General features: G+C 66.1%; 370 protein-coding genes, 3 tRNA genes, 11 pseudogenes and 1 riboswitch (2 of these 385 cut by a window edge). Of the genes and pseudogenes, 210 read left to right on the forward strand and 174 right to left on the reverse strand.

The genetic code is table 11. From position 1 onward, the window contains the following. Positions 1–374: the 5' portion of an MspA family porin gene (locus G6N59_RS16405; RefSeq protein ID WP_138233279.1), read on the reverse strand. 322 nt of this gene lie to the left of the window's left edge; the window shows 374 of its 696 coding nt (coding positions 1–374); it begins with the start codon at positions 372–374; its stop codon lies beyond the left edge, outside the window. Positions 375–1,411: 1,037 nt separating this feature from the next. Beyond that, entirely contained in the window at positions 1,412–2,689 is a 1,278-nt protein-coding gene (locus G6N59_RS16410) for an MCE family protein (RefSeq protein WP_138233280.1), read from the reverse strand. Positions 2,690–3,601: 912 nt separating this feature from the next. Here G6N59_RS16410 and G6N59_RS16415 point away from each other — a divergent pair. Further along, the gene (locus G6N59_RS16415; RefSeq protein ID WP_138233281.1) at positions 3,602–4,513 is read left to right on the forward strand and encodes a ketopantoate reductase family protein; all 912 of its coding nucleotides are present in this window, start codon (positions 3,602–3,604) and stop codon (positions 4,511–4,513) included. An 88-nt stretch (positions 4,514–4,601) separates the two neighbouring features. On the opposite strand, the gene G6N59_RS16420 is transcribed toward G6N59_RS16415, so the two are convergent. From G6N59_RS16420 to G6N59_RS16430, 3 genes are all read right to left on the reverse strand, one after another. After that, the gene (locus tag G6N59_RS16420; RefSeq protein WP_138233282.1) at positions 4,602–5,225 is read right to left on the reverse strand and encodes an NADPH-dependent F420 reductase; all 624 of its coding nucleotides are present in this window, start codon (positions 5,223–5,225) and stop codon (positions 4,602–4,604) included. A gap of 153 nt (positions 5,226–5,378) precedes the next feature. Next, entirely contained in the window at positions 5,379–5,804 is a 426-nt protein-coding gene (locus G6N59_RS16425; protein WP_138233283.1) for a nuclear transport factor 2-like protein, read from the reverse strand. Beyond that, complete coding sequence (locus G6N59_RS16430; RefSeq protein WP_138233284.1) at positions 5,801–6,742, reverse strand: SDR family oxidoreductase; 942 nt, start codon at positions 6,740–6,742, stop codon at positions 5,801–5,803. Before G6N59_RS16430 ends, G6N59_RS16425 begins: the two co-directional genes overlap by 4 nt. Before the next feature lie 231 nt (positions 6,743–6,973). Between G6N59_RS16430 and G6N59_RS16435 the strand changes: the two genes are divergently transcribed. Continuing rightward, positions 6,974–7,441 carry a MarR family winged helix-turn-helix transcriptional regulator gene (locus G6N59_RS16435; protein ID WP_138233285.1) on the forward strand — a complete coding sequence of 156 codons (468 nt, stop codon included), beginning with the start codon at positions 6,974–6,976 and terminating at the stop codon, positions 7,439–7,441. Positions 7,442–7,615: 174 nt separating this feature from the next. Here the strand turns inward: G6N59_RS16435 and G6N59_RS31605 are convergent, their stop codons facing one another. Further along, a complete protein-coding gene (locus tag G6N59_RS31605) occupies positions 7,616–8,830 on the reverse strand; it encodes a YceI family protein (RefSeq protein WP_197907887.1) in 1,215 nt (404 codons plus the stop codon). After that, positions 8,827–9,207 carry a DoxX family protein gene (locus G6N59_RS16450; protein WP_138233286.1) on the reverse strand — a complete coding sequence of 127 codons (381 nt, stop codon included), beginning with the start codon at positions 9,205–9,207 and terminating at the stop codon, positions 8,827–8,829. Before G6N59_RS16450 ends, G6N59_RS31605 begins: the two co-directional genes overlap by 4 nt. Before the next feature lie 355 nt (positions 9,208–9,562). On the opposite strand from G6N59_RS16450, the gene G6N59_RS16455 reads away from it, so the two are divergent. Beyond that, positions 9,563–10,012, forward strand: coding sequence for a MarR family winged helix-turn-helix transcriptional regulator (locus tag G6N59_RS16455; RefSeq protein WP_234884451.1), 450 nt, complete (start codon positions 9,563–9,565; stop codon positions 10,010–10,012). 67 nt (positions 10,013–10,079) lie between these two features. Here the strand turns inward: G6N59_RS16455 and G6N59_RS16460 are convergent, their stop codons facing one another. From G6N59_RS16460 to G6N59_RS16470, 3 genes are all read right to left on the reverse strand, one after another. After that, complete coding sequence (locus G6N59_RS16460) at positions 10,080–10,706, reverse strand: NADPH-dependent F420 reductase (protein ID WP_138233288.1); 627 nt, start codon at positions 10,704–10,706, stop codon at positions 10,080–10,082. Continuing rightward, entirely contained in the window at positions 10,703–11,233 is a 531-nt protein-coding gene (locus G6N59_RS16465) for a nuclear transport factor 2 family protein (RefSeq protein ID WP_138233289.1), read from the reverse strand. The genes G6N59_RS16460 and G6N59_RS16465 overlap by 4 nt, the downstream gene beginning before the upstream one ends. Positions 11,234–11,340: 107 nt before the next feature. After that, on the reverse strand, positions 11,341–12,075 hold the full coding sequence (locus G6N59_RS16470) for an SDR family NAD(P)-dependent oxidoreductase (RefSeq protein ID WP_138233290.1): 735 nt from the start codon (positions 12,073–12,075) through the stop codon (positions 11,341–11,343). 129 nt (positions 12,076–12,204) lie between these two features. Between G6N59_RS16470 and G6N59_RS16475 the strand changes: the two genes are divergently transcribed. Then, positions 12,205–12,855 (forward strand): TetR/AcrR family transcriptional regulator, encoded by a 651-nt coding sequence (locus G6N59_RS16475; RefSeq protein ID WP_138233291.1) that lies wholly within the window; start codon positions 12,205–12,207, stop codon positions 12,853–12,855. A 339-nt stretch (positions 12,856–13,194) separates the two neighbouring features. On the opposite strand, the gene G6N59_RS16480 is transcribed toward G6N59_RS16475, so the two are convergent. Together G6N59_RS16480 and G6N59_RS16485 are read right to left on the reverse strand one after the other, a co-directional pair. Continuing rightward, complete coding sequence (locus G6N59_RS16480; protein WP_234884452.1) at positions 13,195–13,902, reverse strand: IclR family transcriptional regulator; 708 nt, start codon at positions 13,900–13,902, stop codon at positions 13,195–13,197. A 38-nt stretch (positions 13,903–13,940) separates the two neighbouring features. Then, positions 13,941–15,407 carry an APC family permease gene (locus G6N59_RS16485; RefSeq protein WP_138233293.1) on the reverse strand — a complete coding sequence of 489 codons (1,467 nt, stop codon included), beginning with the start codon at positions 15,405–15,407 and terminating at the stop codon, positions 13,941–13,943. 477 nt (positions 15,408–15,884) lie between these two features. Here G6N59_RS16485 and G6N59_RS16490 point away from each other — a divergent pair, with 477 nt between their 5' ends. From G6N59_RS16490 to G6N59_RS16500, 3 genes are all read left to right on the forward strand, one after another. Further along, entirely contained in the window at positions 15,885–17,510 is a 1,626-nt protein-coding gene (locus tag G6N59_RS16490) for an APC family permease (RefSeq protein ID WP_138233294.1), read from the forward strand. 612 nt (positions 17,511–18,122) lie between these two features. Next, the gene (locus tag G6N59_RS16495; RefSeq protein WP_235678753.1) at positions 18,123–18,707 is read left to right on the forward strand and encodes an MspA family porin; all 585 of its coding nucleotides are present in this window, start codon (positions 18,123–18,125) and stop codon (positions 18,705–18,707) included. A gap of 59 nt (positions 18,708–18,766) precedes the next feature. After that, complete coding sequence (locus G6N59_RS16500; protein ID WP_138232276.1) at positions 18,767–19,366, forward strand: hypothetical protein; 600 nt, start codon at positions 18,767–18,769, stop codon at positions 19,364–19,366. 183 nt (positions 19,367–19,549) lie between these two features. Here G6N59_RS16500 and G6N59_RS16505 read toward each other — a convergent pair whose 3' ends face one another. Further along, the gene (locus G6N59_RS16505) at positions 19,550–19,789 is read right to left on the reverse strand and encodes a hypothetical protein (RefSeq protein WP_138232277.1); all 240 of its coding nucleotides are present in this window, start codon (positions 19,787–19,789) and stop codon (positions 19,550–19,552) included. Between the two features lie 294 nt (positions 19,790–20,083). After that, positions 20,084–21,034, reverse strand: coding sequence for a hypothetical protein (locus G6N59_RS16510; RefSeq protein ID WP_138232278.1), 951 nt, complete (start codon positions 21,032–21,034; stop codon positions 20,084–20,086). Here G6N59_RS16510 and G6N59_RS16515 point away from each other — a divergent pair. From G6N59_RS16515 to G6N59_RS16525, 3 genes and pseudogenes are all read left to right on the forward strand, one after another. Next, a complete protein-coding gene (locus G6N59_RS16515; RefSeq protein ID WP_138232279.1) occupies positions 21,010–21,825 on the forward strand; it encodes a DEAD/DEAH box helicase in 816 nt (271 codons plus the stop codon). The genes G6N59_RS16510 and G6N59_RS16515 overlap by 25 nt on opposite strands. Continuing rightward, positions 21,791–22,024, forward strand: a pseudogene (locus G6N59_RS16520) (ATP-binding protein); the annotation flags it as partial. The gene G6N59_RS16515 and the pseudogene G6N59_RS16520, both read left to right, overlap by 35 nt. Positions 22,025–22,378: 354 nt before the next feature. Then, a complete protein-coding gene (locus G6N59_RS16525; RefSeq protein WP_138232280.1) occupies positions 22,379–23,368 on the forward strand; it encodes a helix-turn-helix transcriptional regulator in 990 nt (329 codons plus the stop codon). On the opposite strand, the gene G6N59_RS16530 is transcribed toward G6N59_RS16525, so the two are convergent. The 13 genes from G6N59_RS16530 to G6N59_RS16580 form a co-directional block, all read right to left on the reverse strand. After that, positions 23,353–25,431 carry a N,N-dimethylformamidase beta subunit family domain-containing protein gene (locus G6N59_RS16530; RefSeq protein WP_235678686.1) on the reverse strand — a complete coding sequence of 693 codons (2,079 nt, stop codon included), beginning with the start codon at positions 25,429–25,431 and terminating at the stop codon, positions 23,353–23,355. The two genes, G6N59_RS16525 and G6N59_RS16530, sit on opposite strands and share 16 nt — an antisense overlap. A gap of 256 nt (positions 25,432–25,687) precedes the next feature. After that, positions 25,688–26,053, reverse strand: coding sequence for a N,N-dimethylformamidase alpha subunit family protein (locus G6N59_RS30900; RefSeq protein ID WP_138232282.1), 366 nt, complete (start codon positions 26,051–26,053; stop codon positions 25,688–25,690). 200 nt (positions 26,054–26,253) lie between these two features. Next, positions 26,254–27,513, reverse strand: coding sequence for an APC family permease (locus G6N59_RS16535; RefSeq protein ID WP_197907888.1), 1,260 nt, complete (start codon positions 27,511–27,513; stop codon positions 26,254–26,256). Between the two features lie 234 nt (positions 27,514–27,747). Next, the gene (locus tag G6N59_RS31885) at positions 27,748–28,032 is read right to left on the reverse strand and encodes a helix-turn-helix domain-containing protein (protein WP_138232283.1); all 285 of its coding nucleotides are present in this window, start codon (positions 28,030–28,032) and stop codon (positions 27,748–27,750) included. A 440-nt stretch (positions 28,033–28,472) separates the two neighbouring features. Beyond that, positions 28,473–31,538 (reverse strand): replicative DNA helicase, encoded by a 3,066-nt coding sequence (locus G6N59_RS16540; RefSeq protein ID WP_407665699.1) that lies wholly within the window; start codon positions 31,536–31,538, stop codon positions 28,473–28,475. Positions 31,539–32,046: 508 nt separating this feature from the next. Further along, the gene (gene rplI / locus G6N59_RS16545) at positions 32,047–32,502 is read right to left on the reverse strand and encodes a 50S ribosomal protein L9 (RefSeq protein ID WP_061003395.1); all 456 of its coding nucleotides are present in this window, start codon (positions 32,500–32,502) and stop codon (positions 32,047–32,049) included. A 14-nt stretch (positions 32,503–32,516) separates the two neighbouring features. Further along, positions 32,517–32,771: a 30S ribosomal protein S18 gene (gene rpsR, locus G6N59_RS16550; RefSeq protein ID WP_043391572.1), complete on the reverse strand. Its 255-nt coding sequence runs from the start codon at positions 32,769–32,771 to the stop codon at positions 32,517–32,519. Between the two features lie 47 nt (positions 32,772–32,818). Continuing rightward, positions 32,819–33,325: a single-stranded DNA-binding protein gene (locus tag G6N59_RS16555; RefSeq protein ID WP_138232284.1), complete on the reverse strand. Its 507-nt coding sequence runs from the start codon at positions 33,323–33,325 to the stop codon at positions 32,819–32,821. A gap of 81 nt (positions 33,326–33,406) precedes the next feature. Further along, positions 33,407–33,697: a 30S ribosomal protein S6 gene (gene rpsF, locus G6N59_RS16560; RefSeq protein ID WP_073695044.1), complete on the reverse strand. Its 291-nt coding sequence runs from the start codon at positions 33,695–33,697 to the stop codon at positions 33,407–33,409. Between the two features lie 527 nt (positions 33,698–34,224). Beyond that, entirely contained in the window at positions 34,225–34,689 is a 465-nt protein-coding gene (locus G6N59_RS16565; protein ID WP_138232285.1) for an SRPBCC family protein, read from the reverse strand. Between the two features lie 40 nt (positions 34,690–34,729). Next, complete coding sequence (locus G6N59_RS16570; RefSeq protein ID WP_179970208.1) at positions 34,730–36,388, reverse strand: glycosyltransferase family 87 protein; 1,659 nt, start codon at positions 36,386–36,388, stop codon at positions 34,730–34,732. Continuing rightward, positions 36,385–38,844, reverse strand: coding sequence for a transglycosylase domain-containing protein (locus tag G6N59_RS16575; protein WP_163911377.1), 2,460 nt, complete (start codon positions 38,842–38,844; stop codon positions 36,385–36,387). Before G6N59_RS16575 ends, G6N59_RS16570 begins: the two co-directional genes overlap by 4 nt. 4 nt (positions 38,845–38,848) lie before the next feature. Next, positions 38,849–39,280 (reverse strand): DUF5318 domain-containing protein, encoded by a 432-nt coding sequence (locus G6N59_RS16580; RefSeq protein ID WP_020099850.1) that lies wholly within the window; start codon positions 39,278–39,280, stop codon positions 38,849–38,851. 144 nt (positions 39,281–39,424) lie between these two features. Between G6N59_RS16580 and G6N59_RS16585 the strand changes: the two genes are divergently transcribed. The 10 genes from G6N59_RS16585 to G6N59_RS16630 all read left to right on the forward strand — a co-directional run bounded on the left by G6N59_RS16585 (position 39,425) and on the right by G6N59_RS16630 (position 49,423). Continuing rightward, positions 39,425–40,279, forward strand: coding sequence for a DUF1707 SHOCT-like domain-containing protein (locus G6N59_RS16585; protein WP_138232287.1), 855 nt, complete (start codon positions 39,425–39,427; stop codon positions 40,277–40,279). A 166-nt stretch (positions 40,280–40,445) separates the two neighbouring features. Continuing rightward, positions 40,446–41,018, forward strand: a complete 573-nt coding sequence (locus G6N59_RS16590) for a PadR family transcriptional regulator (RefSeq protein WP_138232288.1) — start codon at positions 40,446–40,448, stop codon at positions 41,016–41,018. Between the two features lie 53 nt (positions 41,019–41,071). After that, a complete protein-coding gene (locus tag G6N59_RS16595; RefSeq protein WP_138232289.1) occupies positions 41,072–42,160 on the forward strand; it encodes an inositol-3-phosphate synthase in 1,089 nt (362 codons plus the stop codon). Positions 42,161–42,345: 185 nt separating this feature from the next. Beyond that, entirely contained in the window at positions 42,346–42,909 is a 564-nt protein-coding gene (gene ahpC / locus G6N59_RS16600) for an alkyl hydroperoxide reductase subunit C (protein ID WP_138232290.1), read from the forward strand. Between the two features lie 130 nt (positions 42,910–43,039). Beyond that, entirely contained in the window at positions 43,040–44,611 is a 1,572-nt protein-coding gene (ahpF, locus tag G6N59_RS16605; RefSeq protein ID WP_138232291.1) for an alkyl hydroperoxide reductase subunit F, read from the forward strand. A 21-nt stretch (positions 44,612–44,632) separates the two neighbouring features. Further along, a complete protein-coding gene (locus tag G6N59_RS16610) occupies positions 44,633–45,547 on the forward strand; it encodes an Rv0045c family esterase (protein ID WP_138232292.1) in 915 nt (304 codons plus the stop codon). Between the two features lie 9 nt (positions 45,548–45,556). Then, complete coding sequence (locus tag G6N59_RS16615; RefSeq protein ID WP_138232293.1) at positions 45,557–46,339, forward strand: LLM class F420-dependent oxidoreductase; 783 nt, start codon at positions 45,557–45,559, stop codon at positions 46,337–46,339. A gap of 78 nt (positions 46,340–46,417) precedes the next feature. Further along, positions 46,418–48,184, forward strand: coding sequence for an ABC transporter substrate-binding protein/permease (locus G6N59_RS16620; protein ID WP_179970209.1), 1,767 nt, complete (start codon positions 46,418–46,420; stop codon positions 48,182–48,184). Beyond that, positions 48,181–48,918, forward strand: coding sequence for an amino acid ABC transporter ATP-binding protein (locus tag G6N59_RS16625; RefSeq protein ID WP_138232294.1), 738 nt, complete (start codon positions 48,181–48,183; stop codon positions 48,916–48,918). The genes G6N59_RS16620 and G6N59_RS16625 overlap by 4 nt, the downstream gene beginning before the upstream one ends. Before the next feature lie 40 nt (positions 48,919–48,958). Continuing rightward, the gene (locus G6N59_RS16630) at positions 48,959–49,423 is read left to right on the forward strand and encodes a MarR family winged helix-turn-helix transcriptional regulator (RefSeq protein ID WP_043391536.1); all 465 of its coding nucleotides are present in this window, start codon (positions 48,959–48,961) and stop codon (positions 49,421–49,423) included. A 6-nt stretch (positions 49,424–49,429) separates the two neighbouring features. On the opposite strand, the gene ggh is transcribed toward G6N59_RS16630, so the two are convergent. Continuing rightward, positions 49,430–50,770: a glucosylglycerate hydrolase gene (gene ggh, locus G6N59_RS16635; RefSeq protein WP_138232295.1), complete on the reverse strand. Its 1,341-nt coding sequence runs from the start codon at positions 50,768–50,770 to the stop codon at positions 49,430–49,432. Between the two features lie 54 nt (positions 50,771–50,824). Between ggh and G6N59_RS16640 the strand changes: the two genes are divergently transcribed. After that, positions 50,825–51,490 (forward strand): SDR family oxidoreductase, encoded by a 666-nt coding sequence (locus G6N59_RS16640; protein WP_138232296.1) that lies wholly within the window; start codon positions 50,825–50,827, stop codon positions 51,488–51,490. A 62-nt stretch (positions 51,491–51,552) separates the two neighbouring features. On the opposite strand, the gene leuS is transcribed toward G6N59_RS16640, so the two are convergent. Beyond that, positions 51,553–54,399, reverse strand: a complete 2,847-nt coding sequence (gene leuS / locus G6N59_RS16645) for a leucine--tRNA ligase (RefSeq protein WP_138232368.1) — start codon at positions 54,397–54,399, stop codon at positions 51,553–51,555. Positions 54,400–54,653: 254 nt separating this feature from the next. Between leuS and G6N59_RS16650 the strand changes: the two genes are divergently transcribed. Next, positions 54,654–55,691: an LpqN/LpqT family lipoprotein gene (locus tag G6N59_RS16650; protein WP_138232369.1), complete on the forward strand. Its 1,038-nt coding sequence runs from the start codon at positions 54,654–54,656 to the stop codon at positions 55,689–55,691. Between the two features lie 49 nt (positions 55,692–55,740). Then, on the forward strand, positions 55,741–56,097 hold the full coding sequence (locus tag G6N59_RS16655; protein WP_138232297.1) for a hypothetical protein: 357 nt from the start codon (positions 55,741–55,743) through the stop codon (positions 56,095–56,097). Here G6N59_RS16655 and G6N59_RS16660 read toward each other — a convergent pair. After that, positions 56,094–56,714 carry a YqgE/AlgH family protein gene (locus G6N59_RS16660; RefSeq protein ID WP_425272329.1) on the reverse strand — a complete coding sequence of 207 codons (621 nt, stop codon included), beginning with the start codon at positions 56,712–56,714 and terminating at the stop codon, positions 56,094–56,096. The two genes, G6N59_RS16655 and G6N59_RS16660, sit on opposite strands and share 4 nt — an antisense overlap. Positions 56,715–56,832: 118 nt before the next feature. Here G6N59_RS16660 and G6N59_RS16665 point away from each other — a divergent pair, with 118 nt between their 5' ends. Both G6N59_RS16665 and G6N59_RS16670 read left to right on the forward strand, forming a co-directional pair. Next, on the forward strand, positions 56,833–58,122 hold the full coding sequence (locus G6N59_RS16665) for an MFS transporter (RefSeq protein WP_138232299.1): 1,290 nt from the start codon (positions 56,833–56,835) through the stop codon (positions 58,120–58,122). A gap of 9 nt (positions 58,123–58,131) precedes the next feature. Further along, positions 58,132–58,914, forward strand: coding sequence for a TIGR03084 family metal-binding protein (locus tag G6N59_RS16670; RefSeq protein WP_138232300.1), 783 nt, complete (start codon positions 58,132–58,134; stop codon positions 58,912–58,914). A gap of 6 nt (positions 58,915–58,920) precedes the next feature. Here the strand turns inward: G6N59_RS16670 and G6N59_RS16675 are convergent, their stop codons facing one another. Then, positions 58,921–60,129, reverse strand: a complete 1,209-nt coding sequence (locus G6N59_RS16675; protein ID WP_138232301.1) for an acyl-CoA dehydrogenase family protein — start codon at positions 60,127–60,129, stop codon at positions 58,921–58,923. Between the two features lie 277 nt (positions 60,130–60,406). On the opposite strand from G6N59_RS16675, the gene G6N59_RS16685 reads away from it, so the two are divergent. Beyond that, positions 60,407–61,585 carry a helix-turn-helix domain-containing protein gene (locus G6N59_RS16685; RefSeq protein WP_138232302.1) on the forward strand — a complete coding sequence of 393 codons (1,179 nt, stop codon included), beginning with the start codon at positions 60,407–60,409 and terminating at the stop codon, positions 61,583–61,585. Between the two features lie 6 nt (positions 61,586–61,591). On the opposite strand, the gene G6N59_RS16690 is transcribed toward G6N59_RS16685, so the two are convergent. Together G6N59_RS16690 and G6N59_RS16695 are read right to left on the reverse strand one after the other, a co-directional pair. Next, on the reverse strand, positions 61,592–62,077 hold the full coding sequence (locus tag G6N59_RS16690) for a pullulanase (RefSeq protein WP_138232303.1): 486 nt from the start codon (positions 62,075–62,077) through the stop codon (positions 61,592–61,594). Between the two features lie 18 nt (positions 62,078–62,095). Then, positions 62,096–63,532 carry a CCA tRNA nucleotidyltransferase gene (locus tag G6N59_RS16695; RefSeq protein ID WP_138232370.1) on the reverse strand — a complete coding sequence of 479 codons (1,437 nt, stop codon included), beginning with the start codon at positions 63,530–63,532 and terminating at the stop codon, positions 62,096–62,098. A 198-nt stretch (positions 63,533–63,730) separates the two neighbouring features. On the opposite strand from G6N59_RS16695, the gene G6N59_RS16700 reads away from it, so the two are divergent. The 9 genes from G6N59_RS16700 to G6N59_RS16740 all read left to right on the forward strand — a co-directional run bounded on the left by G6N59_RS16700 (position 63,731) and on the right by G6N59_RS16740 (position 75,052). Continuing rightward, a complete protein-coding gene (locus tag G6N59_RS16700) occupies positions 63,731–64,528 on the forward strand; it encodes an NUDIX hydrolase (RefSeq protein WP_138232304.1) in 798 nt (265 codons plus the stop codon). Next, positions 64,525–66,948 (forward strand): hypothetical protein, encoded by a 2,424-nt coding sequence (locus G6N59_RS16705; protein ID WP_234884390.1) that lies wholly within the window; start codon positions 64,525–64,527, stop codon positions 66,946–66,948. Before G6N59_RS16700 ends, G6N59_RS16705 begins: the two co-directional genes overlap by 4 nt. Then, complete coding sequence (murJ, locus tag G6N59_RS16710) at positions 66,945–70,322, forward strand: murein biosynthesis integral membrane protein MurJ (protein WP_163911379.1); 3,378 nt, start codon at positions 66,945–66,947, stop codon at positions 70,320–70,322. Before G6N59_RS16705 ends, murJ begins: the two co-directional genes overlap by 4 nt. 96 nt (positions 70,323–70,418) lie before the next feature. Continuing rightward, positions 70,419–70,970: an RNA polymerase sigma factor SigM gene (gene sigM / locus G6N59_RS16715; RefSeq protein WP_138232305.1), complete on the forward strand. Its 552-nt coding sequence runs from the start codon at positions 70,419–70,421 to the stop codon at positions 70,968–70,970. Positions 70,971–71,057: 87 nt separating this feature from the next. Further along, complete coding sequence (locus G6N59_RS16720) at positions 71,058–71,822, forward strand: RsmA family anti-sigma factor (protein ID WP_138232306.1); 765 nt, start codon at positions 71,058–71,060, stop codon at positions 71,820–71,822. A 121-nt stretch (positions 71,823–71,943) separates the two neighbouring features. After that, positions 71,944–72,879: a thioredoxin-disulfide reductase gene (gene trxB, locus G6N59_RS16725; protein ID WP_138232307.1), complete on the forward strand. Its 936-nt coding sequence runs from the start codon at positions 71,944–71,946 to the stop codon at positions 72,877–72,879. 41 nt (positions 72,880–72,920) lie between these two features. Then, positions 72,921–73,253, forward strand: a complete 333-nt coding sequence (gene trxA / locus G6N59_RS16730) for a thioredoxin (protein WP_138232308.1) — start codon at positions 72,921–72,923, stop codon at positions 73,251–73,253. Between the two features lie 158 nt (positions 73,254–73,411). Then, entirely contained in the window at positions 73,412–74,605 is a 1,194-nt protein-coding gene (locus G6N59_RS16735) for an N-acetylmuramoyl-L-alanine amidase (RefSeq protein ID WP_138232309.1), read from the forward strand. A 102-nt stretch (positions 74,606–74,707) separates the two neighbouring features. Continuing rightward, positions 74,708–75,052 carry a shikimate kinase gene (locus G6N59_RS16740; RefSeq protein ID WP_220099677.1) on the forward strand — a complete coding sequence of 115 codons (345 nt, stop codon included), beginning with the start codon at positions 74,708–74,710 and terminating at the stop codon, positions 75,050–75,052. Between the two features lie 128 nt (positions 75,053–75,180). On the opposite strand, the gene G6N59_RS16745 is transcribed toward G6N59_RS16740, so the two are convergent. Then, positions 75,181–76,086: a helix-turn-helix transcriptional regulator gene (locus G6N59_RS16745; RefSeq protein ID WP_407665702.1), complete on the reverse strand. Its 906-nt coding sequence runs from the start codon at positions 76,084–76,086 to the stop codon at positions 75,181–75,183. A 116-nt stretch (positions 76,087–76,202) separates the two neighbouring features. Here G6N59_RS16745 and G6N59_RS16750 point away from each other — a divergent pair, with 116 nt between their 5' ends. Together G6N59_RS16750 and G6N59_RS16755 are read left to right on the forward strand one after the other, a co-directional pair. Then, positions 76,203–77,180, forward strand: a complete 978-nt coding sequence (locus G6N59_RS16750) for an aldo/keto reductase (RefSeq protein ID WP_138232312.1) — start codon at positions 76,203–76,205, stop codon at positions 77,178–77,180. A 52-nt stretch (positions 77,181–77,232) separates the two neighbouring features. After that, a complete protein-coding gene (locus tag G6N59_RS16755) occupies positions 77,233–77,655 on the forward strand; it encodes an aldo/keto reductase (RefSeq protein ID WP_234884391.1) in 423 nt (140 codons plus the stop codon). Positions 77,656–77,778: 123 nt separating this feature from the next. On the opposite strand, the gene pip is transcribed toward G6N59_RS16755, so the two are convergent. From pip to rpmH, 10 genes are all read right to left on the reverse strand, one after another. Further along, on the reverse strand, positions 77,779–78,726 hold the full coding sequence (pip, locus tag G6N59_RS16760) for a prolyl aminopeptidase (RefSeq protein WP_138232373.1): 948 nt from the start codon (positions 78,724–78,726) through the stop codon (positions 77,779–77,781). Positions 78,727–78,815: 89 nt separating this feature from the next. Beyond that, positions 78,816–79,568 (reverse strand): acetyltransferase, encoded by a 753-nt coding sequence (locus G6N59_RS16765; protein WP_138232314.1) that lies wholly within the window; start codon positions 79,566–79,568, stop codon positions 78,816–78,818. A gap of 230 nt (positions 79,569–79,798) precedes the next feature. Further along, positions 79,799–80,815: a ParB/RepB/Spo0J family partition protein gene (locus tag G6N59_RS16770; protein WP_138232315.1), complete on the reverse strand. Its 1,017-nt coding sequence runs from the start codon at positions 80,813–80,815 to the stop codon at positions 79,799–79,801. Positions 80,816–80,817: 2 nt separating this feature from the next. Further along, positions 80,818–81,687 (reverse strand): ParA family protein, encoded by an 870-nt coding sequence (locus G6N59_RS16775; RefSeq protein WP_234884400.1) that lies wholly within the window; start codon positions 81,685–81,687, stop codon positions 80,818–80,820. A 155-nt stretch (positions 81,688–81,842) separates the two neighbouring features. Next, positions 81,843–82,526, reverse strand: coding sequence for a 16S rRNA (guanine(527)-N(7))-methyltransferase RsmG (gene rsmG / locus G6N59_RS16780; RefSeq protein WP_138232316.1), 684 nt, complete (start codon positions 82,524–82,526; stop codon positions 81,843–81,845). A gap of 66 nt (positions 82,527–82,592) precedes the next feature. Further along, positions 82,593–83,147: a Jag family protein gene (locus G6N59_RS16785; RefSeq protein WP_138232317.1), complete on the reverse strand. Its 555-nt coding sequence runs from the start codon at positions 83,145–83,147 to the stop codon at positions 82,593–82,595. Positions 83,148–83,205: 58 nt separating this feature from the next. After that, on the reverse strand, positions 83,206–84,219 hold the full coding sequence (gene yidC, locus G6N59_RS16790; protein WP_138232375.1) for a membrane protein insertase YidC: 1,014 nt from the start codon (positions 84,217–84,219) through the stop codon (positions 83,206–83,208). A gap of 43 nt (positions 84,220–84,262) precedes the next feature. Further along, a complete protein-coding gene (gene yidD, locus G6N59_RS16795) occupies positions 84,263–84,538 on the reverse strand; it encodes a membrane protein insertion efficiency factor YidD (RefSeq protein WP_138232318.1) in 276 nt (91 codons plus the stop codon). Further along, positions 84,535–84,909 (reverse strand): ribonuclease P protein component, encoded by a 375-nt coding sequence (gene rnpA, locus G6N59_RS16800; protein WP_138232319.1) that lies wholly within the window; start codon positions 84,907–84,909, stop codon positions 84,535–84,537. The genes yidD and rnpA overlap by 4 nt, the downstream gene beginning before the upstream one ends. A 22-nt stretch (positions 84,910–84,931) precedes the next feature. Continuing rightward, positions 84,932–85,075, reverse strand: coding sequence for a 50S ribosomal protein L34 (gene rpmH / locus G6N59_RS16805; protein WP_073695092.1), 144 nt, complete (start codon positions 85,073–85,075; stop codon positions 84,932–84,934). Positions 85,076–85,685: 610 nt separating this feature from the next. Between rpmH and dnaA the strand changes: the two genes are divergently transcribed. The 11 genes from dnaA (at position 85,686) to G6N59_RS16860 (ending at position 98,334) form a co-directional block, all read left to right on the forward strand. Continuing rightward, complete coding sequence (dnaA, locus tag G6N59_RS16810) at positions 85,686–87,155, forward strand: chromosomal replication initiator protein DnaA (protein ID WP_138232320.1); 1,470 nt, start codon at positions 85,686–85,688, stop codon at positions 87,153–87,155. 647 nt (positions 87,156–87,802) lie between these two features. Next, the gene (dnaN, locus tag G6N59_RS16815; protein WP_138232321.1) at positions 87,803–88,993 is read left to right on the forward strand and encodes a DNA polymerase III subunit beta; all 1,191 of its coding nucleotides are present in this window, start codon (positions 87,803–87,805) and stop codon (positions 88,991–88,993) included. A gap of 28 nt (positions 88,994–89,021) precedes the next feature. Then, positions 89,022–89,915, forward strand: a complete 894-nt coding sequence (gene gnd / locus G6N59_RS16820) for a phosphogluconate dehydrogenase (NAD(+)-dependent, decarboxylating) (RefSeq protein ID WP_138232322.1) — start codon at positions 89,022–89,024, stop codon at positions 89,913–89,915. Then, positions 89,916–91,079, forward strand: a complete 1,164-nt coding sequence (gene recF / locus G6N59_RS16825; protein WP_138232323.1) for a DNA replication/repair protein RecF — start codon at positions 89,916–89,918, stop codon at positions 91,077–91,079. A gap of 56 nt (positions 91,080–91,135) precedes the next feature. Next, on the forward strand, positions 91,136–91,684 hold the full coding sequence (locus G6N59_RS16830) for a DUF721 family protein (protein WP_138232376.1): 549 nt from the start codon (positions 91,136–91,138) through the stop codon (positions 91,682–91,684). 219 nt (positions 91,685–91,903) lie between these two features. Further along, positions 91,904–93,931, forward strand: a complete 2,028-nt coding sequence (gene gyrB, locus G6N59_RS16835) for a DNA topoisomerase (ATP-hydrolyzing) subunit B (RefSeq protein WP_138232324.1) — start codon at positions 91,904–91,906, stop codon at positions 93,929–93,931. An 81-nt stretch (positions 93,932–94,012) separates the two neighbouring features. Then, positions 94,013–96,526: a DNA gyrase subunit A gene (gyrA, locus tag G6N59_RS16840; protein WP_138232325.1), complete on the forward strand. Its 2,514-nt coding sequence runs from the start codon at positions 94,013–94,015 to the stop codon at positions 96,524–96,526. 42 nt (positions 96,527–96,568) lie between these two features. Beyond that, entirely contained in the window at positions 96,569–97,447 is an 879-nt protein-coding gene (locus G6N59_RS16845) for a DUF3566 domain-containing protein (RefSeq protein ID WP_138232326.1), read from the forward strand. A gap of 90 nt (positions 97,448–97,537) precedes the next feature. After that, a tRNA-Ile gene (locus G6N59_RS16850) sits at positions 97,538–97,611 on the forward strand. A gap of 155 nt (positions 97,612–97,766) precedes the next feature. After that, positions 97,767–97,839, forward strand: a tRNA-Ala gene (locus G6N59_RS16855). A 123-nt stretch (positions 97,840–97,962) separates the two neighbouring features. Then, complete coding sequence (locus tag G6N59_RS16860; protein WP_138232327.1) at positions 97,963–98,334, forward strand: hypothetical protein; 372 nt, start codon at positions 97,963–97,965, stop codon at positions 98,332–98,334. Between the two features lie 4 nt (positions 98,335–98,338). On the opposite strand, the gene G6N59_RS16865 is transcribed toward G6N59_RS16860, so the two are convergent. Beyond that, positions 98,339–98,947 carry a TetR/AcrR family transcriptional regulator gene (locus G6N59_RS16865; protein WP_138232328.1) on the reverse strand — a complete coding sequence of 203 codons (609 nt, stop codon included), beginning with the start codon at positions 98,945–98,947 and terminating at the stop codon, positions 98,339–98,341. Between the two features lie 66 nt (positions 98,948–99,013). Here G6N59_RS16865 and G6N59_RS16870 point away from each other — a divergent pair, with 66 nt between their 5' ends. Further along, positions 99,014–100,285, forward strand: a complete 1,272-nt coding sequence (locus G6N59_RS16870; RefSeq protein ID WP_138232329.1) for an oxygenase MpaB family protein — start codon at positions 99,014–99,016, stop codon at positions 100,283–100,285. Between the two features lie 67 nt (positions 100,286–100,352). Here the strand turns inward: G6N59_RS16870 and cwsA are convergent, their stop codons facing one another. Further along, on the reverse strand, positions 100,353–100,721 hold the full coding sequence (gene cwsA / locus G6N59_RS16875; protein WP_138232330.1) for a cell wall synthesis protein CwsA: 369 nt from the start codon (positions 100,719–100,721) through the stop codon (positions 100,353–100,355). A 132-nt stretch (positions 100,722–100,853) separates the two neighbouring features. Here cwsA and G6N59_RS16880 point away from each other — a divergent pair, with 132 nt between their 5' ends. Further along, complete coding sequence (locus G6N59_RS16880; RefSeq protein ID WP_138232331.1) at positions 100,854–101,381, forward strand: peptidylprolyl isomerase; 528 nt, start codon at positions 100,854–100,856, stop codon at positions 101,379–101,381. Positions 101,382–101,437: 56 nt separating this feature from the next. Here G6N59_RS16880 and G6N59_RS16885 read toward each other — a convergent pair whose 3' ends face one another. Then, the gene (locus tag G6N59_RS16885) at positions 101,438–101,851 is read right to left on the reverse strand and encodes a PH domain-containing protein (RefSeq protein WP_138232332.1); all 414 of its coding nucleotides are present in this window, start codon (positions 101,849–101,851) and stop codon (positions 101,438–101,440) included. 148 nt (positions 101,852–101,999) lie between these two features. Further along, on the reverse strand, positions 102,000–102,284 hold the full coding sequence (gene crgA / locus G6N59_RS16890) for a cell division protein CrgA (protein ID WP_020099906.1): 285 nt from the start codon (positions 102,282–102,284) through the stop codon (positions 102,000–102,002). 81 nt (positions 102,285–102,365) lie between these two features. Here crgA and G6N59_RS16895 point away from each other — a divergent pair, with 81 nt between their 5' ends. Together G6N59_RS16895 and G6N59_RS16900 are read left to right on the forward strand one after the other, a co-directional pair. Next, positions 102,366–103,187 carry a DUF881 domain-containing protein gene (locus G6N59_RS16895; RefSeq protein WP_234884392.1) on the forward strand — a complete coding sequence of 274 codons (822 nt, stop codon included), beginning with the start codon at positions 102,366–102,368 and terminating at the stop codon, positions 103,185–103,187. Between the two features lie 33 nt (positions 103,188–103,220). Further along, positions 103,221–103,889 carry an aminodeoxychorismate/anthranilate synthase component II gene (locus G6N59_RS16900; RefSeq protein WP_138232333.1) on the forward strand — a complete coding sequence of 223 codons (669 nt, stop codon included), beginning with the start codon at positions 103,221–103,223 and terminating at the stop codon, positions 103,887–103,889. A 20-nt stretch (positions 103,890–103,909) separates the two neighbouring features. Here the strand turns inward: G6N59_RS16900 and pknB are convergent, their stop codons facing one another. From pknB to G6N59_RS16935, 7 genes are all read right to left on the reverse strand, one after another. After that, complete coding sequence (gene pknB, locus G6N59_RS16905; RefSeq protein ID WP_138232334.1) at positions 103,910–105,793, reverse strand: Stk1 family PASTA domain-containing Ser/Thr kinase; 1,884 nt, start codon at positions 105,791–105,793, stop codon at positions 103,910–103,912. After that, on the reverse strand, positions 105,790–107,019 hold the full coding sequence (locus G6N59_RS16910; protein WP_138232335.1) for a protein kinase domain-containing protein: 1,230 nt from the start codon (positions 107,017–107,019) through the stop codon (positions 105,790–105,792). Before G6N59_RS16910 ends, pknB begins: the two co-directional genes overlap by 4 nt. 67 nt (positions 107,020–107,086) lie before the next feature. Continuing rightward, positions 107,087–108,565 (reverse strand): D,D-transpeptidase PbpA, encoded by a 1,479-nt coding sequence (gene pbpA / locus G6N59_RS16915; RefSeq protein ID WP_138232336.1) that lies wholly within the window; start codon positions 108,563–108,565, stop codon positions 107,087–107,089. Next, entirely contained in the window at positions 108,562–110,067 is a 1,506-nt protein-coding gene (locus G6N59_RS16920) for a peptidoglycan glycosyltransferase RodA (protein ID WP_138232337.1), read from the reverse strand. The genes pbpA and G6N59_RS16920 overlap by 4 nt, the downstream gene beginning before the upstream one ends. A gap of 73 nt (positions 110,068–110,140) precedes the next feature. Next, positions 110,141–111,706 (reverse strand): PP2C family protein-serine/threonine phosphatase, encoded by a 1,566-nt coding sequence (locus G6N59_RS16925; RefSeq protein ID WP_138232338.1) that lies wholly within the window; start codon positions 111,704–111,706, stop codon positions 110,141–110,143. Beyond that, positions 111,703–112,170 carry an FHA domain-containing protein FhaB/FipA gene (locus tag G6N59_RS16930; RefSeq protein ID WP_138232339.1) on the reverse strand — a complete coding sequence of 156 codons (468 nt, stop codon included), beginning with the start codon at positions 112,168–112,170 and terminating at the stop codon, positions 111,703–111,705. The genes G6N59_RS16925 and G6N59_RS16930 overlap by 4 nt, the downstream gene beginning before the upstream one ends. 124 nt (positions 112,171–112,294) lie before the next feature. After that, positions 112,295–113,836, reverse strand: a complete 1,542-nt coding sequence (locus tag G6N59_RS16935; protein WP_138232340.1) for an FHA domain-containing protein — start codon at positions 113,834–113,836, stop codon at positions 112,295–112,297. Between the two features lie 276 nt (positions 113,837–114,112). Between G6N59_RS16935 and G6N59_RS16940 the strand changes: the two genes are divergently transcribed. Continuing rightward, positions 114,113–114,195 (forward strand) — tRNA-Leu (locus tag G6N59_RS16940). 26 nt (positions 114,196–114,221) lie between these two features. On the opposite strand, the gene G6N59_RS16945 is transcribed toward G6N59_RS16940, so the two are convergent. After that, the gene (locus G6N59_RS16945) at positions 114,222–115,421 is read right to left on the reverse strand and encodes an IS481 family transposase (protein ID WP_163911383.1); all 1,200 of its coding nucleotides are present in this window, start codon (positions 115,419–115,421) and stop codon (positions 114,222–114,224) included. A gap of 496 nt (positions 115,422–115,917) precedes the next feature. On the opposite strand from G6N59_RS16945, the pseudogene G6N59_RS16950 reads away from it, so the two are divergent. The 3 genes and pseudogenes from G6N59_RS16950 to G6N59_RS16960 all read left to right on the forward strand — a co-directional run bounded on the left by G6N59_RS16950 (position 115,918) and on the right by G6N59_RS16960 (position 118,508). After that, a pseudogene (locus tag G6N59_RS16950) lies at positions 115,918–117,152 on the forward strand (IS256 family transposase). A 76-nt stretch (positions 117,153–117,228) separates the two neighbouring features. Further along, positions 117,229–117,828 (forward strand): GrpB family protein, encoded by a 600-nt coding sequence (locus tag G6N59_RS16955; RefSeq protein WP_234884002.1) that lies wholly within the window; start codon positions 117,229–117,231, stop codon positions 117,826–117,828. A gap of 11 nt (positions 117,829–117,839) precedes the next feature. Beyond that, positions 117,840–118,508 (forward strand): nucleoside/nucleotide kinase family protein, encoded by a 669-nt coding sequence (locus G6N59_RS16960; protein ID WP_138227980.1) that lies wholly within the window; start codon positions 117,840–117,842, stop codon positions 118,506–118,508. A gap of 3 nt (positions 118,509–118,511) precedes the next feature. Here G6N59_RS16960 and G6N59_RS16965 read toward each other — a convergent pair whose 3' ends face one another. Beyond that, positions 118,512–119,285 (reverse strand): helix-turn-helix transcriptional regulator, encoded by a 774-nt coding sequence (locus G6N59_RS16965; protein ID WP_138227981.1) that lies wholly within the window; start codon positions 119,283–119,285, stop codon positions 118,512–118,514. Positions 119,286–119,346: 61 nt separating this feature from the next. Here G6N59_RS16965 and G6N59_RS16970 point away from each other — a divergent pair, with 61 nt between their 5' ends. Beyond that, positions 119,347–120,021: a class I SAM-dependent methyltransferase gene (locus G6N59_RS16970; RefSeq protein WP_234884003.1), complete on the forward strand. Its 675-nt coding sequence runs from the start codon at positions 119,347–119,349 to the stop codon at positions 120,019–120,021. Positions 120,022–120,247: 226 nt separating this feature from the next. On the opposite strand, the gene G6N59_RS16975 is transcribed toward G6N59_RS16970, so the two are convergent. From G6N59_RS16975 to G6N59_RS17005, 7 genes are all read right to left on the reverse strand, one after another. Further along, positions 120,248–121,696 (reverse strand): FAD-dependent monooxygenase, encoded by a 1,449-nt coding sequence (locus tag G6N59_RS16975; RefSeq protein ID WP_138227983.1) that lies wholly within the window; start codon positions 121,694–121,696, stop codon positions 120,248–120,250. Positions 121,697–121,760: 64 nt separating this feature from the next. Beyond that, complete coding sequence (locus G6N59_RS16980) at positions 121,761–122,996, reverse strand: carboxylesterase family protein (RefSeq protein ID WP_138227984.1); 1,236 nt, start codon at positions 122,994–122,996, stop codon at positions 121,761–121,763. Continuing rightward, positions 122,986–123,678: a maleylpyruvate isomerase family mycothiol-dependent enzyme gene (locus G6N59_RS16985; RefSeq protein WP_138227985.1), complete on the reverse strand. Its 693-nt coding sequence runs from the start codon at positions 123,676–123,678 to the stop codon at positions 122,986–122,988. The genes G6N59_RS16980 and G6N59_RS16985 overlap by 11 nt, the downstream gene beginning before the upstream one ends. A gap of 386 nt (positions 123,679–124,064) precedes the next feature. Then, a complete protein-coding gene (locus tag G6N59_RS16990; RefSeq protein WP_138227986.1) occupies positions 124,065–124,520 on the reverse strand; it encodes a lipoprotein LppJ family protein in 456 nt (151 codons plus the stop codon). Positions 124,521–124,619: 99 nt separating this feature from the next. After that, positions 124,620–126,440 (reverse strand): alpha/beta hydrolase, encoded by a 1,821-nt coding sequence (locus G6N59_RS16995; protein WP_234884004.1) that lies wholly within the window; start codon positions 126,438–126,440, stop codon positions 124,620–124,622. Positions 126,441–126,489: 49 nt separating this feature from the next. After that, entirely contained in the window at positions 126,490–126,789 is a 300-nt protein-coding gene (locus tag G6N59_RS17000) for a type VII secretion target (RefSeq protein WP_138227987.1), read from the reverse strand. Between the two features lie 452 nt (positions 126,790–127,241). Further along, on the reverse strand, positions 127,242–127,439 hold the full coding sequence (locus G6N59_RS17005) for a hypothetical protein (protein ID WP_138227988.1): 198 nt from the start codon (positions 127,437–127,439) through the stop codon (positions 127,242–127,244). A gap of 31 nt (positions 127,440–127,470) precedes the next feature. Here G6N59_RS17005 and G6N59_RS17010 point away from each other — a divergent pair, with 31 nt between their 5' ends. From G6N59_RS17010 to G6N59_RS17030, 5 genes and pseudogenes are all read left to right on the forward strand, one after another. Next, complete coding sequence (locus G6N59_RS17010) at positions 127,471–127,653, forward strand: hypothetical protein (RefSeq protein ID WP_138227989.1); 183 nt, start codon at positions 127,471–127,473, stop codon at positions 127,651–127,653. A gap of 72 nt (positions 127,654–127,725) precedes the next feature. Further along, complete coding sequence (locus G6N59_RS17015) at positions 127,726–129,402, forward strand: peptide ABC transporter substrate-binding protein (RefSeq protein ID WP_407665707.1); 1,677 nt, start codon at positions 127,726–127,728, stop codon at positions 129,400–129,402. Between the two features lie 3 nt (positions 129,403–129,405). After that, a pseudogene (locus G6N59_RS17020) lies at positions 129,406–130,331 on the forward strand (ABC transporter permease). Next, a complete protein-coding gene (locus G6N59_RS17025; protein ID WP_138227991.1) occupies positions 130,324–131,286 on the forward strand; it encodes an ABC transporter permease in 963 nt (320 codons plus the stop codon). Before G6N59_RS17020 ends, G6N59_RS17025 begins: the two are co-directional and overlap by 8 nt. After that, positions 131,286–133,009: pseudogene (locus G6N59_RS17030) on the forward strand (dipeptide ABC transporter ATP-binding protein). Before G6N59_RS17025 ends, G6N59_RS17030 begins: the two are co-directional and overlap by 1 nt. 238 nt (positions 133,010–133,247) lie before the next feature. Here G6N59_RS17030 and G6N59_RS17035 read toward each other — a convergent pair. From G6N59_RS17035 to G6N59_RS17055, 5 genes are all read right to left on the reverse strand, one after another. Continuing rightward, the gene (locus tag G6N59_RS17035; protein ID WP_138227993.1) at positions 133,248–134,486 is read right to left on the reverse strand and encodes an MFS transporter; all 1,239 of its coding nucleotides are present in this window, start codon (positions 134,484–134,486) and stop codon (positions 133,248–133,250) included. A 118-nt stretch (positions 134,487–134,604) separates the two neighbouring features. Next, on the reverse strand, positions 134,605–134,910 hold the full coding sequence (locus tag G6N59_RS17040) for an alpha/beta fold hydrolase (RefSeq protein WP_163911385.1): 306 nt from the start codon (positions 134,908–134,910) through the stop codon (positions 134,605–134,607). Next, entirely contained in the window at positions 134,907–135,458 is a 552-nt protein-coding gene (locus G6N59_RS17045; protein WP_163911387.1) for an alpha/beta fold hydrolase, read from the reverse strand. Before G6N59_RS17045 ends, G6N59_RS17040 begins: the two co-directional genes overlap by 4 nt. A gap of 190 nt (positions 135,459–135,648) precedes the next feature. Then, complete coding sequence (locus G6N59_RS17050) at positions 135,649–136,248, reverse strand: hypothetical protein (protein ID WP_163911389.1); 600 nt, start codon at positions 136,246–136,248, stop codon at positions 135,649–135,651. A gap of 400 nt (positions 136,249–136,648) precedes the next feature. Then, entirely contained in the window at positions 136,649–136,846 is a 198-nt protein-coding gene (locus G6N59_RS17055; RefSeq protein ID WP_163911391.1) for a hypothetical protein, read from the reverse strand. 1,244 nt (positions 136,847–138,090) lie between these two features. Here G6N59_RS17055 and G6N59_RS17060 point away from each other — a divergent pair. Then, entirely contained in the window at positions 138,091–138,603 is a 513-nt protein-coding gene (locus tag G6N59_RS17060; protein ID WP_138227996.1) for a GNAT family N-acetyltransferase, read from the forward strand. A gap of 200 nt (positions 138,604–138,803) precedes the next feature. Beyond that, positions 138,804–139,259 carry an SRPBCC family protein gene (locus tag G6N59_RS17065; RefSeq protein WP_138227997.1) on the forward strand — a complete coding sequence of 152 codons (456 nt, stop codon included), beginning with the start codon at positions 138,804–138,806 and terminating at the stop codon, positions 139,257–139,259. Between the two features lie 95 nt (positions 139,260–139,354). On the opposite strand, the gene G6N59_RS31160 is transcribed toward G6N59_RS17065, so the two are convergent. Further along, the gene (locus G6N59_RS31160) at positions 139,355–139,792 is read right to left on the reverse strand and encodes a PucR family transcriptional regulator (RefSeq protein WP_235678687.1); all 438 of its coding nucleotides are present in this window, start codon (positions 139,790–139,792) and stop codon (positions 139,355–139,357) included. 277 nt (positions 139,793–140,069) lie between these two features. Further along, the gene (locus G6N59_RS31165; protein WP_235678688.1) at positions 140,070–140,681 is read right to left on the reverse strand and encodes a hypothetical protein; all 612 of its coding nucleotides are present in this window, start codon (positions 140,679–140,681) and stop codon (positions 140,070–140,072) included. Between the two features lie 86 nt (positions 140,682–140,767). On the opposite strand from G6N59_RS31165, the gene G6N59_RS17075 reads away from it, so the two are divergent. From G6N59_RS17075 to G6N59_RS17085, 3 genes are all read left to right on the forward strand, one after another. Continuing rightward, on the forward strand, positions 140,768–142,225 hold the full coding sequence (locus tag G6N59_RS17075; protein ID WP_163911393.1) for a DUF1214 domain-containing protein: 1,458 nt from the start codon (positions 140,768–140,770) through the stop codon (positions 142,223–142,225). Continuing rightward, positions 142,222–143,502, forward strand: a complete 1,281-nt coding sequence (locus tag G6N59_RS17080) for a hypothetical protein (RefSeq protein WP_163911396.1) — start codon at positions 142,222–142,224, stop codon at positions 143,500–143,502. The genes G6N59_RS17075 and G6N59_RS17080 overlap by 4 nt, the downstream gene beginning before the upstream one ends. Positions 143,503–143,803: 301 nt before the next feature. Next, positions 143,804–145,222, forward strand: coding sequence for a DUF1254 domain-containing protein (locus G6N59_RS17085; protein ID WP_138227999.1), 1,419 nt, complete (start codon positions 143,804–143,806; stop codon positions 145,220–145,222). A 12-nt stretch (positions 145,223–145,234) separates the two neighbouring features. Here G6N59_RS17085 and G6N59_RS17090 read toward each other — a convergent pair whose 3' ends face one another. Next, the gene (locus G6N59_RS17090) at positions 145,235–145,861 is read right to left on the reverse strand and encodes a TetR/AcrR family transcriptional regulator (RefSeq protein ID WP_138228000.1); all 627 of its coding nucleotides are present in this window, start codon (positions 145,859–145,861) and stop codon (positions 145,235–145,237) included. A 381-nt stretch (positions 145,862–146,242) separates the two neighbouring features. On the opposite strand from G6N59_RS17090, the gene G6N59_RS17095 reads away from it, so the two are divergent. The 6 genes from G6N59_RS17095 to G6N59_RS17120 all read left to right on the forward strand — a co-directional run bounded on the left by G6N59_RS17095 (position 146,243) and on the right by G6N59_RS17120 (position 151,635). Beyond that, complete coding sequence (locus G6N59_RS17095) at positions 146,243–147,457, forward strand: NADH:flavin oxidoreductase (protein ID WP_138228001.1); 1,215 nt, start codon at positions 146,243–146,245, stop codon at positions 147,455–147,457. A 45-nt stretch (positions 147,458–147,502) separates the two neighbouring features. Then, positions 147,503–148,339: a mycofactocin-coupled SDR family oxidoreductase gene (locus G6N59_RS17100; RefSeq protein ID WP_138228002.1), complete on the forward strand. Its 837-nt coding sequence runs from the start codon at positions 147,503–147,505 to the stop codon at positions 148,337–148,339. 58 nt (positions 148,340–148,397) lie between these two features. Next, the gene (locus tag G6N59_RS17105) at positions 148,398–149,774 is read left to right on the forward strand and encodes a glycoside hydrolase family 1 protein (RefSeq protein ID WP_138228003.1); all 1,377 of its coding nucleotides are present in this window, start codon (positions 148,398–148,400) and stop codon (positions 149,772–149,774) included. A gap of 93 nt (positions 149,775–149,867) precedes the next feature. Further along, positions 149,868–150,701: an SDR family NAD(P)-dependent oxidoreductase gene (locus G6N59_RS17110; RefSeq protein ID WP_138228004.1), complete on the forward strand. Its 834-nt coding sequence runs from the start codon at positions 149,868–149,870 to the stop codon at positions 150,699–150,701. Positions 150,702–150,732: 31 nt separating this feature from the next. After that, positions 150,733–150,915, forward strand: a complete 183-nt coding sequence (locus tag G6N59_RS17115) for a DUF6670 family protein (RefSeq protein ID WP_138228005.1) — start codon at positions 150,733–150,735, stop codon at positions 150,913–150,915. A gap of 114 nt (positions 150,916–151,029) precedes the next feature. Continuing rightward, entirely contained in the window at positions 151,030–151,635 is a 606-nt protein-coding gene (locus G6N59_RS17120) for a TetR/AcrR family transcriptional regulator (protein WP_163912049.1), read from the forward strand. On the opposite strand, the gene G6N59_RS17125 is transcribed toward G6N59_RS17120, so the two are convergent. Continuing rightward, complete coding sequence (locus tag G6N59_RS17125; protein ID WP_138228007.1) at positions 151,632–152,129, reverse strand: nuclear transport factor 2 family protein; 498 nt, start codon at positions 152,127–152,129, stop codon at positions 151,632–151,634. The genes G6N59_RS17120 and G6N59_RS17125 overlap by 4 nt on opposite strands. Further along, on the reverse strand, positions 152,126–152,992 hold the full coding sequence (locus G6N59_RS17130; RefSeq protein WP_138228008.1) for an LLM class F420-dependent oxidoreductase: 867 nt from the start codon (positions 152,990–152,992) through the stop codon (positions 152,126–152,128). Before G6N59_RS17130 ends, G6N59_RS17125 begins: the two co-directional genes overlap by 4 nt. Positions 152,993–153,076: 84 nt before the next feature. Here G6N59_RS17130 and G6N59_RS17135 point away from each other — a divergent pair, with 84 nt between their 5' ends. Further along, a complete protein-coding gene (locus G6N59_RS17135) occupies positions 153,077–153,901 on the forward strand; it encodes an SDR family NAD(P)-dependent oxidoreductase (RefSeq protein WP_138228009.1) in 825 nt (274 codons plus the stop codon). 2 nt (positions 153,902–153,903) lie between these two features. Next, positions 153,904–154,524, forward strand: a complete 621-nt coding sequence (locus G6N59_RS17140; RefSeq protein WP_138228010.1) for a TetR/AcrR family transcriptional regulator — start codon at positions 153,904–153,906, stop codon at positions 154,522–154,524. A gap of 114 nt (positions 154,525–154,638) precedes the next feature. Here G6N59_RS17140 and G6N59_RS17145 read toward each other — a convergent pair whose 3' ends face one another. Together G6N59_RS17145 and G6N59_RS17150 are read right to left on the reverse strand one after the other, a co-directional pair. Further along, positions 154,639–155,997 carry a neutral zinc metallopeptidase gene (locus G6N59_RS17145; protein WP_138228011.1) on the reverse strand — a complete coding sequence of 453 codons (1,359 nt, stop codon included), beginning with the start codon at positions 155,995–155,997 and terminating at the stop codon, positions 154,639–154,641. A 3-nt stretch (positions 155,998–156,000) separates the two neighbouring features. Continuing rightward, on the reverse strand, positions 156,001–156,537 hold the full coding sequence (locus G6N59_RS17150; protein ID WP_138228012.1) for an anti-apoptotic protein: 537 nt from the start codon (positions 156,535–156,537) through the stop codon (positions 156,001–156,003). 240 nt (positions 156,538–156,777) lie between these two features. Between G6N59_RS17150 and G6N59_RS17155 the strand changes: the two genes are divergently transcribed. Both G6N59_RS17155 and G6N59_RS17160 read left to right on the forward strand, forming a co-directional pair. Beyond that, complete coding sequence (locus G6N59_RS17155; protein ID WP_234884008.1) at positions 156,778–157,506, forward strand: LpqN/LpqT family lipoprotein; 729 nt, start codon at positions 156,778–156,780, stop codon at positions 157,504–157,506. Then, a complete protein-coding gene (locus G6N59_RS17160) occupies positions 157,507–157,908 on the forward strand; it encodes a hypothetical protein (RefSeq protein WP_138228014.1) in 402 nt (133 codons plus the stop codon). 2 nt (positions 157,909–157,910) lie between these two features. Here G6N59_RS17160 and G6N59_RS17165 read toward each other — a convergent pair whose 3' ends face one another. The 3 genes from G6N59_RS17165 to G6N59_RS17175 all read right to left on the reverse strand — a co-directional run bounded on the left by G6N59_RS17165 (position 157,911) and on the right by G6N59_RS17175 (position 163,119). Continuing rightward, complete coding sequence (locus G6N59_RS17165) at positions 157,911–160,961, reverse strand: ATP-binding protein (RefSeq protein WP_234884009.1); 3,051 nt, start codon at positions 160,959–160,961, stop codon at positions 157,911–157,913. Between the two features lie 139 nt (positions 160,962–161,100). After that, complete coding sequence (locus G6N59_RS17170) at positions 161,101–161,697, reverse strand: DUF3592 domain-containing protein (RefSeq protein ID WP_138228016.1); 597 nt, start codon at positions 161,695–161,697, stop codon at positions 161,101–161,103. Between the two features lie 153 nt (positions 161,698–161,850). After that, a complete protein-coding gene (locus tag G6N59_RS17175) occupies positions 161,851–163,119 on the reverse strand; it encodes a S1C family serine protease (protein ID WP_163912052.1) in 1,269 nt (422 codons plus the stop codon). A 552-nt stretch (positions 163,120–163,671) separates the two neighbouring features. On the opposite strand from G6N59_RS17175, the gene G6N59_RS17180 reads away from it, so the two are divergent. From G6N59_RS17180 to G6N59_RS17200, 5 genes are read left to right on the forward strand one after another with little or no spacing between them, the layout of a single operon-like run. Next, complete coding sequence (locus tag G6N59_RS17180) at positions 163,672–165,303, forward strand: metallophosphoesterase (protein ID WP_234884018.1); 1,632 nt, start codon at positions 163,672–163,674, stop codon at positions 165,301–165,303. 43 nt (positions 165,304–165,346) lie between these two features. Beyond that, entirely contained in the window at positions 165,347–167,014 is a 1,668-nt protein-coding gene (locus G6N59_RS17185) for a serine/threonine-protein kinase (RefSeq protein WP_138228018.1), read from the forward strand. 55 nt (positions 167,015–167,069) lie between these two features. Continuing rightward, the gene (locus G6N59_RS17190; protein ID WP_138228019.1) at positions 167,070–167,696 is read left to right on the forward strand and encodes a TetR/AcrR family transcriptional regulator; all 627 of its coding nucleotides are present in this window, start codon (positions 167,070–167,072) and stop codon (positions 167,694–167,696) included. Next, positions 167,693–168,349, forward strand: a complete 657-nt coding sequence (locus tag G6N59_RS17195) for an enoyl-CoA hydratase-related protein (protein WP_138228020.1) — start codon at positions 167,693–167,695, stop codon at positions 168,347–168,349. The genes G6N59_RS17190 and G6N59_RS17195 overlap by 4 nt, the downstream gene beginning before the upstream one ends. Before the next feature lie 34 nt (positions 168,350–168,383). Continuing rightward, positions 168,384–168,890: a pyridoxamine 5'-phosphate oxidase family protein gene (locus G6N59_RS17200; RefSeq protein WP_138228021.1), complete on the forward strand. Its 507-nt coding sequence runs from the start codon at positions 168,384–168,386 to the stop codon at positions 168,888–168,890. A gap of 49 nt (positions 168,891–168,939) precedes the next feature. Here the strand turns inward: G6N59_RS17200 and G6N59_RS17205 are convergent, their stop codons facing one another. Together G6N59_RS17205 and G6N59_RS17210 are read right to left on the reverse strand one after the other, a co-directional pair. Further along, complete coding sequence (locus tag G6N59_RS17205; RefSeq protein ID WP_138228022.1) at positions 168,940–169,242, reverse strand: GNAT family N-acetyltransferase; 303 nt, start codon at positions 169,240–169,242, stop codon at positions 168,940–168,942. Positions 169,243–169,319: 77 nt separating this feature from the next. Further along, the gene (locus G6N59_RS17210; RefSeq protein ID WP_138228023.1) at positions 169,320–169,616 is read right to left on the reverse strand and encodes a WhiB family transcriptional regulator; all 297 of its coding nucleotides are present in this window, start codon (positions 169,614–169,616) and stop codon (positions 169,320–169,322) included. Between the two features lie 415 nt (positions 169,617–170,031). Here G6N59_RS17210 and G6N59_RS17215 point away from each other — a divergent pair, with 415 nt between their 5' ends. Continuing rightward, the gene (locus G6N59_RS17215) at positions 170,032–170,733 is read left to right on the forward strand and encodes a transcriptional regulator (protein WP_163912054.1); all 702 of its coding nucleotides are present in this window, start codon (positions 170,032–170,034) and stop codon (positions 170,731–170,733) included. A gap of 11 nt (positions 170,734–170,744) precedes the next feature. On the opposite strand, the gene G6N59_RS17220 is transcribed toward G6N59_RS17215, so the two are convergent. Continuing rightward, positions 170,745–172,052 (reverse strand): MinD/ParA family ATP-binding protein, encoded by a 1,308-nt coding sequence (locus tag G6N59_RS17220; RefSeq protein WP_407665894.1) that lies wholly within the window; start codon positions 172,050–172,052, stop codon positions 170,745–170,747. Between the two features lie 400 nt (positions 172,053–172,452). Between G6N59_RS17220 and G6N59_RS17225 the strand changes: the two genes are divergently transcribed. The 17 genes and pseudogenes from G6N59_RS17225 (at position 172,453) to G6N59_RS17300 (ending at position 193,185) form a co-directional block, all read left to right on the forward strand. Next, positions 172,453–173,313, forward strand: coding sequence for an ESX secretion-associated protein EspG (locus G6N59_RS17225; RefSeq protein WP_138228025.1), 861 nt, complete (start codon positions 172,453–172,455; stop codon positions 173,311–173,313). Between the two features lie 2 nt (positions 173,314–173,315). Continuing rightward, complete coding sequence (locus G6N59_RS17230; RefSeq protein ID WP_138228026.1) at positions 173,316–173,825, forward strand: hypothetical protein; 510 nt, start codon at positions 173,316–173,318, stop codon at positions 173,823–173,825. After that, entirely contained in the window at positions 173,818–175,539 is a 1,722-nt protein-coding gene (gene eccA, locus G6N59_RS17235; protein WP_138228027.1) for a type VII secretion AAA-ATPase EccA, read from the forward strand. The genes G6N59_RS17230 and eccA overlap by 8 nt, the downstream gene beginning before the upstream one ends. Before the next feature lie 3 nt (positions 175,540–175,542). Beyond that, positions 175,543–177,024 (forward strand): type VII secretion protein EccB, encoded by a 1,482-nt coding sequence (gene eccB / locus G6N59_RS17240; RefSeq protein WP_138228028.1) that lies wholly within the window; start codon positions 175,543–175,545, stop codon positions 177,022–177,024. Further along, positions 177,021–179,258, forward strand: a complete 2,238-nt coding sequence (gene eccCa / locus G6N59_RS17245) for a type VII secretion protein EccCa (RefSeq protein WP_138228029.1) — start codon at positions 177,021–177,023, stop codon at positions 179,256–179,258. The genes eccB and eccCa overlap by 4 nt, the downstream gene beginning before the upstream one ends. Next, positions 179,255–181,000 carry a type VII secretion protein EccCb gene (gene eccCb, locus G6N59_RS17250; protein ID WP_138228030.1) on the forward strand — a complete coding sequence of 582 codons (1,746 nt, stop codon included), beginning with the start codon at positions 179,255–179,257 and terminating at the stop codon, positions 180,998–181,000. Before eccCa ends, eccCb begins: the two co-directional genes overlap by 4 nt. Positions 181,001–181,171: 171 nt before the next feature. Beyond that, the gene (locus tag G6N59_RS17255) at positions 181,172–181,468 is read left to right on the forward strand and encodes a PE family protein (protein WP_138228031.1); all 297 of its coding nucleotides are present in this window, start codon (positions 181,172–181,174) and stop codon (positions 181,466–181,468) included. A gap of 33 nt (positions 181,469–181,501) precedes the next feature. Then, positions 181,502–182,836 carry a PPE family protein gene (locus G6N59_RS17260; RefSeq protein ID WP_138228032.1) on the forward strand — a complete coding sequence of 445 codons (1,335 nt, stop codon included), beginning with the start codon at positions 181,502–181,504 and terminating at the stop codon, positions 182,834–182,836. 97 nt (positions 182,837–182,933) lie between these two features. Then, positions 182,934–183,239, forward strand: a complete 306-nt coding sequence (locus G6N59_RS17265; RefSeq protein ID WP_163911400.1) for a WXG100 family type VII secretion target — start codon at positions 182,934–182,936, stop codon at positions 183,237–183,239. A 47-nt stretch (positions 183,240–183,286) separates the two neighbouring features. After that, a complete protein-coding gene (locus G6N59_RS17270; RefSeq protein ID WP_138228033.1) occupies positions 183,287–183,577 on the forward strand; it encodes a WXG100 family type VII secretion target in 291 nt (96 codons plus the stop codon). 106 nt (positions 183,578–183,683) lie between these two features. Further along, positions 183,684–185,078 (forward strand): MinD/ParA family ATP-binding protein, encoded by a 1,395-nt coding sequence (locus tag G6N59_RS17275; protein WP_138228034.1) that lies wholly within the window; start codon positions 183,684–183,686, stop codon positions 185,076–185,078. Then, complete coding sequence (gene eccD, locus G6N59_RS17280) at positions 185,075–186,619, forward strand: type VII secretion integral membrane protein EccD (protein ID WP_138228035.1); 1,545 nt, start codon at positions 185,075–185,077, stop codon at positions 186,617–186,619. Before G6N59_RS17275 ends, eccD begins: the two co-directional genes overlap by 4 nt. Positions 186,620–186,729: 110 nt before the next feature. Beyond that, complete coding sequence (locus tag G6N59_RS31610) at positions 186,730–187,785, forward strand: MFS transporter (protein WP_138228036.1); 1,056 nt, start codon at positions 186,730–186,732, stop codon at positions 187,783–187,785. A 101-nt stretch (positions 187,786–187,886) separates the two neighbouring features. Continuing rightward, positions 187,887–189,365: a neutral zinc metallopeptidase gene (locus G6N59_RS17290; protein WP_138228037.1), complete on the forward strand. Its 1,479-nt coding sequence runs from the start codon at positions 187,887–187,889 to the stop codon at positions 189,363–189,365. Positions 189,366–189,420: 55 nt separating this feature from the next. Continuing rightward, a pseudogene (locus G6N59_RS17295) lies at positions 189,421–191,751 on the forward strand (ATP-binding cassette domain-containing protein); the annotation flags it as partial. Between the two features lie 186 nt (positions 191,752–191,937). Then, positions 191,938–192,468 (forward strand): annotated as a pseudogene (locus G6N59_RS31890) (sensor domain-containing protein); the annotation flags it as partial. A gap of 12 nt (positions 192,469–192,480) precedes the next feature. After that, the gene (locus G6N59_RS17300) at positions 192,481–193,185 is read left to right on the forward strand and encodes a sensor domain-containing protein (protein WP_138228039.1); all 705 of its coding nucleotides are present in this window, start codon (positions 192,481–192,483) and stop codon (positions 193,183–193,185) included. A 1-nt stretch (position 193,186) separates the two neighbouring features. Here the strand turns inward: G6N59_RS17300 and G6N59_RS17305 are convergent, their stop codons facing one another. The 10 genes from G6N59_RS17305 to G6N59_RS17350 all read right to left on the reverse strand — a co-directional run bounded on the left by G6N59_RS17305 (position 193,187) and on the right by G6N59_RS17350 (position 205,464). Continuing rightward, positions 193,187–195,205, reverse strand: a complete 2,019-nt coding sequence (locus G6N59_RS17305) for a serine/threonine-protein kinase (protein WP_138228040.1) — start codon at positions 195,203–195,205, stop codon at positions 193,187–193,189. Between the two features lie 10 nt (positions 195,206–195,215). Further along, positions 195,216–196,373 (reverse strand): DUF7373 family lipoprotein, encoded by a 1,158-nt coding sequence (locus G6N59_RS17310; RefSeq protein ID WP_234884010.1) that lies wholly within the window; start codon positions 196,371–196,373, stop codon positions 195,216–195,218. Positions 196,374–196,514: 141 nt separating this feature from the next. After that, positions 196,515–196,853, reverse strand: coding sequence for a YbaB/EbfC family nucleoid-associated protein (locus G6N59_RS17315; protein ID WP_138228042.1), 339 nt, complete (start codon positions 196,851–196,853; stop codon positions 196,515–196,517). Then, complete coding sequence (locus G6N59_RS31615; RefSeq protein ID WP_138228043.1) at positions 196,850–198,424, reverse strand: PPE domain-containing protein; 1,575 nt, start codon at positions 198,422–198,424, stop codon at positions 196,850–196,852. The genes G6N59_RS17315 and G6N59_RS31615 overlap by 4 nt, the downstream gene beginning before the upstream one ends. A 13-nt stretch (positions 198,425–198,437) precedes the next feature. Next, the gene (gene eccE, locus G6N59_RS17325; protein ID WP_138228044.1) at positions 198,438–199,823 is read right to left on the reverse strand and encodes a type VII secretion protein EccE; all 1,386 of its coding nucleotides are present in this window, start codon (positions 199,821–199,823) and stop codon (positions 198,438–198,440) included. Next, complete coding sequence (gene mycP, locus G6N59_RS17330; protein ID WP_138228045.1) at positions 199,820–201,166, reverse strand: type VII secretion-associated serine protease mycosin; 1,347 nt, start codon at positions 201,164–201,166, stop codon at positions 199,820–199,822. Before mycP ends, eccE begins: the two co-directional genes overlap by 4 nt. Before the next feature lie 193 nt (positions 201,167–201,359). Beyond that, positions 201,360–201,617, reverse strand: coding sequence for an HPr family phosphocarrier protein (locus tag G6N59_RS17335; RefSeq protein ID WP_138228046.1), 258 nt, complete (start codon positions 201,615–201,617; stop codon positions 201,360–201,362). A gap of 45 nt (positions 201,618–201,662) precedes the next feature. Then, positions 201,663–203,684, reverse strand: coding sequence for a PTS fructose transporter subunit IIABC (locus G6N59_RS17340; RefSeq protein WP_138228047.1), 2,022 nt, complete (start codon positions 203,682–203,684; stop codon positions 201,663–201,665). A gap of 26 nt (positions 203,685–203,710) precedes the next feature. Continuing rightward, positions 203,711–204,688 carry a 1-phosphofructokinase gene (pfkB, locus tag G6N59_RS17345; RefSeq protein WP_138228048.1) on the reverse strand — a complete coding sequence of 326 codons (978 nt, stop codon included), beginning with the start codon at positions 204,686–204,688 and terminating at the stop codon, positions 203,711–203,713. Further along, positions 204,685–205,464, reverse strand: a complete 780-nt coding sequence (locus G6N59_RS17350; RefSeq protein WP_138228049.1) for a DeoR/GlpR family DNA-binding transcription regulator — start codon at positions 205,462–205,464, stop codon at positions 204,685–204,687. The genes pfkB and G6N59_RS17350 overlap by 4 nt, the downstream gene beginning before the upstream one ends. Positions 205,465–205,566: 102 nt before the next feature. Here G6N59_RS17350 and ptsP point away from each other — a divergent pair, with 102 nt between their 5' ends. After that, entirely contained in the window at positions 205,567–207,294 is a 1,728-nt protein-coding gene (gene ptsP, locus G6N59_RS17355; RefSeq protein WP_179970212.1) for a phosphoenolpyruvate--protein phosphotransferase, read from the forward strand. A gap of 53 nt (positions 207,295–207,347) precedes the next feature. Beyond that, positions 207,348–208,328 carry a pirin family protein gene (locus G6N59_RS17360; protein WP_138228051.1) on the forward strand — a complete coding sequence of 327 codons (981 nt, stop codon included), beginning with the start codon at positions 207,348–207,350 and terminating at the stop codon, positions 208,326–208,328. 33 nt (positions 208,329–208,361) lie between these two features. Here the strand turns inward: G6N59_RS17360 and G6N59_RS17365 are convergent, their stop codons facing one another. Further along, the gene (locus tag G6N59_RS17365; RefSeq protein ID WP_163911406.1) at positions 208,362–209,951 is read right to left on the reverse strand and encodes an HNH endonuclease signature motif containing protein; all 1,590 of its coding nucleotides are present in this window, start codon (positions 209,949–209,951) and stop codon (positions 208,362–208,364) included. Between the two features lie 73 nt (positions 209,952–210,024). Continuing rightward, positions 210,025–212,208: an FUSC family protein gene (locus tag G6N59_RS17370; protein WP_234884011.1), complete on the reverse strand. Its 2,184-nt coding sequence runs from the start codon at positions 212,206–212,208 to the stop codon at positions 210,025–210,027. Between the two features lie 256 nt (positions 212,209–212,464). Between G6N59_RS17370 and G6N59_RS17375 the strand changes: the two genes are divergently transcribed. The 7 genes from G6N59_RS17375 to G6N59_RS17405 all read left to right on the forward strand — a co-directional run bounded on the left by G6N59_RS17375 (position 212,465) and on the right by G6N59_RS17405 (position 218,512). Further along, a complete protein-coding gene (locus G6N59_RS17375; protein WP_138228052.1) occupies positions 212,465–213,100 on the forward strand; it encodes a TetR/AcrR family transcriptional regulator in 636 nt (211 codons plus the stop codon). Positions 213,101–213,127: 27 nt separating this feature from the next. Beyond that, positions 213,128–214,060 carry a class I SAM-dependent methyltransferase gene (locus G6N59_RS17380; RefSeq protein ID WP_138228053.1) on the forward strand — a complete coding sequence of 311 codons (933 nt, stop codon included), beginning with the start codon at positions 213,128–213,130 and terminating at the stop codon, positions 214,058–214,060. Positions 214,061–214,140: 80 nt separating this feature from the next. Next, a complete protein-coding gene (locus G6N59_RS17385; protein ID WP_138228054.1) occupies positions 214,141–215,541 on the forward strand; it encodes an aldehyde dehydrogenase family protein in 1,401 nt (466 codons plus the stop codon). A 105-nt stretch (positions 215,542–215,646) separates the two neighbouring features. Further along, positions 215,647–216,510, forward strand: coding sequence for an SDR family oxidoreductase (locus G6N59_RS17390; protein WP_138228055.1), 864 nt, complete (start codon positions 215,647–215,649; stop codon positions 216,508–216,510). 3 nt (positions 216,511–216,513) lie between these two features. Further along, positions 216,514–217,485: an NADPH:quinone oxidoreductase family protein gene (locus G6N59_RS17395; protein WP_138228056.1), complete on the forward strand. Its 972-nt coding sequence runs from the start codon at positions 216,514–216,516 to the stop codon at positions 217,483–217,485. 2 nt (positions 217,486–217,487) lie between these two features. Then, positions 217,488–217,973: a DUF456 domain-containing protein gene (locus G6N59_RS17400; protein ID WP_138228057.1), complete on the forward strand. Its 486-nt coding sequence runs from the start codon at positions 217,488–217,490 to the stop codon at positions 217,971–217,973. Beyond that, positions 217,943–218,512, forward strand: coding sequence for a YceI family protein (locus G6N59_RS17405; RefSeq protein ID WP_138228058.1), 570 nt, complete (start codon positions 217,943–217,945; stop codon positions 218,510–218,512). The genes G6N59_RS17400 and G6N59_RS17405 overlap by 31 nt, the downstream gene beginning before the upstream one ends. Positions 218,513–218,563: 51 nt before the next feature. On the opposite strand, the gene G6N59_RS17410 is transcribed toward G6N59_RS17405, so the two are convergent. The 3 genes from G6N59_RS17410 to G6N59_RS17420 all read right to left on the reverse strand — a co-directional run bounded on the left by G6N59_RS17410 (position 218,564) and on the right by G6N59_RS17420 (position 220,969). After that, entirely contained in the window at positions 218,564–219,364 is an 801-nt protein-coding gene (locus G6N59_RS17410; protein ID WP_138228059.1) for a tyrosine-protein phosphatase, read from the reverse strand. Further along, complete coding sequence (locus tag G6N59_RS17415; protein WP_163911409.1) at positions 219,364–220,602, reverse strand: acyl-CoA dehydrogenase family protein; 1,239 nt, start codon at positions 220,600–220,602, stop codon at positions 219,364–219,366. The genes G6N59_RS17410 and G6N59_RS17415 overlap by 1 nt, the downstream gene beginning before the upstream one ends. 127 nt (positions 220,603–220,729) lie before the next feature. Then, a complete protein-coding gene (locus tag G6N59_RS17420; protein ID WP_138228061.1) occupies positions 220,730–220,969 on the reverse strand; it encodes a hypothetical protein in 240 nt (79 codons plus the stop codon). 206 nt (positions 220,970–221,175) lie between these two features. Between G6N59_RS17420 and G6N59_RS17425 the strand changes: the two genes are divergently transcribed. The 3 genes from G6N59_RS17425 (at position 221,176) to G6N59_RS17435 (ending at position 223,985) form a co-directional block, all read left to right on the forward strand. Further along, positions 221,176–221,817, forward strand: a complete 642-nt coding sequence (locus tag G6N59_RS17425) for a response regulator (protein WP_138228062.1) — start codon at positions 221,176–221,178, stop codon at positions 221,815–221,817. Between the two features lies 1 nt (position 221,818). After that, positions 221,819–223,003, forward strand: a complete 1,185-nt coding sequence (locus G6N59_RS17430; protein WP_138228063.1) for a sensor histidine kinase — start codon at positions 221,819–221,821, stop codon at positions 223,001–223,003. An 85-nt stretch (positions 223,004–223,088) separates the two neighbouring features. Then, on the forward strand, positions 223,089–223,985 hold the full coding sequence (locus G6N59_RS17435; protein WP_138228064.1) for an alpha/beta fold hydrolase: 897 nt from the start codon (positions 223,089–223,091) through the stop codon (positions 223,983–223,985). A 197-nt stretch (positions 223,986–224,182) separates the two neighbouring features. On the opposite strand, the gene pntB is transcribed toward G6N59_RS17435, so the two are convergent. The 3 genes and pseudogenes from pntB to G6N59_RS31180 form a co-directional block, all read right to left on the reverse strand. After that, positions 224,183–225,613: a Re/Si-specific NAD(P)(+) transhydrogenase subunit beta gene (gene pntB / locus G6N59_RS17440; protein WP_138228065.1), complete on the reverse strand. Its 1,431-nt coding sequence runs from the start codon at positions 225,611–225,613 to the stop codon at positions 224,183–224,185. Between the two features lie 45 nt (positions 225,614–225,658). Next, complete coding sequence (locus G6N59_RS17445) at positions 225,659–227,191, reverse strand: Re/Si-specific NAD(P)(+) transhydrogenase subunit alpha (RefSeq protein ID WP_138228066.1); 1,533 nt, start codon at positions 227,189–227,191, stop codon at positions 225,659–225,661. 253 nt (positions 227,192–227,444) lie between these two features. Then, positions 227,445–227,561 (reverse strand): annotated as a pseudogene (locus tag G6N59_RS31180) (CAP domain-containing protein); the annotation flags it as partial. A gap of 148 nt (positions 227,562–227,709) precedes the next feature. Between G6N59_RS31180 and G6N59_RS17450 the strand changes: the two are divergent. Both G6N59_RS17450 and G6N59_RS17455 read left to right on the forward strand, forming a co-directional pair. After that, on the forward strand, positions 227,710–228,402 hold the full coding sequence (locus G6N59_RS17450; protein ID WP_234884012.1) for a TetR/AcrR family transcriptional regulator: 693 nt from the start codon (positions 227,710–227,712) through the stop codon (positions 228,400–228,402). Positions 228,403–228,432: 30 nt separating this feature from the next. Continuing rightward, a complete protein-coding gene (locus G6N59_RS17455) occupies positions 228,433–230,241 on the forward strand; it encodes an acyl-CoA dehydrogenase (RefSeq protein WP_138228067.1) in 1,809 nt (602 codons plus the stop codon). 15 nt (positions 230,242–230,256) lie between these two features. Here G6N59_RS17455 and G6N59_RS17460 read toward each other — a convergent pair whose 3' ends face one another. After that, positions 230,257–231,345 (reverse strand): alcohol dehydrogenase catalytic domain-containing protein, encoded by a 1,089-nt coding sequence (locus G6N59_RS17460; RefSeq protein WP_138228068.1) that lies wholly within the window; start codon positions 231,343–231,345, stop codon positions 230,257–230,259. A gap of 26 nt (positions 231,346–231,371) precedes the next feature. Between G6N59_RS17460 and G6N59_RS17465 the strand changes: the two genes are divergently transcribed. Both G6N59_RS17465 and G6N59_RS17470 read left to right on the forward strand, forming a co-directional pair. After that, the gene (locus G6N59_RS17465) at positions 231,372–231,827 is read left to right on the forward strand and encodes an acyl-CoA thioesterase (RefSeq protein WP_138228069.1); all 456 of its coding nucleotides are present in this window, start codon (positions 231,372–231,374) and stop codon (positions 231,825–231,827) included. A gap of 188 nt (positions 231,828–232,015) precedes the next feature. After that, on the forward strand, positions 232,016–232,459 hold the full coding sequence (locus G6N59_RS17470) for an SRPBCC family protein (protein WP_138228070.1): 444 nt from the start codon (positions 232,016–232,018) through the stop codon (positions 232,457–232,459). Here the strand turns inward: G6N59_RS17470 and G6N59_RS17475 are convergent, their stop codons facing one another. Beyond that, positions 232,460–233,158: a GntR family transcriptional regulator gene (locus G6N59_RS17475; protein WP_138228071.1), complete on the reverse strand. Its 699-nt coding sequence runs from the start codon at positions 233,156–233,158 to the stop codon at positions 232,460–232,462. 134 nt (positions 233,159–233,292) lie between these two features. Between G6N59_RS17475 and fadD5 the strand changes: the two genes are divergently transcribed. The 13 genes from fadD5 (at position 233,293) to G6N59_RS17540 (ending at position 248,044) form a co-directional block, all read left to right on the forward strand. Continuing rightward, the gene (fadD5, locus tag G6N59_RS17480) at positions 233,293–234,915 is read left to right on the forward strand and encodes a fatty-acid--CoA ligase FadD5 (protein WP_138228072.1); all 1,623 of its coding nucleotides are present in this window, start codon (positions 233,293–233,295) and stop codon (positions 234,913–234,915) included. A gap of 262 nt (positions 234,916–235,177) precedes the next feature. Beyond that, positions 235,178–235,981: an MlaE family ABC transporter permease gene (locus G6N59_RS17485; protein WP_138228073.1), complete on the forward strand. Its 804-nt coding sequence runs from the start codon at positions 235,178–235,180 to the stop codon at positions 235,979–235,981. 4 nt (positions 235,982–235,985) lie between these two features. Next, positions 235,986–236,855 carry an MlaE family ABC transporter permease gene (locus G6N59_RS17490; protein WP_138228074.1) on the forward strand — a complete coding sequence of 290 codons (870 nt, stop codon included), beginning with the start codon at positions 235,986–235,988 and terminating at the stop codon, positions 236,853–236,855. 4 nt (positions 236,856–236,859) lie between these two features. Continuing rightward, entirely contained in the window at positions 236,860–238,143 is a 1,284-nt protein-coding gene (locus tag G6N59_RS17495; RefSeq protein ID WP_138228075.1) for an MCE family protein, read from the forward strand. Then, complete coding sequence (locus G6N59_RS17500; protein WP_138228076.1) at positions 238,140–239,168, forward strand: virulence factor Mce family protein; 1,029 nt, start codon at positions 238,140–238,142, stop codon at positions 239,166–239,168. The genes G6N59_RS17495 and G6N59_RS17500 overlap by 4 nt, the downstream gene beginning before the upstream one ends. Beyond that, complete coding sequence (locus G6N59_RS17505; RefSeq protein ID WP_138228077.1) at positions 239,165–240,742, forward strand: MCE family protein; 1,578 nt, start codon at positions 239,165–239,167, stop codon at positions 240,740–240,742. The genes G6N59_RS17500 and G6N59_RS17505 overlap by 4 nt, the downstream gene beginning before the upstream one ends. Before the next feature lie 10 nt (positions 240,743–240,752). After that, positions 240,753–242,375: a virulence factor Mce family protein gene (locus tag G6N59_RS17510; RefSeq protein ID WP_138228078.1), complete on the forward strand. Its 1,623-nt coding sequence runs from the start codon at positions 240,753–240,755 to the stop codon at positions 242,373–242,375. A gap of 11 nt (positions 242,376–242,386) precedes the next feature. After that, positions 242,387–243,565: a virulence factor Mce family protein gene (locus G6N59_RS17515; RefSeq protein ID WP_138228143.1), complete on the forward strand. Its 1,179-nt coding sequence runs from the start codon at positions 242,387–242,389 to the stop codon at positions 243,563–243,565. Between the two features lie 4 nt (positions 243,566–243,569). Beyond that, positions 243,570–245,126, forward strand: coding sequence for an MCE family protein (locus G6N59_RS17520; protein ID WP_138228079.1), 1,557 nt, complete (start codon positions 243,570–243,572; stop codon positions 245,124–245,126). Next, the gene (locus tag G6N59_RS17525; protein ID WP_138228080.1) at positions 245,096–245,740 is read left to right on the forward strand and encodes a hypothetical protein; all 645 of its coding nucleotides are present in this window, start codon (positions 245,096–245,098) and stop codon (positions 245,738–245,740) included. The genes G6N59_RS17520 and G6N59_RS17525 overlap by 31 nt, the downstream gene beginning before the upstream one ends. Beyond that, positions 245,737–246,723, forward strand: a complete 987-nt coding sequence (locus tag G6N59_RS17530; RefSeq protein ID WP_138228081.1) for an RDD family protein — start codon at positions 245,737–245,739, stop codon at positions 246,721–246,723. The genes G6N59_RS17525 and G6N59_RS17530 overlap by 4 nt, the downstream gene beginning before the upstream one ends. Next, positions 246,723–247,286 carry an Rv1363c family protein gene (locus tag G6N59_RS17535; protein WP_138228082.1) on the forward strand — a complete coding sequence of 188 codons (564 nt, stop codon included), beginning with the start codon at positions 246,723–246,725 and terminating at the stop codon, positions 247,284–247,286. Before G6N59_RS17530 ends, G6N59_RS17535 begins: the two co-directional genes overlap by 1 nt. Then, positions 247,253–248,044, forward strand: a complete 792-nt coding sequence (locus tag G6N59_RS17540; protein WP_234884013.1) for a mammalian cell entry protein — start codon at positions 247,253–247,255, stop codon at positions 248,042–248,044. Before G6N59_RS17535 ends, G6N59_RS17540 begins: the two co-directional genes overlap by 34 nt. Before the next feature lie 131 nt (positions 248,045–248,175). On the opposite strand, the gene G6N59_RS17545 is transcribed toward G6N59_RS17540, so the two are convergent. Then, positions 248,176–248,403: a hypothetical protein gene (locus tag G6N59_RS17545; RefSeq protein WP_138228083.1), complete on the reverse strand. Its 228-nt coding sequence runs from the start codon at positions 248,401–248,403 to the stop codon at positions 248,176–248,178. A 134-nt stretch (positions 248,404–248,537) separates the two neighbouring features. On the opposite strand from G6N59_RS17545, the gene G6N59_RS17550 reads away from it, so the two are divergent. Both G6N59_RS17550 and G6N59_RS17555 read left to right on the forward strand, forming a co-directional pair. Beyond that, the gene (locus G6N59_RS17550) at positions 248,538–250,928 is read left to right on the forward strand and encodes a hypothetical protein (protein ID WP_138228084.1); all 2,391 of its coding nucleotides are present in this window, start codon (positions 248,538–248,540) and stop codon (positions 250,926–250,928) included. 41 nt (positions 250,929–250,969) lie between these two features. After that, positions 250,970–251,401 carry a hypothetical protein gene (locus G6N59_RS17555; RefSeq protein ID WP_138228085.1) on the forward strand — a complete coding sequence of 144 codons (432 nt, stop codon included), beginning with the start codon at positions 250,970–250,972 and terminating at the stop codon, positions 251,399–251,401. An 11-nt stretch (positions 251,402–251,412) separates the two neighbouring features. Here the strand turns inward: G6N59_RS17555 and G6N59_RS17560 are convergent, their stop codons facing one another. Both G6N59_RS17560 and G6N59_RS17565 read right to left on the reverse strand, forming a co-directional pair. Further along, positions 251,413–252,519 (reverse strand): phosphodiester glycosidase family protein, encoded by a 1,107-nt coding sequence (locus G6N59_RS17560; RefSeq protein ID WP_179970213.1) that lies wholly within the window; start codon positions 252,517–252,519, stop codon positions 251,413–251,415. Between the two features lie 170 nt (positions 252,520–252,689). Continuing rightward, the gene (locus tag G6N59_RS17565; protein ID WP_138228086.1) at positions 252,690–253,460 is read right to left on the reverse strand and encodes a pirin family protein; all 771 of its coding nucleotides are present in this window, start codon (positions 253,458–253,460) and stop codon (positions 252,690–252,692) included. A 67-nt stretch (positions 253,461–253,527) separates the two neighbouring features. Here G6N59_RS17565 and G6N59_RS17570 point away from each other — a divergent pair, with 67 nt between their 5' ends. The 4 genes from G6N59_RS17570 (at position 253,528) to G6N59_RS17585 (ending at position 256,572) form a co-directional block, all read left to right on the forward strand. Next, positions 253,528–253,971, forward strand: a complete 444-nt coding sequence (locus tag G6N59_RS17570; protein ID WP_138228087.1) for a MarR family winged helix-turn-helix transcriptional regulator — start codon at positions 253,528–253,530, stop codon at positions 253,969–253,971. A 68-nt stretch (positions 253,972–254,039) separates the two neighbouring features. Beyond that, entirely contained in the window at positions 254,040–254,423 is a 384-nt protein-coding gene (locus G6N59_RS17575) for a hypothetical protein (protein WP_138228088.1), read from the forward strand. Positions 254,424–254,506: 83 nt separating this feature from the next. Further along, the gene (locus G6N59_RS17580; protein ID WP_138228089.1) at positions 254,507–255,310 is read left to right on the forward strand and encodes an SDR family NAD(P)-dependent oxidoreductase; all 804 of its coding nucleotides are present in this window, start codon (positions 254,507–254,509) and stop codon (positions 255,308–255,310) included. A gap of 356 nt (positions 255,311–255,666) precedes the next feature. Further along, a complete protein-coding gene (locus tag G6N59_RS17585) occupies positions 255,667–256,572 on the forward strand; it encodes a DUF4349 domain-containing protein (RefSeq protein ID WP_138228090.1) in 906 nt (301 codons plus the stop codon). 13 nt (positions 256,573–256,585) lie between these two features. On the opposite strand, the gene G6N59_RS17590 is transcribed toward G6N59_RS17585, so the two are convergent. Then, the gene (locus tag G6N59_RS17590) at positions 256,586–257,056 is read right to left on the reverse strand and encodes a hypothetical protein (protein ID WP_138228091.1); all 471 of its coding nucleotides are present in this window, start codon (positions 257,054–257,056) and stop codon (positions 256,586–256,588) included. Between the two features lie 151 nt (positions 257,057–257,207). Here G6N59_RS17590 and G6N59_RS17595 point away from each other — a divergent pair, with 151 nt between their 5' ends. From G6N59_RS17595 to G6N59_RS17605, 4 genes are all read left to right on the forward strand, one after another. Continuing rightward, the gene (locus G6N59_RS17595; RefSeq protein ID WP_407665710.1) at positions 257,208–258,422 is read left to right on the forward strand and encodes a COG4705 family protein; all 1,215 of its coding nucleotides are present in this window, start codon (positions 257,208–257,210) and stop codon (positions 258,420–258,422) included. Between the two features lie 82 nt (positions 258,423–258,504). Further along, positions 258,505–259,227, forward strand: coding sequence for a phosphatase PAP2 family protein (locus tag G6N59_RS17600; protein WP_138228093.1), 723 nt, complete (start codon positions 258,505–258,507; stop codon positions 259,225–259,227). A 5-nt stretch (positions 259,228–259,232) separates the two neighbouring features. After that, on the forward strand, positions 259,233–259,403 hold the full coding sequence (locus G6N59_RS30585) for a hypothetical protein (protein WP_170212329.1): 171 nt from the start codon (positions 259,233–259,235) through the stop codon (positions 259,401–259,403). A gap of 34 nt (positions 259,404–259,437) precedes the next feature. After that, complete coding sequence (locus G6N59_RS17605; RefSeq protein WP_138228094.1) at positions 259,438–260,115, forward strand: response regulator transcription factor; 678 nt, start codon at positions 259,438–259,440, stop codon at positions 260,113–260,115. On the opposite strand, the gene G6N59_RS17610 is transcribed toward G6N59_RS17605, so the two are convergent. From G6N59_RS17610 to G6N59_RS17625, 4 genes are all read right to left on the reverse strand, one after another. After that, entirely contained in the window at positions 260,076–261,485 is a 1,410-nt protein-coding gene (locus G6N59_RS17610) for a sensor histidine kinase (protein ID WP_407665711.1), read from the reverse strand. The genes G6N59_RS17605 and G6N59_RS17610 overlap by 40 nt on opposite strands. Positions 261,486–261,645: 160 nt before the next feature. Continuing rightward, positions 261,646–262,068: a histidine kinase gene (locus tag G6N59_RS17615; protein WP_138228096.1), complete on the reverse strand. Its 423-nt coding sequence runs from the start codon at positions 262,066–262,068 to the stop codon at positions 261,646–261,648. Positions 262,069–262,416: 348 nt separating this feature from the next. Then, on the reverse strand, positions 262,417–263,541 hold the full coding sequence (locus G6N59_RS17620) for an NDMA-dependent alcohol dehydrogenase (protein WP_138228097.1): 1,125 nt from the start codon (positions 263,539–263,541) through the stop codon (positions 262,417–262,419). 201 nt (positions 263,542–263,742) lie between these two features. Further along, positions 263,743–264,777, reverse strand: coding sequence for a sigma-70 family RNA polymerase sigma factor (locus G6N59_RS17625; RefSeq protein WP_138228098.1), 1,035 nt, complete (start codon positions 264,775–264,777; stop codon positions 263,743–263,745). Between the two features lie 60 nt (positions 264,778–264,837). Between G6N59_RS17625 and G6N59_RS17630 the strand changes: the two genes are divergently transcribed. The 4 genes from G6N59_RS17630 to G6N59_RS17645 all read left to right on the forward strand — a co-directional run bounded on the left by G6N59_RS17630 (position 264,838) and on the right by G6N59_RS17645 (position 268,033). Continuing rightward, entirely contained in the window at positions 264,838–265,677 is an 840-nt protein-coding gene (locus G6N59_RS17630; protein WP_138228099.1) for an alpha/beta hydrolase, read from the forward strand. Positions 265,678–265,690: 13 nt separating this feature from the next. Further along, positions 265,691–266,719 (forward strand): alpha/beta hydrolase family protein, encoded by a 1,029-nt coding sequence (locus G6N59_RS17635; protein WP_138228100.1) that lies wholly within the window; start codon positions 265,691–265,693, stop codon positions 266,717–266,719. A 76-nt stretch (positions 266,720–266,795) separates the two neighbouring features. Beyond that, positions 266,796–267,545: a DUF2786 domain-containing protein gene (locus G6N59_RS17640; protein ID WP_138228101.1), complete on the forward strand. Its 750-nt coding sequence runs from the start codon at positions 266,796–266,798 to the stop codon at positions 267,543–267,545. After that, positions 267,542–268,033, forward strand: coding sequence for a TIGR04338 family metallohydrolase (locus G6N59_RS17645; protein ID WP_138228102.1), 492 nt, complete (start codon positions 267,542–267,544; stop codon positions 268,031–268,033). The genes G6N59_RS17640 and G6N59_RS17645 overlap by 4 nt, the downstream gene beginning before the upstream one ends. Before the next feature lie 130 nt (positions 268,034–268,163). Here G6N59_RS17645 and G6N59_RS17650 read toward each other — a convergent pair whose 3' ends face one another. After that, positions 268,164–269,165 (reverse strand): DUF4331 family protein, encoded by a 1,002-nt coding sequence (locus tag G6N59_RS17650; protein ID WP_138228103.1) that lies wholly within the window; start codon positions 269,163–269,165, stop codon positions 268,164–268,166. 84 nt (positions 269,166–269,249) lie between these two features. On the opposite strand from G6N59_RS17650, the gene G6N59_RS17655 reads away from it, so the two are divergent. The 8 genes from G6N59_RS17655 (at position 269,250) to G6N59_RS17690 (ending at position 276,425) form a co-directional block, all read left to right on the forward strand. Next, positions 269,250–269,915 (forward strand): O-methyltransferase, encoded by a 666-nt coding sequence (locus G6N59_RS17655; protein WP_234884015.1) that lies wholly within the window; start codon positions 269,250–269,252, stop codon positions 269,913–269,915. After that, positions 269,912–270,307 (forward strand): hypothetical protein, encoded by a 396-nt coding sequence (locus G6N59_RS17660; RefSeq protein WP_138228104.1) that lies wholly within the window; start codon positions 269,912–269,914, stop codon positions 270,305–270,307. The genes G6N59_RS17655 and G6N59_RS17660 overlap by 4 nt, the downstream gene beginning before the upstream one ends. A 141-nt stretch (positions 270,308–270,448) precedes the next feature. Beyond that, on the forward strand, positions 270,449–270,886 hold the full coding sequence (locus G6N59_RS17665) for an SPW repeat protein (protein ID WP_138228105.1): 438 nt from the start codon (positions 270,449–270,451) through the stop codon (positions 270,884–270,886). Positions 270,887–271,060: 174 nt separating this feature from the next. Continuing rightward, positions 271,061–272,401, forward strand: coding sequence for an FAD-binding oxidoreductase (locus tag G6N59_RS17670; RefSeq protein WP_138228106.1), 1,341 nt, complete (start codon positions 271,061–271,063; stop codon positions 272,399–272,401). Continuing rightward, the gene (locus tag G6N59_RS17675; RefSeq protein ID WP_138228107.1) at positions 272,398–273,144 is read left to right on the forward strand and encodes a DAPG hydrolase family protein; all 747 of its coding nucleotides are present in this window, start codon (positions 272,398–272,400) and stop codon (positions 273,142–273,144) included. The genes G6N59_RS17670 and G6N59_RS17675 overlap by 4 nt, the downstream gene beginning before the upstream one ends. A gap of 68 nt (positions 273,145–273,212) precedes the next feature. Continuing rightward, a complete protein-coding gene (locus G6N59_RS17680) occupies positions 273,213–274,283 on the forward strand; it encodes an alpha/beta hydrolase family protein (protein ID WP_138228108.1) in 1,071 nt (356 codons plus the stop codon). Continuing rightward, positions 274,280–275,497, forward strand: coding sequence for a saccharopine dehydrogenase family protein (locus tag G6N59_RS17685; protein WP_138228109.1), 1,218 nt, complete (start codon positions 274,280–274,282; stop codon positions 275,495–275,497). The genes G6N59_RS17680 and G6N59_RS17685 overlap by 4 nt, the downstream gene beginning before the upstream one ends. A gap of 103 nt (positions 275,498–275,600) precedes the next feature. Continuing rightward, on the forward strand, positions 275,601–276,425 hold the full coding sequence (locus G6N59_RS17690; protein ID WP_163912059.1) for a PaaX family transcriptional regulator C-terminal domain-containing protein: 825 nt from the start codon (positions 275,601–275,603) through the stop codon (positions 276,423–276,425). Here G6N59_RS17690 and G6N59_RS17695 read toward each other — a convergent pair. Further along, positions 276,406–277,563, reverse strand: a complete 1,158-nt coding sequence (locus G6N59_RS17695; protein ID WP_138228110.1) for an ankyrin repeat domain-containing protein — start codon at positions 277,561–277,563, stop codon at positions 276,406–276,408. The two genes, G6N59_RS17690 and G6N59_RS17695, sit on opposite strands and share 20 nt — an antisense overlap. A 215-nt stretch (positions 277,564–277,778) precedes the next feature. Next, the gene (gene ilvD / locus G6N59_RS17700; RefSeq protein ID WP_138228111.1) at positions 277,779–279,479 is read right to left on the reverse strand and encodes a dihydroxy-acid dehydratase; all 1,701 of its coding nucleotides are present in this window, start codon (positions 279,477–279,479) and stop codon (positions 277,779–277,781) included. Positions 279,480–279,557: 78 nt separating this feature from the next. On the opposite strand from ilvD, the gene ricR reads away from it, so the two are divergent. Continuing rightward, complete coding sequence (gene ricR, locus G6N59_RS17705) at positions 279,558–279,923, forward strand: copper-sensing transcriptional repressor RicR (RefSeq protein ID WP_306789591.1); 366 nt, start codon at positions 279,558–279,560, stop codon at positions 279,921–279,923. Positions 279,924–280,091: 168 nt separating this feature from the next. After that, entirely contained in the window at positions 280,092–281,177 is a 1,086-nt protein-coding gene (locus tag G6N59_RS17710; protein ID WP_138228112.1) for a L,D-transpeptidase, read from the forward strand. Positions 281,178–281,289: 112 nt separating this feature from the next. Here the strand turns inward: G6N59_RS17710 and G6N59_RS17715 are convergent, their stop codons facing one another. Further along, positions 281,290–283,263 carry a M13 family metallopeptidase gene (locus G6N59_RS17715; RefSeq protein WP_138228113.1) on the reverse strand — a complete coding sequence of 658 codons (1,974 nt, stop codon included), beginning with the start codon at positions 283,261–283,263 and terminating at the stop codon, positions 281,290–281,292. Positions 283,264–283,322: 59 nt separating this feature from the next. Here G6N59_RS17715 and G6N59_RS17720 point away from each other — a divergent pair, with 59 nt between their 5' ends. Both G6N59_RS17720 and G6N59_RS17725 read left to right on the forward strand, forming a co-directional pair. Then, positions 283,323–284,000, forward strand: coding sequence for a hypothetical protein (locus tag G6N59_RS17720; RefSeq protein WP_138228114.1), 678 nt, complete (start codon positions 283,323–283,325; stop codon positions 283,998–284,000). Then, positions 283,997–284,686 (forward strand): hypothetical protein, encoded by a 690-nt coding sequence (locus G6N59_RS17725; RefSeq protein WP_138228115.1) that lies wholly within the window; start codon positions 283,997–283,999, stop codon positions 284,684–284,686. The genes G6N59_RS17720 and G6N59_RS17725 overlap by 4 nt, the downstream gene beginning before the upstream one ends. Positions 284,687–284,695: 9 nt before the next feature. Here the strand turns inward: G6N59_RS17725 and G6N59_RS17730 are convergent, their stop codons facing one another. Then, on the reverse strand, positions 284,696–285,235 hold the full coding sequence (locus tag G6N59_RS17730; RefSeq protein WP_138228116.1) for a helix-turn-helix domain-containing protein: 540 nt from the start codon (positions 285,233–285,235) through the stop codon (positions 284,696–284,698). After that, a complete protein-coding gene (locus G6N59_RS17735) occupies positions 285,232–288,159 on the reverse strand; it encodes an MMPL family transporter (RefSeq protein ID WP_138228149.1) in 2,928 nt (975 codons plus the stop codon). Before G6N59_RS17735 ends, G6N59_RS17730 begins: the two co-directional genes overlap by 4 nt. 412 nt (positions 288,160–288,571) lie before the next feature. Between G6N59_RS17735 and G6N59_RS17740 the strand changes: the two genes are divergently transcribed. Beyond that, positions 288,572–289,117, forward strand: coding sequence for a hemophore (locus G6N59_RS17740; protein ID WP_138228117.1), 546 nt, complete (start codon positions 288,572–288,574; stop codon positions 289,115–289,117). A gap of 101 nt (positions 289,118–289,218) precedes the next feature. Further along, entirely contained in the window at positions 289,219–289,578 is a 360-nt protein-coding gene (locus G6N59_RS17745; protein WP_138228118.1) for a heme-binding protein, read from the forward strand. A 45-nt stretch (positions 289,579–289,623) separates the two neighbouring features. Here the strand turns inward: G6N59_RS17745 and G6N59_RS17750 are convergent, their stop codons facing one another. Genes G6N59_RS17750 through G6N59_RS17760 form a run of 3 tightly spaced genes read right to left on the reverse strand, consistent with a single transcriptional unit; the run spans position 289,624 to position 292,304 of the window. Beyond that, entirely contained in the window at positions 289,624–289,995 is a 372-nt protein-coding gene (locus G6N59_RS17750) for a DUF3054 domain-containing protein (protein ID WP_138228119.1), read from the reverse strand. Next, the gene (locus G6N59_RS17755) at positions 289,985–291,199 is read right to left on the reverse strand and encodes a M23 family metallopeptidase (protein ID WP_138228120.1); all 1,215 of its coding nucleotides are present in this window, start codon (positions 291,197–291,199) and stop codon (positions 289,985–289,987) included. Before G6N59_RS17755 ends, G6N59_RS17750 begins: the two co-directional genes overlap by 11 nt. Next, positions 291,186–292,304 carry a lysylphosphatidylglycerol synthase transmembrane domain-containing protein gene (locus G6N59_RS17760; RefSeq protein ID WP_138228150.1) on the reverse strand — a complete coding sequence of 373 codons (1,119 nt, stop codon included), beginning with the start codon at positions 292,302–292,304 and terminating at the stop codon, positions 291,186–291,188. Before G6N59_RS17760 ends, G6N59_RS17755 begins: the two co-directional genes overlap by 14 nt. Before the next feature lie 152 nt (positions 292,305–292,456). On the opposite strand from G6N59_RS17760, the gene G6N59_RS17765 reads away from it, so the two are divergent. Beyond that, positions 292,457–293,629, forward strand: a complete 1,173-nt coding sequence (locus tag G6N59_RS17765) for an AI-2E family transporter (RefSeq protein ID WP_138228121.1) — start codon at positions 292,457–292,459, stop codon at positions 293,627–293,629. On the opposite strand, the gene G6N59_RS17770 is transcribed toward G6N59_RS17765, so the two are convergent. The 3 genes from G6N59_RS17770 to trmB all read right to left on the reverse strand — a co-directional run bounded on the left by G6N59_RS17770 (position 293,589) and on the right by trmB (position 298,189). Then, positions 293,589–296,576: a trehalose monomycolate exporter MmpL3 gene (locus G6N59_RS17770; protein WP_138228122.1), complete on the reverse strand. Its 2,988-nt coding sequence runs from the start codon at positions 296,574–296,576 to the stop codon at positions 293,589–293,591. The two genes, G6N59_RS17765 and G6N59_RS17770, sit on opposite strands and share 41 nt — an antisense overlap. Before the next feature lie 86 nt (positions 296,577–296,662). After that, positions 296,663–297,343: a PIN domain-containing protein gene (locus tag G6N59_RS17775; RefSeq protein ID WP_234884020.1), complete on the reverse strand. Its 681-nt coding sequence runs from the start codon at positions 297,341–297,343 to the stop codon at positions 296,663–296,665. A 45-nt stretch (positions 297,344–297,388) separates the two neighbouring features. Then, a complete protein-coding gene (gene trmB / locus G6N59_RS17780) occupies positions 297,389–298,189 on the reverse strand; it encodes a tRNA (guanosine(46)-N7)-methyltransferase TrmB (protein ID WP_407665714.1) in 801 nt (266 codons plus the stop codon). Between the two features lie 109 nt (positions 298,190–298,298). Between trmB and G6N59_RS17785 the strand changes: the two genes are divergently transcribed. The 10 genes from G6N59_RS17785 (at position 298,299) to G6N59_RS17830 (ending at position 311,807) form a co-directional block, all read left to right on the forward strand. Continuing rightward, entirely contained in the window at positions 298,299–299,294 is a 996-nt protein-coding gene (locus G6N59_RS17785) for a hypothetical protein (RefSeq protein WP_138228124.1), read from the forward strand. Between the two features lie 219 nt (positions 299,295–299,513). After that, positions 299,514–301,343 carry a phosphoenolpyruvate carboxykinase (GTP) gene (locus G6N59_RS17790; RefSeq protein WP_138228125.1) on the forward strand — a complete coding sequence of 610 codons (1,830 nt, stop codon included), beginning with the start codon at positions 299,514–299,516 and terminating at the stop codon, positions 301,341–301,343. Positions 301,344–301,605: 262 nt separating this feature from the next. Next, positions 301,606–302,889: a calcium:cation antiporter family protein gene (locus G6N59_RS17795; protein ID WP_234884017.1), complete on the forward strand. Its 1,284-nt coding sequence runs from the start codon at positions 301,606–301,608 to the stop codon at positions 302,887–302,889. Positions 302,890–302,932: 43 nt separating this feature from the next. Continuing rightward, positions 302,933–304,450: a fatty-acid--CoA ligase FadD4 gene (fadD4, locus tag G6N59_RS17800; RefSeq protein ID WP_138228126.1), complete on the forward strand. Its 1,518-nt coding sequence runs from the start codon at positions 302,933–302,935 to the stop codon at positions 304,448–304,450. 122 nt (positions 304,451–304,572) lie between these two features. Further along, positions 304,573–305,559 (forward strand): MaoC family dehydratase, encoded by a 987-nt coding sequence (locus G6N59_RS17805; protein ID WP_138228153.1) that lies wholly within the window; start codon positions 304,573–304,575, stop codon positions 305,557–305,559. A 33-nt stretch (positions 305,560–305,592) separates the two neighbouring features. Further along, the gene (locus G6N59_RS17810; RefSeq protein ID WP_138228127.1) at positions 305,593–306,639 is read left to right on the forward strand and encodes a PucR family transcriptional regulator; all 1,047 of its coding nucleotides are present in this window, start codon (positions 305,593–305,595) and stop codon (positions 306,637–306,639) included. Between the two features lie 141 nt (positions 306,640–306,780). Beyond that, positions 306,781–307,344, forward strand: a complete 564-nt coding sequence (locus tag G6N59_RS17815; protein ID WP_179970214.1) for a nuclear transport factor 2 family protein — start codon at positions 306,781–306,783, stop codon at positions 307,342–307,344. Next, complete coding sequence (locus tag G6N59_RS17820; RefSeq protein ID WP_138228129.1) at positions 307,337–309,031, forward strand: steroid-22-oyl-CoA synthetase; 1,695 nt, start codon at positions 307,337–307,339, stop codon at positions 309,029–309,031. The genes G6N59_RS17815 and G6N59_RS17820 overlap by 8 nt, the downstream gene beginning before the upstream one ends. A gap of 21 nt (positions 309,032–309,052) precedes the next feature. Next, a complete protein-coding gene (locus tag G6N59_RS17825) occupies positions 309,053–310,615 on the forward strand; it encodes an FAD-binding protein (protein ID WP_138228130.1) in 1,563 nt (520 codons plus the stop codon). Positions 310,616–310,661: 46 nt separating this feature from the next. Further along, positions 310,662–311,807, forward strand: a complete 1,146-nt coding sequence (locus G6N59_RS17830; protein WP_138228131.1) for a 3-ketosteroid-9-alpha-monooxygenase, oxygenase component — start codon at positions 310,662–310,664, stop codon at positions 311,805–311,807. Positions 311,808–311,873: 66 nt separating this feature from the next. Here the strand turns inward: G6N59_RS17830 and G6N59_RS17835 are convergent, their stop codons facing one another. Beyond that, entirely contained in the window at positions 311,874–312,152 is a 279-nt protein-coding gene (locus G6N59_RS17835) for a hypothetical protein (RefSeq protein WP_138228132.1), read from the reverse strand. A 273-nt stretch (positions 312,153–312,425) separates the two neighbouring features. Then, a complete protein-coding gene (locus tag G6N59_RS17840; RefSeq protein WP_138228133.1) occupies positions 312,426–313,343 on the reverse strand; it encodes an alpha/beta hydrolase in 918 nt (305 codons plus the stop codon). A gap of 265 nt (positions 313,344–313,608) precedes the next feature. Between G6N59_RS17840 and G6N59_RS17845 the strand changes: the two are divergent. The 3 genes and pseudogenes from G6N59_RS17845 to G6N59_RS17855 all read left to right on the forward strand — a co-directional run bounded on the left by G6N59_RS17845 (position 313,609) and on the right by G6N59_RS17855 (position 317,767). Then, positions 313,609–314,842, forward strand: a pseudogene (locus G6N59_RS17845) (IS256 family transposase). Between the two features lie 125 nt (positions 314,843–314,967). Beyond that, positions 314,968–316,362, forward strand: coding sequence for an amino acid permease (locus tag G6N59_RS17850; protein ID WP_234884021.1), 1,395 nt, complete (start codon positions 314,968–314,970; stop codon positions 316,360–316,362). Between the two features lie 46 nt (positions 316,363–316,408). Next, positions 316,409–317,767 (forward strand): WS/DGAT/MGAT family O-acyltransferase, encoded by a 1,359-nt coding sequence (locus G6N59_RS17855; protein ID WP_138228155.1) that lies wholly within the window; start codon positions 316,409–316,411, stop codon positions 317,765–317,767. Between the two features lie 138 nt (positions 317,768–317,905). On the opposite strand, the gene G6N59_RS17860 is transcribed toward G6N59_RS17855, so the two are convergent. The 3 genes from G6N59_RS17860 to G6N59_RS17870 all read right to left on the reverse strand — a co-directional run bounded on the left by G6N59_RS17860 (position 317,906) and on the right by G6N59_RS17870 (position 322,472). Then, positions 317,906–318,805 (reverse strand): DUF559 domain-containing protein, encoded by a 900-nt coding sequence (locus tag G6N59_RS17860; RefSeq protein WP_138228156.1) that lies wholly within the window; start codon positions 318,803–318,805, stop codon positions 317,906–317,908. A gap of 134 nt (positions 318,806–318,939) precedes the next feature. Then, entirely contained in the window at positions 318,940–320,184 is a 1,245-nt protein-coding gene (locus tag G6N59_RS17865) for a septum formation family protein (RefSeq protein WP_163911415.1), read from the reverse strand. 89 nt (positions 320,185–320,273) lie between these two features. Next, positions 320,274–322,472: an acyl-CoA dehydrogenase family protein gene (locus G6N59_RS17870; protein WP_138228158.1), complete on the reverse strand. Its 2,199-nt coding sequence runs from the start codon at positions 322,470–322,472 to the stop codon at positions 320,274–320,276. 144 nt (positions 322,473–322,616) lie between these two features. On the opposite strand from G6N59_RS17870, the gene G6N59_RS17875 reads away from it, so the two are divergent. Beyond that, positions 322,617–323,840: an alpha/beta hydrolase gene (locus G6N59_RS17875; RefSeq protein WP_138228159.1), complete on the forward strand. Its 1,224-nt coding sequence runs from the start codon at positions 322,617–322,619 to the stop codon at positions 323,838–323,840. Positions 323,841–323,885: 45 nt separating this feature from the next. Beyond that, positions 323,886–325,304 carry a WS/DGAT/MGAT family O-acyltransferase gene (locus tag G6N59_RS17880; protein WP_138228160.1) on the forward strand — a complete coding sequence of 473 codons (1,419 nt, stop codon included), beginning with the start codon at positions 323,886–323,888 and terminating at the stop codon, positions 325,302–325,304. Between the two features lie 19 nt (positions 325,305–325,323). Here the strand turns inward: G6N59_RS17880 and G6N59_RS17885 are convergent, their stop codons facing one another. The 4 genes from G6N59_RS17885 to G6N59_RS17900 all read right to left on the reverse strand — a co-directional run bounded on the left by G6N59_RS17885 (position 325,324) and on the right by G6N59_RS17900 (position 329,539). Beyond that, complete coding sequence (locus G6N59_RS17885; RefSeq protein WP_138228161.1) at positions 325,324–325,683, reverse strand: hypothetical protein; 360 nt, start codon at positions 325,681–325,683, stop codon at positions 325,324–325,326. A 252-nt stretch (positions 325,684–325,935) separates the two neighbouring features. Continuing rightward, the gene (locus tag G6N59_RS17890; RefSeq protein WP_138228162.1) at positions 325,936–327,171 is read right to left on the reverse strand and encodes an alpha/beta hydrolase; all 1,236 of its coding nucleotides are present in this window, start codon (positions 327,169–327,171) and stop codon (positions 325,936–325,938) included. Beyond that, the gene (gene fadD12, locus G6N59_RS17895) at positions 327,161–328,789 is read right to left on the reverse strand and encodes an acyl-CoA ligase FadD12 (RefSeq protein ID WP_138228163.1); all 1,629 of its coding nucleotides are present in this window, start codon (positions 328,787–328,789) and stop codon (positions 327,161–327,163) included. Before fadD12 ends, G6N59_RS17890 begins: the two co-directional genes overlap by 11 nt. Positions 328,790–328,795: 6 nt before the next feature. After that, positions 328,796–329,539 (reverse strand): lysophospholipid acyltransferase family protein, encoded by a 744-nt coding sequence (locus G6N59_RS17900; protein WP_234884025.1) that lies wholly within the window; start codon positions 329,537–329,539, stop codon positions 328,796–328,798. A gap of 156 nt (positions 329,540–329,695) precedes the next feature. Between G6N59_RS17900 and G6N59_RS17905 the strand changes: the two genes are divergently transcribed. Continuing rightward, positions 329,696–330,472, forward strand: coding sequence for a crotonase/enoyl-CoA hydratase family protein (locus G6N59_RS17905; RefSeq protein WP_138228165.1), 777 nt, complete (start codon positions 329,696–329,698; stop codon positions 330,470–330,472). Positions 330,473–330,478: 6 nt separating this feature from the next. On the opposite strand, the gene G6N59_RS17910 is transcribed toward G6N59_RS17905, so the two are convergent. From G6N59_RS17910 to G6N59_RS31190, 4 genes and pseudogenes are all read right to left on the reverse strand, one after another. After that, on the reverse strand, positions 330,479–330,946 hold the full coding sequence (locus G6N59_RS17910) for a hypothetical protein (RefSeq protein ID WP_138228166.1): 468 nt from the start codon (positions 330,944–330,946) through the stop codon (positions 330,479–330,481). 54 nt (positions 330,947–331,000) lie between these two features. Beyond that, positions 331,001–331,486 (reverse strand): hypothetical protein, encoded by a 486-nt coding sequence (locus G6N59_RS17915; protein ID WP_138228167.1) that lies wholly within the window; start codon positions 331,484–331,486, stop codon positions 331,001–331,003. A 101-nt stretch (positions 331,487–331,587) separates the two neighbouring features. Beyond that, positions 331,588–332,613 (reverse strand): acyl-CoA dehydrogenase family protein, encoded by a 1,026-nt coding sequence (locus G6N59_RS31185; RefSeq protein WP_234884026.1) that lies wholly within the window; start codon positions 332,611–332,613, stop codon positions 331,588–331,590. After that, a pseudogene (locus G6N59_RS31190) lies at positions 332,590–333,708 on the reverse strand (acyl-CoA dehydrogenase family protein); the annotation flags it as partial. The gene G6N59_RS31185 and the pseudogene G6N59_RS31190, both read right to left, overlap by 24 nt. Before the next feature lie 58 nt (positions 333,709–333,766). Here G6N59_RS31190 and G6N59_RS17925 point away from each other — a divergent pair. Then, the gene (locus G6N59_RS17925; RefSeq protein ID WP_138228169.1) at positions 333,767–334,294 is read left to right on the forward strand and encodes a dihydrofolate reductase family protein; all 528 of its coding nucleotides are present in this window, start codon (positions 333,767–333,769) and stop codon (positions 334,292–334,294) included. Here the strand turns inward: G6N59_RS17925 and G6N59_RS17930 are convergent. From G6N59_RS17930 to G6N59_RS17945, 5 genes are all read right to left on the reverse strand, one after another. Beyond that, positions 334,291–334,920 carry a TetR/AcrR family transcriptional regulator gene (locus G6N59_RS17930; protein ID WP_138228170.1) on the reverse strand — a complete coding sequence of 210 codons (630 nt, stop codon included), beginning with the start codon at positions 334,918–334,920 and terminating at the stop codon, positions 334,291–334,293. The genes G6N59_RS17925 and G6N59_RS17930 overlap by 4 nt on opposite strands. Beyond that, positions 334,917–335,051 (reverse strand): hypothetical protein, encoded by a 135-nt coding sequence (locus G6N59_RS31620; protein ID WP_268815767.1) that lies wholly within the window; start codon positions 335,049–335,051, stop codon positions 334,917–334,919. The genes G6N59_RS17930 and G6N59_RS31620 overlap by 4 nt, the downstream gene beginning before the upstream one ends. Positions 335,052–335,284: 233 nt before the next feature. Then, positions 335,285–335,506 carry a hypothetical protein gene (locus tag G6N59_RS17935; protein WP_138228171.1) on the reverse strand — a complete coding sequence of 74 codons (222 nt, stop codon included), beginning with the start codon at positions 335,504–335,506 and terminating at the stop codon, positions 335,285–335,287. Between the two features lie 173 nt (positions 335,507–335,679). Further along, entirely contained in the window at positions 335,680–337,152 is a 1,473-nt protein-coding gene (locus G6N59_RS17940; RefSeq protein ID WP_138228172.1) for an aldehyde dehydrogenase, read from the reverse strand. A 113-nt stretch (positions 337,153–337,265) separates the two neighbouring features. After that, the gene (locus G6N59_RS17945; RefSeq protein ID WP_179970215.1) at positions 337,266–338,078 is read right to left on the reverse strand and encodes a class I SAM-dependent methyltransferase; all 813 of its coding nucleotides are present in this window, start codon (positions 338,076–338,078) and stop codon (positions 337,266–337,268) included. 33 nt (positions 338,079–338,111) lie between these two features. On the opposite strand from G6N59_RS17945, the gene G6N59_RS17950 reads away from it, so the two are divergent. Together G6N59_RS17950 and G6N59_RS17955 are read left to right on the forward strand one after the other, a co-directional pair. Then, a complete protein-coding gene (locus tag G6N59_RS17950; RefSeq protein ID WP_138228173.1) occupies positions 338,112–339,299 on the forward strand; it encodes a glycosyltransferase family 4 protein in 1,188 nt (395 codons plus the stop codon). A gap of 327 nt (positions 339,300–339,626) precedes the next feature. Further along, positions 339,627–341,096 carry a sugar transferase gene (locus tag G6N59_RS17955; protein WP_234884022.1) on the forward strand — a complete coding sequence of 490 codons (1,470 nt, stop codon included), beginning with the start codon at positions 339,627–339,629 and terminating at the stop codon, positions 341,094–341,096. Here the strand turns inward: G6N59_RS17955 and G6N59_RS17960 are convergent. Both G6N59_RS17960 and G6N59_RS17965 read right to left on the reverse strand, forming a co-directional pair. Further along, complete coding sequence (locus G6N59_RS17960) at positions 341,062–342,681, reverse strand: MmpA family trehalose lipid delivery protein (RefSeq protein ID WP_179970369.1); 1,620 nt, start codon at positions 342,679–342,681, stop codon at positions 341,062–341,064. The two genes, G6N59_RS17955 and G6N59_RS17960, sit on opposite strands and share 35 nt — an antisense overlap. Positions 342,682–342,698: 17 nt before the next feature. After that, a complete protein-coding gene (locus tag G6N59_RS17965; protein WP_138228175.1) occupies positions 342,699–343,895 on the reverse strand; it encodes a cell envelope lipid trafficking protein PgfA in 1,197 nt (398 codons plus the stop codon). 228 nt (positions 343,896–344,123) lie between these two features. Between G6N59_RS17965 and G6N59_RS17970 the strand changes: the two genes are divergently transcribed. Continuing rightward, positions 344,124–345,233, forward strand: coding sequence for an acyltransferase family protein (locus G6N59_RS17970; protein ID WP_234884027.1), 1,110 nt, complete (start codon positions 344,124–344,126; stop codon positions 345,231–345,233). Between the two features lie 9 nt (positions 345,234–345,242). Next, complete coding sequence (locus tag G6N59_RS17975; RefSeq protein WP_234884023.1) at positions 345,243–345,596, forward strand: VOC family protein; 354 nt, start codon at positions 345,243–345,245, stop codon at positions 345,594–345,596. Here the strand turns inward: G6N59_RS17975 and G6N59_RS17980 are convergent. Continuing rightward, a complete protein-coding gene (locus G6N59_RS17980; protein WP_138228176.1) occupies positions 345,593–349,720 on the reverse strand; it encodes an alpha-(1->3)-arabinofuranosyltransferase in 4,128 nt (1,375 codons plus the stop codon). The two genes, G6N59_RS17975 and G6N59_RS17980, sit on opposite strands and share 4 nt — an antisense overlap. 52 nt (positions 349,721–349,772) lie before the next feature. Next, positions 349,773–349,946: a DUF2613 domain-containing protein gene (locus G6N59_RS17985; RefSeq protein ID WP_138228177.1), complete on the reverse strand. Its 174-nt coding sequence runs from the start codon at positions 349,944–349,946 to the stop codon at positions 349,773–349,775. Between the two features lie 106 nt (positions 349,947–350,052). Here G6N59_RS17985 and G6N59_RS17990 point away from each other — a divergent pair, with 106 nt between their 5' ends. The 5 genes from G6N59_RS17990 to G6N59_RS18010 all read left to right on the forward strand — a co-directional run bounded on the left by G6N59_RS17990 (position 350,053) and on the right by G6N59_RS18010 (position 354,995). Beyond that, entirely contained in the window at positions 350,053–351,240 is a 1,188-nt protein-coding gene (locus G6N59_RS17990) for a glycoside hydrolase family 3 N-terminal domain-containing protein (protein ID WP_138228178.1), read from the forward strand. A 25-nt stretch (positions 351,241–351,265) separates the two neighbouring features. Continuing rightward, the gene (locus G6N59_RS17995; protein WP_073697390.1) at positions 351,266–351,865 is read left to right on the forward strand and encodes a TetR/AcrR family transcriptional regulator; all 600 of its coding nucleotides are present in this window, start codon (positions 351,266–351,268) and stop codon (positions 351,863–351,865) included. A 75-nt stretch (positions 351,866–351,940) separates the two neighbouring features. Next, positions 351,941–352,125: riboswitch (cobalamin riboswitch) on the forward strand. A gap of 67 nt (positions 352,126–352,192) precedes the next feature. Next, complete coding sequence (locus G6N59_RS18000) at positions 352,193–353,200, forward strand: ABC transporter substrate-binding protein (RefSeq protein ID WP_138228179.1); 1,008 nt, start codon at positions 352,193–352,195, stop codon at positions 353,198–353,200. Between the two features lie 20 nt (positions 353,201–353,220). After that, entirely contained in the window at positions 353,221–354,210 is a 990-nt protein-coding gene (locus G6N59_RS18005; protein ID WP_163912062.1) for a FecCD family ABC transporter permease, read from the forward strand. After that, positions 354,207–354,995, forward strand: coding sequence for an ABC transporter ATP-binding protein (locus G6N59_RS18010; protein ID WP_138228181.1), 789 nt, complete (start codon positions 354,207–354,209; stop codon positions 354,993–354,995). The genes G6N59_RS18005 and G6N59_RS18010 overlap by 4 nt, the downstream gene beginning before the upstream one ends. A gap of 73 nt (positions 354,996–355,068) precedes the next feature. Here G6N59_RS18010 and G6N59_RS18015 read toward each other — a convergent pair whose 3' ends face one another. Together G6N59_RS18015 and G6N59_RS18020 are read right to left on the reverse strand one after the other, a co-directional pair. Next, positions 355,069–355,911, reverse strand: a complete 843-nt coding sequence (locus G6N59_RS18015) for a MaoC/PaaZ C-terminal domain-containing protein (RefSeq protein ID WP_138228182.1) — start codon at positions 355,909–355,911, stop codon at positions 355,069–355,071. 34 nt (positions 355,912–355,945) lie between these two features. Continuing rightward, the gene (locus G6N59_RS18020; protein ID WP_138228183.1) at positions 355,946–357,307 is read right to left on the reverse strand and encodes a 3-oxoacyl-ACP reductase; all 1,362 of its coding nucleotides are present in this window, start codon (positions 357,305–357,307) and stop codon (positions 355,946–355,948) included. Between the two features lie 144 nt (positions 357,308–357,451). On the opposite strand from G6N59_RS18020, the gene G6N59_RS18025 reads away from it, so the two are divergent. Beyond that, positions 357,452–358,759, forward strand: coding sequence for an acetyl-CoA C-acetyltransferase (locus G6N59_RS18025; RefSeq protein ID WP_138228184.1), 1,308 nt, complete (start codon positions 357,452–357,454; stop codon positions 358,757–358,759). Between the two features lie 165 nt (positions 358,760–358,924). On the opposite strand, the gene G6N59_RS18030 is transcribed toward G6N59_RS18025, so the two are convergent. Next, entirely contained in the window at positions 358,925–359,731 is an 807-nt protein-coding gene (locus G6N59_RS18030) for an alpha/beta fold hydrolase (RefSeq protein ID WP_138228185.1), read from the reverse strand. A gap of 120 nt (positions 359,732–359,851) precedes the next feature. Here G6N59_RS18030 and G6N59_RS18035 point away from each other — a divergent pair, with 120 nt between their 5' ends. Continuing rightward, on the forward strand, positions 359,852–360,430 hold the full coding sequence (locus G6N59_RS18035) for a TetR/AcrR family transcriptional regulator (RefSeq protein ID WP_138228186.1): 579 nt from the start codon (positions 359,852–359,854) through the stop codon (positions 360,428–360,430). A gap of 3 nt (positions 360,431–360,433) precedes the next feature. On the opposite strand, the gene G6N59_RS18040 is transcribed toward G6N59_RS18035, so the two are convergent. Together G6N59_RS18040 and G6N59_RS18045 are read right to left on the reverse strand one after the other, a co-directional pair. Next, on the reverse strand, positions 360,434–360,766 hold the full coding sequence (locus tag G6N59_RS18040) for a DUF488 domain-containing protein (RefSeq protein ID WP_138228187.1): 333 nt from the start codon (positions 360,764–360,766) through the stop codon (positions 360,434–360,436). Further along, positions 360,763–361,878 (reverse strand): TDT family transporter, encoded by a 1,116-nt coding sequence (locus G6N59_RS18045; protein WP_138228188.1) that lies wholly within the window; start codon positions 361,876–361,878, stop codon positions 360,763–360,765. The genes G6N59_RS18040 and G6N59_RS18045 overlap by 4 nt, the downstream gene beginning before the upstream one ends. Positions 361,879–361,911: 33 nt before the next feature. Between G6N59_RS18045 and G6N59_RS18050 the strand changes: the two genes are divergently transcribed. The 3 genes from G6N59_RS18050 to G6N59_RS18060 all read left to right on the forward strand — a co-directional run bounded on the left by G6N59_RS18050 (position 361,912) and on the right by G6N59_RS18060 (position 364,236). Next, on the forward strand, positions 361,912–362,877 hold the full coding sequence (locus G6N59_RS18050; protein ID WP_179970216.1) for a TIGR03564 family F420-dependent LLM class oxidoreductase: 966 nt from the start codon (positions 361,912–361,914) through the stop codon (positions 362,875–362,877). A 61-nt stretch (positions 362,878–362,938) separates the two neighbouring features. Next, positions 362,939–363,652: a VIT1/CCC1 transporter family protein gene (locus G6N59_RS18055; protein ID WP_138228190.1), complete on the forward strand. Its 714-nt coding sequence runs from the start codon at positions 362,939–362,941 to the stop codon at positions 363,650–363,652. A gap of 254 nt (positions 363,653–363,906) precedes the next feature. After that, a complete protein-coding gene (locus tag G6N59_RS18060) occupies positions 363,907–364,236 on the forward strand; it encodes a helix-turn-helix domain-containing protein (protein ID WP_235678689.1) in 330 nt (109 codons plus the stop codon). Positions 364,237–364,372: 136 nt separating this feature from the next. Here the strand turns inward: G6N59_RS18060 and phaZ are convergent, their stop codons facing one another. The 3 genes from phaZ to G6N59_RS18075 are packed head-to-tail and all read right to left on the reverse strand — an operon-like array spanning position 364,373 to position 368,378. Continuing rightward, a complete protein-coding gene (gene phaZ, locus G6N59_RS18065; protein ID WP_138228191.1) occupies positions 364,373–365,191 on the reverse strand; it encodes a poly(3-hydroxyalkanoate) depolymerase in 819 nt (272 codons plus the stop codon). Further along, complete coding sequence (locus tag G6N59_RS18070; RefSeq protein ID WP_138228192.1) at positions 365,188–366,873, reverse strand: PHA/PHB synthase family protein; 1,686 nt, start codon at positions 366,871–366,873, stop codon at positions 365,188–365,190. Before G6N59_RS18070 ends, phaZ begins: the two co-directional genes overlap by 4 nt. A 2-nt stretch (positions 366,874–366,875) precedes the next feature. Further along, positions 366,876–368,378 carry a long-chain-fatty-acid--CoA ligase gene (locus G6N59_RS18075; RefSeq protein ID WP_138228193.1) on the reverse strand — a complete coding sequence of 501 codons (1,503 nt, stop codon included), beginning with the start codon at positions 368,376–368,378 and terminating at the stop codon, positions 366,876–366,878. Positions 368,379–368,491: 113 nt separating this feature from the next. On the opposite strand from G6N59_RS18075, the gene G6N59_RS18080 reads away from it, so the two are divergent. After that, on the forward strand, positions 368,492–369,673 hold the full coding sequence (locus G6N59_RS18080) for a PucR family transcriptional regulator (protein ID WP_138228194.1): 1,182 nt from the start codon (positions 368,492–368,494) through the stop codon (positions 369,671–369,673). A gap of 291 nt (positions 369,674–369,964) precedes the next feature. Further along, positions 369,965–370,861 carry a hypothetical protein gene (locus G6N59_RS18085; protein ID WP_170212333.1) on the forward strand — a complete coding sequence of 299 codons (897 nt, stop codon included), beginning with the start codon at positions 369,965–369,967 and terminating at the stop codon, positions 370,859–370,861. A 214-nt stretch (positions 370,862–371,075) separates the two neighbouring features. On the opposite strand, the gene G6N59_RS18090 is transcribed toward G6N59_RS18085, so the two are convergent. After that, complete coding sequence (locus G6N59_RS18090; protein ID WP_138228196.1) at positions 371,076–372,911, reverse strand: acyl-CoA dehydrogenase; 1,836 nt, start codon at positions 372,909–372,911, stop codon at positions 371,076–371,078. 237 nt (positions 372,912–373,148) lie between these two features. Here G6N59_RS18090 and G6N59_RS18095 point away from each other — a divergent pair, with 237 nt between their 5' ends. Next, positions 373,149–374,228, forward strand: a complete 1,080-nt coding sequence (locus G6N59_RS18095) for an NAD(P)H-dependent amine dehydrogenase family protein (protein ID WP_138228197.1) — start codon at positions 373,149–373,151, stop codon at positions 374,226–374,228. A 22-nt stretch (positions 374,229–374,250) separates the two neighbouring features. On the opposite strand, the gene G6N59_RS18100 is transcribed toward G6N59_RS18095, so the two are convergent. From G6N59_RS18100 to G6N59_RS18120, 5 genes and pseudogenes are all read right to left on the reverse strand, one after another. Beyond that, positions 374,251–375,426: a glycosyltransferase gene (locus G6N59_RS18100; RefSeq protein ID WP_197907889.1), complete on the reverse strand. Its 1,176-nt coding sequence runs from the start codon at positions 375,424–375,426 to the stop codon at positions 374,251–374,253. Positions 375,427–375,456: 30 nt separating this feature from the next. Next, complete coding sequence (locus G6N59_RS18105) at positions 375,457–377,367, reverse strand: glycosyltransferase family 87 protein (RefSeq protein ID WP_138228198.1); 1,911 nt, start codon at positions 377,365–377,367, stop codon at positions 375,457–375,459. A 565-nt stretch (positions 377,368–377,932) separates the two neighbouring features. Next, positions 377,933–387,460, reverse strand: coding sequence for a hypothetical protein (locus G6N59_RS30905; protein ID WP_220099698.1), 9,528 nt, complete (start codon positions 387,458–387,460; stop codon positions 377,933–377,935). A gap of 1,527 nt (positions 387,461–388,987) precedes the next feature. Beyond that, positions 388,988–390,221 (reverse strand): annotated as a pseudogene (locus tag G6N59_RS18115) (IS256 family transposase). 96 nt (positions 390,222–390,317) lie between these two features. Next, entirely contained in the window at positions 390,318–391,517 is a 1,200-nt protein-coding gene (locus G6N59_RS18120; protein WP_220099678.1) for a hypothetical protein, read from the reverse strand. A 734-nt stretch (positions 391,518–392,251) separates the two neighbouring features. Here G6N59_RS18120 and G6N59_RS18125 point away from each other — a divergent pair. Beyond that, the gene (locus G6N59_RS18125) at positions 392,252–393,697 is read left to right on the forward strand and encodes a glycosyltransferase (RefSeq protein ID WP_138228205.1); all 1,446 of its coding nucleotides are present in this window, start codon (positions 392,252–392,254) and stop codon (positions 393,695–393,697) included. A 6-nt stretch (positions 393,698–393,703) separates the two neighbouring features. Here the strand turns inward: G6N59_RS18125 and G6N59_RS18130 are convergent, their stop codons facing one another. Beyond that, the gene (locus G6N59_RS18130) at positions 393,704–394,216 is read right to left on the reverse strand and encodes an arsenate reductase/protein-tyrosine-phosphatase family protein (RefSeq protein ID WP_138228288.1); all 513 of its coding nucleotides are present in this window, start codon (positions 394,214–394,216) and stop codon (positions 393,704–393,706) included. A gap of 76 nt (positions 394,217–394,292) precedes the next feature. Here G6N59_RS18130 and rfbA point away from each other — a divergent pair, with 76 nt between their 5' ends. The 3 genes from rfbA (at position 394,293) to G6N59_RS31625 (ending at position 396,803) form a co-directional block, all read left to right on the forward strand. Then, positions 394,293–395,162, forward strand: a complete 870-nt coding sequence (gene rfbA, locus G6N59_RS18135) for a glucose-1-phosphate thymidylyltransferase RfbA (protein WP_138228206.1) — start codon at positions 394,293–394,295, stop codon at positions 395,160–395,162. A gap of 541 nt (positions 395,163–395,703) precedes the next feature. Next, entirely contained in the window at positions 395,704–396,552 is an 849-nt protein-coding gene (locus G6N59_RS18140) for a glycosyltransferase (RefSeq protein WP_306789644.1), read from the forward strand. After that, on the forward strand, positions 396,549–396,803 hold the full coding sequence (locus G6N59_RS31625) for a hypothetical protein (protein WP_306789592.1): 255 nt from the start codon (positions 396,549–396,551) through the stop codon (positions 396,801–396,803). Before G6N59_RS18140 ends, G6N59_RS31625 begins: the two co-directional genes overlap by 4 nt. A gap of 156 nt (positions 396,804–396,959) precedes the next feature. Here the strand turns inward: G6N59_RS31625 and G6N59_RS18145 are convergent, their stop codons facing one another. Continuing rightward, positions 396,960–398,531 carry an oligosaccharide flippase family protein gene (locus G6N59_RS18145; protein WP_163911422.1) on the reverse strand — a complete coding sequence of 524 codons (1,572 nt, stop codon included), beginning with the start codon at positions 398,529–398,531 and terminating at the stop codon, positions 396,960–396,962. A 652-nt stretch (positions 398,532–399,183) separates the two neighbouring features. Between G6N59_RS18145 and G6N59_RS18150 the strand changes: the two genes are divergently transcribed. After that, positions 399,184–400,404, forward strand: coding sequence for a glycosyltransferase family 4 protein (locus G6N59_RS18150; protein ID WP_138228209.1), 1,221 nt, complete (start codon positions 399,184–399,186; stop codon positions 400,402–400,404). Between the two features lie 11 nt (positions 400,405–400,415). Beyond that, the gene (locus G6N59_RS18155; protein WP_138228210.1) at positions 400,416–401,582 is read left to right on the forward strand and encodes a glycosyltransferase family 4 protein; all 1,167 of its coding nucleotides are present in this window, start codon (positions 400,416–400,418) and stop codon (positions 401,580–401,582) included. 171 nt (positions 401,583–401,753) lie between these two features. On the opposite strand, the gene G6N59_RS18160 is transcribed toward G6N59_RS18155, so the two are convergent. The 8 genes from G6N59_RS18160 to G6N59_RS18190 all read right to left on the reverse strand — a co-directional run bounded on the left by G6N59_RS18160 (position 401,754) and on the right by G6N59_RS18190 (position 409,219). Then, positions 401,754–402,563, reverse strand: a complete 810-nt coding sequence (locus G6N59_RS18160) for a class I SAM-dependent methyltransferase (RefSeq protein ID WP_163911425.1) — start codon at positions 402,561–402,563, stop codon at positions 401,754–401,756. A gap of 173 nt (positions 402,564–402,736) precedes the next feature. Beyond that, complete coding sequence (locus G6N59_RS18165) at positions 402,737–403,519, reverse strand: class I SAM-dependent methyltransferase (protein WP_163911428.1); 783 nt, start codon at positions 403,517–403,519, stop codon at positions 402,737–402,739. Between the two features lie 378 nt (positions 403,520–403,897). Next, the gene (locus G6N59_RS18170) at positions 403,898–404,899 is read right to left on the reverse strand and encodes a glycosyltransferase (protein WP_138228213.1); all 1,002 of its coding nucleotides are present in this window, start codon (positions 404,897–404,899) and stop codon (positions 403,898–403,900) included. 146 nt (positions 404,900–405,045) lie between these two features. Beyond that, positions 405,046–405,858, reverse strand: coding sequence for a class I SAM-dependent methyltransferase (locus G6N59_RS18175; RefSeq protein WP_163911434.1), 813 nt, complete (start codon positions 405,856–405,858; stop codon positions 405,046–405,048). A gap of 493 nt (positions 405,859–406,351) precedes the next feature. Further along, a complete protein-coding gene (locus tag G6N59_RS18180) occupies positions 406,352–406,942 on the reverse strand; it encodes a 2OG-Fe(II) oxygenase (protein WP_220099679.1) in 591 nt (196 codons plus the stop codon). After that, positions 406,908–407,237: a 2OG-Fe(II) oxygenase gene (locus G6N59_RS30910; protein ID WP_220099680.1), complete on the reverse strand. Its 330-nt coding sequence runs from the start codon at positions 407,235–407,237 to the stop codon at positions 406,908–406,910. The genes G6N59_RS18180 and G6N59_RS30910 overlap by 35 nt, the downstream gene beginning before the upstream one ends. A 325-nt stretch (positions 407,238–407,562) precedes the next feature. Further along, on the reverse strand, positions 407,563–408,774 hold the full coding sequence (locus tag G6N59_RS18185) for an acyltransferase family protein (protein WP_138228216.1): 1,212 nt from the start codon (positions 408,772–408,774) through the stop codon (positions 407,563–407,565). Then, positions 408,755–409,219, reverse strand: coding sequence for a hypothetical protein (locus tag G6N59_RS18190; RefSeq protein ID WP_138228217.1), 465 nt, complete (start codon positions 409,217–409,219; stop codon positions 408,755–408,757). Before G6N59_RS18190 ends, G6N59_RS18185 begins: the two co-directional genes overlap by 20 nt. 238 nt (positions 409,220–409,457) lie before the next feature. On the opposite strand from G6N59_RS18190, the pseudogene G6N59_RS18195 reads away from it, so the two are divergent. From G6N59_RS18195 to G6N59_RS18205, 3 genes and pseudogenes are all read left to right on the forward strand, one after another. Continuing rightward, positions 409,458–410,689, forward strand: a pseudogene (locus G6N59_RS18195) (IS256 family transposase). A gap of 222 nt (positions 410,690–410,911) precedes the next feature. After that, positions 410,912–411,079 carry a hypothetical protein gene (locus G6N59_RS18200; protein ID WP_163911442.1) on the forward strand — a complete coding sequence of 56 codons (168 nt, stop codon included), beginning with the start codon at positions 410,912–410,914 and terminating at the stop codon, positions 411,077–411,079. Between the two features lie 103 nt (positions 411,080–411,182). Beyond that, positions 411,183–411,839: a class I SAM-dependent methyltransferase gene (locus tag G6N59_RS18205; protein WP_138228218.1), complete on the forward strand. Its 657-nt coding sequence runs from the start codon at positions 411,183–411,185 to the stop codon at positions 411,837–411,839. A gap of 311 nt (positions 411,840–412,150) precedes the next feature. Here G6N59_RS18205 and G6N59_RS18210 read toward each other — a convergent pair whose 3' ends face one another. After that, the gene (locus tag G6N59_RS18210; RefSeq protein WP_138228219.1) at positions 412,151–413,011 is read right to left on the reverse strand and encodes a sulfotransferase family protein; all 861 of its coding nucleotides are present in this window, start codon (positions 413,009–413,011) and stop codon (positions 412,151–412,153) included. A gap of 890 nt (positions 413,012–413,901) precedes the next feature. Here G6N59_RS18210 and G6N59_RS18215 point away from each other — a divergent pair. Together G6N59_RS18215 and G6N59_RS18220 are read left to right on the forward strand one after the other, a co-directional pair. Next, on the forward strand, positions 413,902–415,305 hold the full coding sequence (locus G6N59_RS18215; protein ID WP_138228220.1) for a hypothetical protein: 1,404 nt from the start codon (positions 413,902–413,904) through the stop codon (positions 415,303–415,305). A 162-nt stretch (positions 415,306–415,467) separates the two neighbouring features. Then, positions 415,468–416,403, forward strand: a complete 936-nt coding sequence (locus tag G6N59_RS18220; RefSeq protein WP_234884029.1) for a class I SAM-dependent methyltransferase — start codon at positions 415,468–415,470, stop codon at positions 416,401–416,403. Positions 416,404–416,636: 233 nt separating this feature from the next. On the opposite strand, the gene G6N59_RS18225 is transcribed toward G6N59_RS18220, so the two are convergent. From G6N59_RS18225 to G6N59_RS18240, 4 genes are all read right to left on the reverse strand, one after another. Continuing rightward, the gene (locus tag G6N59_RS18225; RefSeq protein WP_138228222.1) at positions 416,637–417,218 is read right to left on the reverse strand and encodes a hypothetical protein; all 582 of its coding nucleotides are present in this window, start codon (positions 417,216–417,218) and stop codon (positions 416,637–416,639) included. Positions 417,219–417,518: 300 nt separating this feature from the next. Next, positions 417,519–418,898: a tyrosine-protein kinase domain-containing protein gene (locus G6N59_RS18230; protein WP_138228223.1), complete on the reverse strand. Its 1,380-nt coding sequence runs from the start codon at positions 418,896–418,898 to the stop codon at positions 417,519–417,521. 134 nt (positions 418,899–419,032) lie between these two features. After that, positions 419,033–420,868, reverse strand: a complete 1,836-nt coding sequence (locus G6N59_RS18235; protein WP_138228224.1) for a DUF4012 domain-containing protein — start codon at positions 420,866–420,868, stop codon at positions 419,033–419,035. A 36-nt stretch (positions 420,869–420,904) separates the two neighbouring features. After that, positions 420,905–421,324, reverse strand: a complete 420-nt coding sequence (locus G6N59_RS18240; RefSeq protein WP_234884030.1) for a hypothetical protein — start codon at positions 421,322–421,324, stop codon at positions 420,905–420,907. Positions 421,325–421,726: 402 nt separating this feature from the next. Here G6N59_RS18240 and G6N59_RS18245 point away from each other — a divergent pair, with 402 nt between their 5' ends. Then, on the forward strand, positions 421,727–423,922 hold the full coding sequence (locus G6N59_RS18245; protein WP_138228225.1) for an acyltransferase family protein: 2,196 nt from the start codon (positions 421,727–421,729) through the stop codon (positions 423,920–423,922). 61 nt (positions 423,923–423,983) lie between these two features. On the opposite strand, the gene G6N59_RS18250 is transcribed toward G6N59_RS18245, so the two are convergent. Then, positions 423,984–435,077: a type I polyketide synthase gene (locus G6N59_RS18250; protein WP_138228226.1), complete on the reverse strand. Its 11,094-nt coding sequence runs from the start codon at positions 435,075–435,077 to the stop codon at positions 423,984–423,986. A 359-nt stretch (positions 435,078–435,436) separates the two neighbouring features. On the opposite strand from G6N59_RS18250, the gene G6N59_RS18255 reads away from it, so the two are divergent. From G6N59_RS18255 to G6N59_RS31895, 6 genes are all read left to right on the forward strand, one after another. Continuing rightward, positions 435,437–436,876 carry a condensation domain-containing protein gene (locus G6N59_RS18255; protein ID WP_138228227.1) on the forward strand — a complete coding sequence of 480 codons (1,440 nt, stop codon included), beginning with the start codon at positions 435,437–435,439 and terminating at the stop codon, positions 436,874–436,876. A 6-nt stretch (positions 436,877–436,882) separates the two neighbouring features. After that, on the forward strand, positions 436,883–439,858 hold the full coding sequence (locus G6N59_RS18260) for an MMPL/RND family transporter (RefSeq protein WP_138228228.1): 2,976 nt from the start codon (positions 436,883–436,885) through the stop codon (positions 439,856–439,858). Beyond that, positions 439,855–441,006: an acyltransferase PE gene (gene pe / locus G6N59_RS18265; protein WP_138228229.1), complete on the forward strand. Its 1,152-nt coding sequence runs from the start codon at positions 439,855–439,857 to the stop codon at positions 441,004–441,006. Before G6N59_RS18260 ends, pe begins: the two co-directional genes overlap by 4 nt. Positions 441,007–441,443: 437 nt before the next feature. Continuing rightward, on the forward strand, positions 441,444–442,037 hold the full coding sequence (locus G6N59_RS18270) for a chorismate--pyruvate lyase family protein (protein WP_138228290.1): 594 nt from the start codon (positions 441,444–441,446) through the stop codon (positions 442,035–442,037). A gap of 100 nt (positions 442,038–442,137) precedes the next feature. Continuing rightward, positions 442,138–444,273, forward strand: a complete 2,136-nt coding sequence (locus tag G6N59_RS18275; protein ID WP_138228230.1) for a p-hydroxybenzoic acid--AMP ligase FadD22 — start codon at positions 442,138–442,140, stop codon at positions 444,271–444,273. 19 nt (positions 444,274–444,292) lie between these two features. Further along, on the forward strand, positions 444,293–461,373 hold the 5' portion of the coding sequence (locus tag G6N59_RS31895) for an SDR family NAD(P)-dependent oxidoreductase (protein ID WP_407665716.1). 127 nt of this gene lie beyond the right edge of the window; only the first 17,081 of its 17,208 coding nucleotides appear in the window; its start codon is at positions 444,293–444,295; its stop codon lies beyond the right edge, outside the window.

Consider the following 461,373-nt stretch of genomic DNA (forward strand, 5'->3'; position numbering starts at 1 on the left):
AAGCCGCCGCCGTAAACCTGTCCGTTGATCTGCTGATACGGATCAATCCCCGCGTCAACGCCAACCTCGACACCGGGTGAGGAATCGGTACGGCATCCGACGAAGTAGCCGGATTCAAGTTGGGCGTCCTGGATTGGCGAGCCGCCGCTGCCGGTGATCCGTGCCTCCGACCGCAACGTGACCCTGGCCTGCCAGGAGTTGGACGCGCCGGCCAGATTGTCGATGTGATCGATGACCTCGTTGGTGGTGTTCACATCCACCACCCACCCGTCGTCGGTGACGAATTGAGTCCACCGATCGGGCATCGACTGTGGTTCGGCTACTGCGCCCGGCGCCGCAAACGTACACGATACTGCAAACACAGCGAACACCATGAAGCCGCCATATAGCGATCGAGCAGTCCCCCGACTGGCACTCACGAAGTGATCCTCCCCCTGCGAAATCCGGCCAAGCCCCCCAGCTGCCTTCATATTTCGCCTACGCCGCGAACGTTCCCACACTTGTCGACGTGCGTCAACACGAACGGTCCTGTAATCCAGCAGCTAACATGACAAACCAAACCCAGCCGGCCCATACACCGAGTCGCCTGGCACCGTTACGGGTTCGATCACGGCGTGCCGCCCACCGCCCCCTACTCCGCTACCCACGCCGTCCCGAAGCGTTCGTCACCAGGTCTGGCGGGGATTGAACGAGCCGACCGGCAACCCCTCGTTGTACCGGTCGGCTCATGCCATTGCGCGGTCCATCGACGCCGGCGACCCAATACATCCCGCAGATGACGAGCGCGGCGACGGCCAGCAGAGCCACAGCCGCCCGCCGCCAATGGCCGCTAATCCACCACAGCCGGTCAGCCGACAAGACGTCCCCCATCGTGAATCCCCCTTGCGCGCAGCGGTTCTCCGCGAATCTGCGGATCACGGCAAATGGTTCTGCAAGTTGTAGTCGGCAAACCGATACCCAACCGAACGCCACTCGACGGTGATTTGGAGCACAAAGAAAATGGTTGAAGCGCCGCAGTCTTCGAGGCAGCTGCCACCTTCCAGCGAAACGCCCGCAGCGCCAACAGATGTGCCTGGCAGGACGGAGGTCTTGGTGCCACTCGGCCCGCACACCGTGGTCGGCTGCGGCCTCAGTCGATCAAGGTGCGGACCATAGGGCTGGCATCAGCAGATCGCTTCTGCACCGCAAGCTCGGCTTTCGGCAGATGCCATGACGTCCACCGGACGATTGGATCGGTTACTCGGCGTTGGCTATCCGGCGGGCGGCTCCTACCGCAACGCCGAGGTAGCCGAAGCGCTGGCCGGATAGCGGCTGTCCACGCAGTTTCATCTCATGGACCGAGCTGGCCGTGACGTACTGATCCCGTGGGGATACCGGGGCACCCCACCTATGCCGTCGGGCGACTCTTGGGTCACGGATTGATGGTGTAGTCCCCGTCTTGACGACCCCAGACGTATTCGGACGCGAACGGCGAACCCAGGCCGAAGTGGTTGTACGGCGCGATTGACGCGCCTGTGTCCATCACCATGTACGGCATCGGCCAGATGTCCTTGCTGACCGTCCAGCAGCCCGGGCGACCCATCGGACCGCCGGAGGCATTGATCCGGGGCAGGTTGTCCGGATAGACGTAGGAGTTGGCGGCACCGACCAGTTCCTGATTCATCGCCAGCGAGTAGCCGTTACCGCCCACACCCTTGGCCGCGGCCGGCGCACCGGTGGCGAAACCGCGGAACATGCAGTCGAGCTCAGGGCTGTACTTGTCCAGCAGGGCCGAGGTCGGCAGCAGGTCCTCGGCGCCCCGGGTCAGGTAGGGGCCGCCCCGTTCGACGATGTCACCACCGGTGTTGCCGAGCCCGACCGAGGCCATCAGCGCCTTGTCCAGATTGCCGCTCTGATCGTTCAAGGTACGGGCCGTGGTGACCGCGCTCGCCAGGCCGTCCCACAGATCCGGGGATGCGTTGGCGTACACCTCGGATAGGTCGGCGACAGCCTTGACGTCGTGCCGGAAGATCGGCATCCGCTGGTTGAGGTCAGCCAGGATGGTGTTGCCGTTGACCAAGGACTGACCGAACTTGTCACCCAGGCCGTCGAGAGCCTGGGCCGCCGCGGTTAGCGTCTGGTTGAGCTTGACCGGGTCCACCTGCCCGGAGATCGCGGTGATGGTCTCGAACAGCGTGTTGAATTCGGTGGTGACGCCCCTGGCGTTGATCACGTCACCGCTCTTGAGGCGCTGCGGCGACGGGTTCGCCGGCGAGGTGAACGAGATGTACTTGTTGCCGAAGGCGGTGGTGGCCAACAGTTTGACGTCCACATTGCCGGGCAGCAGGCCCAGGTACTGCGGATCAACGCTGAGGACGAGTTTGGCTTGAGTCTGGCCGTCACTACCGCTTTGGGCTTCAGCGGCCTGCAGCCGGCCGATCGGCACCCCGTTGTAGGTGACCTTGGAACCCGGATCCATCGACAATCCGGACCGGTTGTACATCACATACAGCACGTCCTTGGTGTCGAAATAGCCTCGGAACTGGCACCAAGTCAGCGCCAGCACCAGCACCACGAACAGCGCCAACCCCACCGCAGCCGCGCGGTACGGCGGCGACCGGTCAGCGTTCAACGGGGCGTGGACCTGGCCCTCGGCGATCGGCGGCGGTGGCAACCCATCGACGTGTTCCGTCGAATTGGGACCCGCCATCGCACCTCCTTGCTGACTCGCTGGCGCCAAGCGCTCTGTCATTAAACGCTGTATCTGGGGCTTGTCGAAACCTGTTCGCCTGCATGGTGTTCGGGCTCACATGGTCCCGCTTGACGTGTCAGCCGTCACGCAGATCGTATCCAGCGAAATCTACTGCGCGCTGATGACCTCGAGATGCCGCAAACATCGACATGGCATGCTCGGTTGTGGCACAACGCGATTACTGGGGAACACCACCGGTGGCCGACTCCGGGCCGACGCAGTTTCGTGAGTTCTTCGAAAAAGCTCACGTTCCGGTGCCGACTTCGTTGTTTGCTGTGCGCTAGGTCACCGTCGGATGACATTCGGTTTCGGGACGGACTCCCGACTACAGCTTGCAGAACGTGTCTGACATTGCTGTCGGATATCAGACCGCGTGGATTCAGAGGGAACCGTCGTGGAGGAGTTTTCGCCGGGCGACAGTCGTGGTGGAGTCGTAGTCGTTGGTGGCGGGTGCCCGCAGCTTTGGCGGTCACTATCGCGCTCACCACCTGTGGGATATTTTGGTTAGCTGGCGCCGATCACCCGCGCTCGGAGCGAGACGCCGGCGCATCACCTGCACAGCGTTTCGCCGATGCGGCGGCGTCGGTATTCAACGGGTCAACGCTCATCGAAAAATGAACAAGCCCAAACGTCGCTGTCTGGATTGCGTTGTGTAGAGCCATGATTCTCACTGGCGGCTCGCCTGGCGTCACTCGCGACCTGCGCCCAGGCGCGGGTGACCGTGGTCCCGGTCAAATCAGCACACACGCAGCGAACGCTCACAAAGCGCGCCCATTGCGACCGGATTCGGTCCGCATCCGGGGATGATCTGATAAGTGGCGGCAGCATTTCGAGAGCTATGCCGCAGTATTCGACCTAGAAGGTGCCGGGATGCGGATTTTGGTGGTCGGGGCAGGTGTCATCGGCAGTGTCTATGCCGCAAGCCTGCTGGAAGCAGGTCATACGGTGACGGTGTGCGCGCGGGGACGCCGACTCGCCGAGTTGCGTACCGGCGGCCTGGTACTGCAGGACGCCGCAACCGGTAGGTGGACCACCGAGAAGGTGGATGCCGTCGCGACGCCCGACGGGGTGGCGTGCGACCTTGTGATTGTCGCGGTGCGCCGCGATCAGATGGTCAGCGCCGCTCGGCAATTGGCGGCTATGGAAGCTGATGCGATGTTTTTCGGCAACGCCGCGGGCCTGACCCAGAGCCTCGCGGTGGCAATGGGCCATCCGACGATGTTCGGATTTCCTGCGGCCGCTGGGGTGCTCAAAGACGCGACGGTGCGGTTTGTGCCGATCCGCGCGCAAAAGACCATGGTGGCCGACTCGGATGGTCGAAGATCAGCCCGGCTACGCCGCATTGCCGAGACGTTCGACTCTGCGGGATTCGCAACAACTATCAGCACCGATCCCGAGGGGTGGCTGACCGCACATGCCGCGTTCGTCGTACCGATTCAGCTGGCCTTGCGCCGTGTCGACGTTCAGCCGCGGCGGCTGGCCGCTGACCGGGCGCTTCTCACGACGATGGTGCGAGCCACCCGGCAGGCCTTTCGCGCCCTGCTGTCTGCGGGCAACGCCGAGATTCCCCGCAACCTGCGTGCGCTGTATCTCCTCATGCCAGAACGCTTCGCGCTGTGGTACTGGCGCAAGACCTTGAGTGGCCCGCGCGGCGAGCTGTGGTTCGCCGCCCATACCCGCGCTGCACCAGAAGAACTCGCCTCACTCGCGAAGGCGTTGCGCGCCGCTATCGGTGCCAGCGCACGCACCGCACCGGATCTCGAAGCATTGCTCACCAGTTGACGCGGACTGTCGCCTCCGTTGACCAGTACTTCGAGGGTTGCTTGCTTGCTCGTCGTCCACTTCTCCGGACGGGTGACGATGTTGTGGTTCAGCCGGGGACGGTGACGTCGAGGGCGAAGTCGAAGTTCCCCACCCCGTGTTGTGCGAGACCGATCATGACCAGGCCCGTTCCTTCCAGGTAGCGCGCCATGGTCAAGCCGCCGACGTCGAGCGGGCGCAGTGCCAGGCTCTCGATGAACTCCGCGACGCGGGCCTTGGCGTGCTCGTCGTCGCCGGCGATGAGGACGTCCATCGAATGGCCCTTGGCCAGGACAGCACCGAAGGTGGTATTGAATGCCTTGACCACGCTGGCGCCGGCCGGGGCTTGCGCGGCAACGTTCTGCGCCATGGAGGTGCCGCCGGGGATGGCGAGCCCGTCGGCGGTGGAGTTGACGGGGTTGCAGATGTCGACGATCACCTTGTCCGCCAGTGCATCTCCGTACTGGGCGACGACGGGAACGACGTTGGCGTACCCGAGGGCCACGATGACGATGTCCCCGGCCGGGACGGCACCGAAGTCTCCGGTCGTGGTGCTGCCGCCCAGATCTTTGGCCAGGTCGGCGGCCTTGGACTGATCGCGGCCGATGATCTCGACGGTGTTGCCGCCCGCAACGGCCAGCGTGGCGATGGTGCGGGCCATGTTTCCGGTGCCGATGATGCTGATGCTGCTCATGAGATGTCTTCTCTTGCTTAATGATTCGAAGGATGGCTCCCTGCACCCGAGGCTCGGCTCGGTGACGTTCGACATAGCCGGGGGAAGGTGTCGAGGCTGATGGAAGTGACTAACTGGCCGAGGGCGTCGTGAAAGAGGGCGCGGCCTCGGCCGTCACGACCCGCTGGTGCGGAGTTCCCAGGCCGGCATGTCGATTGCCTGCGCCAGGTTGCGTTGCAGCGCGACTCCGTCCGGCACGGTGCGGTAGAAGATGCTGACCTCGGCGATCTTGGCGTCGGCGTCGAGCAGGACGAAGAAGATGCCGTTGACCGCGGCGTCGCCGACTTGCAGCCGGAAGTGTGCGGCGTGGTGGGTGTCGCCGCTGAGGACCTCCGTGTAGGTGTCGTCGGCTGACAGTGCGTTGACCCTTGTTATGGTCTCCACGGCGGCCGCGCGGCCGGTGACTGGCTCGTCGCCGAACGGGCCGTACAGCATCACGTTCTCGGCGAGCAGGCCTGTGAGAGTGGCTTTGTCTGCGCCGCCGTTGATGCAGTCGACGAATGACTCCAACGTGTCACGGTGGGGGGCGAATGTGGTCATGCCGCCGCCACCGGGAAGTAGTGACCGTTGTCCAAGTCCGCGAACAGACCGGGCCCAACGGGGTACCAGCCCAGGGTTTGGCGGGTGATGAGGCTGCTCGCCGGGAAGGATCCGGTGACCAGATTCATGAATTGGCCGAAGTATCCCGGCAGCATCAGGACATCCATGGGGATGCTCACGGTGGGCATATTCAGACGACGGCCGATGGCCTCGGCGATGTCGCGGAACGGGACGCCCTCATCCTGAACCGCGTGCCAATAGCTACCCGCCGGACCCTTCTCCAGCGCCAGGCGGAACAGGGAGGCGACATCGCGGATGTGGACGGCGCACCACAGGTTCGTGCCGTCTCCGGGGTAGCCGGCGACGCCCTTCTCCCTGGCGAGCGCGATCAGCCCCGGCAGGAAGCCAGCGTTATCGGTCGTATCGTGCGCGATGAGCGGAAGCCGCACGATTGAAGACCGCACTCCTTGCTCGGCGAGGCCAATGACGGTTCGTTCCACGATGTTACGAGCCCGCAGCGTGCCCTTGTGTTCCTCCCCGCTGGGAAGGGCCGGGTCTTCCTCGGTGGCCGGCCGGCCCAGGCTTCCGGGCGAGCCGATGCTGCCCGCTGCGACGAGTGGCTTCCCGGTTCCCGCGAGTGCCTCGCCGTAGGCGAGCATGATCGGCAGCTCCGCGGCGGCCACGGCGTCCATCCCGCCAGTCGGAAGCAGATCTTGCCGGTGCGCGACGTGGATGACGCCATCGGCGTCCGCGGCCGCTTCCTTGAGCCCGTCAAGGTCTTCGAGGCTGCCGCGACGCACCGTCGCACCGAGCGCGGACAGAGCCTCTGCGGAGGCGTCCGACCGGGCCAGGCCGGTGACGTCGTGCCCGGCGGCGATGAGTTCGGGGATGATGTGTGAACCGGCATGGCCGGTTCCGCCAGTGACGAAAACGTGCATGTGACTGTCCTTCTCAGATGGGTGAAGTGCTGTGCTGCTGGTGTTCTCTCGCGCCTAGAACGACGAGCGTGGGGCGAGATTGTGGTGGTGGTGCGCTCAGGCCAGAGTCCCCACGCCGATGATGCTGATGCTGCTCATGAGGCATCCCGTCTAGACTCACAGCGGAAAGGTTGACTCCTCAACCATAATTTGATTGGTAGATCTGTCAACCAAATGAGAGGCTGGAGGACGATGGAACCGAACTGGCTGAACGCGCAAGAAGCCCGCGCCTGGCGAACCTTCGTCGATGCGCATTACCGACTCGAGTTTCACCTCGCTCGACGCCTACAGGAATCGGGCCTATCCGGGGCCGACTACGAAGTCCTGGCGTTACTCTCCGAGCACGACGGGGACCGCATGCCTTCCCATCAGCTACGCAACGCACTGGGCTGGGAGAAGAGCCGTTTGTCCCACCAGGTGCGGCGCATGCAGACCGACGGGTTGATCAGCCGTGAACCCAATCCCGGCGACGCCCGCAGCACCATGATCTGCCTACTGCCGGCCGGCCGCGCTGCCATCGAGAACGCGGCGCCGGGGCACGTGCAGGACGTCCGCTGCAACTTCGTTGATCTGTTCACCCCGGCCGAACTCGACACGCTCACCGCCCTCAACCAACGAATCTTGCACCACCTGGCCCAAGTCGACGACTCCTCCGAATAGCGCACACGAGCGACGACACGTGCCCCGTCGGGCAGCGCAGCAGCAGCCGACGTGTCACTCCTCAAACAACGTGGTATCTCCCAGGCCTTTGAACAGCGGGCAGGGCGCGTGGTCCGACTCGCCGCCAGATGAAAGATGTTGTTGTACAACGACTGCTGCGATTCGGCGCGGGCCCTACACGGGTGCGGCGCCGCCCTCTGATCGGGTCGGCGCGGAGGGCTGTTTGACCGCCTCCACGGACACGGTGACGTCGACGGTGTCAGCGAGCATCGGGCCGCCGCCGGCTAGCACGGGGGTGTCGGTCAGGACGCCGAAGTCGCTGCGCTTCAGTTTGATTGCGCCTTCGAACCCGGCCACTTCACCGTGCCCCATACCGGCGCTCACGCCGAGAAATGAGAATGGCAGTGGTAGGCGTTTGGTGATTCCGCGCAGGGTGAAGTCGATGATGAGCACCCAGTCGTTCTGCCCGGTGCTGTGCATGTCGACCGAGGCGAGGGTGGCGGTGGGGAACTCGTCGGCGCCGAAGATGTCGGGTGCCCGTAGGTGTTCGTCGCGGTCCGGGTTGCCGGTGTCCACCGATCCAACCGCGATGGTGGCCGTGAAGCTCGGAATTCCGTTCTCCGGCACGGTGATTGCTCCGGAAAAGTCGCCGAACCGCCCACGTACTCGGCCGACCATCAGGTGGCGAACCGAGAACGTGATGGACGAGTGAATGGGGTCGATCGTCCACGTACCGGGTGAGACTTGGTGCTCGACAGTCGAAGTGGACTGGGCGTTCTGCTCAAGTGCGGACGGCAGCTCGTAGAGTTCGCGTAGGACCAGGGCGTTGCGGGCCTGGATGAGTGTGCCGCCCTCATCGAGGCGGCCGAGTTCGATGGGGGCAAAGCCGAGATCGGCGCACAGCCCGGCCACCGTGGCGCTGGCTGCGGAGTCGTTGCTGGACACGAAAACCACGCGTTTCCCGAATTCGGGTGGGCGCTTCTCGGCCAGCTGCCTGGCGGCGGTTTGGTTGAACGACTTGACCATCGCGGCGCCTGGGAAGGCCTCGGCGTTGTACTCGGTCGACAGGCGGCCGCCGAGGATTTGCTCAGAGTTGGGCACCAGAAACGCGTTCGTAGCGTCGACGACGATCTTGCCCGACCAGTCCGAACGGGTCGTGCCCAACTCGCGGACCTTCAGGAACGGAATGGCCAGGATGATCACGTCGGCATCCAGGGCCGCGTCTAGCGTGGTCGGTGTAATCGAGGCGGACAGTTCGGTGACGTCGATCGTCTCCGGTCCTCGCGTGTTGGCCCACAGTGCTGGGACGTGGTGGTCGGAGAACCGTTGCGCCAAAACCGCGCCAACGCTGCCGGTGCCCACGACGGCGTACTGCAGAGCGCTGTTCATCGCACGACCTGCAAGGTCCGAGCGGCCGCGATGAAGACCGCCACCGCCAGGAACACGGCGTTCACGGGCCACTGCTTGTACTCCGCGCGACGACCGTGGAACACCGCCGCACCCACCTGCAGCAGCGCGAGCCCCACCGCAGCGGCAGGCGTCAGGATGCGCGCGATGCCGGTCAGCCACGGCAGGATCAGCCCGAGAGCGCCGGCCACCTCGACGCCGCCGATGAGCTTGATCGACGTCGCAGATAGCGCCTCAGCGGCGCCAGCCGTGGAGGGGTTCTCCGCTAGTTGCTCCTTGGACTTCAGCAGTTTCGTACCACCGATGAAGAGATATGCGGCGGCGAGTAATCCGGACGCGATCCATACCGCGATGTTCACGAGGGCTCCTCGAAGACGTCTGTGTGCGAACAGGTTTGGCCCGAGCGGTTGTGCGTTCTGGGTTCGCATTCCCGCGGGCACGGCGAGCGACATCAGTTGATGCTTCAACAAACGTAACCTCCATTAACGTGATGCGTCAACCAATGTGCTGCACCGCACTCATTGCGGGCGTGACGCAGACGACGCCGCCTCGTGACGGCCAAGCGCCGTCGCCGGTAGGCACTTCACGTTCAATGGTTGATGGTTGAACTATCCTTCAGACGGAAGAGGAGGTTCGGATGACAGCTGTGCGATGGGCCACCATCGGGTCACCGCCATGACGCGACCCAAGCGTGAACGTGTCCAACCCGAAACGGTGTGGCTCGACGACGATCAGCAACGTGCGTGGCGTCAGCTCCTATCGATGATCATGGAGCTTCCGGCGGCCCTGGAAAGGGATCTGCAGCGCACCACGGGACTAACGACGTTCGAGTACCTCGTATTGGCGAATCTGTCGGAAGCCGACGACCGGACGCTGCGGATGTCGGAACTCGCCGCCAAGGCAAACTCCTCGTTGTCGCGGTTGTCCCACGTGGTCAGGCGCCTGGAAGACAACGGGTTGGTGCTCAAGGGTGTCTGCGCCGATGACGGCCGGGTAAGCGTGGTCGAGCTCACGAAGGCGGGAATGCGGCGGGTCGCCGACGCGGCCCCGTTGCACGTTGCGAAGGTGCGCGAACTGGTGGTTGAACCGTTGACAAAGGCGGACCTGATCAGGCTGGGCAAAGCGGCCGAGGCCATTAGTGACCGGATCGCCGAGTCTGGTTGATCGCATCGATTGCTCATTCAGGCCCTGATCGAGGCGCCCGACACTGCTCGGGGCTGCGCAGGGTGGCTCAGCCAGAGAATTCGGTGGCGCCGAGTGCGACGTCGAAGTTGTCGAGTCCATGACGGGCGAGGCCCATGAGGACCAGGCCCGTTCCCTCCAGCCAGTGCGCCATGGTCAAGGCGCCGACGTCCAACGGGCGCAGCCCGAGACTGACGATGAACTCCGACACGCGCGCCTTGGCCTGCGCATCGTCGCCGGCCATGAACACATCCAACGTCCGGCCCTTCTCCAGGACGTGACCGAAGACGGTGTTGAAGGCCTTCACCACGCGGGCGCCGGCCGGAGCCGCCGTGGCGACTTCCAGCGCGATCGAGGTGTCAGCGGGGAGGGCGAGCCCGTCGGCACCGGCATTGAAGGGGTTGCTGATATCGACTATGACCTTGTCCGCCAACGCGTTTCCGTACTGGATGACGACCGGCACGACGTCGGCGTACCTCAGGGCCACGATCACGACGTCCCCGGCCGGGGCGGCGCCGAACGCTCCCGTCGTGGTGCTGCCGCCGAGAGTCGTGGCGAGGTCAGCTGCCTTGGACCGATCGCGGCCGATGACCTCGACGGTGTTGCCTCCCGCTACCGCCAGCGCCCCGATGGCGCGGGCCATGTTGCCGGTGCCGATGATGCTGATACTGCTCATGAGATATCCCGTCCTGTAGTGACATTCGCGTCCTGTCCCTTGTCGCCGGATCCGGCACGCGGCCCCACCCCGGCCGACCTGTCCCGAGTCTCAGCGAACGTTGACTCCCCATGCGTAAGGAGTTCCCATGGCTGCATGCCAAGCAGACCGGCAAGGCGTCGCTGCATCTGAACGCCGGACGACAGCGGGCGCCACCATATGGTCACCTCGGCGATCCTGCCGTCCGCGTCGAGCAGGATGTAGTCCATCCCGTCGACCACGGTGCCTTCGACCTGCAGCCGGAAGTACGCGGCGTGGTGCGTCTCGCCACTGAGGACTTCCTTGTAGGTGAGGTCGGCCGCGAGCGCGCCGACCCCCTGCATTGCCTCGAGGACTGCCTCGCGGCCGATGAGTGGCTCATCGCCGAGCGGGCTGTACAGCACCACGTCCTCGGCAAGGATTCCGCAAAGGGCGTCTTTGTCGGCGCCACCGTGCATGGTCTCGACGAAGAATTCCACGGTGTCGCGGTGCCGGGCGAAGGTGGTCATGGCTACTCCTGTTGCTCGTTGTGTGTGACCTGATCGGTGACCCAAACCCCGTTGGAGTCGATGTGCCAGGTCGTCGAAATGTCGACGTACGTCCCGGTGTTTCTCACTTAGATCACTGTGGTGCCGCCGTCGACCACGAGCTCCATGCCATTGACATAGCTCGAGTCTTGGGAGGCGAGGAACAACGCGGCTGACGCGATCTCCTCAGGGCGGCCCATCTCTCGCCGCGGGATCACCGACTCGAACTGCGCCTTCATCTCCTCGTCCATCACCTCTTCCAGCATCGGTGAGGCGACCTGTCCGGGGGTCAGCACGTTCACCCGGATTTTCCTGTCCCTCAACTCCGACACCCACACCCGTGCGTAGGCGGGCAGCACGGCCTTGCTTCCCGCGTACACACTCCAATTCGGATAGCCCCGCAGCGAAGCGTTTGACCCGGTCATGAAGATCGAGCCGCCATCGTTGAACAGTGGTAGCGCCTTCTGGACCGTGAAGAGCGTCCCGCGCGCGTTCAGCCAGAAGGCGTCATGGAAGTCCTCCTCGGTGATCTCGCCGAGCTTGGCCTGCTTCCCCGTCCCGGCGCTTGCCCACAACACGTCGATCGAGCCCTTTTCCTGTTTGACCGTGTCGAACAGACGGTCCAGATCGCCGAGGTCGGCCGAATCGCCTTGCACGCCAGTGACGTTCCGGCCGATCAGTTCGACGGCTTCATCCACCGCGTCCTTCCGTCGGCCCGTGATGAAGACGTGAGCGCCTTCCTCGACGAACAACTTGGCACCGGCCAGCGCCATACCACTTGTTCCGCCCGTAATTACTGCGACCTTGCCATCGAGCTTTCCCACAATTACTCCATCCATCGGATTGCATCACCATTATGTACACCTAGCAGTGTGCTTAACACGTTAGCGAACAGCTGCGGACATGGCAAGCTATGTACACCGATCTGTACCTAACTGAGCTACGCTGGAGGCATGACGGAACTGGAGAAGGGGCCGCGAGGCCTGCGCCGCGGCAGGGGCGCACGAGAGCGCATCCTCAGCGCTTCACGACAACTGTTCCGCGATCAAGGCATCAACAACACGGGCCTGGACCAGCTCTGCGCGGTAGCCCAGGTGTCCAAGCGCACCTTTTACCAGCACTTCACCGGCAAGGATGAGCTGATCGCCGAACACCTGCGCCGATTTGATCCCGACCTTCTGCCCGAGGTGTTCGACCGCACCGACCTCACACCTCGCGAACGGCTCCTCGCCGCCTTCGACATTCATGCACCGCTGTGCCCATTCATCGCGGCCGCCGTAGAGATAAACGACCCGGACCACCCCGCACGCGTACACGCCGCCGACTACAAGAAGGCCTTCGCCGCGCGGCTCACCGAAACCGCGCGCCAGGCCGGCGTCACCAACCCTGAACAGCTCGGCGAACAGCTGGCGCTGCTCTTGGACGGCGCTTCGGCCCGCAACCGAGTCCTCAACGCCGACACCTTCGCCACCGCCGCCGCCATCGCCACCGTCCTCATCGACGACGCCATCCCCACGGCAGCGGTACCGCCCGGCGCAGGCGGAAACACGTCGACCGAGACGGCGCCGCATCCCGGATCCGACGGCGAGTTCAGCCGACGTTGATGCCAAGCAAGAAGTTGTCCCCCGCGCCATAGCTCCCGGACCTACTGACAGCAGGCCCGCACCCGCCAGCCAGTGCGCCATGCTCAGGTCGCCGATGTCCTGCGGTCGCGAATGTTCATGTGGCTGTGAAACTTTGGGCATGAATGTGAGACAAGTCGCGACCAATTCGATCGGGATGTCGGCGCGGCCGATCGCCTGCTGAACCACCTGGATCTGCTGATCGGTGTCGCGTTCGACGTCATCGCTGAGCATCGGTACCCACCGACCGTCGGTCAGATCCACCGTTTATCTGACAGTCCCGTGTCACCGACCTTGAGAAGGTAGCTGAAAGATGAAGGGCTAGAAGATGAGTGGCGACAGAGTCTCGGCATATTCTCGTATCGCAGCTACGTGGCTGAGGAGAGCCTCAGCGCGCGTAGAGGGTCCGGAAATGCACAGTGCACCCGTGGTGTCGCCGTTGGCGTCAACGAGTGGAACTGCGACGCAAGCGAGTTGAGATGCGAGTTCCTCGATTTGGGTCGAGAAGTTGTTGTTTCGAATGGTCTTCAGTTCGTCCTGAAGCGCTGCGAGGTCGGTAATGGTGTGCGGGGTCAGTTTCACCAACGGTGTCCTGGGCAGGAGTTCGCGCCACTCGGTTCTGTGGGCGAGGAGCAGTTTGCCGGCTGCGGATGCATGGAGGTAGCGGACGAGTTCCCGCTCGGCACGTAGCGGATGATCGGGATCGGCGTCGAGGACTCGTACTGATCCGGACGAGAAGGCGGTGACGTGGACGGCGAATCTGACACAGTCACGTAGCTCCGCGAGGCGACGAAGGGCAGCTGTGGATATCGAGGCTGTGGTCACCGCCGCGATGAGCCCGCCGAGTCGTTTGCCGAGGCCGAATCCGCGGAGATCGGATGTCCTTACCAGATACTCCTCGCCGACAAGGGAATTGAGGGTTCGGTAGGCGGTCGCTGGAGGCATGTGCAGCGCTGTTGCGATCTCTTTGGCTGTGACTCCCAGCCCGAGCGCTGCGACGGCCTCGATGATCCGCATCGCGTTCGACATGGAGCTTGGGTGGTGGATTGTGGGGTCGCGCATCGAACTCATCGGAACGTACCCGCGTTGAGAAGGTCGGCGCGCTGCGTCTCGTCGTAGATGCCGACTGCTGCCAGGCGCGCCGGGGCGAAACATTTAAGGGCGAGGGTAAACAGGATCGACGTGATGATGAATGCACCGTAGATGGTGAGGAGCACGCTCCCCTCGTGCACCGCGAACACGACGGCGTTGACGGCCAGGTACAGGAGCGCGCCTGTGGTGATGGTAGCCAGGTACCAGACCGCTGGAGTGGACTCACCGATACGGCGCAACAGGATCGGCGAGGACATACACGCTGCCAGGTAGCTACCGAGGTAGCCACATGCGCTGAGCGTGAGGAAGATTCGCAGACCATCTTCCGGGGTGGCGCCGAGGATCAAGACAGTGATGGGCACTGCGGTGACCACCGCCATGGAAACTGCTATCGCCCAGGCCGGTGTCCGGAATCGGTCATGGGTGCGTCCGAACCATTTTGGCGCCACCCCTTCGCGGCCCATGCAGAACAACACCCGCACGAGGGCGTTGACCGATGCCAACGTGCAGGCAAAGAACGATGCGGCGATGCCGACGTCAAGGATGCACGCCAGCGCCGTCGATCCGTCGGCCAGCAGCAACTGCACGATCGGCGTGGAACTTTCACGCGCCACCCCAGGGGCATCCGCAAGGGCGACCGCCTGGACCGGTACGGCGACCAAATAGATCACCGCGGTGGCAAGCGGCGTCCAACGGATGGCGCGCGGTACCGAGATGAAGGGCCGTTGCGCTTCCCTGCTCAAGGTCGTCGGGCTTTCGAAGCCGACGAATGCGCTGATGGCGACGAAGACGCCAAGGGACCAGCTCTGCAGGTTGCCGTCCCAGGTCAATGCCGGCGCGATCGGCGCACCGGCCGGGTGGCGGGTGATCAGGACGATCAGCATCGCGACCACGATGACGATCGATACGCATTCGGTGAAAAGGGCGACGATCGCCGAGATCCGGATTCCGCGGATCATGATCAAGGACGCGAGTAGTCCGGCGGCGGCAGCGATCCCAGCCACGGCGGCGATCGGGGATTCCGCCGAAATGCCCAGGGCGACAGCAATGTGGACGAGGTACGCGCCGACCGCGATGAGTCCTACCATGCCGACCGTGGCGTAGCCCAGAATCGCCGACCAGCCGGTCGGCACCGCGATACCGGGTCCGAGTCCACGCGCGGTGTAGCTATACAACCCGCCGACGGCGGCCATCCGTCGGGCCATCGGCCGCAGACACTCAGACACCAACGCGATCACCACCGTGGCGCAGATGAAAGCCCAGATCGCGCCCGCACCCCCCACGCTGGCAATCACGAGCGCCGGAGTGACGCAGGCCGTTCCAGTCGGCGCGATGGCGGCGACTGCTTGAGCGAGCACGGGCAGCCCGCGAAGCTGACGACGGGGCAGCCCCTCTACCGGGGACGTCTCCGCGACGAGGCTGCGGTAGGGCGCTCCGGTCATCGTGACAGCTCCTCTCCCGGCGTCGCGGTGGCTGAAGACCGACCGCGCGCTCGGCGGTCTCACTCCGAAACTCAGGCAAGAGTCCGGTTACCTCATTGCCTCCACATGACATTTATGTTTCTGGCTTGTTAACGCCCCTGATAAAAAGGGGTGCCTAAAGTTCTCAATGCGGTTTGCGTCACTGTGTGTTCTTCATTACACGCTGCCGTTAGCGTGGGTCGGGCAAGCGGATCGCGACCCCGAGCGACAGTCCCACCACCCCCAGTGGTGTCCATGACCACGACCACGACCCCGTAGCCCGCACTCCTCGTCGTCGGCTCGGCCAACGACCAGGTTCAACGACGTACAAGCCCTATCCGGCGCTGCTGGCGGATGCCGCCTGCGCCGGTCGCCGCCAACCGTCACAACACTCAAGGAACCGAATGCCATGACCAGTCAAACCTTGTGTGCACGTCACACCAACCTCCAGGACAACTCATGACCACCGATGCCAGGTCCACGGTCGGTGCGCCCACCGCGGATCTGCTGGCTGCCGGCGGCTCGGTGGATCGGCTCAGGCCCAACGCGCTCGGACTGATCGACGTGATCTTCATGGCGGTGGCCACGTCGGCGCCCATCACCGCGATGAGCGGCAACGTGCCCTTCGCGGTCGGTTTCGGTGTAGGCACCGGGGCGCCGGCGACGTACATCTTCGCCACCATCGTGCTCACGGTGTTCGCCGTCGGCTATGTCGCCATGGCCCGCCACGTCACCTCGACCGGCGCGTTCTACGGCTTCGTCTCTCACGGTCTGGGCCGAGTGGTCGGTCTCGCAGTGGGATACATGGTGACGTTTTGCTATTCGGCGTTCGAAGCGTCCCTGATCGGAATCTTCGCCTACTTCGGCAACAAGGTCTTCCTCGACCAGATCGGCCTCAATATTCCGTGGCCATACTTCGCATTTGCGTGCATCTTGTTAAACGCAATCCTGGCATTCTTCGACATCTCGTTCGCGGCCAAGGTGCTCTCCGTCTTACTGATCACCGAGATCGCGATTCTCGCGGTCATGGCGGTTGCCGTGCTCACCCACGGCGGCGGCCCGGACGGACTGATGCCCCAGGCGATCAACCCGGCCAACGCGTTCAAGGCGAACGGGCTGGCCCTCGCCGCACCGGGACTGGCGATGTTCATCGCGTTCTGGTCCTGGACCGGGTTCGAATCGACCGTCATGTACGGCGAGGAATCCCGCAACCCCCGCAAGATCATTCCGATCGCCACCCTGATCGCGGTGACCGGCGTCGGCCTGTTCTACATCTTCGTGTCCTGGATGACCGTGGCCGGCAACGGCGCAGCGGCATCCATTGAGCGTGCTCAGAGCGCCAACCCGCTGGACATGTTCTTCCATCCGACTGAAGTATTCGTCGGCCATTGGGCGGTGCTGGTGTTCCAGTGGCTGATGATGACCGGGTCCTTCGCGTGTGGTTTGGCGTTCCACAACTGCGCGGCTCGCTATGGCTACGCACTGGGCCGGGAAGGACTGCTGCCGCGGGCACTCGGTCGGACCCACCCCAAGCATGGCTCGCCCTACATCGCCTCTTATGTGCAGATGGTGATCGCCGCACTGTGGATCCTCGGGTTCTGGCTCTTCAAGAAGGACCCCTACCTGGACGTCTTCGTGCTGCTGGCGGTGGTCGGGACGTTCTCGCTGCTGATCGTGCAGACCATCACCATGGCGGCGGTGTTCAATTACTTCCGGCACCACCATCCGGGAGAAAGTGTGTGGCGGGTCAAGGTTGCCCCGGTCGTCGGTGGACTCGGCATGCTCGCGGTAGTGATTCTGATGATTCAGAATCTCGACACCGCCGCCGGCTCGGCAGCGAGTTCCCTTCTGTTCAAGCTGATCCCATACATCGCGATCGTGCTCTTCGTCATCGGATGCGCAGTGGCGCTGTATCTGAAGAGGGCCGACCCGGCCAAGTACCAGCTCATCGGTCGAGTGGTGCTCGCCACCGACGGCCACGGCCCGGTCTATGACGCCGATGAGGAAGGCGACGGACCGGCCGAAGGTGCCTCTGCGACAACCGCATCCACCGATGATCTGCCTGACGCCGCGCCCATCCGGTGATGGTGAGCAATTCCGGACATTCGGCCCGCAGCCACGGCCAGCTGGATGCCCGTGCGAATCCCGGTACCCCGCAATCCATCAGCACAAACACCCAAAGGACTTCAGCATGACCGGCTACTCCCACCCACGCTCGCCGGATGCCGTGAGGCGGACTACCCAGGGTTTGGCTCCCACCCTGCCGCAGGCCACTTTCATCACCCGGAGCCTGAAACCAGCTCGCTGTCAACGTGTTACAGCCATGGCGTGCCGACGCGCTCACGCTACCGGAAGGGTTCTCAGTCGCCGCTGAACCAATCGGATTGCCCAGGTTTCCTTCGGGTAGGTAATGAACTGATGACCACGATCAGCGCTTACTTAGCCGACACTGGAGCCTACTCGAAGTAGTGATCAACGAATGCCTACCAATACCAAGCTTTTTCACACATCAACCGCTGCTGGCCCGCCTGCGAGTAAGCAGTCGCGAAACGCACGTCTCATAGAAAGAGGCGAGCCACTCGATAGATGCGAGCGGCGAATAGAAATGGAGCACACTCAATGACGCACCTGCCCTTTCTCGGCTCAGTACCCTTGTCGCCCAAGCGGATCGGAGCCGTTGCTGCAGCGGCGGTCTGTATGGTCGGCTTGATGGAGGCCACGCCGGCGCACGCCGACCCGGCCGTGATGGCGCCGCAGGTGTACGACAAGGTCAGCCGGGATGGCTGGCATTTGCAGATCAAGATCGATCATGAGTCGATCAACTCGGTGCCGAACCTGGCGGCGGCGGTGAACTCCCGGGAGGGCTTTGTGACGGCATCGGGTACGGCGACCGCCTCCGGTGGGTCGAGTCCGATCACGGACAGCATCTTCATTCTCGGTTACCAGTTGGGTTGCCAGTCCGACGTTTCGACCGGTCTGCAGCTTGGTGGTACCGGTGGTGCCTCGGGCTCTGGCGGGCTTCCGTTTACCGGGGTCAGCGGCACGATCGGTGCGGCGGGTTTCGTCCAGACCGTGATCCAGCCCGGTGTGATCGTTGATCTGCCGCTGGCGAACATGGCGCTGTCCGATAGTGGCACCGCCATGCTCGACATCGACAACATCCACATCAAGGCCGATGCCTGCGGTGGTGATGTGAACATTCGGTCCTACGCGTACCTGAGGATTTCGACTGCCAAGTCGCACACGGAGTTCGCCATCTACGGCGACCCGAGCAAGATTTGATTCGGGTAGGAGAGAGGCGAATCATTATGTCACGCAAGCGAATCAGGCCAAGGTCGCTGGTGGTTCTCTTCGGGCTGGTGGGGTTACCGTTCGCGCCGGGTGTGGCGTCGGCACAACCGCCGGCCCCACCGGTACTGCCGTGGTTTCCGGGACCGCCGACACCGGTGAGCCCGACCATGGGTAGCTATTCCTTTGCGCCCAACTGGATCACCAGCCCGCCGCCGGCCGCGTACGACGCTCGTGGAGTGCGGGCGGCGGTCAGTGTCGACCCGGCCATGAATGCCGACGGCTTGCCGGGTAGCGCGTTGGGGCTCAGCCCCAACAAGGCGAACCTGCTGACCTCCAGCAGTATGCGGTATCGGATCGGGGCCGGTCTCACCCCCAACCCGACGCTGCCGACGGTGGCCCCGGGTACCAATATCGGGGCGGGGATGGAGGTTCCCACGCTCGAGGATCCGGGCGGTGCGGCGCCGAAGACGGCACCGGGCTCCGAATCGGCCCAACCGACCACGGCGCCCGCGGTGCCGGGGCAGCCGGCGCCCATCCTTGAGGCGGCCACCGGTCAGCCGGCGGCGGCCACGCCGACATCGGCGGCACCGGAGCCTCCAGCGGGCCCGCCGCCAGTTCAGGTGCCTGCCGCATCTCCGCCGAATTCTTGAGGCGATGTATCGAGTGCCGGCGACTGCGTCAGCGCAGTCGCCGGTGCGTCCCCTTCAACGACATCGAACGAGTCTGCCGATGGTGGCGCGCTTGCTCGAGATGACGAGCGGCACGGCGATCTCAGCGATGAAGGTGAAGTGGTTGACCGCCCATCCAAGGTAGACGTTGTTCATCGCCAGCGGCTACCACGAGAACAAGGAGAACTGGTGGATGCGGCTGATGTAGTACATAGCGGTGCCATTGGTCCAGATCTCCGCGGTGGCCTTGAGGTATCCGGCCGCGAAGTAGAGCACCGCGATCTGCACCAGCATCGCCAATGAGGCTGCGTTGTGCAGCAACGGGATCGCCGGCCGCCGACGAGACTCGGACTCCAGCCTGGTTCGCCGGCGCTTCGCGCCGGGCGCCAAATAGTCGTTGGACACGGTGAACACCATGAACAACAACAAGATTCGCGCGAAGTAGTCCTCATCACAACCTGTCGAGCCCAACTCCCCGTCAGCAGCCTCGATCTCAGACCTCGTTAAGCAACTACCAGCAGTCTGCTAATCCTCGCTGCATCTCGACAACAGCAGCAGCAGTCGTGTCGAGATGCAATGAAGATTGACAAGACACGCCTGGCTACTTTGACAAAATTCGGGTGCGTCGCGGGGGCTTGTTAATCTTCGTTGCAAAATCCCAGCTCAGCGACTTCCACGCCGCTAGACCAGAGTCCTCGTCTATGGACGGCTCTGCTTGTAGACCAGTCGGGGTGGACCCGGAACTGGGGCCACGCGCAACGAGCCAGTGGGAATATGACCACGAAGGGCAGCCGCTCGTGGATTGCCCGGCACTGAATAGTTCTTGTCAGGTGGCACCTGGGATACGGCATTGATGATTGGGTGTCCGAGCTCGGGCCAAGCGAACGCGACCATCTTGTAGCTGTTCGCGGGGAACCCGACTCGTGAGAAAGTGAGGCCGCACGGACGAAAGATCCGCGGAACAGGCGGCGCCTCGAAGGCGATAAGAAATTCGAACCCAGCGATCTGGATAAAACCGCCGAGGATTTCGGTGCCCATGCTGGCTGGGCGCAGTCGTATGGCCTTCGGAATGAATGACTGATCGCGATCGTGTTCGAGCAGGACGTAGAGTCCCCACGTGTTGGGCCATTCTGCTCCGCGCCAGAGGATTTCAGCCAACTGCCGGGTCGTGACGCCGAGCCTGAAGCGGTAGGCGGTCTGTCCGTCTACCGAGATTGCGCCGGCTTCAATAGCGCCCCATAAGACTCTGAGCATCCATAGCTCCATGTAGGGTCCGCTGACCATCGTGAAACCGCGCGGAAAGCTAGCGCGATCGTCGTTTCCCAGGTACTTGAAGATGTCGAGGTGGTCTTCGAGGATGTACCGGAAGAACTCGGCTGCCATCTTGTCTAGCGGCGACAGGGCGTTGTTATGGCGCCGGCACAACATCGTGCGTGACAGCGAAGCACGCCCAATCGTTTTGCGACTCTCTGTTCTGTCTTGCCATGCGGCGCCCTCGACCACAACAACCTTTCCGTCGGCCGATATCGCACCGAGCAGGTCGTCGGTACTGAAGTGTTCGCGAGTCAGTTCTTCGTTGCAATCGTTACTCGTACGGGCGTAACAGAACAGGCAAGACCGAAACCATGCTGGCCGCGTATTGTCACTCACCCGAACCCACACTCTTCATCGTTCCATCAGACGCACTGCGCACGCAGATTGCCAGCAAGTTCACGACCCTCGGCGTACTTCTCCAGGCGGGCGTCGTCGAGAAAGGCTTCCTTTGCCCCGTGGTACTCGTTGTCAGAGGCGCCCTGACAACGTCACAAGAGGTTGACGACCTCCTCGCCCGCGTCAACGTCGTGGTTACAACCGTCCAGGCCTTGTCTCAATGGTCCGACGCGCCGCGCTTGAGAATTGCCGAACTATGTGACCGACTCTTCGTCGACGAGGCACACCACCTGGCCGCAAAGACATGGCGGTCAGTCGCGGACCTATTCAGCGGAAGCGAGATAGTCCAATTCACGGCAACCCCTTACCGCGAGGACGGTCAGCACCTTGGCGGGCGGGTCACCTACGTCTATCCCCTACGCATAGCCCAAGAAAACGGCTACTTCGCGCGAATCAACTACCACTCAATCGTTGCCGCAACCGACACCGACCAAGCAGTCGCTGCCGCGGCCGTACAGCGGCCTCACGACGATCTCGCCGCTGGCAAGGACCACCTACTCATGGCACGAGTGTCTTCGGTGGAGCGTGCGAAACTCGTGATCACGCTTTACGAGGAACTCGCCGCAGACCTTCTGCCTGTGCGTATTGACACAGGACTGGTGCCAGCGACTCGCCCCAAACATCGACTGAGCCTCGATGAACGCGCAAGCCGCATCGTGGTGTGCGTCGACATGCGGAGAGAGGCACACTGGACTTCATCTGGTTTTCCAACTGGCCTCCAGCCGCTATGAACGCGCGAGCCCGATCGTCGCCTCCAACAAGGCCCTTGGTCGCTAGGGTGAAGTGTTCGGCGACGACGTCGTCGCCGCAGCCATGATCGACCGCCTCGTACACCACGCCGAAGTCATGACCCTCAAAGGAGACAGCTACCGACTTAAAGACCGAGACCTGGGCCGCACGCCTACCGCGGCCACCACCACCGAGGAATAATCACCAACACACCGGCAGGGGTCAATTTTCAACCGCCGCCGACACAGTTCCGCAGGGTGGAACCGGCGACGCCATTTCGGATCGTCGTTCTTGTCAGTTCCGGTCGCTGTAGGTTTCGGAACTGCTTGGCGGATGACCGCGGTCTGCGACGCCATGCGAAGTGCCGCTGTCCCGGTTTAGTCGTGCGTCGCTTTATTTCGGTTCGCGGCCCAATCTCGCGGCCGTCGCGGCACCCAGCTACTGAACGAGTGTGGCGATCCCGCGACATGAGTGTCGGTCTTTGAGCTAGCGCACCACGCGATCTCCGATGTAGTGCTTGGATCGTTGGACGTACCTCAGTTCCAGGAGCGCGCCATGGCCGATCTGTACACGCGGGTGCTCGCCGACGTGTCTTACGCGGCTGGCTCTCTCGAATACTCGGGGTCCGGCGATGAGGTTCTGATGCTCCTCCAGCAGGCCACGCACCACGAGGCGGCGGCACTGCTGGCGTGGGATCGCTTGCTGATGCGACATCGACCGATCGCCAGTGCGGGCTATCGCGCTGAGACTGTCGAGCAACTGGGCGACCGGTACGCGGCCTCAGAAGAGAACCGTGTGGTGGAGGCGGCGTCCGGGCCTGTGCGGATAGATGACGTGCCGCGGTACCGAGAAACCCCCATGTTTCGCGAGGTGCTGGGTCCGGCGGGTTTCCAGGACGGGATGACGACCCGGTTGTATCGCGACGACGGATCGTATGCGGGAATGCTTCACCTGTCGGCGGCGGATGCCGGCACGTTCGACCATCGAGCGAGGGATCTCGTCGCAGCCCTGGGCACGGTCATGTCGCGGCTGACTGTCGTCAAGCGCCTACCCGCGTTACTGCCCCCAGTTCCCGAGGGCGCCTTGGTTGGTGTGGTCGACAAGTTCGGAGGGGTTAAGCCGGTCGACGGCTTTCACCTACCCCTGGTGATGGCGGACCAACGCTTTCAAGCCTTTGTTGCCCGGTTCTTGCGGTCGTCTAGCCCGGCTGCGGTCGGTTTGTGGCCGACTGGTCAACACTGGGCGTCGGTGACGCTGACACGTGTCGTCGACCAGGGCTTGAACGCGGCCACCCTGGTGCAAGAAACCCCGATTGAGCCGATCCCGTACGGGCTGTCGAACAGAGAACTCGACATTCTGGCCGGAATGGCTTCCGGGCACACAAACCGGCAGATCGCGGCGCTCCGGTCTATATCAGTGCGGACAGTGACGTCGCACGTGGAGAGCATCCTGAGGAAGATGGACACTGGCTCCCGGGCGACCGCCGTCGTTGCCGCCGCACGGGAAGGACTGCTTCGCCTGGACTGCACTCAGGGGAGGATCTGATCCAGCGCTTCCTTCATCATGAATCGCTTCAAGACGTTGTGGGTAATCCTCGCAACGTTGTTGTCGTATCCGTTGTGGGACAGAGCAGCGGTCCACGCGATCGAGCCGACGGAGAAGAAACCGCCGCCGCCGTCGAGTGCGCCGAGAACGATGTCGGACCGAACGTAGGGATGTTCGCTGCCGCCCAGCCCCGGCAAGCTTTCATAGACCTCCTCGGCGGCGACCAAGTACGCATCGGTGAATTCTCCGGAGGTGGCGAGCAGAAGGGTACCCGGCGGTGATCCGAGCGCAGGGTCATAGCAATCGATTTCGGCTCCGGCCGCGCCGCCGCCCATGATGCCGAAGTCACCGATGACTTCATCGTGTTCGAGTCCGTCGAACACGAACGCCGCCCGAGGATCGCGACTGTCTTCGAGTCGTACGTAGTGGGTGGATCGGTCGAAGCCTTGGGCCGCGAATCCGACGCCGGTGAGCCGCTGCGGGGCTTTTCCCTTGTTCCGCCAGAGTCCAGCCATTTCACCTGAGGTGGCGTGTCGTCGTTCACCGTAGGCGGTCTGGTGGGGTCGGGTGCCCGCAGCGGATCGGCGCAGCTCCATCAGGTAAGGCTGGTCCGGTACGAACGAGGCGGTAGCGAAGAAGCCGTTGCCGCCCAAATACATCAGGCGTCCGCCGTGCGCGGTGTACCGGTCGAGTGCATCTATTTCGCGGCGGGTGACGTATTCGGGGTGTGCGCCAGTGATGACCACTTTGTAATCGGCGAGCAGTTCGTAGCCGCCCACGTCGAGTGCCTCGTCGGTGACGACGTCGAATTCACACTCGAGAGTGTCGAGCCAATGCACGATGCACAGGTCTGCGGGGAGGCCCCAGACGCCGTTGCTTTGAAACCACGCACGGTGTTTGGGTTGCAGGGTGACGATCGGCTTGCGGACGCTACCGAACACGACGCCGCTGCCGTCGTTGTGAATCTCGTAGCAGGACCGGCCGAATTCTGGGTGATCCTGCAGATCGAGATCTTCTTGCCCGAGAATCGGGGTGTGACTGACGATAACCTCTGCGCCATCGGCTTCGAACGCGATCCGGTCGTTGGCATAGGCGAGGTAGGTAGCGGTGGAAAGCAGCAGAGCCACCTCATTTTTGCGACTCCCAGGCCCGATGAGGAACGGAATGTACTGCTCTGTCTCGCCGGCGACCAGTCGGGCCGCGTAGACGCCGCTGGGAAGGTCTTCAGGGACATCGAACGTGAACGCGATGGGCCATTCAGCATCGGTGATGTCGTCGTCGTGGAAGTGAATCGCATCGAATTCGTCTGGGACGGAACGGAAATCCTCCGAGAGTCCCGCGTAGCGCGGACCCGTCACAGCTCGCATCGGTGCGTTGAAGCACCGACCGTGCAATCGGTTGTCCGATAGATCGACGACATCCCACAGCAGAAGACCGTCCTCACGATTCGAGTGGCCGAAGTGCCAGCTAGCGAGCAATTCTGCCCCGCTTCCGTTGACCGCGTCGCCCCCACGAGTGATGCGCAGCGCCCCGATCTTTCCGTTGAATGATGCTGCGGCCAGCCATCTCTCGCTGTCGCGGCGGGCGAGCGCCCCGATCCGGAACGGATGAGCGCTGCAGGCAAGGCTGCGCGCACCCGCAGCTGCCGCCGCATCATCGGCGTCGATCTGTGCTGCCTGACTGGAAACCCGATTCATGCAGTTCTCGATAGGGGTTTGCAACAAGTGGACGTCGCCGTCGCCCTGGAAGCGCACATCGATGCGGTACCAATGGTTGGCGAGTAATGCACTTGAGGTCGACAGCGACCTCGGCTGTCCTTCATCGCCCCACAGCACCGTGGGGACTCCCTCGTCCAGTACCAGCGCGTACCCGGTCGCAGTGCCTTCGTCCCAGGTGCCACAGATCGTTTGACGCTGATTCGTCAGGCCGATCGAGTTCTGCGTCACGTGATAGGCGCCGATGCTGTCATTTCGTTCGCTCAGCGGAAGCGTTGCATAGACGTACACGCTGATCGCCATGTCCGAGGGGTCAGCCAACACTGAGGCAGGGTCGTCGATCTCCACGAACGAACCGGGCTGACAGACGTGACGTTGGCCGGTGTAGGTTCCGGCGAAGCCGGCGTCGGGCAACTCGTACTCGACAAATCCGGGTCCGGCCGACCCGGTAAAGCCGTGACTCAACCGCACCAGCGACGCATCGTACATCGGGGGTCCCTCGCTGCTGACATGGAAGGTCAGCGCTTCACCTGGGCGGGCGTACAGGCGGTCGGTGTATCCAAAGATCTTGCTGGTGTGCGGTTCCATGATCCAACCTGCCTGTTCAACCGTTGCTAACGAATTGTGCTTGGCGCCGGCGCAATACAGTGCGCACAGCAGCGGCGTAGTCATCAAGGGGTTCGCCCTCGACAAGCATGTTTCCTGGTGCACCGATGACGATGCGGCCGATCGCCCATGGCCCGTCGGCACCACGTGCGAGGAGGATGTCCTTGCCGGTGATGGGCAGGCCGCGAAGGTATCGAAGCACCCGCGCCGTGCGGTCGGTGTGCGGCCCGAACGGGTTCGTATCCAGTTCCTCGGCAACCGATTCGGTGTACAGGGCTGCTATGCGGTTACGCGTTCGACGCACGTGGAGGTGCGCCAGTTCCTCGGTGCGATCTGATGCCGTGCGCGCCGTGGCCGAACTCATCTCGTGCGCCCCTGGTCGGTGATGATCGTCGTCACGACGCGGGATTCATCGGTGCCTACAGGTGAATCAACGGCGGTGTCCTCGAGGTCGGATTGCGCCAATGACCGGCCGGTCACACGGAAATACGCGGCGATCAGAACTCCGACCGCCAGCCAGACAAGCCCTACAACTTTGGCGTTGTCGCTGGCACTCCACAGCGCTTAGATCAGTACGGCTGCGCCGAGGATGGGTGACACCCAGTGCACGAAGACTTTTCGGCTCTTCGTGCGCGCCCCGAAGTGCACCAGCACACTGACGTGAAGCAATATGTAGGCGGTCAGGGCGCCGAAGGTGACGAGGCTGGTGAGCAGCGCAGGATTCTCGACTCCGAAGATGCCGATGACGAGCGACAGTACGGTGATGAAGATCATCGCGTTGGCGGGTGCTTTGGTCTTCGAATCCACCTTCGCCAGGATCTTGGGCAGCTGGCGGTCGCGAGCCATGCTGAACACCAGACGTGACGACGTTGCGTTGGACGCCACGATGTTGGCGAACAACGCGATGAGCGCCGAAGTAAGAGTGACGACGACCTGGAACCAGTGCGCCATGACCTGACCGGTGAGGTTGTAGAAAGCGTTGTTGGTGTCATCGCCGTCGGCGAACACAGTACCGGCGGGGACGAAGATCGCGGCGGCGTAAACCTGGATGACGAAAAGCGCCGTCACCATCCACAGCACGATCATGGTGGCTTTAGAAACTGTCTTTCCGCCTCCTTTGGCCTCCTCGTTCAGTGTCGAGATGGCGTCGAAGCCGATGAAACTCAGGGCTGCGATGGGGATGGCACCGAAGACGAGCGACCAGGAGAACGTCTCGGCGTGAAACAGCGGATCGAGGGAGAAATGGCCCTTGCCTTGCACAACAGCTACCAATGCCCACCCGACGAACACGGCCAGGACCAGAAGTTGGATGACCAGGAAGATCTTGTTCATCGCCGCGGTAAACGTGATGCCCCGCAAGTTGATCGCGGCGGTAATGACGACGAAGACGACGATCCAGATCCATGCCGGCAAGCTGGGGACAAGGGATGTCATTGCCGACGCAGCGAAGACTGCCAGCAAAGCGGGTAGGAGCAAGTAGTCGAGCAGGATCGCCCAGCCCGATAAGAATCCGATGAACTGATTGATTCCGTACCGGACGTAGGAGTACACCGAGCCCGCTATTGGGAAGCTCAACGCCATCTCCCGGTAGCTCAGCGCGCTGAACACCATGGCGATTGCGGCAACGATGTACACCAAGGCAACCGCGCCCGACGAAAAGTTGTACACGATGCCAAAGACGGCGATGGGCGCGATCGGGACCATGTAGATGAGTCCGTAGATCACCACATCGGCCAGACTCATTGACCGCTTCAGCTCAGGCTCGTACCCAAGTCTTTCCAGCTCGGCGTTTGCCGAATGAGTGTTGTCTTCGACCGCGTTCATGGGTCGGGCCTTCCGATGAGTGAGGCGATTTCCACAGCATGCGGCTTTCGGAAACCGGGCCAGGCGAATAGAGCAGGCAGGACACCTGTTCCAGGGGCCGGCGGCTGTGTCGACTCAGGACTAGGCGGTGAACCCAAGGTAGCCAGCACATGACTCGCCAACAATCGGTACTTTTACCGATGCGCCACTCCCACTCGAAGCGAGCCTTCATTCTTTGCTCGCGACGACCGAGCTCTACGACCTCGGTACGGACCGCCGATACTCTGGTGGGCCCTCACAGGCCAACGCCCGCCGCACGGTATTGCGGCACACGCCCACCACTCGGGCGATCGCCTTGATCGGCATTCCCTCCGAATACTGCAACCCGCGCCGATCGTCTCGGACGTCGCGATGGTGAACCGGACAGCATCGCCGTGCTGTGATGCGCACGGTCACGTATACGCCGCGTCGCTCTGCAGCCACATCAGAACGCGAACCAAATGCTGCTGCGCCGACCTCTTTGAAATCGGTGACACTCATTTATTGATGGCGGCGCTCGACAGGTTCGCGTGGCTGCGTCGTCACCGACAATCAGAGAGTCCGGACACCGTTGTCGCGTGTACACCAACTACCGCACCCTTGCGATGCGTCCGCTTACCAACGCATTCGGCAACCGGCGGTTCAGCGTGCAGCCGCAACCCTCACGTCGGTCTCCAACACGCAGGTCTATGCGGCGTGTCCACAGCCCATCTCGCCAGCAATGTCAAACCAGCGTATGGCGCCTGGCTGCCGTTTAGCCGTTCCAAAGTAGGATCCCCGGCAAATTATCAGCAGCCTAAACCTGGGTCATTCACTGCACGTGGTGCGCGGCGCTCCACAATAATCGGCGATCGCTAGCTAACTTAAATTAGCTAGCGTCCTTGTTTAACAAGCAATGCGCGTTTGTTAATCTTCCTTGCATCTCGACAACTTGCCAAGGTCTATCGCGCCATATTCGTAAACCGCGAGAAGTGAAGCTGGTGTGCCACAGTGATATTTGCGGTCGGGCCGTTACGGTGCTTGCCCAGGATGATGTCGGCTTCACCACCGCGCGGGTCGTCGCGGTCGATGGAGTCCGGGCGGTGCAGAAGCATGACCATATCGGCGTCCTGCTCTAGCGAGTTGTGGACCGAAATCCCCTGTGCCACAAAGTTATGCGTACCGGCCACCGTGCCGTCGTAGACGTCGTGCTCACCGATGCTGGTGATCTCGACGATCTCGTCCCAGAACACCTCGTTCGTGGCGAGGCCATGCAGGTCACTGTCATTCAGCACACCGGCCGCCCGGTGCAGCCGACCACGGCTCGGCGCGTGCTTCCACATGGTCGAGCCGCAGAACTGGGTGCCCATCGCGTCGGCGAACTCCCGGTGCGACATGCCGCGGCGCGTCAACGTTGACTTCACCTGCTGCCAAACCTCTTTGGGCACCGTGTCGAGATTGGTGTTGGAGCCCACGTCCTGCAACCGCGCCAGCAATTCAGCGGCCTTGACGCCCCGGTCACCGTATACGCCAACGATGCTCAGGAAACGACGCTGGTTGGCGGCACCGTAGACCAGCACATGCCAGCAATCGCGGTAACCCGCCTTCTTCGCCCGCTTGATCCGCGCGAAAACCCCGACGCGCAGCAGCAGCTGCACCACGTCGTCGGCCAGCTGACGGCTGGTCGTCGCGTAGTACACCCGACCCTGGCCGACCTTCTCGTCCCAGCGCACTGAGCCATCCGTCGCCCACAGGTGCCGCAGGAACAATGCCACCTGATCGTTGGGCAGCGCGAAAACCTGTTGTGGAACGAACTTTTCGTAGCTCCGCTTGCCGAACAGCCCCAGCTTGTCCAGCCAGGCCGCGATGGGGTTCCGCTTGCCGTGGGTCAGTCGGTACGGCGCCGGCATCCGCAGCGTGGTCACGCGGGCGGACGGGTATTCGTCGCGCACGGCCGTCACACCGAAGTGCCGCGCCGCACCGGCAACGGCGACGAGGTTCGCCTCGTCGATCGACGCGTAGCGGATCGGCTGGCGCTTCACGCAGGACCCGTCGCCGATCATGTGGGCCAGCATGATGACCTCGGCGTCGTCCATGCGCTCGGTGTGCACCGGCTCGGGCACGGTGCGCGGTACCGCAAGACGGTCGCCAACGGCCAAGTCGCCCAACGAGACCCAGCCGCTCAGCGTCATGAACGGGTGGTTGGCGGTGGCCTCGACCTGACGCCCCGAGGCGAGGCGCAGCAAGAAGACCTCCTTGTGTCCGCTGTAGAACACGTTGGTCATGGGCCGGGCGACCATACGCTTGCGGTCGTCGAGCGACCACACCAGCGGCCGCTCCCCCGTCGCCATCAGCTCACCGAAGGTGACCTCAGCTCCGTTGTCGGCGCGCAGGATTCGCGTGTTCGCGGTCAGGCAGCCCGACTCACGAAGGTCCGACACCTGCGGGCGCTTATCGGTGCGCTGTTCGGGACCACGGTTCAGCTGGCTGATCGCGACCACGGGAACCTCAAGTTCCTTGGCCATCAGCTTCAGCGACCGCGAGAACTCCGAGACCTCCTGCTGACGAGACTCGAACTTCTTACCCGAGGTCATCAGCTGCATGTAGTCCACGACGATGAGCCGCAGGTTGGCCTTCTGGTGCAGACGACGCGCCTTGGCCCGGATCTCCATCATGGTCAGGTTCGGTGAGTCGTCGATGTAGAGCGGCGCCTCGGAGATCTCGCTCATGCGGCGGGCCAGCTTGGTCCAGTCATCGTCGCTCATACGTCCCGAACGCATGTCACCGAGCTTGATCTTGGCTTCGGCCGAGAGGAGTCGCATGACGATCTCGGTCTTGCTCATTTCCAGCGAGAAGATGACGCTGGCCTGCTGGTGCTTGATCGAGCAGGACCGCATGAAGTCCAGACCGATCGTCGAATTGTGCGTGGGCACCATCGACCGCCCGGCCAGGTACAGGTGGGCCGGGTTGTCGACCTCGACGCAGCGCACCGGCACCGCATCCACCCGGCGCACATCGGAAATCGTCACGGGGCGGGTCAGTACGGCCAGCCCACCGGCGGTCAATGCCGGCTCGAGCCGGTCAGCGCCGGGCCGCAGGGTCGCGGTGGTGACGATGCCGCGGCCGGTCGGCCACTGGTGCGAGGCGTCGGCCACGATGGTGGTGCCGTCCGACAGGTCGATCTCGTAGCACGGCCGCTCCTCCATCACCGGAGTCGCAGCGATCACGCGGGTGGGCCGTCCGTTGGCGTCAATCAGTTCGTCGCCCACCGAGACGTCACCCATGGTGGTCCAGCCGCCGGGCGTGGGCAGCGGGGTGTCGAGCGCCAGCGCCTTACCCACACCAGGACGCGCGGCCACGATGATCATCTGGCCCGGGTGCAGACCGTTGGTGATCTCGTCGAGCTCGGTGAAGCCGGTCGGGATGCCACGCGAGATACCGCCCTGGGACGCGATGGCGTCGATCTCGTCCATGGTGGGCTGCAGCAGCTCCTCCAGGACGGTGAAATCCTCGCTGCTGCGCGTCTGGGTGACGTCGTAGATCTCGGCCTGCGCTCGGTCCACCAGATCGGCTACATCGGCGCCATCAGCGCCCGCGTACCCGTACTGCACGACGCGCGTGCCGGCCTCGACGAGGCGGCGCAGCGTGGCCTTCTCCGCGACGATGCCGGCATAGAAGCCGGCATTGGCGGCGGTGGGCACCGTGGAGATCAAGGTGTGCAGATACGGCGCGCCACCGATGCGTTTGAGCAGACCCCGGCGGTCGAGTTCCGCGGCCACGGTGACGGCGTCAGCGGGCTCCCCGCGGCCGTACAGGTCGAGGATGGCGTCGTAGACGTTCTGGTGCGCCGGACGGTAGAAGTCGCCGGGACGCAGGCGCTCCAGGACATCAGCGACCGCGTCCTTGGACAGCAACATGCCACCCAGCACCGACTGCTCGGCAGCCATGTCCTGCGGCGGTTGCCGGCCGAAATCCTCGCTGGGCGGCTCCTCCATGTCGGACCGGCTCAGGTCGTCAGCGACAGCCACGAAGCGCTCCTCCTCCCCCGAAAATCAAAAACAAACAAATGTTCGAACGAGCTACTTGTGACCGTACTTCACCCTGCCGACAAGTCGGGCCCGCAAGCCACTCACCTGCCGTGCGACGCACCACGCTAGACGTTGCTGGAGCAGTCCGGAACTGCCCCTGTTGATAACCCTGTGGATGAAATGTGGAAAGACGTGGACAACGATGTTGACCGCTTGGGGAGAACTTGTGGAATACCCGCGGGTAAAATCCCAAATACGCAGGTCAAGGGCATATATACCGGCCACAGGCCTGTGTATGAGAATTGGTTCGGCGTGTCGTGTCGGGTAGCCATCTCGGGCGTGTTGTGTTGCGCGCGCATGGCGGATAAGGGCCGCGTAGGTTAACAGCCGGCGTAGATCACTGTTTGCAGATTGGCTTAAAATATTCGCCCGTTGTCAACAGAAAACGCCCGGGCGAAGTCAAAGATTGACTCCACCCGGGCGTTCTGCTGTTTGAGCTATCGCATGCCTATCCGGCGACGACAGCCAGCGACACCGGCACGTTGACCGACGGGTGCAGACGCACCGCGATCTTGTGGGTGCCGACCGACTTGATGTGCGCCTTGGGCAGCTCGACGGTGCGCTTGTCGAGGTTCGGGCCACCGGCCTTCTTGATCGCGGCGACAACGTCACCCGCGGTCACCGAACCGAACAACTTGCCGCTGTCGGCACCGGCCTTGACAGCCAGCGACACGGGGCCGAGGGCCTCGATCGCCTGCTTCAGCTCGTTGGCGTGGTCCAGGTCGCGAACCGTCTTGGCGTCACGCGCACGACGGATCTCGTTGGCCTGACGCTCGGCACCACGGCTGGCCACGATGGCCAGGCCGCGGGGCAGCAGGTAGTTGCGGCCGTAGCCGTCGCGAACCTCAACGGTGTCGCCGGCCGAACCCAGGTGGTCGACCTCAGTGGTCAGAATGAGCTTCATGTTCTCAGTCCTCCCTATCGCGTCGAAGAGCTGAACGGGAGCAACGCAACCTCGCGGGCGTTCTTCACGGCGATGGCGATGTCGCGCTGGTGCTGCACGCAGTTACCGGTGACGCGACGGGCACGGATCTTGCCGCGCTCGCTGATGTAGGTCCGGAGCAGTCCGGTGTCCTTGTAATCGATGATCTGCGCCTTCTTGGAGCAGAACACGCACTTGCGGGTCTTGACCGGCTTTTCCGGCGCCGGACGCCGCTTGGTGGCCTTGGCCATGTGTTTCTCTTTCTGGGTCTAGCTGGTTGCCCAGCCAATTACGTGGATCAGAAGGGCGGCTCGTCGTCGGCGCCGCCGAACGAACCCGATGCGGGGGCGCTGCCCCACGGGTCGTCGGCCGGAGCGCCGCCGCCGGCAGGCTGGCGGGAACCCCCGCCGCCGCCGAAGCCGCCACCGCCTCCGCCACTGCGGTTGGCCTTGTTCACCTTCGCCGTCGCGTACCGCAGGGACGGGCCGATCTCGTCGACCTCGACCTCCATCACGGTGCGCTTCTCGCCCTCACGGGTTTCGAACGAGCGCTGCTTCAACCGGCCGGTCACGATGACACGCGACCCCCGGGTCAGGCTCTCGGCGACATTTTCGGCCGCCTCGCGCCAGATGTTGCAGCGGAGGAACAGCGCCTCCCCGTCCTTCCACTCATTGCTCTGCCGGTCGAACATCCGCGGCGTCGAGGCCACGGTGAAGTTCGCAACGGCAGCTCCGGACGGCGTGAAGCGCAGTTCCGGGTCAGCGGTCAGGTTTCCGATAACGGTGATGGTGGTGTCACCAGCCACGAGATCCTCCTGGGACGGATTGGGTGAATTAGGCGCGAGCCTACGCAAGGCCCGCGACAAATCCGCAGAGCTTCGGTGCTTCTAGTGCTTGTCGGTCCGCAGGACCTTGGTACGCAACACCGACTCGTTCAGGTTCAGCTGACGGTCGAGCTCGCTGACCGTGGCCGGTTCGGCCTTCAGGTCGACAACCGCGTAGATGCCTTCACCGTGCTTGGCGATCTCGTAAGCCAGCCGGCGACGGCCCCAGATGTCCACCTTTTCGACGCTGCCGCCGTCTTTGCGGACGACGTTCAGGAACGTCTCCAGCGACGGAGCTACGGTGCGCTCGTCAAGTGTGGGGTCGAGAATGACCATGATTTCGTATGGACGCATGTGGAACCCATCACCTCCTATGGTCGTATCGGCCACGGCGTGTTCCGTGGCAGGAGGGTCGCCTGCGTCGGCAACCGGCTCAGGTTACCCGACAAGGCCCTGAGCTGCGAAATCGGCGCTCAGAAGAGCCGTCCTGGCGGGGCCGTCGAGATCGCTAGGCTGGGTCAGGATCATGGTCAGCGAGGGGAAAGCATGACTTATCCGCAGGGGCCATGCGGCCGAGGATTTCCGGGGCAGCCCGGGCACCCGCAGCAGCCGGGTTATCCCAGGACTGCCCGCCCCAGCCCGTCTACCAGCAGGGATACCTACGGCCGGTGGTTATGCGGGCGGTCACCGTCAACGCAGAAATCCGCGGCTTCTCTTGGCATGTTCGATCCCAGGCCGTCAGCTTGCCTTGACGGTCAAGGAAAGTTGACGCCTCCAGATCGAAGTTGCCAAGGGAGAGAGCACCGAACGCCGCGACTGTGCCGTCAGCGCGCCTCGCGAGCGATTTCCGCGCGCTGAGTACACCCTGCCACGACGAAAACCTAGGCCTCGGCCGTCTTCTTGATCGCCGCCAGCGTCACCGGGATGCCTTCCTTCGCGTTCCTCTCGCGGAGCGCGATCTGCTCGTCGGCGGCGTCCGACCAGCGCTCATGGAAGCCGGCGATCCCGGCCGGGAGGAACTCCCACGACTGCGTCAGCCGGGTCCCGTCCTCGACGGGGTCGAGCGTGAAGCCCCACCGGACCCAACCGCCGTTGACCTCCCAGACGAACTCGCGGCCCGGCTCGGCGACGACCACCTGGCTGCGGGTCTCCCAGATTCGGTCCCCGGCCTCGTTGCGGCCCTTGAACCAGGCGCCGGCCACCGGGCCGGCGTCCTCGTCCTCCCACCAGCACTCCTTGCACTGCGGGCTCCACCGGCCCATGTTGGTCACGTCAGAGACCAGTGCGTAGAGGGTTTCGGGATCGGTGTCGACGACGATGGAATCAGAGAAGGTCAGGTCGGTCACGTCTCGACCCTGCCACCGCGGCCCGCGGAACGCAGCTCATTTATGCCGTCGGCTGAAGCGCCGGTTCAGGGTCGAGCTCCGGCTCGGCGGCGGCCGTCGGACGCGGCCGTAACCGGGCCGGTAGCCAGCGGGGCGGATTGTCGTCGGCTTCGTCGAACACGCCGCCAGTTGGATCATCAACAGGCGCGCCCCGGCCACCGGATCGAACCAGGTCGAACTCCGGCCGGTAAATCGCCCGAATAACCAACGCGCACACGCCGATCACCGCGATGTCGCGCAACAGCACCGTCGTGGTGAAGAACTGTTCGGGCAACCCGAACTTGGGATCGTCGTACAGATACAGCATCCGCGGAATCCAGATCAGCGCGTCAATGGTCATCCACGCCAACAGGATTCGACGATGCGGCAGCGCCAGGGCGGCCAGCGGCACCAGCCACAGCGAGTACTGCGGGCTCCACACCTTGTTGGTCAACAGGAAGGCCGCCACGACCAAGAAGGCCAGCTGCGCGAGCCGCGGCCGCTGCGGCGCCGTCCAGGCGACGTAAGCGATTGCCGCACAACACACGACGAAGAGGACCGCGGTGACGGTGTTGAGCACCGTCGGAGGTTGCCAGAACCCGAGGTTGGTGTCGAAACCGCCCCATCCGGTGAACGACTTCACCACGTTGTAGAGCGAGTCCATGTCGTCGCCGCGGCGGGTGTTGAGCCGGAAGAACTCCGACCACCCGCGCGGGTACATCACCATGATCGGCAGATTCACCGCGATCCACGTGACCAGCGCGGTGATCGCGGTCTTGGCCACCGGCCGCCACTTGCCGGTCCGCACCGCCAGCATCGCCAGCGGGATCAGCAACAGCAGTGGATACAGCTTCAGGGCCACTCCGACCCCGATGAGCACACCGGCCGCCACCGGCTTGCGGCGCGACCAGGCCAGCATGGCGCCGGCCGCACACGCGGTCGCGAGCGCGTCGAAGTTGGTGAAGGCCTGGAAGATCAGGATCGGCGATCCAGCGACCACGGCGGCGTCCCACGGCCGCCGCCCGGACATTCGCATGGTCGCCCAGACGGTGGCCATCCAGGCCAGGGCCAGCCCGAACGCCGAGATGTTGAAGAACATGATCACCTCGGCGACCACGGGTATCCGCACCAGCTTCGACAGCGCCGTATAGGTCTTGGCGACCGACATGGACACGTACTGGTACATACCGGTCAGCACCGGATATTCCATGTAGCGGACGGCGCGGGTGCCGTCGTACTGCACGCGCGGCTTGTGCGCGCTGTCGGTCTCGATCCAGCTGGACTTGTACGGGAACTTGCCCAGGTTGAGCAGCTCCGCGGTGTACAGCGGCACGGTGTCCGAGTAGCAGAACTCGTAGTAGGCCCGCTGGTTCTGCCAGTTGGCGACGCGCTGGTCCGCCATGCCGGAACCGGTCGTCACCAGGCAGGGCGCCTTGGTCGTGTAACCCAGCCCGAGAAAGACCAGCGCGATCAGCAGCATCACCCGGAACGGGGTGAGGAACGGCGCCCGGCCGATCATGGCGTGCCGGCCCACCGGCCCGCCCACGACGCCGGACAGCGCCGCACCGATGACGTCGGTCCGGCTGGGCAGGTCGCGGTCGTCGGCGCTGCGCAGGTCCGGGGCCAGCCGGGCCGGCGAGACCGTCACCACCTCGGACTCGTCTGGTTCCTCGACCGTCACGGCGGCGGCGGGGGGCCAGGCTGGTTCGGGTCACCACCACCCGGAGGCGGCGCGTCCTGGTGCGGAGCAACCTGCATGGTGGTCGGCGGGCCGAACGGGATCGTGATGCCCGGGGCGATAACGAGCGTCGGCTGGACGACGGTCTCCGTCGGAGCACCTGGCACCGGGGCCTGTGGCTGGTCATCGGGCGACGGCGGCTTGATGACCGGCGCCTGCGGCACACCCGCGTACCCACCGATGGCCGTCGGCTTCGGGAATGACTCGTTGTCGGTGCCCTTCAGCGCGCCGTCCATCGTGGATTTCCAGATGTCCGACGGCAGTCCCGAGCCATACACCGGCCCGCCGCCCTTGTTCACCAGGGGTTGCGTCCCGGCCGTCGTACCGACCCATACCGCGGTGGACAGCGACGGCGTGTAGCCGACCATCCACGCGTCGCGGTTGGCTCCGGTGTCACCGAGCTGCACGGTGCCGGTCTTGGCCGCCGACGGCCGGCCGCCGGCCAGGTTGTGGCCGCGGGAGTATCCGGCGATGGGCTGCATCGCAGAGGTCACGTTGTCGGCGACGGCCTTCGGAATCCGCTGTTCGCCCGAATTGTCCTGCGAGGTCGCGTCGTACAGCACCTGACCGTCGCCGTTGACGACCTTCTGCACGAAGTGCGGCTTGTGGTACTCGCCGGACGCCGCGAGCGTCGCGTACGCGGAGGCCATGTCGAGTGCGCGGCTCTGGTACTGACCGAGCACCACACCGTTGTTGGGCGGTCCGCCCTTGCCGTCCTCGGACAGCGTGTGCTCGACACCGGGGAAGCTGTCGGCGACGCCGGCCTTGTGCGCGGCGTCGGCGACGTCCTGCGCGCCGTGCTTGAGCTTGAGCATCAACCGGTAGTAGCTGGTGTTCAGCGACCGCTTCAGTGCCTCGGCGATGCTGCACGTGCCGCAGCCCTCGCCCTCGACGTTGGTGATGTTGATGCCGTTGACCGTCACCGGCGAGCTGTCGACCTGGTAGCCCAGCCCGATGCCCTGCTCCAGGGCCGCCACCAGGGCGAAGACCTTGAACGACGAACCCGTCGGCAGACCGGCCTGCGCGAAGTCGAAGCCGTTGGCGTCGGAGCCGCCGTAGTAGGCCTTGATGCCGCCGGTGTGCGGATCGACCGACACCACCGCCGCCCGCATGTCGTCCGCCTGGCCGTCGAGATACTTCGACACCGCATCTTCGGCGGCCTGCTGCGCCTTCGGGTCGATCGTCGTGGTGACCTGCAACCCCTCGGTGTTCAGCGCCTGCTCGTTGATGTTGAAGATGCTCTGCAGCTCCTTCATCACCTGCCGCTGGATCAGCCCGTTGGGCCCTTCGGTCTGGTTCTGCTGGCGCGCCTGCTCGGGCGGCACCGTGGCCGGGAACTTCTGCTGGGCGCGGTCCTCCTTCGACAGCGCACCCATGGTCACCATGCCGTCGAGCACCCAGTTCCAGCGCTCGGCGGCGCCCTCCGGGTCGACGGCCGGGTCCAGCGTCGACGGCCGCTGGATCAGCGCGGCGAGCAGCGCGCCCTCGGCCACGTCGAGCTGCTCGACCGGTTTGCCGAAGTAGGCCTTCGACGCCGCGCCGATGCCGTAGGTGCCGCGGCCGAAATAGATGATGTTCAGGTATGCCTGCAGCACTTCGTCTTTCGACCACTGCCGCGACATCTTGGTGGCGATCACCAGCTCCTTGGCCTTGCGGACCAAGCCGCCCACGCCCGAGCGGGCGTCACCGACCAACGCGTTCTTCACGTACTGCTGCGTGATGGTCGACCCGCCCTGCAGGTCGCCACCGAAGATGTTGTTCTTGAACGCGCGCGCGAAGCCGGAGAACGAGAAGCCCGGGTTGGTGTAGAAATCCCGGTCCTCGGCGGCCATCACCGCGTTACGCACATGCACGGGGATCTGGTCGATGTTGACGTCGACCCGGTTGCCTTCCGGCGGGACAAACTTCGCCAGTTCGGTGCCGTCGCTGGCCAGGATGGTCGACACCTGGTTGGTGCGGATGTCGCCCGGCTTGGGGATGTCGACGATGAGGTACGCCATGCCGAACGTGACGATCGGCAGCACCAGCAACACGGCGATGCCGGCGTAACAGAGCCGCCGGAACAGCTTCCAGTTCCACTTGAACTTCGGCAACTGGGGCCCGCCGGACTTTCCACCGCCGGCCCGCGGGGGCGGTGGTGGCGGCGACTTCGGCGGCGGGTTCATGCCGCCGCCAGCGCTCATCGGGGGCTGGCTCGGCCGTTTGGTGCCGTCCAGCGCCGCCTTCACGGCATCGATCGGATCCCGCAGACGCGGGTCGTCGGCCTTCCCGACCGGCGGCAGGATCATGGTGCGCCGGTCATCCGGCGGCACTGGGCCGGGGCGACCTTGCGGTGTGCCGGCGGCCGGTCCCCTGGACGCGTCGTTATCCGACCGGCTGTGGCGCCCGGCCCCACTCATTCCGTCACTCACTGGCGGTGCGCGCTTTCGAGCGCGCTGCCCGGGTGCCTCGAGGCTTCGCTGCTTTCGGGGGACTCGGCGTCCCTAATACATATGACTTGACCAAATGATTCCAACTGCAAGTGCGGCATACCTCCACCACGTGAACCGCGAATTCGTCGAACTTGGCGGCCAGCAGGACGAGCTCCTCGGTGCTGCGAGCCGAACCCGACACCGCTCCGAGATGATCACCGAAGACCCACGACACCAATGTCAGTGGTTCTTTGCGGCAGATCGGGCACATCACCGAACTGGTACGCCCATGAAATTTTGCTGCGCGCAGCAGATAGGGGTTGGCGTCACACACCTCGGTGACGCCGGTACGGCCGGAATAGACCTCGGCCAGCAGTGACCTGCGCCGGAGCGCATAGTCGACCACCTGCCGCTGCAATCGCACGGTGACCAGAGTACGTCGGGCAGCTGGACGCCGATACGCGATGGCGCGCATGTAGCCGGGTTGTAGCCGGCTTGGTAGGTCTGGTGGTACACCGCGCGTGGCCGGGCTCACGTGAGCGTGCCGCCTGACCTTTACTCTTTCCCCGTGGCCACCGCAGCGACCCGGGCGAAAGACAGCGACCGCAACGACACCTGCCAAATCCTGGACGCGGCATTGGCCGACGGTCAGCTGTCCGCCGAGGAACACCGGCAGCGGGTCGCGGCCGCCACCACCGCGGTCACGCTCGGTGACCTGCGCGCGCTGGTGACCGATCTGCAGACCGGGGACGGGCCGGTCAAACTGCCCAACCTCAAGACCGGCGCAGGACGACCGGTGCGCACGACCGGTTGGGGACTGCTCGCCGCCGGAGCCGCGGTGATGCTGGTGGTCGGCATCGCGATCGGCTGGGGCATCTACGCCGCGCCGGGCCAGTCGCCGATGACCGCCGCCGAGGACCCCGGCGCCAAGCCCGACGGGGTGGCCCCGCTGGTCCTGACGCCGCCCAGGCAGTTGCAGTCTCTCGGCGGACTGACCGGGCTGCTCACCCAGATGAAGAAGAAGTTCGGCGACACCACCGGCTACGAGCTGAACATCTACTCCGACTACGCGATGCTCGAGCGTCCTGACCCAGGCGAACCGCGACGGGTCCTGCGGTACTACTACCGCGGCGGCTGGGACGACCCTGATACGACATCGGTCAGCAGTGACGAGCGCGTCGTCGACCTCGGCAAATTCGACGTCGAGAAGATCGCTGCCATCATGCACGGCGCCCCGGAGACCCTCGGGATCAAGCGCAACGAGATCAACAACGTCTACCTCGACATCAAGGGCAGCAAGGACATCACCGCGCCGCCGGACACCGTCGAGATCTCGATCTACGTGTCCGGGAAGTTCAACAACAGCGGCTACATCGAACTGGACCCGGACGGCAACCAAAAGCGCATCAACTACCCCGGTTGATTCGTCCGGTATTCGGCCGACGTTGACGGCCACATCGGGTGCCGTTCATCTTGCCGTGCCGATTCGATTGGCCACGTATATATCGGCGCGATACTATGAGCCGAGGTGTTGAAGCGTCCTAGCGCTTAATATGTGATGCCGTCAATTCAGGTCTGGAGGTGACACCGTGCTGGAGCTGGCGATCTTGGGGCTTCTGCTGGAGTCCCCCATGCACGGCTATGAGCTGCGCAAACGCTTGACGGGACTGCTCGGCGCGTTCCGCGCCTTCTCATACGGCTCGCTCTACCCGGCGCTGCGCCGGATGCAGGCCGACGGCTTGATCGTCGAAGACGCCGCGCCGCTCGGTGCGACGAAGGTGCGCCGCGCCCGCCGCGTGTACCAACTCACCGACGCCGGCAAGCAACGGTTCACCGAACTCGTCGCCGACACCGGCCCCCAGAACTACACCGATGACGGATTCGGTGTGCACTTGGCGTTCTTCAACCGGACGCCCGCCGAAGCCAGGATGCGAATCCTGGAGGGGCGGCGGCGTCAGGTCGAGGAACGTCGCGAAGGTCTGCGCGAGGCGATCGCACGGGCCAGCAGTTCGCTCGACCGGTACACCCGGCAGTTGCATCAGCTCGGGCTCGAATCCAGTGAGCGCGAAGTGAAATGGCTCAACGAACTGATTGCAGCCGAGCGCGTGGCAACTGCCGGACCGACGGCACCGCCGTCACAAGGCCACGCCGACCAAACCTGAACGCACACGCCCCCGGCGAACGCATTGAAAGAGTAGGAAAAGGAGACCGTCACATGTCTGAGTCGAACGAGGTTCGCGTCGCAATCGTCGGCGTAGGCAACTGCGCGGCATCGCTCGTGCAGGGCGTGCAGTACTACCAGGACGCCGACGAGAACTCGACCGTCCCGGGCCTGATGCACGTCAAGTTCGGCCAGTACCACGTGCGTGACGTGAAGTTCGTGGCCGCGTTCGACGTGGACGCCAAGAAGGTCGGCTTCGACCTGTCCGAGGCGATCTTCGCGTCCGAGAACAACACCATCAAGATCGCCGACGTGCCGCCCACCAATGTGACGGTGCAGCGCGGGCCGACCCTCGACGGCATCGGCAAGTACTACTCCGAGACCATCGAGGTGTCCGACACCGACCCGGTCGACGTGGTCAAGGCACTCAAGGACGCCGAGGTCGACGTCCTGGTCTCCTACCTGCCCGTCGGTTCCGAAGAGGCCGACAAGTTCTACGCCCAGTGCGCCATCGACGCCAAGGTCGCGTTCGTCAACGCGCTGCCGGTGTTCATCGCCTCCGATCCGGTGTGGGCCAAGAAGTTCACCGACGCCGGTGTGGCGATCGTCGGCGACGACATCAAGAGCCAGGTCGGCGCCACCATCACCCACCGCGTGATGGCCAAGCTTTTCGAGGACCGCGGCGTCGCCCTGGATCGCACGTACCAGCTGAACGTCGGCGGCAACATGGACTTCAAGAACATGCTCGAGCGCGAGCGCCTGGAGTCCAAGAAGGTCTCCAAGACCCAGGCCGTCACCTCCAACCTGACCGGCTCGCTGGCCGACAAGGTCTACGACAAGAACGTGCACATCGGCCCGTCGGACTATGTCGCGTGGCTCGACGACCGCAAGTGGGCGTACGTCCGCCTCGAGGGCCGCGCGTTCGGTGACGTGCCGCTGAACCTGGAGTACAAGCTCGAGGTGTGGGATTCGCCCAACTCGGCCGGCATCATCATCGACGCCGTGCGCGCCGCCAAGATCGCTAAGGACCGCGGTATCGGCGGCCCCATCCTGCCGGCCTCGGCCTACCTGATGAAGAGCCCGCCGGAGCAGGTCGCCGACGACCTCGCCCGCACTCAGCTGGAAGCCTTCATCGAGGGGTAATTGTCGACGTCAGAGTGGGCGGCCAGGTGAAACCTGGCCGCCCACTTGGCGTTTGAGGCGACGGGACGATCGTGGCCGGCCCTGTGAGACTGGCCACAACTGCCGTTTAAACTGGATTGAGTCCAGAAAATACGACTAGGGTGGTACTCGCAACAGACATCCGACAGACCCGAAGAGAGGTTCTCGTGGCCCTGATCAACAAGCAGATCAAGCCGTTCTCCGCCACCGCGTACAAGAACGGCACATTCATCCCGGTGTCGGACGCCGACATCAAGGGCAAGTGGGCCATCTTCTTCTTCTACCCGGCCGACTTCACCTTCGTCTGCCCGACCGAACTGGGCGACCTCGCCGACCACTACGAGGAGCTGCAGCGCCTCGGCGTCGAGGTGTTCTCGGTGTCCACCGACACCCACTTCACCCACAAGGCGTGGCACGACTCGTCCGACACCATCGGCAAGATCCAGTACGCCATGATCGGCGACCCGACCCTGCAGATCAGCACCGACTTCGAGGTGCTGCGTGAGGGCCAGGGCCTGGCCGACCGCGGTACCTTCCTGGTCGACCCCGACGGCGTCATCCAGTTCACCGAGGTCACCGCGGAGGGCATCGGCCGCAACGCCGCCGAACTGGTCCGCAAGGTCAAGGCCGCCCAGTACGTGCGCAACCACCCGGGCGAGGTCTGCCCGGCGAAGTGGGAAGAGGGCGAAGAGACCCTGGCCCCGTCGCTGGAACTCGTCGGCAAGATCTAGATCCGACGCACTGTTGGCGGTACGGGCCAGGTTCGCCCCCGGCCCGTACCGCTCATCAAAACTGCTTCACACCAACATCTTTCGGGTCGTACCGGCCCAGCCAGACCTATCCTCGATGGAGTTGATCCGCATGCTCGACACCTCACTCGCCAGCCAATTGAAGTCCCTGCTGGAGCGGCTGACCGTGCCGATCGAGCTGGTGTCCTCCCTCGATGACGGCCCCAAGTCCGCAGAACTCGCCGAACTGCTCACCGAGATCGCGGCGATGTCGGACAAGATCACCTACTCGCGCGGCGACGACGACGCCCGTCGGCCGTCGTTCGCCATCCGCCGCACCGGCACCGACGTCGAGGTCCGGTTCGCCGGCATCCCCCTGGGCCACGAGTTCTCCTCGCTGGCCCTGGCCCTGCTGCAGGTCGGCGGATACCCGTCGAAGGAAGCCCCCGAACTGCTCGAGCAGGTACAGGGCCTCGATGCCGACCTGCACTTCGAGACCTACTTCTCCCTGTCGTGCCAGAACTGCCCCGACGTCGTGCAGGCGCTGAACCTGATGGCGATCCTCAACCCGCGCATCAGCCACGTCGCCATCGACGGCGCGCTGTTCAAGGACGAGGTCGAACAGCGCAAGGTGCTGGCCGTCCCCACGGTCTTCCTGAACGGTGAGGTGTTCGATTCGGGCCGGATGACCCTCGAGCAGATCATCGGCAAGGTCGACGTCGGCGCAGCGCAGCGCACCGCCGAAGCGATCGCCGAGAAGGACCCCTTCGATGTGCTGGTGGTCGGCGGTGGACCCGCAGGCGCTGCGGCCGCAATCTACGCGGCCCGCAAGGGAATTCGCACCGGCGTGGTCGCCGAGCGGTTCGGTGGCCAGGTGCTCGACACCATGGCCATCGAGAACTACATCTCCGTCCCCCACACCGAGGGACCGAAGTACGCCGCGGCGCTCGAAGCGCATGTCGGCGAGTACGACGTCGACGTCATGAAGACCCAGCGCGGCGCGAAGCTGCTGCCCGCGCTCGACGAGGGCGGTCTCATCGAGATCTCGCTGGAGAGCGGCGCCTCCCTGACCGCGCGCACCGTCATCCTCGCGACCGGCGCCCGCTGGCGCGCGATGGACGTGCCCGGTGAGGCCGACTACCGCAACAAGGGCGTCACCTACTGCCCGCACTGCGACGGACCGCTGTTCAAGGGCAAGCGCGTCGCGGTGGTGGGCGGCGGTAACTCCGGCGTGGAGGCCGCGATCGACCTGGCGGGCGTCGTCTCCCACGTGACGCTCATCGAGTTCGACTCGGTGCTGCGCGCCGACGAGGTGCTGCAGCGCAAGCTCCGCAGCCTGCCGAACGTCGACATCCTGCTGAGCACGCTGACCACCGAGGTCCTCGGCGACGGCGACCAGGTCACCGGCCTCACCTACCAGGACCGCACCACGGGCGAGTCGCACCGCCTCGACCTGCAGGGCGTCTTCGTCCAGATCGGCCTGCTGCCCAACACCGAGTGGCTGGAAGGCAGCGTCGAGCTGTCCAAGCGCGGCGAGATCGTCATCGACGAGCGCGGCCAGACGTCGGTCCCCGGTGTGTTCGCCGCCGGCGACTGCACGACGGTGCCGTTCAAGCAGATCGTCATCGCGGCCGGAGCCGGCGCGACCGCTGCCCTGTCGGCATTCGATCACCTGATCCGGACCACCGCTCCCGTCGGCAGCTGAGCGCTTCACCCCGCGGGGGTAATGTCCGCAGACGTGGCCGCCGAGATTTCTGACGACGAACTGCTGACGCTCGACGAGTTCGCGCTGCTGCCCGAGAATGCCGAGCAGATCGGCGCGGCCCGTCCGCTACCGACGGTCTCGCGGATCGACGACGGACCGATCAGCATGCTGAAGTGGGGCATCGCCGCACCCGAGGTGGTGTTCCTGCACGGTGGTGGGCAGAACGCGCACACGTGGGACACCGTGATCCTCGGGCTCGGTGTGCCGGCGCTGGCGATCGACCTGCCCGGGCACGGGCGGTCGGCCTGGCGCGAGGACGGCGACTACGGCCCGAAGCTGAACGCAGCAACGGTGGCCCCGGTGATTCGGCGACACGCGCCCGGCGCCCGGCTGGTCGTCGGGATGTCGTTGGGCGGGCTGACCGCGCTGCGCATCGCGGCGACCGAGCCCGCCTTGGTGCCCGAGCTGGTGCTGGTGGACGTGACCCCGTCCGCACCGGAACGCCACGAGCAGATGACCCAGGCACAGTTGGGTGCGGTGGCGTTGGTAAAGGGCGACCGGAGCTTCCCCAGCTTTCAGGCGATGCTCGACGTCACCGTGGCGGCGTCGCCGCATCGCAGCCGGAACTCATTGCGCCGCGGCGTCTTTCACAACGCCAAGCAACTCGACGACGGCACCTGGACCTGGCGCTACGACTCGTTCCGCAGCGGCGACGGTTTTGTCGGACTGTGGGACGACGTGCCGTCCATCACCATGCCGACGACGCTGGTGCGCGGCGCCAAGTCGTTCTTCGTCAACGACGACGATGCCGCCGCCTTCGCCGCCGGTGCGCCGGGTTTCCAGCGGGCGCATGTGGTCGCCGATTCCGGGCATTCGGTACAGGGCGACCAGCCGGCGGCGCTCGTCGAGATCCTGCGCGGCGTCCTCGGCAGTTAGCGTGGGGACATGACCCATCCCATTCGCATCGGGGTTCAACTGCAGCCCCAGCACGCCCCCAACTACGGCTTGATGCGCGACGCGGTGCGTCGCTCCGAGGATCTCGGCGTCGACGTCGCCTTCAACTGGGACCACTTCTTCCCGTTGTACGGCGACCCCGACGGCGCGCACTACGAATGTTGGACCATGCTGGGCGCCTGGGCCGAGCAGACGTCGCGCATCGAGATCGGCGCGCTGGTCACCTGCAACTCGTACCGCAACCCGGAACTGCTGGCCGACATGGCGCGGACGGTCGACAACATCTCCGACGGGCGGCTGATCCTGGGCATCGGGTCCGGCTGGAAAGAGAAGGACTACGACGAGTACGGCTACGAATTCGGCACGGCCGGAAGCAGACTCGACGACCTGGCGGCGGCCATGCCGCGGATCATCGCGCGGCTGGGCAAGCTGAACCCGGCCCCGGTGCGCGAGATCCCGATCCTGATCGGCGGGCAGGGCGAGCGCAAGACGCTGAAGCTCGTCGCGCAGTACGCGCAGATGTGGCACAGCTTCACGACGGCGTCGACGTATCCCGAGAAGGCCGCCGTCCTGGACCGGCACTGCGCCGACGTCGGCCGTGATCCGTCCACCATCGTCCGCTCGGCCGGCGTGGACGACAGCGGCGATGGGCTGCTCGCCAACGCCGAAGCCCTTGTTGCGCTCGGTGTTTCATTGCTGACGGTGGGCGTCAACGGACCCGACTACGACCTCGGCCACGCCGAAGCCCTCTGCCGCTGGCGCGACAGCCGGTAGCGGGCGCTGCCCGGCCGGATGAATTCCCGGCGAGCTGAAGCCGCTGCATAGGGCCGGGCACCGACTAGGTTGACCTGCGTGACCTCTTTCCTGCGTGCAACGGTAGCGATACTGGTGGCACTCCTGGTCGGCTCACTGTGCGTGGGCGTCCCGGCCCGCGCCACCACCGACCAGTGCGCACCGCCCGGCGTGCAGAGCGCCAGCGCGCTGCCCACCAACCTGGCCACCGCCGCCCAGGGCGACGGCACCGACAAGTACACGACCCCTGGTACCCAACCGCTTTCGACGGTACGGCCCGAGGCCCTGGGCCTGGGCACGCCCGGTGTGCTGACCGTCGGCACGCTGTCCGACGCGCCGCCGAGCATCTGTATCAACTCCAATGGCGAGTTCACCGGGTTCGACAATGAGCTGCTGCGGGCTATCGCCGAGAAGATCGGACTCCGCGTCAACTTCGTCGGCACCGATTTCGCCGGGCTGCTGGCCCAGGTCGCGGCGCGCCGGTTCGACGTCGGATCGTCGTCCATCACCACGACCGACGCCCGCCGCCGCACCGTCGGATTCACCAATGGCTATGACTTCGGCTACTTTTCGCTCGTCGTGCCGACCGGGTCGGCGATCAACGGGTTCGGTGCGCTGAAGGCGGGACAGCGCATCGGCGTCGTGCAGGGCACCGTGCAGGAGGCCTACGTCGTCGACACCCTGCACCTGGAACCGGTGAAATTCCCGGACTACGCCACGGTGTACGCGAATATCAAGACCCGGCAGATCGACGCCTGGGTGGCGCCGTCGCAGCAGGCATCGGGCACGGTGCAACCCGGTGACCCGGCCCGGATCGTCGAAAACACCTTCAGCTTGGACAATTTCGTGGCCTACGCGGTCGCGAAGGAAAACACGCCGCTGATCAACGCGCTCAACGCCGGACTCGACGCGGTGATCGCCGACGGCACCTGGGCCAAGCTGTATGCCAACTGGGTGCCGCGCGCCCTGCCGCCGGGTTGGAAGCCCGGATCGAAGGCCGCGCCGCTGCCGCAACTACCCGACTTCAACGCCATCGCCGCCTCGCACGCGTCGGCGGCGCCGACGTCCGGCCCCGCGCCGAAATCCATACTGTCCCAATTGAAAGACGCGTTCGGAGACTGGCAGCTGTATCGACAGGCCATTCCGGATCTGTTCAAGACCGGGCTGCCCAACACCCTCATCCTGACCGTCAGCGCCAGCATCATCGGCCTGATCATCGGCATGGCGCTGGCCATCGCAGGGATCTCCCGGTCCCGCTGGCTACGCTGGCCGGCCCGGGTGTACACCGACATCTTCCGGGGCCTGCCCGAAGTCGTGATCATCCTGGTGATCGGGCTGGGCATCGGCCCGGTGGTGGGCTCGCTGACCGGAAACAATCCGTACCCCTTGGGAATTGCCGCGCTGGGGCTGATGGCCGGCGCCTATATCGGTGAGATTTTGCGCTCGGGTATTCAGAGTGTGGACGCCGGCCAGCTCGAGGCCTCGCGCGCGCTGGGCTTCGGCTACCCGGCGTCGATGCGCCTGGTCGTGGTGCCCCAGGGGGTGCGACGGGTACTGCCGGCACTGATGAACCAGTTCATCTCGCTGCTGAAAGCGTCGTCGCTGGTGTACTTCCTCGGGCTGATCGCCAGCCAGCGCGAGCTGTTCCAGGTCGGCCGCGACCTCAACGCGCAGACCGGAAACCTTTCTCCCCTCGTCGCTTCCGGTTTGTTCTACCTGGCCCTGACCGTTCCGCTGACCCATCTGGTCAACTACATCGACCGGCGACTGAGCAAGGGCCGGCCCGTCGAGCCTGAGACCGCTGTCGTGACCGAGGAGATGATATGACCGCGCCGCAGCCGGTTTCCCTGGCCGCCAAGGATATTCACCTGTCCTTCGGCGCCACCGCGGTGCTGCGCGGTGTCGACCTGGACGTCCCGGCCGGCACGACGACGGCCGTCATCGGACCCTCGGGCTCGGGTAAGTCGACCCTGCTGCGCACCCTGAACCGGTTGTACGAACCCGACCGCGGCGACATCCTGCTCGACGGGCGGTCGGTCCTCAAGGACAACCCCGATCAGCTGCGCCAGCGGATCGGCATGGTGTTCCAGCACTTCAACCTCTTCCCGCACCGGACGGTGCTGGAGAACGTCACACTCGGGCCCCGCAAACTCAAGCGCCTGGACGCCGAGGCCGCCCGCGACCTCGGCCTGAAACTGCTGGAACGGGTCGGGCTGAAACACAAGGCCGACGTCCGCCCCGCGACCCTCTCCGGTGGGCAACAGCAACGTGTCGCGATTGCGCGCGCCCTGGCCATGGACCCTCAGGTGATGTTCTTCGACGAGGCCACTTCGGCACTGGATCCGGAACTGGTCAAGGGCATCCTGACGCTCATCAGCGAACTCGGGGCGGACGGCATGACCATGGTGGTGGTCACTCACGAGATGGGTTTCGCCCGGTCAGCGGCAGAATCGGTGGTGTTCATGGACGGTGGCCGCGTGATCGAGACCGGAACGCCGGAGCAGATTTTCGAATCCGCCGAAACTCAACGTTTACGTCAATTTCTGGCGCAGGTCGTCTAACTACGACCAGTTTCCGGCATACACGTTAGACTATCGAACTATGTCGTCGACGGAGCCGCAGGTCGCGGACCTTGCAGGAGACCTGCAGCAGGTCCTCTCCAAGCTGTTCAACGTGATGCGCCGACGCGTCGAAATCCCGAAGGACGCCGAAGCCGGCGCCGATCTGACGTTGGCGCAGCTATCCATTCTGCTGACCCTGCTGGACCGCGGACCCATCCGGATGACGGAGTTGGCCGCGCACGAACGGGTCCGCACGCCCACCACCACGGTGGCGATCCGGCGGTTGGAGAAGCTGGGTCTGGTCAAACGGTCCCGTGACCCTTCCGACCTGCGCGCCGTCCTGGTGAACGTGACGCCGCGGGGACTCGTGCAACACCGTGAGGCACTCGAGGCCCGCCGCAAGGTGCTGATCGCGATGATGGCGAAGCTGACGCCCGAGGACATCGACAACATCTCCAAGGCCCTTGCGCCGCTGGAGAAGCTGGCCACCAGCAACGACGACTAGGTTGGGTCAGCCCAGCCAGTCCAGCACGGCCGCGGCAGTCCACGACTGCTGCATGCTGCCGAGCGGTTCCCCCGTGAACGGTTCGTAGTATTCGGCGAACGTGCCGTCGCTGGCCTGCCGCAAGCCTTCCCGCCGCAGGATCGAGGCGCGCTCGGCCCAGCCGCGGCGCGCGAAGCACCACGAGAACAGCCACGTCATCACGGGCCAGACCGGGCCGCGCCAGTACTCGCGCGGGCGGAAGTCGCGGGACACCGGTGACGTCGAGGGGATCAGCGGGTACTTGAGGTCGGGATGCGCACAGAACCGCGGGCCCTCCAGCAACCGCAGCAGCGCGCGTTCGCGCTCATGCGGCAGGCCACCGCAGAGCAGCGGCGCGAACTGCGCCACCGTCTCACTCTGAATCCATGTGCCGGCCCGCAGATCGAAGTCGCGGGCCGCTCCGGTGCGGTCGTCGGCCGTCGCGACCACGCCCTGCCGGAACCGTTCGGCCCACGAATATAGTTCGCGCACATCGGCATTCGGCCGTTTGTAGTCCTCGCCGATCTCGGCCAGCACGGTACACGCCACCGACAGGATGGCCGAGACGAAGACGTCCTCGACCTGAAAGCTCATCACCTTCGGCAGCAGCGCGTCGTCGTACCGGACGGACTTCATCTCCTCGAGCAGCCACAGGTAGCGGTCGTACTCGACGTCGGATGGCCGCTGGCTGGTGTCGGTGATGATCGCGTTGTCCTCGCGCTGATACTCCGGCACCGCACCCGGAATCACGTTGGCGTAGGCGCTATCCCACCGCGGCGAGTTGTCCATGCCGGACTCCCAGCCGTGATACAGCGTCACCCGGCCGTGCTCTTGCGGGTCGCGCGCCTCAGCCAACCAGCGGTGCCAGCGCACCAGGTCGTCCCACCGGCGGTCCAGAAACGCCTCGGCGACGACGCGCGTCGACCTGCCGCGGGTGCGGGCGTGGTCGAGAATGCGTTGCACCGCAATGGCATGCACCGGCGGCTGGGTGATCCCGGAAGTCTCCCGATTGCGCGGTGCGTTGACGGCGAGCGTGGAGGTCTCCCACCTGGCCGGCCCGGGAAAGTAGCCGTCGACCCCGTTGGCGAACACGATGTGCGGGATCATGCCGTTGGCCCACTGCGCCGACAACAACGTGTCCAGTTCGACGACGGCGCGCTCGACGGTCAGCGACGCCAGACCGATCGACACGAACGCGGCGTCCCAGCTCCACATGTGCGGGTACAGCAGCGGCGCTGCCGTCGTCATGACACCCAGGTCATTACCGCGCAACAGGTAGGCGGCGCGGGCGGAGAGTTGGGTGGGCGCGAAGCTGTGGTCGGGTGGCATCGCTGTCTATTGTGCGTCGCCGCCCCGGGATTCGCTGATCGGTAGGCTCACGCCATGCCGACCGCAATGATCACCGGCGCTTCCCGGGGCCTCGGAATGGCCATCGCCGAAGCCCTCGCGCCGACGCACACCCTGTTTTTGGCCGGCCGGCCGTCGGCCGAACTCGACGCCGTGGCCGAGCGGCTGGGCGCAACCACCTGGCCCATGGACCTCACCGATTACGAAGGCGTCGAGGCGGCGGTCGAGCCGATCGTCGAGCTCGACGTGCTGGTTCACAACGCCGGTGTGGCGTACCCGGGCCGGGTCGGCGAGTCCTCCATCGCGGAGTGGCGGGCCACCATGGAAGTGAATGTGCTTGGCGCCGTGGGACTTACGCTGCCCCTGCTGCCGGCGTTGCGCGCGGCCCGGGGCCAGGTGATCTTCGTCAACTCCGGTGCCGGCCGCAACCCGTCACCCGGCCTGGCCTCGTATGCAGCAAGTAAGTTCGCGCTGCGCGCCTTCGCCGACGCCCTGCGCGCCGACGAACCGGCACTGCGGGTGACGACGGTGTACCCGGGCCGGATCGACACCGACATGCAGTGGAACCTGGTGGCGTATGAGGGCGGCGAATACCAGCCCGAGCGCTTCCTCAAGCCCGCCACCGTCGCCCAACTGATCGCTCAGGTGGTGGCCACGCCCGAGGACGCCCACCAGCACGAAGTGATCATCCGCCCCCGCTGATTCCCAGCGATCTGTGCACGATTTTCCGCGGTCGGCGCGGAAAATCGTGCACAAATCCCCGGTCAAGCGACGATGTTGACCAGCCGGCCGGGCACGATGATGACCTTCTTCGGCGTCGCGCCGGCGAGGAAGGCCTGCACCTTCTCATCGGCGAGGGCCGCGGCTTCCAGCGTGGCCTTGTCCGCATCGGCGGAGACGACGATCTTGCCGCGCACCTTGCCGTTGACCTGCACCGGGTACTCGACGGTGTCGTCGACCAGGTAGCGCTCGTCGGCGACCGGGAACGGGCCGTGTGCCAGTGACGCGGCGCTGCCGAGGCGGCGCCACAGTTCCTCGGCCAGGTGCGGGGCCAGTGGCGCGACCATCAGCACCAGCGGCTCGACCGCGGCGCGGGCGGTGACACCCTCCTTGGTGAGGTGGTTCGTGTACTCGATGAGCTTGGCCGCGGCGGTGTTGTTGCGCAACGCCGCGTAGTCCTCGTTCACGCCGGCGATGGTGCGGTGCAACTGCTTGAGCGTCTCGTCGGACAACTCGTCGTCGGAAACCCTTGGCTCACCAGTGGTTTCGTCGACGACGACGCGCCACACGCGTTGCAGGAACCGGTGTGCGCCGACGACGTCCTTGGTGGCCCACGGCCGGGAAGCCTCCAGCGGGCCCATCGACATCTCGTAGACGCGCAGGGTGTCGGCGCCGTATTCCTCGCAGATCTCGTCGGGCGAGACGGAGTTCTTCAGGCTCTTGCCGATCTTGCCGAACTCCTGGTTGACCTCGATCTCGCCGTCCGGACCGGTCCAGAAGAACTTGCCTTCGCGCTCAACAACTTCCGCGGCCGGAACGTACGCGCCGCGGGAGTCGGTGTAGGCGAACGCCTGGATGTAGCCCTGGTTGACCAGGCGGCGGTACGGCTCCCGAGACGATACGTGGCCGAGGTCGAACAGCACCTTGTGCCAGAACCGCGAGTACAGCAGGTGCAGCACCGCATGCTCGACGCCGCCGACGTACAGGTCGACGCCACCCGGGTCACCGGCCCCGTGGATCTCGGGCCGCGGACCCATCCAGTACGCCTCGTTCTCCTTGGCGCAGAACGCTTCCGAGTTGTGCGGGTCGGCGTAGCGCAGCTCGTACCAGGAGCTGCCGGCCCACTGCGGCATGACGTTGGTGTCGCGGGTGTAGGGCTGCAGCCCGTCACCCAGATCCAGGTCGACGTGCACCCAATCGGTGGCCTTGTTCAGCGGCGGTGACGGCTCGCTGTCGGCGTTGTCCGGGTCGAACAGCACCGGCGAGTAGTCGGGCACGTCCGGCAACTCGACGGGCAGCGCCGAATCCGGCAGCGGGTGGGCCCGGCCGTCGGCGTCGTAGACGATGGGGAACGGCTCGCCCCAGTACCGCTGACGCGCGAAAAGCCAGTCGCGGAGCTTGAATTCGACGCGGGCCTGGCCCCGGCCGGCCGCGACCAGCTTCTCGGTGACGGCAGCCTTGGCGTCGGCGACGGCCAGGCCGTCGAGGTAATCCGAGTTGACCAGCACGCCGTCGCCGGTGTGCGCGGACTCTGAAATATCCCCACCGGCAATGACTTCCACGATGGGCAGGCCGAACGCCGTGGCGAACTCCCAGTCACGCTGGTCGTGGCCGGGCACCGCCATGATGGCGCCGGTGCCGTAGCCCGCCAGCACGTAGTCCGCGATGAAGATTGGAACCTGTTGTCCATTAACGGGATTCGTGGCGTAGGCGCCGATGAACACACCGGTCTTGGTCTTGTTCTCCTGGCGCTCCAGGTCCGACTTCGCGGCGATGGCGGCGCGATAGGCCGCGACGGCCTCGGCCGGGGTGGCCGCGCCGGAGGTCCACCGAGCGTCGACGTCGGCGGGCCAGGCCTCGGCCACCAGCGAATCGACCAGGTCGTGTTCGGGAGCCAGCACCAGGTAGGTGGCACCGAACAGGGTGTCGGGCCGGGTGGTGAAGACCTCGATGTCGGCAGCCTCAGCCGCCGAGCCCGCGGAGAACAGCACCTCGGCACCGACGGAGCGGCCGATCCAGTTGCGCTGCATGGCCTTGACCTTGTCGGGCCAGTCCAGCAGGTCCAGGTCCTCGAGCAGGCGGTCCGAGTACGCGGTGATGCGCATCATCCACTGCCGCAAGCGCTTCCGGAACACCGGGAAGTTGCCGCGCTCACTGCGCCCGTCGGAGGTGACCTCCTCGTTGGCCAGCACGGTGCCCAGACCTGGGCACCAGTTCACCATCGAGTCGGAGCGGTACACCAGGCGATACGAATCGACCACCTCGGCCCGCTCGACGGCGGACAGCGTCGACCAGTCCCGGCCGTCATCGAGAGTCCTTGCACCGGAATCGAATTCGGCGATGAGCTCGGCGACCGGCCGGGCCTTCTGCCGCGATACGTCGAACCAGGCGTTGTAGATCTGGAGGAAGATCCACTGCGTCCACTTGTAGAAGTCGGTGTCGGTGGTGGCGAAGCTGCGCCGCGCATCATGGCCCAGACCCAGCCGTCCCAGCTGCCGACGGAAATTGACGATGTTGGCCTCGGTCCGGGTGCGCGGGTGCGTGCCCGTCTGCACCGCGTACTGCTCGGCGGGCAGGCCGAAGGCGTCGAAACCCAGGGCGTGCAGGACGTTGCGGCCCGTCATGCGGAAGTAGCGGGCGTATACATCGGTGGCGATGTAGCCGAGTGGGTGTCCGACATGCAGACCGTCACCCGAGGGGTACGGGAACATGTCCTGCACGAACATCTTGTCGGCCGGCACCGACGAGCCGTCGGTGGGCGCGAGGGAGCCGACTGGGTTGGGCACGTGAAAGGTCCCGCGGTCTGTCCACACCTGCTGCCAGTCGGCCTCGATGCGGCCGGCCAGTTCGGCGGTGTAACGGTGCTGCGGGCTGTCGGCGTCTACGGCCACGGCCGCCTCGGGACGCGCGTTGGCCTGCGCATTCGGGGATTCGCTCACGTGCACAGGGTAGTCAACACCCCCGGCGCGACCTGCATCACGCCAGCCGGTGGAGCGCCGGGGGCTGTTGGTCTCGGTTCCGTTGCAGTGCGGTCAGAGCACGGTTGCAGGTGCGCGCCGGACCTGGTGGGTACCGCGCACACCTACATACAGTCGGCTGCAGTGCAACGCGTGAGACAGAAGTGAAGCGGAAGGACCGGCCCGACATGTTCGAGAACGCCCGCCCCTGGAGACTTCTGGCAGGAGGTATCGCCGCGGGCCTCGCGGGCGTCGTCGGCTTCGCAGGCAACGTCGCATCCGCCGAACCGCTCCCGCCCCAGCCCGTCATCCCGGCCCCCGCGACGGTGACCCAGACCGTCACCGTGCAGGCCGCACCGGCGCCGGTGGCTGCGGCGCAACCGGCCGGGCCCGCCTTCATCCCCGCCGGTCAGCCCGCCGGGGTCCCGCAGCCGGCCACGATTCCCCAGCCGGCGGTGGCCCAACCGGTCCCCGCCCCCGCTCCGGCCCCGGTCCTCGCGCCGGCCGCCTCGGGCACCATCGTCGACTACTTCCGCGCCCACAACGTCGCCATGCAGCGGCAGACGGCGCCGGGCTTCACCGCACTGAACATCGTCTTGCCGGTGCCTCCGGGTTGGGCCGCTGTCCCGGATCCCAACGTGCCGGACGCCTTCGCCGTCATCGCGGACCGCGTCGGCGGCGACGGCCTCTACACCTCGAACGCCGCGCTGCAGGTCTACAAGCTGGTGGGCGACTTCGACCCGCGGGAAGCCATCAGTCACGGGTTCATCGACAGCCAGCAGCAGGTCGCGTGGCGGTCCACCGACGGTTCGATGGCCGATTTCTACGGCATGCCGTCGTCGATCATCGAAGGCACCTACCGCGAGAACAACATGACGCTGAACACCTCGCGGCGGCACATCATCGCGACGTCGGGCGCGGACCGCTACCTGGTGACGCTGGCGGTGACGACCAGCGCGCAGGTGACCGTGGCCTCCGGCAACGCCACCGACGCCATCGTCAACGGGTTCAAGGTCAGCGTCCCAGGCGCGCCCGCCGCCGCACCAGCGCCGGCCGCCGTACCCGCGCCCGCTGCCATACCCGCGCCCGCTGCCATACCCGCGCCCGCTCCCGCCGCGCCGGCGCCGGCCGCACCCGCACCAATGGTTCCGGCTCCGGCCGCCGTCCCGCCGCACACCGCCGGGGCCGTGCCCCTCACCGCATCGATTCCCGCCCTGGGCCGCTGACCGGTCGCCGGTTTGGAGTGGCCGCCCGGCCGCCCCTATCCTGAGACGCATGCTGATCGCCGCGGTGCTGTGCCTGTGCGCGGCCGTGGTGACCGCCGGCGTCGGCGCCTGGTCGCTGCGCCGCCCCCATTCCACCGACACCGTGCCGCGGGTGCTGCGCTCGGTGGCGCCCATCCAACTCGCGACGGCCGTGATGCTCGCCGCCGGCGGCGTCGCCGCGCTCGTCGCGCCGCGCAGCACGGGCGTGACGGTGCTGATGGTGTGCGTGATCGGGGCCGTCGGCACGTTCGCCGCCGGTTGCTACCAGGGCGCCAAGGCCGGCGCCGCCATGATGGCCCGGGAGAACGCGCCCGCCGGTGACGGTTGCGCCGGCAGCTGCGCCAGCTGCACGTTGTCCTGCAGCTAGTTCCTGCTCACATCGATCGGGTGCGTCGCCAGCATCGCCATGGGCATCGGCTGACGCCGTAACACCCGCGACCACAGATCCACCCGCGGTGCCACCAGGACGTCCGACGGCAGCGCCGACAGCACGATCCAGTCGTCTCGCTCGATCTCACCGTCGAGCTGGCCCACGGACCACCCGGAGTAGCCGGCGTAGATCCGGACGCCCTCGACGGCGTCTTCGATGTCCTCCGGCTCGGCATCCAGATCGACCATCGCGATGCGGCCCTGGACGTGCCGCAGCCCGGGGACCGAGGCCGCGTCGACGCCGACCTTCACGGTCGCCAGGCACAGCGCGGAATCGCGCTTCACCGGACCGCCGATGAACATGGACTTGGGTTTCTTGGCGAGCTTCGCCCACTGCGGCAACACGTTGTAGACAGCCGTCTCGCTGGGCCGGTTCAGGACGACGCCGAGCGTGCCACCGGAGTTGTGCTCGACGATGTAGATGACGCTGCGCCGGAACGTCGGCTCCAGCAAGTCGGTATTGGCGAGCAGCAGAGTCCCCGCCCGAATCCCATGCGAGGCGGGAGCGAAATCACGGTAATCCTCCGGTTCCTCTGACTGCGCCACGCCCTCCATCATCGCACTCGCGGGCCGTCGCCGTGACCAACGCACACGGCCCGCCGGGATATTTGTACTGTGGAGCAGGTCGCTTCAATCACGCCCGGCACCATGAAATCAGGACACCACCATTCCAGTGACCGACCGCCGCCCCCACCACGTTGTCCTGCATGCGGTACAGGCCCTACCGGACTTCCGCCGGCTGCTGGAACTGCGCGCGGTCAGCCAGTTCGGCGACGGACTTTTCCAGGCCGGGCTGGTGGGCGCGCTGCTGTTCAACCCGGACCGGGCGGCGACCCCGTGGGCCATCGCGGGCTCCTTCGCCGCGTTGTTCCTGCCGTACTCGTTGTTGGGTCCGTTCGTCGGCGCGCTGCTCGACCGGTGGGACCGCCGGCAGGTGCTCATCGGCGCCAACCTCGCGCGGCTGGTGGTGATGATCTGCGTCGGCGCGTTACTGGCCACGGCGGCGTCCGACAAGCCGATCCTGTTAGGCGCGTTGATCGTCAACGGCTTCACCCGCTTCGTCTCCTCGGGCCTGTCGGCCGCGTTGCCGCACGTCGTGCCGACCGAACAGGTCGTGTCGATGAACTCGGTCGCCACCGCTGTCGGCGCCGTCTCGGCGTTCGTCGGCGCCAACGTGATGCTGCTGCCGCGCTGGCTGATGGGCGCCGGCGACACGAGCGCGGCGGTGGTGATCTGGCTGGCGGCGCTGCCCGTCGCGCTGGCGCTGTGGCTGTCGGTGCGTTTTCACCGCCACCTACTGGGACCTGACGACAGCGCCCGCGCCGTGCACGGTTCGGTGACCTACGCGGTGATCACCGGCTGGGTCGACGGCCTGCGATCGGTGGCGAACGTACCGACGGTGACGGCCACCCTGACCGGTCTGGCAGCCCACCGCATGGTGTTCGGGATCAACACACTCATGGTGCTGGTGATCGTCCGGCACGGCGGCGGCGAACACGTCGCGGGGTTCGCGGTGACCGTCGTGTTCGTTGCCGCCGCGGGCCTCGGGTCGTTTCTCGCCAACCTCGTCATGCCGGCCGCGGTGCGGCGCTGGGGCCGCTACGCGACGGCCAACGGCGCCCTCGCCATCGCGGCCGTGGTCCAGCTGGCCGGCGCCGGCCTCCAGATCCCGGTGCTGATCGCCTGCAGCCTGGTCCTCGGCACGGCGGGGCAGGTGGTCAAGTTGTGCGCGGACTCAGCCATGCAGCTCGACGTCGACGACGCCCTGCGTGGCCACGTGTTCGCGGTGCAGGACTCGATGTTCTGGCTGGCGTTCATCATCGCGATCGCGGCCGCGGCGGCGGTGATTCCGGCCGACGGCAAGTCGTCAGCGCTCATGGCGGCCGGCGCCGTCGTCTACCTCGTGGGCCTGATCCTGCACGCGACGCTGGGCAAGCGCGGCAGAACCGTCGGTACCGTCTAGGGTGCTGCCATGGCCCCCAATGCTGCTGCCGGAGTGATCGCCGACCTGCGTGCCGAGAGTGACGACCTGGACCGACTGGTCGCCGATCTGCCGCCCTCCGAGTGGGCCGCAGCGACCCCGGCCGCAGGTTGGACCATCGCCCATCAGATCGCGCATCTGTGGTGGACCGACCAGGTGTCCGTGCTGGCGGTGACCGACGAGGACGCCTTTGCCGCGACTCTCGCCGAAGCGTGGAAGAACCCGCTCGGGTTCGTCGACGTAGCGGCCGAAGAGCTTGCGCAGACCCCGCCGGCGGAGATGTTGGCGCAGTGGCGCGCCACTCGCGCCACCTTGCACGACGCACTCGAAGGGGTCGCCGACGGCCGCAAGCTGCCGTGGTTCGGCCCGCCCATGAGCGCTGCGTCCATGGCCAGCGCGCGGCTGATGGAGACCTGGGCGCACGGCGCCGACGTCGCCGACGCCCTCGGGGTCCGGCGCGAGCCGACGGCCCGGCTGCGGTCCATTGCGCACATCGGGGTGCGGACAAGGGATTTCGCGTTCACGCTCCACGAGCTGACCCCGCCGACCGACGTGTTTCACGTGGAACTTCACGCGCCCGACGGCTCCCTCTGGACGTGGGGTCCGGGCGATGCCGTGCAGCGGGTCACCGGCTCGGCCGAGGACTTCTGCCTGCTGGTGACCCAGCGGCGGCCGTTGCGCGAGCTGGACGTGCAGGCCGTCGGCGAGGACGCCCAGAAGTGGCTGACCATCGCCCAGGCGTTCGCCGGGCCGCCGGGAGCGGGCCGGGACTGACTCCGCTCACCGGATGGGCAGGCCCGTCACCGCCCGCGAGATGACCAGGCGCTGAATCTCACTGGTGCCCTCGAAGATCGTGAAGATCTTGGCGTCACGGTGCATCCGCTCCACCGGGTAGTCACGGGTGTAGCCATTGCCCCCGAGGATCTGGATCGCCTCGTCGGTGACGTACACCGCGGTCTCGCTGGCGACCAATTTGGCCATCGACCCTTCGGCGTTCTCGAACGGCACATTGTTGCGCGCCATCCAACCGGCCCGCCACACCAGCAGCCGGGCCGCGTCGACGCGGGTCTTCATGTCGGCCAGCTTGAACGCGATGGCCTGGAACTCCCCGATCTTGCGGCCGAACTGCTCACGCTGACAGGCGTAGTCGAGGGCGTACTCATACGCGGCGCGCGCCACCCCGACAGCCATGGCGCCGACCGTCGGCCGGGTCCGCTCGAACGTCTTCATCGCCGCCTGGCCGCCCGCCGACGCCCCGGACCTCACCCGGGCCACCCGCGCCTCGAACTTCTCGCGGCCGCCCAGGATCAGGTCCTCGGACAGGCGGACGTTGTCAAGGACGATCTCCGCGGTGTGCGACGCCCGGATGCCGTGCTTCTTGAACTTCTGGCCCTGGGACAAACCGGGGGTGCCGGGCGGGATGACGAACGACGCCTGCCCACGCGAGCCGAGTTCGGGGTAGACCGACGCGACCACGATGTGCACATTGGCGATGCCGCCGTTGGTGGCCCACGTCTTCGTGCCGTTCAGCACCCATTCCCGCGTGGCCTCGTCGAAGCGGGCGCGGGTCCTGATGGCACCGACGTCCGAGCCGGCGTCGGGCTCGGACGAACAGAACGCCGCGACCTTCGGCTCGGCGGCCGTACCGAACATCAGGGGCAGCCATTGACCCACCTGTTCGGGAGTTCCGTTGCCCGCCAACGCCGCTGCTGCCAAACCGGTGCCCATGATGGACAGCGCGATGCCGGCGTCACCCCAGAACAGCTCCTCGAACACCGTGAGCATGCCGAGGCCGCTGGGTTCGGCGGCCTGGGTGGCAAACAGCTCCGGTGAGTACAGCCCGACTTTGGCCGCCTCCTGGATGACGGGCCACGGGGTCTCCTCGCGCTCATCCCATTCGGCTGCGGCCGGGCGGATGACGTCGGCCGCGAACTTGTGTACCCAGTCGCGGACCTCGATCACCTCATCGCTGGGCTGGACACAGAACATCGTTACTCCTGGAAATTGTGGGGTGGGTTCCATGGTGCCGCCGATCAGTCCTCGTCGGGCATGAAATCGGCCTTACCGACGCCGAATCGGTTGGCCCGGCGGAACGTGCCGAAATCGTTGAACCGGACACCGTTGTCGCGCAGCACTTTCTGGCAGTCGTGTCGCGATTCTCATCGAGCTTCCTCCTTGGCTGATCCCGGGTGTCAGTGTGTCTGCACCAGATGGGTAAATGCTTGGCCATCCAGAGTGAATTCCGGTTGTGATTCATACTGGCGGAGTGAATGAGGAGGATCTGGCGGCACCGCTGGTACCGCCGGCCACTGCCGCCGCGCTCTATCGGAAACTGCCGACGGCCACCGCCGACATCATCGACGCGGTCTCGATCGAGCTGCCGATCTTCGCCGACGCACTGCATGGCAAGCTCGCCGGCGTCGCGGAATCAGCGATCAGCACCATGCTGTCCGGCTTCCTCGGCACCGCCTGCGGAGCCGGCGCCGACCGGCCCCACGTCGACCTCGCTGCGGTGCAGCGGGCCGCATTCGACCTGGGCCGCTACGAAGCGCACATCGGGCGGTCCATCGAGGCCCTCAACGCGGCGTTCCGGGTGGGAGCGCGCATCGCATGGCGGCACTGGAGCACCATCGCCCAGGCGCACGACATGAACACGGCCGACATCGTGCGCTTCGCCGAACTGCATTTCGACTATCTCGACGACCTCGCCGACGCGTGCGTCAGCGGCCACGCCGACGAACTGGCCACTGCCGGGCAGCGTCGTCAACGCCGGCGCGAGAGGCTCGCCGAACAGCTCCTGCTCGGCGCTGTCATCGAAGAGATCACCGAAACCGCCCGGCTCGCCCGCTGGCAGCCGCCCGATGCCATGCTCGCGATCGTCCTGCCCCGCGCCGACTCCCACCGGGTCACTCCCCTGCTCGACGACCGAACGCTGCGATCCAACGGCGACCTCCGGCCCGGGCCGCAGGCAGCAAGCCTCACCACGTTGTTGACTCCCGTCACCACTGCCGCGCCACGGGCGGCTCTGCTCGGTCGCCTCGCCGGGGTACACGCGGCAGTCGGCCCGGAGCAACCCTGGCTCGACGTCAGGTACTCGGCCGCCCTCGCCACCCGCGCATGGCAGTGTTGTACGTCGGACTCATGGCCGATCGACGCCGAGAAGTTGTTGGGGGCGTTGGTGATTCACGCCGATCCACCGACCCGGGAACGGCAGCGGGCAGCCGCCCTTGCCGCCTTCGACCACCTGCGCGCCGACACCCGGGCCCGGTACGAGGAGACGCTGCGCGCCTGGCTGCTGCACCAGGGCCGCCGCGAGGCGGTGGCCCGCGATCTTCATCTGCACACCCAGACCGTGCGCTACCGCATGGACCGCATCCGCGAAATCCTCGGCGACGAGCTCAACGACCCCGAGCGCGTCCTCGATCTGGTGATCGCCCTCGCCTGAGGCCGCCTACCGCACCCCGCCCGCAGCGTCAGCGGCGCCATCGCCGTCGGTGTCTGTCAGCTGCACGTCCCACCGCCCGTCGCCGTCGGTGTCCGCATAGGCGACCGGCCCGGCCAGCACCCGGTCAGCGAGCCCGTCGCCGTCGGTATCGATCAGCCGGTCGTCAGCCACGCCGTCACCGTCGAAATCGACGAGCGCTCCCCCGCTCTGCTCGGTGCCGTCCAAGCCGAACCACCGCAGCCCCGAGCCCACCGCCCAGGTACCTGATCCGTCGTCGGCGAGGGTGCGCCGAGCCCCGCGGTCGTCCACGTCGATGACGGCGTGGTCGGCCCGGCCGTCGCCGTCGAAGTCGGCCAGGGCGTCGTCGAACAATCCGTCGCCGTCCACATCGAGCCGCACGCCGTCGAGCGTGCCGTCGCCGTCGGCGTCCACCGCCGGCTCCCCCGGCCACCACGACGCCGACCCGTCCCCATCACTCAGGCAATAGTCCATACCTGAACAGACGGTTGGTCAGCCCCTGGCGTTCCACCATTTCTGCAATTCGGCGACGGCCTCGTCGTGGGTCAGTGGCCCGCGGTCCAGCCGGAGCTCCTTGAGGAACCGCCACGCCTCGCCGACCTGCGGGCCCGCCGGGATGCCGAGCAACGTCATGATCTCGTTGCCGTCCAGGTCCGGGCGCACCCGCGCGAGATCCTCCCGCGCGGCCAGTTCCGTGATGCGCTGCTCGAGACCGTCGTAATTGGCCTGCAGCCGCGCCGCGCGACGCCGGTTGCGGGTGGTGCAGTCGGCACGCACCAGCTTGTGCAGCCGGCTCAGCAGCGGCCCGGCATCGGTGACGTACCGGCGCACCGCCGAGTCGGTCCACATGCCGGTGCCCTTGTCATCGGCGTAGCCGTGGAACCGCAGATGCAGATACACCAGCTGCGAGACATCGTCGACCATCTGCTTGGAGTACTTCAGCGCGCGCATGCGTTTGCGCGTCATCTTGGCGCCCACCACCTCGTGGTGGTGGAAGCTGACACCGCCATCCGGCTCGTGGCGGCGCGTGTCCGGCTTGCCGATGTCGTGCAACAACGCTGCCCACCGCAGCACCAGATCGGGCCCGCTCTCGGGCTCCTCCAGATCCATGGCCTGCCGCAACACCGTCAACGAATGGTGGTAGACGTCCTTGTGCTGGTGGTGCTCATCGATGGCCATCCGCATGGCACCGACCTCGGGCAGCACCACGTCACCCAGCCCGGTCTGCACCATGAGGTCCACTCCGGCCACCGGGTCGGCGCCCAACATCAGCTTGTCCAGCTCTGCGGACACCCGCTCGGCGGTGATCCGGCCCAGCTGCGGCGCCATCTCGATCAGCGCCTCGAGCACGCGCGGCGCGACCGCGAAACCGAGCTGCGAGACGAACCGGGCGGCCCGCAACATGCGCAGCGGGTCGTCGCCGAACGACACCTGCGGCGCCGACGGGGTGTCGAGCACCCGGCCCGCCAAGCCCGCCAGTCCGCCCAGCGGATCGTGGAATTCGCCGATGCCGCCGGGCAGGTCCGGATTGATGCGGACCGCCATCGCGTTGACGGTGAAGTCCCGGCGCGCCAGGTCGTCCTCGAGCCGATCCCCGAACACCACCTCAGGGTTCCGGGACACCTGGTCATAGGTGTCGGCCCGGAAGGTGGTGATCTCGATGCGTTGCCCGTACTTGGCGACTCCGATGGTGCCGAACTCGATCCCGGTGTCCCACAACGCTTCTCCCCAGCCGCGCAGCAGCTTCTGCGACTGCGCCGGACGGGCGTCGGTGGTGAAATCCAGGTCGTTCAGCGGGCGGCCCAGCAGCGCGTCGCGCACACTGCCGCCCACCAGATACAGCTCATGACCCGCCGCGGCGAACACCCGGCCCAGGTCTACGAGCAAATCCGCATGCTTGTTCAGCGCGACCGCGGCAGCGGTCAGCAATGCTGTCGGGTCGGCGCCCGCACCACTGCGCGGGCTCCGCTCCGACCCAGCGTCGGCACTTGCATCGTTCGGCACGTCCGATGAGCCTAATGTGCCCACCCCACCGGCCGGTACCGACCATCGCGGCACGGTCACAACTGGGCCACTGACCGGCCAGTGGGCACAGACCGCCCAAGCTGAGCAGCTACTATCGCTTGGGTGTCGGAAGGCGAGCGTGCCAAACCACGACGGCGCCGCGGGCGACGTCGCGGTCGACGCTCGGCCGGTCCGCCCAGTGACAGCGCCCAGCACGCCGACTCAGATTCGGCAGCTGCCAGCCGTAACAACGGGACCGCCCAGCCTGTTCCCACCGCGACTGCCTCCACACCGTCGGCTCCTGCGCCGCGCAAGTCGAACAACGACCGCCTGCGCACCGTGCACGAGACCTCAGCCGGCGGACTGGTGATCGACGGGCTCGACGGCCCCAAGGACACCCAGAAGGCCGCACTCATCGGCCGCATCGACCGCCGCGGCCGGATGCTGTGGTCACTGCCCAAGGGACACATCGAACTCGGCGAGACGGCCGAACAGACCGCCATCCGTGAGGTCGCCGAGGAGACCGGACTGCAGGGCAGCGTGCTGGCCGCGCTCGGCAGCATCGACTACTGGTTCGTGACCGAAGGCCGGCGCGTCCACAAGACAGTGCACCATTACCTGATGCGATTCCAGGGCGGCGAACTCTCCGACGACGACGTCGAGGTCACCGAAGTGGCATGGGTGCCGCTGCGGGAACTGCCGTCCCGCCTGGCCTACGCCGACGAGCGCAAGCTTGCCGAGGTGGCCGGCGAACTGATCGACAAACTGCACACCGATGGACCGGGCGCCCTGCCGCCGCTGCCGCGCACCGCGCCGCGCCGCCGCCCACAGACCCATTCCCGCACGCGGAACCATCGCAACGACGACTCCGCCCATACCCAACCCGGCCGCCGCGCGAACGGCTGCGGACCCGGGTCGTGAACGTCAGGCGAGAGCTGTTGGGGCCAGCCTCGACAGCTCTCCTGCGCGTCCTGGCGGGCACCGCCCTCCTGCTGTTGCTCACCGCTCCCATCACGCCGCAGTCATCCGCCGGGGAGCCGGGCGGGACGACGTTCCTACAGCTGCGCATCGACCACGTCACGCCGGACGTCGTCACCACCACCAGCGAGCCGGTGGTGACGGTCACCGGAACCGTCACCAATGTCGGTGACCGCCCGGTGCACGACGTCATGGTGCGCCTCGAGCACTCGCCCGCGGTGACGTCCTCGTCAGGGCTGCGGACGACGCTCGCGGCCGAACCGACGGACTACTCCGCGGTCGGCGACTTCACCACCGTCTCGCAGGATCTGGCGCGCGGGCAGAGCGTGCCCTTCCGGCTGGCCTATCCGGTGCGCTCGGCCGACCATCCCGCGCTGGACATCGACAAACCCGGTGTGTATCCACTGCTGGTCAACGTCAACGGCACCCCGGACTACGGCTCGGCGGCCCGGCTCGACGACGCCCGCTTCCTGCTGCCCGTGCTGGGCGTGCCCGCCACCCCGGCCGCTCCCGGGGGCTCCGGCCAGCAGTCCATCGACGCCGTCGTCCCGCCCGACACCGCGCACCCCGTCGCACTGACCCTGCTGTGGCCGCTCGCCGACCGTCCGCACCTGGCCGCCGGCGTACCCGGACGCACCGAACCGGCCCGCCTGGCCGACGACGACCTCGCCACTTCCCTGGCCAACGGCGGCCGCCTGGACACGCTGCTGGCCGCCGCCGACTTCGCGACCAACGACCAGGTGGACCCCGGCGGCCTGATGCGCGGCGCGATGTGTCTGGCCATCGACCCCGACCTGCTGATCACCGTCAATGCCATGAGCGGCGGCTACGTCGTATCCGACGACCCCGCCGCCGGCCTCAACTCCCCCACCCACCCGGGCGCCGGACAACAAGCCGCGACCGAGTGGCTGCACCGGTTGCGAGAGCTGGCGCAGCGGGTGTGCGTCACCCCGACGGTGTATGCCCAGGCCGACCTGCGCGCACTGCAGCGCGTCGGCGACGCCGTCCTGAGCTCCACCGCCACCACCGACGCCGGACCGATCGTCAACCAGCTGCTGGGCATCCAATCCCTGCGCGGCGCCACGGTCGTCGGCGACGGCCCGCTCACCGGCCCGGCGGTGGGGCTGCTGTCCGCGCAGCCCGAACCGACCGTCGCGATCGCCGCGGCGCCCATCACCGCCGACGACTCCGATCATCCCGCCGACACGTCACCCCGGCGATACAGCGACAAGGTCACGATGGCGCCGTTCGACCCGTGCGTCGCCGCGGCCCTCGCCGGCGCCGGGCGCACCCCGATCTCGCCGGGATACCTCGATACGTCGCTGCACGTGCCGCTCGTCCATGACTCGCCGGTGGCACGCCGCCAGGACGCCCTCGCCTCCGTGCTGTGGCGTGGCCTGCAACCCGACGCGCAGCCCCGCAACCAGATCCTGATGCCGCCGCTGGCGTGGGACGTCACGCCCGACGATGCCCAGTCGATCCTGACGTCGGTGGCGACGGCGATGCACTCGGGTCTGGCGGTGGCCCGCCCGATGCCCGCGGTGATCGCCGAGGCCAAGGCGCTCCCGCCGCCCTTGACCGCCACGCTGCCGGACAACGCGACCGGGAACCCCAAGGCCCGCTACGGCGACGACGTGACCGGCCAGATCTCGACCACCATGGAGCGGGTCTGGGGCCTGACCGCCGCGTTGACCGTCAACACTCAGACCGGGCTGACGGGTGACCAGTACACGGCGCCGCTGCGTGAGGACATGCTGCGGGCACTGACCCAATCGGTGCCGCCGAGCGTCCGCGAAGACCTGGCCCAGCAGCGCATCACCACGACGCAGAACACCATGAACGACCTGTTCCACGCGGTTACCGTGGTGAACCCGGGCGGCTCGTACACACTGGCCACCGAACGCAGCCCCCTGCCCCTGGCGCTGCGCAACGACCTGCCGCTGCCGATCCGGGTCCGCCTGGTGATCGACGCACCACCCGGTATGACGGTCACCGACATGGGCGAGATCGAGCTACCCCCCGGCTACCTGCCGCTGCGGGTGCCGATCGAGGTGCACTTCACCCAACGCGTTGCGGTGGATGTCGCCCTGCGCACTGTCAACGGCCTGACGCTCGGCGAACCGGTCCGGCTCTCGGTGCACTCCAACGCGTACGGCAAGGTGCTGTTCTTCATCACGCTGTCCGCCGGCGCGGTGCTGTTCCTGCTGGCCGGCCGGCGGCTCTGGCACCGGTTCCGCGGTCAGCCCGACCGGGCCGACCTGGACCGCCCGCACCACACCCGGCCCATCCACGCCGACGACTCCCACCCACCTCGCCCTGATCCCCTCGACACCGCCATCGCCCACGCCCCGGAGGACTCATGAGCGCCCCGCGCAGTCCCCGGCCGCAGGTCGCGGCGCCGCTGCCCCGCAGGGCGGAACTGTCCGACGCCGCCGTCGTCTCCCGGTCCTGGGGCATGGCGTTCGCCACGCTGATCAGCCGGATTACCGGATTCCTGCGGATCGTGCTGCTGGCCGCGATTCTCGGCGCGGCGCTGTCCAGTGCGTTCACAGTGGCCTATCAGCTGCCCAACATGATCGCCGCACTGGTGCTCGAAGCGACGTTCACCGCGATCTTCGTGCCGGTGCTGGCCCGCGCCGAACGTGACGACCCCGACCACGGCTCTGGATTCGTGCGCCGACTGGTCACCCTGGCGACCACACTGCTCCTCGTCACGACGGTGATCTCGGTCGCCTCCGCTCCCCTGCTGGTGGGCTTGATGCTGGGCAACGATCCCGCAGTCAACCGGCCGCTCGCCACCGCGTTGGCCTACCTGCTCATGCCGCAGGTCTTCTTCTACGGCTTGTCGTCGGTGTTCATGGCAATCCTGAACAACCGCAACGTGTTTGGGCCGACGGCATGGGCCCCGGTGTGTAACAACGTGGTCGCCATCATCACGTTGCTCCTTTATCTGGCGGTCCCCGGGCAACTTTCGATCAATCCGGTAGAGATGGGCAATCCCAAGCTGCTGGTGCTGGGTATCGGCATCACGATGGGCACCGTCACCCAGGTCGCGGTGCTGCTTGTGGCGATCCGAAGGCAGCGGATCAGCCTGCGGCCGCTGTGGGGCATCGACGACCGGCTCAAGAAGTTCGGCACCATGGCCACCGCCATGATGCTGTACGTCCTGATCAGCCAGGGCGGTCTGATCGTCGGCAACGAAATCGCCAGCCACGCAGCCGCATCCGGGCCGGCCATCTACAGCTACGCCTGGCTCCTGCTGCAGCTGCCGTTCGGCATGATCGGAGTGACGGTGCTGACCGTCGTCATGCCGCGGCTGTCCCGCAACGCCGCCGCCAACGACAACCCTGCGGTGCTCGCCGACTTCTCTCTGGCCACCCGGCTGACCATGGTGACGCTGATCCCGATCGTCGCCTTCATGACCGTCAGCGGGCCTGCCATGGGCAGCGCCCTGTTCGCCTACGGCAACTTCGGGGCCACCGACGCGGGCTATCTGGGCATGGCGATCTCGCTGTCGGCGTTCACCCTGATCCCGTATTCCATGGTGCTGCTGGAACTTCGGGTGTTCTACGCCCGCGAACAGCCGTGGATCCCGATCGTCCTGATCGTCGTGATCACCGTGGTGAAGATCGTCGGCTCGCTGATCGCCCCCCACCTGACCGATGACCGGGAACTCGTGGCCGGGTACCTCGGCCTGGCCAACGGGCTCGGCTTCCTGGCCGGCGCAACCGTCGGATACATCCTGCTGCGGTCGGCACTGCGGCCGCCGCACGGCCGGATGGTCGAGCTGCCGGTGATCCGGACCATCCTCGTGACCGTCTGCGCCTCACTCGGCGCCGGCCTGCTCGCCTATCTCGCCGACAAGCTGCTCGGGCTCGACCGGCTGACCGAGCACGGCGGCGCCGCCGGATCGTTGCTGCGGCTGTTTCTGCTCGGGCTGATCATGCTCCCGGTGATCGCGGCGGTTCTGGTGGCCGCCAAGGTGCCCGACGCTCTGGCCGCAGTGGCTTTCGTACGGCGCCGGCTCGGCCGCGGCAACCCGGCAGCGCCCCCCGCAGTCCAGGTCAGCTCGGCTGTACCGGACTCGGCACGGACCGTGGTCCCGTACCCTGGACACGGCAATTCATCTCCGGTACCACGCCGGACCAGCGCGTCCGCCAACGGCGCGGCGAACCCGGAAAGTGGTACCACGGGCGGGCTTCGGAAAGGATTTGCGGTGACCGACGCACCCGCGGACCAGGGATCCGCCCACATCCCGGATACGTCAGGCAGCGGCGACGATGTCGCGTTGCGGGCGGGCGCCGTCGTGGCCGACGGCCGCTACCGACTGCTGGTCTTTCATGGCGGTCCGCCCGATCTGCAGTTCTGGCACGCCCTGGACATCCCGCTCGATCGCCAGGTGGCGCTGACGTTCGTCGACCACGACGGTGTGCTGCCCGCGTCCATGGTCCAGGAAATCCTCACCCGGACAAGCAAACTGAGCCACATCGAGGGACCCGGGCTGGCCCGGATCCTGGACGTCACCCGGCACGGCCACGGCGGCCTGGTGGTCAGCGAATGGATCCGCGGCGGTTCACTGGCCGAGGTGGCCGCGACGGAACCGTCCGCGATGGGCGGCGCCCGCGCCATCCAGTCCCTCGCGTCGACGGCCGAGTCCGCACACCGGTCCGGCGTCGCGCTGTCGATCGACCACCCTGGCCGGATCCGGGTCAGTATCGAGGGCGACGTGGTGCTCGCCTTCCCCGGCACGCTGCCGTCCGCCACTCCTGAAGACGACATCCGCGGCATCGGCGCCACGCTGTACGCGCTGCTGGTCAACCGGTGGCCCCTGCCCGAATCCGGTGCCCTCAGCGGCATGCTGCCCGCGACGAAGAACAGCGCCGGCCAGCCTGTCGAACCCCGTGCGGTCGACGGGACCATCCCCTTCCAGATCTCCGCGGCGGCGGCGCGCGCGGTCCAGGAAGGTGGCGGAATCCGTTCGGCACCAACGCTGTTGAATCTGCTTCAGCAGGCGACCACCGTCGCCGACACCACGGAACTGCTGGAGCCCGTCGACGGCTCGCAGCATCCGGAGACCGCAGACGCCGCGCAACTGGAAGCTGTGGCGAAGCGACGCAAGGCACTGCTCATCGGGGTGGGTGTCGGCGGCGCAGTCCTCCTGGTGGCGCTGCTGGTGCTGGCGTCGGTGCTCAGGGGCATCTTCGGAGACGTCGGCGGCGGCCTGGACAAGCAGCAGCTCGGACTCAACAGCCAGCATCCGACCTCGAGTGGCGCCCCGACGCCCGGCAATGTGGTGAAACCCGTTGGTGTCACAGTGTTTTCACCCGGCGGTGGCGCAGACTCCCCGGAGACCGCGGGCAAGGCCATCACGGGCGCCGCAGGCGATGCGTGGTCCACCGACATCTACACCGATCCCACGCCATTCCCCAGTTTCAAGAGCGGCGTCGGCCTCATGCTGAATCTGCCGCAGTCGACCACGGTGGCATCGGTCAGCCTGAATCTGACCAGCACGGGCACCGCTATCCAGCTCCGCTCGGCCCAGACGGCAACCCCGGCCTCGCTGGATGCCACGACCGTGCTGACGCAGCCCGCGACCATGAAACCCGGAACCAACACGATCACGATCAGCAACGCGCAACCGACCTCGCATCTGCTGATCTGGATCTCGACGCTGGGGACCGTGGACGGCAAGAGCAAGACCGACATCTCGAACGTCGTCGTGAAAGCAGCCGGGTAAGTTATCCACAGGCCTGAAGAGGCCATCTGCGCAGGTCAGGATCGCGCCGCTCAATTCGCGTCGGGGCCCTCCCCGAACCCGATTTATGGTTCGGAAGTGGGGAGTTTCGGGGGGCCACAGTCGGACGCGTCCGACGCAGAATTGCTCGCGGCACACGTCGCCGGTGAGCGGTACGCGTTCGAGGAGCTGTTCTACCGGCATCGCCACCAGCTGTACCGGCTCGCGCGGTTGACGAGCCACGACCCGCAAGACGCCTTGGACGCCCTCCAGGAGGCGCTGTTCAAAGCCCACCGCCATGCGCCGCGGTTCCGGCACGACAGTTCAGTCCGCAGCTGGCTGTGCCGCATCGTGGTGAACTCGTGCCTGGACCGCCTGCGCCACAACAAGTTTCACCGCACCGAAGAACTCAGCGACACGGCCTGCCAGACCGCGGACCCCGCGCACCGGGTCGAGACCACCATCGTCGTCGAACGCGCACTGCTCCGGCTGCCGGTCGAACAGCGGGCGGCGGTGGTCGCCGTCGACATGCAGGGCTACTCGGTGGCCGAGACGGCGGCGATGCTGGGCATCGCGGAGGGCACGGTGAAGAGCCGCTGCGCGCGGGCCCGGGCGAAGCTCGCCCAGTCGCTGGCGCATCTCTCCGACTGACCGGGGCCGGTCACGTGACGTTTTTCCGCCGCACACCGGGTTCGACAGACAGTCGTGCCCGGCGACGGCCGGATTAGGCTTCCGCAGGTGGACGACGAACACGCCGATCAGTCCGTCTCCCTGGAACTGCTCGCCGATCTCCAGGCCGGACTGCTCGACGACGCCACGGCGGCCCGCCTGCGCCAGCGCATCCGGGACGATCCCGTGGTCGCGCGGCAGTACGCCGAACTCGAGCGGGTGCGCCGCGACCTCCATGACCTGGCGGACGACACCGGTGAGAGCGACATCCCTGCCGACGTCACGGCGCACATCGGATCAGCCCTGCGCGAGGCCGGCACTCGACCGCCACGCCACGCCGTCGTCCCTGCGCACTCGGCCGGCCACGGTGCGCGCAGCACCCGTCCCGGCGTCATCGCCGGCGCCGCCGCCGGTCTCATCGCGATCGCTATCGGCGCCACCGTCGTGCTCAGCGGGTCTGACGAACCGGCGCGGGTCTCCGCCGGCCCCACAGCGGCGTCGCTGACCGTGCAGCGGCAGGCGGGCATGCCGTGGTCCGACCGGCAGATCCTCGACCTGCGGAGCCGGCCTCCCGAGTTGGGAGCGCTCGCCGCGCCGGATCGCTTGCCGTCCTGTCTGCAGGGTCTCGGCTACTCCCCCACCACCCGGATTCTGGGTGCCGCCACCCTGACCGGGCGCGACCGCGCCCAAGTGCTTCTACTGCTGCCTGGGGCCGACCGCGGCCCGACGATGGCCCTGGTCGTGTCTTCCGACTGCAATTCCGCCAACGCCGGCCTGATCGCCGATGCGGTCATCGCAGATCCGCCGGCCGACCCGCCGGCACCCGGCCGCTGACCGCCCCGGAGCCCGTCAACCGCCCGGGAACACCGGCACTTACCCTGGTGTTATAGGCGTACCGACTCTGGCAGCAGGCCAGCCAGGTATGAGCCTGACCAGAGGCAGATGAAAGGCGGCCATGACCACCCCAGACACCGTGCACGACGTGATCATCATCGGCTCCGGCCCGGCCGGCTACACCGCCGCGGTATACACGGCTCGTGCCCAGCTCAAGCCGCTGGTTTTCGAAGGTGTCCAGTTCGGTGGTGCGTTGATGACCACCACTGAGGTGGAGAACTACCCGGGCTTCAAGGAGGGCATCACCGGCCCCGAGCTGATGGAGGAGATGCGCGAGCAGGCCCTGCGGTTCGGCGCCGACCTGCGCATGGAGGACGTCGACGCAGTGTCGCTGGACGGCCCCATCAAGACCGTCACCGTCGACAACGAGACCTACCAGGCGCGCTCCGTCATCCTCGCGATGGGCGCCGCTGCCCGGCATCTCGGTATCCCCGGTGAGCAGGAGCTCATCGGCCAGGGCGTGAGCACCTGTGCCACGTGCGACGGTTTCTTCTTCCGCGACCAGGACATCGCCGTGATCGGCGGCGGCGACTCCGCCATGGAGGAGGCGACGTTCCTGACGCGCTTCGCCCGATCGGTGACGCTGATCCACCGCCGGGACGAGTTCCGCGCGTCGCGCATCATGCTGGAGCGCGCGCAGGCCAACGAGAAGATCACCTTCGTCACCAACACCGAAGTTCTTGCGGTGGAGGGTGATTCGAAGGTCAGCGGGTTGCTCCTGCGCAACACCGCCACCGGCGAGGAAAGCAAGCTTCCCGTCACCGGCGTGTTCGTCGCCATCGGTCACGACCCGCGGTCGGGCCTGGTGCGCGGCCTGGTCGATCTCGATGACGAAGGTTACGTGCAGGTGCAAGGCCGTACCACTAACACTTCACTGGACGGTGTTTTCGCCGCCGGCGACCTGGTCGACCACACCTACCGACAGGCAATCACCGCGGCCGGCAGCGGCTGTTCGGCGGCCATCGACGCCGAGCGCTGGCTGGCCGACCACAGCTGATCGTCCTATCCCCCACAGAGTTCACCCGAGAGGAGCAATACATGAGCGAGGGCAGCGCAACGCTGACCGTCACCGACGGTTCGTTCGACAGCGACGTCATCAAGAGCGGCACCCCGGTGCTGGTCGATTTCTGGGCGACCTGGTGCGGACCGTGCAAGATGATCGCCCCGGTTCTCGAGGAACTGGCGGGTGAGAAGGCAGGGGAACTGACCGTCGCCAAGCTCGACGTCGACGCCAACCCCGAGACCGCCCGTAACTTCCAGGTCGTCTCGATCCCGACCCTGATCCTGTTCAAGAACGGCGAACCGGTGAAGCGCATCGTCGGCGCCAAGGGCAAGGCAGCCCTGCTGCGGGAGATCGCCGACCAACTCTGACTCAACTGGCGGGGTGCGGTCCGTCCGGAGAGGATGGGTCGCGCCGCCGCTGCCAGTGAAGTTGCGGGATTCAGCGGGGAGTCTGCGACAATGGGACTCGGCGTCCCGCCAGTGCGCCGCTGTCCGCCCGCCTGGCGTCTGTGATTGAAAGGCCAGGAATGTCGATACTGCGTCGCGGGGACCGGGGAGGTTCGGTCACCGAGATTCGGGCGGCGCTGACCGCCCTGGGACTGCTGGACAGTCCCGACGCGGATCTCACCACCGGCAGGCACGTCGCTCTCGATCTCTTCGACGAAGGCCTCGACGAGGCCGTGCGGGCCTTCCAGCAGCAGCGTGGGCTCCTCGTCGACGGCATGGTCGGTGAGGCCACCTATCGAGCGCTGAAAGAGGCCTCGTACCGGCTGGGGGCGCGCACGCTGTCACACCAGTTCGGTGCCCCCATGTACGGCGACGACGTCGCCACCCTGCAGGCACGGTTGCAGGATCTCGGTTTCTACACCGGTCTCGTCGATGGTCATTTCGGTTTGCAGACCCACAACGGCCTGATGTCCTACCAGCGCGAGTACGGCATGTTCCCGGACGGCATCTGCGGTCCTGAGACGTTGCGCTCTCTGTACTTCCTGGGCTCCCGGGTCACCGGCGGTTCGCCACACGCGATCCGCGAAGAGGAACTCGTGCGGCGCAGCGGCCCACGCCTGACCGGAAAGCGGATCATCATCGATCCGGGTCGCGGCGGCGACGATCGCGGGCTCATCATGACCAGCCGGTCCGGCCCGGTCAGTGAAGCCGACGTCTTGTGGGATCTCGCCAGCCGGCTGGAAGGCCGCATGACGGCCATCGGCATGGACACCTTCCTGTCCCGCCCCGTCAGCGGCAGCCCGACCGACGCCGAGCGCGCCTCGACCGCCAACGCGGTCGGCGCCGATCTGATGATCAGCCTGCGCTGCGCCAGCCTGCCCAGCCCGGCGGCCAACGGCGTCGCATCGTTCTACTTCGGCAACTCACACGGTTCGGTGTCCACCATCGGCCGCAACCTCGCCGACTTCATTCAGCGGGAAGTCGTGGCACGCAGCGGTCTCCGCGACTGCCGGACCCACGGCCGGACCTGGGACCTGTTGCGGCTCACCCGGATGCCCACCGTGCAGGTCGACCTCGGCTACGTCAGCAGCCCGCACGACCGGGAGCTGCTGACCTCCCCCGGTTCCCGCGACTCCATCGCCGAAGGGATCCTGGCCGCGGTGAAGCGGTTGTACCTGTTGGGCAAGAACGACCGTCCCACAGGCACTTTCACCTTCGCCGAGCTGCTGGCTCACGAGATGTCGGTGGAACAGGCCGGCCAGGCCGGCGCGTAGTCCTTCTCCCGTCGGGGTTTTCGCCGCAAGCGTGCCGTGAAGTCGCGGTAACCGCTTGTCTCCGCGCCTGGACTGGTTGAATCGGTCGATATGGGTCGCAGCGTGGCCGAGCTCCTGAAGCAACGGCGAGACGAGCCCTTGTTTGTTCAGGGCACCGTGGCCAATCAGTGGCGCTTCTACGACCGATTCGCCGCGATCGTGCTCCTCACCGCACCAACCGATGTCATCGTGGACAGGGTGCAGCGTCGCCCGCACAATCCGTTCGGCAAGACCGCCGAAGAGCGGGCCCGGATCCTGGCTGATATCGCGGAGACCGAACCGCTGTTGCAGCAGTCCGCCTCGCACGAGATCGATACGGCCCGTCCGCTTTCGGAGGTCGTCGACATTCTCGCCGACATCGCCGACGGTGCCGGACCCGCGCCGCAGGGCCGCATGCCTGGGGGCTGACGGCGCCGCTGTCGCCGCTGGGTGACGGTGCGCTTCTCCACCGACGCGTGTGCGGCGAGATGCCGGAAGTCGTGTGGGCGGCGTGCCGGCTGCACACCCGCGGGCACTCTGGGGTGCCGCTCAGCCTGTCACTCGCGCTCGGCGTTCGACGGCGCGTCGATACCGTCGGGCACGGCTGTGGTGGTGTCGGCCCAACTGGCGAGGAAGTGTAGGGCCTGCTGGTTGGCGGTGTCGGGTTCGGCCGTGAAGACGCTCAGGCGCAGTCCGGGCTCGCCGGGGAGTTCGAAGCTCTGGTAGTTCAGTTCGATGTCCCCGACGATGTGGTGCCGCATGTGTTTGGTCCCGCTGGTGTGGCGACGGACGTTGTGGGCAGCCCAGCGCACCCGGAACTCGTCGCTGCGAGTGGACAGTTCGCCGACCAGATCGGACAGGGGCTTGTCGAACGGATTGCGTCCGGCCGCCGCCCGCAGTACCGCAACGACGTCGGTGGCGGCGCGCTCCCAGTCGACGAAGAAGTCCCGGGCGCTCGGGTTGAGAAAGGTGTAGCGCGCGACGTTGGGTGGTTGCACAGTCTCGGCGTGCATCTCGCTGTACAGCGCGACGCCGAGCTTGTTGGCCGCGATGATGTCACCACGCTCATTGCGGATGTCGGCAGCGGCCTCGGTGATCGCATCGAGCACCTGCTGCACCACCGGTCTGATCCGCGTCAGGGAAGTCGGTCCGCGTTTCCTGGCGCGCGCGGCATTGTCGATGCGCGCCAGATCGAACAGGTGGTCACGTTCGGCATCGTCGAGTTGCAGGGCCCGCGCCAACGCGTCCAGGACGCTGTCGGACGCGCCGACCAGATTCCCGCGTTCGAGCCGAATGTAGTAGTCCGCGGACACTCCGGTGAGCATGGCGACTTCTTCACGGCGCAGTCCCGGCACCTGTCGCTTTCGGCCGAACACCTCAAGACCCGCCTGCTGAGGGGTGATGCGCGCACGCCGCGAGGTCAAGAACTCACGAATCTCGCGCCGGTGGTCCACGATCCCCACCCTATGGCCGTAGCACCGGCGGCGGGGGTGTCTGCCAGTACCTGTCATCGCAGGCCCTCCCCCGCCGGCCCATCCCACGGTTGACTCGTAGTGGAACTCAACTGGGCGGAGGGGCAATGAAGTACATCCAACTGCGGGACCTGACCGTGTCGAGAATCGGCCTCGGGGCGATGGGAATGTCGCACGGGTACACCGGTGCCGGCACCGACGACGCCGAGTCGATCCGGACGATTCACCGCGCCCTCGATCTGGGGCTGACGTTCATCGACACCGCCGAGATCTACGGCCCGTACATCAACGAAGAACTGGTCGGCAAAGCGTTGCGGGATCGTCGCGACCGGGTGGTGCTGGCCACCAAGTTCGGTCTGGTCTCCCACGGTGGCGAGGGCGCCTGGAATCTCGACAGCAGCCCCGCCAACATCCGGACTGCCGTCGAAGGGTCGCTGCGCCGGTTGGGCACCGACTACATCGACCTGTACTACCAACACCGCGTCGACCCGAACACCCCGATCGAGGACACCGTCGGAACCGTCGCCGAGCTCATCGCCGAGGGAAAGGTGCGCCACATTGGGTTATCGGCAGCATCTGCCGCAACCATCCGGCGCGCCAACGCCACCCATCCGATCACCGCACTGCAGTCGGAGTACTCACTGTGGACTCGCGATCTGGAGGCCGAGATCATCCCAACCCTGCGCGAACTGGGCATCGGGCTCGTGCCGTTTTCCCCGTTGGGCCGCGGCTTCCTGACGGGCACCGTCCGCTCCCCCGAACAGTTCGACGACACCGACTTCCGCAAGAACAACCCGCGCTTCACCGGGGAGAACTTCACCCGGAACCTGCGCATCGCCGACGAGGTCACCGCCGTGGCGGATCAGGTCGGGGCGACCCCGGCCCAGGTGGCCTTGGCATGGCTGCTCGCACAAGGCGACGACATCGCCCCCATCCCCGGGACCAAACGCGTCGCCCGCGTCGAGGAGAACATTGCCGCCGACGCAGTGGAACTGAGCGTCGCGCAACTGCAGGCGCTGAACGCGCTGCCGCCTGCTGCCGGAGAGCGCTACAACCCCGAACAGATGGCGATGTACGAACGGTGAGCATCCGCCGATCGCCATCGACACACAAGGACACCCCGTACGGACCATCACATTGCACAACGGCGTCGCTCAGGCCCTGGAAACCGGGTACCGACACATCGACACCGCAGCGTCGTATCAGAACGAACGGTCCGTCGGGCGTGCGCTCGCCGCCGGCGGCATCCCGCGCGACGAGCTGTTCGTCACCACCAAGCTGTGGATGGAGCACGCCGGCCAGGAGGCCACCCCGGCCGCCGCGCACGGCAGGTCGGTCGGTCAGGTCGTGCTGCGCTGGCTGATCCAACGCGACGTGATCGTGATCCCCAAATCCGTCCGCCCCGAGCGGATGCGCGAGAACGTCACCGTCTTCGATTTCGAACTCACCGCGGGCCAGATGGACGAGATCGCCGCGATGGACACCAACACGAGTCTGTTCTTCGATCACCGCGATCCCGCGATCGTCGATCAGTTCTCCGCACGTCGCATCAACGTCTGACGGCCGACCGGCACGGAGATCGACTCGTGGATACCCCGCATGCCACACCTGCTGGAGAAGTTCGGCGCCGTCCACCGCACCTTCACCGAAGCCCACGATGTTTCACGTGGAACGGTCGCGCGGTCAGCCCTCCGGAGTGAACCGCGCGACGGCCGCCGTGATCGCAGCCACCATCGCGGGACTGCCCGTGTGACCTGAGTCCTCGATGATCTGGAGCTCGGCATCGGGCCATGCCTCCGCCAGTTCCCACGCTGTCCGGACGGGCGCGGACAGATCCAGCCGACCGTGGATCAGGATGCCCGGGATTCCCCGGAGCCGGTCGGCATCGCGCACTAGTTGCCCATCGTCCAGCCACGCCGCGCGGGCGAAGTAGTGCGTGCAGATCCGCACGAATGCCAGCCGCGCGGCGTCGATCTTCGCCGAGTATTGACCGGGCTTCCCCATCGACTCGTGGGCGATTGCGGCGTCCTCCCACGCACACCAGTCGTACGCGGCCCGCTCCCGCACCGCGGCATCGGGATGCTCCAACAGCTGCCGATAGGCCTCGACGAGATTGCCGTCTCGGTGCTCCGCGGGCACGCCGCTCCGGAACCGTTCCCACTCGACCGGGCGGAAGAGCCGCAGCCCGCGGTACAGCCAGTCGACCTCCTGCGGCCGCGTCATCGTCACCCCGATCAGCACGATGCCCAGCACCCGATTCGGGTACCGCTGTGCGTAGGCGAGGATCAACGTCGAGGCCCAGGAGCCGCCGTACAGCAGCCACTGCTCAATGCCGAGATGACCCCGCAACGCCTCCATATCGGCCAGCAGATGCTCCGTCGTGTTGCACGACATGTCGGTCGACGGATCGGCCGCGCTGGGCACGCTGTCCCCGCACCCGCGTTGATCGAACTGCACGACATGGAACAGCTCGGGGTTGAATTGCTTGTGTGCAGTGCGGGAGCGGCCGGCTCCGGGCCCGCCATGGACGATGAGCACGGGGCGTCCGGCAGGGTTTCCTCGCATCTCCCAGTACATCTTGTTGCCGTCACCGACATCGAGCAGCCCGGAAGCATCCGGATTCAACGGCATCTCCCCCACGGCCGCGAGCGTACGGGACGATCGCTGTTTCACGTGGAACCAACCGGCCGGAGGCCGCACCCAACGTGGCGCCTACGCGCTCAGCGCCGGGGCGTCCACAGCACCGGACTCTGGAGCGCCCCTACCGGCTGCTGCAGCTGCGCGCTGTCGAGCAGTCGCTCCAGGGCCGCCTCGACGTCCGCCTTCCAGCCGAGTCCCTGTTCCAGCTCCAGCCGGAGCCGAGGGAAGTACGGGTGCGGCGCGATGATCTCGAAGCCGTTGTCCTGGAGGAAGTCGGCCTCGATGACGCACTGCTCGACGCTGCACTCCCCGAACGCCTCGACCGTCGCCGCCAGCTCTGCCGGACAGGCGTGGAGCTCACCGAGGTGGGCCACCTCTGTGGTGCGGCCGAATGCCTCCAGTGCGCGCACACCACGTCGAACCAGATCAGCTACGACGGCCGCGATGAGATGGCGCGGCAGCGCCTCCCCTTCCTCATTGCAATCGACACCGATGGAGGTCAGCAGAACCGCGTCAGGACTGACCGGTCCGGTGGGAAAGCGTCCCGCCCGAGGTACCGCGCGCGGCGGTGCGTAGAACGCGTAGCCGAGACACGGCGCGTCGTCGTTGGGGTCCTCGGCGCGGTCGGGGTCGCAACCGACGGCCAGCTGTCCGCACGATCCCCACTCGAGCATGACCATCGACAGCCATGCTTCCTTCTCGAACTCGGGGTCGCTGAGATGGTCACTGTCACCAAGGGCGGACGGATCGACTTCCCAGAACACACAGCGCCGCGCATGCTTCGGCAGCCGCTCGAATGACTCGAGGCGCAGCGGCGTGATTCGTGATGTCACCAGACTCCCGTCGTCGGCCCGATCGGATCAGGCTGCCTCTTCAGGATAGGAGAACCCGGCGCCGTCGACCCAGTTTGTTCAATCGGGGCCGACGGGCGCCGAACGTTGAACTGTTCCACGTGAAACATCGTCGTCCCTTCCCCGTCCCGCGCGCCAAAAATGTCACCGTCACAGTGACGTAACTGGTCCTGGTGGCTGGTCAGGCTGTCGCAAACCCAAAAATCGGTCGCCTAGCTCTGTTCGGTCTTCATCAATTCGACGATGCGCTGAAGGTCGTCGACCGAGCCGAACTCGACGACGATCTTGCCTTTGCGCTTGCCGAGGCTCACGGTCACCTTCGTGTCAAAGGCAGTCGACAGTTGCTCGGCGACGTCCTGCAGCCCGGGCATCTGAATCGGCTTGCGCTTGGGTGCTGGTGCCGGCTTGTCGCCGTCCCGGTTGGCCAGAGTGACGGCCTCTTCCGTCGCGCGCACCGACAGTCCTTCTGCCACGATGCGGGCGGCGAGCTCTTCCTGCTTCTCCGCTCCCCCTTCGAGAGCGAGCAGCGCACGGGCGTGGCCGGCCGACAGCACGCCGGCGGCAACGCGACGCTGTACCGCGATAGGCAGTTTCAGCAGACGGATCATGTTGGTGATCACCGGTCGCGACCGCCCGATGCGCGTCGCGAGTTCCTCGTGGGTGACGTTGAACTCTTCCAGCAGCTGCTGGTAGGCCGACGCCTCTTCGAGCGGGTTCAGCTGCACCCGGTGGATGTTCTCGAGCAGGGCGTCGCGCAGCATGTTGTCGTCGGCGGTCTCACGCACGATCGCCGGGATGGCGGTCAGACCGGCCTCCTGCGAGGCGCGCCAGCGACGCTCACCCATGATCAGCTGGTAGCGGTGCGGCCCTGTCGGCTCGCTCAGCTCGCGTACCACGATGGGCTGCATGAGTCCGAACTCGCGGATCGAGTGCACCAGTTCGGCGAGCGCCTCATCGTCGAACACGTGGCGGGGCTGGCGCGGGTTCGGCTGAATGGCCGACGGCTCGATCTCGCGGTACACCGCGCCGATGGCTTCAGCTTCCGCCTTGGCTGCCGCCGCGGCCGCGGCGCCGTTGGTCAGCGTTGCGGGCGCCCCACCGATCACCACGTCGGCGGCGGCAGACCCCATCCGCAGCGAAGTGTCCTGCTGCTCGTCTTCGGGTGCACCGGTCGGGATGAGCGCCGCCAGCCCCCGACCGAGTCCGCTGCGCTTACGTGGCTGCGACATCGTTATTTCCTCACTCCGTGCTCGCCACGCTGGGCGAGTTCACGACTGGCGTCCAAATAGCTCATTGCTCCACGTGATCCCGGGTCGTAATCCAGGATCGTCATGCCGTACCCCGGTGCCTCGGAAACCTTGACGCTACGTGGGATGACGGTCCGCAAAACCTTATCGCCAAAGTGGTCGCGAACATCCATCGCCACCTGGTCGGCGAGCTTGGTCCGTCCGTCGTACATGGTGAGGACGACGGTCGTCACGTCCAGCTGGGGATTGAGGTGCGCCTTGACCATCTCGATGTTGCGCAGCAGCTGGCCCACACCCTCCAGGGCGTAGTACTCGCACTGGATCGGGATGAGCACTTCGGGAGCCGCCACGAGCGCGTTGATGGTCAGCAGACCGAGCGAGGGCGGGCAGTCGATGAAGACATAGTCGAAGTTGTGGTCCTTCAGTGTGGCAAGCGCGTTCCGCAACCGGGTTTCACGTGCCACCATGCTGACCAACTCGATCTCGGCGCCGGCCAGGTCGATGGTCGCCGGGACGCAGTACAGACGGTCGTTGTGCGGGCTGCGCTGCAGCGCACTCTCGAGCGTGATCTCCCCGATCAACACCTCGTACGACGACGCGGTACCCGGCCGGTGCTCGATACCCAGCGCGGTGCTGGCGTTGCCCTGGGGGTCGAGGTCGATGACCAGAACGTTGAGCCCCTGCAGTGCCAACGCCGCGGCCATGTTGACCGCGGTGGTGGTCTTACCGACGCCGCCCTTCTGATTGGCGATGGTGAAGACTCGCTGGTGCTCCGGGCGCGGCAGTTGCTGTCCCTTCGCTCCGTGAATGATCTGGACCGCGCGTTCGGCTTCCGCCCCGATCGGCGTATCCATCGTCACGCTTGTGGTCCACGTTTCACGTGAAACATCTGCTTTCCCGTCGCTGCGGTCGCTCCTGGCATCGCTGACTGCCTTTCCTGATGTAGCAGCCGGGTCGGCCACTTCCGAAACCTCGGCGTCGGACATGTTGCTCTCCCCGGCCGACGATGTCATCGCCGGTTCTTGACCGGTCGGCCGGTCCCCGCGCGCTTGGCTCCGCGCGTCGCCACGACCACGGTTGCGGGCGGAGTCAAATAGTTCACGCCACATTTCACCACCCTTACGTCCACAGCACCGAGTGAGTTGAGTGCCCGTCGGTGTTCGACGATCTCGTCGGCCGCCCGCTCCCCCTTGAGGGCCAGCATGCGGCCGTCGATCTTCAGGAACGGCAGGCTCCACTTGGCCAGCTTGTCGAGGGTCGCGACCGCACGGGAGGTGACGACGTCCAACTCCCCCGCCTCGGCTCGGACGGTCCGCTCCTCGGCTCGGCCGCGAATCACCGTCACGTCGATACCGAGATCGGCGACGACTTCGCGGAGGAAATCCGCGCGGCGTAGCAGCGGCTCGATCAGGACCACGTGAACGTCGGGCCGAGCAAGCGCCAGCGGAATGCCCGGGAGGCCCGCTCCACTGCCGATATCGCCGATTCGCTCACCGCTGGAGACCAACTCACCTATCGCGGCGCAATTCATCACGTGACGGTCCCACAACCGGCCGACTTCCGACGGTCCGATCAGTCCGCGTTCGATTCCGTCGCCGGCCAGGATTTGCGCGTAGCGCTGTGCCAGTTCGGCACGGTCACCAAAAACGTCGACGGCGGCGGCCGGTGGGGACGGAGCTTCACCATGTTTCACGTGAAACAGCCTCCGCTTTCCCCGCCAGCTCGCCGCCGACGAACAACATCGATGTAATTAAGGTGCTCAATCGAGCAGAACAACCACCCGGCGAGACGGCTCCACGCCCTCGCTCTCGCTGTGGACGCCGTCCACAGCGGCCACGGCGTCGTGCACGATCTTGCGCTCGAACGGGGTCATCGGCGACAGCTCTTCACGCTCGCCCGATGCCAGCACCCGCTCGGCCACCTTCTTGCCCAGCGCCGCCAGTTCTTCACGACGCTGCCTGCGCCACCGGGCGATATCCAGCATCAGCCGGCTGCGCTCGCCGGTCTTCTGGTGTACGGCCAACCGGGTCAGCTCCTGGAGCGCGTCCAGCACCTCCCCCTTGCGACCCACCAGCTTGGTCAGATCGTTGCCTCCGTCGATACTGACGACCGCGCGGTCGCCCTCGACATCCAGATCGATGTCACCATCGAAGTCCAGCAGATCGAGGAGTTCTTCGAGGTAGTCCCCGGCGATCTCGCCTTCGGCAACCAGACGCTCTTCCAGATCGTCGCCCTTGCTTGCCGGAGCGGCCGCAGCCGTCGTCGGGGCTTCTGGAGTTTCTGTGGCCTCCGCCTGCGTTTCAGTGTCTGTCATATCCCTGCCTTCTCCCTCTTGCACCGGCCGTCGCTCAGGGTCTTTACCCTCTGACCGGTCAACGCTTCTTCTTGTTGGGCTTGGCGCCCGGGGCCGGCTTCGGCCCTGCCGGACCGGAATCCGTCGTACCCTCCAGCTCGGTACCGGTCTGCTCGACGTCGGTGTCGGTCGTCGCCGCCGCGGCCGGCGGATTGCCCTTCTTGGACCTGTTCGGCTTCACACCGGGCGCCGGGGCATTCGCGGAACGGCGTGCGATCGCCTGTTCTTTCTCTTCAGCCTCGCGCTGCTCGATGCGATTGAACACCACATGCTGCTGGCCGTAGGTCCAGATGTTGTTGGCAACCCAGTACATGAGGATGGCGATGGGCAGGAACGGTCCTGACACCACGACGCCCAACGGGAACACGTACAGCGCCAGCTTGTTCATCAGCTGGGTCTGCGGGTTCTGCTGGGCTTCGATGCTCTGCCGGGCCACCGAGGCGCGGCTGTTCATGTGGGTGGCAATGCCGGAGATGATCATCAGCGGGATACCGACCAGGATCACTGACGTGCGGTCGAAGTGGGCGAACGCCTTGAGGCTCTCGCCGGCCTGAATCATGGTGGCGCCCAGCGGCGCGCCGAACAGATCGGTGTTCAGGAAGTGACTGACATCGGTGGCGCTGAAGAAGTAGTTGCCTGTCGTCCGGTTCTGCTCGAGGGACAGCGCCTGCGCACCGATACCCATCCCGGCGCCCTCAGTCCGGTTGAATGACCGCAGAACGTGGAACAGGCCCAGGAACACCGGGATCTGGGCCAGCATCGGCAGGCAGCCGAGGAGCGGGTTGAAACCGTGCTCGCTCTGCAGCTTCTGCATCTCGAGGGCCAGCCGCTGGCGGTCCTTGCCGTACTTCTTCTGCAGTTCCTTGATCTGGGGCTGCAGTTCCTGCATCTGCCGGGTGGTCTCGATCTGGCGGACGAACGGCTTGTACAGGAGGGCGCGGAGGGTGAACACCAGGAACATCACCGACAGGCCCCAGGTGAAGAAGTTCTCCGCACCGAGGATGGCGCCGAAGAGCTTGTACCAGAGCCACATGATCCCCGATACCGGGTAATAGATGTAGTCCAGGCTGAACCAGTTAAAAGACAAGCGAATCGCTCCTTGACTGCGCGGCGGTTGCCGCGGACCGTCTTTCGGGAATGGGGTCCCATCCCCCGTGATGCCACGGGCCACACTTGGCCAGCCGGACCGTCGTCAACCAACAACCGCGGAAGAGTCCGTGCTCGGTCAATGCCTCGACGGCGTACTGACTACAGGTGGGGCTGAACCGGCAGCTGGGCAGACGCATCGGGGACACCATGTTGCGGTACAGCTCGATGAGAAAGATCAGCCCGCGGGCCAGCCGCGCGGTCATGGCCGGGATCCGGATTTCGCGTGGGCACGCTGCACCGCCACCCGCAGCTCGTCCTGCAGCGTCGAGGTGGCGGCGTCGCGACTACCGGGCAGAGCCCTGATCACCAACAGCTCGCCGCACCGTAACTCGGGCAGCACGTCGCGACTGGCGTGCCGGAGCTGCCTGGACACGCGATGTCGCTGGACCGCATTGCCCACCGATTTGCCTACCACGAGACCGACTTTCGGCGCGTCCTCGGCATTCGAGTCGGCGCCACAAGCGCCGGGGGCCAATGAATGCACCACGATGTCCCGCTGTGCCGCACGGACACCGCGGTTCACGGTGACTCGAAAGTCTGTCGAGCGCGTCATCCGGTTACGAGCCGGAAGCACGGTGCTTCGATCCTGCGTCAGGTCACGCAGTGAGAGAGCGACGGCCCTTGCCGCGACGGGCCGACACGATGGCGCGGCCGGCGCGGGTCCGCATCCGCAGACGGAAGCCGTGCACACGAGCCCGACGGCGGTTGTTCGGCTGGAAAGTCCGCTTGCCCTTGGCCACGGCTGTATCTCCTCAACTATGTGACGCCCGCACTCGCCACCGACATGAACGAGTCATGCCGGTGGGCACGGTCGTCGCTGGTAAGCGCACGCATCTTGCTTGCTAGCCGGCGCGGTACCGATAGAAGTTCGTGGCAGAACTCTCGCGGTCGCAGCCGTATCACCACGTGTGGGCGACTGTTCGAGGGTACTGATCTGAATTCCCCGGGTCAAACCTCGACGTCCCACGTCAGGAAGTGTTACAGCTTTGTAGCGGGATGCCCAGTGGATCACAGCCTAGTTCGTCACAGTTGTCCCACTCGCCACGTGGCAAGCCGACACGCCCAAGAACCTCGAGGCAATGTTGCCGAACGGTTGGCAGACGAACAGAAAACTTGTTAGCTTCTGCCAATGCCGTTGCACGACGGCGCAAGACAACAAGCCAGAGAGGTCCCGACGCTACGAGCCCACAGACGTTCCTGTGACGAGACTCAGCGCGGGGCTTCCTGCACGCAAAACACGAGCACGACGGCACTCTTCTACTTTGTCCACAGTCTGTGGATAACTATGTGGACAGATTGTCGTCGTTTTATTGAGCCGCCGGTCAGACGGTTCCGAGGGGGTAGTGTTCGTTGACCGCTAACCCCAGTGCATCGTTCGCCGAGATCTGGAAGAGCGTGGTTGCCGAACTCAACGGCGACCTCGGCGGCACCACGACGCTGACCGCCCAGCAACGAGCCTGGTTGCGTATGGTTCAGCCACTCGTGCTCACCGAAGGTTTCGCGTTGCTGTCGGTTCCGACCCAGTTCGTCCAGAACGAGATCGAACGGCACCTGCGCGAACCGATCATCGCCGCGTTGAGCCGACACCTCGGCCAGCGCGTTGATCTCGGCGTTCGCATCGCGGTCCCGGATAACGAGGACCGGCCGGCGCCGTCGGAGCCGGTTGAGCCGCCCGAGCCCGAGCCGCTCACCGCCGCCGATGACCTGGACGACGACACCGAAGAGCTGTCGAGCGCGGAAGAGACCTGGCCCCGGTACTTCAACCGGCCGCCCGCCGACGAATCGGCCGATCTGAGCCTCAACCGGCGCTACACCTTCGACACCTTTGTCATCGGGGCATCCAACCGGTTCGCGCACGCCGCGACGTTGGCCATCGCCGAAGCACCGGCCCGCGCTTACAACCCGCTGTTCATCTGGGGTGAATCCGGTCTCGGCAAGACGCACCTGCTGCACGCAGCCGGTAATTACGCCCAGAAGCTCTTCCCCGGCATGCGGGTCAAGTACGTCTCGACCGAGCAGTTCACCAACGACTTCATCAACTCGTTGCGTGACGACCGGACCGCGTCGTTCAAACGCAGCTTCCGTGACATCGACGTGCTGCTGGTCGACGACATCCAGTTCATCGAAGGCAAGGAAAGCACTCAGGAAGAGTTCTTCCACACCTTCAATACGCTGCACAACGCGAACAAGCAGATCGTCATCTCGTCGGACCGGCCGCCGAAACAGCTTGCGACGCTGGAAGACCGGCTACGGACCCGGTTCGAATGGGGTCTGATCACCGACGTCCAGCCGCCCGAGCTGGAGACGCGCATCGCCATCCTGCGCAAGAAGGCCCAGATGGATCGCCTGGACGTGCCGGACGATGTGCTGGAACTCATCGCCAGCCGCATCGATCGCAACATCCGTGAGCTCGAGGGTGCGTTGATCCGTGTGACGGCGTTCGCGTCGCTCAACAAGACGATGATCGACAAGTCGCTGGCCGAGATCGTGCTGCGAGATCTCATCGCCGACGCCGGCACCACCCAGATCAGTATTGCCACGATCATGGCCGCCACCGCCGAGTACTTCGAGACCACCGTGGAGGAGCTCCGCGGCCCCGGGAAGACCCGCGCCGTGGCCCTCTCCCGGCAGATCGCCATGTATCTGTGCCGGGAGCTCACCGACCTGTCATTGCCGCGCATCGGCCAGGCCTTCGGGCGCGACCACACCACGGTGATGTACGCCGAGCGCAAGATCAAGAAGGAAATGGCTTCGCGGCGTGAGGTTTTCGATCACGTCAAGGAGCTCACCACCCGGATCCGGCAGCGGTCCAAGCACTGAATCTGGCTTTTTCGACACCGGCCTCCAGGCGATCATGCCTGCGGGGCCGGTGTGGTTTTGGGCACCCGATCCCGGGGTAATCGACTCTTACCAACGGTCCGGATCCACCCGATTTCTGGCTCGGCGGTGTGATTTGTCCGAAAAAACTTTGGCCCCACAAGCACCTTGAGTCACACGTTTCGGCTGTGCACAGCGCTGTGTACTACATGGGATAAACCCTGCGATTCTGCTCAGAACAATCCACACGGCCGGATCGCTCCACAAATACACGGATTGGATTAACGGCGCGTGCACAGTCTGCGCACAGCCCGCAGTCCCGTTTGTGGGGTCCCGACCAGCAACTCCGTGGATCCATCCACAGCGTGCACAGCCCCTATTACTAATACTTTTAGATCTCTCTAGATCTTCTTCTAAAAGCAGTCCGTTGGGGAAACTCCCGGTGGACAACCGGATCCCGACGGGTTTCCGGGGGTCGTCACACGCTGTCCGGGCTGATCGTTTAGCTTTCAACTTCACGCAGAACGCTCTACGGTGTTCTTCGATAGCCGGAACCAACGCCGATGCATACGCATGTGCCCAGCGCCCATGCGACCTGCGTCCACTGGATCCGGCAGACAAGCGTGGTGGGGTTACAGCGAAGGGACGCTATGGACGTGGCGACGACAGCGGGTCTGACCGATTTGAAGTTCCGTCTCGTTCGGGAAGACTTCGCCGACGCCGTGGCCTGGGTGGCCCGGATCCTGCCGTCCCGGCCCCTGAACCCGGTTCTGGCGGGTGTGCTGCTGACCGGCTCCGACGACGGTCTGACCATCTCCGGCTACGACTACGAGGTATCCGCCGAGGTGCGTGTCGCGGCTGAAATCGCTTCTCCCGGAAGTGTTTTGGTGTCGGGCAAGCTGCTCTCGGACATCACCCGTGCGCTGCCGGCCAAGCCCGTGGAACTCAGCGTCGAAGGCACCCGCGTGGCGTTGAGCTGCGGTAGTGCCCGGTTCTCGCTGCCGACCATGGCAGTCGAGGACTACCCCGCGCTGCCGGCGCTGCCGGACGAGACGGGCATCGTGCCCGCCAACGTGTTCGCCGAGGCCATCGGTCAGGTGGCTGTCGCCGCCGGTCGCGATGACACCCTCCCCATGCTCACGGGTGTCCGCGTCGAGATCTCTGGCGAGAAGGTCGTGCTGGCCGCCACCGACCGCTTCCGCCTCGCGGTTCGTGAACTGACCTGGAATTCGGCGGTGCCGGATCTCGAAGCCGCGGTGCTGGTTCCGGCCAAGACATTGGCCGAGTCGGCCAAGTCCGGCGCTGACGGCACCGAGGTGCACTTGTCGCTGGGCGCCGGCCAGGCTGTCGGCAAGGACGGCATGCTGGGTATCCGCAGCAACGGCAAGCGCACCACCACGCGCCTGCTCGACGCGGAATTCCCGAAGTTCCGTCAGCTGCTGCCGGCCGAGCACACCGCGGTGGCCACCATCGGTGTCGCCGAGCTGGCTGAAGCCATCAAACGCGTCGCACTGGTCGCCGATCGCGGTGCCCAGGTCCGTATGGAGTTCGCCGACGACGTCCTGCGGCTCTCGGCGGGCGCCGACGACGTCGGCCGCGCCGAGGAAGACCTGGCGGTCGAGTTCTATGGCGAACCCTTGACCATCGCGTTCAACCCGACCTACCTCACCGACGGTCTGGGCTCGTTGCATGCAGATCGCGTTACGTTCGGATTTACGACACCCAGCAAGCCTGCGGTGTTGCGTCCCGCCGGGGAGAATCAGTACTCGGGATCCGGTCCGTTCCCGGCCGGGGATACCGATTACGTGTATTTGTTGATGCCGGTGCGCCTCCCGGGCTGACCGGAACTGAACAGCGGAGGACGCACACATGCAGCTGGGGTTGATCGGCCTCGGAAAAATGGGCTTCAACATGCGCGAGCGTCTGCGCGGTGGTGGCCATGAAGTCATCGGGTACGACCCGCGACCGGAAGTCAGCGACGTGCCGTCGCTCGCGGCCCTCGCGGAGCAGCTCGAAGCGCCGCGCGTGGTGTGGGTCATGGTCCCCTCGGGTGAGATCACCCACGAGACCATCGAGGATCTCGCCGGGGTCCTCAGCTCGGGTGACCTGGTGATCGACGGCGGCAACTCACGCTTCACCGAAGACGGTGTGCACGCAAAGCTGTTGGCGGACAAGGGAATCGGCTTCATCGACGCCGGTGTTTCCGGCGGTGTGTGGGGTCTGACCGAAGGCTACGGCCTGATGGTCGGCGGCAGCGACGAGGACGTCGCGCGTGTCATGCCGATCTTCGAGACGCTGCGGCCCGAGGGAGATCTCGCCGACGGCTTCGTCCACGCCGGTCCCGTCGGTGCCGGACACTTTGCCAAGATGGTGCACAACGGCGTCGAGTACGCGTTGATGACCGCCTATGGTGAGGGTTACGAAATGCTCGCCGCCGAGCCGCTGATCAAAGACCCGCAGGCGGTTTACCAAGCCTGGACCAACGGCACGGTCGTCCGGTCCTGGCTGCAGCAGCTGCTGGCCAAGGCACTCAAGGAAGACCCCAAGCTCGAAGACATCAGTGGTTACACCGAGGATTCCGGTGAGGGCCGCTGGACTGTCGAGGAAGCGATCCGGTTGCGGGTGCCGGTGCCGGGTATCGCGGCGTCGCTGTTCGCGCGGTTCCTGTCCCGGCAGGACGACTCGCCGACCATGAAAGCTGTTGCGGCACTGCGTAACCAGTTCGGTGGTCACGCCGTACAGAGGGTCAGTAAGTCCGGCTAGGTGTTTGTTCGACAGCTCACCCTGACCGATTTCCGATCATGGCGCCGACTCGACCTGGAATTGGCGCCGGGCCGGACCGTCTTCGTGGGCCAGAACGGATTCGGCAAAACCAATATCGTTGAGGCCCTGTGGTATACCGCCACGTTGGGTTCTCACCGGGTGGCGTCGGACGCGCCCTTGATCCGGGCCGGCTGTGAGCGGGCCGTCGTCTCCACCATCGTCGTGAACGATGGCCGGGAACTTGCGGTGGACCTCGACATCACCGCCGGCCGCGCCAACAAGGCACGGCTGAACCGCTCCCCCGTTCGCTCCGCCCGGGAAATTCTGGGCGCCCTTCGGGCGGTGTTGTTCGCCCCCGAGGATTTGTCGTTGGTGCGCGGCGATCCGGGGGAACGCCGGCGCTACCTCGATGAACTGGCCAGCACTCGTCGGCCCCGGTTGGGCGGGGTCCGCGCGGACTACGAAAAAGTGGTGCGGCAGCGCACCGCGCTGCTGAAGTCCGCGGGCGCCGGCCGATTCCGCGGTGGCGATGCGGGTGCACTCGAAACCCTCGACGTCTGGGACGGTCATCTGGCCAGCCACGGCGCCGAGCTGATCGCCGCCCGCGTCAACCTGATCAACGAGTTACATCCGGAGATCACCAAGGCCTACCACCTGCTGGCACCTGCGTCGCGGCCGGCGTCGGTGCGCTACCGCAGTTCGGTGGAAGCCGTCGAAGAACAGGCCGGCACGGGCTCGGTCGACGTCGCGGCCTATCAGACCGCACTCCTCGACGACCTCGCCCGGCGCCGGTCGGCGGAACTCGAGCGCGGCGTCTGTCTGGTCGGGCCGCACCGCGACGACCTCGAACTACGGCTCGGCGACCAGATCGCGAAAGGTTTTGCCAGCCACGGGGAATCGTGGTCGATGGCGCTGGCCCTGCGGCTGGGCGCGTACGAACTGTTGCGGACCGACGGCTCGGACCCGGTGCTGCTGCTGGACGACGTGTTCGCAGAACTGGATTCGGCGCGCCGGCGAGCGCTCGCCGACGTGGCACAATCGGCGGAGCAGGTTTTGGTCACCGCCGCGGTGCCTGATGACATTCCCCAGGACTGGGATGGTGCCCGGATCAATGTGGTGATGCGCGACGACGACGGCGGGCGGATTTCGGTGGTGGACGCATGAGCGAGGCTGACCGAACGGATCAACCGGATGGGGCTGATGGTCCTGCCAAACCCGACATGCCGGAAAGTGCTTTTCCGCCACCACATCTCGCCCACCTGAAGGGTATGGATCTCGTCCGCCGGACGCTGGAGGAGGCGCGCGGCGCGGCTCGCAGTCAGGGAAAAGATGTCGGCCGGGGTCGCAACGCGCCCGTCTCACAGACCCGTCGCGGCGGTGGCCGGCGGACCTGGTCCGGACCCGGGCCCGATCGCCGGGACCCGCAATTGTTGGGCTCGGCGACCATGGATATGGCCCGCACCCGCGGCTGGCAGGGCCGGATGGCCGAGGGATCGGTGTTCGGCCAGTGGTCGACGGTGGTCGGCGACCAGATCGCCGAGCACGCCTCCCCCACCTCCCTGCGCGAGGGCGTGCTGACCGTGACGGCCGAGTCCACGGCCTGGGCGACGCAGCTACGGATGGTGCAGTCGCAGATTCTGGCGAAAATTGCGGCGTCGGTCGGCGACGGGGTCGTCACGTCGTTGAAGATTCTGGGTCCGTCGGGCCCGACGTGGCAGAAGGGTTCGCGCAACACGGGTGGCCGCGGACCCCGGGACACCTACGGCTGAGCGGTTTCGTGGGCGTCTCTCAGCGCGCCGATGAGTCCAAGATGATGCCCCTGGAGCGTCCGGACGCGACGTCACCCGAGAAATTCTCCGCACGGCGCTAACAGACGTGTCAAAACGCTGTCAGAAAGTCAGTGCCGTCCGTCCCTACCGGTAGACTGTCGACAGATCTGAGTGCGGTGTCCTCACCGCCCCCGCGAACCCCAAGGAGACGCGTCCGACGTGGCTGCCCAAAAGAAGGATGCGCCGGCTGAGTACGGTGCCGATTCGATCAAGGTCCTCGAAGGTCTGGAAGCGGTCCGTAAGCGTCCCGGTATGTACATCGGGTCCACCGGCGAGCGCGGTCTGCACCATTTGGTGTGGGAGGTTGTGGACAACGCCGTCGACGAGGCGATGGCCGGTTTTGCCACCAAGGTGGATGTCCGCATCCTCGAGGACGGCGGAGTCCAGGTCACCGACGACGGCCGCGGTATCCCGGTCGCGATGCACGCCACCGGTATCCCCACCATTGACGTCGTCATGACCGTGCTGCATGCCGGCGGCAAGTTCGAAGAAGGCGCCTACCAGGTGTCCGGTGGTCTGCACGGTGTCGGCGTTTCGGTGGTCAACGCCCTGTCGACGCGGCTCGAGGCGGACATCCACAAGGACGGCTTCGAATGGCACCAGACCTACGACAAGTCTGTCCCGGGCACCCTGCGTAGGGGTGAGCCGTCCAAGAAGACCGGTTCGACCATCCGGTTCTGGGCCGATCCCGACATCTTCGAGACCACGGTCTACGACTTCGAGACCATCGCCCGCCGCTTGCAGGAAATGGCCTTCCTGAACAAGGGCCTGACCATCGAGCTGACCGACGAGCGGGTCGCCGCTGCGGCCGTTGTCGACGAAGTGGTCAGCGATCACGCCGAGGCCCCCAAGACCGCCGAGGAAAAAGCAGCCGAAGCGGCCGCCCCGCAGAAGGTCAAGCACCGGGTTTACCACTACCCCGACGGTCTGGTCGATTTCGTCAAGCACATCAACCGGACCAAGAGCGCCATCCAGCAGAGCATCATCGATTTCGGTGGCAAGGCGGAAGGCCACGAGGTCGAGATCGCGATGCAGTGGAACGCCGGGTACTCGGAGTCGGTGCACACCTTCGCGAACACCATCAACACGCATGAGGGTGGTACCCACGAAGAGGGTTTCCGCGCCGCGCTGACGACGGTGGTGAACAAGTACGCGCGCGACAAGAAGCTGCTGAAGGAAAAGGAAGCCAACCTCACCGGTGACGACATCCGTGAGGGTCTCGCGGCAGTCGTGTCGGTGAAGGTTCGCCAGCCGCAGTTCGAGGGCCAGACCAAGACCAAGCTCGGCAATACCGAGGTCAAGTCGTTCGTACAGAAGATTTGTAACGAGCAGCTGACCCACTGGTTCGAGGCCAACCCCGCCGAAGCCAAAACCGTTGTCAACAAGGCTGTTTCGTCGGCGCAGGCGCGCGTGGCCGCGCGTAAGGCGCGTGAGCTGGTGCGCCGCAAGAGTGCGACCGATATCGGTGGGCTGCCCGGCAAGCTGGCGGACTGCCGCTCGACGGATCCGACGAAGTCGGAACTGTATGTGGTGGAGGGCGATTCGGCCGGTGGTTCGGCCAAGAGCGGTCGCGACTCGATGTTCCAGGCGATCCTGCCGCTGCGCGGCAAGATCATCAACGTCGAGAAGGCGCGCATCGACCGCGTGCTCAAGAACAATGAGGTCCAGGCCATCATCACGGCCCTGGGCACCGGTATCCACGACGAGTTCGATCTGTCGAAGCTGCGGTATCACAAGATCGTGTTGATGGCCGACGCCGACGTCGATGGCCAGCACATCTCGACGCTGCTGTTGACGCTGTTGTTCCGCTTCATGAAGCCACTGGTGGAGAACGGCCATATTTTCCTGGCCCAGCCGCCGCTGTACAAGCTGAAATGGCAACGCAGTGAACCCGAATTCGCGTACTCGGACCGTGAGCGTGACGGCCTGCTCGAGGCCGGCAAGGCCGCAGGCAAGCGGATCAACACCGACGACGGCATCCAGCGCTACAAAGGTCTGGGTGAGATGGACGCCAAGGAGCTATGGGAGACCACCATGGATCCGTCCGTCCGCGTGCTGCGTCAGGTCACCCTCGATGACGCCGCGGCGGCCGACGAACTGTTCTCGATCCTGATGGGTGAGGACGTCGAAGCCCGCCGCAGCTTCATTACCCGAAACGCGAAAGACGTCCGCTTCCTCGATGTTTAGTCGATGCAGCGCTGGTTTCCGGGGCGCACCGCACATCGAAAAACCAATGTTTAACGTGAAACAATCCGCAGAAGGAATTCGATGACCGACACCATGCCGCCCGAGGGCGACCGCATCGAACCGGTTGACATCCAGCAGGAGATGCAGCGCAGCTACATCGATTACGCCATGAGCGTCATCGTCGGCCGTGCTCTCCCCGAGGTCCGTGACGGCCTCAAGCCGGTCCACCGCCGCGTGCTCTACGCCATGTACGACTCGGGCTTCCGGCCGGATCGTTCGCACGCCAAGTCTGCGCGCTCGGTCGCCGAGACCATGGGTAACTACCACCCGCACGGTGACTCATCGATCTACGACACCCTGGTCCGGATGGCCCAGCCGTGGTCGCTGCGCTACCCGCTGGTCGACGGTCAGGGAAACTTCGGCTCGCCGGGTAACGACCCCGCCGCCGCCATGCGTTACACCGAGGCCCGGCTCACCCCGCTGGCCATGGAGATGCTGCGCGAAATCGACGAGGAGACAGTCGATTTCATCCCCAACTACGACGGCCGCGTGCAAGAGCCGACTGTCCTGCCCAGCCGGTTCCCGAACCTGCTGGCCAACGGCTCCGGCGGTATCGCCGTCGGTATGGCCACCAACATCCCGCCGCACAACCTCCGTGAACTCGCCGAGGCCGTGTACTGGTGCCTCGAGAACCACGAAGCGGACGAGGAGGCCACCCTCGAAGCCGTGATGGAGCGGGTCAAGGGCCCGGACTTCCCCACGCACGGCCTGATCGTCGGGACGCAGGGCATCTCGGACACCTACCGCACCGGCCGTGGCTCGGTCCGGATGCGCGGCGTCGTCGAGATCGAGGAAGACGCCAAGGGGCGCACCTCGCTCGTCATCACCGAGCTGCCCTACCAGGTCAACCACGACAACTTCATCACCTCGATCGCGGAGCAGGTGCGCGACGGCAGGATCGCCGGCATCTCGAACATCGAGGACCAATCCAGTGACCGCGTGGGTCTGCGCATCGTCATCGACCTCAAGCGCGACGCCGTCGCCAAGGTGGTGCTGAACAACCTCTACAAGCACACCCAGCTGCAGACCAGCTTTGGCGCCAACATGCTGTCGATCGTCGACGGCGTGCCGCGCACCCTGCGCCTGGACCAGATGATCCGGTACTACGTCGCCCACCAGCTCGACGTCATCATCCGGCGTACCCGCTACCGCCTGCGCAAGGCCAACGAGCGGGCGCACATCTTGCGCGGTTTGGTGAAAGCCCTTGACGCCCTCGATGAAGTCATCGCGCTGATCCGGGCGTCGGCCAACGCCGACGCCGCCCGGACCGGCTTGATGGAGCTGCTCGATGTCGACGAGATCCAGGCCCAGGCCATCCTCGACATGCAGCTGCGTCGCCTGGCCGCCCTGGAACGGCAGCGCATCGTCGACGATCTGGCCAAGATCGAAGCCGAGATCGCCGACCTCGAGGACATCCTGGCCAAGCCCGAGCGGCAGCGCGCGATCGTCCACGACGAACTCAAGGAACTCGCCGACAAGTACGGCGACGACCGTCGTACCCGGATCATCGCGGCCGATGGTGACGTCACCGACGAGGACCTCATCCAGCGCGAGGACGTCGTCGTCACCATCACCGAGACCGGCTACGCCAAGCGCACCAAAACCGACCTGTACCGCAGCCAGAAGCGCGGCGGCAAGGGTGTGCAGGGTGCCGGGCTGAAGCAGGACGACATCGTCAACCACTTCTTCGTGTGCTCCACACACGACTGGATCCTGTTCTTCACCACGCAGGGCCGGGTGTACCGGGCCAAGGCCTACGACCTGCCCGAGGCCTCGCGGACCGCGCGCGGCCAGCACGTGGCGAACCTGCTGGCCTTCCAGCCGGAGGAGCGCATCGCTCAGGTCATCCAGATCAAGAGCTACGAGGACGCGCCCTACCTGGTGCTCGCCACCCGCAACGGTCTGGTGAAGAAGTCGAAGCTGGCCGACTTCGACTCCAACCGCTCCGGCGGCATCGTCGCGATCAACCTGCGCGACGGCGACGAACTGGTCGGTGCGGTGCTGTGCTCCGCCGAAGAGGACCTGCTGCTGGTTTCCGCCAACGGCCAGTCCATCCGGTTCTCGGCGACCGACGAGGCACTGCGGCCCATGGGCCGCGCAACCTCCGGTGTGCAGGGCATGCGATTCAACGAGGACGACCGGTTGCTGTCGCTCAACGTCGTGGTTCCGGACACCTACCTGTTGGTCGCGACGGCCGGTGGTTACGCCAAGCGGACGGCCATCGACGAGTACACGGCGCAGGGCCGCGGCGGCAAGGGCATCCTCACGATCCAGTACGACCCGAAGCGTGGCAGTCTGGTCGGTGCGTTGATCGTCGATGACGACACCGAGTTGTACGCCATCACCTCCGGCGGTGGTGTCATCCGGACCGCGGCACGTCAGGTGCGCAAGGCCGGGCGACAGACCAAGGGTGTGCGGTTGATGAACCTGGGTGAGGGCGACACACTGATTGCCGTCGCGCGCAACGCTGAAGAGGCCGAGGGCGGCGACGACGACACCGAGATCGAAACCGCGACCGAGACCGACGAAACGTAGTGCTGGGGCTGCCCCAGCCACACTGATTGAAGGAGCCGCCAGGTGAGTTCCCCGAACGAGCCGGGATACACCCGTACCGGTGACGGACCCACGAGCAATAGTGGGCCGGCCACCGGATCGGGTGGCGGCGCCCATGCGGCCGACCACGGCGGTGAGGCACCGCCGTGGCAGCGGGCCCGCACCGGAGCACCGGTGGACGGCCCCGCGGCGGTCGGCCACAGCCTGGATGACCGGCTGAACCGGTTCGTCAGCGGGTCTGGCGGTTCGTCTTCGGAGGCGGAGACGACCATCACGCCGGCGATCACTCCGGATACCCCGCCCCCGGTACCGGCCGTGCCTGGAACGGGCAACGTGCCGCCGAAGCCGGTCCGCACGGCCGAGACCGTCCGGACGGAGACGCGGCCCGACGCCGCGTACGCGAGCGAGATCCCGGACCTGTCCCGTCAGCCGCAGCGCCGGGCGGGCGAACCGCGGGAGCCCCGTAGCACCGTCGCCACCGTCTCCCCGGCGCCGACTCGTTCGGCGGCGCCCCGCAGCCGCGCGGGTGCCCGTCAGGACGGCCCGGTGCGCGCCAGCATGCAGGTGCGCCGCGTCGACCCGTGGAGCGTGTTGAAGGTCTCGTTGGTGCTGTCGGTGGCGCTGTTCTTCGTCTGGATGATCGCGGTCGCGTTCCTCTACCTCGTCCTCGGTGGCATGGGTGTGTGGAGCAAGCTCAACAGCAACGTCGGCGATCTGCTCACCAGTGGTGGCGGCAGTGGCGGTGAATTGGTTTCTGCCAGTACGATTTTCGGTGGCGCGACCCTCATCGGCTTGGTGAACATCGTGCTGTTGACGGCGATGGCCACCGCGGCGGCGTTCATCTACAACCTGACGACCGATCTGGTCGGTGGCGTTGAGGTGACGCTCGCTGATCGCGACTAGTCGGCAGGCCTGCGGAAGCGACTGACGTCGCGTTTTGGGCGCAGAGGTACCCATACGGTAATCTCATCGCTCGGCCGCAAGGCCACTTTCGGGCCTATAGCTCAGGCGGTTAGAGCGCTTCGCTGATAACGAAGAGGTCGGAGGTTCGAGTCCTCCTAGGCCCACGGAAGTCGGTATCACCGACTCCCCCACCGGAAGGGTGCACCGTGAGATTGGTTCTGCTGGTGCTCGGTGCCATGGTCGCAGTCGCCGCCGGCTTCGTGTGGCGAACCAGGCATGGCGCAGAGGTCTGGCACTCAATTCAACCGGACACCATCGAGGGGCCTTAGCTCAGTTGGTAGAGCGCTGCCTTTGCAAGGCAGATGTCAGGAGTTCGAATCTCCTAGGCTCCACAAAATCCACAGCAGGTTGCAGAGCGGTTCCGAGAGCAGTCGTCGGGGCCGCTTTTCGTTGGTCTATGCGACAGTGCTCCGCCTCCAAGATGGCTCCAACCGCACGGCCCTAACCTGGCGGTTATGACGACAGAGATCAGCTACGCGAAGTGGATGCTGCCACTGTCCGTGCCGTTCGGCCTGGGTCCGCGCCACAGCGAGGTGCAGGTGCGCGACGGCGCGCTGCACGTCTCCATGGGGTGGGGCTTCTCCGCCGAGATCCCGTTGAGTTCCATCACCGAAGCCAGCCGGTGGCAAGGCCGCATCACGTCCTGGGGCGTGCACGGGTTCCGAGGACGGTGGCTGGTCAACGGTTCGTCGGACGGGGTGGTGGCGCTGACCATGGATCCACCCGTCAAGGCGAAGGTGTGCGGCGTGCCGGTGACGCTGCGGGAACTCGGGGTCAGCGTCACCGATCCCGACGCGCTCATCGCGGCCTGCACTACGACCGATTGACGGACTAGCCGCAGGCCAGGCCACTGATCCCGTGCCATAGCCATTCGGTCGTGGTGTCGACGATCTCGCGGCGGGACACCTCCGGATGGTTGAGCCACCACGTGGAGACGCCCCTGATGGCCGAAGTCAGAAGGACCAGCTTGGCTTCGAGCAAGGGGCTGTCGGCCGTAAACCCCGCGCTGGCCAAGTCGCCGGCCAATGCGGCCCCAAGGGCTTGATCGGCCGTCTGGCTGAGTTGAAGGCCCACTTCAGCGATTTCCGGGTCGGCAAGAGAGTCGAGAGCGAGGATGCGAAACGCGAGCGGCCGCGTGTGCAAGAACTCGAAGTGTGCATCCAGCACTGCGGCCATGCGGTCGCGAGGTGTTCCGGTGCTGCCGGAAATCCGTTCGGACAGCACGGCAACCAAGGCCGTCACCTCGTCGGCCAAGAACGACAGCACCAAATCCTTCTTTGACGGGAAATGGTCGTAGACGACCGTGCGCGTCACCCCTGCCTCGGCAGCGATGTCGGCGATCGACACGTCGTCGTATGGGCGTTCTGCCAGCAGCGTGCGGGCTGCGTCGACGATCAGTACGCGCCGCTGGGCGCCGTTCATTCGTCGCTTCTCGGCCATCGGGAAGACAATAACCGACACCGGTGTCTGTTGACAACCGACACCGGTGTCGGTAATGCTCTGGACATGAAATCCGCCGCGGCCATCGACGCCGCCACACCGGGCCGGACACCGACGGAATTCCTGTATTGGCAACGCATCGACGACCCCGTCGTGCAGCGGGCGCGCAAAGCGTGGCAGAAGGTGTGGCGATTCGATCCACAGCCGTCCGACGACTACGTCCAGAGGTTCGCGCAGGCCTACTACCACGCAGACCCGGTGGCCGAGGCGTTCGTCGACGAGGTGTATCTCGGGGAGATCGGCCCGAAGGCCGGCCGCGCGATGCTGGACCAGGCACTGGACCACGGCATCGAATCGGTCCCCGATGCGCCGGCGTCGATGGTCAGGCTGTTCGAAGAGTTCGAGACGGCGCCGGACTGGCTCGACCATGAGCTCATGGAGAAGGGCGCCAAGGTGTTTCGGCGCTGGGGCACCGCAGTGTTCAGCTTCGCCACGACGAGCACTCTTGAGATGTACTCGGAAAGTTCGATCACCAAGCCACTGTCGTACGCGGGCGGATATGCCGGGGACAAGGCCCACAAACGTCAGATGGAGACGGTGCGGTTCTGGATCGACGTGTCCGAGCCGGGTGGGCTGGGCCCGGGTGCGCGCGGGCGGGCGACGGCGATGCGGGTGCGCGTCATGCACGTGTTCATCAGGCGCAAGCTGATGCAGCGGCCGGAATGGAATCTCGATGCCTGGGGTGTGCCGATCAGCATCGGTGATGCGACGCTCACCTTGATGGGCGGCAGCATCGTTCCCGGGCTCGCGCTGTGGAGCGCCGGACATCAGACCACGATCACCGAAATTGAAGCGACGCTGCACTTTTGGCGCTACGTCGGGCACCTCCTCGGCGTGCAGCCGGACTGGTATCCGCGCGACTTCCGGGAGTCCGTTCAGTTGATGTTCGCGGCATTCGTGAAGCGGGCATACACCGCCGGCGATGACGGCAAGGAACTCGTTGAGTCGTACCTGCCCGCGTTCAAGCCGAAACCGGGTACGCCGCTGCGCAAGCGGATCCGCGACGAATTCAACTACCGGCTGCAGATCGGCTACACCGGTGTCTGGCTGCTGCCCACCACCTACTCCAGGCACCGCATGCCGCGGCGGATGCCATGGGTGCTCATGCCCGCAGTGGCCGCGCCCGTCACCTTTGTGATGGAGACCGTACGCCGCTTGGTGCCCCGCCTCGACAGTGTCGCCGACGCGGTGCAACGCCGACGGCGTGAAGCCTGGTACCGCAATGAAATGGGCGACGCTGCCGCGGAATTCACTCCGGTCGAGGAATTCCGCCGCTGACGAGAGTGAGCTTGTGTGCCAGATCCGGCTCGGATTTGGCACACAAGCTCAGTATCGGCGCGAAAAGCTAGGGCTGCGGCGTGACGTCCACGCTCGGGGGCAGCGGGGAGGGCTCCGGCTGCATCGAGCGCCTCACGATCGAGAACGTGATGCCACCGAGGGCCAGCACTGCGACGGTGACGCCGGCTATCAGCAGGGGACGACGACGCTTGCTGCCCGTCTGCACCACGACCGCCAGATCACCCGCGGCATCCTCGCCGCGGTGGCACCGTCGCCCGACCCACCGGGCGGTACCAACCGTCGATCCGACGCCCAGGCCGAGCACCCCGCGCAGGATCAGCAGCGGCCCGACGATCGAGTACTTCAGTCCCCGGCCCAGCCGGGCACCGGAACTGGGGCGGCTGACCTCGGGGACGTTCTCGGTGACAGTGCTCATCAACCAGCCTCTCTGCCGGACATGATTTGTGGAGAGAACCGAAGCGGGGGCTCGGTTCTGCGTTCGGGCTTCCACGTTATTCGTTGGGGGGCGACTTCGGGGTCTTAAATGTGAGTGGCAGACTGACTTTCCGTGACGAGCCCCATTCAGACTGCGACCGCGACGCTGCACACCAACCGCGGCGACATCAAGATTGCTTTGTTCGGTAACCACGCGCCCAAGACTGTTGCCAACTTCGTTGGACTGGCCCAGGGCACCAAGGATTACTCCACCGAGAACGCCTCGGGCGGCACCTCCGGCCCGTTCTACGACGGCGTCGTCTTCCACCGCGTCATCGACGGCTTCATGATCCAGGGCGGTGACCCGACCGGCACCGGCCGCGGCGGCCCGGGCTACCAGTTCGCCGACGAGTTCCACCCGGAGCTGCAGTTCGACAAGCCGTACCTGCTCGCCATGGCCAACGCCGGCCCGGGCACCAACGGTTCGCAGTTCTTCATCACCGTCGGCCCGACCCCGCACCTGAACCGTCGACACACCATCTTCGGTGAGGTCGTCGACCCGGAGTCGCAGAAGGTTGTGGACGCCATCGCCTCCACCGCCGTCGACCGCGGTGATCGCCCGACGGAGCCGGTCGTCGTCGACTCGGTCACCGTTTCCTAGTCCCAGCCTGACGCGCGGCGCGGCAGTCCCCCACCGGGGCTGCCGCGCCGTTTGCGTTACGGGATGTAGCCGGCGTCGGTCAGGGCGTCGAGGACGTTGATGGGGTCGGTGCCGACGTCCCAGCGGGTGAAGACCAGCAGCCGATCGTCGACGGTGTCGAGTTCGAGCAGCCGGACGTTGCGGGTGAGCCGCCGGAACTCGGTGATGCGCACGGTCTTGAGGTCGGCCTGTGTATAAGTCTGCGTGCCAAACCACCCGCGAACCACCAGGCCCGCGGGCGTGATCGCCAGCTTCGGGCGGGCGCGCCAGGACATGAGGGCGAAGATCAGCAGACCGATGGCGGCGATGCCGCCGAGAAAGCGTCCCGGGAGGTCAGTCACCGACGTCAGGGCGACTGCGGCGAGGACGAGACCGCCTGCTCCGCAGGCCGCGATGCCGGCCGTCGGTGGGCTCCATTGAGTTTGTTCCACGAGATATCCACACCCTTGGGGGCAAGTTATCCACAGGCACTATCCCCAATGGGGATGAATCACATCGATGTGATTGGGTGACCGTGAGGTTGCCGATTGGGTTACGCAGCGAGACCGGGATGTAACGAACCGGGGCGGAAAACCCAGGTCAGCGCCACCGCATGGTCAGCAGCAGGCCGGTGATCATGAACGCGAAGGCGATCGCGTAGTTCCACTGGGCCAGGTCGGCCATCCACTGCAGAAGGTGGGGAGTACCGGCCGGGTTCAGCGCGGCGAGCTGGAACACCGCCAGCCAGATCAGCCCGATCAGCATGAGCGAGCAGAAGAACACCACGAACCACACGCTCGACGGTCCGGCCTTGACCTTCACCGGCGTCCGACTCACCGGGTTGATGGTGAAGTCGTTCTTCTTGCGAACCTTGGACTTGGGCATTGGTACCTTCGCGGACTGTTCGGTGCCGCACTTCCGCGCCGGCGGAGAAAAACCGGCAATTCGGTGCGACGATGGAGCGGTATGCACTCAGAGCCTAACGCAGAAGACGTGTCGCCTCGCAGGCCCTGGTGGACGGCCGGGACCGCGGAACCTGCCCAGCCGTCCCGGCACTCCGCCTGGCGTTTCGGCGTGCCGGTGGTCTGTGTGCTCGCCGGCCTCCTGCTGGCCACCACCCACAGCGTGTCCGGGGGTAGCGAGATCCGGCGCAGCGATGCGCCCCGCCTCGTCGACATGGTCAAGGAAGCCAAGCAAACGGTAGCCACCCGGACCGCGGAACGCGACAGCCTGCAGCATCAGCTCGACAACCACCACGGCGGTACGCCAGGCGCCGAAGCCGCGCTCGGTGCCATCACGAGCCGGGCCAACGAACTCGGGCTCGAACTGGGCCTCGATCCCATGCACGGCCCCGGTCTGGTGATCACCCTCAACGACGCGCAGCGCAACGCGCAGGGCCAATACCCCCGCGACGCCACGCCCGACGACCTGGTGGTGCACCAGCAGGACGTCCAGGCGGTGCTCAACGCGCTGTGGTTGGGCGGAGCCGAGGCCGTCCAGATGCAGGACCAGCGAATCCTGGCCACCTCGGCGCCGCGCTGCGTCGGCAACACCCTGCTGCTCAACGGCCGTACCTACAGCCCGCCGTACGTCATCACCGTCATCGGCAACGTCGACGGCATGCGCGCCGCGCTCGCAGCCGCGCCGCTGGTGACGCTGTACAAGCAGTACGTGGTGCGGTTCGGGCTCGGTTACACCGAGGAGCAGCGGGCGTCGGTGGACGTCGTCGGCCACCCGATGCCGGTGAAACTCAAGTACGCCCAACCGGCCGGACCGGTTACGTATTGATCGGGCCCGCGGGCGACCCAGTAGCCTGACGACATGCAGGTACTCGTCCTCGACAACTACGACAGCTTCGTGTTCAACCTGGTCCAGTACCTGGGCCAGCTTGGGGTGCACGCGCAGGTCTGGCGTAGCGACGACGAGCGCGTCTCCACCCCTGAAGGCGTCGCGGCCGTGGCCGAGGAGTTCGACGGGATCCTGGTGAGCCCCGGGCCCGGTACTCCCGAACGCGCGGGCGCCTCCATTCCCCTGGTCCGCGCCTGCGCCGAGACGCGCACCCCCCTACTGGGGGTCTGCCTCGGACACCAGGCCATCGGCGTGGCTTTCGGTGGCACGGTGGACCGCGCGCCGGAACTGCTACACGGCAAGACCAGCCTGGTGCACCACGCGAACAGCGGTGTGCTGCAAGGACTTCCAGACCCGTTCACGGCGACGCGGTACCACTCGCTGACCATCCTGCCGGAGACGCTGCCGGCTGAGCTGGAGGCCATCGGGCAGACCGACAGCGGCGTGATCATGGCGGTCCGGCACCGCGAGCTGCCGATTCACGGCGTGCAGTTCCATCCGGAGAGCATCCTCACCCAAGGCGGCCACCGGATGCTGGCCAACTGGCTCGCGTTCTGCGGTCAGGCCCCCGACGAGGGGCTGGTCAGTCGCCTCGAGCAGGAAGTCGCCGACGCGGTCTCGGCCGCGACCCGCACCGCCTGATCGAACTCGCTGAGGAACGCTTACGAGGCGAAGCTCAGCGTGATCGACGCGTTGAAGTTGACGCCGCTGCCGGCTGCCGGCATCTGGCTCACCACGGCATTGCTGCGCTGACCGCTGTTCTGCACGTCGGCACCCTTGATCAGCACGCCGGTCCAGCCAAGGGCCCGCAGGTTCGGCTCGGCGTCGGTCCAGAACTGGCCCGTCAGGTTCGGCATGACGAACTGGTTGCCCTGGGAAACCTTCAGGGTGATCGGCGCGTCCTTGGCGGTCGGTGTGCCCGCCGGCGGGTCGGTGCCGATGATCTCGCCGGCCGGCTTCGGGCTGTCGATCGGGGCGGTGAGGATGGTCAGGAAGCCGACGGTGTTGAGGTTTTTCGTCGCGACCTCGACGTTCTGGCCGTTGACATCGGGAACAGGCACCAGACCCGGGCCGGAGCCGACGATGATGGTGATGACGTTGGTGATCGCCGACGTCTGATGGGCCGGCGGGTTGGTCGCGATGACCCGGTCCTTCTGTTCCGGTAGCGACTGCGAGACCGTCTGCTGGATGTTCCGGAAACCGGCGGACTGCAGCTTGGCCATCGCGTCGGAGGGTGAGAGCTTCGAGACGTCCGGGACCTCGCGTTGCTCGGGACCGGTGGAGATGTTGATGGTGATCTCGTCACCGGCGGCGACAGACGTGTTGGCCGACGGTTCGGTGCCGATGACGTGGTCCGGCGCGACCGTGGAGTCGGGCCGCTGCTGGGTGCGGGTCTTGAAGCCGCGGTTCTGCAGGTTGGCGACGGCGTCGGCCTGAGCCAGTCCGCGCACGTCCGGAATCTGCTGGTCGTGCGGCCTGCCGTTGATGAGGTTGATGGCAACGGTGACGACGACCGTCAGCACCGCCAGGATGGCCGCGGCGATGAGCCAGCGGCCGATGGGCGTTGCGGCCCGGTCCGTCGAGCGGTAGGGCTGCGGGTTGACGCTGATCTGCTCCGGCATCATGCTGCGTGGTCCACCGAACCCGCCGGTGCCCAGCATCGCGGTGCGCTCGGCGTCGGTGAGCACCTTGGGCGCATCCGGAGCCTCGCCGGCGTGCACGCGGATCAGGTCGTTCCGCATGTCCGCGGCGCTCTGGTAGCGGTTGTCCGGGTTCTTCGCCAATGCCTTGAGCACGACGGCGTCCAGCTCGGGGGTGATGCCGGAGTGCCGCTGCGACGGCGGCACCGGGTCCTCACGGACATGCTGGTAGGCCACTGCGACCGGGGAATCGCCGACGAACGGCGGCTCACCGGTGATCAGTTCGTAGAGCACGCAGCCCAGCGAGTAGACGTCCGAGCGGGCGTCGACGTTCTGCCCACTGGCCTGCTCGGGCGACAGGTACTGGGCGGTGCCGATGACCGCCGCGGTCTGCGTCATTCGATTGCTGCTGTCGGCGATGGCGCGGGCGATACCGAAGTCCATGACCTTGACCGCGTTGGCCTTGCTGATCATGATGTTCGCCGGCTTGATGTCCCGGTGCACGATGCCGTGCTGGTGGCTGAAGTTCAGGGCCTGGCAGGCGTCGGCGATGATCTCGATGGCGCGCTGCTGAGGCAGCGGCCCCTCGGTGTGCACGATGTCGCGCAGTGTCACGCCGTCGACGTACTCCATGACGATGTACGGCAGCGGCCCATTGGGCGTCTCGGCCTCACCGGTGTCGTAGACCGCGACGATCGCCGGATGGTTCAGCGCGGCGGCATTCTGCGCTTCGCGGCGGAAGCGCAGGTAGAAGCTCGGGTCCCGAGCCAGGTCGGCGCGCAGCACCTTGACCGCCACGTCGCGGTGCAGGCGTAGGTCCCGGCCGAGGTGAACCTCGGACATGCCGCCGAAACCGAGGATGTCCCCCAGTTCGTAGCGGTCGGAAAGGTGCTGGGGCGTGGTCATCTGATGGCCGGTCCTGACAATTCAGGGAGCGAAGCCGACTGACCCGCCGGTGCGCCGGGCGTCTTCGTGGTCTCGGTGATGGTGTTCGTGACTGTGGGCTGCTGCTGGTGCTTCTGGTCTTGGCGGTCCTGCGCGTTGAGCACGATCAGGATCGCGATGACGATCGCCAGCGCACCCAGCACACCCGCGGCCCACAGCAGCGCGCGCTGTCCGGGCGAGAACGTCCGCCGCGCGGGCGGGGACGGACGGTGGCTGCCGGTCGCGGGCCGCGGCCGCGGGGTTGCGGGAGCCGGACGCGCCGGCTCGATGGCCGCCCGCGCCTGGGTGCTCGACGGGATCGCCGCGGGAGCGGCCCGTCCGATGGTCGGTGCCTGGTTGGGTCTCGGCGGACGTCGTCCGGCCCGGACCGCGGCGACGGCGTCGGCGAACGGGCCGCCGCTGCGGTAACGGTGGATGGGGTCCTTGGCGAGCGCGATCTCGATCAGCTCGCGGACGTTCGGGGGCAGGTCGGCCGGCAGTGGCGGCGGCGCTTCCTTGATGTGCTTCATCGCGACGGTCAGGGCGCCGTCACCGGTGAACGGCCGGCGGCCGGACACGGACTCGTAGCCGACGACACCGAGCGAGTAGACGTCGCTGGCGGCGGTGGCGTCGTGTCCCAGGGCCTGTTCAGGCGCGATGTACTGGGCGGTGCCCATCACCATGCCGGTCTGCGTGACAGGAGCCGCGTCGACGGCCTTGGCGATACCGAAGTCGGTCAGCTTCACCTGGCCGGTCGGGGTGATCATGATGTTGCCGGGCTTGACGTCGCGGTGCACCAGGCCGGCGCTGTGCGCGACCTGCAGGGCTCGGCCCGTCTGCTCCAGCATGTCCAGCGAGTGCCGCAGTGACAGCCGGCCGGTGCGCTTGATCACCGAGTTCAACGGCTCGCCGTTGACGAGCTCCATGACCAGGTAGGCGGTGCGGCCGGAATCGTCGAGCTCGGTCTCACCGTAGTCGTAGACGCTGGCGATGCCGGGGTGGTTCAGCATGGCGACCGTGCGCGCCTCGGCGCGGAACCGCTCGACGAATTCGGGGTCGGTGGAGTACTCGGCCTTGAGCACCTTGATGGCGACCTGTCGGCCGAGCCTGCTGTCGACGCCTTCCCAGACCTGACCCATGCCACCGGTGGCGATGAGTCGCTGAAGTCGATAGCGGCCGGAAAGTGTGACTCCGACGCGTGCGCTCATCCGCGATCCGCCTCCGCTTCTCGCAGGCAGCACATCCGCGATCCGCCTCCGCTTCTCGCTGCCCCGCTCATGATCCCTCCCGTAGCGCCGCGGCGATGGTGGCCCGCCCGATGGGTGCGGCCAGCGCACCGCCGGTTGCGGACAAACGGTCCCCACCATTCTCCACTAGGACTGCGACGGCCACCTTCGGGGACTTGGCCGGTGCGAAAGCGATGTACCACGCGTGCGGCGGGGTGTTGCGCGGATCGGTGCCGTGTTCGGCGGTGCCCGTCTTGGATGCGATCTGCACGCCGGCTATGGCTCCCTTCTGCTGCGTCACCTGCTCGGCGCCGACCATCAGATCCGTAAGTGTAGCCGCGACCTGGGACGAGATGGCCCGCCGCTGCTGGTGCGGTGAGGTGGCCGCGATGTTGGAAAGGTCAGGTCCCTTCAGGTCGTCGACCAGGTAAGGGGCCATGCTGACGCCGCCGTTGGCGACGGTCGCGGCGATCATCGCGTTCTGCAGCGGGGTCAGGGCGACGTCCTTCTGACCGATGCTGGACATACCCAGGGCCGGGGCGTCGGAGATCGGGCCGACGGTCGACTCCGCGACCTGCAGCGGGATCGACGGCGGCGGAGTGTCCAGGCCGAACTGCCTGGCCATGGTCCGCATCGCGTCGGCGCCGCCCCGCAGGCCCAGTTCGACGAACGCGGTGTTGCAGGACTTGGCGAATGCCTCCCGCAGTGACACCGTCGGGCCGCCGCCGCACGCCGCGCCGCCGTAGTTCTCCAGCGTTGCGGTGCTGTCCGGCAACGTGATTCGCGCTGCCGAGGTCAGTTGGGTGTCAGGGGTGGCGCCGGCCTGCAGCGCCGCTGCCGTGGTCAGCACCTTGAACGTCGACCCCGGCGGGTAGGTCTCGGAGATCGCCCGGTTCTGCAGTGGTGAGTCCGGGTTGTCGCGCAGCTCCTGCCAGGCGGCGGACTGCCTATCGCTCTCGTGCGAGGCGAGGAGGTTGGGGTCGTACGACGGAGACGACACCATGGCCAGAATCTTGCCGGTGGCCGGATCCAGCGCGACCACCGAGCCCTTGCACGGGTTGCCGCCGCAGCCCTGCTGCATCGCATCCCACGCGGCTTGCTGCACGCGCGGCACGATCGTGGTGTCGACGTTGCCGCCGCGCGGGTCACGGCCGGTGAAGAAGTCCGCGAGGCGGTTGCCGAACAGGCGCTCGTCCGAGCCGTTGAGGATGCTGTCCTCCGCGCGTTCGAGGCCGGTGCTCGAGTACTGCAACGAGTAGAAGCCGGTGATCGGCGCGTAGACCAGCGGGTTCGGGTAGATGCGGAGGTACCGGAACCGGCCGTTGGTCGGCATCGAGTACGCCAGCAGCTGGCCGTTGGCCGTGATCTGACCGCGCTGGCGCGAGTATTCGTCGAGCAGCACCCGCTGGTTCCGCGGGTCGGCGCGCAGGCTGTCGGCGGCGAACACCTGGGTGGTGGTGGCGCCCAGCAGCAGCAGTACGACCAGTGCCATGACCAGTCCTGAGACGCGACGCAGTGAGGTGTTCATTGCTTCTCGATCACCTCGGTGCTGGCCGACGCGATCGACGACGTGTTGGGGTTCCGGGTCGGCAGCGGCCGGCGGGCGACGTGCGAGACCCGCAACAGCAGGGCCAGCAGCACGTAGTTGGACAGCAGTGACGAGCCGCCGTAGGACATCCACGGCGTGGTCAGACCGGTCTGCGGGATCAGTTTCGTGACACCGCCGACGACGATGAACAGCTGCAGTGCCAGCGCGGCGGCCAGGCCGGCGGCCAGCAGCTTGCCGAAGCTGTCACGCACCGCGATGGCGGTGCGCAGGCCCCGGATGATGACGATGGTGTAGAGCATCAGCACCGCGGCCAGGCCGACGAGCCCGAGCTCCTCGCCCACCGCCGCGATGATGAAGTCGGTGGAGGCGTCGGGCACGGTGCCGGGTTGTCCGTTCCCCAGGCCGGTGCCGAAAATGCCGCCGGTGGCGAAGCTGAAGAGGGACTGCACCATCTGATAACCGGCGCCGTCGGGATCGGCGAACGGGTCCATCCAGTTCTGCACGCGCACCCGCACGTGCGCGAAAAGGTGGTACGCCACAAGGCTTCCCGCACAGAAGAGCGTCAGCCCGATGACCACCCAGCTGAGTTTTTCTGTGGCCACGTACAGCAGCACCAGGAACGTCGCGTACAGCAGCAGGGACGCCCCGAGGTCCTTCTCGAAGACCATGACGCCGATGGAGCCGACCCAGGCCACCAGGAGCGGAGCCAGGTCGCGCGGCCGGGGCAGGTCCATCCCGAACATGTGCTTGCCGGCGCTGGTGAACAGGCTGCGCTTGGTGACCAGCACGCTGGCGAAGAAGATCAGTAGCAAGATCTTGGAGAACTCGGCGGGCTGAATCGAGAAGCCCGGCAACCGGATCCAGATTTTGGCGCCGTACTGCTCGGCCACCGAATCGGGCAGCACCGCGGGGATGGCGAGGAGTATCAGGCCGGCCAGGCCGCAGATGTAGCCGTAGCGGGCCAGCATCCGGTGGTCGTGCACGAACATCAGGATCGCCGTGAACACCAGGATGCCCAGCAGGGTCCACAGCATCTGCTGGTTGGCGTTGCCGCCCGGCACGATGCCCGCCGGCCGGGCGTGGGCCGACAGGTCCAGCCGGTAGATCATCACCAGGCCCAGCCCGTTCAAGAGCGCGACCACGGGCAGCAGCAGCGGGTCGGCGTAGGGCGCGTAGCGGCGCACGGCCAGGTGGGCGCCGCCGAACAGCACGATGAAGCCGACCATGAACTGGATGAGGTCCATCCGCAGGCCGGTCTCCTGATTGGCCTCGACGATCAGCAGCGCCACCGTCGTGATCACGGCGGCGAACCCCAGCAGGACCAACTCGGAATTACGCCGATTGGGCAGTGGAGGAGCGACCGCCACCGGAGACTGCGGCTGCGTGTCCTCCCGTCGCTTCGCTCGCCCCTGGGTGTCTTCCCGTCGCTTCGCTCGCCCCGCTGTGTCTTCCTGCCGCTTCGCTCCCCCCGGCGTGGTCATGCGTCGACTCCCGCTCGCCCCGGCCCTCGCTCATGCCTCGTTGCGATGCTCACGCGCGGTCGTCCTCCGGGCGTCATGACGCGTTCCGGCAGTTTGTGCCCGGCTCCTGAGGTGGCGGAGGGAGTGCCGTGGCCGTCGGGGACGGAGCCGCGGGCACGGTGGGGGTGGCCGGGACAGGCGCTGGGCTGGAGGGATTGGGGACTGGCGCCGGGCCGGGAGCCGCTGTCGGCGCAGTGGTGGGGGCCGGCGTCGTGGAGGCCGGGGCTTCGGGTCCGGGGGCCGGACCGCGCGGCGGCTGGGGCACCACCGACAGCGACGGCGCGGGTGCGCCGGGTGCCGGTGCCGGGGCAGCCGGCGGGGCGACGACGGGCGGCGCGCACAGCGGCAGCAACGAGCTGCGGCTCAATTCTTTGAGCTGACGGATCGCGTCGTCGACCGTGCCGGTCGGCAGGCCCGCGGTAACCTGCGCCCGACCGGACTCGCGCAGGTCGGCGACCTTCATGGGCTGGCAGCCGGCGTGGGTGTCGTCGACGCCGATGATCGTCATCTCGGAGTGGGTGTCGAGGCAGGCCAGCAGGTATGGCTCTTGCAGCGGTAGGCCGAGCAGCGAACCCGGTATCCCGCGCATGATGTAGACCGAGCCGTTGTAGCCGGCGACGTAGTAGTTGCTCCGGATCAGGTAGCGCCCGATGGCCAGGCCGCTGACGAGCAGCAGGATCAGCAGGATCGCGCCGATGATCAGGTTGCGCCGGGTGTGACTCTTGCGCTGCGGTGGATCAGGTTGTGCCACCGGCTTTTTCGCCGCTGCTGCCGCGCGCTTCGGGTTGAAGGCGGAGGCGCGTCCGGCCGCGGTGTTGGGCGGCAGGGTGTCGTCGTCCTGACCCGACACCGCACCCGCCAGGATCGGGGCGGTCTGGCCGTACTCGTAGTCGACGACGTCGGCCACCACGACGGTGACGTTGTCCGGGCCGCCGCCGCGCAGCGCCAGCTCGATGAGGCGGTCGGCACAATCGACGACATCCGGGATCTGCATGGCGGCCTGGATGGTTTCGTGGCTGACGGGGTCGGACAACCCGTCCGAGCACAGCAGGTAGCGGTCGCCGGCGCGGACTTCCCGCATGGTCAGCGTCGGCTCGACCTCATGGCCGGTCAGCGCTTTCATGATGAGCGAGCGCTGCGGGTGGCTGTGGGCCTCTTCGGCGGTGATGCGGCCGTCGTCGACCAGGGTTTGGACGAACGTGTCGTCCTTGGTGATCTGCGTCAGCTCACCGTCGCGCATCAGGTAGCCGCGAGAGTCGCCGATGTGCACCATGCCCAGCCGCGTGCCCGCGAACAGGATGGCGCTCAGGGTCGTGCCCATGCCCTCGAGTTCGGGGTCGGCCTCGACGTGCGCGGCGATGGCCGCGTTGCCGTCGTGGACGGCGTCGTTCAGCTTGGCCAGCAGGTCGCCGCCGGGTTCGTCGTCGTCCAGGTGCGCCAATGCGGCGATGACCAGCTGTGAGGCGACCTCGCCCGCGGCGTGGCCACCCATTCCGTCGGCCAAAGCCAGCAGCCGGGCCCCGGCGTAGACGGAGTCCTCGTTGTTGGCGCGGACCAGGCCGCGGTCGCTGCGCGCGGCATATCGGAGTACGAGTGTCACGGGCGCAGCTCGATTACCGTCTTGCCGATTCGAACCGGCGTTCCCATTGGAACCCTTACCGCCGTCGTCACTTTCGCCCTGTCCAGGTATGTACCGTTGGTCGATCCTAGGTCTTCGACGTACCACTCGGAGCCTCTCGGCGACAGCCGGGCGTGCCGTGTCGAGGCGTAGTCGTCGGTGAGCACCAGGGTGGAGTCGTCGGCCCGACCGATCAGGACGGGCTGGCTGGTCAGGGTGATCCGGGTGCCGGCGAGGGCGCCTTCGGTCACCACCAGCTGGCGCGCGTACCGGCGTCGGTCCCGGTTGGGCAGCAGGGTGCCCCGGATCGCCAGGCCGCGCCGCACCATGACGGCTCCGGTGGGTGCGTAGATGTCGGTGCGCAGCACGCGCAGGACCGACCAGATGAAAAGCCAGAGCAACAGAAGGAAACCGACCCGCGTCAGCTGCAGAACTAACCCCTGCATCCGACGTCCTCTCCGTTGCCGCGTCGAGGCTGGGCCCGGTGCCCGGTAGCCGTCGGCATCGTCACGATACTTTGGCGATCACCGGCCGGTGTGCACATCATCCGGCCGGTGACGGAAACCGGGCTCAGTGAACGCGGACCACGATCTCGGAGTGACCCACCCGGATGACGTCGCCGTCGGCCAGCTGCCACTCCTGAACCGGGGCGTTGTTGACGGTGGTGCCGTTGGTCGAGTTCAGATCCGACAGCAGCGCGGTGTGCCCGTCCCAGCGGATCTCGAGGTGACGACGCGAGACGCCGGTGTCGGGCAGGCGGAACTGGGCGTCCTGGCCGCGACCGATGACATTCGCGCCTTCGCGCAGCTGGTAAGTGCGGCCACTGCCGTCGTCCAGCTGCAGGGTGATGTTTGCGCCGGCCGCACCGTAGCCACCGCCGTAGCCGCCCGGCTGGCCGTAGTCGGGTTCGGCATAGCCGGCGGCGGCGCCGTAACCCGGTTCGCCGTAGGCCGCCGGGGCCGGGGCCTGGCCGTAGCCCTGGTCCGCGGGGGCCTGACCATAGCCCTGATCGGCCGGGGGCTGACCGTAACCCTGCGGCGGCTGGCCGTAGTTCTGCTCGCCGTAGCCGCCCTGGCCCGAAGGCTGGCCGTAGCTCGGCTGACCGTAGTTCTGCTGGGGCTGGCCAGCCGGTTGACCGTAACCCTGGTCAGGCTGGCCGTAGCCACCCTGCGGGGGCTGTCCGTAGCCGCCCTGCTGGCCAGCCGGTTGACCGTAGCCCTGGTCAGGCTGGCCGTAGCCACCTTGCGGGGGCTGGCCGTAGCCGCCCTGCTGGCCGCCGTAACCCTGGTCGGGCTGCTGGCCGTAGTTGGGCTGGCCGTAGCCCTGCTCGGGCTGGCCGTAGCCGCCCTGCGGACCGACGGGCGGCGGTCCGGGAGGACCACCCTGGGGGCCGCCGTAGCCGCCCTGGCCGTATCCGGCCGGGCCCGCGCCGTAACCGGCCTGGTCACCCGGCTGTCCGTAACCGCCTGGCTGTCCGTAACCGGGGCCACCCTGCGGGGGCTGTCCGTAGCCGCCCTGCTGTCCGTAACCCGGCTGCGGGTAGCCGCCCTGGCTCGGGTCCTGGGGGTACTGCTGACCGCGCTGCTGCTCGTCGGGCTGCCGTCCGTAGTCGTACTCGTCGCCTGGCTGGCCCTGTCCCTGGCCGGGGCGGTGGGTCGGGTTGTCAGTCATCGTTGGTACTCCTGGTTCTGCGGTGTGCACGCGGTCGCTGGGTGCCGGCCGCGGTGGCCCGGCGGTTGAGTCGGGGTTGACCGCGCCGTGGACGCGGAATTGGCCGGTATGAAGGCCAGGTGACGGCTCAAACCTGACGACCACCTCACCATACGTTTGCCATCCCCGCTCATGGACGAATCCCTCGAGGTGTTTGGCAAAAGCACTGGGTGTGAGGTCAGGATCGGCGTTCACCTTCTCGAAATCGGTGTAACTGAGCGTAATGACGTATTGGTTCGGTGCCAAAATACGGCCGCCACCGACATCGTGGGCACCGGATTCTGCTTCCCGCTGTAATGCGGCCTCGACTTCAGGGGGCGCGATGGACCCCCCGAAGACGCGGGCAAAAGCGTCTCCGACCGTGGTCTCGAGCTTGCGCTCGATCCGGTCGACCAGACCCATGTACCCCTGCCTCGCTTCGTCTCGGTGGTCCTGATGTGACGTGCGCAATAAATGCGGACACCACTGTTACGCATGCTATCGGCCTGACCTTGGAATACGTGACCAACAGAATCGTGAGAATTCCAAAGGTGCTGGTCAGGGAGTCGCGAGCCGGCACGCGGAGCGCTGCCCCGCGCGATTTCGCGGTTTCGACGAGCCGGATTGGGCAGAAGCCGGTGGTCAACGGTGGATTTGGAGCCGGGGGTGGGGGTGGTGATACTCTCTCCCAGTTGTTTGGGGCGAGTGGCGGAATGGCAGACGCGCTGGCTTCAGGTGCCAGTGTCCTTCGGGACGTGGGGGTTCAAGTCCCCCTTCGCCCACTCAATGTGGTGAGTCGAGTCATGGGTTACACATGAGTCGAGTCATCGGTTACAGAGAACCCCGGCCTTTTGGCCGGGGTTTTTTGTTGGTGGGGCCAGTAGTTTCGGTCGGGGTTGATGTGGTGGTCGGCGATCGGGGTGTAGCTGGTTGTGCTGATCACGGTGACGGTGCTGGTGGCCACCAGGATGAGCACGGGTGTGCCGGCGTGGCGGCGTCCGATGCCCAGGTGGTGCAGGCGGCTGCCGTGGCGCAGGGTGAGTTTGCCGAATTGGTCGACGGTGTCGTGGCGGATGCGGAAGTGTTCGACGGTGCCGGTCGGGGTGGCTTTGGGTCGGGTGGTGTAGGCCTGCGCGGGGGTGGTGGCCGCTGGCAATGCGCGGTGCACTCGGGCGGTGTTGTAGATGACGGTGAATTCGTCGAGCAGGCATTGCAGGTCGGCCAGGGTCGCTGGTCGGGGGCGGGCGGCGAGCCAGCGTTTGAGTGTTTGGTGGAACCTCTCGATTTTGCCTTGGGTTTGGGGGTGTCCGGGGCTGCCGTTCTTTTGCCTGACTCCCAGGGTGGCGATGAGTCGTTCGAAGTCGTTGTGGCCGTGGGTGAATCGTGATGTGTAGACCGATCCGTTGTCGGTCAGGGTGGATGCGGGCAGCCCGTGGGTGCAGATCAAGGTAGTGAAGCTGGCCACGACCTCGGTGACGCTGACACTGCCGAATGCGGTGCAGTACAGCAGATATCGGAAATGGTCATCGAGCCAGTTGAGGATCTCGGTGTCAGTGCCGTCGGCCAGAGGCCAGTGCGTGAAGTCTGACTGCCAGCATTCATTGGGCTGTTCGGCGGCGAACCGCCGGAAGGACCGTTTGGGGCGTTTGCGTGACTGCGGGGTGATCAGGCCGTGGTGGTGCAGGATGCGGCGAATGGTGGAGGTCGAGGGCACCGGGAGCTGTTGTTGCGCCAGGTGCGTTTGCAGGGTCACCGGCCCGGCGTCGAGGCCGTTGGCGGTGAGCTTCTCGCGCAGCAGCACGATCGCGGCGATGACCTCATCGCTGACCGCGCGGGGATTGCTGGCCGGACGCCGCGACCGCGGTTCGACCGCGTCGAGGCCGCCGTCGCGGTAGCGCTTGAGGAGGCGGTAGATGTGCTGGCGGGACATCGAGTAATCGCGGGCGGCGGCGCTGACCGACAGATGCCCTGAGACGACTTCCAACACCACCACGCGGGCTTTCGACATGAGTCATGACTGTCACCTATGACGCGACTCATCGAGTGTCGTTCCAGGTGTAACCCATGACCCGACTCATCTGTCACCTATGTCGTGACTCACGACACCCCTTCGCCCACTCAACTGCAGTTCTACGAACTGTCGGCATTAAGGTCACGAACTCGAAAGAGGTCGTGACCTTTTTGTTTTGTGGGGGTTCACCTTGTTGGTGTGGTGAATCAGGGTTGCCAGGGACTTGTCCGCGTAGATCCCCGCGCCCGATCCCCACCATGGAATCGACAACGCTTATCGCCCACTTGCGCGGAAGTGTGGGTACCCCAACCGCGCTTCGTCGAATCTCCAGAACCGAGACTGAGGTGTGTGCGCGACTAGGTTGCGTCCATCAAGGTGGTGTACGAGTCGGACCTGATCAGCGGTACCGGCGTGTCGTAGCCGAGTGATTGAAGGTCATCGCGTGATTCTTCGAGAGACCGTCCAAAGTCACTCGAGCAAAGGAATCGACGCGATGACCACTGCCCACAATATCGATCTGCCCACTGTGCTGGCCGAACGACTCACCACTGCCCATCCCGACGTGCTGCGCGAGCTGCTGGCCACGTTCATCCACACCCTGATGGGCGCCGAAGCCGACGCCCTATGCGGTGCCGGCTACGGCGAACGCTCGGCTGAGCGCACCAATTCCCGCAACGGCTACCGACACCGTCAATTCGACACCCGTGCAGGGACTTTGGATCTTGCGATCCCGAAGCTGCGGCAAGGATCCTACTTCCCGGACTGGCTGCTGGAGCGCCGTAAACGCGCCGAGCGGGCCCTGACCACGGTGGTGGCGACGTGTTACCTGCTTGGTGTCTCGACGCGGCGGATGGACAAGCTGGTCGAGACCCTGGGCATCACGTCGTTGTCGAAGTCGCAGGTGTCGGTGATGGCCAAGGAACTCGACGCCGCCGTGGAGGCGTTCCGGACCCGGCCGCTCGATGCCGGCCCGTATACGTTCGTCGCTGCGGACGCTCTGGTGCTCAAGGTGCGTGAAGCCGGCCGGGTGGTCAACGTGCACGCCCTGATCGCCGTCGGGGTCAACGCCGAGGGCTACCGCGAGATCCTGGGAATCGATGTCACGACCGCTGAGGACGGGCGGGCTGGTTGACGTTCTGGCGGTCGTTGACCGCCCGCGGCCTGTCCGGGGTCAAACTGGTCACCAGCGACGCCCACGCCGGGCTGGTCGCCGCCATCGGGGCCACCCTGCCCGGAGCGGCGTGGCAGCGCTGCAGAACCCACTACACGACCAACCTGATGTCCGTCACTCCCAAGAGTTCGTGGCCCTGGGTGCGCACCCTGCTGCACTCGGTGTTCGACCAACCTGACGCTGAATCCGTTGCTGCTCAATATGATCGGATCATCGACGCATTGTCCGACAAGCTGCCCAATGTCGCCGATCACCTCGAAGCGGCGCGGCCGGATCTGCTGGCGTTCACCGCGTTCCCCAAGCAGATCTGGCGCCAGATCTGGAGCAACAATCCCCAGGAACGACTCAACAAGGAGATCCGCCGGCGCACCGACGTCGTGGGCATCTTCCCCGACCGCGCGGCCCTGATCCGTCTCGTCGGAGCAGTGCTGGCCGAACAACACGACGAATGGGCCGAGTCGCGGCGCTACCTCGGCCTCGACGTTCTGAGCAAATCACGCACCGTCAACGACACCCCAACCGAACAGGAGGCTACCCCCGCGGCACTGCCCGCCTGACCCAACTACCTCGAAGAATCACACGACGACGTCATACACCACGTCCCTGGACTTGACCCGCGACTAGCCTGAGTAGGTGGGGGACGCATCGGTACAGATCCGACGGTACGACGCCGCCTGGGCAGAGGAGTTCGCCGAGCAGCGTGACCAGTTGGCACTGAAGCTGCAGCCGTGGCTGCACGGCTCTATCCATCATGTCGGATCGACGGCCGTGGTCGGCCTGGCAGCCAAGCCCATCATCGACGTCGCCGCTCCGGTCAGATCCTTAGTCGAAGCGCGTCGTGCGATGCCGGTACTGGGGTTGGCTGGCTGGATGTCGTGGCCATCCGATCCGAACCGGTCGTGGCGACTCTGGTTCCTGCGCCCGCAGCCTGATGCTCGAACGCATCATCTCTATCTCATCGAGCACGACGACCCCCATCTACGGGAGTTGATCGCGTTCCGCGATCGACTGCATACAGACGCGTCAGCGCGTGAGCAGTACGCAGAACTCAAACGCTATCTGGCACAGAAACATCGAACGGACCGAGACGCCTACACCGCGGCCAAGACGGGCTTTGTGGTCAAGCTTCTGCGGGAGGCGGGCATCGAACCGGAGCCACGACCGGATACCGCAGTCGGTAACCAAGTCCAGGTATGGCCCGCGGCCAGAGATATCGGCCATGACGCCCTTTAGTATCCGATGACGTGAACCTGCGATCCGACATGCTGCGCGGCCTGGCTGAATCGTTGATCGCGCTGGAAGGCGACCATCCACTCCGTGTGGCGATCGACGGCATCACCGCCTCAGGCAAGACCACCCTCGGCAACGAACTGACCTCCGCCATAGCCGAGCGAGAACATCCGGTGATCCGGATCCGCATGGACGACTTCCACCACCGGCGTGAACACCGTTACCGCCAGGGCAAGGATTCCGCGCGGGGCTACTACGACGACGCCTACGACTTCGACGCCCTCAACCAGCATGTGCTCAAGCCGCTCGGACCCAACGGGAACCGTGCATTCCGCCGCCGCATCATCGACCTCGCCTCCGACACCTCGATCGATGAACCCGTAGAACTGGCCGCACCTGGCAGCGTCCTCGTTGTCGACGGCAGCTTCATGCAACGCCACCATCGCGAAAACTGGGACGTCGTGATCTTTGTCAACACCAGCTTCGACGAAGCACTGCGACGCGGAACTGACCGCGACGCAGAGCAATTCGGCGGTCACGCCGAAGCGCAGCAGCGCTACGCCGACCGTTATCACGCGGCGTCGCGCATGTACATCGGCGAGGTCAACCCCGCCCAAGCCGCCGACTTCGTCATCGACAACGACGACCTGTCCAGCCCACTGCTGTACCGCAACTCCATGTGAGAGTCAGTCAACCAGTAGCCGCGCTCCGGTGGCGAGTGCGGCTGTCGTGGAGACGCCGAGAAGCGCGCGAGCCGTGTCGCTGAGATGCGACGGCGAGGCGAATCCCGCGTCGGCCGAGGCCTGAGTCAGGGATTTTCCATCGGCAACTGCCGTTGCTGCGTGGATCAGCCGGACCCATAGCCGGTACCTGCGGAACGTGGTTCCGGTCTCGGCGGCGAACAGGGTAAGGAAGTAGGACGGTGAAAGGCTCACTGTCGCAGCAGCTTCCGATGCACTGAGTGTAGTCTGCGGATCTCTGCGGACCTGCTCGCCAAGCAGAGTGATCCGTGGGTCGACCCGTCGGCTGGTACTGGGCGAGGACACCCCGAGTTGTTGCAGAATCCGGTAGGGGTTGAAGACGTCCTGAGTGAGCATCTCGATGAGGATGCGCTCATTGCGGTGGCCGGTGTACAGGCCTTTGCCGGTCTCGCGCATCCCGTGTGTGCAGTGCGCCACTCGTGTGGCCGTGGGATCGAAGGTGCACACTGCTACCCGCTCCGGCACCTGCACTATTTGCGTGACCGCTTGTGCTGGGATGAACACCGACCGGGCACGCACCGACTGGCCGTCGGTTGTCATCGTCAGCGGTCCCGATATGCCAAGGATGAGGGCGCCCACCATGCGGGCGTGGCCGCTGAGGTCCAGTGGCGGACCGAGATAGATGGTGGCGCCCAATGACAGCCAACATACGGGCCGGTCATCGAGGGCGAACGTTTCTGGAAGCGCACCGACGACCATGCCCGCATCGTAATGACCAGACAACTACGGCAGCCGGTCTGCTGTACGAGAGGGGCGAATGGTGAGTGGTGCCTGGGGAAATCGGTGGTTCGCCGCGACGGTGGGGGCGTTCTATGACTGGGCGATGCAACGGCAATGGGTGGCCGACGGGTACCTGCGTCTGATCGTCGGGGACGATGCGCTCGGATTGCTGGGTGCCATGGATGCCGTGGCCGTCATGCCTGACGGCTCGTCGATCCTGGATGTGCCGTGCGGTGGTGGGATCACCCTGCGCAGGCTGTGTCCGGGTCAGCGGGTGCGCTACGTGGCGGCGGACATCTCCCCGGCGATGCTTACCCGCGCCCGTCGCTACGCCGGTGCCGGCGGCAATGCGACGGTGGAGTTCGTCGAGTGCGATGTCACCGGCATGCCGTTCGGCGACGGCGAGTTCGATCTTGTCGTGTGCTTCAGCGGTCTGCATTGTCTTCCCGATCCGGCGGCAGCGGTGCGGGAATTGGCGCGGTGTGTGCGGCCCGGTGGCCGCGTGATCGCTGACGTTGCGCTTCACGGTCAGCTGCGGCGCTGCGATGCCTTCATGACGTTCGGTCGACGGTTCGGGGTCTTCGGCCCGCCCGCGACGTTGTCCGAGGCTTGGGGCTGGTTCACCGACGCTGGACTGACCACCACTACACAACACCGGGCCGGCGCCCTGGTCTACATCGACGCCAAACGTCCTGCTCAGGCCACCAACAGCTGAGCGCCCTCGACAGGGTGTCCGCCTCGTCTCCTGGCGGAGCTCAGGCGGTGTATGCCAGGCGGCAGTGAGACAAGAACTGAACACCCGGGTTCTTGAGATCCGAGACGCCGCGGCCCACCCTTTGCCGCGAACAACGGAAAGCCGCCGCCCGCTGTCTCTCGTCCGCAGTCCGATCTGTACGTCGTCGGCTCCGGCTCTGAGCGCCCTGCACTCATGCGGCGGGTAGTCAGGTGAACCACCGATTGAGCGCCTCGTGCAGTCCGATCCCGCGATGGTCTCCGGTCCACGCAACATAGCCATCAGGTCGTACCAGTAACGCTGCGGGGGCGGTTATCTCGCCGATGACGGGGATCGTCCAGGCATCAGCAGCCTGCGCATCGACGGCAGTGACCCGATGCGTCCAGCGAGCCATATCGACATTTATGGGCTGACCGAAAACCAGAAGTAGCGCGCGGGCATCGTGCAGCAGCGTGTAGAGCCGGGTAGGACCGTCCGCGGTGTGCAGGTCGAGGTCGGGTACGCGGCGGCCCATCAGTGGGTGTTCTTGGCCGAGGTCGTAGCGGATGTCCAGCCCGCACATCATCGCCGCGATCCGCTGCCGCGGTGTACCCAGAGTGAGCAGCTCGGCCATGGTGTCGCGTAGCGCTTCGACGCGCGGCCCGGGCCCGTTGAGGACGCTTTGAGCCATGGTGTTGTGCAGCACGCCGGCGGCGACGGGGTGGCGTTCGGCGTGGTAGGTGTCCAGCAGGTTCGCGTCGGAGATTCCTTTGACGACTTGGCCGAGCTTCCATCCCAGGTTCACTGCGTCTTGGATTCCGGTGTTGAGGCCTTGGCCTCCGATTGGGAAGTGGATATGGGCTGCGTCGCCGGCCAGTAGGACGCGCCGGTCGCGGTAGGAGCTGGCTTGGCGGGTGCTATCGGTGAAGCGGGAAATCCAAGCGGCGCTGCGTAGTCCGTAGTCGGTGCCGCGGGCCGTGTGTAGCGCTGAACGCAGGTCTTCGAGCGTGGGTTCGCCGGTGTTGGCGGTTGTTGGTTCGGTGACCATGATGCGAATCGTGTCTTCGCCGTCGAATGTGAAGAACGAGTGAAACGCTGGGTCGCGGTGTAATCCCCAGGGCGGGGTTTCGGTGAGTTCGGCGTCGGCGACCAAGCAACTGGTCGACGCATCCCAGCCGGGAAAAGCGACACCCGCGGCTTTGCGGACTTGGCTTCGTCCACCATCGCAGCCGACAAGGTATGTGGCACAAAATTTCTCGCCCGTGGCTACGGAGACCTCAACGTGCTGGGCATCTTGGATGAAATCCGTTGCCTCGCATCCGTAGTGGATAGTCGATCCGAGCTCGGTGACCCAGTCGGCGAGGATGCTCTCGGTTCTGTATTGGAGTAGGGCCAGCCCGTAGTTGTGGCGTGTCGGCAAGTCCGAGACATCGAAGAAAATGCCGGAATAGTGGGCGTTTTGGCCAACCACGCCCTCGGACAGAAAACGATCGACGATTCCACGCTGATCCGTCACCTCCAGAGTGCGTGGGGTCATCCCGCCGGCCCGAGAGCCGGCCAGGTCTCGGTCGATGCGTCGTTCGAGCACCCCGACATCGACACCAGCGAGCGTCAATTCACCGGCGAGCATCAACCCGGTCGGGCCGCCGCCAACGATCAGCACCTCGTGGTCGCGCATGCAATCTCCCCAATCGACTCGTCGGGATATTCCGCGCACCGCGGGACCAAGCGGGCCATCTTGGTCACGACGCACCCGTCAGAGGCGGATTCCACTGCAGTGGTATCGATTCCGCCGCCGCAGTGTGGATTTCGCCGGTGTGGGCGAAATGACCCCATACCTGTCGTAGCGGTCGCCCGAACGACTCGACCTGATCCCACGACGTGTTGCCGAGCATCGGGCAGGGCTCCCACGCTTGTCGCGTTCCCAGCAGCAGCGGCAGTTCAAGACAGTGAGTGGCCCCGAATGCGGATCCGGTCGGTCGCCAATCCAAGCGGTAGGTCGATGCGTGGGCACCGGCGGCGTTGAGTTGCGCGGCGAGTTCGGTTGTCGGTACCGCGAGAAGGTGATTGGTCGCGGCGGCTACGTGTGACCCGGAGCCGGTGAAAGCGGACACGTCGTCGGCGTTCCAGCCACAGATCACGTCGATACCCGAGACGTGCTGGGTGATGCTGTCACCTAAGGTGCACCCGGCCTCGGTTCCTGAGGTCGGGTAGAAAGCGGGCATGGCGGTGGCACCGGTTTGAGTCAGGGTCGCGACAGTTCTCTTCTGGGCTTCGAGAAGCGCAGTGACGGTAGCGGTTCGGGGGTCTTCGCCGAGCAGCTCGGCGAACAGTGCACCGATGGCTTCTGCTGGTTGTCTCGGGCGAGCGATATCGGCTCCGGGTCCGCTCTGCATGATTGCGCGGCGGAACAGCCCACGGGCGGCGGGCATCTGCATCAACAGCCAGATCGACACCGCCCCAGCGGATTGCCCGAATACCGTCACATTTGTCGGGTCCCCGCCGTAGTCGGCGATGTTGCGCTGCACCCAACGTAGCGCTTCGAGTTGGTCGAGCAGGCCCAGGTTTCCCTCGCTCACGCCGTCCAGACACAGATAGCCCAGCGCGCCGAGGCGATAGTTGACACTGACCACAACGACGTCGCCATCGGCGGCCAGGGCTGATCCGTCGTACCAGTCAAGCAGCCCGCCGCCGCTGGCGAATGCTCCACCGTGAAGGAACACCATGACCGGTCGGCGACCGTCAAGACGGGGTGAAGCAATCGCAAGGTTGAGGCAGTCTTCACTCTGTGGCAGTGCGGTTTTCGGTATACCCATGACCGAGGCCAGACGCCCGGGCAGCTGAGGACAGAGCTGGCCGCTGGACTCCCCTGCACTAGCACGGGCCGGTCGCGGCGCCCCGAAGCGCTCTGTGGTGGCATAGCGCACCGGCCCGGATCGCACGATCGCTGCCGTGGCGGCATCCGACCTATCCGGCATTGTCCGCTCGCGGCAGGGGAATCGGTTGGTCGTCGTCGCGGGGTCCGAAGAAACCGAATCCCTCGATTACCTGGGTGTCCGGCGTCGGAGCCCAGTTCCATGCGGCGATCTGACGTCGGGACCGTCGACTGTAGGCGGCGCGTAACAGCTCATAGCCGTCCACGCGCACGACCCTGGTCGGCTCACCCGAACCGCAATGCCATTGCTGCCCACGGTCATCCTCGATCAGCAGGGCAGGCGAATGACGCGCACGCAGACGCGTAAGCCGCATCATCGTTTCCAGAAACGGCTGCCAATGTTCGCGTTCCACGCGTCCCAGACTGAGTGCCTCGCGAAGGTCCGATTCGTGGCAGATGGCGTCGGCGGCGAGGTTGGGTCCGGTGAGCTTCGCGCTGGTCAGCGTTGCTTCTACAGCGGGTCCGGCGCGGTCCCATTCGGCCATCAGGTCATCGATCGGCCGATGTCGCCGCTCCTGCAGATGCCGCCTAGTCCACTGATCGGTTCCGGCGCCGTCGAGCCTGCCAGTGGCCACATCGGCCGCACCCCCGACCAGATGCGCCAGCACGTCGTGGACCGTCCAGTCGGGTGTCGCAGGTACCGGTGTGCGCAACTGCTCGGCACTGAGTTCACGAGCGAGGGCGCCGATACGCTGGCGAGCGTCACGATAAGCGGTCTCCAGCACGAGCAATGCCCCTATCTGCTTGGCGAGTTCTGGAACGAAGTCGCTGCTTCCCAAAGGGTTTCAAAACGACGGGCCGCGCGGCGACCGCGTGCCAGCTGCCGACACCCGTACGACAGTACCCCATAATTAAGAAAAATAAGCGATGTATAAGAATAGTCTAAAGGGGGTATGAGTTGGCCACTCGGTGACGGCGGCGGTTCTGTCACTGGCGCCCGCATCAGACGCCGGTGACAGAACCGAGTCTTCCGGCTCGCGCGTTTCACACGGCGTGGCGGCTCCACCGTTATTCGAGCGCTTGGCGGTGACCTGGCTGTCGTTGTCGATAGCCTGTGCGGCGAAATCCAAAGTGAGGGTTGCGCCAGCACTACCCGACAGCCGAGCGCGCGCTATCCGGACGTGAGCTCTCCCTTGACATCGGTCGACTTAGTGGCAGTCCCGTCGCTTCGGTGGTCGAAATTGTCGCGGCACTCGCCGAGAACGTCGATGCTCACATGCGCAACCGGTGGCTGGTTGGGCTTGGGCGGCGGTATCACCCATACCTGCACATCGACGCCATCGCGCTTGAATGTGGCGGCGTGTGAATGGAAGTCGGGGTCCGTCTGCCAACCGCGTTCCCGAAATTGAGTTAGTACTGATTCAGGAGTCACTTCACGGGACCGGTCGGCCCCGGGCATCCACAAACCCATACTGACGTGACCGCGGAATGGCGATTTGCCGTAGTCGTTGCAGGAATCGTAAACGAACGATGCGTCAGCGACGTCCGCGCCCAGATCGGTAATCACCTGGCGGGAGACGTCAATGACCTGGCGGCGCGCTTCTTGCGGAGAGATCGGATTCAACACGAAATCAGAGCACCCAGTCACAGCCAGCAGCGCGAGCAGCGCCGCGGAAACACGTAGGCGTGTCAATCGTCATCTCTCCCTGTCGGTTTGGGTTCATCGCTAGCCATCTTTCCCTTTATGGCGATGGTCGTTGTGGGGAACGCGTACCAACTCCGGATCGACTACCGGGGGAATGGGCGACCCCGGAATCGGCGGGAAGTACGTCTTGTGTCGGTGTCCGGCGGTCATGCCGTCATGCTCGAGCGCGTCACCGTGCCCCGACACAATGTCGGCGATGCTAAACAACGACTCCGATCCAGGCGTGAAGTACTCGCTGTGATCATGGATCGGATTTATGCTGACGCCCGGTACCTCTGCGTGGAACCGAGTGGAACCGTACCCATCCATGGCAGGGTCGGCCCCTAACCCGACGCCGGGCACGTTGATATGTTCCTGCCCAAAATTCGTGACGGGGTCCGACGAGGCCGCCCCCACATATAAGTGGCCACCGGGCGGCAGGTGGAAATCGGCGGCCGACTTGGCGAGATCCGTTCCTGGGCAGCCGACCAGGACGACGTCGTCTGCGCGCATGCCGTATCCGGCCGCCGCATCGGCCACCGTCGTCGACCCATATGAATGACCAATCACCGTGGTGTGCGAGTGCGCGCCCTCGTGCGTGACAGCCAACGCATTGACGTCCGCAGCAAGAATCTGGGCGCCGTCACGAGCCATGAACGGCTCGGCTACCCCCACGCCTCTCGCATCCAGGCCTGGAGCGTCATACCCCATCCATTGCAATACTGCCGTGGAGCTGCCTGGATCCGCCTTGTTCGCCTCGTTGTACATATTGACGGCGCTGCCGTCCGCCATCGTGTCGCCGGCCACGGAGGTGGTGAAGCCGGACACCATTACCGTGGTGTTCTTCGCCGTGTCGGGGTTACCGAGCGCGATCGCGGCCGAACCCTTGCCGCCGAACGCCTCGGGGTCGTACTTGACCAGGAAGATCTCGGGCGCATTGCGGTCGGCGTCCCTCGCGGTGGCGTCCTTGTTGAACGCGTCTTGGATTTTGCAGGCATTCTTATAGCGATCCATCGTGGGGCCGGTCAGCCCATAGAGCTCAGGGTGCGCGAGAACCTCATCCCTAGTCACTCCGCGCGATTCCGCGATCGTGTCGGGCAGGTGGAGGTCGCGCTCCCAGACCTTCCGGTTGGCCTTGTCCCGGTCCACGATCGGAACACCGTTGAGGTTGCCCAATTTCTCGGGCCACTTGTCGCGCAGTTCGGCCTGCTTGTCCGGCGGCAGCGAATCCCACCACTTCTTGACGTCCTCGGGGCTCTTGTTGGTCGGGATTTGCGAGCCGTCGTCGTAGGGTGGCGTGTCCTGTGGTAGGTCGCCGATGCCGAGTTTGGCCGGCGAGCCGTCCAGGCCGCCAACTGCGGTGCGTAGATTCTGGCTCAGCTGCCGATCGGTGGTGTCGAAGCGGGCCAACAGCGTCTTGACCGTGACGGAGTTGGTCGCCGCGAGCTGGAGCACTTTCATCTCGTTGACGGTGCTGGCCTTGGCGTATTGGTCCAGTGGGCTGCCCGGACGGACCCCGACCGTGCCGTCAGGGGAGACTTGCCAGCCCTGACCAGTGAGCTGACTGACCGTATTGACCACGTTGATCCGGTCCGCTGAGAGTTGTGTGCCGCCAGCCTGCAGCACCGCCTGCGCACGGCCGAGGGCATCGTGGATCTGTTGCATCCGTGCCATCGTCGGTTGCACCTTGGCGACCGCAGCATCAGAAGCGGTGCCCTGCCAGCTCCCCCGCAGCCCATCGATCGTGGCGCGCTGCGCGTCGATCTGGCCGGCCAGCCGCGACGCCTTGCCACCCAGTTCAGCTGCCGACTCAGTCAACGACTCCGGCCGCGACGCCTCCACCTGCGGCACCGTCACCGCCATCAGCGCCCCCGGGCCTCAGCAACAGCCGATTGAACAGCGGCACAGACGATCACCGGATGAGCCGGTCCAAGCGCTCACCGATCTCCTTATCGGCTCGCTGATACCTGTCAGCGGCCGTCGACAACTTGCCCGCATGTGACGCCAACTCCTCGTGCGCCGCCGTAACCGCCACATTGAACAACTCGCCCACTAGTCGGCACCCGGACTCACTATGGAGCCCAGACACTCCCTCCCCAGCGCTGCTCATCGACTCATGTACCGCCATCGTCGATATGAACGTCGCTACCTCTGTCTGCGCCCGCGCAGCATCACGCAGTGCCTTCGGATCCACCCGTAACACCCCCGCCATACACCCAATCGTAAATCCACCCGCGACCCCATCAATGCACCTATTTGGGTCTTCCTCGGGTTGCGTGGCCGAACGAGGTCGTTCGCGTATCGCCTGCGCACACAGCACGACCGGCCCACCAATCAGCCGGCCCGACAAGTGGGCGCTGAGGTCAATCCAGGCCCGGGAAACGGGAAATCTGTTGTTATACTTAGCAATTGGTGCTCGCTCGCGGCTCAAGCGGCGAGGTTCCGCCACATTTGTCGAATAGCAGGACAGAGGGGTGGCGATGATCTCGAACTCACCTGTGGTGCTGCGCAACCCGTACACGGTTTGACGAACACGTCCAAGCCGGGCGTCGACGCTCCCCCAAATGCAGTTCTGGCGAAGAGAGCTGGCACCAAAACCGATTGCGGCGGAGCCGATTACAACGATCTAACGACGAAACCCGCCACCGGATCTTTAAACCTGGTCTACCTGACCGCTGCGTCGCTGAGGTCCACGGTGTTGCCATCTGCCCGGTACCCCTCAACCGGCTGCAGCGCGTACCCGTCGGGGATGTCCCCGGTTGTGTGATACGTATAGAACAGTTCGGCGGCCTCGTCGGCGGCGAATACCTGCGAGCGGCTGATCAGCTTCACACCGTGGGCTAGCTGGATCGGGACATCCACGGGCGCTGTGCCTGCGTGCCGGTGACCGATCGTGTATCTGACCGAATCGACGTCCCACTGCTGGCCGCTTACACCGAATCGTCAACTGGAAGAAGGACTTTCGCTTCTGGTCATCGACCTGAACACTGGCGCTTGGGCCCTCAAGTACTCACATCTCCAAGACTTGCCTGAACTGGACCTCGGCTATCGGCTGCTCGTCGCGGAACTCGACTAACTGCGCTGCGTCTCGGCGAGCTTTCGGCTCACCTAATGTTCCTCGCCTGGCCGACGGAATCAAGCTGTGGGAATGTTGAAGGCTCGCGATCGGGGGTTCACAGTGAAATGGGCAGCAAGGTCATTGTGCGCGGCGGTAACGGGCGCGGTGCTCGCCGCGTCGGCGTGCAGCCTGGAAGGCGCCCGCGGCAACTATGGCACCGGCCCGGACGCGATCATCACCGTCAACGGCGGGGAACCACAGAACGGTCTGGTGCCCACCAACACCAATGAGAACATGGGAGGGCGCGTCGTCGATTCGTTGTTCACGGGGCTCTATAGCTACACCGCCGACGGCGCGCCGGTGTTGGCGAACGCGGAGTCCGTGGACACCACCGACAACCAGCACTACACGGTTCACCTCGTACGGGACTGGACCTTCACCGACGGCACCCCGGTGCGGGCCGAAAACTACGTCCGCGCATGGAATTTCGGTGCGGCCACGGTCAATGGACAGCTGCAGCAGAGCTTCTTCTCGCCGATCGAGGGATACGACGCCGTCGCTGCCGAGGGTTCCCCGCTGACAGAGATGTCGGGCTTGAAGGTGGTCGACGACTACACCTTCACGGTGCGCCTCACCAGCCCCAACATCGACTTCAAGCTGGGGCTCGGGTTTACGCCATTCAAGCCATTGCCCGATGTGTTCTTCACCGAGGGCGCAGCCAAGTTCGGCGAGCATCCCGTCGGTAACGGCCCGTACATGCTGAAGGGCCCGGACGCCTGGCTGCACAACGTCAAGCTCGACGTGGTGCGCAACCCGAATTACAAGGGTCCGGACAAGCCGAAGAACGGTGGCCTGAGCTTCATCTTCTACAGCAGCTTCGACACCGCGTACACCGACCTCGAGTCCGGCAACCTCGACGTACTCGACACGGTGCCGGTGAGTGCATTGGGCACTTATCAGAAAGTGCTCGGGAGCCGGGCACTGACCAAACCGACCGCCCAGAACCTGCAGCTCGGAATCCCTTACTACCTGCCGCATTTCAGCGGCGAGGAGGGGCGGCTACGACGCGCGGCGATTTCGATGGCGATCAACCGGCCCGAGATCATCAAGGCGATCTTCCGCGGCGCCCGCGGTGCGGCGCAGGACTTCACCGCCCGGTCGTTACCGGGCTGGGACCCGAACATCCCGGGCAATGATGTGCTGAAGTTCGATCCGGTCAAAGCCAGGCAGCTGTGGGCGCAGGCTAACGGGATCGCGCCGTGGTCGGGATCATTCGAGGTCGCGTACAACTCCGACGGCGATCACCAGGTGTGGGTTGACGCGTTATCGAACCAGTTGAAGAACACGCTCGACATCGACGCGCACGGCGCTCCGCAGCCGACGTTCAAGCAGGTCCGGGACGAAATCACCAAGTGGACCATTCGGACCGCGTTCCGAAGCGGGTGGCAGGGCGACTATCCGTCAATGATCGAGTTCCTTCAGCCCCAGTTCGTGACCGGCGCGGGCTCCAACGATCCGGTCTACAGTTCACGGGCTTTCGACGCGAAGCTGACCGAGGCCGAACGGGCGCTCGATCCGAACCAGTCGTATGCGTTGGTCAATCAGGCCCAGGCAATCCTCCTGCACGATCTCCCGGTGATCCCGCTTTGGGACTACACCGCTGCCGGGGGCGTCGGGCCGGGTGTGACGGCCCAGCTGACCTGGAACGGTCTGGCTGATTTCACCCAGATCACCAAGAGCGACGTCGCCGAGAACACCAAGGGATAGCCGATGTTGAGATACGGATTGAGCCGGCTCGGACAGCTGGTGATCGTGTTCTTCGGCGCCACTTTCCTGATCTATGCGCTTGTCTTCCTGTTGCCCGCCGACCCGATCTCCGCGCTGGGCGGCGGCAAGCCCATGTCGCCCGCGCTGATCGCGACGCTGCGCGCGCAGTACCACTTGGACCAGCCGTTCTACCTGCAGTACTGGCACTACATCAGCGGGTGTTCCGGTTGGACTTCGGGACCTCGTTCTCGGGCCAGCCGGTGTTCGACGTGATGAAGCGCGCCTTCCCCGTTACGGTCGACCTCGCGCTCATCGCGATCGCCGTCGAGGCGGTATTCGGTGTGACGTTCGGCGTGCTGGCGGGTTTGAACAAGGGAAAGTGGTTCGACACCACGATCCTGATCGTGACGCTTCTCGTCGTCGCCGTCCCGATCTTCGTGATCGGCTTTGCGGCTCAGTACCTGTTCGGTGTGCGCTGGCAGATCGTCCCCGTCACCGTCGGCGGCCACCTCGACCTCTATCACCTGCTGTTGCCCGGATTCGTGCTCGGTGCGGTGTCGTTCGCATATGTTGTCCGGCTGACCCGTTCGTCGATCGCGGAGAACCTCTCGGCGGACTACGTGCGGACCGCCACGGCGAAGGGGCTGTCCCGCCCGCGGGTGATCGTGGTGCACGTGCTTCGCAACTCGCTGATCCCGGTGGTGACGTTTCTCGGCGCCGACCTCGGTGTGCTGATGGGCGGCGCGATCGTCACGGAGGGAATCTTCAACATTCCAGGAGTGGGCGGAACCATCTATCAGGCGGTGATCCGCGGCGAGTCGTCGACCGTCGTGTCCTTCGTCACCGTGCTTGTGCTCATCTACCTGGCGTCCAACGTGGTGGTCGACTTGCTCTACGCCGCCCTCGACCCGAGGATCCGCTATGCCTGAGACCCCGACCCAACCCACTCTGTACCCCGGCCAGGAGCGTTTCGTCGCGGGCCCAGACGTGGTCAGCGTGGCCGCGGTCGACGCGGTCGACGACGCCGACGTGCAGCCCGCCGGTTTCTGGAAGTCGGCGTGGCTGGAGCTGCGCGCCAAGCCGGAGTTCATCGTGTCGATGGTGCTGCTGGCCATGATCCTGGTCGTCGTGCTCTTCCCGGGACTGCTCACCAGCCAGGACCCGCATTACGGCTCGCTCGAGCAGTCGCTGCTCCCGCCCAGCTCCGAGCACTGGTTCGGGACTGACCGGCAGGGCTACGACATCTACACCCGAACGATCTACGGCGCTCGTGCTTCGGTGGCGGTGGGCGTGCTGACCACGATCGTCGTGGTCCTGATCGGCGGCCTGCTCGGCAGCGTAGCCGGGTTCTTCGGTGGCTGGATCGACTCGGTGATCGCGCGGCTGGCGGACATCTTCTTCGGTATCCCGCTGATCCTGGCGGCGGTGGTCACGATGCAGATGATCAGCTCCCGCACCGTGTTCACCGTGGTGATCGTGCTCGCGGTCTTCAGCTGGCCGCAGATCGCGCGCATCGCCCGGTCGGCCGCGATCGCGGTCCGCAACGAGGAGTTCATCACGGCGGCGCGCTCGCTGGGAGCGTCGCGGGTTCGCACCCTGTTCACCCACGTCATACCCAACGCGCTGGGTCCGGTGATCGTGGTCGGCACCATCTCGCTGGGCATCTTCATCGTCACCGAGGCGACCCTGTCGTATCTCGGCATCGGATTACCGTCCACGGCAGTGTCGTGGGGCATCGACATCGCGGCCGGGCAGCAACTGCTCCGCGAGGGCACGCCGATCCTGTTCTACCCCGCGGCGGCGCTGGCGATCACCGTGCTCACCTTCATGATGCTCGGTGACGTGTTGCGCGACGCGCTGGACCCGAAGGCGAGGACCCGCTGATGACCCAGACGGCGAAGGACGGACCTGCGCCGCTGCTCGACATCCGAGACCTGCAGGTCGAGTTCCGGGTGCAGAACAAGTCGGCGGCCGCGGTGCGCGACGCAAGTCTCACCGTTTACCCGGGGCAAACGGTGGCCATCGTCGGAGAGTCCGGGTCGGGCAAATCCACCACGGCCGCCGCGGTGCTCGGCCTGTTGCCGGGGACCGGCAAGGTGACCGGCGGTCAGATCCTCTTCGACGGCCAGGACTTGGCCGCTGCGTCCCGCCGCGACTTCGAGAAGATCCGAGGCAGCGGCATCGGTCTGGTCCCGCAGGACCCCAACACCAACCTCAACCCGGTGTGGCGCGTCGGATTCCAGATCCGCGAAACCCTGCAGGCGAATGGCGCGGCGAAGCGGGGCGACGCGCGCAAACGCGCGATCGCGCTGCTCAGCGAGGCAGGCATGCGCGACGCCGACAAGCGAGTCAATCAGTTCCCGCACGAGTACTCGGGCGGCATGCGCCAACGGGCGCTGATCGCGATCGGACTCGCGTGCCGGCCGAAGCTGCTGATCGCCGACGAGCCGACCTCAGCCCTGGACGTCACCGTGCAGCGGCAGATCCTGGACCATCTCGAGGAATTGACCACCGAGCTCGGCACAGCGGTCCTACTCATCACGCACGACCTCGGCTTGGCCGCGGAACGCGCCAGCCACCTGGTCGTCATGTACAAGGGGCGGGTGGTCGAGTCGGGACCCGCCCTGCAGATCTTGCAGGACCCCCACCACGAGTACACCAAGCGGTTGGTGCGCGCGGCGCCCTCCTTGGCCTCCCGTCGTGCCCACGGCAAGACCCTCACCGACGTGGACCACGGCGAGCTCGTCGGCGACCAGGCGTTGCAGCCCAAGGTCACCGGCACCATCGCCGAACCCGCCACGTCCGGCCCCAAGGAAGTCGTTGTCGCGGCCAATCTGGTCAAGGAATTCCCGATCCGCGGTGCTGTGCCCTTCAGCGGCGGTTCGACCTTTCGTGCCGTGAACGATGTCAGTTTCACCCTGCGTCGGGGGACGACCACCGCGGTGGTCGGCGAGTCCGGCTCGGGAAAGTCGACGGTGGCGCGCATGGCGCTGGGACTGTTGGAGCCGACCTCAGGCACGGTGCACTTCGACGGAAGGACGTCACGCTGCGCGGCGCCGAAGCGAAGGAGTTCCGCCGCCGGGTACAGCCGGTGTTCCAGAACCCCTACGGGTCGCTGGATCCGATGTACTCGATCTACCGGGCGATCGCCGAGCCGCTGAACATCCACAGCATAGGAGACAAGTCCTCGCGCACCGCCCGAGTGAAGGAGCTGCTGGACCTGGTCGCGCTGCCACCGTCGGTCATGCAGCGCTTCCCCAACGAGCTGTCCGGCGGTCAACGGCAGCGCGTCGCGATCGCCCGCGCGATCGCCCTCAACCCTGAGGTGGTCGTGTGCGATGAAGCAGTGTCGGCGCTGGACGTCCTGGTGCAGGCACAGATCCTCACGTTGCTCAGCGAGCTGCAGAAGGAGCTCGGCCTGAGTTACCTGTTCATCACCCACGATCTGGCGGTGGTGAAGGAGATCGCCCACAACGTGATCGTGATGTCTCGCGGCGAGGTGGTGGATTCCGGGCCTACCGACCAGGTGTACGAGAACCCAGCGTCTGACTACACCCGAATGCTGATCGACGCCATCCCGGGCGGAACGATCGAACTCGCCGGCTGAGCTAGGGCGCAGCCAGGATGTCTTTGCGGGCTATTGCCCGTGCGGGTGTTCGCTTCTGCTGTTCGACATCATCGCCGCCGGTCTCGCGGATGGGACAGACCGGCCAACGAAGTTATTGTGCCACAGCCCCTCGGAGATGTTGACTCCATATTCCACTATTGCATTATCGGCGGAGGATAGCCCGGTCACCAGGATGCGTGCAGTGGTGTGCGGAGGGCGTCTTCCGGGCCGAGCACGCTCATCGTTCCTCGTCACGTTGGTTGGCTGTCAGTCGCAGCGGCGACAATGCCGCGGCGAGTGCGGCGGTCACAAAACCGACGATCGCCATGAAGAGGGTGGGTCGCTCACCGATCAGCCCCACGCCGAGGCCGCCGATGAGGGCTCCCAAGGCAGCCATCGTGTGGTTGACCGACCGTCTTGTGGCGTTGACTCGGCCCAGTAGTTCGTCGGGTGTGAGTGCCTGCCAATAGCCCATTTCGTTGGCGTTCTCGATACCAGCGGCAAGTCCTTGAAGGCCCAACGCGGTAAACAAAAGCATCTCGCCCCCACCGGTCGCGGGGGCAAGGGCGACGAGCAGCCATGCAATGGGGTAAGCGACGCGTGCGCAGATGACCACCCGCCCTGATCCAAACCGATCACCGAACCCCGGTGCCATGGACGCGCCGATCAGGCTGGCGATGCCGAAAACCGTCAGCAGCATCCCGAACACATAGGCGGTCAATCCCAGTGAGCGCAGCACAAGAAGCGAAAGCACCGTCAGCGCAGCACCATTCGCGAAAAACCAGATGTGCGTCGATACCGCTAAAGGGCGGAGCGTGCGGTGGCGGTACGTCCACCTGAGGCCGTCACCGATCTCTTGGCGAAGGTCGTGCGTGCGCGAGCGGGGGCGGGATTCGTCGACACGGATGCTCGCATTGAGTGCGGCATCGACGAGATAACTGACCGCGTCGATGACGATGACCACTGGGGCGCCAAACAATCCGACGAGGCCGCCGCCGATCGCTGGGCCGAGCGTCTGAGCGGCCGAGTCAGCCTGATCCAGGCGCGCATTCGCTGCAACCAATCGCGTCCGGGGCACCAGGCGCGGCAGCAGAGATTGCGTGGCGGCGAATCCGAAAACAGAGAATGCACCAAACGCCAGAAGCGCGATCGCGAGCATCCATATCTGCAGCTGACCAATCAACCACAGGACGGGAACCGCACCCAGACACAGTGCGCGCCCGACGCTAGCCCATACCAAAACCGGCTTGCGCCGCCACCGATCGGTGTACGCACCGGCAATGAAGCCGAGCACGGTATACGGCACCAATTGAGCCGCGTTCACGACGCCGACCTCAAACGGGGTGGCGCCAAGCAGTTGGACCACTAGCACTGGCATCGCAACGGCTGTCACCGCCGAGCCGAACGAACTGATCGCGGCGGCTGTCCAGTACCGAACGAACGAAGAACGGGGAGCCGAAGCGAGAGCGTCCCCCATCGACCCACTGTCTCACGCCATCTCACGAAGAGAACGCAGTCCTCCAGAGGGTCGTGAGGTCCTCGAGCCGAATCACCCTGTCTTGTTTGTAAAGAAATGGGATGAATCAGTTCTGATCTCAATCCGGGCTGAGCAGTCCCGTGCGTGTGCGCAGGAATGGCACGACCAATGAAGTGACATGTTCCGGGTCGTCGAATTGTGGGTAGTGCCCGGAATTGGAAAGCACGTGGATGGCAGCGCGAGGAAAAGCTTCGCGTTGGCGCTCGGCTAGGGCGACAGGAAGACCCCAATCGGTGGCGCCCCAGATCACCAATGCTGGGCGATCGAGTGGACGCAATGCAGCGGCGAGCGCGCCGGCCTCTCCGGCGGGATCGGGCATGGCTCGGTAAAGGCGCAGAACCGCCTTGCGGGTGGCTGGAGTCATGGTTTCACATGGCGCGTATCGCGGCTTCGGGTACCGGTCGGCGGGCACGGTAGCGCATGAGAGGCGAAGGACCGGTACGTGGCGGTCGCCATTGACAGTTCCCCGAGTATCGGTGTGCGGTACATACGGGCGGCGAAATGCCAGCGGTAGTCGATCCAGGCGCCGGTGTTGATGAGGGTGGCACTGGCGAATCGCTCAGGATGGTTGGCAGCCCAAGTCAGCCCCCAGGGACCACCGAAGTCGTGCAGGACCAGGTGCGCGGTCGCGATGCCGAGGTCGTCGAGGATGTTCGCGATGAAGGTGGCGTACTCGTCGGAGGTGTACGTGAAACCTTCTGGGACGGTGGTGTTCCCGAATCCCGGCAGGTCGGGCGCGATGGCGCGGGCGAATGAGCCGACTTCGCTGAGCAGGGGCTTCCATTCACTGCCTGGTCCGGGGACACCGTGGAGGAACACCACCGCGGTGTCCGACGCTTGCGCGCCAGCTGTCCAGACCTGGGCGGTGTCGTCAAGGGCGTTCAACGGCGTCGGTGTTGGGGCGGTTGCCATCAGCGAAGCTCCGTCGTCTTGTGGTCGCTATCAGATTCTGTCAGTCGCGGCGGGTGGCGATTGGTAGATGCCTTGACCCAGAACGCGCGGTCTGCGCGGTCTCGTTTCTAGAGAAACGGGAGTGATCAATTCTTGACTCGCAGGTCACTGCTCCGACCAGTTCGCAAGGCTTCCGTTAGGTGCCCGCCGGTCAGCGCGGGTAATACCAATCGTTTGGGGCTGGCGAGGTGCCCGCGTGGACGGCTACGTCCGCGATTTCCCGCTCGGCGGCTCTCATGCGAGCAAACGTGTCGGCAGCGGCGTTGCTGGGAAATTTGTTGGGGTTGAGGATGTAGAACTTCTCGCCGATCTTCGAATCGCCACTTTCTTGAAATCCGCTCTCTATCAGCGACGGCACAAGCCGCGGATTCCCGGTTTCAACAACGAACGTCGTCTCAACCGTGGATCCCGCTGCGGGGTTCCAGAACTGTGCCATGTGATGCAGAACCAACAAGTTGGCGTTGCCCCCGCGCTTGTCGGTCTTTCCGTGCCCCGCCCCGCCGTAGCCGTTCCGATCCACGATCCAGGTATCGATCAATACGATCGGACCATTCTCGTTCTTGCCCGGCTCGTACTTATTGAGGATGTCATTGTCATCCAGGTCGGTGACGCTGATTCTCCGGTGGCCTGCGGTGCGTGATTGCGCGGTACCCTTCGTCGCTGAGCTGCAGCATGATCGATACCGAGATCGGCCGCCACTGATCCGCAACCTCCTTTTCCAGGTGCATGAATCCGCCCGGGCAAAACTCATACCAGCGTTGGTAGAGTTCCCGACGTTTAGCACGCGTCAACTCGACGTGTTCTCCCGCGATGAACGGCTCATGGTGCGACAGATCCACATATGGATAGAGCTGCTCCCGGCTTGAGTCCGCTGGTCGTGCCAACCGATACCCGTTATCCAGTATTCGGGGCGCGTTTTGGAAATCCAGCGCACGGATGCTCGGATCAGGTGCCGGTGCCCCATGTACGCCGAGCCGCAAAAGCCAAGAGCGGAGATCAGCGGCCAGCGTCGAGCCAGTCATTGAGGCCCGCCCAGTCGGCCACCGCCAACGTCACTCGAGCAAAGGACGCACCGCGACCACTTAGGAAGAGCGTCGCAAGGGTCTGCTGCACGATCACACGCCGGTCACCGGCGGACTGGCGCGGTGTGGTCACGATTGCTTCGAATTCGATGGGGTCAACCGCCCGAGGCGCCGGCGGCGGCGCCGGTGGTAGGTGCGCTCGATCCAGGTGACGATCGCGATACGGGTTGTTCTCGTGTCCCAGCGGCGGCGGTCGAGCACGTTCTTCTGCAGCAGGCTAAAGAAGCTCCATGGCGGCGTTGTCGCCGGCGGCTCGACACGGCCCATAGAGCCGACCATCTCGTGTTGTCGAAGGCGTGTCGAATCCAGAACTGACCCGCGTGGAGATCCGCCCGCCGCGATGCTCCCGCGTCGGGCTACGGCGCTGTGTAGTGCCCCGGATGGCCAGTTGTGACTTCATTCGGGAGTCGATGCTCCGCGACGATCCGGTTGGAGAACACGTCCTTGACACGGCTGGTTGACCTTCTGGCGGTCGTGACCGCCGCGCCTGGGCCCTGGTCACCAGCGAAGTCACGCCGACAAGATCGTCGCCACCGGCGGCCCTGCCGTTCTTGCCAGCGTTTCTACCAAACACGCTCCACAGTCCGTTCTCCGAGCAGATCCGCCATGGGTGCGCACGCGCACTCGGTGCGCCAACCTCGCTGAATCCGTAGCCTCGCGATCGGATCATCGCGCATTGTCCGAAGGCGCGATGCGCGGTCACCTCGGCGCGGCCGGTCTGCGGCGTCAGCGCGGTCCAGGTTGGCGGGAGAGCTTGAGTACCTGGCACGTCCGCGGGAGATCCCCGGCGGCGAGTCGTCTCTTCACGAGCGGGTAGACCTTTCCCGGCAGATTGGCCTGGCGATAAATACGCTGCGGCCCGACGCAGCACCTCGTTCTCTTGCTCTAGCAGTTTGATCCGCCGTCGGGCTTCGCGCAGCTCACCGGACTCGCTGGCGCTCTTGCCGGGCTTGGTGCCTTCGTCGATGTCGGCCTGACGGAGCCATTTCTGCAGCGTCATCGGGTGAAATCGGTGGCGATCTGCTCGATCGTTACACCGTCATCGCGGTTGCGAGCGACCCGACGTCGTCGCGGAACTCGCGGGGTAGGGCCGCCATGGGCCATCCTTCCAGCCGCCATGCTCAAGCCATAGCACCTACCTATTCGTGAGCAGACCCCAACTGCCAACCCTAGACCGCACCGCTGGCTGGTTGCAGCCTCCATCGCCGGCCGAACTTCCAGCCAGAGCCGGTATAGGAACGTAATCACACGCTCACGCCGATGCGAGGCCATGGACTTGCCTTTCGCCCGTGGCTGTTGAACGAGATCACCGTCGGCCATAGCACCCCCGGATTATCGGCGCGCCGTCTCTCACGAGATCAAACGCTACGGGCCTGACGGCTGCGGGTGCGCTGTTTGACCGTCTCGTGTGTAGAGAACTTGGAGGCTCAGTTTCTGCCTCGCTCCTGGCTGGCCCCGCACATGGGAAAAACAAGGTGTGGGCAGCACCGGGTGTCTGCCAGAATCCGGCGATGACACCTGCGCGCATAGTCCTTCGTGCGGCGACAGCTGATGATGACTCGTTCGTTGTCGAGATGGCACGTCACGCCTGCGTCATTGAAGATTGGCCTCTTCCCGACTCAGACGACGACGAAGTATTGGAGATGCTCCCGCCTGTTGGGGTGGTGCCGATCATCGCCGAAGATCACAGCGGCACACCGCTCGGTGCGGTATGGACCTATTACGGCAATCCACCGTTGCGCTGTGACGCGGCGGGCGTGGGTTTGCCCGAGCTGTGCATCGCCGTTGCGCCAGGGCAACGGGGTGCCGGTGTCGGCGGGATGCTGCTCGACGCTCTCTTCGCCGCCCTCGCGGAAGACCACGACGCGATGTGCACCAACGTTCACGTCCGCAACCCGGCCAAGCGCCTCTATGAACGCAAAGGGTTCCGCGGTGTCGGGCAAGGCAACGGTCCGCTAGGACTCGCACTAATCAAAGACTTACGATCTTATGCCACAACGGGTTCCGGCTCGCCGCCTGCGTAACACGGGCATCTTGTGAAAAGCCAATCCAGTGTCCCTTCCCCCACCCATCGGCGGAGCTCGCCGTGTCTCATTTCTTGTCTCACACCGCTTGTCGCGAATCCGTGTTGTGGGTGCACAGGTTCACGAGTCGCGCACACCCCAGGCGATTCGCGGATTAGCTGATGGGCCCGGCGGATGGCACTGACCGATAGGATCGCGCCATGAAGGGTTCGGTCACCGTGCACATGGACGCCCCGGCAGATCGGGTCTGGAACCTGATCGCCGACATTCGCAACACCCCGAAGTACTCGCCGGAGGTGTTCGAATCTGAATGGCTGGACGGAGCGACCGGGCCCGTACTCGGCGCCCGGTTCCGCGGCCACGTCAAGCGCAACGAGATCGGGCCGATCTATTGGACGACGTGCCGCGTCACGGCCTGCGAGCCCGGCCGCGAGTTCGGTTTCGCGGTGCTCGCCGGCGACAAGGCAGTAAACAACTGGCACTACGCTCTCACCCCCGCCGGTGATGGCACGGATGTCACCGAGTCGTTCTGGATGACGCCGGGCCTGCTCGACACCGTGTTCGGCATCTTCGGTGGCCAGTTGCGCACCCGGCGCAACATCCGGGACATGGCCACAACACTCAACCGGATCAAGTCCGAAGTCGAGACCGCCTAACAGCGCGACGTTCGCGGCGGTTTCAGCCGTCAGCGTCGCACACCACCCAACCAACGCAGGGCACGTGGCGGCACCAGGTATCGGGGTCGACCCGCCTATCCGACGGGAAGCCGCCGACTTCCGCCGGCGTCTCGCCACTGGAGCGCCTCCAATGCCAGTGCAACATGCACAGTGGCCCCGTCCAGCGGTCGTGGCAGCAGCGCTTCGGCTTGAATCAGCCTGCGCATCAGGGTGTTTCGATGGGTGAACAGGCGTGCGGCCGCTTGCGAGGCGTTGCACTGCTCGTAGATGTACGCAAGCACAGTCTGCTGAAGTTCCGGGTCGGCGTATTCGAAATCGCCGAGCGTGTGCCTGATAAACCGGTTTGCCTGTTCAGGGTCGGCGGTGAGCAACGCGACGATTTGAACGTCGGCGAAACTGGCGATCTGTTGCGTTGATCCGGCCTTCGTCATCACCCGCTGGGTTTCGATCGCATCCAGATGGCTGCGCCGGAACCCTTCGATTCCCGCTGTCGAACCGACGGCGATCCGCACACCGGGTAGTTGGCCGAGCGCAGTGGTGATGCCGGAGAAGTCGGGATTGTTGGCCTGGCAGCCAGAGCCAACGGGTGTCGGCGCTGGCCAGTACGAGAGGGTGCGGCCCCGTGGACGGTGTGTATCAACAATCCGCGGCTTGGTCGAGATCGGCGAGGTTGGCGGCCGATTCATTGCCCCAGATGATGGCTGCGGTGTGCCCTGATCCGTTGGTACCCGAGTTGGCGCTCGTCGTCGACCGCGCGCATCGAGAATGAGCATGACTGTTGCCCGGCGTTCAGGGTGGCCTCGCTGGTGAGATTGTCACGCTCAATCCGCATTTGGCGGTGCACCGAAATCGTCTCGCCCAAGAACATGGTGATCGATCTTTCAGACACTTCGAACAGCTCCCGCATGTCCTCGGGTCAGACGTCAACCGGTACACGACCTTCATCCAGACCGAGATGCTCTGCGCCAGCCGGTAGGTTTCCACCATTGCGGCCTCGCTGATGCCGCGTCGAACGAGGTAACGCGCGATCGCCAGGGTCTCCGCATCGGTGTTGGCCGGAACCGGTTCACCGGGGTGACTGATGTTCGCGGCCGCCCAGTGCAGCTGGTTCGACCGATTGCTGCGGGTGATCGCCTCTGCGGCGATCGGATCGTCGGCCAGCGAATGGCCGGACACACTTGCCATGAGGTTCGAGGTCAGCGACAGCCTGCTCACCTCGTCGTAAAAGGTTTGGCGAGTGTGGATCACGATCTTGGCGGCCTGGCGCATCAGCTCCCGCACCCGGTCAGAGGGCGGGTCCCAACGGTCGGGCAGGGAATACCCAGGCGAGTGCACCATGCACCATTTTAACCCATAGAAGTGTGCACGATATCTATTGACCTGCGCGTTGATTGCCAACAAGCTGAGAACGCTCGCCGGCCGTTCCGTGCAACGCGTTCCCATCCGAGCACAGCAAGAAGCGTCAGCATTCATCAGAGGAGGACCGCGTGTCACATGTTGGATTCATCGGGCAACAGTTCAGCGCAACAAGTCAGGGCTGCCCATCCGCTGAGCGCCGATTGAATCGAGCACAGACACGGCGACTTCGTAAAGCCGGCGGCACCGCGATGACCGCCGCGACGACCGCGGCGATGACAATGGTGCTGACCGTCGCGCAATCGACCCCCGTCGAACCAGTCGTGTCACGTTCTGTCGTTCTTACGGCGAATAGCTACCAGCTGACCACAGATCAGATTATCGCCACGCAAAAACAAATCGCGGCCACCAATAGTGGCTACTCATTTATCACCCAGTCGGACCTCGCGTCATTGCCCGCCTATACCCGGGCCCTGGCGGCGAGCGGGCTCTCCGCCTCGTTTAGCCAGTTGGCCTTGACCAATCATTACGATCCAAACATGGCGTACCAGGCGTTTCCCTGGAATGCCCCCTCGGCCGAGCCACTGCAATTCCTCAACGACCCAAATGCGGACAATAAATATATCGTTGCGTCCATCGACTCCCGGGCCTACACCATCACCATCCACCCAGAAGCCGGAACAAAAGACGTAACCTTCGTACCGATGTCAGGGACGGGCTTGAATGGCAATTTTATTTCTACCGGGTTTAGTTACGATTTATCACAATTCACCCCCAATGCCGACGGCTCGTACACCATCACCATGAGCCCCAACCAACAGCCGGGCAACTGGGTGAATAGTACGGGCGCCCAAACGCTCCTCCTGCGCGATACCGTCGGCAACTGGGGATTACTGCACGACAACATCACCCTCCAGCAACAGGGCGAGCCGTCAACGTTCACCCTCCCCGTGCTATCGAAGAGCCAGATCTCATCGATACTGAACAACATCGCCACGAACCTGTCTGGCTTGAATTCCAGCGTCACCAATTTCGGAATTCAAAAGATGTTCGCCTCGATCCCAGATAATACGTTCAAACCTATCGCTCCAACGACCTCCGCTGTCGGCGGGCCGATCTTGCCCGGCCAATTATCGAGCCTCGGGCGCTATAATCTTCAGCCAGATCAAGCGCTCATCGTCAAGGTGCCCGATGTCGCGGCCGGATATACCGGTGCGCAACTCTCCAATGCCTGGCAACTAGATCTCCCGTACGCGACCGCGACCGGCAGCATCAATAGCAGCGACGTATTCAAGTCAAGTGACGGCTACACCTATTACGTGGTCAGCGCACAGAATCCAGGTGTTGCGAACTGGCTCAACACCGGCGGCACACCGGACGGATCGATCTCTCTCCGATTCCAGAACCTCGCGGGGAACCCGTCTAACACTCAGGTCACGGCTGTAGTCGTGCCTATCGCCGATGTCCTCAAGAACCTGCCTGCAGATACCCCGCGGTCACCCCGGCGCAATACGCGGCCAAGCTCAAAGAGCGCCTATTCGAATACAACTATTTTCATGACCAGAACAACACCGCGGTCGGTTGGGTGACGGGGAATCTGGAGAACGACCAAATAAAGGCCGCCATCGGCACCAGCACCTACAACGAGATATTCGGCAGCCAGCCCAACGTGCCTTCGGTCCTGGACCGCGTCCTGAACCCTGCGCTCACGCCGGACTATCTGTCCCTTGTCCGCACCGTTTTGGCCGACCCCAGCCGCAGCCTGTCAGCCATTGTCCGAAACTTGCCCCTTGCGGCACAGGACATCATGGCACCGGCAGTTTTGGCAGTCCTACGCCTGGGCATGCTGGTCGGCAACACCACTGCGTCGGTACTCCACGAACTCACAGCCGGCCAACTAGTCGGGGCATTGCAAGCAGTGGGCGCCGGCATTCAAGGGCTGGGAACGCTCGCCAACCAAACATTCGTCGACCCGGCCACGAGTATCACCGCAGGCTTCCTCAATGCGCGCGACGACCTGTCAGTGGCGATAGCGAACTCGAAGAGCTACTCCCCACTCTCGCTAGGGACCATCCAGACCGCGATGGGGCAGCTCGGTCAGGTCAATCAGTCGGCAGCAAACATGTTGTTCGGTGGACTGGCGGGTCTTGTGCAGCTGCTCAGCCCGGCCAACATTGCAGGTGCAGCTGAAACTCCCGCGGCGGCCGCCAAGCCGCCAGCCACCGCGGCAAAGTCTGCAGTTGTGCCGGCCGCGAATACGACGACGACCGCGACCCCGGCCACTGCGCCGGCATCGGCGAGCACCGCGCCGGTGGCACCTGCCGCGGCGCCAGCGACGACCGGAGCGCCTACGGCCCCCGGAACGCCGGTGACGGAGGCCGGAGCAAAGCCTGCTGCCGTGAAGACAGAGACGGCGCCGGTAGCGGCAATCCCTGCCACGTCGCCGACCACGGGAACAGATACCGGGTCGACTGGCTCCACTTCGACAACCGGCCAACATCCCACTGAGACGAAGGGTGCGGGCTCTAGTGGTGGTAGTTCGTCGGTGAAGGGCGCCGGCTCGGCGTCGGTGAGTGGTGAGCATTCCACTGAGACCAAGGGTGCGGGCTCTAGTGGTGGTAGTTCGTCGGTGAAGGGCGCCGGCTCGGCGTCGGTGAGTGGTGAGCATTCCACTGAGACCAAGGGTGCGGGCTCTAGTGGTGGTAGTTCGTCGACGAAGGGTGCCGGCTCGACATCGGCGGGTGGGCAGCATTCGACCGAGTCCAAAGGTGCGGGTTCGAGTGGCGGCGGCTCGGCGGTGAAGGGCGCGGGCTCTAGTGGTGGCGGCTCGTCGGCGAGCAGTAAGCAATCCAGCGATTCCAAGTAGCAATGGCGGTCGTACTCGGCCTGTGCCCCCGGGGTGTGGGCGCAGGTCGGGTACGCACAAATGCTGGAAACATCGCACCGGTCGCCGCCCGGTGCTGTGATCGCGGCGAGCACGTTGCGTGACCGGGGAAAGATGCCTGCTACACCGTCGACGGAGTGCGCTAACTTCGCGCCGACGGCGTCCCCGCCAACAAATGGGGGGATCGATACGGCCGGGCGGTTGTCGCATCTGAAGGACTGAGCCGTCTGATCGCGACCTACGGTGTCACGACGGGCAAGGGCATCGATTTGGAGGGTAACGAATGAAGGCTTGGGTTTCGGGTTTGGCCGTGTTGCTGATGGCCGCCACGACGGGCTGCAGCGCCAAATCTGCTGAACCGCAAGCTGGTTCGAGTTCGGCGCCGACGCTGCAGCAGGTACGTGAGATCGCCAAGGAGGCCTACACCTACGGCTTCCCGATGGTCGACAGCTATCGCGTCCAGCATTCCTACTTCGTCGACAAGACCACCCCGCAGTACGAGGGCGACTGGAACCAGACGCACAGCATCGCGCGGGTATTCACCCCCGAAGACACCACCATCCAGACCCCCAACTCCGACACTCCCTACACGATGCTCGGCGCCGATCTGCGGGCCGAACCCCTGGTGCTGACGGTGCCGCCGATCGACGCCGGCAGATACTTCTCGCTGCAGTTCGTCGACGGCTACACCTACGACTACGCCTACGTGGGCAGCCGCACCACCGGCAACGGCGGCGGCAAGTACCTGCTCGCGGGGCCGGGCTGGAAGGGCGACAAGCCGGAGGGGGTCAACGACGTGATCCGCTCGGACACCGACTTTTCCGTGGTCATCTACCGCACCCAGCTGTTCGATCCCGCCGACATCGACAACGTCAAGAAGATCCAGGCCGGCTACACCGTCGAACCGCTATCGGCCTTTGAGCACCGGCCCTCCGTTGCGGCCCCGCCCGTGGACTTCGTCGCCCCGCTGACCCCGGACGAGCAGAAGACCTCGCCGAGGTTCTTCCAGATCCTCAACTTCGTCCTCAAGTTCGCGCCCGTGCTCCCCGACGAGAAGAACCTGCGGGACCGGTTCGCCACCATCGGCATCGGCCCTGACGGGGACTTCAACCCCGAGACCATGAGTAAGGAGACGCTGCAGGCCGTGCGGGACGGGATGGCCGACGCCTGGGCTGAGCTGACCAGCTTCCAGAAGGACAAGCTCAACACCGGCCAGGTCACCTCCGGACAGCTGTTCGGCACCCACGCGGAACTGAAAGACAACTACCTCTACCGGATGGCCGGTGCGGTGCTGGGCATCTACGGCAACGTTGCGCAGGAGGCCATGTACCCGGTGATCGCGACCGACTCCACCGGGGCGCCGTTGACCGGCGCCAACAGCTACACCCTGCGGTTCGGGCCAGGGCAGCTGCCGCCGGTCAATTCGTTCTGGTCGATCACGATGTACGACATGCCCCAAAGCTTGCTGGTGGCCAACCCCATCAACCGGTACTTGATCAACTCGCCCATGCTGCCCAGCCTCATCCACGACCCCGACGGCGGCATCACGATCCACGTGCAGAATCAGTCGCCCGGCACCGGCAAGGAGGCCAACTGGCTGCCCGCGCCGAGCGGGCCGTTCCAGATGATCCTGCGCCTGTACTTGCCCAAAGAAGAAGGGCTCAACGGCAGCTGGAAGGCACCCCAAGCACTCAGAAGCTAGGCCAGCCGTCGCCTACCTGGCGGCGTCTCGTGCGGCTGACAGGGCGCGGTACCCGGATGTCAGGAGTTCGGCCATCCGGTCCTCGAGTTCGGCTGAATCGTCGTCGGCGGCGATGGTGGTCAAGTACATCGCCGCTCCTGCCGCCATGATCACCACGGCCCGCGCGTCCAACTCGGCACGATGCCGCTCCGCCTCGGTCTCGGCGCCGACGTCGTCGGCGAAAAGCTCCACCGCCGGACCGGTGAACCGGTTCCACAGCGATCTTCCCAGTGCGGGCTCTTCGACCAGGGCCAAGGTCAGGTCGGGCGCGGTCGCTTTCATCTCCGGGCGGTTGAACATCGCGCGGCTGCCCCGGACGACGAAATCGATCCAGCCGTAGACGTCTGTGCCGGCAAACGGTGTCAGGTCAGGTGCCAGGCCCATCACCGCGTCGATGACCAACGCCGCCTTCGACGGCCAGCGCCGCGTCAGGCTGGCACGGGTGACGCCTGAGCGTTGCGCGACCAGGCGCATGCTCAATTGCTGAAACCCGCCCTCCGACAACAACTCTCGTGTCGCGTCGAGCACACGGTCGTCGATGCTTCCGTCGCGCGGCCGACCGGGGCCTGACTGAGTGCTCACGTGTTCATCATCCAGCATCCGCGCCATGGGCAGTCGAACTGCCGCGATCCCGAGTTCCGGTGCGTCCGGACCACGCCGGCATTGACGCCGACCAGCAATTAGTGTACCACTGGATCACTAATTAAGGAGGTTGCTGGTGATCGCTCCCAAGGACGTCCCCCTGCGTCGTCTACCCGGGCATTTGCTGCACGCGGCAACCGGCGATCATGCGATCTCTCGGGGTACGTGCTCGTGCGCGTGACGGAAGGGAAGGTCGCGGCGCTCGCGAATCTGTCGGGCCAGGCCGCGGACCTAATCAAGATTCCGACTGGCACCGTGACCCAGCATGACGCGAAGCCGTGACGGCTTGATTTCGAGAAATGTTGTCGCACAGAGGTTTATCGAAGGGATACTGACACCATGACCACCGACGCCACGTCGACCGCCCGCGGGCCCGCAGTACCGGATCCATTCCAGCCGGCCAAGCTGGGTCCGGTGACGTTGCGGAACCGGATCATCAAGGCCGCGACGTTCGAAGCGGCCACCCCGAACGCGTTGGTCACCGATGATCTGATCCGGTATCACCAACTGCCCGCCGCGGGTGGGGTCGGGATGACCACCGTGGCCTATTGCGCGGTGTCCCCCGGCGGTCGCACCGATGGCTGGCAGTTGTGGATGCGCCCCGACGCCATCCCCGGGCTACGCAGGTTGACCGACACGATTCATGGTGAGGGTGCGGCGATCAGCGCCCAGATCGGCCACGCCGGGCCGGTCGCCAACGCGCGCACCAACCAGGCCACCGCCCTGGCGCCGGTGCGGTTGTTCAACCCGCTGTCCATGCGGTTCGCCCGCAAGGCCACCCGTGCCGACATCGATGCGGTGATGGCCGCCCACGCGAACGCTGCGAGGTTGGCGATCGAGGCCGGATTCGACGCCGTGGAAGTGCACCTGGGGCACAACTACTTCGCCTCCTCGTTCCTGTCCCCACTGATCAACCGCCGCACCGACGAGTTCGGGGGCTCCCTGGAAAACCGGGCGAAGGTGGCCCGAGGCACCGTGCAGGCGGTCCGGGAAGCCGTGGGTGATCAGATCGCGGTGATCGCCAAGCTCAACATGACCGACGGGGTCCGCGGCGGCATCCCCCTCGACGAATCACTGCAGACCGCACAGTGGCTGCAAGAAGATGGGGCGCTGGATGCGTTGGAGTTGACCGCGGGCAGCTCGCTGGTCAACCCGATGTACCTGTTCCGTGGCGACGCCCCGGTCAAAGAATTCGCCGCCAACTTCAAACCCCCGATCAGCTGGGGCATCCGGATGAGCGGGCACAAGTTCTTCCGCGAATACCCCTACCGGGAGGCCTATCTGCTTGAGCAGGCCCGCCAATTCCGCGCCGAACTGTCGATGCCGCTGATCCTGCTCGGCGGGATCACCAACCGCGACACCATGGATCTGGCCATGGCCGAAGGGTTCGAGTTCGTCGCGATGGGCCGCGCCCTGCTCGCCGAACCCGACCTGCTCAACCGCATCCAATCCGACCGCAGCGTGAGATCAGGCTGCACCCACTGCAACCTGTGCATGCCCACCATCTACAGCCACACCCACTGCGTGGTGACCGGCAAGCCCGACTCCGTCTGACCGGGCTCGTCCACAGAATTTTCGATTGCCAAGATAGGAGTTTGAATGGGTGACTTCGATGGCCTCGTTGCGCTGATCACCGGCGGGGCTCGAGGTATGGGCAGGTCGCACGCGGTGGCCCTTGCCGAGGCGGGTGCGGATATCGCCATCTGCGACCGCTGTGCGGATCACGACGAGATCAAATACCCGCTCGCGACGGAGGACGATCTGGCGACCACCGCCGAGCTGGTCGAGGCGACTGGAAGACGTTGTCTCACAGCGAAATTGTCGACCAGCGACCGTACGGCTCTGGAAGGCTTCGTGGCCGACGTCGAGACCGAATTCGGCCGACTCGATATTGCTGTCACCAACGCCGGCGTCAGCGCCATCGGCTTTCTGCCGGAGGTGCCCTCGGCGCAATGGGACGAAGTGATCGGGTCCAATCTGACGGGCACGTTCAACACGATCGCGGCCGTGGCGCCGGGGATGAAGGCGCGTGGGTACGGGCGGATCGTCACGGTGTCCTCGATGCTGGGGCGCAGCGGAAACTTCGGGCAGGCCGCGTACGCGGCGTCAAAATGGGGCGTCATCGGGCTGACGAAGGTGGCGGCGCACGATCTCGGTGGGTTCGGGATCACCGTCAATGCCGTTGCGCCCGGAAACGTCGAAACCCCAATGACTTTCAACGATGCGCTGTTCGGCGCCATGCGCCCGGATTTGGACCAACCGACGCTCGCCGACGTCGAATCGGTGTTCGCATCTTTGCATCTGCAGCCGGTGGCCTTCATGAAACCGGCTGAAATCACCCGTGCTGTCATGTTTTTGGCGCACCGGGACAGCGTGCACATCACGGGCACCGTCCTGCCGGTTGATGCGGGGGCCACGGCCCGGTTGGGTAGCTGACCTGACCGTGTAACCAGTGTCACTCGCACTTCAAAACAGTGCAATGTACGGTTTTAGTATGAAGTGGATCAGGGTGATGCTGGCGTCGGCCGTGGTGATGAGCATGGCCGGCTGTGGCACAAAACAGGACGCGGCCAAGGACGAATCGGCACAGCAGTCTCCGGCCTGGGACCGCAGCTTCTACTGGGGCACCGCGACGGCGGGGTACCAGGTGGAAGGGGATGCACCCGACAGCAATTGGCGTCGGTACGTCGACCGGACGGCCGGCAAGGCGCACGCTGATCCGTTCGGGGCGGTCGAGCCCTATAAGCAGGCCGACGACTTCCGGCACCGCTACCGCGAGGACATCGCCAACGCACATGCCCTGGGCGTCAACACCTTCCGGTTCGGCGTCGAGTGGGCGCGGGTGATGCCCGAGCCGGGCAAATGGAACGACAAGGAACTCGCCTACTACGACGACGTCGTCGCCACGCTGCGGGCGAACGGCATGACGCCCATGATCACGTTGATGCACTGGGTTTACCCCGGCTGGATCACCGACCGTGGTGGCTTCCTCAACAACGTCGCCGCGTTCGACGACTTCGCAAAGGCCATCACCAAACGCTATGCCGGACAGGGCGTGCTGTGGGTGAGCATCAACGAGCCGCTGGCCTTCGGAGCGATGGAGGTGCGCACCGGTGGCATCAAACCCGACCAGTTCGGCACCTTCCTCGACCGCGTCGCGGACGCGCACCGCGCGGTATACCGCGCCGCGCACGATGCCGACCCGAAGGCGAAGGTCACCACGAACGAGGCCTACATTCCGCCGGAAGTGCTGGCGCAGTTCACCGGTCTCGGGGTGAAAGGCATCGAGGGTTCGTTCTTCGACCGGGTCAAGGACACGCTGGACTATCTCGGGTTCGACTACTACACCGGGACGGCCAAGGACAATCCGGCCGCAAGTCAGAGCATGGCGGAGCGGTGGAACATCAAACTGCAGCCCGAAGACATCTACTACGTGGCACGCCACTACGCCCAGCGGTATCCAGGGTTGCCGATCTACGTCGTCGAGAACGGCATGGTCACCGACAACGGCAAGCCCCGAGCCGACGGCGTGACCCGGTCCCAACACCTCAGCGACACCGTCTTCTGGCTGCAGCGCGCCAAAGCCGACGGCATCCCGATCATCGGCTACAACTACTGGTCCCTGCTCGACAACTACGAATGGGGCAGCTACCGGCCCCGGTTCGGCCTGTACTCCGTTGACGCCCTGGGCGATCCGGCGCTGCGCCGGGTACCCACCGATGCTGTACCGACCTACCGCCAGATCACCCGCGACGGCGGCACCCCGCCCGGATACCGGCCGGTGATCCCCGCGGCACACTGCTCGACGACCGTCGGCACCGAAAGCTGCGCGCCACTGGACGTGAACGGACCGCTGTCCCCGCTGAAGTAGCGCGATGTTCTCCCCACGGGCGCGCCGACGTTAAAAGTGACCACCTGGTAATATCCTCCGCGTGCCGGTGAGAGCACCGGCTGGGAGGTAGCCATGTCCATTCGCAATGCCATCGTGGATCTCGTCCAGCGCCGAACCCTGCTGCCCGAGCGGCTCGATGCCGCACTGGCCGGGCCGGGCCGCGATGTCAGCGACCTGACCGTCGTCGTCACGGGTGCATCGGCCGGCATCGGCCGCGAGGCGGTCACTCAGCTGAGCGCCCGGGGTGCCACCGTCATCGCCGTTGCCCGCCGTGAGGCGGAGCTACGGACGCTGGCGGACGCAACCGGATGTCATTGGCGCACCTGCGATCTGAGCGATCAGGACGCCACCGCCCGCTTGCTGGACGATCTCGCCGACGAGCGGGTGGACGTCCTGGTCAACAACGCGGGCCACTCGATTCGCCGCAGCATCGTCGACGCCACCGACCGGTTGCACGACTACGAACGCACGATGTCGCTGAATTACCTGGCCGCGGTGCAACTGAGCCTGGGGCTGCTGCCCGGCATGATCGAGCGGGGCCGCGGACAGGTGATCAACGTCTGCACCTGGGGTCTGCACGCCAACACATTTCCGCGGTTCTCCGCATACGCCGCGTCGAAGAGTGCGCTGGCGATTTTCGGTCGCAGTCTCAACGCCGAGCGGCCCCACCCCGGCATCTGCGCCACCAATGTCTACTTTCCACTGGTGCGCACCGAAATGATCGCGCCCACAGCCGAATACGAGGACGCCGCGGCGTTGTCGGCACAAGAAGCGGGTCGCTGGATCATCCGGGCAGTCACTCATCAGCCGGTGGAGGTCAGCCCCGCGGTGTTGCGTGCGGTGCTGCCGACGATCGACCTCATCTCCCCCGCTACGGCGGACCGCGCTCTCGCGGCCCTGACCTGACCGGCGGGCAGCGCAACCCAGGCAAGGGCCCATGAAGAAACACCTGATCTCCAGTACGTTGTCGCGCGCCGTCAGCGCTTCTACCGGGCGTACGACATGGCGCCCGGGCCACGGGCCGGGGTACGCCGCCGCGTATTCCTACACCGGTACCTGGCGCACCAGGCCCGTCGAGGGCAGCGCCTACCTGGAGTGGATCGACGTCCAGCCGGCCTGAATCGGCGTGTTCGTCCCGAGCGATGGTCGACAGTGGCTCAGCGGTGCGGGCCGGGCTGACTAGGCTGTCCGGATGACCTCGCGCGCCGTCAGCGGCAGAACCGGCACCAAAGGTGTGCCGCGCGGCGAGCGCGAACAGCTCATCATCGAGGCGGCGATCGCCGAATTCAGCCGGGCCACCTATGCGGGTGCGTCCCTGGCCGCCATCGCCGCCCAGGCCGACGTCTCCAAAACCCTCATCATCAGCTATTTCGGGTCCAAAGAAGCCGTCTACGCCGCGTGCGTCACCAGGATCGGAAACCAGATCGAGCAGGCGGTCGACGCCGCACTCAAATCCCCTGACCACCTGGCGGGGGCCGGTGCCGCCGCCGGTGAGCGGGTGCTGGCGGCGATCTTCACGACGTTCGAGGGGCATCCGGGCGACTGGCATGTGCTGTTCGACCGGTCGGTCCCGCACGGTCCGGCGCGGGACGCGGCGCGCGAGCAGCGGACGATCTTGCGTGAGCAGGCGTTCGCGGGAGTGTCGCGGTCGCTCGGGGGTGTCGGCCTCACGGATCCCATCGATCTGGTCGCTGCCACCGGCGTGTGGGAGCACATGGTGTCTGCGCTGATGCTCTTCTGGCGTAAGCATCCCGAGGAGCCCGCCACGGCGATGGTGGCCCGGGCCCATCGGGTCCTGGCGGCCATGGCCGGGCATACGTTGGATGGTGCGACGGACTAGGGCAGGATTCGTCCAGCGATGCCGTCCGCCAAGAGTCTGCGGGGCGGCTCGGTTCCGTCGAGGAGCCGGGTGATGCGTTTGACGATCTGCCAGCCGTGCGCCGATTCCGCCGCGCGGCGGAGGTGGAAATAGCTGACGCCGGCCCGGGCGGGTTCGTAACTGGTTGCGCGCCTGAGCAACAGCGTCGACTCACATACCGCAACCGCCTCGTCGCCATGGATGGTGACGACGGCGGGACTCAGGAAGTGGGTGCATCCGGTGGTGATCAACTCCTGGTGACCAGGTGAGCGCACCATGGCGGCGACGTCGGCACGTCCTGCCATGAGCCAGTTTTCGACGTCGTACACCCCGTCCGGTGCCCACATCGCGGCGGCGTCGTCGGCCTCACCGGCGTCGACCAGCGGTCCGTAAGAGGCGATCATGCGCTCGACGGCGCGCTCGTCCTCGATGCGGCGCAGCCGCGTCTCCAGCTCGGTGAGCCGCTGCTCACTCATGGTCGGTCTTCGCCCGGCAGGTTGGCCAAGTCCGCCAGTGCGCCGAGCTGCTCGCAGCAATGTGTTGCGGACCGGGAGGCGAGGACGCACGTCGCCGCTGTGGCACCGGCGTCCTCGAGCGCGCCGAGTTCGTTGAGCGTCTGTTGGGGCGCGCCCATCGGATCCAGCGGCGGGGTCGCGAGCACGATGTCGAAGGTGTCCGGAAGGTCCACGGCGGCAAGCATTGTCGCGATCTCCGCTGCCGAGAGACCGAACGGCATCCAACCGTCCCCCAGGTTGACGGCGCGACGAAGTGAACGCCGGGTCCGGCCGCCCACCCAGATCGGTACCCGCGGTTGCCTCGCACAGGGATCCATGATCAGGGAGTCGTAACGGTAGTAATGCCCTTGGTGCACGGGATGATTGGTGGCCAACGCGTCGCGCAGTGCACTCATCGCCTCGTCTGCCCGGGCACCGCGATCATCCCAAGCTGCGCCCAACAGCTCGAACTCCTCCCGGAGTGACCCGACGCCCACGCCCAAGATCAGCCGGCCACCGCTGACCTGGTCCAGTGTGCCGTAGCGTTTCGCGATCTCCAGCGGATGGTGGTAGCCCAGCACCAGCACCGAGGTGGCCAGCCGGATCCGCGCCGTACGCCCGGCGATGAAAGCCAAGGTGGCCAAGGGATCCCAGTATGTCGACCCCCGGGTCGCCGCGACATCGGTCGGCACGACGACATGCTCGGGACAAGTCAGGTAGTCGATGCCGAGCAGGTCGGCGACGGCGCCGATCTCGCCGATCTCAGCGGCGCCGGCGGTCGCTTCCCACGCCGACGCGGTGGCGGGAACTTGGATGACCACCGGCGTCTGCAGTCCTATCCGCATGCAAGCGCCCTTCCGTACCGGCGTCTGGATCGGATACCCTCGGACGCAGAAAACTAAAATGAATTTTAGATATGGAGCGAGAACTTGTCTAGCGAGGACGCGCTGCAGTTGCAGCAATACGGGCCGTGGGCCGTCATCGCGGGTGGATCGGAGGGTGTCGGGGCGGAGTTCGCGGCCCTGCTGGCGCAGGCCGGCGTCAACCTGGTGCTGATCGCCCGCAAGCCGGCGCCGCTGCAGGCCACCGCGAGCCGGTGCCGCGAGTACGGTGTGGCGGTCCGCGAACTGACCCTCGACCTCATTCGCGATGAGGCTGTCGACCAGATCATCAGTGCCACGGCCGATTTGGAGGTTGGACTCCTCATCTACAACGCCGGGGCCAACACCCACAGCGCGGAATTCCTCGATGGTGACATGGCCGCGTTTCAGCGGGTGATCGACCTGAACGTCACCACGCCGCTGCGGCTGGTCCACCACTTCGGAGCACTCATGCGCGAACGCGGCCGGGGCGGCCTGATGCTGGTCGGATCGCTCAGCGGGCACCTCGGGTCGGCGCGACACACGGTGTACGGCGGCGTGAAGGCATTCAGCCGGATCTACGCCGAGGGCCTCTGGCTGGAGTTGCGCGAACACAACATCGACGTTCTCGAGCTCGTCCTTGGTCTCACGCGGACGCCGGCGATGGAGCGGGTCGGCCTGAACTTCGACATCCCCGGGATGCCCGCATCCGACCCCGCTGACGTCGCACGCGAAGGCCTCGCGAATCTCGGCAGCGGTCCGGTGCACATCATCTCGGCGCACGCGGACAACCCGGCGGTCCACGCCACGCGCGACCGCGGCAGGGTGCTGTTGGCGTCCCACGCGATGATTCAGAAGATGGTGCAGGGCACACCGTCTGGACCACCGGAATAGCCATGCCCCGGGCACCACTCGACCGGGAACCGGCGACCCCGAGGACCCTCGCGCAGATCGATCGCTGCGAACGCATCCTGGCCACCGCCGCGAGACTCGGCGCGCGCCACGGACTCGAAGAAGTCCGGATGCAGGATGTGGCGGATCAGGCCGCCGTCTCCATCACCACCGTCTACCGGTACTACCCCACCAAGCATCACCTGTTCGCGGCGTTGCTGTTTCACTACACCCAGGCCGCCGCGCCCCCGGGTCCGGCGACGGGAGAACCCGTTGCCGATGTCACCGAACTCATGGCCGGCATCGTTCGGACCATGCTGGCTCGTCCGCAACTGGCCCGCGCGATGATCACGTCGGTCAATGCCCGGCGCGCCGAGTCGACCGTCAGCGGCGACTACAACTTGCGGAGCAACATCCTCAGCGTTGCCGGCATCGTCGCGCCCACCGCGGCCGACACGCAGGTTGCGCTGCTGCTCGAGCAATGTGCATACGGCGTCTTGTCGTGGGCCATCACCGGCGAGACGACGCCCGAGCAGGCCGAGCGCGACATGCGCCGGGCCTGCGAACTGCTCCTGGCGCCCTGGCGCCGACGAGTACGGAACAGGCGAAACGAGAGTGACCGATGACCACCGATATCACCCTCAGTACCGGCGACCAGGCGCACGCCGTGCTCACCAGGCTTCGGGTCGAGGCCACACCGCACTTCTTCGACTTCCTCAAAAGCCGATAGCGGTTCAGCGTCAGAGGGTCAGGCAGGGCTCGGCGCCGTCGTACACCCCGCGGCGGTAGGCGTCGATCCGGTCGGCACCTTGCCCCTGCCGCTCGACGTCGCCGTCGCCACGGAAGAGCAGCAGTGCGGCCACGGCTTTGTCCAGGTCGCCGGGTGAAAGGCTGTACCGGCTCTCCGGGCGGTTGTGCAGCAGGATGCTGGCAGCCCAGGAACCGGTCAGACAGTCGGCGCGCAAGGACACCTGCTTGCTGCTGCTGTCCTGACCGAGCCGAGTCAACGCCGCCAGTCCGTACTGCGTCCCGATGAGCGTCGCTACCGCGAAATCGCCACCCTCGGCATAGATTTCGGGCATGGCTTCGGCGTTGTCGAATCCGACGTAATCCTCGGGAACGCAGTAGAAGAGCACGTAACCCTTGGTCGGGGTGTCGCCACAGTTCGGGGAGTTGTTCGCGTCCAGCTTGCGCACCGGCTGCAGCGGGGTCCATTGCTTGCCGGTCAACTCGGGGAACAGCTTGGTGTAGTAGTCCTCGAGATCCGCTGGTACACCGTCGATTATCGAGTCGTAGGGCGCGTTGCCGCCGCTGGCCTCGTCCTCCGCGCTGTTGAACGGGACTTCGACCACCACGGGATTGCCATTGCGGTAGTCGGCGCACGCTTGCGGCCCCTTGTCGAAACCTGTCCGGAAGGAGTTCACCCGGTCGAACCCACTGCCGTGCGCTCTCGGATCGTGCTTGGCGGTGCCGGGTTCGTCGCGCAAGAACAGGAAGCCCGCGAGGGCGCGGTCCAGATCGTTGGCGTTGGGCTTGAAGGTGTCCGACTTGGCATGCGCCGCCCAGGCTCCGGCAAAGCAGTCGGCCTGGATCTCCTTGGTGACCGTCTCGCCCTGGAAATTCGCCCGTGCCTGAATGGCATGGCCCCATTCGTGGGCCAGGACCACCGGAATGACGAAGTCGCCGAACCGTTTTCGCAGGCTCGGCAGCAGGACCTCCACGTCCCAGGCCACGTCGTCGGCCTTGGCGCAGTAGAACGCGTTTCCGGCGATGTCGTCAGCAGACTCGGCGCAGGGCGGCAGCGGCCCGGACGACGGGTGGACCGCGTAGAAGCCGCCCGTCACCGGCGTGTAGTCCTTGTGGTAGAGCTCGGGAAATTCCTTCTGCCAGTAAGCCTGGATGTCGCCGATCGACTGGATGACGATCTTGTTGACCGGGTCTGCGGCGTCGCCGTGAATCTCCACCGGCGGGGCCGACGGCGTAGTCGACGACGACGGCTCCGCCCCGGGCTTCAGGTGCTTCTCGCCGCAGCCGGCAACGGCCAGGATGCAGACGGCCAGTAGTGCAGAAGCCCGCCGGCGGGCCCGGTGAATGGCCATTCTCTACGACGTGGGCTTGTCGTCGACCTTGAACCCGTAGTTCACGTCGGAGCCGTCGACACTGTTGACGGTGACCGTGACGCCGTAGGTCTGGCCGCTGTCCTTGAGCTGGCAGCGAAGCGTGGCGCCGGTCGTGCCTTTGAGGTTCTCCGGGCATGTCACGGATTCGGGTTTGGTCCCGAACTGCTGGCCCAGCTGGTCGCTGATCTGGCTGGCGACCTGCGCCTTGTCGATGGTCTGAACCATGTCGAACTTCACCTGGTCACCCTCGATGCTGGTGACCGTGACGTTGACGTTGCTGGTTTTGTCGCCGACCTTCATGGTGCAGTTGGTCTCGGCGCCCTTTTGGCCCGCGAGGTCTTCGGGGCAGGTCACCGAGTCTGCCTTCTTGCCATCGGCGCCGGTCATCTTGGTGACGATCTGGCTCTCGACGTCCTTCTTGCTCACCGACGGCGTCCCGCTGGAGCAGGCCGCAGCGCCGAACACGGCAACCGTGATCGCGGATGCGAGAACGAGCCTCTGACACGTTGTGTTGGTCATGTCGCCAACCCCTTCCAAGTTCGGGCGCCAACCAACAGCGCCGCACCTCTCAAGCCGGACGGCAAAAGTTAGCGCCGTGGTGTTGGAATCCAGTTGGAAGCTCACTCAGGTCGGGTTGGTCCCGCCGGCGTTCCAACCACCCGGGGCGCCGGATTCAACGGAATTCCAATCCGACGTCCATATCGTGACGCCGAGGACGTGACCGACGTCCCCGTCTACCCCTGAGGAGTCACGATGCAGATGTCGCATCGACCTGTCATCGCCGTCGCCGCCGCCGTATGCCTGAGCATGACGCTGGGCGCCTGCGGAGGCGACAAGGACAAGAGCTCGAGCAGCAGCTCAAGCTCGTCGAGTTCGAGCAGCAGCAGCTCCAGCTCGTCGTCGACGAAGGCAGCCGCGCCTAAACTGACACCGCGCAAGGTGCCGGAACCCACTGCGGGAGCGGCGAATCCGACCATCGCCGACTACATCACGCAGCAGAAGATCCAGGAGACGCCGATTCACCGGACGGATGCGGGCGCCCCGAAGGTCGAGATTCAGTTCCCCGACGGCTGGCAGAACGCAGGGGACGACACCCCGGACTACGCCTACGGCGCCATCGTCTACAGCGCACCCGGTGCGGAGAATCTGGCCTACACGCCGAACATCATTGCGCTGGTGTCCCGGTTGGACGGGCCGGTGGATGCGGACAAGCTGATGTCGCTGGCGGGCGGGGAGGCGAAGAACCTGCCGGGATTCTCCTCGGCTGGTGAGGAACCGGGCACGTCGGCGGGATTCCCGGCGTTCCGGATCGCCGGTACCTACGACATGCCGAGCGGGAAGGCCGCATTCGGCCAGGAGACCGTCGTGTTCAAGGGCAACGACGGGCTCTATGTTCTGCAGATGAACGCAACCAGTGATGAAGCCCAGGGCCATGAGCTGTTCCAGGCGTTGGACTCCATCGACAAATCTCTCGCCATCACCCCTTAGATGACGACAGCGCCACCCCGGACCAAGGCCTATCTGCTCAAGAGCAAAGCAAACACCTGGTGGGTGAACGTCGAGTTGGAACTGACGGATACCCGCGTGCGGTGCCTTGCGTCCGAATACGCGAAATGGGTCGATGAGGAACTGGGCCTCACCGATTACCAGGCGAAGCTGTCCGCGGGTGAGGAGGTCGTGATCTTCGACTTCCCGCGGAACGCGCTGAATCTCAAGTGGCTCCGGCAGTTCTACCGTGGTGGCTGCGAGGTGAGTCATCGCGATTCACGCAAATGGCTTGTCTCACTTGTGTATCCATCGGGATTCGGCAGCGTGCTCGATCTGATGACGGACCGCGCCATCTGGCGTCAGTGGCGAGAAGCACTGCCGGACAGCACGGTAAAAGCCTGATCTCACACGGACTGCACCGACAGCGAGGCCAGCCGCTCGGCGAGCATGTGACGATATGCGCGTTCGCCGGTGGCATCCGCCAGGCGGCTGGCCTGCTTCAGCCAATCACGGGCGGCGTCGATCCGGCCGTGATGCAGTTCGATGTCGGACAACAGGCTCAGGAAGATGGTGTTCATCGCGGTCGTCCCATCCGATGTGTACAGCTGATAAGCCTGGCGCGCGATGTCGGGATCGATGTCTTTGCCGCTGAGGGTCTGGGCCCACACGCTGATGATCCGGGCTGTCGCCGCCCACTGCCGGCCGCCCGCGGCGCAGAACTCGGCGTCGACCTGGTCGGCGAGTTCGGCGGTGCCGTCGATCACGCCGAGGATGGCGGCGCACTCGACGTATGTCAGTTTGGCGGCCAGGATGTTGAAGACGTCGCCGCGGCTCTGGGCGAGATGCAGTGCGCGACGGTGATATTCGCGCATCGCGTCCTGATCCCCGCGGACCGCTTCGGCCAGCGCCATCCAGCAGTACACCCGCGGATGGAAGAAATGAAGGGGGTCGGTCACCGTCTCGGGCGGTGGGAAGTTCGTCATCATGTGGTGGCCGGTAGTGATCAACAGGTCGGCCTCGCCGCGGAGCGAATACACCATGATGTGCGCGAAGTCGTTGACCACGCCGATGACCGGATCACCGGACTTGTCGTACTGGTCCTGTAAGCCATGGGCGATGATCTCGGTCTCGTCGATCCGCCCGTGCGCGCACAACATCAGACACTTGAGTGCGATGGCGCCATAGAAGTTGCGCCCCTTGACTTCCTGTCCGATTTCGAACGCCCGCTGGACCGCTGCGGTGGCCGATTCGCTCGCCTGTCCTTCGAGGATTCCGCGGGCGCCGGCAAGATGCAGCCACAGCGTGGCCTGCCGGTCCAGGTGTTCGGGCTTGGCCGGTAACCGTTCGCAGATCTGCAGCGCGTGTTCGGCCAGGCCGGCGACATCGTGATAGGCCGAGCGGTTGAGGGCCCGGGGGATCGCCGCCTCCAAGATGCCGAGGGCGACGTCCGCGTTCAGCTCGGTGCCGGCCCGCCACGCATGGTCGGCAGCCGCGATCACGTGTTCGTACGCAGCAGTGGCGAGCGTCGGCGTCCGGGTGGTGGCGATGGCCGCGTGGACGCTGGTGCGGTCGGTCGTGGCCAGTTGCGTGATCAGCGCATCGCGGACCAGCCCGTGGCTGAATCGATAGGCCCCGGGCCGTTCGGGCAGTTCGTCGAGCAGACCCGTCTCGTATGCCGGGCGAAGCCGGCTCTGCACCGTCGAGATCGACAGGTCGACGATGTCGGCCAGGTCCGCGACATCGAATTCGGGCCCGACGACGGCAGCCGCGCTGAGCACCCGCCGGCTCGGCCGGTCCAGCACATTGAGTCGGCGGCCCACCACACCGACGACAGCATCCGACAGGGCCGGGTGGCCGTGCTGCGGCGCCCCGTCGGTGCCGAGGGCGCGGGCGAGTTCCTTGATGTAGAACGGGTTTCCACCGGCCTGCTGCCACACTTCGTCGGACACGACGGGTGGGACCTCGCGACCGGCGACGGCGTCGATCAGGTGCGCGGCCGAGGTCGAGTCGATGCCGTCGAGGTGCATCGTGACGGCGTCGTTGGAGCGGACGAGGCGTTCGAAGGACGACCGGTTCATCGGACGGTCGGTGCCGAAGAACGTCCAGTTGCCGACCACCTGGATCGGCAGGCGCGGGAACTCACCGGCGAGCAGGACGAGCGTGTTCAGCGAGGCCGGATCCGCCCGCTGCAGGTCGTCGATGACGAGCAGCAAGGGCCTGATACCGGCGAGCGCACGCAGCGCCGTCACGATTCGTTCCACGAGCGTGAAGCCCGTTGGGGCGAACCGGCTGGCCGAGGCCAGGTCGTCGTCGCCATGCCATTCCGGTACCAGCGCGGTGACCACTCCCGGCGCTTCGTGCAGCACGGCCCGGCGCGCCTCCGGTCCGAGTTCGGTGCCCAGCTGGCGCAGCAGCTGGATCCAGGTCCACAGCAGGGGCAGTTTGACGCCGCTCGGATGGCTCGCCCAGGCCACCGTCATGCCCGCCGCGGACGCGCGGTCGACCGCGGCCTGTGCCAGGGACGTCTTGCCGATGCCGGCGTCGCCGGTCACCAGCGTGAGGCCGCCGGCGCCTGCCTGCCCACGGCGTACCGCGGCGGCGACGCTGCCGAGTTCGGCATCGCGGCCGACGAACGGCGGCGGAGCGGCGGCGCCGGGTGTTGGTTCGGGCACGTGGTGTGCCGGCGCGACATTCAGTTCGGGCGCGCCGTCGCGGATCTTCTCGAAGAGGGTCTGCAGGCCTTCGCCGGGCCGGGTGCCGATCTCGCGATCCAGCGTGGTGCAGGCTCGTTCGAACGCCTGGATCGCATCAGCAGTTCGGTTCGCGCGATGCAGCGCGAGCATCAGATGGCCCCAGAGTCGTTCCTGGAGAGGATGTTCCGCCAGCGCGCCCTCGATCTCGGGCACCAGCTCACCGCCGCCGCCGAGTTGCAGGGCGGCGTCGAAGCGGGCCTCGATGGCGGTGGAGCGCAGGGCGGAGAAGCGGATGGCCTCAGGGGCGGCGAATTCGTGATAGGCGAACTCCCCGAACGGATCTCCATGCCATAACGCCAGCGCCTCGGTGAGCATCCCGACAGCCGTTTCGGCGGAGTTACGGATCAGTGCGCTCCGGCCGTTCGCCACCAGGTCTTCGAAACGGAACAGATCGACGGTGTCGCCGGGGAGCAGATTCAGCTGGTAGCCGTGCGGGTGGGAGGCGAGGCGCTGGCTGTGTACGTCGGAGCGGCGCCCGTCCGGGTCGTTGGCGCCGTCGGCGGCGGGATCGAGGACCCGCCGCAGGTTCGCCATGTACGAACGCACCGAGGCCAGCGCCTTTGCCGGTGGTTCGTCGCCCCAGACCGCGTCGATCAGGCGGTCGATGCTGACCACGGCGCCGTGGTTGGCCAGCAGCACCGCCAGCACACAGCGTTGCTTGGGGCCGCCGAGCGCCGCCGGCGTGCCGTCAACGCGGGCCATCACTGCACCCGAGAGGAAGTATTGCGCCATCTCTCCCGATTCACAGCAAACGCAAATGTGGAATTGGGGAGACCATACATCTGGGAGTCACCTGTGGCATCCCGGATAGCCTGGCAATTTGCTGAATGCGATGGGCCGGTCAGGTGATTTCTGGGCCCCGCTTGCGACGCGCCCGGCTGGCGATGGCGAATCCGGCCCCTGCCAGCAGGAATGGTGCGCCGATGATGCCGAGGAGGGTCGGTAGGAACCACACCTGCCAATAGGTGTTGATCTGGGCGTCGCGTGGGTTGTCGGCGTCGTAGCGAATATCCACGTGTTCGCCGACCTGGGCCGGGGGCGGATTACTACTCACCGAACTGAGGAAACGGACCACGGTGCCGGCCGCGGTGGTGAATTCCACGCGCGCCCGGTATCGGGGACTGCTCCCGCGGCCACTGGGGACCAATTCGATGACGGTGCCCTCGGCATGACTGTCATCCGAATTCTCGTGCGCCACAAATGCTGCGCAGACTCCGGCTGCCACGGCCAAGGACAGTCCGAGCGACAGGAACACTTTCGCCAGGACGGGTGCGGCCGATTGTTTGGATGGGCCCGTGGCACCGAGTTCCGTTGCGCTGGTCCCCGTCGTGCCGCGCGACGCCTGCCGGGCGCGACGCTTGCGCAGCAGCGCAACGAGAATGGCGACATCCACGATCACGATGACAGCGATCAGCACCACGATGTACTCGACGCGCATGACCCCTCCGAAAGATGTCGACTGGAAGAGAGTAGGTCAGCGCGATTGGAATCTGCTTGGCGGTGCGATACCGGCTGAAGAACTGTGAGGGTTGTGTACGCGTAGCTCGGGTTCCGCGTACACAACCCTCACCGGATGGGGGACAGGCCAGGCTTACGCTTCCGTCTGGCCCAAGGTCACCTGCACGGACCGTTCCGCTCCGGACGGGTCGGCGTAGGTCACGGTGACGTTGTCGCCGGGCGCCTTGGACCGGATGGCCGCGACGAGCGCTTCGGGACCGTCGATCGGCTGGTTGTCGACCTTGGTGATCACGGCGCCCTTGTCCAGGCCGGCCGCAGCGGCGGGACCGCCGGCGACAACACCGGCCACGGCCGCGCCCTGGGCGTTGTTGTTGGCGGCCAGCTTGACGCCCAGCGAGGCGTGCTGCACGGTGCCGGTCGAAATCAGTTGGTCGGCAATGCGCTTGGCCTGGTCGACCGGGATGGCGAAGCCGAGACCGATCGAACCGGGCTGGGCGCCACCGGAATCCGGGCCGCCGCCGAGCGACGCGATCGCCGAGTTCACACCGATCAGGTTGCCGTTCATATCGACCAGCGCGCCACCGGAGTTGCCGGGGTTGATCGCGGCGTCGGTCTGGATGGCGCTCATCACCGAGTGCTGCCCGGTCTGCTCGTCACCGGTGCTCACCGGACGGTTCAGTGAGCTGATGATGCCGGTGGTGACGGTGCCCTGCAGACCCAGCGGCGAGCCGATAGCGACGACGTTCTGCCCGACGCGCAGGTCCTTGGACGATCCGATGCTGATCGGGGTCAGGCCGGAGACACCCTGCGCCTTGACAACCGCGATGTCGTCGGCGGGATCGGCGCCGACCACGGTGAACGGCACGGTGCGGCCGTCGGAGAGGGTGACGGTGGCCTTGAGGCCCTGGCTCACTCGGCCTGACGGAGCGGTGGCGGGACCGCCCTGGCTGGGGTCCTGCGCGTCGGGACCGTCCTGTGGACCGCCGGGGAGTTGGCCGAACGGGGACATGCCACGCGGCAGGCCGCCGCCGGGCAGGGATTGAGCCGGCGTCGAATCCTGACCGCCCGCGGCCTGATTGGCCGCGGCGACGACATGGTTGTTGGTCAGGATGAGCCCGTCGGCGCTGAGGATGATGCCCGAGCCTTCCTCACTCTGCTGGCCGGACTGGATCTGCAGTTTCACCACACTCGGCAGCACCTTGGCGGACACCGACTCAACGGACCCGGCCGGCGCTGCCACGGCCGGCGCTGCCGGCGCGGATGGCATTGGCTGCGAGTGGTTTCCGAGCGCAGCGGTGATCGGCGCCCTGGCGTCGGGGGCGGTGTTGCCGTAGTGGTCGACCACGGCCACGGTGCCGGCAGCGCCGGCCGCCATGGCCACGGCAGCGATCCCGAACGCCATCAGTCCGGACCGTGACCGCTTGGCCGGCCGCGGCGGGACGGGCGCGCCGTAGAACTGCGGGTTCTGGTGGCCGTGCGGTGTCCGCAGCGGCTGGGTGTGTGCCTCGGATGCGGAGGGGCGCTGATACCGGTCCTGGCTCCACTGGACGGTTTTTTCCTGGTCAGCCGCATATTGGCGGGACCAGACGTGCTGGTTGTCCGGCCGGTCTGTCGGGGGTCTCATTGGCGTTGGCTACTTTCTCGAAACGTCGGTAAGACAGGCGCATTCGCGCTGGATGTCTCCACGGTGCCGTCGTCAACTGAGGCTCTGCTGAGAAAGTGTTCGGGACAATCCAAGACTTTTCAGGTCACATTGTCGCCGCGGCGATACCGCGGGCATGGCCTGCAACTTTCATGCGGTTCCGTGAATCCCGGCTGAACTTCGGCCCTTGATTTCCCCTTTGGACTCGCGAGACGGACCGTGCTGGGTCACGATCGACGGGTGCGTTCCACCCGACTGACCGCCGCCGGTGAAATCCCGGACACGGGCATCCCCGACACCTTGTCGTCGACCATGACCATCGCCGAGCAGTACGACTGGCACCAGCAGTACCTGCGCCGCCACCGGGTATCGCGACGGAATTTCCTGCGTGGGTCGGCGGCCGCCGCAGCGGTGGCGGCCCTGGGCCTGGCGCCGTTCGGGCGCCGCGCGTACGCACAGGATGCGCCCCTCAGCGTCGCGAACCGTCGGGTCGGCTTCGGCGGCGACGCCGCCAACCAGCTGAGGCTGGCCGCCCAGCTATCGCGAAACCCTGCCAGCACCAAGGTGTTCGTCGACCACGGACCCACCGATCAGCTGGGTGCGACGGTAGAGGCCGAGGTGCGCAACCTCGTCACCCAGATTCCCACCAGTGACCGCGGCGTCCTGGCGGCCGAACAGTTCTATGCCCACGTCCCGGTCGACGGGCTGCCCGGTGGCACCGCGCACTTCTACCGGTGGCGCACCGAGGACGGATTCGTCAGCGACGTGCGGTCGGCCAGGACGGCAATGCCCAGTGTGCGAACGGCGTTGGCGCCGTTCCGCTTCACCATGATGGGCGACCAGGGCACCGATGACACACCACGCCAGCCTGCCGGGCTGAAGCGCGGAGACTACGACGACAGCTACTACAAGCCGGACAACGAACCGGACGTACCGCACACTGCCAACGTCTTCAGCCAGATTGTCGCGTCCAACCCCGAATTCCACCTGCTGGCCGGGGATATCGCCTACGCCGATCCGTCGGGCGGCGGCAAGCCACTGTCGTTCGTCGCTTCGGGCGCCAAGCCCGCTCCCGGTTTCGACAAGTACAACCCGTTCGTCTGGGACGTCTATCTGGGCTCCATCGAGGCCAGCGCGGCGAGCACACCGTGGATGTTCGCGACCGGCAACCACGACATGGAGGCTGCGTATCCGAGCAACGGATACGGCGGCCATCTGGCGCGCATGGACTTTCCGGACAACGGCCCGGCGGCCTGCCCCTCGGTCTATTCGTTCGCCTACGGCAATGTCGCGGTGCTGTCGCTGGACGCCAACGACGTCAGCTTCGAAATCCGTTCCAACACCGGCTATTCCGACGGCACCCAGAACTCGTGGGCCGAACGCTCCTTGGCGGCTTACCGGGCCGATCCCAACATCGACTTCATTGTCTGCTTCTTCCACCACTGCGCCTACTCGACCACCGATTCCCACGCCAGTGACGGCGGCGTGCGGGCGGCCTGGTGCGAGCTGTTCGACCGCTACCAGGTCGATCTGGTGTTGCAGGGACACAACCACGTCTACGAACGCACCGACCCGATCCGCGCCGACCGCCCCACCAAGGTTGCCGGTGACAACTCCATCGTGGAACCCGAAACCGATGGCACCGTCTACTACACGGTGGGTTGTGCCGGTCGGCCGCGTTACGGCTTTCAGCCGGGCGAGCCGGAAAGCTACCGCGGCCATGAGGCTCCCGACACGTTCGTGCCGAACAGCTACGTCTGGACTGCCGACGGGAAGAAGAAGGCGGAGTCTGTCGGCTGGTCGCGGGTGCGCTTCCGTAACTACGCCTTCATCCGCGTCGACGTCAGGCCCGGGCAGCTGCTGAGCGAAATGGATGTCACCGCCGTCGACGAACATGGCCGGGAATTCGACAAAGTCACCTATCGCCGCAGGGTGCGCGTGTAGCCCAGCTCTGGCAGCAGACGCGGCTGCCTCTTATGGTTAGCCGGTGGATGGGACACCGTTCGGCCGCTATCGGCTGATTGAGCTGCTCGGCCGCGGCGGCATGGGTGAGGTCTGGAAGGCCTACGACACCACCATGAAGCGGGTCGTCGCGATGAAGGTGCTGCCTCCGACCTTCGCGGACGACGAGCAGTACCAGGTGCGGTTCCGCAGGGAGGCTCACGCCGCAGCCGGTCTGGACGAGCCGCACATCGTCCCGATCCACGATTTCGGTGAGATCGACGACCGGCTCTTCGTGACGATGCGGCTGATCGACGGCAAGACCGTCCAGCAGTTGTTGGCCGACGGTCCGCTGGCGCCCGACCGCGCCGTCTCGATCATCGAGCAGATCGCCGCCGCGCTCGGTGCCGCGCATGGTGTCGGCCTGGTGCACCGCGACGTCAAACCCGCGAACATCCTGGTCACCCCAGACGATTTCGCGTACCTCATCGACTTCGGCATCGCGCGGGCCGCCGGCGAGACCAAGCTGACCCACACCGGCGCCACCATCGGCACGGTCGCGTACATGGCGCCCGAGCGCTTCACCAGCGACCGGGCCGACGCCCGCTCCGACATCTATGCGCTGACGTGCGTGCTGCACGAATGTCTGACCGGCGCCCCGCCGTTTCCCGGCGACAGCATGGAGCGGCAGATCACCAGCCACCTCTACTCCGATCCGCCGCGGCCGTCGACGATGCGGCCGGGCATTTCACCGCAGATGGATCAGGTCATCGCGACCGGCATGGCCAAGGATCCCGAAAAGCGTTATGCCACAACCAAGGATCTGGCACTCGCCGCCCGGGCCGCACTGACTGCGCCGATCGAGTCCGGTCGCCCGGTCGCTTCCCCGGCGTGGACCGCCCGCCCGGTGCCCTATCCCCCGACGGGTCCCGAGGCCTACCCGGCGCACGCGCACACGCAGTACGCCGCTCCTGCGCAAAGCGCGTTCGGATCCGCCCAGTGGTCGCCACCTCAGACGACGAATGCGGGGCCGGCACAATCATGGTGGCGCAACTCGGCGGTCGTGATCGTCGCGGCGTTGGCCACGGTGATCGTCCTCGGGGGCGCAGTCGTCGCCTATGTGATGTGGTCCGATAGTCGTTCGACCGAGCAGCCCATGGCCACGAATCAGCCTAGCGCGCAACTGTTTCCGTCGATGCCCACCGGCACGGGCGGAACAGAGGGGGATCCGACCGGGGGCATGCCGCCCGCCTCTACCGCCGCGTCGACGCCGCCGGGGCCGAGTCAGCTGCAGACCGCCGACGGCCTGACCGACCTCATCGGGACCGTGAAGGCGAAGTTCGGCGACACCATGGGATTCAAGCTCGTGGTCTATCCCGATTACGCGATCATGGACCGCGTCTCTCCCACGAACAAGCACGTCGACCAGAGCTTCATGTACCGCGGTGGTAGCTGGAGCAAGTGGGGCTCGGACACCGGCACCAGCTCATTCGACGTGCTGGCGGACCTCGGTGCGATCAACGTGCAGGCGGTGGCCGCCACCCTGGCCGACGCGCCGCCGCAACTGGGCGCCGAGCCCGGGACGTCGACCTACCTGATCATCGAGGGTGAAGAGGGTGGCGGCCTGGGCCTGTCGATTCACTCGACCGCGCCGGGGACCGGATACATGCAGGTCAATCCCGACGGGACCGTCAAGCAGATCTACCCGCCGTAGCAAGCCGCGCTCCCGCCGCGTAGTAACGGAGCGCTTGCTCTGTTACTGTGTGCCGGTGCCCCGGCCTCGTGTCTACGATCTCGATGCGGTGCTCGACGCTGCCGAATCGCTGGCCGTCGAGGCCGGGCCGGCCGGTGTCACCACCCGTTCGGTGGCCGCCGCGGCCGGGATCTCGAACGGCGCGATCTACCACAACTTCGGCTCACGGACCGAACTCGTCGCCCGCACCTGGCTGCGTGCCGCACGCCGATTCCTCGATGTGCAAACAGAATTGGTCGATGCGGCCCTCGCCCGCGTGGCTGCAGACCCTGTGGACGCCGTCGTCGCCGCAGCGCAGGCGCCCGCGGTGTTCTACGAACGGCAGCCCCAGTCGGCCCAACTCGTGTGGCGGGTACAGCGCGACCAGTTGCTCGGCCACGATCTGCCCGCATCCCTGGCGGCCGAACTCAACGATCTCGACCGCCGGCTGATCGAGCTGATGGTCCGGCTGTCGTCGCACCTGTGGGACCGGCGCGACGGTCCGGCAGTCGACGCCATCACGGTGTGCATCGTCGATCTGCCGACCGCAATCATCTTGTCCCGCAACAGAATCAGCAACAGCTGGGCTCGCGATCGGCTGTCCGCGGCCGTCCGTGCCGTCCTTGCCGACGAACCCACCCCAACCAGGAGGAAACAATCATGACCATCACCGTCACCTACCAGGACAAGATCGCCATCCTGAATCTCGGCGACGACGAGAACCGCTTCTCGCTCGGTTTCCTCGACGACATCAACGGAGCCATCGACGATCTCGTCGCGGGCGGTGCCCAGGGTCTGGTCACCACCGGCGCCGGCAAGTTCTACTCCAATGGACTGGACCTCGACTGGCTGATGGCACACGGCGACCAGATGCAGTCGTACGTCGGACGGGTGCACGCGTTGTTCGCGCGTGTGCTGACCCTGCCCATCCCCACAGCCGCCGCGGTCAACGGGCATGCGTTCGGTGCCGGCGCGATGCTCGCGATGGCCCACGACTACCGGACCATGCGCTCCGACCGCGGGTTCTTCTGTTTCCCCGAGGTCGACATCCGGATTCCGTTCACGCCCGGCATGGCCGCACTGATCCAGGCCAAGCTGACGCCGCAGGCGGCGATCGCGTCGATGACCACCGGACGGCGCTTCGGCGGTGACGACGCCGCGAAGTACGGACTGGTGGAGGTCGCCGCCGCCGAGGAGGCGGTGGTGCCCGCTGCAGTGGATCTGGTGATTCCGGTGGCGGGCAAGGACTCGGCGACCATGGCCGCCATCAAGGAGACGATGTTCGGCCCGGCGGTGGCGGCGCTGCGGGCCGAGTAAAACGCGGCTGTCGGGTCCTGATAGGCATAACAGCGTGGGACAGAACGAGCGCAAGAAGATCGTCATGACCGACGACGAGATCGTCGAGTTCATCGATCGCAGCCGGACCGCGACCATGGCCACCGTCCTGGCTGACGGCCGGCCACACCTGGTGGCCATGTGGTACGCCGTGCTCGACGGCGAAATCTGGTTCGAGACCAAGGCCAAGTCGCAGAAGGCTCTCAACCTGCGCCGGAACCCCATCATCACGGTGATGATCGAGGACGGTGACACGTACGGCACCCTGCGCGGCGTCTCGATCGACGGCACCGCCGAGATCGTCGAGGACGCCGACGCCTGCCTGCGCGTGGGCATCAGCGTGTGGGAGCGCTACACCGGCCCCTACACCGACGAGATGCGGCCGTTCGTCGACCAGATGATGAACAACCGAATCGCGGTGCGCGTGGTGCCGTCGCGGATGCGCAGCTGGGACCACCGCAAACTCGGTATGCCCGACATGCCTATCAGCGGCTCGACCGCGCAATACCTCAACCAGGAGTGATCTCGGCGCGCTCCGTATCACTCTCCGATACGGAACGCGCCCAAACCACTCAGGCCGGCTCGACCAGTGGCGCGTACTCGGGGTGCTTGGCGATGTACCCGCTGACCATCGAGCATTGCGGGACGATGCGTAGCCCTGCGGCACGCGTGGTGTCCAGTGCCTCGGCGACGAGGATCGTCGCCAGTCCGCGGCCACCGTATTCGGGCTGAACTTCGGTGTGCGGGAAGATGCGTCGGCCGCCCTGGTCGAGGTAATCGATCAGGCCGACGGTCTTGCCGTCGACGGCGATGGTGAATCGCCCGTCTTCGGCGCTGACGGTGGTGGGCGCTCCGGTCTTGTCGGTAATGCTCATCCCGTCACGGTAACCCTCGTGCGTAAATCCGCTGCCCGCGCTGCCGCCCCCTCAAACGGCAGCGTGGGCAGCGGGTACTACGCGACTTCGAGGAAGATGCGGCGCTGACGGCGAACCGGGTAGCCGTTGGCTTCGGCCAAGGACCGCAGCTGCTTCAGCGCGAACGTCCGGCCGCGACCTTCGTCGGCGGGGACGACGATGCCGGCCCAGAGGCCTTCGGCGCGGGGCAGCTCGACGGCGTCACGCGCACACGCCCAACGCCGCGGGCACTGCCGGCAGAGGCTCTTCGCCTCGTCGCTGGCGATCGTCGTCCACTGCTCCGGGCTCCGGGTGCACTCACCGAGCGGCAGGCCGTCCATGGCAATCGCGGTCATCGGGGTACTCCTTAGCTGTTGCGCTGCGACTGTTCCGTCGCGGTTGAGAGGAATCTATAGCACCGGACTGGAGTAACGCAACAGTTAAACCGTAGCGTTTGATATATCCGCAGGTCAGCGAGCTATGGGGTCGAAGAAAACATCCGATTGGTCCGGAATAACATTGGTGAAAGTCGCCGTTCGGGCAGGGTGTACGGTCTAACTGAAGCGCTTGGAGCCACGCCGATACGGTTCAGCGAGTATTAACGCAATAGTTATGCGGGACCGAACCGGCTAAGCTGTATCGGACTGCTGAGGGCGCTCCGGATTTCGTGTTGAGCGCGGGCTGTAATGGGATGGGAGGTGGCCCCGGGTGCCGAACATCGATCCCGATGACGTCACCGAATACATCGCCCTGCCCGCCGTCGATCCAGGGATGGAGCGCGCCGGTGCGGCCGCCGCAGCCCGGCGTCGCGAACTCGACATCAGTCAGCGGAGTCTGGCCGCCGACGGCATCATCAACGCCGGCGCGCTGATCTCCTTCGAGAAAGGCCGCAGCTGGCCGCGGGAGAGGACACGGCTGCGTCTCGAAGAAGTGCTGCAGTGGCCACCGGGAACCATCGCCCGGATCCGTAGCGGCGAGCCGATCCCCACGCAGGCGCAGGTGGCGCTTCAGCCACACCCCGCGCCGTCGTTGACCAACGCGGGTGAGGTGCCGCTGATCGCCCAGGCCGTCGTCGCAGCGGTGAACACCTTGGGTGCCACTGCCGATGCGCTGCCGGCGATAGAAGACTCCGAATTCACGCCATGGGTCACGCAGATCTTGTCCGACCTGCGGCAGCTTGAAGCCGTGGCGGCCAGCGCCGCTCGGCTGGGTCCGGTGTCACCGCCGCTGATCAAGGCGCTGGGGCTGGTCCGTGCCCGCATCGACGAACTGACGCTGCTCGGCGCCAAAGCACCGACCGCGACGCTGGGGCAGCGGTTGTACGCCGCTCGCCGTGGTGCCAACCTGACCATCCAGGAGACGGCCCTCGCGGCCGGCGTGCCCGAGGCCGTCGTGGTCGGCGCCGAAGCCGAAGCGGCAGTGTCGGACGAGGACAAGCAACTCGTCGAAAAGCTGCTTGTGCAGCTGGTCTGACTGCGACGGCGTCAGGGCCGCTCGCGGTGCCGGTCGTCGCTGGTCGGGAAGTTCGCAGCCAGCGCGGCAGCGATCTCGATGAACTTGCGCCGGGTGGCCGGTGCCATCTGTCGGGTGCCGGCGATGACGCCGCCTGGGCGCAGGTGCCCGTCGAACGGAACCTCGACTACAGCCTGGCCCTGCCCGGCGAACTGCTGAGCCAGCACCGAGCGGGTGCGCTTGTCGGCATGGCCGTCGGAATCGTTGAGTACCACCACAGTTCGCTGCAACAGGCCGTTGAGCCCGTGCGCCGCCAGCCAATCCAGCGTCTGCCCGGCGGCACCGGCGCCGTCGACCCACGGGGAGGACACCACGATGAGCGCGTCCAGGTCCCGCAGCACCTCCTGGGTGACGGGACTGTCCATCGTGGAGCTGCAGTCGATGATCGAGATGGTGAAGTGGCGGTCCAATCGGGAGGCGGCCTCCCGGTAGACCGCGGGATCGAGCACCCGGCGCCGGGCCGGGCTCGCCTCGCCGGCCAGCACGAAGAGCCCGGCGGCATTGCTGCCCACCCGGTTGCGGATGTCGGCGAAACTCTCGAGATGCTGGTCCGAGGCCAACTCCCAGTACGAGCTCAGGGCCTTCGGATCGACCCGGCTGCCGAGCTTGCCGAACGCGGTGTCGGCGTCGACGGCCACCACCCGGTCTTCCTGTCGGAGCTCGGCGAAGAGCGACCCGATCGAGGCGGACACCGTCGTCTTGCCGACGCCCCCCTTGCCCATGACACCGACCTTGTAGTGGCCCGACAGGGCCGACCGGATCCGGTTGATCTGCTGGGCCTCCCGGATTTCGTCGGGTGACGGACCGAGGTTGACCAGCCCGAACGTCGCTTTGAACAGCGTCTTGCGCCAGCCGCGACCGGGCTCGGGCTTGCGGGGCCGGATCAAGTCGTCCCGGCGGATGGCGTCGGCGTACGACCCCGGTGGCGCGAACTGCCCGTGTGGGCCGTGCGGCCACGGCTGGTGCGGCGGTGGCCCGGGCTGGACGGGGCCGGGCAGCGGTGGGTAGCCGGTCCGGCGCTGCAGCGGTTCGGTGTGCTGCATGCCCGCGTTGTTGGTGTGCGTTGCCGGATTCACGCGTGGCCAAGCGGGTGGCGTGTCCACGGGATGTCCGGCAAAAGCGCTGTCCGGGGGGTTGTGCTGCGGTTCGAAGTGGTCAGTCACCGAATACGCGCTTTCTCTCCTCGTTTGCTCGACGCAGGTGCCGAGAGCCGGATGCCACCCCAGTATCGACCACGCTGGCGCCGACGGCGGGAGCACCGGGCCCAATTGCGCCGGCACCCGTGTGGTGGACGGTTGGCCACCGCTGCGCCGGGAGTCGTCGATTTGCTTGTCCACCAAAGCCTTTCGGTGCGTCACGACGGTGTCGCGCCGGTGCGTGACGTCGGCGAATTGGTGCGGATCCGGCGACGGACCCGCTGGTACGCTCGATGCGGGTTGTGGGGAAGCGCTGTGGGGGTGGTGTGGGGCCGCCCGTGCAGGTCAGATGCCGTGACTCGCGTAGGAGTTTGGCCATCGGCCTGCCGCCCGTGAGGTGGCGTACCAAGATGGTCACGGAGGACAGCGATGCCCGGCGCCTGGCGGCGGGAACAGGGGGTGGAGCCGAGATGCAGCGGGTGGACACAAGCACCGGGCGTGATGCCGGGTCGGCTGGGGCGACGATGCCGTCGGGGCAGTGGTCGTGACCGGCCCGTATACCGCGGCGAGCAGCGCTTCGGGTGGCATCGACGACGTCGTGGCCGTTGAGGTCACCATCGACGGCATGCTGGTCATCGCCGACAAGCTGGGTCTCATGGATTTCCCGACGAGCCTCGGCATCCGGCCGAACATTCCCCAATTGGACCTGCGGGACATCGTTTGGGAACAGGTGCGCCGCGATCTGACGTCGCAGGGCGTCCTCGACATCTACGGGAACCCACATCCGGAAGTGGCCGCGATGGTCGACACGCTGAGTCGTGCCGACCGCACCATCGAGGGCCGCTGGTGGCGCCGCGACGTCGGCGGGAAGATGCTGCGGTTCGTGGTCTGTCGCAAAGGCGAGCGGCACGTGGTCGCGGCCCGCGACGGCGAAATGCTGGTCGTGCAGCGGGTCGCCCCGCAGGTGGGCCTCGCCGGCATGGTCAATGCCGTGCTCGGATCGGCCGCCCCCGCCAACGTCGAACCGCTGACCGCATCGAGCAGCCGTCTCGCCGACTCCCGGACTCCCGACCAACTCACCCAGTTCGGAATCAGCCTGAGTTCGGCTCGGACCTATGCCGAACTCATCGGCAACCCGGATTCGTGGGTCGAGCTCACCGCCAACCAGCGGCACGAGGGCGGCACGTACAGCCAGGCCGACGTAGCCGCCGGCGTCCTCGACTCCCGGCTGGGCCGCATCGTGTCGTTGCCGCGGAAGGTGAGCGGCGAGCTGTACGGCAGCTTCCTCGCCGGCACCGACGAGAATCTGGAGCGTGCCCTGCAGGGACTGATGGAGTTCCTGCCGTCGGGTTCGTGGTTCGACACCCCCTCCGCGGGTGCCTCCGGCGACGACTACCAGGACTGACGTTGGCGGCCCACCATGATGACGGGTTCGATAATGAGCCGTCGGGTGATGATCCGAACGATGGCTCGGACGACGATCTCGGCGGCGCTCTCGAATTCCTCTACGCGGCCGACGACGCGGTCGTCCCGGACGCCGTGGCGGCCGAGGACGGAATGCCGTCCGTCGACGAGCCGGTCCAGTTCGGATACACGGTCGCGAACCCGCCCCAGACGGTGACGGTCACGGCTCTCATGGACGGCCGGATCCACCGGGTCCGGCTCGCCCCGGGCGCCACCAATATGACGGAAGTCGAACTGGCGCAGGAAATTCTCGTGATCGCCGAGCTGGCCCGCCAGGACGGTCGGTCGGCGCAGTACGAGGTCATGTACTCGGGGCTCGAGGAACTGGGCCACGACCGCGCCGAGGCCAAGGACTTCCTGTCGCGCAATCTCGACCTCCCGTCGCCCGAAGAGGCCGCCGCGACCCGCGCCCACATCTTTGCCACCAGATATTCAGGGGAAACACATGAGTGACCAACTCGCCGCCATGTTCAACAACGCCGTCGGCATGCTGGACACCGCGCCGGCGCGCTCGATGCAGCTGTTCACCGAGATCACCTCGGTCGACGAGACCGCGTGCGACGCCTGGATCGGGCGGATCCGGTGCGGTGACGCGGACCGCACCACGCTGTTCCGCGCCTGGTACTCGCGCGGCAACCTCGGCATGCTCGCCGGGCAGGCCGAGGTGTCGCTGGCGCAGGTCAACGCGCGGGTACGGATCGGCGGAGAGCTCGGCGACATCACCTACCCGGTGAACTCGCCGCTCGCTCTCACGTTGGCGTTCGCGGTGAACGAGGCTTCCGAGGGCAACTACGCCGACGCGCTGGAAGCCGTCGAGAGCGCGGCGGTCGGCGCGTCTGAGCATCTGGTGGCCTGGGTCAAGGCGGTCATCTACACCGGTGGCCAGCGCTGGACCGATGTCATGGAGGTGCTGCGGGGGTCGGAGAGCTGGCCGGACGCGTTCCTCGCCGGTGCGGCCGGGGTGGCCCGCGGTGTGGCCGCGGCGAATCTCGGGCTGTTCACCGAGGCCAAGGACAAGCTGACCGAGGCCAACGAGTCGCCGGCTGGGACGGCGTGCGGCCGGCCGATTGCCTGGTACCTGGCCATGACCTTCCGGGACCAGGGTAACGAGGAGGGCGCGCGGCGTCTGCTGGAGTGGTTACAGGCCAATTTCCCGGAGCCGAAAGTCACTGAGGCGCTTCGTGATCCGAACTACAAGCTGCAGACCACAACGTCGGAGAAGATCGCCGCCCGCTCCGACAAGTGGGATCCGAACAGCGTGGTGGCCGATACGTCGGCGCGCGACAAGATGCTCAGCGATGCGCAGGCCGAACTGGACCGGCAGATCGGTCTGGCCAAGGTGAAGGAGCAGATCGAGACCTACCGTGCCGCAACGCAAATGGCGAAGATCCGGGCCGCGCGCGGCATGAAGGTCGCGCAGCAGTCGAAGCACATGATCTTCACCGGGCCGCCGGGAACCGGCAAGACCACCATCGCCCGCGTGGTCGCGAACATCCTGGCCGGCCTCGGCGTCATCGCCGAGCCCAAGCTGATCGAGACGTCCCGTAAGGACTTCGTCGGTGAGTACCTGGGCCACACGGCGGTGAAGACATCGAAGGTCATCGACCGGGCGCTCGGCGGGGTGCTGTTCATCGACGAGGCCTACACCCTCATCCAGGACGGGCTGCAGGGCGGCGACGCCTTCGGTTCTGAGGCCATCGACACCCTGCTGGCCCGCATGGAGAACGACCGCGATCGCCTGGTCGTCATCATCGCGGGGTACAGCTCGGACATCGACCGGCTGCTCGAAGCCAATGACGGTCTGCGGTCCCGGTTCGCGACCCGCATCGAGTTCGAGTCCTACTCCCCCGAAGAGATCGTCGAGATCGCGAAAGTCATTGCCAAGAGCAATGATTCGCTGATCAACGAGGAAGCGGCCAAGCAGGTTCTGGAAGCGGCGACCACGCTGTACCAGCACCAACTGAACGGCAAGCCGGCCATCGACATCGCGGGTAACGGCCGCTACGCGCGACAGCTGGTGGAAGCCGGCGAGCAGGCTCGCGACATGCGCCTCGCCCGGTCGTTGGACATCGAGAGCCTCAGCGTCGAAGCGCTGGGTGAGATCACCGGTGACGACATGGCTTCCGCGATCAGCGGAGTGCACCGGCGACTGAACATCGGCGAATAACCGATGGCAGATTTCCGGCTCACCACCAAGGTTCAGGTCAGCGGCTGGCGCTTCCTACTCCGTCGCGTCGAGCATGCCATCGTGCGGCGCGACACCCGGATGTTCGACGACCCGCTGCAGTTCTACAGCCGGTCGGTGTCGGCGGGCATCACCGTCGCGGTGATCATCTGCCTCGGCGCGGCGATGATGGCCTACTTCAAACCGCAAGGCAAGCGGGGCGAGGACACGCTGCTGGTCGACCGCAGCACCAATCAGCTGTATGTCGTCATGCCCGGGACGCAGCAGATCCGTCCGGTCTATAACCTGACCTCGGCCCGGCTGGTGCTCGGCCACACCGGTGAGCCGCAGGTGGTCAAGCCTGCCGAGCTGGCCAAGATGCCGAAGGGGCAACCGATCGGTATCCCGGGAGCGCCTTACGCGACGCCGGTGGACGGCAGTTCGGGCACCTGGTCGGTGTGCGACACCGTCACCAAGCCCGAGAGCGTCACCCCGACCGTCGAGACTGCGATACTGGTCGAGCCGGTGGTGCTGAGCGGCGGCGTCGCGCCGATTCGCCCGGACCAGGGTGTGCTGGTCAAGTACCAGGACAAGACCTGGCTGATCACCAAGGACGGCCGGCATTCGATCGATCTGGCCGATCGCGCCCTGACGTCCGCTGTGGGTATCCCGGTCGGCTCGAAGTCGGCGCCCATCTCGTCCGGCCTGTTCAACGCGCTGCCGAACGTCGGTCCGTGGGCGCTGGCCCCGATTCCGGCCGCCGGCGCGCCCAATACCGTCGGCCTGCCGGCGAACCTGGTCATCGGCACCGTATTCCAGACCATCACGGACAACAGCAAGCAGCAGTACGTGGTGCTGCCAGACGGTGTCGCGAAGGTCAATGACACCACCGCGGCTGCTCTGCGGGCGACGAACTCCTACGGGCTGATCTCGCCGCCGTCGGTGGAATCGAGCGTGGTCGCCAAGATCCCCGAGCAGACCTACACCTCGCCGCTGCCGGCGAAGCCCATGACCATGCTGCCGCCGCAGGACGATCCGACGGTGTGCTGGACGTGGCAGCGCGAAGCCGGTGACCAGGGCGCCAAGACCACGGTGATCGTCGGCCGGCATCTGCCGATCCCGGCGAGCTCGATGGGTAACGGCATCAAGCAGATCAGCGGTGACGCCACGGTCTACATCGACGGCGGCCAGTACATCCGGCTGCAGTCCCCCGACCCCCGTTACGGCGAGTCCCAGTACTACGTCGATGCCCAGGGCGTCCGGTACGGCGTTGCCAACGACGACACCGCCAAGGCCCTCGGTCTCAGCGGCGCCGCCACGGCGCCGTGGCAGGTGGTCGGTCTACTGATGGAAGGCCCGGTCCTGTCGAAGGAGGCCGCGTTGCTCGAACACGACACGCTGCCGTCGGATCCGAAACCGCGGAAGGTGGCTGGCAGCACTGATGGTGCTGCAGCCGCCGTGCCGCCGCATCCGGGAGGTGCGTCATGACGACCAAGAAGTTCACCCCGTCGATGAGGCGGGGCCCGCGCCTGACCCCGGGCGAGATCAACGTCACCCCGCCCGACGACCTGGGCATCGAAATCCCCGCGTCCGGTATGCAGAAGGCGATGCCGTACGTCATGGGCGGCGGCATGCTCGGGATGATCGCGATCATGGTCTTCACCGGCGTCCGCCAGCTGTCGCCGTACATGCTGATGATGCCGCTGATGATGATCATGGGCACCGTCGGCTACATGGCCAGCGGCGGTGGCGGCGGCAAGAAGGTGCCGGAGATCAACGAGGACCGCAAAGAGTACCTGCGGTACCTCGCGGGCCTGCGGACCCGCGTGACGTCGTCGGCCGATGCCCAGGTGACGTTCTTCAGCTATCACGCACCGCACCCCGAGGATCTGCTATCGATCGTCGGCACGCAGCGGCAGTGGTCGCGCAGCGTCAGCGGCAACAACGCCGACTTCTTCATGGGTGCCCGCATCGGCATCGGCGCGCAGGCGGCCGTGGACCGGCTGCTCAAGCCGAACATCGGGTCGGAGCTGGCCGGCCCCATGGCGGCGCCGCAGGCCCACCTGGAACCGGTCAGCCATATGTGGGTGACCAAGTTCCTGCGTACCCACGGCCTCGTCCACGACTGTCCCAAGCTGGTCATCCTCAAGAGCTATCCGACCATCGCCGTCGGCGGCGATCCCGAAGGATCGCGGGGACTGCTCGCCGCCATGATCTGCCACCTGGCGGTCTTCCACCCACCGGACCTGTTGCAGATTCGGGTGCTGATGGACGATCTCGACGATCCCGACTGGGCCTGGCTGAAATGGCTGCCGCACGTGCAGAGCCAGACCGAGTTCGACGACGCCGGGCCCAAACGCCTGGTGTTCACCAAACCGGATGGGTTGGCCGACCTGACCGCGCGCGGCCCGCACAGCGCTGACGCGCCCCCCTCCGGTCCCTATGTGCTGGTCGTCGACCTGACCGGCGGCAAGGCCGGATTCCCCGTCGACGGGCGCGCCGGCGTCACCGTCATCACCAAGGGCAACCACAAGTCCGGGTACCGCATCAAGGTCAATCCCGATGGTTCCTGCGAGGACCGGGCGGCGAACCAGCCATGGCGTGAGGTGACCACCGTGACCGACTCGGTGACCCCGACATCGGCGGGCCGGTTGGCGCGCAAGCTGGCAGGGTGGTCGATTACCGGCACGATCATCGACAAGGGCACCCGCGTCCAGAAGAAGGTGTCGAGCGAGTGGCACCACCTGGTCGGGGCGCGCACCGTCGAGGAGGTCACGCCGCGGCGGTGGCGGATGTACTCGGACACCGATCAGGACCGGCTGCGCATTCCGTTCGGCCACCAGCTCAAAAATGGCGAGATCATGCATCTCGACATCAAGGAAGGCGCCGAATTCGGTGCCGGCCCGCACGGCATGCTGATCGGTACGACGGGTTCCGGTAAGTCGGAATTCCTTCGTACCCTGATTCTTTCGCTGGTCGCGACGCATCACCCCGATCAGATCAACCTGCTGCTGACCGACTTCAAGGGTGGCTCGACTTTCCTGGGCATGGAGAACCTGCCGCACACGGCGGCGGTCGTCACCAACATGGAAGAGGAAGCCGAACTCGTCAGCCGCATGGGTGAGGTGCTCACCGGTGAGTTGGACCGCCGGCAGAACATCCTGCGTCAGGCCGGTATGCAGGTTGGCGCAGCCGGTGCGTTGTCGGGCGTGGCTGAATACGAGAAGTACCGCGAACGCGGTGCTGATTTGCCACCGCTGCCAACGCTTTTCGTGGTCGTCGACGAGTTCGCGGAGTTGCTGCAGAACCACCCGGACTTCATCGCACTGTTCGACCGCATCTGTCGCGTGGGCCGGTCGCTGCGTGTGCACCTGCTGCTGGCAACGCAGTCGCTCAACACCGGCGGTGCCCGCATCGACAAGCTGGAGCCGAACCTGACGTACCGAATCGCTTTGCGTACCACCAGTTCCGCCGAATCGAAGGCGGTGATCGGTACGCCCGAGGCGCAGTACATCACCAACAAGGAGAGCGGCGTGGGCTTCCTGCGGGTGGGTATGGAGGATCCCGTCAAGTTCAAGAGCATCTACACCGGCGGCACCTATGTGCCGACGGTGGCGGAGAGCGACGACGGTGACGACGCGCCAAGGGTGGTGGCGCAGAACACCTTCCGTATTCGTCCGTTCACCGCGGCGCCGATGGCGGATTCGGGGGCTCGGCGATGACGAACACCGAACAGCGTGCCCTGCGTGAAGTGGTGCTGAACCAGCTGACGACCGGCGAGAGCCGGGCGTACAAGATGTGGCTGCCGCCGCTGCTGGATCCGGTGCCGGTCAACGAACTGATCGAGCGCGACCAGCGGGCGCCGCTCCGTTTCGGCCTGGGCATCATGGACGAGCCGCGCCGCCACAAGCAGGAAGTGTGGGGTATCGACACCTCGGCTGCCGGTGGCAACATCGCGGTCGGTGGTGCGCCGCAGACCGGCAAGTCGACCTTCCTGCAGACGCTGGTGCTGTCGGCGGCCGCGACCCACTCCCCGCGAGAGGTGCAGTTCTACTGTGTCGACCTCGGCGGTGGTGGCCTGATGTATCTCGAGGATCTGCCACACGTCGGCGGCGTGGCCACCCGCTCCGAACCGGACCGGGTGATGCGCGTCGTCGCCGAGATGAAAGCCGTTCTGCGGCAACGTGAATTGATGTTCAAAGAGCATCGCATCGGCTCGATCGCGAGTTACCGGCAGCTGCGTGAAGACCCGAATCACCCGGCGTCACAGGATCCGTTCGGCGACGTGTACCTGATCATCGACGGCTGGCCGGCCTTCGTCGGCGAGTTCCCGGACCTTGAGCCGGTGGTTCAGGACCTCGCCGGTCAGGGCCTGTCGTTCGGTGTGCACGTCATCATCTCGACGGCGCGCTGGACGGAATTGAAATCCCGGGTCCGTGACTACCTGGGCACCAAGGTCGAATTCAGGCTCGGTGATGTCAACGAGACGCAGATTGACCGCATCACCCGCGAGATTCCGACGAACCGCCCTGGCCGAGCGGTATCGATGGAGAAGCATCACCTGATGATCGGCGTGCCTCGGATGGACGGGGTGCACAGCGCTGACGACCTCGTGCCGGCCATCACCGCGGCTGTCGACCACATCGCGTCGCTGCATACCGACATGGCACCGCGCGTGCGCGTGCTACCCGAGCGGATCTACCTGCACGAACTCGACCCCAACCCGCCCGGGTCGGAGAACGACTACCGGACCCGCTGGACGGTGCCGGTGGGCGTGCGGGAGTCCGACCTGTCGGTGGCGTACAACCACATGTACAACACGCCGCACCAGCTCATCTTCGGTGCGCCGAAGTCGGGCAAGACCACCATTGCGCACGCGGTGGCCGAGGCGATCTGCAGTCGCAACAGTCCAGATCAGGTGCGGTTCATGCTGGCGGACTTCCGCTCGGGCCTGCTCGACGCGGTGCCCGAGACACATCTGCTCGCGGCGGGTGCCATCAACCGCAATATCGCGGCCCTCGAAGAGTCCATCAAAGCGCTGGCGGTCAACCTGAAGAAGCGGCTGCCGCCGCCTGACCTCACCACCTCGCAGCTGCGTTCGCGCTCCTGGTGGACAGGTCCGGACGTGGTGCTACTGGTCGATGACTGGCACATGATCGTCGCCGCCAGCGGTATGGGGTCACCTATGGCGCCGCTGGCACCGCTCTTGCCGGCGGCCGCCGATATCGGTCTGCACATCATCGTGACGTGTCAGATGAGTCAGGCGCATCGCTCCACGATGGACAAGTTCGTCGGTACCGCTTTTGGTGCCGGAACGCCCACGATGTTCCTGTCGGGTGAGAAATCGGAGTTCCCGTCGAGCGAGTTCAAACTCCGCCGCAGGCCCCCTGGCCAGGCACTTCTGGTCTCACCGGACGGCAAGGAGGTCATCCAGGCGGCCTATGTTGATCCACCCGCGGAATAAGTGTAGGTGACCCCCCGAAACCGTCGGTAGTATCTGTTTCAGACGTTCAGCAACGCTAAACGCCCGCTGAACGGCAAAGGGGAACGGGGGTTCCATGGGGGATCTTCATTTCGTATCTGTGCCGTTCGCACAAGTCCATACCGCGATTTCGAATTGGTAAGGAGAAAAGAAATGCAGCCTTTGGAGCACAACCCGGGCGCAATCGGCGTCGGTACCCAGGTCGTCGGCAACGGAGCCCGCGGACTGACCACCGGCACCGCCACCTTGTCGGAGGCCAGTGCGCTGGTTCCGGCCGGTGCGGATGAGGTGTCGATGCAGGCCGCGATGGCCTTCGCTGTCGAGGGCGTCGAGGTCATGGGCATCAACGCCTTCGCCCAGGAAGAGCTGGCGCGCGCCGGTGCGGCGTACGTCGAGGCGGGCGCCATGTATGAGGCCACCGACGTGGCCACGGCCGCGACCCTGATCTAGTCACCTCCTAGAGCCTGAGGACGACAGCGGACTATGGCACCATTTCTTCCCGCCATGCCGGCGATGTTCTACGGAGCATTTCCGCCGGAGGTGAACACCGGCCGGCTGATGGCCGGTGCAGGTCCTGCGCCGATGCTGCAAGCGGCCGCGGGGTGGGAGGCGCTGGCGATTGCGCTGGAGACACAGGCGGTGGAGCTTTCCGCCAGTTTGTCGGAGTTGAGTGCCAACTGGTCGGGAATGGGCAGCGAACGCGCGGTTACGGCAACCATGCCGATGGTGACGTGGTTGCACACGACCGCGATCCAGGCGCAGAAGCGTGCGATGCAGGCATTGGCACAAGCCGAGTCGTACACCGTGGCGCTGGCCTCTACTCCGCAGCTCCCCGAGATCGAGACGAACCACGTCACACACGCCGTGCTCGAGGGCACTAATTTCCTCGGTATCAACACCGTCCCCATCGGCTTCAATGAGGCGGACTACGCGCGCATGTGGGCATTGGCGGGCGCGGTGATGGAAGCGTATAACGCCGAGACCACCATGAACACGCTGTTCGAACCGATTCTGCCGGCCACGCCGATCGTCATACCGGGTGTCGGCGAGGCGACTGAAGCGGCAATCGTCGCGCAAGCCGTGATGGGGGTATCCGAGGCGGTGGCGCGAAACTTGGTCATCGCTCAGGTCGCCGGCCAATCGGTGATAGAAGACGCGGCGTTGATGGTAGGTAATGCGGCGTCTCAGGCCAGTTTCGCGGGCGGCGCTGCTCAGAACCAAGCGTCCAAGGCGGAATCGGCGGCGCAACGCGCCAGCGAGCAGCAGGACAAGGGGCAGCAGGGCACCCAGATGATGATGCAGGTGGCATCGCAGGTCGGTTCGCAGGTAGCGCAGCTGCCGCAGCAGCTCGGTCAGCTCATCACACAACCTGTTCAGCAGCTGAGCCAGCCGATGCAGCAAGTGACCCAGATTTTCAGTCAGCTGGGCAGCAGTTTCGGCCAGAACAACGGACCACAGATTGGCCTCATGGGCGCGAGCCCGTTCTCCAACCATCCGCTGGCGGGCGGCTCGGGGGCGACCTCAGGTGCCGGCCTGGTCCGGGCAGCGTCACTGCCGGGCATGGGTGGTTCAGCACCGCGAACACCGTTGATGGCCTCGCTGGTTGGCAGCCTCGAGGGCCCTTCGACCGCTTCGCTGGAGGCCGGCGCGGCAGCGGGCGCATCGGGCGCTGGCAAGGCGCCGGTGAGTAGCGCGGGTGGTGCCGGGACCGGAATGGGGCCGGGCGGTAAAGCAGAGAAGGGCGGAGGGACGAGGGAGGCCCTCAAAGCCCCCGGGGTTCTGGTACAGGACCTCGACGACGATGACGACGACTGGTGAGTTGTCGCATCACACACAGGCTTTCCGGCCCAGGGGGGTCGGCAAGGACTCGCCAATTCCGTGGTGAGGACACAGGAAACAGAAAAGGTGATCCAACATGACAAGCATGCATACAGATGCCGCGGTCCTCGCCTCAGAGGCAGCGAACTTCGACCGCATCTCGGGCGAGCTGACCGGCGTCAAGACTCACGTCGACGCGGTGGCGGGCCAGCTGGCGACGCATATGCACAGCGAGCAAGCGGGTCTGGCAGCGCAGGCCGCCCTGGCACGTTTCGACGAGGCCATGACCCAGCAGCTCAAGGAGCTGGCTGATATCTCCGCCAACATCCAGACCGCCGGCGTGCAGTACACCTCGTCCGACGCCGACGCGGGGTCGTCGCTGGCGAACCAGATGCACATCTAGTCAGACCTCAACCACCACGTACAACGACTTAGAAGCGGAGAAGACAAATGTCAGGTGCACAGAATTGGAATTTCGCAGGCATCGAAGGTAGCGCAGGCGATCTGGCCGGCGCCGTGAGCACGACGCAGGGTCTGCTGGACGAGGGTAAGGCCTCGCTGGCAAAGCTGGCTTCGGTGTGGGGCGGTTCGGGTTCGGAGGCCTACCAGGCAGTTCAGCAGCGGTGGGACAACACCGCCATGGAGCTGAACAATGCGCTGCAGAGCCTTGGCCATGCGGTCAGCGAGGCCGGTGGCACCATGCAGGGCACCGAGCACGGTGTCACCGGAATGTTCGGATAGGCGATCCCAACGACGCAGCACAGGAGGTGGGCAGGTCGGCGTAGGGTCGACTCTGCCCGCCTCATGTGCGTTCCCGGGGATACCAACACACAATCGAGAGGTACTCATGTCCGCCGACTATGACCGGCTTTTCAACAATTCGCCGGGCCAGGCCGACAACGAGGAAGCCACGCGCACCGTCGACCATGCGACCCTTGCTGCCGCCGCGCAGATGTCGGCTTCCGCGGCCGCTGCGTCGGTTGCAGGGGCCGAATCGCCGTCGGGCCCGCCCGTTGCCGGGCAACCACAGCAGCCGACTGGCATGGTCCCGCCGCCACGGCCGTCTGAGGTAACGACTCAAATGCCGCCCATGCCACCGCAATTCATGCAGAATGGCTTGATGCGCTCGCCGCAGGGCGCGCCGATGGCCGGCGCACAGTACGAGCAGCCGCAGCACGCCCCGATGATGATGCCGCCTCCGCCGCGACACATGCAGCCGCCGCCACAGCACTACGCGATGGACCCGCAGGCCGACATGCAGTGGACCGAGCAGCACATGCCGGACCAGACGTCGGCCGCCACCATCGGCGACCATCGCGCCATCGACGCGCTGTCCCACGTCGGCGTACGGGCCGGGGTGAAGATGCCGTCGCAGCGTGGCTGGCGCCATGTGCTCTACCTGCTGACGCGCATCAACCTGGGCCTGTCGCCCGACGAGCTGTACGAGTTGGACCTTTACACCCGGATTCGTCGCAACGCCCGCGACTCTTATCAGATCGGTGTGCTGGGGCTGAAGGGCGGCGTCGGCAAGACGGCCGTGACCGTCACCCTCGGCTCCGTGATGTCGAAGGTCCGTGGCGATCGGATTCTGGCGGTCGACGCCGATCCGGACGGTGGCAACCTGGCCGACCGGGCCGGTCGGCAGTCCGCCGCGACCATCTCGGATCTGTTGTCCGACAAGGAACTTGCGCGCTACAATGATATCCGCGCGTACACCAGCATGAACGCCTCCAACCTCGAGGTGCTGTCATCGGCCGAGTACAGCGTGGCACGCCGCGACTTCAACGAAGAGGACTGGGCCGCCGCGGTCAAGATCGTCTCGCAGTACTACAACCTCGTACTCGCCGACTGCGGCGCCGGTTTGTTCCACCAGGCCTCTCGCGCCGTGCTGTCGACCGTGTCCGGATTGGTGATCGTGGCCAGCGCCTCGATCGACGGTGCCCGCCAGGCCGCGGTGACCATGGACTGGTTGCGGCAGAACGGATATCAGGATCTGCTGGGCCGAGCGTGTGTGGTCATCAACCACGTGACGCCGGGCAAGACGAACATCGATGTCGACGATCTGGTGCAGCAGTTCGAGCGGCACGTGCCGGCCGGCCGCGTCGTGGTGCTGCCGTGGGACAAGCACATCGCCGCGGGTTCGGACATCCAGTTCGATCTGCTGGGCAAGACCTACCGGCGCCGGATCACCGAGCTCGCCGCCGCTCTGTCTGACGACTTCGACAGGCTCGAGCGCCGGTGACCGCATCTGCCGGCCCCGCAACCGCTGCGCCCACTGCGGCAGCTGACAATCCGACGAGGCAGTCGACCACCCGGGTCACCATCCTGACCGGTCGACGCATGACCGATCTGGTCCTGCCGGCGTCAACAGCCATCGAGACCTACATCGACGAGACGGTGAACGTCCTTGCCGATCTGCTTGACGACACCCCGGCGGACGTGCTGGCCGGGTTCGACTTCAAGGCGCAGGGCGTGTGGGCGTTCGCGCGCCCGGGATCGCCGCCGCTGAAGTCCACGGAGTCGCTCGACGACGCCGGAGTGGTCGACGGAGCCCTGCTGACATTGGTGTCGGTGACCCGAACCGAGCGCTACCGGCCGTTGGTCGAGGACGTCATCGACGCCATGGCCGTGCTCGAGGAGTCCCCAGAGTTCGACGTCAACGCACTGAAACGTCTTGTCGGACTGGCTATTCCCATCGCGACGCTCGCGACGGCCGGTGCGTCGTTGTGGGCGTGGTCGCAGTCTGGCCATGGTTGGTGGTGGGCGGTAGCGCTCGGCTTGCTCGGTGCTCTGGTTCTGGCCGGCAGCTTCATCGCCAATGGGCGATACGACAACGCTGACCTGGCCGAAAGTCTTCTGGTGGCGTCGCTGCCGCTGTTGGGTGGCGCGGCGGCACTGGCTGTGCCGCTGCCCCGCGGTATCAACGACATGGGCGCGCCACAACTCGCGGGTGCAGCAGCGGTGATCATGATCGTCGTATTGGCGACGCGCGGCGGCCCGCGGAAACGCGCAGCCGTAGCGGCGTTTCTTGCGGTCATCGCGGCCGCGGTGACCGCGGCCGCGATCGCCTATGGATATGGCGGCGCTTCGTGGGTTCCCGCCGGCGCCATCGCGTTCGGCCTCATCGTCGTCACTAACGCGGCGAAGCTCACGGTGGCGGTGGCGCGGATCGCGCTCCCGCCGATCCCCGCACCGGGTGAAGTGATCGCGAACGAGGAGTTGCTGGATCCTGTTGCCGCGCATAGTGATGTCATCGACGAGGAGTCGGCGACCTGGCGCGCGATCATTGATTCGGTGCCTGATTCCGCGGCGCGGTTGACCGAACGCAGCACGTTGGCGCGACAGCTGCTGATCGGGTTCTTGAGTGCCGGCGTGACGGTGCTGACATACGGAGCCATCGCAATCGTGGTGCAGGGGCACTTCTTCGTGCACTCGTTGATTGTCGCGGGACTGGTCACCGTCGTCTGCGGGTTCCGCTCGCGGCTGTATGCCGAACGGTGGTGTGGCTGGGCACTTTTGGCGGCGACGGTCGCCATTCCCACTGGCGTGATGATCAAGTTGGTGTCGTGGGATGCGGACGGCGCCTGGCTGGTGATCGCCCTGTACGTCGCCCTCGCGGTGGTGGCACTGATCATGATCGGCGCGACAGACGGCGTCGGTCGGGTGTCACCGGTGACGAAGCGCATTCTTGAGCTGACCGACGGTGCGGCCATCGCGGCGGTGATTCCGTTGCTGCTGTGGATCGCTGGGGTTTACGACAGCATCCGGAATATCCGGTTCTGACGGGATTATTCGGTCGCGCAGATGCAGCGGATGCGTGAGACCGCTTCGCGGCGGACTTGTCGGCGACCGTACGGTGTCTTGAGTAGTCGAATTTGTAGGGAGACCACGATATGTCCGAAAAGAATGAAGCCGGCTCGGTGAGCAACCAGCAGCCGCCGGTGGCAGCTGATCTCGAGGAGAAGACGCAGTTCGTCGACCGTTCGGCGTTCCAGGTGCCGACCGACGCCCCGGACGCGGGTGACCAGACCCAGGTTGTGCCGCCGACAGTCGTGGCCCCGCAGTGGCAGCCGCCGCAGGCCCCCGTCCCCGCGGCCAGCCCCTACGGTCAGGAAGTGCCGCCGGCGGTACCGCAGTGGCAGCCGCCGCAGCCGGGTTACCAGCCGCCGGCTCCGCAGCCGCAGTTCGGTCAGCCCGGCGGGCCGGTGCCACCGCAGCCTGAACAGCCGTGGAATCCGGTGGGTGCTCCCGTGCCGCCGCCTCCGCCGGGGTTTGGCGCTCCGACGTACGGCGCTCCAGGCTTCGGCGCTCCGGTGCCGCCGCCGGGATTCGGCCCGGGCGGTGCCCAGGTGCCTCCGGGTTTCGGCGCGCCGCAGCCAGGCGGATACCCCGGTCCGGGCGGTCCGCAGTTCCCCGGTCAGATGGGGCCGCAGCAGACGCCGGTCGACATGGCCAAATCGCTGCTCAACAAGGGTGATTCGTTCATCTTCCGGTTGATGACGCGCGGTGTGCGCGGCGAGCTGATCCAGCAGCCGTGGTTCCAGAACATGCGGACCAACCCGCAGGGTTCCAACCAGTTCGTCTACCTCGGCTACGCCGGCGCGGTGCTGATCGGGTTGTTCCTGAGCCTGTTCGGCGGCATCGGGTCCCTCATCGCGTGCGTGGTCTGGCTCGGGTTGGGGTACTGCTTCCTGGCGCTCGGCACGAAGCTGGCGGCGCAGTTCGTCGCCTACGGAATTTGTGGTGTGGGTGCGGCAGCCAGCCTGCTGGGTGTGTTGATCGGTGTCATCGGCCTTGCGGGAGTGAGTAGCAGCCCGTACGTGAGCGGTACTCTCACGGCGATGCTGGTGCTGGCCATCGTGATCGACGCTGTCATTGCAGTTGTGCTGGGGTACATCGGTATTCAGGTCCACAAGGGTATGCAGAAGATCGCTTCCGGTCAGTTCTGACAACCCGAACGAGGAACGGTGCACCCTGAACCCGGGGTGCACCGTTCGCTGTTCTGAAGCTGCCGGCAGGCCATAGTCTGGACCGAACGTCAGGGGGCGCGATGACAGAGGATCTCGGATTGTGGGTGATGCGCGGAACAGCGCTGAGGCGTTCGGTGTCGGTGTTCGCCGTGGCGCTGTTGGCGGCGTGCGCGCCGACTGTCGCCGGCACCGCGGTGTCGCCGGTAAACGACCCCTTCCACGTCGCTGACCTACCGGCCAAGGATGGCCCGAGTGGTTTGCGGGACAATGCGCCCGCGGCGGTCGGCACGGTGCAGAACACCAACAACAGCGAAGTTGATCGACTGGCCCTACAGGCGATCAACGACATCGCCGAATACTGGCAGCACGACTACAGCGCTTCAGGTTTGAAGGGCACGTTCAAACCCATCGACAAGTTCCTGTCATACGACGCTCGCGATCGGCAGAGCCCGACGGCGTGCGACGAGGACACCGCCGGCTTGGTGAATGCCTTCTACTGCCCCAGCGAGAAGCTGATGGCCTGGGACCGCGGCGTCATGGTGCCGACTGGGCGTAAGTACTTCGGCGACGTCTCGGTGGCCGGGCTGATCGGACACGAATACGGTCACGCCATTCAGTACATGGCGAAGTTGGTGACCCGCAGTACGCCGGTCATCGTGCGTGAACAGCAGGCCGACTGTTTCGCCGGCGCGTATCTGCACTACGTCGCGGCCGGCGATTCCAAGCGGTTCACGATGAGCACCGGAGACGGCCTCAACCATGTGCTGGCCGGATTGATCACCGTCCGTGATCCAACGCTGGGTCCGCACGACGACGACATGCTCACCGATGGCCACGGCACCGCGCTGGACCGCGTCAGTGCATTCCAGCAGGGCTTCACTCTCGGGCCGCAGGCCTGTGCGGCCATCGATCTGGCGGACATCAAGCAGCGCCGCCAGGGGTTGCCGATGGAGCTCGAGGACGAGCCGACCGACGACGAGCACCGGTCCGTCGACCTGCCTGTCGACAAGGGCACGATCGGTACTCTGGTCGAGCTGCTCGGAGTGATCTATTCCCCGAAGCAACCTCCGAAGCTCACCTACGAACCAGCGAAATGCGATGTTGCCCAGGGTGATTCGCCCGCTTCGTATTGCCCGTCGACGAACACGATTTCGGTGAATCTGCCTGCCCTGCAGCAAATCGGCACACCGGCCGATATGGCCGAGAAGTCCCTCATCCAGGGAGACAACACGGCATTCTCGATCGTGGTATCGCGGTACATGATGGCGTTGGAGAACCAGCGCGGAGCGAAGCTCGACAACCCGACGGCTGCGCTACGCACCGCCTGCCTGACCGCTCAGGCTCAGCGCCAGATGGCCAAGCCGCATGACTTACCCAGTGGTGACAGCCTGCAGCTGATGGCCGGCGATTTGGACAAAGCCGTCGCCGGGTTGCTGACCAACGGCTATGCGGCTACGGCAGTCGACGGGCAAGGTGTGCCGGCGGCGTTCACCCGGATCGCGGCGTTCCGGGCGGGCCTGGCCACCGACGACGCGGGCTGCTACAAGCGCTATCAGTGAGGAGAGTGCATTCGTGAGCTCCGTCCCGCCGCTCATCGTGACGCTCGGCGGCGCCATGTTCACCTTTCCGCCCGGCAAGGAGGTCACCGTCGGCCGCGGCGAGGCGTCGGACGTCAGAATTCCCGATGCCGGCCCTGGCGCGAAGCATGTCGTGTCCCGGCTGCATCTGATCATCCGAGTGGACCCCGGAATTGGCCAGTGGGTGGCAATCGACAAGTCCCGCAACGGAATCTTCGCCAACCGGATGCGGGTGCCGTCGGCCGTCATCAGTGATGACCTCGTGCTGGCGGTCGGTGCCCCGGACGGGCCACAGTTGCATTTCCGTACGGCGACGCAGGTGATCCCTGTCGCGAAGTTCCGGCCACTGGTGGCTCAGCCTGCTCCCTCGCGGCTGACGCAACCGGTTCCCCAACCACCACGGCCAGTTCCGCAGCACAAGCTTCCACCTCAGCGTCCGCCGGCGCCCGCCCCACAACGCTCGGCCGGCCCGCCTGCAGGTGCAGTCACCATCGGCCGGCACTCGACCGCGACCATCAGGGTCGAGGATTCGCTGGCCTCCCGCATCCACGCCTACCTGCTGCCCGCCCCGACCGGAACCCAGTTGTACGACAACGGTTCGGGCAACGGCACGTTCGTCAATGGCCACCGCGTCAACGCCGTCACTTTGCGTCCCGGCGATGTCATCACCGTCGGCAACACCGACTTGGTGTTCACCGGCGGCACCGGAGTCCAGTCGCGTCAGGCGGTCGCCACCGGTGGTATCGAGGTGCGTCAGGTCGGTCTCGCCATCGACGGCCACCAACTGCTGACCAACGTCTCGTTCGACGCCCGGCCCGGCACCCTCACGGCGGTGATCGGCCCGTCGGGGGCGGGCAAGTCGACGTTGATCAGGCTGCTCGGCGGCGTCAGCAAGCCCACGTCCGGTCAGGTCACGTTCGATGGGCACGACGTGCACGCCCACTACGCGTCGCTGCGTTCGCGGATCGGCATGGTGCCCCAGGACGACGTCGTGCACCGGCAGTTGACGATCAGTCAGGCCCTCAACTACGCCGCCGAACTCCGGTTGCCGCCGGACACCAGCAAGGACGATCGCCACGCGGTGGTGGAACGGGTGCTCGCTGAGCTGGAACTCACCCCGCACCGTGACAAGCGCGTGGACAAGCTGTCGGGAGGCCAGCGCAAGCGGGCCTCCGTTGCGCTCGAATTACTCACCGGCCCATCGCTTTTGATCCTCGACGAGCCGACCTCGGGTTTGGACCCGGCCTTGGACCGACAGGTCATGCAGATGCTGCGGCGACTGGCCGATGCCGGCCGCACGGTGCTGGTGGTGACGCACTCCCTCACCTACCTCAACATGTGTGATCAGGTGCTGCTGTTGGCGCCCGGAGGCAAGACGGTGTACGCGGGCCCGCCGCAAGCAGTCGGGTCGGTGATGGGAACCCAGGACTGGGCGGACATCTTCGCCTGGGTCTCGGCCAACCCGGATGCAGCGCATGCGGTGTTCCTGCAGAGAGTTCCGGCCGCGACCGGGCCACCGGCGCCGCCTGAACCCGCGGGGCCACTCGGCGCCCCGGCCCGCACCAGTACCGGTCGCCAGATGCTCACCGTTGCGCGCCGGCAGTTGCAACTGATCTTCGCCGATCGGATTTACACCAGTTTTCTGTTGCTGCTGCCGTTCATCCTGGGCGCGATGTCGCTGATTGTGCCGGGGGATACCGGCTTTGGGGTGGCCACGGTGGGCCACTCACCCAACGAACCGAATCAGTTGCTCATCGTCGCGAACATTGCGGCGGTCTTCATGGGGACGGCGCTGACGATTCGCGATTTGGTCGGTGAGCGCACCATCTTTCGCCGGGAGCAGGCCGTCGGGTTGTCGGCCGCCGCCTACCTGTCGGCGAAAGTCGTTGTCTACAGCGCATTTACCGCCATTCAGACGGCGATCGTGGTGGCGATCGTGGTGATCGGCAAGGGTGCGCCCACTCAAGGCGCATTGCTGTTGGGCAACCCGACGCTTGATTTCTACGTGAGTCTCACTGCGGCAGCGATCGTTTCGGCGATCCTCGGGTTGCTTTTGTCTTCGGTGGCGCGCTCCAGCGAGCAGATCCTGCCGATGCTCGTGGTCGTCATCATGCTGTCGATCGTGTTCTCCGGCGGCATGATTCCCGTGACCGGACGCGTGGGCCTGGATCAGGCCTCCTGGTTCCTGCCGGGACGGTGGGGATTCGCGGCGTCAGCCAGCGTCGTCGATTTGCTGAAGATCGCCCCGCTCATGTCGGTCGATGACCAGCTGTGGCACCACGAATTGCGCTGGTGCGCACTGGATATCGGCGTCCTGATGCTGCTGGGCGTGGTAGCCGCGTTCGTGGTCTACCGACGGCTACGTCTGCCTGGCGACGGCGCGAAAGCCGGGTCGTCCAAGGTTGTGATGATCGTGGTCGCCGTGGTGCTTGCGGCGGGATTTGTCGCCGGTATGACGTATCTGACCCGGGACTCCGGAAGCCGGCCGACACAACCGACGGCACCGGCAGCGCCCCCCAAGTCTGCTGCCCCACCGGGCCACCGCGCTGATCTGGCCAACCTGCTCCCCGACGGGCAGGCGGTGAGCACCGTGATGCAGTCACGGCCGATGGCGACCGCGACCATCGTCACCGCGGAATCCCCGCGACGTGGGACGGCGACTCCCCCGCCGTGTGCGGGTGTCGCGGACGCGGGCAGCACCGCGACCTTCGCGCCGGGATTCACGGGCATGTCGGGCATGGAGCTACACAACCCGGCGGATCCGAACATCTGGGTGGTGGCGTACGTCGTCGGCTATCCGGGACCTCAAGCGGCAGCAGGCGTTCCGGGCGCGGCGGCATGGGCGGGATGCGCGAATACCGCCGTCACGTTCACGGCCGACGGCCAGCCTCCGCGCCAGCTCGCGGTCGGTGTAGTTACCCCTGACAAGGGCACTCTCACCGCGGTGTTCACCGAGCCGGGGCGAAGCTGCCAGCATGTTTTGACCACCAAGGCCGACGTCGTGATCGATGTGCTGGCGTGCAGTGTTGGTGGCGGCACTCAGGCGGCGGACTTGGCCAAGCAGATCGCTGACAAAGTCAGCTGACGGAAGGAACACATGAAACCCTGGCGTGCTGCACTGCTCATCGGAGCGTCGGTTGTTGTGGCGGCGGGGTGTTCTGCCACCGACCGGAAGGTCGCGGGTACGGCCACCACGTCAGCGGGCGACGCCGCTCCCCCAACCACGTCGACGTCAGCTGCCCCAAGACCTGTTGATGATGCCGGCTTGCCGAGGTTGTTGAGTGCCCCGTCCGAGATCAGCGACCTGGTGGGCGTCGCCATGACGCCGGAGGCGATCTTCAGAAAGCCCGATACCAAACTGAGGGTCGACCCGACTCGCTGCCTTGAAGCTGTCATGCCCGGTCTCGACACCATTCGGTACTACGGCCGAACGGGTTTCGCCGGGCAGTTACTGCATGGGGACCAACATGCTCAAGTCGTGCAGGTGGTCGCAGCGTTTGCTACGGACTCGGAAGCGGCGGACTTTCGTGACATGACCGCTCAAAACTGGCGGCAATGTCAGAGGCAGCAGGCGACCATCACGGGCGGCCAGGTTCCCCTGGTGTATGCGTTGGACAACGTCGAGTCGGTCGACTCGGTTACCAGTGTTCCGGTGTCGGGGACGGCCCGAGATGGCACCCAGGTTCCATGTCAGCACTCGCTGGGTTCTCGACGGAACGTGATCATCGATGTGCGGGTTTGCGCTCCGAATGTGGCTGACAGGGGGCGAGAACTCGTGGCTAAGATCGCCGCCGGTTTGTGAATCAGCGGATGACGCTCATCAACGGAACAAAGTTTGCATCCAGATACTCGGTAGCGAGGTAACCGCCTGGGTCTGCAAATGCCGCAACAGTATTGGGGTCATCCACGATGATCATCGACCCGCGGTAGGCGGCCAGCTGGTACGGGAGGCCTGCGGCTCCGCCGTTACCGGCGGCCTTGTCGGTGCGCACGACGATCAACACTTCGCTGTGAACCAAATACAATTTCCCGAGCTCTGGCATCGACCGGGTTGAACTGCTGTCGCCGGGTTGACGACGCAAGTCGGGGTCGTAGTTCAGGCCGAGCGAACTGAGATAGTCCGCTGCGTTGGACGGTGTCAGGGTCTGGCTGACGCCATCGTCCGACACATGGATCACCTGGACGCTCTTCCCCGCGGCCCTCGGATTCTGGTTCTTCAGATCGGTCTGTTGGGACGACACCTGGTCAATCAGTTTGTCGGCCTCCTTGTCGCGCCCGATGATCTTGCCGATCCATTTGAGCTGCGTCTGCCAGTTCCACGCTCGGCTGGTGTCTTTCGGTTGGGTCACGGTCGGTGCAATGGCCGCAAGACGCTGGTAGGTCGCATCATCGATGTCGCCGGTGGCGATGATGACGCCAGGTTTCGCGGCCTGGACTGCGCTGGTGTCGATGAAACCGACGGTGTCTTTGACCGACGGGGTCCCGGTGATCTTGGACTGCAACCACGAGGGCAGTGTCGTGCCCGCGCCTGCGATCGCGACGGGTTGAAGGCCGAGTGACAGCACGGCGTCGGCATCGCCGGGGCCTAGGGCGGCGACAGCTGTTGGCGCGCTGGTGATTTCGGTGGAGCCATGTACGTGGGTAAACGACTGCGCGGTATAGGCCGGTGCACTGGGCTTGCCGAACAGCATGATCGAGGCGACGACCGCGATGACGGTGACCACGGCCGCGACTCCGGCACCGATGATCCACCGACGTTTGCGCCCGTTATTCGACGGAGCAGGCGACGGACGGGGCGACGTCAGCTGCGGAGGCGGGCTGAGTGGTGGGCCCGGCGCATAGGGCCCGCTGAACTGTCCGCTCGGATAGGTCAATACGCCGCCTGGCGGCGTCGGCTGACGCGGCGGCCAGGACGGTGGGCCCGGAGGCGGTAGTTGACCGGGTGGCCGTGGCGCGGGGCCACCACCACTGGCGACGGCAGCCGTTGCCGCAGCGGCGAATTCCCGTGCGGTCTGGTAGCGCGCATTCGGATCCTTCGCCATGCCGCGGGCGATCACTTCGTTCAGCGCCCACGGCAGGTTGGGTACGCGATCGGTGACGCGAGGGATCTCGCCGGTCACGTGTGCTGCCGCGATCGCGGCAATGCCGCCGGGCAGCCCCCCGTACGGCGTCCTGCCGGTGAGCAGGACGAACAAGCTGCAGGCCAGCGAGTAGACATCGGCACGAGAATCGACGGGTTGCCCGCTCAGTGCTTCGGGCGGGGCGTAGGCGATGGATGCCATCACCGAGCCGTCGGTGGTCAGATGCGCGGCATCGTCGAATGCACGCGCAATCCCGAAGTCCGCCAGGAACACTCGCTCGTCATCACCGGGCCCCTCGGCGTTGGCCAGCAAAAAGTTGGCCGGTTTGACGTCGCGGTGCATGATGCCGCGCCGATGCGCGTAGTCGAGCGCCTTGGCGACTTCGGTGATGATCCGGGCAGCACGTGCCGGTGACATCCGGCCGGACCGCACTTCCTGGTCGGCGTCGGTGCCGGCCACGTACTGCATGGCGATCCACAGCTGGCCCGCCTCGGTTTCGCCACGCGAGTAGACCGCGACGATATTGGGGTGGTCCAGTGTGGCGGCGACGTTGGCCTCTCGGAGGAAGCGCTCGCGAAACTGGCCGTCACCCTGGATGGAGGTGGTGAGGACCTTCAGGGCATCGCTGCGGGGCAGCTGTGGATTCTTGGCCTTGTAGACCACACCCATGCCGCCGACACCCAGGACGGACTCGATGGTGTAGCCGGCCACGATGTCGCCGGGGTTGAAGGTCGATGTCATCGTCGTCCGATTATTTCGCAGTCAGCAGCAGATACTGGGAGGCCATTCGCTGCGTGGCGTCGAACGGCTGCAGCGATGCTGCCGTATAGACCCAACGGTCCAGCGCTGCGGCGCAGGAGTAGATCCGCGCCTTTACCTCGGCGGTGTCGGTTGCCTGGCAATGCGCTGAGGGGAGACCGGGCACGGTTGGACCCGGTTCGGTGGGGTTCTTACCGTCGGGCTCGGCGAACTTCTTCGCGAGTTGTGTTGCCGCTGCAGCGTCTTTGGCTCGGTAGAGGTGGGTGCCGCGTACCGAAACGACGTCTACGCCGGCTGCCGTCAACGCTGCGCCCGTTTGCAGCGGGTCGTCACTGAAATGAAGAATGCCGCGCGGTCCCCATAACCCCTGATTGCCCTTGTGTTCCTTCGTGGGAACCGTTCTGGGGAGCAGGCCTTCAGGATCGGTCTGCATGGTGGCGAACTGGGCTGGATCGGACGGCTGAAATTTGTCGATGCGCGCGGACTGGAGATCCAGCGCCTTGGCAACGAACTGTGTTGCGGTGTCGATGTTTACGTCACTCGATGCGTAGTGGTACAGCACGTATGGCCCGTGCGGCGTATAGGAGCTGACGGTGAAACGACGGTCTGCCGTTGTGGACTCGTGCGCGAGCGCTTCGGGGTGTCCGGGAATTGATATCTGCTGATTGGGTGAGGCTCGATCTACCGGCGTGGCCTGTGCTGCGAACTGGCGGGCGGTATCGTTGGCCAAGTCAGCTGTTGGGAAACGCAGTACCAGAATCACCAATTGGCTGTCGTGATCTGCGCCGCGAATGGTGCCGCGACCGGAGCCGAACCCGTTGATCAGTTGGTGATCTTTGGCGATCTGCTTCATGGGGCCGGGCTCGACGCTGTTCAAACGGTCGGCATCGAGAAATAAGCCCGTCACATTCACCCCGATGCTGATCAGGGTGGGGTCGACTTCCCACGGCCCGACGACGAATTCGCCGAGACGTTCCGCGTCGATGAGTCGCCCGGATTCGGCGCCCGGCTTCAGCGCCGGCCCAGGCTTCGGCGCCGTCGGATAGTTCCCCGGGTTCAGCAGGCTGACGATCGCGTCGCCCGGCTTGAATGACGGATCTTTTGTGGCATCGCCGTTCGTCACTGTCGTGCAACCGGCCAGCAGTGACACTGCGGCAATTGCGGCGGCCAACGTGGCCATCTTCATGACGCTCCCCATCGTCTCCCCTGACTGCGCAGCTCCCTGAGGCGCCGCACAGTGACTCTCCGCGAAAACTGTACGCACTCGAGCGTCTGAGCGCGGCAGCCGGCGCTAGAGGTCAGCGGGTCGATTGGCGGCAGTAATCTCCGCGACCAGCTCATTGAGCCGGGCCCGGTCGGCATCGATGGACTCGGTCGCTTTCGCGGTCGCATTGCCGAGGGCTTCGTTGATCCGGGCTTCGACGGTGTCCGCGCCGAGGCGCAGCAGGCCGTCCTCGATGAACAGGTCCGTCAACCAGTGGTGACCGTTGAGGGTGACCTCGACGGTCTTGGCTTCGTCGGTCGCGGTGAACGACTCGGTGTTCATCTTGGCGAGCTGCTCGTCCATGATCGACTGCAGGCGCTGGGCCTGCTGGAGAACCGCAGCGACCTCGGGATGCATCTCGATCATTTGGTGTCCTTCTTGTCATCGATCTTGGTGCGACGCCGGTGCCCGATGACGCCGTCAGTGAAGGCGCGATCCTCTTTGTACAGGACCTCGTCGGGCGACAGATTCGCGTTGCGCTTCTTCTCCTTACCGCCTTCGCGGCCGCCGCCGTGGCCGGCACCGCCCATGCCGCCACCCATGCCGCCGCCACCACCGACGGGGGGCCGACCCGCCGCGGTACTGGCGCCACCTGCTGCCGCACCGCCAGAACCCAAAGCCGGTGCGACAGCCGCCGGCTGCATAGGCTGACCGCCCAGGCCGCCGCCTCCACCGCCGGATCCACCACCCGCGCCGCCGCCGGCGGACGCCGGGCTTACGCTCGGGCCGTCGGGCAGGCTCGGCATCTCGGGTTTGTCGCCGCCCAAGCCGCCGGGCATTCCGCCGCTCGGCGAACCCTGTCCCGAACCGCCTGAGGGCGAGCCGCCACCGGAAGGTGAACCGCCAGAAGGTGATCCGCCGCCCTCGGGCTTCTGGGTACCGGCACTGGCCGGGCTGACGTTCGGCGATTGCGGCATCGTCGGCGTCGCACCGCTCGGAGCCCCGCCGCCCGGGGTCCCGCCGCCACCGGTCGGCGCACCGCCGCCTGGGGCCTTGTCGCCGGGGCCCTTGTCGTCTTTCTTCGCCACATCCCCCGGCTTGACGGCGGGCCACGCGCTCGACCCGAAATTGGGTGGTGGCGGTGTGACGAGGGAACGGATGGTCGCCTGCTGTGCGTACTTGGCCCGTACGGTGTCGGATTCTTGCTGCTTGGTGGCGTGGCCGGTGAAGAAGTCGTACGTCGCCTGACCCACCGTCGCGAGCACACTGGCGTTCTCGTAGTCCGCCACGTCCTGCATGCTGGGGTGCTCGGGTCGCCTACCGCCATGAATCGCGGACAGGTCCATGGCCTGGATGGCTAGGTTGTTCGCCGCCGCGGTCATCGCGGTCAGCCATGTCGAGTAGTCCTTCAGCGCGTTCTCCGCCGCCTCGGCAGCGGCGCCTTCCCACTCGACGCCGGCCATAGTGAACTTGCTGTTCAGTTCCGCCAGTTTCGTGACCACTCCGGTCATTTGCGCGCCGAACTCGATCATCGAGGCCCCCTGGTCGCCGCTGTTGATCTGCCTAGCGGCCACCTCCCAGTCCATGCCGGGGTTACTGGGATGCGATTCGGCTCCTCCGAGCGATTCGAGCATCCAGGGCAAGCTCCCCACCGGGTCCGCTGGGGCCGGAGCCGGAGGCAGGTTGGGGGTGATCGGTGCACCCCCGCCGCCACCCAGCGCGGTGGCATCGATGCCGGATTTTCCGGCTGCGTCGGCGGCTTCGTAGGCCGCGGCGGCCGCCCGCAGGCACGCGGCCAGTCGTTGATTCTGGCTTCTCCCCGCCTTGAGCGCGGCGTCGAGTTGCTTCAGGTTGTTCTTGAGGAAACCGGTGGCGTCTTGCGCGATGGTCAACTCGCACGGCGCTTGGGGTGCTGGCGGCAAGGTCGGCAGATCGACGTCAACTTCGGCTGCCTTGGCGTTCAGCGTCTCCGAGGAGACTTTCACTTTTCCGGCCATCTACTGCTCCCCCCTACTTCTCCAGCGCCATCTGAAACCGGCTCTCCTCGCGCGGGTTGATCAGCTGGATCGGCAGCTGACGGTGGCGCGGAGTGTCGATAAAGTTGTGGCGCAACAGAATTCGTGAAATTCCCGGGTGTGGGCCGAGGTAGGTGGTGGCGTTGGGCCACACCACCTTGGGGACGTTCCCGATCCGGGCGTTGATGAACCCCGCGAATTCCTTGAACTGCGGTGCCAACGTGACGACGGCTCCCGCCGCCGCCGAACGGACCACGAATTGGGTGAACAGGTGCGCGTCACCGAGGTTGATCGTGGAGTCGACGTTGTCGAACGGCATGTACACCGGGTAGCGGTCGGCGGTCTCCCCCACCAGCACGCCCGCCGAGCCGATCGGCAGTTCGTAGTGTCGGTCGGTGATCGGGCTCAGCCCTTCCAGCGCGGCCCGTTGTCCACCGAACAGGCATGAGAAGCCGCGGGGAGTGGTCGGTGTGGCCAGCGTCGTCAGCAGGACGGTCGCTGTCGGCGCTTGACCCGGTTTCACCCGAACCCGGGTGATCGTGTGGTCGGCGCGCGCCGACCACCACATGTTGGGCCCGCCCGGCGCGGAATAGGCCGCGGTAAAGGTGCTGCGGCCCTTGATGGTTGACCAGGTCTCGCGCTCGAAGCTGATCGCGGTCGACCGGTCGTATTCCTCGAAGCTGCGGGCGGGGCGGGCGTCGATGCCGTGGCTCGCCAACTGATCGGCGATCCGCGTCGTGGTGGCCACCAGGTAGCTGGCCAGGCCCGACACCCCGGAGCCCCGGCGCGTCGCCGAGCGGCGGGTCTCATCGGGACTGGCGCGCAGCACGATCCAGGTCCGCCGGTTGGCCGGCGCGGCGTAGGGGCCGACGACCTGTTCGTACAGCGCGACGACACTCGACGGCGCGGTCTTGCCGACGCGGTACCCGGCCGAGACGATGTCGGCCTCCAGGTCCGGCGCGTGCGCCGTGAGCAACTGCTCCACCAGTCGGGTGTCGAGGTTGTCGTCGGTGAAGGCCTCGCCGTTGACGATCACGGTCGGGGTGAATGACCGCGGCACCAGTTCGACGACGGAAATCAAGTGATCACCCAGCCAGCGCACCGCGACGTGATCGCCCGGCATGACCGTGGCTCCCACGGCCGGCTCCGACGGCGCGGGCGGGGCCACTTTGCGCCGGCGCTGCCAGGCGAACATCGCGGCGATCCAGCCCGTCAGCCGCCGTCCGCGGATGGCGAGGACGGAGAACAGTGCGATGAGGACGCCCAGCGTGATACCCAGCCACAACAGGTCGAAATGCATGCACAGCAGTACAACCGCGGGTACCAGCGTGGCGGCCCACAGCAGGTGCCCCGTGGTGAAGCGGAATCCGAAGTGCCTCATCGGCGCCTCAACGCGCGGCGGGTCACCGCACCCAGGCCGAGCAGGAGGATCAGCGCAGCGCCGGCCACCACGACCATCGTGATGGGTCCGCGGTCAGGCGGCGGGATGTACACCGGCGGCGGGATGCTCTTGACCTGGTAGGGCGCCTGCTTCGGGCCGGCGGGAACGTCCCAGGTCAGCGCTGCCACCGGGTCGACGACACCCGCGCCGACGTAGTTGTCCACTCCCCCACCGGGGTGCCGCGCCGTCGCGGTGATGCGGGTGACGATCTGTGCGGCGGTCAGGTCCGGGAAGCGCTGCCGCAGCAGGGCGGCCAGACCCGAGACGTATGCCGCGGCGAACGACGTGCCGTTGATCGGGATGGGGCCGTCCTGCCCGGTCAGTGCATTGACCGGATTGCCGTCGTAGCCCAGAGCAGTGGCGCCCTCGGCCGGCGCGGCGGCACCGACCCACGGGCCGGACATCGAGAAGTTGCTCGGCTGGCCCTGCGGCCCGATGCCGCCGACGGTCAGCACCAGCGGCGAATACCAGGCCGGCGAGACGATGGTCTGCACCTGCTTCCAGCCCCTGGGGTCCGACGGCACAGATGCGTCCGGCGGCGGGTTCTGGGTGCAGTCCTGGCCGGTGTTGCCGGCTGCCACGACGACGACGGCGTTCTTGACGTTCACCGCATATGCGATGGCCGAACCCACGGCCGTCTCGTTGATGGCCCGGGTCACCTTGTAGCAGGCGGCTTCCGAGATGTTGATGACCTGCGCACCCAAGTTGGCCGCGTGCACGATGGCGCGGGCCAGGCTGCGCAGCGACCCCGCGGTCTGAGTGGTGTTCGGGTCGTTGGGATCGCTGCGAGAGTCCTTCGGCTGGAACGCCTCGGAGGTCTGGCGCAGCGACAGGATGCGGGCGTCGGGGGCGACGCCGATGAACGCGTCCGTCGGCGCCGGGCGGCCGGCGATGATCGACGCGGTCAGGGTGCCGTGGGCATCGCAGTCAGACAGGCCGTTGCCGCCCTTGTCGACGAAGTCGCCCCCCGGCTCGGCGGGCACCCGGGGCGAGGCGTTGACACCGGTGTCGATGACCGCGACGGTGACGCCCGCTCCCGTCGCGAACTTCTGTGCCTCCGCCAGGTGCAGATAGTCGGCCGCCCACGGCTTGTCGGCGAAGTTTGTGTTGGGCAGCACGGTCGGCCCGGAGCAAATCTTGCGCTGCTCCATGGGCTGATCGGGGCCGGTGTCATCGGGCGGGACGGCGCCCGGGTCGATGGCCGGCGGTTCGATGGCCAGGGCGGGCGGGGCGCTGGCGACAGCCAGCAGCAACGCCGCAGCGACGGCGGCTAGACGACGCACGAGCTGCCGCCCCCACCATGGGGACGACCGCTCGTGAAATTCCGAGTCCCCCGTGACATTTTCCCCGCTACGACATCGCCGTGTTCCGCGATGCCCTCCCCATACGCATGTAGCACGAATTCATACTAGTGGTGCGTAGCGGGGGCTCTGTGCGCTTTCTGTGGCCGCCGGGAGTGACGCCGAACGATGCGCGTCAGGCGTCGAGGTCCTGCGCCACCAGGTCAGCGACCACGGCGAGGGCGGTTTCGTCGTCGGATGCCACGGTCACCTGGGCTCCGTTGCCGGCCCCGAGCGTCATGATCATGAGTGCCGAACCGGCGTCCACGGGTTCACCGCCGTCGACCGCCAGGGTCACCTGGGCGCCGGAAGTGACGACGGCCTCGGAGATGACGGCGGCCGGACGGGCGTGCAGGCCGATGGCGGATCCGACGGTGACGGTCTTGCTGGGCATGATTTCTCCTTCTGGGTGTGGGGTTGGTTGTTGGTCGGGAGTCGTTCAGCGGCCGGCGGGCTGCAGGGCTGCGGTGGTGTCGGCCGGCGGGAGCGCCCGGCCCGCGCTCTTGGCGACGATGACCGCCAGGGCACTGCAGACGGCCCCGACGAGGACGGCCACGACGAACCAGACGAGGTGGTCGATGGCGAAGAAGACGAAGATGCCGCCGTGCGGAGCCTTGGAGGTCACGTCGAATGTCATCACCAGGGCCCCGGTGACGGCGCCGCCGAACATCATCGACGGGATCACCCGTAGCGGGTCGGCCGCGGCGAACGGGATGGCGCCCTCGGTGATGAAGCAGGCGCCGAGAAGCCAGGCGGCGCGGCCATTTTCGCGCTCAGGTTCGGTGAACAGCCGAGGTCGCACGGCCGACGCCAGCGCCATGGCCAGGGGCGGCACCATCCCGGCGGCCATGACAGCGGCCATGATCCGCAGCGACGCCACGTCAGACATGTTCAGCCCGGCGGCGGCGAAGGCGTAGGCGGCCTTGTTGACGGGCCCGCCCAGGTCGAAGCACATCATCAGGCCGAGGATGACGCCCAGCAGGATCAGTGAGTTGCCGGACATGCTGCCGAGCCAGTGGGTCAGGCCTGCGGTGACGGCAGCCAGTGGACGGCCCAGCAACAGGAACATGGACAGGCCGACGATCAGCGAGGCCCCCAGCGGGATCACCACCACGGGCATGAGGCCACGGAACCACTGCGGCACTTTGAAAGAGCCGATCCACAGCGCGGCGAACCCGGCGATGAGGCCACCGACGATGCCGCCGATGAACCCACCGCCAACGGTGACGGCCACCGCGCCTGCCGTGAAACCCGGTGCGATACCGGGACGGTCGGCGATGGCGAACGAGATGTACCCGGCGAGCGCCGGGACCAGGAATCCGAACGCGAGACCGCCCAGCGTAAACATCGCGGCACCGAGGTATTGCAGCAGTCCGCCGGCGGGCAGGTTGGTCAGTGAGTTGGTGGTGACGATGATGTGGGCCAGCGAATCCGACTGTCCGGCAGGCTTGTTGGCGACCTCGTAGCCCGCGAAGAGGAAGCCCAGCGCGATCAACAGGCCGCCCGCCGCTACGAACGGGATCATGTAGCTGACGCCGGTCAGCAGGATCTGGCGCAGTCGCGTGCCCCAGCCCAATCCGCTGCGGGTGTCGGTGGGGGCGGTGGCCGTGGTCTCCCCCGATACCCGGGCAGCTTGCGGATCTGTGGCCGCCGCAACGGCTTCGGCGATCATGGCGTCAGGTTCGTTGATGGCGCGCTTGACGCCGGAGGCGACGACGGGCTTGCCGGCGAACCGCTGCTTGTCCTTGACCCCGACGTCGGTGGCGAAGATGACCGCATCGGCCGCGGCGATGGTCTCTGCCGACAGTGGGGTGGACCCGGACGACCCCTGGGTTTCGACGCGGAAAGTCACCCCAGCGCGGTCCGCGGCGAGTTTCAGCGCGTCGGCGGCCATGTAGGTGTGGGCAATTCCGGTGGGACAGGCGGTGATTGCGATGACGGAGGTCGTAGGCGTGGGTTCGGCGGTCGGAGCGGGCGCCGCGGGGACCGGGGGCGCGGCCGGAGCCGCCGGTATCGGGCTGACCACACCTTCGACGAGCGCGACCACCTCGGCATCGGTCCCCGCGGCCCGCAACTGTTCGACGAAGTCTTTGCGGACGAGGGCCCGCGCCAGGCTGGACAGCAGCTTCATGTGCTCGGTGCCACCGGATTCGGGGGCCGCGATCAGGAACGCGAGGTCGGCGGGCCCGTCGGGGGCGCCGAACGGGACGGCGGGTACCAAGCGGGCGAAACCGATGGTCGGCTCGTCGACATGGGGCGACCGGCAATGTGGGATCGCGATGCCGCCGGGAAGGCCGGTGGCGGACTGGGATTCGCGCGCCAGGGCGGCCTCGACGAGTCCATCTCCGTTGGTGGCGCGGCCTGTCGCGGCCATTCGGGAGGCCAGCAGTTCGATCACATTCTGTTTGTCGGGACCGGCGTCGACGTCGAGTGCGACGAGGTCGGAGGTGATGATCGGCATGGGTGTTCCTTTTGAATGGGACGGGATCAGAGAGGTGCTGACACTGACGTGACGGCCTGTACCCGAACGGCTTTCACATCGATCTGCTCTGGGTTGGGCAGTGCGGAACCAGGTAGGGCCGCAGCTGCGCTGCCGTAGGCGACGGCCGTCTGGAGTCGTTCGGCCGGCGGAGCGCCCGCGATGGTGGCGGCGAGATAGCCCGCGAGCGACGCGTCACCCGCCCCGACGGTGCTGCGCGGCACGATCGACGGCGCGGTCGCGGCCCAGGTCCCGTCGTGGTCGACCAGGACTGCGCCCGCGCCGCCGAGGGTGACGAGTACGGTGCCGGCCCCGCGGGCGACGAGTTGTTGCGCCGCGGAGACCACGGGCAACGGATTGCACTGGGCGGCAGCCTCTTCCAGATCCTGTGCGGAGCGGCCGGTCAGCCACGCGAGTTCCTCGGAGTTGGGCTTGATCAGATCCGGCGCCGCGGTGGAGAAGCCTGCGGCCAGCGCCGTCAGCGGACGTTCGGAGGTGTCGACCGCGACGCGGCAGGGCAGCCCCGCCAGCTGGGCCACGATGTCGGCGTACCAGGTGTCAGGCACCCCGGGCGGTAGTGATCCGGACAGCACCACCCAGGTCGCCCGGGCAGCGTGATCGCAGACGGCGGCGGTCAGTGCGGCCAGGTCGGTGTCCCCGAGGTTGGCCCCGGGTTCATTGAGTTTGGTTGTGGTGCCGTCGTTTTCGGTGATGGTCAGATTGCTGCGCACGGTGCCGGAGATGTCGATGTTGTGAAACGGCACCCCGCGGGTCCGCAGCCCGGCCAGGATCGGGTCGTGGTCGGCGGCCGGCAACAGCGCCACGGTGGCGACACCATTTTGCGTCAGCGCGCGAGATACGTTGACGCCCTTGCCTCCTGGCTCGGTGGACACGGGGGTGAGGCGGTGCACGGCGCCCCTGGTCAGTGGCTCGTCGAGGGTGAGGGTGCGGTCCAGGCTTGGGTTCAGGGTGACGGTGACGATCATGAGCCGGCCTCGGCGCAGATGACGTCGACGCCGGCGTCGACGAGTTGTCGGCGCTCGTGGTCGCGAATCTCGTTGTCGGTGACGACGGTTCGCACCGCCGACAGCGGTGCGAAACTGACCAGGTCTTCGTGGCCGAACTTGCTCGAATCTGCGGTCACCACAACGTGGTTGGCGCACCGGACCATGGCGCGTTTGATAGCGGCTTCGTCGCTGTCCGGGGTGGAGAAGCCGTGCCGGGCGCTGATGCCGTTGGTGCCGAGGAAGGCGATGTCGACCCGGAGGGAGTCCAGCGTCCGCAGGGCCTGCTCCCCCACCACGGCCTGGGTGAGGCTGCGGACCCGGCCGCCGAGCAGCTGCAGGGAGACCGTCGGGTTGGACGTCAGCTTCGCGGCCGCGGGGATCGAGTTCGTGATGATCACGAGGTCGCGGTCGGTGGGGATGAGTTCGGCGATGCGCGCGGTCGTGGTGCCGGCGTCGATCAGCACCGTCCCGCCGGTGGCGGGCAGCAACGCGGTCGCAGCGGCAGCGATCGCGGCCTTCTGCTGGGTCTGGGTGGAGTCGCGCTGGACCACGCCCTGCTCCACCAGGTGCAGGGTCCGGGCGGGCACCGCTCCCCCGTGCACCCGGCGGACGACGCCGGCCTTGTCCAGGACATCGAGGTCGCGGCGCACGGTTTCGGTGGTGACGTCGTAGGCCTCGGCCAGTTCGTTGACCGAGGCGCGGCCGTCGGCGAGGACTCGCGCGGCGATGGCTTGCTGCCGCTCTTCCGCGTACATGACCCTCCAAGATTGTGGGAACACATCCGATTCGATCTTTGTATTGTTTGTTTTACGCTTGGATATGTTGACTTGTCAATGGTTCTGAGTAACCTGGATCACATGAATGCGACATCTGTGAGCCCGTCGCCGCTGACGGCCGACGTCGAATCCAGCGGCCTCCCAGTCGTCTTGCGCGGGGTGCCCGCCGTCGGCGGAGTGCGGTACGCGCCAGTGCTGTGGCCGGGGGCGCGTCCCGCGCCCGACGCCGGTGAGGTTGCCGTTGAGCTGGGAGAACCGGAACGCGCGGGGGAGCGGGCGCGCTTCGCGGCCGCCTCGTTGACAGTCGCGGATCGCCTGCGGAGCAGGGCCGCGCGAGCCACCGGAGCGGCAGCGGAGGTCCTGGCCACGACCGCGACCCTGGCGCAGGACCGGGCCTGGACTGCGGCGATCGACAAGCGCATCGCCGACGGCCTCCCCGCGGTACGCGCACTGGCCGCGACGGCGGACCAGTTCGTGGAGATGTTCACCCGGATGGGCGGATTGATGGCCGAGCGGGTCGCCGACCTCCGGGATATCCGGGATCGGGTGATCGCCGAACTACGTGGACTCCCTGAGCCCGGGGTGCCGGTGCCGGACGTGCCTTCGGTGCTGTGCGCCGAAGATCTGGCGCCGGCCGACACCGCCGGGCTGGACCCGCACCTGGTGGTGGCGCTGGTGACGAGCCTGGGTGGGCCGACCAGCCACACCGCGATCATCGCTCGTCAACTCGGCATCCCGTGCGTCGTGGCGGTGCAGGATCTTGCGCAGGTGCGGCCAGGGGCGATGGTGCTGGTGGACGGCACTCGCGGCACCGTGACGGTCGAGCCCGACGCGGGTGCGGCCGCCGAGGCGGTGGCGCGCGCACGCCGGGAAGCCGAGCTCGCCGACAGCTGGCGCGGTCCGGGCGCCACCGCCGACGGACATCGGGTCGCCGTGCTCGCCAATGTGCAGGACGGCGCCGCTGCGCACGCCGCGGCCAGTACCCCGGCGGAGGGGATCGGCCTGTTCCGGACCGAATTGTGCTTCCTGAACCGGGATCTCGAACCGAGCGTCGGCGAGCAGGCCCAGATCTACGGCGAGGTGCTGGCGGCGTTCCCGGAGCGCAAGGTGGTCGTGCGCACCCTCGACGCGGGCTCGGACAAACCGCTGCGATTCGCCGGGCATCCCGATGAGGCCAATCCGGCCCTGGGGGTCCGCGGCATCCGGATCGCCCAGGGAAACCCGGACCTGCTGACCCGTCAGCTGCAGGCGATCGCCGATGCGGCCGCGGCAACGGGCCAGCGCCCGTGGGTGATGGCGCCCATGATCGCAACGCCGGCGGAAGCGAAAGCCTTTGCGGCGCAGGTCCGCTCCTTCGGTCTGACGCCCGGCGTGATGATCGAGGTGCCCGCCGCCGCGCTGTTGGCCGATCGGATACTGCGGCACGTCGACTTCCTGTCGATCGGCACCAACGATCTGACGCAGTACACCATGGCCGCCGACCGAATGTCGGCCGACCTGGCGACGCTGAGCGACCCGTGGCAGCCGGCGGTGCTGGCGCTGGTGCATTCGGCGGCCAGGGCCGGTGCGGACCAGGGCAAGCCTGTCGGGGTGTGCGGAGAGGCAGCGGCGGACCCGGCGCTGGCGTGCGTGCTGGTCGGTTTGGGTGTCACGTCGCTGTCGACGGCGGCTGCCGCGGTGCGGGCGGTGGGGGCCGCGCTGGCGGGGGTGACGCTCGACCAATGCCGGTCGGCGGCGGACGCCGCCCTGGCGGCGGAGTCGTCGGACGTGGCGCGCAGCGCTGCCATTGCCGCCCTGGCGACGCGCTGACGAGCACTGTCGCGATCAGGAATTAATCGGACCGCAGTCCGGTTAATGCTGGCATGCCTGCTATCACCGCTGACACGATCAGCTTGCCGCGTATTGCTCCTGCTGCGCCGAGCGACACAGAACGCCCGGTGCGGTCCATCACGACCGGCCCCCGTGGCTACGAGGGCGAAGGATTCCCGGTGGTTCGTGCCTTCGCCGGGGTCAGCCAGGCGGACCTCGACCCGTTCGTCCATCTGGACCAAATGGGTGAGGTCGAGTACGAGCCGGGTGAACCGAAGGGCACCGACTGGCACCCGCACCGCGGGTTCGAGACGGTCACCTACATGATCGACGGCCGCTTCGCGCACCAGGATTCACACGGTGGCGGCGGCCTGATCACCGACGGCGCCACGCAGTGGATGACCGCGGGCTCGGGCATCCTGCACATCGAGACGCCACCGGCCGAACTCGTCGAGAGCGGCGGACTGTTCCACGGCCTGCAGTTGTGGGTGAACCTGCCCAAGAAGGACAAGTTCGCCGCGCCCCGGTACCAGGCCATCGAGGGGACCGACGTCACCCTGCTGTCGTCCGACGACGGCGGCGCGCTGGTGCGCGTCATCGCCGGTGAGATCGGTGACGCCACAGGGCCAGGCGGGACGCACACGCCGATCACCATGGCGCACGCCACTATTGCGCCCGGAGCACGACTGGATGTGCCGTGGAACCGCAAGTTCAACGCGCTGGTCTACATCTTGTCCGGACGCGGCACCGTCGGACCTGTCGGACACCCCATCCACCAGGGCCAGCTCGCGGTGCTCGGCCCGGGGGACCGGATCAGCGTCGCGGCCGACGAGGGGCAGGACTCCAACCGGCCCGCGCTCGAGGTGCTGTTGCTCGGCGGCCAGCCGATCCGTGAACCGGTGTTCCACTACGGGCCGTTCGTCATGAACTCCAAGTCGGAACTCATCGAGGCATTCGAGGACTTCCAGTCCGGCAAGTTCGGCGCGATCCCGCCGAATGCGTTGAAGCCACACCGGTCCGGGCGCATCGCCTAAAGATCAGTGACGACGCAGCTCCCCATCCTGACATCAGAAAGGTGGGGAGCTGTCGCCGTTGATGAGTTGTTGGGCAAGTTGGCGTTTGGCTTCGGGGGTTGGTGCGGATTCGAGTAGTTCGGTCCAGTTGAGCGCGCGTTCGTGCCGGGTGTGCCGGGTGCGCGCGTCGGTGCGGGTGCGGCGGCGGGTGGGCATCATGAGGTCGCGGCCGGGTTGGTCGCTGGTGGTTGCCGCGGTCGGTGGTGGTGGCGGCCCGGTGGGGAAGTGTTTGTCGGGGAATAGGATTCGGCTGCCGGGCACGGTGGTGTAGGTGTGGCCGGTGGGTGCGGTCCAGGCGATGGTGCCGTCGGGATTTTGGTGGGTGTGCCATCCGGTGGTGCCGGTGTAGAAGGTTTTGACCAGGTGGTGTTTGCGGCATTTGGGGGTCAGGTTGCCGGGGTGGGTCGGGCCGGCGGGCCACGCGATGGTGTGGTCGAGGTCGGCGTCGGCGGCGGGGTGGTCGCAGCCGGGGTGCATGCAGGTCAGGTCCCGCATCCGGACGTAGCGGTCGAGCGCGGTGGATGGCCGGTAGTGGGGTTGTCCGTCGGCCGGAACCTGGGGAGTGATTACCGTTTTGACGGTGGCGCCGCGGGCGGCGAGGTCGGCCAGCAGCACGGCAGGGATGACGGTCCCGCTGGGCAGGTAGCCGACCGCGCTCTGGTCGACGGCGGGTGCGGGCTCGGGCGTCGGTGCCAGGGCCTCGGCGACCGCAGTGTGCGTAGTGATTGGCGGGGTGGCGTCGGGGGTGTCGAGCAGTGGGTCGCTGACCGGGTGCGGCGCGGCGTCGGTCAAGACGTGGATGATGACCGTGGCGGCGCGGGGGTCGGCGCCGGCGGCGGGGCAGTCGGGGTTGGTGCAGTGGCAGGGCAGCCGGTCGCCGCGGGCGGCCAGGACGCCCAAGGCGTCGGCGCGGCGCTGGCCGAGGGTGCGGGGATCGTCATCGCAGACCTCGTGGGCCATGGCGGTGAGGGTGCGTTCGAGTAGTGCGGCGTCGGTGGCCAGCAGCAGGGCCCACACGGATGTGACCCCGGCGGGGTCGCCGGGCTTGCCGAACTCGACGTCGCGGCCGCGGACGGCGTTGCGGGTGCGGCGCACGGCGGCGGGGTCGAATTTCTGGATCCAGTGGTCGATCTGCCGGATCGTGTCGGCTTTGGACAGGGGACCCCATTCGCGGGCGGCGCCGGCCATGGCGGTGTCGATGAGGGCGAGGGTAGCGGGGTCGTGGACGAGTTCGGTGTGCCAGCAGATCAGGGTGACCAACGCCAATGACAGGTCGCCGGCGGCGAGGAGGGCGCCGACCTTCGGGAGACGGTCGCGCAGGGTCAGGGCGAGGTGCATGTGGCTGGCGGCCTGCCAGCGATTGATGGTCAAGGCGGCGCCGATTTCGCTGGCCGCGGCGTCCCAGCCGTCGCAGGCCCACAGGTCGCGATCTTCGTGGTCGATGCAGCGGCGGTGGGTGAGTTCGGCGATGGCGGCCAGTCGGCGGGCGGCGTTTTGGGCTTCGGTCCGGGTGGCGCTGGTCATCGAGTCGATCAGGGAAGCGTCGTCAACTTCCCTGGTCTCGAGGACCAATACTTCGAACATGCTTTCGATCGTAATGACCGGAATGAGCGGACGCCACAAGAGAATTTCCAGCCTGTGGATAACCAGAGCCGACTCAGTCAGTCAGCGACGCTTCTACGTCCGGGTGCAGCAGTTCCAACTCACCGAGGCTGGCGGCGACGGTCACCAGAGGCAGGGCGGCCTCGACCGACAAGGTTCCGCCGTCGGCCTCGGCGCGCAGGGCCAGGACGAAGTCGTCGCTGATGGGGGCCAGCTCTGCGGCGTTCGGGTCCTCGGTGCCCGAGATGCGGGCGCAGATCGCCGAAGTGTGGTCCTCGAGTACCGCGCGGGCGGCGCGGTAGGGGGCCAACGGGGGCGGCACGACGTCAGCGATGAGGTCGGCCGCCGCCCGCAACCGGACCGTCTGATTGGCGGCCCGGACCACGGGCGCCCGCAACTCCGTGGCCCCGCTGCTCTCCGAAAGAAAGTGGCGCACAGCGTCATCCACGGTCCGAGAGGCCGTCAGGGCGTCGTAACTCAGGGCGTGCACGCGGTCGGTGGCGGCCTCGGAGGCGCCGCGGGTCACCCGACGTACTGCCGCGGTCAGGTAGCGCGTGCCCGCGGTGCGCGCCGAATCCAGCGTGCGCTGGACCACGGCCGCCGACCCTCGCGGCCACAGCAGCAGCGACACCACGATGCCCACCGCAGCGCCGACCAGGACGTTCTCCAGCCTGATCAGTCCGACCCGCCAGCCGGCCGGGCTGATCAGGTTGTAGATGGTGAGCACCAGCATGGTGAACATCGCCTGGCCCGCCACGAACGAAAACACATCGGGCACATACGCAGAACCGAACGCCACGATCGGCAGGACGAACCACAGCAGCACGGGGTTCGCCCCGATCAGGTGGATCACCACGGTGCCGAGGAGAAATCCGATCGCGGTGCCGCCGACAGCGCGCAACACCCGGGTCCCGGTGGTCAGCGCGCTGCTGCGTAGTACCGACAGTGATGCCATGGCGATCCAGAATCCGTGCTGGAGCGGAAACAGGTGGACGACGGCCACGGCCACGGCAAGCCCGATTCCGGTGCGCAGGCTGTTCTGCACCACCACCGCTCGCGTCGCGACGAACCCCGACGGGATGGCCGACACCGCCTCGGATTCGGACAGCACCCGGTCGAGGTTCCCGGAGGCCGGCAGTCGTCGACCCAGGACGCGGGCCCATACCGGGCGGGCGTCGGCGTCGGCCGCCAGTCCGATGACCCGGCCCGTCGCCCCGACACAGGCCGAGAATGTCCTCAGCCGCAACAGTTTTCGCCCCGTCGCGACGGCCAGCAGATCATCGGGTTCGGCACGGATCAGTTCGATGTCCTCGCGGTAGCGCCCGCGGGTCGCCGCCCGATGCGCGGTCAGCGCCTCGGCCAGGTCGGCGCGGTAGCGATCGCGGCCCTCGGCCCGCGGCGTGCTGAGCACCCGGGCGCAGTCGTTCAGTACCCGGATGGCCGGCCCGCGGGTCTCGGCCAGCAGGGAACCGGTGGCGTCGGTGGCGCGGTCACACAGCCAGCGCAGGTCGTCGACCACCCGCACCAGGGCGCGGCTCCCCGCGGTCAGCCCGACCGGGCGGTAGTCGGCGCCGAGGAAGTTGTCACCCAGCACCTCCATCGCATCCGAGAGCTCTTGGGCTGTCGCGGACCCCTCGAGCCGGGCGGCCAGCAGCCGGCATACCTGCGCGGCGTGCTTGCGCAGGTCGTCGTGATGAGTCGGCGGCAGCAGGAACAACGCGGCCGGCACGGCAATGGTCCAGGCGACGGCCCAGCCGAGCAGTCGGTCCGGGACAGGGCCTACCGGAGTGCACACCGGCAGCACGAACGTCATCAGAGTCGCGCGCTGACCAGCGGCGACGATCTCGCTGAGGACGCCGGAGAATGTCACCAGCACCCCGACGGCGAACATCGCCGGCACCGCCAGCCACGGATGCGGGGACAGCAGGGTGCCCAGGGTGATCAGTACCGTGCCGTTGAAACCGAGCCCGGCGTAGGCCACGGCCCGCGCCGCGCGGTTGCCGGGAAAATCGACCACGACCAGCAGCGCGACCGCGCCGAAGATCGCGAACATGGTCGTCTGCGCCGTGCTGCCGACGGCGGTCCCGACAGCCAATCCGACGACGGCGACGAGTGGGAGCACCAGGCCGGCGCGGGTGGCTCGACGTAGGGCGTCATGTTCAGGATCGCTGTCTCGCGGCCGCGCGAGCAGCTGCTGCCAGCGGACCGCCAGCGACTCTCGCGACACCACGCCCGTCATGGCGCCCAACATTAATTTGGCTGACATCGTCATGCGCCGGCAACTGATGCGTGCCGGGCCGGGCCGGTTTCGGTCACCGGCGGTCGGGGGTCGTTCCTGGCCGGGCTATGGATCGGGGCCGGGCCGCGGCCATGAACCACGCGCGGCGCCGGAGTCGGTCGTTGACAGGGCTGCAAGTTTGCTGAGCGGAGCCAATTCGGCCGCCGTGCTTCACATACGTGCAGGGACGGGCCGAGATCTATGGCACAATTTGACGATGCCGTACATCGCCACCCGAGGTCCGGGTCGCCCTCCCGCGGCGAAGGCGGCCGAAACCCGTGAGCGCATCCTGCGCGCCGCACGCGAGGTTTTCAGTGAACTCGGTTATGACGCAGCAACATTCCAAGCCATCGCCATCCGCGCGGATCTGACGCGCCCCGCGATCAACCATTACTTCGCGAATAAACGGGTGCTCTACGGCGAGGTCCTCGATCAGACCAACGCCATGGTGGTTGCCGCCGGCCGTCGCCGGGCCGAGGAGGAGACCACCTTCATCAGGCGGCTGTCGTCATTCTTCGTCGCCGCGATCCAGGCCGACTCCGAAGACCGTTCGGCTGCCGCGTTTCTGGTGACCTCGATCCTCGAGGCGCAGCGACATCCCGAATTGCGCCAGGAGGAGCACGACGCGCTCGTCGCCTCCCGTGAGTTCGTGACGTGGGCCGTGACCGACGCCATCGAACGCGGTGAACTGGCCGTGGACACCGAGGTGGCCACCGTGGTGGAGATGCTGATCGCCGTGATGTGGGGGATGGGCTTCTACGCCGGGTACGTCGGCAGTCACCAGGAGCTGACGGCTGTCATCGAGCGGCTCGAACTATTGCTCGCCAACAAGCTGTGGCGGGTCACTGAATAGACCGGCGCCAGCTGGTACATCTAGAACATGGGCAGTGAGCGCTCCGACGACGACACCTGGGATATCGCAAGCAGTGTGGGCGCGACGGCGGTGATGGTCGCTGCCGCGCGGGCCGGGGAAACCGAACGCGACGACGCGTTGATCCGCGATCCGTTCGCGAAGATCCTGGTCGCCGGCGCCGGCACCGGAGTGTGGGAGACGATCCTGGACTCCGACTTCAACAACAAGATGGCCGACGCTGATCCCGAGGTCGCGGCGGTGCTCGAGCACATGGGCAACTACCAGGCGGTGCGGACGCATTTCTTCGACGCGTACTTCGCCGACGCCGCCGCGGCCGGCATCCGCCAGATGGTGATCCTGGCGTCCGGGCTGGACTCCCGTGCCTACCGATTGGACTGGCCGGCCGGCACAACGGTCTTCGAGATCGACCAACCCAAGGTGCTGGAGTACAAGGACCAGACCTTGAAGGCGCACGGCGCGACGCCCGTCGTGGCGCTGCACCAACTGCCGATCGATCTGCGCAACGACTGGCCGAAAGCGCTGCGGGAAGCGGGTTTTGATGATTCCGCGCCGACCGCGTGGCTAGCGGAAGGGCTGTTGATGTACCTGCCGGCCGACGCGCAGGACCGCCTCTTCGAGAACATCACCTCATTGAGCGCGCCGGGTAGCCGCATCTCGGTCGAGACGGTCGGCGAGCACGCCGCCGAACGCCGGCAGCGGATGCGGGACCGGTTCGACAAGCTCGCCGGGCAGTTCGGCATCGGCCAGACCATCAACGTGCAGGACCTGATGTACGAGGACCCCGATCGCGCCGACGTGGCCGAGTGGCTCGACGCGCACGGCTGGTCGTCCACCTCGGTCACCTCGCAGGACGAGATGCGCCGCTTGAACCGCTGGGTGCAGGTCGATACGACTGATGACAAGGCGTTTTCCACCTTCGTGACGGCACTCAAGAGCTGACTGCCGGCGGTTGACTCTTCAAACCAACCGGCTGGTTGGTTAGGATTCCGGTGTTGCCTGGCTCACGTAAGGACGTACTCATGACCCTTGAATCAGCTGTATCTGTCGGCCGAACGGCTGCTGACATCCCGGCTGTCGTGGCCGGTCTTCACAAGACCTACGCCACCGGGCGCACCCGTGACCTGCAGTGGCGCAAGCGTCAGCTGCTCGCGCTGGCCCAGGCCATGGAAGAGAACGAGACCGCCATCGCCAAGGCGCTGGAGGCCGATCTGGGCCGCAAGCCCTTCGAGGCGTGGCTCGCGGACAGCGTCGGCACCATCGCCGAGGCCAAGGACGCGGCCAAGAACCTGCACAAGTGGGCGAAACGTCGCTACCGGCTGCTGGAGCGCTCGCAGCTGCCCGGCCGCGGCTGGGTGGAGTACGAGCCGTACGGCACGGTGCTGATCATCGGCGCCTGGAACTTCCCGTTCTACCTCACGCTCGGCCCGCTGGTCGGCGCGCTGGCCGCGGGAAACACCGTGGTACTCAAGCCATCTGAGTTCGCCCCGGCCTCGTCGCGGCTGATGGCCGAGCTGGTCGAGAAGTACCTGGACACCGACGCCGTCGCCGTGGTGGAGGGCGACGGCATGGTCAGCCAGGAACTGATCGCGCAGGGCCTGGACCGCATCATGTTCACCGGCGGCACCGAGATCGGCAAGAAGATCATGGCAGCGGCCGCGCAGCACCTGACGCCGGTGACACTGGAACTCGGCGGCAAGAGCCCGGTGATCGTCGCCGCCGACGCCGACATCGACGTCGCCGCCAAGCGCATCGCCTTCGCCAAGGTGGTCAACTCCGGCCAGATCTGCGTCGCGCCGGACTATGTGGTGGCCGAGAAGCCCATCCGCGACGAGCTGGTCACCAAGATTCGCGATGCCATCGTGGCCTTCACCGCCGATGACCCCGACGGCCTGCCGATCGTCAGCGAACGGCAGTTCAACCGGCTCAACAGCTATCTCGGCACCGGCGGGGACGTCGTCACCGGCGGTGGCACCAACCCGGCCCGGCTCACCATGCAGCCGACCGTGGTGGTCGACCCGCCGCTGGACGCACCGGTGATGACCGAGGAGATTTTCGGGCCCATCCTGCCGGTGATCACCGTCGACTCGCTCGATGACGCCATCGCATTCGTCAACGCCCGCCCCAAGCCGTTGGCCGCGTACCTGTTCACCAAGGCCAAGGCCATCCGTGAGCGCTTCATCCGCGAGGTCCCAGCCGGCGGCATGCTGGTCAACCACCTGATCTTCCAGGTGTCGACGGCCCGGCTGCCGTTCGGCGGCGTCGGCCCGTCCGGCATGGGCGCCTACCACGGCCGGTACGGCTTCCTGGAGTTCAGCCACGCGAAGTCGGTGATGACCAAGCCGACCCGGCCCGACCTGGGGCAGCTCATCTACCCGCCGTACACCGACCGGGCGTGGAAGATCGCGCGCAAGTTCTTCTAGCCCTAGATCGGACCCGACGATGCGGCGGCCGATCGGTCGCCGTATACACAAAGGGGTGCCCACTCCGGTGGGCTGTCCCGTTTGACCTTCCACGAGAGGAAACCCATGCCCGGAGTGCAGGATCGCGTTGTTGTCGTCACCGGTGCCGGTGGCGGCCTGGGCCGTGAATACGCGCTGACGCTGGCCCGCGAAGGCGCCTGCGTCGTGGTCAACGACCTCGGCGGCGCCCGCGATGGCACCGGCGCCGGCCACAACATGGCAGACCACGTTGTCGATGAGATCAAGGCCGCCGGCGGCCGCGCCGTCGCCAACTACGACAGTGTCGCGGAGGCCGAGGGCGCCGAGAACATCGTCAAGACTGCCCTCGAGGCCTTTGGCAAGATCGACGGCGTCGTCAGCAACGCGGGCATCCTGCGTGACGGCACCTTCCACAAGATGACCGCCGATCAGTGGGACATCGTGCTCAAAGTGCACCTGTACGGCGGGTACAACGTCATCCGCGCCGCGTGGCCGCATTTCCGCGAGAACGCGTACGGCCGCGTCGTCGTCGCCACCTCCACCAGTGGGTTGTTCGGCAACTTCGGTCAGGCCAACTACAGCGCCGCCAAGCTGGGTCTGGTCGGCTTGATCAACACGCTGGCCCAGGAAGGCGCCAAGTACAACATCAAGCTCAACGCCGTCGCGCCGATCGCCGCGACCCGGATGACCGAGGACATCGTGCCGCCTGAGGTCTTCGCGAAGCTGTCGCCGGAGTACGTGGCGCCGGTCGTGGCGCAGCTGTGCAGTGAAGAGCTGCCGGAGACCGGGTCGATCTTCATCGTCGGTGGTGGCAAGGTGCAGCGCACCGCGCTGTTCCAGAACGAGGGTGTCACGTTCGACCATGTGCCCACCGTCGACGAGGTGGCCGCCAAGTGGGGCGAGATCACCGACCTGTCGGCCGCCAAGGCCGCGTCGTTCGCGCTCGGCTGATAGGTGAAAGCGCTTGTTGCGCAGTCGCTGACCGGTCCCTCGGGCCTTGCCTACACCGATATCGATGACGCCGCAGATCCTTCGGGCAATGCGGTCGTCATCGATGTCGGTGCGGCCGGCGTCTGCTTTCCCGACCTGCTGCTGATCCGCGGTGAGTACCAGCTGAAGCTGCCCCCGGGCTTCACCCCGGGTATGGAGGTGGCCGGTACCGTCCGATCGGCGCCCGAGGGCACCGGCTTCGTTACCGGTCAACGGGTTTCGGCGTTCACCATGATGGGCGGCTACGCCGAACGGGCGCTGGCGCTGCCGGACTCGGTGATTCCGACGCCCGACGGTCTCGATGATGCGGCTGCCGTCTGCCTGCTGGGCAACTACTACACCATGTACTTCGCGCTGGCCCGCCGCGGTGGGCTGCTGGCGGGGGAGACGGTGCTGGTGCTCGGCTCGGCCGGTGGCATCGGAGTGGCGGCCATCCAGATCGCAAAGGCCATGGGCGCCAAGGTGGTGGCCATGGTGCACCGCGTCGAGGCGACGGATTTCGTGGCCTCGGTCGGCGCCGACGTGGTGCTGCCGCTGACCGACGGGTGGCGCGACGCCGCGCTGGCGGCCACCGACGGTCGGGGAGTGGACCTGGTGGTCGACCCGGTCGGCGGCGACGCCTTCGATGATGCGATTCGGGTGCTCGCCCCCGAGGGTCGGTTGCTGGTCCTGGGTTTCGCTGCCGGACAAGGTATTCCGTCGGTGAAGGTGAACCGCCTGTTGCTGCGCAACATCAGCGTGGTGGGTGTCGGGTACGGCGAGTTCATCCGCCAGGTGCCCGGTTCGGCCGCGGAGATCGGCGCGGGACTGGCGAAGCTGGTCGAGGCCGGTCTGCGGCCGCCGGAGCCGATGCGTTTTCCGTTGTCCGACGGTGCAGCCGCCCTGCAAGCGTTGGCCGACGGGAAGATTCACGGCAAGGCCGTCCTGGAACCCTGATCGTGAACGCCTTGGGAACAGTGCTGGTCGCACTGGTCATCGCGATCGGCCTGGTCGGCATCGTGGTGCCGGTGTTACCCGGCGGGCTCCTCGTGTTCCTGGCGATCGCGGTGTGGGCGGTGGCCGTCCACACCGCGACAGCTTGGGTGGTGCTCGGCGTCGCGGCAGCGTTGTTCCTGGCCGGTGAAGTCATCAAGTACCTCTGGCCGATGCGCCGGATGCGGAGGGCCGACGTGGCCACCCGCAGCCTCATCGTCGGCGGAATCCTGGGTGTCATCGGGTTTTTCGTCATCCCGGTGCTGGGGCTCGCCCTCGGCTTCGTGCTGGGGGTGTACCTGTCCGAGTACTCGGCGCTAGGTAATCGCAGCCGCGCCTGGGCGTCGACCAAACATGCGATGAAGGGTGTCGCCCTGGCGATGGGCGTGGAGTTGACGGCTGCGCTGCTGGCGACGGTGGCGTGGGTGACGGGATTGGTAGTGGGCAATTGACGGCTGAGCAATGGACTCTCGACGCAGCTGACGGCGACCTGGTGCTGCACACGGGCGTCACCGGCAGCGCGGCCCGGATGGGGCACCGCTTGACCATCGCGATGCGCTCGTGGCGGGCGACAGTGGACTGGGATGCGGAGCAGCCGGCCGCGGTCGAGGTAACCGTCGAACTGGACTCACTCGAGGTGCTGGCGGGCGAGGGTGGGATGACCCCGTTGGCCGGCCCGGAGAAGGCGTTGGTGCGGAGCAATGCCCTGAAGACGTTGCAGGCCAAACGCTTTCCGCGGGCGACGTTCCGCTCGTCGTCCATCGAGCGGGGAACCGACTCGTGGCGGCTGACCGGAACCCTCGACCTCGGGGGTCGCAGCAGCGAACAGACCGTCGACGTCGACGTGGTGCGAGACGACGCGGGCTGGCACCTCAGCGGGGCTGCGGTGGTACGCCACAGCGATCATGGCATCAAGCCGTATTCGATGCTGATGGGCGCGATGAAGGTGGCAGATGAAGTGCGGGTGACGCTCGCGGCACGCGCCTTCTAGTTATGCAGAGCCCTCCTCGCGCTTCGTCCGCGTGGCATCTGGATGTGACGCCTAGCCCATCAGTACGCTGCGCAACCGCTTCAGCTGGTCATCAGAAACTTCAATGGCCGCAAGGTAATCCGACAATGATCCGTATTCGGCATCGACGATACGCAGGGCGGTGTCGAGGTACTCCTCGCGGACACCCAGTACCTCGTCGGTCAACCGGGCTTCAGCGAATGGGATGACCTCGGGGGCATCGCCGGCGCGAGCCCGAATCGATTCCATGATGCGTTCACGAAGCCCGGGAATCGCCGCATTGCTACGCAAGAAATCGGCCATGATTGCATCCCGATCCACGCCGATCGCCCCCAACACGGTCGCGATGGTGAAACCCGTGCGGTCCTTCCCCGCGAAGCAGTGGGCGATGACAGAGTCGCCGCCGGCGAGCATCGAAATCACGTGCAGGATCGCTGCGTGAGTGCCGGGCAGCGTCGGGAACTCTTGGTATACCTCGGTCATGTATCGCCGGGCCGACTCTGCGACATCGTCGTCAGGTGAGGCGTCGGACATCACCCTCTGGAAGGTGTTCTCGTGTGGCGCGTCCTGATTGGCGTCGTCGTCCAAATGGAACGGAAGCAGGTGTATTCGCACGCTGTCGGGTACCCGCCCGGCTCCGCGACGAGCCACCTCGCCGCGGGACCGGAGATCCGCGACATCGGTGATGCCATAGTCCTGCAACGCTTTACGGCCGTCTTCGGCCAGACCGCTGAGCTCGCTGGAGCGGAACAGCCGGCCGGGCCTGATGCCCGTTTCCTCGGCGGCATCGCGGAAGTTCCAGGCGCCGGCGAGTTCCAAACCGGTGGACCGCATCAGTGGCCCCCGGACTTGGCGCACGCGGCCGCCAATGCCGACTTCTCGCGGCCGAGTTCGGCGCGCGCGATGGTGCGCATGTGGACCTCGTCGGGCCCGTCGAACAAGCGCATGGCGCGGTGCCAGCCGTAAAGCCGGGCCAGCGGCACGTCATCGCAGATTCCGGCGGCGCCGTGCACCTGGATGGCGCGATCGATCACGTCGCACGCGACCTGCGGGGCCACCGACTTGATCTGCGACACCAGCACGTGCGCGGCCTTGTTGCCCTGTTGGTCGATGGTCCAGGCTGCCTTCTCGCACAAGAGCCTGGCTTGATCTATCGCGTTGCGCGACTTGGCAATCGACTCACGCACCACGCCCTGCTCGGCCAGCGGCTTGCCGAATGCCACGCGCGTGGACACCCGGTGGATCATCAGGGCCAGGGCACGCTCGGCGGCGCCGAGAGCGCGCATGCAGTGGTGGATGCGGCCCGGCCCCAGCCGCGCCTGCGCGATGGCGAAACCGGAGCCCTCTTCGTGCAGCAGGTTCTCCACCGGAACGCGGACGTTGTCGAAGACGATTTCGCAGTGCCCGTGCTGGTCCTGCCAGCCGAACACCGGCAGCGACCGCTGGATGTCCACACCAGGGGTGTCGACGGGCACCAGGATCATCGACTGCTGGGCATGCGATGCCGCATCAGGATTGGTGCGGCCCATGACGATCAGAATCGTGCAGCGCGGGTCGGCGGCGCCGGTGATCCACCACTTGCGGCCGTTGATGACGTAGTCCCCGCCGTCGCGCAGCATCGTCGTCTCGATGTTGCGCGCATCCGAGGACGCCACGGCCGGCTCCGTCATGGCGAAGGCGCTGCGGATTTCACCATTGAGTAGGGGTTCGAGCCACTGCTTGCGCTGTTGCTCGTTGGCGAACAGGTGCAGGGTCTCCATGTTGCCGGTGTCCGGCGCCGCACAGTTGATGGCCTCGGGGGCGATCTCCATGCTCCAACCGGAAATCTCGGCCAGCGGCGCGTACTCCAGGTTGGTCAGCCCGGACTCGGCGGGCAGGAACAAGTTCCACAAGCCGCGCTTGCGCGCCTCGATCTTGAGCTCCTCGACCACCGGCGGCACCGTGTGGTCCTTCGGGCCCTTCTCCTCGCGATAGGCGTGGTAGGAGGCCTCGGCGGGCAGCACGAGCTCGGTCATGAACTCGGTGAGCCTGTGCTGGTAATCCTGCGCTTTTGCCGACAACGCGAAGTCCATGACCGCCACGATATGCCACTTGTCTAACGATGTGACGGGCGGTCGGTAGCGCAGTCGTCAGGGCCGTGCGCGACGACGGATTCCCTCCCCGCGACGACTTCGGGGAGGGAATCCGGGTTCGGTGCGGTCAGCGGACCTGGCCGGGCATCAGGGTGGCGACGCGGTAGATGCCGTGGTGCCAGAGCACCCCGGGCATCGGCACCCCTGCCGGCGGCGCGATGGTCGAGGGGGTGGCGACCACGTGCGGCGGCCGCACGTCGGGGCCGAGGGTCGTGGCGCCGGCGGCGCCGGCCAGGCCGAGTGCCGAGCCACCGAGGATGCCGGCGGCAATGATCGAGAAGCCGAAGGTGCGGGTGGTGATGCTCATCTGAATTCTCCTGTGTGAGTAAGCTTTTGGTGTGTTGCCCCGGTGTGCTCCGGTGATGACTCAAGAGTGCCGCAGGGCGGGCTCGCGGTCTGTCCGGCGATCGGCCGGTAGACCGGTGGATTCGGGTGTCCCCTGATCGGGGGACACGCGGCCGTCAATTGGCGATCGGAGTTACTTTTCGCCGGCCGCCGTGCGACGCTGACGGCATGACCGACGAACGGGTTCGCGTGGTGGTGGGTGACGACCACCCGATGTTTCGCGACGGCGTCGTCCGGGCGCTGACGGCGAGTGGCGCCATCGAGGTGCTGGCCGAAGCGGACGACGGGACGTCGGCGTTGGAGGCGATCCGTACGCACAAGCCCCAGGTGGCTCTGCTGGATTACCGCATGCCCGGCATGGACGGCGCCGAGGTGGCGGCGGCGGTGTTGCGCGACGGACTGCCGACCCGGGTACTGCTGCTGTCCGCCCACGACGAGGCCGAGATCGTGTACCGGGCCCTGCAGGATGGCGCGGCCGGTTTCCTGCCGAAAGAGTCGACTCGCAGTGAGCTCGTCAACGCGATCCTCGAATGTGCCAAGGGCCGTGACGTCGTCGCCCCCAGCCTGGCCGCGGGGCTCGCCGGGGAGATCCGGCGCCGGGCCGAGCCCGACGCCCCGGCGCTCAGTCCGCGCGAGCGGGAGGTGCTGCAGCTGATCGCCAAGGGCACGACCATCCCCGCCATGGCCAAGGAGCTGTACCTGGCGCCGTCGACCGTCAAGACCCATGTGCAGCGGCTGTACGAGAAGCTCGGGGTCGGGGACCGCGCCGCGGCCGTGGCCGAGGCGATGCGTCGGAAGTTGCTGGACTGACGTGAGCTCGACACTCAGCCGGATCGGTGAGTACCTGGCCGCCGAGCCGGTGCGGATATCCGCCGGGCTGCGGCTCCCGCTGATCGCGCTGATCGGCGTCCTGGTGTGGATCTGGGAAGTCGACCACTGGCTGCCCGAGCTGTACGCGGCGATCCTGGGGCTGTACGCGATCGCGGCGGTGATCTGGTTGGTGGCAGTGCTGCGCGGCCCGGTGCCACGTTGGGCGGACTGGGCGTCCACCGGCATCGACCTGGCGGTGATCCTCTCGCTGTGCCTGGTGTCCGGCGGCGCGACGGCGGCCCTGCTGCCGGTCTTCTTCCTGCTGCCGATCTCGGTCGCGTTCCAGGACCGGCCCATGCTGACAGCGGCGATCGGCACCGTGACGGCCACGGGCTATCTGGCGGTGTGGATCTTCTACTCCAAACACGACGACCGCATGGGCCTGCCGAACATGGTCTACACCCATTTCGGGTTCCTGGTCTGGCTTGCGGTCGCCACCACGGTGCTGTGCTTCGTCCTGGTCCGGCGCCAGGAGCGCGTGCAGGCCCTGCAGGAGGTCCGCCGCCAGTTGGTGTCCGAGGCCATGCAGTCCGACGAGCGGCACAACCGGGAAGTGGCCGAGGGGCTGCACGACGGCCCGTTGCAGACCCTGCTGGCGGCCCGGCTCCAGCTGGATGAAATCCGGGAACGCACGCCCGGCCCGGAACTCGACGCGGTGTACGTGGCGTTGGAAGACACCGCGGCGGCACTGCGCTTGACGGTCACCGAGCTGCACCCGCAGGTGCTCGCTCAGCTCGGCCTGACGCCGGCGGTGCGGGAACTGTTGCGGCAGTTCGAGTCTCGCTACGGGGTGGACGTGCGGGCCGACCTCGAGGAGGTCGGCAAGCCCGACTCGCAGCAACTGCTGTACCGGGCGGCTCGCGAGCTGCTCACAAACATCGGCAAGCATGCGCAAGCCTCGTCGGTCTCGGTGCGGCTGGGCCGGATCGGCGATCGCGTCGTCCTGACGGTGTCGGACGACGGCGTCGGCTTCGACCCGGCCGCGGTGGCCGAGTACGTAGCCGACGGACACATCGGCCTGGGTTCGTTGCTGGCGCGGTTGGATGCGATGGGTGGTTCGATGCTCGTCGACTCCGCCGATGGCGGCACCCGCGTCACGGTCACCTCACCCCCTGAACGCGCCTGAACGTGGCCGGACGTTTCGCGTCCGCTCGGCGGTTATGGCGAAAAAATCTTCGTTGGCAGTGGGGTCGCGGCGGTAGCGTCGCGCCATGAAACTGCGCATTCTGATCGGCCTGCTGGTCGCGGCGGTGGTGGCGTTGGTCGTGAACGCCGTGGTCGTGGCACACACCGGCCGAGCGGCGGAACCGTTCGCCGGCGGCCACGTCCTGAAACTCGATGGACCCGACCTGAACGTCCGCGAGTACGGTCCACCCGGTGACCGGGCAATCGTTCTGCTGCACGGATATTCGGCCTCTATCGAATGGTGGGAGAAGGTCGCACCGGCGCTGGCCGCGCATCAGCGGGTGATCGCCGTCGACCTCGTCGGCCACGGTGGTTCCGAGGCCCCGACCGACGCCGCGCCCTACCACGCCGACGGCCAGGCCGAGGCCGTCCACCGGGCGCTGGCGGCGCTGGGAGTCCGGCACGCCGTGCTGGTCGGGCATTCGATGGGCGGCAAGGTGGCTGCCGAGTTCGCCACGAAGTACCCGGAAATGGTTGAGCGTGTGGTGGTTTCGGATACTCCCGCCGCCGAGGATCTGGTGTCCATGCCGTTGCTCGGGAAGATGCTGTGCTGGCCGGCCATCGGGCCTGCGCTGGATCATTTCCGCGGCGTCGACGCGATCAGCGAAAGCTCGCTGCAGACGGGGTTCGCCGCCGACTATCCGGTCCCGCCGTTGGCTTACCGGTCCTTGAAGCAGCTGACCTACGCGGGAGTGTGCGACTCCAAGGAAGCCGGCCGTCCCGTTGCGGAAACGCTGAAAGGGCTGGGCAAACCCGTGCTGGTGCTCTGGGGTGACAGGGACGTCCTGACCCCGACAGCGCCCAATGTCGCGCGCTACACCGCGGCCGGCTTGCCGCCGCACCTCATCGCAGGTTCGGGGCACAGCCCCATGGTCGAGAAGCCCGACCAATTCCTCGCGGCGATAGGCGATTTCGTCCGCTGATGGTTGGGCTGTCGCCAACAACGTGCTGCTGACATGGTCACCCTGCATTGACAACGTCAGCACATGCTGACGGGTCCCAGCCGGACATGCCGCACCTGGAGCCGACATGCCGATGGGTCAGACCGGTCGACATTGACGAAATGGTCGCCATCCCAAGGGGATAACGACCATTTCGTCAATCTAGGGCGCAGCGAGAACTACAGCGCCGCCAGGATGTCGTTGACACGGTCGCGGGCGTCGCCGAACAGCATCTGGCTGTTGTCGCGGAAGAACAGCGGGTTCTGCACGCCGGCGTAGCCCGAGGCCATGGAGCGCTTGAAGACGATGACGTTGTTGGCGTTCCACACCGTGAGCACCGGCATGCCGGCGATCGGGCTGCTCGGATCCTCGGAGGCGGCGGGGTTGACGGTGTCGTTGGCGCCGATGACGAGCACGACGTCGGTGTCGTCGAAGTCGTCGTTGATCTCGTCCATTTCCAGGACGATGTCGTAGGGCACCTTGGCTTCGGCCAGCAGCACGTTCATGTGACCGGGCAGACGACCGGCGACGGGGTGGATACCGAAGCGGACTGTGACGCCCCGCTCGCGCAGCTTGCGGGTCAGGTCGGCGACGCCGTACTGCGCCTGAGCGACGGCCATGCCGTAACCCGGGGTGATGATCACCGAACTCGCCGACGCGAGCATCTCGGCAGCGCCTTCGGCGGTGATCTCGCGGTGCTCGCCGTAGTCCTTGTCCTCGGCCGGGCCGGCCTCGATGCCGAAGCCGCCGGCAATCACGGAGATGAACGACCGGTTCATGGCCTTGCACATGATGTACGACAGGTAGGCACCGGAGGAGCCGACGAGCGCGCCGGTGATGATCAGCAGGTCGTTCGACAGCAGGAAGCCCGAGGCGGCCGCGGCCCAGCCGGAGTAGCTGTTGAGCATCGACACCACGACGGGCATGTCGCCGCCGCCGATGGAGGCGACCAGGTGCCAGCCGAGCAGTAGCGCGAGCACGGTGACGCCGACCAGCAGCCACAGGTTCGGGGAGATGCAGAACCACACGGTCAGCGCGACGAACAGGACCAGCGAGCCGACGTTGAGGAAGTTCTTGCCGGGCAGCATCAGCGGCGCGGACTTGATCTTGGCCGAGAGCTTCAGGTTGGCCACGATCGAACCGGTGAAGGTCACCGCACCGATGAACACGCCGATGAAGACCTCGGCAGAGTGGATGCCGAGCATGCCTTCCTTGGCCAGCTCGAGCGCGCCCTGGCCGTCGAGCTCGTGCTCGACGTGCAGGTAGCCGCTCCAGCCGACCAGCACGGCGGCCAGACCGACGAACGAGTGCAGCAGCGCGATCAGCTCGGGCATGCCCGTCATCTCGACGACACGGGCACGCCATAGGCCGATGGCGGCACCGACGGCCATGGCGCCGATCAGCAGGGCCAGGCCGAGCGGCTCGATCTGCTTGTTGATGGCCAGGGTGATGGTGGCGACCAGCGCCACGCCCATGCCGGCCATGCCGAAGGCGTTACCGGCCTTGGAGGTCTCGTGCTTGGAGAGCCCGGCCAGAGCGAGGATGAACAACAGGGCGGCCACCACATAAGCGGCGTTGGCGATATTGGTGATGGTTTCTGCGTTGAACATGAATCCGTTCCAAAGGTTTCTGGGTGCTGATGCCGTTGGCCGGCTCTAGCTGCGGGAGAACATGGCCAGCATGCGGCGGGTCACCGCGAAGCCACCGAAGACATTGATGCTGGCGAGCAGAATTGCGACGCCGGCCAGGGCGGTGATCGGGGTGTTGTGATGCCCGATCTGCAGCAGGGCGCCGACCACGATGATTCCGGAGATCGCGTTGGTCACCGACATCAGCGGGGTGTGCAGCGCATGGTGCACGTGCCCGATCACGTAGTAGCCGATCACGATCGCCAGCGCGAACACCGTCAAGTGGACCTGCAGGGCGGCCGGGGAAGCGGCGATGAGGGCGAACAGCACGGCCGCGGCACCGAAGGTGATGCCCAGACGACGCTGCGTCGACATGGGCTCCTTGACCTGCGAGACCACCGGCGCGGCGGCGGCAGCGGCAGCCGGAGCGGCGGAGACTTGCACCGGCGGCGGCGGCCAGGTGATCTCACCGTCGCGCACGACCGTCACGCCGCGCTGCACCACGTCCTCAAAATCGAGGAGGACAGTCCCATCCTTCTCCGGGGTGAGCAGCTTGAGCAGGTTGACCAGGTTGGTGCCGTACAGCTGAGAGGCCTGCGCGGGCAGGCGGCCGGCCAGGTCGGTGTAGCCGATGATCGTCACACCGTTATCGGTGACGACGGCCTGGTCTTTGACGGTGCCCTCGACGTTGCCGCCGTTGGCCGCGGCCATGTCGACGATCACGCTGCCGGCCTTCATCGAGGCCACCATCTCGCCAGTGATGATCCGCGGCGCGGGACGGCCCGGGATCAGCGCAGTGGTGATGATGATGTCGACGTCCTTGCACTGCTCGGCGTACAGCTGCGCCTCGCGGGCCTTGTAGTCGTCGTCCATCTCCTTGGCGTAACCGGTCGCCGAGACCTCGGCGGCCTCGTTCGCCACGGACAGGTATTCACCGCCGAGGGAGGCGACCTGGTCGGCGACCTCGGGGCGCGGGTCGGTGGCGCGCACGATGGCGCCCAAGGATCCGGCGGCACCGATCGCGGCCAGACCGGCCACACCGGCTCCGACGACGAGGACCTTGGCCGGGGGAACCTTGCCGGCGGCGGTGACCTGGCCGGTGAAGAACCGCCCAAAAGCGTGGGCGGCCTCGACGACGGCGCGGTAGCCGGCGATGTTCGCCATCGAGGACAGCACGTCCAGGGACTGGGCGCGCGAGATACGCGGCACCGCGTCCATGGCCAGCACGGTGATCGGGCGGGTGGCGAGCTTCTCCAGCAGTTCCGGCTTCAGCGCCGGGGAGATGAGCGAGACCAGGGTGGCGCCGTCCTTGAGGGCGGCGATCTCACCGTCGTCAGGTGCGTTGACCTTGAGCACGATGTCGGCAGACAGGGCCTCTGCGGAGGAGCCGACACTGGCTCCGGCCTCTACATAGGCGGCGTCGGCGAAACTGGAGGCGGCACCCGCGCCGGACTCGACCACTACCGAATAGCCGAGCTTGATCAGCTGCCCGACGGTTGCAGGAGTGGCGGCAACCCGCGTCTCACCAGCCAGAGACTCGCGGGGAATCCCGATGATCATCGAATTCGATCCGATCTGTGTTGGTTTGCTTGCAAGAGTCTCCCCCATCCACGTCTGGATGGTGCTCTTGGCCCCCTATACCAGTTAGCAATCGCTTATAAATTAGCAGTCGCTCATAACTCGACCAAAAGTCCACGGTCGGGCGTTGCCCGGATATATCTACGTCGCGGGCAGAGATGTGGATACACCAAATTCCGGCCGGTGGGACGGCACGCGCCGAAACACCGGTCGGTGGGGTGAAATGCAGAGGCGGTTACACCGGGGGGTAGGCCGGGGGCGGGTATACGCCGCGGATGCCCCACGGGACCCAGTTGAAGAAGTACTCGACCTCGTCGCTCGCGTCGTAATCCGGACTCGGATCCATCAGTACCTCCAACCGACCAGCTTGTTACTCGCGAGTTTAGCTGCTGGACCCCGGTTGCGAGTGGCGGATCGGCCAGGGAAATGCCACGGCATAGACTGGCCAACCAGTTGATTGGGTCCCGGGTCGCGCGCCCGACTGCATAGAGTGAGCTGACATGTCCACAGAGTCGTCGACAAAAGGTTCTGCAACGGGGTCGCCCACGGGCGCGTCGTCTGCGTCGTATGGGTCGAACGGCTCGTCGCGGCGCGAGGAATTACTGGCGGTGGCCGCCAAGCTGTTCGCGGCGCGCGGCTACCACGGCACCCGCATGGACGACGTCGCCGACGCTGTCGGGCTCAACAAGGCCACCGTCTACCACTACTACGCCAGCAAGTCGCTGATCCTCTGGGACATCTACAAGTCGACCGCCGACTTCACCGTCGACGCCTTGCATGATGACCCGACCGCCTCGGCCCGCGAGACGATCTTCAACTTCACCCGGCGCCTGCTGACCGGCATCGCCACCGACCTGGAATCCGCGGCGGTGTACTTCCAGGAGGGGCCGTACATCACCGAATGGTTCACCGAGGAGCAGGTCGCCTACATCCGCAAGGCCGAGACCACGGTCTACGAACATGTCCGCGACGTCATCGACCGCGGCATCGCCAGCGGCGAGTTCAATGAGTGCGACTCGCATGTGCTGGCGCTGGGCTACATCGGGATGACGCTGGGCGCCTACCGGTGGCTGCGGCCGCACGGCCGGCGCACGGCTTCCGAGATCGCGGTCGAGTTCAGCACCGCACTGCTGCGCGGACTGATCCGCGACGAAACGATCCGCACCGAGGACCCCCTCGGCGGCGGCGCATAAAACCCGCTTTCGAGAGGTGATCGAGGTCCGATGAAATCGCTGCTGCTGTCCCGACGGGACCTCGACTTCCTGCTGTACGAGTGGCTGAAGGTCGATGAACTCACCGCCCGCAAGCGGTTCGCCGACCATTCACGCGAGACCTTCGACGGCGTCCTGGACCTCAGCGAGCAGCTGGCTGAGCGCTACTTCGCGCCGCACAACAAGAAGAGCGACGCCAACGAGCCGACCTTCGACGGACAGACCGTCACGATGGTCCCCGAGGTCAAAGAGGCCTGGGACGCATTCGTCTCAGCCGACCTCATCGGCATGTCGATGGAGGAGTCGGTCGGCGGGGCGCAACTGCCCGCGGTCGTCGCGCAGGCGGCGTTCGCCTGGATCGCTGCCGCCAACGTGTCGACGTCGGGGTATCTGATGCTGACCATCGCCAACGCCAATCTGCTGACCAAGTTCGGGACGCCCGAGCAGATCGAGACCTACGTCAAACCCATGCTGGCGGGCCGCTTCTCGGGCACCATGGCGCTCTCGGAGACCCAGGCCGGGTCCTCATTGGCCGACGTGGCCACCCGCGCCGAACCGCGCGACGACGGCACCTACCGGCTGTTCGGGTCGAAGATGTGGATCTCCGGTGCCGAGCACGAAATCACCGACAACATCGTCAACCTGGTACTGGCCAAGCTCCCCGGTGGACCCGCCGGCACCAAGGGCATCTCGCTGTTCATCGTGCCCAAGTACCTGGTGAACGCCGACGGGTCGATCGGCGAGCGCAACGACGTCGCCATTGCGGGGCTGAACCACAAGATGGGGCAGCGGGGCGTCACCAACACCGTGCTGAATTTCGGTGACACGCAATTCAATCCGGGTGGCGAGAACGGCGCGGTCGGCTACTTGGTCGGCGAGCCGCACCGCGGCATCGTCTACATGTTCCAGATGATGAACGAGGCGCGGCTGGCCGTCGGCATGGGCGCGGTGGCGCTGGGCTACACCGGCTACCTCAAGTCGGTGCAGTACGCGCGGGAGCGGCCGCAGGGCCGTCCGCTGGACGTCAAGGACCCGACCACTCCGCAGGTGCCCATTGTCGAGCATCCTGATGTCCGGCGAATGCTGTTGGCGCAGAAGGCCTATGTCGAAGGCGGACTCGCGCTGGGCCTGTACTGCGCGCGGCTGGTGGACGTGCAGCACAGCGCGGAGTCGGACGCCGAGGCTTCCGATGAAGCTGAAGCTGCAGGCCTGTTGCTCGACATCCTGACCCCGATCGGCAAGAGCTGGCCGTCGCAGTGGTGTCTGGAGGCCAACGATCTGGCGATCCAGGTGCACGGCGGCTACGGCTACACCCGCGAATACGACGTCGAGCAGCATTACCGGGACAACCGGCTGAACCCGATCCACGAGGGCACCAACGGCATCCAGAGCCTGGACCTGTTGGGCCGCAAGGTGACTCAGCGCGACGGGGCCAGCCTGGCGGCGCTCGGGCAGGTCATCGCCGAGACGGTGGGGACGGCCTCCGCCTTGGGTGGCGAGGCCGCGGAGTTGGCGGGCACGCTGGACGCCTCGTGGCAGCGGCTGGTCGCGGTGACCGCCGGCATGTTCGGCTCGGGCGACATTCCCGCGGTGATGGCCAACAGTCACGTGTACCTGGAAGCGTTCGGGCACGTCGTCGTGGCGTGGCTGTGGCTGGAGCAGTTTGTCGCGGCCGCGGGTAAAGACGGCGATTTCTATGACGGCAAGCGGCAGGCGGCCCGGTACTTCTTCCGATTCGAATTGCCCAAGACCGCACCGCAATTGGACCTGCTGGAGTCGCTGGACCGGACGACGCTGGAGATGCGGGACGGCTGGTTCTGAGCGATACGTTCGCGGCTAGAACTGCACGATCTGCCGCACGGCGTGGCCGTCGGCCAGGGCGTCCATGCCGGTGTTGATGTCGTCGAGGGTGATGGTGTCGGACACCAGCTTCTCGACCGGCAACCGGCCGGACCGCCAGAGGTCGACGAAGCACGGGATGTCCCGCGCCGGCACCGCGGACCCGAGGTAGCTGCCGATCAAGGACCGACCGTCGGCGACCAAAGCCAACGGCGACAACGTGATTCGCGCGTCCGGGTGGGGCAGGCCGACGGTGATGGTCTTGCCGCCCGGGGCGGTCATGCTGATCGCGGTCTCGAGTGCGGCGGGGTGGCCGGCGGCCTCGATCACGACGTCGGCCTTGATGTCGCCGGGGTCGGTGACCGCATCGTGCGCACCGAGTGCACGCGCCTGCTCGAGCTTGTCGGGCAGGCGGTCCACCGCGACGACCCGCACATCATCGTGCGCCAGCGCGGTGAGCATGGCCGCCATGCCGACGCCGCCCATACCTACGATCGCCACCGTTTGACCGGGTTGCGGCTTTCCGGCGTTGAGCACAGCGCCGCCGCCGGTCAGCACCGCGCAGCCGAGCAGCGATGCCACGACCGGAGGAACGTCACTGTCCACCGGCACCACCGATCGGCGATCCACCACTGCGTACGTCGCGAAGGCCGAAACTCCGAGGTGATGCAGAACCGGTGTGCCGCTTCGGGATAGCCGCGTCCCGCCGGCGAGCAGCGTGCCCGCGCCGTTGGCGGCGCTGCCGGGAATGCAGGGAGCAAGGCCGTCCGTCGCGCAGGACCGGCACTGCCCGCAGCGGGGCAGGAACGTCATGACCACCCGCTGGCCGACGGCCAAATCCGAAGTGCCGCCGACTTGTTCGACGATACCGGCGGCCTCGTGGCCGAGCAGCATGGGCACCGGTCGGATCCGGTTGCCGTCCACCACCGACAGATCGGAATGACAGAGGCCGGCCGCCTCGATACGTACCAGCAGCTCGCCCTCGCCCGGCGCGTCCAGGTCCAGTTCGCTGACGGTGAGCGGCCGTGATTCGGCATACGGGCGGGCTCGCCCGATCTCTTCGAGTACGGCACCGCGAATCAACATGTCACCAGCCTGACAGACTGGCCGACATGGAGCAGGCACTGACCACCGCGGAATTTCCGGTGCACTGGCCCGTGCAGACGCGCTGGACCGACAACGACATGTTCGGCCACCTCAACAACGCGGTCTACTACGAGCTGTTCGACACCGCGATCAACGCATGGATCAACACCACGTGCGACGTCGACCCGGTGGCCGCACCGTGGCTCGGGGTGGTCGCCGAATCGGGCTGCCGCTACTTCGCGGAGCTGAAGTTCCCGTCCCAGCTGATGGTCGGGCTCGCGGTGACCCGGTTGGGCAACAGCAGCGTCACCTACCGCACCGGGCTGTGGGCCGAAGAAACGGAGCACGCCCCTCAGGCCGAGGCGCGGCTCGCCGCGGCGGTCGGCAGCTGGGTGCACGTCTACGTCGACCGGGACGCCCGGCGTCCCGTCCCCATCCCGGCGCCGATCCGCGAGCTGCTGGAGACCGCTGCCGTCAGCTGACCCTGTACTCAGGGTGGGAAATGTCGAGTGAGCTGGGCCGTCTGTTCAGGGTGAACGGTCCGGTCCGTGCTCCACGCGTTGAGCCTGTAGCGAGGGCGGGAAATGTCGAGTGACTCGCGCCGTCAGCTCAGGGTCAACGGACAGATGCGCAGGATCGACGCAATGGCGGCCTCGATATGCTCTGGCGCATGCCGATCGTGAGCAAGACCGTCGAGGTGGCCGCACCAGCAGCGCAGATCCTGGGGATCGTGGCCGACTTCGAGGCCTACCCGCAGTGGAACGAAGAGGTCACCGGCTGCTGGATCCTGCACCGCTACGACGACGGCCGCCCCAGCCAGCTCCGTCTGGACACCAAGATTCAGGGCATGGACGGCTCGTACATCCAGGCCGTCTACTACCCGGGCGACGGTCAGATCCAGACCGTCATGCAGCAGGGCAACCTGTTCTCCAAGCAGGAGCAGTTGTTCTCGGTGGTCGACCTCGGGGCGAGCGCCCTGCTGACCGTCGACATGGACGTCGAGGTCGACATGCCGGGTATCCCGTCGATGATGGTCAAGAAGGTCGTGGGCGACGCGCTGGATCACCTGGCCGGCAACCTCAAGACGCGCGCCGAGCAGCTCGCGGCCACATAGCTAGCCCGAGGGCCATAACCCGAGTTCGTCGAGGCGGCCGGTCAACCGCTCGGCGGCGTCGTCGAACTGGCCCCGAGTTTGCCGGACGACCTCATCGATATCGTTGTCCCGCAAGGCCGCAACCAGTGCCCGGTGATTGGCGACGGCCGCGGCGCCCCACTCCGGGTCGGCGGCGTAGATCCGCACCGGTAGGTACCGCGCCGCATGCAGTAGGAACCACGCCAGCTTGGTTCGGCCGGCGGCGCGGTTGAACTCCCGGTGAAACAGGAACTCCGCCAGCGCGATTGCTTCGACATCACCCGTGGTGACGGCATCGGCGAGCTCGTCGGTGAGCCGGTCCAGTTCGGCGATCACGGGCTCGGTGATGCGCCGGGCCGCGTTCGCGGCGATCTCGGTGGCGATGGTGGCCTGCAGCCAGAAGATGTCGGCGATGTCGTCGCGCGTGAACGCGGACACCACGTGACCACGGTGGGGTTCGAGTTGGACCATGCCCTCGCCGCGCAGGGTTCGTAACGCCTCGCGAACCGGGGTGATGCTCACGCCGAGTGCGGCGGCGGTCTCGTCGAGCCGGACGAAGGTGCCCGGACGCAAACTGCCCGACATGATCGCCGCCCGGAGCTGGGCCGCCACCTCGTCGGACAGCTGTTCCCGCCGGCGGGCCCGCTCGAGGCCGGGCAGCGGTTTGGCCGAGGCGTTCACGGCAGTCCTTCTTCTGGGCGGGCAGGGGACCCCGGCGGTTGTCCGGATGGGGCAGGCGTCTTATTGTGACGGCGGCAACACTATATTTGATCAAATATCAGCATCGCTTGTCGTGGTCCGCGAATTCCGCCGCGATGCCGATCGAGACGCAGGAGCAGACCGTGTCATCCGCAGCACTCGAGCAGCCCTATCTGGCCCGTCGGCAGAACTGGACCACGCACCTCGCCCGGCACGCCCTCATGCAGCCGGAGGCCACCGCGCTGCGGTTCGTGGGCCAGACCGTCACCTGGGGTGAGCTGCAGCGGCGGGTCACCAAACTCGCGGGAGCGCTGAGCCGTCGAGGGGTCGGCTTCGGCGACCGCGTGCTGATCCTGATGTTGAACCGCACCGAATACGTCGAGGCGTTCCTGGCCGCCAACCTGCTGGGCGCCATCGCCGTGCCGGTCAACTTCCGCATGACGCCGCCCGAGATCGCCTACCTGGTCCGGGACTGTGGCCCGAAGGCGGTGATCACGGAGCAGGTGCTGGCCCCGGTCGCCACCGCGGTGCGGGGGCTGGAACCGTCGCTGGGCACCGTGATCGTGGCCGGCGGCGCGACCGATGACGACGTGCTCGGTTACGAGGATGTGCTCGCGGAGGATGGCGCGCCGCCCGCGCCCGTCGACATCCCCGAGGACTCGCCGGCGCTGATCATGTACACCTCGGGCACCACCGGGTATCCCAAGGGCGCCGTGCTCACGCACGTCAACATCATCGGTCAGGGCATGACCAACCTGTTCACCGTCGCGCCCGACATCAACAACGACGTCGGCTTCATCGGCGTCCCCTTCTTCCACATCGCCGGCATCGGCAACATGATCGGCGGCCTGCTGCTGGGTCTGCCGACGGTCATCTACCCGTTGGGTGCGTTCGACCCCGGCGCGCTGCTCGACGTGCTGGAGGCCGAGGGTGTCTCTTCGATCTTCCTGGTCCCGGCCCAGTGGCAGGCGGTGTGCGCAGCACAGCAGGCGCACCCGCGGAAGGTCGCGTTGCGCGTTCTTTCCTGGGGCGCGGCGCCCGCATCGGACACTCTTCTGAGGGAGATGGCGGCGACGTTCCCCGGCGCGCAGATCTTTGCTGCGTTCGGTCAGACCGAGATGTCGCCGGTGACGTGCATGCTGCTGAGTCAGGACGCGCTGCGCAAGCTCGGATCGGTCGGACGGGTGATCCCGACGGTGTCCGCGCGCGTCGTCGACGACAACATGAACGACGTGCCGGTCGGCGAGGTCGGCGAGATCGTCTACCGGGCGCCCACCTTGATGGCGGGATACTGGAACAACCCGAAGGCGACAGCCGAAGCATTCGCCGGCGGTTGGTTCCATTCCGGTGACTTGGTTCGCCAGGACGATGAGGGTTACATCTGGGTCGTCGATCGTAAAAAGGACATGATTATTTCCGGCGGCGAAAATATTTACTGTGCAGAAGTAGAGAACATTCTGGCCGCGCACCCTTCGATTACCGAAGTCGCGGTGATCGGACGCCCCCATGAAAAGTGGGGTGAGGTGCCCGTCGCGGTCGTTGCGGTGACGCCGAATGCGCAGACCGAAGGCGAAAATGCGCTGACGCTGGCGGATCTCGATGATTTCCTGACCGAACGACTGGCGCGATACAAGCACCCCAAAGTACTCGAAATCGTCGACGCTCTTCCGCGAAATCCTTCGGGCAAGGTCCTTAAAACGGAACTACGCGAGCGGTTCGGTGATACAAGTGTGTCGTAAGCGTGGCAAGTGACGTCGCGCTGAGAAATTCGACCACCTGAGTGGAGGGCGGATGGGCCCATGTCGCGTTTGCTGAAATCGAACGCAATTATCCCTCAGTTGGGTCACCGGGTACACGGCGTATCGGGTACAGTCCTGTGGTCCGTCTTACTACTCGGGAGTAGCGAGACAGAAATCACTCAGTTTGTGCTAGCGGCTAAGGAGGGGGCGTGCCACGCGTGAAGCCGCGGAACGGCCGTTTTCCGGAAGGGAAGGCTGATCGGTGACAGCCTCGGACAACACCTTGGTCAGTTATCTCAAGGACCAGCTGGACAAGCCATTCACGAAGATCGGTGGCTTCGTCAAGATGTGCGTCCTCACCTTCAAGGCGCTGGTCTCCCGGCCCTTCCAGTGGAAGGAGTTCACCCTTCAGTGCTGGTTCCTGATCCGGGTGGCCTTCCTGCCCACGCTGGCGGTCTCCATCCCGCTGACGGTGCTCATCATCTTCACACTGAACATCCTGCTCGCGGAGTTCGGCGCGGCCGACGTGTCCGGCGCCGGTGCCGCCCTGGGTGCGGTCACCCAGCTGGGTCCGCTGGTGACGGTGCTCGTGGTTGCCGGCGCGGGGTCGACGGCCATCTGCGCCGACCTCGGTGCCCGGACCGTTCGTGAAGAGATCGACGCCATGGAGGTGCTGGGCATCGACCCGATCGAGCGCCTCGTCGTACCCCGGGTGGTCGCCTCCACGTTCGTCGCCTTCATGCTCAACGGCGCGGTGATCATCATCGGTCTGGTCGGTGGCTACTTCTTCGGTGTCTACATCCAGAACGTCAACGCCGGCGCCTACGTCTCGACGCTGACCCTGCTGACCGGCTTCCCCGAGGTCGTGATCTCGGTGCTCAAGGCCACCATCTTCGGTCTGATCGCCGGCCTGGTCGGCTGTTACCGCGGGCTCACCGTGGCAGGCGGGTCCAAGGGTGTCGGCACCGCGGTGAACGAAACGCTGGTGCTCTGTGTCATCGCGCTGTTCGGGGTGAACGTTGTGCTCACCACGATCGGCGTCAAGTTCGGAACGCAGGCTGGGTAGCGGTATGAGTACATCGACAGTTCTGCGAGGGCGGTTCCCCCGGGCGTTCTCCAAGGTCGCCGAAATCGGTGCCGCACCGGCGAGGATGTTCGACAGCCTCGGTCACGTCGCGGTCTTCGTGGTTTCCGCGGTAGGGCACATCCCGCACGCGTTCCGCTACTACCGCAAAGAGGTACTGCGGCTCATCGCCGAGGTCGGCATGGGCACGGGCGCCATGGCCGTCATCGGCGGCACGGTCGCCATCATCGGCTTCGTCACCCTGGCCGCGGGCTCACTGATCGCCATCCAGGGTTTCGCCTCCCTGGGCAACATCGGTGTCGCGGCCTTCACCGGATTCTTCGCCGCCCTGGCCAACATTCGCGTCGTCGCCCCGGTCGTGACCGGTCAGGCCCTGGCCGCGACGGTCGGCGCCGGTGCCACCGCCGAGCTCGGCGCCATGCGCATCAGCGAAGAGGTCGACGCCCTCGAGGTGATGGGCGTCAAATCCCTCTCCTTCCTGGTGTCGACCCGGTTGATCGCGGGCATGGTCGTCATCGTCCCGCTGTACGCGATGGCGATCCTGCTGTCGTTCCTGTCGGCCCAGCTGGTCACCACCCTGTTCTACGGACAGTCGGTCGGTACCTACGAGCACTACTTCCACACGTTCCTGCGCGTCGACGACGTCATGTGGTCGTTCCTCGAGGTCATCATCATGTCGGTGGTCGTCCTCCTCAACCACGCCTACTTCGGTTACTACGCCAGCGGCGGCGCCGTCGGCGTGGGCGAAGCGGTGGGCCGCTCGATGCGGACGTCACTGATCTCGATCGTCACGGTCGTTCTTCTCTTCTCGTTGGCGCTCTACGGCACCGACCCGAACTTCAACCTGACGGTGTGACGCGATGACGAACCCACAGCCGAAGCCACCCGTCGCCGAGGGGCAGGTCCGCGCGCAACTCAACAAGGACCGGACCCCGCCGTACAAGATCGCCGGCGTGATCATGGCGCTCGTCACCGCGGTGGTGCTGAGCCTGACCTGGGCCCAGTTCCGCGGCTATTTCGACACCAAGGCCCAGCTCTACGTGCTGACCCCCCGGTCGGGACTGTCCATGGACCCCGGCTCCAAGGCCACCTACAACGGCGTGCCCATCGGCCGCGTCAAGGAGATTCAGGTCGTCGGGCATCAGGGCCAGACGCCCGAGGCCAAGCTCGTCCTGAACGTCGACCCGCAGTACCTCAACCTGCTGCCCAAGAACGTCGACGTGAAGCTGCTGGCCACCACGGCCTTCGGCAACAAGTACGTCTCGTTCACCTCACCGTCGAACCCGGCCCCGCAGCGGCTCAAGGGCGGCGACACCATCGACGTGTCCCAGTGCTCGCCGCCGACGCCGCCGAGCGCGTGCGTCACGACCGAGTTCAACACGCTGTTCGAGACCGTCACCGCGATCTCCGAGCAGGTCGACCCCATCAAGCTGAACCAGACGCTGACGGCGGCCGCCCAGGCTCTCGACGGCCTGGGTGACAAGTTCGGTCAGTCACTGGTCAACGGCAACACCATCCTGGCCGACCTGAACCAGCGGATGCCGACCTTCCGGCACGACACGAGGGCGCTCGCCGACCTGACCGAGGTCTACGCCAAGGCGTCGCCGGACCTGTGGGACGGCCTCAAGAACGCCGTCACCACCGAGCGCACCCTGAACGACCAGCGCGGCAACATCGACCAGGCGCTGATGTCGGCCGTCGGATTCGGCAACACCGGTGGGGACATCCTTGAGCGCGGCGGCCCGTACCTGGTCCGCGGGGCCGAGGACCTGCTGCCGACGTCGCGGGTGCTCGACAAGTACGCCCCCGAGCTCGACTGCCTGTTCCGTGGTTTCGCCGCCGGTGCGCCGGCCGCGGCCAAGGGCCTCGGCGGTAACGGCTACTCGCTGGTGACCCACACCGAGCTCGTCGGTGCGGCCAACCAGTACGTCTACCCGGACAACCTCCCGCGGATCAACGCCTCCGGCGGTCCGATGGGTCGACCGGGCTGCTGGACGGTCACCAAGGACATCCTCCCGATGCCCTACATGGTGATGGACACTGGCGCGTCGATCGCGCCGTACAACCACTTCGGTCTCGGTTCGCCGTTCGCGTCCGAATACGTCTGGGGTCGTCAAGACGGGGAGAACACGATCAACCCATGAGCATCAAGGGCACGGCGTTCAAACTCGCCATCTTCTCCGCGGTCCTGCTGGCATTCACCGCAGGCATCTTCATCGTGTTCGGTCAGTTCCGGTTCAGCCGGAACAACGACTACTTCGCGATCTTCGACAACACCAGCGGCCTCAAGGCCGATCAGTTCGTGCGTGCCTTCGGCGTCGAGGTCGGCAAGGTCACCGATGTCGAACTGATCCCCGGCGGCAAGGTGCGGGTGCACTTCAACGTCGACAAGTCGGTTCCGCTGTACCAGCAGACCTCGGCGCACATCCGCTATCTGGACCTGCTCGGCAACCGGTTCCTGGACCTTCGACGGGGTGACAGCAACCAGATCCTGCCGCCCGGGGGGACCATCCCGGTCGAGCGCACCGAGCCCGCCCTGGACCTCGACGCCCTGGTCGGTGGCTTCCGGCCGCTGTTCCGTTCGCTGGATCCGCAGAAGGTCAACACCATCGCCTCGTCGATCGTCACGATCTTCCAGGGCGAGGGCGGGACCATCAACAACATCCTCGACCAGACGGCGCAGTTCACCTCGACGGTCGGTGAGCAGGACCAGGCCATCGGCGAGGTGATCAAGAACCTCAACACGGTTCTCGACACCACGGTCAAACACCAGAAGCAGTTCGACGACACGCTCAAGAACTTCGAATCGCTGGTGACCGGGCTGAAGAACCGCGCCGACCCGATCGCCGATTCGGTGGCCAACATCAGCAACGCCGCGAACTCGCTCGGCGACCTGCTGGGTGACAACCGCCCGCTGCTGCACGACACCCTCGGCTACCTCGAGACCACGCAGCAGTCGCTGGTCGACCAGAAGGAGCAGCTGAACGACACCCTGCAGAAGGTGCCGCAGGCGCTGAAGATTCTGGGCCGCTCCGGTGGTGTCTACGGCGACTTCTTCAACTTCTACGTCTGCGACATCGAGTTGAAGATGAACGGTTTGCAGCCGGGTGGTCCGGTGCGCACGGTCAAGTTCACAAACCAGCCGTCCGGAAGGTGCACGCCGAAGTGAGGACCATAGAAGGATCCGACCGGGTCCGCAGAGGCGCAATGGGCCTCGCTGTCGTCGCCTTGGTGACGGCGGTCGGAGCGTCCGTCACGAACGTGCCCATGCTCTTCGCGGCGCCGACGTACTACGGCCAGTTCAGTGATACCGGCGGCCTCATGGTGGGCGACTTCGTCCGCATCGACGGCGTCAACGTCGGCCAGGTCAAGACCATGGACGTCGATCGCGACAAGGTGATCATCGGCTTCCAGATCGGCACCAACACCATCGGTTCGGACAGCCGCGCGCTGATCAAGACCGAGACGATCCTGGGCCGCAAGGCCATCGAGATCGAGCCCAAGGGCACCCACAAGCTGCCGCCGCGGGGTACGTTGCCGCTGGGCCAGACGTCCACGCCGTACCAGATTTACGACGCGATCTTCGACGTCACCCGCGCCACGCAGGGCTGGGACACCAAGACCATCAAGGACTCGCTCAACGTGCTGTCCGAGACCGCGGATCAGACCTCGCCGCACCTGAGCGCCGCGCTGGAAGGCGTGCAGAAGCTCTCGGAGACCATCGGCAAGCGTGATGACCAGGTCCGGTCGCTGTTGGCCAACGCCAACAAGATCGCGACGGTCCTCAGCGACCGCAGCGGTCAGGTCAACGCGTTGCTGGTCAACGCCCAGACGCTGCTGCACGCCCTGAACCAGCGTGGCGAGGCCGTCGGCCTGCTGCTGGAGCGGATCTCCAAGGTGTCGCACCAACTCCAGGCGACCATCGACGAGAACCCGAACATCAACCACGTGCTGGAGCAGCTCAGGACCATCAGCGACATCCTCGTCGCCCGCAAGCAGGACCTGGCCGACACGCTGGTGTCGGCGGGCAAGTTCGTGGCCTCGCTGTCGGAGGCCATCGCATCGGGCCCGTACTTCAAGGTCATGGTCGAGAACATCCTGCCGCCGCAGCTGATGCAGCCGTTCGTGGACGCCGCGTTCAAGAAGCGCGGACTGAACCCCGAAGACTTCTGGCGCAGCACCGGCCTGCCTGAGGCGCAGTGGCCGGACCCCAACGGCAAGCGCTTCGCCAACGGTGCGCCGCCGCCGGCCCCGCCGAAGCTCGAAGGCACGCCGGAGCACCCCGGCCCCGCGGTGCCTCCTGGCTCGCCGTGCTCGTACACCCCAGGTGCTGGCGCCGACCCGTCGCCGGCCGATCCGCTGCCGTGCTCGCACCTCGGCGTGGGTCCGTTCGGGGACAACCCGTACGGCAACAACTACGGCGCGCCGGATGTTGTTGCGTCACAGCCGAACCCGGCTGGCGTGCCCACCGGCCCGGGGGTGCCGTCGGCCGCCCTGCCTGGGCAACCGGCTCAGAACGTGCCCGGTACGCCGGTGCCGTTGCCGCCGGCACCCGTCGGCGCCCGGACGGTTCCGCTGACGCCGCAGCCCGGTGACAACGACATCGCTCCCGGATTCGCTCCGATCCCCGGGCCGCTGATCGCTCCGCCGGCACCGCCGGGGCCGGGTCCCAACGCCGGACCGGCCGGTACCGCGCCGTTGCCGGGTAACCCGCCGTTCCTCCCGCCAGGGTCGCAAGGATAGGGCCGCCACGATGTCGACTGTTTTCAACATCCGGAACATCAAGAAGCCGGACCTGTCCAAGGGGACGCTCATCGGTGGTGCCCTCGCACTGGTGGCGATCGTGCTCGTCGGATTCTTCGGGCTGCAGCTGTACCGCAAGCTGACCACCACGACGGTGACGGCGTACTTCCCTGAGGTGCTGGCGCTGTACCCCGGCGACAAGGTCCTCATCATGGGCGTCGAGGTCGGGGCCATCGATACCCTCGAGACGTCGCCCGACGGGAAGATGAAGGTCGTCTTCCACTACTCGAACAAGTACAAGGTGCCGCAGAACGCGTCCGCCTCCGTGCTGAACCCGAGTCTGGTGGCGTCGCGCGTCATCCAGCTGTCGCCGCCGTACACCGGCGGACCGGCGATGAAGGACGGTGCGGTCATCCCGATCGAGCGGACCCAGATTCCGATCGAGTACGACGAGCTGCGTAACCAGCTGACGCGCATCCTCGCCGAGCTGGGACCGACCAAGGAACAGCCCAAGGGTCCCTTCGGCGACATCATCGAGTCGTTCGCCAACGGCTTCGAGGGCAAGGGCGCGCAGATCAACAAGACCCTCAAGGGCCTGTCTGACGCGGTCAACACCCTGAACCAGGGCCGCGGCGACTTCATCCAGGTGATCAAGAGCCTGGCGGTCTTCGTCAACGCGCTGCACAAGAGCGACCAGCAGTTCGTCTCGCTGAACAACGACCTGGCCTCGTTCACCAACAAGTTCACCAACACCGATCAGGAACTGGCCAGCGCGCTCAAGGACCTGAACAATGTGATGACGACGACCCGCAGCTTCCTGGACAAGAACGGCAGCGTCCTCGCCCACGACATCAACAACGTGTCCGAGGCGACGACGGCCATCCTGCAGCCGGAGCCGCGGGACGGTCTGGAACGGGCCCTGCACGCCTACCCGAACTTCCTGGCCAACCTCGAGAACATCTACTCGCCGGCCACCGGCGGTCTGATCGCCTCCGGCGTGTTGCCGGGCTTGACCAGCTTCTCGAACCCGCTGCAGTTCATCTGCAGCTCGATCCAGGCCGGCAGCCGGTTGGGCTACCAGGACTCCGCTGAGCTGTGCGCGCAGTACCTGGCGCCGGTCATGGACGCGATCAAGTTCAACTACCTGCCGTTCGGTATCAACATGGCGACCACCGCCATGACGCTGCCGAAGCTGGTCACCTACTCGGAGCCGCGCCTGCAGCCCCCGGGCGGGTTCAAGGACACCACCGTGCCGGGTGTGTTCTCGCGCGACACCGCGTGGTCGCACGGCCAGCATGAGGCAGGCTGGGTCACCGCGCCCGGTATGCAGGGCCTCAAGGTCGGACAGTCGACCCAGGACCTGCTGACCCCCGAGTCGCTGGGTGAGCTCATGGGTGGGCCGGACATCATTCCGCCGACCGGTGGCGTCACCATGTCCGGCCCGCCGGATGCCTACAACGAGAGCAGCCCGCTGCCGCCGCCGTGGTACCCGCAGCCGGGACCGGTCTCGCCGCCGCGACCGGGCAATGACCCGAGCCCGATGAGTGCCATGGCACCTGGGCCCGCCCCGGGACCGGCGCCCGCGCCGGGGCCGGCCGGACCCGCACTTCCTGCCGAAGTTGGAGGCCAATGATGACCGGGTCCATGGGGCCGAAGTCACCCTCGGCGTATTCGCGGCACCGCCGCGGGTGGGCGCGTGGCGCCCGCCGGGTCGGCGTGTTGGCTGCCGCCACGTTGATCCTCAGCTCCTGCGGTTGGCGCGGCATCGCCAACGTGCCGCTGCCCGGTGGCCCGGGCACGGTGGACGGCCACTGGACGGTCTATGTCCAGATGTCGGACACGTTGGGCCTCAACGCCAACAGCCGGGTCCGGGTGGCCGACGTGTTCGTCGGCCGGGTGCGTGCGATTGCCCTGAAGAACTGGGTTCCCACTCTGACGGTGGATCTGAACCCGGGTATTCACCTGCCCCGCAACGTGTTTGCCAGGGTCGGTCAGACGAGCCTGTTGGGCTCGCAGCACGTCGAGCTGGACCAGCCGGCCCATCCCGACGCGCAGCCGCTGCGCAACGGGGACACCATCACCCTCGAGAACTCGAAGCCGTTCCCGACCATCGAGACGACGCTGGCGGGTATCTCCGGCATCCTGACCGGCGGCGGTGTGCCGAACATCGAGAAGATCCAGTCCGAGGTCTACAACATCCTCAACGGGCGCGCCGATCAGATCAAAGAGTTCCTGCACCGGTTGGACACCTTTACCGACGAGCTCAACCAGCAGCGTGACGACATCACGCGGGCCATCCGGTCCAGTGACACGTTGCTGAAGGTCGTGGCGGACCGCAACGACACCCTGGATCGGGTGCTCACCGAGACGCCGCCGCTGATCGAGCACTTCAACAAGACCCAGGACCTGTTCAGCAACGCGGTCCTGGCGCTGGGCCGGTTGTCGAAGGCCGCTGACACGACGCTGTCGAACAGCAACGCCAACCTCCACACCGACCTGGCGACGCTGCAGCGGGCGCTCAAGCAGATCGCGAAGACGTCACCGAACCTGGTGCCGGCCATGAAGCTGCTGTTCACGCTGCCGTTCCCGATCGACAACATCCCGAAGGTCATCCGCGGCGACTACATGAACATCTCGCTGCACCTCGACCTGACGCTCAGCGCCATCGACAACGGCATCCTGACCGGAACCGGGGTGTCGGGCCTGGCCCGCGCGCTGGAGCAGTCGTGGGGCCGCGATCCGGCGACGATGGTCCCGGATGTCCGATTCACCCCGAACCCGGCCACCGCGCCGGGCGGGCCGCGAGTGGAAAGGGGGGAGTGAGGAGATGCTGACCCGTTTTCTGAAGATGCAGTTGGTGATCTTCAGCATCCTCACGGTGGCCGCGCTCGTCGGCCTGTCCCTGGTCTACCTGCAGTTGCCGACCTACCTCGGGGTGGGCATGTACCGGCTGTACGCCGACCTGCCGAACTCGGCCGGTCTGTACAAGACGGCCAACGTCACCTACCACGGCATCACCATCGGCAAGGTGCTGGCGGTGGAGCCGACGGAGACCGGCGCCCGCGTGAAGATGGACATCGACGACAAGTACAAGATCCCGGTCGACACGGTGGCCAACGTCCATTCGGTGTCGGCGGTCGGCGAGCAGTTCATCGACCTGGTGTCGCCGGACAACCCCAGCCAGTTCTTCAAAGAAGGCCAGACCATCTCCAAGGGCACGGTGCCCAAGGAAGTCGGCCCGGCGCTCGACGCCGCCGAGCAGGGTCTGGAGGCGCTGCCCAAGGAGAAGATCGGGGCACTGCTCGACTACACCTCGGAAGCGGTCGGCGGCCTCGGCCCGTCACTGCAGCACCTCGTCGACGGCACCCAGGCGCTGGCGGGGGACTTCAAGGACAACCTCGGTTCGGTGGACGACATCATCCAGAACTCGGCGCCGATCCTCGACAGCCAGGTCCAGTCCGGTGACGCCATCTCGCGGTGGGCCCGGAACCTGAATGTCCTGGCCGCGCAGTCGGCTCAGCAGGACGCGGCGCTGCGCGGCGCCATCCAGCAGGGCGCCCCGACGGCTGATCAGCTCAACGCGGTGTTCGGTGAGGTCCGTGATGCGCTGCCGCAGTCGCTGGCCAACGTCGAGATCGTCCTGGACATGCTGAAGCGCTACAACAAGGGCCTCGAGCAGGTGCTCGTGGTGCTGCCCATGGCCGGTCCGATCGTCGACTCGCTGACCGCGGTCTACGAGAAGGAGCTCCCGATCAACCTGGCGCTGGGCATCAACCAGCCGCCGCCGTGCCTCACCGGCTTCCTGCCGGCGTCGCAGTGGCGGTCGCCGGCGGACACGTCCACCGCGCCGCTGGCGTCGGGCCTGTACTGCAAGATTCCGAAGGACGCCCAGAACACGGTCCGTGGTTCGCGAAATCTGCCCTGTGTGGACAACCCGGCGAAGCGCGCGGCGAGCCCCATGGAGTGCCGCGACAACAAGCCGTACGAGCCGCTGGGTACCAACCCGTGGTACGGCACCCCGGATCAGATCGTGAACTGCCCGGCCCCCGCGGCCCGCTGTGATCAGCCGGTCGATCCGGGCAAGGTGATTCCGGCACCGTCGATCAACAACGGGATGAACCCGCTGCCGGCCAACATGCTGCCGCCCCCGGAGCGGGCGTCGGCGCCGTCCAGTGACCCGATCAGTGCGCCTGGCCAGGGCACCGTCGCCTGCAGTGGACAGCAACCCAACCCGTGCATCTACACTCCGGCAGCAGGACCAGCGGCCACCTACAACCCGCAGAGCGGTCAAGTGGTCGGACCGAACGGTGTGAAGTATTCGGTCAACAACTCGAGCAACCCAGGAGACGACGGATGGAAGGAGATGCTGGCACCAGCCAGCTGAACCCCACCGATGAGCAGGACGTCACGTCGCAGGACGTGGTGACGACAGAGCCGTCTGCCGAGGAGTCGATCGAGGAGCCGGGCGTAACCGGCGAATCAGAGGGTGCGCGGCGCCCCGCCCGGATCGGGCGGGGAATTGCCCTGACGGTGTGTGCAGTGCTGGTGATCCTGGCCGCCGCGGTTGGCGTGGGCGGTTGGTTCGCGCTCACGTCGCATCGCGAGAGCCAGGCACTCGCGGCGAACGAGACGGCTGCCATCGCGGCCGCCAAGGACTGTGTGACGGCCACCCAGGCGCCTGATACGTCGGCCATGATCGCTGCCCAGACGAAGATCATCGAGTGCGCCACCGGCGCGTATGCGACGCAGGCCTCGTTCATGAGCGGGATCACGCTCGACGCGTACAAGGCTGCCAACGTGCAGGTGCAGATCTCGCAGATGCGGGCCGCCGTCGAGAAGCACAACGACGACGGGTCCATCGATGTGCTGGTCGCGCTGCGCGTGAAGATCAGCAACAGCGCCGAGCAGGACAAGGAAGTCGGTTACCGGATGCGGGCGCAGATGGCACCGGTGGACGGGAAGTACAAGGTGGCCAAGCTCGACCAGGTCACCTCGTGACGGTTGGCCAGGAGACGACGAACGCCGAGTCAGTGAGCGACGAGTCTGGGCGTGCCGAGACGGCGGTCCAGGCGGCACCGGTGTTGGCCTCGTGGCCGGCGCGGGCCGGCGCCTTCGCACTCGACGTGGTCCTGGGCGTGGCGGTCATCGCTGTCATGGCCTTGCTGGGCTACGCCGCCCGGGCCGACTGGACGCTGTGGGTGTACGCCGGGCTGGCGACGCTGGCGGCGGCGGCGATCCTGGTGAACCGCTGGCTGCTGCCGTCGATCACGGGCTGGAGCCTGGGCCGTTCGCTGTTCTCGATCCGGGTGGAGCGGGTACCCGCCGGTGTTCCGGCCGGTATGGGTCGGCTGATCCTGCGTGACCTCGCGCACCTGCTCGACACCGTCGCGGTGCTGCTCGGCTGGTTGTGGCCGCTGTGGGATCCGCGTCATCGCACCTTCGCAGATCTGTTGCTGCACACGGAAGTTCGCGTCGTACCGGCTCCGGAGCGGGACCCCGGTCGCCGGGCGGGCCAGGTGCTCACGGCCGCGGCTCTGATCTGTGTGGCGGCAGTGGGCCTGAGCTACGGCGTGCAGTTCCGGCATGACCGCGCGGTCGACGAAGCGCGACACCAGATTTCGGAGCAGGGCCCCAAGATCGTCGAGCATGTCCTGAGCTACGGCGTCGACACCTTTCAGAACGACTTCAAGACCGCCCAGGCGTTGGTCACCGACGGTTACCGGGACCAGCTGATCAAGCAGCAGCAGATAAGCAGCAAGAAGCCGACGACCAACCAGTACTACGCGGTGAGCAGCGCGGTGCTGACCGCCGACACCGACAAGGCGACGATGCTGCTCGCTCTGCAGGGGCAGCGCGGCGTCGACACCAACTCGCTGCGGTTCATCACCGCGACCGTGCGGGTCGACTTCGTGAAGTCGCGTGACGGCAAGTGGCAGTTGTCGAATCTGACGGTGCTCAAGAGCCCGCGGGGAGGACGCTGATGAGCCCGCGCCGCAAAATCGACGCTGCCGAGCGCTTCGTCGCCGGTGATTACTTCAAGGCCGTGGCGGCTCCGCCTCGCCGGGTGGTGCTGACTGTCATTGCCTGCGTGGCAACCGTTTTGGTGATCGCGGCGATTGCGGCCAGCACCTACCTGCTGGTCCAGCACGAGAAGGACGTGACGAGCCAGGCCAAGTCGGCGTCGGTGCTGGGTTACGTGGAGGAGTTCATGAAGGGCTTCACCGCGGTCGACCCGTTCCACGCCAACGACTACGTCGACCGCATGACGGGTCAGGCCACCGGCGAGTTCGCCAAGCAGTTCAAGGACAAGAAGGACCAAATCCTGCTCCAGGTGGCGCGTGCGCAGCCGGCGGAGGGGACCGTCGAGGCTGCAGGTGTCGCGCGGTGGAATGACGACGGCAGCGCTGACGTGCTGATCGCGATGAAGCTGACGACGACGACGCCGGACGGCAACGCGACCGTGGAAAGCGGGTCGCGGTGGGTGGTAACGGCTACGCAGGAAGGGCAGCAGTGGAAGATCAGCCGCATGAATCCGGTGATGTGACCCCCGGGGAGTCTGTGGCCGATGCTCCGCAGGGGACGGCCGACGCACCGCAGGGCAAGGCTGCCCGCCGCCGGCACCGGCTGCCCCGGCATCAGGCCGCCGCCGAGGGTGCCGCGACGCCAGCCGACGCTGACGAGAAGCCAGAAGATGCTGCGACACAGGAAGATTCGGACGCCGAAGCCGCCGACGAGGTAGCTGCTGGAGAATCCGAGGCGCCGCCCGTGGTGCTGGTGCCGCACCGTCCCGCTGGGCGCAAGCTGCTGGCGGCGGGTGTGGCGGCGGCGGCGTTGTTCGTCGGCGCCACGGCGTTCGCAGGTGCCGCGGCGCAGCCGTATCTGGCGGATCGTGCCTTGGTGCACAACAAGTTCGAGGTCGCCAAGACCGCTGCCGCGGCGGTGACCACACTGTGGTCGTACTCGCCGAACGACATGGACAAGCTGGCGGACCGGGCGCAGCAGTACCTGACCGGCGGCTTCGCCGAGGAGTATCGCAAGTTCGTCGACTCGATCGTCGCGAGCAACAAGCAGGCGCAGGTCACCAATCAGACCAAGGTGATGGGCGCGGCGGTGGAAAGTATCAGTGCAGACGAGGCCACCGCCATCGTCTACACCAACTCGGTGGCGACCAGCCCGCTGACCAAGGGCATCCCCTCACTGCGGTACCTCTCCTACCGGCTGACTTTGAAGCGCGGGGGAGCCGATTGGAAGGTCAGTCAGATGAGTGCGCTGACCAAATTGGATCTCACGCCTCAGCTGTAGCCGAGAAGCTCCGTTATGCGCGTTTGCCTGAATTGATGCGTGCTGCCTGTCAGCACACTGTGAACCGGCTGCCTTCGTCTTGGTGACGAAGGCGGCTGGTATCCGGTGGGCTGCACCGACTATGGCTTGAATCACGTTCGGACCTGCGGTGGTCGCGAATCACACTCGCCATCGGCGTCAATATTCGTCGGGCCCGCGGGCGTGGTCGCGTCGTGTTCGCTGATGTGCCAGCAAACAATCTTCACCACGCGAAAATTTGCTGACTGCGCGGCGTTCACCGGCTGGTGTGAACCTCGTTCACCTTTTTGCCAGATCTGGTAAAGCGGCAGGTCAGGGTAGGTGTTGGAGCTGTGATCCATTAATGTTACCGTCCGGTTGACAACCAGTGGTGGTGGCTGAGGGGACGGGGCTGATGGCTGTTACGCAACTCGCTGGGCGGGTTCAAGCAAAGCGGGCGGCATTGCTGGGGGCGGCTGCCGTAACAGCTACCGCGATGACCGTAACGGCGTCGGTGCCGAACGCGCCGGCTCCGCGACCGGTGGTGGTGCCGTCGTCGCACTCGGCCGTCAACCTCTCGGCGTTCACCACGCCGTTCCCGAAGCCGGGGGTGTGGCCCGACATCACCGGCGGCTTGGGCAATGCTGTGTACAACCAGGTGCAGAACGGCATCGACGCATTGGCGCCGGCGATCGTCCAGGCGCTCAGCGGCGTCGGCGGTCTCAGCGGGCTGAACCTCACCAATCTCATCAACCAGCTGCCGAAGAATCTGCTCAGCCAAATCCTCGACGCGCTGCCCATCAAGCTGACGCCGCTGCTGAACGCGGCCCTGGGGCCGCTGCTCACGGGCGCGGTGGTCCCGCTGCTGAGTGCCCTGGGCATCATGGACCCCCAGGGCAACGTCACTCTCAGCGGCCTGTTGGACGTGCTGGGCATCAAGCTGGACAACATCCTGGACCTGAGCGGTCTGAACATCCCGGGCGTCAAGATTGTCACTGCCGGGCCGGTGTTCAGCTTGCTGAAGATCGCCGGGCTGGACCTGGGCTGGACGCCGGGCACCGAGAACGCCGTTGCCAACGCGATCAACAACACGCAGTACCTTGACGTGGGTGCCATGGGCCTGCTGAACACGGTGTTGAGCCGGGCCGGTCAACTTCCGGTACTGGGACCGTTGGTCACTGCCCTGCAGGTTGCGATTGACACCGTGGGCGGCGCCATCGGCCTGGACAAGCTGGACCTGATCGACGTGCGCGTACCGCTCAGTGTCGGCTTCGGACTCGGTGCGTTCTCCATGGGCCAGGCGTATTCGAAGGTGCTGGCGGACCTGTCGAACCAGCCGGGCGGTGCCACGCATACGGGCGTCAGCCCGGTCCTCGGCAGCCTGACCGTCCTGCCGATGATCCTGCTGAACAACCTGGGCCGCGCCAACGGCGGCCTGCTGGCGCGCTTCTACCCGCTCGGTGACCTGCTGGGCATCAACCTGATCACGCCGGATGTGGCCGCCGCGCACAGCGGCGGAATTCCGCTGCTGAACACCGGATTGGCCATCGGCGGCGCGAACCTGCTGCCGGTCAAGGTCGACGCGACCCTCGAATACCAGCCGTTCTCGGACCTGGCCGCCTGGCCCAACCCGTTCAGCCTGGCCAACAACCTGGTCGCCGGCACCTTGCCGACCTATCTGCTGCGCGGCATCTCGACCGCCACGCTGACCAACCAGCTGACCACCCAGCTGGGCGCCCTCACCGGCGGCCTGCTGACCGGAAATCCGTTGGCCGTCAACATCTATCTGACCGTCCCGACCAACACGCTGCCGTTCATGGAACCGATGTACCTGACCGGTGACGTGCTGAACATGATCAGCTTCGGCACGCTGGGCAGCCCCATCTACAAGCTGGCCAACGCGCTCGCGCCGGCCATGACCAGCCTGGTGAACCTGGGCTACACCGATGTGGTGCGCAACCCGGACGGCACCTATAGCCGTACCTTGAACGACCCAGCCACCCCGACGCCGTTCTTCTCGTTCCCGAACGTCAACTGGCAGCAAGTGCCGGGCGACATCATCAACTCGCTGGTGACGGGCTTCAAGAAGGAGTTCTTCAGCGCCAACCCGACGGCGGCGCCGGACAACGCGATCGAGGCGCTCATCAAGCTGCTCACCGGCGGCAAGCTCGGCAACTTCAACCCGCTGGGCGGCTTGGCCGGCACGGTGCAGAACTTGCTCAACGGCGTGCTGGGCACGCTGGGCGGTCTCACGCAGGGTGCGACAGTCAACTCGTTGGCGGCCAAGCAGGGCGTCGTCAGCGCGGCGGCCGTCACGGATATTCCGTCGACCACGCCGAAGCTGCAGCCGTTGTCGGCCGGCCTCACCGGCCTTACCGGTTCGAAGAAGGACGGCAAGCAGGCCACCGATCAGTCGACCGGCGAGAAGGGCAAGACCGCCGAGGACAAGACCGGCACCGAGACGACGACCGCCGAAGATCCCAAGACCGACCCGAAGGCCGATCCCAAGGCAGAGGGCACCAACACGGACCCGAAGGCCGAGGGCACCAAGACGGATCCCAAGGCCGACCCGAAGGCGGGCACCGACGGTTCCTCGGGCAAGCACGCCGCTGCGGATGGCACGCCGTCCACGCCGGACAGTGGCAAGAAGCCGAAGCACGCGGCGGCCGACTCCACCGGCGCGACCACCGCGGGTACGGACAAGACCGACAAGAAGACGGACAAGCCGGCGAAGACCGACACGTCCACCAAGGACAAGTCGGACAAGGCCACGGGAGGCGACGCGTCGACGAAGACGGACAGCCCGAAGACCAAGCAGCAGAAGAAGGATGGCGCCGCGAAGTCGACCGCCGGCACCGGCGGTGGCTCGGGCGCACACGCCGGCTGACGGCACCAGGGACGCCCGACGCGAATGTGCGTCGGGCGTCTTTGTGGCTAACGCGCGAGCGTGCGCACTGGTCGAGATGGTGCTCGCGCGCCGGTCCGGTCCCTCGGTCGCGGCGGGTCAGCCCAGCCGATCAGGCGCCCCGCGAGGACGACCAGACCGACGAGCAGGCGCCCCAGGAGCCACACGCAGAGACCAAGGCTTACGCCGAGGCCGACGGCAAGGCAGAAGAGCGCGAGCCCGATTCGAAATCCGAGACGAAGTCCGATCCGTACGCAGGTGCGGAAGCTGCGGGCGCCACGACCGCTACCGAGCAGCCGCCGGGTGAGCAGGTGGGTATGGGCGACGACCCGGGCCAGGTCGCGCGCCGAGACGCGGCGTCCCAGTGCCATGGCGCCAAGGCTGTGAAGCAGCCGAAAAGTGCTGGCGCCGAGGCTGATTCCGGTGCCTGTGGCACCGGTGGAGAAGTGGCCTGACGCCTGCTGCCTCAAGCGAAGCCGAGCCAGCCGGGTAGTGCGCGCTCTCGGGAGTCGCACAGCACTGCGGGGGTGTCGCAGGAACCGCGTGGCGTGCCGGAGCCGGCCCAGCGGCCGCCGGTGTCGCGGCGCAGCACGATGGCGGAGGAGCCGCCGCCGTCCAGAAGGATGGCCGTGTCGCTGCCGAGGCCCCGGAACAGATCCTGGATCTGGTCGGGGGTGTAGCTGCCGCCCTGGAAGATGTACATCTCGTCGCGGCTGCGTACGTAGGCCAGCGCGGTGCGGGCGGCGCTGGGGCCGCCGTCGTTCAGCTGGCCGGTGTCGCCGGGTGTCAGGAGGCCGATGCCGCTGACCGCGACGAACCGGGCGCCCTGGTTCACCAGGTTGTTGACCGCGGCGGTCGCGGCGTGGAAATCGCTTGTGCTGCCTGGCGTTATCATGTACGGCGCGCCGTCGGACGGAATGATCATGGTGCTCAGCGCGGTCCACACCTCGTTGCCGCCGGACAGGCCCTGCTTGCCCGCGTAGGGGATGGTGCCGGTGACCGCGGCGTTGGCGCGGCCCTGACCGCGGGTGTTGTCGACGTAGGCGCCCAGCGGCGAGCTGCATCCCGTGGACGTCCACGACCCGCCCTGCTGGCCCCGGATGTCGAAGAAGTTGGCGTTCACCGCGATGGTGGGCCGGCCCAGAGCCTGCCAGGCTTCCAGTGGGGTGAAGACCTCCGAGGCTTGCCACAGTCCTTCGGCGGTGCGGGCGCGGGGATCATGTTCGCAGCGGGACTGGATGCCGCGGTGGGAGTCCACGAGGAGGCGCGGGTTCATGCGCTGGGACGCCGCTTTGATGACGGTGAGGTGCCCGCCGTTACCGGACTCATACCAGTTGCCCGCGGCGTTGAGCAGGGGCGCGGGGTGGTCGCCGCCGAAGTTGTAGACCAGGAAGCTGCCGCGGTAGTTGGTGATGGCGTTGATCAGGAGCGAGCGGCCGTCGGCGGCATGGGCCGCCGGTACGCCAATGGCGCCGACGAGGCCGGCGCACAGGGCCAGAAGTGTTGTGCGCCTGAGGATTCTCCGCGCGCGACGGAAGGTGTCGAGTCGGGTATCCGGCCCGAGAAACGACATTGTGGCCCTTTCCCCGGTTCGAAACAACGACCTTCAGCGTAGCCACAGCAAACACTCTGTCAACTTTGGTCACGCCGGCATCACGGGACTATGACGGATGAATTACCCTGGTGGACAGCGCAATTGGCCCCGCCGCCGACCGGGGTCGGGACGGGGCCGCCGGCGTGGGGTTATGAGCCGAGCAGATCGGTGTGCATTTCCCACACCAGGATTTCGGCCGGCGTGGTGGCGGTGACGCGCTGGCCGCCAGAAGCGGTGAGCCGGACGGCGTCGCCTTCCTGAAGCGGCCCGGCGCCTTCGAGAGCAACCTCGCCGCGTGCCACGAACAGGTGCAGGTACTTGGCTGACGGCAGTTCGATGCTGTCGCCCGGTTCCAGCCGGGCGCCGTGCAGCGCGGCGTTGCGCTGGCCGATGGTGATGGCGGTGTCGTTGGCATGGCCGGGCATGCCCGACGCGATGGTCACCAGCTTGCCGCGCAGCAGCTCGTCGTCGATCTCCAGCTGCTGGTAGCCCGGGGTCTTCCCGGACTCGTCCGGGACCACCCACATCTGCACAAAATGCACCGGCTCACTGTGGGATTCGGCTCCCGTCAGGCGCCACGAGTCGTTCTTCTCCGAGTGCAGGATGCCGCGCCCGGCCGACATTCGCTGGGCCAGCCCGGGGTAGATGACGCCCGAGTTGCCGGTCGAGTCCTGGTGCACGAGTGACCCGCGCAGTACCCAGGTGACGATCTCCATGTCGCGGTGCGGATGGGTCTCGAAGCCCGAGCCCGGCGCGACGCGGTCATCGTTGTTCACCAGCAGCAGGCCGTGGTGGGTGTTGGCGGGGTCGTAGTGACCGCCGAATGAGAACGAATGCTTGGAATCCAGCCACGAGATGCGGGTCGCGTCGCGGTCGGCGGCGCGGCGGATATCAATGCCGGCAGTCGGGTTTCTCGTCATTTCTACCCCTGTCGTTGTCGGTGAGCTTAGGTGTCGCTACTGGACGGCACAACATAAATGATGTGTCATATATTTCGTGTGGCTGACTGACGACCAACAGGACCTTTGGCGGGCCTATCTGGCGATGAGTGGCGGTCTGCAAGCGGCGCTGAATCGGCAGCTGCAACGCGACCACGGACTGTCGCTGGCGGACTACGACGTGCTGGTGGCGCTCAGCGAGCTGCCCGAGTGCCGGATGGGTGAGCTCGGCGCGCACCTGGGGTGGGAGCAGAGCCGGGTGTCGCACCAATTGGCGCGCATGCGGGCTCGTGGTCTCATCGAGCGGTCCGGGGCAGCCGACGACCGGCGCGCGGCCGTCGTCGCCCTCACCGCGGGCGGGCGGGACGCGCTCGAGGCCGCCGCGCCCGGGCATGCCGAGTTGGTCCGCTCGGCGGTGTTCGACGGCATGAGTCGGACACAGGCGGAGGCGGTGCGGCGGTGGATCGCCACGGTGCTCGAGCGATTGGCCTGAACGGACCCTGTGAGTCGAACCGAATTCGCGGCTACAGTAGGACCGTCGGGTTTGCGGGGAGGATTCACGTGAAACATGCAGTCGTCGCTGCTGCCATGGCAGGCGCGCTGGTCGCCGCGCTGGCGTGGTCGCCGGCTCCGCAGGCGCACGCGGAGGGGTCCTGTGTGCCGTTGGACGGCAGCCCGATGGTGGTCACGCGAAATCCGAACACCGGCATCGGCAAGAAGCTCGATATCGTCCGGACCTACACCTATTCCGACGGCATGGTGAATTGGACCATCCACCAGGACGGCGGGATCAAGGACAACACCGGCCTCGGGTTCGGTGCGACCATCAACCAGATCTACATCCCGGAGCTCGACTCCAGCGGGTCGGTGCCCGGCAATCCCGGTGACGTGGTCAACATCGACAGCTGGCACTTCCACACCCACGTAACGATCTGCGACCAGTAGGTCACGTCCAGGCCGTCGGCCAGGCTCCGGAATCGGGCAGCGGCAAGCACGCAGCCCGAGCATTCTGAGGTCCGTCCCGCGGGATGGATGGCCTCGCATACGCTGTCGGCGTGGATATCAATGGAGCTAGCGCGGTCGTCACCGGCGGCGCGTCAGGAATCGGTGCGGCTGTTGCCCGTCAGTTGGCCGCCAAGGGTGCCCGGGTCGTCATTGCCGACCTCCAGGCCGAGAAGGGCGAGGCGCTCGCCAAGGAGATCGGCGGCGTGTTCGTCACCGTCGACGTCACCAACACCGAGCAGATCATCGACGCGGTCAAGACCGCCGCTGACCTCGGCCCGCTGCGCGCCCTGGTGAACTCGGCCGGTGTCGGCTGGGCCCAGCGCACCATCGGCAAGGACGGCGAGTTCGAGTCGGCGCACAACCTGGACCTGTACAAGAAGGTCCTCGACATCAACCTGGTGGGCACCTTCGACTGCATCCGCATCGCCGCCACCCAGATGAGCAAGAACGACTTCACCGAGGCCGGTGAGCGTGGCGCCATCGTCAACATGACCAGCGTCGCGGCATTCGACGGCCAGATCGGCCAGGCGGCGTACTCGTCGTCCAAGGGTGGTGTCGTGGGCCTGACCCTGCCGGTCGCGCGCGACCTGTCGGCAGTCGGCATCCGCGTGAACACCGTGGCCCCCGGCCTGATCGACACCCCGATCTACGGCGAGGGCGAAGCCTCGGAGGCCTTCAAGGCCAAGCTCGGCGAGTCGGTGCTGTTCCCGCACCGCCTGGGCAAGCCCGAGGAGCTGGCCTCCATGGTCATCGAGCTGATCACCAACTCGTACATGAACGCGGAGGTCGTCCGCGTCGACGGCGGCATCCGGATGCCACCGAAGTAGTAGTAGCAGTAGTAGCAGTTCTTTCCGGTCATTTTCGAACCCCCCAATTTCCAACGAGATTGGGGGGTTCGGCCATTTCGGAGCGGGAGTCGGACGCGATCCGGCTGCACTTTCGCGGGCGGCGTCGAACGCAACCAGGTGGCGGAGAAACCGGCCTCGTAGCGCCGTGCAGTTGCGTTCGGCACCGCTACGTACGACGGTCGGCGCGAGCCTGACCTGACGGCGAAAATTCGCGTGGAAAACCGCGTTGTGGTCAGGTTCGGCAAAGCGCGTCGAACTCGTGGCGCAGCGGCAGGGCAGTCTGGCTGCACGTTCGCCACGGAAAACCTGTGAATTGCTCGGTACGCTCGGAGGGTATGGCGTGCACGCGGTTCCGGCCGGTCGTAGTTCTCGCTCTGTTGATCGCCTCGGTGTGGTTGGTAGCCGGTTGTAGCGGCGGCGACTCGACGCGGCACGCCGGATCCGCTCCGGCGGCACCGCTGAAGGGCGGGGCCGACTTCAACGGCAATGCCCCCGAAGCGCCACCACCACCTGTCGAACCGGCGCGCGACGTTGTCAAGACCGCGTCGCTGATTCTCGTCGCCGCTGACCCGGCGGCTGCCGCGGACAAGGCCACCGCGATCGTCGACAAAGCGGGTGGGCGCGTCGACGAACGTTCCGACGACGCCGGGTCCACCTCCGGCCGGGCGAGCGTCCACCTGATGCTGAGGGTTCCGGCCAACGGGCTGGACGCCGCGCTGGCCTCGCTCAAGGGCCTCGGCACCGTCCAGACCCTCGAGGTGAAGACGGACGACGTCACCACGCGGCGCGTCGACCTCGATGCCCGGATCACCGCGCTGAAGACCTCGGTGGACCGACTGCTCGCGATCATGCGTGACGCCAAGGATCCCGACGCGCTGATCAAGGCCGAGGACGCGCTGTCATCGCGGCAGGCCGAGCTGCAAAGCCTGCAGGCCCAGCGCGACACCCTCCGCGACCAGATCACCTACAGCTCCGTCGACGTGCAGATCACCGCCGAGCGCACCGGCGGACCCGCCCCGGAGCGCTATCACGGATTCCTCGGTCAGGTCGAGCGAGGCTGGGATGCGTTGTGGGCCTTCGGTTCTCACCTCGTCCTGGCGTTCGGTTTCCTGCTGCCGTGGCTGCTGCCACTCGCGGTTCTAGGTGGGGCGCTCTACGTATTCGTGAAGTGGACCGGCGCCCGTCACAAGCGCAGCGGATCGGCTGAGCCTGCACCACCTGTCAGTCCGCCGCAGGAGTAACCCCCGGCGTCAGTTAGCGCGGTGGCACCGGAGTGGGCTTCGGCTCAACACCGCTGCCAACACTGCTGCCACCACCGATACCCGGTCCTGCGGGTTGACCGGTCTGGCTGCCCTGGTCGCGATCAGCGTTCTTCGCGTCGTTCGCGTCGTTCTCGTGGGGATCGTATTCGCGTCGGCGTTGTTCGTATGGTCCGTCCCGACGGTCTTGGACATACTCTGAGGCTTCCGGGCTGTCGCCGCGTTCGTGGTCGCCGTGCTCGATACTCGCGAAGACCCCCAGACCGAAACCGGCTGTCGCGACCAGGGCCGCCGCGCCCGCGCCTAGTGCGATGGTCCAGATCCGGGTGGTCCGTGTCAGCGCGCCCCATGCCGATCGCGCTCCGGTAGCCGCGGGCTGCGCGGACAGATTGGGCGAGTGGTCGGCTTGAACGTCGCCGGCCGGATGTGCTGCCGGGTTTTCGGTGTTCTCAGGTGTATCGGTCATGTCAGCACGGTGCCCCCGCTCAGCTGAGGAGACGCTGAAGACGCCGTCGCATGACCTGGCCTGCCGGTGTTCTCAGCGTCGCTTCAGCTGATGGTGTCTAGGTTCGGCGGGCATGGCCCGTATTAGCCGTCCACCGACCCGTTCGTGGCGAGTGACCGCAAGCAAAGTCCCCGAAGTCACCGTCTGGTTCTGGCTGATCAAGGTCCTGTGCACGACCGTCGGTGAGAGTTTTGCTGATTGGGTCAACGTCGGTCTAGGCGTCGGCCTGGAGCTGACTGCGGTGATCTTTACCGTCGTGCTCGCCGTGGTGCTGAGCCTGCAGCTGCGGCTACCGCGTTACGTCCCAGTGGTGTACTGGCTGGCCGTCGTGGTGTTGAGCGTTGCCGGCACGCTGTACACCGACATCCTGACCGACACCTTCGCTGTGCCGTTGGGACTGAGCACGGGTGTCTTCGCGGCCACCCTGGCTGTGGTGTTCTGGGTGTGGTTCTCGAGGGAGCGGACGCTGTCGATCCACAGCATCACTACCCGACCCCGTGAATTGTTCTACTGGCTGGCCGTACTGGTTACCTTCGCTCTGGGGACCGCGGCCGGCGACTGGACCTTGGCGCTGACCGGTTGGGGCCCAGGCATTTCGGTGCTGCTCCCGGTCACCGTCATCGGTGCGGTGATCATTGGCTGGCGTCTCGGGGTGAACCCCGTGCTCTCGTTCTGGCTCGCCTACATCCTGACTCGCCCGCTCGGTGCCAATCTCGGAGACTGGTTCGCCGCACGGCAGGCCGATCACGGGATCGGCCTGGGTTACGGCATGACCAGTGTGATCTTCCTGGCCGCGATCACCATTGCGGTGATCTACCTCAGCATCACCCGCATCGATGTCATCGAGAGTACAGAACAGCAACCGCAACTCCGCCCGGCACGGCGAGTTGGGCCTGTCGCGACAGTCGGCTACTACGCCGTCGTCATCCTCGCCGCCGGAGCGCTTCTGCAATGGGCCTCGATGCAACCACACGGCTCCGCCGCCGGCGGCAGCGAGGAAGAGCCTGCTCCGGCCGCGGCTGCCGCACCGCTGGCTCCCGGCCGAGTCAGTGCGTTCCCGGCCGCAGACATCGCCGGCTTTCGTCGCATCACCCAAGACACCCTGGCAAAGGTAAACGCAGGTGACCAGTCCGGTGCCCGAACGCGGATCACGGACCTGGAGACATCGTGGGATCAAGCTCAGGACCGGCTGCAAGGGACCGACCGCGATGCCTGGTCGACCCTCGACCACCAGATCGACGCGGTGCTCACGTCCATCCGGTCGGCCAAACCGAACGTCGATACCGAAAAACAGTCCCTGACAACGTTATTGGCCAGCTTGCGCTGAGCGTCAAACAGTCTCTGGCAGTCAGTCGGCAGCCGTACATGCGCATCAGGCTGACGCGAATCAAAACTCAGACAAGGCCACGATGGACCTCGACACCCGAATCTTCTACTACGTCAATGATTTTGCCCGCGATACACCGTGGCTGCATACCGTCGTCTCCACCTATGCCAACGACGGTGTCGTATTGTTTGCGATGTTTCTGCTGGCGGGCTGGTGGATAGCGCGCAGAGCCAATGACGATGCCGCAATGGCGGCGGCGGTATGGGCACCGATCGGTGTGTTGGCCGCTGTGGCGATCAATCAGCCGATCGCGGATACCATCGACGCCAGTCGCCCGTGTAATGCGTTGCCCCACATTGTGGTTCTGCATTGCAATACCGATGGCGGGTTCCCCAGCGACCACGCCATGATGGCCGGGGCGGTGACCGCGGGAGTGTGGCTTGTCAATCGGCGCCTGGGCATCATCACCGCTGTTGCCACCCTAGTTATGGCCTTCACCCGCGTATATGTCGCCGCCCACTATCCCCAGGACGTGGTAGCGGGCCTGGCCGTGGGTGCTGCCATCAGCCTTGTCGGCTACCGGTTGGTGCGACCCCTGCTGCGACGGTTGATCAAAGCGATCGCAGACTCCCCGCTACGCACCCTCACGACCTCGTCGACGCCCGCCGCGTTCGGCACGCCGCGGCGCTGGAAGCGTCGCCGCTTTCGAAGTTCAGCGTCCTCACAGCGACCTACTGCCAGCCTGATGGCATACCCGACGGCCGCTCGTCCCAGATCGGCTGCGAATCCTGATGAAAGGTGTTGATGGACATGACGGACCGGCGAGAAGCGATAACCCTGGTCATCGGCGCGTTCATGCTGGCGGCAGCTGCGATGTTGGCCACCGAGGCCCAGGAGCGAGCACAAAACCTACCGGCCGTGTCGATCAGTGAACACCACAGTCCGGCTGAGATTGTCGACGTGGCGCCGCCGGTCAACTGATGGCCCCCACTACGGGTTGTGCCAGGCTGGACAGGTGAGAGTGCTGCTGGTCGAAGACGAGCCGAGCCTGGCCGAAACGATCGCCGCTGGGCTACGCGCCGAAGGGTTCGTCGTGGTTACCGCCGGCGACGGCGTCGAAGGGCTCTGGCAGGCGTCCCACGAGCAGTTCGACGTGATCGTGCTCGACATCATGCTGCCGGGTCTCAATGGCTATGAGGTGCTGCGCAAGATGCGGGCCGCGCACACGTGGACGCCGGTGTTGATGCTGACCGCGAAAGACGGCGACTACGACCAGACCGACGCCTTCGACCTGGGTGCCGACGACTATCTGACCAAGCCGTTCTCGTTCATCGTGCTGACCGCCCGCTTACGCGCCCTGATCCGACGGGGCGCCCCACAGCGCCCCGTCGTGCTCACTGCCGGCGACCTTTCCCTGGATCCTGGTCGACGTGTCGTGCACCGGGCCGGTCAGCCGGTGACGCTCACGCCTCGAGAATTCGCTTTGCTGGCATACCTGTTGCGCCACAAGGACACGGTCCTCGCCAAAACCGACATCCTGCGCAACGTGTGGGACAGCCATTACGACGGTCCCGACAACGTGGTCGAAGTGTATGTCGGTTATCTGCGCCGCAAGATCGGTGCGGACATGATCACGACTCTGCGCGGGGCCGGTTACCGGCTGGAATCCGGCGAGTTCGATAGCGGCAACTGAACCGTCACCACAGTTCCCACACCGGCTTGGCCCTCACCGATACTGACCGTGCCATCGTGCGCAGCCACGATTTCGGCGACGATCGCCAATCCCAGGCCCGTGCCGCCGCCGCGGCGGGAGCGGTCGGAATCCAACCGGACGAACCGTTCGAAAACCTTCTCGCGTGCTGCCGCCGGTATACCTGGCCCATCGTCGATCACCTGTAGGTAAGCGCTGTGGCCCTCAGCCCGGACGACGATGCGCACCTCGCTGGTGGCGTGACGGGCGGCGTTGTCGGTGAGGTTGCGCAGCACCCGCACGAGACCATCGGGATCGACGCCGGCCTTGACCGGCGACAGCGTCGAAGTGATGTGCAACGCGGTTTCTCGTTTGAGCCGGTCGACCTCTGCGCTGGCCAGATCATCGAGATCGACCTCAGTGCGTCGCAACGGCAGTCCGTGCTCGTCGGCGCGTGCCAGCAGCAGCAGGTTGTCCACCAACGTCTGCATTCGGCGTGCTTCTGGCAGCAGCGCGGTGGTGAGTAGCGTTCTGTCCAAGACGTCGGGGTGGGTGGCGCCAATCTCCAAGGCGGACACCACCGTTGCCAACGGGCTGCGCAATTCGTGGGACGCGTCCCCGACGAACCGGCGTTGGGCCGCATGGCCGGCCTCGATGCGAGCCAGCATGTCGTTCATGGTTACCGCGAGCGCCGAAATCTCATCCGATCTGCTGCCGATCGGGACGCGCTCACCAAGGTCGGAGGCACTGATCTCCGAGACCCGCGACCGGATCGCCTCCACCGACCGCAACGACCGACGAACAAGCAGGTAGGTGACGACTGCGGCGACCAGGGCCACGATCGGGGCGGTGATCGCCAGCATCTGTGCGATCGTGGACATCATCACCTCGATCGGCTCGACGCCCCCGCCCACCAGCACGGTGTACTCCTGGCCCTTCCGGGAGGTGGCGGTGGTAGTGCTGACCCGGATGTCGTCATCGTTGGTCGCCAGGACACCTACCCGAGAACCCTTGTCCGGCAAAGGGATCAACGCCGTGTGGGGGCCTCCGTCGGAGCGGTGCACCACCTTGCCGGTGGCGTCGAGGATCTGGACGGCCACGATCCGCTGATCGGTGTCCATCAGCATCGACTCCACGTCGTCAGGGGATTCCTTGCGCAGTTCCTCGGCCACCGCTTGGGCGCGCGCCACCGCGGCGTTGTCGATATCGGCGCACATCATTCGATAGAGCAACATGGTGGCGGCAGACCCCACGATCAGCAGTCCGGTCAGGACCACCACCGCGGCTACCAGCGCTGAACGAACCGCGATCCCACCCAGGTGGCCTCGCCACCGGCGCAGGGTTGCGGTCAGTGCCGCGCGCACGCGCACCAAGCCACCAGTCGGTGCACCGCGAACCGCCCTACCCACAACCCACCCACATCGCCTCATCATCCACCGTCTGCGTCAGCAGTTATGTCTTGGACGCTTCACACGTCGTCGACCAACGTGCCTGAACCGTTCCGGATCTGATCCACACCACGGCGGCAGAAATTCAAAGGTTGCCCGAAAACCCCATACGCCCTATTGGATTCGATGGGCGGACCCGCGTGGACGGCAACCGTACGCTGACTGTCTTTCCGCACGGAGTGCGTTCTGTGACCGCGAGTGTGCCCCCGTGCGCGGTGACGATTCGCCGAACCAGATCCAGCTCACCGCCGCAACCCGCGAGTCCGTCGTCGCCAACAGTGATGATCGCCTGGGCATCGTGGCGGTACACCGCCAGATCAATCGCCGATACCGCTCTGTTCAACGAGTGGTCAACCAGAATCGCGACCGCCTGATTCAACGCCGCGGCGTCACCCACAACATAGGTCGGACGCAACTCGGTGCGGATTGACAGCGTCGTGTTCCATCTGAGCCGCTCGGTGTGCTTGACCAGCACATCATCGAGGAATACCTCTTCGTTACCGCTCACCTGCCCAGCCCGGGGTATCGCTGCCGGCGCAGGTCCTTCAGATACAGGCCCCACCGTCATCACCGCACCGACCCACCAACAGCATCGCTCATACCGCCAAACGGTATGGGCCGACACCTGAACCCACGCTGAGAAACAGCCGGCAGCGACGCACCGTGCCCCGCGCCGCCGTCGGCCAAACCACCCGCATCAACGAGTTGTGCCAACCGAACGCAACCCTCCGAAACCAACACGGTCGCCGCAACCTCTCACATCGAGAGCGTTGCGACGACCGCGTGAACCCCGGAGAAACGAGGCAGTTCTACTGGGGCACGTCCCGCTTGCGGTGGACTGCTCGCGGAAGAACAGTTACCAGTCGGACTCGTCGAAGGTGACGACGCCACGAATGTTGTTGCCGTCCAACATGTCCTGGTAGCCCTGGTTGATGTCCTCGAGCTTGTAGGTCCGCGTGATCATGTCGTCGATGTTCAGCAGGCCGGACTTGTACAGCGCGGCCAGGCGCGGGGTCTCGATGTGCGAGCTGCCACCACCGAAGATGTTGCCCTTCAACGTCTTCTGCAACATGGTGAACAGGAAGAGGTTCAGCTTGACGTCGGCATCCATCATCGAGCCCATGCCGGTGACGACGCAGGTGCCGGTCTTGGCCGTCAGGATCATGGCCTCTTCGATGTACTCGCCCTTCATCTCGCCGACGGCGATGATGATCTTGTCGGCCATCAGGCCCCAGGTCAGGTCGATCATCGGCGCGATGGCCTCGGCCATGGACGGGAAGACGTGCGTCGCACCGAATTTCAGCGCCTGCTCGCGCTTCCACGGGTTCGGGTCGATGGCGATGACGTGCTTGGCGCCCGAGATCACCGCACCCTGCAGCGCGCTCATGCCGATGCCGCCGACGCCGACGATGGCAACGGTCTCACCCGGCTGCACCTGCGCAACGTTGGTGGCCGAGCCGAAGCCGGTCGGCACGGCGCAGCCCATGATGGCGGCCGACTCGAACGGGATGTCCTTGTCGATCTTGACGACGGAGTCCTTGTGCACCGTCATGTACGGCGCGAAGGTGCCCAGCAGGTTCATGGCCGCGACCTCTTTGCCACGGGCGTGGATGCGGTTGGTGCCGTCGGCGATCGACTTGCCACCCAATAGGACGGCGCCGCGGTCGCACAGCGAGCGGAAGCCCTTCATGCACGGCGGGCAGGAGCCACAGGCCGGGATGAACGCGAGGATGACGTGGTCGCCCTCTTCGATGCCGGTGACGTTCTTGCCGACCTTCGTGACGACGCCCGCGCCCTCGTGCCCGCCCAGGCAGGGCAGCGGCATCGGGGTGGCGCCGGTGGTGAGGTGGTAGTCGGAGTGGCACATGCCCGAGGCATGCATCCGAATCTGTACTTCGTCGGCAACGGGGTCACCGAGGTCGATTTCCTCGACCTGGAACGGGGAGTTCACTTCCCACAGCAGAGCGCCTTTGGTCTTCATGACGAAGATCATAGCCACAAATCGAGAACACGTTCCAGAAAGGTGCTATGGCAGCCGCTCTACCTGCGTAGATATGCTGTCAGAACATGTCATGGGGGTAGGCTGGAAACTAGCGGCAGTAGTGGGCTGGTCCCGAAACAAGGCGCGATGAGGCCCAACCGGGGCTACCTCCGACCGGTGGCCCTGACGGTCGGGGGCCGGTCAGAGGAGGGGCGCCAGCCCGAACTTCTCGAACAGCGTCGGGTCCATGAATGCGACGACGTGCGAGATGCCGCCGGGCTTGATGTCCAGCACGTGCAGCTGGAACGCCTCGTGCCGGCCGGTCTCGGGGTTGCGCATGTACATGCCCGCGGCGGACTGCCCGTTGGCTGTGGTGACGACGAACCGCATGTCGCCGGGGTGCTCGGCCGGGCATTTGAACCGGGACAGCTCGACGATGTCCCGCGGGCCCGAGTACCAGGTGTCGAAGGGTGGCATCTCCCACACCGAGTCGGCGGTGAACAGCTCGACCAGTGCGTTCATGTCATAGGACTCGAAGGCCTTGACGTAGCGCGCCAGCAGGTCTTTGGCCTCCTCGGACTCCGGGGCGACCAACACGTCGTCCTGGTTGGGGCCGACGGCGTCGAGTTGGGCGCGCGCCCGTTGCAGCAGGCTGTTGACGGCGGCGGTGGACGTCCCGACCGCTTCGCCGACTTCGGCGGCCTTCCACTGCAGGACGTCGCGCAGTACCAGCACTGCACGCTGCCGTGGCGAAAGATGTTGCAGCGCAGCGATGAACGCGAGGCGCACCGACTCGCGTGAGCCGACGATGGTCTGCGGATCTCCCGGTGCGTCATGCACATCGGGCAGCGGCTCGAGCCAGGCGGTGTCGGCGCGTTCGGTGATCTCGGCGTGCGGGTCAGCGGCCGGCTGGCCGAGCCCGGACGGCAGTGGCCGCCGCTGACGGCCCTCCAGCGAGGTCAGGCAGGTGTTGGTGGCGATGCGGTACAGCCACGTCCGCACCGACGACTTGCCCTCGAAATTGTCGTAGGCCTTCCACGCGCGCAGGTAAGTCTCCTGCACCAGGTCCTCGGCGTCGTGCAGGGAACCGGTCATGCGGTAACAGTGGGCCAGCAGCTCGCGCCGGTGCCGTTGGGCGTCGGCCAGAAACGCATCGCGCGACGGAGACGACGTGTCTGCTGCACCGGATTCGCTGAGGACACTCACCTCACCCAGGGTACGCAGGGGGTGTGACATCTCGCGGGCATCGCGGCGGCGACGGACGCGCCGCGGGCCGACCCCGGATATTGTCTGTGCATGTCCACCACCCGCAGCGAACGCAGCTTCGACGGCATCGGCGGCACCAAGATCGTCTACGACGTCTGGGTGCCCAATACCGACCCGACGGGCGTGGTGGTGCTGTCCCACGGTTTCGGTGAGCATGCCCGCCGTTATGACCATGTGGCGCAGCGATTCGGTGAGGCCAGCCTGATCACGTTCGCGCTCGACCACCGGGGTCATGGCCGTTCGGGCGGCAAGCGCGTGTTCGTCCGGGACATCTCCGAGTACACCGGGGACTTCCATCATCTGGTCGGCATCGCGACCGCCGAATACCCCGAGTTGAAGCGCGTCGTGCTGGGCCACAGCATGGGCGGCGGCATCGTGTTCGCGTACGGCGTCGAGCACCCGGACGACTATCACCTCATGGTGCTGTCCGGCCCCGCGGTCGACGCCCGCGCCCAGATCGCGCTGCCGCTGGCACTGCTCGCGAAGGTGGTCGGCACCGTCGCACCGGGCCTGCCGGTCGAGAATCTGCCCTTCGAGGCCATCTCGCGCGATCCGCAGGTGGTCGCGGCCTACCAGGCCGACCCGCTGGTCTACCACGGCGGATTCCCCGCCGGGGTCGCCAAGGCGCTCATCGGCGTCGGCGAGACCATGCCGCAGCGCGCCGCCGCCATCACCGCGCCCCTGCTGGTGGTGCACGGTGAAGAGGACAAGCTGGTGCCGGTGGCCGGCAGCCGCAAGCTGGTCGAGTGCGTCGGCTCCTCCGACGTCGCGCTCAAGGTCTATCCGGAGCTGTACCACGAGGTGTTCAACGAGCCCGAGCAGGCCGTCGTGCTCGACGACGTCGTGAGCTGGATCGAAGTGCGCCTGTGACGGGAGTTCTGCCGTGAAATGGGCTGTCCGCCTGCTGGTTTGGCTCACGGCGCTGGCGCTGGCGGCGTGCGGTTCGGGCAAGGGTGGCGACTGGGTTGATGAGGACGTCAGCTTCGTCTCCGACGGGCTGACCATCCACGGCAGCTACCGCCATGTGCCCGGCGCCGCCGCGGCGCCGTCGGTGCTGATGATCTCCGAGAGCGGCCAGACGGACCGCAACGGTGACAACGCCGTCGCGGGCAAGGTCGGCAACATGCGGCAGCTGGCCGAGTACCTGTCCGGCAAGAATGTCGACAGCCTGCGGTACGACAAGGTCGGCACCGGAAAGACCGGCGTCGGGCCGCACGCGCAGAACCTGCGCGATGTGGGCAGCGCCGTCTACACCGCCGGGGCCAAGGCGGCCGTGCGGTTCCTCGCCGGCCAGTCCGGCACCGACACGTCACGAATCTCCGTGTACGGCCTGGGTGAAGGCACCGTGCACGCGCTGGCAGTGGCGACCGACACCAGCGCGGGCGCCCCGAAGATCCATTCTGTCGGGCTGCTGCAGCCGCTGGCTGGGCGGTACCTGGACGTCATCACCAATCGCGTGCGGGCCTCGGTCGACGCCGACGTGAAAGCCGGCGCCAAGACCCGGCAACAGGCCGACCAGGTGCTCAAGGAATGGACCGATGCCGTCGCGTCGACCCGCGCCACGGGCACGCCGCCGACCAAGCTCCCCGAAGGCCTCGGTGCGATCCTGAACCCCGGCAACGCGAAGGCGGTGGTGGAGGCCGACGCCATCGACCCGTTGGCCCTGGCCGCCAAGGTCCCGAACGGCACCCCGGTGCTGCTGACCTGCTCGGACTCCGATGTGCAGGCGTTCTGCGAGGCAGAGCAGCCGCTGATCGACGCGCTGGCGCACACGGCGCTGACGGTGGTCCGGCTGAAGGGCGTCAGCCACGTGTTGCGCGACGATCCCACCGACAACGTGGCCAACTACGCCAACAAGGCGCCGCTGTCGCCGCAGTTGGTGAGCGCACTGGACGGATTTGTCGGGCGGTAGTCGTACACTGCCGCCATGGGGGATGACACACGCGTTATGTATCTGAAAGCTTTTGTCAGACAAGGTCGTTGGTGCGATGAGTGACGACAGGATGTTGGCCCGGATCGCGGCGCTGCTGCGACAGGCCGAGAACACCGACAACCCGCACGAGGCCGAGGCGTTCATGGCGGCCGCCCAGCGGCTGGCCACCACCACGTCGATCGATCTGGCGGTGGCGCGGGCGCATTCGGCCACCCGGACCGCGGCGCAGGAGCCGGTGCAGCGCACCATCACCATCGGCGAGGCCGGCACTCGGGGACTGCGGACGTTCGTGCAGTTGTTCGTCCTGATCGCCCGGGCCAACGACGTGAAATGCGACATCGCGTCCAACTCGACGTTCGTCTACGCCTACGGATTCGCCGAGGACATCGACGCCACGCATGCGCTGTACGCCAGTGTGGTGGTGCAGATGGTCAAGTCGTCGGACGCGTACCTCGCGACCGGCGCGCACCGGCCGACACCCACCATCACGGCCCGGCTCAACTTCCAGCTGGCTTTCGGCGCGCGGGTGGGACAGCGCTTGGTCGACGCACGGGACGAAGCCCGGCAGGCGGCGACGGCCGAGCGCGCCGATCAGCCGGGAACCGCGATTGCGTTGCGCAACAAGGACCTCGAGCTGGTGTCGTTCTACAAGAAGACATCGCAGGCGCGGGGGAGTTGGCGGGCGACCAGCGCGTCCGCCGGTTACTCGTCCGCGGCACGGCGAGCGGGGGACCGGGCCGGGCGCCGGGCACGGTTGGGTCCGAGTCCCGAGTTGTCCGGCGCACGTACGGCCTTGGAGCGATGAGCCGGGACTCGGGGCGGTCTGCGGTGTATGCCGCCGAGCAGTTCGTGCGTACGTTGTTCGACCGCGCGGGGGAACGCGGCAACCGGGCGGTCGAGTTCTTCGGGACGCAGTTGACGCTGCCGCCCGAGGCGCGGTTCGGATCGGTCGAGGCGGTGCGCCGCTACGTCGAGCAGGTGTTGACCATGCCGGCCGTGGCGGCGCGGTGGCCCGATGCCGGTGCGGTGGCCGTGCGGGCGCGCCGGGGTGTGACGGCCGCCCACTACGAATCCGGTGACGGCGGTGCCGTCATCGCGGTACCCGAACGCCAAACCACCTGGGCGCTCAGGGAATTGGTGGTGCTGCACGAGGTGGCCCACCACTTGTCGGCCGCGGTCCCGCCGCACGGACCGGCGTTCACCGCGACGTTCTGCGACCTGGCCGAGGTGGTGATGGGCCCGGAGGTGGGCCACATTCTGCGGGTCGTCTACGCCAAAGAGGGCGTCCGCTGACTCTGCCGCGATTCACTCTGCCGCGAGTAACTCTCCCGCGAGCGTGCGTGTCTGCCGCCAACCCGCCGCCTGAGGCGTGCAGTGTGGGGCCGCTCGTCGCGATCGAGCGGCCCCAAAATCCCATCGAAAGTCAGTGCGGCGGCCCCAGATACGGGAAGACGTCGAGGGTGTCGGTGTGTGGACTCAGGCCCGACGGCGGACACTCGCCCTTGGTGAGTGACGCCAGGCGGTAGTCGATCACGTCGTCGGTGAACACCCGCCCGTTCGGATACTTGGCGGGTGCGGCGGGGTTGAACGACAGCATGTCGGGCAGGATGCCCTCGGCGTCGACGACGGCGACGGCTTCCTCGTCCGAGTAACCGCCGGTGTGCCCCAGCAGATGGACGAACATGGGCAGCCAGCGGTCGCGATCATGGACCGGCACGCTGGCGTTGTACTCCTCCTTGGTGTCGTCGGTGTTGAAGAAGCTGCTGACCGACGGATGCCCGGCGCGGTCCACATGGAGCAACTCGCCGTCCCGGCGCACGCTGCAGCGGCCCCAGATGCGGATGTCCGGCGCGGCGCCCAGTTGCGCAGTCGGCAGTTCCAGGACCATCGAGCACACGTTGGCCTGCGTATTGGAATCCACGCCGGTCCACGGGAACTCGCCGCTGAGATGGAGTGCGGTGAAATTGCGGCCGCCCCTGATATCGAACAGATTCTTGATGCCGTCGAAGTCGAAGAAGAAGGCATCGCTGCGCGCGCCGGCGAAGAACTGGTATCCGCCCGACTCGGCGATCACGGGCTCTTTGCCGAATGACACCTCGACGCCCTCGAAGATCTTGTCGCCCAGCGCTTCCGGTGACTCGGCGTCCTCCCCGGTGGCGAGGTACACGTCGACCGTCTGGCGGCCGGATACCGGCTCGGAGAACACATAGCTGAAGGCGATGTCGTTGCGGAGGTCGCCGTCGTTGTCGATGGCCAGCCGATAGATGGCATCCGGGTGCAGGGCGTCGGCGTTGGGGTTGGCGTTGAGGATCAGCACTGTGCGGGCCGGGTCGGCCGGTGATTGGAAGGCGTACAGATCGCAGAGGTCCAGGCGCTGGTCGCCCAGCGGCGGGCCCAGGCTCAGTCCGGTGAAGTGATTCGACATGGGCGCTATTTAAGTCGTTGGTCGTCTGCCGCGAGCCTGATTCGGCTGATCGTCGATGTGCTCTACCCACGCTAGCCTGGCTTTGTGACGGAACCAGATCCGAAGACTGTCGACGAGATGTTCAACCAGGTGTTGCACACCGAGGACGAGGCGCTGGCCGCAGCCCGCCAGTCCGCGGTGACAGCCGGGATGCCGGCCATCGAGGTGTCGGCACAGCACGGAAAGCTGTTGTCGCTGTTGGTCGCCGCCACCGGCGCTACCCGGGTGCTCGAGATCGGCACCCTGGCCGGCTACAGCACCATCAACCTGGCGCGCGGCGCCGGGGCGGCCGGCCGGGTCGTCACCCTCGAGTACTCACCGGAGCACGCCGACGTCGCACGGGCCAATTTTGTGCGGGCCGGCGTCGCGGACCGCGTCGAGGTGCTGGTCGGCGCCGCGTTGGACACCCTGCCGGGACTGGCGGAGCGGGGCGAGCCGTTCGACTTCTTCTTCATCGACGCCGACAAGGAGAACAATCGCTCCTACGTCGAATGGGCGGTGCGGCTCGCGGTGCCGGGTGCGCTGATCGTGGTCGACAACGTCACGAGGATGGGCCGAGTACTCGAGCCCGCACACGATGATCTGCAGGCTCGCGGCGTGCGCGACATGCTGGAGCTGCTCGGCAACCACCCCAAGCTGGAGGCCGCGGCCATCCAGACCGTCGGCACCAAGGGCTGGGACGGCTTCGCTGTAGCCAGAGTGAGTCCGTGAGACGACGAGTCGTCGCCGCGGCCCTGCTGGTGATCGGGGCGGCGGTGCCGGTCGCGTCGGCCGACCCGACGACGATCCCGGAGGTTCCGTCGTCCCCCGGGATGACGTTCGAGGACGATCCGGCGATCGTCGACGCGCACCCACTGCTACCGCAGTCCTGGAGCCGGCTCGACCCGGCACCCGAATTGGCGCTGAACTTCCAGATGGGGTCGCCGGACTGCTACGGCGTGCACGCCACGGTGCGCGAAACCGACGACGCGGTGCTGGTCAGCCTGGTCGCCGGCAACCGGCGCCCGGGGCCCATGGTGTGCACCATGATCATCATGCAAGGAAAACTCGTTGTGCCACTGGATAATCCGGTCGGTTACCGAGCGGTACTGGTAACGGAGTAGGGCCGGGCCCAGGCCGCGGGGCGGCGCGCCCAACTCTGCCGAACCGGGGCGCGCTGAATGCCCCAAATCCGCGTAACCTTGGCGTAGATGGATGGGTGCGGCGAGGCCGAACCCCTTGCCGCGTAACGGAAGGGGTAAGAAATGACTACGGTCCATTCATCAATAGATCAGCACCCCGACATCCTGGCGCTGCGGGCCCGGTACGACCGTGTCGCTGAGTCGATGGCGGCGCAGGCCACCTTCGGGCTGACCTTGCTGACGGCGGTCTACGTGGCGATGTCGCCGTGGCTCGTCGGGTATCAGGCCTCCACGAAGCTGACGGTCAACGCACTGATCGTGGGCGCCACCATCGGGTTCCTGGCCATGTGCTTCGGCTGCGCACTCGACCGTACCCACGGGATGACCTGGACGCTGCCGGTGTTCGGTGTGTGGCTGGTGATTTCACCATGGATCTATGCCAGCGGAGCCACCGCCGGCGTGATGTGGTCACATGTGATCAGCGGTGTGCTTGTCGCGGTGCTGGGCATGTACGCGATGTACTTCGGGATGCGTGTCCGCAATTCGGACCGGCACGGCTGATCTGTACCTGCTGTAGATAGGCCATGGGCAGGCTGCCCACCGGCCGGGCGTGTCGGTCCGGCCGGTGGGTAGGTCTGTGTCCGGAGCGGGGTCCCGAATCGCCAAATTGACGCGATGACCAATTCCCGGTGTTACGTTTCGCGGAGGGAGGGCGCCGAGGCGTGAGGAGTTGCGGTGACAGCTTTGGCCGAGGTCCGACATTTCCGCCGCGGCGATGCGGGCTATGAGGAAGCGCGTTGTGCCACCGTCTGGAATGCCCGTGTGCCGCAGCGCTTTCCGGAAGTCATTGTGCAGGCGTCCTGTACCGCTGATGTGGTGGTGGCGGTCCGGTATGCCAGCGCCGGCAATCTGGCGGTCGGTATCCGTTCCGGTGGGCACAGTTGGTCGGCCAACCATCTGCGCGACGGCGGCTTGCTGCTCGACGTGAGCCGGCTCGACGTCTGCCAGGTGGATCGCGACGCGATGACCGCCGTCGTCGGGCCCGGCAAAGGCGGCAGCGTCCTGGCGACCGAGCTGGAGCAGCAGGGCCTGTTCTTCCCCTCCGGGCACTGCCGGGGCGTGCGCCTCGGTGGCTACCTGCTGCAGGGCGGCTACGGCTGGAACAGCCGGGTGCTGGGGCCGGCGTGTGAAAGTGTGTTGGCACTGGATGTGGTGACTGCCGACGGTGAGCAGATCCGGTGCGACGCCGAGCATCACCCCGATTTGTATTGGGCCGCCCGGGGATCCGGACCGGGATTCTTCGGCGTGGTAACCGCGTTTCACCTGCGGCTGTATCCGAAGCCACCGGTGTGCGGTAGCAGCCTCTACGTCTACCCCTTCGAGGCCGCCGACGAGATCTACCCGTGGGCCCGGGCGATCAGTGCCGACGTGGACCGCCGGGTGGAACTGCAGATCGTCGCCTCGCGGGCGATGCCCAGTTCGGGCCTCGATGTGCCGGGCATCGTGCTGGCCTCGCCGGTGTTCGCCGATAACGATGACGAGGCGAAAGATGCAGTGGCACTGCTGGATACGTGTCCCGCGCGGGCGAATGCCCTGATGGCCGTGCCGTTCGCGCCGACGAACTTACCGACGTGGTACGACGCGGTGATGAGCAACTACCTGAGCGACCACCGCTACGCCGCCGACAACATGTGGACGTCGGCGGCGGCGGACGAGCTGATGCCGGGCGTGCGGAACATCCTCGAGACCATGCCGCCGCACCCGTCGCATTTCCTCTGGCTGAACTGGGGGCCGTCGCCCACCCGTCAGGACATGGCCTACAGCCTGGAAGACGAGATCTATCTCGCGCTCTATGCCGGTTGGGCCGACCCCGCCGATGACGAGAAGTACGGCGACTGGGCCCGCTCCAACATGGCGGCGATGTCCCACCTGGCCACCGGGATACAGCTTGCGGACGAGAACCTGGGGGCGCGGCCGGCCCGGTTCGCCACCGATGCCGCCATGGCGCGGCTGGACACGGTGCGCGCAGAATATGACCCAGACAGTCGGTTCTACGCGTGGATGGGACGGACATGAGTTACCTGGGTTATCGCGACAACGACGCGGACACTCCGTTCGGGCGGTTCTACAACCCGGACATGGCGGCGCTGCCACGCCATGTGGTGCTGGCGCTCGAGCATGGTCCGCAGGCCGATCCGGTGCTGCCCGACTTCGAGGAACCGTTGGCTGAGGACGGCTACCAGCAGACCGAGAACGGATACGGCAGCTTGCCGGACGGCGGCTACACCGTGGCCGTGCGCACCGACATGCCGGGCGTGACGCCGGAGATGTGGGACTGGTGGTTCGGCTGGCACGGCTGCGATCCGCGCCGCTACAAGCTGTGGCATCCTCGCGCGCATGTGTCGGCGGGGTGGCGTGACGGCCGCGACGACCTCGCCTATATCGGGCGGACGTCCTTGGTACAGGAGTACATCGGTTCCGCATTCACTTCCGCCGCAATCCAATTCGTGGCACCGGACACGCTGGGGCATCTCGGGATCGCCATCGCCGCGCGACTGGGGTCGCCCGACCTCCCCGTCGACACCGGCTGGTTGGTGCATCAGGTGCGCCCCACGCCGGACGGCGCCGAGATGCGCTCCCGGTTCTGGATGGGCGGCCGGCACGTCAACTTTCGCCTGGGTAACTCGTTGGCGGACCGGGCATTTCGGGTACTCGCCGCACGCCAGCTGCCTGATCCGCGGGATCTCATGGTGCACTGCGCGCAGGAGATGAACCACCTCGCCGGCTTCCTTCCGGAACTCCACGCCGAATTCGCCTGACTCCGCGCCGCCGGGCGGTGTGGCTGACGCCACTGCACAGAATCTATCAATCACGCTACGATCGTTTTATGACTGATAGTTCGATCCCGCGTCGCCGCCTGCCCGGCTCGCTGCGCGCCACGCTGATCGCACTGGCCTGCGCCGCCGCGGTGTTGCTGTCGGCGGGCGGGTGGGTGCTCTACGCCAACAACTTCGCCATCCGCGAGCAGCGCGTCACGATTCCTGGTCCAGCGGGGCCCCTCGAGGGCGTCCTGGCCCTGCCGAAGGCGGGAAACGGGCCGTTCGGGCTGGTGGTGTTCGTGCACGGGGACGGTCCCGCCGACGCCAGCCGGGATTCGTTCTACCGGCCCATCTGGGAGACGTTTTCCCAGGCCGGCTATGCGTCGTTGTCCTGGAACAAGCCTGGCATCGGCGGTGCTCCAGGCAATTGGTTAGCCCAGAGCATGCACGACCGAGCCGACGAGACGAGCGCCGCGATCGACTGGGCCCGCGGCCGGGCGGACATCGATCCTCACCGCGTCGGGGTCTGGGGTATCAGCCAAGGCGGCTGGGTGGTGCCCGAGGTCGCGGTGCGCAAACCGGACCTGCAGTTCGTGATTCTGGTTGGCCCGGCGATCAATTGGCTGCGGCAGGGCGAATACAACCTGAGGGCCGAGTTGCGGGCGCGGCAGGCCCCGCAGCCAGAGCTCGCGGCGGCCTTGGCCCGCAGGGACCGGATCAACCAGCTGCTGCGTGACGGCGCGACCTATCACGAGTACCGCGTGGGCGGCATGGACCCGTCCCCGATGTCTGCTGATCGGTGGGGATTCGTCGCCCGCAACTACCGCTCCGACGTCAGCGCCACCCTGCCGCACATCGCCATTCCGGTGCTACTGGAACTCGGCCAGGGCGATCTGAACGTCGACGTCAGAGAAACCGAACGCGTCTACCGCGAACTCGTGCGTCGGGATCTGCTGACGGTCCAGACCTATCCGCATGCGTCACACACCATCGCCAGGGAGGACCTGGAGAACAATCCCGACAGCGTAAAGGCTTACGCAGTAGGCATTTTCGCACCCCGGCAGCTCTACGCGCCGAGCTACCTCGACAACCTCCGTCGATACGTCCAGGAACTCCCGGTCGCGAAGGAGGCGCGATGAAGATTCTCGCGTTGGGTGGACCCGGGGCCATGGGCAGCGTTGCTGTTCGCCTCGCCGCCCAGATGCCGGGGGTCGACGAGATCGTCATCGCGGACCGCGACCGCGCGGCCGCCGACCGGCTGTGCCGACAACTGGCCGACGCTCCGGTCCCGGTCAGGGCCGCCCGAGTCGACGTCACGGACGACGCGGCCCTGCGCAATGCACTCGAGTCGGCTGACCTCGTCGTCAACACCGTCGGCCCCTACTACCGCTTCGGGCTCCCGGTCCTGCAGGCCGCGATCGCCACGGGGACGCACTACATCGACATCTGCGACGACTGGGAGCCGACCGTGCAGATGCTCGAACTGGACGAAACCGCCCGTGCCGCAGGCGTTTGCGCGGTCATCGGCATGGGGGCGAGCCCCGGCGTGAGCAATCTGCTGGCCGCGACCGCCGCCGCGGAACTCGATGAAGCGCGCGATGCCTACACCGCCTGGCCGGTGGATGTGGCCGGCGCGGGCGGCGGGGACGGCGGCGAGGTGCTGTTGAATCCCGATGGCCGGCCTTCGGCGGCGGCCGTGCACTGGATGCTGCAGAGCAGCGGCAGAATCTGCACTGTGGCGGCGGGCCGGCTGACGTTCCAACGTCCGTTGCGGCCCGTCGCACTGAGCTTGCCGCGCGACCGGCACGGCACTGCGTACTCGGTCGGTCACCCGGAGCCCATCACGTTGCGGCGTACGCTCGGGCTGACCGGCGAGGCCGTCAACCTCATGGTGATCCGGCCGCCGACGCTGGCGTATCTCGACGTGCTGCGCCGCGACATCGACCGTCGCCGGCTGACGCACGAATCGGCGGCGGCCCAGTTCGCGAAGCCGAACCTGTTGCGTTACTTGCGATCCGTCCCGCCGTCGTGGCGACTCAAGGGCCCGGGGACCCTGCCGCCGTTCTTTGCCGCGGTATCCGGTACCCGCTCTGGGCGCGACCACATGGTGCTGGCGCAGCTCGATCTGTCGGGTCCGGGTACGACCGGACTCTTCGGTGACATGGCCCGGGCCACGGGTATCCCGCTCGCCGTGGGGATTTCGCAGATCGTCGACGGCACCACGCGACGGCCCGGAGTGCATCCGCCCGACGCCGTCATCGACGCACCCCGGTTCTTCGCCGACCTCGCGGCTCAGCTCGGTCAATCCGCCGGCCGGCCGCTGGTCATCGTCGAACGGGAAACGCTTGCCTAGACTTGGGAACCCCGCCCGTCGTACCGCGGGCACAAGGAGCTGACCGTTGGAAACCGGACCGGACCACGCCGTCGAGGTGCCGACCCGCACCCTTGTCGAGAGCATGCTGCGCGACGACGCCACGATCGACGCCGGCGCGTTGTACGACGTCGCCAACACACTCGGCATGACGGACCAGCAGGTGCGGCTGTGCATCAAGCGGATGGTCGCCGACGGGCAGTTCAGCCAGGACGGGCGCGGCCGCAAAGCGTTACTGCGCGCGACCGATGACCTGCGCAGCACCGTCACGCCGGATCGCGAGTACATCAGGTTCATGTACGCCCAGGACCGCGGCGACGCGCCGTGGGACGAACGGTGGCACGTGGTGGCGTTCGCCGTCCCGGAAGCGGTCCGGTCGGCCCGGGACGCCATGCGCGACGCCATCGGTAAGCTCGGCGGTGCCGCCATCCAGGGTGGTCTGTACGTCTCCCCGAATGACTGGGACAGTGAAATCGCCTCAGCGGCAGAGAAATTGGCGATCGCCGAACACGTCACCACCCTGACGACAGTCGACTTGACGGCAGGCGGCATCAGTGAGCCCCGCGCACTCGCGGCGCACCTGTGGCCCCTGGGCGACATCGCTGACCAGCACCGGCGTCTGCTCGCCTTTGCGGACCGCGCATTGAGCGCGTTGCCAGACGCCACCCCGACCATGCAGCAGACCATCGCGATCCAACTGGCCGCCGAGTTCACCCGCGCGGTCGAGCCTGACCCGCTGCTGCCGCCGGAGTTGTTGCCGCAGCCGTGGATCGGCACGGCGGCGCGTGAGGCGGTCGCGGCCTGCTGGGCGGAGTTGGTCAAAAGCGCTGCTCCGCAGCGGATCACGCTGTTCCAGTGGTACGCCGAGGTGATCGACGAGGTGGCCCGGCCTATGCCGGAGGGGGCATGATCTGGTCGCGGAGCAGGTTCGCAGCCTCGGTCTGATAGGCATGCTCGGCCCACTGCAGGGGTGTTGAGCCAAACCGGTCGTCGGTGATCGACGGGTCGGCGCCCGCCGCCAGTAGCCGGCGGATCAGCTCCAGGTCACCCTGCCATGCGGCCTGGTGCAGCGGCGTCGCCCCGTCTTCATCGCGGGCGTTCACCTCGTCGGGAAAGGCCGGAACGACGAGCTCGACGCCGGATACATCGATACCATGCCGGGCGAGCAGCGCGAGGCGATCACTGAAACCGTGCTCGGCGGCCCAGCGAATCTGGCGCTGCCACAGCTGTTCTCGGGTTTCCATCGCCTCGCCGAGCCGGCGCTCCCACGGACTCGGCCCGGCATCGGCGAGGCCGTGGGCGAAGAGCAGCTCCAGGTGCGAATCGTCCGGCCGGAACATCCGGTTGTAGAGCGTCTGGTGGTCCACCGGATGCGCCCCGCGGCGCAGGAGCAGGGTGGCGAGTTCGGACGCGTGCGGATGTCGGGGCTGACGGCGCGGCCCCTGCTCCCCCTCGCCGAACACCCCGGCCAACACCGTGAACGGCGTCGACATCCCGCACCACAGGTACCCGGCGTTCGGGTCGGCGCCGGCGTCGAGCAGGGTCGTCGCGGCCGCGACGACCTCATCGGGGTTGCGGCCCAACGGAGTACGTGAGTAGCCCAGGTACATCAACGGCACCCAGCCGAACGGGCCACCACCGGTGTGGGCGAGCGTCGGACAGGTGGTGAGATGGCCGGCCAACGCCACTGGGTCGCAGGCCGCTGCCGCCGCCCAGACGCTGCGGGTAACCAAACCGGGATCGGCGGCGAGCAGCTCCGCGGCAGCGTGCCAACGAGGTGGGGCGTCGGAATCGTTGTAGCGCAACACCGCCCACGAGCAGAACCGGTCGGCGGAGGCAAGGGCGTCCTCATCGACGGCACCCGGGTCGAAGCTCAGATCGGCGGCGAGTCGGAGGTAGTGCACGAGCGCGGGCCAGCCGGTGAATCCGTAGCTGCGGGCGACGGCGAACTGGGCGGCGTGCAGCGCGATACCGTTCGCCCGCTGCAGCTTTCGCGCTTCACCCCGGAGCTTGTCCAGGGAAGGGTTGGTGGGCAGTGTGCTGGCCATGACGGCCTCCTCTCATGCGCCCGCGTCCGCGAAACGGGCCGAGAAGAGGTCGGTCACAAGGCAAAACAACCAGCAGGGAGGCTGAGCCTCTTCGAGCGGACATCGGGCGTTCCTGCGCGCCCGATCGTCACTGTACCGGCCCGCGAGCGTGCGTGGAATGTTCACTTTCTGCCGCGTGTTCGCGGCAGACACGCACGCTCGCGGGAAGGCGAGGGCTAGTTGCAGACGGCGCCGACGGCGGCCGACTGGACCAGTTTGGTGTACTTGGCCAGCACGCCGGTCTTGTAGCGTGGCGGCAGCGGCTCGAAACCTTCCCGGCGCGAGGCCAATTCGGCCTCGTCGACCAGCAGGTCGAGCTTGCCGTTCGCGACGTCCAGGCGGATGCGGTCACCGTCGCGCACGAACGCGATGGGTCCGCCGTCGACGGCCTCCGGCGCGATATGCCCGACGCACAGGCCCGTCGTCCCACCGGAGAAGCGGCCGTCGGTCATCAGCAGCACGTCCTTGCCCAGACCGGCGCCCTTGATGGCGCCGGTGATGGCCAGCATCTCGCGCATACCCGGGCCACCCTTGGGGCCCTCGTAGCGGATGACGACGACGTCGCCGTGCGTGATGGTGCCGTCCTCCAAGGCATCCAGCGCGGCGCGCTCACGCTCGAAAACCCGTGCGGTGCCTTCGAATACGTCGGAATCGAAGCCTGCCGACTTCACGACGGCGCCCTCGGGGGCCAGCGAGCCGTGCAGGATGGTGATGCCGCCGGTCGGGTGGATCGGGTTGTTCATGGCGCGCAGCACCTTGCCGTCCGGGTCGGGCGGCGCGATGTGGGCGAGGTTCTCGGCCATGGTCTCTCCGGTGACGGTCAGGCAGTCACCGTGCAGCAGACCGGCGTCCAGCAGTGCGCGCATGACGACGGGCACGCCGCCGATCTCGTCGACGTCCTTCATCACGTGGCGGCCAAAGGGTTTCACGTCGGCGAGGTGGGGCACCTTGTTGCCGATGCGGGTGAAGTCGGCGAGGGTCAGGTCGACCTCGGCCTCCTTGGCGATGGCGAGCAGGTGCAGCACGGCGTTGGTGGAGCCACCGAACGCCATGACCACGGCGATGGCGTTTTCGAACGCCTCCTTGGTCAGAATGTCGCGGGCGGTGATGCCGCGGCGCAGCATCTCCACGACAGCCTCACCGGACTTACGGGCGAACTCCTCGCGGCGCTTGTCGACGGCCACCGGAGAAGCGCTGCCCGGCAACGACATACCGAGGGCCTCGGCCGCCGACGCCATGGTGTTGGCGGTGTACATACCGCCGCAGGCGCCCTCACCCGGACAGATGGCGCGCTCGATGATGTCGACGTCCTCGCGGGACATCAGCCCGCGCGCACACGCTCCGACCGCCTCGAAGGCGTCGATGATGGTGACTTCCTTCTCGGTGCCGTCGGTGAGCTTCGCGACGCCGGGCATGATCGAGCCGTTGTAGAAGAAGACGCTCGCCAGGTCCAGGCGGGCGGCAGCCATCAGCATGCCGGGGATCGACTTGTCGCAGCCGGCCAGCAGCACCGAACCGTCGAGGCGCTCGGCCTGCATCACCGTCTCGACGCTGTCGGCGATGACTTCGCGGGACACCAGCGAGAAGTGCATGCCCTCGTGGCCCATCGAGATGCCGTCGGAGACCGAGATGGTGCCGAATTCCAGCGGGTAGCCACCTGCTTCGTGCACGCCGGCTTTGACCTGCTGGGCCAACCGCTGCAGCGACATGTTGCAGGGGGTGATCTCGTTCCAGGACGACCCGACGCCGATCTGTGGCTTGGCCCAGTCGTCGTCGCCCATGCCTACCGCGCGCAGCATGCCTCGGGCTGCGGTTTTCTCCAGGCCGTCGGTGACGTCGCGGGAGCGGGGCTTGATGTCGGGCTGGTCAGAAGACATGCAGGTAAGTATGCCCTCGGGTAGTTGGTCGCCAAAATCCTTTCAATACCCCTAAGGGGTATGCGGTACGCTGGGCTTATGACGGCAGACGAGTCGGGGACATCCGGGGATGCGGTGACGGGCCACCCTGAGCCTTCACACGGCGATGCGCCGAAGGAAGCCCAACACGGCTACTCGCCCAACAAGGACAACTACGCCAAGCGGCTGCGCCGAGTCGAGGGGCAGGTCCGCGGCATCGCCAAGATGATCGACGAGGACAAGTACTGCATCGACGTATTGACGCAGATCAGCGCGGTGAACAGCGCGTTGCAGTCCGTCGCGTTGGCGCTGCTCGACGAGCACCTGGGGCACTGCGTGAGCCATGCGGTGGCAGTCGGCGGCGACGAGGCCGAGCAGAAGCTGGCCGAGGCCTCTGCGGCGATCGCCCGGCTGGTGCGGTCCTAGCGGTTCGGCATTTGCGGCGTGGGTAACAGACGGCGCCGCGCGGCCGATGAACAACCCAGGTCAGGGGGTGTGCCCGCCTGATGCGCTGCGGCTGCGCCGCAGGTCAGTCCCAGTAGCCGGCCAGATTGCTGTGCAACACTGGGAAAAGTTGTGAACTGGAGGTGGCGGATGCCGCAATGGAAGAGCAGGCTACTGACCGCGGTCATGGCGGCCGGACTGGTCGCCGGGATGACCGTCGCAACCCCGTCGGCACTCGCCGACCCGGATGCGCCGGACCCAAACATCGCGGCGGCGCCGATCGATCCAGGCGCTCCGGTCGAGGCGCCGCTGCCGCCGCCGCTGCCGCCGGTCGCGGACCCCGTCGTCCCCGCCGGCCCGGCACCGGTGGTGCCCGGCGCGGTGATTCCGGGTACGCCGCAGCCGATCCCGGCAGGCACCCCGGCCGGTCAGAACCCGACCCCGTTCGTCGGGCAGCCGCCGTTCAACCCGCCCTCGTTCAACCCCGTCAACGGGTCCATGGTCGGTGTGGCCAAGCCCATCTACATCAACTTCCCGCGGCCCATCGCCAACAAGCAGATGGCCCAGGACGCCGTACACATCTCGTCGAACCCGCCGGTGGCGGGCATGTTCTATTGGGTCACCGACACCCAGCTGCGGTGGCGCCCCATCGCCTTCTGGCCGGCCAACACCGTCGTCAACATCGACGCCGCGGGCACGAAGTCCAGCTTCCGCACCGGTGACTCGCTGGTCGCCACCGCGGACAACGCCACGCACCAGATGACCATCAGCCGCAACGGCGTGGTCGAGAAGACCTTCCCGATGTCCATGGGCAAGTCCGGCGACGAGACCAAGAATGGCACCTACTACGTGCTGGAGAAGTTCCCGACCGTGGTCATGGACTCGTCCACCTACGGCGTGCCGGTCGACTCACCGCAGGGCTACAAGGTGAACGTGCAGAACGCCGTGCGGATCGACAACAGCGGCGCCTTCGTGCACAGCGCGCCGTGGTCGGTGGCCGACCAGGGCAAGCGCAACGTCAGCCACGGCTGTATCAACCTGGCGCCCGACAATGCCAAGTGGTTCTACGACCAGTTCGGCAGCGGCGACCCGATCGTCGTGAAGAACTCGGTCGGCCTGTACAACCAGTCCGACGGCGCCGACGACTGGCAGTGGGGCATGCCGACCCCCGGCGCCGCCACCTCGGGGTCGACGAGCTCGGGGTCGACGAGCTCGGCGGGGTCCGGCACTCGGTAGTTCTCTCGCGAACGGACGCAAAACTGCCCCTCTTCAACGGAAGAGGGGCAGTTTTGTTCGGGCGACTCCCGATGGATCTGTGATCTGGCGGCACGCGCGCGACGCAGACGGGCTAGTTCCAGATGCGCACGCGCTCAGCAGGTTCCAAATACAGCTCGTCGGACGCTGTGACGTCGAACGCCTCGTAGAACGAGTCGATGTTCCGGATCACGCCGTTGCAGCGGAACTCGGGTGGCGAGTGCGGGTCGACGGCCAGCCGCCGAATGGCTTCGGCGTCACGGGATTTGGTGCGCCACACTTGTGCCCAGCCGAAGTAGACGCGCTGGACGCCGGTCAGCCCGTCGATCACCGGGGCGTCCTTGCCGCCCAGTGACAACTCATAGGCCAACAGTGCGATGGACAGCCCGCCCAGGTCGCCGATGTTCTCGCCGACCGTGAACGCGCCGTTCACGTGGTGGCTCGAGTCCAGTGCGCGGGGCGTGAAAGCTCCGTACTGCTCGATCAATGCCTTTGTGCGCAGACCGAATTCGGCGCGGTCCGCGTCGGTCCACCAGTCGACCAGGTTGCCGTCGCCGTCGTACTTGGCGCCCTGGTCGTCGAAACCGTGCCCGATCTCGTGCCCGATCACCGCACCGATGCCGCCGTAGTTGGCGGCGTCGTCGGCCTCGGCGTCGAAGAACGGCGGCTGCAGAATGGCGGCGGGGAAGACGATCTCGTTCATGCCCGGGTTGTAGTAGGCGTTCACCGTCTGCGGCGTCATGAACCACTCGTCGCGGTCGACCTCGCTGCCCAGCTTGGCCAGTTCCCGATCGTGCTCGACGGCCTGGCCGCGCAGGTAGTTGCCGTACAGGTCGCCCGCGTCGATCACCAGCGCCGAATAGTCGCGCCAGCGGGCCGGATACCCGATCTTCGGGGTGAACTTGTCCAGCTTGGCCAGCGCCCGCTGCCGGGTTTCGGGCGTCATCCACTCCAGGTTGGTGATGCTCACCCGGTAGGCCTCGCGCAGGTTGGCCACCAGCTCATCCATCCGCGCCTTGTGGGCGGGCGGGAAATGCCGGTCCACGTACAGCTTTCCGACGGCGTCGCCCATCAGGCCCTCGACCAGGCCCACGCCGCGCTTCCAGCGGTCCCGGATTTCCTCGGTGCCGGACAGGAGCCGGCCGTAGAACTCGAAGTTCTCCGCGATCAGTTCGTCGGTCATGATCGAGGCGCGGCCGCTGATCAGGCGCCAGCTCAGCCAGGCCTTCCAGTCCTCGAGCGGCTCGGAAGCCCACAGTGCCGCGAACGCGACCAGGAAGTCCGGTTGCCGCACCACGACTTCCGCGACTACGTCGGCCGACGAGCCGACCGCTGACAGCCAGCCCGCCCAGTCGAAACCGGGTGCCTCGTCGGCCAGATCGCTGAACCGGCGCAGGTTGTAACTCAGGTCCGCGTCGCGGCGCTTCACCACATCCCAGTGCGCCGCAGCCAGTTTGGTCTCCAGCGCGACGATGCGGGCGGCGGTCTCGGACTGGTCGCCCCCGAACACCAGGCCCAGCATCCGGGCGATGTGCTGCGGGTAGGCGGCGAGCACCGCGGCGTGCGCCGGCTCGCGGTAGTAGGACTCGTCGGGCAGGCCCAGGCCGGACTGCGTGAAGTGCAGCAGGTACCGCGTCGAGTCCTTGGAATCGGTGTCGACGTACGCGCCGGCGCCACCGCCGACGCCGGTGCGCTGTAGCCCGCCCAGCACGGCGGCCAGTGCTTCAGGGGTTGCGGCGTCGGCGACGAGACCCAGCTCCGCCAGCAGCGGCGCCAGGCCGACGGTGGCCACCCGTTCGGTGTCCATGAAGCTCGCGTACAGGTCGCCGATGCGCTGAGCATCGGTATTCGGGGCGCCGGCCGCGGTTGTGATCAGGTCACGCACCTGTTCCTCGGCGCGGTCGGCCAGCAGCCGGAAGGCGCCGTCGGTGGCCCGGTCGGCCGGGATGTCGTAGTTGGTGAGCCAGCGGCCGTTGACATGACCGAACAGGTCATCCTGCGGGCGGGCCTCGGCGTCGAGGTAGCTCAGGTCGATACCTGATCGGGGAGAGGTAGCTTCGAGAGTCACCTCGCCATCCTGCCATCGCCGCTGCAGTGCCGGAGGGCGCTGCGGGTAGCCTCACGCCCATGCCCGACGAGCGCAGCGAAGACTCCGCCGAAAAAGCCACGGCGAAAGACGCCGCCACCGCCGGCGCTGCCGCGGATGCCGAGCCTGACGCCAAGCCCGCCAACGCCGCGGCACCCAGCGATCAGGTTGATCGAATCTTCAGTCCCTACGGCATCGCCTCGGCGGCACTGGGCGTCGTCGCGGCGGTTGCGGTCGTCGTGGCGTCCTGGGTCTGGCTGGGCCACCGCGCCAACGACGCGGAGCGTGCGCATGAAGCGCAGGCGATGAAGGCCGCCGCCGAGTGGGCCGGCCTGCTGATCAACATGACCAAGGACAACGTCACGGTCAACGTGCCGAAGCTGCACGAGGGCACGGTCGGTCAGCTGAACGCTGATTTCGATGCCACGGTCGCGCCCTTCACCCAGCTGGTTCAGAAGCTGCAGAGCCAGACCAGCGGGCAGATCGAGTCCGTCGCGCTGGAGACGCTGCATCACACACCGCCGGAGGAGCAGGGCAAACCGCCGGTCCAGCCGGAGCTGGCGGCCATCTCCTCGGACACGACGACGGTGCTGGTCATCGCGACGTCCGTGAGCCAGAACGCCGGCGCCAAGCCGCAGACCGTGCGCTGGCGGCTGCGCCTCGGGGTGTCTGACGTCGGCGGCAAGATGCTGATCTCGCGATTGGAGTCGCTGCGATGAGGAACGCGTGGCGCGTCCTGGTCTTTGACATCCTGGCGCCGCTCGCGGTGCTGGCGAGCCTGGTCTACATCGGGCTCGCCCTGGATCGGCCGCTGTGGTGGGTCGTGGTGGGCACCATTCTCGGGCTGCTGGTGCTGCAGGCGTCGGTGGTGAACTTCGTGCTGTTCCGCCGAGACGGCGTCACCATGGGCACCGACGACGACGCGCCCAGGCTGCGGTTCGCGGTCGTCGGCCTGACTACGGTCGCCGTGGCCGCGGCCGCGATCGTGGGCTACACCAAGTGGACGGTGCCGGACCGCACCACCGACCACGACATGTCCACCGTGGTCGGCATCGCCAGCAGCGTCGCGGAGGCGTCGGCGACGTTCACCCCCGGTGCCCCGAACGTCTCGATCGACCGGGCTACATCGCTGATGGCGCCGCAGCGCGCGGAGGCCTACCGCAACGAGTTCAATGCGGTCGCCAAGGACCTCACCAGCCGTGGGGTGGCCGGGCAGGCCAGCACCATCTCGGCCGGCATCGAGACCATCGGCCCGAACTTCGCCAGTGTCGCGGTGGTCATGCGCGCCACCCAGGACATCCCCAACAAGCCTCAGCAGGCAACGGTACTGGGCCTGCGGGTCACGCTGACCAAGCAGGACGGCCGCTGGCTGGTCATGGACGTGACCCCACTCGCGTCGCGTTAGGGCGCTTGCTCAGGAGCGAGCGGAACGCATCCGGGCGAACCGGTCCGAGAGCCGCCGCATGCGCACCAGTAGCGCGGCCGACGGGCTGGCGGTACCGGCCACGTAGGTCGAAAGTTCTTGGGTGCCAACCCCGATGCGGGACGCGAACTCGGTCTCGCTGAGGCCGGAGCGCTCCATCAACAGCCGGATCTGCCGGGCCACCTCGGCGCATTCGTTGGCCTCGAGTTGGGTGCGGGTGCGGGCCAGGACCTCGGACAGCGCCTTGGAGATGCCGTACGGATTGGTGGTCGCGAGAATCTCCTCAACCTGACGGGCCGTGCGACCGAAGGGGTCCCGCTTGATGGCCACGACGATGCGCTGCCACACCGTCAGGTCGTCGTTCTCCAACGCGGCGCGGATGGCTGACGTCGACCAGAACTCGACGGGCTTCTCGCCGGGGGCCTGCGCCGGGAACGCGACGGTGGGTGCCCCGTTGCTGCCGGCTGCGGTGGCGTCACCGGAATCGTCGGCACCAGAAGGGGTGTCCCTCACTTCGGATGTCAACGTCACCTCGCCTCCTCCAACATGGCCACCGCCACCGCCAAACAACGCTGCTTGACGTCGGGCCAATCTGCCGTTTCCTGGTCGTCGAACGGGTGCGGGTCGGCCAACCTGCGGACCAACTGGGTGGCCACCCACTGGTTCTTCGACCGTTCCCCACAGTAATACCCGTCAATGCCGGCGAGAACCGCGGCCGCAGTCCGGATGTCCATGCAGGACACCAGGTCGGCGAAGTCGGCGTAGTCCTGGACGCTATTGCGGGACATGATCAGGTAGCCCTTGAGTCGCAGCGTTTCGGCGCCGGTCGGGATTTCCAGCCGGTCGCCGGTGGGCAGCAGCACCGTCGTGGTTTCCACCGGGCCGCGGCGCTCGATGGCCGGGCCGTCGGTCTCGCTGAGCGACAGGGCGTCGAGGGCAACCGACAGCCGCCCGCCCCACATGGTGACCGGGTGTACGTCGGGGTTGTCCGACGCGGACCGGGACTGGCCGAGCGTGCCCCGGCGCAGCAGCGCCAGTCCGCCGCGCGAGAGGTCTGTGCGCGTCGGTGCCGCCGCGATGCGGCGGGGCACGGCGCGTGGCAGGTACTGCTGCTCGTCGGTGTCGCTGCCGCCGCACCCGCTGAACGCCAGCGGGTCGGAGACCGTAACAGTCTGTGCTGCAAGGCTTTTGAGCTTGGCCGCGGACTTGACGACGCTGCGCAGTTCGGCGCCCGAGGGGCCCAGCGCGGAGATGTCGTCGGGGATGATGACCAGGCTGCCGGTGTCGGTGGTGGGCAGCGGCTTTTCGAAATCCACCGACGGCAGCAGGCGGTCCAGCCACGTGGGCAGCCACCAGTTCCACTGGTCGAACATCGCCATCAGCGCGGGCACCAGGACCAGCCGCACCACTGTCGCGTCGACCGCGATGGCCACGGCGCACGCCACACCCATCTGGGCCACCAGCGGCATGCCGGCGAACGCGAACCCGATGAACACGGCGATCATGATCAGCGCGGCGCTGGTGATGGTGCGGGCACTGGTGCTGACACCGTAGGCGACGGCGTCGCGGGTGTTGCCGGTCTGCAGGAAGCGTTCCCGGATGCGCGTCAGCAGGAAGATCTCGTAGTCCATGGACAGGCCGAACGTCATCGCCAGCACCAGGGGTGGAATGGTGCTGTCCAGCGATTCCAGGGGCTTGAACCCGAGCGCCTGGAACCAGCCCCACTCGAAGACGATCACCAGGCTGCCGTAGGCCGCGGCGACCGAAAGCACCGTCATCAGGACGCCCTTGATCGCCAGCACGATCGAGCGGATCGAGATCAGCAGCATCACGAACGCGATCAGCGAGACGAAGACGAACACCAGGATCTCGGTGTCGGCAACGCGGTGGTCGAAGTCCATGATCAGCGCCGTCGGCCCACCCACGGCGATCGCGACGTTCGGGCCCGCGACGCTCGGCAGGTGTTGTCGCAGCCAGGTGATGGAGTCGCGCGCGACGAGGTCCTCGGGGTCGACCGAGAGGACGATCGAGAACAGCGCGCTGCGGTTGTCGTTGCTGAACACCGGCGGGGCCACCTGGGACACGTCCCGCGCCTTCGTCATCGTCTGGTGCAGCGCGTCGAGCGTCGCGGTGTTCTGTGGGTCGGACGCCGTCGGCTCGGGGAACGTCACCAGCACCCGGATCGGTCCGAGTGCGCCGGGGCCCAGTGCCTCCGCGGCGGCGGCCACGCCGGCCCGGATTTCGTGGGACGGCTGGAACTGACGCAACATGCTGTTGCCCAGCTGCATGCCGAACGACGGCGCCGCCAGGGCGATGAGGAAGACGGCGGCCAGCAGCGCCGACAGCCACGGGCGCCGCATGGTGCGTTCGGTCCATTGCGTCCAGAACGGGGACTGCGTGGCGTCGGGGCGGCGCGTGACATGCAGCCACGACGAGCGTTTGGCGACGCGCTTGCCGAACGTGGCCAGCACTGCCGGGATCAGGGTGGTCGAGGTCAGGACCGCGACGGCGACGGCCAGGATGGCGCCGGTGGCCATGGACGACAGCACCGGCGTGCCGATCAGGTAGATGCCGGTGATCGAGGCGATCACCGTCAGCCCGGACAGCAGCACCGCCAGACCCGAGGTTGCCATCGACGCGTCGACGGCCTGCTCCGGGTCGCGGCCGGCGCGCAGTTCCTCGCGGAAGCGCATGAGGATGAACAGCGAATAGTCGACGGCCAGCGCGATGCCGAACATCGAGAGCGTCGTCGTCACGAAGACGCTCATCGTGACCCAGATGGACAGGAGGTAGACCACCCCCATCGTCACGATCACCGTGCAGGCGCCAAGCAGCATCGGCATGGCCGCGGCGGCGAGCGACCCGAACACCGCCAGCAGCACGATCAGGACGATCGGCAGGTTCCACTTCTCGGCTTCGGCGACGTCGTGCTTGGTGGTCTCGCTGGCGGCCGCACCGAGTGCACCCTGACCGATGACGTACAGCCGGACCTTGCCGTCCGCCGTCTGGCCGGCTTTGCCGCCTTCGATGCCGACGGCTGTCCGCAGCTTCTTGGCGATGTCGACGGCGCCGCTGTTCTTGAAGTCGAGTCGCAGCGTCACGACGTAGGGTTTGCCGGCCTGCGGCTCGGCCTGCGTGGGGTCTGGCACGACCTTGACGTTGGAGACGCCCGCCGCGATGCGTTTCAGGTGGTCGACCGCTGCGGTCATGTCTTCTTGCGACGCGTTGGCGTTCGGGGCCGCGACCAAGGCCAGCGGTGAGGCGCCCTCGTCGGGGAAGTGGTCCTCGAGCGCGTGCTGGACGTGCAGGGACTGGGAGCCGGCGACGTCGAACCCGCCGCCGCTGAGGTTGCTGGACTGGGTCGCCGCGAGATACAGGGACGGCACCATGAGCAGCAGCCAGGTGGCGAAAACCGCCCAGCGCCAACGCCGAAGCAGAGCGCTCAGCCGCATCATCAACTGCTGGATGGCGAACCCTCTTCCTGCGGTCGTCCCGGTTGCCACCGGAGTCTTTGTGATCGGCGTTGCGTGCCGCCGACCCTACCCCAGTATGGGGTAAGGTGACCGGCCCGCGAGCGCGGTTGGGGCGCCAGGGGCGGAACCTTGATCCAACTGCAACCGGGCGGCTGCCGAGGTATCCAGCAACCCCGTCGGCGGCGGTTGGCGGGTTTGCCGGGTGGCGGTAACTGATCGTTGACCTGGATGTTTGCTGTGTGGATTGGGCGCAGGCCCGGCGGCGATGGCAAGATGGCAAGAGCCGAATCCCGGATGAGGTCCGGCACGTCGATCCGCGCCACCCCGGGAAATCAGTGTTTGCCGAGTGTTTACGCGGCCGTCGCTGGCCCGTAAACCGTGAGGAGTTGTGCCCATGAAGACGACCATCGTGACGGCCCGCCGCGGGCTTGCCGGGGTATTCGCTGTAACCGCGCTCGGCGGTGTCGTGGTGACGTCGTTCGGCGCCCCGTCGGCGGGTGCGGGCCAGGATCCGTGCGCGGCCAGCCAGGTCGCCAAGACCATCGGCATGGTGGCCACGTCGACCGGCACGTATCTGGACGCGCACCCGACGGCGAACCAGACCTTGACGACCATCTCGCAGCAGCAGCCCGGACCGCAGTCCTTGGCGGCGCTCAAGACGTACTTCGACGCCAACCCGCAGGAGGGTGCCGCGCTGCAGAACCTCCAGGCGCCACTGGTGACGCTGTCCTCGCAGTGCAAGCTGCCGTTGACGCTGCCGCAGCTGATGGGGCTGATGCAGTCGGCACAGCAGGGCGGCGGTCTGCCGGCCGCGGTGCCCGCGATGCCGAGCGTGCCCGGCAGCGTGCCGTTCACGCCCACCCTCCCTGGCGTTACGACGGCGACGGGGTCCATTCCGGCGGCGCAGGCCGTCGCGGCGACGCAACCCGCCGCTCGCTGAGCAACGCCAGGCGTGGTGCCGGCTCTTCTGCTTATCTTTGAGGGGCCGGTAGCCCCGTCGGGGTCCTCCCACCGGAATTCTCGACGAAGGGGTTTGACCACATGATGCTCACAGCTCTGGCCGGGCGACGTGTTGTTGCCGGCTTCATCGGCGCCGGCGTGGTCGCCGGCGGCATGCTGTTCGGTGCTGTCCCGTCGGCCCTCGCCGACGACGCGCCGCCCAACTGCACTGCCGCGGACCTGGCCGGTGTCAGAGCGGGCGTCGACGCGTCGACCTCTGCCTACCTGTTCACTCACCCGGATGTGAACGACTTCTTCAGCAGCCTCCGGGGGCTGTCGAAGGATCAGGCGCACGCCAAGGTCAAGCAGTACCTGGCTGCGAACCCGCAGACCAAGGCCGAGCTACAGGGCATCCGGCAGCCGCTGAAGGACATCCGCGACCGCTGCGGCATCCGTCAGTGATTTGTGCACGAAAATCCGCGGTTGGCGCGGATTCTCGTGCACAAATCACTTAAAGAATCGAACTGCGCCGCGCCAGCCCAGCAGCAGGATGGCCGTGACGGTCGACGCGACGATCACGAAGCTGACGGCAACACCCTGAGCCGACGCCTTGCGCAGCAGCATGCCGATCACGACGGTGCTGACCCAGACCGCCAATCCGGTCGGGTTCAGTGCCGTCGGGCGGCGCCAGCCCCGCGACAGGGCCCAGCCCGCCACGGTTCCGGTCAGGAACGGCCAGCTCGTGTGCGCCACTCCGGCCAGCGTGATGCCCTCGGCGTGACTGCGCCGACCGATGGCGCAGAAGATCACCACGCAGACCACGTCTGCGAGGAAAGCCAGTGCGGCGCGGCGGTTTCCGGTGGCCTGCTCAGTTGTCATAGGTCATCACGTCCAGATTCAGTGGGCTGACATTGTTTTCGTCGCTGGCGGTGAAGCCGGGCTGTAGCTGTGCGGGCCGGCCGGCTTCGAGCGCTTCACCGGCCGCCATACTGTCCACGCGTGCCGTGAGTCGGAACGAGCGGAAGACGAACGGCAGGCCGTCGGAGCGCAGCGGGTCTGCTGTGCTCATCACGTGAAAATGTAGATGTGGGCCGGTCGAATTGCCGGTATTGCCAACGTGTCCGAGCACCTGCCCGGCGTTCAGCTGGTCGCCTGGCTTGACCGTGACGCTACCGGTCTGTAGGTGCGCGTAGAACGCGAAGTTCCCGTTTCCGATGTCCTGCACGACATGATTGCCGCCGTATTGCGCGAGCGTGAGTCCGGTCGGGTTCTGACCGGGCACCTGTTCCGGCAGTCCGTCGAGGACCGCCACGACGGGGCCGGCAGCCACGGCGTGCACGTCGGCCCCGAAGTAGGCGTAACTGGTGTTCTTCGCGCCGTCGCCGGTGAACAGCCGCCCGTCGGGCTGCAGCTGCTCGTAGTCGATGGCGAATCGTTCTGCGCCCCAGAGCTTTCCGTCAATGGGGTTGAGGGCCATCCGATGTGGCGTCATGTCGCAGCAGCTGTTGCCGTCGAGCCAGCCGGCGCCACGCAGTGGCGGTTCGATGACAGCGGGTTTGTGGTCGGACACCGGCACCGGCGCGACGTTCTCGGTGACCACCGGCGGCACGAGCGGCGGCATCGGTTTCGGCACCTTGACCACCACGCGGTGTGAAAGCTGTTGGGGTACAGGGCTTCCCGCGGGAAGACTGACATCCAGCCAGACGGTGGCGCGTTGGCCCGGGCCGAGATTGTTCGTGCTGATCCGGGTGCCCATGGTCCGGGTCCAGTAGGCCAGCCCTGCGCCGGACAGTTGCAGCAGCGGGCCGGCCGGACCCATGACCGATACCGAATCCACCGTCACCGGCTCGGGCGAGGAATTGGTCAGCAGCAGTTCGTACGCCAGGTGGACACGGCCGTCGGTGGCCGGAACCGCGATGGGCGCGGCGACGACGTCGGCCAGGACCGGGGTCACGATCGGCGCGGTGGACTCGGTGGAACTGGTTGGTGGAGAGGATGTTTCAGCCGATTTCGGTGCCGGCGTGCACGACGTCAGGGTGGCGGCGAGCACGAGCGCCGTCGCCAGCCGACTAGCCGGTGTCATGCGGCGTCTCGGGGGCGTCGGGTACCGAACCCCGGAAGTCCGGACCGCCGGAAGCGGTATCGGTGGTGTCGGGGTCGAAGTCCTTCTCGGTGCGGAACAGGATGAAGAACACCACCCAGCCGATCGCCGAGATGAAGATCCAGCTGACCAAGCGATAGATCAGCATGGTCGAGATCGCGGCCGCGAGTGTCATGCCGCTGGACACCAGGCCGGGCACCAGCACCGCCTCGACGACCAGCAGCCCGCCCGGCATCAGCGGAATCGCTCCGACCGCGCGGGCGGCGGCATACGCGACGGTCAGACCCGCCAGCGACGGATGGCCGCCCGTGGCGTAGGCCGCGCAGGCCAGGCACGCGACGTCGGCGACCCAGTTGAACAGCGACCAGCTGAACGCGACCGTCAGCGTCCGGCGGCTCAGACTCACCGATTCCAGCTGCGCCAGGGTGCGGCGCCAGCCGTCCAGTCCGGTGTCGGCCGGCTTGCCACGCAACGAGTTGAACCAGGACAGCAGCCGGACCCCGATGCCGTCGATCTGCTGCGGGTTGGCCGCGACGGTTTGCGCCAGCACCAGCAGTGCCAGGAAACCGCCGATGGTGAAGATCAGCGACAGGGGGTTCTTGCTCGCGCCGAGCAGGACCGCGCCACCCAGCCCCAGGAGGGCCAGCCCAACCACCTGCAGCGCCCCGGACATCACCAGCTGCCATGACGCCACCAACGGCGAGGCGCCCCACAGCCGCTGCTGGCGGTACACGAAGGTGGCCGAGAGCACCGGGCCACCGGGCAGCGTGGTGGACAGTGCGTTGCCGGCGTAGAACGCTGCTTCGGACCGCCACTGCTTGACCTGGACGCCGGCCGACCGGAGCAGGGTGCGCTGGATCTGCGCGAAGCTGTGCATGGAGGCCAGCGCCGCGACGGCCGCCGCGGCGACCCACCACCACGTCGCCGACAGCAGGCTGAGCCACGCCTTGGCCAGCTGCTCCCACACCATCACGACCTCGATGGTCAGCACGGCGACGGCGATGCCGATCAGAACCCAGCGCAGCCACCAGTACTTGCCGCGCACCCGAACCGGCCGCGGGCGGGCCGCACCGCGCCGGCAAGCCATCCACGGGCCGCGGCGGCGGGCCGTCATTGGGCCTGGCGCAGCCTCGTTCGACATCCACGTAGCGTATCCGGCGTGTCGTGGGCGGCGCGCCGTGTGCGGTAGGCAGTGCCAACGATCCCGCGGTGTCATCGCACGGCGCTACGCTGGCGCCCATGTCGCATGCCCACGAAGCGGTCGATCCGGTGGTACGCAAGGCCGCAGCCTGGTCATGGCGATTGTTGGCGATCTTCGGTGCAGTGCTCGCCGCGTTGTGGGTGGTCACCAAGCTCGAAGTCATCGTGGTGCCGGTGCTGCTGGCGACCCTGGCCACGGCGTTCCTGTTGCCCGCCGTCGATATGTTGGCCCGGCGCGGACTCCCGCGCGGTGCGGCCGTCGCGGTGATGCTGCTCAGCTCCATCGTGGTGATGGGCGGCATCCTGACGTTCGTCGTCTCCCAGTTCATCGACGGGGCTCCGGCGCTCGTGGACCAGGTCGCCAGAAGCATCGACGGCGCGCGCAAATGGTTGACCGAAGGCCCGATCCTGCATCTGAGCAGCGACCAGATCAACAGCGTCGGCCAAACCGCCATCGACGCCCTGAAGAACAATCAGTCCAGGCTGACCAGCGGGGTGTTCTCCACTGCCGGCGCGCTGACCGAGATCATCACCGGCCTGCTGCTCACTCTCTTCACCCTGATCTTCCTGCTGCACGGCGGGCGCGACATCTACGCCTTCGTTACCAAGATCGTCCCGGCCTCGGTCCGGGACCGCGTGCGGGACGCCGGCCGGGCGGGGTTCGGCTCCCTGATCGGGTACGTCCGCGCGACGTTCGTGGTGGCGATGGTCGACGCCGTCGGCATCGGCACCGGGCTGGCGATCATGGGCGTGCCGCTGGCGCTCCCGCTGGCATCACTGGTGTTCCTGGGCGCGTTCGTGCCGCTGGTCGGTGCCGTGCTGACCGGTTTCGTGGCCGTGGTGGTGGCCCTGATCGCCAAAGGCTGGATCTACGCACTGATCGCGCTCGGCCTGATCATCGCGGTGCAACAACTGGAAGCCCATGTGCTGCAACCGATCGTGATGGGCCGCGCGGTGTCCGTCCACCCGCTCGCCGTCGTGCTGGCCATCGCCGGCGGCGGCGTCACCGCCGGCATCATCGGCGCGCTGATCGCGGTACCCATCGTCGCGTTCCTCAACAGCGCCATCCGGGTGCTGATCGCCACCGATCCGGAGGCGACAGAGGCCGAGCAACTGGTCAAAGCCGGTTCTGTCGCCGCCGCGGCGGTGTCGCCGGGGGGACTGCCGCCTGCTACAGACGGCCCTCCCGGCGCAGCAGATCCTGAGCGCTGACCCCGCCGCCGGTACCGCGACGCTGGGTCTGCTCGGTGTCGATCTTCTCGGTGGCATCCGGCGCATCGGCCGGCTGGGCGCGGAACGCCGTGGTCGGCTCGTTGCCCTCGCCCGGCGCGTCTGACGGGGTCTGAATCTGCGGCCCGGAGGCGCTGATGTTGCCCCGCAGCTGCCCGAGCCACGACTCGATCTCCCGGTTACCGGTGTCGTCCTGGCCTGTGTCGGCCGGCCGGGCGACACCGCCCGGCGCACGGAACGCGGTGGTGGCGGGGTCGGCCTGACGGAACGCGGTGGTTGCCGCGTCGCCGACGGCGGTGGCGGGCGGCGTCGGGTCCCCGTTCTGCGGGGTGACGGCGCGAGTCACGTTCGACACCACGTTGCGGAAGGCGCCCTTGGCGGCGCTGAATCGCGTGGTCGCCGGCTCAGCGGACGGAGCCGACGGCGCGGGCGGGGCCTGCGGAGCCGGTGGTTGCGGGGGAGCGCTCGGCATCCGGTTGGTCGGAGCCTGGCTCGGCGGCTGTGGCTGACCGGGGACGATCCGGGTCGGAACGGCGCGCTGGCCGGCGGCCGGATGCGTCGGATCGTGCGGCGGACGGACCGGGGCACCCGAACCGACGAGGGCGCGCGGGTCTTCGGGGTCGCGGACCGCGGGACGCTTGCGCTCGTCGGGCAGCTCGGTCTCGCCGAGGCCCAGCTTCTGCTGGATGCGCTTCATCCACAGCGGCGCCCACCAGCAGTCGTCGCCGAGCAGCTTCATGACGGCCGGCACCAGGAACATCCGGATGACGGTGGCGTCCAGGAGCAGTGCGATCAGCAGGCCGAAGGCGAGGTACTTCATCACGACGAGGTCGGAGAACGCGAACGCGGCGACGACGACGGCCAGCACCAGTGCGGCACCGGTGATCAGTCGACCTGTGGTCGCGGTACCGATCCGGATGGCCTCGGCGGTGGACATACCGCGTTCGCGGGCCTCCACCATGCGGGACACCAGGAAGACCTCGTAGTCGGTGGACAGACCCCAGATCACCGCGATGATCAGACCGATCATCGGCGCCAACAGGGGCTGTGGCGTGTAGTTCAGCAACCCGGAACCGTGTCCGGCATCGACGAACATCCAGGTCAGGATGCCCATGGTCGAGCCCAGCGTCAGGGCGCTCATCAATGCGGCCTTGATGGGCAGCACCAGCGAACCGAACGCCAGGAACATCAGGATCGTGGTGGTCACCACCAGGAGCACCGACATCAGCGGCAGCTTCTCGAACAGCGTGCTGATGCTGTCCTGTGCCAGTGCCGGGGTGCCACCGACCATCACCGTCAGGCCGTGCGGTGCTTGCAGCGCACGAAGCTCGTTGAGCTTCTGGTCCACGTCATTGGAGTTGACCAGCGCGTTTTGCAGAACGCGTACGGAGGGGTCGGCGGTCTTACCGTCCCGTTCTGACCACATTTTGGACTTGTCGTTCTCGGGCGTGACGAATCCGCTGATCGTTGCGGCGTTCGCCTTGACCTGCGCGATCTGCTGATCGGTGACGGGCTGGCCGTTGTCACTCTTGATCACCAGGGTCAGTGGGTCGGTGCGGAAGCCGGGGAAGGTCTTGTCGAACTCTTCCTGAGCCATGCGCACGGCATTGTCCGGCGGCAGGTACTTCTCGCTGAGGCCGCCGAGCGCCAGCTGGCCGATCGGGATCACCAGCAGGATCATCGCGACGACGATCGGCATGGCGAAGGCCAGCGGTCGCTTCATCACGACGTTGACGAGCCGGCCCCAGAAGCCCTTCTCGACCTCTTCACGGGTCTTGGTCTTCTGGGTCTTCTCGGCGAACCAGTCGATGATCTTGCGCGAGAACGGCCAATTGGCCAGGAACGGCACCTTCAACAGGGTGCGCACGCCCAAGGCGTCGACGTTCGGGCCCAGGATGCCCAGTACCGCCGGCAGCACGGTGTTCGACAGGAACGCGGCCAACAGCACCGACGCGATGATCGCGTAGGTGATGGACCGCAGGAAACCGAGTGGGATCAACAGCAGCGGGAGCGACGACGCGACGATGATCACGGCGGAGAACGCCACAGTGCGGCCCGAGGTCATGACGGATCTTCGAACCGCGGCCTCGACGTCGTAGCCGTCGGCCAGTTCTTCTCGGAACCGGCTCACGATGAACAGGCCGTAGTCGATGGCGATACCGAAGCCCATCATCGTCACGACGGGTTGCGCGAAGAAGTGCACGGGCCCGAATTCCGCGGTGAGACGCAGGATGCCGAGCGCGCCGCCGATGGTCAGACCGCCGATGATGGCCGGCAGGGCGGCTGCGATGGCACCGCCGAACACGAAGAAGAGGACGACGGCGACCAGCGGCACGATGGCGAACTCGGCGCGCTTCTGGTCGGTACCGATCGTGCCGGTCAGTTCGCTGGCCAGCGGTTCCATGCCGGCCAGCTTGATGTTTCCGCCGTTGACCTTGCGCAGGTCAGGCGCGACCGCCTGGTAGTTCTTCAGAATCGAGTCATCGTCGTCACCGGCGATCGGGATGGTGACGAAGGTGTGCTTGAGGTCGGCGGTCTTCATCGCCTGGACTTTGGCGCCGACCGGTGTGGTCGGGTCGACGTTCGGTGCCTTCAACCAACCGACCCACTGCAGGACCTTGTCCTTGTGGTCGCTGACGAAGGAGTCGAGCTCGCCGGCGACCTTCTTCTGCCAGGCCGGGTCGGTGACCTTGCCGTCGTTGGGTGGGGTCAGGATGGCCACCACCAGGCTGTTGCGGTCACGGCCGTACGCCTTGTCGGCCAGCACCGAGGCCTGCACCGACTGGCTTTCCTCGTTGTAATAGCCACTTTGTGTGACATGCTCGCCCAGGCTGGACCCGTATACGGCGCCACCTAGGCACAGTGCGACCATGACTCCGATCACTATGTATCGGAATCGGTACACCGTTCGACCCCACCAGGCGAACACGTCAGCTCCTCACGATTATCTGCATAAAGTCCTGCATAAGTTGTTTGCCATTTTTGGCCGGCGCACACGTCATCTGTAGTTTTTTCCTAAACGCGCGAGCTCAGCAGCGCGGACAACGGCCGGAAGGGCTGCAGCCACGCGCCCTGATCAGGCAGCGAATCCAGGCCGATTCGCGGCAGCGGCTCCCGGAAGACACCAGGGATGTCTTCCAGGTCGACGAAGTCCAAGGTATCCGACGCTAACGCCCAACTGGCATGTTCGCGAAATCCGACCACGGTCGCGGGAGTGCCGTCGTGGGCGATGTCTTCCAGCGGTTGACGGAACGCCTGGCCGTCGGCCGAGGCCACATAGATGCCGGCCAGACCCTCGCTGCGGCGCAGCGCGATGTGCGCCAGCATGTCGCTGTCGACGTCGCTGCCCTCGTCCAGTTTGGGCTTGGCGAACACCGCGAAACCGACGTTGCGCAGTGCCTCGACCCACGGCCGCACGACATCGGCGCTACCAGGGGCGATGTTGGTGAAGACGGTCGCTTCGGGTTCCAGGGACACCGGCGCCTGGTCGGGCCGCCGACTGGCCGCGATCTCGCCGGTACGGGCCAGCAGCCAGCGGCCCAGCGCGTCGAATCGCGGCCGGTGCGCGGCCGTCGGACGGCCGCCGAGGATCGACCCGAGGCCCATGTCCAGGTTCGGCGCGTCCCAGACGAGCAGCACGCGGTGCGGCCGCGGACCCGGCGGCGGGGCCGCCGGGTAGGGCTTGGCCTGTGGGATGGCCTGCGGCACGGCCTGTGGAAAGGCCTCAGTGGTGGTGGTCACCTACAGCCTTTCCCAGATGAGCTCGGTGATGGGGCTGCCCATCCGCATGCCCCGCGCCTCGTATTTGGTGGTGGGCCGCCGCACCGAGATCGGCAGGTCGGCGTCGACTGACGTGCGGCGCAGCGTCGGCTCGGCGTCGCCCACCTCGGCGATCTGCACCGCGTAGTCCGCATGGTCGGTGGCCGCGTGCAGGATGCCGCCGGGCCTCAGGCGGCTGGAGATCAAGGCCACCGTCTCGGACTGCAGCAGCCGGCGCTTGTGATGGCGGGCCTTGGGCCAGGGATCGGGGAAGAACACGCGCACCGCCGTCAGGGTGCCCGGCGCGATCATGTGTTCCAGTACGTCGACGCCGTCGCCGCGGACGAATCTCACATTGGTCAGGCCCGCCCGGTCGACGCCGCCGAGCAGTTGGGCCATGCCCTTGCGGTACACCTCGACGGCGATGACGTCCAGGTGCGGTTCCTCCTGCGCCATGGCCAGCGTCGAGATGCCGGTGCCGCTGCCGATCTCCACCACGACCGGTGCGGTGCGCCCGAACCAGGCGGCGGTGTCGATCAGCGGGGCGGGTTCGCCGTCTTCGGAGCGGGCGACTTTGCCCAGCTCAGGCCAGCGGCGGTCCCAGGTGCTCTGCTGACCGGTCGACAGTGACGAGCGGCGGGACCGGAAGCTGGTCACTCGACGGTGCTGGTGGGCGGCGGCGGTTTGTGGCGGCGGGGTGGCGGTGGATTCGGCCGCTGCCGCGCTGGCCGACGACGCAGCGTCGTCCTCGCGCTGGGCATACATCCGTCCATCGTCTCTCATCCGGCTGTGAGAGCCCGCATCGTGGTGCAGATTGATACCCAACAGTTGCCTGGAAAACGGCGTCGGTCGCACCCGCGCCGAGGTGCGACGATGGCATCTGGGGGATGGGGTGTCTGGGGAAATTTGGCAGCGGTTCACGGCGGCGCTGGAGGGGTTGGCGGCGGACGTTCCGGCCCTGGCGCGCGTCGTTCCCGGGACAGATAGCGGTGATGCTGCCGGCCGGTATCGGGCGATTCGTGCGGCTCTGGCTGAAATCGCTTTGGCGGCAACAGAATCGGATGACGACCGGGTGTCGCGGTGGTTGACATCCGATACGACGGCGGCCCTGGTCACCGCTGCGGCAACAGCGGCGCTGGAAGCCGACGGCCTCGTCGTCGACCGCGGGATGGACGCCGACGAACATCTGCGACGGGCCGTGCGTTGGCGCCGCTATGGCCGTCGCACCACCGATGACCTGCACCGCAGCTGCGCCGCGGACATCAGCCGCGGCTCTTTGCGGCTGTTCGCACAGTCCGGTTCGGGACGGGTGATGTCCCGCCTGGAACTGCAGCGGGCCCGGCTGGATCTGGTCCGCGACGCCCGCCGGCGATTCGACAGGCTGCGGGCCGACCTGCTTGCCCGCGTGCCGTCCGGCCGCGACGACGCCGGGGGTTTCGAGGCCGAGGTTCGTCGTCGGCTGGCCGGGGTGGCGAGTGACATTCGCGACGAGACCGACGTTGCGGTGGGTGTCTGCAGGCCAGCGGAACGGTGGCCGGTGGCCGACGTCCCCGCGCCGGCGCTGGCCCAGCGGCCGGACGAGATGTGGTTGGGCACCGTACTGGGCGCGGGTTTCGGCCTGGGTGCGGCATTGGGGCTGGCCAGAGTGGCCGCCGGGCTGACCGGGGTGCCCGACGGGATCGGCGGGGCACTGGGATTGGCGCTGGGCCTGACGCTGACCGTGGCAGTCATCGGAGTCCGCGCTCGTCTGCATCGTCGGGCCGTGCTGGAACGGTGGGTCGTCGCGACCGTCACGGCGGCGCGGCAGGCGTGTGAAGAGGAACTGGCTTACCGGTTACTGGAGGCGCAGGCAGGTATGGCGTCGGCACATCACAAAACGAAAAATTGACCGATTTAGGAATTGTGCCGAGTGGACCTACCACGCTACTGACGGGTAACTCGTCTGTTGTGCGCCCTGGATGGTGGTACCAGCGGATTCGCCGACCGGTGATCGATCTTTCTGAATCGTTCTTGTGAGAGATCGGACAGCCGCCCGATTGTCCACTTGTATGTCACTCACGTTAACCTCTAAAGAGGTATAGCTGCGATTTGCGAGCAGGAGAATTTGATGACCTCAGCGACCATTCCCGGTCTCGACGCCGCTCCGACCAATCACGCCGGGCTGCTCGCCTGGGTTCGTGAGGTTGCGGAGCTGACTCAGCCCGACCGGGTCATGTTCGCCGATGGCTCGGCCGAGGAGTACGACCGCCTCGCCGCCCAGCTCGTCGAGGCCGGCACCTTCCAGAAGCTGAACGAGGAGAAGCAGCCGAATTCCTATCTCGCGCTGTCGGATCCGTCGGACGTCGCCCGTGTCGAGTCGCGGACGTTCATCTGCTCGGAGCGCGAAGAGGACGCCGGCCCCACCAACAACTGGATGGCCCCGGCCGAGATGCGGTCCATCATGACCGACCTGTACCGCGGCAGCATGCGCGGGCGCACCATGTGGGTCGTCCCCTTCTGCATGGGCCCGCTGGATGCCGAGGACCCCAAGCTGGGTGTCGAGATCACCGACTCCGAGTACGTCGTCGTGTCGATGCGCACCATGACCCGCATGGGTGCGGCGGCGCTCGAGAAGATCGGCGACGACGGCTTCTTCGTCAAGGCGCTGCACTCCATCGGTGCGCCGCTGGAGCCCGGCCAGCAGGACGTGCCGTGGCCCTGCAACGAGACCAAGTACATCACCCACTTCCCCGAGACCCGCGAGATCATGAGCTACGGCTCGGGCTACGGCGGCAACGCGCTGCTGGGCAAGAAGTGCTACTCGCTGCGCATCGCCTCGGCCATGGCGCACGACGAGGGCTGGCTCGCCGAGCACATGCTGATCCTCAAGCTGATCTCCCCGGAGAACAAGGCGTACTACATCGCCGCGGCGTTCCCGTCGGCCTGCGGTAAGACCAACCTCGCGATGCTGCAGCCCACCATCCCGGGCTGGCGCGCCGAGACCGTCGGTGACGACATCGCCTGGATGCGGTTCGGCAAGGACGGCCGGCTGTACGCCGTCAACCCCGAGTTCGGCTTCTTCGGCGTCGCGCCGGGCACCAACTGGTCGTCGAACCCGAACGCCATGAAGACCATCGCCGCCGGCAACACCGTCTTCACCAACGTCGCCAAGACCGACGATGGTGACGTCTGGTGGGAGGGCCTGGAAGGCGAGCCCGAGCACCTGATCGACTGGAAGGGTCAGGACTGGATCCTGCGGGAGACCGAGACCAAGGCCGCGCACCCGAACTCGCGCTACTGCACCCCGATCTCGCAGTGCCCGTCGGTCGCCCCCGAGTGGGACGACCCGCAGGGTGTGCCGATCTCGGCGATCCTGTTCGGCGGCCGCCGCAAGACCACGGTGCCGCTGGTCACTCAGGCCCGCGACTGGCAGCACGGTGTGTTCATCGGCGCCACCCTGGGCTCCGAGCAGACCGCCGCGGCCGAGGGCAAGGTCGGCACCGTGCGCCGCGACCCGATGGCCATGTTGCCGTTCCTGGGCTACCACGTCGGTGACTACTTCCAGCACTGGATCAACATCGGCAAGAATGCCGACGAGTCCAAGATGCCGAAGATCTTCTTCGTCAACTGGTTCCGCCGCGGCGACGACGGCCGTTTCCTGTGGCCGGGCTTCGGTGAGAACAGCCGCGTGCTGAAGTGGGCCATCGAGCGCATCGAGCACCAGGCCGAGGGTAAGAGCACGCCGATCGGCATCGTCCCCACCGCCGCGGACCTGGACCTCGAGGGCCTGGATGTGAAGGCTGCCGACGTCGACGAGGCGCTGGCCGTCAACGTCGAGGAGTGGCGCAACGAGCTGCCGCTGATCGAAGAGTGGTTCGAGTTCGTCGGCGAGAAGCTGCCGACCGGCATCAAGGACGAGTTCGACGCCCTGAAGCACCGCTTGGCTGAAGAGAGCTAGGACTCTCCTCGCGCAAACACACAGGCCCCCGTCTCCTCGGAGATCGGGGGTTTTGTGTATCTGCGGAGTGTCCGCGACGAGTGTGGGCGTGCGCCCGACGGGTCGCCAACGCCTGCGATGGTGGTTAGCCACACAATTGAATTAGGGTCACCAAACTTGAAACATTTAGGACTCTGACCAGCAAATTCAGTGGCGCGGTCGCCATCAATTCGTAGCAACGGCTAAGTTGCTGACGCTACTTTGGGTGGCTATCGTCTCCGGCGTGACCAGCACCCGATCCGCCGGCCCGACCACGCGTCGGCCGCTTGTGCGATCCCTGCTGCTGGCCGCCGTGTTCGTCGCTCCCGCGGTGGCGCTGCGCCTCACGGGTATCCACCCCAACCCCGTCGTCTCGCTGCTGGCCTTCGGCGCGGCCGTCGTCGCCGCCAGCTTCGTCCTGGCCTGGGCCGCGGAAGCAGCGCAGGTTGACGTGTCCGGTGGCCTCGCCATCGCCGTCCTGGCGCTCATCGCGGTGCTGCCCGAATATGCCGTCGACCTCTACTACGCCTACGTCGCCGGCCACAACGCCGAATACGTCCAGTACGCCGCCGCCAACATGACCGGCTCCAACCGGCTGCTCATGGGTATCGGCTGGCCGGTCGTGGTGATCGTCGGGCTGTACGTCGCGCAGAAGATGTCGGCGGACCAGAGCAGCAAACGGCTGCTGGCGCTGGACCCCGGCAACCGGGTCGAGCTGGGCTTCCTGCTCATCGCCGGACTCGTCGCCTTCATCATCCCGGCGACCGGTCGCATCCACCTGGTGCTGGGTGTCGCATTGCTGGCCTGGTTCGGCTTCTACCTGTACAAACTCACCCGCGGTGAGGCTGAAGAGCCTGACCTCGTCGGCACCGCCGCGGCCCTCGGCGCGCTGCCGGACCGGGCCCGCCGGATCACGGTCGTGGCGCTGTTCCTGCTGTCCGGCGCGGTGATCCTGATGTGCGCCGAGCCGTTCGCGAACAGCCTCATCGCCGCCGGTGCCGAACTGGGCATCGACCGCTTCCTTCTGGTGCAATGGCTGGCGCCGCTGGCCTCGGAGGCGCCGGAGTTCATCATCGCGACCATCTTCGCCGCGCGGGGCAAGAGCACCGCGGCCATCGCGACGCTCATCTCGTCCAAGGTCAACCAGTGGACGCTGCTGATGGGGTCGCTGCCCATCGCGTATCTGGCCGGCGGCGGCGGAACCGAGCTGGTGCTGGACGGCCGGCAGATCGAGGAAGTGCTGCTGACGGCGACCCAGACCATGATGGGCGTCGCGCTGATCCTGTCGCTGCGGTTCCACCGGGCGACGGCCTGGCTGCTGCTGGCGCTGTTCGTGGTGCAGTTCCCGATCACGTCGACCACCGGCCGGCTCGTGCTGTGCGGCGTTTACGGTGCGCTGACGGTCGTGGGCTTGATCATCAACCGTCGTCATGTCGCCGCGACGCTGCGGGCGCCGTTCGGTGGCGGCGACGATGACACGGACGCCGTCAGGTTCGATGGCAGGGAGTTGTCGGTAGTAACTCGGTAGCCGCTCTTGACAGGTGTCAAGTTCTCTGTCGTAGAGTGCCGTCATGCAGATTCGCCAGCACGTGGGCAATGGAAAACCGGCCGTCATCTTGCACCCGTCCGGCACGGTGGTGACGTTCGACGAGCTGGAGGCCCGGGCGAACCGCCTGGCGCACCATTTCCGGGCCAACGGACTGGTCGAGGGCGACGTCGTTGCCATCCTGATGGAGAACAACGAGCACATGCACGCCGCGATGTGGGGTGCGCGGCGCAGCGGCCTGTACTACGTACCGATCAACATCCACCTGACGCCGGCCGAAGCCGCGTACATCATCGAGAACAGCGGAGCGACCGCGGTCATCGGCTCGGCGGCCCTGGGTGACACCTGTGCGGGCCTGGCCGAACACCTCACCGCCGGACTGCCCAAGCTGCTCATGATCGCCGACGGTGAGCTGCCCGGTTGGGACACCTACCCGGAATGCGTTGCCGGCCAGCCGGATACGCCGATCGACGACGAAATCGAAGGTGACCTGCTGCAGTACTCGTCGGGCACGACAGGCCGTCCGAAGGGCATCAAGCGCGAGCTGACGCACCTGCCGCCGGCCGAGGTGCCCGGGCTGATGAAGATGCTGATGAGCTTCTGGCTCCCCAAGGACGCGGTCTACCTGAGCCCGGCGCCGCTGTATCACACCGCGCCGTCGGTGTGGTCGATGCAGATTCAGGCCGAGGGCGTCACCACCGTCGTGATGGAGAAGTTCGACGCCGAGGGCTGTCTGGACGCCATCGCACGCTACGGCATCACCCACGGCCAGTTCGTGCCCGTCATGTTCACCCGAATGCTGAAACTTCCTCAGAAGGTGCGGGATTCGTACGATCTGTCGTCGCTCAAGCGCGTCATGCACGCGGCAGCCCCGTGCCCAGTGGAGATCAAGAAGCAGATGATCGACTGGTGGGGGCCCATCGTCGACGAGTATTACGCGTCGTCCGAAGCCATCGGTTCCACCCTCATCACCGCCGAGGACTGGCTGACGCACCCCGGCTCGGTCGGCAAGCCGATGCTGGGCGTCCTGCACATCCTCGACGAGGAGGGCAACGAGCAGCCACAGGGCGTGCCCGGCGAAATCTACTTCGAGGGCGGGAACACGTTCGAATACCTGGACGACGCCGAAAAGACCGCGGCCTCAAGGGATAAGCACGGCTGGGCCACCGTCGGCGACATTGGCTACCTCGACGAGGACGGCTACCTCTACCTCACCGACCGTCGGCACCACATGATCATCAGTGGCGGCGTGAACATCTACCCGCAGGAAGCGGAGAACGTCCTCGTCACCCATCCCAAGGTGATGGACGCCGCGGTGTTCGGCATTCCGGATGCCGAGATGGGTCAGAGCGTGAAAGCGGTTGTGCAGACCGTGGATCCGGCCGACGGCACGGAGGAATTCGGCGCAGAGCTGCTGGCCTGGCTGCGGGACCGGCTGACGCACTACAAGTGCCCGCGGTCCATCTCGTTCGAAGAGCAGTTGCCACGGACCGACACGGGCAAGCTGTACAAGCAGTCGCTGATCGAGAAGTACTCGGGATAGCGCACGTCGGGTAGCGCAGGACTTTATCGGCAAGAGTTCAGTTCGGTATCCATCTGTACCGTCCCGTGGACAGGAGTCGGACGGTGGTGCCAGCATTACCCGCTGTGACTTCGTTCGGTCAAATGGTGCCAGGCGGACCGTTTTTCGAGGACCTCGGCGTAGGCGAGGTCTTCGCCTGGGCGCCGGCCATGACGCTTACCGACGGCGCGGCCGCGGTGCACCAGGCCATCCTCGGCGACCGCATGCGGCTGCCGTTGGACGCCGGATTGTCCGCGGCCGTTACCGGATCGGCGCGGGCGCTCGCGCATCCGGCGCTCGTGTGCGACGTCGCGATCGGGCAGTCCACTCTGGCCACCCAACGGGTCAAGGCGAATCTGTTCTACCGCGGCCTGCGTTTCCACCGCTTCCCGCACATCGGCGACAGCATCACTACGCGCACTGAAGTCGTTGGACTCAAACAGAATTCAGCCAAACCAGGAAAGCCGCGCACCGGGTTGGCCGCCCTGCGCATGATCACCATCGACCAGAACGGCCGCACGGTACTCGACTTCCACCGGTGCGCTATGCTGCCGCTGCGCGAGGACGCCGCCGACACCGGCCACACCGACGACCTCAGCGCCATCGGCGCTGCCGTGCGGGGCCTCCCGGACCCCGCCGCGGACTGGAATGTCGATGCCTGGCGCTCCGCGGTGCCCGGCCCTGGTTTTGATCCGGAGCTCGCCGGCCAGATGTTCACCAGTACGGCCGATGTCGTCAGTGGCGCTCCGGAACTGGCCCGGCTGACGCTCAATATCGCTGCCACACATCATGATTCGCGGGTGGCCGGAAGTCGCCTGGTGTACGGCGGCCACACTATCGGTCTGGCGTTGGCCCAGGCCACGCGGCTGCTGCCGAACATCGTGACCGTCCTCGGCTGGGAATCGTGCGACCACACCGGCCCGGTGCGCGAGGGCGACACTCTGTACAGCGAGCTGCACATCGAGGCGGCCCACGGATCATCGTCGGGCCGCGGCGGCACGCTGGACCTGCGGTCCGTGGTGTTCGCGGTCGACGCCGACGGCCTTGACCGGCAGGTACTGGACTGGCGGTTCACCGTCCTGCTTTTTTGAATCATCGCCGCGATTCATTGTCAGAATGGCGGCGTGAACACGTTGCGATTGTCCGAGCTGGGCAGCGACCCGGAGTCGGTGCTGCGGCTCGTGCACTTCTTCGATGACCTGGATGCCACGGGTGTCGACGCGGTGCTGACGGCGGCCCGGGTGGTGGCCGGCTGCCCCGTGCACGTGCGCTGGGACGGCGCGGCGCCAGAGGTCTGGCTGCAGCGCGAGGCCCCGGCCCATCCGCTGGACGGCGTGCTGCTCGACCGGGTGCGGCACACGCTGGAGGCCACCAGCGCCCGGGTGCCGCCGAGCTTCGGCGATCCGGCCCTGGTCGAGGTGGTGCTGTCGAGCCGCGAACGCCCCGAGGACCGGGCCCGGGCCATCAGGCTGCTGGGGCTCGACGAGTCCCGCGAGGTCCGGGTGCTCGCGGTGTCCGCGCAGTCGTCGCCCGAAGCATTGCGGATCATCACATCGGCGCTGACCTCGGTGTCGGTGTGGACCGCGGACCTGGGTACCGCGACGGCTGTCGTATGCCAGGGCCGGACCAACACCCGCGCCCTGTCCGATGAACTGGACCGGGCCATCGTCGCCGCCTTCCCGGCGCCGCTACCCGAAGGAGCCGACCGCGGGCCGTGGATCGGCCTCGGGGCGGCCGGCGGAGTCTTCGCCGCACCGACGTCGTGGGGACAGGCCCTGCGGGCGTTGCGGTTCGCGTCGTCGACCGGTTTCGGCCGGCGCGCCGTCGCCTACGAGCGGTTGAGTGCTCTGGAACTGCTGGCCGAGCTCCCGCCCGACGCCACCCGCGGTAGTCATGCGCTAACCCGGATCAACGAGATCGCCGCGACCCCCGCGGGCCGGCTGCAGGTGGAGACCGCGGAGGCGTTCTGTGTGTTCGGTTCGCTGCGACGGACGGCCGAGGAACTGCACGTGCACCACAGCACGGTCGCGGCGCGGCTGGCGCACATCGAGTCCCAGCTGGGTTGGGACATGGACGATCCGCTGGATCGCTTCTCGGCGACCCTGGTCCTGATGATCCGCCGGATCACGCTGTCGTCGGCGGAGCTGACGGACGACCAGATTGGCCGCTGAGGCCGGAGCAGGGCCGACGATTGTCGGGTATATCAGGTCAATGATCCGACGCCTGTCGGATGACCTGGGCTGGTCGGGTTCGTGATGATTGCCACACACACTGAACAGTCCGCGTCAGTCGCAGATTCAAGGAGCACCCGCTTGGCCATCATCGACCCCACCAAGACGTGGGCCCCCGTCGAGGAACGCCTCGCCGCCACCACCAATGAGCGGCACCGTCAGGTGCTGGGCGTCGTCCTCGAGCACATGAAGGCCGAAGCGGAACCCGACATGGAGCGGCTGATGGCCACGCTGGCCCCGAACCCGGACTACCACTTCTGGTACGCCAACGCCGACATGGGCCCCAAGACCACCGATGGCGTGCGCGCCTACTACGAGGCATTCGTCGCCAGCGGCGCCAACCACCTCGTTTTCGAGATCGATCGCCTGGCCGTCGATGACAATCTGGTCATGACCGAAGGCTGGATGAAGATGATCTACCCGGGCGCGGCGGCGCAGGCCATCGGCGTCGAGGTCGACGATCCGGCCGGCGACTACCTGCTGCTGTTCCGTCAGCTCATCAACTGGCCCATCGACGCCGACGGCCTGATCCTCGGTGAGGACGCCTACCAGACCGGCCCGGTCAGCGTCACCAAGCTGAGCCACGAAGACCTGCCGCAGAAGTACGTCGACCAGAAGCGCGCCGCCGCCGAAGCTCATGCCTGATCAGCGAGAAAACATCGCAGCCCTGCTGCTCGACCGTCTCGGCGACGAGCGGCTGGGACTGCGCACCCGGGACCAGGATTGGACCTGGGACGAGGTGGTCCGGGAGTCGGCCGCCCGCGGCGCATACGCCGCGGAGCTGCGCGCCGAGGGGCCGTTTCATATCGGCGTGCTGTTGGACAACGTGCCCGACTTCATCTTCTGGCTGGGCGGTGCCGCCCTGGCCGGGGCGACGATCGTCGGCATCAACCCGACGCGTGGAAACCCGGAACTGGCCGGCGAGGTCCGGCACGCGGACTGCCAGCTGATCGTCACCGATTCGGCTGGGCGGGAACGGCTTTCGGGTCTGGACCTCGGTCTGACGCCCGAGCGCATCCTGGTCATCGACGACCCCGCCTACCAAGACGCGATTTGTGCACGAAAATCCGCGGCAAGCGCGGAAAATCGTGCACAAATCGCGGCGGGCGACGGAGTCGGCGCCGAAACGCTGATGCTGCTGCTGTTCACCTCCGGGACCACCGGTGCGTCGAAGGCCGTCAAGTGCAGCCAGGGCCGCCTGGCCTGGATCGCCCACTCGGCGGTCGAGAAGTTCCACCACGTCCGCGACGACGTCGACTACTGCTGCATGCCGCTCTTCCACGGCAACGCCATCATGGCGCTGTGGGCCCCGGCGCTGGCCGTCGGCGCGACGGTGTGCCTCACCCCGAGCTTCTCGGCGTCCGGATTCCTGCCCGACGTGCGCTTCTTCGGCGCCACGTTCTTCACCTACGTGGGCAAGGCGCTCGGCTACCTGCTGGCCACCCCCGAACAGCCGGACGACGCCGACAACCAGCTGAGCCGCGGGTTCGGCACCGAAGCCTCGCCGGAAGACCAGGCCTACTTCAAGCGCCGCTTCGGGGCGGAGCTGTTCGAGGGGTACGGCTCGAGCGAGGGCGGCGGCGCCGTGGTGCTCGACCCCGACCAGCCCGAGGGCGCGCTCGGCCGCCCGGCCCATCCCGGGGTGGCGATCGTCAACCCAGAAACCATGATCGATTGTGTCCCAGCGGTTTTGGACCGGCACGGCCGCATCCTCAACCCGGACGACGCCGTCGGCGAGATCGTCGACAAGCTCGGTACCAAAAAGTTCGAGGGCTACTACAAGAACGACGCCGCCGACGCCGACCGCATTCGGGGCGGCTGGTACTGGACGGGCGACCTGGGCTACCTCGACGAGAACGGCTTCATCTACTTCGCCGGCCGCCGCGGGGACTGGATTCGGGTCGACGGCGAGAACACCTCGGCGTTGTCCATCGAGCGCGTGCTGCGGCGGCACCCGGAAGTCATCGCCGCCGGCGTGTACGCGGTGCCGGACCCCCGTTCGGGAGATCAGGTGATGGCGGCCATCGAGGTGGCCGATCCGATCCGGTTCGACATGGACACGTTCGCGAAGTACCTGAACGATCAGGACGACCTGGGCAGCAAGGGCACCCCGCGGTTCCTGCGGGTCTCGGCGTCGCTGCCGGTCACGGGCTCCAACAAGGTGCTCAAGCGCGAGCTGCAGGCAGAAAAGTGGCATACCGAGGAACGGGTGTACCGCTGGGTGGGTCGCCCAGTGGGAAACAGGGTGCCGGACTTCCAACTTATGACCGACGATGCCAAGGGCGCGTTGGACGAGGAGTTCACGCGGTACGGCAGGCAAAGGTACCTCTAGCACCGGGTAGGAGATTTGGGCATGACGGACTGGGACGCGACGGTTGACGTGCTGGTGGCGGGCTCTGGTGGCGGCGGCGTCACCGGTGCCTACACCGCAGCGCGCGAGGGACTCGAGGTACTGCTGGTCGAGGCGACCGACAAGTTCGGTGGCACCACCGCCTACTCCGGTGGTGGCGGCGTGTGGTTCCCCTGCAACCCCGTGCTGCGGCGGGCCGGCACCGACGACACCATCGAAGATGCGCTGGAGTACTACCACGCCGTCGTCGGCGACCGGACGCCCCGCGAACTACAGGACACCTACGTCCGCAGCGGCGCTCCACTCATGGAGTACCTGGAGGCCGATCCCAACATCAAGTTCGACATGCTGCCCTGGCCGGACTACTTCGGGAAGCTGCCCAAGGCCCGGGTGGACGGTCAGCGGCACGTCGCGGCCCGACCGATGAAGATCGAAAAGGCCCCGGAGTTCAAGGAATTGGTGCGGGGCCCGCTCGACAACGACCGGCTCGGCGTTCCGCAGCCCGACGACTACTTCATCGGCGGCCGGGCGCTGATCGCCCGATTCCTCATGGCGCTGAAGCAATACCCTTCGGCTGCAACGCAACTGGGCACCGCTCTGGTGGAGTTGGTGACAGCGGACGGTGCCGTGGTGGGTGCCGTGGTCGAGACCGACGGGGTTCGGAAGGCCATCAGGGCGCGCAAGGGTGTGCTGTTGGCGGCAGGCGGCTTCGAGGGCAACGACGAGCTGCGCCAGAAGTACGGTGTGCCAGGCGAGGCGCGAGACACCATGGGGCCCTGGGGAAATCTGGGCCAGGCGCATGAAGCCGGCATCGCCGTCGGTGCCGACACCGACCTCATGGAACAAGCCTGGTGGTCACCGGGCCTCACGCACCCGGACGGTCGCAGCGCGTTCGCGCTGTGGTTCACCGGTGGCATCTTCGTCGACCAGGACGCCAGGCGGTTCGTCAACGAGTCCGCGGCGTACGACCGCATCGGCCGCGTCGTCGTGGACCGGATGGCCAAGGGCGAGATGACGCTGCCGTTCTGGATGATCTACGACGACGGTGAAGGTGGAGCTGATGGCGTCGTCCCCCCAATAAAGGCGACCAATGTGTCGATGGTCGAAACCGAGAAGTACGTCGACGCCGGGCTGTGGCAGACCGCCGACACCCTGGAAGAGCTGGCCGCCAAGATCGGGGTTCCCGCCGACCAGCTGGTGGCGACCGTCAAACAGTTCAACGAATACGCCGACGCCGGCTCCGACCCCGACTTCGGCCGCGGCGATGAGGCCTACGACCGCGCCTTCTCCGGCGGTGCGTGCCCGATGGTCCGGATCGACAAGGCGCCCTTCCATGCCGCCAGGTTCGGCATCTCCGACCTGGGCACCAAGGGCGGCTTACGTACCGACACCACCGGCCAGGTGCTCGACACCGCCGGCAACCCGATCGCCGGGTTGTACGCGGCGGGCAACACCATGGCCGCGCCGAGCGGCTACGCGTACCCGGGCGGCGGCAACCCGATCGGCACCAGCATGGTCTTCTCTCACCTGGCCGTGCTCGATATGGTCAGACGAGAGACTTCGTAAGAGTCCTGGTCCCCCCAGGGCTCGGCGAATTCGGAAGGAACACAACATGACTGAGACTGAGGTCCGGCACATCGACGCGGGCGTCGAGATGACCCGGTTCGCGCGCGGCTGGCACTGCATCGGATTGGCCGAGTCGTTCCGCGACGGCAAGCCGCACCCGGTACAGGCCTTCGGCACCAAGCTCGTGGTGTTCGCCGACTCCGCCGGTGCCATCAAGGTGCTGGACGGCTACTGCCGCCACATGGGTGGGGACCTGTCCCAGGGCACCGTCAAGGGTGACGCGGTCGCGTGCCCGTTCCACGACTGGCGCTGGGGTGGTGACGGCAAGTGCCAGCTGGTGCCCTACGCCAAGCGGACCCCGCGGCTGGCCCGCACCCGCGCCTGGCAGACCACCGAGGTCAACGGGCAGTTGCTGATCTGGCACGACCCCGAGGGCTCGACGCCGGGGGCGGAACTGACCCCGCCGACCATCGAGGGTTACGAGGAAGGGCAGTGGTCGCCGTGGCAGTGGAACTCGCTGCTGATCGAGGGATCGCACTGCCGAGAGATCGTCGACAACAACGTCGACATGGCGCATTTCTTCTACATCCACCACGCCTACCCGACGTACTTCAAGAACGTCATCGACGGTCACACCGCGAGCCAGTTCATGGAGTCCAAGCCGCGGCCGGACTACGCGACGCGAGAGCTGTGGGACGGCACCTACCTGCGGTCGGAGGCCACGTATTTCGGGCCGGCGTACATGATCAACTGGATCCACAACGATCTGGCGCCGGAATTCACAGTGGAGATCGCGCTGATCAACTGCCACTACCCGGTCACGCATGATTCGTTCGTGCTGCAGTGGGGCGTCGCGGTGCAGAACAACCCGGCCCTGCCGGCTGAGAAGGCCGAGAAGCTGGCGGCGGCGCTGAGCCGCAGCTTCGGCGACGGGTTCATGGAAGACGTCGAGATCTGGAAGAACAAGACCCGCATCGAGAATCCGCTGCTGACCGAGGAGGACGGCCCGGTCTACCAGCATCGCCGCTGGTATGAGCAGTTCTACGTCGACGTCGCCGATATCAAGCCGGACATGGTCGCCCGGTTCGAGCAGGAAGTCGACACCACTCACGCAGGCGGCCTGTGGCGCGAAGAGGTGGCCAAGAACCTGGCCAACCGCACGCCGGTCGGCGAGGCGCACGCCGCCCCGTAGTCGCGAGAAACACTGAGCCGCCCTCGACGTCGAGGGCGGCTCAGGCTCAGATCGGGTTGTCGGGGCCTAGCGGGCCGGGATTGCCTGCGGCGCCTGCGGGCTCTGCACGATGGCGGCGAGCTGGCCCAGGTTCTGCAGTTTGTCCAGGTCCGGAGCGGACGGGACCGGGACCGCGGAGAACGCCGGCAGCACCGGGTCGGCCGGCTTGTCCTGCAGCATGCCGAGGGCCATGTAGCCAGCCACGCCCAAACCTGCCGCCGTCAGCACCACCGCGGCGGTGGAACGCCGGAACAGCTGCCGCAGGGGGCCGATGTTTTCGGTCGTCTGATGGGTCAGGGTGGTCATTGCCGTGCCTCTTCTCTGGCGAAGATCACGACCGAGGTGGTCGTTGGTCTGTTCAACAACCATGCGCCCCGAAATGCTTCCCCGCAAGCGTTTATTTGATCGGCTAATTTCTTGAAAACCAGTTGTGACCTGCATAAATAAAGCTTAGATAGCTTAATCTAAGTAACGAAGATCACGCTCACGCCGGGGCGGTGGCACGGGATCGGCAGTGCCGCACCGGGGTTGCGGCAGCTGTGTGGTGGCCCCGAGGAGCCGACGAGTTAGCCGACGGGCCTAGCCGACGACGGCCGGGTTCAGCCGCGGCCGCAGGAACTCCACCTGACTGGCAAAGAACGCTCGGGCCACCTGGGTCTTGGCGGCGACGCCGTCGAAGCCGTGGTACGCCCCCGGCACCACTTCCAGCTCGCACGGGACGCCCGCCGCCCGCAGCCGCTCGGCGTAGTCGACGTCCTCGTCGTGGAAGACGTCTAAGGTCCCGACCCCGACCCAGGCCGGTGGCAGGCCGGACAGGTCGGTCCGCCGCGCGGGGACGGCGACCGCCGGGTCGGCGCCACCGAGGTACGCACGCCAGCCGAAGCGGTTCGATTTCTGAGTCCACAACCGGTGCCCAGGGTGGTCCAGGCCGGGCCGGCTGCCCGACCGGTCGTCGATCATCGGGTACACCAAGAGCTGTGCCGCCAAGGGAATCTCCCCGCGGTCCTGGGCCAGCTGGGCCAGTGCTGCGGTCAGTCCACCGCCTGCGCTCGCACCGCCGACGGCCACCCGCGCCGGATCCACGGCCGGCAGCTCGACCAGCCAGCGCAGCGCTGTATAGCAGTCCTCGAGCCCGGCCGGATACGGATTGTCGGGTGCCAACCGGTATTTCACCGCGGCCACGGTGATGCCCAGTTCGTCAGCGAAACGCCGGCACAACGCGTCATCCTGTGCCGGGCTGCCGATGAGGTAGCCGCCGCCGTGGATCCACAGCAGTGCGCCCCCGTGGCCGGTTCCGGCGGGCGGACGGTGCAGGCGGATTCCGACGCCCGACGGCAGTGTCAGCACCTCGACGCCTTCGGGGGTGCGGCGTTCCTGCAGGTGGGTCAGCAGGCGGACAATCCGGATGTTCCACGGCGTGACGGGGTTGCGCGGCATGAACCGCGCGGCCCGCGCCAGCTCGGGGTGGAAGTCGACTGTGTGGGAGGGACCCGGCATCTGACTGACATTACTGAACCAGGCTGTACCAGTGCGTTCACAAACAGGAAACTGGTTGTTCTGCGCGAAACTGCGCATCAGTGTTCACTGAAACGCTATGACTTCCACGCCGCATACGCATGTCGAGCCACGGTTGCGTCCATCAAGGTGGTGTACGAGTCGGACCTGATCAGCGGTACCGGCGTGTCGTAGCCGAGTGATTGAAGGTCATCGCGTGATTCTTCGAGAGACCGTCCAAAGTCACTCGAGCAAAGGAATCGACGCGATGACCACTGCCCACAATATCGATCTGCCCACTGTGCTGGCCGAACGACTCACCACTGCCCATCCCGACGTGCTGCGCGAGCTGCTGGCCACGTTCATCCACACCCTGATGGGCGCCGAAGCCGACGCCCTATGCGGTGCCGGCTACGGCGAACGCTCGGCTGAGCGCACCAATTCCCGCAACGGCTACCGACACCGTCAATTCGACACCCGTGCAGGGACTTTGGATCTTGCGATCCCGAAGCTGCGGCAAGGATCCTACTTCCCGGACTGGCTGCTGGAGCGCCGTAAACGCGCCGAGCGGGCCCTGACCACGGTGGTGGCGACGTGTTACCTGCTTGGTGTCTCGACGCGGCGGATGGACAAGCTGGTCGAGACCCTGGGCATCACGTCGTTGTCGAAGTCGCAGGTGTCGGTGATGGCCAGGAACTCGACGCCGCCGTGGAGGCGTTCCGGACCCGGCCGCTCGATGCCGGCCCGTATACGTTCGTCGCTGCGGACGCTCTGGTGCTCAAGGTGCGTGAAGCCGGCCGGGTGGTCAACGTGCACGCCCTGATCGCCGTCGGGGTCAACGCCGAGGGCTACCGCGAGATCCTGGGAATCGATGTCACGACCGCTGAGGACGGGCGGGCTGGTTGACGTTCTGGCGGTCGTTGACCGCCCGCGGCCTGTCCGGGGTCAAACTGGTCACCAGCGACGCCCACGCCGGGCTGGTCGCCGCCATCGGGGCCACCCTGCCCGGAGCGGCGTGGCAGCGCTGCAGAACCCACTACACGACCAACCTGATGTCCGTCACTCCCAAGAGTTCGTGGCCCTGGGTGCGCACCCTGCTGCACTCGGTGTTCGACCAACCTGACGCTGAATCCGTTGCTGCTCAATATGATCGGATCATCGACGCATTGTCCGACAAGCTGCCCAATGTCGCCGATCACCTCGAAGCGGCGCGGCCGGATCTGCTGGCGTTCACCGCGTTCCCCAAGCAGATCTGGCGCCAGATCTGGAGCAACAATCCCCAGGAACGACTCAACAAGGAGATCCGCCGGCGCACCGACGTCGTGGGCATCTTCCCCGACCGCGCGGCCCTGATCCGTCTCGTCGGAGCAGTGCTGGCCGAACAACACGACGAATGGGCCGAGTCGCGGCGCTACCTCGGCCTCGACGTTCTGAGCAAATCACGCACCGTCAACGACACCCCAACCGAACAGGAGGCTACCCCCGCGGCACTGCCCGCCTGACCCAACTACCTCGAAGAATCACACGACGACGTCATACACCACGTCCCTGGACTTGACCCGAGCCACCCGGACTGACGGCCGAAGACGCGGGCTATCACCACACGCTGAAACCGCGCCAGCTGCAGATGATCGCCATCGGCGGTGCCATCGGCACGGGGCTGTTCCTGGGCGCCGGTGGACGCTTGCACAATGCCGGGCCGGGCCTGTTCCTCGTCTACCTCGTCTGCGGCGGCTTCGTCTTTCTCATCCTGCGAGCGCTCGGCGAGTTGGTGCTGCACCGGCCGTCGTCGGGCTCCTTCGTGTCCTATGCGCGTGAATTCCTCGGTGAGAAGGCCGCTTACGTCGCGGGCTGGATGTACTTCCTCAACTGGGCCATGACGTCGATCGTCGACTCGACGGCCATCGCGACCTACTTCCACTACTGGTCGGCGTTCGGTGCCATCCCGCAGTGGCTGATCGCGCTCATCGCACTGGCCATCGTGATGGGCATGAACCTGATCTCGGTGACGCTGTTCGGCGAGCTCGAGTTCTGGGCGGCCCTGATCAAAGTCGTTGCGCTGGTGACGTTCCTGGTGGTCGGCACCGTCTTCCTGGTGGGCCGGTTCAAGATTGAGGGACAGACCACGGGTGTCAATGTCATCGCCCATACCGGCGGACTGTTCCCGACCGGACTCCTGCCGCTGGTTGTGGTGACCTCCGGGGTCGTCTTCGCTTACGCCGCAGTCGAACTCGTCGGCACCGCGGCGGGCGAGACGGCCGAGCCGCACAAGATCATGCCGCGGGCCATCAACTCGGTGATCTTCCGCATCGCGCTGTTCTACTGTGGGTCGCTGGTGCTGCTCGGCCTGCTGCTGCCGTACACCGCCTACAAGGCCGGCGAGAGCCCCTTCGTCACGTTCTTCTCCAAGATCGGGTTCGAGGGCGCCGGAACCGTCATGAACGTCGTCGTGCTCACCGCCGCGTTCTCCAGCCTCAACGCGGGCCTGTATTCCACCGGTCGCATCCTGCGCTCGATGGCGATGAACGGCAGCGCGCCGAAGTTCACCGGCGTCATGTCGAAACGTGGTGTGCCGTATGGCGGTATCTGTTTGACGGCCAGCATCGGCCTGCTCGGCGTCGTGCTCAACGGTGTCGTGCCGGCGCAGGCGTTCGAGATCGTGCTGAACATGGCGGCGCTCGGCATCATCGCATCGTGGGCCACCATCGTGATCTGCCAGCTGCAGTTGTTCCGGTGGTCCCAGCGCGGCGAGATGGAGCGGCCCGCGTTCCGCATGTGGGGTGCGCCGTACACCGGGTACCTGACCCTGGCCTTCCTGGCCGTGGTGTTGGTGCTCATGGCGTTCGACAAACCCGTGGGCACCTGGACGGTCGCGACGCTGCTGCTCATCATCCCGGCGCTGATCATCGGCTGGTTCGTCGCGCGCGGCCGGGTGTACGAGATCGCCAAGCAGCGGCAGGGGTTCACCGGACAGTTCCCGGTCGTCGCCAACCCGCCGCCACCGGGAGAGCGTCAGCCCTGATCCGGCAACCTGGTCACCGCCCGCCCAATCGCGGTTTACTTGGCGGGTGGAGATCATGTCGCCAACCGATGCCATGTTCCTGCTCGGCGAATCGCGCGAGCATCCGATGCACGTGGGCGGCCTGCAGCTCTTCACCCCGCCCGAAGGGGCCGGGCCGGAATTCGTCCACGACCTGTACCGGGACATGTTGGCGCACACCAACTTCAGTCCCACCTACCGCAAACGCCCGGCGCGGTTTCTCGGCGGCATCGCCAGCTTCGGTTGGGCCTATGACGACGAAGTCGACGCCGAATACCACCTGCGTCGCTCGGCGCTGCCCTCCCCAGGTCGGATTCGCGAACTGCTGGAGCTGACCTCTCGGCTGCACACCACCCTGCTGGACCGGCACCGTCCGTTGTGGGAGACCTACCTGGTGGAAGGTCTGGAGGACGGCCGGTTCGCGATCTATTCGAAGGCCCACCACGCGCTGCTCGACGGGGTGTCCGCGTTGCGGATGGCGATGCGCGCGCTGTCCGACGACCCGGCCGAGCTGGAGGTGCGGGTGCCGTGGGATCTGCCGTCGCGCAAGCGCACGCCGAAGAACAGCCCGTCGTTGGTGGGCTCGGCCTTGGGAACGGTGGGTGCGGCAGTCGGTCTCGCACCGTCGACGTTCCGGGTGGCGCGCGCGGCCCTGCTGGAACAGAACCTGACCCGGGCGTTCAGCGCGCCGAAGACCATGTTCAACGTCAAGATCGGCGGTGCCCGACGAGTGGCGGCGCAGTCCTGGTCGATCGACCGCATCAAGGCCGTCAAGCAGGCCTCCGGCGGCGTCACCGTCAATGACGTCGTGCTGGCCATGTGCTCCGGAGCGCTACGCGCCTACCTGATCGAGCACAGTGCCCTGCCCGACGCGCCGCTGATCGCGATGGTCCCGGTGAGCCTGCGGTCCGAGGCCGACGCCGATGCGGGTGGCAACCAGGTCGGCGCGATCCTGTGCAACCTGGCCACCGACGTCAAGGACCCGGCAACGCGGCTGCAGACCATCTCCGAGTCGATGCGCGGCAACAAGCAGGTGTTCGCGGGGCTGTCGAAGACGGAGTCCATGGCACTGTCGGCGCTGCTGCTGTCTCCGATCGCGCTGTCCACCGTGCCCGGCTTCGTCGACGCCACCCCGCCGCCGTTCAACATCGTCATCTCGAACGTGCCGGGGCCGCGGGTGCCGATGTACTGGAAGGGCGCCCGGCTCGACGGCAACTACCCGTTGTCCATCGCTCTGGATGGCCAGGCACTGAACATCACGCTGGTCAACAACGGCGGCAATCTCGACTTCGGGCTGGTCGGCTGCCGGCACAGCGTGCCGCACCTGCAGCGGCTGCTCGGCCACCTCGAGGACTCGCTGACAGACCTGGAGGCTGCGGTCCGTTAGCCGCCTAGCGGCTGAGGTCCGTTAGCCGCCTAGCGGCTGGGCACCGCCGCGCACCGCGATATCAACGTCGCGAGCCTGGCTGGGTGGCGGAAATCGCTGCGTGTCGGCGCCACGCGGTCAGGTTCGCGGAACGCTCACTCACGAGGCGTTACGCCACGTCGTGTCGCTGGGGTCGGGCCGAAAGTTCACCCGGTCATCCACTGCGCCTCGGGTAGCTCGCGCATGGGCGATTCTTCGCACCACCACGCCTGCGGGATCCCGCGAAGTCACGCGGATGACGAGCCAACCCATCTCGATCATCTCCTCGATCCGGGCGATGTCCTTGCGAATCTGTTCCGGGTCCGAGTGATGCCGGCCCTCGTATTCGACGGCGATCTTCAACTCTGCCCAGGCGAAGTCCACGATCCCGATGAGGACGCCGTATTCGTTGTATATCGGGTGCTGACTTTCCGGTCCCGGGAATCCTGCGCGAACGATGAGGAGTCGCAACGCCGTTTCGCGGGGCGACTCGGCTTTGGGATCAACGAGCGCAATAGACCTGCGTGCCTGCCGGATTCCGCGCTGCCCGGGATGACGTCGGGCTGCCAATTCGATGTCGGCGACCGTCAACCTCGTAGCCCGTGCCAGGGCATCGATCGCGGCGACTGCGACGTCCTCAGGGAACTTTCGCGCCAGATCGACTGCGGTGCGGGTCGGCGTCGTCAGCCGCAGCTCGCCGATCCGGCACACCTCGTTTGCGTCGGGGCAGTCCTCCCAGACCACGACTCCAGGTGTCGGTCGGCCTGGGCTGCCAATGATGTTGGCAGGCAAGGCCGCATCGATATACCTGCTGCCGTGCATCGCGGCGGCTGAGAACCCAGCAAGGATTCCCTCACGCCGGGAGCTCAGCCACGCTGCCTTAGCCCGCAGAATCGCACTCGGCTGTGTGCCTCTCGGCACGTACACGTCCTTGTGCACCGCAACGAAATTCGTCCGCAACTGGTACCGCGTCAGCCGCCCATCTGCCAACGCTTCACTCCCGATGAATGGCTCCCCCACGTCCGCAGTGTGCCCCGCCAACCGTCGGCGGTGCCACGGTCAATTGGCGCTCGCTGTGGATAACGCCCGCGATCCTGGCTGGAAGGCGGAGAACCAGCGGGAAAACCGCCGTGCGGTCAGCCTCGGCGCGCGGCTCACAGCGGCGGGGGCGCCCACGGGAAGGTAATCGGGGCCATGCCCGGGATCTCGAGCACATGCGACGGCCCGGCCGGATCCGCAGGCGCCGCAGGTTCGGCCGGGGGAGCCTGCGGTGCGTGCGCCGGGTTGTCGACCGGTGACGCCGGGGCGGCCGGTGGCACCGTGGTGTCGGTGACGGAAGTGCTCGTCGCCTCGGCGTTTTGGGCCGCCGAGGACGAAGACGCCGAGGACGGTGACGCCACCGCCGATGACGATGACGACGCCGGAGAAGACGCCGCGGTACTCGGGGCTGCTGCCGGAGCAGCGGCGGTGGTCGGGGCGTTGCTCGTCGGGGCGACGGTCGTCGCGGTCGTGACCGGACTCGGCAGTGCCACGGGGTGCGGGGTCGCGGCAGCGTGCGCCGCGGACGCACCGCCCGGGGCCTTGACGCTGCCGGTCAGGGGGCCTGGCGTCCGCGATGCCAGTGCGCACAGCACCTGGCGGCTGCCGGCGGCCCAGCTGGACGGGCCGATGGGCCGGTAGTTCAGCGTCAGGTCGTTGGCGTACAACGTCTTTGGCGCCAGGTACGCGGTGGCCATCGTCATGCAGGCCGGCCGCAGCACCGCCTCCTGCGCGGCGTCCGACGGCGCCGGGCCGTCGTGGAAGTGCGCGCTGAGGTCGATGGGGCCGACGGCCTCGACCGAATGCGGCTCGGCGCAGTCCACGGGCACCAGACCCGTCTGCCCGCCCTTCATGTCGGCACCCAGACACGTGCCGGGCGGCCACACCCGCGACTGATCCTGTTCGGCGACCAGCCCGCGGAACGGCAGCTGTTGGCCGTTCGGGCCCGGCAGCTGCAAACCGCACAGTGCCAGTCGAGGACCGGACCCGGAGCCGACCGATCGCAGTAGGCCGTACGCGAACCGGCCGTTCGGGTCGTAGTGCGGGCCGAGGTACCGGCGCCCTGACACTGCGCAGGATTCCTGATCGCCGTCGCCTTCGACGGAGTTGACGACCTCGAACAGGTGCGGGCTGCTGCACTGCACGAACGCGGGCCGTTGGGGAGGCTCAGGTTGCCAGGTCAGGCAGTTGCCGGCATGGGCACTGCGAAAGACGGTGGCGGTGTGGTCGTCGTCGGTGGCGCTGCCGGCGGACGGGCCGACCGCCGCCACTGCGACCAACCCAGCGATCAACTGGGCGCACAGCACAGCCGCTAGCAAAGCGCGGCGCGACGCCCAAAACGTGACCGAGAGCAGATTCATCGGTCCATAGCGTGACATATTCGACTGATCGACACAGCTTGGCGCGTCGATCTCTACCGAGTCGGGGCCGACTCGTGATGTGTGGTGACCTACTTGAGCAAAGGGTCACGGGGCAGGCCGAGAATCCGTTCGGCGATGGTGTTCCGGGTGATCTCCGAGGTGCCGCCGGCGATGGTCATGGCGCGGTAGCCCAGGTAGGCCTGGGTGAGCGCCGGAGTTTGCCCGGTCACGGCCGCGGGGCCGGCCAGCTTCATGCCCAGCTCGGTCTGGCGTTGCCCCTGCTCGGCGACCACGAGTTTTGTGACATTGCCCTCGGGCCCCGGTCCGGTGCCGGCGATGGCCCGGCTGATCCGGCGCAGGTTCAGCAGCCGCAGGGTGTGCCCCTCGGCGATCACCGCACCGGCCCGGTCGCGCAGCCCGGCGGCCACCTCCGGCGGGGCGGCGTCCAACAGCGCGATCAGATCGTCTGCGCTGAAGCCCGACTGCGCACCGGACCCGGCGCCGATCGACAGCCGCTCGTTGCCCAGCGTCGCCCGCGCCACCAGCCAGCCCTTGTTGACGTCCCCGACGACGTCGGCGTCGGGGACGAACACCTCGTCGAGGAACACCTCGTTGAAGTGGGCGTTGCCGGTGAGTCCCTTGAGGGGGTTGACGGTCACGCCCGGCGCTTTCATGTCGATCGCCATCATCGTGACGCCGGCGTGCTTGGGTGCGTCGGGATCGGTGCGGACGGTGGCCAGGCCCCACTGGCAGTACTGGGCCAGGCTGGTCCACACCTTCTGGCCCGTCACCAGCCAGCCGCCCTCGACTTTCTTGGCGCTGGTGCGCACGGCCGCCGCGTCCGAGCCGGCCTCGGGCTCGGAGAACAGCTGGCACCACATGATCTCGCCGCGCAGCACGGGGTAGACCCAGCGCTCACGTTGATCGTCGGTGCCGGCCTGCGCGATGGTGAGGGTCACCCAGCCCGTGATGCCCAGGTCGGGTCGGTCGACCGGCTTCTTCCCCCCGGTCGCTGCGCTCGTGCCCCCTGGAGCGCGGAACTCCTCCTCGATGGCCAGCTGCTCCAGCACGCCCGCATCGCGGCCCCACGGCTTGGGCCAGTGCGGCACGAGGTATCCGGAATCGACGAGAAAGTCCCGCCGCTTGTCCTCTGCGAGGGACTGCAGCGTGGCGACGGCGTCGCGGGCGGCCGCGCGGTACTCGGCCGCCTCCTCGGGCAGCGCGAACGACGCCCCATGGGCCCGGCCGCTGCGCTGCCCGTCGACCACGTCGGCGAGCGGGTCGGCGCCGTCCCCGGTCAGGGCGGCGAGCGTCAGGGCACGGCGCAGGTACAGGTGCGCGTCGTGCTCCCAGGTGAAGCCGATTCCGCCGTGCAGCTGAATGTTGTTCTCGGCGTTGAAGACCTGGCTGTGGATCGCCTGGGTGGCGGCCACGGCCGCGCCGAACCAGGCGTCGTCCAGATCGTCGGCGCGGGCGGCGTCCCACGCCGCTGCGGTGGTGAGTTCGGCTGCCACCAGCATGTTGGCGGCGTGGTGTTTGACGGCTTGGAACGTGCCGATGGTGCGGCCGAATTGTTCACGAACCTTGGCGTATTCGACGGCCATGTCCAGCGCCGCCCAGCTGACACCGACTGCTTCGGCGGCGGCCAGAATGCGAAAAGCCGTGTGTGCCTTGGGGGCCGCGCCGCGGATGACGGCTATTGCCTTGGCCTGGTCGAGGTTGACGGAGCCGATGCTGCGGGTGGTGTCCGCGGACTCCAACGCGATGACGGTCACTCCGTTGGCTTTGGCGTCGACGATCACCACGTCGTCACCGGCGACAAGCACCAGCAGCGCGGCATCGGGGGCGCCGAGCACCGTCGGACTCGCACCGAACACCGTGTGGCCGCTGACGTGGATGTGGCCCGACAAGCCCAGCGCGGCGGTGGTGCTGCCGTCGGCCAGCCCGGGCAGCAGTTGGGTGCGCACTGGATCGGTGCCGCACCGGTCGATGACGACGGCGGCGGCGACGGTCGGCAGGAACGGCCCGGGGCAGAGTTCGCGGCCCTGCGCCTCCAGCACCACCGCCAGTTCGGGCAACCCGAATCCGGAGCCGCCGTAGGCCTCGGGGATGGCCAGCCCCTGCCATCCCAGATCGGCGGCGGCGGTCCAGAACCCGGCTGGATGCGACGGCCCGCCCTCGAGCGTGGCGCGGGCAGCGGCCCGGCTGCCGAGCCGGTGCAGCAGCCCCGTGGCCGAGTCCGCGAGGTCGTTGTGGTCGTCGGTGATCGCCAGCGCTGAGGTGCCCATGGGTTGACTGTAAGCACGACGGTACGACTTCGAATGGGCCCTGAACAGCTGTGATGCACTTCACAAACCCACGCTCGCCGAACTGTGACCACAAACTTGCCGTGGCCCCGAAATCGCGTGGTCAGCCCGGTGTACGCTCGCGAAATGACGGCTCGACCGGATCATCACGATCACAGCCCAACGCTGGCGACCAGGCTCCGTTGGTTCATGGCAGCCAAGCCCGCCGATCACTTGTTGGCGATGGCAACGGCCGCCGCGTCCCTGCCGGTGATCGGCAAGAGTCTCGAGCCGCTCGGCGGGGCCACCGCGATGACGCTGTGGGGCATGCGGCACGTGCCCAGCTTCTGGGCGTCGACCTCCAAGGCGTTGTTCACTCCGAGCGTGGCGGAGATCCGCCGGGCGGAGCGTGATTGCACCAACGAGGTGATCCGGGCGGCGCTGACCGGGGTCGTGCCTCCGGCTGAACTCGACATCGAGTGGCCCGCACCGGAGCGCACGCCGCCGTTCTGGCGGGCGCGGGAGCATCGGCGTCAGGTGCACCGGACCTCGGTGCGTTACGGCGACAGCCCGTCCCAGCTGCTGGACGTCTGGCGCGCCGACGACCTACCGAGCCAACCGGCACCGGTGCTGATCTATCTGCCCGGTGGGGCCTGGGTGCACGGCAGCCGGCTGCTGCAGGGCTACGCCCTGATGAGTCACCTGGCCGAGCAGGGCTGGGTCTGTCTGTCCATCGACTATCGGGTGGCGCCGAATCACCGTTGGCCGCAACACATCACCGACGTCAAGACCGCGATCGCGTGGGCCCGGGCCAACGTCGACAAGTTCGGTGGCGACCGCGATTTCATCGCGATCTCGGGCGGCTCGGCGGGTGGACACCTCGCCGCGCTGGCCGGACTGACTGCGAACGATCCGGAATTGCAGGGCGACCTGCCCGAGGGCGCCGATACGTCGGTCGACGCCGTCGTCGGGATCTACGGCCGGTACGACTGGGAGGACCGGTCCACCAAGGAGCGCGAGGAGTTCGTCGACTTCCTGGAGCGTGTCGTGGTTCGGCGTCGCATCGACAAGCATCCGGAGATCTACCGGCAGGCTTCGCCGATCGCGCGCGTGCATCGGGATGCGCCGCCGTTCCTGGTCATTCACGGCAGTGGCGACAGCGTCATCCCGGTGGCCCAGGCGCGAGACTTCGTGCACGAACTGCGGACGGTATCGGAGTCGACCGTCAGTTATATCGAATTGCCCGGCGCCGGACACGGTTTCGACATGACAGACGGTGCCCGCACCGCATCGATGGCGACTGCCATAGGGTTGTTCCTCGACGAGGTTCGCCGGAACCAGATCCAGCAGCGTGTCGAAGAGGTCGTCTAGACCGTTCGACTGGCAGGCGTCTGACCGAAGCGCAGGAGAGGTCGAGTGAAACGACTGAGTGGGTGGGACGCGTTCCTGCTGTATTCGGAAACGCCCAACGTGCACATGCACACCCTCAAGATCGCCATCATCGATCTCGCCGGCCTCGGCGATCGCACGTTCGGAATCGACGAATTCCGCCGCGTGCTCCGGGAACGGCTGTACAAGCTGGAGCCGTTCGGCTACCAGCTCGTCGACATTCCGTTCAAGTTCCACCACCCGATGTGGCGGGAGCACGCGGATGTCGACCTCGAATACCACGTCCGGCCGTGGCGCGTGGCGGCGCCGGGCGGCCGGCGGGAGCTGGACGCCGCGATCGGCGAAATCGCAAGCACGCCACTGGATCGCAGCCGGCCGCTGTGGGAGATGTACCTCGTCGAAGGTTTGGCCAACGGGCGGGTTGCCGTGGTCGGAAAGATTCATCACGCGCTGGCCGACGGCGTGGCCTCGGCCAACCTGCTGGCCCTCGGCATGGACATCACCGAGGCGCCGCAGCATGACAACGATCTGTACGTGGCGGATCCGGCGCCGTCCCGCGGCCAGCTGGTCCGGTCAGCGTTCGTCGACCATCTCCGGCAGATCGCGCGCATTCCCGGCGTGGTGAAGTACACCGCCGACGGCATGACGCGGGTGCGTAAGAGCAGCCGCAAGTTGTCGCCCGAACTGACCCGGCCGTTCACCCCGCCGGCGAGCTTCATGAACCACGTGCTCACGCCCCAACGGCGTTTCGCCACAGCCACTTTGGCGCTCGCGGACGTCAAGGAAACCAGCAAGAAACTGGGCGTCACCATCAACGACCTGGTGCTGGCCATGTCGTCGGGCGCGCTGCGTGAGCTGCTGCTGAAATACGACGGCAAGGCCGACCACCCGCTACTGGCGTCGGTCCCGATGAGCTATGACTTCTCGCCGGATCGCATCTCCGGCAACCGATTCAGTGGCGTGCTGATCGCCCTCCCGGTCGACGTGGCCGACGCCTCGCAGCGTGTCCAGGAGGCCCGCGAGGCCGCCTTGCTGGCCAAGGAGAGCCACCAATTGGTCGGTCCGGAGCTGGTGGCCAGGTGGGCCGCGTACATGCCGCCCGCGCCCATGGAGTCGATGTTCCGCCGGCTGTCCAACATGGACGGTCAGAACAAGGTGCTGAACCTCAACATCTCCAACGTGCCGGGGCCGCGGGAACGCGGCAAGGTCGGCGGCGCCACCGTCACCGAGATCTATTCGGTCGGTCCGCTCACCGCGGGCAGCGGCCTGAACATCACCGTGTGGAGCTACGTCGACCAGCTCAACATCTCGGTGCTCGCCGACGGTGCGACCACCGACGATCCGCATGAAGTGACCACGGGCATGATGGAGGACTTCAAGAAGATCCGCAGGGCCGCAGGACTTTCCGAGGAGCTGACCGTCGTCGAGACCGCGATGGCGCAGTAGGCCCTGTCTCTTCGGAGCGTCAGTCCGACGGTCGATTGCGGAATCGTCTGTGTAGCACCTGCCGTGACACGCCCAGGATTCGTCCGATCTCGGCCCAAGTCCATCCGTTGGCGCGGGCCTGACGAACGGCTTGCTCGTATTGCGTTTTCGCGCTGACGAGGTTGTCGCGCGCTTGCGCCAGTGCAGTTCGGCTGATGCTGCCGAAGACGTCGGCGGCTATCGGATCGGGCGCTGGAGGCTCGTCCTCGAATGACCATTCGTCGTCATCATCGTCGAGACCATGTGTCTTTCGGAACGCGTCGCCGGCGGCGTCGATCTCCTCGCGAGTCGGACGGCGTGCTTGCGGTTCCCACCACAATCGCGGGGCCGGGTAGACCATGGCGTGTTCCTTCCGGAGTCGAGAACTGCCGAAAGTATGTGCCGTAGGACCGACAGATCCGCTTCGCGCACGGCTGTCGGCACCTCTTCTGCGGGTGGGTCGAGCTGGGAGCTGTCATCAATCGCTGACATGGTCAGCACACGGTGACAATGTCAGCGATCGATGACGGGTCCCGGTGACACACATGCAAGGGAGAGGTCATGCAGGAGCGAGGTACAGACCAGCGCGGCCTCGGCGCAGGCCGCAGGTCGGCTACCCGACCTCGTCCTCCGCAGCCACGGCCTTCGCCTTCTCGGCCCGCACCCATTCCAGGAACCGGGTGATCGCCTCGGCGGTGTAGCGGCCATGGGCCGAGCCGAAGATGTCGAAAGCGTGCTGCGCGTGGGGAATCTCCGCGTACGCCACCGGCGCCGGCGACTGTGCCCGCAGCGCGGCGACGAAATCCCGGCCCTCCTGGACATCGATCAGCGTGTCGTTGGTGCCGTGCAGCACGAAAAACGGCGGGGCGTCGGGGCCGATGCGGGTGATGGGCGAGGCGTCCAGGAACACCTGCGAATCGTCGGCGAACCGCTTCCTGATGATCAGTTGCTCGAGGGCCCGCATCATCTCGGGGCGCCCGGGGCCCTCGAAACCGAACCAGTCATACCGGCCGTACACCGGAACCGCGGCCGCGACGGAGGTGTCGGCGTCCTCGAAACCCGGCTGCCACTGGGGATCTCCGGGGGTCAGGGCTGCCAGTGACGACAGGTGCCCGCCCGCCGAGCCGCCGCTGATCGCCACGAAGTCGGGATCACCGCCGTACTCGGCGATGTTGTCCTTGACCCAGGCGAGGGCCTGCTTCACATCGATGATGTGCGCCGGCCATTGATGTTTCGGGCTGACCCGGTAGCCGATGGACACGCAGATCCACCCGCGGTCGGCGAGCGCGCCCATCAGCGGGTAGGCCTGGGGCCGGCGGTCGCCGAGCATCCAACCACCACCCGGAACCTGCAGCAGCACAGGGGCTTTGCCATCGAGGGGCAAATCGGGGCGGCGCCAGATGTCGGCGAGGTTGGCGCGGTGCGGACCGTACTTCACGGTCTCCTTGTTGTACTTGCGGCGCGACAGCATGGTGCGCCCGATGCCGGGCAGGCGGGGGACACCCGGGTCGGCCGAGTTGTCCGGCCCGATCACGTCACGCAACGGCTGCTCGAATGCCGGTCGCGAACTCCGGCTGCGCGTGAAGATGAGGCCCAGAATGGCCCAGGTGACCACCGTGATGCCCAACGCGATTCGGCCGCTGGTACCGGAGAAATCACCGCGGCGGCCCCGGCGGATCGCGGACAGCACCGAGGAACTGAGCACGACGCCGGCCGCTTCACTGGACGGCCAGCCGTTGGCGAACGCGACGATGCCGGGGTTCCCGGAGCGGGCCAGCGGGCTGGCCGCGTTGGTGGCGTTGACGAGTCCGACGACGGCCCGCAGCAGGGTCACCGATTTACGCGCCATCAGCCAGTGCCTTCAGCTCGCGGCGGTCGATCTTGCCGGTACTGTTGCGCGGCAGTTCGGTCAGCACCGTAATCGACCGTGGCACCTTGTAATTGGCGAGGTTGTCCCGCACATGCTGCTTGAGGGCGTCTTCGGTGGCCGTCGCCCCGTCGGTCAACACGACGAACGCCGCCAGGCGCTGGCCGTACTGCTCGTCGGCGACGCCCAGCACCGTGGCCTCGGCCACCTCGGGATGCGCGGACAGCGTCTTCTCCACCTCGATCGGGTAGACGTTCTCGCCGCCCGACACGATCATCTCGTCATCGCGGCCCACCACGAACAGGCGGCCGGCGGCGTCGAGGTAGCCGAGGTCGCCCGACGACATGTAGTCCTGATGGAAATCCTTTGTGGCACCGGATGTGTAGCCGTCGAACTGCGTGGAGTTGCGCACATAGATGGTGCCCACCTCGCCCGTCGGCAGCTCCTTGAGATCGGCGTCCAAGATCGTGATCTCGGTGCCCTCGGCCGGGCGGCCGGCGGTGTCGGGGGCGGCGCGCAGGTCGGCCGGCGTCGCGGTGGCGATCATGCCGGCCTCGGTGGCGTTGTAGTTGTTGTAGATGACGTCACCGAACTGATCCATGAACGAGGTGACGACGTCAGGGCGCATGCGCGACCCGGAGGCCGCGGCGAACCGCAATGAGCGACCGCTGTAGCGATTGCGGATGTGGTCCGGCAGTTCCATGATGCGGTCGAACATCACGGGGACCACACACAATCCGGTGGCCTGGTATTTGTCCACCAGCGCCATGGTGGCCTGCGGGTCGAACTTGCGGCGGGTGACGACGGTGCAGGCCATCGACGCCGCGAACACCAACTGCGAGAAGCCCCAGGCGTGGAACATCGGAGCGACGATCACGGTCGTCTCCTCTGTGCGCCATGGCGTGCGGTCCAAGATCGCCTTCAACGCATCCAGGCCACCGCCGGAATGCTTGGCGCCCTTGGGAGTTCCCGTGGTTCCGGAGGTCAGCAGGATCACCCGGCTCTTCTCGCCGGTACGCCGCGGCTGCAGCCCGAGGTGATCGATGATCAGCGACTCGACGGTCAGTGGGTGGTCCTTGGTATCGGTCCACGCCACGATCCGGGTCACTTCGGACCGTCCCGCCCGGTCCGCTAATGCGCGGTCGACCGTCGCGGTGAACTCTTCGTCGTAGATGATGACGTCGACGTTCTCGCGGGCCACGACCTCGGCCATCGCCGGACCGGCAAAGGAAGTGTTGAGCAGCAACACATCCGCGCCGATGCGGTTGGCCGCGATCAGTGAGTCGACGAAGCCGCGGTGGTTGCGCGTCATGATGCCGACGACCTTGGCGGACGGCAGGGTCTGCAGGGCGGCGGCGAACGCATCGCCACGCCGGTCGAGCTCACCGAACGTCAGCGTGCCCAGCTCGTCGATGAGGCCCGGCCGGTTACCGCAGCGCTGCGCGGAACTGGCGAAACCCGAAGTGACGCTCATGTTTTCGCGCGCCATGGCACCGGCGATCCGCACGTACTTGTCCGGGCGGAGTGGGGCGATGACACCGGCCCGCACCATGGTGGAGACGAGCCCGGCGGTCGCGGTCAGCCTGTCGGTGATGCCCACGACCCGTCAGCCTAGTACCGGGAAGCGACGCTCTTCGGCGAGTTCATCGAGTGCGTCCTGCATGACCTTGCGGACCCGCGCGTCGACCGCGTCGATGTCGGGCTCTGCACCGAACTCGGCCTCGATGTTGATGGGCGGCAACACCTGCATGACGATCTTCGACGGCAGCGGCACGTTGAAGGGCAGCACGGCGGACAGCCCGAACGGCAGCCCGATGGACAGCGGCACCACCTTGGTCCGAGCGGCGCGCGCGATGGGGCCGAGGGCCTTGGCGATGCGCTCACCGCGCGTCAGGAACAGCTGGGTCTCCTGGCCGCCGATGCCGACCATCGGCACGATCGGCACGCCGGCGTTGATCGCGGCCTTCACGTACCCCTTGCGGCCGTCGAAGTCGATCTTGTTGGCATCGGTCGACGGCCGGTAGACGTCGTAGTCGCCGCCGGGGAACACGACGACGAGGCCGCCCGAGCGCAGCGCTTCGTCGGCGTTCTCGTGGCTGGCCAGGATGTAGCCGGTCTTCTTGAAGAAGTCCGCGGTCGGGCCGACCATCAGCATGGCGTGGCTGAGGGTGTAGACGGGGCGGCCGTAGCCGTACTTGTCGTAGAAGTGCGACGAGAAGATCGGCACGTCCATGGGCAGCATGCCGCCGGAGTGGTTGCTCACCACCAATGCGCCGCCCAGTGGAATGTTCTCCAAACCGCGGACCTCGGACCGGTGATAGACCTTCAGCAGCGGTCGGAGAATCCCCATGACCTTCTCGGTCAGATCAGGGTCAAATTTGGTGATTTCGGGCAGCTTGGCCACGGTTTCTCCTCTGGCTGCGGCAAAAACTAGAACGCGTTCTAATTTTCGATTATTCACTGGTTGACCGCCGGACGCCAATCCCCTGTGGCTAGCATCACCGTCGTGACCGAAGAAGCCGCCAGCGAAGATGCCGTCCTCGTCGAACAGCGCGACCGCATACTGATCATCACCATCAATCGGCCCCAGGCCAAGAACGCTGTCAACGCAGCGGTCAGCAACGGCTTGGCCGCTGCCGCGGACCGCCTCGATGAGGACCCGGGACTATCGGTCGGCGTGCTGACCGGTGCCGGCGGCTCGTTCTGTGCCGGCATGGACCTGAAGGCCTTCGCCAAGGGCGAGAACATCCTGTCGAGCCGTGGCTTCGGCCTGACCCAGCGTCCGCCGGCCAAGCCGCTGATCGCGGCAGTCGAGGGCTACGCGTTGGCGGGCGGCACCGAGCTGGCGCTGTCGGCCGACCTGATCGTCGCCTCCAACGCATCGGCGTTCGGTATCCCCGAGGTCAAGCGGGGTCTGGTCGCCGGCGGTGGCGGGTTGCTGCGGCTGCCGCAGCGCATCCCGTACGCCATCGCCATGGAACTCGCGCTCACGGGCGACAACCTGACCGCCACGCGGGCGCATGAGCTGGGTCTGGTCAACGAGCTGACCGAGCCCGGTGGCGCACTGGATGCCGCCCTCGCGTTGGCCGAACGCATCACCGCGAACGGCCCGTTGGCGGTTGCCGCCACCAAGCGCATCATCGTCGAGTCGTCCGACTGGTCCGACGCGGAGAAGTGGGACAAGCAGGCCGCGATCCTGGGGCCGGTCTTCATGTCGAAGGACGCCCGCGAGGGTGCGGTCGCCTTCGCCGAGAAGCGCGCGCCGCAGTGGACCGGTAGCTGACCTGCGCTACTTGGGCTTTTTCTCCGGCTGCTGCACCGGGCACTGCTGCTCAACCCAGTTGTTGAGTGTGCGGCTGAACTGAGAGCGGTCGGGGTCGCTGGTGTGCAGGCCGTTGGTCTTGACGAAATGCGTCACGGCGGCCTGCACATCGGCCGGCGGGTGGAACCCGTTGATGGTGTCCCCGGCTGCCTTCGCGTCGTCGGGGGACGTGCCGGACATCAGGTTCACCACCGCGCCGGTGAGTTGCAGGCAGGTCCCGCCATCGAGCTGACGGCTGGTGGGGGACGGTGGCGCTTCCGCCGCTGGGGCGCTCGGGGCGGCCGACGTGCTCGACGCCGCAGCGCTCGATGTCGAGGTGGTCGGCTGTGCCGGCTGCTTGTCGCCTGCGCACCCGGCCAGCAGTAGGGCAGCGGCGAGCACTGCGGCCTGACGGCTAGTGAAGCGCCGCGACGTCACGATCTCCCGGTAGGACATGTGTTTGTTCTACCGGGAAGATTGTTTGTGCCGGCTGCTGGGGTCGGACAATGGTCAGATCGAGGCGACGAAGTCGCTGCTGTAGAACTCGGCCGGGCTCTGCGAATACGGGGCGGGCAGGTCAACCGCGACCCACACGCCGGTGGTGCCGGGGGCGACGGAGAGCTGGACGGTGGAGCTGCCGTTGCCCCAGCCATCGGTGTTCAGCGAGGCGGTGCCGATGCTTGGGTCGCCGGGCAGGCAGCCCAGCGTGGCGTGCGGCGCCGGGATGAGTCGGACCACGTACTGCGCGTCGCGTGCGCCGTCGAGCATCTCGATGTGGGCGACGGCAGTGCGGCCGTCGGAGGTGACGTCGGCCGTCGGCACTGCCGGAAAACGGAACTTCATGTAATTGATCGGCTGCCGATCGCAGGCGTACGTCCGCGACATCAGCGTCATCCGATGTGCGGTGGCGGCGTGCGCCGGCGCCGCGACGACGGTCGCGGCGGGCAGGACGGTGCAGACGGCAAGCGCTGTGAGCGCGCCGCTCAGGTTGGACATGTGTCAAGTTTTTACCGGGACCGCCGGTAACGCAGTGGTCGGCGTCACAAGCGGACGGACTCCACTTTCGGCGCGGATATTGACTTAGGTCACAACGGGATTCAGATGCGCCCTACCGTCACATCCCAGGGTTCCGTCGTCGCGATGAGCCCGGCGAGGCGCCGGGCGTGCCAGCTGGTGCCGCCGAACTCGTCGGCCCAGCTGCGGGCGCGCATGGTCGCTCGCCACAGCGGATGTTCGGCGGTGGTGCCGATGGCGCCGTGCAGCTGATGCGCGACGGTGGTGACCGGGCCGACGGCGCGGCCGACGGCGACCTTGGCGACGGTGGTGGCGTAGGCGGTGCGGGCGTCGGCAAAGCCGTACTGCGTAGCCGCGGTGACCGCCAGAGTGGTTGCGGCCCTGGCTCGTTCGATCTCGCCGAGCATGGAGGCCAGCGAGTGCTGTACTGCCTGGAAGGTGGCGAGTGGACGGCCGAACTGCACCCGGTTCGCGGTGTGCGTGATGGTCAGTTGCGCGGCCGCGTCGAATGCGCCGACGATCTGCACGCAGCGGCACCAGGCGCCGCGGATGGTCAACTCGTCGGCGACGGCCAGCGGCAGTTGGACGACATCGTCTGCCGCCGTGTCGAATTCGATCCTCGCCCGAGGTTCTCCGGCGAGGTTGTGCCCGCTGTCGATGCGCGTCGGTGCGCCGCGCAACGCGACGCAGAGTGCGTCAGGCCCCGGTTTGGTCACCAGTACCGGCCCGCACTGCGGCCAGGTGGCGACCTGGTCGATGGCCAGCGTCAATGGTCCCGACTCGGGTACCGGCAGTCCGGCCGCGGCGGCCAGCCAGGTTGCCAACACATCGGTTTCGGCGATCGGCACTGCGGCGGCGTGGCGCGCCAGGGTCCCCAATACGACGGCCGCCGCGGCCGGCCCGGCGTCGGCGTCGCCGCTCAACCGGGTCAGCCCGGAGGTCTCGGCGGTGCGCCACAGGGCGTCGTCGAACGTCAGCGGCAGCGTGCGGGCGGGTTCCGCGGACCGGCCGATCTGCTCGGCGAGGTCGCGCAGTTCGGCAAACCCGTCCGAATGCTGTTTTGCGGCAGCCTGTTTGGTCCAATTCTTGGCGACGATGCCGCGCAGCACCTCGTTGGTGCCCCCGCGCAGCGTGAACAGTGGTGCGTGCACCCGAGCGGTATCCAGCATGGCCTGCAGCCGTGGGCGGTCGGGACCGTGGTAGCGATCCAGCAGTTCCGCGGCGATCTCGACGGAATCCTGTTCGAACCGGGTCCCCAGGTCCTTCACCAGGGCGGCGGGCACGGCGGCATCCTGACCGGCGGTCAGTGCCCGGGCGACCGATATGGACAGTTGGCGTAGCGAGATCATTCGCGCCATCAGGTCGCCGATATCGACGCCCGGTTCGTCCCGTAACGCTTCGATGAGCGCGAAAAGCAGTGTGGCAGTGGACAAGAAGCGCTCCGGCCCGCTGCGCTCGAAACCCAGTTCCGAGGTCACTTGGTGCCAGCCCGCGCCCACCGTGCCGAGCAGGTCGGCGTCGGTGAGAGCTACGTCGTCGAACAGCACCTCGTTGAAATGGTGCTCGCCGTTCATCTGGACGATGGGCTCGATGGTGACGCCGGCGGCATCGGTGGGCACGATGAACTGGCTGAATCCGGCGTGCCGGTGGCCGGGGTCCAGGGGGCTGGTGCGGGCCAGCACCACGATCTGGTGCGCCAGGTGCGCGCCGCTGGTCCACACCTTGCTGCCGTTCAGGCGCCAGCCGCCGTCGGTGCGCGTGGCCTTGGTGGCGACGGCGGCCAAGTCGGAACCCGCCTGGTGTTCGCTCATGCCGATCGCGGAATACAAAGTACCGGAGGCGATTCGGGGCAACAGCCGGCGCCGCTGGTCCTCGCTGCCGTAGGTCAGGAGGGCGGGAGCCACCTGCCGGTCGGCGATCCAGTGCGCGGCGACCGGGGCACCGTGGGCCAGGAGTTCTTCGGTGACCACGTACCGGTGCATGTGGCTGCGCCCGCGCCCGCCGTACTCGACCGGGATCGTCAGCCCGACGAAACCGGCCTCGGCCAATCGCACGCTGAAGTCGGCGTCCCACTTCGACAGCCAGCAGTCGACGCCGGGTTGCCAGCCGAATTTCCGCGCGTCCTCGGCCAGGAACCGGCGCAGGTCGCAGCGCAGTTCCGCCAGCTCATCGTCGTCGGCGCGGAGGGCGTCGAAATCGTCCATCCGGCAACAGTAATCGCGGCGTCCCAGATTGTCGGTGGGTCGCGGCATACTCGGTGCGATGGCGACTATTTACTACACCGCATCCAGTTTGGACGGCTTCATCGTGGACTCCGCCGGCAGCCTGGACTGGCTGCTCACCCGCGACATCGATGTCGACGGGCCGTTCGGCTACAAGGCCTTCGAGAAGTCGGTGGGTGCGCTGGTCATGGGGTCGACGACGTACCGCTGGGTCGTCGAGCATGAGCCGGGCGACTGGCCGTACCCCCAACCGACGTGGGTGCTCACCTCCCGGTCGGACGTCGTCGTCGACGGCCATCCGGTCCGGGCGGTCAGCGGCGATGTCGCGCAACTGCATCCGACGCTGGTCGAGGCGGCGGGGGAGCGTGACGTCTGGATCGTCGGCGGAGGGGACGTCGCCGCGCAGTTCATCGCGGCCGGCTTGGTCGACGAACTCGTGGTGTCCTATGCGCCGTGCTCACTGGGTGCCGGCGCGCCCGTATTGCCGGTGCGCTCGGAGTGGAAGTTGCTGGAGTCCGGGGTCAACGGGGACTTCGTCTGTGCGCGCTGGGCTCGCGCGGACGGCTAGCCGCCGGCAGTGGGCAGGCCGTTGTTCTTGACGAAAGCTTTTGCCTTGATGAGGAATTCGAGCTGGGCGGCGACGTCGTGCAGCGGTTCGACGCTCCGTGACGACCTGCTCAGAACCACGGCGCCTTCCAGCGCGGCCAGGCACGTGACCGCCAGGGCTGATGCGTCGGCATCGCTGAATTCTTCGGCGGAGAAGGCGTGCCCGAGAGCGGTCCGCCACCGGTCGAAGATTTCGGCGGCGATGGGCGTCAGGGTGGGGGCTTCGTCGCCCGACCCCACGGCGGCGGCGACCACCGGGCACCCTGCGGTGAAGTCGCTGTCGGCCAGAATCTGATCCCAGAAGGTGACGAAGCCGCGCACCAGCGCAATGCCGCCGTATGCGGCGGAGGCGTCGATGTGGGCGGCGATCGCATCGCCGGCGAACTGCAGGGCTTCGATCAGCAGCTGGCTGCGGCCCTCGGGAAAGTGGTGGTAGACCGAGCCGCGCGGCGCCCCGCTGCGCGCCAGCACCTCGTCGATGGTCAGGCCGGCGGCGCCGCGCTCACGCAGTACGGCCGCGGCGCTGCGCACCATCCGGTCCCGGGTGGCGCCGCGTTTGTTGACCGCCTTGGTGGCAGCTGCGGTCAAGGTGTGACCCGGTTCCGCAGCTGCGTCATCCGATCCTGCACACCGCGAGCCGCTTCGCGCAGCCGCTCATTGGCGCCCAGGACGGTGTGCGTGAAGCGATGGCCTTTCACGTTGACTTCGACCACCCACATGGCGCCCTCCTTGGTATGGGAGTCAGCATAAAACGTCCGACACATCGGGCCAAAGAATGTATGCCGGGTCACACATCTTGGAGATTTTGGAGAGCTCGAGCGGGGTGGATGGTCAGAACTATGGTTTCTTGCATATTTCTGTAACCAGCCGGCCCGGCAGACGTGAAAGTCCCCACGATCAAGCGATCGTGGGGACTTTCGCGTCTCCTCGCGGTCAGAACCCGCGCAGAAAACTAGCCGGCGTTCTCCAGCGCGACGAGCGCGGCAGCCACGGCGAAGTACTTGTTGGAGCCGAGCTGGCGCACGGTCTTGATGTTGAATGCCGCGGCGAGGTGCTCGGCGTCGGAGTCGCTGACCCCGGCCAGTGCGGCGGGTGATGCGTCGAGGATGTCCTTGAGGGACTTCTCCTCGTATGCCTTGTCGAGCGACTTTTCGAGATCTACAGAAACTGCCATGGGTTGCCTCCCAGATTGTTTGCCAACGACCTTCGAACCCGCGTGACGGTATCAGCGATCGATGCGGTTCGCCCGGGATAAAACACTCTTGCGGAAAAGCCGAATGGCCACCCCAACCGAGTCCCCCAAGGGGCGAAGGACGTGGTGTGGGTGGCCATCCGGACGAGGCGGAATTACTCCGGGGTGTAGCCGAACGGCAGCAGGACACTCTTGGCCTGGCAGTAGGCTTCGATACCCTCGGGGCCGTTCTCGCGGCCGATGCCCGAGTTCTTGTAGCCGCCGAACGGGGCGCCCGGGTCGAACGCGTACATGTTGACCGCGTAGGTGCCGGTGCGGATCTGCGCGGCGATCTTCATGGCCCGTGGGATGTCGGTGGTGTAGACGCTGCCGGCCAGGCCGTAGTCCGAATCGTTGGCGATCCGGATGGCGTCCTCTTCGGTGTCGAAGGGGATGATCGCCAGCACCGGGCCGAAGATTTCTTCCTGGGCGATGGTCATCGAGTTGTCGACATCCGCGAACACCGTCGGCTGTACGAACCAGCCGGAATCCAGGCCCTCGGGACGGCCGCCGCCGGTGGCGATGCGCGCGCCCTCTTCCACGCCCTTCGTGATGTAGGCCTCGACGCGCTCCCGCTGCTTCTCGCTGATCAGCGGGCCGATCATGGCGGCCGGGTTGTCGGGCAGGCCGACCTGCATGGCGGCTGCGCCCGCGGCCACCTTCTCGACGACCTCGTCGTACCGCGACCGCGGTGCCAGGATGCGGGTCTGGCCGACGCAGGCCTGGCCGGTGTTCATCAGACCCGAGAACAGCAGCATCGGGAGCGTGGAGTCCAGGTCGGCGTCCTCGAGGATGATCGCCGCGGACTTGCCGCCGAGTTCCAGCGTGCAGGGCTTGAGCCGCTCGGCGGCGACCTTGCCGATCTCCTTGCCGACGGCCGAGCTGCCGGTGAAGGTGAACTTGTCGATCTCGGGGTTGGCGGTCAGCGCGCGGCCGGTTTCCGGGCCACCCGGTACGACGGACAGCACGCCCTCGGGCAGGCCGGCCTCGGCGAAGGCCTGGGCCATGGCGAAGACCGACAGCGGCGTCTCGGCGGCGGGCTTGAGCACGACGGTGCAGCCGGCGAGAAGTGCCGGGCCCAGCTTGTTGGCGGCCAGGAAGAACGGCACGTTCCACGCGGCGACGGCGGCGACGACGCCGATGGGCTCCCGGGTCACGAGGGTCTGGCCGTAGATGCCGTCGCGGATGTCGTTCCACTGGAACTTGTCAGCGGCGCCGGCGTAGTAGTTGAACGACGACATGGCGGCGCCGTACTGCATCATGTCGATGATGCTCGGCGGCTGGCCGGTCTCGGCGGCGAGCAGGAACTTCAGCTCGTCGGCGCGCTCGGTCATGATGCGCGACGCCTCGGCGATCACCGCGGCGCGCTCGGCCGGGGACATCGTGGGCCACGGGCCCTCGTCGAACGCCTTGCGGGCAGCGGCACAGGCGGCATCCACGTCGGCCTTCGAGGCCAGCGGTACCTTGCCGACGAGCTCGCCGGTCGCGGGAGAGTGCACCTCGATGACGTCCGACGTCGCGGGTGCGGTCCACTGACCGCCGATAAAGAGCTGGTCCCACTCGGTTTTGAAGGCCGTGCTCTGTGTCATCTGTGCTCCTCGCGTGCGCGGTGTGTCATGCCCGCGCTCCTCGAGTGCGCGGTGTCATGGAGGTCACATTACCCAGTTTTCGATCAAACGAGAACATGTTCCAGTTCGACGCCTCAGGTCGGCTGGAGGACCAACACCAAGTTGCTCGTCAAAAACTCCTGTAACAGCGGTACAGACGTCGCGCGCCAGGCCCATCGCGGGTGGTAGCGGGGGAATGCGGCGACCAGTGCGCCGGTACTGCGGGCCCACTGCAGGCCCGCTGCAGCCGACACCGCGAACAACGACGATCCGTAGTCGTTCTTCGGCCGGTGGCCGTGTTTGCGGGTGTACATCTCGGCCGCCCGCCGGCCGCCGAGGTAGTGCGTCAGTCCCATCTCGTGTCCGCCGAAGGGGCCCAGCCACACGGTGTACGACAGGATCACCAGCCCACCCGGCCGGGTGACCCGCAGCATCTCCCGGCCCATCAGCCATGGTTCGCGGACGTGTTCGGCGACATTCGACGACAGGCAGATGTCGACGCTGTCGTCGGCGAACGGCAGCGCCATGCCGGAGGCGCGGACGAAGGTGCCGGCGCCGTCGGGCTGTGCGGCGGGACTCGTGCTGGATGGAGCCGCCATAGCGGCTCCGGCATGCGCCTCGGCCTCATCGGGCTCGACACCGATATACGTCATTCCGGCGCCCGAGAATTCGGTGGCGAAGTAGCCGGGGCCGCCACCGACGTCGAGCACGGTCGTGCCCACGGGGGTGGTCCCATTGAGGTCGCGCCACAGGCCGTCCACCAGAGCCACGGTGTCCGCCGCGAGCGCACCGTAGAAGCGCGCCGGGTCGGTCTGCTCGAAACGGAACTCGCCGAGCAGTCGGACCGAGCGGGCAAGTGTGGCCCGCTTGCGCGTGGTGACCAGTCGTTTGGCTGCCCAGCGATTCACTCCGCAACCCTACTGACCGGTACCCTTCATTCGATGCCAGACCACCCCCAGCAGTCCGCTGGATCTCGCGACGAGATCCGGTCGGTGCTGCTGCTCTGCTGGCGCGATACCGGCCACCCCCAGGGCGGTGGCAGCGAGACGTATCTGCAGCGCATCGGCGCGCAACTGGCCGAGGCCGGGGTACGGGTGACGCTGCGGACCGCCCGCTATCGCGGGGCCGCGCGCACCGAGATCATCGACGGCATTCGGATCAGCCGTGGCGGTGGCCGGCTTTCGGTCTATGTCTGGGCCGGGCTGGCCATGGTGCTGGCCCGCATCGGCGTGGGTCCGCTGCGCGGCGTCAAGCCGGACGTGGTGATCGATTCCCAGAACGGCATCCCGTTTCTGGCCCGGCTGGCGTACGGCCGGCGGGCCATGGTGCTGGTGCACCACTGCCATCGCGACCAGTGGCCGGTTGCCGGGCGGCTGATGAGCAAGTTCGGCTGGTTCGTGGAATCGCGGCTGTCGCCCCGTCTGCATCGGGACAACCAGTACGTGACGGTGTCGCTGCCGTCGGCCCGCGATCTGGTGGACCTGGGCGTCGACGCGTCGCGGATCGCCGTCGTGCGCAACGGGGTCGACCTCGCTCCCGCGGCGTCCCTGGCGCTACCCCGGTCTGTGGAGCCGCGCATCGTGGTGCTGTCGAGGTTGGTGCCGCACAAGCAGATCGAGGACGTGCTCGACGCGGTCGCGCTGCTGGCGCCGGTGATTCCGGGCCTGCGGCTGGACGTCGTCGGCGGCGGTTGGTGGGACGAGCGGCTGGTTGCGCACGCTCGCCGGCTCGGCATCAGTTCCGCGGTGAGCTTTCATGGTCACGTCGACGAGTCCACCAAACACGAAGTGCTGCAACGGGCGTGGGTCCATGCGCTGCCTTCGCGTAAGGAAGGCTGGGCGCTGGCCGTCATCGAGGCCGCGCAGCACGGGGTACCGACGGTCGGCTACCGGTCCTCGGGCGGCCTGACCGACTCGATCGTCGATGGCGTGACGGGCCTGCTGGTCGACAACCACCGTGGTCTGGTCACCGCGCTCGAGACCCTGCTGACCGAGGACGTCCTGCGCGATCAACTGGGTGCCAAGGCTCAGGTCCGGGCCGCCGAATTCTCGTGGTCGCAAAGCGCTTCCGCGATGCTGACCGTCGCCGAGGCGGTCCGGGACGGGAAGTTCGTCGACGGGATCGTGTGACGGATCCACCGGAGCAGCGGCGGCGCTGCCGACGGGGGTCAAGATCGGTTCCGCAACTTGTTCTTAGCGGCGATGCAAATCCGTCATTTTGCCGTTGGATCGCCGCCGCACACATAAAATGACGTCAAGGTCAAATTTGATAGCTATGAGGGTCTCCATCAGGCTTCCGCCTGTCGGGGCTCCCCATGAAATGGCGGATCCAGGTGACTGGATCCGGTGATGCATTGCGCAACGAACTCCCTTACTCATTCAAACAATTAGCAAGTGGGACTCACCGCTCCATCGATGCACCAACGGTTCTGAGGAGTTGAACATGTGGGGTTGCCAATGACACTCTCGACGTTCGGCCTTGCGCGCCTGACTGATTCACGCACGGTATGGCAGCCGTATTACGCGCGTCGCGTGCTGATCACCGACGTTGTGACCATCGTCGTCGCCATGCTGCTCGCGCAGTGGGTCCGATTCGGTGGAGATGGCTACGGCCCGTCGGCCTCCATCCTCTATACCGGGTATTCGTTGGTGCTGGCGGGCCTGTGGCTCGGCATGTTGACTCTGCATCACGCCCGTTCGGCCTCGATCCTGGGCTGTGGCATCGAAGAGTATCGCCGGGTCGTCGCCGCATCCTGCTGGACGTTCGGGGTCATTGCGATCGTGGCCCTGCTCGCGCGACTCGAAATTGCCCGCGGCTACCTTGCGTTGGCATTCCCCTTGGGCACCGCCGGACTGCTGATCGGGCGCATGCTGTGGCGCCACCGGATTCGTGCTCGCCGGCAAGCGGGCGAATGCCTGACGTCTGTTCTCGCCATTGGTGACCGGGACGCCATCGCCGTCCTGGCCACCGAACTCATGAACGATCCCGGCGACGGTTATGTGGTGGTCGGCGCCGGTATCCCGGGCGTACCGAGCGCGCGCGGTGAGGTGATCAGGATCGGGGATCGGGTGATCCCGATCTTTGGCGACGAGAACGATGCCCTCGGCGCGCTCGGCGACCGATGTGCCGCCGACACCGTTGCGCTGACCGACGCCGAACATTTCGGAGTCGCCGGAATCCAGCGGCTCACCTGGCGCCTCGAGGCATCGGACGTCAACTTGGTGGTCTCACCCGGCCTGCTCGACGTGGCGGGCGCACGCCTCGCGATGCGGCCGGTGGCCGGCATGCCGCTGCTGCATGTGGAGAAACCGCAGTATCACGGCGCCAAGAGTTTCATGAAGAGGGCGTTCGACTTCGGCTTCGCCTTGGCGGCGCTCATCGGGACAGGGCCGCTACTCGTGCTCGCGGCCATCGCCATCAAGCTCACGAGTCGTGGCCCGGTGTTCTACCGGTCGGAACGCATCGGACTGGACGGTGAACCGTTCACGATGATCAAGTTCCGCAGCATGGTGGTCAACGCGGATGAGCGCCTCGATGAACTGCTGCCCTCGAACGAGATGGCCGGCGGTGTCATGTTCAAGATGCGTGACGACCCGCGGGTGACGATGGTCGGAAAGGTCCTGCGCCGCTACAGCATCGATGAGCTTCCGCAATTCATCAACGTGCTCAAACAGGACATGAGTGTGGTCGGTCCGCGGCCACCGCTGCGGCGGGAAGTCGAGACCTACAACGGGGACATCATGCGCAAGCTGCTCGTCAAGCCGGGCGTGACGGGACTGTGGCAGATCAGCGGCCGGTCGAACCTGACGTGGGACAAGGCTGTGCGCCTTGATCTTTCGTACGTCGACAACTGGTCGATGCTCACCGACGTCGGGATCATCCTGAAGACCATCAGTGTGGTGGCCCGCGGCGAAGGGGCGTACTGAGTCCCCGCCACCGCTGGATCACCATCGCGGCCAGCCCGCCGATCAGCATGCCCAGCCACACCAGATGCGCGGCGATCAGCAGTGCCCGTCCCGATGCCGCGGGCATCGTGCCGCCGACCTGGTACAGCGCAATGTCGTTGTCCCGGTAAGCGATCGGTAGCGACAGGGCCGGGGCCGGTCCCTCGACCACCACCCAGCCGACCCCGGCCGCGGCCAACTGGTGCACGTCGGCGCCCCGGAGCAGCAGGTCCTGCACCCGTCGCGCCCGCACGCCCTCACCGGGCACGGTCCGTCCGCCGATCACCAGGTCGCCGGTCGCCAGCACGTCGGCCGAAACCCAGCGGGGCAGCGGGTCCAGTACCGGTGCCGGTCCGGCCCAGGGGAACTGCCGGATGACGTCGGGCGGCAGGACCGCGACGGGCTTCGGGTCCGAGTTGATCTGCGCCGCAACCGAATACCACCCGGCTGGATACTGCACCGACCCGAGCCGGCCGCCGACGCCCCACACCAGGTCGGGAAGTGCGGCCAACACCACGATGCAGCACCCGGTAGCGGCGAAAGCCCTTGGTAGCCAACGTCTCAGCACGGCCACCGCGGCGGCACCGGCCAGGACGTAGCCGGGCATGGCGAGCGCCACCCACTTCTGGCCGTCCCGCAGCACCCCGGTGCTCGGGACGGTTCGGATCAGCCAGTCGAGGAACGCGGACCCGGGCTCGGTCGCCAGCAGTGCGGGCCCGGCCACGGCGATCAGCGCGAGCGCCAGCAGCGGCCGGGCCGCCGCGACCGACCAGGCCCGGCGTGCCCCGATCACCACGACGGCCAGCAGTGCCAGGGTCCCGACCAAGGCCCACAGCGTCGTCCGGGACGCCGGTACCGCCCCGGCGTTCCAGATGCCACCGAGTCCGGCCAGGCTACCCAGCGTCCCCAGCCCCGGCTCGGCCCGCGCGGCGAACGCCGGCACCCCCGCGCTCGCCACCGGCAGCACCGAGCGCGCGACCACCGTCGCCACCAACCAGGGCAGGGCGGCGCCAACTGACGCGGCCAGCGCCAGCCATCCGCCGCGCCAGGTCCGCGAACACACCAGCGCCACGACCAACGCGAGCAGCAGACCCGTCGGCGTCAGCCCGGCCAGCGCGATCCAGAACACCAGGTGCCACGTTCGGAGCTTCAGTGCCGAGACCGCCACCCAGGGCAGGCAGCCGTAGCCGACCAGCAGACTCCAGTGCCCCTGCAACAGCCGTTCGGCGACATAGGGGTTCCACACGGCGATGGTCACCGCCACCAACTGCCCGCCGAGGCCGGCATCCAGAATCGCCGCGGTCAACCGCGCGGCGCCCCAGCCAGCGAACCACAAGCCCAGGATCAGCAGCGCCTTGACCAGTACTCCGCCGTCGACGACACGTGAGAAGACGGCCAGGAAGAAGTCCTGCGGGAGCGCCCGGGGCGCGGCCTCGGACAATCCCAGGGCCGCATCGGACAGGTAGGACCGCGGTGTCGAGACCGCGTCACGCAGCAGCAGATAACCGGGCGCCAGCAGTGGCGCCGTGACAGCGAGCGTCAGCCCCAGCGCATAGAGCGCCGGCAGGGCACGACGAAAAACGATCAGATCCGGTCCGGTGGCAGATCGGTCGGCCGCTGGGTGGGCAGCTTCTCTGTCATGGCCTCGGCGGCGGGCATCGGGCCGGAATCGGTATCGCGCCGGCCGAAGAAGCCGTGGCCCGCAGCATCCAGGCCCGGATCGATCAGTGCGGCCTGCGAGCGCAGGCTGTAGCCGGCCAGCAGCACGCCGCCGACCAGGAAGACCAGCCCCAGGCCACCGAAGGTGATGGGCAGGATGCGGTCCCACAGGGCCAGCCTGTCGCGCTCGCCGTGGGCGGCGGAGACCTGTGACTCGACCGTCTGCTCGTTGGACGTGACGGTGAAGTCGGCGAACGTCACCTCAGGCTTGAGGGCATCGCGCGAGTAGTAGTGGAACCCGCGGTCCTTCTCCTTGACGATGGTGCCCGAGACCGGGTCCACCCAGAAGGTCCGCGCTGCGGCGTAGTACCGCTGCATGGTGACGGGCTCGGTGGGGTCGGCGGCCTGCACGCCCCACAGCTCGGCACGGGCGGTCACCGAGCCGTCTTCGTCCTTGTCGTACAGCGACGAGAACTTGATCGGATCGACCAGCTTGCCGTCGGCGTCGAAGCCGACGTTCTGGCTGAACTTGTAGACCGAGAGGCCGTTGACGTCTTCTTCGCCCTCGTAGTTGGCGTCGTACGCCTTCTGTGCAATCGGATCGAACACCTGGTAGGTCTTCTTCTCCGTACTGAACGGGAAGCGGTAGCTCAGCCCGGTGTGGGGCAGCGCGATGTTGGTCGGCGGGTTCTGGTCCTCGATGGTCCGTGGCTTCTGCACCGAGCCGGCCGCCCCCTTCACCGCGGCGGCGGTGGTGCGGTTGAGCGTCACGGTGTCGACGAGTGCCAGCAGAAGGCCGTTGTCCTGCTGCTTGTCGGTGCGGCGCACGGTGTTGCCGACCTGCAGCGTCACGACGTCGGCGTTGGCCGGGTTCTCGACGCTGAGCTGGCGCTGCAGCACCAGCGGGACGTTCTTGTTGACGACGAACTTCTCGCCCAGCAGCGAGGCGGGGTCCAGCGCGGTGCCGGTGCCGTTACTGACCAGCGTGGTGTCGATGTCGAGCGGAATCTTGGCGATCTTGCCCGACGTATAAGTAGTCAACAGCAGTGCAGCAATCAGCAGGGCGGCGCCGAGCCCCATCAAGACGCATGCCGCGATTCGCAACCCCACAGCGCGGTTCAACCCGTGCTCCTTACTTTGTCTGCCAGCCACACAGCAACCCGACTGACCCTAACAGCCCTTACTAAGGCACACCCTCAGAGTGCTGTGCGGCCGCGCGATGGTCGTGGGGGAGATTCGCTTCCGACGCCGGGCACCCGGCACACTGGGGTCGTGGGCGACCTGGGACTCGACACTGCGGACCGCGCTCCGTTGAGCGGCACCCGCAGTTTCCTGCCCGCTGTCGAGGGCATGCGGGCCTGCGCCGCCATGGGCGTCGTGCTGACCCACGTGGCATTCCAGACGGCCAACAGCAGCGGGTGGTACGGCCGCTTGTTCACCCGTTTCGATCTGGCGGTCGCCGTCTTCTTCGCGCTGTCGGGCTTCCTGTTATGGCGCGGTCACGCCGCCGCCGCGCGGGGTCTGCGGCACCGGCCGCCGACGGGCCACTACCTGCGTTCCCGCATCGTCCGGATCATGCCGGGTTATCTCTTGGCCGTGGTGGTCATCCTGGCGCTGCTGCCCGACGCCCACGCCGATCTCACGGTGTGGCTTGCCAACCTGACCTTGACCCAGGTCTACGTGCCGCTGACCCTGACCGCCGGGCTGACCCAGATGTGGAGCCTGGCCGTCGAGGTCAGTTTCTATCTGGTGCTGCCGCTGCTGGCACTGCTGGCCCGCCGGTTGCCGGTGGATTGGCGCGTGCCCGCCATCGCGGTGCTGGGGGTGGCGAGCTTCGCGTGGCCCGCGCTGCCGTGGCACCTGCCGTTCGGCGTCAACCAGATGAACTGGCTACCGGCGCTGTTCTCGTGGTTCGCCGCCGGCATGCTGCTGGCCGAGCTGACGGTCATGCCGGTCGGACGCATGCATCAGCTCGCCCGCCGCCGGTGGGTCATGGCGGCCATCGCCGGGGTGGGGTTCGTCATCGCGGCAACGCCGCTGGCCGGCAACATCGGGCTGGCGCCGGGTACCGTCAGCCAGGTGGTGGTCAAGACGGCGATGGGCGCCGTGGTTGCCGGGGCGCTGCTGGCGCCGCTCGTGTTGGACGCACCAGGAACGCCGCACCGGATTCTCGGCAGCACCGCAATGGTGACGCTGGGCCGCTGGTCCTATGGGCTGTTCATCTGGCACCTGGCGGCGCTGGCCATGGTGTTCCCGGTGATCGGCGAGTTTCCCTTCAACGGGCACATGCCGATCGTGCTGATCCTGACCTTGATTTTCGGGTTCGCGATCGCCGCCGTCAGCTACGGGCTGATCGAGTCGCCGTGCCGCGAGCTGCTGCGCCGCTGGGAGTCGCGGCACGCTCCGTCGCCGCGGGACAGCTCGATCACCGATGTTCCGGAGCCGGCTGCCGTCGGATAGGAGGTCAACGTGAGTACTCCGAAGGGCTATCACTCGGTGACGCCGCGGATGTTCGTGAGCGACCCGCAGCGCGCCGTCGAGTTTCTGCGCGCGGTCTTCGGCGCCGTCGGCGAGGTGCCGCCAGACCGGCCGGCCGAAATCCGCATCGGCGACTCGCTGGTCATGGTCGGCTCGCCGCTGGACCGGGGCGTCTTCCCGGCCTTCCTCTATATCTATGTCGACGACGCCGACCAGGCCTACCAACGTGCCCTGGCCGCGGGCGCCACCACCATCGAGCCGCCGATGGACACGCCCTACGGTGACCGCCGGGCCATGGTGCGCGATCCGTTCGGGAACGTCTTCCAGATCGCCCATCGGCTCTAGTCAGAGGACCGCTTCGGCGCGTCCCACAGCGAGGTGGCCAACGCGGCCACCGAGATGAGCGCCAGGAACTGCACCCACGGCGAATGCCCGACGTAGCCGTCCACCGAGCGCCACGGGTACGCGCTGAGTACCGCGCCCGCGCCGATCAGGCCGGCCGCCGAGGCGACGACGGTCCACCCGTCGAGCCACCGCACCCGTGACTTCAGCAGATACCGGATGCCGATGGCCGCCACCATGGTCGCCAGGCCCGCCCACCCGGCCACCAGGAACCCGAAGCCGATGAGGGCCACGCCCACGACCGCAGGATGCGGCTGCCAGGTGTCCGTCGGCTCGTCATCGACGGGGCGCCGCATCGGCAGCAGCGCCAACAGCGCCAGCAGCGGGAGGAGCGTGAGCCCGCCGAACAGCCCGATCCGGTAGGGGGTGTTCAGCGCGAACGTCAGCGTGACGATGCCCGCGGTGCCGGCCGGCAGCACCCAGCCCTGTTGCCACCCGTTGATGGTCACCGGGGTGAGCATGGCGCCGCCCGCGGTGTGGGCGGTCCAGCCGGGGTTGACGCTTTCGGGGACCACGAGCACCCGCTGTACGGGCGACGGGGCCACGTCCACCTCGCGGTGATCGGAGGTCCACGTCTTCAGCTGCGTGGGAGTCGTCCCGGCGCTGTGGATGTGGGCCGCGAGCGGGCCGGTCAGGCGGGCGCCGACGACGGTGAAGTTCGCGCCCGGGTTGATGAGGAGCTCTTGCTTCCCGGCCGGCAGTTGCAGCGGCTCGGACTGGCACGGCTGGGCCGCGATCGGTTCGCCGTCCAGCAGCGCGCCGACGGTGGTGTGCACCGAGGTCTGCAGGAACTGGCCGGCGATCGCGACGATCGGACCCCGGCCACAGGGCAGCGTGATGGCGCGCCGCCGGTTGGCGGCGGCATCGGCGGGCGCGATCGGTGCGCCGTGGTCGTCGAGGGCGGTGACCTCGGCCAGACCAGGCGGCTTCACCTGGTCGAATCCCAGTGCGGTGCGGTCGATCAGGTCGTGCCAGTCGAGGATCGACAGCTTGATGGTGTCGGTCTTCGCGGGCGTCAGCTGCAGGGTCTGTGGTCCGTCGCCGATCCGTCGCACCTGCGGCCCGGTGCCCAGGTCGACGGCGACGACGGTCGGATGCGCCGGCAGTTCGGAGGCGCTGGGCACGAGCCGCAGGGCGCTGACGGTCGTCGGGGTCGGCAGGTGCACGGTCAGGTTGGCGCCGTTGCGGAATTGCACGATGCCCTGCGGGGCCACCCAGGCAGTGCGCGGGTCGCCGTCGGTGGCGGCGTAGGCCGAGCCCGCGATGTCGATGACGTCTGAGTCGCCGGTCGCCCGGGTGGTGCCGGGCTGGCTCACCAGGTCTGCCAGGTGCGGGCCCTGCCTGGCCTGCACCCACACCGTCGGCACGACGGCCATGGGCGTCGGCACGGTGAGGGTGCGGCTCATGTTCACGGGTTCTTCGGGCGACTGGGCCATGGTGGCGGCGCACCGGACCCCGTTCGGTCCCTCGGCGCAGCCGGGCCGGCCCAGCTGGTCGTTGCCCAGATCCCATTGCGCGACAGCCGATCCCGCGGGCGGACCGGGTACGTCGACGGTGTGCCGCAGGCTCACCGCATGGGCGAAGCCGGACGCGTCGTACTGCGTCACGGAGAAGTCGGTGATGCCGAACTGCACGCCGGGGGACCCGTCGTCGGTGCCGGTCGCGGTGAACCGGACCCATGAGGTCTCGCCGTAGGGCAGGGCGGCCGTCAGCGGCTTGCCCGGCTGGTCGAAGCGAATTGTGCTGGTGCCGTTGGCTGTTGCCACCTCGATGCGGCGCACCTGAGCCCCGACGGCGGTGGCGCTGGGCGTCAGGGTGATGGTCGCGTTGGTCACCGGATGGTCGAAGTCGACCTGAAGCCATTGCCCCACAGCGGTTTGCAGCGAGCTGGACACCCAGCTGGTCGAAGAGTCGCCGTCGATCGCGGCGGCCGGCCCGGCTGCCGTCGCCACGTTGGGTAGCGCAGTCGAATCGGACGACGAACTCGAGGTGGTGATCCGTCCGCCCGGCCACGCGCCGTACGCGGGAGTGGCGCCGGGGCTGGGGTAGTCCATGACGCGGTTGAAGGTGCGTCGCGGATCGTCGGGCGCGCGCACCGCCGACGAGTGGTCGTCGACGCGCCCGTAATCGGTCTCGCGGACCAGCGGGGTGTCGGTGACGGTGACCTCGGGCACCGGCAGCCCGGCCTGCTGTGCGTCCTGAGTCAAGATCATGGGGCCCAGTGGTTTTCGTCCCATGAGGCGCCGGCGCTCGTCGATTCGCAGCAGGGATTCGGGCCCGCCGTCGACGCGGGCCATGGTGTCGGCGTCGGCCAGGTAGGGCTGGGTCGGGGTCGTGCCCGCCACCCGGTAGATCTCGACCGCGGGGTAGCGCGGCCGCAGGCCGCTGTCGGAGACGAAGCCGTCCAGCGTGCCTGCGCCGACCGGGTCGCCGAACTGGGCCACCTTCGTCAGGCCGGGGGATCCGTCGATGGCCCGGTGTACCAGCAGCGGCCGGGCGGACCGCGAGTTGTCGGGGTCCAGGTCATTGCGCACCACGACGAACGAGATGCCTTGGCGGGCAAGGGTATCGGCCAATCCCGCGGATGGCCGCCCGGTGGCGAACAGGCGCTGTACGGAGTCCAGGGCGCGGATGGTTGCGGGCGGGGTCAGTGGAATCGAGTCGCGCACACCCCAGGCGCCGTGCTCCAGTACCTGCAGCGGCTCGTCGTGCGTGTTGCCCCAGACCTGATTGGCGAACGGCGCGCCCGGTGCGACCAGCACCCGGCCCGGTGTCTCGGCGTTGTGTGCGTCGAGCCAGTCCGCGGTCTGGTGCCAGTACTGCGGAATGGCGCGATAGGCGCCCGGCGCGGCCAGGCGGCCCGTCCACGCCAGCGATGTCCCCGCGGCCAGCGCGGTCAGCAGCACCACTGCCACGGCCATCCTCTTGTCCCGCTCGAGGTGGGCGAACGCGTTGATCCATTCCCGGCACGGTGCCGTGCCCGGCAGCGGAATCCGGCCCAGCACGTGGGCCAGGCCCAGCGCCAGCGGCAGCCGCAACACGGGCTCGAGCTTGTGCACGTTGCGCAGCGGGGTGCCGGCGGCGTCGAGGAAGGTCTGCACCTGGTGCGCGATGGGGGAGCCCAGGCCACCCGAGTACGCGACCGCCAGGAGCAGGAGGCCGAGTAGCAGCATCGAGATCAGCCGGCCGCGGGCCGGCATGCTGCGCATCGCCAGACCGGCCATGCCGCCCGCCGCCACCAGGGTCGTGGCGAGCACCGCCACCGAACCGGTGACCAGTGACGAACCTGCCGTCGCGTTGGTCGCGACGAACGCCGTCCAGCCGTAGGTGCCGCGCAGCACCTCGGTCAGCGACAGCCATTGGGTCGTGACCCCCGACGATTCGATGAAGTCCAGGAACGGCGGGCTGATCCGGCCGAGCAGCACCAGCGCCACCGCCCACCACACGATGGCGAGCAGCGTGCAGCCGAACCACCATGCCGTGAAGCGCCACCACCGCCGGTTGGGCCGGTGCCCGGCCCACCAGACGATCGCGGCGAGGCAGCCCGTCAACGTGGCGACGGCGTTGACGGCGCCCATCAGCGCGACGGCGGCGGCCGAGCGCGCGGCCAGCTGCCGAATTCTCGGGTCCCCGCGCAGCGCCAGGATCACCGGCAACAGCACCCACGGCGCCAGCATCATGGGCAGCGTCTCGGACGAGATCGCGCCCAGCGTCGTCAGCGCGCGTGGCGACAGGGCGAATGCCACCGCGGCGAGGACGCGGGACGAGCGGCTGCCGATGCCGAGCGCTTCGGCGACGCGCACCACGCCCCAGAACCCGACGACCAGCAGCAAGGCCCACCACAGTCGTTGGGTCACCCAGCCGGGCAGGCCGATGGCGTCACCGAGGAGGAAGAACGCGCCGTGCGGGAAGAGGTAGCCGTAGGCCTGGTTCTGCGACTGCCCGAAGGGGAGGTCGCTGCTCCACAGGTTGGCCGCCCGCGCGAGGAAGCGCGCGGGGTTGGCGGTGAGATCGAGTTTGGTGTCGGGCGAGACCCGGCCCGGTGACTGGGCGAACGTCAGGACCAGTGCGGCCGCGCTGACGACCCATAGGCAGCGCCGGGAGAGCGGCGCCGCGGGATCAGCTGCGGTTGCCGTATTCGACCCGGTTGAGCACCGATGACGCTGGATCGCCCGATTGCAGCGTCGGCTTGGTGTTCTGCTCCAGCATCAGCGTGGTGCCGAAGACCGCTGCGGCGCCGAGCAAGAGACCGACCACGATGCTGGCTCCGGCGGGCACGAGGAAGCGGTCCATGGCGCCCAAACTAGCATGACGACCTGCCTGCTTCCGTGTTCGCCAGCCTACTCACACGTGATCGCGGGACCGAGGCGCCCTCGTCCCGCGACTAGGCTCGGTGCCCATGTCCCTGCACCGAACCCTCGGCGTACTGGCACTGGTGTCCGGATTGGTGGCGGGTTGCTCCTCGTCGTCCGACCATCCTGCTGCGTCCAGCACGTCCAGCCCGGCCAAGAGCACGGCCTCCTCCAGCAAGCCCATGGACGCCCCCGCGCCGACCGCCCCGCCGTGCGATCCGCACGCCCTGCTCAGCACCCTCACGCTGCGGCAGAAGCTGGCCCAGTTGCTCATGGTGGGCGTCAAGGATGCCGCCGATGCCCGTGCCGCGGTGACTCAGCAGCAGGTCGGCGGCATCTTCATCGGGAGCTGGACGGACCTGTCCATGCTGTCCGACGGCACCATCGGTGCGCTGCAGGCCGCGTCAGGTGCGCTGCCGCTGGCGGTCAGCATCGACGAAGAAGGCGGCCGGGTGTCCCGGCTGAAGAAGCTGATCGGGCCGCAGGAGTCGGCGCGCGTCCTCGCGACGACCAAGACCCCGGCCGAGGTCCAGGCCATCGCCAAGGACCGCGGGCAGCAGATGAAGGACAAGTTCGGCATCACCGTCGACTTCGCGCCCGACGCCGACGTCACCGAAGAAGCTGATGACGAGGTGATCGGAGACCGCTCCTTCGGCTCGGACCCGCAGAAGGTGACCGAGTACGCCGGCGCCTACGCCGCGGGCCTGCGCGAGGCGGGGCTGGTTCCGGTGCTCAAGCACTTCCCCGGTCACGGCCACGGCTCGGGCGACTCGCACACCGGGGGCGTGAAGACGCCGCCGCTGGAGGCGCTGAAGGACAACGACCTGGTGCCGTACCGGACGTTGACGACGCAGCAGCCCGTCGCCGTGATGGTCGGGCACCTGCAGGTGCCCGGCCTGACCCTCGGCGACGACCCGGCCAGCCTCAGCAAGCCGGCCTACGACCTGCTGCGCAGCGGCCAGTACGGCGGCCCGCCGTTCGACGGCGTCGTGTTCACCGACGATCTGACCGGCATGGCTGCCATCAGTCAGCACTTCGGCGTCGCTGACGCGGCGTTGAAGGCGCTCCAAGCCGGCGCGGACGTCGCGCTGTGGATCACCACCGACGGCATCCCGGACGTGCTGGACAAGCTCGAGGCGGCCGCGCAGGCCGGGCAGCTGGACCAGGCGCAGATCGACAAGTCGGTGCTGCGGGTGGCGGCCATGAAAGGGCCGGGCGCGAAATGCGTGAAGTGAGCCTTGTTTTGAATACCCTGATCTGATGGCAGGTGGAACCAAGCGGCTGCCGCGGGCCGTCCGCGAACAGCAGATGCTCGACGCCGCCGTGCAGATGTTCTCGGTGAACGGCTATCACGAGACCTCGATGGACGCGATCGCCGCGCAGGCCGAGATTTCCAAGCCGATGCTGTACCTCTATTACGGCTCGAAGGAAGAGCTGTTCGCCGCGTGCCTGGATCGGGAGCTGACCCGCTTCGTCGACACCGTCCGGGCGGACATCAACTTCGCCCAGAGTCCGCGCGACCTGCTGCGTAACGCGGTGCTGTCGTTCATGACGTACATCGACCGCAACCGGGCGTCCTGGATCGTGCTGTACACCCAGGCCACCAGCTCGCAGGCGTTCGCCCACACGGTGCGCGAGGGCCGTGAGAAGATCATCGACCTGGTTGCCCGGCTGCTGAGTACCGGTACGCGAAACCCGGAGCCGGACAGCGACTTCGAGATGATGGCCGTGGCCCTGGTGGGCGCGGGTGAGGCCATCGCGTCGCGGGTGAGTGCCGGTGACACTGATGTCAACGATGCCACCGAGCTGATGATCAACCTGTTCTGGCGCGGCCTGAAGGGCAAGCGCGCCGAGTCCTGATCCGCGCGCCGAGCGTGAGCTTGTGTTCGAAAAATCTGCCGAACTTCGACCATGAGCTCAGTTTCGAGACGGCTGGTATGGTCCGCTTGAGCCAGTCGAACCCAACGCGGTTGGGTCAGGGAATCCGGTGCGAACCCGGAACTGACGCGCAGCGGTGAGGGGGACAGGCGGAGCAACGGCCACTGGCCCCATGTGGGCTGGGAAGGCGCTCCGGCTGGATGATCCCGAGTCCGAAGACCTGCCGGCTCGGGCTCTCGCGGCCTGGCGGTGCGAGGACCCCCCACGGATGGACTCCGCGACCCGAGTCCCGGATCGGAAGGCGCCGCCGTGTCTCGACGTACCATTGTCCTTGTCTCACTGATTGTTTCGCTGGTCTGCTCATGTGGCGGACCGCGCGCGACCGGAACTCTCAACGCCGGAACGGCCGGCTATCCCGTCACGTTGCAGAACTGCGGACGCACGGTGACGGTGACAGCGCCACCGCGGCGTGCGGTGTCGATCAATCAGCCGGCCAGCGAACTGCTCCTGGCGCTCGGGCTCAGCGACCGCATGGCCGGTACCGCATCCTGGAGCGACGACGTGCGGCCCGACCTCGCCGACGACAACGCCAAAGTGTCTGTGCTGAGCCGAGAATTTCCATCGTTCGAGCGGGTGCTCAAGGAGAAGCCAGACTTCGTCTACGCGACGTTCGACTGGTCGTTCACCGATCAGGGCGTCGCCCCGCGGGATCGGTTCGAGCGCCTCGGGGTGCCGACGTACCAGTCCTCCAGCGAGTGCGGTGGCCAGGACGCGGCGCAGCAGCGCGCGTTGACCCTCGACGACATGTACGCCGAAATCCGCGACCTTGCCGAGGTTTTCGATGTTCCTGAGCGCGGTGAAAAGTTGGTGTCGACATTGCGGACCCGGATGGCGACCGCGACAAACGGCCTCAAAGCCGACGACGTCTCTGTGATGTGGTGGTACGCCGGTACCAGAACTCCATACATCGCGGGCTGCTGCGGTGCGCCCGGGATCGTCACCGCCGCCGTCGGAGCGCGCAACGCGTTCGCCGACAACCGGCAACTGTGGCCCGAGATTTCCTGGGAGGCCATTCTGCAACGCGATCCCGATGTGCTGGTCCTCGCCGATCTCACCCGGGGCAAGGACGGTGACAGCGTCGCCGCCAAGATCAAGTTCCTCGAAACCGACCCCGCGGCCAGCAAATTGAGGGCTGTGCGGGAGCGGCGGTGGATCGTGCTGCCTGCCAGCGCGATGGACCCGTCGCTGCGCAACGTGGATGCCGTCGAGACCTTCGCATCCGGGCTGCGCGCGTTCGGGCTGGGCGGAAAGTCCTGACGGCGGTGCGCACCACCGGGATGGTGATGCTCGGCCTCGCGGTCCTGGCGCTGTCGATCGCGGCGGCGATGATCATCGGGCCCGCCGACCTCGGGTTCGGCGACGTGTATGCCGTCGTCGCGCAACATGTTTGGGGCCGTCCAGCGGATATCACACCGATCGACGACGGCATCGTGTGGGAGCTGCGGTTGCCACGGGCGCTACTGGCTGCCAGCTGCGGTGCGGGCCTGGGTATCTGCGGGGCGATCCTGCAGTCGCTGATGCGCAACCCATTGGCCGACCCGTTCATGCTGGGCATCTCCTCCGGTGCATCCACGGGAGCGGTGCTGGTGGTGGTGGCGGGTATCGGTGGTGCGCTGACGCTGTCGGGCGGTGCTTTCATCGGTGCGGTGATCGCGTTCGTTCTGGTCCTGGCGCTGGCCGCCGTCTCCGGCGGCGGGCAGGACCGCGTACTGCTGGCCGGAGTCGCTGGTACCCAGCTCTTTTCGGCGGCCACGGCGTTGGTGGTGTTCTCTTCCGCCGACGCTCAACAGACCCGCGGAGTGCTGTTCTGGCTGCTCGGCTCGCTGGCCGGGGCCGGCTGGTCTCAGGTGGCGCTGTGCGGTCTCATCTGCGCGGTCTGCCTGGCGATCTGCTGGCTGCATTCAGATGCCTTGGATGCGTTCGCTTTCGGTCGTGACGCGGCCGCCGCGTTGGGTGTCTCGGTGCGGCGGGTCCGGGCCGTCTTGTTGGCGACCACGGCGCTGCTTACGGCCGTGCTGGTGAGTGCGGCCGGCGCAATCGGTTTCGTCGGACTGGTATTGCCGCACGCGGCTCGGATGATCGTCGGGCCGTCCCACCGCCGGCTGCTGCCGGTCACCGCGATCACCGGCGCCATCTTCCTGGTCTGGGTCGACGCGGCGGCCCGCACGGTATTCGCGCCCCAGGAATTGCCGGTCGGCGTGGTGACGGCGCTCGTCGGTGTGCCGATCTTCATGTGGATTCTGGCTCGCCGCAGGAGGTTTCGGTGACGGCCTCGATCGCGGCGGAATCGGTCAGCTGGTCGGCCGGTGGACGGCTCGTCATCGACGGGGTGTCCCTGACGGTGGCCGACGGTGAGACGCTGGGGTTGCTCGGGCCCAACGGCGCCGGCAAGTCCTCATTGTTGCGCCTGCTCGCCGGACTGCGGCATCCCGACGGTGGGGCGGTCCTGCTCACCGGACGTTCACTGGCCGGCCATCGGCGCCGCGCCGTCGCGCAACGCATCGCGGTGGTCGAGCAGCAGGTCGGCACGGAGTTGGACGTGACCGTCGAGCAGATTGTGCGGTTGGGCCGAATTCCGCACCGCGACATCTGGTCTGGCGATACGGAGGCCGACAACCGCGCCGTCGAGCGTGCCCTCGTGTACACCGAGACTGCCGGCATGCGCGACCGGGACTGGCGGACGCTGTCCGGCGGTGAACAGCAGCGGGTACAGATTGCCCGGGCGCTCGCTCAGGAGCCCCGTGAACTGCTGCTGGACGAACCCACCAACCATCTCGACATCCGCCACCAGTTCGAGTTGCTCGCGCTCATCCGTGCGCTGCCGGTGACGGCGGTGGTGACGCTGCACGACCTCACGCTCGCGGCACTGTTCTGCGACCGGCTCGTCGTGCTCGACAAGGGGCGGGTTGTGGCGGCCGGTACCCCCGCCGAAGTGCTTACTGCCGAATTGATTTCGTCGGTCTACGGCGTCGCGGCTCGCGTCGTTCCCGACGGCGCCGGCAATGGCCGCCCGTCGGTCCAACTGCTCCCGCCCGATACCCGCCCAATGTGAAGTAGATCGCGAGAAATCGCTGGATCTTCGCGATCTACTTCACGCTGAGCAGCGCCCTGCACCAGCTCGCGAGTTACAGCGCGGTGACCGTCGCGGTCAGGTGCGGGTAGCCCTTCGACAGATTGCGCAGCGCGAGCTCCCAGCCGTCGCCGTCCTGTGAGACGTACAGCCCGACCTTGGCCGGCAGCAGCACGGGCTTCCCGAACTTGACGGAGTACCGAACGGCGTCCGGAAGCTGGCCCTCGATGTTGGCCAGAACCGCTGCGGCGCTGAACATTCCGTGCGCGATCGCGGTCGGGAAGCCGAACAGCTTGGCGCCGATGGAGCTGGTGTGGATCGGGTTGTGGTCGCCGCCGATGTCGGCGTAGTGCCGAATCTGGCCGGGGCTGATGCTGATGACCGCGTTGGGCGGCGGCAGCTTCGGCTGCTTGACCGGCTCGGGCTTGGGCTCGCCCGACAGGCTGGTCCGCTGCTGGTGCAGAAACGTGGTGACCTGGCTCCACACCAGATCATTGCCGACCTTGATGTCGGTGATGATGTCGACCAGCAGACCCTTGCGGTGCTCGCGCAGGTTCTCCGCGCGCACCGCGACGTCCAGTTTGTCGGTGACCTTGATGGGCCGGTACTGGGTGATGTGGTTCTCGATGTGCACCGAACCCATTGCGGCGAACGGGAAATCGAATCCGGTGACCAGCGACATCATGGTCGGGAACGTCAGCGCGAACGGGTAGGTCAGCGGCACGGTGTCGCCGAACCGCAGCCCGGTCACCGCGGCGTACTCGGCAACATTCTTCGGGTCGATGGTCAGGCCCGACACCGTGACGGTGCGGGCCGGCAGGGTGGAGCCGCGCGACACGAACGGCAGTGCACCTGCCACCGCCCGCGCCATGTTCAAAAGACCGTTTGGTTGTGCCATGGCTAGTGCCTCCTGTTCTTCGCGCAAGCGCTCATCACGCTCCCAGCAGGGCCTGGCCGCAGACCCGGATCGTGTTGCCGGTCACGGCATTCGACGCGGGGCTGGCGAAGTACGCGATCAGCTCGGCGACGTCGACCGGCAGGCCGCCCTGGAACAGCGAGTTGAGCCGACGGCCGACCTCGCGGGTGGCCAGCGGGATGGCGTCGGTCATCTTGGTCTCGATGAAGCCCGGCGCGACGGCGTTGATGGTGACGCCCTTCTCGCCGAATACCGGGGCGAACGCGTCGGTCATGCCGATCATGCCGGCCTTGGTGGCGGCGTAGTTGGTCTGGCCGCGGTTACCGGCGATACCGGCCATCGACGACAGGCCAACGATCCGGCCGCCTTCACCGATGGTGCCGTTCTCCACCAGACCCTGCGCAAGGCGTTGCGGCGCAAGGAGGTTCACGGCGATCACCGAGTCCCAGCGGGCGTCGTCCATGTTGGCGAGCAGCTTGTCGCGGGTGATGCCGGCGTTGTTGACCAGCACATCGGCCTTACCGCCGTTGATGCCCGAATAGTTCTCCGCCAGGTGCGCAACAATTTTTTCGACGGCGTCGTCGGCCGTCACGTCCAGCGCCAGCGCTGTGCCACCGACCGCGGCAGCGGTCTCGGCGAGCGCGTCGGCGGCCTGCGGCACGTCGATGGCGACGACGGCAGCGCCATCGCGCGCGAACACCCGGGCGATCTCGGCGCCGATACCGCGGGCGGCACCGGTCACCAGGGCGACCTTGCCGGCCAGCGGCTTGTCCCAGTCCGCCGGGGCGACGGAGTCGGCGGCACCGACGTAGAACACCTGGCCGTCGACGTAGGCCGACTTGCCCGACAGCAGGAAGCGGACGGTCGACTCGATGCCCGACGCGGCCGGCGAGGCCTTGGCCGACAGGTAGACCAGCCCGATGGTGGCGCCGCGCTGCAGCTCCTTGCCGAGCGACCGGGTGAAGCCTTCGAGGGCGCGCTGGGCGATGCGCTCGTCGATGGTGTCGGTCTCGTCGGGCGTGGTGCCGACGACCACGACGCGGCTGTTGGCGGCCAGGTTGCGCAGCACCGGGGTGAAGAACTTGTGCAGCTCCTTGAGCTGCTCGGGCTTGGTGATGCCGGTGGCGTCGAACAGCAGGCCACCGAACGAGTCGGCCCAGCGGCCGCCGACGTTGTTGCCGACCAGGTCGTAGTCGTCGGCCAGGGCAGCACGCAGCGGCTCGGCGACGCGGCCTTCGCCGCCGATCAGCAGTGGGCCGTTCAGCGCCGGCTCGCCGGCCTTGTAGCGGCGCAGCGGCTGGGGCTGCGGCACGCCGAGCTGTTTGGCCAGGAACGAACCTGGGCCGGAGGTCAGAACTTGGGAGAGGACGTCAGCCATTGCGGACCTTTCTGCGGACGTATGTCGTATAGACGGAACCGTCTTGTCAGAGACGAACTTACTCCAGAGTAAGAACGGTGGGTAATATAGGCACCAAGCAACATCTTGCCTCAGTCAGCCAACGCCAACGAACTGGAGAAAACCGTGGCCGAGACCAACAGCCGCCGCCGGGTAGCAATCCTGGGTGGTAATCGCATTCCCTTCGCACGATCCGACGGTGCGTACGCAAACGCCTCCAACCAGGACATGTTCACCGCGGCCCTGGACGGTCTGATCGACCGCTTCAACCTCAAGGGCGAAAAGCTCGACATGGTGATCGGCGGCGCCGTGCTCAAACACAGCCGTGATTTCAATCTCATGCGCGAGTGTGTGCTGGGCACCTCGCTGTCGCCGTATACGCCGGCGTTCGACCTGCAGCAGGCCTGTGGCACCGGCCTGCAGTCGGCCATCGCGGCTGCTGACGGTATCGCTGCCGGCCGCTACCAGGTGGCCGCGGCCGGTGGTGTGGACACCGCGTCGGACGCACCCATCGCCCTCGGCAACGACCTGCGCCGCGTGCTGCTGAGCCTGCGGCGCGCCAAGTCGAACGTCGACCGGCTCAAGCTCGTCGGCAAGCTGCCGGCCGCCGTCGGCGTCGAGATCCCGGTCAACAGCGAGGCCCGCACCGGCCTGTCGATGGGCGAGCACGCCGCCCAGACCGCCAAGGAGATGGGCGTCAAGCGCACCGATCAGGACGCCCTGGCCGCTGCCAGCCACCAGAACATGGCCGCTGCCTACGACCGCGGCTTCTTCGATGACCTGGTCAGCCCCTTCCTGGGCCTGTACCGCGACAACAATCTGCGCGCCGACTCCTCGACCGAGAAGCTGGCCAAGCTCAAGCCGGTCTTCGGGGTCAAGCTGGGTGACGCCACCATGACCGCCGGCAACTCGACCCCGCTGACCGACGGCGCGTCGGTGGCGCTGCTGTCCACCGACGAGTGGGCCGCCGAGCGGAACATCCCGGTGCTGGCCTACTTCGTCGACTCCGAAACCGCCGCCGTCGACTACGTCAACGGCCCGGACGGCCTGCTCATGGCTCCGACCTACGCCGTGCCGCGGCTGCTGGCCCGCAACGGCCTGACGCTGCAGGACTTCGACTTCTACGAGATTCACGAGGCGTTCGCCTCCGTGGTGCTGGCCACGCTCGCGGCGTGGGAGTCGCCCGAGTACTGCAAGGGCCGCCTCGGTCTGGACGCCCCGCTCGGGTCTATCGACCGGTCGAAGCTCAACGTCAACGGCTCGTCGCTGGCCGCGGGTCACCCGTTCGCCGCGACCGGCGGCCGCATCGTGGCCCAGCTGGCCAAGCAGCTCGCCGAGAAGAAGGCTGCGAACGGAGGGACCGGAACCTACCGCGGCCTGATCTCCATCTGCGCCGCAGGTGGGCAGGGCGTCACCGCCATCCTGGAGGCGTAGACCAGCGATTTGTGCACGATTTTTCGCGCCGGCCGCGGATTTTCGTGCACAAAACGCTCGGGTGTAACGCTCTAGGAGGCAGCAGCGATACCCCTAGTGCCTCGTGCTTCCGTCTGACCCCCGACCTGACGGAGGCACGGGGCACTCTCATATCGAGGTGCGGCGTCAGGCGATGTGTTCGCGGATGGTCGCCAGGAACGGTTGGGTCAGGGCCAGGAACTCGTCAGGTGCGGACGAGAACGACACATGGCCGGTGTTCAGTACCACGAACTCGGAGCCGGCGATTGCGGCGTTGGCCGCGCGACCGGCCGCCTGCGGGATGGCGACGTCGCGGCGCCCCCAGATGATGAGCGTCGGTGCGGTTATGTGCCTTGCACGCGACCGAAGATCGTGATCGCGCCCGGCGAAACTACGCCACAGCGCGGCTCCTTGCAGCCGTCCCGCGGCCGTGCGCACTTGTGCCTGGGTGTGATCGACGATCTCGTGGTCGAGTGCGGTCCGTGGCTTCATGTACGCCCGGGTGAACAGGGGTGCGAGCGCCTTGAACACGGTTGGCGTGCCCATCGTCCGGCAGAACAGGCGTACCGCGGCATTCATCGGCATGAAACCGCCGGTCTGCACCAGCACCAGCCCGGCCACCTGCTGCGGCCGGTTGATCGCCAGCCGCGCGGCTGCGAAGCCGCCTACTGAGTTGCCGATCAATACCACCTTCGAGGCTCCGAGGTGGTCCACCAGGTCTTCGAGAGCGTCGGCGAACAGTGGCGCACTCAAATTCGCCGGGTCCGCGGCCGGCGGCGAGTCGCCGCAGCCGGGCCAGTCCACGGCGATGACGCGGTGGTCGCGTGCCAGCGTGGGAGCAATGGCATCAAAGTCGTGGTGACTGTGCAACGTGGCGTGCAACAGGATCAGGACCGGGCCGTCACCGCGGTCCTGGTAGGTGAGTGTTCCGGCGCGGGTGTCGACTGTGTGCATGACACGATGCTAGATATTGATCGACCGGTCGGTCAATGAACAATATGAATTCCGTCTATCTGAGGAAAAACAAGTAACATCACGGCTGACCAGTCGGTCAATGGGGACGAATAGGATGTCATGACGACCGGAATATCGCGGGCGGCAGCCAAAGAACGAACCCGTGAGATGCTGTTGGACACCGGCTTCGCCCTGGCTGAGACGACTGGGCTGGACAGCCTGAGCGTCAATGCCATCACCGCAGCGGCCGGGGTGGCCAAGGGGACGTTCTTTCACCACTTCGGTGACCGCACGGCGTACCTGGTGCAGCTGCACCGGCGGTTTCACGATCGGATACTCACCGACGTGCAGCAGGCCGTCGCGGGCCTGCCGTCGGGGCGCGACCGGTTGGCGGCGATATCCACCACTTATCTGGACGCCTGTCTGAACCAGCGTGGCGTGCGAGCGCTCATCCTCGAAGCCCGGGCGCTGGTACCGATCCAAGACGAGATCGCCCGGCGCAATGAGGCGACGGTGACGCTGCTGACCACCGACTTCGTCGCACTGGGCTGGCCGGCCCCGGCTACCGCGGCCCGGCTGTGGATCGGGGCGACCGTCGAGTGCGCGCTGTTCGAACTCGGCCTCGGCCACGCTGATCGGCAGGCCCGTGCCGCGCTCGTCGACTTCGCGACCGCACCGCGGTCGGAAGCCTCGCACTGAGACTCAGTCCTGCTGCAGGACCTCCGCCAACACCGGCACGTGGCTGATGGCGATGTCCTTGGCCGCGGTCGTCAGAGTGACGGGGCCCAGCGCCCGGAGCTTGGCCAATTCGTCGGAGCCAGCCAGCTCCTCGCGGTAGCGGGCGGCGAAGTCGTCGTGCTGGTCCAGATGCGCGTGGTACCACGTGCGCAGTTCGTTCGACGGCGCGACATGCGGCATCCACGTGCCGACCCGTGGGTCTTCCTTGCGAATTCCCCTGGGCCACAACCGGTCCACCGTGACCCGGGGCGGCTGGGCTGGATCAACCGGGTCGTACACCCGAGCAGTGTCGCTCATTTCGGGTCCTTGTGGATGGGTGCCGGAGCAGGTGGCGGGGTGAACAGGCTGCCTCCGACACTGCCACGCAAAGTGCGAACCGCCACCAGTGCCCAGGTCCCCAGCAGGAAGACGTATGCCACGACGGCGGCGACGCGGAACGCGGGCAGGCCGGTATGCGCGGCGAGCTGCGACGTACCGGTGACGAAGGTGCCGACGGGGAACGTCAGGCTCCACCACGTCAGCGCGAACGGCATGCCGCGCCGCATGGTCCGCACGGTCAGCGCGCTGGCCAGGCTGATCCACAGCACCGCGAAGCCCCACACGGGGACGCCGAACAGCACGGCGAAGATGTTCATGCCCGCCGCCAGCTCGGGGCTGATGGCCGAGGCCGCCGCGGTTCCCAGCAACCCCGCCGCGGTGATGCCCTGCCCCAACGGGCCCAGCACGATCCACAACGTCGGCACGCGCGCGGAGCCCGAGGTGCCGTAGTGCGCCAGCCGGCTCCAGATCATCGTGATGATGATCAGCGCCGCGATCAGTGACAGCCCGAACATCGCGAAGCAGCCGTAGAACATCGTCGTGCGGGCGGTGCCGGGCTCCAGATGCGGCAGCAGCAGCGCGCCCGACGCCGCCGACACCATCGGGGGCACGACGGGCATCAGCCAGCCGCCGAACGCGGCGTCCGGCCCGACCTCCAGCTGCGTGAACATCAGGAACGGGATGGTCATCGCGGTGAACAGGCCGCCGATGGTGCCCGCGGTCCACAGCACCCAGTCGAGGTCGACAGCGAAGCGCGTGCCGATCAGGTCCTTGCCGATCAGCAGGGCGCCGAGGCCGACGGTCATCAGTGCCATCGGTGCCGCGCCGTAGAAGTGCGTCATCTGCGGATTGCGCACCTGGCCGCGAGCCACCTTGGGGTGGCGGACCCACTGCACCGACACCGCGACGATCAGCAGCACCAGCAAGGCGGTGGCGATCACCCACACGCCTTCGGCGAAGCCCCGCAACCCGGGCAGCTGCACCGGCAGCGACGCGGCTGCGGTGGCGACGATGCCGGTGCCCATTACGGACGCGAACCAGTTGGGGCCGAAATATTGCAGTCGGGCAGTCTCGGGTGCGTCGGTACTCACGCGCGATCCGCCTTCACTACTCGCTGGGAAGTCATGGTTCGATACTCACAGGTGACCCAGACCGGCCTCAAGGAGCATCCCGTGAAGATCAGCATTTTCGGTTCGTTGAGTGGTTTCACATCTCCCGTCGATGACACCGTCGCGTACCTCGCTCAGCTGCGTGAGGAGGGTTTCCGTCGGGCCTGGTTCGCCCAGATGCCTTACGAGCCAGACCTTCTCACCGTGTTGACGGTCGGGCTGCGGGAAGTCGACGGCATCGAAGTCGGCACCGGCGTGTTGCCCATCCAGAATCAGCATCCGATGCTGCTGGCGCAGCGGGCGCTGACCATCAGCCAGATGTCGGGCGGACGGCTGCTGCTCGGGCTGGGGATGACGCACCAGGCCGTCACCGAGGGCATGTGGGGTATCCCGTGGGACAAGCCGGTGCGCAGGCTGGGTGAGTACCTGGACGGTCTGCTACCGCTGCTGAACGGCGAGAAGGCTGACGCGAGCGGCGAGACGGTGACCACCCGCGGTGCGCTGATCATCCCCGGTGCCCCGACCCCGCCCGTGTACATCGCCGCCCTCGGGCCGAAGCTGCTGCAGATCGCCGGACGGCGTTCCTCGGGCACGGTGACCTGGATGACCGGGCCGAAAACCCTTGCGGGCCACGTCAGCCCGACACTGCGTCAAGCGGCGGCCGACGCCGGCCGGGCCGACGCCGTCCGGGTGGTGGCAGCCATTCCGGTCTCGGTGACCGACGACGTCGACGGCGCCCGCAAGCAGGCCGCTGAGCAGTTCGCGATCTACGGGCACCTGCCGTCGTACCGCGCGATGCTCGACCGGGAGGGCTACGCCGGACCGGAGGACGTCGCGATCATCGGCGACGAGCAGACGGTGCGTGATCGCCTCGCCGAGATCGAAGCCGCCGGCGTCGACGAATACGTCGGCGTGACGTTCGATCCGTCCGCCGAAGGACGGGCTCGCACCCGCGCGGTGCTGAAGAACATCGAATCTTGACCAGGTTTGGCAAGGCTTCATTGGCTGGCGGATCGACGCCGACCTGGATAGCGTTGCCGGAATGGCGATCTCGTCGCATGCAGCCGAGCCTCATGAGGGTTCGGTTGCGTCGAAACTGAACTGGTTGCGCGCCGGCGTGCTCGGCGCCAACGACGGCATTGTGTCCACCGCCGGCATCGTGGTCGGTGTCGCAGCCGCGACGGCAGAGCGCGGGCCCATCTTCACCGCAGGTATGGCCGGACTGGTGGCCGGCGCGGTGTCGATGGCATTGGGCGAATACGTGTCGGTGAGCTCCCAGCGCGACACCGAACGGGCTCTGCTGGCCAAAGAACGTCGTGAGCTCAAAGAGGACCCCGCCGCCGAACTCGATGAACTGGCCAGTCTGCTGGAAGGCAGAGGCCTGTCGCCGTCGACCGCGCGCACGGCGGCGGAGGAACTCACCGATCACAACGCGTTCGCGGCGCACGCGGTCGTCGAATTGGGTATCACCCCAGGGGATTTGTCGAACCCGTGGGCGGCCGCCTTCTCGTCCGCGGTGGCGTTCACCGTCGGGGCGTTGTTGCCGTTGGTGGCGATACTGCTGCCGCCGACGGACTACCGGGTTCCGGTGACCATGTTCGCGGTGCTCCTGGCATTGGCCATCACCGGGGTGGTGTCGGCCCGGCTCGGCGGCGCATCCGTCGGAAAGGCGGTGGCTCGCAACGTGATAGGCGGCGCCCTGGCATTGGGCGCCACCTATGCCGTCGGCCATCTCGTGGGCGGCGTCGTCGCCTGAGCCCGACTGACCCGCCCGCGGTCCTTACTGGCGTCTATCGGTGTGTCGGGCACTGGCGTGTCGGCTCTCCTGTGGCACCTGCGATTTGGAGCGGTCAACGTGCCTTGACGGTCAAGGACAGTTGACCGGCCCAGATCGAACATGTCCTAGAGGCAGGTGCTCGGTTCACGCAACCTGTCGGTGCCCGGGCGGATACTTCCCGAAACATCTGTGGGGAGGGGACAAGCATGGGTGGACCGAGTGATGACCCGTACATGCGTGAACTGGGTCGTCGTGCGCTGGTGGATCTCCTGGGCGAGGAGGGCGCGTATCGAACCCTCAATGGCCTCGATATCGACTTGCCCGATGATGACGTGTTCGAGGAGCGTGAACCGGAACCCGATCCGGTGTTGGCCGATTTCTACAGTGGAAACAGCTTGCGTGCGTTGGCCGACGCCCGTGACGGGCTGGCTGCCGCAAAGGAGCGCTATGACCAGGCCGTCCTTCACGCTCGAGCTGCTGGGTGGACGTGGCCTGAGATAGCGAGGGTTCTCGGCGTTTCCAAGCAGGCGCTGCACAGCCGGTTCCGTGACCGGGCCGGTTGAACTGCCTCTCCCTACACAACTCTCGCCGGGAGCGGTCAACGTGCCTTGACAGTCAAGGCACGTTGACCGCGCCAAATCGCATGCGCCGAGGGAGACAGACCTTCGCCGGGCGTCGTCGCCTGATCGCTGCTCGCGGTTAGGCGCGTTCCCCGGGCTCGCTGAGGAACGTGGCGATCACCGGTGCCAGTTCGCCGGCATTGGTGATGAGGTCGACGTGTCCGCCGGAGTGCAGATACAAATGTGAGTGCGGCATCAGGAAATTCATGATCCGGGCGTTGGCCACCGGGATGATCGGGTCGTCGGTGCCCGCGACGATCAGGGTCTCCTGACGAACCGCGGGCAGTGCGTGGATGCTCGTCCACACCGCACCCGCCAACAACTGGTGCACGTATCCGACCTTCGAACCGGCATGCAGCTGTTGCCTGAACAGCTTGGCGATGTCCTCTCCGTGCTGCCGCACGGTGCCGCCGTAGAGCTCGCCGGCGATCGACGCCGCATAGCCGGCATTCGAGAACCGTTTCGGGGTAACCATTTTCGCGAGGACCCGAGGGTGCCCGGGAATCATCACCGCACCGGTCCCGGTGGCCACCAGCACCAGCCGCCGGCAGCGCCGGGGGTTCTGGAACGCGAACTGCTGGGCCAGGGCGCCACCCCACGACAGGCCGAGGATATCGACCACGGTGAACCCCAGCTTGTTCAGCGTCCGGCCCAGCACCCAGGCCAGGTAGGGAAAACCATAGGGCGCGAACGACGTTGGCGAGCCCCCGGTTCCGGGTACATCGAACCGGATCACCGTGGTGGCCGGCAGGTGCTCGACGAAGGGGTCGAGCACCTCCAGACTGGCACCGATGCCGTTGCACAGCACCAGCGGGACCGCACTCGGGTCGGTGCCCCGGTCAACGCGGACCCGCAGTCGCTGACCACCGACCGACACATACCGCTCGGTCGCGGTCATTTCTGCAGCACGTACGTGCCGGGCGCCGGGCCGGTGGCGACGAAGCCTTCGGCGCCCAACGTCCTGGGTGCCTCGACGTCGTCACCGCTGCGCTCTGCCAGCCATGCGACGTAGTCGGGCCACCATGAGTCGCTCGACTTTTCGGCCTCCGCGAGCCATTGCTCGGGCGTCCCGTCCTGCACCTGCGCGATCCGGTATGACGCCTTCGGGTTGCCCGGCGGGTTGACGAGCGCGGCGATGTGGCCGCTGGTCGACAGCACATAGCGGTTGTCCTTGCTGCCCAACAACTTCGCGCTGCGATAGGTGGCCTGCCACGGTGAGATATGATCGGCGATACCGCCGATGACGTAGGCATCGCAGGTGATCTTGGACAGGTCGACGGGCGTGCCGAGCATGCTCGCGGCACCCGGGGTGACCAGCGAATTGTTCAGGCCCATCAGCACCATGTCGCGGTGCAGCGCGGCCGCCATCCGGGTGGTGTCGGCGTTCCAGAACAGCACGTCGAACGCCGCCGGACTGCGGCCCTGCACGTAATTGTTGACCCAGTACCGCCAGACCAGATCGGTCGGTCGCAGCCAGGCGAACATCTCGGCCATGGCCTTGCCGTCCAGGTAGCCCTTGCGGGCTGACGTGGCGATCGCGGCCTGCGCTGCGCGGTCACTCATTGCGGCAGAGGCGAATCCGGCCCGGTCCTGATCCAGCACCGTCACCGCCAGGGTGAGGCTGGCGACTTTGTCGCCGTCGCCGGTCTCGGCCAGATGCGCCGCGGTCATGGCGGTGATGATGCCGCCGGAGCAGCTCGCCATCAGGTGGGTGCCGGCCGCGCCGGTGATGGCCCGCACCGCGTCGATCGCCTCGATGATCGCCGCACCGTAGGCATTGACGTCCCAATCCTTGTGCCGTGCTTGAGGATTGCGCCACGAGATGGCGAAGACCTGCTGCCCCTGTTGCACGAAGTACTCGATCATGCTGCGGCCGGGGGCGATGTCCATGATGTAGTACTTGTTGATCACCGGCGGCACCATCAGCAGCGGCACCGAGTGCACCGTCGGGGTCTGTGGTGCGTACTGGATCAGCTCGAACATCCGGGTCTGCAGCACCACCGCGCCTTTGGTGACGGCCACCGTCTCGCCGACGGTGTAGGCGTCGGGCTCGACCATGGCTGGCACTCGCGGCGACGACATCATGTCCCGGGCAAAGGCTTTCAGGCCGCGAACGGCGCTGAGGCCACCGGTGTCGATCATCGCCTTCCAGCCCAGCGGGCTGATCAACGGGTTGTTGGTGGGCGCGAGACCCTCGATGGCGTTGTCGAAGACGAACCGCATCCGCGCTTCGTCGCGCCAGTCCAGATCGGCGTCGGAGAACAGCTTCTCGGCAGTATCCGACGCGGCCAGGTAGCCCTGCATGATGCGGTGTAGCACCGGATTCTGTTGCCACGCAGGGTCGCTGAACCGCTTGTCCGCCCGCTGCGGCGCCAGATCGCAGTCCCCGGCGGCGATGCTGCCGAGTTCGCGGGCCAGCTCCTTGCCGCGCTCCAGCACGGTACCGGGCTGCGTGGCCAGGCTGGCGGCCATCCGGGCCCAGGCCTGGTCGGGCATCATCCGGCGCGCGAAAGGTTTGGTGGCGCTGGTCAGCAGCAGGTCCAGTGGTGCAGCCAGTTCTTCGGGGTGCAGGGTTGCCATGATCACTTGTCGCTTTCGGTTGTGGGAACGGTGATTTCGCGGCGGAGCAGCTTTCCGGTCGGACCCTTGGGCAGGTCGTCGAGGAACCAGATGCGTCGCGGGTACTTGTAGGCGGCCACCTGGCTCTTGACGAACTCACGGAGTTCATCGGCGGCGACCTCGATGCCGGGCTTGAGGCTGATGGCGGCGCCGACCTCCTCGCCGAGCGAGTCGTGCGGGATGCCCACCACAGCCGCCTCGGCGACCGCTGGGTGGGTGTAGAGCACTTCTTCGATCTCGCGGGGGTAGACGTTGAAACCGCCGCGGATGATGAGCGCCTTCTTGCGGTCGACGATGTAGTAGTAGCCGTCTTCGTCGGTCCGGGCGATGTCGCCGGTGGCGAACCAGCCATCCGCGTTGATCGCTCCCGCCGTGGCATCCGGCAGGTTCCAGTAGCCCTTCATGACGTTGTGGCCGCGGATCTCAATTTCGCCCGGCTCGCCTTGTGCGACCTCTACGCCGTCGTTGTCGACCACCCGCATCTGGACCCCTTCGACCGGCGTGCCGATCGAGCCGGGCTTGCGCGGGCGGTCCGGGTGGTTGAACGCCGCCACCGGCGAGGTCTCGGACAGGCCGTAGCCCTCCAGCACCGGGCAGTCGAAGGTCGTCTCGAAGTCCTGCAGCACCTGGACCGGAATGGCCGCGCCGCCCGAGACCGCCACCCGTAGCGTCTCCGTCGAAGCCGAGCCGGCCGCCGCCAGCAGCGCCGAGTACATCGTCGGCACGCCCTCGAAGATCGTGACGCCGTCCCGCTCGACCAACTCCAGGGCCTTCGCCGGATCGAACCGCGGCAGCAGGCTCAGCGTCGCGCCGGCCAGCACGGCCGAGTTCAGGCCGCACGTCAGGCCGAACACATGGAACAGCGGCAAGCAGCCCATCACCACGTCGTCGGGCCCGATGTTCAGCAGGGTCCGTACGCAGACGTCGGCGTTGCGGCCCAAGCCACCGTGGGTCAGCTCGGCGCCCTTCGGCTTGCCCGTCGTACCCGACGTGTGCAGGACGACGGCGGTGTCGTCGTCGGCCCGCTCGACCGGCGCGGGTTGCGCGGGCAGGTCCGCGATCAGCGCCGCCAGCCCGGCGTCGTCCACCACCCAGCAGCCTGCGCGTGCAGCCTCGGTGCCGGCCTCCGCTTCGTCGGCGAAGGCCGGCGTCGCGAACAACGCCCTGGCCGTCGTATTGGAGAGGTAGAACTCGATCTCCGGCGCTTTGAGCAGCGGGTTCATCGGCACCGCGACGGCGCCGGCGTACATGATCCCGTAGAACGCGGCAGCGAAGGCCGGCCCGTTCGGCAGCATGACGCCGACGCGGTCGCCCGGCTCGATGCCGGCCTGCTGCAGCAGCGTCGCGACGCGCGCGGCGGCATCGTCGAACTGGGCGTACGTGTAGGTCTGGTCGTCGCAGCGCAGGGCCACATGGTCGGGGCGACGGGTCCGGCTGGCGACGAGGTTGTGGCTCAGGTTGGTCATGCATCTAAGCGTGATTCCGTGCGGCCCCGGAGGCGATGGTGGCGGGAACAACAGTGCCCATCGCCAAATGTGATCGCCCACAATCGGCCCGCGCGCTCACCTAAGGTGGGCTGATGCGGGCCGGGGTCGACGAGCACATGCGGGAACTCGGCCGGATCATGCTCGCGCGCGTGGAGACGCTCGGCGAACAACTGGCCGACCGCATCTACAGCCGGATCGACGGCTACCGCGCGACACCGTCAGCCCGGGACAATGTGCGCGAAAGTTGTATCGCCAACATGACTTTCGTGTTCCATACGCTCTGCGGTGACGGCGAGGCGGACCTGTCGCCGGCCGAGGCGACCGGCCGGCAACGGGCCGTCGAGGGCATTCCGCTGGCGGCGGTGATGACGGCCTATCGCATCGGTTTCCGCTTCATGTGGGAGAGCAGCGTCGCCGCGGCACGGGAGGCCGGCATCCCGACCGAGTCCATCCTGGAGGCCAGCGCGCGCATCTTCCTCAGCCAGGATGAGTTCACCCAGGCGATGACGGGTGCCTACCGCGAACAGCTCACCAGCCAGATCGTGGACCGGGAAGAAGAGCGTTCGGCACTGGTGGAAGCGGTGTTGTTCGGCCGTATCACCGACAACCAAAGTCTTTGGGAGGCAGCCGATCTCCTTGGTCTCCCGACGACGGGGCCGTATGTCGTCGCCGCCGCCGAGATTCCGGCCATCGGCAAGGTGGGGCTGCCAGAGATCGCGAGCAAGCTCGCGGCGCGCGACATCAGGTCGGCCTGGCGGCTGCTGCCCGACCTGCAGGTCGGTGTCGTGCACCTGCGGCAGGACGCGACGTACGGCGTGCTGGTCGAGGTGCTCCGCAAGATCGCGACAGCGCGGGTCGGCCTCAGCCCCGCGTTCGCGAGCCTGGCGGAGACCGGCGAGGGTCTGCGTCTGGCCCGACTGGCGGTCGCCGGCAAGCCCAGTCGCGACGGCTTCGTCTGCGCCTTCGATGACGCGCCGCTGGCGTTCGCCGCCGTCAGCGCGCCGGAGGTGATGAACCGCATCGAGGAGTCGGTGCTCGGCGGGCTGCGCGGGCTGCCTTCCGAGGAGCGGTCCATCCTGAGTCAGACCTTTCAGGCCTGGCTCGATGCGGGCGGTTCCGCCAACGAGGCGGCCGCCGCAATCTTCTGCCACCCCAACACCATTCGGCACCGCCTGCATCGCATCGAGGAGCACACCGGTCGCTCGCTCTCACGTCCCCGCGACGTCGCCGAGCTGTGCCTGGCGTTCGAGATCAGCCAACGCCTGCCGGACTAGTTGGAGTGTGACTCTGGCTTGGCAGAGGGGTTAATTGCACAAGTTCTGATGCTTGCCGGTTGAGTGTGCGGGTTGACGGACGGCTACTCGCACAAGTTCTGCTACGCCGCACAGTCAACGGGCGGATGGGGTGCCCGGGCGGGATGTACGCGCGCTGATTGAGAGTGCGCGTATGCAGACGGCCATTCGCGTGGGTAGGTGCTATCCACAGTTCCAGATCGATCCCCAGGCGTCGCCTTCGGGGTGGCTGACAACGCCGCGGATGTCCCTGACAGCGGAGACGGTGTCACCATGACCGAACCATTCATCGGCAGCGAAGCTCTGGCGTCGGGGGTGCTGAACCGCTACGAGCTCGGTCGCCACCATCGGCTGCTCATGCCAAAGATCTACGTGGACAAGCGGGCAGCGCTGTCGCTCCAGCAGCGCATTACCGCGGCATGGTTGTGGTCGGGCCGCGACGGGGTGATTGCAGGCGCCGCGGCTTCGGCCCTGCACGGCGCGCGATGGGTGGCTCACGACGTCCCTATCGAGCTGATTAGCACCAAGATTCGTGCACCTACGGGCGTGATCACCCGCCGGGACACGGTGCACGACGACGAGGTCACGCTTGTCGACGGCATGTCCGTCACCAGCGTGGAGCGCACAGCATTCGACCTGGGCCGTCGCGGGCTGATCGGGTCTGCGGTCGCTCGCCTCGACGCCCTCGCTCGCGCCACCGGGTTCAAGGGCGAGGACGTTCTGAGGTTGGCGGACCGTCATCGCCACGCCCGTGGACTGCGCCAACTTGAGCGGGCGCTCGACCTATTCGACCCAGGCGGCCATTCGCCGCAGGAAACCCGGTTGCGATTGACGTTGATCGGCGCGGGGTTCCCCAAGCCTCAGACGCAGATACCGGTACTCGGACCCGACGCGAACCCGATCTACTTCATCGACATGGGTTGGGAGGAACTCATGCTGGCTGTTGAGTACGAGGGCATGCAACATGCGGATTCGCTCGGCTATGACATCATGCGCGGCGACTACATCGCGCACATCGGGTGGACGCACGTCAGGGTTGCTGCAGGGCATCGCAAGCCGTCGGTCATCGTGCGGGTCGAGCGGGAATGGGGCCGCTTGTGGCGGCCAGGGCTTGGACTTGCTCCGCGCACGGCGCCACTGCCTGGTCCACCGCTCGACCGCATGCATTGATCGTGCGTTTGCGTTGCTCGCTACTCGCAAGAAGTCTGCTGTGGCGCACAGTGAAATAGGTGGCTGGGTGGCCAGGAGTTCACTGTGCGTGAGAGTAGACGGTTACCCGCAGAAGTTCTGCGTTCGCGCACAGTCAACGCGCGGAGCCGGCGCACAGTCAGCGCAAAAAGAAGCAGCCCCCGGCGAATGCCGAGGGCTGCTTCTTTGAGATGGATCAGAAGGACGCTTCGTCCAGCTCCATGGTCTCGTTGTCGATGGACTCGAGAACGGTGCGGGTGCTGGTGAGCAGCGGCAGCATGTTCTTGGCGAAGAACGATGCGGACGCGATCTTGCCCTCGTAGAAGGCACGGTCGTCACCGGCGGCGCCGTCGTCCAGAGCCTTGATGGCAACAGCGGCCTGCTTCAGCAGCAGCCAGCCGATGACCAGGTCACCGACGCTCAGCAGGAACCGGACCGAGCCCAGGCCCACCTTGTAGATCGACTTCGGGTCTTCCTGAGCGGCCATCAGGTAGCCGGTCAGGGTGGCGGCCATGCCCTGGACGTCGCCCAGAGCGGTGGCCAGCAGCTCGCGCTCGGCCTTCAGACGGCCGTTGCCGTCCTGGTTCTTGATCAGCTGCTCGATCTCGCCGGCCACGAACGCCAGGGCCTGGCCCTTGTCGCGGATGATCTTGCGGAAGAAGAAGTCCTGCGCCTGGATGGCGGTGGTGCCTTCGTACAGCGAGTCGATCTTGGCGTCGCGAATGTACTGCTCAACCGGGTAGTCCTGCAGGAAGCCGGAACCACCGAAGGTCTGCAGCGACTCGGTCAGCTTCTCGTAGGCCCGCTCGGAGCCGACACCCTTGACGATCGGGAGCATCAGGTCGTTGACCTTGAAGGCCAGCTCGGCGTCCACACCGTGGACGGCCTTGGCGACCTCGGCATCCTGGAACGACGCGGTGTACAGGTACACGGCGCGCAGGCCCTCGGCGTAGGCCTTCTGGGTCAGCAGTGCCCGGCGCACGTCCGGGTGGTGCATGATCGTGACGCGCGGAGCCGTCTTGTCCATCATCTGGGTGAGGTCGGCACCCTGGATGCGGGTCTTGGCGTACTCCAGAGCGTTCAGGTAGCCAGTCGACAGGGTCGCGATGGCCTTGGTGCCGACCATCATGCGGGCCTGCTCGATGACGTCGAACATCTGCGCAATGCCGTTGTGCACCTCGCCGACGAGCCAACCGACGGCGGGGGTGCCGTGCTGGCCGAGCGTCAGCTCACAGGTGGCCGAAACCTTCAGGCCCATCTTGTGCTCGACGTTGGTGACAAAGGCACCGTTGCGCTCGCCGGGCTCACCGGTCTCAGGGTCGAAGTGGAACTTCGGCACGAAGAACAGCGACAGACCCTTGGTGCCCGGTCCGGCGCCCTCGGGGCGGGCCAGCACCAGGTGCATGATGTTTTCGAACAGGTCGTCCGAGTCGGCCGAGGTGATGAATCGCTTCACACCGTCGATGTGCCAAGTGCCGTCGGCCTGCTGGACGGCCTTGGTGCGGCCGGCGCCCACGTCAGAGCCGGCGTCGGGCTCGGTCAGCACCATGGTGGCGCCCCAGCCGCGCTCGGCAGCGAGGACGGCCCACTTCTTCTGCTCGTCGGTGCCGTTGTTGTAGAAGATTTCGCACATGCCCGAGCCCATGGCGTACATGTAGGCGGCCGGGTTGGCGCCGAGGACGTGCTCGATGAGCGCCCACTGCAGCGCGCGGGGCATCGGCATGCCGCCGAGCTCTTCCTTCAGACCGACCTTGTCCCAGCCGCCGTCGAGGAGAGCGCGCATCGACTTCTTGAACGGCGCGGGCAGCGTGACGGTGTGGGTCGCGGGGTCGAAGACCGGCGGGTTGCGGTCGCCGTCGGCGAACGAATCGGCGATCGGGCCCTCGGCGAGGCGCGCGATCTCGTTGAGCATTTCTCCGGCGGTGTCGGCGTCCAGGTCGGCGAACTTGCCTTCGCCCATCGCCTTGTCTACGCCGAAGACCTCGAACAGGTTGAACACCTGGTCACGGACGTTGCTCTTGTAGTGGCCCACGATTTCTCCTCGATGAGATGGAACTGTCGGTTGGGTACTCAGGGCTAAGTTACCCACCAGTAACTGCGGCTAACTATACCGCCGGGTAACTTCATCGCAAAGCACTTGTGGGCAATTTGTACGCAAGCACCAACCCAGTAGTTGATCGGAGCCCCATCGGGCCCGTCAAAAACTCGCTGACCAGCGATTTCGGCAGGGTGTGAGGATGGTCACTCGGGGGTGAAGTACGGTGCACAAATGCGGCGAATTGTGGTGTGGGGAACAGGAAATATGGGGGCCACGGCGATCCGATCAGCGGTGGCTTTCCCCGGCCTCGAGTTGTCGGCAGTCATCACCTCGAGCGAGGGCAAGGCGGGTCGCGACGCGGCGACGTTCGCCAAGCTGGACACCCTGACCGGAAAGGTCGCCACCACTGATATCGACGCGGCCCTCGCGGACTGCGACGCCGTGGCCTATATGTCTTCCGGAGACATCCGTCCCGAGGAGGCCATCGCTGAGATCGAGCGCTGTCTGCGGGCCGGCAAGCACGTCGTGACGCCGTCGCTGTACTCCCTATACGACCCGGCGTCGGCGCCGGCCGAGTGGGTCGAGCGTCTTTCCGACGCCGCAGCCGCCGGTAATGCCTCGTTGCTGGTGTCGGGAGTCGATCCCGGGTGGGGCAACGACGCGCTCGCTGTGACGGCGGCCGGGTTGTGCACCCGGATCAAGACAATCAGATGCCAGGAGATCTTCGACTACTCGACCTACAACCAGCCCGAAGCGGTGCGGGTGCGCTGCGGTTTCGGCGGCTCGATGGACGAGACGCCGTTGATGCTGATTCCGACCGTCCCGACGATGGTGTGGGGTGGCAATGTGCGGCTGATCGGCCGCGGGCTCGGCATCGAGATCGATGACATCACCGAGACCTGCGAGCGCCTGCCGCTGGCCGAGGACGTCGAGAACGTCATGGGCCGCTTCGCGGCGGGCACCCAGGGCGCCTTCCGGCTGGAGGTCATCGGTTGGTCGCAGGGCGTGCAGCGCGTGATCATCGAACACATCACCCGCATCGATCCGTCGTGCGCGCCGGATTGGCCGCAGCCCGACGAGGGCGTGGGCGACCACCGGGTGATCATCGATGGTGACCCGCAGCTGACCATCGTGGTCCGCGCCGACGTGCCGGGCGGGACCAGGGCCGACGGCGGCAACACCACCGCGGCCAACCGGCTCCTCGGGGCCATCGAGTGGCTCGCCACCCAGAAGCCGGGCATCTACGACGGCCTTGACGTGCCTTTGCATGCGCCGCTGCCGGCTGAGGTTGAGTCGACGCGCTGGGCTTGAGTGGCTATTCAGCGCGCCGGGCTCAGAAGGGGTGGCTACTCCGCAATCTTTGGCCGGCCTGGTGGGCGTCCGATAGCGCGTGCTTCGCAGAATAGGGCGCGTCGGACGACAGCTTCTGCAGAGCAAAATCGAGGTTCGCCTTGATGCGTGGTTTGTGGCCCTCCGGTACCTCCGACCACTCAAGCAGTTCCCGGCAGATTTCCGCGCTGTTCGCGTAATTGCCCAGCCAGTAGTCGGCGACCGACAGCTCATCAAGGCACCGCCAGGTGTAGTACTCGATATCGAGAAACAGTGTGTCCGTGGGCTTCTCGATCTCCAAACCTGCTGCCGCGAACAGCCTTGCCGAGGCCATGTGGTTGTGCTCGCGAAGATAACGCGCCAAGTTGCCCAGCGCTTCGGCGCGTGCCGGCCGAAAGTCGTAGGCCCGCATGTAGAGATGGATCACCACGGACTCGTCCAACTCCAGACGTTCAGCGATACAGGCGCATTGGTACATGGAATACCAGACTTCTTCGTCCCACCCGCCCATGGTGATCCGTTGCTCGTACGCTGCCAACGCCTGTTCCAGGTGACCGGCGTCGCGATGGCTCTGGGCAAGGTAGAAGACGTAGCGGTCATTGTCAGGCTCTTCCTGGAGCGCGCGCTCCAGTATTCGAGCATCGTTGCTGTACTTCTCGTGCGGACTGACTTGGCTTCGTCCGCCGTCGAAGTAGCCGACAATGCACGGACCGTCAAGCCGACCGCCGGAGCGTTCGATGTCGCACGCCGGGAACTCGTGGAGCACACCGACATAGCGCCAATCGCAACTGTCGCGTAGCAGGCTTCTCCGCCAGAACAGGTTCTCGGCGACTCCATTGGCGTGCAGCACGTCGTAGTAATCCAGATCGAGGACGGGCCACTGGAATCCATCCGGCACGACGAGCTGCTCGTCGGCGTCGATGATCAGCATGAAATCCGCTTTGCCACGGGCTAGTTCGAGCGCCTCGGAGCGGTTGGTGCCGAAGTCTTGCCATGGACGGTGGTGCAATTCACCCGGGATATCGGCCAGCAGTTCTTTGATGAGCTCGGGTGTTCCGTCACTGGATCCGGTATCGACGATCACCCAGTAGTCGATCAGTCCTTTCACTGATTCCAGACAACGACCGATGACATGTCGCTCGTCTTTCACGATCATGTTGAGACAGATCGTCTGCGTCATGGGATCTCCTCGCACCGCGCCGGTAGCCGTTCAGCCCAACTTGATGTCCGGTGGGACACTCTTGGCGAAAGCGGGGTCTGCGGCAACGACATCGCGGATCAGATCGACACCGTTGGCGTCACCTGACCGCACCATCAAGACGCCGAGGTTGAACTTCGCGGCAGGCGAATCGGGATTCAGCTCGAGAACTCGTTGGTACAGCGCGATCGCCCGCGCGGGGTTGGAATCAGTGTTCATGACAGCGAGGTTGTACAGCGGTTTTACGAAGGTGGGGTCGATGGCCAACGCAATGCCGTATTCGCGTTCCGCCTCCGCAATCATGTTCTTCTCTTGATAGAGGTGGCCCATGTTGAAGTGGACGAACTTGTTGTCGGGATCGCGGTAGGCGGCCGTCAGGTAAGACCCGAACGCGGCGTCAAGGTCCCCGTTACCCTCCGCCTCGATGCCCTGCGCGATGATTGCGCCGGTGGACATCCCAACGAACGTCGTGAATTTGGTCGGCGGCGCAACGTGTTTGATGTGCTTGTAGACCGTCACCGTCGAAGTCTGTTGGACGGTATCGAAACTCGACAGGAACCATTGACTCAGTTCGGGAGTCCACGGGATGTAACTGCTGAGCGGCGCAACGAGGGCGACATAGTCCGCGCGGTTGAGCTTGTCGGCGAATGCGGTCACGAAGTCCGTCGGGTACGTGCCGGTGTACAGCCCGTGTTGATCAGTCCGCGCAATCCACTCCCCGTACGGATCGACCATCGTCGGGCACGCGCTGCTGTTCGAGGTGAACCGGTCCGCGACCACAGCGGACGTGGTGAGGTCGGTTACCAGACATGACCCGTCGGGGACAGCTGCCTGTATGACGTCCGCCGGGTTGAACGACCCTGCGAGTAGTGCGCGGGCGTGAGCGCCGGCCTGCACCATCATTCCTGCGGACAGCGCACCGGCCAATACGAGGCACGCCAGTGCTGCCCGCTGAGTGGAGATGAAACGCTTCGCAAGCGTTGCAACCAATGAGCCCGCCGCCATGCTCATGAACGCGGCCGGCAAATACGCCTGCTGCGAATACAGCTGGCCGCCAACCATTGCCACTGCGACGGTGGCCAGCAAGGCTGCCACCACGAACCAGTCGTTGACGACGAAATCAGTACGGGACCTGAACACCCAGTAGGCGAAACCCGCGATCAGCAACAGCGCGCCGGCGATCACAACGCTGTTGGGGACGTCTATCCATGAAATACCTTCTGCACCAACCAGTTGCCGCACCTTGAACACTACCGATGCATTACCTGCCCACTCATGTTGGAACGGAGCGACGACGACGTCGTCGAAGAATCGGTCGGGGGCGGCGGCGAAGAACGGCAGGCAGACCACCACGAACGTACCGACCATGGTCGCTGCCAACCTCAGTGCGGACTTTCGCCGCATAATGACGACTACGACCAGGGCAGCCAGCGCTACGGGTATGGCCGCCAACTCGACGGTGCAAGCAAATCCGAAGGCCAGGCCTGCCAGAATGACTCGGCGCGGACTTGCGATGTCTCCGGATTGGAAGAGCAAGGCGGCACCGATCAAGCAGAACAGCACTGTGTATGGCGCGAGTAGCAGTGTGTGAGTTGCGTTGATTGCCAACGGAAATAATACGAATAGCACGCCCGCTGCCAATGATGCGACCGGGCCGCGCCGACGCACCACTGAAGCCACCAGCACTGCGTTCGCAATGGCAACCAGTATGGTCATAATGCGGGCCAACACCAGCGCAGTCGATGAACCTGCGAGAACACTGACCGCCGCGACGGGCGACATCAGGACAGACATGCCCGGCGGATGCAGGAACAGGAAGCTGCTGTACGGCAGGTCGCCGTGGATCAGCCTGATAGCCGACCCCAGCAATATGCCATCGTCGTAACCCAGACCGCTCGCCGCCGACCCGTGAACACCTCTCATTGCGAAAGGCTGCGCGAGAATGAGTACGCCCAGACACCCAGCCAGGAACCCTGGCACGATCAACGAGAGTCTCTCCGCTGAAAGCCATCTCGCGTTGGTCTTGTGGGTCGAGACGACTGGCTCTACCTCAAGCTGTGAATACATTCAACACTCCACTCCTCGTTGCTGTGAAAAGGTCTCTGTTCCATGAAGCCCGACATCGTCGTGAGGCCGAAGCCATAGGCTCATCGCGCCCACCGGTACCTCATCGGCGCCGTCGTATTGCGCAACTGAGGGGACGATCTCGACGCGTTCAACACTGGGCAGCTCGCTCTGATTTAGGTACATCGGTACACACTTCCCACCGGGACATTGGCAAAGCCAAGAAGGCCTCCGCCGACTGTGGAGTACATGTCGTAGAGCTTGCTGCAGGTGCCTCCCGTAAGCGTTGGTGCACTAACGGTCCCGCCCTTGTTGGTGCTGGCATCAACCGCATAAGCCGGCACCATGTACACGCCGGCGCTGGAAACGCTCGAGCTGCAGGTACCTGTTAGCCCCGTCAGCGAGCCGGTGCAACCTGAAATCGTCACGTACCCCACCTGGGCACCAGTTGCGCCCTGCGCTCCTGTTGCGCCGGTGGCGCCTTGCGCACCGGTGGCGCCTTGTGCGCCCGTGGTGCCTTGGGCTCCGGTGGCGCCTTGCGCACCTGTCGTGCCTTGCGCGCCTTGGGCTCCGGTGGCGCCTTGCGCACCTGTCGTGCCTTGGGCACCCTGCGCACCCGTGGTGCCTTGAGCTCCCGTGGCACCGGTTGCTCCGGTGGCGCCTTGCGCGCCCGTGGTGCCTTGGGCTCCGGTGGCTCCGGTGGCGCCTTGTGCACCTGTCGCGCCTTGAGCACCGGTGGCGCCTTGTGCACCCGTGGTGCCTTGGGCTCCGGTGGCGCCTTGCGCACCTGTCGTGCCTTGGGCGCCTTGCGCACCCGTGGTGCCTTGAGCTCCCGTGGCACCGGTTGCTCCGGTGGCGCCTTGTGCACCTGTCGTGCCTTGGGCTCCGGTTGCTCCGGTATCGCCTGTTGCTCCGGTTGCGCCCTGCGCACCCGTGCTGCCTTGTGCTCCCGTGGTGCCTTGTGCTCCCGTGCCACCGGTTGCTCCGGTGGCGCCTTGGGCTCCGGTGGCGCCTTGTGGGCCGGCGGCGCCTGTATCGCCTTGTGCACCTGTCGCGCCTTGTGCTCCCGTGGCACCGGTTGCTCCGGTGGTGCCTTGGGCTCCGGTGGCGCCTTGTGGGCCGGCGGCGCCTGTATCGCCCTGCGCGCCTTGGGCACCCTGTGCACCGGTGGTGCCTTGAGCGCCCGTGGCACCGGTTGCGCCGGTGGTGCCTTGAGCTCCGGTAGCGCCCTGCGCACCTGTCGTGCCTTGTGCTCCGGTGGCGCCTTGTGCACCTGTCGTGCCTTGAGCGCCGGTGGTGCCTTGGGCTCCGGTTGCGCCTTGCGGGCCGACGGCGCCTGTATCGCCTTGCGCGCCTTGGGCTCCGGTAGCGCCTTGCGCACCTGTCGTGCCTTGAGCACCGGTGGTGCCTTGGGCACCGGTTGCTCCGGTGGCGCCTTGCGCACCTGTCGTGCCTTGAGCGCCGGTGGTGCCTTGAGCTCCCGTGGCACCGGTTGCACCTGTTGATCCGGTGGCGCCCTGCGCACCTGTCGTGCCTTGAGCACCGGTGGTGCCTTGCGGGCCGGCGGCACCGGTATCGCCTGTTGATCCGGTGGCGCCTTGGGCACCGGTAGCGCCCTGCGCACCTGTCGTGCCTTGGGCACCGGTGGCTCCGGTATCGCCTGTTGCTCCGGTGGTGCCTTGGGCTCCGGTGGCGCCTTGGGCACCTGTCGTGCCTTGAGCACCGGTGGTGCCTTGGGCACCGGTTGCTCCGGTGGCGCCTTGCGCACCTGTCGTGCCTTGAGCGCCGGTGGTGCCTTGAGCTCCCGTGGCACCGGTTGCACCTGTTGATCCGGTGGCGCCCTGCGCACCTGTGGTGCCTTGGGCTCCGGTTGCGCCTTGCGGGCCGGCGGCACCTGTATCGCCTGTCGTGCCTTGAGCGCCGGTGGTGCCTTGGGCTCCGGTTGCGCCTTGCGGGCCGACGGCGCCTGTATCGCCTTGCGCGCCTTGGGCTCCGGTTGCGCCTTGTGCACCGGTGGTGCCTTGGGCTCCGGTTGCTCCGGTATCGCCTGTTGCTCCGGTGGCGCCTTGTGCACCTGTGGTGCCTTGTGCACCTGTCGTGCCTTGGGCACCGGTTGCGCCTTGCGCACCTGTCGTGCCTTGTGCACCTGTGGTGCCTTGAGCTCCCGTGGCTCCGGTGGCGCCCTGGGCGCCTGTCGTGCCTTGGGCTCCGGTTGCTCCGGTATCGCCTTGGGCTCCGGTGGCGCCTTGGGCACCGGTGGCACCGGTTGCACCCGTGGTGCCTTGGGCTCCGGTTGCGCCTTGCGGGCCGACGGCGCCTGTATCGCCTTGCGCGCCTTGGGCTCCGGTAGTGCCTTGGGCACCTGTCGTGCCTTGTGCACCTGTGGTGCCTTGGGCACCGGTTGCTCCGGTATCGCCTGTTGATCCGGTGGCGCCTTGTGCACCTGTGGTGCCTTGTGCACCTGTGGTGCCTTGGGCACCGGTGGCTCCGGTATCGCCTGTTGCTCCGGTGGCGCCTTGTGCGCCTGTGGTGCCTTGAGCACCGGTGGCACCGGTGGTGCCTTGGGTACCGGTTGCTCCGGTATCGCCTGTTGCTCCGGTGGCGCCTTGTGCACCTGTGGTGCCTTGAGCACCGGTGGCACCGGTTGCACCGGTGGTGCCTTGGGCTCCGGTTGCGCCTTGCGGGCCGACGGCGCCTGTATCGCCTTGCGCGCCTTGGGCTCCGGTGGCGCCTTGGGCACCCGTGGTGCCTTGAGCTCCCGTGGCTCCGGTGGCGCCCTGGGCGCCTGTCGTGCCTTGGGCTCCGGTTGCTCCGGTATAGCCTGTTGCTCCGGTGGCGCCTTGGGCACCTGTGGTGCCTTGTGCGCCTGTTGTGCCTTGAGCTCCCGTGGCACCGGTTGCACCTGTGGTGCCTTGAGCACCGGTGGTGCCTTGGGCTCCGGTGGCTCCGGTGGCTCCGGTTGCGCCTTGCGGGCCGACGGCGCCTGTATCGCCTTGTGCTCCGGTGGTGCCTTGGGCACCGGTTGCGCCTTGCGGGCCGACGGCGCCTGTATCGCCTTGCGCGCCTTGGGCTCCGGTAGTGCCTTGGGCACCTGTCGTGCCTTGAGCACCGGTGGTGCCTTGGGCACCGGTTGCTCCGGTGGCGCCCTGCGCACCTGTGGTGCCTTGGGCTCCGGTTGCGCCTTGCGGGCCGGCGGCACCTGTATCGCCTGTCGCGCCTTGAGCGCCGGTGGTGCCTTGGGCTCCGGTTGCGCCTTGCGGGCCGACGGCGCCTGTATCGCCTTGCGCGCCTTGAGCGCCGGTGGTGCCTTGGGCTCCGGTTGCGCCTTGCGGGCCGACGGCGCCTGTATCGCCTTGCGCGCCTTGGGCTCCGGTAGCGCCCTGGGCACCTGTCGTGCCTTGTGCACCTGTTGTACCTTGAGCCCCCGTGGCACCGGTTGCACCTGTTGATCCGGTGGCGCCCTGCGCACCTGTGGTGCCTTGAGCACCGGTGGTGCCTTGGGCTCCGGTTGCTCCGGTATCGCCTGTTGCCCCGGTGGTGCCTTGGGCTCCGGTTGCGCCTTGCGGGCCGACGGCGCCTGTATCGCCTTGCGCGCCTTGGGCTCCGGTAGTGCCTTGGGCACCTGTCGTGCCTTGAGCACCGGTGGTGCCTTGGGCACCGGTTGCTCCGGTATCGCCTGTTGATCCGGTGGCGCCTTGTGCACCTGTGGTGCCTTGTGCACCTGTGGTGCCTTGGGCACCGGTGGCTCCGGTATCGCCTGTTGCTCCGGTGGCGCCTTGTGCGCCTGTGGTGCCTGAGCACCGGTGGCACCGGTGGTGCCTGGGTACCGGTTGCTCCGGTATCGCCTGTTGCTCCGGTGGCGCCTTGTGCACCTGTGGTGCCTTGAGCACCGGTGGCACCGGTTGCACCGGTGGTGCCTTGGGCTCCGGTTGCGCCTTGCGGGCCGACGGCGCCTGTATCGCCTTGCGCGCCTTGGGCTCCGGTGGCGCCTTGGGCACCCGTGGTGCCTTGAGCTCCCGTGGCTCCGGTGGCGCCCAGGGCGCCTGTCGTGCCTTGGGCTCCGGTTGCCCGGTATAGCCTGTTGCTCGGTGGCGCCTTGGGCACCTGTGGTGCCTTGTGCGCCTGTTGTGCCTTGAGCTCCCGTGGCACCGGTTGCACCTGTGGTGCCTTGAGCACCGGTGGTGCCTTGGGCTCCGGTGGCTCCGGTGGCTCCGGTTGCGCCTTGCGGGCCGACGGCGCCTGTATCGCCTTGTGCTCCGGTGGTGCCTTGGGCACCGGTTGCGCCTTGCGGGCCGACGGCGCCTGTATCGCCTTGCGCGCCTTGGGCTCCGGTAGTGCCTTGGGCACCTGTCGTGCCTTGAGCACCGGTGGTGCCTTGGGCACCGGTTGCTCCGGTGGCGCCCTGCGCACCTGTGGTGCCTTGGGCTCCGGTGGTGCCTTGGGCACCGGTTGCACCGGTGGTGCCTTGGGCTCCGGTTGCGCCTTGCGGGCCGACGGCGCCTGTATCGCCTTGCGCGCCTTGAGCTCCCGTGGCACCGGTTGCACCTGTTGATCCGGTGGCGCCCTGCGCACCTGTGGTGCCTTGTGCACCTGTCGTGCCTTGGGCACCGGTTGCACCGGTGGTGCCTTGGGCTCCGGTTGCGCCTTGCGGGCCGACGGCGCCTGTATCGCCTTGTGCTCCGGTGGCGCCTTGGGCACCTGTCGTGCCTTGAGCACCTGTGGTGCCTTGGGCACCGGTGGCTCCGGTATCGCCTGTTGCTCCGGTGGTGCCTTGGGCTCCGGTGGCGCCTTGGGCACCTGTCGTGCCTTGAGCACCGGTGGTGCCTTGGGCACCGGTTGCTCCGGTTGCGCCTTGCGCACCTGTCGTGCCTTGAGCGCCGGTGGTGCCTTGGGCTCCGGTTGCGCCTTGCGGGCCGACGGCGCCTGTATCGCCTTGTGCTCCGGTGGCGCCTTGGGCACCTGTGGTGCCTTGTGCGCCTGTTGTGCCTTGAGCTCCCGTGGCACCGGTTGCACCTGTGGTGCCTTGAGCACCGGTGGTGCCTTGGGCTCCGGTGGCTCCGGTGGCTCCGGTGGTGCCTTGGGCTCCGGTGGCTCCGGTGGCTCCGGTGGCTCCGGTGGTGCCTTGGGCTCCGGTGGCTCCGGTGGCTCCGGTTGCGCCTTGCGGGCCGACGGCGCCTGTATCGCCTTGTGCTCCGGTGGCGCCTTGGGCACCTGTCGTGCCTTGAGCACCTGTGGTGCCTTGGGCACCGGTGGCTCCGGTATCGCCTGTTGCTCCGGTGGTGCCTTGGGCTCCGGTGGCGCCTTGGGCACCTGTCGTGCCTTGAGCACCGGTGGTGCCTTGGGCACCGGTTGCTCCGGTGGCGCCTTGCGCACCTGTCGTGCCTTGAGCGCCGGTGGTGCCTTGAGCTCCCGTGGCACCGGTTGCACCTGTTGATCCGGTGGCGCCCTGCGCACCTGTGGTGCCTTGGGCTCCGGTTGCGCCTTGCGGGCCGGCGGCACCTGTATCGCCTGTCGTGCCTTGAGCGCCGGTGGTGCCTTGGGCTCCGGTTGCGCCTTGCGGGCCGACGGCGCCTGTATCGCCTTGCGCGCCTTGGGCTCCGGTTGCGCCTTGCGCACCTGTCGTGCCTTGTGCACCTGTGGTGCCTTGAGCTCCCGTGGCACCGGTTGCACCTGTTGATCCGGTGGCGCCCTGCGCACCTGTGGTGCCTTGGGCTCCGGTTGCGCCTTGCGGGCCGACGGCGCCTGTATCGCCTTGCGCGCCTTGGGCTCCGGTGGCGCCTTGGGCACCCGTGGTGCCTTGAGCTCCCGTGGCTCCGGTGGCGCCCTGGGCGCCTGTCGTGCCTTGGGCTCCGGTTGCTCCGGTATCGCCTTGGGCTCCGGTGGCGCCTTGGGCACCGGTGGCACCGGTTGCACCCGTGGTGCCTTGGGCTCCGGTTGCGCCTTGCGGGCCGACGGCGCCTGTATCGCCTTGCGCGCCTTGGGCTCCGGTAGTGCCTTGGGCACCTGTCGTGCCTTGTGCACCTGTGGTGCCTTGGGCACCGGTTGCTCCGGTATCGCCTGTTGATCCGGTGGCGCCTTGTGCACCTGTGGTGCCTTGTGCACCTGTGGTGCCTTGGGCACCGGTGGCTCCGGTATCGCCTGTTGCTCCGGTGGCGCCTTGTGCGCCTGTGGTGCCTTGAGCACCGGTGGCACCGGTGGTGCCTTGGGTACCGGTTGCTCCGGTATCGCCTGTTGCTCCGGTGGCGCCTTGTGCACCTGTGGTGCCTTGAGCACCGGTGGCACCGGTTGCACCGGTGGTGCCTTGGCTCCGGTTGCGCCTTGCGGGCCGACGGCGCCTGTATCGCCTTGCGCGCCTTGGGCTCCGGTGGCGCCTTGGGCACCCGTGGTGCCTTGAGCTCCCGTGGCTCCGGTGGCGCCCTGGGCGCCTGTCGTGCCTTGGGCTCCGGTTGCTCCGGTATAGCCTGTTGCTCCGGTGGCGCCTTGGGCACCTGTGGTGCCTTGTGCGCCTGTTGTGCCTTGAGCTCCCGTGGCACCGGTTGCACCTGTGGTGCCTTGAGCACCGGTGGTGCCTTGGGCTCCGGTGGCTCCGGTGGCTCCGGTTGCGCCTGCGGGCCGACGGCGCCTGTATCGCCTTGTGCTCCGGTGGTGCCTTGGGCACCGGTTGCGCCTTGCGGGCCGACGGCGCCTGTATCGCCTTGCGCGCCTTGGGCTCCGGTAGTGCCTTGGGCACCTGTCGTGCCTTGAGCACCGGTGGTGCCTTGGGCACCGGTTGCTCCGGTGGCGCCCTGCGCACCTGTGGTGCCTTGGGCTCCGGTTGCGCCTTGCGGGCCGGCGGCACCTGTATCGCCTGTCGCGCCTTGAGCGCCGGTGGTGCCTTGGGCTCCGGTTGCGCCTTGCGGGCCGACGGCGCCTGTATCGCCTTGCGCGCCTTGAGCGCCGGTGGTGCCTTGGGCTCCGGTTGCGCCTTGCGGGCCGACGGCGCCTGTATCGCCTTGCGCGCCTTGGGCTCCGGTAGCGCCCTGGGCACCTGTCGTGCCTTGTGCACCTGTTGTACCTTGAGCCCCCGTGGCACCGGTTGCACCTGTTGATCCGGTGGCGCCCTGCGCACCTGTGGTGCCTTGAGCACCGGTGGTGCCTTGGGCTCCGGTTGCTCCGGTATCGCCTGTTGCCCCGGTGGTGCCTTGGGCTCCGGTTGCGCCTTGCGGGCCGACGGCGCCTGTATCGCCTTGCGCGCCTTGGGCTCCGGTAGTGCCTTGGGCACCTGTCGTGCCTTGAGCACCGGTGGTGCCTTGGGCACCGGTTGCTCCGGTATCGCCTGTTGCTCCGGTGGCGCCTTGTGCGCCTGTGGTGCCTTGAGCACCGGTGGCACCGGTGGTGCCTTGGGCTCCGGTTGCGCCTTGCGGGCCGGTTGCTCCGGTATCGCCTGTTGCTCCGGTGGCGCCTTGGGCACCTGTCGTGCCTTGAGCACCGGTGGTGCCTTGGGCACCGGTTGCTCCGGTATCGCCTGTTGCTCCGGTGGCGCCTTGGGCTCCCGTGGTGCCTTGTGCACCCGTGGTGCCTTGAGCTCCCGTGGCACCGGTGGCGCCTTGTGCACCTGTGGTGCCTTGGGCACCGGTTGCTCCGGTATCGCCTGTTGCTCCGGTGGTGCCTTGGGCTCCGGTTGCGCCTTGCGGGCCGACGGCACCTGTATCGCCTTGCGCGCCTTGGGCTCCGGTAGTGCCTTGGGCACCTGTCGTGCCTTGAGCACCGGTGGTGCCTTGGGCACCGGTTGCTCCGGTTGCGCCTTGCGCACCTGTCGCGCCTTGGGCTCCGGTGGCGCCTTGGGCACCCGTGGTGCCTTGAGCTCCCGTGGCTCCGGTGGCGCCCTGGGCGCCTGTCGTGCCTTGGGCTCCGGTTGCTCCGGTATCGCCTGTTGCTCCGGTGGCGCCTTGGGCACCTGTGGTGCCTTGGGCTCCGGTTGCGCCTTGCGGGCCGGCGGCACCTGTATCGCCTGTCGCGCCTTGAGCGCCGGTGGTGCCTTGGGCTCCGGTTGCGCCTTGCGGGCCGACGGCGCCTGTATCGCCTTGCGCGCCTTGGGCTCCGGTTGCGCCTTGCGCACCTGTCGTGCCTTGTGCACCTGTGGTGCCTTGAGCTCCCGTGGCACCGGTTGCACCTGTTGATCCGGTGGCGCCCTGCGCACCTGTGGTGCCTTGGGCTCCGGTGGTGCCTTGGGCACCGGTTGCACCGGTGGTGCCTTGGGCTCCGGTTGCGCCTTGCGGGCCGACGGCGCCTGTATCGCCTTGCGCGCCTTGGGCTCCGGTTGCGCCTTGCGCACCTGTCGTGCCTTGTGCACCTGTGGTGCCTTGAGCTCCCGTGGCACCGGTTGCACCTGTTGATCCGGTGGCGCCCTGCGCACCTGTGGTGCCTTGGGCTCCGGTGGTGCCTTGGGCACCGGTTGCACCGGTGGTGCCTTGGGCTCCGGTTGCGCCTTGCGGGCCGACGGCGCCTGTATCGCCTTGCGCGCCTTGGGCTCCGGTGGCGCCTTGGGCACCCGTGGTGCCTTGAGCTCCCGTGGCTCCGGTGGCGCCCTGGGCGCCTGTCGTGCCTTGGGCTCCGGTTGCCCCGGTATCGCCTGTTGCTCCGGTGGCGCCTTGGGCACCGGTGGCACCGGTTGCACCCGTGGTGCCTTGTGCACCCGTGGTGCCTTGAGCTCCCGTGGCTCCGGTGGCGCCCTGGGCGCCTGTCGTGCCTTGGGCTCCGGTTGCTCCGGTATCGCCTTGGGCTCCGGTGGCGCCTTGGGCGCCGGTGGCACCGGTTGCACCGGTGGTGCCTTGGGCTCCGGTTGCGCCTTGCGGGCCGACGGCGCCTGTATCGCCTTGCGCGCCTTGGGCTCCGGTAGTGCCTTGGGCACCTGTCGTGCCTTGTGCACCTGTGGTGCCTTGAGCTCCCGTGGCACCGGTTGCACCTGTTGATCCGGTGGCGCCCTGCGCACCTGTGGTGCCTTGTGCACCTGTCGTGCCTTGGGCACCGGTTGCTCCGGTATCGCCTGTTGCTCCGGTGGCGCCTTGTGCGCCTGTGGTGCCTTGAGCACCGGTGGCACCGGTGGTGCCTTGGGTACCGGTTGCTCCGGTATCGCCTGTTGCTCCGGTGGCGCCTTGTGCACCTGTGGTGCCTTGAGCACCGGTGGCACCGGTTGCACCGGTGGTGCCTTGGGCTCCGGTTGCGCCTTGCGGGCCGACGGCGCCTGTATCGCCTTGCGCGCCTTGGGCTCCGGTGGCGCCTTGTGCACCCGTGGTGCCTTGAGCTCCCGTGGCTCCGGTGGCGCCCTGGGCGCCTGTATCGCCTTGCGCGCCTTGCGCACCTGTCGTGCCTTGAGCACCTGTCGTGCCTTGTGCACCTGTGGTGCCTTGAGCTCCCGTGGCACCGGTTGCACCTGTTGATCCGGTGGCGCCCTGCGCACCTGTGGTGCCTTGAGCACCGGTGGTGCCTTGGGCACCGGTTGCTCCGGTATCGCCTGTTGCTCCGGTGGCGCCTTGTGCACCCGTGGTGCCTTGGGCACCCGTGGTGCCTTGGGCTCCGGTTGCTCCGGTATCGCCTGTTGCTCCGGTGGCGCCTTGGGCACCCGTGGTGCCTTGTGCGCCGGTGGCTCCGGTATCGCCTGTTGCCCCGGTGGTGCCTTGGGCTCCGGTTGCGCCTTGCGGGCCGACGGCGCCTGTATCGCCTTGGGCTCCGGTTGCGCCTTGCGGGCCGACGGCACCTGTATCGCCTTGCGTGCCTGGGGCTCCGGTGGCGCCTTGGGCTCCGGTTGCTCCGGTATCGCCTGTTGCTCCGGTGGCGCCTTGCGCACCTGTCGTGCCTTGAGCGCCGGTGGTGCCTTGAGCTCCCGTGGCACCGGTTGCACCTGTTGATCCGGTGGCGCCCTGCGCACCTGTGGTGCCTTGGGCTCCGGTTGCGCCTTGCGGGCCGGCGGCACCTGTATCGCCTGTCGTGCCTTGAGCGCCGGTGGTGCCTTGGGCTCCGGTTGCGCCTTGCGGGCCGACGGCGCCTGTATCGCCTTGCGCGCCTCCCGGTTGCGCCTTGCGCACCTGTCGTGCCTTGTGCACCTGTGGTGCCTTGAGCTCCCGTGGCACCGGTGGCTCCGGTGGCTCCGGTTGCGCCTTGCGGGCCGACGGCGCCTGTATCGCCTTGTGCTCCGGTGGCGCCTTGGGCACCTGTGGTGCCTTGTGCGCCTGTTGTGCCTTGAGCTCCCGTGGCACCGGTTGCACCTGTGGTGCCTTGAGCACCGGTGGTGCCTTGGGCTCCGGTGGCTCCGGTGGCTCCGGTGGCGCCTTGGGCACCCGTGGTGCCTTGTGCACCGGTGGTGCCTTGGGCACCGGTGGTGCCTTGGGCACCGGTTGCTCCGGTATCGCCGGTTGCTCCGGTGGCGCCTTGTGCGCCTGTGGTGCCTTGAGCACCGGTGGCACCGGTGGTGCCTTGGGCTCCGGTTGCGCCTTGCGGGCCGACGGCGCCTGTATCGCCTTGCGCGCCTTGGGCTCCGGTAGCGCCTTGCGCACCTGTCGTGCCTTGAGCACCTGTCGTGCCTTGTGCACCTGTTGTACCTTGAGCTCCCGTGGCACCGGTTGCACCTGTTGATCCGGTGGCGCCCTGCGCACCTGTCGTGCCTTGAGCACCGGTGGTGCCTTGGGCACCGGTTGCTCCGGTATCGCCTGTTGCTCCGGTGGCGCCTTGGGCACCTGTCGTGCCTTGAGCACCGGTGGTGCCTTGGGCTCCGGTGGCGCCCTGCGCACCTGTCGTGCCTTGAGCACCGGTGGTGCCTTGAGCGCCGGTGGCTCCGGTATCGCCTGTTGCTCCGGTGGCGCCTTGTGCACCTGTGGTGCCTTGAGCACCGGTGGCACCGGTTGCACCGGTGGTGCCTTGGGCTCCGGTTGCGCCTTGCGGGCCGACGGCGCCTGTATCGCCTTGCGCGCCTTGGGCTCCGGTGGCGCCTTGGGCACCTGTCGTGCCTTGTGCACCTGTGGTGCCTTGAGCTCCCGTGGCACCGGTTGCACCTGTTGATCCGGTGGCGCCCTGCGCACCTGTGGTGCCTTGAGCACCGGTGGTGCCTTGGGCACCGGTTGCTCCGGTGGCGCCTGTTGCTCCGGTGGCGCCTTGTGCACCCGTGGTGCCTTGGGCACCCGTGGTGCCTTGGGCTCCGGTAGCGCCTTGCGCACCTGTCGTGCCTTGAGCACCGGTGGTGCCTTGAGCACCGGTTGCTCCGGTATCGCCTGTTGCTCCGGTGGCGCCTTGGGCTCCGGTAGCGCCCTGCGCACCTGTCGTGCCTTGAGCACCGGTGGTGCCTTGAGCTCCCGTGGCTCCGGTGGCGCCTTGGGCGCCTGTCGTGCCTTGGGCTCCGGTTGCTCCGGTATCGCCTGTTGCTCCGGTGGCGCCTTGGGCACCCGTGGTGGTCAAGTCCAGGGACGTGGTGTATGACGTCGTCGTGTGATTCTTCGAGGTAGTTGGGTCAGGCGGGCAGTGCCGCGGGGGTAGCCTCCTGTTCGGTTGGGGTGTCGTTGACGGTGCGTGATTTGCTCAGAACGTCGAGGCCGAGGTAGCGCCGCGACTCGGCCCATTCGTCGTGTTGTTCGGCCAGCACTGCTCCGACGAGACGGATCAGGGCCGCGCGGTCGGGGAAGATGCCCACGACGTCGGTGCGCCGGCGGATCTCCTTGTTGAGTCGTTCCTGGGGATTGTTGCTCCAGATCTGGCGCCAGATCTGCTTGGGGAACGCGGTGAACGCCAGCAGATCCGGCCGCGCCGCTTCGAGGTGATCGGCGACATTGGGCAGCTTGTCGGACAATGCGTCGATGATCCGATCATATTGAGCAGCAACGGATTCAGCGTCAGGTTGGTCGAACACCGAGTGCAGCAGGGTGCGCACCCAGGGCCACGAACTCTTGGGAGTGACGGACATCAGGTTGGTCGTGTAGTGGGTTCTGCAGCGCTGCCACGCCGCTCCGGGCAGGGTGGCCCCGATGGCGGCGACCAGCCCGGCGTGGGCGTCGCTGGTGACCAGTTTGACCCCGGACAGGCCGCGGGCGGTCAACGACCGCCAGAACGTCAACCAGCCCGCCCGTCCTCAGCGGTCGTGACATCGATTCCCAGGATCTCGCGGTAGCCCTCGGCGTTGACCCCGACGGCGATCAGGGCGTGCACGTTGACCACCCGGCCGGCTTCACGCACCTTGAGCACCAGAGCGTCCGCAGCGACGAACGTATACGGGCCGGCATCGAGCGGCCGGGTCCGGAACGCCTCCACGGCGGCGTCGAGTTCCTGGCCATCACCGACACCTGCGACTTCGACAACGACGTGATGCCCAGGGTCTCGACCAGCTTGTCCATCCGCCGCGTCGAGACACCAAGCAGGTAACACGTCGCCACCACCGTGGTCAGGGCCCGCTCGGCGCGTTTACGGCGCTCCAGCAGCCAGTCCGGGAAGTAGGATCCTTGCCGCAGCTTCGGGATCGCAAGATCCAAAGTCCCTGCACGGGTGTCGAATTGACGGTGTCGGTAGCCGTTGCGGGAATTGGTGCGCTCAGCCGAGCGTTCGCCGTAGCCGGCACCGCATAGGGCGTCGGCTTCGGCGCCCATCAGGGTGTGGATGAACGTGGCCAGCAGCTCGCGCAGCACGTCGGGATGGGCAGTGGTGAGTCGTTCGGCCAGCACAGTGGGCAGATCGATATTGTGGGCAGTGGTCATCGCGTCGATTCCTTTGCTCGAGTGACTTTGGACGGTCTCTCGAAGAATCACGCGATGACCTTCAATCACTCGGCTACGACACGCCGGTACCGCTGATCAGGTCCGACTCGTACACCACCTTGATGGACGCAACCCCCGTGGTGCCTTGTGCGCCGGTGGCTCCGGTATCGCCTGTTGCCCCGGTGGTGCCTTGGGCTCCGGTAGCGCCTTGCGCACCTGTCGTGCCTTGTGCACCTGTTGTACCTTGAGCTCCCGTGGCACCGGTTGCACCTGTTGATCCGGTGGCGCCCTGCGCACCTGTCGTGCCTTGAGCACCGGTAGCGCCTTGGGCACCCGTGGTGCCTTGAGCTCCCGTGGCACCGGTTGCACCGGTGGCGCCTTGAGCACCCGTGGTGCCTTGAGCGCCGGTGGCGCCTTGCGGGCCGACGGCACCTGTATCGCCTTGCGCGCCTTGGGCTCCGGTAGCGCCCTGTGCACCTGTCGTGCCTTGAGCACCGGTGGTGCCTTGTGCGCCGGTGGCGCCCTGCGCACCTGTCGTGCCTTGGGCTCCGGTTGCGCCTTGCGGGCCGGCGGCACCTGTATCGCCTGTCGTGCCTTGAGCACCGGTGGCACCTGTCGTGCCTTGGGCACCGGTGGCACCGGTTGCTCCGGTATCGCCTGTTGCTCCGGTGGTGCCTTGGGCTCCGGTTGCTCCGGTTGCTCCGGTGGCGCCTTGTGCACCTGTCGTGCCTTGAGCGCCCGTGGCACCGGTTGCACCGGTGGTGCCTTGGGCTCCGGTTGCGCCTTGCGGGCCCACGGCACCTGTATCGCCCTGCGCGCCTTGGGCTCCGGTAGCGCCTTGCGCACCTGTCGTGCCTTGAGCACCGGTGGTGCCTTGGGCTCCGGTAGCGCCTTGCGGACCTGTTGTACCTTGAGCTCCCGTGGCACCGGTTGCACCTGTTGATCCGGTGGCGCCTTGTGCACCCGTGGTGCCTTGGGCTCCCGTGGCACCGGTGGCTCCGGTATCGCCTGTTGCTCCGTTGGTGCCTTGCGCACCTGTCGTGCCTTGGGCTCCTGTCGCTCCCTGGGAACCCGTCGCTCCCTGTGCTCCAGTTGCTCCTTGGGAACCCGTCGCCCCCTGCGCACCGGTTGCCCCCTGAGCGCCCGTCGTTCCTTGGGATCCAGTCGCGCCTTGGGCACCAGTGGCTCCCTGTGCTCCGGTGGCGCCTTGTGCTCCTTGAGAACCGGTTGTGCCTTGGGCACCTGTTGCACCTGTTGCACCTTGTGCGCCTTGGGAACCTGTCGCACCCTGGGCACCGGTTGCACCTTGTGCGCCTTGGGAACCTGTCGCGCCCTGAGGTCCGGTCGCACCTTGCGGGCCCTGGGGCCCTTGGGGACCTGGCGGACCGGGCGGATGCGGCGGCTTTGGAGGCCAGGGGAACGGCGGTAAGCGAACCCAAGGCGGCGGTCTCCACCGCGGTGGAGCCGGGATGGGGCCAGGATTGGCAGGAGAACTTACGTTGGGCGTTGTCGGCCCGGAAGACGGTGACGTTGGTCCGATGGGGGTCGGGGGGAGTGGCCCCGGAGTCGTTCCGACGGGTGGCGCGCTCGCAGGTAGCGGTGGACGTTTTGGCGGGGTCGCGGTAACCGGCCGTGGCGTCGGGTGGGGCTGGCCAGGAACGGGATTCGGTTCTTTTGGCAAAGCCGAAGCTACCGGCGTGCCGACGGCTCCGACAGCTGTCGATGCCGCCATCATTGTCAAAAGCGCTTTGGAAAGCGCTTTGCGCATTCGCGCTGTCGACTTCCGATGGCGCGCCACGAGCTACCTCATTCCTCGGCCTGGAGCGTCCATGGGGTCCGCAACTACCACCGACCGTGCCGCAAAGACCTCCAGCCTGCGCAGATTTTAGAGCGTGTGCGTCAATTAACTCGACGAATCCGTGATATTGGGTCCAGCAGCTGGCCAAGGTCGGCTCCTGCGAGGACCGGGCCGGGGCTTCTTGGTTGGCCAGGGTGTCGGGGCGTTGGGAAAGTGGCTCAGCGGAACCACCGTGTTGTTGACCTTGGCCAAGGTCGTACGGGAAGTGGCAGCAAAGGAGCCGCCGTGGTTGGCGGCGAACCGCCAGCCTCTCAGGGGTTCGTCCATCGGACGCGAAACCCCTAGTGCTGCAAACGCACGTCATTTATATTGGCTGCCACCACCCGCGCCCCGCGCGAGCCTCGAACATCGACGAATCACGGCCAACACAGAGCGCTGCGACAGGATTGATATGTCATTCGATTTGATTAGAGTCTGCGCATTCGGTTTGACCGACTCGAAAAAACTCAACAAGATAAAATTACCGCACGCGTTCGAGACGGAAGCCGATCGGTTCGACATCGTCGCATTCGACAGTACTTCGAATTTTGGCAGAATCGTTGTAGAACATCGTCCACAAGTTTTCATCACGTTCGGCGAAGACCAGGAGTCCTTTCCTGAACTTATGAACGCGCCAATGGAACTTCGCAAGCGGTGGCTGCACTTCTCCGTCGATGACGTCGATTTCTCAAATGTTGCGGAGCAAATACTTCACAACTACGTCGCCAATGCGACGGAGCGAAGATTTCCGGATCAGCCACTAGTCAGCGTTTTCACCGCCGCGTACCTTACCGGGGCTAAGATCGGTCGCCCTCTTTCGTCGCTCCTTGCACAGTCCTACACGAATTGGGAGTGGGTGATCTACGACGATTCACCCGATGACGGCGCGACTTTCGAAGAGCTGCGAGAACTTGCACGAAGCGATTACCGCATCAGCGTTCACCGAGGTGATCGACCGTCCGGCGCGATCGGCGAAGTGAAGCGACGGGCGTGCGGCCTCGCAATCGGTGACCTGCTGCTCGAGCTGGACCACGACGACGAGTTGCTCCCGGATGCGTTATTTCACCTGGTCGAGGCACACCGAAAGTACCCCGATGCGGGCTTCTTCTACTCGGACTGTGCCGATATCTTGGAAAGCGGGGAGAATGCGACATTCCCCGAAGGCTGGGGCTTCGGATTCGGCAGCTACAGGGGCGAATACCATAAGGACTCCATGTATCTGGTTGCAAATTCTCCTGAAGTTAACTCGAAGACCATTCGCCATATCGTTGCCGCGCCAAACCATTTCAGGGCCTGGACTCGACAAGGATATCGGGCTGCCGGCGGCTACAATTCTGAATTGCACACGTGCGAGGATTACGAACTCATCCTACGGACGTTCCTCACGACCCGCATGTGTCATATCAAGAACTGGGGATACATCCAGTACAACAACAATCTGTCGTCTGGAAACACTCAACGGACCCGAAATCCCGAGATTCAGCGCCTCGTCCGCGCGTTCATGCTCCATTACAACGATCGTCTCCATGAACGCTTCGTCGAATTGGGCGTTGACGACTTCATTTGGCGTGACAACGGCGTTCTTGACTGGGAGATGAAGAACCCCGAAAACGCGCCCTATGCGAACTATGTCTACTAACCTGCCCTAGCGGCAGAGTGTGAGCACAGGCGGTAGCAGCGCGGCGATCTGTTGGCCCACTGCCTCGAACGTTTCAAGATCGAGGCCGATAGGATCAGCGACTTCCGCCGGGTGATGCTCGGGCAGGCGGGGACGCAGCGCGGCCAGGTCGGCGACCGAGCGTGGGCCGTAGGTAGACGCTAGGAGCGCGGCTTGCCCAAGGGTGAACGTTTTCCGAAACTGTCGCGGCGCTAGTTCCAATACCGCAGTGCGTTGCACCTCGGTCATCGTGAGGACGAGGTCGGCGTCAAAGGCGATTGGCGGAGTCAGCTGCCGTGCGGTGAAACCGGTCGGATCACCACCTAGTCGGACCAAGACATCAGCGGCGAGCTCGTGTATCGGGTGTCCGATCATGGCGTGCACTCCCGCACTCGTGGCGGTGAAGTCGGCGATGCCCATCGGGGCGGCAGCCGCGACCGAAAGTCGTTCCGCGATAGGTGATCTGCAGATGTTCCCAGTGCAGACGAACAAGATGCGCAGCCCGACCTCCCAGAACAGTCCTAACGCAAACGTCAATACTCCTGTGCGCACGCACCTTACGTGCCACGATAAGCCCGTGAAGGGCATCATCCTAGCGGGCGGATCGGGCACGAGGCTGCATCCGATCACCTTGGGTGTGTCCAAGCAGTTGATACCGGTCTATGACAAGCCGATGGTGTACTACCCGCTCTCTACGCTGCTCTTGGCGCGCATACGCGACATTCTGGTGATCACCACGCCTTTCGATGCGCCGAGTTTTGAACGGCTGTTGGGTGACGGCTCACGCTTTGGCGTCTCGATCACGTATGCGCAGCAGCCATCGCCAGAGGGGCTTGCGCAAGCCTTTACTATCGGCGCCGACTTCATCGGCAGCGATAAAGTCGTGCTCATATTGGGTGACAATCTGCTGTATGGACCGGGATTGGGAACTCGCCTGCAGAAATTCAGTGACGTTGACGGCGGCGCCATATTTGCTTACCGGGTGGCCGAGCCCAGCGACTATGGCGTCATTGAATTCGATACCCAAGGAATGGCGATTTCGCTTGAAGAAAAACCGAAAGTTCCGAAAAGCAACTACGCAATTCCAGGTCTCTATTTTTATGACAATGACGTGGTGTCAATCGCACGGGAATTGAAGCCGAGTGACCGCGGGGAGTATGAGATCACCGACGTCAACCTCGGGTACCTGGAGCGGGGCCAGCTCCACGTTCAGGTGCTGCCCCGCGGAACAGTGTGGCTCGACACCGGCACGGTCGACCATATGACGGATGCCGCCGAGTTCGTCCGCACCATGGAGCGACGGACTGGGCTCAAGGTCGGCGTGCCCGAAGAGGTCGCGTGGCGGCAAGGTTTCCTGACGGACGACGAACTCCGGGAGCGCGCGGAGGGCCTCGTGCGGTCCGGTTACGGCTGCTACCTGCTTGATCTTCTCGACCGGGAGTGGTGATGGCACCGGTCGAGGGTCCTTGCTGGCTTCGGATGGGTACGATTCGTCGTGGTGTTGCTGGCGCCCGGGTTTGCGACATCCCGGGGTTTGCGAGCGTCGATCACCCCTGATCGCTTGTACCCCTCAGCACATCAGCCGAAAGCCCCTGACCAGCAATTATTGACACATAGGTAAATACTACTACAGCGTTAATTCAGCGGTCTCATGAAGGTTCCTGAATTGCTACCCAACTGTCGAATTGGTTGCTGATGGATGTGTGTCCTCATTCAAATTACCGAGCCCAACTAATCAATATTGACGTTTTAGCAAAAAACCTTCGCGAAAGCGGATACATGGGACTCTCGCAGTCGTAGCATCGCCCTCATGTAGGGCTCATATGGATTCCACAAGGGATACATAAGAGGCCCCTTCCGCGCCGCAGGGTTTGGATTAGATCGGGGTCCAGATGTCTTCTGTCGCAATAATCGGTACACGTGGATACCCCAGCTATTACGGGGGATTTGAGACGGCCGTACGAAAACTCGCACCTGATCTCGCCGATATGGGGTGGGACGTCACAGTTTATGGCCGGCGTGGTGCTACGAAGCCCGATGACCCCACCTTGGATCCGCGGATAAAGCGGAAGGTCACCTGGGGTATGGAGACGCAGAAACTGAGCACGTTGTCGCATGGTCTGACAGCTGCGCTGGATGCCGCGGCTCGCAAACCTGATGTGGCATTGATCATGAATTGTGCGAACGGCTACTTCCTGCCCATCCTGCGCGCGCGGGGGATACCGACTCTGGTGAATGTCGATGGACTGGAATGGGAACGCGACAAATGGAGCCCGCTGGCCAAGAGGGTCTATAGAAGAGCTGCCGAGTGTACGGCGAAGTGGGCGGACGGGCTCGTCTTCGATGCGCGCAGGATCGCCAGGTATTGGAAGGAAACCTTCGGCGCTGACGGCGCATATATTCCTTACGGTGGCGATATCACGGCCGAACTACCAGTGCCAGAAGGGCTGACGCGGCGCGAATACGTCCTTGTGGTAACACGATTCGTGCCGGAGAACACCGTGGCTCAGTTCTTTGAGGCGGTTCCGGCCATCGCGGAGCATCACCCGGTGGTTATCGTCGGCAGCTCCGGGTACGGCGGCGAATTGGATGACACCGCGCGACAGCTCTCCGCGCATCCTTCGGTGACTTGGTTGGGGCATGTACACGACCATCAATTGCTGCTCGCGTTGTGGCAGCATGCGGGCCTCTATTTCCACGGCCACAGCGTCGGCGGGACCAACCCAGCGCTGGTGCAGGCGATGGCGGCGGGTGCGCCGATCTTGGCGCGGACACCGACTACAACCGCGAGGTTCTCGGTTCTGCCGGCGAGTTCGTGTCGGATGATCCTGAGTTGATCGCTAAGTCCATTCTGCACCTCATGGGGAATCGCGCTGAGCGGGAAGATGAATCGCGCGCCATGGCGCTGCGGGCCGCACAGCACTATTCGTGGGAGTCGGTCGCCCGCAGCTATGACGGTGCGATGCGCGCGGTGATGGAGGCGCGCGGCGTGGCTGCACATGCCGAAGTCCATCCCATCTTAAGCCGTGCTGCGAAGCTGGACCTGCCAGTTCCTCGCCCGGCGCGACCGCAGAGACTAGCGATGTAACGTTTGATCACCAGTCCAGCAATTGGGTTTACGTGACCTGTCTCCAGGCGCGACCGTCCTCAACGCGCGGTATGCCGTTCAGATAGAAGCGGGCGCACCTAAGGTCAAGGCGGCTCACGAAGTCGATCATACTAGTGGACTGTCATTTCGCGACAGTCAAGAATGATCGAAGTATCGACGGGTCCGACGTAGCAATTCGTCTCCTTTGAAGGCCTGAAGCCATTTCGAAGGAAGCGTCACTGCAGGCAAGTACCCACGCCTCCAACCGATGAACAAATAGGTTGCGAAGAATACGGTGGCTGATGCGCAAAACGGCAAGATGGCCGACCTGCGGTCGTCAGTCGCGACTAGGAAATTGAACGGTAGGGCGGCTACGGTCGCCGCTCCGGCGGCAGCGAAGGGGCCCAAGACGCCGCGAGTATACAAATTCAATGGGATATCGAGTTTCGCATGCATGTAGTAAAGGCCCAGAAATTTCGCGATGGGGACACCGATGGCAATTGCCCCAGCTAGCCCTGCGAATCCCCAGAAATATGTGGCGGCAACCGCTGCTATCGTTTGAAAGACACCGGTGGCAACCGAGACCTTTGCGATCACTGCCGGTCTGCCGATTGCCGATAGTGTGCATGAGCATATAGCAGTCGAGAGGTTGACTGCTATTCCTATCAGCAGTGCAAGCAGGACGACGATAACCTGCTGACGATCGTGGCCGAGCCACACGGTAATAGCTGAAATGGCAGTAGCCGCCATTGAAAATGGGAATATCAGCGAGACCGATGTGTTGCGGCGGACCAGATGCTCATACTGGTGCAGGACACCGTCCATGCCTCCAGATATGTAACTCTGTGTCAGATGCGGGGTCAATGTAGATGCGGATGCACTTCCTAAGACTTGCGCTCCCATTGCAAGTCTGTTGGCCAGTTCATAGACGCCCGCCGCGGAGGGGCCGATCATGAGGCCTGCGATTAGTTTTCCGGATTGGAGTACCAACGTGTCGGCGGCTGCAGCGATCTGAGATGTCACTGCGTAACCGAAAAATTCGCGCGTCAACGCCAATGTCGGCATCGCGAATGGAATGCGTCGTTCGCCAGCAAGCTTGATGATTAGCACGACGGCAAACCCGAGGGCCGAGCCGGCGACGGAACCGTACGCGAAAGTAGTTAAAGACGGATTCAGCGCCAACCCGGCGACACCCCCGGACGCTTGGAGTACCGACAAGATTGCCAGACCCACCGTTGTGGGTACAACACGACCTATACCTATCGATGCAGCTGTCAATACCCAGCCGAGCAGGCCCAAGAACAAAATCGCGACTGAACTCAGCAGCAGGGAACGCGTCAATGCTGGGTCACTCAATCCAAGCAAGCGGCTTGTGGGATGCGCCGCCAATACCGCCACCCCGCTGAGGAATGCCCATAAGGCAAGCAGCATCGTAATGCACAGAGTGAGGGCGCCGCCCTCGCTCTTTGCGTCACCTTGGGTATGGAACAATGCCACATATCGGACGGTCGCTCGCGACGCGCCCAGGTCAAGGAGTGCACCGTACTGCACAATTGCCCCGGTGATCGCCCAGATGCCGAAATCATGCAAGCCGAGCCGAGCCACTATGTACGGTGTACAGACAAGCTGAACGCTGTAGCCGGCCACAATCGGCAGCATTTGAACCGCCGAACCCAGTTTGAGTGAAGTGGTTCCTTGTGCCGTGGGCGCTTTCTTGGAATCTGTCACGATGATCGAACCCTGTTTTTGCCACGCGACGGGTTTCTGGGTGTCTTGGTCGAACGGGTCGGTCGCGCACGACGCGGCGCGGTAGACCATCGTGAGCGTGTCATAGCCGCCAATGCGTGTGGTTCGGGCTCGGTCGCCCTACCGTGGGTCCCCGTGTCGTCAGGTTTTGGCGTCGTGCACGACTCGTCAGCAAATCGCGGAGATAGTGGTGTCACCAATTCCGTTTCGCTCAAGGCATCCAACGTCGTTCCCATGACGGCTAGCTGATTCTGGATTTTGCTAAAAGGCCGAGTCGTTACTGTGAAGTTTCCCAACTGAATCTGCCTATAACACTACAGTTGGAACAGTGCGCTCGTGCCGAGAAAACCCGAAGCGAAGTGCTCGGCTATGGAGCAGACCAGCGTCGAGGTCGGGATGGCTGCTGCAGACCTCCGGCTCGCGCGAGGATGGTCCGCGAGGCGCCGTAGTCCGTCCGTACGTCCTGTTACTCCGTCCGGATCGATCGCTCGCGAAGCGTCATGCGGAGTATCGATGACCGTGGGCCGCGACGCGTGCCGTCAAGTGTCTCGCGAACGGACATGCGCTTGACGTGACGACAAGAGGCGACCCACGGGGGCTCTCCTCCGGACACCGATGACACACCGGATCGAAAGTGAGTAAAGTGCTCAAGCCCGGTAATCGCATATTGCTACTGCATTCAGCGGATGAGGCTTACGGTTCCGACCGGGTACTCCTTTCCGTGGCAAACTACTTGTGCCAGAGGGAAGCGCAAGTCCGCGTGTTGCTCCCCGACGACGCACACCCTGGATGGCTGACTGACCGTTTGACCGAAATTGGCGTCGACGTATGCCACGGGCCGTTAGGAATTGCCCGACGACGTTACCTGACCACGACCCACCTGCCGAAGTTTGTCCTGAGTCTTTGGAAGGCCAGGAAGTTCGTGCTGAAGCAGATCAGTGCGTTCGATCCTGAGGTGGTCTACGTCAACACATCGGCGTCGATCATCGGGGCGTTCTTGGGCCGTCGGCGGCGCTGGTCCCTCATTTGGCATGTCCATGAGATCATTGAGAATCCCCGTTGGTTGGCGTGGTTCTTTCGTAGGTTGCCGCTATCCGCCGATCAAGTAATCGTCGTCTCAGCAGCCGTATTCCGACATTTGTGCGGCGATGGGGAATCGCCGGGACACGTAGCATTACTGCGTAATGGAATTTCACCGCGAGCCCTCGCGGCGAAACCCAGTCTGCCGCCGTTACGTGTTTGCTTTGCCGGCCGCCTGAGCGAGTGGAAGGGTTATCAGGTATTCCTTGACGCGGCAATCGAACTCGCCTCGGAGGGCGAGCCCATCGAGTTCGTCATCGCTGGCGAGCCAGTGCCGAACGAACAATGGCGCATCGGTGAGATTGAGTCAACTGTTGACCGTCGCGGGCTCGCCAGTCAAATACAGCTAGTCGGCTTCCATTCCGACATCCCGGCGCTTTTCGACTCGATGCACGTCGTCGTGGTGCCGTCGATATTGCCTGATCCCCTGCCCACCGTAGTGCTCGAAGGGATGCGCAGCGGATGCGTGGTCATTGCGACGCGGCATGGCGGCGCGGTCGAGATGATCGAGGACGGAGTATCCGGCTTCCTGGTGGCACCGGGCGACTCGGTCTGCCTGCAACACTGCATTCTGCGCGTTCTCGCCGACCCCGGACTCATTGACGACATCGGGTTCGCCGCATGGACTCGGGTCGAATCTGAGTTCACGACGGAAGTGTTTTGGCAGAATCTGTCGCCCATCTTTTCGCGGGCAATCGATGTCGCAGCCAAACGCCGCAGGCGAACTCGGTGGAATTGTCGCGCTTCTGTTCCCAGCAGCCCGCCTCGGGCTTAGGGCGGTTCGAGATGGATCCGGATTATCGAACACTGAATCAAACCGGAAATACCAATGACCTACGTGTCTTGATGATCATCGATTGGTTTGTCAATTACGCTGCACCAATAGCGGTTTCGCTGAAGGACACCATTGACGTGAGATGCGTGCTCAAAGACCACGGCACGGAGTTGGGGCTGCCGGGCCGTGCTATCCGCGAAAAAGAGGCGATGTTTGATCCAGTTCAGGTCGACTTCGTGCCTGGCAAACAGTCTGATCTGCGCAGCCTTGGAGCGCTCGTTCGACTCATCATTAAGGTCAGGAAGTTTCGGCCTGATGTTGTTCATTCGCAATGGCATTCAGACTGGCGACTACTGTTGCTGTCTCTTGCTGTGCCGCGGTCGTCAAGGATCTTGACGGTGCATGACGTGACGCCCCACCCTGGCCGGCAGTTTCATACGAGCTATTTCAAGCGGCTCGTGAGATGGGCGCTGTATAGAACCAGCGATGGGTTTGTTGTGCATGGTGAACGGCTGGTTCCATTGCTTCGCGAAGACCCCCGCGTTCGAGCTCTGGCGTACATCGGAGTTGTCCCCCATGGTTCGCTGGCCCACCCAACAGAGCGCTACCCGCTTCCGCACGATCGATGCCTGCTCTTCTTCGGCTGGTGGGAGTACTACAAGGGCCTCGATCTGCTGATACAGGCGATGGAAGCTGTCGGCAAGATTCTTGGCGATGTTCGGCTCATTGTCGCCGGCCACGGCTCAGAAGGTCCGCGAGCCCGTTCGCTCGTGAACACTCCCGAGTTGTTCGAATGGCGAGAGGGCTACATTCCCGACGAGGATTTGCCAGCGCTTTTTGGCTCGGTTAGCGCGGTGGTTCTGCCCTATCGAGAAGCCAGTCAGAGCGGTGTCGTACCGTTGGCGTTTGCTAACGGGCGGCCTGTGATCGCAACAGACGTTGGTGCACTTGGTGAGGCGGTCGAGGACGGGTTAAACGGCCTTCTTGTGGAGTCTCCCACAGTCGACGGACTTCGGGATGCGATCATTCGTCTGTTCGCTGAGCCCGGACTGCTCGCTACGTTGGCCAATGGAGCGCAAAGGACGGCCGACGAATCGCTTCAGCCTGCAACCATCGCCCGCAAGCATCAGGCGGTTTATGCCGCAGTCGCAGCTGCGAAAGCGCGCCGGCTCTGCTGAGTGCCCCGCCAAGTAATCGAACGCGCCGCGCGCCGGGATCAATCAAGGCTGTCGGTGGCTCGATTTGAAATTCGACTATGCCGAGGTGCCGAATCAGCCGCGACCTACACGGAATGCCAGCTGTGGCTAGTTGGGCGAGGGTCGCGGCCCGACGCTCGGGGTGAGCAAAAACTAATAGGATTTCCTGCCACGTGCCACGATGCCAAAGGTATTGGGCGGAAAATACTTTGTACCGACTCGCTGCAGCAGTGGCATGAAGGTCGAGAAGTATCGGTCTACTTGAACATCGTCAAAACGCTTCTTTAATGCCTCTTCAAGAAGAAGGTCATCGACGCCGTCACGGACGACGTGGTATTCGACAAGGTCATCATCGTTGAACTCGCCTTTCCAGCGACGAATCCGAGTATTGAGCCCCCGCCGAATGTCCCGCATCTGCGTTGCGCGCCACACAAAATATGAGCCCCAGTTCGCGACTCCCGCCCACCGCGTTTGACGGGGATACCACAATGGGTCTTGGAAGGTGACGATGCTGCCGCCGGGGCGTAAGATGTTGTCGCACATACCAATAACTGTGGCCATGTAATCGGGAATGTGGTGAATAACCGAGATGAACAGGATGACATCGTAGGACGATCCGTCCTGTTGCCAAGTATTGCCATCCTCATCGTAAAGCAGGCGTACCAGGGGATTATCGTGGTATTTGGTTCTCAGCAGATCCAGGCTCGGCCTGGACATTTCCGTGGCAGTCGGTCGGCCGCCCGCGTCCAACACCGTGTCAGTGAAAACTCCGTGCCCAGCTCCGACCTCCAACACGTCGCACGAGTCTTGGCGCTCAAGAATTTCGGCGATGGCATCACGGACATTCTTGGTGACGCGATCCCGTAAGGCTGCGTGTCTGAGATGCGGACTACCGGGGACATAGTCATACCCCTCCCCATGGAGTCTCTCCTGCGCTGCGCGCACGACGTCGCGGTCAGTCATATGGAGAATTTACCAGCCCGCTGGTGCCAAAGAAGCAGATCGGACTGATACTGGCATTGTAGTTCGCATCTATTGATGTTGTGACTGAGATTTGAGGGTGGCACTGTGTCAGACCTGCTCAAAGGACCGGACCGCCATGCGGTGGGGGAGGGCTTGACCAAACGTGTCGGGCATTACCGAGTTAGTTCGACCGCCAAAAATGGAGCCAGTGGTGTCGCACCGAGCCAATCAGGAAGCAAATTCAGATAAAAGCGCGCAACCGGCACCAGTCGCCCGGCACGCCCTGCGCCGACGCGCACGAAATCGAAATAATTCGCCATGTTGAGAGGACGAACCTTACTTGCGCCGGCTTCGCGGGCCATTCGTCGAACTTCTTGGAATGACATCAACGGGTGAGGACCCCACGTGGCGTGCAGGCAGAGGTGGGTGCGCTCAAAGAGACGGTGGCCAAAGTTGGTCGCCGACCAATCGTGAGCGGGATCGAGCGGGAACGACTTATTGGGGGCGACGATGATAGCTCGACCGCCCGGCCTGAGGACGCGCATCATCTCGCTGATGTAGCGCAAGCGGTCGGATTCCCGCTCTGCCGGCGGGTCCGGCTCACCGATGTGTTCGATTACCCCAAACGACCACACTAGGTCGAACATGCCGGACTCGAACGGCAGATCCAACGCAGATCCGGCCAGGACGCGCTCAGGATTCGCCCCAGCGTCCTTCCACCCGACAAGGTTGCCTGGGAGGTCAATTCCCCAAACGTCGATCGTCGGATACAACTCGGCGATCATCTTGCCGATGGATGCCGTTCCGCACCCGATGTCAAGAGCATTCCGGTCGCCTGGTCGCAGGTGGCGGGCCAGCCAACGCTCGGCGCGAGCGGTTCCGCAATCTTGCTCTGCCAGATAGACGTCGTCGGGCGACCACTCAATTAACCCAATTGTTGACGAAGGCGGCGTCAAATTGAGATATCCCCCTGGAAGGACCGGGTACCTCGCTGAGCAGGACCGGCAAATGACCTCTGCCTCATGCCGGTCTAGGCGTCCACGGCAGTGAGGACAGATGACTGAACTCACCAGCGGCAGCCTTTCGACCGTTTCGTCAAAGCTCACTCCCGAAGTATGCCACGCCTGAATTCTGTGGACGGTCGATTCTCACGTTATTTCTGTGATTCGACTTGCGCGCAACGAATCTCGCGTCCGCAAGATGGTCTCCAATAGTGCCAGTTTTGGTGTGGCGCGGTGGGTATCCAAACCCTCTGCTGATGCATTTTATGATTCGGCAGGTAATCCCCCCGCCGGGATGCTCACCTGGGTCACTGATGCTTTAACCGCAGGGATTCACCGCTCAGTCGAAAGCGTCGGAATGCGCGTGTGGGAACGAGGCGGTGGTTCTGCCATTCGGCGAAGCGCCCCGCTGATCAATCCGGCCGCTGCGGCGCGGTACCAACTGCGGCCCCTCTCGGATCGCCAGCCTATTGTTTTACGGAGTGGCGTTAGGGTTGCCATCATTTGGAGCACTATCCATAGCGTGATGATTGTTGGAAGCGCAACCAGTTTCCGGCGGAACAGAATCAGCGAAAGTGCAAGCGACCGGAAGTACTGGCCTGCCGAGAAATCTGGGAACTGCGAAGTGGAGCATCCTACGATGTGGATTATGACTGCGCCTGGTTCAAGTCGGTTCTTCACTCCGATGTCCAGCAACCGCCGAGCCAGGACTTCTTCCTCCTGATAAAGGTAGAAGCGCTCATCGAACCCGCCCACGCGCCAGAAATTTATTGCGCTTACCGCGATACACGACCCTTGGACGTATGCAACCTCACCACCGTCGGTGTACACGGCGTCGGTTTGCGGGATGTCGCGGAGGAGTCGCCCAACGATCAGTGCGTTTGGCGAAAACACGTCAACTATGTCCGCGACTGGCCACGACCAGTATCGAGCCCGTGTCTGATCATGACCGGAGGAATTGAGGATTCGGGGACCGGCGACAACGTTGTTTCTAGCGGCACACTCGGAGAGGATCTTTACAGATTCGGATGATTGAAACGCAGCGTCTGGGTTCAAGAAGATGAGAATTTCCGCAGTCGCGTTGGCAGCACCGAGGTTACACCCCGCACCGAAGCCCCGGTTCTTCCCGGCCCGGATCAGCTTGGCGTCAGGTCGGTATTGCAGAGCAGTTTGGACCGATGAGTCTGACGACTGCTGATCGACAAGGATGACCTCGCAGTCAGCTGGTATGGACAGCATGCAGTCGGGCAGCGTCGACGATGAGTTGAACATGACAACGATTATCGAAGCAGTTGGTTTGTGACCATTTTGACGATGCGCTACTGGATCTGTCATGCCTCATTATCCGTCCGGCCAGAGCTTCTTGACATTTGCAACGATCTCGGGTGTGACGCGAGATTTGGAATGACGGACTTGGCCTGACGGACGGGGTGGTACGAGTGCATGAAGGCACATCGTCAGCTCAAGGCCCGTCGAGTGCATCATGCCGACTTGCGATATGCCGCCAGCCAGATGTTCCGCGAGACGCCGATTTTGCTCAGCAGCGCTCTAAGCATCCGCTTTGACTTGGCGCGCGAGATTGCCCGTTCTTCGAATCGATCCAGTAGACGCAACAGTTGTAGACCTATGTGAGTCTGGACGACAAATCCGCGAAATGCTATGACAGCCTTCACCGTATCGAAGCCCGCAGCGCTCAGGGCGTTCGAGAGTTCGTCGTGTGTGTACTCCTTCAAATGCATGAATTGAGCGCGGTCGTACTCGAACACACGGGAAAGATCATGCGGGCCCGAACTCCGATGCGGAGTATCGAACAGATAGCAACCTCCAGGTCGAAGGATGCGGCGCGTGTTCTCGAGGTGTGCCGGCAGGTCGTCAGGATGAAAGTGCTCGATGACCTGCGTAGAAATCACGACGTCGAATGACTCGTCAGGTTCGAATGATGCGAGATGGATGCCATCGGTGATGTGCCACTGGAGTCCGTCGGACTCCGCGAGATGTTTTGAACCACGCTCTGGGGAAATCTCGGTGGCTACACACCGGTGCCCGGATCTCACCAGATCACGAAGAAGTGCTGCTCGACCGCTTCCCACCTCGATAACGTCGGATTGCGTCGGCACTAGCTTGAGCCAGGCGGCCGTCCACCATGCTGGTCTCGAGTCGTCAGATCTGTTCAGCCAGGGTAGAGATTCATATAGCTCGGTATATGCGGCGCTGAATACCTCCCAGCGCAATTCGGGCGTGGACGCCAGCAGCTCGCGAGTGAGCCGCCCCTCAAGCTGCTCGTGCAACTTCACGTGCTCGAGCCCGATCTCGTCCCCCAGACCGTAGTTTCGCCGGTATCTCGACACGACATCCGATACCAAGCCGCCACCTCCAAATTGATTGACGCCCTCGTGAAATAGTAATCGTGCCGAGGCGGCATTGTTCGATGTTTGCGAACGGAATCTGTCAGCGGCCGGCTTGAAGCAAGCGCATGCATGGCGCACTCACGGTCGACACGCTAGGGAAGCAGCGGCGCTGCGACGGCGATAACTATCGGGCTGCGCGCACAGCAAATGGCCTCTGGCCATGGTGGTTTCGCTACGAGCGGCTGGCTGCGTCTCCCGCCAACCTCGCCTCGCCGGGTGGGCCGATGTCGATTCGCCAGTTGGACCGGGCCGACAGTCTGGGCCTCGACTGGCACGGCAGCTTTCGATCCACACTCCGGCATGCTCGCTGGGGCGACGAGTCGCCCAGAGCCCGCCGGACCGGGAGTTGGGCGCGGTTCAGTCGATTGAGTGACGGCGGTCAATAGCTGATTCCCGCGCATGTTGACGCATCGGTACCGGAACGCTGCTCCGGACACCCGACTGCTACATCTTCATTGTCGATTCCGAAGTTTCTGCATTCCTCCAGAGCGGCAGGTGGCACCCACCGTTTCAACTCTTGCTTCAACGTCGACTGCATGGATTCACCAGGGCGAGCGCGGAATAGAGTGGAGTGTTCGCTCAATGATTTTTCCTCATCGGGGCGACCGTTTGTGTAATAGTAAAGTGCCATTGACCGGCGCGAACGATTTGGAGGGCAGGTCAGAGGATCAGGATGACCGTGATACGAGAAGTCCGTTGTCGCAAAGAGCAGAAAGCGGTTAAAGATGGGCAGCGTTTTATGCACACAATGCTGCATATCGCGGTCCCATAACTGAATGTGGCCGCCCCAGGATTCCTCCCAATCCTTGTTTAAATAGAGCAGGGCGTTCAACCGCCGGTCCAGGTTGAGTCGTGGGTGGTGATTGAAGTCGGCGTGAACCTTGAGGAAGCCGCCCGAGCGGATCTGATGCAGTCCGCCACCGAAGAAATGTGGATCAGGACGATTCCTCAATCCCCGTGAGACGTTCAATAAAGTCTACGAATGGGCCGGAGTTGAACTGCGCCAGCAGATGCCGGGTGGCTGGTCCCATGCGCTCCGAATCGGCGAGAGCGAGCTTCACTTCGCGACCATTGTCGTACTGCTGCCACTCGGTATCGCTTGGCTCGGGGAATTCGCTCAGGACTGGCTCGAGTGCCTCTGGTGGAAGGAAGTTATCAATCACAACGTGGGGGAATGGGTCGGCGGTCTGGAACTCTTCGCGATGCGCGTCAGCCACCTGAAGTAGCTCCTCCCGGCTAAACGCGAAACTCATTGTCTCGTTCATCGGTATCGGTTGTCGCCTTCCTTCCGTTCCTCGTTCTGGCCACCCGTATGCATCGCGTTCGCCCAGGTGCTACCGCAGATGAGTGCGGCTAGATCTCGGCCTGTTTCCGTTGGTGCAGACGGTGAACGCCGCACATTTGGCGTTGTCAGGCAATTGAATTAGCAGCGGTCTCCGTAGTTGACAGCGTATACCCGTGATCGATGGTGGACGGAGTTTTCGGCCGTGATCAACGGGGTCTTGCAAGTTCCGCCCGCGGTCGTGCGGGGGCTGGGTCAGGCGAGGTCGAAGGGTCTTGTGAGAACAGCTGCTGAAACTGCACTCCGTTTCATCGTGTGGCGTGTATCGGACCTTGGATCGAAATTCGGTCTTTCGCCTTGAGGAACGGGCTCTCTATGAATCTCCAGGACAAGAGTGCGACGGCAAATGTCAGCGGAACTCCGATCATCCCGACTGTCAAGGGATCGGCGATGGCGAAGCCAAACATAATGACCGTGAATATCGGGAAGTGCCAAATGTACAGGCCATAGCAGATGCGGCCCAGGAAAACCAGCGGTGGCGACCGGAATATTCGATGCGGAATCGATTGCTCTGGGAGTACCAGTGCGGTAATTAGGCAAGCGGATGCCAATGTGAAGAACACTGAGAGGCCGGCATACATCGCCCGGTCGTGAAAATCCGTCGCGAATCCTCCGACAATCAGTGCGACCAGCGATGGGACTGCCAAGAACTTCGCGGTCCGCTGAAGGGCAGCGCTCCCGCGCACTTTGGGAAGTGCCATCGCGACGCCTAACGCGCAACCAATCAGAAGGGCGTCGCCGCGCATGTCGGTGCCGTTGTAGAGGCGATCGATGGACGCTCCATGGACTGTGAGCCAACTCCGCCAGCCAGCAAATCCGAGTCCGAGGAGAATCAGTAGCGCAACAAGCCGCATCCGGAATCCGATGGCCTTCAACAGCAGCGTGAGGAAGACCGGCCAAATCAGGTAGAACTGCTCTTCGACGGCAAGCGACCAGGTGTGTCCGAGGTATCCGGGTATCGGAGCCTCGAATGCTCTCGTCCAGTTGCTTACGTAAGTAGCCGCCGCAGCCGCTGAAATTAGATGCCAATGGAAGTCGTCATCGAGAATGAAGTACGCGGCGACGAGAAAGGAAAGAATCATCGCGTAGTTGGCGGGAAATAGTCGAAGTACGCGACGAATGTAGAAGGTGGCGAATCCGACGTTCCCCGTCTTTGTCCATCGCTTCAGTAGTAGTGAAGTAATCAGATACGCGCTCATCACGAAGAACATGTCCATGTATAGGAACGCCCCTGGACACCAACTTGGACTTAAGTGTGCCGCTAGAACGCACAGCGTCGCGGTGCCGCGCAAGCCGTCGAGTCCAGGGTTGTAACCGAGTGGATAACGGCTCGGATCGTATCGGAGCCATTCAGATAGTCGCGTGATTAGCAATGCGCCCCACCAGCGCGGGGCAAAACGTGTCCGCCCTTCCTGCGGTAGCAGAGTCCAATGGACCTGCTTAACTGGGGGCGTGTTCACACCCTTCTACCGGTTGCTTGAACCATTCAGGGTGAGACTGCTTCAGCGTTCTGCAGTAGTCGGGATTCTCCCGTAACCACTGTACTTGCGCTTCGTGCTTCGCGGCATTACGCCCTTCTGGGCTCCCGGCTGAATGGCCAGGCTCGCCAGCGGTCGCGTAGGAACCGTCGCAGTACAGATACAACAAGTACTTTCCTGTCTTCTTTTCTTTCCTAGATTCAGACACAATGCAGTCATCTCGCTTCAGTTGGTCGCCGACAATGGACACAACCTCAGATTTTCCTTTCCACGACTTGATGGACTCGACCACCTTGTCGTAGCGCATCCCTGCGAAGGGATCGGTGGCTGATGCGACACCGCCGCCAGCGTCTGTTGCAATCGCTAGTGCGAGCGTCGCCCCGGTGACGGCTGCTATGCGTAACGCAAAACTGTTCACTGTAGTCATCTCCCGGTCCGATGTCTGCCAGCATACGGCGGGTTTGACGGTGGCGTCAGTAAACGTCGAAGCCCGCAAAGATGCGAGTGGAGCGCACTCGGGCCGCTCACTGGGGTTGCGTCCATCAAGGTGGTGTACGAGTCGGACCTGATCAGCGGTACCGGCGTGTCGTAGCCGAGTGATTGAAGGTCATCGCGTGATTCTTCGAGAGACCGTCCAAAGTCACTCGAGCAAAGGAATCGACGCGATGACCACTGCCCACAATATCGATCTGCCCACTGTGCTGGCCGAACGACTCACCACTGCCCATCCCGACGTGCTGCGCGAGCTGCTGGCCACGTTCATCCACACCTGATGGGCGCCGAAGCCGACGCCCTATGCGGTGCCGGCTACGGCGAACGCTCGGCTGAGCGCACCAATTCCCGCAACGGCTACCGACACCGTCAATTCGACACCCGTGCAGGGACTTTGATCTTGCGATCCCGAAGCTGCGGCAAGGATCCTACTTCCCGGACTGGCTGCTGGAGCGCCGTAAACGCGCCGAGCGGGCCCTGACCACGGTGGTGGCGACGTGTTACCTGCTTGGTGTCTCGACGCGGCGGATGGACAAGCTGGTCGAGACCCTGGGCATCACGTCGTTGTCGAAGTCGCAGGTGTCGGTGATGGCCAGGAACTCGACGCCGCCGTGGAGGCGTTCCGGACCCGGCCGCTCGATGCCGGCCCGTATACGTTCGTCGCTGCGGACGCTCTGGTGCTCAAGGTGCGTGAAGCCGGCCGGTGGTCAACGTGCACGCCCTGATCGCCGTCGGGGTCAACGCCGAGGGCTACCGCGAGATCCTGGGAATCGATGTCACGACCGCTGAGGACGGGGCGGGCTGGTTGACGTTCTGGCGGTCGTTGACCGCCCGCGGCCTGTCCGGGGTCAAACTGGTCACCAGCGACGCCCACGCCGGGCTGGTCGCCGCCATCGGGGCCACCCTGCCCGGAGCGGCGTGGCAGCGCTGCAGAACCCACTACACGACCAACCTGATGTCCGTCACTCCCAAGAGTTCGTGGCCCTGGGTGCGCACCCTGCTGCACTCGGTGTTCGACCAACCTGACGCTGAATCCGTTGCTGCTCAATATGATCGGATCATCGACGCATTGTCCGACAAGCTGCCCAATGTCGCCGATCACCTCGAAGCGGCGCGGCCGGATCTGCTGGCGTTCACCGCGTTCCCCAAGCAGATCTGGCGCCAGATCTGGAGCAACAATCCCCAGGAACGACTCAACAAGGAGATCCGCCGGCGCACCGACGTCGTGGGCATCTTCCCCGACCGCGCGGCCCTGATCCGTCTCGTCGGAGCAGTGCTGGCCGAACAACACGACGAATGGGCCGAGTCGCGGCGCTACCTCGGCCTCGACGTTCTGAGCAAATCACGCACCGTCAACGACACCCCAACCGAACAGGAGGCTACCCCCGCGGCACTGCCCGCCTGACCCAACTACCTCGAAGAATCACACGACGACGTCATACACCACGTCCCTGGACTTGACCCTCACTGGGGCGGTTCACTAACGCATGCCCGCAAGCAACTGAGGTTGGCCTGTCGGCCGGCGACTTCCGGCGGGCGTTGAGTCGGTTCCTGGGACTCCAGGACGGAGCGCTTGGAGTGCACGATCGCCCAGGTCATCGCGTAGTGGAAGTAAGAAGCCCTAGAGGTGGTTCGCGAACCGCTCAATCTGGCCGACATCGATTGCGTCTGGGGCGCTCATTTCGCAGTCCTTCTGGAGCAGACGGGACTGTGGCTTTTAGCGATGGGCGGCGCCCGGACTGATGGCGGCACGGCACGGAACGCGGTCCGCAAGATGCCCCTGAAACAGAAGTGATGCAAGATACTTTGACGCCGTGCGCAACTGGAGAGGTGATTTGGGGAATGAACATTCGACCCTGAGGCCCAGGTTCGTGGGGTACGTTGGCAATGCGCTGACTGTGAGCAATACGGCAGACATCTTTAGAGAGCGGGGGCAGGCCGTGCCGTTGGCGGAACTCGTCCGGAAAACCGTTCGCCGGGCGGTTCTCGCATACAGTCTGTACAACCGGAGAAAGAAAACGCACTTCATCCTTCGGTTCTTGGCTGAGCAGGGTGTTAGGGACGTGCTGTTGGTGGGGGCGACGGGCGATGAAAATGGCGAGAACCCGAATTTGGCGAATTCCGGCGTGATCGAAAAGTGCATTGCAGAGCACTATCCAGTAAGAATGGGCATCAATATCGAACCTGCTATTACCACGTACCCGTTTATGATTGCTGACGCACGTGCTTTGCCCTTCGCTGATGACTACGTCGATTTTGCATTGGCCAACGCCATCATTGAGCACGTCGGCCAGGAATGTGACCAGCGACGAATGGTTGAGGAGATGACTCGGGTAGCCCGTACCTGGATCATCACAACACCGAATAAGTGGTTTCCCGTCGAGTCGCATACGTCGACACTCTTTCTGCATTGGATTCCCGCCTGGCGCAAGGACCACGAGAAGGATTTCACACGACTGCTGTCGAGACGTGAGTTTCGTGCGCTGCTGCCACGTACCGCCAAGCTGTCAGGTGGGCTACTCAGTCCGACATTCACAGCGTGTTACGTACGGTAAGCGGCATGATGCGAACGGATTGACGCGTCGCACGTCAAGGCACGCGTTTCGCCGGCGGTGACACAGTTAGCAGGTTGATGTGGAAGCTGTGCTCATCTACCACTGCATCCGCGACTCCGTCGAAGCACGCCAGGGGTTTCGCCTCTCAGAATGGATAGAACCCAGAACCGGTTGGAAGGGCCATCAGTCGCCACCCTGCAGCAGGCCGGGGCACTACGGCGATCCGGATTGGGAAACGTCGCTCGTAAACGATTGGCAACGCCGGCATTTGCGTTGTCGCGCAATACAAAACTCGTGCCCCACGCGCTGGGTCACAGGCCGATTGATACCACAACGTACTTCGGTCTCATCGCCAATGTCGCACGGATGCGAGTGGCCATTCGTGGATTCTGCACCGAGTCGATGAGTTGTTGGGTGTCGGGCGATTCGTCGGGAAGCGCGATTGGCTGAAAATGTCCGTGCGGACCATCGAGGCTGCAGATCAGGTCGGCCAACTCGGACTGCTGCAAAGTCGGCTTCTTATGTACAGGAGGTCGTTCGATGCGGCGAATACGCGCACCAAAATCTATGCCTGCGTTGGTGACATTTAGCCCAGATTCCACGCAGAAGTCGATGAACTGCCGGAACCAGCTTTCAGGGCGCTGTGTAAGTAGCGAGTAATCGCTGAACAAGACGGGACGATCTGTCACTGATGCCAGCATTTGGCGCGAATGGCGTTCCCATATCGCGAGGGCGACATCGAGGTTCACATTGTCTCGCCGAGAGATGCTCGCGGCAACAGCAACCGGGTCCCGGTATGGGACCAACGCCGGCTGTATGCCGAGCACTTGATCCCAGAACGGTAGCAACATGGCTAGGCGAGGATCCTTCCACACCCACCCCGGCCTATTGCCGAATGAACTATGGAATGCCTTCTTGGCGCGGCGTATACAGCGATATTCGGTTACAGAGTTGCGGTCGGTACGGCGTGGCTTCAGCCACGTCTGGCCACTGGCGGCTAGGAGGCGATCATTGAAATGAATGAGGCTACTGCTTTCGAGGTAGCCGTCAGGGTTCCACTCGTCGGCAGGAAGGACATCGTGGGGCACACGCAGCCCAGCAATCTCCGCAAGTGCCGTTGCTGTGGAAGTGCCACTGCGGCCCACGCCAACAACGGTCAGCCCGTCTGCCATATACGCACCTCGTTACGCTCTCAGTAGCGAAATTGCCAGATGTCAACCCGCCCGGCGCGGTGCCCAGGCTGGGGGCTACTGCTGCGCGCAGGATTGCGGGTATCGAGGAGCCCGCGGATGCATCGATCGGTCATGGCGTGCGGGTTCACCACGCTAGCCACATTGGCCCGCAAGTTCAGCATATTTTTGGCCCTGCTTCCGATGAATCCTCAATTCAACGTGTCACTAGCCTCGGACGCCGGTCCATCAGCCTCGTATGTGCCTCGGCATGTCGCCGATGCTACGTCCACAGGCCATGTTCAGGAAGCGGTTTTGGAGAAACTGTTTACCAGGACGTCAGTATCTGCTTTGTGTCGTGTGCCGCTTAGCTCGACGAAGTATCTCAACCGACTGCGAGTGCTGAGCCGTTTGCGCTACTGCCCCATCAACATCGCAGACATCGAAGTGTATGACCCCCCGGAAACTTCCGTGTGCGCCAAAACGGCTACTGGCCAACAGGTTTCGAAACCTGCAACCGATGGACATCTTCGAGCTGTGAAGCGTGCTTGACCAGGATTGATCACCGGGTACCACAACGGCTCCCGGCATTGCTCGGCGTTTGTGCGCCCTGCTCGTGGGAGTTCGCAGGGCCACGGTGATTACGCGTGGGGATGGATCGTGTCCATCGATGCGCGGGCGCCGGGGAGGTCGAAGGCCGTCGACGACCCACTGGGATCCGGTGCAAGGCAGCCTGTCCAGACTACGATCAGGCGGAAGAAAGCAACCTATCGCCCGTTGAGCTTCTTCGGTATGTCACGAAGAGCATTCGGCCTGAAGATCAAGTGCGCAATAGTCGAAGCGATTCACGCAATACTAAGCGATCCAGGCAACCCTGAGCTACCATCTGTTAGATGCAGATGGTCGTTGTCGTCGCTTTTATTGCGTTCTTTGTGACGATCGCGGTTCTGCGCGCACCGCAATGGTGGATAAGTGCAGTCATCATCGTGACTTTCTTGAGTTTTCCGTCGTTCATTCCGTCGCAGGTACGTATTCTCGGTTTCGGTATATATTTGCATGAGATTCCGTTGATAATTACTGCGTTCTATCTATTGATCCGCCGACGTGCAAATCGCAATACGGACCTGTGCGCTGCGAGCATAATCGTAGTCACCACCATCGGTATCGTCCACGGATTATGGAATGGTCATGCGGTACCGACCACAATGAACGATGCCCGAAGTATTCTCACGATGACGTTGTATATATTCATCGTCGGCCGGATTGAGTCAACCGTTGAAGTGAATGCAGCGCTCCGTGCCGTGAAGATAACCTTATGGGCGTCATTCGTTCTCATTCTGCTCAGCACGTGGAACGTCGTGAACCTCAACGCGCGCACCGAGGACGCGGCGCTATTTGGCGAGACGGTGCACGCCAGAGCTGATGTGGAGCGAGTGCTTGGGCCGACAACGCATCTAGCGAGCGCCACTCTCGCTATTGTGATCGCATTGTGGGCGATACGGCCCGATTTGACTAGGCGGACAATTGGCTATTTAGTTCCCGCGTTGGGAATTACAGCTATCGGATTCTCGCGAAACGCTGTCGTCCTCGTTGGAGCCACACTACTGCTGACGCCGCTGTTTTATCGGACCGACGCTACTGAGGACCGCCGGCACACTCGTAGCGGAATATCGCGCGCAATGTTTATCGCCGTCGGCGGGATCGCCGCATTCGAGCTAGTGGGAGTGTTTTTGTCGACGACTGCCGGTATTCCAGGGCTGAACTATCTCGGCTCGGTCTACACCGCGTATTCGACCCGAGTGCTCGAGGGATTTAGCAGCAGCGCTCAACAGTTCGACTACTCATTGCTGTACCGGCAGAGCGAAGTGAAGTGGCTGAAAACTGGGATTCTGGGGCATGAAGTATTTGGTAACGGTTTCGGCTTTCTCTACCGCCCTCCTGTGGGCAAGGGATTCACGGCGACTTCGGGGACGTACTATGCTCACCAGTTCTATTGGTGGGCCGTGGCGAAGGTCGGCTGGTTAGGCCTGTGTGCGTACATGATCACATTCGTCACTCCCGTTATGCACGCGATCTTTGGGCGCGGCGGATTTGCACTGCGATCAGCGGCGGCAGCGGCCATAGTCGGATATCTGGTGACGATGGTGGCAACCCCGATTCCCGAGGATGCCTTCGGAGCGCCGGCGTTTGGCATCTTGCTCGGAATCGCGCTGCTTGTTCGAGCGCCGCAGACTACGAACGGTATGGACAACTTTGGCATCAGTGAGGCCAAATTGGGCTCACGTCCGAACGCATGAGAGCGTAGATTCGCCATCCGTCAATTTGATTGGTGCGCCGCTCCGGATGTGGTTTGATTCGACAGTAGCTGACCCTGGGTTTGCAGGCCAGTGCCGGGCTGACGCAGTCGCTTATTCGCAGAAGGGATCGCCGTGTGCAAACTGACGCAAGCTGTAGCGCCAATGATCGATTTCATCTTCTTGCCGATTGTCCTCGTCGCCTCGTTGGCACTGAAGCTTGTGCGCCGTTTCGGAGTTGAGCGATTGCCGCGAACGCGGTGGCTATTTAGGGCAGTGGGAATATTCCCAATTCGCAATCATTACTATGAGCCGCTGTTCGACAGCACTGCTTTGACGCGGCCATTGGAAGAAGACCGTGTGCTTCCTGGGCTCGACCTAAACATCGGCCAGCAGTTGGATCTGCTCGAAAAGTTGTCGTATGGTGCTGAGTTGCTCGCATTTCCGATGGACCGCCAGTCTGAGACGGGTTTCTATTACGACAACCACGTGTTCGGCCCCGGTGATGCTGAATTTCTCTACAACATGATCCGGTACGCTAAACCCAAGCGGATCATTGAAATTGGAAGCGGTCAATCAACTCTAATGGCGCGCAACGCCATCGCGGCCAATCGAACCGAGGCAGTTGAATATTCGTGCCGTCATGTCTGCATTGAGCCGTATGAGGCGGCGTGGTTGAGCGAATTGAATGTGGAACTCATTCGCACTCCAGTGGAACAAATCGACCTCGCAGTTTTCGGAGAACTCGAGAAGAACGATATTTTGTTCATTGATTCATCGCATATGATCCGACCGCAAGGCGACGTCTTATTCGAATATCTGCAAATACTGCCAATCCTCAAGTCGGGTGTGTATGTGCACATTCACGATATCCGAACGCCTAAGGATTACCAGGATGGGTGGCTCAGCCGTGAAGTGCGATTCTGGAACGAGCAGTATCTGGTAGAGGCGTTCCTCAGCTTCAATGACCAGTACCACATCATCGCAGCCCTAAATTTCTTGAAGCACCATTACCCGCGGGAGCTTTCCAGTTCCTGCCCCGTATTTGGCCAGCGGGCCGATCATTGGGAACCGGGTTCCTTGTGGATTCGCCGGTCCTGAACAACCTTTGTTGTGTGCTGGGAGTCGCGCACAGTCTGCCATGACACCCTCGGGGAATCTCTTCTGCGAATGCGCCAATCGTTTGTGTTGACTAACTCCATAGATCTGCGGTTTCACCGAACGTCGCAGCGGCTCCGGATTGGCAGCTTTCGACTGTTCGACGTCTGTACAGCCCAATAAGCCTTCGGCGGCCCTGCTTTTGATTTGGCGTGAATCCTTCAACCTGACGAAGGTCAGTTGCCGGTAGTGGCGATTGATGTCGCGACTGGCTGTGCCGGGAGACCGTCTTCAAGGGCCCAGACTTTGTCGAAATCAAAGATGCCCCCCGCAGGCGGTCGGTCTGGATATTCACGCCAGAATCCGAACGCGTTGGTCGGGAGCGGCGTGGGTAATGATCTCGATACATCAAGGCCCGGACCGGTAATCCTGACCTGGCTGCCAGTGATGCGAAGGAGAAACCTATAAATGCGGCCCAATTCTAGGGGCCGGGCGAACTGGCCATTTGCTATTTCCTTGAGCTTGCTGTTGGCGACCTGGTTCCGCAGATGCACTCCCCATGCCGTCCGGCTGGATGTAAATACGACCATATTTGTTTGAAGGTTGCTGTCCTCGGCTGTGCCGAACATCATGATGGTTTCGGCAGTGGAGCTGCTACGTCGGACGAATTGTCCTTCCGCGCCGATGCTGAGGATAGGAGCACGAAACTGGCGAATTGCAATTACGTCGCTTTTTCCAGCGTACGTGAAGTGCCCGTCCTTGATGTAGCCATCAGTCGCTGGTTGCAAGGGTGATTCGCCGCTCTGCGCGGTACGCATGTCCCAACCTTCGCCGAGTCCAGTGGTGGTATCTTGCCGGGCGAACTCATCAACGAATGATGCCTCAGTGGGCGGCGAATCCGGCGGTGCTGCTTCAGGCTTCGCTGGCTGGCTGGATGCACTAGACGGGGACGTCTCCCGTGATTCATACGGTGGGGGCTGCGGGGTGCACGCGGCTAGTACTGACAGGACGCTGATTAGACACAAGCTTTTGATGATCGCGAATACCTTGCGGTTCAAGGTCAAGCTGTCGTGCATAGCACCAACGGTTCGTGAATTCATCGTTTGAATGAGTTGACCCTAAGAGGTACGGGTATCCCTACGGCTTTTACCGTAGTAGTAGTAATAACTGCCAGCGTAAGACGAGTGATTACGCGGAGGCATCATCGTGAACACCGTGCCAAGCATTGCGGCACCTACGCTCGCAAGGGCTTCTGATGCGTGTGTTAGCTGATCGCGCCTGGTCTTCCCGTATCGTGCCAGCAGCAAGGCGCCATCCGCATCCGCCGCCAACAAACTGGCATCCGTTACAGCCAGCAGCGGAGATGAATCGACGATCACATAATCGAATTGTCCACGAAGCTCTGCTAGCAGCTTCTTGGCGGCCTGGGATGCCAATAACTCACTTGGATTCGGGGGTGTTGTGCCTGCAGCCAATACCGTCAGCCCGGAAAACCTTGTCTGCTGCAATGCCTCTGAGAGCGGTACTGCGCCGCTGAGTACGGTGCTCAGGCCAACTGATCCGTCGAGTTTTAGATAATCTTGAATCATCGATCGACGCATATCTCCGTCGACTACGACCACGTTGTTTTCGGTCTCGGCCAACGCCAAGGCGAGATTGATCGCCGTTGTCGATTTGCCCTCATTAGGAACGGAGCTTGTAACCACGATTACCCTCGGCGGATTGTCGACTGCGAGGAAGCTCAGATTGGTGCGCAGCTTTCGGAACGATTCGGCAATCCGGGAATTGTCACTAGCGAACGAGATGACCGGCGCAGTGCGTCGGGGCTTGTCCACCGGAATCTCACCTACAACACTGGCGCCGGTGATGCTCTCAAGGTCCTCGCGCTTCTTGACGGTGCTGTCGACAACATCTAGACCGAAAGCCAATGCGATACCGAGTAAGACGCCCGCAACCAGGCCAAGCGCTAGGTTTCGGAACAAGTTTGGAATAGCCGGAGAGCTAGACACCGATGCGGGCTGCTCGACCACCACCCGCGTATCGGGGAGGTTGCCGTCCCCGGAGGTCTCGAGCTGCTTGACCATCGCGACGAATTCGCTGGACAACGTATTTGCAATATCGCGGGCGCGGACAGGTGATGGATCGAGAACGTCCACGTCGATCAGAACGGTGCCGGCTTTCGACCGAGCGGTGACTTCCTTGCGCAATGCCTGCGCGGACATATCAAGGTGGAGCGCATCCACGGTGCGCTGAGCGAGCACGTCGCCTGTGAGTAAAACCGTATAAGAATTGATTCTTTCTTGGGAAAATAGATTTCCTTGGTACGTGTCGGTCAGCGAAGTGCCGGCATATGTCGAAACAAATAGCCGCGTCGATGATTTATATAGCGGGGTAGTGGTGGCAGTGATGATCACCGTCCCGAGTACCGTCACGACAATAGCCGCCGCGATCGGTATCCATCTTGTCCGGAGTATTCTCAAAATGTTCTGCAGATTCACTGCGTCCACTCCTTCTGCCCGGCGCGGTCGACCTCACACGTTTGCATCTGGTGGTTGCGGTCAACCTCCACGTCGCTCACCGTGTCTCTACCTAATGTATGTCAATGCCACCGACAAATTAGGTGGAACTGCAATCATTTCTGCGGGCATTCGGGAACCTTGATCACCGGCGCGGTCTGCTCGATCAGCGGCTGCAGGGGAACCTGGGCTGCCCCCGGGCTCGTAGGTTCGGACAGGCGAAAGGTCAGTACTCCCGACTGCCTGGGCGGAATAGCTACTTGGATCTCGAAAGTTGGGTGATCGCGGTCTATTCCGTTGAATACGGGCACCTGCTGGCCGTTGGAGAAGGCGCCCGTGAGGCGTGCGCCCTTGGTAGCGACAAGGCGAACTGACGTCACCATAGAGCCGCTGGGCAAAGTGATCGGGACGTCACTCTTGATGCCTAGTGAGCCGGCGACATATTGGGGGAGGGGCGTGTCTGGTACGACGCTTGTCAACTTCACTGTCACCGTCGTGTTGCGAGTGTTGCTCGCACAGCCATCCGCCTCGTAGGTGACTTCCTGCCGCAGGTAGTAGTCAAGTTTGTTACCGGCGAGGTTGTTGAAAACTACTGCGGCATATGGGGATGCATCGTCAGGAATCGTGTGAGCAAGTGGTGTCTGCTCAAGCAGCTTCTCCTCATCGGGAGATGCGCTCCAGATGGAGATCCGGCGCTCGCTCACGGCCTTTCCGAGTGCGTCGAGGAGCCGTCGCGGCGAGTCGATGGCACCGGTCATCTTCTTGACGACGGTAGTGGCGATGTCCTGTAGGAACTGCTTGCGCGCACGCTGATCCGTTGGGAAGCGTTGGTATGCAGTCGATTCTGTGAGTTCGACGACGTTGTCCGCGGTGATGGTTTCGCCGTCGGGCATGGTTAGCGGCCCGGTCGCCCCAAGCACGTAACTGAGGGCGACGGGGTCGATTGCGATCACGCCGTCGACATCCGTGCCTGTCTGTTGCGACCACATCGAGCGCCAAATCTGTGCGGCATATGGAAAGTGCGAGCTGAGATTGCTGTTGCGGAAGTCGGTGCTCGGGTTGACGTAGCCGTACTCCTGGTCGAACTGCGGGCCAAGGTCCAGCGGCTTGAACGGTCCGGTCAACTCGGTGTTGGGCCCCAACGCGTTTACTGTCGGCACACCGTGGTCGAAATGGAGAATTCCGAATCCGCCGAGTATCCCGCCTGTTCCCCTGGCTTCGGCGTTGGTCTGAAATCCCATGAAGTAGGTGCGCGGTCCGTCTACGCCCATCAAGAGCGGGGCAAGCTTGGCGGTGAGGGTCGCTTTGTCGAGGAGGCCCGTGACTTTGGCGATTTGCGCTTGAAGATCTGAGCGCGCGTTTCGAAGTGCGGATAGGTAGGCGGGGTCAGTGATCGCGGCGGCATCCGATTCAAGATTCCGCGCTTCGGACGCGATCTTGGCCAGCGCCGGCTCTTTGTTCTGAAGGGTCCGAACATCGACGTGCGAGCCTTTGATCAGTTGGGTCGGGGAAAGCGCCGAGCCCAACTCAGCCGCCGGCTTCATCACGTCAGATGTCAGCCCCAGAACGACTTGGGAGATCTCTTGGGCCGTCTTGAAGGGGCTTCCGAGCCACGGAATATGTGTGGCGAGGTTCCATGGAATTGAGCGCGTTGCACTGTCCGCGTGCCGGGCGTCTGCCTCCGCGTCGGAGGCAAAACGTACGGCGGCATCAAGATCGCCGCCGGACATCGCCTCTTTCGAGTGCTGCGCGTTAGCACGCGCTCGCTCCAGGTGAGATTTAGCCGAATACCCTTCGAATCCCAACCAGCACAGAAATCCAACTGCACTGAGCAGGACAGCCAGTCCCACTACGCGGATGACGTGGCGACGCCGCGGCCGGCGGTGCCGCTTGCTGTCGGTGCTGTTGTCGTCATCCGATGCGTCGTCGTCAGCATCCCCCGCTGTATCCACAGAAGAAATGTGTCACTCGACGAGATCGCGGGCGGCCTAGCAGCCCCGAGTCAACGAAACCGTGATGGTGCCGTACGGCCCGATCTTCGCACCAAAGCCGAGGAAGCAGACCGAGAAATTAATGTTGGCCGTGATTTGCTTCCACAGCGGCTGGAGAAAGCCGGGGATGATCGACAGCGGGGTGAAGCTTCCTACCAGGATGGGCGCGGGCGGCGTCGGGTTCGGCGAATTGCCAAACCACCACCAGGGCTCGTTCTGCCACCAGTTGGCCTGTGGCAGGAACTTGAGTGGACCCTGGATGACGTTGTCCACCACATGCGTTATCGGGGCAAGTGGAACCGGTGCGGCCTGCGCCATCACCGGAGTCAGTGTGGCGGCTGCGGCTACTGCGCAGGCGGCCATGCCGATCTGCATTTTAGCTGTGGCGTTCGAAACATGCATCGCGAGAACAGACATAGTCCGAGCCTTCCGATGATGAGATCCTCGTGGAGGAAATCCTCATAGGAGCTTCGCAGAAATTGTGCCCGGCGTCAATAGCTAACGGCGCAGGTTGCGGGATATTTTCGGAAGTTCGTCCGGGGTCGATCGATGTTCCGCAGCGCGGGCGTTGGGCCGCCATGGAAGTGCCCTGGGCTCCTTGCGTCGTGGACGACGCTCAGGGGTTGAGCTACTTGCTGTCGAACCGATGTCGGACCGCCACGTGCATCCAGTGTTGCGTCAGTGGGAGATGGCCTTCGAGCGAGACGGGGTTGCATCCAGCCCGGAACCAGTCTTCCGGTTAGCCATCCAAAAAAATTGTCATGGCCGTAAGCTGCGCGTCGCAGTGGTTGAACTCTCCTGGCGATACGGAGGTTGGCTATGGGCTCATCGGGGCATGTGAAGCACCGGCGTCGCGAACGCGCGAAAGGCGCAAACCAGCGACTCGATATCCAAGGCTTGCGCATGGTCAGCATGCTCACCGTCTTCGCCTACCACCTTTGGGGATGGCCAAGAGGCGGCGTTGCAGCTATCGATGTGTTCTTCGTGATTTCCGGGTTCCTGATCACTGGGAACCTCATGCGTGGCGCAGAGAAGACCGGCACGGTCTCGTTTAGGCAGTTCTATTGGAACCGCATCCGCCGCATCGTCCCGGCCGCCACCGTGGTTCTGGTCCTCACCTATCTGGCATCGACTGTCATATTTCTCGGATTCCGATCCCACGAGGTCGGAGTCGACGCATTGTGGGCGTTCATATTCTGGTCGAACTGGCACTTTCTGAGTATCGGCACAGACTATTTCCATTCAATGGCAGCGACAGTGTCACCGATTCAGCACTACTGGACCCTGTCGGTTGAAGAACAATTCTACTTTGTCTGGCCCGCGGTGATCTTCGCCGTATGTGTGGTCATCGTGCGCAAGAGTTGGACGCATTCACGGCGGATGGCAATCGCTGGCGGAGTCATGGGTGGGATCGTCCTGGCATCTTTGTTATGGGCAGTACACGAAACCACGGAATCGCCGATGGCCGCGTACTTCGATACTTTCGCGCGAGTGTGGGAGTTGGGCGTTGGCGCACTTCTCGCAACCGCAGTCAATCTGCTGGCCCAGATTCCGCGAGTTCTCAAGCCCGTCCTGTCTTGGGGTGGCCTTCTCGTCATTGGTGTCAGCTTCGCGTTGATCAGCGACAGCGAGGCGGGTTTTCCGGCGCCGTGGACCGTGCTTCCAGTACTTGGCGCGGCAGCGGTCGTCGCGGCCGGAGTGGGAGGGGAGCCCGACTATCAGCCGTTCTTACGCAATCGGGTGTCCACGTACATCGGTAATATTTCGTACTCCCTGTACTTGGTTCATTGGCCCGTGATAGTTCTTCTTGGCGCCATCATGAGTGTGAGCGTTCCTTACTACGTGGCAGCCGTGGCTTTGACTTTCGGTCTGGCGATCGCCTCATACCATCTGATCGAAAACCCAATGCGCCACGCCAGTTTCGTACGATCCGGTGAGTCCACGCGGAGTACCCGCGGGCGCAGCTACGTGCCTGCGCGGTCTACGCAGTATGCGTCGCTGGCCGCCGCGACGCTGCTGGCCGTCGCAGGTACTGCGTGGTTGGCTAGGCCGGTGACACCGCCGGACATAGTGCAGTCCTCTGACTCTGGGATTGACCTGTCCCGTGCACAGCTCGACTCAGCTCTACCTGCGGCGACTCTGGGTCCACGTGCTGAGGCATTGCAAGGCGAAATTACCGCTGCCCTGCAGGCCACGGAATGGCCCGTTCTCAACCCACCGTTGGAGTCGTTGTTCAATGGGGGGGACACTCAGCTCGTCACACCGGAGGCGGCCAAATGCTCGATGTCGGCGATCGCACCACCGGACCTCTGCATTTATGGGCCACCAACTGCGCCACTGAAAGTCGTACTGGTCGGTGATTCGGTCGGGCTGGGCTATTCGGAAATCTGGCGCCAGCTCGCATTGAGATCGAATGGTGCGTTGCAAGTGTTCAACCAAGCGATGGGGTCCTGCGTCTTCACTCAGGACACCATTGATAGGGCTACTGTGAGCCCGGAATGCTCGGGCCGCAAGGACAGCGCCGTTGAGGTCATCAATACCGTCAAGCCAGATGTCGTAGTAATATCCAACGCCTACGTTCGCGACCGCGTCGTCGGGGTACGGCACGAGATGTCAATGCAGGATTGGTCAGATTCGCTTAATCGGATCATCGATCGGTTCAGAGGCAATGCCAAGAAAGTGGTGCTGGTTGCGCCTCCGCCGAGTGACAAGGCGATCAAGGAATGCGTCAGTAAGGCATCCAGTACGCCGTCGAGCTGCATCGGGACGATTCCGTCCATTTGGTATTCGAAGGCTAAGGCAGAACAGAAGCTAGCCGCGGCACTAGGTGGAGCATGGGTGGACTCGCGGCCCTGGTTCTGCAACCAGAGTCAGCGGTGTCCGAGTTTTGTGGGAACTACGCCTACCCGAGTCGATTGGGTACACATGGCCCCTCCGTATTCCGGCAAGATTGCTCCGGTATACGCCGAAAGCCTCACGGAGGCGGGAGTCCCGCTCGCGGATAACCAGTCGTGAGTGTGAGGGCTGTGCACGAATCGGCGTCGATCGACGTGCACAGCCCTCACATCCGTGGAGGTCATCCTTCTGCGGCTGCCCCCGGCTCGGCCTCCGTCTGAGCCTCGCCGGCAGCGTCCGCACCAGGCGCGCCAGCCGCTTCGGCCGGCGCCTCGGGTCCGTCAGCCGGAGCCGCTGCCGGCGCATCCGACGGCGGCAGTTGCGACGCCAGGTGCCCGGCGAGCTCGCCGAGCGTCGGGTAGTCGAAAATCGCCGTCGGGCTGATGTCGAACTTCCCGCCGAATTGTCCGAACAACCGGTTGCGGAGCTCGACGGCCATCAGCGAGTCGGTGCCCAGATCCAGGAACCGGCTCGTGGCCGCCGGCGGCTGCGCCAGGCGCAGGAAGCCCTGCACCTCCTTCTGCAGGAATTCGGTGATGAACCCGGCGCGCTGGGCGTCGGGAATCTCCTGCAGCTGGCGGAGCAGCTCGCTGTCACCGGTGGCCGCTGCGTCGCTGGTCGGCAGTACCTGGTCGAGCAGCGGCGGACGGATGCCGCCGAGCATCTTGGCGGCCCGCTGCCAATTGGCCTTGAGGACCGTCGCCTGCGCGGCACCGTGCCGGATGACCTCGCCGAGCGCCGCCAGAGCCGCTGACGGCTCGAGCGGCATCATGCCCTGCGCACTCAGGTTCGCGGTGGCGGCCTGCGAGCTGGCCATGCCGCCGCGGCCCCACGGACCGAAGTTGACGGCCGTCGCCGGCAGCCCCAGCGCCCTGCGGTGCGCGACCAGGCCGTCGAGCAATGCGTTGGCGGTGGCGTAGTTGGCCTGTGCCGGTGAACCCAACACCGCCGACGCGGACGAGTAGACGATGAAGAAGTCGAGATCATCGTCCTGCGTCAGCTTGTGCAGGTGCAGCGCGCCGAAGGCCTTGGGGCCCAGGGTCTTCCGGAAGCGCTCCAGATCCTGCTGGGGGAGCAGCGCATCATCGAGCACACCCGCCAGGTGCGCCACACCGGCCAGCGGTGGCAGCTCCGCGCGGATCCGGTCCAGCAGTGCGGTGAGCTCGGCTTCGTCACCGACGTCACCGGAGAACACGTGCACCCGGCAGTGGAAGCGCTCCATCATGGCGTCGATGGCGCGCTGCGCGTCGGCATCGGGCTCGCGTCGGCTGGTCAGCACGATGTCCCCGGCGCCCAACTGGGCCAGGTAGGCCGCCGTGTGCAGGCCGAGCGCGCCGAGACCACCGGTGACCAGGTACGTCCGATCCCCGTGCGGCTGCAGCGGTTTCGGCATCTGCACGACGATCTTGCCGATGTGCCGCGCCTGCTGCATCCGGCGGAACGCCGTCTTGGCCTCCGTCAGTGGGTAGACCTCGGCAGGCACCGGCGTCCACTCACCCTTGGCAAGTCCGTCGGCCACCTCTTCCATGAGCCGCTGGATGTGCGCGGGATCGGTCATCATCGTGACGTCGAGCGCGACGATCTCGTAGTTGATGTCGGGCCGAACTTCCGCCATGCGCTCGGGGGTCCAGATGTCACGCTTGGCGATCTCGGCGAACCGGCCGCCCTGGGCGGTCGCCCGCACCGTGGCCTCGACGAAGCCCTCGTTGGTCAGGCTGTTGAGCACCACGTCGACGCCCTCGCCGTTGGTGTCGGCGAGAATCTGGTCCGCGAAATCGGTTGTGCGCGAGTCGTAGACATGTTCCACACCCATCTTGCGCAGCGTCGCGCGCTTGTAGGTGCTGGCAGTGGCGAAGACGATCGCGCCCTTCTGACGCGCCATCTGCACCGCGGCCAACCCAACACCACCACTGGCGGCGTGGATCAGCACGCGGTCGCCCGGCTTGAGCTGCGCCCAGTCGAACGCGAGCCGGACCGTCAGCGCAGCCGCGGGCAGCGTCGCCGCGTCGACCGGGTTGATGCCCTCGGGGACCACGGCGAGCAACTGCTCCGGCACGTTGAGCCGGCTGGAGAAGGCGCCCTGCATGGAGCCGAAGACCCGCTGCCCGACCTCGAATCGGGTGACCTCCGAACCCAATTCGGTGATGACACCGCAGAGGTCACCGCCGATGGGCCCGGGATCGCCGGGGTAGAGGCCGAGCACGTTGAGCACATCGCGGAAGTTGAGGCCGGCGGCCTCGATCCGGACCTGCACCTCGTGCGGCGCGGGTGGCGTCACCTCTTTCTCGGTCAGCCGCAGGTTGTCGATCGCACCCCGCTCGGTGGGAGCCAGCACGTAATCGTCGGATCGCGGCATCGGCAGGTGGCCGCTGCGCGCCCAGTGCATCAGGCGCGGCACGAGGAACCTGCCTTGCCGCAGCGCGAATTCCGACTCGGGCACCGGAGCGCCCAGAATGCCGCTCAGCCAATTGGTGGCGTTGTCGTCGGCGCCATCGAGGTCGACGAGCCGCAGCCGCAGCGTCGGCTGCTCGTTGATGACGGTGCGGCCGAGGCCCCACAGCGCGGCCTGCACCGGGTTGACGGGCTCGCCGGGCTCGGTGGCCACGGCGCGTTCGGTGACGATCCACAGGCCGCCGGTGAGGTTCAGCTTCTCCTCGGCGAGTGCGGTCTGCATGGCGCTGAGGACAGTGCCGACCTCGGTCTCCAACCGCGCTGCGACGTTCGATGTGCTGTCGACATCGTCTTGTCCCGAAGCGCGCCAAACGATTCCGGTGACCGGTGAGCCGCTCTCGGCGGCGGTCGTGATCGCCTGCTGCCAGGCGGCGGCGTCGAGCGTCTGGTCGAGCTTGACAGCTCCCGGTAGCCCGGCTGCCAGTTCGTCGAAGCCGGCGACCAGCCACGTGCCGGCGGTCGGCTGGGCGGCGGCCTCGCCGTCCTCACCGGTCGCGGCCGGCGTCGCGCCCTCCTGCCATCCCAGCGTGTACAGCAGGCGGGTGGTGTCGCCACCGAGCCCGCGCAGCAGCGCCTCGCGCGGCGCACGCTTCACGGTGAACTCGGTGATGCCGCCGAGGCGCTTGCCGTCCCGATCCAGGAAGTCGATGTCGAAGACCTGCGTCTCGTTGGTCAGCTCACTGGTGTGCCAGCGGGCCCGGGCGTAGAAGCGCCGCGGCATCTTCTCGCGCAACTCCACCTGGCCGTACCGCAGCGGCAGGAACAGGTCGTGCATGCCGTGTTCGGCGGCCAGCAGCGCCGGGAAGGCCGGGAAGGCCACACCGGTGCAGAGGTCCAGCAGGACAGGGTGAATGGGCTCGCTGCTGAGATGCTCGGCAAGTTCGTCCCCGACGGAGACATCGCCGATGGCCATGCCGTCCCGAACCCACAGCGACTTGAGCGAGGTGGACCAGGTTGGGCCCCAGGCCAATTCCATGTCGTTGAAGGTCTCGAACAGCTGCTGCGGGCGCAGCCGCTCCATGCGCTCGACGACGTCCTCCATCGAACCGGCGACATCATCGGCGGCATCAGCTTCGGCGGCACCGGCCAGCAGCGTGCCGTCGGCGTTCAACGACCACTCGGCTTCCCGGACCCCGTTCGGCCGGCTGTGCACCTGGAACTTCCAGCCGTCTCCACCCTCCAAGGAGCGGATGGTCAGCTGCGTCTCGCGAGCCGCCTTGTCTGGCAGGATGATCGGCTCGTAGAAGAAGACTTCCTTCACCCGCGCCGGCGCTCCGACCGAGGCCAGTGCCATTGCCGCGTACGTCGCACCAGGGACGACGACGGTGCCGTAGATGACGTGGTGCGACAGCCACGGCTGCGTCTTGACCGACAGCACATTGCTGTAGATCGTGTCGCCCGTGGCCAGATCCTTGGCACTGCCGAGGATTCCGGACGTGGCCGCAGCCCCGCCGGAGCTCATGCCCGCGACGCTGGCCGTCTTGGGCCAGAAGCGGCGCCGCTGGAACGGGTACGTCGGCAATTCGATGCGGTGTCCGCGGTTCTTGACCGCGAAGTCCGGCCGGTGCCCGCAGATGTACGTCGTGGCCAGCGCTTCGGTGATCTGGCGTTGCGCATTGGCGCCCTTGCGCAGGGACACGATGGCGCGCGGCGTCTCAGCCGACTCGGGCCAGCACTGCAGCGCGGCTGCGGTCAGGATCGGCTGGGGGCCGATCTCCATGAGCACCGAGCAACCCAGCGCAGCGACGGTCTTGACGCTCTCGGTGAACTGCACCGGCTGACGCGAATGCCGCCGCCAGTACTGCGCGTTCAGCGGCGTCTCGGCGGTCAGCACCGCGCCGGTGCGGTTGCAGATCAGCGGCAGCGTCGGCACCGCGAACTGGAACTGCGTTGCGAAGGACTCGAATTCGTCGAGCACCGGGTCCAACAGCTCCGAGTGGAAGGCGTGACTGGTCTCGAGCCAGGTGCAGCGGGTGGCGTCCTCGCTGCAGGCGGCGACGATCTGTTCGAGGTCTTCACCCGGACCCGACAGCACGGTGTTGCGGCCGTTGTACGCACCGACCGACACCCGCGGGAATGCCTCGGCGGCGCGCTCCACGTATTCCGGATCGGCGAACACCGCCACCATGCGGCCGCCCGCCGGCAGACTGGCGAACAACCGGCCCCGCTCGGCGATCAGCCGAGCGCCGTCTTCCAGGCTGAACACGCCGGCCACGCAGGCCGCCGCGTACTGGCCGACGCTGTGACCCAGTACCGCGTCGGGCTCGATACCCCACGACTGCCACAACCGGGCCAGGCCCATCTCGACGGCGAAGATCGCCGGTTGCGCGAATGCGGTGTTGCGCAGCGTTTCTGCCGCTTCCCGATCACTGCCGAACATGACCTCCAGCAGGGGGCGCGGCAGCACCGGATCCACCGCCTGTGCGCAGCGGCGCACCACGTCGGCGAAAACCGGTTCGGTGTCGAACAATTCGCGGGCCATGCCCGGGTACTGGCTGCCCTGACCAGGGAAGAACCAGGCGGTGGTCGGCGGATCGGTGCACTCGCCCTTGAGCACGCCCGGCCGCAGCTTGTTCGCCACCAGGTCTTCCAGCAGGTTCTTGGCGTCGTGGACGCTGTTCGCGACCACCGCCGCGCGGTGCTCGAAGTGCGAACGTCCCGAACCGGCGGTGAAGCAGACGTCGGCGATCGACGCGTCGGGATGCGCTTCGAGCCAGTCGCGGTAACGCTGCGCCAGCGCGGTCAGGCCCTGCGCCGAGCGCGCTGACAGCGGCAACACGCTGATGGGGTCGGCGGTAGTAGCAGTCTCCGGCGTGGTGTCGTCTGCGACATCGTCATCGCCGGTCACCACCGGCGCCTCTTCCAACAGCACATGCGCGTTGGTGCCGGTGAACCCGAAGGAGCTGACGCCGGCGCGGCGCGGACGACCGTCGGTGTGCCACGGCGTCGGCTTGTCCACCACCTGGACGGGCAGCGAATCCCACGGGATATGTGGCGACGGCTTGGTGAAATGCAGGGTCTGCGGCAGCATTTCGTGCTCCAGCGACAACACGACCTTGACCAGGCCGGCGACGCCGGCCGCGGATTCGAGATGTCCGATGTTCGTCTTCGCCGTGCCCATCAGCAGCGGCCGGTTCGGGTCCCGGCCGGCGCCGTAGGCGGCCGCGGCCGCCTGCACCTCGATCGGATCCCCGAGCGGGGTACCGGTGCCATGCGCCTCCAGGTAGTCGACATCGCCGCCGCTGAGTCCGGCGCGGGCCAGAGCCGTGTTGATAAGACGCTGCTGCGCACCACCATTGGGGACGGTCAGGCCACTGGAGGCGCCGTCCTGGTTGACCGCGGTGCTGCGGACGACGGCGGCGATGCGGTCGCCGTCGCGCTGCGCATCGCTGAGCCGCTTGAGGACCAGGACGCCACAGCCTTCACCGCGGACGTAGCCGTCGGCGGACGCATCGAACGTCTTGCAGCGGCCGTCGGGCGCCAGCATCCGCGCGCGGGACGCCGCGACGATGGACGCCGGGCTCAGCAGCACGTTGACGCCACCGGCCAGGGCCATGTCGCAGTCGCCCGCATGCAGTGCCTGGACGGCCTGGTGGACCGCCACCAATGACGAGCTGCAGGCGGTGTCGACCGCCATGGCCGGCCCTTCCAGGCCCAGCGTGAACGACACGCGGCCCGCGATGGCGTTGAGCGCGTTACCGGTGATGAAGTGCGGTTCGAGGTTCTCGACCGAGCCACCCGACAACAGGTGCGAGTACTCGTTGGCGCCGACGCCGACGAACACGCCGGTTCGGCTGCCGCGCATCGAGGACGGCGCGTACCCCGCCCTTTCCAAGCCCTCCCAGGCGATTTCGAGCATCAGGCGCTGCTGCGGATCGATCCACACCGCCTCACGGGGCGAGATGCCGAAGAACTCCGGATCGAAGGTGTCGACGCTGTCGAGATAACCGCCGGAACGGGTGTAGATCTTGCCCGGCGTCTGCGCGTCGGGATCGTAGAACTCGTCGACGTCGAAGCGATCCTCGGGGATCTCGCTGATCGCGTCGACGCCCTGAGAAAGCACCTGCCAGAACGCATCCGGGTCAGGCGAACCGGGGAACCGGCAGGCCACCGAGATGATGGCGATGGGCTCGTCGGCGGCCGCGAGAGACTTGAGCTCGGTGACGGCCTTCACGCCGGCCTTTTCGTTCAGGTTGAGGATGTCGCTCAGCAGGTAGTCCGCGACATCGGTGAGGCGTGGGTGATCCATGGCGAGGGTCGCCGGAAGTTCCTTGCCGACAGCCTGTTCCAGCCGGCGGCGCAGTTCGACGGCCATCAGCGAGTCCATGCCGAGGTCGAAGAACCCGGCTTCTTCGCGAATGTCGGACGCGTCCATGCGGGTCACTTCGGCGACGGCGTCCCGCAGGTACTCCAGGACCAGCTTCTTACGCTGCTGCACCGGCGCGGCGATGAGCTGCTCGACCAGTCGGGTGTTCCCGGACGCGCCGACGGCACCGGAGGCGCTGACGGACTCGGGTACTTCCCGGGCCACCTCGGCCAGCAGGGCCCGCGTGCCGGCCTGCGAGTAGACCGGCAAGAATTTGGCCCAATCCATGCGTGCGACAACGGCTTCGGCCGGCGCACCGCCCGCCGTCATGACGTCGGCCATGCCGGTCAAGGCGTCGGCGGGGGAGAGGGTGCGGACGCCGCGGCGCTCCAGTTGGGTACGGGCGTCGAGGTCGGCCATGCCCGCCGCGTCGCCCTTCCCGCCCGCTCCCCACGGGCCGAAGTTGACGCTCATACCCGGCACGCCCTGTTCACGCAGACGCCAGGTGAGGCCGTCCAGGAAGGCGTTGGCGGCGCTGTAGGCGGTCTGCCCGTAGCTGCCCCACACCGCGGAGATCGACGACGTGGACAGGAAGAAGTCGAGCTCCTGGTCAGCGACGGCTTCTGTCAGATACCAGGCGCCCCAGACTTTTCCGGAGAAGACGCGCTCCAGTTCGGCGTCTTCCAGGGTGGCCAGGCCGGTGGTGCTGTTCTCGCCGGCCGCATGCACCACACCGGCCAGCGGCGGTAGCTCGGCGCGAAGCGTGGACATCAGGCGGGCGACGTCGTGCGGATTGGCGACGTCGGCGGTAATGGCGCGGACGTCGCAGCCGTGCTGCTCGCGCAGCGCCTCGATACGACGCTGGCTTTCTTCTCCGGGCGCCCGCCGGCTCGTCAGCACCAGGTGCCGGGCGCCGTGGGCGGCCAGGTATCCGGCGATCTCCAGGCCGAGCGATCCCAGGCCGCCGGTCACCAGATACGTTGCATCAGCGCGCAATTCCAGCTCGGTCGGGTTCGGCTGCCCGGTTCGGCGGACCAGCCTGGGCACGTGTACACCCTCGGCGCGCAGCGCCAGCTGATCCTCGCCGCGCGGCGCCGTGATCACCTGGTTGATCAACCGCGCCCACTCGTCGGTACCGCCCTCGGTCAGGTCGGCCAGACCACCCCACACCTGTGGGTACTCCAATGCGGCCGAGCGACCGAAGCCCCACAGCCCGGTCTGCTCCGGCGCCACCGTGTCGGTATCGGTAACCCGCTGTGCGCCACGGGTGATCACCCAGATGGGTGCCCGCAGTTCGGCGGCGGCCGCGGCGCGGAACAGGCGCTGCGTGCCGCCAAGTACCCGGTGCTGCATCCGCAGCAGCGATTTCATCGACGCACTGTCGGCGTCGAGGGCCGCGACGTGCAGGATGCGCAGCGCCGGCTCGTCCGCGACGGCGGCGCGCAGGTCGGCCTCCAGCTGCTGCTCGTCCGCGTCGGACGCCGGCAACCCGAGAATGCGGTGCCGGTGTCCGAGACGGGTCAGGGCATCGGTCAGCGGCTCGATGGCGGCGGCTTGGCCGCTGAGGTCACCGATGATGACCCACGCCGAGCCTTCACCGATTTCCGAGGAGGAGGGGGCCGAAGCCTTGTCCCAGCGGATTTCGTACCGGGCATCCGCGAGGGACTGTGCGCCGCGCTGCCGGTTGTGTTGGGCGGCAAGCTTGTTCAGCACCTCGGTGGTGGACTGACCACTGCCACCCAGCAGGGTGGCCAGCTCGTCGATGCGGCCGTCTTCGAGCAGGCGGACGGCTTCTGTGGTTGCCCCGCCGCCGTTGTGCGCCAGGGCAGTCGGCGCCACCCGCTCGTCGCGGAACCAATACGCCTTGCGCTGGAACGGGTAGGTCGGCAGATCGAACTTGTGCGTCGAGCCGGGCCGGACGGCGGCGAAGTCGGGCAGATGGCCGGCGGTGTAGGTGGTCGCCAGTGCCTCGGTGATCTGCCGATGGTCAGCGCCCTTGCGGCGCAACGACGCAATGGCGCGTGGCGCCGTCGCCGGGTCGGGCCAGGCGCGCAGGGCAGCGGCGGTCAGCACCGGCTGCGGGCCGACTTCGAGCAGCACCGCGCAACCGAGCTTGGCCAGGGTCTCGACACCCTTGGAGAATTCGACGGGCTGGCGCGCGTGCCGGCGCCAGTACTGGCCGTCCAGCTTGGCGGTGCGGCCCAGGGTGTCGCCGGTCCGGTTGCACACCAGGATGCGCTGCGGCGCGTTGAAGGTGAATTGGTTTGCGTACGACTCGAATTCGTCGAGCGCCGGGTCCAGCAGAGCCGAGTGGAAGGCGTGGCTGGTGTCCAGCCAGTCGCAGCGGACACCGTCGCCGGTCAGTCCTGCGACGGCGCGCTCCAGATCGGCTCCCGGGCCGGAGAGCACGGTGTTGGCGCCGTTGTACGCGGCGACCGACAGGCTCGGGTATTCATCGGTGAGTCGCTCGACGCGCTCGGGCGCCGCGAAGACCGCGACCATGCGGCCGCCCGCGGGCAGGTTGCCGAACAGCCGGCCGCGCTCGGCGAGCAGGCGCATGCCGTCTTCCAGGCTGAACACACCCGCGACGCAGGCCGCGGTGTACTGGCCGACACTGTGGCCGAGCACGACGTCGGGCTCGAAGCCCCACGACTGCCACAGCCGGGCCAGGCCCATCTCGACGGCGAAGATCGCCGGCTGGGCGTAGCTGGTCTGCCGCAGGGTTTCCTCGGCGCCGGGACTGTCGTCGAAAATGACGTCAAGCAAAGGCTTTTCGAGCGAATCAGCGACGGCCGCGGCACAACGCGTCATGGTTTCGGCGAACACCGGCTCGGTTTCGAACAGCTCCTTGGCCATGCCGGCGTACTGACTGCCCTGCCCCGGGAACAGCCAGGCGGTCTTCGGCTTGTCGGCGGTCGTGCCGCGCACCAGGCCCGGTGCCGGGCGGTCGTCGGCGAGCGCGCCGAGCAACTCGCGGGCGGACTCGAGGGAATTCACCACGAGCGCGGCGCGGTGCTCGAAGTGGGCGCGACCCGCGCCGGCGGTGATGCAGACGTCGGACAGGGTGGCCTCGGGGTGCGCGGCCAACCAGGCGCGGTAGTCCGCCGCGGACTGGACGAGTGCGGCCGGGGTCCGGGCGGACAGGGGGAGCACCATGAAGCGCCGGTCGTCGTGTTCCTCGGCCGGGGCCTCCGCGGGAGCCACGGACGGCGCTTCCTCAAGCAGGACATGGGCGTTGGTTCCGGAGAAACCGAACGAGCTGATGCCCGCGACGCGCGGCCGGTCGCCGCGCTCCCAGCTGGTGGCCTCGTCGACGACCTTCAGCGGGATGCGGTCCCACGGGATGTGGGGCGACGGATTCTTGAAGTGCAGGTGCTTGGGCAGTTCCTGATGCTCGAGCGACAGGATGACCTTGATGATCCCGGCGACGCCTGCGGCGGCCTCCAGGTGCCCGATATTCGTCTTCACCGAGCCGATCAACAGCGGCTGATCGGCGTCACGTCCGGTGCCGTACGCCGCGGCGGCGGCCTGGACCTCGATCGGGTCACCCAGCGAGGTGCCGGTGCCGTGCGCCTCCAGGTAGCCGACCTCGCCGGGGGTCAGGCCCGCGCGCTCCAGTGCTTCGGCGATAACTCGTTGCTGTGCAACGCCATTGGGCACGGTCAGGCCGCCCGAGGCGCCGTCCTGGTTGATGGCGCTGCCGCGGATGACGGCCCGGATCCGGTCGCCGTCACGGATGGCGTCCTCGAGCCGCTTCACGACGATGACGCCACAGCCCTCACCGCGCACATAGCCGTCGGCGGAGGCGTCGAACGTCTTGCACTTGCCGTCCGGGGCCAGCATGCGCGACTGCGAGAACGTGATCATGGTGGCCGGGCTGAGGATGACGTTCGCGCCGCCGGCCAGCGCGAGATCGCACTCGCCGAGCTGCAGGGCCTGGCACGCCTGGTGGACGGCGACCAGCGACGAGCTGCACGCGGTGTCGACTGTGACGGCCGGACCCTGCAGGCCCAGCCGGTAGCTGATGCGGCCCGCGGCGGCGGCACCGGAGGTGCCGATGGCCATGTAGGCCTCGATCTCCGGGTAGGTCAGCTCGCTCGAGGCCATGCCCAGGTAGTCGTGGGTGGCCAGGCCGATGAACACGCCGGTCTGCGTGTTGGCCAGCGCAGAGGGTGCGGTGCCCGAGTGCTCTACCGCCCGCCAAGCCGTCTCCAGCAAGAGCCGCTGCTGCGGGTCCATCATCTTGGCTTCCCGGGTGGACACCCCGAAGAACGGCGCGTCGAAGCCGACGGCGTCATCGATGAAGCCGGCGCGGCGGGTGATGATCTTGCCGCGGGCGTCGGGGTCGGCGTCGAAAAACTCGTCGACATCCCAGCGGTCCCGGGGCACCTCGGATACGGCGTCCCGCCCTTCGCGCAGCATCTCCCAGAAGGACTCGGCGTCGGTTGCTCCGGGGAATCGCGCGGCATACCCGACGATCGCAAAGCTGGACGCTTCCGGACCTTCGATCGTTGCCATGAAAAAAATGTCCTCCCGCGTTTGCCGGTGATGTCCGATCCCACGCAAGGAGACCGTGCTCAGCGCCAGAATTTATGTTGCGAACGGCCGGCCTTGTCGCATGGTCAGCAGATCTACTGAACGGCCAGCTCATTCAAGAATGGCCAGTTGATCTTCCGAACGGCCACGGCCAGCTCATCGTCTGCGGGCCAGTATTACATGTAGGTTGCTGAAGCACGAGGATTACCTGCCGCGGTGCTGGGCGGTCATCGAGGACCGCCCCACCAGGCGTAACGGCGTCCGCAGAGGTTGCCGGGGTATGTTGATGGCGCCAACAGCGTTGCCGGACCTCACTGTGTCCAAACCTGGGAGGAAAGTCATTGCGCATCGGGAAGATCACGATCGGAAAGATCGATGATTGGACGCCGAGCCCAGGGGTCCTGACTTCTTGGCATCCCACCGAGGCGGCTCGTGACATGGCCCGGCAGGCGCCTGTGAGTCCGGTTCCGGTCAGCTACATGCAGGGCCAGCACATCCGGGGTGTCGTCGAGCGCACCGGCTCGGGCCTCGAATACTCCCGCCAGATCATCGCGACGTGCGAAGTGCCGGGTCAGTGCGATATCGCGGCCATGAACGAGGCGCTCAACTCCTACCTGCGCAGGCACGACACCTACCGCAGCTGGTTCGAGTACACCCCCACCGGGGCGAGCGGCGCGGCGGGAAATGGCACGTTCGAGATCCTTCGCCATACGATCACCGATCCCGAGGACCTCGAATTCGAGCCCGTCCACCATGGTGAGTTGGCGATCGAAGACGTCCGCAAGCATGTCGTGGACATCCCGACGCCGCTGGAGTGGGGCTGCTTCTCCTTCGGCATCGTGCAGAGCGAAGACTGCTTCAACTTCTATGCCGCCATCGATCATGTCCATGGGGACGCCGCGCTGATCGGCATCACCATGCTGGAGGCTCATGGCCGGTACACAGCATTGACAACAGGGGGCTCAGCGTTTGCTCTGCCCGACGCCGGCAGCTTCGACGAATGGTGCGTCCAGGAGCACGAGCGCACCTCGGCGCTGACCGTCGACTCGCCCGAGGTTCAGGCCTGGATAGAGTTTGCTGAGAACAACAACAACACCATGCCGGAGTTCCCGCTGCCGCTGGGGAACGCCATGGAGCCGTCGGTCGGTGACATGGTCGGCGAATCGCTGCTGGACCCGGACCAGACGGCGCGATTCGAGGCTGCCTGTGACGCGGCCGGCGCCCGATTCGTCGGTGGCCTGTTCGCCTGCATGGCTCAGGTCGAACACGAATTGACCGGTGCCGCAACGTATTACGGGCTCACTCCGCGTGACACCCGGCGTACGTCGGACAACTTCATGACGCAGGGCTGGTTCACCGGCCTGGTGCCCATCACGGTGCCCATCGCCGCCGCGACTTTCAACGAAGCCGCCTGGGCGGCGCAGGAGTCGTTCGACGGCAACCTGAACATGGCGCGGGTGCCGTACTACCGCGTGCTGGAACTCGCGCCTTGGCTGGATTGGCCGCGGCCCAACTTCCCGGTGTCGAATTTCCTGCACGGTGGCGCGGCGCCGCTCAACACCATCCTCGCGGCCACCGAGATGGGGTACGCCAACAACATCGGCATCTACTCCGACGGCCGGTACTCCTACCAGCTGACCATCTATGTGTTCCGCTACGAAGGCGGCACGGTCATGGAGGTCATGTATCCGGACAACCCCATCGCCAAGAAGTCCGTGACCCGGTACCTGGAGGCGATGAAGTCGGTCTGCACGCGGATCGCAGACGGCGGGAATTGGTGACCTGACTTGCGACGGCTGACCGATTTTGTGGTGCGGTGGCCCTGGGTGGTGATCGGCCTGTGGATCACGCTCGCTGTGGTCCTACCGCTGGCCGTGCCCAGCCTGGGTGAGATGGCCCAGAAGCATCCCCTGGCCATGCTCCCCGCCGATTCTCCGTCGAGCGTCGCGGCCCGGCACATGACCGAGGCGTTCAAAGAACCTGGCACCGACGACCTGCTGCTCGTCGTCCTCATCAACGACCGCGGGCTCGAGCGCGCCGACGAAGGCACCTACCGCAAACTGGTGGACGCGCTGCGCGACGACCCGCACGACGTCGTCATGCTGCAGGACTTCATCAGCACCCCACCGCTGCGCAACTTTCTGACCAGCAAGGACAAGAAGGCCTGGGTGCTGCCGGTCGGCCTGGCCGGTGCGCTGGGCACGCCGCAGTCCTACGCCGCCTACAACCGCGTCGCGGACATCGTCAAGCACAGCACCGCGGGCAGCCCGCTGAAGATTCACCTCGCCGGGCCGGCCGCCACCGTCGCCGACCTCACCGTCGCGGGGGAGAAGGACCGGATGCCCATCGAGATCGCCATCGCGGTCCTCGTGCTCCTGGTCCTGCTCGTCGTCTACCGCAACCCCGTCACCATGCTGCTGCCGCTCGCCGGCATCGGCATGTCCCTGGTGATCGCGCAGGCCCTCGTCGCCGGGCTGTCCCAGCTCACCGGCCTGGGGGTCTCTAACCAGGCGATCATCCTGCTGAGCGCCATGATCTTCGGCGCGGGCACGGACTACGCGGTGTTCCTGATCAGCCGCTACCACGACTATGTGCGGCAGGGCACCGACTCGACCGACGCCGTCCGCAAGGCACTGACCTCCGTCGGCAAGGTCATCACCGCATCAGCGGCGACCGTCGGTGTCACCTTCCTCGGCATCAGCTTCGCCAAGATGGGCGTCTTCTCCACTGTCGGTGTGTCATCGGCCATCGGGATCCTGGTGGCCTTCCTCGCCGCCGTGACGCTGCTGCCCGCCATCCTGACCCTCGTCGGCCCGCGCGGGTGGATCACACCGCGGCACGAACTCACCGCGCAGCTGTGGCGACGGTCCGGTGCGCGCATCGTCCGCCGGCCGCGACTGCACCTGGTGGCCAGCCTGCTGGTGCTGATCCTGCTGGCCAGCGCCGCCAGCTTCGCGAAGTTCAATTACGACGACCGCAAGGCCGTGGCCGCGTCGGCCCCGAGCTCCGTCGGGTACGCCGCGCTGGAAAACCACTTCAATATCAACCAGTCCGTCCCGTCGTACGTCCTGGTGCAGTCGCCGCGCGACCTCCGTTCGCCGCAGGCCCTTGCCGATCTGGAGCAGATGGCGTCGCGCATCAGCCAGCTGCCGGACGTCGCCATGGTCAGCGGTATCACCCGTCCGCTCGGCGAGGTGCCGCCGGAGTTCCGGGCCACCTTCCAGGCGGGCCTGGTCGGCGACCGGCTGACCGACGGCGCCAACATGATCGGCGAGCGGGCGGGCGACATCAACCGGCTGACCAAGGGGGCCGACACCCTCGCGACCAACCTCAGCGACGTGCGCGGCCAGGTCACCCAGATCGCCGGCAGCCTGCAGACGACGCTCGACGCCTTCACCGCCATGCGCAGCCAGTACGGCGGCGAGAAGCTGGTACAGAACGTCGAAACTGCGGCCAAGCTGATCAACAGCGTCAGCAAGCTGGGCAACACCCTCGGCCTGAATTACACGGCGGCCAAAGACATGTTCGGCTGGGTGGGCCCGGTGCTCGCGGCGCTGCAGAACAACGCGGTATGCGATCTCGACCTGTCGTGCGCCGAAACCCGCGGTCACTTCCAGCGCCTCGAAGAAGCACGCCAGGACGGCACCATCGACGAGATCAACAAGCTCGCCGGGCAGTTGCAGTCCATGCAGGACCGGCAGACCCTCAACGCGTCGGTGCAGCAACTGCAGGGCGCGATGACCAACCTGACCAAGGTGATGCGCAGCCTGGGGATTGACAGCCCCGCCGGCGCGCAGGCCAACCTGACCAAATTGCGCCAGGGCGCCGATCGTTCGGCGAGCGGCAGCCGGGAGGTCGCCAACGGGGTCGACGAGATCGTCGACCAGATCAAGCTGATGCGTTCGGGCCTCGACCAGGCCGGGGCGTTCCTGCTGTCGATGAAACAGAACGCGGGCGGCCCGACCCAGGCCGGATTCAACATCCCGCCGGAAGTGCTGAAGCTCGAGGCCTTCAAGTCGGCGTCCAAGATGTTCATCTCGCCCGACGGACACTCGGTGCGGTACCTGGTGCTCACCAAGCTCGACCCATTCAGCGCCGCCGCGATGGATCAGGTCAACACCATCCGTGACACTGCCCGCGGCGCGCAGCCCAACACGTCGCTGTCCGATGCGACGGTGTCCATGGGCGGATATCCGGTGGCGCTCAAGGACACTCGCGACTACTACCAGAACGACATCCGGTTCATCATCATCGTCACCATCGTCGTGGTGCTGCTGATCCTGATGCTGCTGCTGCGGTCGCTCATCGCGCCGCTGTACCTGGTTGGCTCCGTGGTGCTTTCGTACTTCGCGGCGCTCGGCATCGGGGTTGTGGTGTTCCAGTACCTATTCCACCAGCCGCTGCACTGGACGGTGCCACCACTGGCCTTCGTGGTGCTGGTCGCCGTGGGTGCCGACTACAACATGCTGTTCGTCTCGCGAATGCGTGACGAGTCGCCACATGGCATGCGGTACGGCATCATTCGGACGCTGTCATCGACCGGCGGTGTCATCACCGCGGCCGGGCTGATCTTCGCGGCCTCCATGTGGGGTCTGTTGTTCTCCAGCATCGGCACGGTGATCCAGGGTGGATTCGTCATCGGCGCCGGCATTCTGCTGGACACCTTCCTGGTACGGACCATCACCGTGCCCGCCATGGCCACGCTTGTCGGAGAAGCGAACTGGTGGCCGTCACGACCGAAAACGCAGGGGAGCAACGCATGAACAAGCTACTTGCCCGCTCGATGGCTATCGCCACCACGCTGTTGACCGTCGGTGCCGGCGGGCCGCTCGCGGATTGGGTTGCGACGGCCGACGAGCCGTCGGCCGGTTCCGGGTCCGGCGACACGATTGTCCCGGCCATCCCACCGATCGGTACGCCCGGCCGCGGCTACGCCCTCGGCGGCGCGCACGTCATGGGCATTCCCTACGACGAATACATCCGTCGTACCGGCGCCGACTGGTTCCCCGGCCTCAAGCGCGAGATCGTCGACTACCCCGCCGGCCAGGTGCAGGGCCACGTGCTCGGTGGCATCCCGGGCATCGAGGAACTGCACGAGAAGATGCCGGAAATCGGCTTGAACGGCCCGAGCATCGGCGAGTCCGTCGACATCGGACAGGACAACGTCCTGCGCCGGGTCCGTGACGGCGGCCCGGGCACCGTGATCGGCCTGTCCGAAGGCGCGATGGTCCTGCACGCCGTGCAGGACCGGCTGGCCTATGACCCGGCCGCGCCGGCGCCCAACGAGCTGTCATTCGCGACCTACGGTGACCCGCTCGCGATCAACCCGTGGACCGAGAGCTTCCTGCGGCAGAACTTCCCGGTGGGCAGCACGGTCCCGGCGCTCGACTTCCGGATGCCGCCGGTGGTCGACAGTCAGTACAACACTTACCAATTCATCTCCGCATACGACAGCATCGCCGACTGGCCCGACCGCCCGGACAACCTCATGGCGCTGCTGAACGCGGTCGTCGGCCTGGCCACGGGCCACACCGCGGTGGCGTTCACCAACCCGAAGAACGTGCCGCCGCAGAACATCGTCAAGACCGTCAACTCCCGCGGTGCGACGACCACGACGTACATGATCCCCGAGCAGCACCTGCCGCTCGTCGTGCCGTTCAAGTACCTCGGCATGTCCGAAGCGGACATGAATCACCTTGACGCCGTGATGAAACCCATGGTGGATGCGGGATATTCGCGCAATGACGACCCGGCGACCGCGCCGATCACGGTCGATCCCGTCAACGGCTATGACCCCGCCGCCGCCACCGCCCCGGCCACGCAGGCCGCCTTCGGTGGTGCTGCCGACCCGGCCTCGCAGTTGATGTCGGGCATCAACTACGTGCTGAGCCACGGGCCGAGCGCGCACTAGGGGTCGGCCGGGCGCGCTCCGGGGTGCGCCGGTGGTGACACGCTGCTGAAGCTGCCGATCGACGGCCAAAAGACAGGGAATTCCCTGATTCGTCTCGCGGCGAGCCCGCGTCGTGTTTTGCTTCGTCGTGCCATACGTTCAAGGCAACGTCTTCGAACCACGTCACGCGAGGAGTCGCTGCGCTGTGTCCCAATCAGCCGACCACCGGGCCCTCCGAACCACGCGCCCGGCCAAGCCAATTCTCAAAGAGTCGCGGCCTGATCTGTAGCGCCGATGTCACGAGTGAATAGCATGTTATTCCGGAGTGACGATCTGGTTGCCCCTCCGGCACCGACGACGACGTGCTGGGTATATTCAGCCTACGGACTGTGACGTTCGGCGTCATTTTCGAAAAAGCGTTACCTAAACCACGAATTCACCCTATGGGATATTCATACATGACGGCAGACCTTGACCACGAACCCGAACTCGCGGTAGCAGAAATTCGAAAGCTCAATCGCGACCTTCAGATACTTATGGCGACCAATGGCACCCTCACGCGGATTCTGAACGTTCTGGCCAATGAAGAGATCGCTGTAGAGATCATCAGACAGCAAATTCACAACGTCGCGCCGAGAATGGCAGAGTGTCATGGCTTAGCGAGCGGCCGTGTTCTCGAGCGCGACATCTTGCTCAAGGGCCGGACTTCCGGGGACGCATTCGTAGCTGCGAAATCGTTGGTAGCCATGGATTTGTTACCCAGCGAGATCATGACAAGCCTGATGGAGACGGACCGTCCTATTGGGGAGATCATGGCCGGCAGCTGCATCGAGACCTACAAAGAAGAGGCCAAGGTCTGGGCCGGAAAATTACCGAGTTGGCCCGCGCTCGATGGATATCGGAATTCGCGAGTGGAGACCGTCGCCCGCCGGTATCGCATCATCTGCGGAGGACAACCGGTCATTGTTATCACCGAATACATCCTCCGCACGGTATTCGAAGAGTTTCGGGTCCTGAATTCGACGTTTCGAAAAGCTAGCGAATTGGCATGAGGACATTCTTCAATGGCCGAATTCGCTGAATTTATTTGTACGGACCATGTCGTCTCGCGGGGTCCGGCGGAGAGCTGAAAACGGTGAATGGGATCTGGTCGTGGTGAATGGAAACCTGGCGGAACTACTCGCCCGGCGGGCGTCGGAAGCGGGCTGGTACGACAAGCCCGCCTACTATGCGCCCGAGGTGGTGACTCACGGCCAAGTCCACGACGGCGCCGTGCGCCTCGGCGAAGTGCTCAGAAGCCGGGGTCTTTCCCGCGAAGATCGCGTCCTGTTGTGTCTTCCGGATTCGCCGGAGCTGGTGCAGCTACTGCTGGCATGTCTGGCGCGCGGGATCCTGGCATTCCTGGTTAACCCCGATCTCAACCGGGATGACCACGCGTTTCAGGAACGCGACACGGAGCCGGCGCTTGTCGTCACATCCGGTCCTCTGTGCGATCGATTCCAACCTTCGGTCGTTGCGGACGTCGCAGAGCTGGTGTCCGAGGCAGCGCGAGTCGGTCCGGGTGACTACATACCGCTCAGCAGTGACGATCTCGCCTACGCGACGTACACGTCCGGCACCACGGGTGCGCCGAAAGCCGCGCTCCACCGTCACGCAGACCCACTGACTTTTGTCGAGGGCATGTGCGGGAAGGCGTTACGGCTCACGCGCCGCGACACCGGGCTGTCCAGCGCGCGGATGTATTTTGCGTACGGCCTGGGGAATTCGGTCTGGTTTCCACTGGCGACCGGTGGTTCCGCGGTCATCGATCCCGTGCCGATCAGCCCGGAGCGGGCCGCCATTCTGAGCGCCCGATTCGAACCATCGGTGCTCTACGGGGTGCCCAGTTTCTTTGCCAGGGTGGTCGATACCTGCGCTTCCGATTCGTTCCGTTCGCTTCGCTGTGTGGTGACGGCGGGGGAGGCCATGGAGATCGGTCTCGCCGAACGGGTCACGAGATTCTTCGGCGGCATCCCGATTCTCGACGGAATCGGATCTACCGAGGTCGGACAGACGTTCGTGTCGAATACCGTCGACGAATGGCGCCCGGGAACGCTGGGAAAAGTCCTAGCGCCCTATGAGATTCGTGTCGTGGGGCCGGATGGCACGACAGCTGCCACCGGGATCGAGGGGGACCTGTGGGTTAGCGGACCATCGATCGCGCCAGGCTATTGGAATCGTTCTGAACCGGTTGCCGAAAGCGACGGTTGGCTCGAGACGCGGGATCGGGTGGCCATAGATGACCAGGGGTGGGTTACCTACCAGTGCCGCGCGGACGATACCGAGATCGTCGGCGGGGTCAACGTCGATCCGCGGGAGATCGAACGGCTCGTCATGGAAGACGACGCGGTGGCTACAGCTGCCGTTGTCGCCGTGAAAGAGTCCACGGGCGCATCGACGTTGCAGGCATTTCTGGTCCCGGCGGCCGACGTCGTCATCGACGAACTGACTGTGCGCGACATTCACAAGCGATTGCTCAACGCGCTCTCGGCATTCAAGGTGCCGCACAGATTCGCGATCGTCGAGCGACTCCCCCGAACCCCGAACGGGAAACTGCTGCGGCGCGTGCTTCGCATGGAGAGTCCGACGAAACCGATTTGGGACCTCCCGATGACCGAGCCCCAGTTGACCGAGCCCCACCTCGACGCGGCCGCGCAGGCGGGTTGCTCGGCGACCGGGCACCCTAACCCGGCGGACGGCGACGTCGGCGAAGTCACGCTCAAGGAGCGGTTGGCCTTGTTGCAGGAGGAACGGCACCGGCTGGTGGCAGACGCGGTATGCGCGGAGGCCGCGAAGCTGTTGGCCGAGCCAGACCCCCGGTCGGTGGATCGGGATCTGGCCTTCTCCGAGCTGGGTTTCGACTCGCAGATGACGGTCGAACTGGGCAATCGAGTGGCTGCGCTGACGGGACTGCGACTGCCCGAGACGATCGGGTGGGATTGCGGCACGATCTCAGCGCTGGCGCAGTACGTGGAGGCTGCGCTGCCCGGATCGGACCGACGGCCGGAGTCGTCCGCCCCGGCGCATACCGGCGCTGACAGCCTTGCGGTGATCGATGGGGAGCTCACGAGGCTCGAAGACCAGGTGTCGAACATCGGGCCCGACGACAAGCGGCGGGTTGCCGATCGGTTGCGTGCCCTGCTCGACGGCATCACTGCCGGCGAGGACGGGCTGAGCGCGCGGATCAAGGCGGCCGCGACTCCCGACGAGATTTTCCGGCTGATCGATTCCGAGTTCGGCGAGCCATGAAAGAAGAAGGCGACCGATTGTGACCACACAAGTTGAGGGCAGCGACACCGAGCGTGACAAGCTCCTCCGCTATCTGAAGAAGACGGTTATCGAGCTCGACGAGGCGCGCACGCGGCTGCGCGAACACGAGCAACGCGCGACTGAGCCGGTGGCGGTGGTGGGGATCGGCTGCCGCTTTCCGGGCGGGGTGAACTCTGCGGAAGACCTGTGGGAGGTCGTTTCGGCGGGGCGGGATCTGGTGACGGACTTCCCGACCGATCGCGGTTGGGACGTGGAGGGTATCTACGATCCCGATCCCGACGCGGAGGGCAAGACCTACACCCGCAAGGGCGCGTTCTTGGCGGACGCGAGTGGTTTTGACGCCGGGTTTTTCGGCATCGCTCCCGGCGAGGTGTTGGCGATGGATCCCCAGCAGCGGTTGATGCTGGAGGTTTCGTGGGAGGCCCTGGAACACGCGGGGATCGACCCGTTGTCGTTGCGGGGGTCGCAGACCGGAGTCTTCACCGGGATCTTCGCGGCGAGTTACGGCGGCAAACATCAAGGGGCCCTACAGGGCTACGGGTTGACCGGCACGACGGTGAGCGTGGCTTCGGGGCGGGTTGCCTATGTGCTGGGGCTGGAGGGTCCGGCGGTGTCGTTGGATACGGCGTGCTCGTCGTCGCTGGTGGCGATCCATTCGGCCATCGCGTCGTTGCGAGCGGGCGAGTGTGAACTGGCGTTGGCCGGCGGGGTGACGGTGCTGGGGGAGCCCTCGATCTTCATCGGGTTCAGTCGGCAGCGTGGGCTGGCTGCTGACGGGCGTTGCAAGGCGTTTGCCCGGGCGGCCGACGGAACCGGCTGGGGTGAGGGTGCCGGGGTACTGGTGCTCGAGCGGTTGTCGGATGCGCGGCGGCGGGGGCATTCGGTGCTCGCGGTGGTGCGGGGCAGTGCGATCAATCAGGATGGCGCCTCCAATGGGCTGACCGCGCCCAACGGGCTGGCTCAGCAGCGGGTCATTCGGGCGGCGTTGGCCAATGCGAGGTTGACCGCAGCCGACGTGGATGTGGTGGAGGGTCACGGGACCGCCACCACGCTGGGCGATCCCATTGAGGCGCAGGCATTGTTGGCCACGTATGGACAGGACCGTCCGGCGGGCCAGCCGCTGTGGCTGGGCTCCGTCAAGTCCAATATGGGTCACACCCAGGCCGCGGCGGGGGTGGCCGGGGTGATCAAGATGGTGCAGGCGATGCGTCATGGCATGATGCCGGCGACGTTGCATGTGGATGAGCCTTCCCCGCGCGTGAATTGGGAAAGCGGCGCGGTGTCGGTGTTGACCGAGGCGCGGGACTGGCCGCTCCATGGGCGTCCACGCCGGGCGGGCGTGTCGTCGTTCGGGATCAGCGGCACCAACGCGCACGTGATCATCGAACAAGCTCCCGAGCAGGCAGTGCTCGATGCGAGTGAAATTGCCGGGGCTACAACGGAATTGCCTGCAGTGCCATGGGTTATTTCGGCTCGCTCGGCGGAGGCGCTGACGGCTCAGGCGGGCCGACTGCTGGCCCGTGTCGAGGCCGACCCGGCGCTGGATCCGGTCGATGTGGGGTACTCCCTGGCGGGCCGGTCGGTGTTCGAGCATCGGGCTGTGGTGGTGGGTGCGGACCGACCGGCGTTGCTGACGGGGCTCGCGGCGCTGGCCGGCGGTGCCGCGAGCACGGGCGTGGTGGTCGGGCAAGCGGGGCCGGTGGGCAAGACGGTCGTGGTGTTCCCCGGGCAGGGCTCGCAGCAGCTCGGGATGGGCCGGGAACTGTACGGACAGTTACCCGTGTTTGCCGAGGCATTCGATGCGGTGGCCGATGAGCTGGACAAGCACCTGCGATTGCCACTGCGCGAGGTCATCTGGGGTGCCGATTCGGAACTGCTTGACTCCACTGAGTTTGCCCAGCCTGCACTGTTCGCGCTTGAGGTGGCGCTGTTCGAGGTGATGCTGCGCTCGGGTGTGCAGCCGGACTTCGTGATGGGCCACTCGGTCGGGGAGTTCGCGGCGTCATATGTCGCCGGTGTGTTGACGTTGGCCGACGCGGCAATGCTGATAGCCGCGCGGGGCCGGTTGATGCAAGCGTTGCCTGCGGGTGGAGCGATGGTGGCGGTGGCTGCTACCGAAGAAGAAGTCATGCCATTGCTGGACGAGGGCGTCGGCATCGCGGCGATCAATGCGCCCAAATCAGTGGTGATCTCTGGTGACCAGGCAACCGCGAGCGCGATCGCCGATCGGTTTGCCGAGCAGGGCCGGCGGGTGCACCGCCTGGCCGTCTCGCACGCGTTTCATTCGCCGTTGATGGAGCCGATGCTCGAGGAGTTCTCGGCGGTTGCGGCCCGGGTTCACGCGCGCGCGCCGCGAATCGGGTTGGTGTCGAACGTGACGGGTGAATTGGCAAGCGCCGAAAGCAACTTCGGGTCGTCGCAGTATTGGGTCGAGCATGTCCGCCGGCCGGTTCGCTTTGCCGACAGCGTGCGTCATCTGCAGGCGGCGGGGGCGACGCATTTCATCGAGGTCGGTCCCGGCAGTGGTCTGACGAGCGCCATCGAGCAGTCGGTGGCCCCGGCCGAGGCAGTGGTGGTCCCGACGCTGGCCAAGAACCGCCCGGAGGCGGCCTCCGTGCTGGGGGCGCTGGGTCAGTTGTTCACCACCGGCGTGCCGGTCGACTGGTCGGCGGTTTTCGCCGGCTCGGGTGGGCGGCGGGTCGAGTTGCCGACGTATGCGTTTCAGCGGCGCCGGTTCTGGGACAGGGGTGCGGACGGGCCTACCGATGTGGCCGGTCTGGGTCTGGGCGGGACTGAGCATGCCCTGCTGGGTGCGGTGGTCCAGCGGCCCGATCTCGGCGGGGTGGTCCTGACTGGCCGGTTGTCGCTGGCTGATCAGCCGTGGCTGGCCGATCACGTGATCGGCGGGGCGGTGCTGTTCCCAGGGACGGGATTTGTGGAGTTGGCGATCCGCGCCGGTGATGAAGTGGGTTGCGGAGTCATCGATGAGTTGGTGCTGGCGGCGCCGCTGGTGATACAGCCGGGTGTGGGCGTGCAGGTGCAGGTGGTCGTCGGGCAGGCCGACGAGTCCGGGCACCGGTCGGTGACGGTGTACTCCCGAGAAGATCAATCCGAGGACTGGTCGCTCAACGCCGAGGGCAAGCTCGGGGTCGACGCTGCGGATGCCTCGGTGGACTGGTCGGTGTGGCCACCGCCGGGCGCGGAGAGCGTCGACATCTCGGACGGCTATGCGCAATTGGCGGACCGCGGTTACGCCTACGGCCCGGCGTTTCAAGGGTTGGTGTCCATCTGGCGGCGCGAGTCGGAGATTTTCGTCGAGGTGGCTGCTCCTACCGGTGCCGGGGTGGCGGTCGACGGGGTCGGGATGCATCCCGCGGTGCTGGATGCAGTGCTGCATGCCCTGGGGCTGGCCATCGAGACCAGTGAGACCCGGCTGCCCTTCTGCTGGCGGGGCGTGTCGTTGCACGCCGCGGGCGCCGGACGCGTGCGAGCCCGGCTGACGTCGGTGGGACCAGACGCGATCTCGATCGACGTGGCTGATACCGAGGGATTGCCGGTTTTGACGGTGGGCGCATTGGTGACGCGACCGGTGAGCGCCGAGCAGCTCGGCGCTGCTCTTGCCGCGAGCCGCGGTGCACCCGATCAGGGGCCACTGGACGTGATGTGGTCACCGATATCGTTGAGCCACAATGATATTGATGCGACCAACCCGCCGACGGTGGTCACCTGGCAAGACGTGAACGTCGGCGGCGCAAAGACCGGTGATGCCGGTGTCGTGGTGTGGGAGTGCGCATCTGCCGGTGCGGACGTGGATGTGGTGGGCTCGGTCTATGCGGCGACCCACGCCGCCCTAGAGGTGTTGCAGTCCTGGCTCGGCCGCGACCGCGCGGCCACGCTGGTGGTGTTGACCCACGGTGCTGTCGCTTTGCCGGGCGAGGACGTCACCGACCTGGCCGCAGCCGCGGTATGGGGCATGGTCCGGTCCGCGCAGAATGAGAGTGGCGGCCGGATCGTGCTGGTCGACACCGACGCCGGCAGCGCGGTAGACGTGGCGATGCTTGCCGCCGCCGGTGAATCCCAACTGTTGGTGCGCGGCAACATGATTCATGCCGCCCGGCTCTCCCCGGCACCGCCGCTGCTGCCGCTGCCGGCGGGGGAGCCGGCGTGGCGGTTGGCCGCCGGCGGCGGCGGGACGTTGGAGGATCTGGGGTTGCGGCCCTGCCCGGACGTGCAAGCGCCGCTGCAGCCGGGGCAGGTGCGGGTGGGGGTGTCCGCCGTGGGCGTCAACTTCCGCGACGTGGTGGTCGCGTTGGGCATGTATCCCGGCGAGGTCCCGCCGCTGGGTGCCGAAGGCGCCGGGGTGGTGCTCGAGACCGGTCCCGAAGTGACCAGTGTCGCCGTCGGCGACCCGGTGATGGGATTGCTGGGCGGCGCGGGACCGCTGACCGTGGTGCCCCAGGAACTCATCACCCGGACGCCGCAGGGCTGGTCGCTGACCGACGCCGCCGCGGTGCCGTTGGTGTTCTTGACGGCTCTGTACGGATTGGCCGATCTGGGCGGGATCCGTCCCGGGGAATCGCTGCTCGTCCACGCCGGGACCGGTGGCGTGGGCATGGCGGCGGTGCAGTTGGCCCGCCACTGGGGTGTCGAAGTATTCGTCACCGCCAGCCGCGGCAAATGGGACACGCTGCGCGCCATGGGGTTTGACGACGACCGTATCGGTGATTCCCGGACGTTGGACTTCGAGGACAAGTTCCTGGCAGCCACCGGCGGCAGGGGCGTTGATGTCGTCCTCAACGCACTGACTGGTGGTTTCGTTGATGCATCGCTTCGCCTACTGGTGCGCGGTGGTCGCTTCCTCGAGATGGGCAAGACCGATATCCGTGATGCGCAGGAGATCGCCGCCGCCTATCCCGGTGTGATCTATCAGGCGTTTGATCTGTCGGACGCGGGCCCGGCGCGCATGCAGGAGATGTTGGTCGAGGTACGCGAACTCTTCGACGCCCAGGTGTTGCATCGGCTCCCGGTCACCACCTGGGACGTGCGTTGCGCGCCGGCGGCCCTCCGATTCATGAGCCAGGCCCGTCATATCGGCAAAGTGGTCTTGACGATGCCCACTGCGCTCGCCGATGGACTGGCAGGCGGCACGGTGTTGATCACCGGAGCCACCGGGATGGTCGGCGCTGTGCTGGCCCGCCACCTGGTCAGCGCGTACGGCGTGCGTCATCTGGTGTTGGCCAGCCGTCGGGGCGATCAGGCCGAGGGCGCCGCCGAGTTGGCGGCCGAGTTGACCGAGGCCGGCGCCAGGGTACAGGTGGCGGCCTGCGATGTGGCCGATCGCGATGCGGTCACGGCGTTGTTCGCCCAGCTGTCGCGGGAGTATCCGCCGGTGCGCGGGGTGATTCACGCCGCCGGTGTGCTCGACGACGGAGCGATCACGTCATTGACGCCGGATCGGGTCGATACGGTGTTGCGCGCCAAGGTGGACGCCGCGTGGAACCTGCACGAGGCCACCCGTGATCTCGATCTGGCGTTGTTCGCGCTGTGCTCCTCGATCGCGGCCACGGTGGGCGCACCCGGGCAGGGGAACTATTCGGCGGCGAACGCGTTCCTCGACGGGTTGGCCGCGCACCGGCAGGCCGCAGGGCTTCCCGGGATATCGCTGGCGTGGGGATTGTGGGAACAGGCCAGCGGCATGACCGCGCATCTGAGCAACCGTGACCGGGCCCGGATGAGCCGCAGTGGGCTGGCCCCGATGAGTCCGGGGCAGGCGCTGGAGCTGCTCGACGCCGCGCTCGCGATTGATCACCCCATGATGGTTGCCACCCGCCTGGACCGCGCCGCGCTGGATGCCCTGGCCCAGAGCGACGGTTTACCGGCCCTGTTCAGTGGGCTCGCGCGCCGCCCGCAACGCCGCCGAATCGAGAGCTCCGGTGATGCTGCCCAGTCGAAATCGGCACTGGCGCAACGGCTCAGCGGGCTGACAGCCGGCGAACAACACGAACTACTGGTGGGACTGGTGTGTTTGCAGGCAGCTGAGGTGCTCGGCCTGCCTTCCGCGCAGGACGTCGACCCCGAGGCTGAATTCCAGACCTTCGGCTTCGACTCGCTGACCGCCGTCGAACTGCGCAACCGTCTCAAAACGGCCACCGGCCTCACGCTGCCGTCCACGCTGATCTTCGATTACCGAACCGCCGCCGCGCTTGCCGACTATGTGGGACAACAAATCCCGGAAAGTCAGCGTCCCGAACCCGGGCCGGCCGAACCCGCCGACAAGAACCCCAAGGTATCCGGTCCGGCGGAGTTGACGTCAGGTTTCGCCATCGTCGGCTACGCGGCCCGGTTTCCGGGCGCCGCGGACACCGACGAATTCTGGCAGATGCTGTGCGAAGGCCGGGATGCGGTTTCGGAGGTACCCGACGACCGATGGGACGTCGATCAGTTCTTCGACCCGGAGCCGGGTGCGCCCGGAAAGGTCGTAACCCGTCGGGCCGGTCTGGTCGACGACGTCGCGGGCTTCGATGCACCGTTCTTCGGCATGTCGGCGCGCGAGGTCAGGTTGCTGGACCCGCAGCATCGACTGCTGCTGGAGACGGCGTGGCGGGCGGTGGAGCATTCGGGCACCGCGCCGACATCCTTGGCCAACACCAGCACCGGCGTATTCGTCGGCTTGTCCACCCACGACTTTCTGGGTATGGCATTCAGCGAGCTGAATTACGACGAGGTCGAGGCCTATTTGGGCATCGGGACTTCGAACGCCGCGGCAGCAGGCCGGATCAGCCATCGGCTGGGGCTGCAGGGTCCCGCGGTCGCCGTCGACACGGCGTGCAGCTCCTCGCTGGTGGCAATTCACCAGGCATGCCAAGCGCTCCGCCTGGGGGAGTGTGACCTCGCGCTGGCCGGCGGCGCGAACGTGCTGCTCACTCCGGCGACCATGATCACGTTCTCCAGCGCGCGCATGCTGGCGCCCGACGGCCGGTGCAAGACTTTCGATGCGGCCGCGGACGGCTATGCGCGCGGCGAGGGTTGCGGCGTCATCGTCATCAAACGGCTCGAGGACGCGATTGCCGACGGTGACCGGATTCGGGCCGTGATCCGCGGCAGCGCGATCAACCAGGACGGCGCATCGGGGGGCTTGACGGTGCCGAACGGTATTGCCCAGCAACGGGTTATCGCCGCGGCGCTGAAACGCGCAAACCTCGAACCCGGCGACGTCGGATACCTGGAAGCACATGGCACCGGTACCTCGCTGGGGGATCCGATCGAGGTCCAGGCCGCGGGGGCGGTGTTCGGCGACGGCCGCGATCCCGATGAGCCGCTGCTGATCGGTTCGGTCAAGACGAACATCGGACATCTGGAAGCAGCGGCCGGAATCGCCGGTGTCATCAAGGTCATCCTCTCGCTCGAACACGAATTGCTGCCGCAGCACCTGCACTTCGAGAACCCGTCGCCGCACATTCCGTGGGACGAGCTTCCGGTGCGGGTTGTCAAGGAGGCCACCGCCTGGGAGCGCAACGGACGCCCACGTATCGCCGGCGTCAGCTCATTCGGGTTCGCAGGGACCAACGCGCACGTCATCATCGAAGAAGCAACCACGGCCCAGCCCGCGGAGCCGGCTACCGCCGGGGCGCCTCCCAAGTCTGATGTCGGCGCCGGGGCGCCTCCCAAATTCAGCCTGCTGCCGCTTTCCGCCCGCACGCCTGCCGCACTGGTGCAGCTCGCCGATCACTACCGCAGCTGGTTGAGCACGCATCCGGAGGCCGACCTCAAAGATGTGTGCCTCACCGCCGGGGCGGGCCGAGCACACTTCGAGCACCGCGCTGCGTTGGTGGTCAATTCGACCGAGTCGGCCGTCGAGCTGCTCGGTGCGCTCGCGGATGACCGGCCGGCGCCCGGCCTGAGGCGTGGAGTCTCCGATCGCAAGCCGAAGACGGCGTGGTTGTTCCCCGGACAGGGCAGCCAGTACGCCGGCATGGCCAAGGAGCTCTATGAGACCGAGCCGGTCTTCGCCGAAACCATGGACCAATGCGCGGTTGCCGTAGCCGATGTACTCGAAAAGCCCTTGCTGGACGTCATTTTCGATAACGGCCCCGGTGCCGAGGAGACGCTGCGGCAGACCAGCTATGCCCAGCCGGCGATCTTCGCCGTCGAGATGGGACTGGCCCGGCTCTGGCAGTCGTGGGGTTTGGAACCCGATGTGGTGCTTGGCCACAGCGTCGGCCAATATGCGGCGGCCTGCGTGGCGGGTGTGTTCAGCATCGAGGACGGAGCGCGGCTGACCGCGGAGCGCGGGCGCCTGTTCGGCAGTTTGCCTGCGGGCGGGCGGATGGCCGCGGTGTTCGCCGCCGCCGAGCGCGTCGAGAGCCTCACCGACGAATACCCGAGCCTGTCGGTGGCCGCCTACAACGGTGCAAACACCGTGCTGTCGGGACCTGGAGAGGATCTGGACCGGGCGGTCGCCGCATTGGCGGCCGATGGCGTGCGGTGTGATTGGCTGGACACCAGCCACGCATTCCACTCGGCGTTGCTGGACCCGGTCCTGGACGAGTTCGGTTCGTATGTCGACCAGTTCAATTTCCGCCCGCCACAACGCATTCTGGTTTGCAACCGCACCGGCGCCGCGCTCGGCAGTAGCGGGAAACTCGATGGCGCCTACTGGCAGCGTCATGCCCGCCAACCGGTCGAATTCGCCAAGAGCGTGCGCACCCTTGCCGACCTCAATTGCAAAGTCCTGCTCGAGGTGGGCCCGCAACCGTTGCTCACCGCCGCGGCCCTGCGGGCGTGGCCGGACCCGGCCACGTCACCGCAGCCGATCGCGTCGTTGCGTCGAAACACTGCCGATCACCGCCAGATCACCGAAGCCCTCGCCGATTCCTACGTCGCCGGGCACCTGCCCAACTTCGGCGCAGCCGGTCGGGGACCGGCGAGCAGGCTCGACCTGCCCACCTATCCCTTCGAACGCCGCCAGTACTGGTTCCGTGATCCGGCGGCCGGGCCGAGCCGCCACCGTAGGGCGAGGTCCGATGCGGACACCCGCTACGAGATTCGCTGGGAGAAAGTCGCGGCGGGGCGCCAAGGCGGCGGCGGATCCGCCTGGCTGCTCATCGGTGACGATGCCGAGTTGCTCCAGCCATTGGTCGATGCGCTGACTGCGGGCGGGCACCGGTACCGGATTGTCGGGTTGCCGATGTCCGACGCGGAGGCGGACCGTCTCGAAGACGTATTGCGTGCCGCCGGGGCAGACGAACCGGGGTTGCGCATCCTGCATGCCGCGGCCCTCGACGCGGAGCGCGCAACCTCGACGTCGTCGGTGCTGCGGATGCAACACCGGGTTCTGGGCGGGACCCGTCGGCTCTTCCGCGCCGCGGCGGCCGCCGAACTGCGATCGCCCATCTGGCTGGTCACCCGCGGCGCGCAACGAGTCACCGACGCGGACACCGTGTCACCGGATCAGGGTTGCCTGTGGGGATTCGGCCGTGCCGCCGCGCTGGAGTATCCCCGACTCTGGGGTGGACTGGTGGATCTGGCGCAGGGGACCGCCGGCGAGTGGGAGCAGTTGATCGATTGGCTGACGGCGCCGCCACGTGACTCGGCCGTTCGGGAGGATCAGATCGCGCTGCGTGATCACTCGGTCTATCTCCCCCGGCTGGTGCGGCGCACCGGTCAGGCGAGCGTCACGCCGCTGGAACTACGTTCTGACGCAACGTATCTGGTCAGCGGTGGGCTCGGATCGATAGGCCTGGAGATCGCCGGGTATATGGCCGCCAGCGGCGCCCGGCATCTGGTGTTGACCAGCCGACGACTCCCCAGCGCTGACACCCAACAGCGCATCGACGCACTGAGCGAGCGGCACAGCTGCGAAATTCGGGTTATCACCGCCGATGTCGCGGATGCGCATGCCGTTGCACGTCTGCTGATCGCCGTGCAGGCCGAACTCCCGCCGCTGGCCGGCATCATCCACGCCGCGGGCGAGATCGGCACCACGGTGCTGAGCCAATTGGACGATGCGGAAACCGATCGCGTCTTCGCCGGGAAGGTTTGGGGTGCTTGGCATTTGAGCGAAGCGGCGGCCGGCCTGAAGCTGGACTTCTTCGTCAGCACCTCGTCGATCGCGTCGGTCTGGGGCGGATTCGGTCAGACCTCCTACGGCGCGGCGAACGCGTTCCTCGACGGGTTGTCCTGGCGCCTACGCGAGCGGGGCATCCAAGGAATGAGTGTGAACTTCGGCCCTTGGGTGGCGGGCGGGAACGATGACGGAGTGGACGGAAAGGCGCACGCGGCGGGCATGGCCGATGCGGAATCCCGTGCGCGACTGGACGAACGAGGGATCAAAACGTTGTCGTCCGCTGATGCCCTCGCGGGTCTGGCCGACGTCATGTCGGCCGCGTCGGCGCAGGGTGTGGTGGCCCGTATCGACTGGGCCCGTTTCCTGCCGCTCTACCAACTGTCGGGCAGGCGGGGGTTCCTGGCGGAGTTGGAGCGAGAAGTCGCCTCGGAAACGAAGGCAACGGCAGCCGAAGTGACTGTTGCGGCACCGCCACCGACGCAGTCCGGGCAGACGCTGTTCATCGAGCGGCTCATGAATGCTCCTGTGCAGCAGCGCAAGAGACTGGTGACCGACCACCTGCGTGACGCGGTGGCAGAGGTGACGCGGCTGGATGCCTCGGAGATTCGCGAGGATGCCGGGTTCTTCGACCTCGGCATGGATTCGCTGATGGCCGTCGAGCTGCGGCGCCGCATCGAACAGGCGGTGGGCCAGGAGGTACCCGTCACCCTGGTGATGGACCACCCGCGGCTGTCAGACGCGGCGGACTATCTACTCGGCGACGAGGTACTCGGGCTCGGCGAGGGGCCATCGGCACCGAAACGGACGTCAACGACGACCCCCACGGACGAACCGATTGCGATCGTGGCCGTGTCATGCCGTTTCCCCGGTGCACCCGACCCGGAAGCATTCTGGGAGGTGTTGTCCGGCGGCGTGGACGCAATCCGGGAAGTTCCGGAGGACCGATTCGACATCGACGAGTACTACGACCCGGACCCGGAGACTCCGGGTAAGACCTACACGCGCTTCGGCGGATTCCTGGACGGCATCGACCGATTCGATCCGGAATTCTTCGGCATCTCCCCGCGTGAGGCCGTGTGGATCGAGCCGCAACAGCGTCTGACGCTGGAAACGGCGTGGGAAGGGTTGGAACGCGCGGGGTATTCGCCGGCCTCCTTGCGCGGCAGCCGAACCGGCGTCTTCATGGGGGTGGCGGCCAATGAGTATGCGCACCTGCTGTCCGCCGAGCCGATCGACAAAATCGAACCGCACTTCATCACTGGCAACGCGCTCAATGCGATCTCCGGTCGGGTCGCGTTCGCACTCGGACTCGAAGGGCCGGCAGTAGCGGTCGATACCGCGTGCAGCTCGGCATTGGTGGCTGTCCATCAGGCCTGCCAGGCATTGCGCGGCGGCGACTGCGATCTCGCCCTCGCCGGAGGCGTGAACGTCTTGTTGAGCCCGGTATCATTGGTTGCCGCATCCCGGGCCAGGATGCTGTCCCCCGTCGGGCGCTGCAAGACCTTCGACGCCTCGGCCGATGGTTACGTCCGCAGTGAAGGCTGCGGCATCCTGGTGCTCAAGCGGCTGAGTGATGCGGTACGTGATGGCGACCAGGTCTGCGCGGTCATTCCGAGTAGCGCGGTGAACCAGGACGGTGCATCCAGCGGCTTGACGGTGCCCAATGGTGGTGCGCAGCAACGGCTCATCGGGGCAGCACTGGCTCGGGCCGGGTTGGCCGGCCGCGATATCGACTACCTCGAGGCACATGGCACCGGCACTCCACTGGGTGATCCGATCGAGGTGCAGGCCGCAGCGGCGGCCTACGGCGGCGCGCGCCAGGCGGACCGGCCGCTGCTCATCGGTTCGGTGAAGTCCAACATTGGCCACACCGAATCTGCCTCCGGCGCAGCAGGTCTGATCAAGGTGGTGCTGTCGCTCCAAAATGGCTTGCTGCCGCAGAGCCTGCACTTCGACAACCCGTCGCCGCACATCCCGTGGGACTCGCTACCCGTGCGGGTCGTCGACAAGGCGGTTCCCTGGCAGGGCAACGGCAGGCCGCGGCGGGCCGGCGTGAGTTCGTTCGGCTTCACCGGTACCAACGCGCATGTGCTGGTCGAAGAGGCGCCACGACAGCCGGCCGGCCCCGTGGGTGACGTGCCGGACAGCGGTGTACCGGAGAGCACGGACACGCACGAACAGCCCTCCGACGTGCTGGCGCTTTCCGCGCGGTCGCCGGAAGCACTCGCGGCGGTGGCGCAACGCTATGAGGCCTGGCTGCGCGACCACCCCGACACCAGCCTGGCCGACCTGTGCCGCACCGCCGGAACGGGCCGGACGCACTTCGAACATCGCGCCGCGCTCGTCGTGGATTCGGTCGCGAGCGCGCGCGAGGGCCTGGCGGCGTTGGCGGAGAACCGGCTACGGCCCGGCGTGGTCCGGGGTGAGCACATCAACCGGCCAACGACGGCGTGGTTGTTCACCGGGCAGGGCAGCCAGTATCCGGGGATGGCGCGTGAATTGTTCGACGCCGAGCCGGTTTTCGCCGAAACCGTGACACGGTGTGCGGAGGCTGTCGGCGACATGCTGCCGCGGCCGTTGCTGGAGGTACTGTTCGACACCGACCGCCAGACCTCGGACACGCTCCGGCACACGTCGTATGCGCAGCCGGCGTTGTTCGCCGTGGAGATGGGCCTGGCCCGGCTGTGGCAGTCGTGGGGCCTGGCGCCCGACGTGGTCCTGGGACACAGCGTGGGCCAGTACGCGGCGGCCTGCGTGGCCGGCGTGTTCAGCCTCGAGGACGGCGCACGGCTGATGGCCGAACGTGGCCGACTGTTCGGCAGCTTGCCCGAGGGCGGGCGAATGGTCGCGGTATTCGCCGACCCCGCTCACGTCGAGGCCGTCGCCGGTGAGTTCCCGCGGGTCTCGGTGGCGGCATACAACGGTCCCAACACCGTGCTGTCGGGTCCTGGTGCGGAGGTGGAGCAGCTGGTCGACCGGTTCAACGCCGAGGCAATCCGCTGCACCCCGCTGGAGACCAGCCACGCCTTCCACTCGGAACTGCTGGAGCCGGTGCTCGATGAATTCGAGTCGTACGCAGCACAGTTGCGATTTGCCGCCCCGACTTTGCCGCTGATCTGCAACCGCACCGCCGCCGTGCTCACCGCCGAAACGCCTATCGACGCTCGGTACTGGCGGCGGCACTCCCGCCAGCCGGTGCAATTCGCGGACAGTGTGCGCACTGCGGCGGCACTGGGATGCACTGTGCTGATGGAGATCGGCCCGCAACCCATATTGACCGCCGCGGCCATGCAGGTCTGGCCGGAACACCTGAGCGCGCCACGGGCCATCGCCTCGATGAGAAAGGGTGTGAGTGACCGGCGCCAGATCGCCACCGCCCTGGCCTCGGCGTACGTCAGCGGCCTCAGTCCCGATTTCGCCGCGGTGTACCGCCACGCCGGTCGCCGGCTCGAACTGCCCACCTATCCGTTCCAGCGTCGGCGCTTCTGGCCCAAGACATCCGGCCTGACCCACGAAGGGGTAGGCGGTCCGACATCCGGAATCCTCGGCAGCGCAAAGGAACTCGCTTCCGGAGACACTGTTTACGTCAGTAGGCTGGGGGTCAAATCGCAGCCCTGGCTTTCCGATCACGTCATCTACGGCACCGTTGTGGTCCCGGGAGCGACCTACGCCGCGATGGCGCTGGCCGCCGTCGGCGCACCGGCCCGGGTGAAAGACGTCTTCTTCTACGAGCCGATCATCCTGCCGGACAAGAGTTCTCGCGAAGTGCAACTCACCCTGCATCCTTCCGCGGAAGATGGCCGATGGAGCTTCCAGGTCCACAGCCGCCCCTATGGCGAACGCGGTGCCGAATGGTCGCTGAACGCCGACGGCACCGTAGTCAGTGGCGCCGAGACCGAATCGGTCTCCGATCCGGATCTCGGCGAAACCGTCGAGCGACTGGAGCGGCTGCGTCCGCAGGATCTGATCGACACCTTCGCAGACCTGGAACTGGCCTGGGGGCCCACCTGGTCCACGTCCCTCAAATCGCTTTGGCTCGGTGACGGCGAGGCGATCGGCGACATTCTCGTCGGTGAAGAACTCGCCGAACAACTGGGAGCGGAGCCGATGCATCCGGTGCTGCTGGACTTGTGCACCGGCGTTGCGTTTCCGGCGTTCCCGGCACTCCTGGCCGCCGAACAGGGCATGAGCGATCTGTTCCTGCCGTTGCGGTACGGGCAGGTGGAGCTCAAGGAGAAGATGCCGCGGCGTTTCTATTGCCGAGCGCGGTGGCATGCCGGCGCACTCGACAGCGAAACCCAGGTCTTCGATCTCGATTTCGTCGATCGGGATGGCCGACGCCTGGGCGGGATCAGCGAGTTCACGGTCAAACGCGCGCCTCGGGAGGCGTTGCTGCGCGGACTGGGCGGTGACGCGGCCCGGCTGCTCTACACAGTGGGCTGGCATGAGGTGCCGCCGCCACCGGCTGACGCTCCGGCGGGTCTGAGCGGCACCTGGCTGGTCGCGGGGTTCGGCGAACTTGCCGCCGAGATGCCCGGCTGCGTCCCGTTCGATCGGGACACCGATCCGGAGCTCCTCGGCCAGGTGCTGGCGACGGCGCACGAGCGCGGCGTCGGATTCTCCGGCGTGGTCTGGCGCAGTAATGCGGAAAGCGCTGACGAGCCGACCGCCGAGGCCGCGGCGCGGCTCGAAACGGAGATCGCCAACCTGCTCAGTGCGGTGCACACGGTGCAGGGCGGCGGCGTGACCCTCCCGAACGGCCTCTGGATCGTCACCGAGCGGGCCGTGGCGGCCGAGTCGGGCGAACCGGTCGACCCGGTGCAGGCGGCGTTGTGGGGGCTCGGACGCACCGTGATCAACGAGGAGCCCGCGCTGCGCGCCAAGCTCATCGACGTCGACGGATCGCCCGAAGCCGCCGCGGCCGTGGTCAGGTTGTTGGCTGCACCAGTCGACGAGCCCGAACTTGCTGTGCGGCAAGGCAAGCTGTTGGCTTCACGGTTGTTGCCGCGGGCCCGCAGCGGCCATCTCACGGTGCCGCATGCCACCGACTACGAGTTGGCGCCCAGCGAGCGCGGTGCGATCGACAACCTGCGACTGACCGAAAAAGAGGTGCTCGCACCGGAGGCCGGCTACGTGCAGGTCCGGGTGGAGGCCGCGGGTCTCAACTTCCGCGATGTGCTCAATGTGCTGGGTCTGTATCCCGGTGATCCGGGCCCGATCGGCGGCGACTTCGCCGGCGTCGTCACGGCCTTGGGCGCGGACGTCACGGGAGTCGACGTGGGGCAGCGGGTCTACGGCTCGATGCAGGGTGCGTTCAGCAGCCGATTCAACGTGCCGGCCCACTTCCTGGCGCCCATACCGGGCGGGGTGAGCGCGGTGGAAGCCGCGACGATCCCCGCCGCGGCACTCACGGTCCGGCTGTCGTTCGACTGGGCCCGGCTGAAGCCGGGCGACAAGGTGCTGATCCACGCCGCCAGCGGTGGCGTGGGACTGGCGGCCATCCAGATGGCTCAGCAGCTCGGTGCCGAAGTGTTCGCCACCGCGAGCACGTTCAAGCGTGCGACGCTGCGCAAGCTGGGTGTGCAGCACGTCTATGACTCGCGCACAACCGATTTCGCCGATCAGATCGTGGCGGATACCGGCGGTGCGGGCGTGGACGTCGTGCTCAACAGTCTGACCAACGAGGGCTTCATCGAGGCGACGCTCCGGGCCACCGCCAAGGGCGGCCGCTTCGCCGAGATCGCCAAGCGTGATATCTGGACTCCCGAGCAGATGGCCGCGGCGCGTCCCGACGTCGCCTACGAGATCGTCGCGCTGGACACCGTGATGCTCACCGAACCCGAACGCATTCGTGATCTGCTCACCGAGGTGTCACAGGGCTTGACTGCAGCGGACGACTCTTGGAGCAAGCGCTCGCCGGGCCAGTGGACGCCACTGCCGGCCGAGATATACCCGCTCACCGAGGCGAGGACAGCGTTCCGGCGCATGCAGCAGGCCCGGCACACCGGCAAGATCGTGCTGCAGATGCCCAACCCGTTGCAACCGCGGCCCGACCGGAGCTATCTGATCACCGGCGGCCTGGGTGCGATCGGTCTGCACACGGCGTCGTATCTGGCGGGGCTCGGCGCCGGGGACATCGTGCTGGCCAGTCGGCACGCGCCCGATGCCGAAAAACAAAGGGCGATCGACGACATCACCGAGCGGTACAAGTGCCGTATCCATGTCTTCACCGCCGATGTCGGGGAGGAGCCGGAGGTGCAGGCCCTACTGGAGCGCATCCGGGCGGAGGTGACGCCATTGGCTGGTGTGGTGCATCTGGCCGGCGTGCTCGATGACGCGCTGCTCGGTCAGCAGGAACTCGAAAAGTTCCGGATGACGTTGGCGCCCAAGGCATACGGTGCTTACCACCTCCACCGGCTGACCAAGAACGACGAACTGGACGTCTTCATCGTGTCCTCGTCGGTGTCGGCGCTGTTCGGCCCACCGGGCCAGGCCAACTACGCGACCGCCAATGCGCTGCTCGACGGCCTGGTCGCCCACCGCAGGGCACAGGGGCTGCCGGCCACCGGAGTCAACTTCGGCCCGTGGGCGCGGGGCGGCATGGCCGCGTCGGCGGCTGCGGCGTCCAACATCAGCGCGCAGGGACTGATACCGATGGACCCATCGGCAGCACTCGGCGCGCTGGCGGAGGCCATCGCCAACGGAACCGGTCAGGCTGCCGTCGTCAAGGCCAATTGGCAGCGTGCCGCGAAGGTGCTGGGCAGCTCGCGCCCGCCCATCCTGGAGCTGGTGCTGCCGAGCCCCGCTTCGGATGCTGTCAGCGACAGCGAATTGCTCAAGCAGCTGATGGAGATTCCGGTGCCGCAGCGGACCGGTTTCGTCGCAGAGTTCCTCCAGCGCGAGGTGCAGAACTTCCTGCGACTGGCGCAGCCGCCGGCCACCACCAGCCGGTTCCTGGACCTGGGCACCGACTCGTTGATGGCGGTCGAGCTTCGCAACCGGCTGCACAGTCA

This window comes from Mycolicibacterium aubagnense, assembly GCF_010730955.1.
GTDB lineage: Bacteria > Actinomycetota > Actinomycetes > Mycobacteriales > Mycobacteriaceae > Mycobacterium > Mycobacterium aubagnense.

Bases quoted from the DNA above. Each gene is read 5' to 3' on its own strand.
- G6N59_RS16410 (WP_138233280.1), bottom strand. From the start codon at position 2,689: ATGGCGGGTCCCAATTCGACGGAACACGTCGATGGGTTGCCACCGCCG.
- G6N59_RS16415 (WP_138233281.1), top strand. From the start codon at position 3,602: ATGCGGATTTTGGTGGTCGGGGCAGGTGTCATCGGCAGTGTCTATGCC.
- G6N59_RS16420 (WP_138233282.1), bottom strand. From the start codon at position 5,225: ATGAGCAGCATCAGCATCATCGGCACCGGAAACATGGCCCGCACCATC.
- G6N59_RS16425 (WP_138233283.1), bottom strand. From the start codon at position 5,804: ATGACCACATTCGCCCCCCACCGTGACACGTTGGAGTCATTCGTCGAC.
- G6N59_RS16430 (WP_138233284.1), bottom strand. From the start codon at position 6,742: ATGCACGTTTTCGTCACTGGCGGAACCGGCCATGCCGGTTCACACATC.
- G6N59_RS16435 (WP_138233285.1), top strand. From the start codon at position 6,974: ATGGAACCGAACTGGCTGAACGCGCAAGAAGCCCGCGCCTGGCGAACC.
- G6N59_RS31605 (WP_197907887.1), bottom strand. From the start codon at position 8,830: ATGAACAGCGCTCTGCAGTACGCCGTCGTGGGCACCGGCAGCGTTGGC.
- G6N59_RS16460 (WP_138233288.1), bottom strand. From the start codon at position 10,706: ATGAGCAGTATCAGCATCATCGGCACCGGCAACATGGCCCGCGCCATC.
- G6N59_RS16465 (WP_138233289.1), bottom strand. From the start codon at position 11,233: ATGACCACCTTCGCCCGGCACCGCGACACCGTGGAATTCTTCGTCGAG.
- G6N59_RS16475 (WP_138233291.1), top strand. From the start codon at position 12,205: ATGACGGAACTGGAGAAGGGGCCGCGAGGCCTGCGCCGCGGCAGGGGC.
- G6N59_RS16480 (WP_234884452.1), bottom strand. From the start codon at position 13,902: ATGTCGAACGCGATGCGGATCATCGAGGCCGTCGCAGCGCTCGGGCTG.
- G6N59_RS16485 (WP_138233293.1), bottom strand. From the start codon at position 15,407: ATGACCGGAGCGCCCTACCGCAGCCTCGTCGCGGAGACGTCCCCGGTA.
- G6N59_RS16490 (WP_138233294.1), top strand. From the start codon at position 15,885: ATGACCACCGATGCCAGGTCCACGGTCGGTGCGCCCACCGCGGATCTG.
- G6N59_RS16495 (WP_235678753.1), top strand. From the start codon at position 18,123: ATGGTCGGCTTGATGGAGGCCACGCCGGCGCACGCCGACCCGGCCGTG.
- G6N59_RS16515 (WP_138232279.1), top strand. From the start codon at position 21,010: ATGCTGGCCGCGTATTGTCACTCACCCGAACCCACACTCTTCATCGTT.
- G6N59_RS16525 (WP_138232280.1), top strand. From the start codon at position 22,379: ATGGCCGATCTGTACACGCGGGTGCTCGCCGACGTGTCTTACGCGGCT.
- G6N59_RS30900 (WP_138232282.1), bottom strand. From the start codon at position 26,053: ATGAGTTCGGCCACGGCGCGCACGGCATCAGATCGCACCGAGGAACTG.
- G6N59_RS16535 (WP_197907888.1), bottom strand. From the start codon at position 27,513: ATGAACGCGGTCGAAGACAACACTCATTCGGCAAACGCCGAGCTGGAA.
- G6N59_RS31885 (WP_138232283.1), bottom strand. From the start codon at position 28,032: ATGAGTGTCACCGATTTCAAAGAGGTCGGCGCAGCAGCATTTGGTTCG.
- rplI (WP_061003395.1), bottom strand. From the start codon at position 32,502: ATGAAGCTCATTCTGACCACTGAGGTCGACCACCTGGGTTCGGCCGGC.
- rpsR (WP_043391572.1), bottom strand. From the start codon at position 32,771: ATGGCCAAGGCCACCAAGCGGCGTCCGGCGCCGGAAAAGCCGGTCAAG.
- rpsF (WP_073695044.1), bottom strand. From the start codon at position 33,697: ATGCGTCCATACGAAATCATGGTCATTCTCGACCCCACACTTGACGAG.
- G6N59_RS16575 (WP_163911377.1), bottom strand. From the start codon at position 38,844: ATGAGTGGGGCCGGGCGCCACAGCCGGTCGGATAACGACGCGTCCAGG.
- G6N59_RS16595 (WP_138232289.1), top strand. From the start codon at position 41,072: ATGTCTGAGTCGAACGAGGTTCGCGTCGCAATCGTCGGCGTAGGCAAC.
- ahpF (WP_138232291.1), top strand. From the start codon at position 43,040: ATGCTCGACACCTCACTCGCCAGCCAATTGAAGTCCCTGCTGGAGCGG.
- G6N59_RS16610 (WP_138232292.1), top strand. From the start codon at position 44,633: ATGTCCGCAGACGTGGCCGCCGAGATTTCTGACGACGAACTGCTGACG.
- G6N59_RS16615 (WP_138232293.1), top strand. From the start codon at position 45,557: ATGACCCATCCCATTCGCATCGGGGTTCAACTGCAGCCCCAGCACGCC.
- G6N59_RS16625 (WP_138232294.1), top strand. From the start codon at position 48,181: ATGACCGCGCCGCAGCCGGTTTCCCTGGCCGCCAAGGATATTCACCTG.
- G6N59_RS16630 (WP_043391536.1), top strand. From the start codon at position 48,959: ATGTCGTCGACGGAGCCGCAGGTCGCGGACCTTGCAGGAGACCTGCAG.
- ggh (WP_138232295.1), bottom strand. From the start codon at position 50,770: ATGCCACCCGACCACAGCTTCGCGCCCACCCAACTCTCCGCCCGCGCC.
- G6N59_RS16640 (WP_138232296.1), top strand. From the start codon at position 50,825: ATGCCGACCGCAATGATCACCGGCGCTTCCCGGGGCCTCGGAATGGCC.
- G6N59_RS16650 (WP_138232369.1), top strand. From the start codon at position 54,654: ATGTTCGAGAACGCCCGCCCCTGGAGACTTCTGGCAGGAGGTATCGCC.
- G6N59_RS16655 (WP_138232297.1), top strand. From the start codon at position 55,741: ATGCTGATCGCCGCGGTGCTGTGCCTGTGCGCGGCCGTGGTGACCGCC.
- G6N59_RS16660 (WP_425272329.1), bottom strand. From the start codon at position 56,714: ATGGAGGGCGTGGCGCAGTCAGAGGAACCGGAGGATTACCGTGATTTC.
- G6N59_RS16670 (WP_138232300.1), top strand. From the start codon at position 58,132: ATGGCCCCCAATGCTGCTGCCGGAGTGATCGCCGACCTGCGTGCCGAG.
- G6N59_RS16675 (WP_138232301.1), bottom strand. From the start codon at position 60,129: ATGTTCTGTGTCCAGCCCAGCGATGAGGTGATCGAGGTCCGCGACTGG.
- G6N59_RS16690 (WP_138232303.1), bottom strand. From the start codon at position 62,077: ATGGACTATTGCCTGAGTGATGGGGACGGGTCGGCGTCGTGGTGGCCG.
- murJ (WP_163911379.1), top strand. From the start codon at position 66,945: ATGAGCGCCCCGCGCAGTCCCCGGCCGCAGGTCGCGGCGCCGCTGCCC.
- trxB (WP_138232307.1), top strand. From the start codon at position 71,944: ATGACCACCCCAGACACCGTGCACGACGTGATCATCATCGGCTCCGGC.
- trxA (WP_138232308.1), top strand. From the start codon at position 72,921: ATGAGCGAGGGCAGCGCAACGCTGACCGTCACCGACGGTTCGTTCGAC.
- G6N59_RS16735 (WP_138232309.1), top strand. From the start codon at position 73,412: ATGTCGATACTGCGTCGCGGGGACCGGGGAGGTTCGGTCACCGAGATT.
- G6N59_RS16750 (WP_138232312.1), top strand. From the start codon at position 76,203: ATGAAGTACATCCAACTGCGGGACCTGACCGTGTCGAGAATCGGCCTC.
- pip (WP_138232373.1), bottom strand. From the start codon at position 78,726: ATGCCGTTGAATCCGGATGCTTCCGGGCTGCTCGATGTCGGTGACGGC.
- G6N59_RS16770 (WP_138232315.1), bottom strand. From the start codon at position 80,815: ATGTCGCAGCCACGTAAGCGCAGCGGACTCGGTCGGGGGCTGGCGGCG.
- G6N59_RS16775 (WP_234884400.1), bottom strand. From the start codon at position 81,687: ATGGATACGCCGATCGGGGCGGAAGCCGAACGCGCGGTCCAGATCATT.
- G6N59_RS16785 (WP_138232317.1), bottom strand. From the start codon at position 83,147: ATGACAGACACTGAAACGCAGGCGGAGGCCACAGAAACTCCAGAAGCC.
- yidC (WP_138232375.1), bottom strand. From the start codon at position 84,219: ATGTGGCTCTGGTACAAGCTCTTCGGCGCCATCCTCGGTGCGGAGAAC.
- yidD (WP_138232318.1), bottom strand. From the start codon at position 84,538: ATGACCGCGCGGCTGGCCCGCGGGCTGATCTTTCTCATCGAGCTGTAC.
- dnaN (WP_138232321.1), top strand. From the start codon at position 87,803: ATGGACGTGGCGACGACAGCGGGTCTGACCGATTTGAAGTTCCGTCTC.
- gnd (WP_138232322.1), top strand. From the start codon at position 89,022: ATGCAGCTGGGGTTGATCGGCCTCGGAAAAATGGGCTTCAACATGCGC.
- G6N59_RS16830 (WP_138232376.1), top strand. From the start codon at position 91,136: ATGCCGGAAAGTGCTTTTCCGCCACCACATCTCGCCCACCTGAAGGGT.
- gyrA (WP_138232325.1), top strand. From the start codon at position 94,013: ATGACCGACACCATGCCGCCCGAGGGCGACCGCATCGAACCGGTTGAC.
- G6N59_RS16860 (WP_138232327.1), top strand. From the start codon at position 97,963: ATGACGACAGAGATCAGCTACGCGAAGTGGATGCTGCCACTGTCCGTG.
- G6N59_RS16865 (WP_138232328.1), bottom strand. From the start codon at position 98,947: ATGGCCGAGAAGCGACGAATGAACGGCGCCCAGCGGCGCGTACTGATC.
- G6N59_RS16870 (WP_138232329.1), top strand. From the start codon at position 99,014: ATGAAATCCGCCGCGGCCATCGACGCCGCCACACCGGGCCGGACACCG.
- cwsA (WP_138232330.1), bottom strand. From the start codon at position 100,721: ATGAGCACTGTCACCGAGAACGTCCCCGAGGTCAGCCGCCCCAGTTCC.
- crgA (WP_020099906.1), bottom strand. From the start codon at position 102,284: ATGCCCAAGTCCAAGGTTCGCAAGAAGAACGACTTCACCATCAACCCG.
- G6N59_RS16895 (WP_234884392.1), top strand. From the start codon at position 102,366: ATGCACTCAGAGCCTAACGCAGAAGACGTGTCGCCTCGCAGGCCCTGG.
- G6N59_RS16900 (WP_138232333.1), top strand. From the start codon at position 103,221: ATGCAGGTACTCGTCCTCGACAACTACGACAGCTTCGTGTTCAACCTG.
- pknB (WP_138232334.1), bottom strand. From the start codon at position 105,793: ATGACCACGCCCCAGCACCTTTCCGACCGCTACGAACTGGGGGACATC.
- G6N59_RS16910 (WP_138232335.1), bottom strand. From the start codon at position 107,019: ATGAGCGCACGCGTCGGAGTCACACTTTCCGGCCGCTATCGACTTCAG.
- pbpA (WP_138232336.1), bottom strand. From the start codon at position 108,565: ATGAACACCTCACTGCGTCGCGTCTCAGGACTGGTCATGGCACTGGTC.
- G6N59_RS16920 (WP_138232337.1), bottom strand. From the start codon at position 110,067: ATGACCACGCCGGGGGGAGCGAAGCGGCAGGAAGACACAGCGGGGCGA.
- G6N59_RS16930 (WP_138232339.1), bottom strand. From the start codon at position 112,170: ATGCAGGGGTTAGTTCTGCAGCTGACGCGGGTCGGTTTCCTTCTGTTG.
- G6N59_RS16935 (WP_138232340.1), bottom strand. From the start codon at position 113,836: ATGGGTCTGGTCGACCGGATCGAGCGCAAGCTCGAGACCACGGTCGGA.
- G6N59_RS16945 (WP_163911383.1), bottom strand. From the start codon at position 115,421: ATGTCGAAAGCCCGCGTGGTGGTGTTGGAAGTCGTCTCAGGGCATCTG.
- G6N59_RS16965 (WP_138227981.1), bottom strand. From the start codon at position 119,285: ATGGTCGTCGGTGCGCTTCCAGAAACGTTCGCCCTCGATGACCGGCCC.
- G6N59_RS16975 (WP_138227983.1), bottom strand. From the start codon at position 121,696: ATGCGCGACCACGAGGTGCTGATCGTTGGCGGCGGCCCGACCGGGTTG.
- G6N59_RS16980 (WP_138227984.1), bottom strand. From the start codon at position 122,996: ATGCCGGATAGGTCGGATGCCGCCACGGCAGCGATCGTGCGATCCGGG.
- G6N59_RS16995 (WP_234884004.1), bottom strand. From the start codon at position 126,440: ATGGCGGTGACGGTGCCGCAGGTGGAGGCGTCGCGGCCGGAGTCGTTG.
- G6N59_RS17000 (WP_138227987.1), bottom strand. From the start codon at position 126,789: ATGGCGGGGGTGTTACGGGTGGATCCGAAGGCACTGCGTGATGCTGCG.
- G6N59_RS17015 (WP_407665707.1), top strand. From the start codon at position 127,726: ATGTTGAAGGCTCGCGATCGGGGGTTCACAGTGAAATGGGCAGCAAGG.
- G6N59_RS17025 (WP_138227991.1), top strand. From the start codon at position 130,324: ATGCCTGAGACCCCGACCCAACCCACTCTGTACCCCGGCCAGGAGCGT.
- G6N59_RS17035 (WP_138227993.1), bottom strand. From the start codon at position 134,486: ATGGGGGACGCTCTCGCTTCGGCTCCCCGTTCTTCGTTCGTTCGGTAC.
- G6N59_RS17040 (WP_163911385.1), bottom strand. From the start codon at position 134,910: ATGACTCCAGCCACCCGCAAGGCGGTTCTGCGCCTTTACCGAGCCATG.
- G6N59_RS17045 (WP_163911387.1), bottom strand. From the start codon at position 135,458: ATGGCAACCGCCCCAACACCGACGCCGTTGAACGCCCTTGACGACACC.
- G6N59_RS17050 (WP_163911389.1), bottom strand. From the start codon at position 136,248: ATGAGTTTTGCCCGGGCGGATTCATGCACCTGGAAAAGGAGGTTGCGG.
- G6N59_RS17055 (WP_163911391.1), bottom strand. From the start codon at position 136,846: ATGGGCCGTGTCGAGCCGCCGGCGACAACGCCGCCATGGAGCTTCTTT.
- G6N59_RS17060 (WP_138227996.1), top strand. From the start codon at position 138,091: ATGACACCTGCGCGCATAGTCCTTCGTGCGGCGACAGCTGATGATGAC.
- G6N59_RS17065 (WP_138227997.1), top strand. From the start codon at position 138,804: ATGAAGGGTTCGGTCACCGTGCACATGGACGCCCCGGCAGATCGGGTC.
- G6N59_RS17085 (WP_138227999.1), top strand. From the start codon at position 143,804: ATGAAGGCTTGGGTTTCGGGTTTGGCCGTGTTGCTGATGGCCGCCACG.
- G6N59_RS17090 (WP_138228000.1), bottom strand. From the start codon at position 145,861: ATGCTGGATGATGAACACGTGAGCACTCAGTCAGGCCCCGGTCGGCCG.
- G6N59_RS17095 (WP_138228001.1), top strand. From the start codon at position 146,243: ATGACCACCGACGCCACGTCGACCGCCCGCGGGCCCGCAGTACCGGAT.
- G6N59_RS17100 (WP_138228002.1), top strand. From the start codon at position 147,503: ATGGGTGACTTCGATGGCCTCGTTGCGCTGATCACCGGCGGGGCTCGA.
- G6N59_RS17105 (WP_138228003.1), top strand. From the start codon at position 148,398: ATGAAGTGGATCAGGGTGATGCTGGCGTCGGCCGTGGTGATGAGCATG.
- G6N59_RS17110 (WP_138228004.1), top strand. From the start codon at position 149,868: ATGTCCATTCGCAATGCCATCGTGGATCTCGTCCAGCGCCGAACCCTG.
- G6N59_RS17115 (WP_138228005.1), top strand. From the start codon at position 150,733: ATGAAGAAACACCTGATCTCCAGTACGTTGTCGCGCGCCGTCAGCGCT.
- G6N59_RS17125 (WP_138228007.1), bottom strand. From the start codon at position 152,129: ATGAGTGAGCAGCGGCTCACCGAGCTGGAGACGCGGCTGCGCCGCATC.
- G6N59_RS17130 (WP_138228008.1), bottom strand. From the start codon at position 152,992: ATGCGGATAGGACTGCAGACGCCGGTGGTCATCCAAGTTCCCGCCACC.
- G6N59_RS17140 (WP_138228010.1), top strand. From the start codon at position 153,904: ATGCCCCGGGCACCACTCGACCGGGAACCGGCGACCCCGAGGACCCTC.
- G6N59_RS17145 (WP_138228011.1), bottom strand. From the start codon at position 155,997: ATGGCCATTCACCGGGCCCGCCGGCGGGCTTCTGCACTACTGGCCGTC.
- G6N59_RS17150 (WP_138228012.1), bottom strand. From the start codon at position 156,537: ATGACCAACACAACGTGTCAGAGGCTCGTTCTCGCATCCGCGATCACG.
- G6N59_RS17155 (WP_234884008.1), top strand. From the start codon at position 156,778: ATGTCGCATCGACCTGTCATCGCCGTCGCCGCCGCCGTATGCCTGAGC.
- G6N59_RS17160 (WP_138228014.1), top strand. From the start codon at position 157,507: ATGACGACAGCGCCACCCCGGACCAAGGCCTATCTGCTCAAGAGCAAA.
- G6N59_RS17165 (WP_234884009.1), bottom strand. From the start codon at position 160,961: ATGGCCCGCGTTGACGGCACGCCGGCGGCGCTCGGCGGCCCCAAGCAA.
- G6N59_RS17170 (WP_138228016.1), bottom strand. From the start codon at position 161,697: ATGCGCGTCGAGTACATCGTGGTGCTGATCGCTGTCATCGTGATCGTG.
- G6N59_RS17175 (WP_163912052.1), bottom strand. From the start codon at position 163,119: ATGGCGTTCGGGATCGCTGCCGTGGCCATGGCGGCCGGCGCTGCCGGC.
- G6N59_RS17180 (WP_234884018.1), top strand. From the start codon at position 163,672: ATGACCATCGCCGAGCAGTACGACTGGCACCAGCAGTACCTGCGCCGC.
- G6N59_RS17195 (WP_138228020.1), top strand. From the start codon at position 167,693: ATGACCATCACCGTCACCTACCAGGACAAGATCGCCATCCTGAATCTC.
- G6N59_RS17205 (WP_138228022.1), bottom strand. From the start codon at position 169,242: ATGAGCATTACCGACAAGACCGGAGCGCCCACCACCGTCAGCGCCGAA.
- G6N59_RS17210 (WP_138228023.1), bottom strand. From the start codon at position 169,616: ATGACCGCGATTGCCATGGACGGCCTGCCGCTCGGTGAGTGCACCCGG.
- G6N59_RS17215 (WP_163912054.1), top strand. From the start codon at position 170,032: ATGGAGCGCGCCGGTGCGGCCGCCGCAGCCCGGCGTCGCGAACTCGAC.
- eccA (WP_138228027.1), top strand. From the start codon at position 173,818: ATGAGTGACCAACTCGCCGCCATGTTCAACAACGCCGTCGGCATGCTG.
- eccB (WP_138228028.1), top strand. From the start codon at position 175,543: ATGGCAGATTTCCGGCTCACCACCAAGGTTCAGGTCAGCGGCTGGCGC.
- eccCa (WP_138228029.1), top strand. From the start codon at position 177,021: ATGACGACCAAGAAGTTCACCCCGTCGATGAGGCGGGGCCCGCGCCTG.
- eccCb (WP_138228030.1), top strand. From the start codon at position 179,255: ATGACGAACACCGAACAGCGTGCCCTGCGTGAAGTGGTGCTGAACCAG.
- G6N59_RS17255 (WP_138228031.1), top strand. From the start codon at position 181,172: ATGCAGCCTTTGGAGCACAACCCGGGCGCAATCGGCGTCGGTACCCAG.
- G6N59_RS17260 (WP_138228032.1), top strand. From the start codon at position 181,502: ATGGCACCATTTCTTCCCGCCATGCCGGCGATGTTCTACGGAGCATTT.
- G6N59_RS17265 (WP_163911400.1), top strand. From the start codon at position 182,934: ATGACAAGCATGCATACAGATGCCGCGGTCCTCGCCTCAGAGGCAGCG.
- G6N59_RS17270 (WP_138228033.1), top strand. From the start codon at position 183,287: ATGTCAGGTGCACAGAATTGGAATTTCGCAGGCATCGAAGGTAGCGCA.
- G6N59_RS17275 (WP_138228034.1), top strand. From the start codon at position 183,684: ATGTCCGCCGACTATGACCGGCTTTTCAACAATTCGCCGGGCCAGGCC.
- G6N59_RS31610 (WP_138228036.1), top strand. From the start codon at position 186,730: ATGTCCGAAAAGAATGAAGCCGGCTCGGTGAGCAACCAGCAGCCGCCG.
- G6N59_RS17290 (WP_138228037.1), top strand. From the start codon at position 187,887: ATGACAGAGGATCTCGGATTGTGGGTGATGCGCGGAACAGCGCTGAGG.
- G6N59_RS17300 (WP_138228039.1), top strand. From the start codon at position 192,481: ATGAAACCCTGGCGTGCTGCACTGCTCATCGGAGCGTCGGTTGTTGTG.
- G6N59_RS17305 (WP_138228040.1), bottom strand. From the start codon at position 195,205: ATGACATCGACCTTCAACCCCGGCGACATCGTGGCCGGCTACACCATC.
- G6N59_RS17315 (WP_138228042.1), bottom strand. From the start codon at position 196,853: ATGATCGAGATGCATCCCGAGGTCGCTGCGGTTCTCCAGCAGGCCCAG.
- G6N59_RS31615 (WP_138228043.1), bottom strand. From the start codon at position 198,424: ATGGCCGGAAAAGTGAAAGTCTCCTCGGAGACGCTGAACGCCAAGGCA.
- eccE (WP_138228044.1), bottom strand. From the start codon at position 199,823: ATGAGGCACTTCGGATTCCGCTTCACCACGGGGCACCTGCTGTGGGCC.
- G6N59_RS17335 (WP_138228046.1), bottom strand. From the start codon at position 201,617: ATGCCCAGCAAGACCGTCACCGTCGGATCCGCCATCGGCCTGCACGCC.
- G6N59_RS17340 (WP_138228047.1), bottom strand. From the start codon at position 203,684: ATGCCGATCATCACCTCCGACCTCGTCGCACTCGACGTCGACGCCGGT.
- pfkB (WP_138228048.1), bottom strand. From the start codon at position 204,688: ATGATCGTCACCGTCACCCTGAACCCAAGCCTGGACCGCACCCTCACC.
- G6N59_RS17350 (WP_138228049.1), bottom strand. From the start codon at position 205,464: ATGTACGCGGAAGAGCGGCAGCAAGCCATCGCCGCGCGAGTCCTCGCC.
- ptsP (WP_179970212.1), top strand. From the start codon at position 205,567: ATGAATGCGACATCTGTGAGCCCGTCGCCGCTGACGGCCGACGTCGAA.
- G6N59_RS17360 (WP_138228051.1), top strand. From the start codon at position 207,348: ATGCCTGCTATCACCGCTGACACGATCAGCTTGCCGCGTATTGCTCCT.
- G6N59_RS17365 (WP_163911406.1), bottom strand. From the start codon at position 209,951: ATGTTCGAAGTATTGGTCCTCGAGACCAGGGAAGTTGACGACGCTTCC.
- G6N59_RS17370 (WP_234884011.1), bottom strand. From the start codon at position 212,208: ATGACGGGCGTGGTGTCGCGAGAGTCGCTGGCGGTCCGCTGGCAGCAG.
- G6N59_RS17375 (WP_138228052.1), top strand. From the start codon at position 212,465: ATGCCGTACATCGCCACCCGAGGTCCGGGTCGCCCTCCCGCGGCGAAG.
- G6N59_RS17380 (WP_138228053.1), top strand. From the start codon at position 213,128: ATGGGCAGTGAGCGCTCCGACGACGACACCTGGGATATCGCAAGCAGT.
- G6N59_RS17385 (WP_138228054.1), top strand. From the start codon at position 214,141: ATGACCCTTGAATCAGCTGTATCTGTCGGCCGAACGGCTGCTGACATC.
- G6N59_RS17390 (WP_138228055.1), top strand. From the start codon at position 215,647: ATGCCCGGAGTGCAGGATCGCGTTGTTGTCGTCACCGGTGCCGGTGGC.
- G6N59_RS17410 (WP_138228059.1), bottom strand. From the start codon at position 219,364: ATGCGGTCCACCGGTTTGGAACTCGCCGGCGCCTGGAACTTCCGCGAT.
- G6N59_RS17415 (WP_163911409.1), bottom strand. From the start codon at position 220,602: ATGGACTTCGCGTTGTCGGCAAAAGCGCAGGATTACCAGCACAGGCTC.
- G6N59_RS17420 (WP_138228061.1), bottom strand. From the start codon at position 220,969: ATGAGCATCACCACCCGCACCTTCGGCTTCTCGATCATTGCCGCCGGC.
- G6N59_RS17425 (WP_138228062.1), top strand. From the start codon at position 221,176: ATGACCGACGAACGGGTTCGCGTGGTGGTGGGTGACGACCACCCGATG.
- G6N59_RS17435 (WP_138228064.1), top strand. From the start codon at position 223,089: ATGAAACTGCGCATTCTGATCGGCCTGCTGGTCGCGGCGGTGGTGGCG.
- pntB (WP_138228065.1), bottom strand. From the start codon at position 225,613: ATGTTCAACGCAGAAACCATCACCAATATCGCCAACGCCGCTTATGTG.
- G6N59_RS17445 (WP_138228066.1), bottom strand. From the start codon at position 227,191: ATGATCATCGGGATTCCCCGCGAGTCTCTGGCTGGTGAGACGCGGGTT.
- G6N59_RS17450 (WP_234884012.1), top strand. From the start codon at position 227,710: ATGTCCACAGAGTCGTCGACAAAAGGTTCTGCAACGGGGTCGCCCACG.
- G6N59_RS17455 (WP_138228067.1), top strand. From the start codon at position 228,433: ATGAAATCGCTGCTGCTGTCCCGACGGGACCTCGACTTCCTGCTGTAC.
- G6N59_RS17460 (WP_138228068.1), bottom strand. From the start codon at position 231,345: ATGTTGATTCGCGGTGCCGTACTCGAAGAGATCGGGCGAGCCCGCCCG.
- G6N59_RS17465 (WP_138228069.1), top strand. From the start codon at position 231,372: ATGGAGCAGGCACTGACCACCGCGGAATTTCCGGTGCACTGGCCCGTG.
- G6N59_RS17470 (WP_138228070.1), top strand. From the start codon at position 232,016: ATGCCGATCGTGAGCAAGACCGTCGAGGTGGCCGCACCAGCAGCGCAG.
- fadD5 (WP_138228072.1), top strand. From the start codon at position 233,293: ATGCCGATCGAGACGCAGGAGCAGACCGTGTCATCCGCAGCACTCGAG.
- G6N59_RS17490 (WP_138228074.1), top strand. From the start codon at position 235,986: ATGAGTACATCGACAGTTCTGCGAGGGCGGTTCCCCCGGGCGTTCTCC.
- G6N59_RS17495 (WP_138228075.1), top strand. From the start codon at position 236,860: ATGACGAACCCACAGCCGAAGCCACCCGTCGCCGAGGGGCAGGTCCGC.
- G6N59_RS17500 (WP_138228076.1), top strand. From the start codon at position 238,140: ATGAGCATCAAGGGCACGGCGTTCAAACTCGCCATCTTCTCCGCGGTC.
- G6N59_RS17510 (WP_138228078.1), top strand. From the start codon at position 240,753: ATGTCGACTGTTTTCAACATCCGGAACATCAAGAAGCCGGACCTGTCC.
- G6N59_RS17515 (WP_138228143.1), top strand. From the start codon at position 242,387: ATGGGGCCGAAGTCACCCTCGGCGTATTCGCGGCACCGCCGCGGGTGG.
- G6N59_RS17520 (WP_138228079.1), top strand. From the start codon at position 243,570: ATGCTGACCCGTTTTCTGAAGATGCAGTTGGTGATCTTCAGCATCCTC.
- G6N59_RS17525 (WP_138228080.1), top strand. From the start codon at position 245,096: ATGGAAGGAGATGCTGGCACCAGCCAGCTGAACCCCACCGATGAGCAG.
- G6N59_RS17535 (WP_138228082.1), top strand. From the start codon at position 246,723: ATGAGCCCGCGCCGCAAAATCGACGCTGCCGAGCGCTTCGTCGCCGGT.
- G6N59_RS17545 (WP_138228083.1), bottom strand. From the start codon at position 248,403: ATGGATCACAGCTCCAACACCTACCCTGACCTGCCGCTTTACCAGATC.
- G6N59_RS17550 (WP_138228084.1), top strand. From the start codon at position 248,538: ATGACCGTAACGGCGTCGGTGCCGAACGCGCCGGCTCCGCGACCGGTG.
- G6N59_RS17560 (WP_179970213.1), bottom strand. From the start codon at position 252,519: ATGTCGTTTCTCGGGCCGGATACCCGACTCGACACCTTCCGTCGCGCG.
- G6N59_RS17565 (WP_138228086.1), bottom strand. From the start codon at position 253,460: ATGACGAGAAACCCGACTGCCGGCATTGATATCCGCCGCGCCGCCGAC.
- G6N59_RS17580 (WP_138228089.1), top strand. From the start codon at position 254,507: ATGGATGGCCTCGCATACGCTGTCGGCGTGGATATCAATGGAGCTAGC.
- G6N59_RS17585 (WP_138228090.1), top strand. From the start codon at position 255,667: ATGGCGTGCACGCGGTTCCGGCCGGTCGTAGTTCTCGCTCTGTTGATC.
- G6N59_RS17590 (WP_138228091.1), bottom strand. From the start codon at position 257,056: ATGACCGATACACCTGAGAACACCGAAAACCCGGCAGCACATCCGGCC.
- G6N59_RS17600 (WP_138228093.1), top strand. From the start codon at position 258,505: ATGGACCTCGACACCCGAATCTTCTACTACGTCAATGATTTTGCCCGC.
- G6N59_RS30585 (WP_170212329.1), top strand. From the start codon at position 259,233: ATGACGGACCGGCGAGAAGCGATAACCCTGGTCATCGGCGCGTTCATG.
- G6N59_RS17620 (WP_138228097.1), bottom strand. From the start codon at position 263,541: ATGAAGACCAAAGGCGCTCTGCTGTGGGAAGTGAACTCCCCGTTCCAG.
- G6N59_RS17625 (WP_138228098.1), bottom strand. From the start codon at position 264,777: ATGTCACACCCCCTGCGTACCCTGGGTGAGGTGAGTGTCCTCAGCGAA.
- G6N59_RS17630 (WP_138228099.1), top strand. From the start codon at position 264,838: ATGTCCACCACCCGCAGCGAACGCAGCTTCGACGGCATCGGCGGCACC.
- G6N59_RS17640 (WP_138228101.1), top strand. From the start codon at position 266,796: ATGAGTGACGACAGGATGTTGGCCCGGATCGCGGCGCTGCTGCGACAG.
- G6N59_RS17645 (WP_138228102.1), top strand. From the start codon at position 267,542: ATGAGCCGGGACTCGGGGCGGTCTGCGGTGTATGCCGCCGAGCAGTTC.
- G6N59_RS17650 (WP_138228103.1), bottom strand. From the start codon at position 269,165: ATGTCGAATCACTTCACCGGACTGAGCCTGGGCCCGCCGCTGGGCGAC.
- G6N59_RS17665 (WP_138228105.1), top strand. From the start codon at position 270,449: ATGACTACGGTCCATTCATCAATAGATCAGCACCCCGACATCCTGGCG.
- G6N59_RS17675 (WP_138228107.1), top strand. From the start codon at position 272,398: ATGAGTTACCTGGGTTATCGCGACAACGACGCGGACACTCCGTTCGGG.
- G6N59_RS17680 (WP_138228108.1), top strand. From the start codon at position 273,213: ATGACTGATAGTTCGATCCCGCGTCGCCGCCTGCCCGGCTCGCTGCGC.
- G6N59_RS17685 (WP_138228109.1), top strand. From the start codon at position 274,280: ATGAAGATTCTCGCGTTGGGTGGACCCGGGGCCATGGGCAGCGTTGCT.
- G6N59_RS17690 (WP_163912059.1), top strand. From the start codon at position 275,601: ATGCTGCGCGACGACGCCACGATCGACGCCGGCGCGTTGTACGACGTC.
- G6N59_RS17695 (WP_138228110.1), bottom strand. From the start codon at position 277,563: ATGGCCAGCACACTGCCCACCAACCCTTCCCTGGACAAGCTCCGGGGT.
- ilvD (WP_138228111.1), bottom strand. From the start codon at position 279,479: ATGTCTTCTGACCAGCCCGACATCAAGCCCCGCTCCCGCGACGTCACC.
- ricR (WP_306789591.1), top strand. From the start codon at position 279,558: ATGACGGCAGACGAGTCGGGGACATCCGGGGATGCGGTGACGGGCCAC.
- G6N59_RS17710 (WP_138228112.1), top strand. From the start codon at position 280,092: ATGCCGCAATGGAAGAGCAGGCTACTGACCGCGGTCATGGCGGCCGGA.
- G6N59_RS17720 (WP_138228114.1), top strand. From the start codon at position 283,323: ATGCCCGACGAGCGCAGCGAAGACTCCGCCGAAAAAGCCACGGCGAAA.
- G6N59_RS17725 (WP_138228115.1), top strand. From the start codon at position 283,997: ATGAGGAACGCGTGGCGCGTCCTGGTCTTTGACATCCTGGCGCCGCTC.
- G6N59_RS17735 (WP_138228149.1), bottom strand. From the start codon at position 288,159: ATGATGCGGCTGAGCGCTCTGCTTCGGCGTTGGCGCTGGGCGGTTTTC.
- G6N59_RS17740 (WP_138228117.1), top strand. From the start codon at position 288,572: ATGAAGACGACCATCGTGACGGCCCGCCGCGGGCTTGCCGGGGTATTC.
- G6N59_RS17745 (WP_138228118.1), top strand. From the start codon at position 289,219: ATGATGCTCACAGCTCTGGCCGGGCGACGTGTTGTTGCCGGCTTCATC.
- G6N59_RS17750 (WP_138228119.1), bottom strand. From the start codon at position 289,995: ATGACAACTGAGCAGGCCACCGGAAACCGCCGCGCCGCACTGGCTTTC.
- G6N59_RS17755 (WP_138228120.1), bottom strand. From the start codon at position 291,199: ATGACACCGGCTAGTCGGCTGGCGACGGCGCTCGTGCTCGCCGCCACC.
- G6N59_RS17760 (WP_138228150.1), bottom strand. From the start codon at position 292,304: ATGGCTTGCCGGCGCGGTGCGGCCCGCCCGCGGCCGGTTCGGGTGCGC.
- G6N59_RS17765 (WP_138228121.1), top strand. From the start codon at position 292,457: ATGTCGCATGCCCACGAAGCGGTCGATCCGGTGGTACGCAAGGCCGCA.
- trmB (WP_407665714.1), bottom strand. From the start codon at position 298,189: ATGAGAGACGATGGACGGATGTATGCCCAGCGCGAGGACGACGCTGCG.
- G6N59_RS17790 (WP_138228125.1), top strand. From the start codon at position 299,514: ATGACCTCAGCGACCATTCCCGGTCTCGACGCCGCTCCGACCAATCAC.
- fadD4 (WP_138228126.1), top strand. From the start codon at position 302,933: ATGCAGATTCGCCAGCACGTGGGCAATGGAAAACCGGCCGTCATCTTG.
- G6N59_RS17805 (WP_138228153.1), top strand. From the start codon at position 304,573: ATGGTGCCAGGCGGACCGTTTTTCGAGGACCTCGGCGTAGGCGAGGTC.
- G6N59_RS17820 (WP_138228129.1), top strand. From the start codon at position 307,337: ATGCCTGATCAGCGAGAAAACATCGCAGCCCTGCTGCTCGACCGTCTC.
- G6N59_RS17825 (WP_138228130.1), top strand. From the start codon at position 309,053: ATGACGGACTGGGACGCGACGGTTGACGTGCTGGTGGCGGGCTCTGGT.
- G6N59_RS17830 (WP_138228131.1), top strand. From the start codon at position 310,662: ATGACTGAGACTGAGGTCCGGCACATCGACGCGGGCGTCGAGATGACC.
- G6N59_RS17835 (WP_138228132.1), bottom strand. From the start codon at position 312,152: ATGACCACCCTGACCCATCAGACGACCGAAAACATCGGCCCCCTGCGG.
- G6N59_RS17840 (WP_138228133.1), bottom strand. From the start codon at position 313,343: ATGCCGGGTCCCTCCCACACAGTCGACTTCCACCCCGAGCTGGCGCGG.
- G6N59_RS17850 (WP_234884021.1), top strand. From the start codon at position 314,968: ATGATCGCCATCGGCGGTGCCATCGGCACGGGGCTGTTCCTGGGCGCC.
- G6N59_RS17865 (WP_163911415.1), bottom strand. From the start codon at position 320,184: ATGAATCTGCTCTCGGTCACGTTTTGGGCGTCGCGCCGCGCTTTGCTA.
- G6N59_RS17870 (WP_138228158.1), bottom strand. From the start codon at position 322,472: ATGGGCACCTCAGCGCTGGCGATCACCGACGACCACAACGACCTCGCG.
- G6N59_RS17875 (WP_138228159.1), top strand. From the start codon at position 322,617: ATGACGGCTCGACCGGATCATCACGATCACAGCCCAACGCTGGCGACC.
- G6N59_RS17885 (WP_138228161.1), bottom strand. From the start codon at position 325,683: ATGGTCTACCCGGCCCCGCGATTGTGGTGGGAACCGCAAGCACGCCGT.
- G6N59_RS17890 (WP_138228162.1), bottom strand. From the start codon at position 327,171: ATGGCGCGTAAATCGGTGACCCTGCTGCGGGCCGTCGTCGGACTCGTC.
- G6N59_RS17900 (WP_234884025.1), bottom strand. From the start codon at position 329,539: ATGGGGATTCTCCGACCGCTGCTGAAGGTCTATCACCGGTCCGAGGTC.
- G6N59_RS17910 (WP_138228166.1), bottom strand. From the start codon at position 330,946: ATGTCCTACCGGGAGATCGTGACGTCGCGGCGCTTCACTAGCCGTCAG.
- G6N59_RS17915 (WP_138228167.1), bottom strand. From the start codon at position 331,486: ATGTCCAACCTGAGCGGCGCGCTCACAGCGCTTGCCGTCTGCACCGTC.
- G6N59_RS17925 (WP_138228169.1), top strand. From the start codon at position 333,767: ATGGCGACTATTTACTACACCGCATCCAGTTTGGACGGCTTCATCGTG.
- G6N59_RS31620 (WP_268815767.1), bottom strand. From the start codon at position 335,051: ATGTGGGTGGTCGAAGTCAACGTGAAAGGCCATCGCTTCACGCACACC.
- G6N59_RS17935 (WP_138228171.1), bottom strand. From the start codon at position 335,506: ATGGCAGTTTCTGTAGATCTCGAAAAGTCGCTCGACAAGGCATACGAG.
- G6N59_RS17940 (WP_138228172.1), bottom strand. From the start codon at position 337,152: ATGACACAGAGCACGGCCTTCAAAACCGAGTGGGACCAGCTCTTTATC.
- G6N59_RS17950 (WP_138228173.1), top strand. From the start codon at position 338,112: ATGCCAGACCACCCCCAGCAGTCCGCTGGATCTCGCGACGAGATCCGG.
- G6N59_RS17955 (WP_234884022.1), top strand. From the start codon at position 339,627: ATGACACTCTCGACGTTCGGCCTTGCGCGCCTGACTGATTCACGCACG.
- G6N59_RS17970 (WP_234884027.1), top strand. From the start codon at position 344,124: ATGCGGGCCTGCGCCGCCATGGGCGTCGTGCTGACCCACGTGGCATTC.
- G6N59_RS17985 (WP_138228177.1), bottom strand. From the start codon at position 349,946: ATGGACCGCTTCCTCGTGCCCGCCGGAGCCAGCATCGTGGTCGGTCTC.
- G6N59_RS17990 (WP_138228178.1), top strand. From the start codon at position 350,053: ATGTCCCTGCACCGAACCCTCGGCGTACTGGCACTGGTGTCCGGATTG.
- G6N59_RS17995 (WP_073697390.1), top strand. From the start codon at position 351,266: ATGGCAGGTGGAACCAAGCGGCTGCCGCGGGCCGTCCGCGAACAGCAG.
- G6N59_RS18005 (WP_163912062.1), top strand. From the start codon at position 353,221: ATGGTGATGCTCGGCCTCGCGGTCCTGGCGCTGTCGATCGCGGCGGCG.
- G6N59_RS18015 (WP_138228182.1), bottom strand. From the start codon at position 355,911: ATGGCACAACCAAACGGTCTTTTGAACATGGCGCGGGCGGTGGCAGGT.
- G6N59_RS18020 (WP_138228183.1), bottom strand. From the start codon at position 357,307: ATGGCTGACGTCCTCTCCCAAGTTCTGACCTCCGGCCCAGGTTCGTTC.
- G6N59_RS18030 (WP_138228185.1), bottom strand. From the start codon at position 359,731: ATGCACACAGTCGACACCCGCGCCGGAACACTCACCTACCAGGACCGC.
- G6N59_RS18035 (WP_138228186.1), top strand. From the start codon at position 359,852: ATGACGACCGGAATATCGCGGGCGGCAGCCAAAGAACGAACCCGTGAG.
- G6N59_RS18040 (WP_138228187.1), bottom strand. From the start codon at position 360,766: ATGAGCGACACTGCTCGGGTGTACGACCCGGTTGATCCAGCCCAGCCG.
- G6N59_RS18050 (WP_179970216.1), top strand. From the start codon at position 361,912: ATGGTTCGATACTCACAGGTGACCCAGACCGGCCTCAAGGAGCATCCC.
- G6N59_RS18055 (WP_138228190.1), top strand. From the start codon at position 362,939: ATGGCGATCTCGTCGCATGCAGCCGAGCCTCATGAGGGTTCGGTTGCG.
- G6N59_RS18060 (WP_235678689.1), top strand. From the start codon at position 363,907: ATGCGTGAACTGGGTCGTCGTGCGCTGGTGGATCTCCTGGGCGAGGAG.
- phaZ (WP_138228191.1), bottom strand. From the start codon at position 365,191: ATGACCGCGACCGAGCGGTATGTGTCGGTCGGTGGTCAGCGACTGCGG.
- G6N59_RS18070 (WP_138228192.1), bottom strand. From the start codon at position 366,873: ATGGCAACCCTGCACCCCGAAGAACTGGCTGCACCACTGGACCTGCTG.
- G6N59_RS18075 (WP_138228193.1), bottom strand. From the start codon at position 368,378: ATGACCAACCTGAGCCACAACCTCGTCGCCAGCCGGACCCGTCGCCCC.
- G6N59_RS18080 (WP_138228194.1), top strand. From the start codon at position 368,492: ATGCGGGCCGGGGTCGACGAGCACATGCGGGAACTCGGCCGGATCATG.
- G6N59_RS18085 (WP_170212333.1), top strand. From the start codon at position 369,965: ATGACCGAACCATTCATCGGCAGCGAAGCTCTGGCGTCGGGGGTGCTG.
- G6N59_RS18095 (WP_138228197.1), top strand. From the start codon at position 373,149: ATGCGGCGAATTGTGGTGTGGGGAACAGGAAATATGGGGGCCACGGCG.
- G6N59_RS18100 (WP_197907889.1), bottom strand. From the start codon at position 375,426: ATGACGCAGACGATCTGTCTCAACATGATCGTGAAAGACGAGCGACAT.
- G6N59_RS18105 (WP_138228198.1), bottom strand. From the start codon at position 377,367: ATGAGAGGTGTTCACGGGTCGGCGGCGAGCGGTCTGGGTTACGACGAT.
- G6N59_RS18140 (WP_306789644.1), top strand. From the start codon at position 395,704: ATGGGGTGGGACGTCACAGTTTATGGCCGGCGTGGTGCTACGAAGCCC.
- G6N59_RS18155 (WP_138228210.1), top strand. From the start codon at position 400,416: ATGGATCCGGATTATCGAACACTGAATCAAACCGGAAATACCAATGAC.
- G6N59_RS18160 (WP_163911425.1), bottom strand. From the start codon at position 402,563: ATGACTGACCGCGACGTCGTGCGCGCAGCGCAGGAGAGACTCCATGGG.
- G6N59_RS18170 (WP_138228213.1), bottom strand. From the start codon at position 404,899: ATGACAGATCCAGTAGCGCATCGTCAAAATGGTCACAAACCAACTGCT.
- G6N59_RS30910 (WP_220099680.1), bottom strand. From the start codon at position 407,237: ATGAACGAGACAATGAGTTTCGCGTTTAGCCGGGAGGAGCTACTTCAG.
- G6N59_RS18190 (WP_138228217.1), bottom strand. From the start codon at position 409,219: ATGACTACAGTGAACAGTTTTGCGTTACGCATAGCAGCCGTCACCGGG.
- G6N59_RS18210 (WP_138228219.1), bottom strand. From the start codon at position 413,011: ATGGCAGACGGGCTGACCGTTGTTGGCGTGGGCCGCAGTGGCACTTCC.
- G6N59_RS18215 (WP_138228220.1), top strand. From the start codon at position 413,902: ATGCAGATGGTCGTTGTCGTCGCTTTTATTGCGTTCTTTGTGACGATC.
- G6N59_RS18220 (WP_234884029.1), top strand. From the start codon at position 415,468: ATGATCGATTTCATCTTCTTGCCGATTGTCCTCGTCGCCTCGTTGGCA.
- G6N59_RS18225 (WP_138228222.1), bottom strand. From the start codon at position 417,218: ATGCGTACCGCGCAGAGCGGCGAATCACCCTTGCAACCAGCGACTGAT.
- G6N59_RS18240 (WP_234884030.1), bottom strand. From the start codon at position 421,324: ATGTCTGTTCTCGCGATGCATGTTTCGAACGCCACAGCTAAAATGCAG.
- G6N59_RS18245 (WP_138228225.1), top strand. From the start codon at position 421,727: ATGGGCTCATCGGGGCATGTGAAGCACCGGCGTCGCGAACGCGCGAAA.
- G6N59_RS18250 (WP_138228226.1), bottom strand. From the start codon at position 435,077: ATGGCAACGATCGAAGGTCCGGAAGCGTCCAGCTTTGCGATCGTCGGG.
- pe (WP_138228229.1), top strand. From the start codon at position 439,855: ATGAACAAGCTACTTGCCCGCTCGATGGCTATCGCCACCACGCTGTTG.
- G6N59_RS18270 (WP_138228290.1), top strand. From the start codon at position 441,444: ATGACGGCAGACCTTGACCACGAACCCGAACTCGCGGTAGCAGAAATT.